The sequence below is a fragment of the Butyricimonas faecihominis genome, assembly GCF_033096445.1.
GTDB classification, from domain to species: Bacteria; Bacteroidota; Bacteroidia; order Bacteroidales; family Marinifilaceae; genus Butyricimonas; species Butyricimonas faecihominis.
This window is the reverse complement of sequence record NZ_AP028155.1, coordinates 3,597,451-4,058,823: the sequence shown is the minus strand read 5'-3', so window position 1 is coordinate 4,058,823 and position 461,373 is coordinate 3,597,451. Positions and strand designations below refer to the sequence as shown.

The window sequence follows — 461,373 nt, the reverse complement described above, 5'->3', positions numbered from 1 at the left end:
TTGGGAATTCCGGTCACCCTCACACGTGTATGTTTCCTGTTGATGATGTTCGTTTATGGAATCTTCTTCCTTGTCTATATCTTCATGTGGATGCTGGTCCCGAAAGCCGTCACGCCACGACAAAGACTACAAATGAGAGGAAAGGGCATCAATGTTTCCAACATCGAAGATTCCGTCCGGGAAGGTTTCCAAAATGCCAGAGAGAAATACGCACACCAACGTAGCAGCAAAACCCGGGATGCCCTGTTGATTGGCGGGATCGTCCTGTGTTTTATCCTCTCGTTCAACTTTTTAACCAAGTTAATCAGCTTTCCGGTAAATTATCTTTTTGGTCACATCGTACCGGGCCTTAGCACATTCAACCTTTTTCACTCGCATATCTACACGGACATCCCCGGCATGTTATTCTCTTTCAAACTAGCCACGGGGGCACTTATCGTCATACCCATTTTCTTGTTATTCTACCTTTTGGTCCAAGTATTTGTTCCATTCAAAAGCAATAACAAGAAAGTGATCATCTATACCTTGATTCTTTGGATCTTCGCTCTAGCATTTTCCATTTTCACGGCTCAAAGACACAGCACCCGGCACCACCAGAATTACGGGGTGATTCACGAACAGGAACAGCCCAACCATATTCTCGACAACGCATTGTACATTAAGTCCCTAAACCAACATATAGCTTAATCACCCATATCATGAAAAAAACATATACTATAAACTTAAGCGGTAAGATTTTCCACATCGATGAAGACGCTTTGGAAAAACTACAAGAATACATCAATACCCTCAAAACATATTACACGCAAGAAGAAGACGGTAACGAGATCATGGATGACATCGAGAACCGGATCGGGGAGCTTTTCACGGAAAACTTGAAAGGACAGTTCCGCGAGGTGATCACTCTCGATGACGTGGATCAGGCAATCGCCACGATGGGTACACCTGACGACATCATCGACGAAGACGAGCAGCCCCGAAAATCCGCCCCGAAACAGGCAAAAAAACTATACCGCAACCCGGATAACAAAGTACTTGGTGGAGTGGCCGGGGGATTAGCCGCATATTGGGGAATATCCCCCTTGCTCATCCGGATAGGTTTCGTACTTCTGTCCTTCTACTATGGAATATTCATTATCGTGTATATCATTTTGTGGATTGCCGTCCCCAAGGCCAAAACGACCAAACAGAAACTCGAAATGAAAGGAGAAAATATAAATGTCTCCAACATCGAACGCTCTATAAAAGACGAGTATCAGGAGATTAAAAACGGCAAGGGTGCCGCTTTCGTGAACCGGGTAGGCGAAGGCTTATGCGAAGTATTTACCATTATCGGGAAAGTGTTGGCCATTATTATCGGCGTGGCCCTCTTCGTCTGGGGAATCTTCATGCTGTTCGCCTTCTTGTCGGCATTATTCTTACCTAACCTTTATCCTTGGAAAAGTGGTTTTATGGAACTCGCCTACGCGTTCACTCCCTTAAACTTCACTTTGGGTAAAATCGCTATATCATTCTTGATTGGAATTCCTATTATCATGATCATTTATATGGCGATCAAATTGTTATTCTCCTTCAAGAGTAATAACAAAGTGATCGCCCTTTCTGCCCTCTCGTGTTGGATGCTGGGACTCGTTATGCTCATAGTCGTGGGGATCAGCGAAGGTCGAAGCTGGTCGATTAAAGGTACCCGCTATGGAGAATCGCTCGAACTCAGTCAACAGGACACGCTCGTCCTACTTGTAAATGAACGCTACAAACTACCTGAAAATCTTTACATAGACCAAGACGTGTTCCAATTAGCCTCCAGCAACATGATTGCCCCGGACATCAGGGTATACTCGACCGATGACACAACCCCGACATTACGTGTGCAATTTTATACCCAAGAAGAAAAGCCGGTGTATGACAACATGGACTTTAACTGGAATTACAAGAACGACACGCTCCGATTTGATAATTACATCAAGCTCGCAGGACAATGGAGGGCTCAAAGAGTGACACTGTCTCTATACCTGCCTGAAAATAAGAAAGTACTCCTTCCACCCCAAACAAGTCAATACTTGAGAAACTTGAGGGATTTTGACTGGGGTGTACGTTCCAGACTAAATAAAGATAAGATATTATTAATCATGCAAGACGGGAGGCTTCAACCTCTCATGTAAACCGAAACGGCAGGCCTTCATCCCTTTGGCCTGCCGTTTCTCCCTTTTATTTCTTCGAGTCAATCTCTTTCAACAACTCCTTCACCGCTGTCTCCAATTGCTCGTCCTCTCCCTTAATAATCTTCTCCGGAGAGTTAGCAATCTTCACATCCGGTTCCAGTTGTTTATTCTCCAGATAGCTACCGTCCGGTAAACGGTAACCGACGATCGGAATCCCAAAATATAGCGTCGGGTCCTGCAAAGTCTCCCAAGACACGCTCGTCATGGTTCCCGGCACAGGCATTCCGACAACCTTACCGATCCCTTGATGTTGGTAAACCCAAGGCGTTCCGTGGGCGTTCGAGTAATTCGCCTCACAGGTCACCATAATCGAAGGCTTATTCCACCTACGGCTTGGCATATCGCAAGCCTCCCGCCCCCGAACGACTTGCGTAAAATATTTCTTACCACTGAACAGAATCTCAATATCCTCGTGCAAACGGCCACCACCATTGAAACGAGTGTCGATCACAATTCCTTCCCGGTCATTATATTTACCCAGAATATCGGCATACACGGAACGGAAACTTGGATCGTCCATACTGGAAATATGCACGTAGCCCAAACGTCCTCCCGATAAACGGTCCACATCGGCAGCTCTTTGTTTTACCCACCGCCGGTAAAGTAACCCGTTCATCGTACCCTTTGAAATCGGCTCGATCACCTCATCCCAACGTTCCTTGGTAGTGGGGTCATAAATAGAGAACAATACACGTTTACCGGACTTACCTCTCAGCAGGGGATAGTAATCTTCCCCGGCTTTCACCGTCTGCCCGTCAATTTTCTCGATGACCATTCCGGCTTTCAACTTCGAACGGACATTATCAAAAGGTCCTTTCTCCAACACCTCGTCAACCAGCAACCCGTCCTTTGCATAGTTCACGTTCAACAAGAGACCCAGCTCGGCAGTTGCCTCACCTCTTGACCCGGGGCGGTAACCCGATCCGGTGTGTGAAACGTTCAACTCACCCAACAACTCACTCAATAACTCGGAGAAATCATAGTTGTTATTGATATAAGGTAAAAACTTCTCGTAAGCCTTGGTCATTTTTGCCCAATCCACACCGTGCATATTCTTCTCGTAGAAACGTTTGGCCTCCTGACGACGCACCCGATCAAACATATATGCCCGCTCGGCAGCCTGATCCAGTTTCATTTCGGCAGAATACGCAATCGGACTTCTTCTCTCCGAACCCAGATTGATCTTCTGCATGGAACGTCCTCCCAACAGGAACAGATCTTTCCCGTCCTTATCCATCTCCAAAGACGCCCAACCGCTGTTCAGCTTATGCATCACCTTGGTACTCCGTGAACGCAGATCGCTCACCCACAAATCCATACCTCCCTCGAAAGAGGCCATGTAATAAAGCTTGTCGCCACTCTTGCTTAATATCGCATCTCCCAATTGTGAAGAATTCGGCGTTAACCGCATCACCCGGTCCTCGATACCTTGCAGTTCGACCTCAATATTCTTTTTCTCTTTCACGGCGGGTTTCGTCTCGCCTTTTTTATCTTTCTGATCCTCTTTCTGTTCTTTATTTTTCAGAGAGGCCATACGTTTCTCCTCCTCTTTCAGCAACTCGTAATCTTCCTTGTTCAAACGGAATTTATCGTAAGCATCCTGATTCATGAACACGATCATCACATCCTGCAAAGAACCCCACGATGCATGGTTACGCATCCCGTAACGTTCACTGGAAAACAAGATGGCATTTCCATCCAGCACCCACCGGGGATTACTATCAAAATAGCCGCTATTCGTCAGGTTTACAACTTCCCCTTTCCCATCGGCACTCACGATGGCAATATCACTATACGGATCGTGACGATTCCCGATGATTTCCATCGCGAACCATTTCCCGTCGGGAGACCATGTATAGGTGAAACCGTCCCCCGTGCGATATTGATATTTATCGTCCGCCACCTGTCGTACCTTCTTCGTCTTCAAATCAACGACCATCAATTTTGTACGATCCTCGATAAAGGCCAATTCCTTTCCATCCGGAGAGAATTGTGGGGCAAACCGCTCTTTGGTTGAAACCGGGAGAACAGCTTCCTCTTCGATTAAAGTTGCATTCGGGAAATTCACCTCTTCCTCACGAGCAATTTTCGCCGTGTAGATATTCCAATTTCCTCCCCGTTCGCTGGCATAAGCAATTGTACGGTTGTCAGGAGCAAAGCTCAACCACTTCTCTCCCTCCGGAGTCGTGGTAACTTGTTTCGTCGTCGTGTAATCGGTGGAAGTCACGAACACATCTCCCCGGATAATCATGGCCACCTGTTTCCCGTCCGGGGAAATAGTCGCACTAGTTGCCCCGGAAGTAAAACGCAACGAGGCGATATTATCTTTCGCATTGTCACCAATAATATCCACTTTCACTTTCTTGGGACTTCCGGATGCATCTTTCACGTATATTTCACCGTCATAACCAAAACACAAACGCCCGTTACCCGCAACACTCAAGAAACGCACGGGGTGAGTCTTGAAAGAAGTCTCTGCCTTCACGGCAGAAGGATCAGCCACCGGGAACGAGTACACGTTAAACGAATCTTCCCGCTCACTCAGAAAATATACCCTTTGTTCGTCCGGAGACAACACGGGAGAACGATCTTCCCCCGCCCGATCAATCAGACGGGTATGTTTCCCACTTTTCATATCATAGCGATAAATATCACGTGTGATAGAAGAGGTATGATGTTTACGCCATTCATTCTCCCCGCCCTTTTTATCTTGGTACAAGAAAGCATCACCCGATTTGAAGAAACAAATCTCTTCCGCCGGGGTTGCCAATATCTGCCGGGGACGTCCCCCATCCACCGATATGGCATACAATTCGGTCATGGAACCTGCCGGAAATAAAGCACTCTGCGCGGGATCACTCATTTGCGTCCCGTAAACAATTTCTTTTCCATCCGGGGTAAACGTGTAGGGTATCTCCTTGGCTGAATTTGTCGTCACTTGCCGGGCATCACCTCCCCGGGCCGACATCACGAAAATATCGAAATTACCATTCCGATCACTCGTGAAGGCGATCTGTTTCCCATCCGGAGACCACACGGGATGCGATTCATACGCCGGATGCGTGGTCAACTGGCGAGCCTCGCCACCTTCCGCGGGGACAACATAAATATCCCCCTTATAACTAAATGCAATTTGCTTTCCATCGGGCGAAATCTTCGGATAACGCATCCAAAGCGGTCCCGCCTGAACGAAAAAAGCAACCAGTAAAAAAGTAACAGTCAATACGATTCTATTCATCCTTCATTTATTTTGGTATTTAACTTAGCGCAAATATACGATCCGGGATTCCGGCATCCAGATAAAACGGGTAAAATCAGCCCCTTGAATAAGGGCAAGGCCATTTCCACATACCTCACTTTCCCTGTATAATTGAAAAATTTTCTCACGAATCGGATCACCGGGAACCCACTGAATATGTTGTCGAACACGAGCATCAACAATCATTCCCCCGTAGAATTCGAGACAAGGAATTTCCCGGATTTCGCCTCCGGTATTCACCACGTCCACCACCTTCCCGTCCTTCAAAACAACATATCCATTCTTCACGAATTCAAATCCGGGTAACAAAATATAATTAGCCGCAATCTTTCTCATTCAGAATATGATCTTATTTCTTTTTTACAGATTTCCTTTCAAGCTCCATCTGTCTCCTCTGCTCGTATTCCTTTTTCAATTGTTTCTCCCGGTTCGGGGCTACGTACGTTTTAAAGATTTCGGTTTTGTACACGCAACCTTCCCGGTCATTCAACTTCTTCACTTTCACCCTCGTATCCCGGTCACTCTTGGGAATCTTCATAAATAACTTCGTGTAACTGGAATCCGCCACGTAGAACTCCCAGTCTTTCTTGTAAGGGCGCAACGTGTCGACTCCCACGTACTGATCCGGAACTTTCAGCGTATCATTATCGGCAGACAGAAAATAAGTCTGTATGAAATTCCGTTTTCCCCGGTCTGATTTTTCCAACTTTATCGTCGAGGTAAATTTGTACATACCGGGAACAATGCTATCCAATTTCACCAGCACGAATTGGTTCCGCTTGTCAAAATAAACCGTATCGGCTTTCACCACACGTGTTTCGTACACGATGGAATCTTTCTTCCGGACTTTAGCTTGTGTAGAATCCGGGCGTATAGTATCTGCCACGATCATCGTGTACCCCGGGAACAGATTAACTGTATCATTCACGGTCAACTCTTTCCACTCCCGCATGATTTTCGTCTGGCGACGACTCAAGGTATCAATCACCACGTCATAAATTTTATTGAATAACGCCGATTGCAGAGAATAATAGGTCACGCAAGAATCAAAATCCTCCCGTGTAATCCCGTATTTCGCAAACAGGTCGTTATAATATAAATAATTATCTTTTTCGGTTCGTATATCACCTCGTGCGACCGACAACATTCCATCCGTCGTGTGCATATCAATCAACAAAGATGTGAATTGATCCTTGTCCAACGGGACCTTCTTCGAACAAGCCGTCATCGCCGCAATAATCAATATCACCCATAAAATACGCTTCATATCGCTAAAACTTTTAGTATTTATTCCTCGCTCTTTTTTCCAAGTTTCTCCCGCACCATCCTGTTCAACTTCGACGAGAACAGGAATTCGTTCAACGCCTTGTTGTTCGTGTACATGATCTCTTCGTTACTGCCCTCCCATTCTTTGTGTCCTTCATGGATAAACAACACCTTTTCCCCGATCTCGAAAACCGAGTTCATATCGTGCGTGTTTATAACCGTGGTCATATCATATTCATGTGTCAACTCGGACAACAGATTATCTATCACGATCGAGGTCAAAGGGTCCAAACCGGAATTCGGCTCGTCACAAAACAAGTATTTAGGCTGCAAGACAATAGCCCGGGCAATAGCCACTCGCTTTTTCATTCCTCCACTGATCTCCGCAGGATAAAGATTCTCCACGTTATTCAGGTTCACCCGGTTGAGGCAGAAAATAGCTCGCTCCGTTTTCTCCTTTTCCGTCATCGAAGAAAACAGATTTAACGGGAACTTCACGTTCTCCAACACGGAAAGTGAATCAAACAATGCCCCGCCTTGAAAAACCACTCCCAGCTCCTTCCGGATCTCCTTTATCTGTTTGTTATTCATTACGGTAATATCCCGGTCATTGTAGAATATCTTTCCTTTATCAATCGAGTGCAAGCCAATCAACGATTTCAATAACACGGTCTTCCCGGAACCACTCTTCCCGATAATCAGATTTACCTTTCCCGGTTCGAAAACGGCATCTATATCCGTCAACACCTCTTTTTTATCAAATGACTTACATACCCCTTCCGCCCGTATCATTACAATAATATTTTGGTTAATATCAAGTTCACAAGCAGGATGGCAATACTACTATCCACCACGGCTTTCGTACTCGCCTTACCGACTTCCAACGCCCCTCCTTGCACGTTATACCCGTAAAAGGCGGGAATAGAAGTAAATATCACGGCAAAGAACAACGTTTTGATCATGGAATAGGTCACGTAGTAAGGATTGAATGAAAAGTGCAACCCGTGTATATAATCATCATAGTTTACCACCCCGGATGCCAATCCCGAAAGGATTCCACCGATAATACCGATAAATACGCTGAATATATAAAGCACCGGATTTACCACCAAGGCTGCTGCAATCTTCGGCCCCACCAAATATGAAACGGAATTCACTCCCATCACCTCCAGCGCCTCGATCTGTTCCGTGATTTTCATGCTACCGATCTCGGATGCAATATTACTACCGATCTTCCCGGCAAGAATCAAGCTCACGATCGTTGACGAGAACTCCAGCAATAACGTCTCCCGGGTCAAATAACCAATCAGATAGCGAGGTAGCAGGGGACTCGACATATTGTAAGCCGTTTGCAGCGTCAACACCGCCCCAATAAAGAAAGAAATAATCATCACCAACATAACGGAATTCAACCCCAACTTCTCCAACTCGTTAGTCAATTCTTTTAAATAAACTTTCTTCTTCTCAGGTTTCGTGAAGATACGCCCCATGAATAATATGTAAGCTCCTATCTTATCTAATACTTTCATCTATACTAACTCCTTAAATAATACCCTCCTGTAAACCCTGTCTCAAATTTTATCGTAAAAATAGAAATTATTCACGGATTTATTACTAATTTCGACAACAATAAGATGAATTTAATTTTAAATGTATAACTAAATAAGATGAATAAGAACTCATATTGCGTTATAATGGCCGGCGGTCTCGGAAAACGTTTCTGGCCCGTGAGTACGAAAGCCTGTCCGAAACAATTTTGTGACATCTTAAATGTCGGGAAAAGCTTCCTCCGTCAAACCTTTGAAAGAGCAAATCAAATCTTTGATACCCAAAATATATTCATTGTTACAGGTACCGCCTACGAAGAGCTGACGAAACAGCAAATCCCGGAAATTCCTTCCGAGAATATTCTGAAAGAACCTTTCGGCAAGAACACCGCCCCATGCGTGGCTTATGCGGCCTACCGCATTGCCCGGGTTAACCCGCATGCGAGTATGGTAGTTGTCCCTTCCGACCATTTTATCACCAATGACGCGGTCTATCTCGATAACATCCAGAAAGGAATTTCTTTCGTAGAACAGTTCGGTGGCTTACTCACCATCGGTATCAAACCAACCCGCCCGGAAACAGGGTACGGGTATATCCAGATCAAGAAAAACAAGTTCTCCGAATTTATATCCAAGGTTAAAACGTTCACCGAAAAACCGGACAAGGAACTGGCAAAAGTCTTTTTGGAATCGGGTGATTTCCTTTGGAACGCTGGGATATTTATCTGGAAAGTAGAAGATATTATCGAAGAGTTCAAAACATACCTCGAAGATATGTATTTACTGTTCGAGCAGGAATATAAAAATGTGGAGAACCCGGATTCTCCCGAAAATATCGCTCACATCTACGGACAATGCCGTAATATTTCCATCGACTTCGGTATCATGGAGAAGTCCGCAAAAGTCTATGTCATGAAAGGTGAGTTCGGTTGGTCCGATGTCGGCACGTGGCATTCGTTCCATGAAATCAGCCCGAAAGACGAGAATAACAATGTATCCAACAGCGAACAAGTCCGCTTAATCGAAACTAAAGAATGTATTATTAACGTCCCCCAAGACAAGAAAGTCATTATTGAAGGGGTCGAAAATTGCATTATCGCGGAAAACAATGATATTCTAATGATCTGCCACCGGGATCACGAGGATAACATCCGGCATTTCGACGATATGCTAAAACATACAACAAAGGAGCTTAATTAAAGCTCCTTTTCTTTTTATATCTTTACCCGAACCTCCTCAATCCGGGCACTCTTGACACTTACGATTTCAAAAGATATATCTTCAATAGAGATCCGTTCCCCCTCTTCCGGGATATCCTCATTGTAATAAAGAATCAACCCGGCCAAAGTCTCGTACTCCTCGTTCTCCGGAAGATTCAAATCATATTTTTCATTCAGATAATCCACTTCAAGACGGCCGGAGAAAATATATTCATCGGGAGCGACCTGTTCTTCTTTCAGATTCAAACGGTCATGCTCATCCTCGATCTCCCCGAATATCTCCTCCATAATATCTTCAATCGTAACCATCCCGGCCGTTATTCCAAACTCATCGACCACGACCGCCACGCTTTTCTGTTCCTTCGTGAAAAGATTCAACAACCTCAAGGCCGACATGGTTTCGGGAACAATCAATATTTTGCTCACCGCCTTCTTCACGGTTTCGGGATGATGAAACAAAGCGGATGAATGTACATACCCGATCACGTTATCAATCGAATCCCGGTAAATCAATATCCGGGACAATCCCGTTTTCACGAAAAGCTCCCTCAACTCATCCAAACTACTATCAATAGATAAAGCCACAATATCCGGACGAGGAACTATACATTCCCTCAATTTCACTTCCGAAAAATCCAACGCATTCCGGAACAATTTAATATCGTGTTCGTCTTCATTTTCTTCTCCCCCGGTCTCACCCTCTTCTATCAGATTATTTAAATCTATCTTGCCAAAAGCCCGGTTTTCCTCTTTATGCGTCAGTTTGCGTCCGGTAAATATCCTCAGCAACAATCCCCCGAACCACACGGAGAAATACGAGATCGGGAAAAACAGGATATAAAACAAAAATACCGGAATAGCAAATACCCGTAAAAACACATTCGGCCGCAGACGGAACACGGCTTTCGGGAAAAACTCTCCCGTCACCAACACGATCAACGTCGAAATCAAGGTCACAAGAACCATCCTCAACCCCAGCGAAATACCGACATTTTCCAACATAGGATCGAGATAGTCGGACATAAAAATACCATAAATAACCATCACCACGTTATTCCCTACCAGAATCGTGGTGATATACATCCCCGAATTGGAAACAAAAAGATCTATTAACTTCTGCGTGATACCCTTGTTCGATTTATCAATCTCAATCCGGAGTTTATTGGAAGCCATAAAAGCAATTTCCATCCCCGAAAAGAAAGCAGACAGGACCAAACAAATCAATATGGCAACAAATCCTGACATTTAAGGTTTATTTTCAATTTCTACCACACCCGTAATCTTGTTAAAGACCGGGTTTCTCAAGGATTGATCCGACTTGAAACCTTTATTCCCCTCTATAATCTGGTCCCCGGAAGTGAGCCGAGAATAGCGATCGGAATAAACGATCTCTTTTTTCATATCCCAGTACATCAGATCGGTTTCCAACTTCTTCCCCTCGGCATTGATCACGACCACCTCGTTACGCAACTCCCACAGCATCTCCTCTTCCAACTTCTTCGCATATTTCGAGGTAATGGAACCGACCATGCTACCACCCTTCTCGTACAACTCCGCATGAATCCCTTTCGGAAATTCATCATATTTCTTGTCGTCTTGGTTATACTTATTATAAAGGGGTGTTATTACTTTATACTTCAACAACGCAGAGTCTGAATAAAATAACTCCATGTTCTCCCCAGACATTTCAGGCATATTGTTCCGGTTCCCGATCGCATCCACATCCTTCATATTCGTTTTACACGAAAAGAGCATTACCGTCCCTAAAGCAAGGACGGTAATGCTTTTTATTTTTAATGCACGATATAGAAATGTCATGTATTTAATCTCTAAACCTGGCAGTCGTTGTCTCGTTAATCCATCCACCGACTTTCACGCTTTTCCCTGCCGTAATATCACGGAAGAAAGCCTCGTCTTTCGTCGGGAAGTGAGGAGAATACCGCTCAATATATTCGTTAGCCTTTCCTGCTACTGATGGATCAACTTGTTTCGCTTTCACAAACTTATCCACGGCAGCCCAAAATACGGTACGTTTGTCGAACTCGTCTCCTTCATAGTCATTGCTACTTACCGCATAAGCCAAACCTATCGTGATGTAAGCATCACCCATATTCGGGTTTGTCTTCAAAGCATCCAAAGCATATTTTTTGGCTGACGGATAATTCTTCTTTGACAAATACACCTGTGCCAGCTTGTAATTATAATCTGCTTTAGCTTTCGGATCATCTGATTTATCGATAGCCTCCTTCAAATATTGCTCGAATTTCGCAATATCTTGTTTTGAAAAGAACATCATAGCCAAACTGTAAGCAGCATCGGCACTCGGTTCTTGCTGATAAATCTTCTCGGCAACCGTAGCGTACAACGGTAAATCCGTACATTCACGTCTTCTTAAGATAGAAGAAATTTCTTTCAAAACAGGCAGACTATCTTTATTCGCCTCGTATTTCTGATTCAACAAACCGGCCAATGTATTACAATCAGCATACCCGGACTCGAAGAAAATGGCATCCAATGCAGATTTACATACAGCGAAATTATCACATCCTTTTTCACCTGATGCTAGACGTTTGTCCGCAAAATCAGTGAATTTCATGTACAAATTAATAAATTCCTCCTGAGACAACAGATTTTGTTGTACCAACCCACAACCCACTTCAAAAGTAGCATGAATCAACTGTGCCGGAGTACCTTCTCCTTCCAATTCATACGACTTCATCAAGTTATCAAACCCGGCTTTCAACATATTAATATCCCCGTTGGAATATTTCACTTGAGCCATACCTTTTTTCCCAAGAACATATCCTTCCCGGCTTCTTTTTCCCATGTATTGAAGACGACGATCAAAAACCATCATTAAAGTATCCACGTACTCCTTCTTTTTCGTCTTCTGGATCATAAACTCAATAATATCTTCCCCCCGGATATAAGTATTTAATTGAAATGCAGGTGCGTTCAAGAAAACGTATCTCCAAGAGGGTAACGCTTCTTCGTAATTTTTCTGTTTCCAGTATTCCGTGTACAGAGAAGCATTCAGAATGGTATTTGCACTATCCAATCCATACTGAGACTCCAACGTTTGCGCTTTTGTCGGTAGAATGAATAGAAGCATCCCAAATGCTATAACAGCAATCTTTTTCATGGTCATCCCTTTTATTTAAGTTAGTTCGAATAAGTTTTTTCATCATAGCCCGTCCACCCACGTGAGGACTATCGCAAAATTACCACTATTTCTTTAAAACGGAAATGTTTCACATATTTTTCATGTATAATTAACCGTTTTTTGGTATTCTAAAATTCTGTTTAAACCCGTGATCACCAACTTGTCTTCAAAAAAAACCGTCCGTTTCAACGTTTTTCTCAGATATTCACTTCCGCCACCCGTTATAATTACCGCAGCATGGGGATTATTTCGAAGCAACTCATCTATATACCCTCTTACTTCAAAAAGTATACCATTCATCACCCCGTTCAAAATCGCATCATGCGTGTTCTTCCCGACATACCCGTGTTCCATGGAACACTTCACCAATGGAAGACTCGCTGTGAACTCGTTTAACGCCCGGAAACGAATACCCAGCCCCGGAGAAATATTTCCTCCCCGAAACTCCCCATCCGCACTGACAAAATCATACGTAATCGCCGTTCCGGAATCAATCACCAGCAACTCCCTACCCGGGAAAAGGAATGCCCCGCCCACGCAACCGGCAATCCGGTCTACACCCAAGGTTTTCGGAGTATCATATCCCAAGCGTATCGGCAAGGGGATTTCCGATGACACTTCACAAAAGAAAGTGGAAACCTCACGCAGTCTTTCCCGAACTTCCGCCGAGATAGCTCCCGTGCTTGACAAAATCAAGTTTACTTCCTTCCCGCTTTTTCGGTAAGTCGTCGCCAGATCGTATACTTCCGGTAATCCCAATCCACACTCCACCCAATCGCCCTCGTCAAAAACGGCGTACTTGGTTCGTGTATTTCCAATATCAACAATTAGATTCATAGCTTAATTATTACCATAAGCAAAGTCCCGCATCTCCCGCGTAATTTCCGATACCCGATTAATATCGGCAATACTCGTGAAAACCAGACTCAACTTATCATTCTTTTCGCTGATCTTGCAAGGGATCACCTGTTTCTGTATAAATTTCAATAGCTCGCTAAACACGGGAGAGGCATAGAATGGCGAATTTTGGTCACTGATAAAATAAACAACCATCTTGTTATTCTTCACCATCAACCGCTCGATTCCCAAGTCTATACATCTCTGACGAATCCGGACCACCTCCATCAACCCGACAACCGGAGCCGGAATCTCGCCAAAGCGGTCTTTCATCTCTATCTCGAAACGCTGCAAAGCCTCTTCGTTCGCGATATTATCCAACTCCCGGTACAAGCGGATTCGTTCGCTCACGTTCTCCACGTAAGTATCGGGAATCAACAAAGCAAAATCCGTGTCGATCACGCAATCCGTGGCAAACGCCATCGGCTCATCCGGATGCACCTTCTGTAATTCGGGGAATTCCTCATCCCTCAATTCCACTAACGCCTCGTTCAGAATTCTTTGATAGGTCTCGTACCCCACTTCTGCAATAAAACCGGATTGCTCTCCCCCTAAAATATTCCCGGCCCCACGAATATCCAAATCCTGCATGGCAATATTGAACCCACTCCCCAAGCCGCTGAAATCCTCGATCGCCTTCAACCGCCTCCGGGCATCCGCATTCACTAATTCCAAAGGCGGGGCCAGCAAATAACAAAAAGCCTTCCGGTTGGAACGTCCCACCCGTCCCCGCAACTGGTGTAAATCACTCAACCCGTAATTCTGGGCCTGATTAATAATAATAGTATTCGCATTAGGAATATCCAACCCCGACTCCACGATCGTCGTGGCAATCAACACGTCGTAATCTCCCCGCACGAAATCATGCATCACCGTCTCCAACTCCTCCCCACTCATCTGCCCGTGTCCCACACAACTCTTGATGCCGGGAATCAGACGATGAATCATATATTGAATATCCCGGATATTATCCACCCGGTTATGAATAAAAAACACCTGTCCCCCACGGCTCACCTCGTAAGAAATCGCATCCTTAATCACTTTCTCATCAAAACGATGTAACTCCGTCACGATCGGGTAACGATTAGGCGGGGCCGTACGGATAATCGACATATCCCTCGCCCCCATCAACGAAAATTGCAGAGTCCGCGGGATCGGTGTCGCCGTCATGGTAATGGTATCCACGTTCAATTTCAAACGTTTCAACTTCTCCTTCACCGCCACCCCAAACTTCTGCTCCTCATCAATCACCAGCAAACCGAGATCCTTAAATTTTATATCATTACTTGTCAAACGATGCGTCCCGATGATAATATCCACCTTCCCCGCTTCCAAATCTTTCAAAATCCGCTTAATATCGGCACTCTTTTTCATCCGACTGATATACTCGATCCGGCAAGGCATCCCCTCCAGACGTTTCTTGAAAGTATTATAATGCTGATAAGCCAAAACCGTCGTCGGCACCAACACGGCCACCTGTTTACTATCAGCCACCGCCTTGAATGCCGCACGAATAGCGACTTCCGTTTTTCCGAATCCCACATCCCCGCAAACCAGACGATCCATCACGTGAGGACTCTCCATGTCCGCTTTCACCGCCTCGATCGCCTTCATCTGATCCGGCGTTTCCTCGTACATAAAGGATGCCTCCATCTCGTCCTGCAAGAAACTATCTTTCGAGAACGCATAAGCCTCCTCCCGCCTGCGCTTGGCATACAGAGCTATTAACTCCCGGGCAATATCCTTTACCCTCGACTTGGTTCGCTGTTTTAATTTATTCCAAGCCTCCCCACCCAACTTACTCACGGTTGGCGGTTCACCGTCCTTCCCCTTGTACTTGGAAATTTTATGTAATGAATGGAGACTCACGTACAATTCGGAATTATTCTTATACACCAAACGTATGGCCTCCTGAATCTTCCCGTCATTATCAATCTTCGTCAACCCGCCGAAGCGCCCGATCCCGTGATCTATATGCACCACGTAATCTCCGGGATGCAGGTTCTGCAACTCGCTGATCGTGATGGACTCCCGCCCTTTCCGGATCTGCGAAGTCTTCAAACGGTATTTCTGGTAACGATCGAAGATCTGATGCTCCGTGTAGATACACACCTTGATCAGGGCATCACTGAAACCCTCGTGGATCGTTCCCTCCACGGGTACAAAATTCACCTCATGCCCCTTGTCCGAGAAAATATCCCGCAATCGCTGGAGTTGCATATCGTTCGTAGAACAAAGATAAACCGTGTAGCGATCCATCTGCTTGTCTAGCAAATGCTCTGCCAGCAAATCGAACTGCTTGTTCACGGCCGGTTGCACCTCCGCCTCCAAGCGAATCACCTCACCCCGGAAAAACAACTCCGGTCCCCACTCCACCACACTGTTCCCCTCGATCGTCCGGAACAAACTATCCGACGTGATCAGGAATTCCCCGGCATCCAGTTCTTTTAACGAATTAATGCGGTCATGAATCAACAAGGAATTCTTCATCCACCACGTGGCCTCTTTCCCAAGGAACTCGGTCAACCCCACGTTATCATTCTTATCCGTTGACTCGCTCAAATCGGGTACGATCACCACCTTGTCAATCAACTGCTCGGAAAGCTGTGTCTCTACATCGAAATAACGAATGCTTTCCACCTCGTCCCCGAAAAAGTCTATTCGCACCGGACGCTCTTCCGCGAAAGAATAGACATCCACGATACTTCCCCGGATAGAAAACTGTCCGGGTTCATACACGAAATCATTCCGTTCGAAACCGTACTCTCCCAACAACGACTCCAAAAACGTTAGCGACAGCTTGTTCCCCTTGATCACGGGCATCGACATATCGGCCAACATCTTCTTGCTCACCACCTTCTCGGCCATCGCCTCCGTGTAAGTGACCACCATCCCCACCTCTTTTGCCGTCAAGGCATTCAACACCTCTGTCCGAACCAGAATCGAATCGTTATCTTTATCTTCAAAATTACCGGAACGCCGAAACGAGGAAGGCAGAAAACGCACGTTCTCCTCGTCATAAAAAGTCAACAAATCATTGTAGAAATAAGCAGCCTCCTCCTTGTCGTTCAACACGAAAAGCTGTAATCCCTTCATCTCCCGTCCCACGGCAGCCGCGATAAAAGCCACGAGCGAACCGATCCCGTTCTCCAACTTTATCTTTGTCCCCGTCTGCTTGCGCAGCCGATTGGCAATTTTCTGAACGACAGGATGATCTTGAAATAAATCTAATAACTCTTTTGCTTCCAAATCTTTGTTCCTTTATCAAAAAAACGGCATACCTTTCAGCATACCGTCTTCAACCCTCAGGTTCTATATTTTAAATGATAAGCATGGCATCGCCATAAGTACCAAAACGATATTTTTCCTTAACCGCCTGATTATACGCTTCCATGACGTGTTCATACCCACCGAAGGCCGCCACCATCATCAATAACGTCGAATAAGGCAAATGGAAATTGGAAATGAAAGCATCCGGCACGCTGAAATCATACGGGGGGAAGATAAACTTGTTCGTCCACCCTTCAAACTCCGTCAACCGTCCTTTGGTGGTCACGCAGCTCTCCAATGTACGTACCACCGTCGTACCCACGGCACAAATTTTATGCTTTTCATCCTTCGCGTCATTCACGATTTTCACCGTTTCCGGTGTCACGAAGATTTGTTCCGAATCCATCTTATGCTTCGTCAAATCCTCCACGTCCACCTCCCGGAAATTCCCCAATCCGACGTGCAACGTGATGTAAGCGAAATCAATCCCCTTGATCTCCATACGTTTCATCAACTCGCGACTAAAATGCATACCCGCAGTCGGGGCAGCCACCGCACCTTCATGCTTGGCAAAAATAGTCTGGTAATTATCAGCATCTTCAGGTTCCACTTTCCGGTTAATAAAACGAGGAAGCGGGGTTTCGCCCAACGCGTACAACTCCTTCTTGAACTCGTCATATTCACCATCGAACAGGAAACGCAAAGTTCTCCCGCGAGAAGTGGTATTATCAATGACCTCGGCCACCATGCTATCATCTTCCCCGAAATACAACTTGTTCCCGATACGTATTTTCCGAGCCGGATCAACCAACACGTCCCAAATACGCAATTCCGGGTTCAGCTCTCTCAGCAAAAACACCTCGATCTCCGCACCGGTTTTTTCCTTGTTTCCATATAACCTCGCCGGGAACACCTTGGAATCGTTAAAAACGAACACGTCTTTCTCGTCAAAATAGTCAATCACATCTTTAAATACCTTGTGTTCAATCTTTCCGGTTTTCCGATCCAGAACCATCAACCGGGCCTCATCCCGGTTAGGCGTCGGATGTAACGCGATCAACTCCGGCGGCAACTTATATTTAAACTTAGATAATTTCATGTTGAATAATGTTTATATATTAATCAAATCTTGCTAAATTACAAATTTTCCTGTAAAACTCCAATAATTTCATCCATTTTAAACCCATCTTCCACCCGGAAGTCCCCCACCCGGGTCCTTCTTAGAGCTGACAAATGCGAACCGCTCCCGCAGGCTTTTCCCAGATCATGAGCCAGCGAACGGATGTACGTTCCCTTGCCACACACAATCCGGAGTTCCACTATTGGAAGTTCCACTTTCAATATTTCAATCTCCCGAACCACTACCTTCCGGCTCTTCATCTCCACCTCGTCCCCCCGACGAGCCATCTCGTACGCCCGGACCCCGTCAACACGAACAGCCGAATAAGAGGGCGGAAACTGCTCAATTTCCCCGACAAACTGCTGGACCGCCCGCTCCAAACAAGCACGATCCACTTGTTCATACGAAAACTCCCCGTCAAAAGATGTCTCCAAATCATAAGAAGGGGTCGTATGCCCGAAAGTAATTTCCGCCACGTACTCTTTCTCCTGTCCCATATACTCCTCGATCTTCTTTGTCTCCTTCCCCACACAAATAATCACCACTCCCGATGCCAAAGGATCCAACGTCCCCGCGTGCCCCACTTTTATCTTCCCGTATCCTTTTCTCAAGCAAATACGAACTTTGTTCACCACGTCAAACGATGTCCAGCGCAATGGTTTATCGACCACGAACACCGCTCCTGCCCGAAAATCCTCTCCTTCTCTAAAAAAAATATTACCCCACTTACTCATTATCCTAAAACAATCGTCAATACACCCGCGATAGCGCAATAAAGAGCGAACCAAATCAACTTACCCTTTTTCACGATATTAATCATCCAGCGACAAGCAATACATCCCGAGATAAAAGCTGCAGCGAATCCCACCAACAGCGACACGGTCGAAATACCGCTTGCCTCTGCCGAGAACCCGCCTTTCATCAGATCCAGAAAAGCCTCCCCCAGAATAGGAATCAATACCATCAAAAAAGAGAACTTGGCCACCGCCTCCTTCTTGTTACCCAACAAAATCCCGGTAGCAATAGTCGAACCGGAACGAGACAAACCGGGTAACACGGCACACGCTTGCGCCAACCCGATCACGAACGCGTCCCGATACGAGATTTTTTCTTTCACCCGGGGTTTAGCGTAATAAGCGAACGACAACAACACCGCCGTTACCAGCAACATACACCCCACGACCGTCAATCCCGAACCAAATAACGCCTCCACGTAATCCTTGAAACAGAATCCCACGATAGCCACCGGTATCATGGAAAGAAATATCTTTAGCACGTAGGCCATCTCGTCATTATACTTGAACGTGAAAAAGCCCTTGAACAACACGGACACTTCCTTCCATAAAATCACGATCGTACTACAAACCGTCGCGGCGTGAACCGCCACGGCAAACGTTAAATTCTCCTCTCCTTCTAACCCGAAAAGAGCGCTAAAAATCTGTAAATGCCCGGAACTACTCACCGGCAAAAATTCTGTAAGCCCTTGGATGATACCAAGCACCAATGCCTCAAACCACTCCATCTATGAATTGAAAATTGAGAATTGAAAATTGAGAATGCACGCACGTCAATATTCAATTACATTAATATTTAATTTTTCTCCTCTCCCTTCGTTTTGGGTTTTCGCATGATACCCCAGAAAACGAAACCGAAACCGAATAACACCACGATAGGCGCTAACGTGATCCGGCGAAAACTAAAAATGTCATAATTAAATGTATCGGGCGAATCCGCTCCCCCTCCCATCATCAAGAGGAAACCCACTATAACGATCCCGAAACCGATCAGGATCATCTTGTAATTATCCTTCGGTATAGGAAAACCGTCTTTCTTTTCGTTTAAAATTCTTGCCATATATTTTTATTTACACGTATAAATCATTCAAATCCCGCCGCAAATAACGACGTACCGAGAACCAAGCCGAGAAAAATGACAACACCACCCCGGAAAGGATCACAAAACCCACCATCAACAAGATCACGTCCTGCCGCATGATATTAATCACGTTCCCCACGTTCTCTTGTACGAAAAATATCGCACCCAGCAACACCAAGTTAGCAATCAAAGCCCCGAAGAACCCTCGCCACATACTCCCGTACACGAAAGGTTTGCATATAAAAAACGGCGTGGCCCCCACCAACTGCATCGTCTTGATCAACAGTCGCTGCGAGTAAACCGCCAAATGAATCATGTTGCGAATCAACGTGAACGAAATCAACACCAACACCGCCCCGACAATCAAAAAGATAATCGTAATCCGCCGTATGTTCTCGTTAATACTCTCGATCATGGATTTCTGGTAATACACCTCGTGGATAATATCAAATCTTGCCAATCCTTTCTCTATCATCGCCAGCGAATCGTTATTCGCGTATGCCGGGTTCAGCTTGATCTCGATGGAAGGCAACAAAGGGTTGGCACCCAATATCCGCTCAAAATCCTCTCCCATCTCTTTCTTGAAAGACTTCGCCGCCTGTTCTTTAGTAATATACTTCGAAGCGTAAACGTAAGGTTGGGTATCCAGAATCTTTTGCACCCGCTTAATCTCCGCCTCATTCGTGTTATCCTTCACGATCACGGCAAAACCGATATTCCGTTTCACATGATCCGAAATCGCCCGGGCATTCAACAAAATAAATACAAGCATACCGACCACAATCAATACCAGAGAAATACTGATTGTGGGAACAAAATAAGCACTTTTTCCCTTTCTACTTTCTGTCCGCGACATTTTTTCTGTCTTAAAAACTTGACAAATATAATCATTCTACACCCGAGAACAACCCATTTCTTAAAAAAAATCGCAAAATCACATCTTCACTAGGCCTCATTCGACCTCCCGTTCCCCGACATTCACCTCTTTTCCCCTCCAGTAACTGCATGAAAAACAGTTTTCAAGAAATGAATTTAAAAAATCCTTTGCATTTTCTTATCAAACCCTTTGCTGAAAACAAAAAATGCTCTATATTTGCAATCGCAAAAAAGGAAAGCGTTCCTAGAAAATTTTGCAAGCAATCATGCGAAAATAGCTCAGTTGGTAGAGCATAACCTTGCCAAGGTTAGGGTCGCGGGTTCGAGTCCCGTTTTTCGCTCCAAGTTGCTCGAGTGGTGGAATCGGTAGACACGCGGGACTTAAAATCCCGTGGCCATTGCGGCTGTGCGGGTTCAAGTCCCGCCTCGAGTACACGGAATATTAAGGAGTTAGTAATCACTAACTCCTTTTATTTTATCCGGAAAACTCTAATCACTTTTTTAAATTATTCTCTCTCGATACCCTAAAAACGATATGTGGCATCTCGACTCCCCGATAATGCTTGACAAGCGTATCAACCTCTATCATCCCGTTCCGCCGGGCCACGTTCTGGGATGCCACGTTCGAATCCCGAATAATGGAATAAACCTCGTCAAAATTCAGCACTTGAAATGCATATTCTTTACAAGCAATGGCAGCTTCCGTGGCAAATCCTTTATGCCAAAATTCTTGCCGGAACAAATAACCGACTTCCAGAACCCTGCCCCCGTTATATTCTTGGTACGTGATACCACATTGCCCGATAAGCTCGCCATTGCTTTTCTCGATGACCGCCCACAGTGCGAAACCGTCATCCTCGTACCGCTGGAACATCTTATCCAACCACGCCTGAACTTCCTGATCGCTAAAAGCACCCTCGTAAGCATACATCACCACGGGATCCTGCAACAATTTACACACCTCGTCAAAATCACCTTGTTCTAACTTTCTTAGAACCAACCGTTCCGTTTCCAATATCATTTCATTCATTTTTTATCCGGCTACAAAAATAATTTATTCTATTCAAAATAAATTTTGACAAATAAGTAAATCATTCAAACCAAAACTAAACCAGCATCTCAGGCGAGCCATAATCAATTGGGAATTAACACATTATTAATATCATGCCAAATGGTTAATCATTGATCAAATACGGATGAATACCCTCATAAACCTTATAGATACCTTATAGATACCTTTTATAAACCTTATATATAATAAGGTTTATAAAATATATCTATTGTTTATTTAAAATTTTATTTGTACTATTGTTCCGGAATTAACCAATTACTAATCATTAAATCAGGATTGACATGGATACTACCTCTCCTTTATTTTTAGCCTTGCTCGCTAATGGCCCGATCAAAATGGACGGGTACACTTATTTCCTATACGGGGGAAAAATCAGGAAATGTAAATCCAAGCGAGGCCCTAGAAAATCCAGAACAGAAGGGGAGCGACAAACGACGGATCGTTTCACGGAAACCCGTAAAATGTGGAAAATTTACCGCCGGGCAATCAAGGATTTACCGATATGGCGAGTTGAAGCAAGGGCAAGAGGGGTCTCTAAAAGTGATTCCTTATTCCACTCCATCAATGGCGGGTGCCTACAACCGGGTAAAGGAGTATGGGCATTCAAAACGTTTCGGTTCTCCGTGGGATCTTTGGATGCTCCCGTGATCACGGCCGCGGAACGCGAGGGATGGACGGTAACCCTACACTGGAAAAACGGGGCTAATTGCCCGAAAGCGGATTCCTCTGACTGGGTATTCCTAGGCTATTTCTATGACACGTTACGTCGTTCACCCCAGTTAACCTTGGATTACATGCCACGCCGGATAGACGAGAAAATCACGATCGAAATTCCTCCGGCAGATCAACCGGAAGGAACACGATTACATCTTTACCTGTTTTTCGGAAACGAAGAATTTACCCAATTTTCACCGAGCGAGTACGTAGAACTATAGACACGTCTCACCGAACATGACTTATTTACCGGGAGAACCGGGAAAAATGGAATTATCACAAAAAAATAAATTGCCCCTAAAAGTTTTTTGTTCACTTTTTAGGGGCAGTTCTGTTTTATACTAAAACAGTCTATTTTAAATAAAACACATGTTACATTTTTTCCACTCGGTCCTTTACGGATTGAATATCCTTCGGATCGACATCACTTGCCGGGTTACTCTTAACAACTTCCAACACGTCATTCAAGAGCCTTTTAGCCTCCTGCTTCTCCCCGATTCCTTCCAAGAAATCCGCACATCCCCAAGCCGTGGCCGGGGTACGATCTAACTGGTAAGCGTAGTTTATCCAGTCGATACATTGCTTTTTCTCTCCAGCATTTTGCTGATCGGTAATCTTCCAGTAATGACGGGTAGCACTGATCACGAAAGAAGACAATAGTTTATACTTCACCCCTCCAAACAAGCTCGCCATACCCATCGTCTTCTTTATACTCACGATCGCGGCAGAATCATTCTTCATTTTAGCCGAATCAATCAACATCTTGAAATGCCGGTTTGTTATCTCTTCCATTTTTCTCAGAGAATCGATGCTATTCTCCTCCTGTTGAGCAACGAGATACTTGTTCATCAACGTCTTGAATTTATCGTCCAAACGGTTGTTCGAGTAGAAATCCAAACGCAACTGCTCTGCCGGAAGGTAAGATTTACCGCCACCCATCATGGCAGACATACCATTCTCCAGATTTCCCAACCCGGCCTTCACGTCAAGAATCCCTTCCAACGCTTTTTCATCTTTCTCTTTCACGCAAGTAGCAAAACAAGCACTCAGACTTTTCATCACGGAGGCATTCAAGCGGTTGCCCAACTTCTTATTCTCTCCCTCAACCTTCTTAATGCCCTTAACCAAACGATCAAAAAGAACCGGATCGAAAATGGAAATATTACCTATATTATTCACGTTCTCCTCCAACAACAATTCCTCGTCAGAGAGACATTTCAAGTACTCGTTCAGGACAACACCACCACCTGCCCCGGACTCTTTCAACAGAGCGTAATACTCTCCGAGGAATACTTTTCCTCGTTTTCCTTGCTCGTATTCTTTCTCCATCGCCGCAATGCGGGGAGCCAAAGCATGTAAACGCACGGCTTTCTCCCCCTCCGCGATCAGTTTATCAGCCGTACGGACCCCCATAAACTTATACACCAACTCGCCCTCGGCATTCACGAATACCAACGTCGGGTAAGCCGAAACCTCGTATTTACCTGCCAATCCCGGTCCTTCACCTTTCTCCGCGTCAATCTTGTAATTGACGAAATTCTTGTTGAAGTAATCTCCCACGGTCTGCTGAGGGAAAGTCTCCGCAGCCATTTTCTTGCAAGGACCGCACCACGTCGTGTACAGGTCTACAAAGACCAATTTATTCTCCTGTTTTGCTTTCTGTAAAACTTCTTTCCAGCTACCGGTTTCGAACTGAATCCCCTGTGAAAACACGTTCCACGAGAAAAGCAAAATGGCTATTGTAAAAAGTATTCTTCTCATTATTCCTACCAATCGTTATTCTCCAAATTGTTCCGCAACTTTTTCCATCAACAAGTCACCCCGCAATTTGGTAGCGACAATTTTTCCCTCCTTGTCAATCAACAACATGGCTGGAACCCCGCTCACGTTATACAATTTTGCCACCGGACAACTCCATCCCTTCAAGGAAGAAACGTGACCCCAGTCCAAATCATTCTTTTCAATCGCATTTACCCAATTATCCTTTTTATCATCCAGTGACACGCTCAGTATTTCAAATCCTTTATCATGGAACTTGTCATATACTTTCTTCACATTGGGAACTTCACGCAAACAAGGACCACACCAAGACGCCCAGAAATCAAGCAAAACAATCTTCCCACGGTAATCGGATAAAGAAACATTCTTTCCGTCCGGAGCTTGTAAGGTGAAATCCGGGGCAATACTACCGATGGATGTTTTTTTAATATTATCTATCGATGTTTTCAATTTACGTCCTAAATAAGCATTTTTGATACGGGGAGTCAAACCTTCATACATTTTTTCAACTTCCGCCAAATTTCTATCCTTGATCACGAAATTATTAATAATCAACGCAGTTGCATGACAATCGGGATAATTTGTAACCAAACTGTCAATCGTCCGCACGGTTTTCTCCTTCATAGCCGTATACATCTGTATTAAAGAGTCCTGCATGGCAGTACTCGTATTCTCATCTCTACCCATGAAGGAAAGTCCCAACATCATCAACATCTCATCCCGCTGTGCTAACAGCATTGTTTTAAAAATATCCTGCTCCACGCTCCCCGATATTTCTGCTCTGACATTCTCAATCTCTTTTCCCTTGACCGTTTTTTTCACGGTTACGCATTTTACATGGATTGGAACAGAATCCAAAATAATGATATTCGTACTACCATTTATTTCCAAAATCCGCTCATCCACGTCTCCAAGCGGCTTTTGCATTTTGAAACTACCGTTTGCCACGACTACGGAGTCCTGTATTTCATATTTCTTGTCTCCTAAGTCCTTTTTCAAATAAACCACTTTCCCATCTCCACCTTCCCACTCTCCTTGAATGGTATACATTGTTTCCTGTTTAGCACAGCCCACAAACAACAGGCCTATCAATAATCCACTGACAATTTTTCTCATATTTTCGGAATTACTTTAATATTTCTAAATCAAATATCATTTATATTTAGTTCGATTTCTTCAAAAACAATTCGAACTCTTTAGCTTTCTCTGCCTTAATCTTCTCGTCCATTTTTTTGAACTCTTTCGCTTTTGCGCTATTACCTAGTTTAGTATGCAAAACAGAAAGTGTTCCGTAATAACAAGATCTTAATTTAGAACTCCCCTTGTCTTCTTCTTCCTGCAACTTTTCAATTAAAGCCAAATATTTTTCAATAACGGCTTTATCCGGGCAATATGCGGCTAGATATTGAGCTGTTTCATCCAAATAACGATCAGAATACCCCAAAGCCTTTATATCACGGTAAATCATCTGACATTCATATACTTCATTCCACTTTTGAGCCAATTCCAACTCATATATCTTTATCTTGGCACGTAAGGTTTCCGCACGTTTCAAATTCCCGCGATTGATCAACCGTAACAACGTGTCCACTTTTCCTGCGGCATTAACCAAACGCAATGGGGTATCCTCTTTGTCAAACTTAACCTCAACTACTTGATTAACGGCTCTCTCTAACGCCCAACCCAGTTGCCTTTCCACGTTATAACGATCAAACTTCACTTTATTTGCCAAACGGTCTATATTAAAAATCACGTAGTCAAATTGTGGAGAATAGGATCCTTAATATAAGAACCCACGAAGTCCCAGATTTCTTTTTCCTGCAATTTTTCCACGGGTATCGTTTTCATATAATCGAGTATAATTTTCTCGATATCATCTTTTAAGAAAGCTCCTTCCAAAGCAACAACATAATCTTTCAAAAAGGCAAGTTCACGCTCTCCTGCCGCATATCTGTCCTTATAAGTGAACAAGCTTTTACCTTCCATCCCGGCTTTCATTCCGGCGATTAAAACATCAGCCTCTTGAAAACCAGCCATCTGGTGTACAACCTTCCCCTCCTTGTTAATCAATAGGAGTGTCGGGAATCCAATGATATTGGATTTATACTGTTTGTATAAATCTTTCCCCACACCTTTTTCCATATCATATTTCACGTTGATAAAATTTGCGTTAAAAAAGTCTCCCACATCTTTACGTGTAAAGATGTCTTTAGCTAAGGCTTTACATGGACCACACCAAGAGGTATAACAATCCATAAAAATATATTTATTCTGTTCTTGGGCCATTTTCAAAATATTTTCCCATTTTTCGCCTTCAATAAAACGAATTCCCTCCTCAGCAGACTGTCCGAACGAGAACAGGGCCAAGCACAAAAATTGTACTATAAATCCAATTTTTTTCATAATTAATCCTATTTACAAATACGCTACTATTTCAATTCATCTAATTTTGCCTGACAAGCTTTCACGTCTCCCTCTTCCACCCCAGCTGCCGCACTTCCATCTTTCAATCCTAATGTCAAGACTTCTTTCGCCAGTTCCTTTTTATCCAAGGCTAACAACTTATCGGCCACGTAAGTCGCTGTCTTCGCAGAAGGACTCAACTGATGTAAAAACACGTACCAACCAGCAACTCGATCCTTGTATGCAACATCTTTCTCCCCTTCATATATCTCTTCGTAACGTTCCACGTTCTCGATCATACTCGTTGAAGTATAGTAATCATCAATACTTGAAAAAGCAGACATCATCGCATTTAGCTTCCTTGCCGCTTGATATTCCGCCTCATTTCCACTTTCTTTGGCCTCTTTCAACTTGGCTTCCATAGCCTTAAGCATGGCTATTTTCTCTTCACGAGTTTCCTTGTATTTTTTTTGAAGTTCGGCTATATAATTAATAAAAAGATGATTAAACTTATCTAATTTCTTTTTAGCCGAATAGTAATTCAAACGTAGTAACTCCGAAGGGATATAAATATTTCCTCCCCCCAATGAAGCCGCCGTGGCACTATTCTTGGCCCCTGTTGCCTTAAACAAACGATCTTTCAAAGCCAACACTTCATCAAAATTCTCTTCTTGATCGGCTTGTGCCGTCTTTTGAACACAAGCACTCAAAAACGTACAAATTGCTTTATTCACGGTAGTAGAATGCTTTTTATCTTTCACTGGATTAACAGCTTCCGCACAAGCCGCATCCACGAACCGGTTGGCTAATTTCTTGTCAAAAACCGTAATCTTACCAATACGCGGAACATTTATCGAATCCAACAACTGACTATCATCTACTAAAGCAAAATAATCAAGCAACACATCGCTACAATCCAAACCGGACCGATCTTTCAATATAAAATACTGATTCAAGAATTCTTTATCCCTGTTTCCTTCCTCATACTTCTTCGTGTATTTCTTTAATTCCGGTTGTGCCGCAAAAGCAACCACGGCTTTTTCGCCTTCCTTGACAAACATATCCACGGTTTTACCACCCAAGAAACGATAAACCAATTCTCCATCCCCGTTAACAAAAAGGAAAGTGGGATAAGCAGATACTCCAAATGTTTTTGCAACCATTTTCCCGTCTTCACTCTTTTCTGCATCCAACTTCAAGTTCAAGAAATGAGCGTTATAATATTCACCGACTTTAGCCTGCGGAAATACCTTATCGGCCATATGTTTACAAGGGCCACACCAAGAAGTATATATATCTATAAATACCAACTTATTTTGTTTTTTCGCCATTTCCAATACCTCTGCATAGCGCCCTTTCTGGAATTCTATTCCTTGTGAAAACACGGTTAAACCAGTGATTAAAACCAACACTAACAATACGAATTTTTTCATTTTACAATCCCTTTTAGTTTATGTCCAATACTATTGTATATTGTTTATTTTTCTCGAAATCACAATCATACAACAATAAAAAATCTTCAGCTACAGCAACTTCCCATTCCTGTCCCTTTGCCAAACGCGGATTATTCACTCGTTTCGGGAAGTAATAGGCAAACGGTATATCCGCCACGTGTTCTTGTTTCAGCTTTTCCCCCTTCATCAATCCCCCGTCAAAATATTCATTAGTCGTAATCGTCACGAAACATTGTTTCCCTTTAACCTTAAAACCAACCTCATAACCTAATGGTTTAGGATTTTGCATTTTCACATCCCAAGCCGGATCTCCATACAAAACAACAACATCCCGGTCATGTACAAATCCCATCTGATCTTTCGTCGGCTTCAGACCCGTCACCGTCTTGAATTGTTTTTCAAACATTTCCCTTTGCCCAAACTCTATTTCCGAAAAAGGATAATTTACAGTCAACATCTTCGGATGCCACTCGTTTTCAGTCCTCAACATATCTTGCTGGTTCAGGTAAACAGCTTGAGCCAAGGTCAACCGCCCGGCATTGGCAACCCAATATTTTAGTCCCCCCCAACCATTCCGACCATACCAAGTTGTAACGACATACCCGATCATGGACGTCGCATTCATTCCGCTCAACCAAGCAACGGCCATACTCTCCGGGTCATTATCGATATTTCCAATCAAACAGTTACCCGCCGCAAAATAAACTCTAGGATGAGCCGTCCCGTTCAAAAACTCGGGAGTCATAAAATCGGCATATAACCGTCCTCCCCGTGGTTTCAAGTCGCCAACGGTAAACGGCATTTCAAGATTTTTCTCTGTCGCATGTGAAGATGTTACCAGCAAATCAGGATCAATTTCTTTGTATTTTTCTACCCATTTATTAAGAATCTCCCATTTATTGATCTGTTCACTCTTTACTTCTCCATCACGGGTAGTCTTTTCTCCCCAGCCACCGGGAGTACCCCCGTCGTTCATAAAAGCGAAACGATCAAAATATTTCCCATCACTCAATTCTGCCGTCGTGTTCAACGCAGTATGAATTACAAAAGGCTTGGCACTGCTTTCTACCATACGCATAGCGTCCGCAGCTGAATACCCCGTGATAATCCCCCACAAGTAATCCGCATAAATATCATCATCTATTTCCCGACTCAAACGATGTCCTTCCATAACGAATTCACGATTGAGGTTTTCCGGTTTTTCCACCACGGCCATATAACGGGGCGCCAAACGTCGTAACTCTTCCAATAATTCACGCGGTTTCTCATTATAATACAATACGGCTGCTTTATGTCTTTTGGACAAGACTTCGACCACTTTCATCCACGCCTTGTCGGATTGCATCTCCTTCGAGGTAAGGACCACATAGTCTCGAACCTGCCGAGCATTCACATCCAATAAATTACAAGCCGTAAACAGCCATACGACAAACATTACAACTATCTGTTTCTTCATCATATTTCCAGATTAATTAGACCGAGTTGCTTCAAACAAATCCTTATACCGTTCCATTCGCTCCGCTTCTATCGCATCTCCTATCTTTTTATATTTATCAGCATTATCTTTGTCACCCACAAGAGCGCACAAACGACCTAACAAGTTATAATAATTGGTTGAACCGCCCGTGCCCTCTTCTTGATCTCTCAGTCTCAACACGAATGACAAAATATTATCTATTAATTCTCTATCTAAAGTCCTTTCTGAAAGTATAGTCAAAATTGCTACAATATAATTACCTCGTATATCAGTCATATTTAAATTTGTAGCCACTTCCAAATCTCTGATTACCTGTGCGTTATCCCCCACATGCAAAGCTTTATTAACAGCCAACTTTAAGCGCATTCCATCCTGCCCCAATAATTGCCCTTTATTTATCAAATACGTCAATCGTTCCAACTTCAACGAATCGTACAATGGCAGAACATACTGTTTATCCTTCAAATAAGGATCACATTGTTTATCAATTTCTTTATTCAAATTCCGGCTCAATATCATCAACACCTCGTATCTCTTATCAATCTCATTGTCACCACTAACCCCATTTCCCAAACTTTTAAGAAGCCTCTTCAAACGTGCTGTCTTATCTTCCTGAGCGGGATTTTCTCCCCGGTCCCACTTCATTTTTTTCATGGCATAAATACCATACTCGAAAACATTGGAATAAGGATCTGTGAATACATATTTATTTAACAACAAATAGGTTTCCTTATCTTCCACCTGCAACACCGGACATCGAGACATATACTCCTTTGCCACCCGCTCGGCCTCTTTTCCTTTATTCGCTTCCTCCAAAGCCTCCACGTATTCTTTCACAACTTTGATGTCCCGCTTGTTGGCTTCATATTCCTTTTCCAAACTTTCTAAGTCTGTTTGTGCCGATGCTGCCACGCAACATCCGACACAAACCAATATCATGATTGTCTTTCTCAACATACCTTCTACATTATACAGACAAATCATTCTTTTAGACTCTTAAAATAATCGGGCTCAACCGGATCCCCTGGACAATTTGCATTTTGCATCGCTTCCAAATCCATCGATAATACTTGCTGTAGATAAGGAATCAAAGCAACAGCTCTCTCCAACATCCGGGGAAATACTTTAAAATTATAATTCAATTCAGTCTTTGTGGTGGTTGTCAAGAAAGAAATGTAATCTGCTAAATCCATCTGGTTATCAACAATATTCACTGTCTCACTTTGAAAAGAATTCGGTTTCGAACGAACATAACCATTTGAACGGAATGTGTACACATTGGGTGAATATTTACCTGCAGGATCCTCAAGCCAAGGTGCTAATATCCACTTCACTTCCTTACCACTAGCATCCTTCATACGCAAGTTAAAAAAATCAGTAGGTTTCTCCGTTGCTCCCAAATACAAACGTGAAATCAACAAACTCGACAACTCCGCCTTCCAATTATCCCAATCTTCATCCGTAAAATTATTCATTTTATCTCCGACCCCGGCAAGAATAATGCAATCACCATTCTCTAAATAGGTAGCAACCAACTCCTCTGGATTATAATCGTAATCATCACAAAGCGAATCACACAAAAACGTACGCACGAACCAACTCCCCTGCACCAAATCTTTATCCAACCCCACGAATATACCACCCTGTATATGGTCTATAATTTTCCGAATTACTTCCGTGTTCTCTTCCTTTACCGGAGTATACCATTTATTAAAATAACCACTCCAATTCGTTACTTGAAAAGCATACGGTTCAAATTTATATAAATAATACATACCCCACTCTTCCCAAGTATTATAGATCAACTCATCCACAGAACCCGGTTCTCCTTTCGTCAAACCATATAACGGACCCGCCAATTCGGGATCCACCTTCACATCCTCGGAGCAGGAAACTCCTAAAAACAGGATCATTATTAAATATATTGCAATCTTTTTCATACTTCATAAATTTTTAATATCACTACTCGGGCCGAATCAAATCACGTTCATTATCATAACATCCATTGTTATAATCAAGCTCACTCCGAGGAATTGAAAGTACGTAATTTTTACTTCCTTGCGGCAAAGTATAGGTTTCGTATGTATCCCAACTTGAATACCATTTATGTTTCAATTCCGGCATACCCTGTCTCCGCAAATCCCAAAAACGCATAGCCTCCTCGAAACAAAGTTCCCGACGTCGCTCTTCCCAAATAAATTTCAACAAAGCTTGGGCATCCGAAAAATCTGCTGACGTTTTTTCCACATACGCCTCCGAATCCAAACGACAACGCCGTAGATCATTCAATAAATCAAGCGCATCACTAGTCACCTCATTATTCTTACGCGTATATGCCTCTGCTAAATTTAACATTACTTCCACGCTCCGCCAATTCTCATGGAGAAGATTTTCACTCGGCTTCGTAGAAGTTGAACCCGACATTTGACGATATTTTATCGGATAATAATATTTATACTCATAAGGTTTATCTTCTTCCCAGATACTCTCTGCCTTTTTAGCCGGGACATCCTTCAAGAAATAAGCTTTTTTCCGTAAATCCCCCTCTTCATAAGAACGAATCAAAGACTCGTCCGTACTATGGGAAGGTCTGAAACCCAATCCATAAAAAGTACCCGAAGTCGATAAATAATCATACGGGGTATAACTAGAAGTCCCGAACGTAAAAACGACTTCTTTATTTATAGTCCCATCCATCATAGTAAATATCTTATTATTAAGCCCTTTCTCCGTCCCAAATAATGTCGTGTCCTGATCATTCAAATTCAAAATAACGGAATTCTGTGCTAAAAACAATTCACCGGTCCGAATGACCTCGTCCCAATTTTCTTGGAATAATGCAATACGAGAAGCTAACAATAAAATCGCCGGTTCCGAAAGCCGATGTATATTCCCGTCAAAGGTGGCCACTTTGATATATTTTTCCGCTTCCTCAATATCTCCATTAATCAAATCATACACATCCCGGATAGACGAACGTCCTCTCGCAGATATATCAATTTGAGGCTCCGTACGGATAATCACTCCCGGCTTGTCTAGATTTTCTTTCGACCAGGGTAAAGCGTATGAATTCACTAAACACCAATAATAGTAAGCACGTAGAGCATAAGCTTGTGCCGCAAGGAAATTATAAACCCCTGAATCCGCCTCCACGTACTTCATTTCCGGTAACGCATCTATGACTAAATTACAAGCCAAAATATTCCCGTAACGACGCTCCCAAAAATTATCGGCATAACTTTTTATCTCTCTTTCCCACTTGTAAGGCTCCTCACCTTCTCCCGCACTCAAAGCATCCAAAGAATTTTTATCCCGAGTTTCATAACTCTCATCATCCGGATCCAATTCCAGTTGCCCCATCTCCACATCATCAGTCATCAAATATAACCAAGCAACTTCCTCATTAAAATTTTGAGGGAAACCCTCTTTATATAGCATCGGTAAAAACTCATCCACCTTCCCGGGGATCAACAAATCGCCCGAATCCTCTTTCAAATAATCATCACACCCGGTGAACAAAAGCATTCCTAAAAGCCAATAGGTATATATCTTTACAAATCTTTTCATAACTACTTCCTATTAAAATGAAACATTAACACCCAAACTATAAGAAGGTAATATCGGAATGTTCGCTTCTGGAGTCTCCGGATCAAGTCCCTTCCAATCCTTATGCGCCCACACGAACAAATTCGACGCCTGGAAACGAATCATCATGGAAGAAATTCCAACCCCCTTCAATAATTTCTCAGGCATGATATAACTTAAACCTACAGAACGCAAACGTAAAAAATCAGCTTTCGCCACACGGAGATCAGACAAATCATAAAAATAGGTACACTCTTCAACAGCCCCCCGATCCTCGGCCGAAACGTTACGATCAAACTCCGAAGCCACTCTATCATTATACAAAACAGGTATATCCGTATGTTTTTCATCCCCAGGCTTTCTCCATCTTTTCTTCCAATTCGTAGATACATTAGCTACCGGATTCAATGCAGAATTTTTATCGGCATACACTTTCGGTAAACGTTTCACACCACCCAAATTATAGGTGAAACCTAAAGATAGCGATAAACGTCTATCAAAAGTCAATTGTGTATCAAATCCTCCGGAAAGATCCGGATAAATAGATCCGCTTTTCACCAGCTCCATACGTTTCGGATCAGCCGTATGCCACAATTTGCCATCTTTCCCGTAGAATAACGGATATCCGTTTTCACTAGATAATCCCCCATAACGGAAAGAGTACATTGACCCCAACTTCTCGCCTTCAATCGCTAAATTACCCTCCAACATTTTATTAATGACCTCCAAATCGCTGTATAATTCATCGTTTGCCAAAGTCACCTCACTCGTGTTTCTCCCGAAATTCACATTAAATCTCCAATTTAACTTTTTCCCTTGAATAATCTCCACACTCAAATTACCTTCAAACCCCTGATTATCCATTTCACCGGCATTCATGTACAAACGTGATTTTCCGTTAGATGTCGCTACTGTTTTTTCCATGATCAAATCCTCGGTATGTTTTTTATATACATCCAAACTACCAGAAAGCCTTCCATCCCAGAAAGAAAAGTCTGCTGCAACGTTCCAAGAAGTCGTTTTTTCCCACCGCAAATCAGGATTAGGCAAACGATATATCGTTGACTGGTCCAAGTTACTTGTTGTATTCCTATCTCCTACTTCCAAGATCAAATTAGGAGTAGCATCATCATGAATATTTCCCTGAATACCGTAACTACCTCTTACAGAAATATAATGTCCGTTATCGGAAAATCGAGACATAAAACCTTCATTCGTCAACAACCATTTACCCGCAATAGACCACGTGGGTAACCACCGATATTTCGGATTACTCCCGAACTTATTGGCTCCATCGGAGCGGATATTGAAATTCATCACGTAACGATTATTGTAAGTATATGTAGCCGAACCAAAAAACGAAGCAACTCTCGAAATCGTATTCGTGTTTGCCGGAAGCATTTTATCGATATAATTGTTCACAAAACTATCCGTATGTACTGGCATAAACCGCTCCCCATAAGTAGGTGTCCAACCATATCCAGTTGAACGTACTCCCTCGTACTTCGTACCTCGCAACTCAGAACCGACAATTATATTCATATCATGAACATCTGCCAAAACTTTAACAAAACTCAAACCATTTCTCACCGTATACCCCGTTTTCACCGTATTCCCCTGTGTCAAAATACCTCCATATGGCAAGGACGACTTCCAATATTCATCATCATTCTCGTCATATTGTTTGTAATCATATCCACGAATAGAAGCAACACTAGCGGACTCTTCCGTCTGCCAATCCCGCTGATCCGTTGAAGAATTATGATACGAGAAAGTTCCTTGATAAGACAACCCATCATATAACTTTATATTCAAATTTAATAGGGCGTTAAAATCATTCGACTTACTTTCCTTACCTGTTTCTGCCAACTCGTTCAACACGTTATATAGGTATTTTGAATCCTTCTTGTAAAAATGATATTTCCCGTCTTTCTCGTATGGTTGTAGCGTTCTAGAAGTATTATAAGCATAACTAAAAGGATTCACGACAGAATAACCTTCATTCTTCGTTGTGCTGAAATCAATTTTCGCCATAAAATTAATATACTTTCCGACAGATGCATCCACACGAGCCAACGTTGTAAAACGCTCGCTAACAGAACCTTTTGCCCCGCCTTGATTATTATTATAACCTGCTGAGAAGTAATATTTTGTAGTCTCTGACCCACCGTTAATACTCAAATTATGAGTATGGGTTACAGCATTACGGAATAATACATCAAACCAATCCGTATTACGATTAGCCATTTCTTTTGACCGAAGAGCAAACTCCTCTTTTGACATCCGGCGATTAACTAACTCATTCAACAATCCTTCGTAAGAATCATCCGGATCCAACGATATATTTGAACTATATGATAATCCTTGCTCGAAAATATCCTTGGACAACTGCATACGTTCCGCAGAATTCATACGATCAAAATTTCGATAAGAAGGACGTTCATTTATTACCACTTCACCATGATACGAAACTTTCGGTTTTCCGACAGCCCCTTTTTTCGTTGTCAACACAATCACCCCGTTCGCAGCCTTTACCCCATAAATCGCTGTGGCCGAAGCGTCTTTTAAAACCGTGATAGACTCTATATCCTGCGGACTAATTCCCGAAATAGCATTTCCTACTAAATACTCGGCATCTTCGCTATTCAACTCCGAAGCTGTAATTGGAACATCTTGTTCCAGTATTACCCCATCAACCACCCATACCGGAGCTTTATTTCCGTTAATCGTTGAAGTTCCCCGGATACGTATTTTAGGCGTAGCACTCGGCTCTCCAGAAGTATTTATCACCATTAAACCAGGAATTTGTCCTTGCAACATTTGATCTACAGAAGCAACTCCCGCCATATAAATATCATCGGTCTTCACTACTGAAACTGCACTGGCAGACTCCCTCCGGTTTAATGTCTGATACCCAGTCACAACAACCTCATCCACATCTACAGAAGAATACGTCATAACTACATTCAAAGAATCCTGTCCTTGCCAAGTAATTACTTTTTGCTCCATCCCCACAAAAGAGAAAAGTAATTTTTGTCCGACCTTATTTTCAATCATCATTTGGAATAGACCGTTCACATCTGAAGCTACCCCGCGAGTTGTTCCTTCCACAACAACGGAAACCCCAGGAAGAGGCATCCCATCTGTATCAACTACTTTCCCCTTAATCAATTTTAGTTTAACATCATCCTTCTTTTGCGGTGTCGGTTTGACAATTACCACTCCCTCCGCATACTCATAGGTAAAAGGTAGTCCTTCGAAAATTCGATCCAACGCCTTCTCGAAAGGTTCATTCGTCAGAACCATATTGAGTTTCACGTTCAAATTTGCGATCTCTTCTTCATTAAACACGAAATAAACCCCAGTCTGACTTTTCAATTCCTTAATGGTCTCTCTGAGACTTGCATTCTCTAATTTCAACGTCACGGATTGTGACGATACACTGGCTATTGCCGTAAAAGAGAAAAACAGGGTTAAAAACAAAGTTAATCTCATCGCTAAATAAATTTTTCCCCTCGCATTTTCAGGCGAGGATTGTGTAGAATTTCGTCTTTTTTTCATACATTTGGATACTTTGATTAATAAACGTAGCCTTTTGCCGAAGGCCGCCATTAAATTTTCAACATGGAACGGGGAATGCTGGGAACATTTCCCGTTTTCGTGTTTCTTCTATTTCATCACTGAGGTTATTGTAACATTTCTTCCATTAATAATAAATTTTACGTTAGTTGTTTTTTCTATCATATCTAACACGTCATTCAAATCTTCATATTTCCGCACCACGCCGGTAAAACGACGCTCTTTATATTCAGGAGCCGAGAATGAGAATTGAACATCATACCACCGGGCTAATTGTACCACAATATCATTCAATTCCATGTTCTCGTATTCAAATACTCCCCGTACCCACGAGGTGTACAAAGAAAGTTCCACGGCCCTCTGGCTGATTGCCCCGGAACGTTGATCTACCACGGCCTGATATCCCGGTTTTAATACCACCTGATTATCTCCGGAGGTTACTTGCACGGCCCCCTGTACCAAAGTTGTCATAATTCCCTCATTTTCGGGATAAGCCGAAATACAGAACTTCGTTCCCAACACTCGCACGCTCACATCATTTACCCGCACGATAAAAGGCTTATTTTCGTCAGGTTGCACTTCAAAATACACTTCACCCTCAACAAGAACCTCTCGCGTATCTCCCGTAAAACGAGTGGGGAATGTTAGTCGTGAAGATGAATTCAACCATACCATCGTACCGTCTGCCAGCGTGAAATGGTATTCCCCTCCAACTGGGGAAGAGATCGTGTGATATACCGGTTTTTCTTCTATCTCGTCATTCACCTCCACATTATCATATCGCAATTCATTCTTTTTATCTCTCAAAACAGTAACCCCATACTGCTCGATCACTTCTTGCAAATTATCTTGAGTCAAATCAACTTGTATTCCATCAGCCACGGTTAGAGTTGCTTTCGTTCCCCCTGCCTGCACCTTAGCCAACACGGGAGATAACTCCTGTGATTCCGGGACATAAAAGAATACAAATGACAAGGCGAACAGGATCACAACAGAAGCCACGGCTGCAACCTGAATCCATAATTGTCTTCTCCTGCGAACCTTGATCTTTTCCCGTACACGTTTCAATGAATCCGAGGCATCCCTACCCGAACAAGCAACCATTTGATACTCACGCACCATTTTCACCCCCTCCATAAAAAGTTGTTTGTTTTCCTCCGCCTCGTCCATCCACGCACGCAACTCCCGTTCCTCACTCTTATCCAAAAGTCCGGAGCAATAATCACCAATCCTCTGCCAAATTTTATCGTTCATCTCGATCTCTTTTCTTTTATATACCGGAAGATTGAAAAAGAGATGACAACTTTTTTAGGAAAAATTGCAGGAAAAATAATTTTAACAAAATGAAGGTGTAAAAATTTATCGCAGAATAATAAAAAACAACACCAAAGCGTTTCCACCCAGCTCTTCTTTTAACTGCTTCAATGCCCTATAATACAACGTTTTCACAGTATTCACGGTTATTCCAAACCGTTCACCCACTTGTTGGTAAGTCAAATTATTCAACACCACGGCTTTAAATATTTCTTTTGTCCTTTCCGGTAAAGCCTCCACCCGGGCATATACTTTATCACGCAAACAAGCGAACTCGTCCTCATCATATTCTCCCAGTTCTTCTAAAAACTGATCCACATATTTCTCCACGTCATCAAACATAACCCTTCCCCGCCGTGTAGCAAACTTAGAGGCGGCCTTGGCTACCGCCCCGAAAAGATAAGAACGAACGGAACCGGAAAAAACTGTTCGCTTTTTATTCATCCAGAAAGAAACAAACACCTCCTGCACAATATCCTCTACATCATCTGCATCAGAAACAAACCGAAAAGCATACACGCACAATGCCCGATAATAATTATCAAAAAGCATATTCAGACAAATTTCATTTCCTGCCTCTAACGCATGTACAATCTCCGATTCACTATATACCATACAAAAATCTAAATCGACAATTATGATTCATGCAAAGATAGACATTCTCGTCAAGAATCAAAATTATCGAGATATTACCGTCATACAAAAAAGTAGGCCGTTTCTTCTTTGAAACGACCTACTCCATATGATTTTAAGAATCCTTATTTATTTTCAAAAACGATCTTATCATCCTTCACGTCTACCACGATACGGCTATCTTTGGAGACTTCCTCTGCAAGAATCTGTTTTGACAAATCATTTAACAATGTACGTTGAATAACCCTTTTTACGGGACGAGCGCCAAACTGCGGATCATACCCGGCATCTGCCAACCATTGAACTGCCTTGTCGGTAATCTCGATGGCAATACCATTGTTTTCCAACATCTTCTTTACGCCATTGAATTGCAAACGTACAATATCCACGATTTCCGACTTCTTCAACGGGGCAAACATGATGATCTCGTCGATACGGTTCAAGAACTCCGGGCGAATCGTCTGTTTCAACATCTCGTACACCTCGTGATTCGTCTTGTCAAGTACCTCATCCCGGTTATTCTCATCGATGCCTTTCAAACGTTCCTGAATGATATGCGCACCGATATTCGAAGTCATGATGATAATCGTATTTTTGAAATCGACTACCCGACCTTTATTATCAGTTAAACGCCCGTCATCCAGCACTTGCAACAAGATGTTGAACACGTCGGGATGAGCTTTCTCGATCTCGTCCAGCAAAACCACGGAATAAGGTTTCCGACGAACAGCCTCCGTCAACTGACCACCTTCATCATATCCCACGTACCCCGGAGGCGCCCCGATCAACCGGGAAACAGAATGACGCTCTTGGTACTCGGACATATCAATACGGGTCATCAAAGATTCATCGTCAAACAGGAACTCTGCCAATGCCTTCGCCAACTCGGTTTTACCGACACCCGTGGTTCCGAGAAAGATAAACGAACCGATGGGACGTTTCGCATCCTGCAATCCTGCACGGTTACGACGAACGGCATCTGCCAGTGCCGTAATGGCCATTTCCTGACCGACTACCCGTTTGTGCAACTCGTCTTCCAAGTGTAATAACTTCTGACGCTCGCTCTGCATCATCCGGCTCACCGGAATACCCGTCCACTTGGACACGACTGCCGCGATATCATCTTCCGTCACCTCTTCCCGAATCAACGACTCTCCATGCTTCATATCCGCCAGCTTGGCCTTCACCTCTTCAATACGACGCTCGGCCTCCTTAATCTTACCGTAACGAATCTCGGCAACTTTTCCGTAATCGCCTTCCCGCTCGGCCCGGTCTGCCTCGAAACGGTACTGTTCGATCGCATCCTTATTCTTCTGGATCTCGTCAATCAAAGAACGCTCAGACTCCCATTGGGCTCGCAATTTCGTACGCTCTTGATTCAAATCGGCCAAATCTTTCTGGATCTCGTCCAGTTTCTTGCTTTTCCCTTCCCGCTTGATCGCCTCTTTCTCGATTTCCAACTGTTTGATCTTACGGTCTAGTTCATCAATCTCCTCCGGCACGGAATTCATCTCCAAACGCAGACGGGCAGCCGCCTCATCCACCAAGTCGATAGCTTTATCCGGCAAAAAACGATCGGAAATATACCTGTGGGACAACTCCACGGATGCAATGATTGCATCATCCGTGATCCGTACCTTATGGTGATTCTCGTAACGCTCCTTCAATCCCCGCATGATACTGATCGCACTCATCACGTCCGGTTCGTCAATCATCACCTTCTGGAAACGACGCTCCAAGGCTTTATCCTGTTCAAAATATTTCTGGTACTCGTTCAACGTGGTCGCACCGATAGCCCTCAAATCTCCACGAGCCAAAGCGGGTTTCAATATATTCGCCGCATCCATTGCTCCGTCAGACTTTCCGGCTCCTACCAAGGTATGAATCTCATCAATAAACAGGATAATTTCTCCTTCCGAAGACAACACCTCGTTCACAACCGATTTCAAACGTTCCTCGAATTCTCCTTTATACTTTGCCCCCGCAATCAAGGCTCCCATATCCAGCGAGTAAATACTCTTGGATGCCAAATTTGAAGGCACATCCCCGTTCACGATACGCTGTGCCAATCCCTCGGCAATAGCCGTTTTACCAACACCCGGCTCACCGATTAAGATCGGGTTATTTTTTGTTCTCCGGGACAATATCTGTAATACCCGACGGATTTCATCATCTCGTCCGATTACAGGATCCAGCTTACCGTTCCGGGCTCTTTCATTCAAATTGATGGCATACCTCCCCAGCGCATCATAATTATCTTCTGCCGACTGAGAATTTACTTTCGACCCCTTCCGCAACTCGTCAATCGCCGCTCGGGTTTCCTTCTCGGTCATTCCCGCATCCTTCAACATACCGGAAACCGGATCCTTCACTGATAATAATCCCAATAAAATATGTTCCAAAGAAACATACTGGTCACCCATCTCTCCCGCCAACTTCGTGGCTTTCTCCAACACTTTATTAGCCTCGTCGGACAAATAGGGAGAACCTCCCGACACTTTCGGGTATCCGTCCACGATTCGATCCAAAGCAGCCAAGACATTCCGGCTATTTACACCCAACTTGTTAAAAATAAAGTTCGTGATATTTTCACCTTTCTCGATCACGCCTCTCAACAGATGACCTGTTTCGATGGCTTGCTGACCTTTTTCCTGCGCAAGTTGCACGGCTGACTGCACGGCCTCTTGCGACTTAATTGTATAATTGTTCATGTTCATAGTCTCATTTTCTCCTTTCTGCCTTCAATTTTACAAAGTATATACCGAAACTCTTATCCAAAAGTTTCATCTGGACAAAATGAAAAAACATTTCAACCTATAACATTAACAATCAATAAAAAAACGAACTATTGATTTTTGTTTTCTAAAACAAAAGGTATTATAAATATGTCATTTTGTCTTTATGTTTTATAGAATATATGACAAAATGGCTTAATTATTTACATTCTTTCCATCCCCGGAATGTGTCACTAAACGGGGGATAAGCGATCCCTTTCTCCGTGATAATAGCCGTGATCACCTCGGCAGGAGTCACGTCAAAGGCGGGATTATACACGTGAATCCCCTCGGGAGCCATTCTTCGGGCATACCATTTCTCTGTCACCTCTGCCGGCTCTCGTTCCTCAATTTTAATCTCTTTGCCCGTGGGACAATCCATATCAATGGTAGACGTCGGCCCCAGCACGTAAAACGGAATTCCATAATATTTAGCCAACACGGCTACCCCCGAAGTACCGATTTTATTTGCCGTGTCTCCATTGGCAGCCACCCGGTCACACCCAACCAGCACGGCCTGCACCCATCCCTGTTTCATCACCGAAGAGGCCATATTATCACATATCAAGGTTACATCCACTCCCGCTTTCTGCAATTCGAAGGCCGTCAACCTCGCCCCTTGCAATAACGGGCGGGTTTCATCGGCAAAAACCGAAAAACCGAATCCTTGTTCCTGTCCCAAATAAATCGGGGCCAAAGCCGTACCGTATTCCGAAACCGCCAGATGCCCCGCGTTACAATGCGTGAGCAAGCCCATACCCGGTTTCAACAGTGACAATCCATGTTCTCCAATTTTCCGGCACGCCGCCGCATCTTCTTTCCGAATCGCCTCGGCCTCTTCCCGCAAGACTTGTTTCAAAACTTCCACCCCCGCACCTTGACATTTCAACAACGCGACTTCCATTCGCTCCAATGCCGTAAACAAATTTACCGCCGTGGGCCGGGAAGATGCCAGATAATTCTTCACCCTTGCAAACTCCCGGTAGAAATCACCAACCTCATCCACCTTTTGCATACACACGGAAATCCCGTAAGCGGCAGCCACCCCGATGGCAGGCGCACCCCTTACCTTTAACAAATAAATAGCCTCCCAAATTTCCTCCGGAGTTTTCAACGCCAAATAAACTTCCCGTTCCGGAAGTTGCGTCTGATCAATAATCACCAACGCACCCAGCTCATAATCCGCACGCGCGGTCACGATCGTAAACAAATCCATGTTGAAAATAGTTTTTCGCAATATTAACAAAAAACATTTACAGTAACCACATATTTCCTCACAGATTACACCATACTAGTATTGTCCTTTCGTCTCACTCTTTTTTACTCTCCTTATCCACCAGCGCATCCAAATCTTGCACCAAATAATCATCTTTCACCCGGTAAAGAAGATTTTTTCGTGTCCCGGAGAAAGGTTGTTCAACCCCTATAAAAACCTCGCTCTTTCCAAGTTCCTTTAGCACGTAAGGCTGGAAAATATCAGCCACATTCTTTATCACGTGCCGCTTGGATAAAAAATATTTAGCCGCTTTTTCTTCTACATAACCATTTCTCGTTATCACGTAAAATGTCGAGTCTGTATCGAACACAACCCCAAGCCGGCTGGATAACACCCCATCATAATAAACAAGAGCCTGAAACTGATAAATATTATCCAATTCTAATTGTACAGCCCCATATCCTTCCTGCCATTCATAACAAAGATGATATTTATTATTCTGAAAATAGTACGTAAATCCTTCCACTATTTTATCACTTTCATTTTTAGGCCTGTATATTTTATTGGCTAGCACCTTATTTACTAACGGAGATACGTTTCTTCTCAAAATCTTATTTATCTCCGCCCGACTCAGAGACGTATGCGTTTGCGATCCCCAATAACGAGTCTCGATAACCGTGTCTCGCTGATTTTTCACGACAGAAGCTTTATTTTTTATCCCATACTCTATTAATTGGAGAGCCTTCACCGCATCATACGTCTTCTCATGCACGTGAAACACCAACGTATCGCCCGATTCTCCTCGCTTGTACCATAATTTATACTCGGGAACAATATCTTCCACATAAGAATGCTTGAAATCGAGATAAATCGGTTGCTTACAATCTAGTTCCTTGGATAATATCTCTACCAGCTGAGCAATAATATGAGATTTATATCTTTCCTCGTGATTGCTGAAACCACACCAATACGTAACCCGGACATTACCGAAATCTTTTGTAAATCCCCAATCCGAATGGCCCCATACCGGCAGTACCGACAAAATAAATGCCATCACCACCAAACCGTTTTTTATCTTACTCGTCTTCATTATCATATTATTTTGCACGACATTCTTTACAAATATAAAGATTTCAGAAGACAAATCAAAAACAATAGGCAAGTTCATGAAACTTCCGAAGAATGAAACAAAAAGCCGTTTTCCCCGTTATCTTAAAATAAAAACAATGCTCTTATGAAACAAAAATTATCAATAATCCTATGGGTGGTATTACCCCTTATCACCTTCTTCCCCAAAGAACTCAAAGCCTGCACCGGAATCACGTTGAAAGCCAAGGATGGTTCCTGCATCGTGGCCCGCACCATAGAATGGGGAGGTAACAATCTCAACAGCCAATATGTTGTCGTACCAAGAGGGTACGAACAACAATCCTACATTCCCGGCGGCACAACAGAAGGGATGATTTTCACTGCTCGCTACGGGTATATCGGGTTAGCCGTGGAGCAAGAACAATTCGTGGCAGAGGGACTGAACGAGGCGGGACTTTCCGCCGGACTGTTTTACTTCCCGCAATACGGGAAATATGAAGCTTACAATCCCAAAGAAAAAGCATCCAGCATTGCCGACCTACAACTCGTTTCATGGATATTGGGCAGTTGCAAGACCGTGGACGAAGTAAAAGAATCCATCAAAAAAGTTCATGTCATCGGTATCGATCCGAGGGCATCTACCGCCCACTGGCGTTTTGCCGACACCACCGGACGCCAGATCGTTCTCGAAATCATCAATGAAAAACCGATCTTTCACGAGAACAAACTAGGCGTACTGACCAACTCCCCAAGTTTCGACTGGCAGATGACAAACCTGAATAACTATGTCAACTTGATTCCCGGTATGGCCCCCTCCCAACAACTAGACGGAGTGGCTCTTACTTCTTTCGGAAACGGAAGTGGTTTTCTTGGTATACCGGGCGATATCACCCCTCCCTCCCGATTTGTCCGTGCCGCTTTCTACCAAGCGACCGCACCACGTCAAGAGACAGGACAACAAACCGTTATTCAATGTTTCCAAATACTGAATAATTTTGACATACCCATCGGAATCGAATTCGCTCCCGACCAAACTCCCGTTGATATTCCAAGCGCCACGCAATGGACCTCGGCAACCGACATGACGAACCGCATGATCTACTATCGTACCATGTACGATAGCGCCATTCGTTGCATCGATCTCCGTAAGATCAATTTTGCCCGGGTAAAATATCAAACAGAGCCTCTCGACAAAGTAAACCAGCAACCGATAATCCCGATCCGGATCGGATAATAAAATAGAGGGGCCACTTAAACAGCCCCCCTACACACACTTTCACTTTATCTTTAATCGTCAATATCCACTACCTGAAACTTATCATTGAATTTAATCTCCAAGCGATTTGACAATTTGATCTCATATCCTTCCGAATCATGCTCGATCTCTAAAACTTTTGCATCCGGATAATTGGCCTTCACATATTTAAGTATTGCCTCCGGAATAATGGCAGCGGGAACCTCACCCGTTTTGCATTTCACCTCTGTCCAATCTCCCGATTTATCGAATTCCAACTTTTCCCCGCTTGCAAACACCACATCATAACTCTTGTAAAACAAACCTGTCTCCTGTGTTATCAATGCCACTTTCTGATCTTTAAAATAAGTCGTGATAAACGTCTGCGCCTTCGCCGGTAACTGATTCATCTCAATCGGCTTGTCATTATCAGCTTTTACTATCGTCATCGAGAATAAACATACGAGTAAAAAAACAATCTTTTTCATATTCTTCTATTTTTAATGGGTTACTATTTTATTATTTACATGACAAAAATATCCCCCGAATCTGAAAAGAATCTGGAAAAATAAAATACTACTCATTTTTTTAGAATTACATTTGAGCAATAGCTTGACTATTTTCACACCCCGCCCCTCTATCATTTAAGCACACCCTTACGAATAGCTAATATAATCCTCCATACAAGATTCCACCAAACAGAATCAATCTAAAAATCAATTTTATCGAAAATAAATGTTCGATGAATACAAGATGAATGCTCGATGGTCTAAATGAAGTATCAATAGGATTCCAATATAATTATAATAAAAACGAAACAAATTATTGACAGGATTCAATTGATGTACAGGTTCTATTTACCAATACTCGATCTCGTGACTCTCGAGAATAATCTCCGATAATACCACAACCCGACAATATCAGCCAGTAACCAACCAATAGGGATTGACCACCAGATTCCCACAACCCCGATAGCCGGAATCGCGGATAAAGCATAAGCCAAAGCGACACGAGTTCCCAAAGAAATAACAGTCAACACGACCGACATCCCCGGTTTCCGAATCCCCCGATAGAAACCATACAACAGGAACAAGCAACCGATTCCGCAATAAAAAGCCCCTTCGATTCGTAGGTACTGGACCCCAATAGAAATAATTTCCGTTTCATGTACCGGAACAAAAATCAACATCAAGGGACGGGCAAACCCGAATACAAGAAGAGAAATAAACACGCAGAAAATAGTTGCAGAAACAACCGCCACCCGGATTCCATCCCGAATACGTTTCATTTGCCCAGCACCAAAATTCTGGGCTATAAACGTCGAGAAGGCGTTCCCGAAATCCTGCACGGGCATGTAAGCAAACGAATCTATTTTAACTGCGGCCGCAAACGCTGCCATCACGGCAACCCCGAAACTATTGATTAATCCCTGTACCATCAATATACCGAAATTCATCACGGACTGCTGGGCGCAAGTCAGAGATGAATAGACCGCAATTTCCTTTACCGTTTGCCACTTCATGCACATATCCTCCCGCCGAATTCGGAACTCCGGGAATTTCCGGATCGTGTACACACAAAGTCCTACCCCCGAAACGGCCTGCGCGATAACAGTTGCCCATGCCGCTCCTTTCACTCCCCAATCACACCACAAAATAAAAATCAAATCAAGCGCAATATTCAAAACAACCGCCACTCCTAAAAACCACAATGGCACGATGGAATTACCTATCGCACGCAGTAACGAGGCATAATAATTATAGATAAAGGTAAACCCGATACCCCAAAAGATTACCCAAAGATAATCACGCATCAACGGGTAAACAGCTTCCGGGACTTGCAATAATCTCAGAATGGGATCGATCCATACGAAAACAGCGACATTCAAAACCAAAGTAACCAAGCCTATTAACACCAAAGAAACAAAAATACTACGTTTCAATGCCTCCCGGTCTCCCGCCCCATATTGCAGAGAAAAAATGGCCCCACTCCCCATGCACAACCCCAAAAGTACCGAAGTCAGAAATATCATCAACGAGTAAGCCGATCCGACTGCTGCCAACGCATTCGCCCCCAAAAACTGCCCCACGATCAGCGTGTCGGCAATATTATAGAATTGTTGCAACAGATTCCCTAAAATCATGGGTACAGCGAACCACAACAACCCAAGAGTTATATTTCCGGTCGTTAGACCCCGATCCTTTTTTATACCGTTAAACGCCACGTCCCTCTCTGAAAAACGTAAATACTATTTTTGTTGCAACAACCACTCTATCAACTCTCTATTGTCAACAATACTCCAAGAATGTGGATGCCGGTTATTATCCGGCTTCCGATACCCTTTATTCTGAGTTGTAATAAGAACAGCCCTGTCGTTACCCAACCTTTTTAATTCATTAATCATCGCAGAACAATCAATGATATTCAAACCAAAGACATCTGTTTCCCGTTCATCAAGCCACCATTGAATATCAGGTTCTATATATATCCTAATCGGTGTACCCAACAATCCTTTTATAGCAGACTGCGTCGTGTCGGAAAGCGAATAAGGAGATATTTTGTGATAATTCTTCAAGGCCGTTTGAGGTGTTCCTCCCATGATTTGCTCGATCCTTGAAAGCAGATAAAGATATATGTTCTCTTCGCCAGAACCACCCTTTCCAAACAACATGACATCCCGTTTCGTGGAATTATAAAACCGTTCAAAATCCAGCGGTGAGTCTATGGCAAAAACAGCTTTGGGCTTTTTATCTGCCGTTTCCGCAAATTTTACAACCGTACTTCCTCCCATCGAAAAGCCTCCAAGATAATATTCCAGATCCTGCAATTTATGTCTACTCGTCACATCATCAACGATTCGACGAAATGCCTGCTGGCTCAAACTATCAAACCCAAACGAAGAAACGCCATCCTGAAAAGTAGGTATAATAGTCAAAATTCCCCTTTCCGCTGTTTCGACAGGTAGTTTTGTTTGCAGCAAAACATCCTCGGCCGTTTCACCAAATCCCGGTACCAAAAACAAGTACCCCATCCATGGTAACGAGTCAGGATAAATGATCGTGTAGCAATTCCTTGTCGTATCATTCTTATCAAGAAGTACTTTTTCTATCTTTTGAGCAGAAAGTTCCGTCATCATTAGAAAAGATAGAATAATCAACGAATATCTATACATATATAATCTTAGTTTACAATTCATTATAAACATTCAATTTTCTCACGCCATTTCTAATCCTACCTTTCAAATAAACAAAAAGATTTCTTCCAGTTTACATGAAAACTATCATCAAAAGAAAAACCCTCTCAATCATCAGACCAAGAGGGTTATCTTTCGATTTTTTAGTACCCAGGGCGGGAATCGAACCCGCACGTCTTTAAGGGACACTGGATTTTGAGTCCAGCGCGTCTACCAATTCCGCCACCTGGGCGTGAACTCGGGTGCAAAAGTAGATCTTTTTTCTCAAACTCCAAACAAAATGACATTTTTTTTACAAGAAAAAGTAGAAAATATTTACAACAACATTCTGTCATTTCCATAACACCAAGAAAATCAATTGCACACCCAAACAACTCTTCGGGTTATAATCTCATACAATCCAGCACACATCGTTGACATCCTCATGTAACTCTATTGGCAAAGGGCTATGAAAGGGTAATGAAAGGGCCATAAAAGGGCGTGACCGTATTATTACCCAACTATATCCCCGAATTAAGCTTGGAATTAGTTTAGGTTATCCCCCTGTTGACAAATCAGCTATTTTAATTACTTTTGCAAGAGATACAAAAAACATGAAAACTATTATACGATTTGCTTTTATCCCGTTATTATTTCTTCCACTTTGCCTTTCCGCACAACAAACAGGTGTAGTGAAGGGACGGGTTTTTGACAGTAAAAACAATGAACCAATACCTTTTGCCAACGTGGTGATCTGGAAAACCACCACAGGCACAGCTGCCGACGAAAACGGGTACTTTCGCATAGAAAACGTGCCGTTGGGTTTCAATCGCTTGGAAGTGAGTAGCATCGGCTACACAACAAAATTATCAGAAGAATTCATGGTAAACACGGCCTCAGAACGCACGGTAAACATCGGACTGGAAGAAAGCCAAGTCAACTTGGAACAAGTAACGGTCAAGGCCAATCCATTCCGCAAAGCGGTGGAAAGTCCTGTTTCTTTACAACGCATCGGGATCGCTGAAATAGAGAAGAACCCGGGCGGGAATCGAGATATATCGAAAGTATTACAATCCATGCCGGGAGTCCTTTCCTCTCCGGCTTTCAGAAATGACTTTATTGTTCGAGGTGGAGGTCCCAGCGAAAACCGCTTTTATCTGGATGACGTAGAATTGCCCAACTTGAACCACTTCGCTACACAAGGGGCATCGGGTGGTGTGGTTAGTATCGTGAACATCGATTTCGTGAAGGAGGTAAATTTCTACTCGGGAGCATTCCCTGCCTCCCGGGGAAACCTGATGAGTTCCCTGCTCGACTTCCGGCAAATAGCGGGGAACCCTGACAAAATAAAAGTGCGAGGAACTTTAGGGGCGACGGATTTCGGGTTATCGCTGGACGGGCCTCTAACACCTAAAACCACGTTCATCATGTCCGCCCGCAGGAGTTACCTGAAATTCCTATTCGACATGATCGGTCTCCCTTTTCTGCCCGTGTATAATGATTTCCAGTTCAAAACGGAAACCAAGTTCAACCAGAAAAACGAATTAACCATACTGGGCATCGGGGCTTACGATGTTAATCATCTCAATAAAGGGATGAAAGATCCCGATGATGACCAAAGATATATGCTCAACTACCTACCGGAGAGCGTGCAATGGAGCTACACAATCGGAATTACCTACAAACATTACGGGGACCGTTGGAACCACCTTTTCGTACTCAGCCGCAGTACCCTGCAAAACGAGATCGAGAAATACACCAACAACGACAAAAGCCAAACGAAACTGGTGGATTATAATTCCGGTGAAACGGAGAATAAATTCCGATTCGAACACAATCATTTGTTACGACACGACATCAAGTTGAATGCCGGGGCCGGGATCGAATACGCTACTTACAAAAACAAGACAACAAGAGAATTATATACCCTCGGAGAGTTGAATCGGGTACACTACGACAAGAATTTTGATTTCTTCAAATGGTCTCTCTTCGGGCAAATCAGCAAAAATTTCTTTCTGGAACGTCTCGCCGTTTCAGCAGGAGTCCGGGTTGACGGGAATAGTTACACGTCGGGAATGAACAATCCTTTCAAACAGGCATCACCCCGGTTATCCCTCTCCTACTCGCTCTCCCCCGAATGGTTTATCAATGCAAATGCCGGACGCTATTATCAACTTCCCTCGTACACCACGATGGGATATGCCGACGAGCAAGGAGACCTAGTAAATAAACAAAACGGGTTGAAATATATCGGGACAAACCACTACGTGGTCGGTTTGGAATATCGCCCCGGTAGCCGGACAAAAATCACGCTGGAAGGATTCTACAAAACGTACGACCATTACCCGGTTTCCCTACTGGATAGCATCGTGCTTGCCAACAAAGGTACCGACTACGTGGCGGTAGGTGACGAACCCGTGAAATCTCTCGGCGAGGGGCGAGCGTACGGGGTAGAACTGATGGTTCGCACTCAGGAATTTTTCGGGATCGTGGCATCGCTCGCCTACACGTATTACTATTCCGAATTCAAGAAAATGGATCATGACCTGCAACCGATCTCGGAATATATTCCCAGCAGTTGGGACAACCGCCATATTCTTTCCCTCACGGCAACCCGCAAGTTAGGCCTCTGGGATATAGGTATGAAATGGCGAATCACGAACGGGGCTCCCTTCACTCCTTATGACGCGGAAACCAGTTCACGAATAGCAGCTTGGGATGCCAAGCGGCAACCTTATCTTGACTACTCCCGTTTCAATAGCGAACGGGCCTCCTCGTTCCACCAGCTGGACATTCGGGTTGACCGGAGTTTTTATTTCAAAAAATGGTCATTAATCCTGTATGCCGATATACAGAATATCTATGACCACAAGACGAAAAGCCCCGATCTGCTCGTACCGCAGGAGAACCCGGACGGAAGTTACAAAATCAACCCTGAACACCCGGATCACTACCTGATGAGATACATCAAAAATGACACGGGAACATTACTACCGTCCGTGGGTATTATTATTGATTTTTAAACAGATAACCGATTAACACTGAAAATATGAAGAATATTATTTTTGACCTCGGAGGAGTTGTTGTCGAATGGAATGCCAAACGAGTAATTGAAACCTTTAAAGGGAATCCTATTCTCGTGAATTTTGTCAGAGAGAACCGTCTTTTCCTGAACGATTGGCGGGATTACGACCGGGGAGACGTCACTCGCCAAGAACTGATCAACAAAGTCGCCATCCTATCCGGTTGCCCACCCGAAGACTGTAACGAATTCGTGGAACACGTGAAACATTCATTGGTCTCCATTCCCGAAACTGAAACTTTGATTAAAGAACTTTCCGCACGGGGATTCAAACTCTATTGTCTTTCCAACATGTCTGTCGATTTCTACGATTATCTGAAAACACGGGAAGTTTTCAAGTACTTTGACGGGCAAATCATATCTGCCCTCGAACACATGGTGAAACCCGACCGGGAAATTTACGACTTGATTCTAAATCGCTATCATTTAAAACCCAAAGAGTGTCTGTTTATTGATGATTTGGAACCCAACGTGAAGGCCGCACAAGCAGTAGGAATTAACACGGTACATTTCACCGACAGGCACAAGGGCTACGAGGAAATCCGGGAAAGACTAAAAGAGAAGAAACAACGGGCAACCCTATAACTCTCGAACGTAAAAGCATAAAGGAGCAACTAGCGACCTACCTGAAAGAAAAAGTTTTTGGTAAAATCCTAAAAACGGACAAAATGAAGATTAATGACCGCAAACCGATTCTATTTGAAAAATCCGACCACAACATTTGGACCGATCCCTACATCCAACAGCAGATGTTAAAAAAGCATCTTGATCTTCACTCCGACGAAGCAAGCAGAAGGCAAGAATACATCGTGAAGATCGTGAATTTTATACTCCAACACGCAAAACCGAAAAGCCGTTCGCTTGATCTGGGGTGTGGACCGGGATTGTACACGTCGCACCTTGCGGATGAAATGCACACTGTAACGGGTATTGACTTCAATAAAGCCTCGATAGAATATGCCACCCACAAACGAAAGGACATTGAATACATATTAGGAGATTATATCATGAATTACCCCACGGGACAATACGATCTGATCACCATGATCTATTGCGACATGGGAACCCATTCGGATAGTGACCGGGACAAATTACTGAAAAATATATATCACTCGCTGACGGATAACGGGATTTTCATTTTTGATATTTTCTCTGAAGGAATTATCAATGACAGACAGGAAGGTAAAAGTTGGGAATACGAACCTTCCGGAGGTTTCTGGAATGAAAGCGAGTACTTACTTTTAAGCCAGACATTCCATTACCCGCGGGATAAAGCATTCGCGTATCAATATAATTTGATTGTCGAAGATACTATCAAACAATTTATCGTTTGGGAAAGATATTATTCCGAAAAAGAGATTACAGACCTATTGAAAAAAATAGGATTCCGGGAAATATCCATTCATAAAAATTTACTTGGCAAGAACAACTTCACGTCAAGCAGTGAAATGTTCATTGTCGCTGAAAAGTAAATGCCCTATCCTTTTTTCCGCAAGAAATGATAGAATCGCCAACACATCATTCCCCCGGTAAGCGTTAAGCCCACGGGGTAACCGACCCATATTCCCTCGATTCCCCAATCCAACACGAAACCACAGACATAAGAAACTGGCAACGCAATCACAAAATAACCGATAAAAGAGATCACCGCCATAGAGGTCACGTCTGCCACGCCACGCAAGGCATTAGCAAAAATGATCTGTAAACTGTCACCAAACTGGTAGAATACCAGAATAACCATCAACACGGCAACCAAGTTTACCACATCTTCTGACGAAGTATATAACCACCCGATATGCTCCCGCACCAACAAAAAGAACACGGAAACCGAGATTGCCAATAATCCCAGCAAATGAGTTCCTGCCAAAGTTGCCCGTCGGACTCCTGCAATATCTCCCCGCCCAAAGAAATTACTCACCCGGATCGAAACAGCCGACCCAACCCCATAATAGACCATAAACCCTAACGTGGAGATAGAGGCCACCACCTGATGGGCTGCCAAGGGAACCGTTCCCAACCAACCGATCATAACCCCACTGATACTGAATAATGCTGTCTCCATTCCCATTTGTAAACCGACCATCATCCCCATTCTATTCAGCACTTTCAAATCTCCCGTGTTATAAGTCGTTCGGTGATAGCCGACAAGGTAACGCCGATAAGATTGTTTCCGGAAAAAGAGAATCGCAAAAGCCACGAACATGAAAATTCGCGAGGCCAGAGTAGAAATCCCCGCTCCCGTCAATCCCAATGCCGGAAGTCCCCCCACACCATAAATCAAGAGAGAATTCCCGATAATATTCAGCAGGTTAGCCGACAACATAATCCACATGGAAGTCTTTGTATCCGTGATGCCATCAGCAAATTGCTTGAAACTATTAAACATCATGACAAACACGAGAGAGGTCAACTGCAACAGAAAATAAGGCCGAATCAAGGGTAACAATTCTTCCGGTTGTCCCATCCTATGTACATTCAAGTACATAATTCCCATCGCCACAGAAAGGAATAACCCGATCATAAAATTTGCCAACAGGCTGTTACGTAACAACCCGCCAACCCTGAACTTATCACCTCGACCAAAGAATTGCCCGACCAAAGGTGTCAAGCCATAAGAAAATCCCATCCCGAACAGGATCGGAATATTAAACACGCTATTCACGAAAGAAGCGGCTGCCAAGTCGGACGTACTGAAATGTCCCACCATAATATTATCCACCAATCCGACAACCACAATCCCTAATTGTCCCAACACAATCGGCACCCCGATCTTGATCGTCGCCGAATAATCCTCTCTATATTTTTGCAGCCAATTCATTTCAACAAAATAAACAAGTTTGAAAGTTCATAAGGTTTATAAAGCCATGTACTACCCCCTCCAACTCCCCCTTACACAGAGGGAGAGCTGATCACCAAACGGCCTTACAAACTTTATCAACTCCTATAAATACCCTTTCGCCTTCAACGACTCCTGTACTTTCGTCGCGATCTTCATACCCCATTGCTGTCCGACAGCCATACTTTCAGTAGCGATTGCCGGTTGCGCGGCAGCCATTTTTTTACCGACAGGAGATTCGTAAAATTTCGTAATTTCCTGTAAATCGGACAAAGTTAGACGCTTATGATAAATCGGGGCTAACATTTCAACCAAGTCATCCACCAATGTCTTCATCATCTCTTTTTCTGCCTCACTCCAAAATTCAGCAGGAACATTCGGGAGTTGTTGTTTCATCATGGCAAACATTTGCGGGATAACAAGCTTGAATGTCGCATCGCTTCCGGAAACCACGATCATTTTTTTCAATGCGGCAACGTATTCTTTAGAAGGTTGAGTTTGTGCTGTCTGAGCGACACTTACACCTCCTATACCCAAAACAAGAACAAGGATAAATAAAATTTTTCTCATAACATCATATTTTAATTTGTGTTACAAAGATACCTTTTTTACACAAAAGTGCGGACGAGACAAGAAAAAACAGAAATAATTTATACCTTGCAGCACGATAACGCAAAGAACTGAACTATGAGATATGTATTTTCACTTTTTGTAACTCTATTATTAGCTTGCGGATCAGTACTTGCAAACGGTCCGTTATTACAGAAATTACAACAAATCAAAGAAATATCCGGTATTCGGGAACTAAAAGTTCAACCTTACACGGAATACTACGAATTCTGGTACGAACAACCGATAGACCATAATAATCCCTCGAAAGGAACTTTCAAACAAAGGGTATTGCTGGGTCATCGGGATTTCAACGCTCCCATGGTAGCCATCCTCGAAGGATACGGGATTTATTCCCCGGCAGAAAGCGAGTTGTCAAAACTATTCAAGACGAACCAGCTTACCATCGAACACCGCTTTTTCAATAACAGTAAGCCCGAAGGCGAAACCCCATGGACCGACTTGACCTTGAAACAGGCTGCCACGGACCAGCACGAAATTATTCAAACCCTACGACAAAAGATATACCCAAACACGAAATGGATCTCCACGGGTATCAGCAAGGGGGGGCAGACAACCGTCTATCACCGTTATTTCTACCCGGAAGACGTGGAGATAAGCGTACCTTACGTGGCTCCCATTAACTTGGAAAAAATTGATCCCCGGTTAGAAAAATTCCTTTCCAAACTGGGCGGAACCCCGGAAAACAGAAAATTACTCGAAGGTGGTGGAAAAGATATTAAATGGCAAATCTTCGATTTTCAAAAGAGATGTCTTGAAAATATGGATAAGCTTATGCCGCTCATGCAGGAATTAACGCAAGCAAAAGGCTATTCATTCAACAAAGTCGGCGGGACAGAACGGGCTTTCAAACTCACGATCCTAGAATTCCCATTTGCATTCTGGCAATGGGGAAACAACATCAATGATATGCCCCAACCGGAAGAAGACGATTATAACGAGATATTCAACTACTTGGTGAAAGTGTCTTCCCCGGATTTCTTTGACGACAAAGCCATTGAAAATTTACAGGCGTTCTATTATGCCGCTCTAACAGAAACAGGCATGTACGCTTATAATACCAAGCCGTTCAAGAAATTCTTCAAGGATGAACCGGAACCGATCATCACGTTCGACTTCGCCATGCCTAAGGGATATGAAAATGCCCCGTTCAACACACAACAATTGCAGGATATTAATCATTGGTTACAGACCAATGCAGAAAACATTCTTTTCATTTACGGGGGAAGTGATCCTTGGAGCGCCACGGCTGTCGATTTGAAGAAAAACAACAAATGCCGCAAGTACATCAAAGCCAACATGGACCACAAATGTCGCATTGCAAGTTTCGAAAACCTTACCCGTTCTGCCATTGTCAAAGTATTGAAATCATGGCTCACGGGTACGGAAGTCGAAGAAGAAATTGAAGAAGTTTTAATCTACTAACTGACGAATAATTGCGTCTGTCGCACCAAGTTGTTGATTGACGAACTTTAAAGCACTTTGCCCGGCCGCATCAGCGATTGCCGGGCTATTTATTAATGAATCCATCAAGGAAGTAAATTGCTCCTTATCCGAGATTGAAAACGCCCCGCCGCAAGCGATCAAATCAACCGCCTCTTTAAACTTGTGATATTTCGGCCCGAACAAAACAGGAATACCGTAGATTGCAGCCTCAAGCGTGTTGTGAATCCCTTTCCCGAAACCACCCCCGACATAGGAGATAGAACCGTAACGATAGATTGAAGACAATACCCCGATCGTATCGACCACGAGAACCTGACATTTCGTCACATCGGCTGTCTCATCTGTATAGCGAGCTACCAACTTGCGACACTTGCCCAAAATATCTTTGATATGCCCCTCCCCGATCTCGTGAGGCACGATAATCCATTTGTAATTTCCTTCCTGCGCATTAATATAATCCAGAATAATATCTTCATCTCCGGGCCAAGTACTTCCACAAACCACGGCCCTCCTGTCATTACAGAAAGCCTCCACCTTTTCGATTCTTTTTGCCGCATCCGCAATCTGTTTTACCCGGTCAAAACGAGTATCTCCCGTCTGTTGCACGTGAGTAATACCAATCGTTGACAACAACTTTACGGATTCCTCATCCTGCACGAAAAGACGAGTAAAGAACCCGAGCATACGACGATGCAGATTTCCCCATTTCTTGAAGAACGGTTGCTCCGGACGGAAAATTGCAGAGATCAAATATGTCGGTACCTGATGTTTATTCAGCTCACTCAGATAATTATACCAGTACTCGTATTTCACGAACACGGCAGCATCCGGTTTCCATTTTTCCACGAAACGGCGGGCATTTGAAGGAGTATCAATCGGTAAATAATAGATATAATCAGCTCCTTGATAATTCTTGCGAATCTCGTACCCGGAAGGAGAGAAAAAGGTCAATAATATTTTCGTGTGAGGCTCGATCTCTTTCAATTTCTCAATCACCGGACGTCCTTGCTCGAATTCTCCCAACGATGCTGCGTGAACCCACACCAATCGCCCTTTTCCACGCTCAACGGCCTCCATCCGTTTCCATATTCCTTTTCGCCCTTTTACCCATAATGCCGCTTTCTCGTTAAAAAGAGAGGCCACGCCGATAGCACAACGATATGCAATAATTCCAAAATTATACAGCATAATTCTATGATTTAATGATTTTAGATTCAGTGATTATTCGAAATTCATAATCATGCACCTAAAATCACATAATCATAAATCACCTAATCACCTAATCATTTTTCGGCTTCAAAGGTATAAAATTTATCGCCCAATGGTATAACTTTTGTAAATAACGTTAAGCAGGGGAGAATGAACGAGTTATTACATTACATTTACTCTCCGAATAGAAGTACGTGTCAGTAAAACATTAAAATAGTCAAGTTATGAAGATCAAAAGTCTATTAACATGCATGATGGTAAGCCTTGTCACGATCCTACCCTTACAGGCTCAGGTCGGCAAGGAAATGAAAGCATTCCGCAACAAGGATGGTATAACCGTAACGATGTTAAACCCGTCGCTTTACAGCCTTTACAAACAAGGTGACCTGTCCCTACCCGCGGAAGAGGCTTTGAAAGACATAAAAGAAATCAACGTGATACAAGTTGACATCAAACGGGCCACCCCCAAGGTTGTGGAAGAAATTTCTCAACGCATCACCCCGATCGTGGAAAACGAGGCCAAATACACGCTCGTGCGTAGCCACCGGGGAGCTTACAGCCAAGAATACCTCTACGTGACACAACACGAAGAACGTATCACGTCTCTCGTTCTATGGAGCGAAGATGCAGAAACACTTTCTATCGTGGAACTCAAGGGTAACATCCAACTGGATAACGTGGATGAAATCGCCAATGCGCTAAAAGTGAAAGGACTCGATCGCTTGGCTTACATCAACACGCCGACAGATCAGGTTGCATCCGGTTCCGATTTTATCAAAAAACTGGAAGAACGCTTTGGTATAAAAAGAGATTCCATTTTCGGGAAAGATCCTTTTGGTTCATTCCGGGAAAGTTTCGGCAGCATGGACGATATGCTTAAAAAAGCGGAAGAAATGTTCCGTGACATGGGGCCCATGTTTAGCGGAGAATCGGATATGGAAGGGATGGGAGAATCCATTTCCAATGGTCTGGAAGTTATTCAGGAAAACGGAAAAACCCGTATAAAAGTAAACGCCAAAAACTCGGAAGTATCTTACGTGATCGACGGTATCGAATACGCGGCCGATTCCCTTAAAAACGGTATCCCCGACGAAATCGCCACCGTGAACATGATTACCTCCCCGACGAATGCCAAAAAATCATACATAATAATCAACACGAAACAGAAAAAAGGACAATTCATCAGTTATGCCAACGGCGTACTGAAATACAAGTACAACAAACAGGAATACACGTTGAATCCCGAGAAATTGGAAGAACCGGCCTTGATTATCAACAACCGTCTGACAAGAAGTTTCAATATTGATCCGGTACAAATTATACAGATTCGCCCGGTATCCGAACTGGAACGACAATTATTAGGCGCCCCATCAGCCCAAGTCATTATCGTAACCGATAAAATGGGTTTCTTCTTCTAACATTTTTCTTTTAAAAAACGTATAGCAGCAATACACGAGGGGAATGTGTCAAAAGGCATTTTTCAAACTCCCTCCCCCCCTTCAGGGTACTCCCTCTATAAACAGAGGGAGAGTTGAAATACTCCCTGTCTTCGGGAAGAGTCTCCAGCTCCTCCTCTGTTTATAGAGGAGGTGGCACGAAGTGACGGAGGAGTTTTTTGAGGAATAAAATACCTTTTGACACACCCTCCTCGCTATAAACTAACAATCAACGCATACGTTATGAAATTGGCTGCTATCACGAGAACAGGAAGTTATTTCCTAACATTATTCCTATTCACCTTTATCCCTTCGGCCGGAAATGCCGGGCAATATCTACCCGACCAACCGGAAAAGATCAAACCATATAAAAAGGTAAGTGAACATTCGAACCTGCAACAAACCTTACCCTCCAACGATGAATGGTGGCAACTGTTCAAAGATCCGATTCTCGACACGCTGATCAATAAAGCCGTCATCAAAAACTACGATGTGCGAAATGCTATTCGCAAAATAGAGATGGCAAAAGCAAAACTGCGGGTGGATCGCAGTCCCTATTACCCGACCATCTATTTTTCAGCCAATTATGCCCCGGAAAAGAGCAGCCTTAGCGCGGATAAAAAAAATATTATCGAACGGAACGGAACCGCCACCGTCAACCTAAACTGGGAACTCGACGTGTTCGGACGAATCCGGAAAGAGAGTTCTTCTCAGAAAGAATTCTATCTTGCTGCACAAGAAGATTACCGGGGAGTAATGGTATCTCTCGCCGCACAATTATCCACAGCATACATCAACTTGCGGAGCGCCCAGAAACAACTGGAAGTAACCCGTGAAAACATCGAGTCACAAAAGAAGGTTATGGAACTCACCGAATCAAGGTTCAAACTCGGATTAGCCTCCCAACTTGACGCGGCACAAGCCAAGAGCCTCTACCTGCAAACCAAAGCGTCATTACCGGGAATCGAATCGACCATCGCCCAGCAGATCAACCTAATCGGGGTACTTATCGGAGAACATTCGGTTGCCATTCGGGACTCGTTATTAAAAATCCGGCCCATCCCGATCAATCCTCGGCAAGCAGCGAATGGTATTCCCGCCAACCTGATTCGCCAACGTCCTGATGTACGTTCAGCAGAGAGAACGATTGACGGGTTGGCTGAGGCCGTGGGGGCAAGCCGTGCCGACTGGTGGCCCAAGTTCCTCGTGACCGGATTCTTCGGCTACTCGTCCGAAAACTTCGAACAGTTTACGAATAAAGAAAACATGATCTGGCAAATCGCACCCTCTATTAAATGGACGATCTTCAGCGGTAGAAACTTGGTGGAATCCAAGAAATCTGCCCAATTACAACTTGACGAAGAGATCAACTCGTACAATCAAACATTACTGACCGCCTTGCAAGAGGTGGATAACGCGCTGGTAACTTACAACAAATCACTCCTGCAAATATCCGCCTTGAATGACGCATTCCAACAGTCACAATTAACGTTGGACCTCGCGATAGAACAATACAAAAACGGATTGGCCAGTTACCAGACCGTGTTAAGTTCCCAAATCAGTCTTTTGAACTACGAGAATTCCCTTGTGGAAGCCAGAACTGCCTCCCTTCGCTACCTGATAGAACTTTATCAAGCCCTAGGAGGGGGATGGCCAGTAAGTGAATTTTAAGAACTTTATAAACTAACCATATGAAAGCATTTTCCATTATTTGCGTTATTTCTATTCTTCTTTTGGCCGGATGTGGCAAATCGAAGAAACAACAGGAAACAGCTCCAACACCCTCGGTTGCCGTTGATCATCCGCAGTTGCGCACGGTGGTCTATACATTTGAGTACCCGGGGTATCTACAAGCGGAACAAACGGTCAATCTCGTGGCACGGGTTTCGGGCTACTTGGAATCTTATCAATTCACTCCCGGACAACGGGTTCGCGAAGGGCAAACTCTTTTCGTGATTGAACCGCAACCTTATAAAGATAAAGTGACACAAGCCGAGGCAAACGTGGAAAGTAGTAAATCGAAACTTGCCTACACGAAAGCATCTTACGAACGGATGCAGGAGGCCGTGAAGACCAAAGCGATCAGTGAGATAGACTACCTTCAAGCCCAATCCGACTATGGAGAAGCCCTTGCAGCTTACGAAGAGGCTCGGAGCCAGTTAAGCCTGGCCAATATAGACCTTTCATACTGTATCGTGAAAGCACCTTTTACCGGGCGAATCTCCCGGAACATGGTCGATCCGGGCAACATGGTCGGAACAGATGCCAGTAATTCGGCTCTAGCCACCATATACAAGGACAACCAAATGTATCTCTATTTCAACATGGCTTACCCGGACTTTGCCCGGTTACCCAAGAATACCCCGTCTGCCCTCCCGGTCACCATACAAGACGTGAATAATCCGGAAAAGACTTGGATCGCCGCTCTGGATTACAGTTCCCCGAACATTGACCTCAACACGGGAACCCTCAACCTGCGAGCCATTGCCCGTAACCCGAACGGGGAACTTCTTAGCGGGATGTACGTGAAAGTCATTGTCCCCTACAAAAGTGTCCCGAAAGCGATTGTCATTCCGGAAGCATCCCTCGGTACCAATCAAGGCGGACGCTATGTTTATCTCGTGGGACCGGATGACACAATCGTCTTCCGTCAAGTGGAAGTCGGAGTACTCACTCCCGATGGGATGCGGGAAATCACCAGTGGTCTCACTTTGGAAGACCGCTACGTGACCAAAGCCCTCATCAACGTACGTCCGGGAATGAAAATCAATCCCATTCTGTGATTTAATGATTTTAGATTTTAGATTCCAGCCACACAAAAACAACGCTTTGAGAATTACAAAATCTAAAACTAAAAATCATCCATCTAAAAGCAACCAACTCGCGTTGTTGAAATTTAAAATCTGAAATCTAAAATTTAAAATCAACAAGATGTTATCTCGCTTTTTCATCAATCGACCGATATTTGCCACCGTCCTATCTATATTAATCGTGGTTGCAGGTGTGATCACGTTGAGATCATTACCCGTGGAACAATACCCCACGATAACCCCGCCCACGGTAGTCGTGGAGGCTCAATATCCAGGAGCAAATGCCACGACCATCGCACAGATGGTAGCCACCCCGATCGAGCAACAAGTTAATGGGGTCGAAGGAATGCTTTATATGTCATCCACTTCTTCCAGTGCCGGGGTCTATCGGCTTACTGTAACCTTCGAGATCGGTACCGACCTGGACATGGCTACCGTTCTCGTACAGAACCGGGTAAACATGACCCTAAGTTCACTTCCGCAAGAAGTGACAAAAATAGGGGTCACCACCACCAAAGAATCCACCAACGTGGTCATGTTTCTCTCGTTGACCTCCGATAACCCGAGTTATGACGCTCTTTACCTATCCAACTATGCAGAATTGAACCTCGTGAACGAATTATCACGGGTAAAGGGAGTAGGCAGCGTCGGGGAATTCGGGGCAGGAAATTACAGTATGCGTCTCTGGCTGAATCCCGACTTACTGACCATCCGGGGCATCAGTCCGCAAGAGATTATCTCTGCCATCGAAAGCCAAAACATACAGGTAGCACCCGGAGCAGTCGGGGCTCCCCCGCTTGCCAGCCCGGTAGCCTTCCAGTACACGTTGGAAACCCAAGGATTACTAGTCAGTGAAGAAGAATTCGGAAACATCATTGTAAAAACACTTTCCGACGGAAGATACCTACGCCTGAAAGACGTGGCCACAATCGAGCTGGGAAGTCAGACGTACTCGACAAACGCCCTGTTAAAAGGTCAGGCGGTGGCCGCCATAGCCATCTATCAACTTCCGGGAGCAAACGCCCTGGATGTGGCACAACGTATCAAAGCCCGGGTAAACACGTTATCCTCGTATTTACCCGAAGGCGTACACCTGAATATCACGCTCGACACGACCGAATTTATTCACGCATCTGTCAAAGAGATATATAAAACGCTGGGAACGGCTTTTTTACTCGTGTTGATTGTCATTCTGATCTTCTTACAAAACTGGAGAGCCATGCTGATTCCTCTGATCGCCATTCCGGTATCACTTGTCGGAACCTTCACGTTCATGGGTCTTATGGGCTTTTCCATCAATACACTAACCCTTTTCGGGTTGGTGCTGGCCATCGGGTTGGTCGTGGACGACGCAATCATTATTGTCGAGAACAGTTACCGCCTGATCGAGACCGGAAAATATGTGGACATGAAATCTGCCGTCACCCAAGCCATGAAAGAGGTGTCGGGGGCCATCGTGGGCATTATCCTTGTCCTCCTGGCCGTGTTCATCCCGACCGCATTTATTGGCGGGATCACGGGAATGCTTTACAAGCAATTCGCCTTAACCATCGCGGCAGCAACCGTCATCAGCGGGTTCAATGCCCTGACGCTAAGTCCCGCATTATGCGCCCTTTTCCTAAAACCCGCTAAACCATCCAAATTCTTCCTATTCAAGGGATTCAACAAGTTTTTCGAGAAAACCACGAACGGGTACACGTGGGTAGTACAAAGCTTTATCCGAAAATCGGCATTGGCAATTCTGGCATTCTTGGTTCTCGCCATACTGGCATTCATCGGTTTCTTACGACTACCGACAACTTTCGTCCCGAACGAGGATCAAGGATATTTCGTGGTCTCCATGCAACTACCGGACGGTTCATCCCTCTCCCGGACAGAATCCGCATCAGCCAAAGCGGGTGAGATATTAAAGCAAATCGACGGGGTAAAAACCTATATTGCGATCAATGGATTCTCCATGATGGACAACGCCCAAAACTCTAACGCAGCTTCCATCTTCGTCATGCTCGAAAACTGGGACAAGCGAAAAAGCAAAGCCTTGGGAGTAGATGCCATCACGACTCGATTCAATGAACTGGCCTATCTCGAAATCCCGGAGGCACAAAGTTACGCCGTTTCCCCTCCCCCGATCCCCGGCCTAGGAGAAAGTAGCGGGTTCGAACTCATGGTGGAAGACATCAATAACTACGGTTCTACATCCCTGCAACAAGCCGTCGATCATCTGGTTGATGCAGGAAACGGAACTCCCGGTTTGTCCATGCTCCGGTCCACGTTCAGCGCCAGCGTTCCGCAATATTACCTGAACATCGACCGAGACAAGGTTGAATTAATGCAAATCCCGATAGGAGACGTGTTTAACGCTCTCTCGGCATACATCGGCTCCATTTACGTGAATAACTTCGTGAAATACGGCAGGACCTTTCAAGTTAAACTTCAAGGCATTCCCGACAGCCGGAGAGTGATTGACGACGTTTTATTTTTGAATGTCAAGAACACGCAGGGCGAAATGGTTCCCTTCTCTGCCTTCACGACCGTGGAACAACGCCTAGGGACAGAACTTCTCCCCAAGTACAACACCTATTCGGCAGCCTCTCTATCCGGAAGTGCAGCCCCGGGTTATAGCTCCGGTCAGGCGTTGACCATCATGCAACAGGTATTCGAGCAGGAACTAGGCAACACATTCGGTTACGAATGGACCGGACTGGCCTACCAGGAAGAGAGTGCGGGATCGACCACGACAATGATTTTCATACTCGCCATTCTCGTGGCTTTCCTCATTCTCGCTGCTCAATATGAAAGCTGGACCTCGCCGTTTGCCGTGATCATGGGACTACCCATTGCCCTATTGGGGGTTGTCATCGGGTATCTCGTGATGAATCTTCCGATCAGCGTCTACACCCAAATCGGTATCATCCTGTTAATCGCTCTAACCGCCAAGAATGCCATCTTGATCGTGGAATTTGCCCGAGACTATCGAGCCGCCGGGAAACCGATCTCCGAGGCAGCCATTGAGGCCGGAAAGGTTCGGCTACGTCCAATCTTAATGACCTCATTCGCTTTCATCCTCGGTGTTTTCCCTCTGGTCATCTCCACCGGAGCCGGGGCTGCAAGTCGAATCTCGTTAGGGATAGCCGTTTTCGCCGGGATGTTGATGACCTCGTTGGTGGGTACACTTTTCATGCCCAATTTTTACTATGTCATGCAGTCTTTACAAGAACGACTAACCCGAAAGAAACAGAAATCCTAAGGAAATAATATCCATTATTCGAACCTCCTTCAGAGATCATTCAGTGCTTCCCCATACCGTGATATTTAAGCCACGAATAAACTCTGAGTGATCTCTGAATGAGTGAGATTATTTGGGTTAGATTACTTCTTTATTTGGGTCGGTTTCGGGTAGAAATACAAAAAAGAGTGTACTCCACAGTTACATATGTAAAGTACACTCTTTTAAAAACTTAAATTCACCCTCTTAACGAGGCTTTCAAACAATTAGAATACAATCGTCATCTCGTTGATCAAGTTCTGGGCATTCGCGATCTTGTCCACGATGAACAGCATGTAACGAGCATCCAAGTTGATACATCTTTGCAAGTTTTCCTCGAAATCAATATCACCGGACATAGCCTCTGAGTTTCCATCAAATGCGGTTCCGATCAACTCACCGTTACCATTGATCACCGGAGAACCGGAATTACCACCTGTAATATCATTGTTCGTGATGAAGTTCACGGAAATGTTGTCAGCACCGTAACGTCCGAAATTCTTCGCGTAATACAAATCTTTCAAATTTTGTGGTACTTCGAACTCGCCACCTTTCGGGCCTTCTTTTTCCATAACACCGGTTAACGTGGTGTAATAATCATAGAACACGGCATCTCTCGGTTTGTAGCTCTTCACGTTTCCATAAGTCAAACGGATAGTAGAATTAGCGTTCGGAGCCCATACTTTGTTCGGTTCCATTGCCATCAATCCATTCACGAACAAACGATCTCCTTTGGCAATATTGCTACGCATAGAACTCATTTCCCCGCTTAATTTCTGGTAAACCTCGAACAAGCTCTTTCCCGTGATATAACCCAAATCTTTATTCAATTTCTTCATATCCGGTTTTTCAAGGAACGCGTTCAAACGAGCCTCATCCGTGAAAATAGATTTGTCGGACAGTTCTTTAGCGAATTTCTCGTAGTTACCTTTGTATTTTTTGTTGATCAAATTGATCACTTCAGGATGCCATTCGGCAGCCACGTTATCACTATAAATCTTGAATAAAACAGCCATCAAGTTTTTATCAACATCTTTGTTGAAATCCTTAAAGAAACCTGCTGCATTTTTCTTTATTGCCTCGATGTACATATCCTTCATTTCAGCCGGAGTATTTGCATCCAAAGCTCTTTCCAAGGTATTAGCCACTTGGAACGCGAACAACGGAACTTCAGGACCTTGTAATGCAGCCTCCTGCATGTAAGACATGGCCACGTTATACGGGTGCATAGCCTCGTAACCCTCTTTGATCAAAGTCAAAGCGTTACCATATTTAGCTTTGCGAGCCGGATCAGCGTTCACCCAAGCGGTAAATTCACGCTCGATTCTCTCTTTCTCACCCATCGTGTTCAAATTCTCCAACGCGATATTCTGCTCGTGAGAATATTTCCAGTAGTTAGCACATGATGCATATTTAGATGCATACTGAATACGAGTGGCAGCGGCAGCGTCCATTCCTTCTTTCATGATACGCAACTTCTCGGTACGTACTTTGTAACGAATATCATTGGTTACATCCATCGTCTCTTTCAAACCGAAGCTAGTCAAGAAACGATCGGTTGTTCCGGGGAATCCCATGATCATGGCGAAATCACCATCCTGTACTCCTTTGGCAGAAACAGGCAAATGATGTTTCGGTTTCAACGGAACATTACTCGTGTTGTAAGGAGCCGGTTCACCGTCAGGACCCGTGTAGATACGCATCATACAGAAGTCTGCCGTGTGACGGGGCCAAGACCAGTTGTCCGTGTCACCACCGAATTTACCCATGCTTTGAGCCGGTGCGCCTACTAAACGAACATCGCGGTAAATCTTGTAAACCAACAGGAAGAACTGATTCCCCTCGAACATCTCCTGTACCTGAGCGTGAAGGTTAGTTCCTTGTACTGCCTTGGCAGAAATTTGTTTAGAAATAGCATCAATAGCTGCTGCACGTTCTTCTTCTGACATATTATCATTCAAAACAGCGTTCACTTGATCGGTCACGTCTTCCATACGTTGCAGGATAGATGCGGTAATACCAGGATTCGGTAACTCTTCGCTATATTTGTAAGCCCAGAAACCGTTTGACAAGTAGTCATGTTCCACGGTTGAGTGCTTTTGAATCACGCTGAATCCGCAGTGGTGGTTCGTCAATACCAATCCTTTGTCCGAAATGATCTCTCCAGAACAGAAATGCCAGAAAGGACGTCCGTCGTTTCCTAATCCAACGATTGCATCTTTCAACGATGCCTGATTCACGGAATAAATATCTTCCGCCGTCAATTTACAGCCTTGTGCCTGCATCTGCTCGATGTTCTTCCCGAGCAATGACAAAAGCCACATACCTTCATCCGCCCGCACGATTGACGTTGAAAGCAAAGCAAATACAATAATAAAAACTCTCTTCATCTGTTTAAATTTCACGTTTAATATATAATCTGATCTAATTTAATTCCTGTCAAATTATGCCCTCGCCTCCCACAAACGATCGCGAATATACAATTTAATTCAAAGAAACCTTATGTAACTTACCGTGATTTAATATTATTATAACATTTTACAACACGCTGTCAGAGTAAATTAATCCTCAAGCGAAACCCATAAATATGTATTGTGAAATTTAAAATATCAACAAAACAAGAACGGAAGCTATTTGAATCTCCCGTTCCCTACTTTACATTATTTCCTTACTTTTTTCCCCCACATCAAAAATTTTCTCCATACTCGTCCTCCACCATCTTTTTCAATTTAGTTGGATGACAGGTCCCAAATTTATTATAAAGGAACCAGTTCCATTTCATGATAATAAATTCGACCTCAAAAACGCATCCTTCTTTATCTACATAAGCTAAAAGAATGAACCCTTCCTCAGACGAGGGCACGCATTTCTTTAATAATGCCTTTATTTCAGTCGGAATAACTTCTGTCCAGATATGCTCTTTCCAATCAGCCAGCATTTCCACCATTTCATGGGTAAGTGACTCACCAATATAGCCTGGATATTTACTCTCGAATTTTTGAAAACTCTTATCAAAATCAGGAACATGTAACTTCCAATGAATTGTTTCTAATTCTTTACAGCAACCAACCTTTGTTCTTATCGGAACTATTTCCAAGCCATTAATCACTCTTTTCGACAAAGTGTCTTCTTTTCTAATATTAATTGCAGTAGATGCATTTACCATAACCACATATGATAAGTACACCAATAATGTTAAGATTACATTTTTCATTTTATCATCATTTTTAGAGATTCTACTATCCTTACCTTTTAAAATTAAACAAAAACGTTTCTAACAACAATGGTATATAATAATTTAAATCATTTATTTGCAGTATATCATGCGTCGTTTTATCATTATATTGCAAATTCATTATACAAATTGTTCCATACTTTTTAAACTCTATTCCGAAAAGAAACTTATCGAAACTTGATGTATTAATCAAATTATTAATCCAGTCTATATAAGGCTGATAAAACAAACCCTCATCAGGACTCATGCCTTGATACTTAAAATCACAATTGGCACAATACTTTTGCATAATTACATCAGTCAACACTCTCATTTCATATTCTTCGCAAGCTGGTATAACGCCATCTCGATAAGGAACATAATTATACATGGCATAATAATGCAATAATTCATGTAGAACATTCTCCATGGTGATACAATCCTCTCTTAAGAAACCAATTTTTGGCGGGTATATGGGATCATACCCATGCTTCCCCAAGCGAACTAGACCCTCCTGTTATCTCCATCTTGACTTTCAAACCATCCTTTAGAGAGTTCAACATTTTATTCGTTTCTGGAAAAGTATATAATAACTCAAGTATATTCTCGAGTTTACGAATACTATATTGGTCCATCGAGTTTCTGTCATACTCTATCAAATCTCTTAACGAGTCAGGCATAAACAATCGTTCATTACCTGCTTTCAAGGTGGAATTATCTTCCAACATCTCCATTTCATTTATACAACCAACAAAATACAAGAAGATTAAAACTAGGATATATATCAATAATTTCTTTTTCATAACACCAGTTTAATTGTCATGACAATACTTTTTTGAAAGCGAGTCCCCCAAAAAACGAGAACTGAGGGGACCCAGACTTAAACAACACTTTATACTGCCCACAACATCATTTCCTTACTTTTTTCCCCCCACATCAAAAATTTTCTCCATACTCCCGTCCTCCACCATCTTTTTCAATTTAGTTGGATGACAGGTCCCAAATTTATTATAAAGGAACCAGTCCCATCTTTCAATAATATATTCTTTCCCTTCTTGATTCGTGACTTTATCCTTGTTCAAACAAAATTCAACTTGCTTAATGACTTCACATTTTTCTTTTAACAAGTTATCATATAATTCTTTCATCATATTTTTCGGAAGAGAATTTAACGCTTCGAGAACAACATCCGAGACAATAAATTCAACCGCAAAAGCATTTCCTTCTTTATTGACATAAAGCCAAATAAGAAATTCCCGCTGATGAGGAGACGAACATTTTCCAACTAACGTTTTTATTTCTGCTGGAACCACTTCTGTCCAAACATACTCTTTCCAATCCGCCAATTTTTCCAATATTTCATTAGAAAACGAGTCACCCATACGCCCCGGATATTTACTTTCGAAATTCTGAAAACTCTCTTCAAAATCAGGAATATGTAATCTCCAAAGATTTACTTCTGATTGTCCTTTATATATTAACGTTTTCATCTTTATTGGAACTACTTCCAAGCCGTTAATCATCCTTTTCGACAAAGTGTCTCCTTTTTCAACATTATTTATAGTAGACGCATTTACCATTATTTCAAATGATAAATTTACCAACAACATCAGAATTATAGTTTTCATTTTATTACTATTTTAAAGGTTTACGATTCTTATCTTTTAAAATCAAATAAAAATGTTTCTAATAAGAGTGGTATGTAATAATTAAAATCATTCTCATTTAATACATCAGAAATAGGTCTATCATTAGTTACAAGTCTTCTTATACAAAATGTTCCATACTTTTTAAACTCTATTCCGAAAAGAAACTTATCGAAACTTGATGTATTAATCAAATTATTAATCCAGTCTATATAAGGCTGATAAAACAGACCCTCATCAGGACTCATGCCTTGATACTTAAAATCACAATTGGCACAATACTTTTGCATAATTACATCAGTCAACACTCTCACTTCATATTCTTCGCAAGCTGGTATAACGCCATCTCGATAAGGAACATAATTATACATGGCATAATGATGCAATAATTCATGTAAAACATTCTCCATGGTGATACAATCCTCTCTTAAAAAACCAATTTTGGGCGGGTATATGGGATCATACCATGCTTCCCCAAGCGAACTAGACCCTCCTGTTATCTCCATCTTGACTTTCAAACCATCCTTTACCAGAGAGTTCAACATTTTATTCGTTTCTGGAAAAGTATATAATAACTCAAGTATATTCTCGAGTTTACGAATACTATATTGGTCCATCGAGTTTCTGTCATACTCTATCAAATCTCTTAACGAGTCAGGCATAAATAATCGTTCATTGCCTGCTTTCAAGGTGGAATTATCTTCCAACATCTCCATTTCATTTGTACAACCAACAAAAAACAAGAAGATTAAAACTAGGATATATATCAATAATTTCTTTTTCATAACACCAGTTTAATTGTCATGACAATACTTTTTTGAAAGCGAGTCCCCCAAAAAACGAGAAGTGAGGGGACTCTGATCTAAACAACACGCTCTATTATTGCTTTACTTATTTTTTCTTTTTCAATATTTCATCGATTTTCTTTTCCAACTCTTTGCCCCGCAGATTTTTAGCCACGATACGATTTTCATCATCTAGAATAAATATACAAGGGAGCGTTTTAACCCGGTAGTTTACAACGATCACGGAATTCGGCCCCCGCATATCAGACACGTTCTTCCAATCGCTGCCATCCTCTCCGATAGCCGTCAGCCAGACACTCTTGTTATCATCCAGCGAAACACTGATAATCTCCAATCCCTTAGGACGGTAACGCTTGTATAATCTCAACAAGTTCACGTTCTCATCCCGGCAAGGCTTACTCCAAGATGCCCAAAAATTGACTATTTTCACTTTAGCCCGTGTCTCATGCAAGGCAAGAACACCTCCATCGGCCAATGGCGCACTGAAATCGGGAGCAACAGCCCCCACAGCAATCTTTTGCATCTTATTCAACTCGTCAACAATCCGTTTCCCATAAAACGTGGCCTGCGCCTCCTCTCCCAGCACCTCGTAACGCTCAGTCAATTTTGCCTCGTCAACACCTTCCATTTTGGATGCTACCATCCAAGCCGCAACAATCGAATGATTATACTTTTTCAATAACGCCAATTCCTCGGCCTCCACGTTCAACAGAATCGTCTGGAATTCTCGCTGGAACTCTTGTAACCGGGCAGGATTTGCAATCGCTTGTGCATCCAACCGTTCTTGACTCTCCAACAGATAACGATTCAAATCATTAAACTCCGACCATATTTTCTGGGCCTCTCCGCCTCCTTCCACTACCAAAGTTCCGGAAACAGAAGTAATCAGGTAGGGAGCGTTTTCCAACATAATTGTTGCCAATACCGCATCTTTCTTTCCTGTCATCAAGTATACCACGGTCATTTCCGACATTCTTCCCGAAAACTCAAACCGACCATCCGTGACCGTAATATCCCCCAACTCGATCAATCCGTTCTCCGTGTCGGCAATCAACACCATCTGTCCGTTGACCGTGGGCTCCAACCGACCTTCAAGCCTGTAACTGCCATCTTGTGCGACGCTTGTAACGATACCACAAAACAACATGCAAACAGCAAATAAAACCTTTCTCATGTCCACTTGTTTTAGGTTAAAAAGTCTCCCGTCTCGATTTTAATATCTCGACGGGAAACTTAAACTCATATGATGAATTGATGTATTATCCCTATTTCCGTTGTTGCGGGAGTGTCAACACCGGCTCTTTTTCCGCTTTCACGGTAGCCTTCTCAATCACCAAACCGTCCACGATTACTCCGGCAGGATAAATCATCGAGGCCGGATAATTGTTCAGCAAGTAATTCAAGACTTCCTCTTTCGAAGATATAGCCACTAACTTCAATAACTTAGTCAAATCCGGTAACCGGAAACTCGTAGCCCGCACACGGGTCTCCCTCCCGTCTTTCAAATCTACCCGGTACACTTCCAGTGTCGCACCGGAAATGCCTCTCACGATGTAGGCACAGGATTGTCCGGCCTCTTTTGCCGCCTTGATTAAAGCCTTTTTCATCTTTTCGTGAGAGATACCTTTATCCACCTGTACGTGAATGGTTCCGGTTCCAGTCGCCACCGTCGGGCTTTGGGGAATCATCATAAACCGGGAACTACCGGTAGTTTCCAAGGCATTTTTCGTCGGGATTCGCCCGTTCAACATCTTCCCGAATACCCCTTTATCCACCAGTGTCATCTCGGCCTCCGGGGTAACCCCCTCCCCGTCAACCTCGTAATAACCATATAATGGCGTTCCATTATATTCTTTTTTCGCCGTGTAATTCTTAACGGTTAAACGACTATCAATAATCCGCTGACCGAACTGATCAGCCAATCCGCCCCGTGTCGGCCCGAGTGAACGGGTAGCAATCAAACCGCCCCGATTCAATAAATTATTTGCTAGAATCGTGGCCACTGCTCCCCCCTCGAACATCACCGGCCCGTTATAATATTCGGCCACCACTGGCGTACTCTTCAAACGCAACAACCCTTCAGCAAAAGCTTTCGTTCTTTCCTTCAATTGCTCTATGGAAGGAAGTTCCGCCGGGTTCTGCAAGGAAAGCGAGAACGAATCACTCAAACTCGAACCATCATCACAACGCACGCTACCACTAACAGCCAGAGAGATTGCCCCACCGGGTTTCTTCAACTGCACGCCTTCAGTTGTCAACCTGTAAATATCCATCTCCAGCCCGTTAAGCATCACGCTTGAATTGTAAATATCCTTGTAATCCTTAAACACGGCCGAAAGCTCCATGACCAACTGGTCAAAAGCAACCGAATCAATCACGAACGGCATTTCCCGTTCCTCCAGATGAGTCACGGCCGGTAGCGGTTGCATATCAGCTAGCCCGGCCTCATCGGCAGGCAACGGATTCTGTTGCAAATAATTCGTCTTTTGGGCCATCATTCCCAGCGAATACTTGTACATCATGTCTGACGATTCCCATAACCCGCGACGAATAACATCATAGTCCACCTCCGAGGGTAATTGCACCGGGGCAATCTGTTCCAGATATTGCACGTTACTGTTATTCTGGTAATCACCAAGCATTACCTGCGTCCCGCCATTCATCCTCCACGGGGAAACACTGGAATGTAATAACCCTCCCAACGATCCAATCATCTGGAAATGACGATAACGAGCTATCGTGTATGAGATATAATAGGGTTTCGGACCTCTCGGCAAAATCAATGCCTCACGATTACGATCCAATTCCGAACACATGGCAGCAAAAATAGTTTCATCCGTATTTCCGACAACAACATTTCCTGGTTGTGGAGAAGGCAGTATAGGTGCAATATCACGAGCCTGTGCCCGACGCTGGGTCTCGATCTGGCTCACGAATATCATTGGTGAAGATGCCGTCACGGGAACCCATCCCGACTCCGCACCGCAAACTCCCGTGAAAACACTGGGCTCATCTCCGGCTGCTGTGATATTGGAAAACATGGACAAAGGCGTTCCGATCATATCCACCCCTCGTACCAACTCATCGGGACGACCATCCACGAATACCCGGAATACTTCCAACGGGGTCACATTGAACGAGTTCAAACTTCCACCTTCACCCGTATACGTGAAACCGCTTGTCACAGTCTGGAAATAATAACCATACTCTTTCCCTTGTTTCTTGGCCTCTGCAATCAACATGGCCCGCAACTCCTTTTCCGTGTACGGCCGAGTTGTTTCAATCACCAAATTCGATTGCCGAGACACGGGGTCACCGCCACCGGACGTTCGTCCGTGACCGTTACTTACCGGAAATCCATCCAAAGGAATCCGGCTCATCAAAAACTCTTTCAACACTCCGTTCACCACATTATCCACCCGTCTAGCTTTCACCCCCTCATCATCATACCGATAATAACCATACATATCAGTCCCGGCATAATGTTCCAGCAACGGGTCACAATATACTTGAAATTCAACGGGCAACACTTGCTCTCCCACCATCTTTTTAAACGTCTGGCCGCCTGTTTTCAAACGATGGCCTTCCAACCGATGACCGAATATCTCGTGAAAGAATACCCCACTGGCAGATCCCGACAAAATAGAAGGTCCCGTATACGGGTCAGCAACCGGAGCATCACGCAATGCCAATAACCGTTTAACCATATCTTCCGCATCAGCAATCATTTGCGCATTATCCGGCAATTCATCCGGTGTGTAAGCGAAATAACTGGCATTCAATGGTAGATTCATGCCATCAGCCGCATTCAACGATGCCGATAATGTCACCCGTGCTGCCACCCGGTTCTGTACGACCACAGTCCCCTCGCTATTCACAAAATAAGTGCGCAATACCTGAAAACTAAAATTAGCCGCACCTTCACGTAAAACAGAACACGCTTTGAACACGGCAGACACTTCATTCATACGCTTTTCCCACACCCGAATATCCACCTTCTGTTTCTCTGCGGGTACAGGAGTTTCGTAATAGTCCTCTACGGGCGCCTCAGAAAAACAAGGAGCTTTATCCTCATCCTCCACACTCATGGAAGTCTTCGTTTTCACTTGGTCATACATATTACGAGCAAACTCGTAACGTTTCAACGTTTCCCGCCAAATAGCTTCCCGAATCGCCTCCGGGGCCGCATCATCCAATGGCAGGAACACACCTTGGGCTCCCCGAGATTTTTCTCCGGCCACCCCTCCTTGCTGGTTATATTTAAAATTATCCAGTTCCGGACTACCCAAACGTACTTGTGGGACGAGCATCCGGGTATGATTTTCGCTCGATACCGCCACGGCTCCAAACGAACTTGTCACGCTGACCGTATAATCATCCATGACCCGCAGATTCATATAATAGGGTGCGGATTCCTGCTTTTTCAACTCCTCCATGTTGTACTTCAATTCCTGTTTCATCAGTTGCAAGAGGCGATCCTCCTGTTCCTGACTAAACACCCCGGAGAAAGTCAATAGCAATACCCCGCTTAGAAAAAGTCTTATAAAATGATTCATTCTAAACATTACTTCTTAATTCTATTTATGGGGCTGTCCCAAAAAGTCATTTTTCAAACTCCCTCCCCCCTTCGGGGTACTCCCTCTATAAACAGAGGGAGAGTTGAAATACTCCCTGTCTTCGGGAAGAGTCACCAGCTCCTCCTCTGTTTATAGAGGAGGTGGCACGAAGTGACGGAGGAGTTTTTTGAAATAAAATGACTCTTTGGCCAGCCGTTAAATAATATTTTACTTATAGAGCACGATATCCCCCAAGTTAACTTTACAGAAACCACTCGTATCCATCTGATCACGTAGGGAAATCTTGATATAACGAACCAGTCGGGTTCCCTCAACCATCGGCAACAATGTCACTTCACCAGAACTACGTCCCAACGTGTTATTTTCAAAATAAGTCACATCCTTCCAAGTAATCCCGTCCGCGGATGTCTGCACGGAAATCGTGGTAGGCATAAAATTCACCAACCCCGTATTACCACCCCATTGGCCGTAATAAGGCTGGGCAATCTTTATTCCCCGAATTTCCGTGGCCACCAACAGCTCCATCTGCAACTCGTAATAACGTATACTGCCCAAAGGAGTCGTAATCCAAGCACTTTCCGAATTATTATCCATCAGAAGCTCCAAATCTGCATCCGCATATGGATCAGACGGTACACATTGAATCCGTTTCCCATCCTCATCCTCTTTAAAAGCCTCTTTCGGGATAATCTCCATGGCCGGTAACTGGGAATATCCCATATAAGTCATGTACGGTAATTCCGAATCAAAATAAGGCACAAAATATCTCGCACGCCCATAATAATCAATCTTTAAACCCAGTATATCCGGCTCATTTGCCTTATCCAACACCTGACGACTTTTTTCCTTATCTCCCAATATATTACTCTTGGCATACTCCGTCACGTTTCTCTCATCCAAATAACGATTCTTACGGAATACGAGCTTTTTCAAATTTGGACAATACAGAATATCCTCGAAAGTTTCCATATCATAATCAAACTCCAACTCCTGCGCATTCTCCACGAACTCTTCAAATCGCTCTTCATCCTCTTTTGTATCCGTGTGATAACCATAACGTCTGTGGATCGCGTTCACGAACCCGGCACTATAATTTTTCTTCCGACTTATCACGTACGGGGCGAACTCGATAATATCCGGACAATCCTCCAATTTTCCTCTCCGGAGCACATAAACCGTGTCTGCCGGATTCATACTCACATCCGGGATCGTGACAAGCGTATTATAACTGGTCTCTTTATCGAACGTGTAATACCGTGTATCTCCGGCAGAATTCTTGTATTTCAATTGTAACTCGATAATATTCTCGTTCCACTGGTCGGAAAAGAAAATCATCTTATTCTTCAGGAAATAGGATCTCGTAACCCCTCTGGTGAATGCCAACATAATCTCATGCTCTCTCGTATAGGGACGCCCATAGGTTGTTTCAACCAAAGACTCGTTTCCTGCAGCATCCACGGCACAGACATCAAACCGATATGTCCCGTCCTCCAGATTCGTTAACTCGTAGGAAGTAGACTCCCCCGGCAACATAACCGAATCCCTACGTTCCTCACATGACCAGACAACTTTTATCTTATCGATCGTGGCATCCGTTCCATTAATCCAGTCCACCATCAACCTCTCCCAACCGGGAGTGGCATGAACTTCCGTACATTTAGCCACGTAACGAATTTTCCCGTCTCCTGCAAAATCGCTATACGTGTCCTCCAGACTCTCGTTACAAGCAGTCAATAATAGTACTGCCGCAAACCAGTATAATATATTTCTTCTCATTCTCATCGCTTAATTCTTTTTTACATAAACTTCCAGCTCGTGCAACGTAAAATACTTTTGCTGATTACTGTTTACTTCTGAATTCATCCGCTTGAAGGTATCATGCACGATAATCTTCAAATAGCGATAGGTCTCGTCAATCGTGGGGAAAATAACATCCACGTAAACCGGATCCTTTTGGGCAAGTTCCTCCACGGTCTTTGCTGCCGCAGTAGTCGATGATGTCAGGAATGACCATCTATCACTTGCGGTAGTGGCATCACGTTTTTGATCCAATTTCCCTAAAGGTACCCAATCCCCGGAATCCGGGTCTGAAGAAGTCTTGCTACCGTACACGGTTAATTTACACGGAGTCTTATCCTCGTAACAACCGGACCAAATATATCCCAACTCCTGCCCCGTAAGTGGATTAGATGCATTACTCAACGGATACAGACAATACAAACGCAGCCATGCCGGAACCTTCTGCTCCCTTAAATCCAAAACGATCGGCTTATCATAAGCCTGAGGACCAGCCAAATAAGTCGCATACGTCGTGGTACTTTTACGCTCCGGTTTATTTTCCTCGATAGCAGAAGCTATCAGACGAGCTTCTCCCTTCAACTCTCCATCAAACAAGTACTGCACGCCTGTCTTAGCGATACCATTCTCCACGGAAAGTCCAAAATCATTAAAATTCTCTGGCTTCATGGTCCATTGTTCCGTGGGGAAAGCGTCGACATCAGGATAAATCTCCTGTCTCACCCGATACCCCTGAAAATCTTCCGTACGAATGACTACCGTATTCTTTGCGCTCTCTTGCTGTACGGCAAAATTCAGCGTATCACCACCTTGAAGAATAGGAAAACTTCTCATCAGAATCGTGTCCGGCTTTTGAGTCTTAGGATCTACTCCCAAATAAAAAACATGAGCCATCCCGGTTACTACCGCAGGACTTTTATAAATCACCTGGAAACCATTCCAAGAAGAATGTATCTCTACATTATCGAAAAAGGTCCACGGTGCACTGTCCAGCGTTTTAAAATTATACTCGTACAAGGTCGATTCCTCATCCCGATGATTAACAAACGAAATCCGGGCACTTACGTCCTGTGCTTTCGTAAAACCATCCAACAAAAGCGAATCACCACTATATCCACAAGTTTTCAACACTTCCAACCCTTGCCAATTCTTGTAACGCACATTCATGGCAAAAATATCACTGTTATTCGGCAAAGAATAGTGCATCATAGCACCTCCCTCCACCGGGGTAAACTTAAGTTCCAAACCTTCCGTTGACACGCCGAAAACCGAATCGTCGTCACTACAAGCCGAAAAGCTGAATATTATAAATAATAACAAAATCGTATTTTTCATCATTCTATCTTTTACAGGTTAAAATTTACAATCGTAAATCAAAACTTCATTTACCATCCGGGATTTTGAACCATTCCGGAAATCAGGATCTCTTCAGCATTGAACGGTTCCAGATAATCCCGCGGTGCCACAAACTTATTTTTGCTCCACACCACGATCGGGCCGTTCTCATTATTGTAGAATGTCTGGAACGTCGTTCCCAAAATATTCCAACCGTATTGTTTCTCGTTCATCACCTGATGAGCAATCGTCCAGCGGCGAATATCCCAATAGCGATGTCCCTCGAATGCAAATTCAATACTATATTCATGGCGGATAATCTCACGCATACCGACTTTCGTATCCACTTTGGCAGGGGAATTTGAAAAAGTCTTCCAAGCCTCCCGTACCGGTAGAATTCCGGCCCGTTCCCGCACTTTATCGAGAGGATCATACACCCGGCTATCCGGTTGATCCAGATACTCGTTCCAAGCCTCCGCCTGCATCATATACACCTCTGCCAAACGAATGACTGGATATGTTTCCTGTCCTTTCAAATTCGCCACGTAATTCGAGGTCGCAAAATTCCCGAATGTCTGTTTTTTCAACCAGTATCCGTTAATATTTTGCCAATTATTACTTACGATAAAATCTTCTTGTGTACCCCAAGATTCGTCTTTGTGAGCCTCCACCAACAGGTTATAATTTCTCGTCGCCGTGTTCGTCCCGCGCTGCCAGTACATCCGGTCGCCCGCGATACTCGCATAAAAACGAGGTTCCCGGCGCAGGTGAAGATTCACCACCGACGTGTTCATCGGGATCACATCCTCGTAAATCACGCTACTCTCAGAACCCAATTTATAACGGTTCGCGTAGCTCCATGAATTATCGGCATCAATCGGTAACCCGTGACTCGTGTAATACATTTCCACCATTTTCATCGAGGGAGAGAGACAACCGAGCAAACTCTCGTTAAAATTCACCTCGTCATCCAATAGCCGGGGCAATGTAAACCGATATAACTGCAACGTACCCCACTTCATTTCCAATAAATACTCTTTATTATCAAAACGAGAGAACATACTACTTTCGATATCATTCATCTGGTTCAACAACTTGGTCTTTTTCGTGGTTTCCTCCGTGTATAAATCCCGGTCTCCCACGGCACAAATTTCGGCAGCCTTATCCGCGGCCTCCGCGGCCAGTAACCATTTATTCCGGTCATAAGAAGAATTAAAAAGTAACTCCCCATTCTTATTCTTGAAATCGGAATAGAAAGCATTCCCATTAAAAAGAGGAGATGCTGCATAAAGCAATGCTTTGGCTTTTAAGGCATACAACGCCTCCAGACAAATCGTGTGCCCGTAAGCCGGGTCCCGCTGATTATGCATCGGGATATACGGCGCTGCCTCATCCAACAACCTGACAATCTCTTTGAAACAAGTATCCACGTGCTGCCGCGGCAATTGATAAGCACTCACGTCCAATTCCATCGGCATATTCTGAGGCACGAGACAAATCGGCCCGTAGCGACGAACCAACTCAAAATAGATAAACGCTTTCAAAGCCTTCACGTCAGCTTTCCACCATTCCCGGTCTTCGTCGGTAATATTGTAAGTATTATCGATATTTTCCAGAAAAGTATTCGCATTCCGGATAACCGTGTACATCTTGTACCACAACGACCCGTAAGGACTTTGCGACATCTGCAAACCATCCGCCACCTTCAGCCCGTCAAGACGGAATGTAGTTGAATTGTACAATGCCTGACAAGTCACAAACTCATCGGCTCCCAAAAAAGACGTGTTATTCGTCAGACTCGTAAGCACCGTATTAATTTCTCCATACAGCCCTTTCCACCAAGATTCGGCTTTCGTCCGTTGCTCGAAAAGCGATTCCACCGTTTCAATATCTTTCTCCGGCACCCGGTTCAGATAGTCACATCCGGTTAGCAAAAGCATTCCGCAAAGTATATATAATAAATGTTTTCTCATCATCGATATATATTAAATTAAAAACTTATATTCAAACCGACAGACCAAGTACGCTGAATCGGGTAGTTGAATCCACTGTCACCCAACTCCACATCCCAGATCTTAAAACTGGAAATCAGGAAAGGATTATTTACCCGGGCATAAAATTTCACATTCTGCATCTTGATCTTGCTTAAGAAATCCTGCGGTACATTGTACGCCACCTCTATCGAAGTACAACGCAAGAAACTACTCTCTCTCATGAAATAAGTGGACTTCCGTATCTCGGCATTATTCTTCCAGTTCTCCTGAGGATTATGCGCATCAATGGATTGCGTAGAAAGACGCGGCCAGAAAGGACGTTCTTTCATGTTGTTTTCGTTCCAATGATCATCGTAAATCGCCTTCAGCATCGCCCGGTTTTTCACGAACGGACTGATTTTCATCGGGTCCATAAAGAACGCCCGTTTACCCGCTCCTTGAAAAGCAAAACTTAACTCGAAATCCTTCAAATTAAAGAAGGCACTGAAACCATAAATCAATCGAGGGGTTGTCGGGAAACCGATATACGTGGCATCATTCACGTCAATCACACCGTCACCGTTCAAGTCACGATAGCGAATATCACCCGGCATCACGTCACCGCCTTGTCGGGGAGAGTTATCAATCTCCGCCTGATCACGGAAAACACCCTCGGCAATGTAACCGATTTGCTGTGAAATTTCATGTCCAACTTTCCTTTGCCATTTCGGCTTATTCGCAGCCTCTTCAATATCTCGATACTCCGCCTTATTGTAAGTAAACGTACCACTCAATATCGTCCAGAAATCCGGAGTAAAAGCATGTTGAACCTTACCCGACAGATCAATACCCCTAGAACGAACCTCTCCCACGTTTCCGATCTGCAAATACTCCAATCCGGTAGATGCCGGCATCGTGTAACGATAATCTATAATATTGTGGCGAACCTCCTGATAAATATCGGCATTCAATTCCACGATTCCACCAAAGAATTTCGTTTCAATACCCAAGTTTGTCTGTTCTGCAATTTCCCAAGTAATCTTGTCGTTAGGATAAGACTTCACCACGGGACGCTGTAAAACGGTACCACCCGGTGCCGGGTCCATGATACTCACTTTATCCAACAAGGGTAAATGGGCAAACCGCGGGGAATCAATGACCCCGTCATTTCCAACCTTTCCCCAAGAAAGACGGAATTTCAAGAACGAAAACCAACGTCCCACGTTGTCTGCCATAAAACGCTCCTTGGATGCAATCCATGCACCACCAACCGCCGGGAAAAATCCCCATTGATTGTGCTTGGCAAAACGTTCCGAGCCGTTATAACCAAAACTCGCCTCGGCAAAATATTTATCCTTAAACCCGTAAGTTCCACGCATGGACATACCCATATTCCGGTGAGGAATACCGTCCAATACGGTTTCCGTATTAGAGTACGTCGACTCCTGCACGTTAAACACGGCAGTCAAACTGGTCTGATGTTCACCCCACGCTGCCACATGCAATCCCCGCACCTCGTAACTCATTTGCGTCGACTGTGAACTATTACCATACGCTTTTGACAACGTCCGCGATGCGTTACGTTCATTCAATGCCAGCAACCGATGCTTTCCGGTCTCAAAACTATAATCGGCCAATGAATATAGATAAGGTTCCGTCTTGTAAGCATTGGTATAATATCCCGTCTGATTCATGGACACAGAAGCCCGTAACTCCAACCCTTTCAACAAGGCAGAAAGATTATGAATATACTCTGCACGAGCCACAGCCGAATAACGGCGGCGGTCCTTGTACCCTTGGTGAAGATCCTTATAAGGATTGATCGTGTTCAAATCCACGGCTCCAAAACGAAGGTGTGGCCAACCATACGTCTCGTCTCCCGGATAAAGCGGAGCGAAATCCACCGGAGAAGCATTGAACGCCATGTAATAAGCCTCCGTCACGTCGGCATAAGGCCCGTGATATTTATCCAGATTGGCTGATGTATTAATATTCAAGCGAATTCCCGCACTCAAATCGATATTCAGGTTTGCCCGGAAAGAAAACGTGTTATTCTCGATATTACACTTGAACTGGTTCAAGCGGTCGGTCTTCAACATCCCCTCGTCCCGCACATAGTTGACAGAGGCATAATACTGCACCAACCGGGAACCACCCCGCATATTCAACCCCGCACGATGGTTGATAGAATAATCCTGAAACATGATATCATACCAATCATTAGCAGGATATACCCAATCGGGATAAAGCCCGGACTCCGTACGCTGAATGCGCTCCACGCTATACTGTGGGGTGGCTGCCGGGTTACGGGACAACAAGGCCCGGTTATACATTTTCATGTAATCCACGGGATTAACGACATCTATTTTCTTGGTCGGAGCACTCACTACCATCTCGTAACGAACCGAAGTATAAACACTTCCCTCCTGTCCTTTCTTGGTCGTGATCAAAATTACACCGTTAGCCCCGCGAGCCCCGTACATCGCCGTAGCCGATGCGTCCTTCATCACGCTGAAACTCTCGATATCCTCCGGAACCATACGGGAAAGGTCCAACTTAGACGACTCCACCCCGTCAATCAAGATCAGCGGGTCAACATTGGCCGAGGTTTGAAAAGAAGTAATACCCCGGATATAAAATTTCGTGTTCATCTCTTCTTCCGTCAACGCACCGGGAATACCTCCCGTCTGCCAACCGATCATACCGGCAATTTTTCCGGTAAACTGGCTGGTCAAATCACTACTGGAAGATTTTAAACTTCTAGCGTCCACGGTCGTTATTGCCGACACCACACTCTCTTTCTTCTGTTCTCCAAACGCCACGACTGTCACTTCCTCTATATTCTCGGCAGTGGGATTCAGGTGAACGTTCAGTCTCGTTTTTCCCTTAATCGGGACAACTTCCGGCTTATAACCAATAAACGAGAATCTCAACGCATCCTCCGGTCTTGCGGTAATCGTGTAACGACCCTCTCCATCCGTGGCTACCCCTTGAGTGGTTCCCTGGATAAGTACCGTCGCTCCGGGAATAGGATTCCCTTTCTCGTCAACAACCCGACCGGAAACAGTCAACATGGTTGTTTCCTGTTTCGGCCCCACGAGAATCTTACCATTCCCTTGCTGGGAACAAGTCAGCCCAGTACCTTCCAAACAGGCCTTCACCGCCTCGAAAACCGTGATATCATCCCGTTTCAAGGTAATCTTTTTCAACTCTTTCATGACAACTTCCTCCCGGAAATTGACCAAGTCCCCACTCAAGCGATTGATCTCATGTAAAGCACGCGTCAGACTGTACTCCTTGAAATCAATGGAGATAATTTTCTGATTCTTCTGCTGGCTAAAAACAGAGGCAGAAGATAGTAACAGCGTTGCCAAGAAAAGTAAAAAAATACTAAACATTCTTTTGCAAACGCATAAAAGTCCCAAAAAGACTTTCGGTTTCGTTCTTTTTGTCATAAATTTGTGTTATTAAATTTAACATGGGCCTTGTCTCGCACAAGGTCGTCAAAGTGGAGCCGCCTGCCAAAGTTGCTCCATTTTGTTTTTATAGTGGGTCCGTCACATAAACGGTATCTCCCTCTTTTCTAAACTTCGGCCCTCCGGTATAAGTGAAGGCATCTAATATGGATTCCAACGTCTCGTCCTTACTGAAATACCCGTTAAACGTGTATTGATTCCGGTCTTTGACCTGGTATATAAATTTCACGCCATACCAGCGCTCGATCTGGCGAGTAACTACTTCGATATTCTCTTTGTTAAACATGAACATCCCCTCTTTCCAAGCCATAACACGATCCAGATTAACCTCCCGTACACTTAATTTACGAGCTTGCACATCCCAACCGGCCTGTTTCCCAGGTTGCAAGATGACTTTTCGGGTCGTATCTGCTAAAGGTTCCACGGCGACCTTCCCAGTAAAAAGCGTGGCATAAATATCCGATTCATCCTTATACGCCTTTATATTGAATGACGTTCCCAATACCCTCGTCCGGATTTCGTTCGCCTCGACAATAAAAGGACGTGCCACATCCGGCGTTACCTCGAAAAAAGCCTCTCCGACCAACTTCACCCGTCGTTCCCCTTTCCCGAAAAATACCGGGTATTCCAACTCACTCTCGGAATTCAACCAAATCCGGGTCCCGTCACTCAATATCAACGAATAAAACCCTCCCGTGGAAGTAATCACTTTATTGATTTCTGGCTCCAAGGAAACGTCCTCCGCTCCTTGCCCCGTATTCGCATCGTAAACCAATTTCGCTTCTGCCCCGACAACCACCGCGGACTTCAGCCTCAGGCTATCCTTGTGCAGTCCCTGCATCCCGACTCTTTTCCCATCGCCCAGCACTAATATCACCTTATCCTGAATGATCGGCTCGGACTCGATTTTAGCGACCCGCATCTCTCCCATCTTTTCCGGGAGCGGCTCTCCAGCATACTTGTACACGAACAGACACACCACCAACAAAACGGCAGCCACGCTTCCTCCCCACCAGGAGATTCGTTGAAGTTTTCTCTGCCTGTCCCGTTTCGCCAAGGTTCCCAATATATCAGACTGCAATTTTCCGTAATCCGTCGCCCCGTCAAATTCTGCTTTCAAATCCCGATACTCTTTCAGGCTTTCGTCAGAAACAATTCTGTCATAAATTGTCTGCCGCCCTTTTCCAGCTTTCATCCAAGCCTCGAGAACCCGCTTTTCTTCTTCCGTGGCGGTTTCATACCTCATCTTTAAGATAATCCGAGCAATTTGATGACTATTTAATTCTCCCATTATTCCTATTATTTTTACTAAAGACACCACTAACCTAGGTTTGGTATTACACCAGAATAAAATTTTTATCAAAAAAGTAATTTTCTTCCTCTTGTTAATAATGTATCATACATAACATTCAACTTATAAAGTTTTTTCGTAAGTTTGTGACGTCCGTATTCATACAACATTGTATCGAAAATGTAGGCTTGATCAATGAAACGTTTTTTATGCGAAATAATAAAGATGCCATGAGTAGTCACTTTGACCTAGGTAATTTTATCCGGGATCATTTTGCGTCTTTATGTGCTATCGCCTTTAAAATCACGGGAAATTCGGAAGTCGCCAAAGATTTAGCCCAAGATGTTATCATCAAGTTTTGGGAAAATCAAGGACAACACAAACAATTGGATTCCATCGAAAATTACCTATTTATCATGATCCGCAACGAAGCACTAAATTACCTCCGGGGTCTCTCCCGTGAAAAGAACCGCCACGAAAAAGCCTCTCTAAACTCCGAACAGGAAGAATCCTTGTGGGACACCATCATCGAACAAGAAGCCAACCAGCTACTTCAAACTGCCATTGCAACTCTCCCCCCGCAATGCAACCGAATCGTGGAACTCTCCCTCACTGGCAAAAACACGAAAGAGATCGCAGAAACCCTTAATATCACCGTGAATACCGTGAAAGTCCTAAAAAGCAGGGCCATCCATAAACTAAGGGAATACTTCTCCCGAAATGACATTTGGATCGAGTTTTAAATCGTCTTCATATAACGGTTTCACACAAAGAATAGCTTATCTTTGCCACATATTTCCAAAATCAATACAATAATTCATTATGGCACAAGTTACATATAGCAAACAATATTCCGATGCTATTCAGGCAATTAAACAGGCCATTTTGCAGAGTCGTTACACGGCAGCTCGATTGATCAATCGAGAAATGCTCGCCCTATATTATGCCGTAGGTGAATACATCTCATTCAATAGTCGAACAAACACGTGGGGAACCGGTGCATTAGAGTTCATATCGCAACAATTACAACAAGAATTGCCCGGACTGCGAGGATTCTCTATCACCAGTCTAAAAAAAATGCGTACTTTTTTCGAAAACTGGAATAGTATATTTTCAAATCGTCCGTCAACAACGGACAAAAACACATCCTCATTAATCCCAGAAAATATAACTATTACAATTCGTCCGTTGACAACGGACGAATTGAATGTTTCTGACTTGGAATCTTTTACAAGTATCGGATTCACACACCATTATGAAATACTTTTAAAAACATCAGATGTAGAAGAACGTTTATTCTACATCCGTCATTGTGCTACTGAATTTTGGAGTGTCGAAAAACTAAGATACTATTTGAATGAAAAATTCTATTTTAAACAAGCGGTAGCCAATAATTTCAATCAAACTATCACGAATGTAAATTATCGTAAACGAGCCATACAATCATTCAAAGATGAATATCTCCTTGATTTTATCAACATCGAGGACATTGATGAGATTGATGAACGAGTTATTGAAAACCAGATCATTCAAAACATAAAGAAATTTATCATGGCACTCGGTTCTAATTTCTCATTTTTAGGTAACCAATACAGACTTATTGTAGATGAACAAGAGTATTTTATCGATTTACTATTTTTCAATCGCCATTTACAAGCGCTCGTTGCCATCGAATTAAAACGAGGCGAATTCAAACCCGAATACGCAGGGAAACTCAATTTTTATCTCTCGGCTCTGGATGAATATGTGCGTCTTCCACACGAAAACCCCTCTATCGGGATTATCCTCTGCAAATCACAACGTTCGAAAACCGTTGAATTCGCCTTTCGCGACACTTCAAAACCGATGGGTGTTGCCACATACAAATTGGCCAACGAATTACCTAAAGATTATGAGGGGATTTTACCTAGAGCCGACGAATTGAAAAAACTTTTAGAAGAAGAAAATAATGACTAATACGAAGTAAAATTTCAAGAGAATCAATTTCTTACAAAAACAAAATATTTTTCTAAACCATTAATTCACAACATTCTTCCATTATATGAACTGCTTATCATTTTCTTGTTGTATTTTTGCAGCGGAAAAAGCGATGACATGGAAAAAACGAATATAAGAGCGTACACGTTACAAGAGTTAGCAAACGTCCTCGTACAACACGGGGAAAAAGCATTCCGGGCAAAACAAATCTGGCAGTGGCTTTGGCAAAAAGGAGTGACCCGTTTCGAGGACATGACCAACTTGTCAAAAGAGTTCCGAGTATTCTTGGACAACCACTTTACCTTGCAAGCGGCCACGCTCACCCATAAACAGGAGAGTAGTGACGGCACGACGAAACTCGGCTTCACCCTTCCCGACGGGAACTTGATTGAAACCGTGCTTATCCCAAGCAAGGATAAATCGACCGTGTGCGTCTCCTCGCAAGTTGGATGTAAACTGAAATGTAGCTTTTGTGCCACGGGAGGGTTAGGGTTCACCCGAAACCTGTTGCCGGAAGAGATTTTCGACCAAGTGGTTGCCGTGAAACGCCTAGGAGATGAACGGGGACTCCCGTTATCCAATATCGTACTGATGGGTATGGGGGAACCGCTCTTGAACTACGAGAATGTCCTTACAGCCATTGAACATATCACGGCAGAGGATGGATTGGGAATGTCACCCTATCGCCTCACGTTATCCACCTCCGGCATCGTGGAAGGAATCAAACGACTGGCAGATGACGACGTTCGTTTCAACCTTGCCATCTCGCTCCACTCGGCTGTCAACACGACCCGGGACAAAATCATGCCGATTAACAAGGCTTACCCGCTTACCGAACTCGCCGAGGCCATCCGGTATTTCGTGGATAAAACAGGAACGCGTCCCACGTTCGAGTACTTGTTACTGAAAGGTGTCAATGATAGTCTCGATGATGCCAAGGCGCTCGCCTTGTTCTGCCGGCAATTTCCCGTGAAAATCAATATTATCGAGTACAACGAAGTGGACAACGCCCCCTACCGTCACAGCCCGGATGCCAGCAGGGATCAATTTGTTCGCTACCTCGAAAGTAAAAATATCGTGGTGAATATCCGTCGCAGCAAAGGAAAAGACATTGACGCCGCTTGCGGACAACTGGCCAACAAAAATAGCTAGCCAACCCTATTCCCTTTTATAAACACAAGAAGACTGACCAACAAATCAGCCCGTCCCCTTGATGGCAAAACTTAACACCCAACAAAGCAGATATCAGTTTGTTACAAGGTAATCAATACCGAGCTACTACCGTTATGAACCTTATAGATACCTTATAGCTACCTTATATGAACCTTATATATAATAAGGTTCATAAAGTATTTATATACTTTAATAAAAATATTACTTCCGGTTATAATCAGGTAGTCATCAATTAATCAAAACAAATTTCTTATTTACCTGAGAGGCAACAAAGATAAACGCCCTATTAAACACAGACCTCACTTTCCACTGCCCCAGCACTCCCCAAAAAGACGTTATGAACTTTACAGACTTTATAAATCTTATAAACGAACATCAGATGCCGATTCCTCGTATTACGAGAAACTAAACACCTAATTATCAACTCGTAGTATGAAGTCCTTCTTATTAGCCGTATTGCTCGTCGGATGCAATATCATGGCAGCAACAGCACAATCCGACAAGATCGTCGATAACCGGGCCATAGACACACTGGATCTAAAAAAGTACGTCGGCCTATGGTATGAAATCGCACGCTTTGACCATCCCTTCGAGCGAGGCTTGGTCGGGGTAACAACCGAGTACACCATCAAACCCGGCGGGAGCATCGAGGTTATCGGGCGAGGTTACCAAGACAGTCTCCGGGGAGAGAAAAAAGAGATCGTGGGACACGTGCATATCCCGGACACGACGCAACCGGGCGTTCTAAAAGTCACCTTTTTCTTGATCTTCAACACGGACTACCACATTCTGGAAGTCGAGAAAGATTACAGCGCGGCTCTCATCGGAAGTTCCCAATGCGATCATCTCTGGATCGTGAGCCGCACACCGAAACTCCCGCCTAAAAAATTGGATGACTTGATGCAACGGGCGCGGCGAAGAGGGTACGACACCACCGCTCTCATCTTCGTCCCGCACGGGCAGGAACAAATTCGAGAAGAGTTGACTAAACTCTGAGTTATTTTCCATATTTTTGAACAACAAAAGGTTCAGAAATATGGAATTATTTATACTTATATCCTGCGTTTTACTTCTCATTCTCAACATTATCCTCATTGGATTACACGTTCGTTCCCGCAAGGACAACACCGCACGGGATGTATCACGATCTATCTCGGATCTCGAAAAAGTGATCCGGGACGAATCCCGCTATAACCGAGAAAACGACGAAAACCGTTCCCGCAAAGACCGGGAAGAACTCGCCTCTACCCTCAACCATTTCCGGACGGAACATCGGGAAACCCTGAAGAATATCACCACCCAGACCAACTCCGCCATACAGGCTTTCCAAAAAAGTTTTGCCGAAAGCATGGAATTATTCAATCGCCTGCAACGGGAAAAGTTCGGGGAACTATCACTCCGCCAGCAGGAGCTCTTGCAAAACACGGAAAAGAAACTGGAAGAGATGCGAGCCACCGTGGATGAAAAGTTACAAAAGACCCTGCACGAACGCATCGGACAATCGTTCGAACTCGTCAGCAAGCAACTGGAAAACGTGCAGAAAGGCTTAGGGGAGATGCAGACACTGGCGCAAGATGTCGGTGGGCTAAAACGAGTGCTTAGCAACGTGAAAATACGGGGAACGATCGGGGAAGTACAACTCTCCATGTTACTGGAACAGATTCTAGCCCCGGATCAATACGATGTAAACGTGAAGACTAAACCCGGATCGGACAAACTGGTCGAGTTCGCCGTGAAACTTCCCGGACGGGCAGAAGGAGACGAATCGGTCTACCTACCCATCGATGCCAAGTTCCCGAAGGATGTTTACGAGCAACTCCTTGACGCCTACGAGTCCGGAGACTTGCAACGGGTGGAAACCACTTCCCGCGTACTCGAACAGACCATTCGCGGTATGGCAAAGGACATCCGGGACAAATACCTAGCCCCTCCACATACCACGGACTTCGGGATCATGTTCCTGCCTTTCGAGAGCATATACGGAGAGGTTACCCGCCGGGCAGCCTTGCTGGAACAATTACAGCAGGAATACCACGTGATTGTCACGGGGCCTACCACACTGGCAGCGATACTGAACAGCCTGCAAATGGGATTCCGCACGCTGGCCATCCAAAAACGCAGCAGCGAGGTGTGGCATATTCTTGGTGGCGTGAAGGCCGAATTCGAGAAATTCGGGGGACTTCTGGAGAAAGCCCAAAAAAATCTCCAAACCGCTAACAACCAACTGGAAGAGGTCATGGGCAAACGAACCCGGGCCATACAGCGACAACTCCGCTCGGTCGAGGCCCTTCCGGCTAAAGAGGAGCAAAACCCACTACTGGATCCATTTTCAGAAGAGGACGAGGCATAAAAACAACCAAGATTTTCACCTGAAATAAAACAAAACACGACTTGCTAGATTCTTTCCGCAGTTTTTATTAGCTTTGCCCGAAAGAAGGTAATACAAGTAAAAAGATTAAATATAAAAACATGGAAACGACGAAGAATAAGACGACCTTGCTCATCATGGCAGCAGGGATGGGTTCCCGGTTCGGTAGCTTGAAACAACTGGCATTACTCGGACCTCACAAGAAAACATTGTTGCATTATTCAATCTATGACGCCGTACACGCGGGGTTTGACAAGATTGTTTTCATCATCCGCCGGAGTTTCGAGAACGAATTTAAAGAGGCCGTGGGAAAATATGCAGAAAGCTTGGTTGAAACCGTGTACTGTTTTCAAGAAATGGATCAACTGCCCGGTAACCTACCCCCGATCCAGCGGGAAAAACCTTGGGGAACGGCTCACGCCATCTGGGCCGCAAAAGACCATATACACGAACCGTTTATCGCGATCAACGCCGATGACTTTTACGGACGGGATGCTTTCGTGAAGATGCACGATTTCGTAGCCAGCAACTCCGACGAGAGATGCTTCAGCTTGGCCGGCTACCGGTTGGCAGCCACGCTATCCGAGAACGGGACGGTATCCAGAGGAATATGCACGGTTGACGAGGACAATTTCCTAACCAGTATCACCGAATGCACGAAGATCGGTCGGGAAGGTGACGTAATTAAAGACCTGAACTCGGGAGTAGTTTTGCACGAGGATGACGTGGTTTCCATGAATTTCTGGGGATTCTCGCCCATGCTTTTCGGGGAGATCGAGAAGCAATTCATCGAGTTCTACCACAAGAACAGCGAAAATCCCAAGGCAGAGATTTACATACCTTTCGTGGTAGACGAACTTATCAAGCAAAAGGCCGTGAAAGTGAAGGTCTTAAACACCAGCGCCAAATGGTTCGGCGTGACATACAAAGAGGACACGGAGCTGGTGAACAATGCCTTGCAGAAATTCGACGGGGAAGGATTATATACCGACATGGGACAGTAAATAGCATAAAAACGGGTAAACACTAAAAAACAACTAAGCATGGACAAACTGAAGAGAATTTACGACACGTTCGTATCGAGCGGGCGGTTTATATCCGCAACACCGTACGGTTCTGGCCATATTAACGACACCTATCTGGTGAAAGTGGACGAGGATGTCGAGTACATTCTCCAAAGGATCAACGGTAACGTGTTCAAGGACATCCCGAAACTGGTGCGAAACAAAGAACTAGTGTGCGGGCATATCCGCAACCGGCTTATCCGACACAAAGTGAGCGACATTACCCGCAAATACATCACGTATTTCTACACGGACAAGGGAAACGCTTACTACAAAGATTACGAGGGAAACTACTGGACGCTATCACTCTTTATCAAAGGATCAAAGAGCTACGATGTTATCCCGGATTCCCAGATCGCTTATCAAGTGGGTATCGGGTTCGGGGAATTCGAGAACCGGATTTCCGATTTTGATGCAAAATTGTTGATCGAGACCATCCCGCTTTTTCACAATGTTCCCCGCCGCCAACGGGAATTAAAAGAAGCCTTGGCCAAAGCCGAACCGGAGCGAATCGAGGCAAGCAAGGAATTACTCGAATATTTGAAAAAGTTCGATAACGAGATGTTGGAATTACAACGGATGAAAGACGAGGGTATTCTACCGCTCCGGGTCACTCACAATGACACGAAAGCTAATAATCTCCTGTTCGACCACAATGATCACCCGTTATGCGTGATCGATCTGGACACCGTGATGCCGGGAATCGTGCATTACGACTTCGGGGATGCTATTCGTTCGTCCTGTAACACAGCCGGAGAGGAAACCCGCAATCTTGACGAGGTGCATTTTAACATGGATTATTTCGAGGCTTTCACCGCCGGATTCATGGAAAAAGCCAAACACCTTTTCACGCTCAAAGAAAAAAAGACCCTCGCGCAAGGATGCATGCTGATGACCTACCTGCAAGCTGTCCGTTTCTTGACGGATTATTTGGACGGAGATCATTATTACCCGATCACCTATCCCGAGCATAACCTGCAACGGGCTAAAGTTCAAGTAAGGTTATTACAGGACATGGAACGACAATTCGACAAGATGAACCAGTTTATTCTGGATCAATAATACAAAAAAACGGTAGCTTTCGCTACCGTTTTTTTGTATCCTTCAAGAATATTTCCTTACTTTTTCTTATTCTTGCAGCACTCGTCTGTTTTACCTGTCTTGGAACAGCAATTGTCACCACATTTTCCTTCACATTTGCTTTCTTTTGACTCGCAGTTCTGGTCGCATTTGCTATCACACTTTTTCTCGCCACAACTTTGCCCGCAAGTACCACTGCAATTATGTTTCTCGCCGCAACTTCCCTTGCAAGCTTCTTTATTTCCTTCTTTACAACATTTATGTGCTTTACCACATTTCATCAACTTACCGTCTTTATCACACATTCCCACTACTTTCACGTCATGGCGCTCGATAGCCGCCCGCAATGCCTCAACAGAGTTTTTGTCGGTACGGAAAGAAATCAACACGGTTGAATCTTTCATGTTCAACTTATAATCCTTGATTCCTTTCTCGAAAGGCATATCTTTATCCAGTTTAGCCTTACAAGAAGGGCAATGTATTCCTACTTTAAAAATAACGGTTGTATCTTTTTTAGCTTGGGCACTCACGGTTAAACCCATCATAACGAACACTACCAGCGTGAATAAAATTTTCATTGTTTTCATAGTAAATGTATTAGTTATTAAAAACATTGTTTTTCAAAAGTAATTATTTTATTGATTATTCTTTTCGATCTAAGGCAAATCTCAAACCGATATAAAATTTACGTCCGTGAAGAGGTCCCCACACTTTCGACGAGTCAAAGGTATCGCTCCAAGGATTATGGGAATTTACGATCGGGTTCTTTTGAGTGAAATCCCCGATATTCTCACATCCAGCGTAAATACTCCACAAACGGAAATATTTCGTAACCTGCGCATTCATGATCTGGAAATCATCAAAACGGGAGGCGACCCGATATTCATCGGCAATCCCACCCTGCTCCGGCAAACGTCCGGAACCGTTGAACTGGGTTGTGAAATCGAACTGCCATTTCTTCAAATTCGTGAAATATGACAAATTCACCAATCCCTTATAACGGCTCGTTAAAGGAGTACGTCTCAAATCACCGTTTATCGTTGTCTTCACATCATTGTAACGATAAGCTAACGTGGCCTCCAAACGAGGGATCAACTCGTATTTCACCTCTATCTGGTAACAATTCGAATAGGAATCCCCGTCTAAGTTATAAAAGTTCACCTTGTTGTATGCCGTCTCGTTATCCACCACCACTTGGTCGTTGAATTTCGTATGATAATAATCCAAATTGATATTCAAGGTACGCCCGAATACTTCGAACTTCCGGTTCACGTTAGCCCCGAAATTCCAAGAATCCTCCATTTTTAGATCATCTAGTAAAGCCGGATTTTTACCCAACAACTCGCCATTCACGTAGAAGTTCGCGGCAGAGGCCAGCAAGTAACTGTTCTCGGCCAAGATATTCGGAGTACGCAGACCGCGACCAAAAGTGGCCTTAATGCTGGTGAATTCATCCGGTTTATACATGATGTGAGCCCGCGGAGTCCAAATACTCCCGAAAATATTGTGATAATCGTAGCGCAAACCTGCCATCACGATAAAACGCTGATCCAAGAACTCTCCCGTGTACTGGAAGAAAGCTCCCGGCACCCGTTCTTCTCGTTTCATATTTATGAAATCGGTAGAAATATCCTCTCCATAATTGAAAACCGGATCACGGAAATCTTCGTCATATTTGTCGTAATTGAAACTCAACCCGGCAGAGTACATCTGGCTGGGATTCGTCCCGAAGATAGACTGGTAGATGTAGTTCACGAACAAACTCTTCTGCCCGGCGTTATACATTTTCGGCCCATAATAAGAATCCTGCGTGTGATCGGAATAGTTCACCAAAATCGCCATACTCGTGTTCTCATACTGGGGCATCAAGTAACCTAACTTCAAGAAAGCCTCGTAACGACGAGTGTCGATTCCAATTTTATACAACCCGTATTTCTCATCTGCATGAGCATGTCCACCATGAGTGGTTTGTCCACCGATACGTTCCTCGTCGATAAATTTACCCCCGAATTGCAAATACCAAGTATCATCTTTATAAGCCCAACGATTCATCACGTTGTATTGCGTTTTCTCCGGCATATCCAAGAATCCATCCTTGTTCCCGTCATGAGGCTCTTCCATCCAGTCCCCATGCAAAAGAAACATCGTACTCCACTTGTCATTGAACTTGATACTGAAATTAGAGTTAAATTCGTACATTCCCTCGCTACTCGTGAAGACATTAGCCGAGAGTAACTCCGGATCACGGGGTTTCTTGTAGTCCACGCTGATCTGCCCGGCCATCGATTCGTAACCATTAATCACCGATCCCGTTCCTTTTGAAACGGAAATCGCGGACATCCAAGGACCGGGAATATAAGTCAATCCGTACAAAGAGGCCAATCCCCGGAAATTAGGCATATTCTCTGTCATCATCTGCACGTACTTTCCGGTTAATCCCAATAGCTGGATTTGCTTTGCACCCGTCACGGCATCGGCATACGACACGTCAACCGAGGCATTCGTCTCGAAACTCTCACCCAAGTTACAGCAAGCCGCCTTACACAACTCTTCGCCCGTGATCAATTGCTCGATCAAAGGTCCCTGAGTCGACATCACGGTACTCTGTTTACGGGCAGCCACGCTCACCTCATCCAATTGCTCCCCGGATTTCAACGTGCAGGTCACGAATTTATCCGTGGATTTTACCTCTATCGTATCCGAGCGGTACCCGATAAAACTAACGACCAACTTCCCAACCTTTTCCCACTTGATCTTAAATTCCCCGTTCGCATCCGAAACAGATCCTTTCGAGGTCCCTACCCAATAGACATTCGCCCCGGGTAACGCCACCTCTCCGTTTTCCGTTTCTTCCATAACACGCCCTTTTATGGTCTGTGCCTGTAAGCCAACAGAGGCAAGTAAACACATTACAATAAACAAATTTCTCATATAGATTCCACGATTTTCAGGAACGTGCCGGGGATATTTCTTTTACCCAATGCCACGAAACACGTTCTCTCTTGATTAAATTTTAAATAACGTTTCAGTCAAGTCAGACGCATACACACGACTCGTCGAAAGATACTTTTAAAGCATCTTCGTCACGGATCAAAATTTAATCAACAACGGAAAATACATAGCAACTCCAAAGGCGGAGACGTGTCTATGTATGCAACAGGAGAATTAAAGGGTTGTACATTAGAAATAACCGCATCCGGTAAAGACATCATAAAATTACACTCCCGCACCATATCGCAGAACTGTATTTCGAAATGGGACATTGCCCAATCACCGGAAACTTTATAATAAGTATGTTCTTGTTTCGCATTATCGCAATTCTTTTTGTGCGCATTGTGGCACATATGATGACAGCAGTAACAACCATGTGTACACGGACACGGGATGTCCTGAGGAATAACCATCACGTGCAAGTAAGTTTCCTGGCAACGCTGACAGTACACTTTACTTACATTCATACCTATCGTACCTAACAAAAAGGTAAACAATAGCAAGAGTGCTGGTATATTCAATTTTTTCTGTTTCATCGTTTGCAAAAATAAAACAATTTTCAAATTTCGATTCCCCGAAATACACCATTAACAATTAATTAACGGTTTTTTCCCCGAAAATCTGATCCGATGATGTGAAAAATAGAAAAAAAGTATTACTTTCGAACTTCATAAATCAAGATGTAGATTATTTATATCATTCCAACAAATTATGAGAAAAATACTATTACTTGGACTACTTGTAGTTCTTATCGCATCCTGTAGTGAAAAGACGAATGTCGAAATTACAGGAGCCATCAAAGATGCAGCCAACACGAAAGTATATCTGGAACAAATAGATGTAAGTTCAAGAAAAACAATCGACTCAACAAAAATTAACAAGAACGGGGAGTTTAAATTTAAACTCAACATCGAACTCCCGACATTCTATTCTTTAAGATTTTCTAACAACGAGCAAGTGACCTTGATCGCCAGCCCGGACGAGGTACTTGAAGTCAGTGGTACGCTGAAGGACATTAAAAATAACTATTGGGTGGACGGTTCTGAAAACTCGTTATGGATTAAACTCTTGAATTTCCAAATCACCCGTACCATCACGACAACAGATTCTTTGAAGAGATCCTACCAAGCTCTCCCACAAGGAACCGAGTATGACGCTCAACGTCAGGAATACGCCAAGGCATGGGAAGAGGCCATCAACAAACAGATCAGTTTCACCCGTGACTTCATTATCAAACACGCCACCTCTCCGGCATCTTACTATGCCCTTTATCAAAAAATTGATGATAATATCGGAGTGATGGACGAGTTCGAAGACCTTCACTATTTTAAAGTGGTGGCATCATCCTTGACCGCCCTTTATCCCGAATCCCAGTACACGAAGGCAATCATGAATCACTTGAAACAAATATCCCAAGCTATCCGCAATCAACAATTGGCTGCCGTAATTAACAACACGGAAGGATCTCTGCCGGATATTAACCTGCCGGATGTGAATGGCAAGGATGTTTCACTGAACTCCCTCAAATCGAAACTCATCGTGCTTGACTTCGGACTGATCACGGCCAAAGAGAGCCAAGAGTACATTGACCAGATGAAAAGCGTGTACAACAAGTTCAAAAACCGGGGAGTGGAAATATACATGGTTTGTCTGGATAAAAACAAATTTCTTTGGGAAGACGTGATAAAAACGAACAAGATCAACTGGATTTGCGTATGGGATCAAGGAGCATTACAAAGTCGGGCAGCCTCGACTTGGAACGTGAAGAGTGTTCCGGCAAACTACATCATTAACCAAAAGAAAGAAATTGTCGGTAAAAATTTGTACGGCAGCCGTTTGGAAGACCGTTTGAACGACTTGTTGAAAAAATAATTATATTGGACGAACATATCATCATGCAGGGTAAGAAGGTTTATTTTCTTTCAGACGCACACTTGGGTGCCAAACTATTGAAAGATAATCGGGAGAGAGAAATTATGCTCGTGGAGTTTTTGCAAAGCATCAAACCTGATTGCTTGGAACTTTACCTGCTTGGTGATATGTTTGATTTTTGGTTCGAATACAAACACGTTGTACCCAAAGGCCACGTACGCTTTCTTGCCGAACTGGCCAATTTCACGGATCAGGGAATTAAGGTACATTTCTTCACGGGTAACCACGACATCTGGGCTTTCGACTACTTGGCAAAAGAATGTGGTGTTATCCTGCACACTTCCATGCTTGAAACCACGCTAAACGGAAAGTCTTTCCTTATCGGACATGGTGACGGCCTGAACCCGAACGACAAAGGGTATCTTTTCCTGCGTAACGCTTTCCATAATCGTTTCCTACAAAGATGTTTCCGGTTTATCCATCCCGACTGGGGGATCGCTTTAGCCAATAAATGGTCATCCCATTCCCGACTGAAAGGAAACGGACAAATCGAGGCGAGGGGCTATCTGGGAGATGACAAAGAAGAAATCGTTATTTATTGCCGGAATATCTTGAAAGAACACCACGTGGATTATTTCATTTTTGGCCATCGCCATTTGCCTCTCAATCTTGAACTCGAACCCAACAGCCACTATATCAACACGGGAGACTGGATCACGCATTTCAGTTATGCCGTATTCGACGGAGAGAAGGTTTCTCTTGAAAAACTTGATCGCAATAAATAACCTATTTTGCATTGTTTTCATGTGAAATAATCTTAACTTACATGCCTGTATGTGAAACATAAGATCAGACGGTATGTTAGTTAAAATTTTCGGGGGTGCAGTGTACGGAATCAACGCTTTGACCATCACAATCGAGGTTAATATTCTTTGGGGAGCGAAATTTATTATTGTCGGTTTACCCGATAACGCGGTAAAAGAAAGCCAGCAACGGATTGATTCCGCCCTCCGGGAAATCGGACTAAAGATTCCGGGTAAACGAGTCATCATCAACATGGCTCCTGCCGACGTGAAGAAAGAAGGATCGTCTTTCGACCTACCGCTAGCCATTGGAATCCTTGCGGCTAATGACCAGTTACCTAACGCACAACTGGATAAATACTTGATCATGGGTGAGCTGTCATTGGATGGTAGCCTACAAGCGGTCAAAGGGGTACTTCCCATCGCCATACACGCCAAAAAAGAAGGTTTTAAAGGTATTCTTCTGCCCCACCAGAATGCTAACGAGGCTGCCGTGGTTCAAGATTTTGAAGTTTACGGTTTCCACCATCTGAGTGAAGTGATCGCTTTTCTGAAACAGGAAAAAGACTTCTCTCCCATTTCTTTCGATCAGCAAGTCATGACAGCATTTCCCGATGATGACTTGCTTGATTTCAAAGACGTGAAGGGACAAGAAAACGTGAAACGCGCAATGGAAGTTGCCGCCGCAGGCGGACATAACATGATTATGATCGGCTCTCCCGGTTCTGGAAAAACCATGCTGGCCCGAAGATTACCGACCATTCTCCCTCCCATGACCATCGAAGAGGCACTGGAAACAACGAAAATCCACTCCGTCGCGGGAAAGATTCAAAATAATCATTCCTTAATTACTTCACGTCCCTTTCGTTCGCCGCATCATACCATATCTGATGTCGCACTTGTTGGCGGGGGATCTTGGCCTCAACCGGGGGAAATATCACTTGCTCACCATGGCATCTTATTTTTAGATGAACTCCCAGAATTTCGCCGGGCAGTACTGGAAGTATTGAGACAACCGCTTGAAGATCGGAAGATTACCATCAGTCGTTCCAAGTTCAGCGTGGAATATCCGGCTAACATCATGCTAATCGCATCCATGAATCCTTGCCCATGTGGGTACTATAATCATCCCACGAAGGAATGTAATTGTCCGCCCGGAGCCGTTCAAAAATACTTATCGAAAATATCCGGTCCTTTACTCGACCGGATTGACATACATATTGAAGTGATTCCCGTAGAGCTTGACAAGATCACAAATTCCTCGGACAGTGAACCAAGTTCTGTTGTTCGGGCTAGGGTGATCGCAGCCCGGGCCATCCAGACCCAGCGATTTCAATCTTACCCCGGGATTTATTGTAATGCCCAGATGACCTCGCCGCTACTAAAAAAGTATTGCCCCCTAGACGATAAATGTGTTGCACTACTAAAGATTGCCATGCAACGTTTCGGACTTTCCGCCCGGGCTTACGACCGGATCATCAAATTGTCACGAACGATTGCCGATCTAGACCATAACGAGAAAATAACCCCGCAATATATCGCCGAGGCCATACAATACCGAAGTCTCGACAAGGACGGATGGGGTGGATGAGAGAACTAAAAGATAAAAACTAAAAGATAAAAGTTAAGTGAGAATTCAACTTTTATCTTTTAGTTTTTATCTTTTACCTTACCGTTATACCCGACTTAGTATATCTTCAAGTCCTTGGAAGTGATTTTTATAATCTTCGGCACTTCTACGAATCACCTCGAAAGCCTCTTCTTTATTATAGACATGAGTGATTTCCGTGCGTCGTTCTTCACCGGGAAGATCCTTGTAGGTTAAAAAATAATGTCGCAACCGATCGATGATCACGTGCGGTAATTCAGAAATATCATTGTAAATATTATACGTGGCATCATGTTTCAACACGGCAATAATCTTATCGTCCGCCTCGTTCTTATCCAACATCCGGAATCCCCCGATAGGACGAACTTCCGCAATAATATCCCCGTGAGAGATCGTTTTCTCGGTCAGGACACAAATATCAAGCGGGTCTCCATCCCCGTGAATATCCGTTCTCTCAGTCTGCGACATACAATACTCGGCGACCAAATCTCCGCAATAGGTCTGCGGCAAAAAACCATATAAAGCGGGAACCACGTTCGAATACTTCTGCGGACGATCTATTTTTATATACCCACTCACTTTATCCAACTCGTACTTCACCGTGTCCGTCGGTACCATCTCTATAAACGCGGTAACCACGTTCGGCGCATCCTCCCCAATATCCAAACCATGCCACGGATGTGACTTGTACCTAAGTCCCATCAACCGGACAATAGGATCATTAATTTTATTTCCCATAACTTATATTATTAAAAACATATACACCTCTTTATTGTTCCGAGAACAGATGTGCCTCGATTTGCTCAATCAGGATATGAATCACCTTGATGTGAATCTCCTGAATCCGATCGGAATACCCGCTCCAAGGAACACAAATATTCACGTCACACATATTCTTCATTTTACCGCCATCCTTACCGGTTAACCCGATCACCAACATACCCTTGCGGTGAGCCGCATCAACGGCTTTCACAATGTTCTCTGAATTACCGGAAGTACTGATTGCCAATAGCACATCACCCGCTTTCCCGTGTGCCTCCACGTAACGGGAAAACACATACTCAAACCCGAAATCATTGGCCACGCAGGTCAAGTGAGTCGGATCGGAAATTGCCATTGCCGGTAGTGCAGGACGGTCTCCCCTGAAACGTCCGGTAAGTTCCTCGGCGAAATGCATGGCATCACTCATGGAACCACCATTTCCACAACTTATGACCTTACCCCCGTTTTTCAATACCCGGGATAATATCTCTGCCGCCAATCCGACTTGTTTCAACTTCTCCTCATCCGCCACGAAATCAGCTAACACTTGCTGCGCCTCCAAAAAACTTTTCTTGATACTATCCATATATTCGGGTATTACATTTATCTTATCTTTTTCCATTCAACGATTTTTCCCCTCTCTTTTTTCAACATTCCCGGGGGAACCACTTGTCGTATATCTTCACAAAGCAAATCAATCAACTTCTGTTTCGTGAAATGACGGGAATATATCACACTGACTTCCCGTAAAGGTTTGGACACCGTGAAAGAACGAACTTGCTTTTTCTTTTCCTCCGTCATGTATAACGTGGCCAATTCAGGAATCAAGGTAAATCCTCCTTCCCGGTCCACAATCTTCATTAAGGTTTCTAAAGAATTACTCTCAAAATCAAAAGGCAAATTCTTATGCAGCGTTCCACGTATTTCACACAAGTTCACCACTTGATCCCGGAAACAATGTCCGTCTCCTAACATCCATAACTCAGGAGTTGCAATATCTTGTGTTTCTACGTTTTTCTTTTTCAAAAGTTCATGATCGGGGTGAGCGTAGATCATCATCTCCTCGTAAAACACGGGCTGTTCCACAATCTTATCGTCATGATAAGGGGTCACAAATACTCCCACATCCAGCGTGTCATGTTTCAGTCGTCGGATAATCTCCTCCGAAATTAATTCTTCCACTTCCACCTGTACCCCGGGATAACGACGAATATAATCCCCGATGAATATCGGTAATAAATAAGGAGCCAGCGTGGGAATAATACCTATTTTCAAGGATCCCGCTACCTCCTGTTTCTCTTCATTAATAATCTCTTTTATTCTTTGAGTCGAGGCCAGCACAATTCTTGCCTGTTCGATCAACTTGTAACCGATGTCGGTAGGCACAACCGGTTGCCGGCTCCGATCGAAAATGATTACACCCAGATCATCTTCCAGCTTTTTAATTTGCATACTCAGTGTCGGCTGTGTCACGAAACACTTGTCGGCGGCTGTTGCAAAATGCCGGAATTCATCGACCGCAACAACATATTCTAATTGTGTCAGTGTAATCATATATTATATTTCTAATCAAAAAAATCTTTCATCTTGGAGAAGATACTTTTCTTGTCACCACTTCCCGGCTTAAAGCCTTCCGCCTCTTTCATCTTTTCCACGAGTTTCTTCTCGTCCTTCGACAAGTTCTTCGGAATCCACACGTTCACCTTCGCCAACAAATCCCCTTTACCGTAACCGTTCACATCAGGCAATCCTTTTCCTCGCAAACGCAATATTTTACCCGGCTGGGTACCTGCCTCAATCTTCACTTTCACTTTCCCTTCGATGGTCGGAATCTCAACCGTTTCCCCTAACACGGCTTCTGGGTACCCGATAAACACATTGTATAATAAATCATTCCCATCTCTTACCAACTCCGGATGCTCTTCTTCTTCTATCAACACGATCAAGTCTCCGTTCACACCACCGCGACGAGCCGCATTTCCTTTACCACTCAAAGACAATTGCATCCCTTCACCCACTCCTGCCGGAATATTGATAGAAATCACCTCTTCCGACATCAACACGCCCTCCCCATTACAGAAAGTACATTTTTCATTGATAATCTTTCCTTCGCCCTCGCAAGTCGGACACGTGGAAGTGGTTTGCATCGCTCCCAGTATCGTATTTTGTACCCGGGTCACTTGCCCCGATCCTTTACAGGTCGAACAAGTGGAATAGGATTTTCCATCCTTTGCTCCCGTTCCATTACAATGCTGACAAGCCACATATTTCTTTACCTTGATTTTCTTCTCAATCCCGGTAGCAATTTCCTGAAGGTTCATTTTCACCTTCACTCTCAGGTTCGTTCCCCGGTTTACTCGGCGGGCACTACGGCCACCACCAAAACCTCCGAAACCACTAAAGCCACCGAAACTTCCGAAAATATCCCCGAATTGAGAGAAAATATCATCCATACTCATGCCGCCACCAAAACCTCCTTGTCCGGCTCCACCTACTCCGGCGTGACCGAACTGATCATAACGACGTCGCTTCTCTTCGTTACTCAGCACATCGTATGCTTCAGCGGCTTCTTTAAATTTTTCCTCGGCCTCCTTGTCACCCGGATTTTTATCCGGGTGATACTTCAAAGCCAGTTTTCGATATGCTTTCTTGATCTCAGTGGCATCAGCACTTTTAGATACCCCCAACACCTCATAATAATCTCTCTTTTCCATTACCACGCAACTATATATTATTCACCAACAACCACTTTTGCAAAACGCATCACCTTGTCATTCAAGTAATATCCCTTCTCGATACAATCCAACACTTTACCCTTTAACTCCGGAGTCGGAGCCGGAATTGTTGTTACCGCCTCGTGAATATCCGTGTCAAAATCAGCATTTTCAGTTTCGATTTCTTTCACGCCATTCTGTGTCAGAAAAGACTTAAAATTAGCATAGATCAAATCCACTCCTTCTTTAAGAGCTGCCACATCCTTCGCCGTACTCATACTCTTCAAGGCACGTTCGAAGTTATCCACCACGGGTAAAATATTACTTAACAATTGTTCCCCGGCACTCTTGGTTAACTCCATTTTTTCCTTCAAGGTACGTTTCCGGTAATTATCGAACTCCGCAGACAGACGTAAGTATTTATCATTCATCTCGATCAGTTTCTGTCCCAACTCTTCCAATTGCTTGTCCTCTTTTCGGCAAGACTTATCTTCTTTCTTTTTGTGAGCTTCTCCCTGATGTTTTTCTGAATTCACTTCTTCTTTCTCCGTGTCGTTCGTCTGTGACTCTTCAAACTCGTTTTCTTGAGTCGATCTCTTCTCTTCTGCCATATCGTATATAATTTTTTTATGAATAAACATTTTAAGCTACTCTTTCCAAGCAAAATCCCTGCCAACCGTCAATATGCCACATTGACAAGCATCACGAGTGCCAATGTGACACAAATAGCTGCCACAAAGATAGTAAAAGATATTCTTCCGATTCAACTTTTCAGCACTTAATGAGATTAAAGCATCCCATTGTCCGCAAAACTATAATACCGATCAGGGCAAACGACGATATGATCCAGCAACGTGATGTCTAATACCCGTCCAGCCTCCTGCACCTTCTTTGTCAAAGTAATATCGTGGAAACTCGGACGATCATTACCGCTGGGATGATTATGAGCTATCACGATGGAACAAGCTTTTGATTCCAACACTTTCCGGAATATCATACGAATATCAATAATCGTACTCTCTATTCCTCCTGAAAACAAGCGATCGCATGACTTAATCCGACAAGCGCTTGACAAGGTGACCACCCAAAATTCCTCATGATCCAGATCTCCAATCAAAGGCTGAAGATAATCGTACAAATCCCTGCTGGTCGTCAACGCCGGTTCCTCCCTAGCTGTCGACAACGCCCGGCGGCGTCCCAATTCCATGGCAGCAATGATTGAGGCAGCTTTCGCCATCCCAACTCCTTTGTAGCGATTCATAAAATCCGATACAGAAAGACGAGCCAACACATTCAAATCATTACTGGCATCCGTCAAAATCCGGCGAGACAAATCTAATGCAGATTCTCCTCCACTCCCTGAACGAATTAAAATTGCGAGTAACTCGTTTGTTGAAAGTGCAGCAACACCTTTCAGCAACATCTTTTCCCGGGGCTTATCGTCTTCCGCCCACGAGGAAATTGGGATATAATTTCCAACCATAACTTTCTCTTTATAGCTGGCAATGTAGCTATTTTTTAGCAATAAAAAAAATCTCGAGAAGTAATTTCTCAAGATCAACCGACACATAGAAATAAAGGTAACAAACAATCGTTTGTTACCTCAATATCTTAAGATAGTAAAATTACAATTTATTCACATGTAAAGCCAAGCTAGACTTCAAGTTAGCTGCTTTGTTCTTGTGGATAATATGTTTTTTTGCTAATTTATCCAACATAGCCGAAACTTTCGGCAACAAGTCTGCTGCAGTCTCCTTTTCGGTCATTGCACGTAGCTTTCTAACGGCATTTCTAGCAGTCTTTGCGTAATAACGATTGTGTAATCTTCTTTTTTCAGTCTGCCTTATTCTTTTTTCTGATGATTGATGATTTGCCATCTCTACAAATTAATTTAATTCAACTTTGTAGTCCGTACGAGAATCGAACTCGTGTTACAAGAATGAAAATCTTGCGTCCTAACCCCTAGACGAACGGACCATAAAACCCACTAAAATCTCGGTAGTCCGTACGAGAATCGAACTCGTGTTACAAGAATGAAAATCTTGCGTCCTAACCCCTAGACGAACGGACCATCGTTAAACATTTGCTTTTGCCTTAGTAGTCCGTACGGGAATCGAACCCGTGTTACAAGAATGAGAATCTTGCGTCCTAGCCCCTAGACGAACGGACCATCTTTTGCTTTAGCGGTTGCAAATATACGGCAAATTTCATTCCTACCAAAGAAAACGTGATTTTTTTTTTACATCTCCAGCAATTTGGTCTCGTACACGACATCAATCCACTGTAAATAAACACAATACCGTCTTATTCCATATGAATAAATAAAACTCTCCCGTCCATACATGTAAATACTTTATTCCCTACCTTTGCCCCTGTAACCTATTGAAGATCGAAATTCATTTTCAATTTTCAATTTTCAATTTTCAATTTTCAATTTTCAATTAATATGGCTAAATTATATCTGATCCCGACCCCAGTAGGTAATCTTGAAGACATCACGTTAAGAGCACTTCGTATATTAAAAGAAGTACCTCTCGTCCTCGCCGAAGATACCCGCACTTCCGCAAAATTGTTAAAACACTACGAGATCAACACTCCCCTACTCTCTCATCACAAATTCAACGAACACCAGCAAGTGAACCGTATTGCCGAGCGCATTGCCCGGGGGGAGGACGTGGCCTTAATCAGTGACGCAGGGACACCCGGTATCTCCGACCCGGGATTCCTGCTCGTGCGCACTTGCATCGAGCAAGGCATTGAAACCGAATGCCTGCCGGGAGCTACGGCATTTGTTCCCGCACTTGTAAACTCGGGCCTTCCCTGCGACCGCTTTTGTTTTGAAGGATTCCTACCCCAAAAAAAAGGACGCCAAAAGAAACTCATGACCCTCGCCGAAGAGGAACGCACGATGATATTCTACGAATCCCCCTTCCGTCTGGTAAAAGCCCTCGAGCAGATGGCCGAATTCTTCGGGGAAAACCGCCACGCCTGTGTCGCCCGCGAGATCAGTAAACTTTTCGAAGATTTCCAACGGGGTACGTTGAAAGAACTAATCAATCATTTCACCGAAAACGGGGTGAAGGGAGAAATCGTCATGATCGTGGAAGGTAAACCCAAAAAAGAAGAGGAAGAATCAGAATAAAAATGGGGACTCAACCAAATCCCCATCTTCATATCTATTTATTTGCATTTCTGACATTCAAAATATTTCCAGACTCCGGCAGCGAGGATAGCGCCTAAAAATGGGGCGATAATAAACAACCACAACTGACTTAAAGCATTACCACCTTCAAAAATAGCGGGAGCAATACTTCGAGCCGGATTAACCGAAGTCCCTGTCACAGGAATACATACAATATGGATCAAAACCAAAGATAAACCAATTGCTAATCCCGCGAATCCGGTAGGAGCGTTAGCACTCGTGGACCCTAGAACAACAAGGATAAAGATAAAGGTAAACACCAACTCCGCCACAAAAGCCGGAACCATATTTCCTTCTCCATACATATTTGCCCCCGTTCCTTCCAACCCCATCCCGGAAGAAATCACGTAAAGAATCGCCGAACCGATAAAAGCACCTATCACCTGAAATAACATGTACATCCCAGCATCCTTTCCGCTCATTCGCCCCGTCAAGAAAACACCTAATGTAATGGCCGGATTAATATGACATCCGGAAATACCACCAATAGCATACGCCATTGCCACCACAGACAAACCGAAAGCGAAAGCAATTCCCAAGAAACCGATTTCTGCTCCGGCAATAACAGCACTACCACACCCCATAAGCACAAGTACCATGGTACCAATCATTTCAGCTACATACTTTTTCATAAATTTGTTTTTAAGATTTTGTAATACAAATATAAGAAAAATTAAGCATATTATCCTGCCCAAAAAGAAAAGACTCCTATAACAATTGTCACAAGAGTCTTTTTCCCTATAAAACAAATTTCAATTACTTGCTGAATTTCCGTCCGTGGAACTGAGCATTATCACCTAATTCTTCCTCGATCCGAAGTAATTGATTGTATTTTGCCATGCGGTCAGAACGGCTTAATGATCCTGTCTTGATCTGCCCGGAATTGGTTGCCACCGCAATATCCGCGATAGTTGCATCCTCTGTTTCCCCGGAACGATGAGAGGTCACCGACGTGTAGCCGGCACGGTGAGCCATATCAATTGCGTCCAACGTTTCAGTTAATGTACCAATCTGGTTTACCTTGATTAAAATGGAATTAGCGCATCCCATTTCAATACCTTTCTTCAAATATTGCACGTTTGTCACGAACAAATCATCTCCCACTAACTGGCAACGGTCCCCGATACGCTCTGTCAGTAATTTCCAGCCTTCCCAATCGTTCTCACTCATACCGTCCTCGATAGAATCGATCGGGTAACGGGAAATCAATTCTTCCAGATAAGCTACCTGCTCGGCTGAAGAACGCTTTGCGCCCGTCGCTCCTTCAAATTTAGAATAATCGTAAACCCCATCCTGATAAAATTCAGAAGAGGCGCAATCCAACCCGATCATCACATCCTCACCTGCCTTGTACCCGGCAACCTCAATGGCTTTAATAATAGATCCCAAAGCATCTTCCGTTCCTTTCAACGCGGGAGCAAAACCACCCTCGTCACCCACGGCCGTACTCAACCCGCGGTCGTGAAGAACTTTCTTCAAACTATGAAAAACCTCCGCTCCCATCCGCAAAGCCTCACGGAAAGATTCTGCCCCAACCGGACGAATCATAAACTCCTGAAAGGCAATCGGGGCGTCAGAATGAGATCCCCCGTTAATAATATTCATCATCGGCACTGGCAACACTTTCGCATTCACACCTCCGATGTAACGATATAACGGCATTTCCAATGCGTTAGCGGCAGCTTTCGCACAAGCCAATGACACTCCTAATAATGCATTGGCACCTAAATTACTCTTGGTCGGCGTACCGTCCAATTCCAATAAAACACGGTCAATCCCTACCTGATCGGTCACGTTCATTCCCAACAAGGCATCGGCAATCACCGTATTTACATTATTTACGGCTTTGGTCACACCCTTACCGCCATATCTTTTCTTGTCTCCATCACGCAATTCCAGTGCTTCATGTTCTCCCGTGGACGCTCCGGACGGAACCGCAGCACGGCCCATCGCCCCACATTCCAGAATAACATCTACTTCTACGGTCGGATTTCCTCTTGAATCCAACACTTCTCTTCCGATAACTTCTGTAATATACATTCCTCTTAACTTTAAAAGTTCGTAAATAAATTGTTGTGACTAAGATACGTAAAACAATTGGAAAAGTCACATGATTTAGTTTATAAAGTTCCTTGTCATAAACTTTTGTTTCGAAAATAAACTTTTCCAAGTAAGATTTGTCTTAGTAGTGCGAAGATTTGACTTGGGACCAAAACCCATCCATTCTTCAACGGAATGTTCAATTGTGTATAAAGTGTATATGAGTAAAGTAAAAGAAGCTGTTTTAGCTATCTTCTTCACGTTGTTTGCCCTATCGGCTTTTGCCCAAACGGGAAGTGTCAGAGGACGAATTATAGATGCTAAAACGAAGAGACCCTTAGAGTTTGTCAACGTGAGTATCCGAGCCACGGGAACTCAAACCCCGTTAACCGGAACAGTCAGTGATTCAACCGGAGTTTTCCGTATCAACAGAGTGAAAAACGGGACTTACACGCTCACCGCCTCGTTTATCGGTTACAAATCCGTGGAAAAAGAATTCACGATCTCGCCGACAGCAAGAAACGTGAACGTGAAAAACATCCTTTTGGAAGAAGACAGCCAAGTGATCGACGAGATACAGGTTGTCGGGCAACGGGCTCAAATGAGATTCGAAATCGACAAAAAAGTCTTTGACGTGGAATCCAATATTTCCCAAGCCGGGGGATCAGCCAGCGAACTACTTGAAAATATTCCCTCGGTAGAGGTAGACAACGAGGGCGAAATCTCCTTACGAGGAAACTCAAGCGTAACGATCTGGATCAACGGTAAGGCATCAGGCTTGTCTGCGGACAACCAAGCCCAAATTCTGGAGCAAATTCCTGCCGAAAGCATCGAGCGTATAGAATTGATTACAAACCCTTCGGCAAAATTCAGTCCGGAAGGGACTTCCGGTATCATTAATATCATCTTGAAAAAAAACCGGAAAGCCGGATATTACGGTAGCTTCCAAGTCGGGGCAGACATTTTGGGCGGGTATAATGCCAGCGGGAGTATCAATTACAGTAGCGGCAAAATCGAATCTTACCTTAATGTCGGCTACCGCCAACGGAAATCCGAAGGAAAGGATTACACCGACCGCATCAATCTAGATGACCAAGGTAATCCGATCTCCTACCTGAATCAGAAAGGCTGGAATGATCGGGATGGCGGTTCGCTCTTCACCCGGGCAGGCCTAACACTACATCTCACCCAGACCGACCATATCGGAATTGAAGGATTCGGACATTTCGGGAACCGAAATTCCAACAACACCATCCGTTACGAAAGTGATGTTCCCGGATCCTTCACCAGCAGCGAACGCATCAGCGATTCAGATAACTCCTCGAAAGGGGGAAATATCAACCTCGACTACAAGCACGAATTCAGCGAAAAAAGCAATCTCGTGGCCCGTGCCTCTTGGGACTTATGGGTTTCTGACGGGACCAGTACATACAAACAACATTCTCTCTACCCGGAGAATAAAGAAACCTCCTCTTGGCAACAACAGGAAAGTGACAACCGCTCACAAAGCTGGGAATTTCAAGCGGACTACGTGAATCAATTCACGGAAGAGAGTAAGTTAGAAGCAGGTTATAAAGGTACGCTCAGCAGCCAAAAAAGTCCCGTGGAAACCTATTCCGGCGAAACAGAGGCAACTGCCGCTTTTGACGAGTTATTATATAACAAATACTCTTACGACCGAAATATCCAAGCCTTATACGCCACGTTCTCCACGAAAGTGAATAACTTCGGGTTGCAACTAGGCTTACGGGGAGAATACACGGACACGGAGACCAAATCACTGGGATACAGAGAAACCGAGGCCACGGCCATTCCTTATAAAGACGACTATTTCAGTTTATTCCCCAGCTTGTTTCTCTCATACAGTCTCCCGAAAAATCATGAAATACAGGTCAACTATACCCGACGAATTTCACGCCCCAGAGGCTGGCAATTGAACCCATTCATGAACATGACCGATTCGCTTAATATCTCGTTCGGTAATCCTTACCTTTCCCCGGAATATTCCAATTCCTTCGAGTTGAATTATATCAAGACTTGGGAAAAACACACGCTATCCGTCTCCACCTACTACCGGAACACGGATGACGTGATCCAACGTATTCGTTACCGGGAAGGAGATGTCATGAAAAGTACGTCAGCTAACATTACACAATCTTCTTCTGCTGGAGCCGAAATCGTGGCAAAAAACAAACTACTGAAATTCTTGGACTTTACAACAACCTTGAATTTCTATTATAACGAACTGGAAGGCTTTTCTTACCTCCCGGCAGGTGCAGACACCCCAGTTACGGGAGAACGGGACGATAACTTCTCCTGGACAGGTAAAATCATTGCCAATGCCATGCTACCGTACGCCATCTCGTTACAGGCTACCGGAAGCTACAACTCCAAACAGATTATTGCCCAAGGCCACCGGGAGGCAAGCTACCGCTTAGATCTGGGAGCCCGGAAGTTTTTCTTTGACCGGAAAATAAACTTTAGCATAAGCGTGCAGGACATTTTGAATTCCCGTAGTTGGCACAGCATCACTTCCGGTAACGGGTTTAAACAAGATAGTGATAGTTGGAGAAAAGGCGGGGTTTTCCGTTTCACGTTAAGCTATAACTTCGGAAACATGAAAGCTTCCAAGCAAAAGCAACAGCGCCCTTCGGAAGAGATGAACATGATGGAAGAAGAGTTTTAATTTTTAATTATCACTTCCCAACGTCCACCTTTGTCCGGCCCGATTCTGCGGAGTATTCCGTCAGCTTTGAGCCGGGCAAAATGTTTTTCTACCGCTTTCGACGAAATCCCGATCCGTGTCGCAACAGTCGTGGCACTCAACATCGGATCCTCTAATAACAAGGAAATAATTTTCTCCCTACCTTTTTTTAGTTTTCTTCCTACGGTCAAACATTCGTTCCCCTAAAAAATAACCCCGGACGTATTGCCCGGGGTTATTTTTTATCTGGAATAATACTTTATTCAGCTTTCGGAGCTTCTTCCGTTACAGGAGCCTCAGCCACCTGAGTTTCCTCGGTAGCGGCAGGAGCAGCCTCTTTCTTAGCAGAAGGTCTTCTACGACGAGTCGTTTTCTTAGCCTCTTCTTTCTTCACTTCAGTATAAGTCGTGTTATAATCCACCAACTCAATCATACACATTTCAGCGTTATCACCCAAACGGTTACCCAATTTCAAAATACGGGTATATCCTCCCGGACGATTAGCAATTTTCTGTGCAACGTCACCGAACATTTCAGCAACAACTTCTTTGCGACGAAGGTAAGAGAAGACGGTTCTTCTAGAGTGAGTCGTGTCGTTTTTGGCTTTCGTCAAAAGCGGCTCAACATAGACCTTCAGGGCCTTAGCTTTAGCTAGTGTCGTTTGGATTCTCTTGTGAAGAATCAAAGAACAAGCCATATTAGAAAGTAGAGCATGTCTGTGAGAACTAGTTCTACCTAAATGGTTAATTTTCTTATTATGTCTCATTTTACTTATTCTTTGTCTAATTTATACTTGGCAACATCCATACCGAATTCAAGGTTATTGTTCTCCAAAAGGGCTTCCAACTCAGTCAAGGATTTCTTACCGAAGTTTCTGAACTTCAACAAATCATTCTTGTTAAATTGGACAAGCTCACCCAGAGTTTCAACCTCAGCTGACTTCAAACAATTCAACGCACGCACGGAAAGATCCATGTCCACGAGTTTTGTCTTCAACAGCTGACGCATGTGCAATACCTCTTCATCAAACTCTTCGTTTCCATATTTATCCTCCGTTTCGAGAGTAATTTTCTCGTCAGAGAACAACATGAAGTGATGGATCAAGATTTTAGCAGCCTCTTTCAACGCATCGGTGGGATTAATAGAACCATCCGTCTCGATGTCGAAAACCAAACGTTCATAGTCGGTTTTTCCCTCTACACGGTAGTTCTCAATCTCGTATTTCACGTTTTTAATCGGCGTGTAAATAGCATCGATAGGAATTACACCAATCTCGGCATCTGCAGGCATATTCTCTGAAGCAGGAACATAACCGCGTCCTTTTTGAATGGTCAACTCCATACTTAGGCTCGTGGAAGTATCCATGTTGCAGATTACCAATTCCGGGTTCAAAACTTCAAACCCTTTCAGGAATTGATTCATATCACCGGCAGTAAACGTCTCTTGTCCAGAAACGGTAACGGTCAACTTTTCATTCTCCACGTCCTCCACTTTTCTTTTCAACCGAACCTGTTTCAAGTTCAAGATAATCTCGGTCACATCTTCGATGACACCAGGGATTGTCGCAAACTCATGATCTACACCTTGAATTTTAATACCGGTAATCGCAAAGCCTTCCAAAGAAGACAACAAGATTCTGCGTAGTGGATTACCAATAGTGATGCCGTAACCTGGCTCCAACGGGCGGAATTCGAATTTACCGAATCTATCCGTTGATTCAAGCATGATTACTTTGTCCGGTTTCTGGAAAGCTAATATTGCCATATATATTTTTATTTTACTACTTAGAATACAACTCTACGATTAACTGCTCCTTAATGTTCTCTGGAATATCTGCTCTTTCCGGAACATTAAGTAATTTACCACTCATAGCTGCAGCATCCCACTCTAACCAAGAGTATCTGCTACTTCTATTTCCTCTCAATGATTCGTTAATCACTTCCAGTGCCTTAGATTTCTCTCTTACAGCAACAACATCTCCCGGACGAACGTGACATGAAGGAATGTTACATACGTGACCGTTGATGGTGATGTGTCTGTGAGAAACAAACTGACGGGCAGCCGCACGGGTAGGAGCGATTCCTAAACGATAAACCACGTTATCCAAACGACATTCCAGTAATTGAAGTAATACCTCACCGGTTACTCCCTTACTACTTTCAGCTTTCTCGAATAAGATACGGAATTGTCTTTCCAACAAACCGTAAGTATATTTTGCTTTTTGTTTTTCTTTCAACTGAGTACCGTACTCAGAGATTTTCTTTCTACGATGAGCGATACCGTGTTGTCCGGGAGGGTAATTACGATGTTCTAACGCTTTATCCGGTCCAAAAATGGGCTCACCAAATTTTCTTGCTATCTTAGACTTAGGTCCTGTATATCTAGCCATTTTATTATGATTTTAAATTTTAGATTTTAAATTTTAAATTGTCGCGATTCTTCAAATCGTTCGAATCTCAAATTTTACAATTTACAATTTACAATTTAAAATTACATTAGACTCTTCTCCGTTTGGGAGGACGACATCCATTGTGCGGAAGTGGCGTAACATCAATGATCTCGGCAACTTCGATTCCGCAAGCGTGAATAGCACGAATTGCTGATTCTCTACCGTTACCCGGTCCCTTGACATATACCTTAACTTTTCTCATCCCCAAATCGAAAGCAACTTTACCACAATCGGTAGCTGCCGTCTGGGCTGCATAAGGAGTGTTTTTCTTTGATCCTCTAAATCCCATCTTACCTGCTGATGACCAAGAGATGACTTGTCCGCTTGAATTAGTCAACGAGATAATGATGTTATTAAAAGAGGAATGAACGTGTGCTTGTCCCACGGCTTCAACTTTAACTAGCCGTTTCTTGTTTGATGTAGACTTCTTTGCCATAATTCAATCTCTAATCAATTATTTAGTTGCTTTCTTCTTGTTAGCAACAGTTTTCTTTTTACCCTTTCTCGTACGGGCATTGTTCTTCGTACTTTGTCCTCTTACCGGAAGACCGATACGATGTCTGATTCCTCTGTAGCAACCAATATCCATCAGTCGCTTAATGTTCATTTGGACAGAAGTTCTCAACTCTCCTTCTACTTTGTACCCACCATTGATGACATTACGTACAGCAGCTAGTTGATCGTCATTCCAATCCTTCACCTTAGTGTCAAAATCGATGCCGGCCTTTTCTAATATGGTCCTGGCACTACTTCTACCTATACCATAGATATAGGTCAGAGCTATCTCCCCTCTCTTATTTGAGGGCAAATCTACACCAACGATTCTTGCCATAAATCTTTTTTACTCTTTTTACTAAATTAATAATCAACCCTGACGTTGTTTAAACTTCGGGTTCTTTTTGCAAATGACGTACAAGACGCCTTTTCTTCTTACAAGCTTGCAATCAGCACTACGCTTCTTAACAGATGCTCTTACCTTCATTGCTCAACAATTTAATTTTTATATCTAAATGTTATCCTACCTTTCGTGAGATCGTAAGGGGACATATCCACTCTCACCTTATCTCCCGGAAGTATCTTTATATAGTGCATTCGCATCTTCCCCGAAATGTGGGCCGTTATGATATGCCCGTTTTCCAGTTCAACACGAAACATAGCATTTGACAATGCTTCCGTTATTACTCCATCTTGCTCTATCGAAGGCTGTTTCGCCATAATTCAATTTTTACAATTTCCTGTCTTCTATATATTCAAATGTCGACAAAATATCAGCTTCTCCTTTCCGAATAGCCAACGTATGCTCGAAATGTGCGGCTGGCAGATGATCTCTTGTCTTTATCGTCCACCCGTCTGCCATCTGGAAAACGTTACGGGCGCCCAAGTTAATCATGGGTTCAATAGCGATCACCATTCCGATCTTCAATTTACATCCCTGCCCTCTCCGTCCGTAATTCGGCACTTGAGGTTCTTCATGCAAGTTCTTTCCCACGCCATGACCGACCAGCTCTCTGACAACAGAGAATCCGTTCGCTTCGGCATACGACTGCACGGCATAACCAATATCTCCTATCCTCATTCCCGCAACAGCCTGCTCTATCCCTTTGTACAAGCTATCTTTTGTCACTTGTAAAAGCTTTTTCACTTCATCACTAATCTCCCCGACAGCAAAAGTATAGGCGCTATCCCCATAAAAACCATTCTTCACAACCCCGCAATCAACGGATACGACATCACCTTCCTCTAAACGACGAGAGGACGGAATCCCATGAACCACTTCGTCATTCACTGAAATACAAAGCGTGTTCGGGAACCCTCCATACCCGAGAAATCCGGGAATGCCACCATTCGAACGAATAAAATCCTCAGCGATCTTATCCAACTCTAAAGTCGAAATACCCGGGCAAATGTGTTTGGACACTTCACCCAAAGTCCTTCCTACTAATTGGTTGCTTTCCCGCAATAACTCAATCTCCTCCTGTGTCTTTAAAAAAATCATGCCGCAAAAGTACAATTTATTTTCTTAATATGCAGCAGGTCCTCCAGGATTTTTACCTTTAATACGTCCCGATTTCATCAACCCGTCATAGTGACGCATCAACAAGTGTGATTCGATTTGTTGTAATGTATCCAACACTACACCAACCAAAATCAACAAAGACGTACCTCCGTAGAACTGAGCAAACTGGTGGTTAACACCCGAGATCTGGGCGAAAGCCGGAAGAATTGCTACAATTCCCAAGAATATAGATCCAGGAAGTGTGATTCTAGACATAATGGTATCGAGGAACTCCATCGTTTTTCTTCCCGGTTTTACACCCGGAATAAATCCACCGTTCTTCTTCATATCCTCAGACATTTGCATCGGATTCACCGTGATAGCCGTGTAGAAATAAGTAAACGCGACAATCATGATAAAGAACGTGAAGTTATACCAGAATCCAGTGAAGTTTGAAAATGCTGCAGCAAAACCGGATAATGATTCCGAATTTGCATAGTTAATCAAAGAAATAGGCAATAACATGATAGCCTGAGCGAAGATGATAGGCATAACCCCGGCCGCGTTGATCTTCAACGGAATGTATTGACGAACGCCACCGTATTGTTTGTTACCCACGATTCTCTTGGCATACTGTACAGGCACTTTACGTGTTCCCTGTACAAGCAGGATTGATCCGCAGAATACCAAGAATAATATAATCAACTCGATCAAGAACGCTACCAAACCTCCTCCTTGTTGAGAAACTCTGGAAGTTAACTCTGCAATGAAAGCGAATGGTAAACGAGCGATGATACCGATCATGATGATGATGGACACACCGTTACCAATTCCCTTATCAGTAATTCTCTCTCCCAACCACAGGACAAACATTGAACCTGCAGCCATGATCACGATGGACGGGAGCTGGAATTGCCAAAAACCAGTAGATACAAAAGCCTCTGCCGGTACCTGAGCTTTCAAGTTTGTAAGATACGCCGAACCTTGTAATACCAGGATAACTAATGTGAGGTACCGCGTAATCTGGTTAATCTTACGTCTACCGCTCTCGCCTTCCTTCTGTAAGCGCTGGAAATAAGGAACCGCAATTCCCAATAACTGCACAACGATGGACGCGGAGATGTAGGGCATAATACCTAACGCAAATACCGACGCGTTCGAGAATGCACCTCCTGAGAACATATCCAACAAGCCTAACACTCCGCTGGATGTCTGATCTTTCAGAGCCTGCAAACCATGAGGGTCGATACCCGGCAGTACGATCTCTGTTCCTAACCTGTAAACGAGAATAAGCCCAAGCGTAGTAAGAATCCTAGTCTTGAGCTCTTCTATTTTCCAAATGTTCTTTAATGTATCAAATAACTTCATAAGTTCTTTCTTTTAAGGCATTGATTTGGGATTTTGTTAAAGTTGCTTCAAAAATAGTAATTCTATTTTAAAAACAACTTTAAACTCCCAAATTTTTAATCTTACAATTTAACCACTGTTCCGCCAACAGCCTCGATAGCGGCTACCGCTTTAGTGGAGAAAGCATCAGCTTTCACCTCAAGCTTAGCAGTTAACGCTCCGTCACCTAATACCTTAAGAAGATCGTTCTTAGACATTAACCCGGCTTGAATCAATACATCCCGGTCGATCACGGTAAGATTATCTCTTTCAGCCAGAGCCTGAAGCATCCCTACATTGATAGCTTTATATTCTACTCTGTTTATATTTTTAAAGCCAAATTTCGGTACACGTCTCTGCAAAGGCATCTGTCCACCTTCAAAACCAATCTTAGATTTATAACCTGATCTTGATTTGGCTCCTTTGTGCCCTCTTGTAGAAGTACCTCCTTTTCCGGAACCTTGACCACGACCAATTCTCTTTTCTCTGTGAGTTGATCCGGCAGCCGGTTTTAAGCTACTTAAATCCATTGTATACTCTTTAAATAGGTTTAACAATTACTTTACTTCCTCCACGCGCACGAGATGTTGCACTTTAGCAACCATTCCCATGATTTGCGGTGAAGTTTCGTGTTCAACACTGCTGTTCACTTTCCCGAGGCCCAGTGCGTTCAAAGTAGCAACTTGACGTTTATCACTACCAATTCTACTTCTTACCAATGTAATTTTAATCTTTGCCATCGTTATTCCAGTTTATCCGTTAAACACTTTGTCAAGACTAATTCCTCTCTGTTGAGCAATCATGCGAGGATCTCTCAATAACTTCAAAGCAGCGAAAGTTGCTTTTACCAAGTTATGAGGGTTGGATGATCCTTTAGATTTTGCCAACACGTCTTTCACTCCTGCACTTTCCAACACGGCACGCATAGCACCTCCGGCTACCAGCCCGGTACCGGAAGAAGCGGGACGCATGAATACAGTTGCACCACTATATTTAGCTTCTTGCTCGTGAGGAAGAGTTCCTTTCAATACAGGTACTTTAATCAAGTTCTTCTTCGCGGCCTCAACGCCTTTTGCAATAGCAGTAGTTACCTCGTTAGCTTTACCTAACCCGTAACCCACGGTACCGTTTTCATCGCCTACAACCACGATAGCAGAGAAACTGAATGTTCTACCTCCCTTGGTAACTTTCGTTACACGGTTGATAGCCACCAATCTGTCTTTCAATTCCAAGTCTGCACTATTAATCTTCTGTTCCATTCTTGCCTACTTTTAAAAATTAAGACCACCGTTACGAGCTGCATCTGCTAATGCTTTCACTCTTCCGTGATATAAATACCCGTTTCTGTCAAACACAACAGCGGTAATCCCGGCTGCTTTTGCCTTTTCAGCAAGCATGGCACCCAACAATTGGGCCTGTTCTGTCTTGTTACCTTTCTTTTCAGCGATCTCCTTGCATAAAGAAGATGCCGATACCAGAGTTTTTCCGGCATTATCATCAATCAACTGAGCAGAAATTTGCGTGTTTGAACGGTATACGGACAAACGGGGTCTCTCAGCTGTTCCGAAGATTACTTTACGTATTCTTCTCTTTATTCTTATTCTTCTTTCTACCTTAGTTAAAGCCATAACATTACTTTTTTACAGGTGATTAAACTTTAGCTGATTTACCAGCCTTACGACGAAGAACTTCACCCACAAATTTAATACCTTTACCTTTATACGGCTCCGGTTTACGGAATGAACGAATCTTAGCCGCTACCTGACCGATCAATTGTTTATCGCAGCTTTCCAGCGTGATAATCGGGTTAGCACGTTTTTCATTAAGCACACTCACTTTCACTTCGTTCGGTAACACCATGAAGATTCCGTGTGAATAACCTAATCCCAATTCAAGAACTTGACCTTCAGCATTTGCTCTGTAACCTACTCCGACCAACTCTTGTTTGATCGTGTAACCTTCAGAAACACCTACAACCATGTTGTGAATCAAGGAACGATATAAACCGTGCATGGCTTTATGAGCTTTATCTTCTGACGGACGCTCTACAACAACGTGAGCTCCTTCCACTTTCACGATCATATCTGCGTGTACGTCCTGAGAAAGTTCTCCCTTAGGACCTTTAACTACGACCGTGTTATCAGGATTTACAGTAACTGTAACCCCTTGTGGTATATCTATTGGTAATTTTCCTATTCGTGACATTTTCCGCCCTTTTTATTAATAAACATAACACAATACTTCTCCACCAACATTCTTTTGGCGAGCTTCTTTATCAGACATTACGCCTAATGACGTTGACAAAATCGCGATACCTAATCCGTTTAACACGCGAGGCATATCCTCTACGTTCGTGTAACGTCTCAGACCCGGTTTTGAAACACGTGTCAATGTCCTAATGGCGGGAGCCTTCGTTTCAGGATGATATTTCAAAGCAATTTTAATGTTGCTTCTAACACCATCTTGCTCGAATTTATAATTCAGGATATATCCTTTTTCTTTTAAAATTTTGGTCATTTCCCGTTTCATTTTTGACCCGGGGATATCCACAACTTTATGACCTGCTTTTACTGCATTCCTAATACGAGTCAGGAAATCTGCTATTGGATCTGTCATCTCTTCAAATTTTAAATATTACCAACTAGCCTTTTTAACTCCAGGTATAAGTCCGGCAGATGCCATTTCGCGGAATTGAATTCTGCTTATACCAAATTGTCTCATGTACCCTCTCGGTCTTCCCGTCAATTTGCATCTGTTGTGCAAACGAACGCGACTTGAATTCTTAGGCAGAAGGCTTAATCCAATATAGTCTCCTTCCTCTTTTAATTTAGCTCGTTTTGCGGCGTACTTTTCTACCAATTTTGCACGCTTTACCTCACGGGCCTTCATTGATTCTTTTGCCATTTTGCTTTTTTTTAGTTCTTTTTAAATGGTAATCCAAATTCTCTTAGAAGAGCAAAAGCCTCTTCGTCGGTATTAGCCGAAGTTACAAACGTTACATTCATACCCATGATCTTGTGAACACTGTCCAACACGATTTCCGGGAAAATGATCTGCTCTTCTATTCCTAATGTGTAATTTCCTCTTCCATCAAGCTTATTGTTAATTCCTTTGAAGTCACGGATACGCGGAAGCGCGGAAACAATAAGTCTTTCTAAAAATTCATACATACGTTCTTTACGCAAGGTTACTCTAACGCCAATCGGCATTCCTTTACGCAATTTAAAGTTAGAAACGTCCTTGGTTGATTTACAAGCAACGGGTTTCTGACCGGTGATGGTCGCGATCTCGTTCATTGAAAACTCAAGGATTTTCTTATCCTGAATGGATGATCCCACGCCCTGATTGATTACTATCTTCTCCAATCTGGGTGCCTGCATAACTGACTTGTATCCGAACTCCTTCATCAAAGTCGGTACAATTTCTTCGTTATACTTTGTTTTGTAATTTGGTACGTATTTCATTTATAATTATTTGGTTATCATGCCTCACGGCATATTACATTAAATTTGCGGCTGCAAAGCTACAAATTTAAATTAATAATTGCAAGTTGCTCTGGGACAACCTGCAATTATTTATTTTACTATTTCAATTCCTGTCCGGATTTCTTAGCGTATCTTACTAATTTTCCTTCGGCATTCCGTCTACGTCCTACCTTTGTCGGTTTTCCCGTAACCGGATCGACCACGTTCAAGTTGGAAATGTGAATAGGAGCTTCCTTCTTGATAATTCCTCCTTGCGGGTGAGTTGCGTTGGGTTTGGTATGTTTGCTTACCAAATTGATACCCTCAACAATAGCTCTTTGCTTGTCCGGAATCATTTCAAGTACTTTTCCCTGCTTCCCTCTGTCTTCTCCTGCATTTACCTGAACTAAGTCACCTTTCTTTATATGAAACTTCTTGCTCATCGTATAAATTATTTATGATTTATGATTTACGACTTATGATTCAAGAAATTCGATTATACAATCTACAATCCAAAATCATAAATCTAAAATCTTAAAGTACCTCGGGGGCTAATGACACAATCTTGGTATAACCCTCACGAACTTCTCTGGCAACAGGTCCGAAGATACGAGTTCCTCTCATTTCACCCGCGTTGTTCAATAACACGCAAGCATTGTCATCAAAGCGGATATAAGATCCGTCCGGACGTCTGTACTCTTTACTTACACGAACTACCACTGCCTTACTAACTGAACCTTTTTTTACGTCACCGTTCGGGATGGCATTCTTCACGGCAACAACGATTTTATCGCCCACGCGTGCATATCTTTTCTTGGTTCCACCAAGAACACGGATACAAAGCACTTCTCTAGCGCCGCTGTTGTCGGCTACGGTCAATCTACTCTCTTGTTGTATCATGATTACTTAGCTCTTTCAATGATTTCAACTAATCTCCATCTCTTGGTTTTACTCAAAGGACGGGTCTCCATAATTCTCACTGTATCCCCGATGTTACATTCATTTTTCTCATCGTGAGCAGTGAACTTCTTGGTCTTGTTGACGAACTTCCCGTAAATCGGGTGTTTCTCCTTAAAATGAACGGCAACCGTGATAGATTTGTCCATCTTGTTGCTTACCACAAGACCGGTACGCTCTTTTCTAAGATTTCTTTCCATTTTTCTACTACTTATTTAATTCACGTTTGCGTAACTCCGTCATCAATCTAGCGATGTTTCTTCTTGTCGTCCGGATTAACATCGGGTTCTCAAGTGGAGAAACAGCATGGTTCATCTTCATCTTGGTCAAGGCAGCTTTTTCTGTCTCGATCTTTTCTTTTATCTCTTCAGTGGTTAAATCTTTAATCTCTGATGTTTTCATTTCTCTTACAATTTTTCGTTTCGAAATTCAAAATAGTCTCACGACTACTCAGTGTAATCACGTCTAACCACGAACTTAGTAGCGATGGGTAGCTTTTGTGCTGCCAGGCGCAATGCCTCCTTAGCGATTGCATACGGTACTCCATCTGCTTCGAAAAGAATACGACCCGGAGTAACAGGAGCAACGAATCCTTCTGGAGATCCCTTACCCTTACCCATACGAACCTCAGCGGGTTTCTTAGTAATAGGTTTATCTGGAAATATACGAATCCATATCTGACCCTGTCTTTGCATGTAACGGGTTACTGCAACACGGGCTGCCTCAATCTGGCGTTGTTCGATCCACATGTTCTCCAACGCCTTGATCCCGAAAGATCCAAATGCAAGTTCATGTCCTCTTTGGGCATTCCCTCTCATTCTCCCTTTCTGCGATCTTCTGTATTTAGTCCTTTTTGGCTGTAACATAGCTCTTGATCTATTTAAAAGTTAAAAGACTATTTTTTTCTCTTTTTGAAACCGCCTTTTTTGCCGGCATTGTTCGGACGGTTGTTGTTCTCTTTCTGAGCGCCAACCAATGCATTCGGAACCAGCTCACGTTTTCCGTAAACTTCTCCCTTGCAAATCCAAACTTTGATACCCAGCTGGCCATAGGTCGTCAATGCCTCAGCCTGAGCGTAATCAATATCAGCACGGAACGTGTGCAATGGAATTCTACCTTCTTTGTAGATCTCGGCTCTTGCCATTTCAGCACCGTTCAAACGACCGGAAATCAAGATTTTGATACCTTCTGCACCCATTCTCATGGTAGAAGCGATAGCCATCTTGATTGCTCTACGGTAAGCCACACGACCTTCCAGCTGACGAGCTATATTATTACCTACGATCACGGCATCCAACTCGGGACGTTTGATCTCGAAGATATTAATTTGAACTTCCTTATCGGTGATCTTCTTCAGCTCCTCTTTCAACTTATCAACTTCCTGTCCGCCTTTACCGATGATAATACCCGGACGAGCGGTGTTGATCGTGATCGTGATTAGCTTCAGGGTTCTCTCGATAACAATCTTAGCGATTCCTGCTTTAGCGAGACGGGCGTTCAGATACTTTCTGATCTTGTAATCTTCCACCAATTTATCGCCATAGTTCTTACCGCCAAACCAGTTAGAATCCCATCCTCTGATGATTCCTAATCTATTGCTTATTGGATTAACTTTCTGTCCCATGCTAACTATTCTTTTGTAATGTTTTCAACAGCTGTCTTGCTTCCCAACACGATCGTCACGTGATTTGAACGTTTACGAATCCGGTGAGCTCTTCCTTGCGGGGCCGGTCTAAGTCTTTTCAACATACCTGCACCGTCAACGAAAATTTCCTGCACGAACAAGGAGGCTTCGTCAACACGTTTACCCTCGTTCTTTTGTTCCCAGTTAGCAATTGCTGAAAGCAACAACTTTTCAACTCTACGAGCAGCTTCTTTAGGACAAAATTTAAGCATATCCAAAGCTTTCTGTACATCTACTCCGCGGATCAAGTCTGCCACCAATCTCATTTTTTGAGGAGATGTAGGACAATCGCGAAGAATTGCAAAAGCCTTCTCTTTTTTGGCTTCTTTATTCTGATTTGCTCTTAATCTTTTTCTTGCACCCATTTTAATACATCTTCTTTAGTTCAACTTTACCATGCATTACTTTTTCTTTTTATCAGCATGGCCTCTAAATGTACGTGTCGGCGCGAATTCCCCCAATTTATGACCTACCATATTTTCAGTCACAAATACCGGGATAAATTTATTACCGTTGTGTACAGCGATAGTGTGCCCTACGAAGTCCGGAGAGATCATGGAACGACGAGCCCAGGTTTTAACAACCGATTTCTTATTGGACTCATTCATTACCAATACTTTTCTCTCTAACTTGAAATCAATAAAAGGGCCTTTTTTTAACGAACGACTCATAACATCAATAATTAATCAGTTATTTTTTCCTTCTTTCTATGATATACTTGCTAGAGTGTTTCTTAGGAGCTCTAGTCTTGTAACCCTTAGCCAACAAGCCTTTTCTTGAACGAGGATGTCCTCCTGAAGCGCGGCCTTCACCACCACCCATCGGGTGATCAACCGGGTTCATTACGACACCTCTCACGCGAGGTCTGCGGCCTAACCAGCGAGTACGACCTGCTTTACCTGAACGTTCCAGTGCGTGGTCGGAGTTTGACACCGTACCAACAGTTGCACGACAGGTTAACAGCACCATACGGACTTCACCAGAAGGTAACTTGATTGAAGCGTATTTCCCTTCTCTTGCTACTAACTGAGCGTAAGAACCGGCGCTACGAGCCATCACGGCTCCTTGTTGCGGTCTTAACTCGATGTTATGAATGATTGTACCTAATGGGATTTCAGATAAGAACAATGCATTTCCAACTTCCGGAGCAACACCTGCACCACTCATCACGGTTTGACCAACTTGCAAACCGTCCGGTGCCACGATGTAACGTTTTTCTCCATCTGCATACACTAATAGAGCAATTCTCGCCGTACGATTGGGATCGTACTCGATCGTTGCAACACGAGCCGGAACATTATCCTTGTCGCGTTTGAAATCTATTATTCTGTATCTTTGTTTATGACCACCACCTATATATCTCATTGTCATTTTACCGGTGTTGTTACGTCCACCAGTTTTACTCTTTGGTCCTAACAATGATTTCTCAGGTCTATCTGTAGTCAACTGATCAAAGGTAATCGCTACCTTATGTCTCTGACCAGGAGTTACAGGGTTTAATTTTCTTACAGCCATCTTAATTAAATATTGCTAAAAAAATCAATACTATCACCTTCTGCTAAGGTCACAATTGCTTTCTTGAAGGAAGCGGTTCTTCCGGAAATAACACCTGCTTTCGTGTAACGAGATTTAGCATCTCCTTGGTACACCATCGTGTTCACAGATTTCACGGTCACGCTATACATCGCTTCAACTGCTCTCTTAATCTCTAATTTATTCGCTGCTTTGCTAACAACGAATGCTACTCTGTTCTGCTTGTCAGTCAATGCAGTCATTTTCTCTGACAAAATGGGCTTCACAATTACTTGCATGTCTTACTCTTCATTAAGATTGAACATTTCATTTAGGCCCTGCACTGAACTTTCAACGAACACGAGACTCTTAGCTCTCATGATATTGTAAGTTGCAAGATCGCTAACTCTCATCACATCCACGTATTGCAAGTTACGAGCTGACAACAGAACGTTATTGTTCATGTCATTGGTAACCAACAGGATGTTACGGTTATCTAATTTCAGGTTGTTAAACAGCTGAATCATCTGTTTTGTTTTCGGTGCCTCGAAATTGAGATCCTCGACAATAGTCACCGCATTAGAAGCGGCTTTTACAGATAATGCTGATTTACGGGCCAATCTTTTCAGCTTCTTGTTCAATTTGAAGCTATAATCTCTTGGTACGGGTCCAAACACTCTACCCCCTCCTCTAAACAGAGGGTTCTTGATACCACCTGCACGGGCGCCACCGGTACCTTTTTGCTTTTTCAGCTTGCGGGTACTACCGGAAATTTCATTTCTTTGTTTTGACTTGTGGGTCCCTTGGCGGTTGTTCGCTAAAAACTGCTTTACATCAAGATAAATAGCGTGCTCGTTAGGCTCAATCCCGAAGATAGCGTCGTTTAACTCTACCTTCCTGCCTGTCTCTTGTCCGGCAATGTTTAATACACTTAACTCCATTACTTCTCGATAATTACGTATGAACCTTTAGCTCCGGGGATAGAACCCTTCACCAATAACAAATTATTTTCAGGTATCACTTTCAGCACTTCCAAGTTCTGAACCGTTATTCTGTCACCACCTGTTTGTCCACCCATACGCATTCCTTTGAACACGCGTGACGGTGTAGAACAAGCACCGATAGATCCCGGTTTTCTTTGACGGTTGTGCTGACCGTGAGTAGCCTCTCCTACTCCGGCAAATCCATGGCGTTTCACAACACCTTGGAAACCTTTTCCTTTACTAGTCCCGACTACATCAACGTACTCTGTTCCTTCGAACAAGTTCACGTCAATTACATCACCTAACTTGTACTCGACATCATACCCTGAAAATTCCACGAGTTTTCTTTTCGGAGTTGTGCCTGCCTTTTTAAAGTGTCCACTTAGCGGTTTGGTTGTGTTTTTCTCTTTTTTGTCATCAAAACCCAACTGAATTGCTGTGTAACCGTCTTTCTCGATAGTCTTTACTTGGGTTACAACACATGGACCGGCCTCAATCACAGTGCATGGAATACTTTTTCCCTCGGCACTGAATACGGAAGTCATTCCGACTTTTTTTCCAATTAAACCTGGCATCTCTTTTTTTCTCTTTTTAAAAATAGGTTTTCAATCTCTTAATAACGACATAGGTTTTCGCCGTTATCAAACTTTAATCTCTACTTCAACACCACTCGGTAATTCAAGTTTCATCAAGGCGTCAATCGTACCTGCAGTTGAACTGTAGATGTCGATTAATCTTTTGAACGTGCATACCAAGAATTGCTCGCGGCTCTTTTTGTTCACGAACGTAGAGCGATTTACAGTAAAAATTCCCTTGTGAGTAGGAAGTGGAATCGGACCACTTACCACTGCTCCGGTAGCCTTCACTGTCTTTACAATCTTCTCTGCAGACTTGTCAACCAAGTTGTGATCGTAAGATTTCAACTTAATTCTGATTTTTTGGCTCATGTTTTTAATTATGATTTATGATTTAAGATTTACGATTCTCGATGGCTCTTGAATCGTAAATCAGCAATCTAAAATTCTTATAATAGTTCTACTCTACCGTTATTTTTCTCTACCACTTCCTTGGCAATTCCCTTCGGAACTTCAGCGTAGTGTGAGAATTCCATGGATGAACTTGCACGACCGGAAGACAAAGTTCTCAAAACGGTCACGTAACCGAATTGCTCTGCTAGCGGCACTTTAGCCTCGATCACGCGAGCTCCGGCTCTTGATTCCATTCCTTCAACCTGTCCGCGACGGCGGTTCAAGTCACCAATAATATCTCCCATGTACTCTTCCGGGGTTACCACCTCAAGTTTCATGATCGGCTCCAACAATACAGGCTTAGCCTTTTGAGCTGCCTCCTTGTAACCGATCTTAGCGGCCATTTCGAAAGACAACGCATCAGAGTCAACCGGGTGGAATGAACCGTCAAGCAAAGTAATCTTCAAGCTAACAAGTTCATAACCGGCCAAAACACCATTAGCCATCGCATCTTTGAATCCTTTCTCTACAGAAGGGATAAACTCCTTCGGAATATTACCACCTTTCACCTCGTTCACGAAAGTCAAACCTTCTTTGCCTTCTTCAGCCGGCTCCATTCTAAAGATGATGTCAGCGAATTTACCACGACCTCCGGTTTGTTTCTTGAACACGTGACGATGTTCAACGGTTCCGTTAATAGCCTCTTTGTAAGCCACCTGCGGAGCACCTTGATTACATTCAACCTTGAATTCACGTCTCAGACGGTCAAGGATAATATCCAAGTGAAGTTCACCCATACCGCTAATGACAGTCTGACCTGAATCTTCATCCGTTTTTACGCGGAAAGTCGGGTCTTCTTCAGCCAATTTAGCCAAAGCCATACCTAACTTATCAGTATCTTTCTGTGTAAGCGGCTCGACAGCGATACCGATCACCGGCTCGGGGAAAGTCATACTCTCCAACACGATCTGGTTTTCCTCGGTACACAGAGTATCTCCGGTACGAATATCTTTAAATCCAACGCAAGCACAAATATCACCGGCCTCGATTACATCCTTCGGCTGTTGTTTATTTGAGTGCATTTGGAACAAACGAGAAATACGTTCTTTTTTCTCGGTACGCGGGTTGTACACGTATGAACCAGACTCGATCTTTCCGGAATAAACGCGAGTGTAGCACAAACGTCCCACGAACGGGTCAGTCGCGATCTTGAATGCCAATGCAGAAAGCGGGGCTTCCGGATCAATCTCGAAAGTCACAGCCTCTTCCGTACGCGGTCTTTTACCAGCAGCAGCCGGAATATCCAGCGGGTGCGGCAAGTAAGCGATAACGGCATCCAACAAGTTCTGAACACCTTTGTTCTTGAATGAAGAACCGCACATCACCGGACAGAAGTCCATTGCGATAACGGCCTTACGAACCACTGCTTTCAATTCTTCAACAGTGATTGATTCAGGATCTTCGAAGAAACGCTCCATCAAGGCCTCATCCTGAACGGCAGCGGCCTCAACCAATTTCTCTCTCCATTCTTGAGCTTCTGCCAACAAATTCTCCGGAATTTCCTTGATCGTAGCTTCCAATTCACCATTCTCCCACACGTAAGCCTTCATCTCGATCAAATCGATAACTCCCTGAAATCCATCCTCAGCACCGATCGGTAACTGTAATGGAATAGGATTCGCATGCAATTTTTCACGGATCTCACGTACTGCTTTGAAGAAGTCAGCACCTGAACGGTCCATTTTGTTCACGAAAGCAATTCTCGGAACACCATATTTATTCGCTTGACGCCAAACCGTTTCCGATTGCGCCTCAACTCCACCCACGGCACAGAACAATGCAACAGCACCGTCCAACACACGCAATGAACGCTCCACCTCAACGGTAAAGTCAACGTGTCCCGGAGTGTCAATAATATTTACTTTATATTGCTGACCTTGATAATTCCAGAAACAGGTAGTAGCGGCAGAAGTAATGGTGATACCTCTCTCCTGCTCTTGTACCATCCAGTCCATGGTAGCCGTACCGTCATGCGTTTCACCAATTTTGTGATTCACTCCGGTGAAATACAGGATACGCTCAGTTGTTGTCGTTTTACCGGCATCAATGTGAGCCATGATACCGATGTTTCTTGTAAAATGTAAATCTCTCTTTGCCATTTATCTTATCCCTTCAATTAAAATCTGAAATGTGCAAAAGCTCTGTTGGCTTCAGCCATACGATGAATATCCTCTTTCTTCTTGAAAGCCGCTCCTTCTTCCTTGTATGCAGCCATGATTTCAGCAGCTAGTTTTTCTGCCATGTTTCTTCCGCTTCTTTTGCGAGAGAACAATATCATATTTTTCACGGAGATAGCTCTTTTTCTCATCGGGTTGATTTCCATCGGTACTTGGAATGTTGCACCACCTACACGACGGCTCTTCACCTCTACTTGCGGAGTAATATTCTCCAAAGCTTGCTTCCAGATGTCCAATGCGGGTTTCTCTTCCTTCTTGGCCATTTTCTCGTCTACGATGTCAATTGCATCATAGAAAATTCTAAACGCGATAGACTTCTTTCCATCTACCATTAAATCATTAACGAACCGGGTAACCAACACGTCGTTGAACTTCGGGTCCGGTAACAGGATTCTTTTTTTTGGTTTACTTTTTCTCATCTCTTCTAGTTTACGAATTTGTTCGTTCGCTGCCCTTACCGGTCTTCAACGGTCTCACGACCATTTACTCAACTTTTCGGGAACAACCCATAAACAACTCCTGTCAATTAATCTTTTTACTTCTTACCTTTTGCCGGAGCTGCAGCAGCACCTTTTTTCGGTCTCTTAGCACCATATTTGGAACGACCTTGTAAACGACCGTTTACACCAGCAGCATCCAATGTACCGCGAACCAAGTGATAACGAACTCCCGGAAGGTCCTTCACACGACCACCTCTGATCAACACGATAGAGTGCTCTTGCAAGTTGTGTCCTTCTCCCGGAATGTAGGCATTCACCTCTTTTCCGTTGGTTAATCTAACTCTGGCAACCTTTCTCATCGCTGAGTTCGGTTTCTTCGGGGTCGTCGTGTACACACGAACGCAAACCCCGCGTCTTTGCGGGCAAGCATCCAAAGCCGGAGCCTTGCTCTTGTCCTGGATTTTTGTTCTTCCTTTTCTTACTAACTGTTGAATAGTTGGCATACAAGTACTTTTAAATTAGTTACTTTTATTCAATTTGGCTCGCAAAGGTAGTAACTTTATACATCACCACCAAACATTTCTATCTTTTTTTTCGAAAAAAGCATAAGACTGTGAGAATGTTAGCCGACAATGAGCCGATGAAATTCTATGAAAGAACTATTTCTCCCACCCTGCTCTTTCGAATCAAAGATACATCAAAGACGTTCACGAGTGTCTTTGATGCGTCTTTGATTCGAAATTGATACGTCTTTAATTCCCGTATACATCGAATGTACATTAGCTATTCATTGGTTTTCCCCTATTCCCTAGAAACAATTCACGTACAAACTAAGAGTAAATCCACGGCTGGATAAAACGTTTATTCCACAATCAAACATATGAAAAAAATGCCTATTTTTGCCTTAAATTTTACATCAAAAATAAAATTATGGGAAAGGCTGTTTTGAAATATATTTTTGCTTTTTGCTCCTTGCTTTTATTTATCTCCTGCGGGAAAATTTCTTCGGATTCCACGAATGACGGGGTGGATTACTCGGATAGCAAGTGTTGGTTCGAGGCCAATCAAGAGGGCATGAACAAGAAGGTCGATATTTTTTACGTGGTACCTACTTGCATTTGGGATTATACCGACAGCCTCGGGCAAATCCAACATAACATGGATATATTCAATACAAAACAGCGTCAAATGGTAGACCCGTCTATTCGATTGGCCAAAAATGTCTTGTCGGACAGTTGCAATTTTTTCTCTCCCTATTACCGTCAGATCTCGATGGACAGCTGGTTGTCTTTGGACACGGCTCTCATCGAAAAACGTTTTCAATTGGCTTATAAAGACGTGGTAGCCGCCTTTCGTTATTATTGGAACAATTACAATCAAGGACGTCCTTTCATTCTTGCCGGTCACAGCCAAGGAGCAAAAGCCGTGATCGAATTATTGAAACACGAGATAACACCGGAGATCTACCAGCACTTAGTCGCATCTTACGCCATCGGGTACACAATCACGCAAGAGGAACTAGACGGTTATCCTTATCTACGAATGGCTAAAGACTCTACGGACGTGGGGGTGATCATCGGATTCAATAGCGTGACAAAACCGGAAGCAATTTCTCCATTGTTCAAAAACAACATCGTGTGTATTAATCCCCTGAACTGGAAAACGGATGCTAGCCCCGGAGTTTCTTATCAAGGTTTTACCGCATCTATCGACCCTTCCATCCATACAATCGTGGTAACAGGAATTGATGAAGACAAATATTATATTCCCAGCGTAGAAGTACTTTTACCCAAAGGGAATCTACACGTGGAAGAATTTAATCTCTACAATCAGAATTTGAGAAAAAATGTCTTACAGCGCATACGTGCATTCCATGAACGTTCTTTTCAATCAAATTAACGCCGCACGATATTCACGCTCGCCCCAGATGCAAAGCTCCGAGGAATAAAATCTAATTTTCCTTATCCATACCCCTACCGGAATCTCGTATCTTCTTATTATATTTGTATTTATTTGACTGGTTTTTACCGGATATTACACAATCCGAACCAACTAAAATGACATACAAATCATGAATTCATTTATCCAATTTTTACTCGTCATCAGTTTCATTTGTTATGATGGAATTGATCCATCACCTCAAAAAAAATTAACGAAAAAACAAAAAGGTATCATTGAATCATTAGTTTCTTTCGCGGACTCTCTCAATGGCAAAACCAAATCCTCCAGCATAATACTTACAAAAATTGCCACCCTAAAAAATGACAATGTAGAATTTATGCCTTTTTATCATTTAGACATAGACAAATTTTACAAAGATCCTACTCCCGAAAACCTTCTCTTATCCTTGTATCAACCGGACACTCTTGCCATGCTTTTACTACGAGAAAAAGCCGATACATCATACCTGTTAATTGTCCAAAAACAAAATTCCCATTGGATACCTAATATCCTAATGCAAGACTTCGGAAAAAACATTCAGAATGTAAAAGACAAGATTCCCGATATTAAAAACGCTGACTTTAAAATTTTCCAATTCGAACATCTCTATTTTTATAGCTATATCAACAAGAAAGAACAAATTTATGAAGATATGCGAGGGAATATCCTCACCCCAAAAATGATGTGCAATAAATTATTCACAATTATCGATGCCATAAAAGAAGCAGCCGAGAAAGGTGAAATACTCTACCTCTAAATTTGTATTATTTCGTGCTTTTAATTTTTTTGTTAAAATAAATATTGCAACATTGCACTCTGATAAATCACAAAACAAAAAAATCATATTACACATGAAGACACTTCTTCTTATTTTAAGCGCTATCCTTTTCTTTTTACAGACAGGAAAAGCCTGCACGATCATCGTGGCCGGCAAAAAAGCCACGGTCGACGGTAGTGTTTTAAATTCACACACGGATGCCGGTGCGGATTGTCGCATCCGGGTCGTGGCGGGCCAAAAATTCCCCAAAGGAAGCATGGCTCCCGTGTATTACGGCATACAGCGAGTTGACCTTCCCTTGGATGACAACGGGGAAATCTTAGGTTACATCCCGCAAGTTGAGCAAACCTACACGTATTTCCAATCCGCTTACTCTCACATCAACGAGTACCAACTCTGTATCGGGGAAAGCACCACGAGCCAACGTCCCGAATTACAAGTAAACAAAGGAGAAGGGAAACAGATCATGACCGTGGAACAAGCCATGATTTTTGCCTTACAACGCTGCAAAACGGCAGAAGAGGCCCTAACCCTCATCACCTCGCTCATGGAAAAATACGGGTTCCTCCCCTCTTGCGGGCCGGAATCAGAATGTCTCACGATTGCGGACCCGGAAGGAGTATGGGTTCTCGAACTTTTCAGTGTCGGTAAAAACTGGACCCCGGAAAGTGGTAAGCCGGGTGTGATCTGGGCCGCTCAACGGGTGCCGGACGATGAAATCGCCATGATTCCCAACTGGAGCATCATTAAAGAAATAGATCTTTCAAAACCGGAACAATTCCGTGCCTCTTCCAACTACCAGCAGGTAGCCATTGAAAACGGCTGGTATTCCCCGGCAAGCGGCAAACCTTTCGTTTGGCAGGATGTTTATGCCCCGACTCCCAGAGAATGGGCCACAAACCGTTTTTGGTTATTCGTCAACACCTTCGCCCCCTCTCTTGACCCGATCCCGTCCAGACGTACCAATAACCCGTTTGATAACTTAAACCAGTATATCCAATACGTGGAACCGCTTAGCGTGTACCCGTTCTCCTTTAAACCGGAGCAAAAAGTTTCCGTGAAAGACTTCATGGACTTTCAACGTTCCACGTTCTCGGGAACCATCTATGACAAAGAGAATGACGCCGTTTGGTATTATCCGGACAAGAACGGGAACATGGTGAAAAGTAAACTGGCTACCCCTTTCCCATCCAGTGAAACGCAAAAATTAATGAAGACTACCCGCAGACGCCTAGTAGCACGGGTTGACGGGGAATACGGTATGGTTGCCCAGCTCCGCTCGGACCTTCCCCGGGAAATCGGTGGAATATACTGGGTTTTCCAAGATAACGCCTACACGTCACCTTACCTGCCCATCTTCACCGGCGTGACCCGCATCCCGGAAGTCTATTCCACGTATAACCCCAAAGAATACTCCGACAATTCCGCTCGCTGGGCCATTGATTTTGTCGATAACTTACTCTACTTGAACTGGCAGGATGGGAAAAAGGATTTGGAAGCCGCACGGGCTCCCATGGAACAATCCTTCTTCGAACGTAACGCAGAGATCGAGAAAGAGTTTATCGCCTTGCAAAAGAAAAATCCCAAGAAAGCGACAGAATTACTCAATAAATACACGCAGGAATGTGCCGACACGATCATGCAAACCTACGTACAACTTCGGAACACACTGATCACAAAGTACACGAACAATAAAATGAGATAAAATTTATAACGAGAAGGGGTTATCCCAAAAGTCTATTTTATAAAAAAAACTCCTCCGTCACTTCGTGCCACCTCCTCTATAAACAGAGGAGGAGCTGGTGACTCTTCCCGTAGACTGGGAGTATCTCAACTCTCCCTCTGTTTATAGAGGGAGTACGGCGAAGCCGGGAGGGAGTTTGAAAATTGACTTTTTGAACTGCCCCTTCATCTCATTCCTCAGTTTGTTATTTCCTTTTTAATTTCCTATTTTTAACGCGAAGAGAATTAAACGTTACATCACCATGCACACGAACGAGCAGTTCATCAAAGCGCTAAACCGAAAAAAAGAGGAAGCTTTCCAAATGCTCTTCAAAGATTACTATGCATCTTTGGTCATGTACGCCATGCACTATGTCAGACAGGAAGTTGCCGAAGACATTGTACAGGATTTAATGACTCTATTGTGGGAAAAAGACACGTATTTTGATTCTATCTCCGCATTTCATTCGTTTATCTATTTATTTATCCGGAATCGTTCGATCAACCACCTGAAACATCAAAAAGCAGAATTAAATTACATCAATTACCGGCAAGGAGAATCAATATCAGACGAATCGGAAGTTTTCCAAGTCATGGAAGAAGAGATCTACCGTATTTTCTTCAACGTCATCGACCAATTGCCGGAACGCTGTAAGGAAATATTCAAATTACACTTGGCCGGGAAAAAAGAAAATGAAATTGCCTCACAACTCGGCATTTCCCTCTCAACGGTTAAAAGCCAAAAACAGAAGGCATTTCAACGTTTAAAAGAAAGACTGAACCCGCTATTTTTCTTTTTACTATTCATGTAAAAATACATATACCGGGGATTCCTCGTCATTTCGCTAGTATATCCCTGCACCTTCTCTAGTATAAAAAGAGCTATTTAATTTGAAATAAATAGTTCTAATACTATAATAGCAGTATATGAGCAGTAGAAGACCAGTAGAAGAGCAGTAAAGAAAGTAGTGAGAATATAGAGAGAGAATAAAGAAAGAGTAAAGAAGAATAGGGGAAAAGTACTTTTTTCATTTTTGGCATCGTACTTTTTACTACCCATGCTGTTTGTTATACAAAATGAATACTCATGAATAACAGGCACCGCAAAATTATACAGCTCATCGTGTTGTACATGGAAAACAAACTTTCCGAGACACAACAAGACGAGTTAACCGCTTGGCTGGAAGAAGACGAAAAGAATCGCTCTTTCTTTCAACAGGTCATTTCCCCCGAAAAGAGGCTTCAAAAGTTTGAAACCCGAAAACACATCGATTCCGAAAAAGCATTTTCAAAATTCAAAAAGAATACCCAACCTCATAAAGTAAAGTCTATTTACCGTTTAAGCCGATACGCGGCTATTTTTCTCGTCCCCGTACTCGTGGGACTTGTTTATTTACTTGTGAATCAAGAGCCAACAACCCGTGAAATTTCGCAATCACCTATCACTCATGGAAACAACAAAGCAATTTTGATTCTGTCACAAGGGAAAACGATTGACTTATCGCCAGATCACGCACTACCCCTGCTACCGGAAGGGATCGATTTAGTTTTACAAGGTGACAAACTCATCTATGTATCAGACTCCACGGCAGAAAAGGAAAAACAACATTATGAACTAATAACACCCCGTGGCGGGGAATTCAAAATCACCTTACCGGACGGAACATTCGTGCATCTGAATTCGAATTCCAAATTAAGATTCCCGAAGAATTTCGCTCCCGACAAACGAGAAATATTCCTTTCGGGAGAGGCTTATTTCGAAGTAAGCAAAGACACGAACAAACCTTTTCTCGTTATCGCTGAAGACGTCCAAGTAAAAGTGTACGGAACCACGTTCAATATAAACACATTACTTGGGAATCAAATACAAACCACGCTAGTCAAAGGCTCTGTCGGAATCCGGGTGCAAGATTCATCGCAAGAGTATATCTTGAAACCCAGCCAGCAAGCCATCGTGCAAAAAACTGACGGGAATATCATCATCCGAGAGGTCGATACCACTCCGTACACGGCTTGGACAGAAGGCATATTCCTATTTGACAACGAACGTCTGGAAACCATTCTGGACAAGCTTGCCCTGTGGTATGACGTGGAACTATTTTATCAGAATGAATCCGTAAAGGATGTCCGTTTCACGGGTTACCTGAAACGATATGACAACATCGATGTCATCTTAAATGCAATTGAATCCACCGTTAGCGCTACATTTCATATAAAAGAAAGAACAATTATTATAAACAAAAACGAGTACACGAACAGGTAAAACAAAGGACGGAGATGTTCCACCATCATCCGTCCTTACAGAACAATGAATAAATCAGACTGGACATCTCATTTATTCAAATACTAATAGATTAAACCACAAATTTATGAAAACTTTTGAATTTCGACCTCATGTACATGGGCGTCCTAAAAGTAAAATTATTCTAATTATGAAGATTTGCACATTCATTCTTCTGGTTTTTAACCTCGGATTGTCAGCCTCCGGCTACTCGCAGCAGAAAAAAGTCACGCTGGACTTCAAGAACGCTACAAGCAAGGAATTTTTCGCCGAGATTCAAAAACAAACAGGTTATTGCTTCATTTTCAACACCAATCAAGGTGAACAGATCGGGGAAATCACCATTTCTGTCCGCGATAAAAGTGTTCAGGAAGTCATGGAAGAAATACTGCGTCCCACGGGATTCTCGTACACTTTCCAGAATGACATCATCGTGATTACCCCCAAAATGGCAGAACCCGAGAAAAATATCTTAACCGGACTGGTTTTCGACGAGAACAAACAACCCCTGCCGGGAGTAACCGTCCTCGTGAAGGGGTCAAGCAATGGAGTAACCACGAACACGAAAGGAGAATTCTCGATTAAGTTACAGGAAAAGGACACCCTCGTTTTCTCTTTTATCGGGATGGAATCCGTCACGTTACCCTATACCGGACAAAAAACGGTCACGATCACGCTCAAATCAAGCAAAAAAGAGCTGGAAGAAGTGGTTGTCACGGGTTACCAAGTAATCGAGAAACGCAAACTGACATCTGCCGTGGTGAGCGTGAAAGGTTCAGACGTGCTGGACCCGATCAACACGTCCATCGACCAGATGTTGCAAGGAAAAATACCGGGATTGCAGGCCATTAATCAGTCGGGAACCCCCGGAGTAGCACCCAAAATCAGGATTCGAGGCTCCTCCTCGATCTCGGGAAGTCGGGAACCCGTGTGGGTGGTCGACGGCGTGATCCTTTCCGACCCGATACCGCTTACCCCGGAAGAGATCAACAGCATGGACAACGTGAATCTGATCGGGAACGCGATTTCCTTCCTGAACCCGGAAGACATTGACCGGATTGACATTTTAAAAGATGCCTCTGCCACGGCTCTTTACGGGGTACGTGCCGCCAACGGGGTGATCGTGATCACCACCAAAAGAGGCCAATCCGGCCCGCCAAGGGTGAACTTCTCGACGAACCTTTCCGTCGTTGCCCGCCCAAACTATTCCATCATGAAACAAATGAATTCGAAAGACCGTATCGAGGTCTCGGAAGAAATGCAGGAGAAAGCATTACATTTCAACAAATATGACCCGTCTGAAATCGGTTACGAAGGAGCGTTAAGGGATCTGTGGGAGCGTCGCATCACCTACCAAGAATTCAACCAACAGGTGAAAAAACTAAAGGAAATGAACACGGATTGGTACGATCTCCTGTTCCACACCTCGTTCACGCAAAGTTATAACCTATCCGTTTCCGGGGGAAGTGATCGGGTGAATTATTACATATCAGCCGGGTACAACGATCAGAAAGGCGTGGCAAAGCCGGAAAAATACACTCGCTACAACGCCTTGGCAAAAGTGGATGTCAATTTATACCCCAATCTAAAAATAGGGGCAGACATTTCCTCTGCCCGGGTAAAAAGCAAGCGCACGCATAGTTCTGTCGATCTGTACCAGTACGCGTATGAAACCTCCCGGGCTATCCCCGCCTACAACGAGGACGGAAGTGATTATTTTTACACCACGAAAGAAGGGTTGAAAAACACGGCAAAAGATTATTACTCGCCGGATATTAAGTTCAACATATTTCACGAACTGGATCATTCCGGCTACGAGAGTACGACCAGCAACACGTCCATGAATTTTCACCTTGACTGGAAACTGTTCTCCATGTTCAACTGGCACACCCAGTTCAACCTGACCACTACTCACACAAATGAACAGGAATGGGTGGACGAACAATCCACATTCGCACAATCCAAACGGTTGCTCGCGTACGGCGTCAAAGAACCCGATGCGAAATTAGCCTCCAATTATTACACGGACACGGAACTTCCCATGGGTGGGATCTTGAATGAAAAGGATTACCGGGGACAGTCCTACCAGTTAACAAGTTCCCTCAGCTATTTCCAAACGTTCCAAAAACATGAAGTTAACGCCATTGCCGGAATAGAAATCAACTCTAGGAAGATGGACGGTAAAACTGAAACAAATTACGGGTATCTCCGGGAACGGGGACACAAATTCGCCAAGATCGTTTTGGAAAACTACAGCAAGTACAGGAACACCGTGGCCGAAAACTATCCGGCTATCACGGACACCAAAGACAACAAAGTCTCTTTTTACGGGGCTTTCACCTACACGTTCGACAACAGGTACAGTTTCAATTTCAACATCCGGGCTGACGGTTCAAATCAATTCGGGAAAGACATTTCCACCCGATTCCTACCGATATGGTCCATCTCCGGAAGATGGAACGCCCACGAGGAGCTATTCCTTCAAAATGTGAAATGGCTGGAGGTTCTAGCCGTGCGAGGCTCTTTCGGTATACAGGGAAATGTCAACGAAGAGCAAGTTCCCGACATGATCCTGACCATGGGGGGTATGGATAATATCTCGGAAGAGTATTCGTCCACGCTATACAAGGTTCCCAATGACCATTTAAAATGGGAAAAGACACAATCCTACAACTTGGGAATCAATCTGGTTGTCTTGAAAGGCTTACTTGACGTTACCCTAGAAGGATATAAAAAGACGGGAAAGAACATGATCGTGACCAAGGAAATTACCTCCACGAACGGGGCATCCCGGGTGGCCATCAACCGAGGTTCTCTTCGGAATAAAGGTTGGGAGTTATCCGTCGGGCTTAAACCTTTAAATCGCAAAGACTACGGGATAAGTCTATCCTTTAATACATCCAAAGTGTACAACAAGGTTACCAACGCCGATAAGGAACAACATACCACCTATACAAATTACGTCAATGGAAGCGTGATCACCAACGGCAAACCGGTAAACACGTTCTACTCCTATCAATTTGACAAATTGGACGCTAATGGTTATCCGACATTCAAGAACTACAACGAACAATACTTGGAAGACGGGGATGGTCACAAAAAAGGGGATTTCATCATCAGTTCCTACGACGAGGCATACGCCCGGGCTTTCGTTGCCATGGGAAGCCGGGAGCCGGATTTAAGCGGTGGTCTCTCTGCCGACTTCCGGTATAAACGTTTCTCTCTAAGTTCCACGTTCGCTTTTAACTTGGGGCATAAGGTTCGATTAAACAACCTCTACGTGGCGAATCAAACGCTGCCCTATCCGCAGCAAAACATGAGTACCGAATACGTGAACAGGTGGCGAAAACCCGGGGATGAAGACCGGACGAACATACCTCGGTTAAGTGACGATGCTTTAAGAATATCGGAATGGAATGATGCCTACGTGAAGGTGTACCCGCAGGATTTGAAATACCCTGTTGCGGCATCTTTGTGGGAAATGTACAATTATTCGGATTTACGGACCGTGTCCAGTAGTTTCTTACGTTGCACGAACCTATCCTTGAATTACAGGTTCCCGGAAGAATGGTGCAAAAGGCTCTTTCTGAATTCATTGAATCTCGGGTTCTCCGTGTCCAACCTTTTTGTTATCAAAGATAAAGCCCTCAAGGGACGGGACCCGGAACAAATCAGCCTCGGGGCTCGCTCCATTCCACCACAACAAACTTATTCCATGCGGCTATCACTTAATTTTTAATCCCTGAAGTCATGAAAAAAATATATATTATACTCGCAATTCTGGTCCTGTTGACACAAGGATGTAATGATTTCCTTGAACCCGAATCACAGGATAAAGTCGTTCCTAAAACGGTCTCTCACCTGCGAGAACTCTTACTCGGAGAGATCATCCAGAACAAAAAAGACTACACCGAATATTTGTCCGTCATGACAGATGATTTCGCGGATCAAGACGGGAACCAGTATGAATACCGCAACCAGCTGTGGGGCTACTACACGTGGCAACGGGAACCCGAAGAGGGACGAGATCTGGCGACGAGGAATGACGAGGCATGGAGCGAATTATATCATACCATTTTCATCTGCAATATCATCATTGATAAAACACCTTCCATGCACGGCACGGATGAAGAAAAGAATCAACTACTGGCAGAGACTTATTTCATGCGGGCCCAAGCTTATTTCGAGTTAATAAACTTGTACGGAGAACCCTACGAAAGCGCGGAGCAAGCCGAGAAAGCCCTCGGGGTCCCGATTAACGAGGAAATCACGATCATGGATAACATCTATTCCAGAGAGACTCTAGCGAAAGTGTACGCGAAGATAGAGTCCGATTTACACGAGTCGATCGCACGTTTTAAAAACACGGAATGGACCAAGAATGTGGTTCACCCGAGCCTAGACGTGGCTTACCTGTTTGCCTCCCGGCTGCATCTTTACAAAAAAGAGTACCAGTTAGCCAAGAATTATGCCGACAGCGTTATCAATAACGAGAGGTACCAGCTCTACGACTTACATACAGCCGGCCTGACTTCCTACTCCTATTTTATCAACAGAAATAACCCAGAGATCATGTTCTGTTACGGCATGGCCAGTTTTGATTTTATCTATAATTACTCTTCCACGTATGCAACATACCTTGTCTCCGATAAGATCATTTCACTTTTTAGTAATGATGACTTGCGCAAAACCACATTTTGGGACAAGAATAAGAAACCTCACAAATTCAGTAGCACGAATTCCCAGTCCTACGGAAATACCTATCGTCTGTCAGAAGCCTACCTAAACCGGGCCGAGGCTTTAGTTTTCTTGGATAAGTGGGAATCGGCCATCACGGATATTAACACAATCAGGGAAAAGCGTATCGAGAACGATTACGAAATCACGGCCACCAACCGGGAGGATGCCCTGAACAAAGTCTGGGAAGAACGCAGGAGAGAACTTTGTTTCGAGAAACATCGCTGGTTCGACCTGAGAAGACAGGGAATGCCGGAACTACGACACATTTTCACGAACGGGGGAAGTCGGAAAGAATACATTCTACCCGCGGGAAGTAAATCCTACACGCTACCGATCCCTAAAAAGATCAGAGAGCAAAATAAGATTATCGTGAACATCGAACGCCCCGAACAGCTATAAACCTATAAAAACCGAAACTATGAAAAGTATATATATCATACCCCTATTTTTTATCCTTCTAGGATGTCATGATGAAAACAATCCAAAGGTGGAATTACAAGCCGGGAAGTACACGTTAACCGATGATCCCAACGATTACGTACAACATTACATTTATGACTTTTACCAGAAATACGGCGTGGTCATCCTAACCAACCCGGATTCCAGCGATTACGTTTATAACTTTAACAATCAAAACCCGATCTCGCTAAAAGCCCCGGAACAGGAAAAAGAAGTCCTTAAAACCGGACTGCAATTTATCGAGGAGCAGTTCTTGAATATCTATGACGACAATTTCAAAAAGAAATATTTCCCGTTCACGATTCAACTGGCCAATCGTATTGAGTTATGGATACTGGGTGATTATGATTTAGTCAACGCCTATTCAAGCTCCGGCTTTATCGCTATCGCAAACATCAATGACGATCTGGCAACTCTCGATGAAACCACCCGCAACAATTACCGGGGAGATATTAATCAAAGTCTTTGGACCGAATATTTACTAAAGCGTGAGGCATGGTTCGTACCGGGAGCCTTCCTCGAAGTAAGCAAGGAGTATTACGGGGACTACAGCCTGTTTGAATCGTACACGGTAGAAGAGGGAATTATTGAGGCCAGAGAATGTGGATTCATCACGTTCGATCCTTATATGTCCGAAACCGAAGACCCGGAAGATTGTCTTCTATTTATCCCAAGTCAAGAGATGGACGTGCAGCAATATTTTCAATTCTTGTTCTCTTCCACGAAAGAGGAACTAGACGAACTCATGGAAGAATATCCCTTGGTAGAACAAAAATATTTACTGTTACAAGATGCTATCCAAAAACAACTGGATATAGATATCTTTTCTTTTTGTCTGCCTTCATAAAACAGCTCCTCCCCCTTGATACAAGGGGGAGGCTGATTACCAATCGGTTTGCGAGTGTGTCAAAAGTCATTTTATTCAACAAACTCCTCCGTCAGCTACGCTGCCACCTCCTCTATAAACGAGGCCACTGAAAAAGTCCCTCTTTTTGAGGTAATATTTTGATTTTACTTACAGTTTGAAACTAGAAAGAGAATTTAATACCTATATAAGACTATATTTTGTTAAATATTCGCCAAAAACTGGTTGTATATCTCTAGCTAACTTACAAATTGTAAGTGTTAAAACGTTTTTCAGTGGCCTCATAAACAGAGGAGGAGCTGGTGAATCTTCCCGAAGATAGAGAGTATTTTAGCTCTCCCTCTGTTTATAGAGGGAGTACGGCGGAGCCGGGAGGGAGTTCATAAAATAACTTTTGACACGCTCTTTTATTCTCCACATTCCAACGGAAATACGAACCTTTGCACAAGGGACGACGTAATTTAACAAATACTTCCAATGGAATTAACCTTCAACACGAAACTAAAAGGGACAATTGCCCTCACGGATTCTTTTCAACTCACGAAAACACTCCGTGAAGATAACAGTTTGTACAAATTTATCTGGGCAAGGAAAGGAACCGTCACGATAGACGTTGACCATCAACTCATCACGCTACAAGAAAACGATATTATTTCCCTGACCAACCTTCACCACTTGGAAATCAAGGAATCCGAAGGAGACTACATGATACTCCTTTTTAACAGTAATTTCTATTGCATCTACGGGAACGACCACGAAGTTTCATGTAGCGGATTCCTTTTCAACGGTACCTCCCGCATCATGCACTTCCGCCTTTCGGAAGAAGAAAAAGCAACTTGCGAGGCCATCATCACCAGCCTGCAAAGCGAATTTCAAGTAAACGACAACTTGAAAGAAGAAATGTTGCGCATCCTGTTGAAACATTTTATCATTCACGCAACACGGGTTGCCCGCAAAAACCTGCATATCACACCGGACATGGAAGAGAGTTTCAACTCCGTCCGTCGCTTTTACGTGCTTGTAGACCAGCATTTCAAAGAAAAGAAACAAGTGCAGGATTACGCTGATATGTTATGCAAATCCCCTAAAACCCTTTCGCACCTTTTATCGTTATACAATTTACCTTCCCCGTTGAAAGTGATCCACCAGAGGGTAGAGGCGGAAGCAAAACGGCTTTTACTATATAGCGAAATGACAGCCAAGGAGATCGCCCATCTCTTAGGTTTCGAAGACCAAGCAAGTTTCAGCCGTTTCTTCAAGAAAGTTTCCGGGGAAAGTATTACACAATACAAACGTCAGTTGAAAGAATCGGGAAAAATTGACAACTAAAACGGAAAAATTGCCATTTTTAACCACATGCGGATAGCCGATCTTTGTACCTGAAGTTAAACAATCTAATTCAGGAATAAAATGAACGAGCAAGTAACAAAATCCATTCATCGTTTTTTAACGATAGCAGCATCAAGCAAAGGTTTAGGCATAAAACTGATCCGTGTGGCCATCCTCATCATTTTCGTGTGGATCGGGGGGCTGAAATACTATCACTACGAGGCTGACGGGATTGTGCCGTTCGTTGCCAACAGTCCCTTCATGAGTTTCTTCTACAACAAACAAGCCCCGGAATACAAGGAATACAAAAACGCGGAAGGAGCCTACGTAATCAAAAACCGGGAATGGCATCAAGTAAACGGAACGTACACCTTCGCCTACGGGCTGGGAGCCCTGATCTGTACCATCGGGATACTGGTTTTCCTTGGATTATTCTTTCCCCGCATCGGCATCATCGGGGATATTCTGGCCATTATTATGACTATCGGAACCTTGTCATTTCTTGCCACGACACCCGAAGTATGGGTCCCCAATCTGGGAAGCGGGGAATTTGGTTTTCCCCTGTTATCGGGAGCCGGACGCCTCGTGATTAAAGACACGGCCATATTAGCAGGAGCCATAGTGCTACTATCCGATTCTGCACAACGCATATTAAATCAATTAAAACATCAAGAATCATGAAAGAATTTGACGCTATCATCATCGGTTTCGGCAAAGGTGGTAAAACCCTTGCCACGGAACTGGCTCAACATGACTGGAAAGTTGCCATGATTGAACGATCAGATAAAATGTACGGGGGAACCTGCATCAACATCGGGTGTATCCCGACCAAAGCACTCATCCACCAAGCAGAACTTGCCACGCTGAAAAAAGGGCTCTCTTTCGAAGAACGGAAAGCGGACTACCGGAAGGCTATCGCGTTCAAAAATAATGTAACAGACAAGCTACGCCAAAAAAACTACGATAACCTCGCCGGGAACCCCAACATCACGGTTTACACGGGCGAAGGACAATTCGTCTCACCCGAGATCGTTCGGGTGACAACAAAAGAAGAGACTTTCGAACTAACGGCAAAACACATTTTTATCAACACGGGAGCGGAAACCGTGATACCCCCGATCAGCGGGATTCAGGATAATCCCAAAGTATTCACAAGCACAACGATCATGGAACTGGAAGAACTTCCCCGACAGTTAATCATTGTCGGAGGTGGTTACATCGGGTTGGAATTTGCCTCCATGTACGCCTCCTTCGGAGCGGAAGTCACCGTGTTGGAAGGATTCTCGGCATTGATTCCCCGGGAAGATCGGGATATTGCAGCCAACGTGCAGGAAGTACTGGAGAAAAAAGGGATTCGCTTCATCTTGAATGCTAACGTGCAATCCGTGACTAATGGCGAAAAAGAAGCTACCCTCACCTATAAGGATACAGCAAGCGGCGAATTGAACACGCTCCAAGCGGATGCAATTCTCCTCGCCACGGGTAGGAAACCCAACACGGAAAGCTTGAATCTAAAGGCGGCCGGGGTCGAAGTCAACGAAAGAGGAGCCATCATCGTGGACGAATATTTGAAGACAACAACACCCCATATCCGTGCCATAGGAGACGTAAAAGGCGGTCTGCAATTCACCTATGTTTCTCTGGACGATTATCGAATCATCCGGGAAGATTTATTCGGTAATAGGGATCGGGCAACAACCAACCGGGAACCAATCAGTTATTCCGTGTTTATCGAGCCCCCGCTTTCCCGCATCGGAATGAATGAAGAAGAGGCCCGGAAAAAGAACCTGAATTTCAAGGTAAACAAATTCACCGTCTCTTCCATTCCACGAGTACACACGATCGGCAAAACAGAGGGAATGTTGAAAGCTATCATTGATGCAGACACGAAAAAGATACTGGGCTGTACACTATTTTGTCCGGAATCAAGCGAAATCATCAATATCGTAGCTATCGCCATGAAAACGGGACAGGATTACACATTCCTGCGGGATTTCATCTTCACGCACCCCTCCATGAGCGAATCATTCAACGACCTGTTCAGATTTAAACTATGAATTAATCCGCTTGTTGCCACGAAGATTTCGGCAAGGTAAACCAGAAGGTTGATCCTTGCCCCACTTCTGATATTACCCCAATCTGTCCCCCTAACCGGGTCACGATACTCTCACAGATGGAAAGTCCCAATCCCGTACCCTGTTGGAAAGAGTTCAATTTCACAAATCGCCCGAACACCTCTTTTAACTTGTCCGCGGGAATACCACATCCCGTGTCCGAGACATAAAAATACAACGACTCATCCTCTTGTAGCCGATACCCGACACGAATACTCCCGTTAGTGGTAAATTTTATGGCGTTCGTAACAAGATTATGCAACACCTGCATCAAACGATTCGCATCAGAGTAGATCACGCACTCGGGCAAATACTCCACGAATTCCACAACGACCGAATCATTCTTTAATCGTAAACGAGCTGCCCGGACAACTTCTGTCAGTAATACATTCAGATTGATTTCGGAATACACGAATTCGAACACACCGGCTTCAATTTTCGATAAATCCAAAATATCCCCGATCAGTTGCAACAACAACGTGTTATTATTCTCTATAATCTTAATATATTCCTGCCGTTCATTCTCGTCCTCGGTGTAAGCCAACACGTTAGAAAAACCGACAATAGCGTTCAACGGGGTCCGGATTTCATGACTCATATTAGCGAGAAAAGCTGACTTCAAATGATTCGATATTTCGGCCGCCTCTTTCGCCTTCAACAATTCCTCTTCCATCCTCTTCCGTTCATCAATAAGTAGAGATCCTCCAACCAACAAGGTGGGATGACCCTCTCCATCCCTCTCGCTCACGGTCACGAAACTCTCGAACCAAACATACTCTTTTGATCTCCCCCGAAACATAGACCTATGTTCTTTTCGAACAATATCAGCCCGATCGTAATACAAGTCATAATAGGCCTCATGCATTCCTGCTCGATCATCCGGATGAACAAGCATATCCCCTTCCATTTCAGTCATCATCCTCGAATCCTTCGTCTTACAAAGCTCGTGAGTCACGTATGTAATGTCATAATTAATCGTCTTATTCAACAGATCCCACGTCCATGGGATAAGCCGTGTCACACCCAGCACCAGTTCATACCTCCGGTTCAACGCCTCCAGCGAAACTTGATGCTCCTTCATTTTCAAGGAAACCAGATATTCTTCCGTCCGATCGATAAAGAACACATCCATAAAATTCTTCTCGGAACTCGGGAAAGATAATTTATCGTAATAATGAATTTCATTATTTTCTTCCGGAAAAACAAAAGAAGTTATTCGTTTGGATTCCTTATCCATCATATAATCCAAAAGCTGGTTATCCACGTCCGCCTCCGTCAAACGTTTCCCGACTACCCGGTCCCGAGTACAATGAAAGACTTTCTCGAAAAGATTATTGACATCACAAAATATAAAATCAACGACATTCCCCGCCTCGTCGAAAAGCAATTGCTTACGAATATAAATGACAGGCATATTGTCGACTAATTTCCGATATTGTGAAAGTAATTGAAATTCCCGTTGCCGCTGCTGACGTCTCTGACACATGACATGAAAACGCATCATCCCGAGCGCTCCAAGCAACATGATAAATGCCAAAGCGATAATAATATACTCCTTGTAAAGTTGGTAAAAATTAGGCGGGACTTGATAAAACACGACATCTCCCGTGATGCTATCAGGGTCTACACCATGATGTTGTAAATGATGATAGTTTAAATAGATTTTCGGTTTGCCCCCCACCCGATCCATTATCTCCCGGGCCGGCTTACCACCCAAAATTTGCCGTATGGTTTGAATAGCCACTTTACCAAAATCCGATGCCGAGATAAAATATCCTCCGGCAAAAGCACCCGTTTCCATATCCATCTCCGTTAACGTGAACACGGGGGCATCAACAAAACCATATATAATTTTCTGAAGATTATCTGACAAGTAATGACTCTCGGATTGCCTTTTACCTAAAAACCAAGAATTATAAATAATACCCACTTCCCTGCTGTACTCCATCAATGTATCCAGCAATTTCTCTGTTGACATCTCCATCGATGTCAACAAATCCAATCCCAACTCGGGGAAATCCTTCTTCAACACGCTACTCACTTCCTCCCGAACCATGGTACTAATATAACGATCATCCGAAATAAGAGCTATCGTCTTTACCCCAGGCTGTAATCTCCGAATCAAATCAATCGTATTCCTAACATAAAAGGGATGTTTCACCACGGTCAGATTATATCCCTCGGTAGCCACCTCCGTCGACATGAATTTCCCTTTTCCTAAAAAATCCTTGTTGACAAAATTTTCTAAACTACTCGGCATGGAATCCCTAGAATAACAGATAACGGCAGGAACATCCTTCCATTCCCGATCAAATAAAGGCTGACACACAAGCCACGCCGGATCCCCGATAAAAACGACCACTTTAGGCGGCTTTAAATATCGGGACAATAAATATTCCCTTTTTTCTTCCACATCTTCGATCCGCGTCATCATCGGAATAGACAATTCTTCCGCCTCAACATGAAACCCCGGGGACGAGAATTCATCCCGTATATTCTGGTATAGATTGTTCGCCCAAGCCTCGTTAAAATTAATCGAGTTAAGCACCAGTATATATTCCTTCCCCCGTGTATTTTCAGCAAACCCTAGAACATACACGCCCAAGAAGAAAAATAGTGCCGTGATCCTCCTCATCATAACTTCAATTCATACATCAGCACCAAAATTACGAAAATAATAATATGTTTACCCCCTCTTTGTAGTCTATTTTTTTAATATTTTTTGGTATATGTTTAAACAACGTTACTAGATAGGATGGCATCCACCTCCACACCCTCTCATTTTTGGTTGTGGGTACATAAAAATAGCACTTGAAATAAGGTGATGTTACCTTCTCATTAAAGTTGAATTAAAGTAATTATAGGTTTATCAAAAACCGTAATCACTCACCAACCACTTGATTCAATAGTAGGAGTAACATCGTTACTTCTGCTATTTTCTGTTTTAACTTTTTATAGGCGATCTTTTTCTGCGTTTTCACCGTGTTCTCCGAAACTCCCAACAAGCGGGCAATTTCCTCGTTATCTTTCCCTTGCATGGCAAGCTTGAAAATCTCCCTGCATTTCGGTGCCAATTCTTGTTCTGTCTCAGCCAGTATCCGTTCTGCCTCTTCTTCGATCACGTAATTGATAAAACAAACCTGTGATTCCAGTTCCTGCACTCCTTTGGCCATATACTCACTCTTCACCCGCTCATGTTTCAAATGATTCAGTGCGTTATTACGGCTGACTTGATACAAAAAAGATTTCACATGAGCCGCAGATGCCATTTCCTCCCGGTTATCCCACAAGGAAATAAACGCCTCCTGCACACAATCCTCACAAACAGACAGATCATCGATAAAACGGTGCGTGAACAAGCACAAACTATGATAAAAAGTATCAAAGATCTGTTGATACACCTTTCTGTCACCAACCGTCAATCCTTGGATTTTTATTGAAGTTTGTTCCTGCATACACTTACGCTTTATTTATTTCCTCTTTACGTAAAACAAAGATAGAAATGAAAATGTAAAAACGAAATGATTTATTTCATTATGTTTCAATATAGTCTCTTTTTCTTTATAAAATTAAAACCTATTTATAACTTTAAGGGGCTATATAGCCCCTTAACACGAACAACTGACAATATTAATTACAAGAAAATAATTCTCATTCACACACAAACTATTGCCCTATATTCATTGAAATATACTTCCTTAAAGACTCATCTTCAATATTTGCCTCCAACATAAGAACTAACTTTTGTAAATCATCCTCTTGTTTCATTTCCGTTTTCAGATATTTTAATACCGGGAACGCAATATTCATCGCTTCGTCATCATGAAACAATTTAAATCCTTTTTTACAACGGCTATACAAGCCCTTTACATCTTTTTTCAGATAGGCTTCCGTTATATCAATACATGCAGACAACTCTTTTCGTTTTTCCAACTTAAAAGATTTAATCTCGTTTTTCATGTTTACCACATCTTCTATTGTACTTTTTTTATCATACCCTTTCAAGATATAACTCAACTGATTATAATACACGGCATATAATTTATTATCAACCTTCGTTTTACCCAACGACCGGATGAACTCCTCCCGATGATCTACCAAATATTTAAAATGATCTGTTCCCTTTTTAGTCAACGCCGGACTTTCAAAAATAAACCAGTAACTACTATCCACCTTTTCAGACTCATCCAACAATCCCAATAGGACAGCACTCACTTCCTTCGCCTTATTCTCCTCATATATAGACAACAGAGACTGAATATACCTTGATAGGAAAGCCTTATCCCGGTTTCCCTCTTCATACAATCGGTCCAGATACCCCGTGGAATTCTCTTCTACCATTCCTTCCTGTACACGTCTCAAAAATGCATCCGCCTCACCGGAACCGAGTAATTTGTGATACACGCTACCATCAGGACGCAAAATCAAGAACGTCGGGAAAGCTCGTATGCCATAACGTTTGGCTAATGCCGGCCCTTCTCCTTTCTCCATATCAACTTTCAGACACACAAAATGCTCGTTAAAATAATCACCCACAATCTCCTGCGGGAACACATTTGAAGTCATGTATTTACAAGGACCACACCAAGAAGTGTAACAATCCATGAATACCATACTTTTTGCCCTTTCCGCTTTCTTCAAAGCCTGTTCCAAAGTCAGATCCTCCCAATACACTCCGACAGAAGCCAGCTTCTTAAAACGACTGAAAAAAGATTTCAAATATCCTTTTAAATCTTCTCCGGCTGCCGATTCCACGAACTGATCTCCCAATGCAGCAACTCTTTGCCATTGCTGTTTATCTCCCTTTTTCTCCACAAATTGCAAAGAGGTTGCCAAAGTCCACAGTTCTGCCTGCGGCAAATTCTGTACTTCTCGTTCCAAAATTGATATCATCTCGTTTACATCCTCATTACAACGGGCATAAGCCAAGGCCAATTTGGTTTGAAGATATTCCTTACCCGGCAGATCATATTCATTCAATTGCTGTTGCATCACATCCAACCGCCCGACATCCTCTTTCTTTGCAAACCCAGCAACATAACTATATAACATACCGGAATAGGCAGAAGCAATTTTCTGATTTACTTTTTCTTCCCCGATACTCTTTTCAAAAGCCGCTTTATTCTTTAATAGGAAAGCAAAATTATCGGATGTCAAAGGAGAAAGGAAACTATCCTCGTATATTACCCAATAAGGCTTAGCCATTTTTTCTTTAGAAGTCAAACGCTTCACCAATTCATCCGCCACCACTTTTAAACGCTCATTATCATAGGTATCTTGTAACGTCAGCACGTAATCCAACATGCGTTTTTTCGTCATCTTTCCGGTCTTGTACTCCTTTTCCAATACCTCCAATGTATTTTCTTTCTGCAAACCTCTCTTTACCCGAAGAATGAACTCTTGAAGTTCTCCGCCTCCAACAACCCGATACGTTTCCTTCCCCTCCGGATTCAAAAGTAAAAAGGTCGGGTATGCCCGTATTTTAAATTGCTTGGAAAGTTCCTTTCCTTCTCCTTTCTCCATATCAAACTTGACATTCACGAAATGAGCATTGAAAAAGTCCCCGGCCTCCTTTTGAGGGAATACCTCTTCCGTCATCATTTTACAAGGGCCGCACCATGTCGTGTAACAATCCACAAACACCATCTTTCCTTGAGCCTTTACTTGCTCCAAAGCCTCCTTCAGCGTGATTTGCTTAAAATCGACTCCTTGCGAAAATAGCTGAAAATAGCCACATACGCATATCAATAAACATACAATTCTTTTCATACAGTAATTTTTATTCATATTATACAGGGGCTGATTGAAAAATCAGTCCCTGTTCATTGAATTTATTCTTTAATCCTAATCCCGTCAAGACAGAAATACGGTGGAGTCCTCATCCGACCGGTTCCGGCCTCTATATCCGATGATGCCACATGGAATACAACTTTCGACACTTCTCCCAAGGAACTTAAATCCACCTTATACCAATCGTTAATCACCAAGCTCCAAGCCGGATGACTCGGATCTCCCTTCCGGGTACACAGATAAAACTCTACTTGACCAGTTTCTGTCTCCCCGTTATATCCGGTAACGATCAATTTGTAAAAATCCTTATCGGCATCCACCATTTTCTTCACACCTCCCGGAACATTCGTGAACCATACCCCTTTTTTATTCGCACTACCCGGAATATTGGGATTAGCAACCGGTTCCTCTTCTGTCCCGTATTGATCCCCATACACCAATGCCAAATAGGTATAAGTCGTATTAGCCACTAGAATATGTTCTACCACGGCCGGAGTTCCCAGCGTAAAATAAGTATCATCTCCCTCAACCCGTCCAACAGCATATACTTCATTCGCATTGGGAAATCTCGTGTACACACTATAAATATTTGAATCCAAAGCCTCTTGAGTAGCCGTCCACGTAAAGGAACGGTTATTCCGGTTTGAATAAGCAAACCCGGCATACGTCCCGTCACTATTTTTCTTTGTATTAAACGTTACAGAATTCTTGTGAGCCGCTTTCGAAGTAAAGCCTCCGTCTGGAATCGCATGGGTAAAACGCCCCAACTCCAGCTCATTCAGCGTTACATCATTCGGTACAGGTGCTAGCACATCCTTATCATCGGAACATGCCATAAAAGCTATAATCAGAATGAATATAAACCACAAATTTCTCATAAATCTCATATATTTACTTGTTTTGTCAAACATCAATTACCAAGTTCCGGGTTCTGTACTGCCAGAGGATTTTTTAACCGTTCGTTCTCTGGAATCGGCCAACAATACTGATTTTCCGTGAAATTCACATCCGGTTTCAGCGTGTATATCCAAGGTTTATTCTGGGCAGCACTGGCATCCGTGTCATTTATAAATCGCAAAGAGGCAAAATACTCGCTTCCATTTTCCAAGAACTGTTCTACCCAGATTTCCCGGAATATCGCTCTCAACAAATCTTTCTTACTTCCGGGAGATAAAGCCGGTAACACAGGGTTTGTCCGGCACTGCCCGCATATCATTTAAAGGCTTCAATGCTTCTTCCAAAGAATAATCATCCAAACGGGCTTTCAACTCCGATTCCATAAGATACAACTCGGCATAGCGGAAATAATAGGTTGCGTATGGAGCATCTTTCGTATCATAGCGTCCTCCATGATATAATTTCACCGGAGTAAACACCATCTTTGTATCCCAAGTCTCAGGAGCCCGGGCAGAATCCATGACCACCTCATAGCGAGGATCTTCCTTCAACCACCCGGTTGCAATATCCGAATAGGTATTATTATAACCGATGTTATACGAATAGTCAAACTCGTAATTCGTCGTGCTGGCAAAATCCCCCAAATACCTCGCCCACAGAACCTCTTTCGAATCCCAACCCACTTCATACATAGCTTCTATATCCGATTCCATTTGCCAATTGGAAGGAGCATCCCGTTTTACGGTCTCCACTAGCATCAACGCATCCTTCAAATCTTGCGTAGAACCACGCATAACCCCGCGATAAAGTAAGATTTTTGCTTTCAACACCTGTGCCATCTGGCGGGACAAACTACGGGAAGTCGTGAAGTCCGGCATATTGGCGATTGCATCATCCAAATCTTCAAAGATCTTCGTGTACGATTCCCCGACGCTGCTACGAGGCACCTGCAAATTACTCAAATTTGCCATCTTATCCCGGTACAATATCCCGTAAGCCGAATCATCCGTATCCCACCATCTCCCGAACAACCAGAACAAATTCGTGTAAGCCCAACCCCGCATACACCGAGCTTCAGCCAACATTTCCTTTTTACGTTCCGGAGTCGGAAATTTATTCTCGGCCAGATTCGAAATCGCTTCTATTGCCGCATTTGCAGAGTTCACCAAAGAGTATAAAGCCTGCCAAGTCCCATCCATGTCATTAGACCCTTCTTTATAAACCATATTAAAATTAGCCGTATATGAAGAGTAAAATCCTCCTTGTGAAGACAGGCGGCACCAAGTCGCACCCCCGAATGCAGAATTGGAAGCCACGATCGAGTACATCCCGTTCAGAATATTTTTTGCCCCACTATAATCCGTGACGGCATTATCCAGTGTCAAATTATGCTTGGGAACCTGATCCAAAAAATCCTCACATGAAGTAAAGAACACGATCCCCAACAACATGATATAATAACTTAATCTCTTCATCATATCTTATTTTAAAGTTATTTTTATTCCCAAATTGTAGGTTCTGGCTGACGGGTAAGAGCTGTAATCAATACCCATATTATAAAATGCACTGTAAGACGTGCTAAAGTTTCCCTGCGGGTCCATACCCGGATATTTCGTCCAAGTAAACAAATTCGTTGCTTGGAATGTCACGTCAATCGCATTCACGATACTGGAACCGAATAAACGACGAGGCAAACGATAACTAATATTCAAAGCGGATAATCTCATGAAAGATGCATCGTGAACATAGCGATCCGTGATAATGGAATTCGATCCCCAACCATAATACATGGCTCTCGGATAACCCCGATCCACACCCGGATTCATCGTCCAAGACTTCAACACGTTCTTGGAGGTATTGTACACGTTCATGTCTCCGGCACTATTCTTTTCTTCATCATAGAAACGATCAGCCCCGACCGAATAAGTAAAGGTGGCGTTCACCATCAATCCTTTCCAATAAACCGTCGTACCGAATCCTCCGAAGAAATCGGGATTCGCATTACCTATTTCTGTCCGATCACCGTCAGCCGTGATCTGCCCGTCACCATCCAAATCCATGATATACAAGTCTCCCGGACGCTCATAATTATTATTATCCCGGTAATATTGCTGTTGCCCCGTTTCTGGATTCACCGTCTTCAAGGCTACTAACTCCTCATTTGTCCGGATCAATCGACCGCCATATTTGTAACCATACAAGATTCCGGTTTTTCCTCCGACATCAATTTTAAAATATTGATATGCACCACCACCAAAATACTCATCCTCACTATTCAATTTTTCCAGCGTCGTAACATTTCTTGCCACGTTGAAATCAAAATCCCAAGTCAAATCCTTCTGAGCATTCTTGATAATATCCACTTTAACATCAAACTCGAAACCTTTATTCTTCAAAGAACCAATATTCTGGGTAACTGAAGAGAAAGAAGATGAATAAGGTACTGGATCACTATACAACAAGTTATCGACCTTTTTCTGGTAGTAACCGATAGATCCCCGGATACGATCATCCCAGAATCCGTAATCCAAACCAATTTCTTTTTGTACCTGAGATTCCCACTGTAAAATATCATTCCCCAGCGAAGAGGGTTTTATTCCCGGAGCGTTATTGTACGTCGCTGATCCCATCAACGTTCTCCAGTCATAATTACCCAAATTCTGTGATCCGGTCTTTCCGATAGAGGCTCTCAATTTCAAGTAAGAAACAATATGAGAATAATCTTTCAAGAAACTCTCGTCAGAAATAATCCAAGCCAAAGCTCCCGACGGGAAATATCCCCAACGTTTATCCGGACCGAATTTAGAAGAACCATCCGCACGGAAAGTAAACGTGGCGAGATAACGATTTTTAAATTTATATTCCACACGGGCAAAAGTAGAAACCAACGTGTTAGAAGAATAACTTGAACTTATCGAGTTTTTCGTTGCCGCACTCCCCAAATTCGTCAATACCTCATCATCCGGAAAATTCGAGCCTGATGCCGACAATCCGTCTGACTCGTACTTTTCAATGGAGAATCCCAACAAACCGACCAAATTATGATCTCCAAACGTGTTAAGATAATTCAACGTGTTATCCCACACATAAGTATACGACTCATTTTTGGAAACCGTTGAAGAACTTGTCCCGTCATCATAATATTTACGGTCGTAGGTCAAATTCTTATTAATACCATACTTCAATGTCCCGTTCGTCCGTAAGGTAAGACCGGGAATAATATCCCATTCCAATCCCAATGATCCCGTGAAATCTTTTCCTTTCCCTTCTTTCGTGTTCTTCAACGAAAAAAGAGGATTCTCCACGTAAAAACTGATCATATTAATCGATCCGTCTTCCAAGTAAGCCGGGTAATCCGGGCGCATATCCAAAATTGTACTGATCATATCATCCTTGTCATTCGTCACACGGGATGTCGCCCGCAAGCCCAATTTGAAACGAATCACCTCCCGAACAGAGGCATCAAAATTGAAACTACCACCTAACAATTTAGAACTACCACCTTTCACGATTCCTTTCTGATCTTTATAGAAGAAAGAAGCATTATAAGACGATTCTTTCGATCCTCCGCGGATTCCCAAACTATAATCCTGCGTCGCGGCATTATGTGTCATCAAATCCCACCAATCCGTATCACCATCATAATAAGCATCCTTCAGGAAGAAATCATCCTCCAGTGTTTCCAAATCAAATTGGCTATTATTCGTGGCAGCATTAAATTTCGCCTCATCAATATATTGTCGGGTAAAATAATCCAATGTACCTCTTGTAAAGAAACTAGCCCGCACGGCAGCTTTTGACAAGGCAATATATTCTTTGGCATTCAACACCCCGAAATCATTCGCATTCATTGTCTGAATCCCGTAACGGGCAGAAAATTCCAGTGTCGGAGTCATGCCTTTTTTTCCTCGTTTAGTTGTCACCAATACAACCCCGTTTGCAGCCCTCGAACCATAAATCGCCGTGGCAGATGCATCTTTTAAGATATCTATTGTCTCCACATCTGACAAGTTCAAATTATACAACGTGTTGGAAATATTACCGGAAGTCCCAGCCGAATATTCAGGTACCCCATCAATTACCCACAAGGGCTGAGAATCTCCGGACAAAGAAGAGGAACCTCGGATTATAACCGATACAGGCGAAGTCGGAGATGCCGAACTGATCATCACGTTCACCCCCGGGGCCCGTCCCTGCAACATGGATTGAATAGAAGCCCCCATCGGTGCCGTTTCGATCTCTTTCTTCCCTAAACGAGATACCGCCCCGGTCATATCCTTTGCTTTCGTGGTGCCATACCCAACTGCCACAACCTCTTCCAAACGATTCACTTCCTCTTCCAAAACCACATTGATAACCGTGTTGTTACCCACTGTTACGTACTTCGTTTGCATCCCGATAAAAGAAAAACGTAAACGTACATTACTCATTTCCGGATAGGTCAACACGTAATTTCCCTCGATATCCGTCACCACACCCAACGTGGTACTATCAATCAACACGGAAACACCCGGTAAAGGAAGACCTTCCTGATCCGTAACCCGTCCTTTCACTTGTTTTTCTTTCTTATCCTCCTTTGGCACCTGTGGTTTCTCTCCCAACGGAACAATCACCACATTCACGCCTACCACACTAAAAGTCAAACCGGACCCCTTTAAACACTCCGTCATCACATCCCGGATGTCGGAATCCTTAAAATTCAAGGTCAAATTACCCACGGATTCCACCTGACTGTTTTGGTAAACAAACCTGTAATCCGTGGATTTCTCCAAAATGCTCATGACCTTTTCGAGAGATGCCTTTTCTACCTGCAAAGACACTTTAGCATCCTGACCGAATACAGACGCCGAAACCGGCACTACACTCAAGAGTAGAAAAAACATTAAAAACCTCATAGCTAACCACATTTTTAACAACCATCTAATCCGAAGATGGACACAATTACCTGTTTTTTTCATACATTTGTAAAGTTTTAAAATATAACAATCCCGGCTTTTGCCGGATTTAGGGACGAGGTAGTGCAAATACCTCGTCCTTTATTTACGCCTCACGAAAATACTTTTCCCTTTTACTTCAAATTCCGTATCACCTGCCATCTGCAAAAGCCCGACGATCTCTTCAAAACGCTCGAATCGCTGAATATTCCCGGTAAATTCAATATCCTTGCGAGAAACATCTTCATAGAAAACATCCACATCATACCAACGTGCCAATGTGTTTAGTACTTCTTCCAATCGCTGTTTGCGAAATACGAAATTCCCGTCCTTCCAAGCCGTGTACAGGGTCACATCAACAGTTTCACAGGACAAAACACCCTCATCCGTCAGAACCGCCTGTTCTCCCGGAGCAAGCACAAGACTTTTATCATCTTTTGAAATAAATTTCACTTTCCCCGAAACAAGCGTGGTCATTTGCTTATTCTCTTCCGGATAATAACGAGCATTAAATTCCGTTCCAAGCACTTCTATACGATTCTCTCCTATCTCCACGATAAAAGGTCGGTCAACCTCCCGTTTCACCTTAAAATAGGCCTCCCCCACGAGAAACACTTTACGCTCCCGATCACCAAACTTCACGGGATAACGAAATCTTGTTTCCGAATTGAAATACACTTCTGTCCCATCTTCCAACGTAATCGGGTATTCTCCTCCTCGTGGAACCCTTAATTCATGATACGGGATATCTCCATCCAAATCCTCACATTCGTAACGTATTCCCCGGTTCTCCTTTAATATCTTTACCCCATCCAAATCTAACTCCACGGAATTCTCCTTTTCCGCATCGAGGGCCAAGCGTTGCCCATTAGCCAGAATCAATTCTGCCTTTACTTCTCCCGGATGAATTTCCCGATGTTCTTGTTTCACCAATTCCCGATCAATTCGATCTAGCTTATTATAATACAGGTTAAACAATAGTATCATGGGTATTGTAACTGCAATGCCTCTATAAATCCATTTAAATATAAAATACTTATGTTCCCTCGTCCCATGATCTATCCTTTTCCAAGCCTCCCGCTTATTCAACTTTCGAATTACCTCCAAACGTTGAGCTTGATTCTTTCGATTCTGAACTCTCAAATACGATACTTTATTTTCCTCACTTTCATCAAGCCATTCTTTCAATTTCTGTTTTTCTGTCCCCTCAAGTTCTCCATTTAGAGCTTTTACAATCAAGTAAGAAATATCTAATTTTGGTATCAAATCACTCATTATTCCTTCGATTGTTGACATTACATTTTGCGAGAAAACAAGAAATAACCTTAAACTATAAATAACTGACAAACAAATACAAATAAGAAAAAAGTAGTGGGAACAACAAATAAAATTGTAAATATCATTAAACGAACATTTATTAATATTTAATATCCTTGTTCATATATAATACAATTCATACCCCTAGTCGGGTGAAAACAAAATTAAAAAAATATTTCTAAAAATATGACGATAACGTTACAAGCTATGTGATAAATTATTCAATCTCTTCTTTCAAATAAACAGCAACCGATTCTAAATCTCCCTCCATGAAAAATTCCACTTTCAATTACAACATGACTCAATGTATTTAATCCATACTATCATTTAAGTAACCAAATAAACATTTCCTTTATCTACATTCCATCAAAGGTGTATTAAATTGATTTTCAAAATTCAAACTTCATCTCCAACAGATTTCCACAAAACATTGATTTGTTTGATCGTACAATAAAGTTGATGTAATCGACATATTTCCTGCCTAAAATATTGAAAAGCGATATGACAAAAGGAGCAACCTTGAATTTCTGTCCATCAATCTCGTTTACTAGACTCTCAAACAATTCTCTCAATTCCGTAATTGTATCACAATATACAAAACTATTGCTTCACATCCAATTGTGAAATTCAAATCAAACCCACTATATTTAATATAAAAAACTGTCAGCACCTCTATAAATAGAGATGCTGACAACAAAAATAATAACGTGTTTAATATAAAAATGAACGTTAGCCTTCTTTTATTTCTCCAGGGAGTTTTCTTCCTTAAGGTACTCCCTATGTATTATCGGAAGTTTTAAATACGGATACAGAGCATTTGATAATATCGGTCTCGGAAAGAATGGCATAGAGGCCAATAATTCATAAGCCCGTTTATAGTTTCCCTGATGAGCATAAGCTATTGCAGAATACAATAAGGTCTGCTGAGAAGGAGAACTTTTTAAAGCCTGTTCCGCCAAGTCTATCACCGTGTCCGCTAATTTGTCTTGAAGTGATGTTTTTTCGAAATAATGAGCAATAATCAAAGTGTAGAAAAATTCTCCCGCCAAATAAGGATGGCCCCTCCGATAACGTTCCGTGAGCATCATAGCCTGTTGTAATCCTTGTTTGTATTTTTCTTGGAATAAAAGTAATTCCATATCTATGATTTCAAGATACATTTGGGACAAAGGAGATTTTAGAGAGATTAAAAAATCTCGATAATCTTGAAACTTTTCTCCATCTCCACGTAAGATCATCCCCGCACGCACAACCATTCGGTACATATGCTGCCAAAATTCAGGATCGTATGTACAATAAACAGACGCATTTGCCATCAAGATTCGAAAAGCCAAATTATCTCCAGCGCTTCGCATGAATCTTCGCAAAATTTTGTAATTCTCGTGGCTTTTCAGTTGTTCTTCTGATTGGCTACTTAGATATTCAAACACTAATGGTTGTACAGAATCAGGTTGTATCTTGGCCAAAACTCCAAACACATATCCTTCGAGCAGATCTGCCGAACGTTCTCCCGCTTCCCAACGTTTCCGACCTTCTTCCCAACGTTGACTCAAATTAGACTCACTCACTTGTTTTGCTATTTCAATGAACTTTTCGGCTTCCGTATATCCTGTACACATATCCAATATTTTCCCTGTCGAATCTAGCCAAAAGAACGAAGGATAACAGCTGGCTTGATAACGCTTAAAAAAGCCGCTTGTCTTTTCCTTCTCCGCATCCAACTGTAAAGATACAAAATGAGTATTGAAAAAACTTCCTACATCGGAACGGGTAAATACCTCTTTAGCCATCATCTTACAAGGACCACACCAAGAAGTGTAAACATCGACAAAGATCTGTTTGTTTTCTTGCTGCGCTTTTTTCAAAGCTTCCTCAAAAGAACCCCGGAAAAAGTTTATACCTTGACCGGTAACTCCAAAAACTGTCAAACAACAACACAAACTTATTAAAATAGTCCTTTTCATTTTATTATTAACTATATTTTTCGTCAATATCTATCACGGTATCACAGAATCCAGATTTACCAAATAAGAAATCGGCATGAATTCCTCCTTGAGAGCTGACCTCGTAAAATTCAACTCCACCCTGTAATTCTGGCAAGCTCAAATTGCGAATACACAAACGAATTTGCAAAGAAGAGCGAGTTTCATCCGGTTGGTCGGTTTCTTCTTGAATCGTGATAAACTTCATACCAGTAATTTCTGTATTCTGATTTTCAGGAGTAACGAGAAGCGCTTCCAGTGATGAAGAAGTATTTGTTGTAAATTGATTAACCGAAAAAGCAAATACTTGCTCGGAAGTTGCATACACCAATATATCTGAATAATCCGAGTTGGATGCAAAATACGCAGCTTCATATATATGGGGAGCCACAGTTTCAGGAATTTCTTCACACAAAGTGGAAACAAAATTACCCTCATTATTAATTCTGAATTTATATATATACAATTTCCTTGTTTCACTATTCCTCATCAACATCCAATAAGCATTGGTTTCTGACAAGTTTCCGCATGCTTCCATCTCCATATTTGTTCCCATGGCATTGCAATCAAATCTAGACAGATCAGCATTTTCCGTATCGAATTGATACAAAGCCCCCATATTCCAACGCGTATGTTGCAACAAACGTTTATTCAGTCGGTCATAAAAAGTCTGAACCCCATCAACTTCCATTACAAACGGGGCTACTTCGTAATTTCCCACTCCGTCCATACATACCAAAGGAGCCTCCCACTGCAAATCCCCCATATTAACTCCACGTTTACAAACCTGACCGTTAATAATAATATAATCAATCATTCCTCCTACAAAATAAAGCTGGGGATTCAATACCTCACCAGAAAAAGACGTTGCAAACGCATCTTTCACAGGACTTAAAGCCTCAAAAGATACTGGACTAGCTACCATTCCGCCATTTCCGTCTTGACAGAATATCAGTTCCTGTTTCAAGTCAGGATAATATTCACTAGGATTTACCGAATAGATTTTAACAGGGGTCTTCCCGACTCTCTGATTACTATTTGCCCGAAAATAAATATTCTCCAATAAATTTCTCTCTCCTTCTTTAGTCAAGAAATTAACTTCAGCCTCACCGTTTTCTTCACAAAGTAAAAGAGTTCCTTTAGTATATTCAGTCAACACTTCCAATTTCATATCTTTCCGGTAATATACTCCAGAAGTCTCGTCAGTAACTTTAACCGTAAGTGTATAATCTTCTCCGGGAGTGGCATGAGAAGGATCAATCATTACATTCAGATCCTTTTCCCGACTTAGAGTATCCGCTTCATTTCTAGTTGTTGCAGTCGAAAGATACCAGAGATATGAAAAAGGAGTTTCTTCATCACTGCTAGTTGTTATAGAAAGTGGTATGTTCAAATAATCATACAAGGTTACAGAGTACTTTTCATTTAATCCGATAAAGGTAACCTTATTTAATTCCCGAGAAACATCCATACTGTCATCTTGAGAGCATCCGTTTAATCCCAAGAACAAACAAAGAATTCCTAAATATTTTATCATTTTCATAATTCCAATCTTTTAAGGTTAAAAAGGATCCCAAGGTGCAATCAAATCCCCGTTTTCATCATATTCGGTGTGGGTAGCATAATAGTTGCAGACCTGACGACCAGCACGCATCCAGTAAGAATAACCCGATACACCATTATAATCCATCAAATCTTCTTCTTTTAATGGAAAATCATGCCCCATAATTTCTATGCATTTCTGATGTTTTGCTTTAGAATAAGGTCCAAAATACAAGGATAAAGGCATATCCCAATAAGAGGGCCTAATCAACTGGTTCGTAATCAGTATACGTACATGAACCCTATCCGTATAAGCTAAAGTCAGACCATCATCAGGTTCAAGAGTCAAAGCTAAAGTCACTATTTTATCGTCTAATTCATCTCCTTTTTTCAGTACATATATCGGAACTGTTACCATGGCTTCCTTAGCCGGAAAAACATAATTCTCTGCTAAAGTTTGATAATGGAGTCCTTCTACAGCAGAAGATGATTCATTGACTATAAAATGAAAATTACGTGGCTCATCCAATAATCTTCCGGCCAGTTTCACGTCCAATTTTACAGTATCAATATCTCCAACAGAGGTAGTAAAAGTATGATACACACTATCAACCTCATTGCTATATTCTGAAAGATAAATTCCCGGAATATTTTTCCATACCATTTGCTCATTTTCATTGCAACCAGTCAATAACATGACCGCCAACAATCCACTTATATAAAAACTTTTTTTCATAGTTTATCAGTTTTTGTTTCCATAATCTTGTTCGTCAACAGGCAATGGTAATACATAAACCTCTTCTGGAACAACAGTTTTAGTCGAGTAGACCCCCATACTACTCAAATTCTTCCTTTTATAATAATAAAACATTTGTCCTTCATTCATAAATTCCTTACAATATTCTTTATAAATATTTTCCTCCAGTTTACTTGCGTCTGTATAAGCTACCAAACCCCGATGAGCCCGAATTTTGTTTAAATAGTCCAATCCCCGACTACCCCCAGCACACTCTGCTGCAATATAATAGAGTTCAGACAAACGGATAAGCGGCATTTGTTCACTATCCGTCAATTTTCCAGACATGAGGGAATTCGAACTAGAAGTAGTGGCAAACCAATTTTTCAAACGATAATCATCATCTGCTGGAGACTCTTTTCCAAACAGATTATCTCTTTTGGTTGTACTGAAAGCAAGTATCGTTCCGCTATTGGTCAACCCAGATTTCAATGCAGTCTCCCCAAAATAAGGATCAATAATGTTCTCCAAATTGGCTATATCTAAAGTAAATAAAATTTCTGATTCAAACAAACGATCCTCAGAAGAAGACTCGATTGCCAATTCAAAAGGTTGAACAGGTTCATTTTCCGGTTCTCCAATAATTTCTACAGCGGCATTTAGAGCCTCTTGGGTATGTCCCGCATATAACTCAACCCGAGCCAACAAAGCTGTTGTAGCGTAATAATTCAAATGAAAATACCTGTTTTTCAAACGTCTATCGTCTGCATAACTGTCTTTTAAATTTTCATATTCAGGACCATAGGAATCAACTTCTTTCATCAACTCTCGTGCCGCATTCAAGTCTGCAACGACTTTTTCTAATACTTCCTTGACAGATGACCTCTCTTTCGCAATATTTGTATAGGAATCCATATATGGAATCGCTTTCAAATCTTCACCCATTATAGGGGAAGGACCGAAAAGACGTAACATATCGAAATGCAAAAACGCTCTCAAGGCCAAGGCCTCTCCTTTATAGATCTTATAGATATTTTCCGATTCAAACACGTAACGATTTTGGTCTATATAAAATAACAAAGTATTCAAGTTCACAATCGCTTTGTACTGGGTACTCCATATATTATTGATAGCAATTTCATCAACAGGTTCTTTGTATTGGAAATTAACCGTTTCTATATACTCATGACTCTTCAAACTGATCCTGTCATAATATTGAGCCAATACATCTACATAACCGAAAGTCATTTGACGTCCATACAAATTTTCTGTTGCCATCAAAGCATATACACCGGTTAGCACATCCCGGAACCCGCTTTCAGTCGAATAAAGGTCATCTGCTTTTACATCCGATTTCGGAGAAACATCAAACCAATCACTACAGGAAACAAATCCAAAAGTTATAACCAGTAATCCTATAAGTAATATTTTTCTTTTCATACATATTGATTTAGAAAGTTAATTGAGCAGACAGGGAGAATGTTCTAGCATAGGGATAAGTAATACCCCGTTCCATTTTCACCGTAGAAACCCTAAATATATCATTACCGATTAGTGATAATTTCAGTCTTTCAACGTGTAAAAATTTCAATACTTCCGGATTAAATTCGTATGAAAGGTTTAACGAAGATAACGTAATATAATTCTGTTCTTCGATAAAACGAGATGTCGGATAGGTCGTTGTAGTATTATCTATCGCTTTAAATTTGGCAACATCTCCAACTTTCTGCCAACGATCATAAAGGACTCTCCGGTCTGCATTTTTCAAAGGATCAACATTTTCAACTTTATCCACCAATGTTTGATTGTATATATCTCCTCCATAACTATATTTGAAATAAGCACTTAACTGGAATCCTTTATAATTCAACATGGTTCCAAAATTACCTTCAAATTTCGGATCTTCACAACCCATTGGTTTATAATTGGAAGCGCTCCAAGAATCTACACGTCGGCCATTTAAATCTAGAAACACTTCATCACCGGTAACAGGATCAATTCCCAAAGATTCATTTGCCCAAATGGTATTAATGGATTCTCCTTCTTGATAACGTACTACCGGTCGACTAGCCTCTTTATTATCTTCATCTGTAATTTCATCATCTTGGGTCTTATTCCAAGCCGCAAGTGCATCATTTAATTTCATCAATCGATTTTTATTTTTTACGACATTCAAGAATACATCCCAACGCAAACCATTAGCCGGACGCTGAATAAGAGTTGCCCGTACGTTCAGTTCGATTCCCTTGTTTTCTACTTCTCCAAGGTTATCCTTATAAGATGTAAAACCAAGAGAAGGAGCAACTAAAACGTCCGTAAGTACGGATTTGGATATATCCTTATAGAAATTTAAATAACCACTAATTCTACTATTTCGCAATGTAAAATCCAATCCAATACTTCTTTTTTCCGTTTTTTGCCATTTAAGGTTTGTATTACCAAACGCTTTTAACAAAGCACCGATATAACCATCATAAGTTTGGCTATTATTTTCATCTTCCGAATCCTCCCGAGAACTCAGTAATTCATCTTTGTAAGAAAACATCATCATGGCTTGATATGGATAGAAATTTTGTCCACCAGTAGTTCCCCATGACCCGCGTAATTTTAACTGATCAAACCAACCCAGATTTTTCATCCAACTTTCATTGTGTAGATTCCATGCAAGACCAATAGAACCGAAAGTTCCCCAGCGTTTATCTGAACCGAACAAAGACGAACCATCGCTTCGAATAGAGGCATCCACTAGATAGCGATTATCATATCCGTAATTAAAATTGGCAACAAACCCCATTAAACGACTCACTTCGTAATTGCCATCCGGTTGGTCCCCTTTACCATACTCAATTCCCATACCAATGTGGTCCATATTACTATTAGGGAAATTGTAAGCAACCGTTTCAAACATATCTGACCGGGTTTCCTTAACATTCCAAACCCCGACTCCATTCAACTGATGTTTCCCGAAAGAACGGGTATAAGACAAAGTTACATTGGCATCATAAGTAAAATATTCCTCTATGGTTTTAGTATAACTACCGTTCAAAGAACTATTCTGAAATGATGTATGCTCTCCCGGCAAAAACTTATCTGACGTAACCGTTTTACGATTTAAAGAAATATTACCTTTCAACTTCAAACCACTCAAAACATTCCATTCCAAAGAGAAATTATTAAGAAAATCATCATAAGCTTGTTCATCTTTAGTCCCTAAACTAGCATTATACAAGGGATTCCAAACTTCTTCTCCATTTTCATAGGTATACAACACTTTCTGAGGATTTCCGTTATCCGCATACGGATAGTAATACGGATTCATATAAGTATATTCTGAAAAATCACCATAAGGAGAATTGCTCGTTGTTACCCGATTAAAGGAGAGGTCATTCATAAATTTTAAGGTCTTATATCGATATTGAAGTTGTACATCGATACCCAAATTGTCGCGTCCGGAACCTTTCATCACCCCATCTTTGTTTTGATAAGTCAGAGTCAAACCGTAACGTAATTTGTCATCTCCACCCTCCACCAATAAAGAATGCTTATGACTGAAACCTACATTTTTTACAGGTTTGGCAATCCAATCGGTGTCGATACCTGATTGAATCAAAGCTAAAATCTCATTGTATCTGTCCATCAGTTCGTCCCCTAATTGCACATTAGAATGAGAATACAAACCAGCAAGTCGCTCATATTCCAATTTTTCCTCTGCATTCATCAAATTATAATCGCTCAAATCCGCTATTTCAAAATCTCCTGAAAAATTATAAGATACCCTAAGTTTTCCCATTTGAGGAGCTTTAGTTTCAATTACGACTACACCGTTAGCAGCTCGCGAACCGTAAATAGCCGTAGCAGCTGCATCCTTTAGGATTGTAATACTAGCAATCCGGTTGGGATCCATATCGAAAACTTTTTCCGAAGAAACCTCGAATCCATCCATAATAAAGGTTGGCATATTAGGAGAATTTTCATAATCACTTTGCAGATTTCCGCCACCATGAATTGTAAATTCCGGAACATAATTCGGATTACTTCCCATATCTAAATTTTCAACAAGCTTAAAAGAGGGATCAAGCGTAGAAAGCGTTGTCAAAACATTACCCGTAGATATTTGTTTCAATTCTTCTCCGGAAAAGGTTGTTGCCGCCCCGGTATAACTGTCTTTTCTACGTTCGAAGTAACCGGTAACAACAACTTCACCCACTTCTGTTACCTCCTCTTTTAACACAATCGATAATGGTTGTAAATTCTCACTATTCACTTTTATCTCTTGCTGTTTGTATCCTATAAACGAGAAAACAAGTACAAGACTATCCTGCTTCGGTAATTCAAAATTAAATTTACCATCAACATCGGTAACCGTACCGAGCTGAGACCCCTTCAATAAAATCGTTACACCTGGTAAAAATTCCCCATTCTCATCTTTTACCGTACCGGTTACATTAATCTTCGTCACCTCTTTTTTTTGCGGTTCATCTGGACGAACAATGATTAATGTTCCGTCAAATTCAAATAGCATTCCCGTATTCATCAACACTTTACGCAAAACATTCTCCACCGTTTCGTCAATTGCTCGTACGGAAACCTCTCCTAATTTCGCCGTCTGTTCTGTATTAAATACAAATGACAAATTAGTTTGTTTTTGAATTTCATCAAATAATACTTTAATCGGAACTTGCTTTAAATCAAGATTTACCCGTTTCTGTTGAGCTAACGTTGATGCAGACAAACCCAACGTAAAGCATAACAACAATGAAATACATAGTTTCATCACTAACAAAATTTTTCGTTTTCTATGTCCTCCTAGGGACAGACATAATCGTTTTTTTTCCATATATTCGCAATATTAAATTATTACTAGCGACAGTACGTTTTCCTAGGACTTCTATCGCTTAACACAACAAGGAGGGTGTGTTAACACTCTCCGCTTTTTATTCTGTAACTACAATTGTTCTATCCTTTATTGTAAAATGTACACCAACCATCTTACTAATCGCATTTAAAATAATTTCTACATCTTCATATTTCTCCATATGCCCGGTAAAATGATATCCTTTCACTTTTTCACTTCCATAAAACACATCCACGTCATACCAACGAGACAAACGATTCAAAATATCTTCCAATCCCTCATTCTCAAACACGAAAAAACCTTCTTTCCAAGCCGTATAAGTCCCAGCATTTACATTTCGGATTCCTTTAAATTCCCCATTCACATCAAACTCGGCCAATTGTAAAGGCTCCATCATATATTCCTGTCCCGAACTCTTTCCCCGAATCCCCACTTTACCTGATACTAACGTGGTCTGAGTTCCACCGATACCATAAGTATTCACATTAAATTCCGTCCCGTAAACTTTTACCCGAACGGCATCTGTTACCACATAAAATGGTCTATTCGTGTCTCTTGCCACTTCAAAATAAGCCTCCCCCGACAAATGCACTTGCCGCTTTTTACTATCAAATTGTACCGGATATTTCAACTCTGAAGCGGCATTCAAATACACTTTCGTTCCATCTGACAACACTACCGTATACTCACCTCCTCGTGGAGTCTTCAAGGTATTATATTGTAACGTAGAAACAGCCTTTTTCGAATCTTGGTAAACAATTCCAGCTTGTCCGTTTTTCACCACAAAATCCTCCTGCACGCAAATATCTCTTTCCTGAGAAGGTAATAAAGCGATTGTCTGCCCTTGGGCTGTTATCAACATGGCTTTATGTTCTCCCGGTATAATTCCCGGATTACCGACAGCCATTTGAGACGGAATTTCATCTTTTTCCAGTTGTAACCAATAAATCACGGACAATAAAGGTATCATGACAATCGCTGCATATTTCAAAAGTAGCCCAATAGAATACTTCCGATGTTTAGAGCGAATATATTCCATATAATTACCCAACTCATGTTCCACTCTCTCTTCGGAAGGAATTGGCCCACTCGTCAAATTCCAAGCTTTCTTCAATTGATCAAAATAAACCTCGTTCGACGGATCCGTTTCCATCCATCGAGCCAAAGTCTGAATTTCGTCCGGTGTTGCTATCCCGTCCAAAACTTTTAAAATCAATTCATCTTTATCAGATTCTTGTATCATATCTTTATCCGTTATATCCTTATAACGACTAAAGACAAATTTACCCCTAGAGATTTTTCAAAAATTTTGAATAAAAATAAAGCACAACAACCATCCCAACTCTTTCCGCAAACGAACAAAAGCTGTAGTCATTTGTGCTTCAACAGTTTTCATGGATATATTTAATTGTTCGGCAATCTGTTTATTGGAAAGTCCATCCACTTTGCTCAACACGAATATCTCCCGGCATCGTTCCGGCAACTTATTTATAGCATCCTGTATCGCTCCCTTCAAATCCTCATCCAGCAAAGCTTGCTCCGCCTCGGGAGTCTCCACGACTTTCGAAAAATAAAAATCTAATAATTCCTGATTGATATAATTACTCTCCACCTTCTGATGCTTGATTGCATCCATACAAGCATTATAAACAGACTTATAAAGATAAGGTCGAACCTGAAGTTCTTTACGCAATTCTCTGCGCCGCTCGTACAACCGACAAAAACACTCCTGCACCACGTCATTCGCTGCCTCCACATCTTTCAAAATACGTCCGGCATAATTTAATAACGGACTATAATACATACGAAACACATAAGCAAAAGCCTCTTCCTTACCTCTCCTAAGTCCCGCAGTCAAGTGTTTCCCGTTATCGTCCATAGTTATACATTCTTATCATATATCAATCCTGTTCCATCTGCACAAATATACAACAATATCCACAAAAAAAGAGCCCCTTGAAAATAGACATAATCTATTTTCAACGAGCCTTTTTCTATTTTACTTTTAATACATTTAGATTCCTTCCAACTCCCGCAATATTTTTAGTGTCTTTGGATCAGACGGACGTGACATACTAGCATCTATGAAATTCCCTTCCCGGTCTATTAACAAAAAACGAGGAATCCCGTTGTTCCCAAGTTCCTCCATATATTTGTTATCACCCCGCATATGTAATTGAATTCCTCCCATTTGCCTTTCTTTCACAAATTTCTCCCACTCATCCTGACTTTTATCACAAGATATACTCACAAAATAGATGTTTCGTCCTTGAAATTCTTCCTCTAATTTTTTTAATGACGGGATTTCCGCATTACACGGTCCACACCAAGTTGCCCACAAATCAACATACACGTATTTTCCTTTAAAATCCGACAAACTTATCTCTTTACCATTGATATCCGGAAATGTAAACGGAACAGCTGGCTGCCCTTTTTCCAACTTTCTATTTGCACGACACAAGTTGTCGTAAGCCTCCACTAAAATCGGCTGATGTACCCAATTCCTAAAAATCGAATCCATCTCACCTGTAGTACCTACACTCAAAGCTTTCATGTAAGCCATCACATTCTTATTCACAATATATTCAATCAACCGTTCGTCTTTAAACGTTGATATCGTCTGACGTAACAATTCTAAAGATATATCATAAAATGATCCTTTCAACTCTTTCATTCTAATCAATGCATGCATCACTCGATCCATCGACTCCCGGTATTCCGGAATCTCCCACGAAGTCGTATCTTCAATTACGGCCTTTTGTAACTCGGCATAAGTATCCTCCAACAAATCCGATTCTCTGTCTTCCACTTCTCCATAAACAACCGCCGAAGCTAAATGATTATTTTTTATATAACGTAATCGCTTTCTCTCCTGCTTCACAAATCCAGAATCTAAGGAGGCTACCCGTAAAGCCTCTTCCCGTTTATTCATCACCCTATCTAGTTTCTCCCGAAACTCTCGGTTCGTTATACGATAATAATCAATGAAATAAATTTGCTCGACATCATATTTATTCAAATAATTATTCACATTAGCACCCACCCCTTCAAAAAACCATCGATTCCCCTCAAACCTAGCAGTCCAAGGTTTTCCCGCTTCCAACCAAATAACATAAGGCATTTCTCCCACCCATAAACAAGCGTACTTTCCACCAGATAAAGCAAGTGAAACCGAGGCTACCCGCAAAGAATCCCAAGGTACAAATGTTAACGTTGTCCGTTGGTCCTGAAATTCGAGATCAACTTTTCTCGTCTCATTTGCCGGAAATAAAAATTTAAAAGTCGTATCCTCGCTCTTGTCACGAACTCCGGACATTAAGATACAAGCAAGAACGATCATTATCTTCTTGATTACAAGCATACAACAAATTTTTATTTCTTATTGTCTTTCTCTAATTCTTTCAATATCTTTTCAAACTCAGGGCTTGAAGGTTGGGGCAATTTCAAATCCATCACTCTCCCTTTTCGGTCCAATAATATAAGACGAGGAATTGCTTTTACTCGAAAAGCGATCATAGAAGATTCGTCACCTGCAATCCACCACTGGTATCCATCCATTTTTCCCCACCACAATTCATTTCGCCAACGTTGCTCCTCCGTATCACAGGAAAGACTAACGAAAACAACATTTTTGTATTCTTTTGATAATCTTCTCAAAGTAGGATATTCCTTTTTACAAGGGTAACACCACGATGCCCACACATCTATCACGACATATTTTCCTTTAAATTGTTTCAAAGATATTTCTTGCTTTGCCGTGTCCCGAAATATGAATCCGGGAACCCGATCACCCACTTTCAATTCGACCGTATCATGCACTAGCACAGGTTCCACCCTGATCTGGCTCCACCCTATTAACGGGCATACCATGAAAAAAATAAACAACCATTTCATCATCACTTATAAATTTGATTACTTCGTCAAGATATTTGTTTTAATCTCATACAAAGAAGATTTCAATTCTGGTAATTGCACCTTCTTGATCAATTGATCTGTCAAGACAGCCAGTTCTTTTTTCTGCTCAACACTCCATTTATCTTTAAAATACATGATCGGCATGAAATAAAAAGTTGCAATTTTTTCATCCGCAACAAACGGGAAAACCCGTTTGTAAGCTTCCAACGACACCCCTGTATTCCCCGTCATTATCCCATTAATCAAATCAATATACCCATACAAGTAGTCCTGACCTGTCAGCTTAAACGTATCTAATGTCACCTTTAATTTACCAACCTCCTGTAAAGTAATATTTTTGTTGGCTCCCCGGAGAATACTTTCCAATTGGAGAGCGAACAAGATTCCTAATTTTTTATCTACCCTCTCTACCCCGATACCTTGACGAAATTGTTCTACATGTTTTAGCAAATAAGCTAAATTCCCCGATCCGACAGGAGACAAACGATAATCTTCATAAATAAACCAATAGGGTGCCGTACACTTCTGCTTATCTTCCAAAGAGGTGATTACATCCAATGCGATACTTTTTGCTTTTGTCGTGTTTTCGGAAGCCAGTAAAGCTTTGATGTATCTCAACAGGAAATCCATCTTACGATTCCCTGCCATGTACTCCCCTTCCAACTGAATAACAGAATTTTCCATAAAAACCGAATCCACTCTCTTAATAAATTTATCCTCATCAAGAATCGCCCCCACAATCCGAGATAACAGTGTTCCGTCAGTCTTCAACACCAAAAAAGTTGGGTAGGACATAATTTGATATTTCTGCTGAATATCAATTCCTTCCTCCTTTTCCATATCAAATTTCACACAAACAAACTTATTATTCATGTAATTCCCAACAGTTTTCGAGGGGAATACATTTTCTGTCATCAGTTTACATGATCCACACCACGAAGTATAACAATCTACAAAAACATACTTATTCTCTGTCTTTGCCTTTTCTAATGCATCTTTAAGAGTTAATTCTTGAAAAGTTGTCTGTGCAAATGTCGGTATAAACAAGCATAGACAACAAAATAGTGATATTAACCTTTTCATTTCTTACCCTTTCCTAAAGGAAACACTATTGAATAAATAGCTACAAATTACTTTGTAATTCTCCGCAGAACAAACCACGTAATCCACCTGCTCCTTACCATTCACTTTATAACGAATGGCATATACCCGATCTCCAATTTTTACTTTATTCTCGATTTCCGCTTTACGAAGTCCCAAATGATATAGATGATCATCTCGTATCCCTTCTTTATTTTCCGTAGCATCCTCCACCATTTGCGCAAAAGAGGTCAATCGTACAAAAATTTTCTCGCTCCATTTTCCATCTTTCACGGAAGCTTGAATATTCATTGCAAAAAAAGGAGTCTCCAACCGAGAATGTTCTTTAGCATACTTGGTTATTTGTTTTTTATTTTTGAACGTATAAGCATAATCACAAGAAATAATTTCAAAATCGGCATGATTAATTATTCGTTCCCAATTTGCTTTCAAATTTTTGAAATTATCCTTAAAAGACTTCACCTCACCCCCCTCTTCAAAAATAGACGTCCTTGCCATACTATTTTGCCCCCAAACTATCGGTTGACCGATCAAGAACAATAAAAATAAAGATAATATAAATCTCATGGTAATTTCATTTATAATAATACAAAATCGAAGCACGCACCATTTTACATTATAGCTTTGGAAGAGTGATATTTGCAAAACCCATCAAAGAGGATTGAATGGGAATTGATGTCACGTTTCCTGCAATCTTTTTTGTCAATGCACTTAACGCTTTCTTTTGTTTCACGCTCCATTTCCCCTTCAACGTTGTTATCGGGGTGAAATACAAGTAAGCAATTTTTCCGGCATCCATCTTGGGAAATACCTTTTTGTATAATTTTATGACATCATCCGTATTTTCTGTTTTCACCGCTTTAATCAAAGCTATATAATCATTCAAATAATCATGTCCTTCCAAATGATAAGACTCTAACATTTTTCCTGCAACCTCAACATCTTCCAAAGTTACCGTTCTATTGCGTCCTCGCAAAATATTTTCCAGTTGGATAGCAAACAAATTTCCCACGACAGAATCTACTTTCTCCACACCAACTCCCTGCCGGAATTGATCCACATGTTGTAATAAATACATCATATTATTTGAACCAATGGGAGATAAATCCAGATTTTCATAAATAAACCAATATGGCTCCGTGCATTTCTCATCATCACTCAACGATGCCAATACATCTTCTGAAATTTTATGCGCTTTCTCTACATCACAAGCTTTCACCAATGCCTTGATATAGGTCATCAAGAAATCCCTATCCCGATTTCCTTTTTCGTATTCAACTGCCAGTTTCCCCGCAGAATTATCATCAAATGCCTCTTTTACCCTTGCCACAAACTCTTCTCCCGTGGCAGAAGCTCCTACAACTGCATGTAATAAACTTCCATCTACATTCAAAACCAAAAATGTCGGATAGGAGGACACCTTATATTTTTGCTGAATATCCCGTCCCTCTCCTTTTTCCATATCAAACTTCACACACACAAACGTTTCGTTCATGTATTCCCCCACTTCTTTCAAAGGTAACACATTTGCCGTCATCATCTTACACGGTCCACACCATGAAGTATAACAATCCACAAAAACATACTTATTCTCCATTTTCGCTTTTCCCAACGCTTTCGCTAATGTCAACTCTTGAAAATTTGTCTGGGCAAACACGGAGATGGCTATAAGCATACAAGTAAATAACAATACAAACTTTTTCATACGAACAATTTGAATCTTTCAAATAAAAAATTCCTCATGACTAAGTATTTTTCACCATGAGGAATTAATCAGTTAAACTCACAAGCTACTTTGATTAAATCGCACACAAGCATGAGTACGTGCCGCTTTATCGACAACTGTAATGTTGAAGTTCGTCCCCATAACTCTAAGATCCCCCGAATCAATAAGTTTCAACCCTACGATAAACGATTTTGCCGTCCCAGCAATAGATGGATCATAAGTAACAATAACCGGTATTTTTACTTGCACAGAATCAGCCGGAAGGACAAGATTTTTCACCATTTCCGGGTCATCAAAAGGAACATAATTTACCCCTTCCACTGCCTCCGTAAAGCCACTTACCTCACAAGACCAAGGAACTATTTTGATTTGGCGATCCACACTTTTGGCAAGCCCGGCCGCCCGTACTTCAAAATAAAAGGTATCACGTTGTTGTGCCGACTTGACTGTAAGAGAACTCTTATTATAAAAATAGTAAATACTATCACCAGGAACCATACTTGTAGCCAAAGTTGTTCCGTTATCATAGGGAAAATATATATAATTATCCTCCAAAGAAAATACATCAACTTCCTCTCTTGTACAAGCTGCCAACATCAATCCGACTACTAATACAATAAATAGTTTTTTCATAATCATCTGTTTTTTTTATTCATTATCTACGTTCACTTGGAGGTAAAGGCAACACGTATTGTTCCTCTCCACAATCTGCGGTTTCAGCATCCTGCCACAACATCCGTTTCACGGCAAACCGTTTATACGTATAAAAATTCTGCCCTTCAGCTATCAACTCCCGAATCCATTCCATCAGTACCCGGTCTGTCCGGTCATTCTCCGTCAATGCTACATAATCCACCCCACGAGCCGCACACAATGTTTCATAAGCAACATTTGCTTCTTCCAAAGTACCTACTTCCATCAGGATAAGATACATTTCAGCCAAACGTACAAGAGGCATATTCCGTGCGGCAGAAGAGTTAGAAGGATACATATCATCATATTTACGAGTAATACGAACATATTGTCCCGTATAACTACGTAAATAAGACCATTGTTGTTTAAGTCGCAAATCATTCACATTTCCATCAAACAAGTCACTCACAAACGTACTATAATTACGATTATTGTACGAGTTCAAATTTTGACTATTGGCAAATCCTGTCTGCTGATAATCAAAGTTATCTTGATTTATGCTACATAAATGTTCCGGATAGAAAGTCCGGTCCACATAATTATCTGCCGTAGCCAAAGTAAACACGGCAGTACCATCTTCCCCTTTCGCCTCAATAACCATCTTCGCATATCGCATAGCTCCCTCCGTATCATTCATCCACAAACGAGCCCGAGCCTGCAAACCTAAAACCCCGTAATAATTAAAATGAGCTTCCCGGTCAGACCAATCAGAACTTTCAACATGAGTCACTATCGGATCCGATTTTTTCAACAATTCTTCTGCTTCATTCAAATCACGCAACAACAATTCCATATATTTATCAAAAGTATAATATTGGTAATTTTGAATAGAATTCTGAATTACGTATGGCAAATATTCTGTAGACGGATTTATATTCTTAGGCATCGGACCCCATATCCGAATTAAATCCAAATGCAAGCAGGCACGAAATGCCAAAGCCTCTCCTTTTACAATATTATAATACTCCTCCCGATACTTATCTTTATTCTTATCACAAGCTTCAATTATTGGATTTAAAGTGTTGATAATCTTATAAATTTGCATAAACATCACATCCAAAGTATTGGCGACACCGCTATTATCAATATCATACTCGTGATTTGCCCACGAACTATTATCTTTGGTCCATGTATCAGCCATCTCCTCAACACAACCACCCCCTCCCAAATAACCTGTCGGTTTATATACATTCGAAGCAGCCAATACATAAGCCCCATCCAACACTTGTAAAATACCTTCATCCGTTTCCAGCAAATTATCCGCAATCAACGTGGTTTCCGGTACAACAGTAAGCCAATCATCACAAGCACTACACCCTAGCGCTAGCGATGTACACAATATATAAATACTCTTTTTTATCATAATTCCAAAAATTAGAATGAAACACTAACTGAAAAGTTCGGATTTCGAGAAAATGGATAACTTGTTCCTCTCTCCCGTTTTATCGAAGAAATATAAAATATATCTGATAAATTTGCGTTCAACGACAATCCCTTCAAACGCAACTTCTTACAGATATCATCAGAAAAATTATATGTAAGATTAATGTTTGTACATTGAAAAACATTATCTTCCTGCACAAAGGCATCACAAACATTTGTATTAGAAGATGTATTATTAATATCTAATTTTTTATAAGGAACAACATCCCCCGGTTCCTGCCATGATTGTGTTAACACCCGACGATCCAGATTATTAATAAAGTGAGTATTCTCCGTTTTATTAGCCAATGTCGCATTAAACTGTTTTGCCCCCCAACGCACACCAAAACCGACTGTCAATATAAAACCTTTATAGGCAATGTTCGTTGATATATTACCTTGCACTTTAGGCTGGCTATCACCGAGATAAACCATATCTTCTGCATTTTGAGCAAAAGTAACATTACCATTTTTATCTAAAAACAGACGGTTCCCGGTTTGCGGATCAACTCCAACAGTTCTCAAACCATAAATAGCATTCATAGAATGCCCTTCCCGATACTTCAACACAGCTTCTTGAGAACTCATATTAGTCACATTATGTGATAACGTGTATTTGAAACCATCGGAAAGTTTGTCTACAATATTTTTATTACCGTTAAATGACCCCATGATATTCCATGTAAACCCTCGATCCATATTTTTGAATAAGTCAACCGTAACTTTAACATCCCAACCTTTATTCAAAATTGAACCGACATTTGCTTTATATGTATTAAAACCATGAGAAATAGGCAAAAAAACATCTGCTACAGTATTATCCGTCATCTTCCGATAATAACTGAACTCTAATCCCAAACATTCATGCAAAGTTTTCAATTCTATACCAAAGTTCCATTGGTACGTGTTTTGCCATTTTAACTCCGTGTTTCCAAAAGATGTCAAATAAGCACCGAAATGAGACAAATAATTCGCCTGCGTATTCAGTGAATAGACTGTCATCGCATTCTCCGGAGAAAATCCCATGTTTCCTGACACACCATAAGAAGCTTTCAGTTTCAACCATTGGATATACGGAACATGCTCGATAAAAAAGTCTTCGTTACTGACATTCCATCCCAATCCAAAAGAGAAAAATTTGCCCCAACGACTATCTTCTCCGAAAGAAGATGCCCCATTCGCATTGAAATTAATATCTACGAAATAACGCATATCATAATAATAATTACCCGCAAATATCAAAGCAAGTCTTCTTGTCGTAGTCACAGATCCGTTTGGATAAGTCTCATCACCATATCCCAAGGCCATAGAAGGGAAATCAATATTATCTGCGGCAAAACCTGTTGCCGCCCACATGATTTGCTCTTGTTTTTTCTCTTCCATTTCCGCTGCACCGCTTAATGTCAGCATATGTTTTTCCTGCAGCGTTTTAGCATAATTTACATTCAAACGGACATTCCATTGATTTGACTCGATCTCATTGCGTTGGAAACGTCCTTTTTGATCTGTCTCCTTCCCGGCAAACTGAGCATGGGAAGGTGGAGCAAAAGCATCTGCCTGATTAAACATTCGGGATAATCCCAACAACCCTGATATATAAAAACTCTCGTTTATATTATAACGCACCTGGGTGGCACTACGCATATTTGTATATCTCGTTTTATTCCAAACCCCGACCAGTGCATTATAAGCAGGGTTATCACTATAACTTGTTTCACTTCTCAAAGGATGTGTATATGTCAGAATCGGCTCTCCCTCTTCGTCTTGCGGTTCCCAATACCGATTCATTGCAGCAAAACTAGAGAAATCTCCATAAGGACTATTAGCATTATTATTTGTCCCCACGGAAAGATTTTCACTCACAATCAATTTTTCACCTTGATAAGTTATACCTAAAGACCCATTAAAATTTGCACGATCAGAGCCTTTCATTACACCTACTGTCTCGTCATAAGATAAACTTGCGTTAAATCGCCAAATTTCACTTCCTCCCATTACATTCAAACTATGGGTTTGTCCTACACCTGTTCTTGTCGGATAGCCTAACCAATCATAATTAAAACCATTATCTACTTTTTCCCGTAATTCTTGGTATGTATTGTCCTGAAAAAAGTTTACAGTAAACTTAGTAAACCAATGTCAGAATTAAATTTTCCCCCTGTTCGTCGTCGTTATTACGCCGTGAAGACGAAATTATCAGCGGTACGAGATCGAATAATCAATGAAATGGGTTACGCGGAAGTTCTAGCCAAGTACGAGGTCAAACCCTCGACTTTTCACGTTTGGCTACACAAGTATAAATCTCGCGTTTTATCGGAAGAACAACACAAACGTTTATCTTCGCGTAATTACAAAATGTTATACCCGATGACCGATCAAGAACGCGCCGAGCTGGAGTCTTTACGTCAGGAAGTAGAGAAACAGAAAATACTAGTGGAAGCTTACGAGTTAATGCTAGAGTTAGCCAGGGAACGCCTGCATGTTGATGTAAAAAAAAACTACGAGGAGATGCTATTAGCGGGATTGTCGAGAGACAAAAAGAGCGGGGAGGTAAAGCCGTGACGGAACACCTTTGCAATTCCCTTGGCTACAGCAAGCAGGCTTATTACAAGAGCCTCCGTGCCGATCGTGGAGGCGAGGAACGCGAGCGTTACGTTCTTTCCATCGTCCAGGATATTCGCCGTGACATGCCTAACCTCGGGGTTAATAAATTGTGGAACATGCTGGGGTCTAACGGGCTTCCCGTCGGTCGGGATTGGCTTTATCGTTTACTTCACCTTCACGATTTAATGATAAAACAGAAGAAGTACCGGGTCATCACGACGGATTCCCGGGCGTGGCATCGCCAGTACCCGAACCTGGTGAAAGGGCTTCGAGTTACCCGCCCCAACCAGGTATGGGTCAGTGATATCACGTACCTGTCAACGAGTGCCGGTTTCGTGTATCTCTCGCTGGTAACCGACGCTTATTCCCGGCGGATCACGGGGTGGGAAGTTCACCCCACCCTGGACTCGTCCGGTCCCGTGAAGGCGTTGTGCCGGGCGTTGGCAACGCTACCTCCCAACTTTAGCGATAAGCTTGTTCATCACTCGGATCGGGGTGGGCAATACTGCTCCTCGCTGTACACCGGGATATTGAAAGAACACGGTATTCAAGTCAGCGTGACACAAGATGGCTCCCCTTACGATAACGGTATCGCCGAGAGAGTGAACGGGATTTTGAAACGGGAATGGTTAAACGATATGGTCTTGAGAGATATTGACCAGGCGAGAATGCAAGTGGAGAGAATCATCGGGATATACAACACCAGAAGACCACACATGGCTATCGGGTTGAAAGTTCCGGACCAGGCACACCGCGATAAAAAAGAGTTATTCGCCAGGGTCATGTATTGACGCCAAGTGTTATTGGCATCCCGGGAATTCCCGGGATGCCAATAAAAAAGTAAAACTATTACAGGAATTACAGTTTTTTGAAGTAAACTTGTAACAGAAAATAGAATTGAAAATGCTTTATACAATTTATTGAATGTCAAATCTAGTAAACCAATTTTAGGAAACTACATAGAAGAGACGAGGAAAGGGATGCCCACCCTTAATTCACCCCACAAGAAAAAAAAGAGAGAACAGATTCCCCAATTTTTCTTTCAAAATTCTCCGGGCCACCTGTTTTTGCTTTTTCACGGTCTCCACGGCAATTCCCAACTCATCAGCAATCTCCTTGGCAGAATAACCTTGTATCGCCCGGGAAAACACGTTCCTGCTTCCATGAGGTAAATCCTCTAAAGTCCGCATGACAATACGAAAAGTTTCATTTTTAATATATTCATTCATCTCGGACTCCTCCAGCTCCTCAGCAAAAGACCTTGTGGCATCTTGACGAATTTTCTCCGCACGCAAATAATTAAAACTTCTGAAACGGACCATCTGGTACAAATAAGCGGACAAGTTATCAATCCCTCCCAACTTTTCCCGAGTTTCCCATATTTTCACGAATACATCCTGCACAATATCTTCAGCCGCTTCTTGATTGTCGAGATATTTCATTGCAAAAGAGACCAATACGGAATAGTAATCTACAAAAAGCCCTTGAAAAGCCCTTTCGTCACCATCCATCAGACTATTTACATTTATAGAGGCTCCTTCTATCATAAAACGAACGTTTATTGACTTTTGTTCAACAGATTCACATCACACCCATTCCGTACTATAAATCAACATTTTACAAATTCATCATAGACATCTGAAACAAGGATTCTCGCCCATTTTGCCCCTTCATAAAACGTTCATTTATTGTGCAAATATAAAGAATTTATTTTACAATAATAAATCACAAATTCCCAAATCGTAATATATATACAATCAACTAATAACAAACATATTAATCATCAATCATTTCTAATTCTTTTCGTCCATTCTTTTCCATTCCGGTATATATCCCCCACAATTTTATTTTCACGGTTATGCTATTTTGTCAGCTAAAACTGCTAAATTTGCAGATGAGTATTGAGGATTGGATTCTTTTTCACGTTCCATGCCAGACATCAAGGATAAAGAATTCATAAATTGTAAATCACATGGAGGACATCAGAACGATTAAACAACGTTTCGAAATTATCGGGAACGACATCAAGCTAAACCGGGCAATAGAAAAAGCTGTACAAGTGGCACCCACGGATTTTACCGTGCTTATCACAGGGGAGAGTGGCGTGGGGAAAGAGATTTTCCCCCGGATTATCCACAGTTTCAGCGCCCGTAAACATGCACAGTACATCGCGGTTAACTGCGGGGGAATTCCGGAAGGAACCATTGACTCCGAATTATTCGGCCACGAGAAAGGCTCATTCACGGGAGCGCTATCCGACCGGAAAGGTTACTTCGAGGTCAGTGACGGGGGAACAATTTTCCTAGATGAAGTGGGAGAATTACCTTTATCCACGCAGGCGAAATTGTTACGCGTACTTGAGGCCGGAGAGTTTATCCGGGTCGGATCGTCGAAAGTACAAAAAACGAACGTGCGAGTAATTGCCGCCACGAACGTGGACCTACCAGCGGCTGTCAAGAACGGGAAGTTCAGAGAAGACCTTTACTACCGGATCAACACGATCCCGATTTCGATTCCTGCACTACGGGACCGGAAAGAAGATATATCCCTCCTGTTCCGAAAATTCGCAGCTGACTTCGCTGAAAAATACCGTATGCCTCCCATCCGACTGACCGAGGACGCCGTGCAAATACTCGAAAACTACCGGTGGCCGGGAAACGTGCGGGAATTGAAAAACATCACGGAACAAATTTCCATTCTCGAACAGGAAAGGACGGTTGATGCCTTGAGATTAAAAGAGTATCTCCCGGCACAAAATAATACGCTCCCGGCATTAACATCTAACCCGGAAAGCGATCATAGTTTTGCCACGGAACGGGAAATCCTGTACAAAATACTTTTTGACATGAAAAAGGACATGAACGATTTGAAACACCTCGTGTACGACATCATGCAAAAAGAACACACGATAAAGCCCGAACCGGAACCTTCCACCTCCATCGTTCTCCGGAACTTGTATGAAACTCCGCAATCGGAATTCCTTGGACAAGCCCCGCAAAAGACGATCTCCGTGGAGAAGAACAATCATATCGAGGATACAGAAGCTGTCGTGGAAGAATCCCTCTCACTGGAAGAGAAAGAAAAAGAAATGATCGTGAAAGCCTTGGAAAAAAACCACGGCAAACGAAAACTGGCCGCGCAGGATCTTGGAATATCAGAAAGAACTCTATACCGGAAATTAAAAGAGTATGATATTGAAATTTGAAAACACGAAGAGACGAATTTCTGCAAATTAAAATTATCTTTGTCTGGTACAAATAGCATCGCGTGCATATCAAGATAAAATACACATGATCAAGAAAATTATACCTATATTATTGTTGGCTTTTGCCTTTAACGGGTGTAAACTACAAAGTATTAGTTACTCGTTTTCAGGCGTGTCGTTACAAAATGGAGAAAAAACATTTTCGGTAGATTACTTCTCGAATAAAACCGCTTTTGCCCCGAACTTGGGGGCGGATTTCACGGAAGCACTGAAAAGCTATTTACGTTCGCGAACAAACCTGACCGAATTGACAGACAATGACGGGGATATTCGTTTCGAGGGACAGATCACCGGATTCACACAAACCCCGGTTGACATCACCGCCGATGAAATCGCCGCCAAGAACCGGTTGACAATCACGATCCGGGTGAAATACACGAACACGAAAGACGAATCGGGGAAATCGGATTTCGACACGTCATTCTCGCATTATGAAGATTACGGGATTGACGAGAATTACGAGTCCATCGAACCCGACTTGATCAAGAAAATCACAGAGAAGATTATCGAAGATATTTATAACAAGGCCTTAACAAACTGGTAAACGTTGAAACCGGAAGAATTAATTGATATTATACGTTCAGGACGAAAAGAGGGAGAGGACATCCGGAACATGGAATTTCTCATAGAACAATTCCCTTATTTCGCCACGGCACGAACCGTGTACTTGAAAATGTTACACGATTCGGGTCACTCGGCCTATCCCGAGAAATTAAAGCATAATACGATTTACATTCCTAATCACAAACAGTTTTATCGTTTCCTGAACAATTTATTATCGGATTGGAACGAGATCGGGAATCCGGTGTTCAAGCCGGAACCTGTTGCAATCGAGTTGCTGGAAGACAAGGAAGAGGAGAAGAAAGTCGTTCCCGCAACCACGTTCTACCAACTTGAAAACGAGTTCCCGGAGGAGGAATTCCTACCGATAGATGCCATCGCAAATGAATGGTTGTCACGTAAAAAACAAAAAGAGGAACGAAAAGATTCCCTTATTGATAAATTTATCCAAGAAGAACCCTCCATGCCCAAGATCACGGAGGAAAACCCGGGAACACCAGTCATCACAGAGCCTGTCACGGATGAAAAAACCGAATTTTTCTCGGAAACTCTGGCAAAAATATACGTCCGCCAACAACTATATGACAAGGCCATTGCAACTTATCTAAAATTAAGTTTGAAATATCCGGAAAAAAGTGTTTACTTTGCGGTTCAGATTGAAAAAATAAAAGAGAAAATTAATAATAATAAGAACTAATTATGTACATAGCTGTTTCTATTTTGATCTTTATTGTTTGCGCTCTACTTATATTGATCGTATTGGTGCAAAACTCAAAAGGCGGTGGTTTATCTTCTTCCTTTGCTTCTTCAAACCAAATCATGGGTGTAAGAAAGACAACCGATTTCTTGGAAAAAGCGACATGGACATTAGCTGGGGCAATGCTTGTTTTATGTATTGTATCCGCAATGGTACTCCCCAGAGGTGAACAAGCCGGAAAAAAATCTGCTATTCAAGAGCAAATTAATACAGCCGCTCCGGGAACACAAGCAATCCCTGATTTCGGAACAATGAACAATAACAACACGACCACTACAACGAGTGAAGAGAATAACACGACTTCACAAGAACAAGAATAACGATTCACGGAATCGACACGAGAAAATGTCAGTATGTCAGTCATACTGACATTTTTTTGTTTGGCACGAATTATGCTCTTCTCCAAACGTAATTTTCAATTAAAAAGAAAGAATTAATTAATAATAAACTTTTAAATATTAAGAATTATGGCACTTAAGACAGTTCTTAACAAAATCATTGTAGAGCCGGTAGAGGCAGAAACTAAAACCGCATCAGGTATCATCATCCCTGATTCCGCAAAAGAAAAACCACAAAAAGGAATCGTAGTAGCAACCGGAAAAGGCAAACACGACGAGCCGATGGAAATCAAAGTGGGAGATTCAGTTTTATTCGGTAAATATTCAGGAACTGAAGTCAATATCGACGACAAAAAGTATCTGGTGATGAATCAATCAGACATTCTGGTGGTTCTTTAATAATTGATTCAGTGATTGACGATTGATGATTTAGTGATTAAAAGAAAGGATAAAAAACCATGAAAGTGAATCACTTAATCGAAAATCATAAATCACGAAATTTATAAGATTTAAAATCTAAAATTAGAAACGGTTATGGCAAAAGAGATAAAATTTAATGTTGAAGCCCGCGATTTATTGAAAAAGGGTGTTGACGAATTGGCTAATGCAGTGAAAGTAACGCTTGGTCCCAAAGGACGTAACGTGGTAATCGAGAAAAAATTCGGTGCCCCGCATATTACCAAAGATGGTGTTTCCGTGGCAAAAGAGATCGAACTTTCTGATCCGTATGCAAACATCGGGGCACAAATGGTAAAAGAAGTAGCATCCAAAACAGGTGATGACGCCGGAGATGGAACTACAACCGCAACGATTTTGGCTCAATCTATCATCAACGTGGGATTGAAAAACGTGACTGCCGGAGCGAACCCGATGGATTTGAAGAGAGGTATCGACAAGGCTGTTGCTGAAGTAGTGAAAAATTTGGAGAAACAAAAAGAAGCTGTTGGCGAGAACTATGACAAAATTCGTCAAGTTGCCCGTATCTCTGCCAACGGTGATGACAATATCGGAGCATTGATTGCCGAAGCCATGGAAAAAGTGACCAAAGAAGGCGTGATCACGGTAGAGGAAGCCAAAGGTACTGAAACCGAAGTAAAAGTGGTTGAAGGTATGCAATTCGACCGCGGTTACATTTCTCCCTATTTCGTAACTGACACGGAAAAAATGAATGCAGAATTCGAGAAACCTTATATCCTGCTTTATGACAAGAAAGTTTCCACGATGAAGGAACTCCTTCCGTTGCTGGAACCGGTTGCTCAAGCCGGACGTGCTTTAGTAATCATCGCAGAAGATGTTGAAAGCGAGGCATTGGCAACCTTAGTTGTAAACCGTTTGAGAGGCTCGTTGAAGATTGCTGCCGTGAAAGCTCCCGGATTCGGAGACCGCAGAAAAGAAATGCTGGAAGACATTGCCATATTGACAGGTGGTGTCGTGATCTCTGAAGAGAAAGGCTTGAAATTGGAAACAGCCACGATCGATATGCTAGGATGCGCTGACAAGATCACGATCGACAAAGAGAACACGACAATCGTAAACGGTTGCGGTTCAAAAGAGGCTATTGCAGAACGTGTAAATCAAATCAAGAAATTGATCGAACATTCTACTTCTGACTACGATAAAGAAAAATTACAGGAAAGACTGGCTAAATTAGCCGGAGGAGTTGCCGTACTTTACGTGGGTGCCGCTTCTGAAATCGAGATGAAGGAGAAGAAAGACCGCATCGATGATGCATTGAGCGCAACGCGTGCCGCAATCGAGGAAGGTATCGTTCCCGGAGGTGGTGTGGCTTACATCCGTGCTATCGAAAGTCTTGAAAAAATGAAAGGCGAGAACGAAGACGAAACCACCGGTATAGAGATCATCAAACGTGCTATCGAAGAACCGCTTCGTCAGATTGCCGCTAACGCCGGAGTTGAAGGAGCCGTGGTAGTGAACAAGGTAAAAGAAGGCAAGAAAGATTTCGGTTACAACGCCCGTACAGGTGTTTACGAAAACTTGATGAAGACCGGAGTTATCGACCCGAAGAAAGTAGCGAGAGTTGCCTTGGAGAACGCCGCTTCTATCGCCGGAATGTTCTTGACCACCGAATGTGTTTTGGTAGAGGAAAAACAAGAAAATCCTGCTCCCGCAATGCCGCCGATGGGTGGAGGAATGCCGGGAATGATGTAATCATCGAGGAATTTAGATAAAAAAAGCCCCTTTTCGGGGCTTTTTTTGTTTACTTTATATACCTTTACACCCGCAAATTCAATTTATTACACTTAATACGATTTTATGAATTACACGATTCTCGATTTCTTGCAGTTGATCGGATCATTGGGTGTGTTCCTCTTCGGTATGAAGATGATGAGTGAGGCCTTGCAAAAGGTAGCGGGTAACAAAATGAGAACCATCCTCGCCGCAATGACATCCAATCGCGTGAAAGGGGTGATTACAGGTTTGTTAATCACGACCATCATCCAGAGTTCCTCAGCCACCACCGTAATGGTTGTCAGTTTCGTTAATGCCGGCTTACTTGACCTTATCGGTTCTATCGGGGTCATTATGGGTGCCAACGTGGGAACCACGTTCACGGCATGGCTAATCTCCATCCTAGGGTTCAAGATCAGTATGGTCAGTCTTTCTCTTCCCCTAATCGGGTTGAGCCTACCGCTGCTTTTCTCGGCAAAACGGATGCGCAAGAGTTGGGGGGAATTGATTATCGGTTTCGGACTTCTATTTATCGGTCTAAACTTCCTGCAGGAAAACATGCCGAATATTCATGAAAACCCCGAGATTCTGAATTTCCTACATAATTACACGGATTTAGGGTATGGTTCTTATATCCTGTTCATGCTTATCGGAACAGCACTGACCATACTGATACAATCATCATCTGCCACGATGGCATTGACGCTAGTCATGTGTGCCAACGGATGGATCGGTTTTGACATCGCCGCCTCCATGGTTTTGGGAGAAAACATCGGAACCACGATCACGGCAAACCTCGCTGCCATGGTTGCCAACACGACCGCCAAAAGAGCCGCTTTCGCTCATTTCCTGTTCAACCTTTTCGGGGTTGCATGGGTTTTAGCCATATTCCCGTTCTTTTTAGGCTGGGTCGGACAATTGAGTATTTACTTGGGAATTGGAGATCCGTTCACAAACGTGGGTTCGGTTCCGGTAGCGCTATCGTTGTTCCACACTTGCTTTAACGTGGCCAACGTGCTTATTTTGATCTGGTTTATCAAGGTCATTGCAAAACTCGTTACCCATATTATCAAATCCAAAGAATCGGCAGACGATGCCTTCACGTTGAAACATATCAAAATCGGGTTATTATCTACCCCGGATGCATCCTTGTTCCAAGCAAAACAGGAGATTTCTCACTACGCGAAGAACACATTGGATATGTATCGCCAAGTAGTAGAATGTCTGCACACTCCCTCGAAAGAATTCGAAAAGAAATTCAATAAAATCGACAAACTGGAAGACGAGAGTGACGTGGTGGAAGTAGAAATTGCAGACTACTTGACGAAAGTATCGGAATCCAAATTATCCACGGAGAACTCGCAACGGGTTAGAGCCATGTTCAAGATCGTGTCGGAAATCGAAAGTATCGCCGACTCGTCATTGAACGTTGCCAAAGCTGTTGGACGCCGGAATGAACAAAACGTGGAATTCCCCGAATTTATCGACGAGAAGTTACAACACATGATGGCTATCGTGGACGAGGCCCTCGTGGTTATGTGTGCAAACCTCACGATTGAATACAAGGAAGTGAAGGCAAAGAAAGCTTACGAAGTAGAGCAAACGATCAATGATTACCGGACAATCCTGCAACAGGAACACTTGACGGCAATCGAAGAAAAGAAATATGATTATGCCACGGGTATTATATATAGTGACATTTTCTTCGAGTGCGAGAAGATCGGGGATTACGCGATTAACGTGACCGAGGCAATCAAGGAAATCGGGAGTGACAATTAATGAATTGAAAATGGAGAATTGAAAATTGAAAATGAGATATTTAACTTTCAATTTTTAGTCCTTAGTTTTTAGCTTTTAACTTTTAGTTTTTAACTTATAACATATAACATGGCACAAGAAGATATTTTTAAAAAGCTGGTAGCACACTGTAAAGAATACGGATACGTGTTCCAGTCATCAGAGATATATGACGGGCTGGCTGCGGTGTACGATTACGGACAATACGGGGTTGAACTGAAAAACAATATCAAAAAGTACTGGTGGGACTCAATGGTACTGTTACACGAAAACGTGGTAGGATTGGATTCCGCCATTTTCATGCACCCGACTATCTGGAAAGCCTCCGGACACGTGGATGCTTTCAACGACCCGTTGATTGATAATAAAGATTCAAAAAAGAGATACCGGGCAGACGTACTGATCGAAGATCATATTGCCAAATATGACGACAAGATCGAAAAAGACGTTGCCAAGGCAAAAAAGAGATTCGGGGAGAAGTTTGACGAAACATTATATCGCCAGACGAACCCGCAAGTGCTGGAAAATATTCGGAAAAAGGAAGAACTTACTGCCAGAATGGCAAAGGCTTTGAATGATAACGACTTGGTTGAACTTCGTCAGATTATCGTTGACAACAAGATTGTTTGCCCGATTTCCGGAACCAGCAACTGGACGGAAGTACGCCAATTTAACTTGATGTTCTCCACGGAAATGGGATCCACGGCCGAAGGTGCCAGTAAGATATACCTGCGTCCCGAAACGGCACAAGGTATTTTCGTAAACTTCCTAAACGTCCAAAAGTCCGGACGTATGAAAGTTCCTTTCGGGATCGCCCAGATCGGTAAAGCTTTCCGTAACGAGATCGTGGCACGTCAATTCATCTTCCGGATGCGTGAATTCGAACAAATGGAAATGCAATTTTTCGTACGCCCCGGTAGTGAACTCGATTGGTTCAAGAAATGGAAGGAAACCCGTATGAGCTGGCATCAAGCGTTGGGATTCGGACCGGAGAAATACCGGTTCCACGATCACGAGAAACTGGCGCATTACGCAAATGCAGCCACGGACATTGAATTCCGTTTCCCATTCGGCTTTAAAGAGGTGGAAGGAATCCATTCCCGCACGGACTTTGACCTGAAACGTCACCAAGAGTTCTCCGGGAAGAAAATACAATACTTCGATCCCGAGTTAAACGAATCATACGTACCTTACGTGATCGAAACATCTATCGGCGTGGACCGGATGTTCCTGCAAATCCTTTCTGCCGCTTACACGGAAGAAGAGATCGAAAAAGAAGACGGATCGAAGGATTCACGGGTTGTATTGAAATTACCTCCTGCCCTAGCCCCAATCAAGCTGGCCGTGATGCCACTCGTGAAGAAAGACGGGCTACCCGAGAAAGCGGAAGAGATCATGAAATTATTGAGACTGGACTTCAGATGCCAGTACGATGAAAAAGACTCTATCGGTAAACGCTATCGCCGCCAAGATGCCATCGGAACCCCGTTCTGTATTACCATCGACCACCAGACGTTGGAAGATAACGCCGTAACCATCCGTTACCGGGATACTATGGAACAGGAACGCGTGGCCATAGACCAATTACATGACATCTTGAGAAAAAAGACGGACCTCCGTGAAATTCTGAAAGAAGTTAAGATATAATGATTGAGTGATTGGGTCCGATTCCGCAATTTATGATTCTTTTAAATTGCGGAATCGGAAATCCCTCAATCTAAAATCATAAAATTCACTATCTTCTTAACTTTTACTTTTCCATCCCCGTATATAGTGTTACTAAATTAACCAATTAATTTGTAACGCTATGAAAAAATTGACATTGCTATTGTTGATAGCCATCTCTTGTGGATTCTACACGGGGGTACGAGCGCAAGTCAACGTGACTTCCGTTTCGGAAAAAAATGACGCGGACAACTTCTATAAAATGATGAAAGAGGCTTTCCCGCTATCATTCAATGACCCGGCATCTCCAAGATTCGTGTTTTTCAACAAGAATAAAAACTTCGTTTTCGGTGTGGGGGGATTTGTGCAAGTACAGGGGATTTACGATTTTAACGGAGTTCCCAATGACAATTATTTTACCACAAACACCATCGCTCTCAAAGGAGAACAATCCGGGGGTAGATATGGTATTTCTGTCGGGCAATCCCGCCTATTCTTCAAATTAGTCGGGGACACGGATGTCGGCAGATTGGTCACCTACATGGAAATGGAATTCGAGGGGAACCAGAGTACCCCGATTCTAAGACAAGCTTTTATCAAGTTTAAAGGATTCACGATCGGTAAAACATGGAGTACATTCTGTGATATTGCCGCAGGACCGGCCACGGTGGACGAGGAAGGCCCTTCCAGTGAAGTGGCATTACGCCAGCCACAGATTCGCTACACGTATAATTTTACAGACAAGCTGGAAGCATCCTTGGCATTGGAGTACGTGGAGCCATCCTACACCGAAGGAGAATTTACCAAGTATATCAACCAACGAATTCCGGACTTCCCGATTAACGTGAAATACAGTTTCAAAAACGGGAGCCACCTGCAAGCGGGAGCCGTGTTGAGAAATATGTATTACAAAGATGAAGTTGAGGATAAAGACCGGATCGTTACCGGTTGGGGAGCCTCATTGAGCGGTATCTGGCAATTTGCCGAAAATACATCCCTTTGTTTTCAGGGAGTGTACGGGAAAGGAATCTCCAACTACATACAGGACATTTCCGGTTCGGGCCTTGACCTCGTACCCAGCGCCACGGCAGAAGGGAAATTGAAAGCATTCAATGCATGGGGTGGCTATATCGGATTTTCCCATAATTGGAGTAAAGTTCTGACATCAAATATCATGTACAGCTATGCCCGAGTCCTTGATCGTTACGGGATGCCCGCAACATCATACAAATACGCACAATACGCCGCCGCTAACCTGTTCTGGGATTTCAGTGAATACGGTTCCTGCGCCATAGAGTACGTATTCGGTCGTCGGAATGACTTCAACAAAGATTACGGTAACGCCAGTCGTATCAATACGATGATACAGTACCGGTTCTAAAATCAGCACCAAGAAGTACGAATATATTTTAATCGGGAAAGGGATTATCCATTGTTTTGGAATAATCCCTTTTCTATATTTCAAACCACGCTCCTACTCACTCATGTTTCTTCACCTCAGCCTTACGAGCCTTTTCCGTGGTCTCTACCTTCACCACGTTCTCTACCGGCTTTTTCTCCTCCTTGATAACGGGTTGCCGCTCTTCCTTCACCACCGGGCGTGTCTCCTCTTTCACCGGGAGTACTACCGGGACAACAGGGCGAGCGGCGGCATACATCAAGTTCTCTTTCTTCTTGTTGTTCTCAATCTTCCAGACCACCCGACCGACAAGTTCGTCAACTAATTGTATTTACTGGAACAGTCCTGACTCTTGACCATACTCTCTCACTATCAACCCTATATCATTCGTCGATAAATATATATACAGGGATTAGAGTTTATTTAGCCCCATAATTCAGTTATTTGTATTATTTTTGCCCTTAACTATTCAAACGACTAGAAATGAAGGTTCACTACGGAGTTGAAAATATAGAGATCAAATGCCCGATCGTCACGATTGGAAGTTTTGATGGCGTACATTTAGGTCATGCTTGCGTGATACAACATCTAAAAGAGAAAGCGGCCAGTATTGATGGGGAATCCGTCATTATCAGCTTTGAACCCCACCCGAGAGAAGTGCTTTATCCCCGGGAACAGAAAATAGGGATCCTAACGACGCTGGAAGAGAAGATTGCCATCTTGGAAAAATATGGCGTTGATCACTTGATTATCTTGAAATTCACGCTTGAATTCGCCCAGCAACCCTATAATGATTTCGTGAAAAAGATTCTTATCGACAAACTAAGAATCAAGGGACTCGTCGTGGGCTATGATCATCGATTCGGGAAAGATCGAGCCGGGAATTTCGAGAACTTACAGGAACTAGCGAATGAATACGGCTTTTTTCTTGAAAAAGAAGTCGTTTTTGAAGAGGACGATGTAAATGTCAGTTCCACTAAAATCCGTAACGCTCTGGCCGTTGGAGACATTACCACGGTAAATCGCTTCCTCGGTTATTCTTATTCCGTCACGGGCGAAGTGGTTTACGGGCATCATCTAGGACACAAAATCGGTTTCCCAACAGCAAATATTCAAGTTTCCGACGAGCGGAAATTGTTACCCGCCATAGGCGTGTACGCCGTAAAAGTTATTATCGAGCAAGAAATCTTCAACGGGATGCTCAATATCGGGATCCGTCCCACGGTCAGCAATGATGGGCAAGTTTCATGCGAGGTGTATATTTTTGATTTCAACCGGGACTTGTACGGGAAAACCATCACGATAAATTTTATCGACCGTATTCGGGGAGAACGTAAATTCAACGATATTGAAGAATTACGAGCTCAGTTACAAAAAGACAAGGAAAAAATTCTCAAGCTATTGAAATCGTAAAATAAAAGCCACCTTGAATACAAAGTGGCTTTTCCTGTAATTATATAGAGAGTCTTAGTGTTTTTTCACTTCAACCTTACGGGCTTTTTCCGTGTAAATATCTTTTTGATCCACGGACATATCCTTACCCTCCCCGAACGTACTCATCCGATCGGCCGGGATCCCTTTACTCACGAGGTAAGTCTTCAAGGCCTCTGCCCGTTTCAAGGATAGCGGCAAGTTGATACGATCTGTCCCTGTGTGATCCGTATAACCACGAATATCAACTTTCACTCCCGGGAACTCTTTCAACGCCTCCACGATGCGAGAAAGTTCACTAGCATAACGATCCGTGTCAATGACCGCCGAATTACGTTTGAAATGGACTGTTGGTAATACCGGGAATGTTTTCTCCGTGGTCTCCACCTTCACCACGTTCTCTACCGTTTTCTCCTCTTGCTTGACAACTGGCTTTTGCTCTTCTTTCACCACCGACCGAGTTTCCTCTTTCACGGGAAGTATCACCGGGGCCACGGAACGAGCGGTGGCGTACATCAGGTTCTCTTTCTTCTTGTTGTTACCAATTTTCCACACCACGCCAACCGAGAGGTTCGCCAGCCAGTTATACTTGCTCGTGCAACAAGTGGCCACTCCGTCAAAGTTATTATTCGCGATCCAGGCCACCCCGGATGTCAGTTGTAAATCAATGTATTTGCTAGCACGATAGCGCAAGGCTATATCTCCTCCCAGCCCTAAGTTCACGTCATTATCCAGCGTGGAAGAGGTGTCAAAACGCTTGTCATCTTCCTTCTTGTATAACTTGGGCGAGAACTTTTGCAAGTAAACCGCCGGGCTTAACAACACGGTCCAACGACGCAATTCTTTCTTCCCGAAAAAATTATTCACGTTAAAATCTCCGTGCAGACCTAACGTGAAATATTTGATCTTGGCGTAAATATCGTTGTAATAAGCGAAACCAGCTTCTGGTTCCGTGCCATAATAAGATTCCCCGTTCGGGTAAATCTTAAACGCTTTCTCCCATTTCTTGGCACTTCCCTTTCCTTGACCCATGTCGGCCGTCAAGGACAAACCGAAAGTCGGGGTAAACTGGTACCCCAGTTGCAAGCCTCCTTGTACCCCGATATAAGTTTTATCCGCCGAAAAAGAGATCATGTCTCCCCGAAAAGCTGAAATACCCCCATTAACACCCAAACTCCAACGGGAAAAATCATTACCAATCTTTTTCTTTTGGATCTGCGCTACCGAAAAGGAAGTTACCATCAGAAAACAAAGAGAGAACACTGTTTTTCTCATATGTATTCAAATTTAATTATTATACATCGTTTGGTTATTAGAACAAGGGGTGTCTGGAATCAGACACCCCCATTCTTCTGGTTGCAATCAATAATGAATATTGAAATTCATTATTATTTTGTTACTTTTTCGTTGATTTTAAGAGAAATTGTTCCAGTTGAAGTTCCATAATTGTGAGTAATGGTTACTTTTACATCAACCGTAGCTCCAACAAACGCAGCACCCGGAACATTTTCCCAAGTAGCTAAACCATTTTCATCAATACTCAGATTGCTCTTTGGAGTTAAGATTTCAAATTTCACATTGTTTTTATTCAATTCATAACAAGTTGTTCCAATCGTAGTAAAGTTACCATCAGAGTCTAATGTTGTTCCCTTACTGGTAATATTAAACAATTCATGCTCTGTAGATTGAGTGTCTTTGAATGATAACAATCTATATAGATCAAAACTACTTACAATTTGTCCATCTTTATCATTAGCAAGCGTATGTTTCACGTTATTCCATGTAACAACTTCTGCTAACGGATTAATAAATTTCAACTTATAAGTTTTTTCTGCCAATTTAAGTTCTCCATTCTTAATAACTACCGTAAATTCAAGTTCTTTACCAAACAGATTTTCAGTTACATTTCCTTCTTCATCTTCAAGATTTTTTACCCAGGTAACTTTGCTACCTTCAATATCAATACATCCTGCTAGGTCTTCACGATTCAATTTGAATTCCATTTTAGGATCACTGACACCCTCAATATTGATGACAAAAGCATTTTTCAAATCTACGGATAAATCAAATTTCTTGTCCTTGTTAAATACTCCAGGTATTGTTAATACGTCCTTATCCCAATATCCTAATGACAAGTCTGGATCAATACTCGGAGCAACAACTGTCACGTTACCCGTAATCTTAAACAAGCCTTCTTCACCAGTTCTCTTGTCTTCAAATGTGATTGTAACAGAATAATTTCCAGCTTCAGCTTTTGAAGTCGCTTTCAATTTAAATCCATCAGTACCACTAAATTCAGCTTTAATCGCATCAACTTTCTCTCCTTCTGCATTGGTGATCACACATTTAAAGTTTTCTGCGTTCTCTTTCCAACGGTCAAATTGTTTTGTTGATAGATCGCTTAGAATATCTTTAAATTTCAATTCCTCTGAAACATTTTCTGTCTCTGCTAAAATTTTAATCGTTAAATTTTTAAATGCAACATCTTTATCGTACATTTTTGTAATAAATTTAACTTTAAAATCTGCTTTTCTAATTCCGCTACCATTCAAATCCATTGCATAGTATTCGAAATTCAAAGTAACACCATCAAGTTCAAATTCTACATCAGTTTGAGTTTCACTTGCAAGAATTTTTCCTTCTTTTAATGCCTCTTCGTCCAAGTATTTCAAATACTTTTCGTCATCTTTGTGAATCTTTATATATCCTTTACCAGTGTACAAATTTGCAGCAGCTTTAGCAAAGTCCACAGGGAACAGTACTTGTCCCTTCTCGTCTTTAAATGTAAACATCGCAATTTCATTTACATCATATTCCACGCCCAAATACACAGTTTTAGTAGCAACTGTTACTTTGGTCAAATCTTTAGCGATTCCAATAATCGGATTAATTGCATAATTAGATAAAACAAAGTTTTGGTCATCTCCAGGAAGAACAACCTTTAAAGCTAAATTACCCATCTTCATATCCGTTTTTCCCTCATACCGAACTGTTGCAGTGTAGATATCGTTATTAACAACAGTTTCTGTCGAACGAGAAGCAAACGGATCATTCATATCTTTAATTTCCCACTCTTTATTAACACTGACTACTTTTACAGGAACATTTTTTCCAGTAGCATCAACAAGGGTAAATACGAACTTATCAGTTAATTTCACGCTACTCGGATTAAGAATAACGGGGAATTCAGCTTTAGCATCACTCAAAACAACCCCAGCCTTTAATACGGTTCCGTCAATCCAAACAATCTCTTTTTCAAGTGGAGTACTTCGCATGAATGTCAAGTCTGTGGAAAGATTCGGGAAAGTGATATCTGTAATCGTATTTTCAAAAGCTGTAATTTTATCTTGCAATTCTTTAAGAGCACCATTTTCGCCTAACAATTTTTCCAAATCTTGTTTCAATTGATTCACATCTGAGACCAAGCTCGGTAATTTGTCAAGATTTTCCTTGTTCTTGTTATATGCAGCAACGAGTTCTTCTAGTTCAGTTAATTCTTCAAGCAACCACCCTCTAATGATTTCTTCTGTCGGGATTCCATCAATATCTCCTTCTTGCAAATAGTTATGGTCTTTCAAATATTGAGCTAATGCATCTTCATTCAAAAGTCCGTCTAAAGCATCTTCGGTTACATAACCATCCAATGCTCCTTTTTTCAAATAATCATCCAATGCTCCTTCTTTCAAATAGCTACTAGCAGCATCTTCCAAATCTTTAACACGACTTTCTAAGGTTTTCAACGTATTAATATCAGCTTGAATACCATCAATAACACTTTGATCTGCCTTTTCTGCAATAGCCGTATTTAATTTAGTTTCTAAAGCGGAAATCTGCTCACTAATTGCCTTATTCAATTCTGTCGTAGCAGCAGATTTGTTCGCATCAATTTGTTCCTGCAAGTCCTTTATATCGTCGTCATAGTCCTTACAACCAACGAATGTTGAACCTGCAGCACCGAGCAATAGCACAAAGGCCATTGTCCTTACATTTAACCATTTTCTTTTCATACGTATAAAATTTAATTGATAGTTAAAAAACTCATATTGTTTTCTTTTTCTAATTTTATTATTCTTCTTTTTCTACCATTCTTATTTTTACACAATTCCTTCACATCAATAAACGTTCGTTTAATAAGTTTTTTATCTATTTATAAATCAAATAATTATGAATTAATCTATTCTAATTTGTTTAATTGATTGTTTTTTACATATAGCTCATAATGAGTAAGTTTGTGTTTTGCTATCGTTCCAAAATTTGTCAATAAAATAGGAGGTTCAAAATAGAAGTCAATAGACATACTGATAATAAAGTACTTAGATAAAGCTTAAATTCTTGTTTTTAATATAGAAAATCACCCTACTATTTAATAATACTCTAAAATGATACAGAATACGGTGACCATTGAAGTGAAGAATTAAAACAACTTGCTTAAAACAGGATACAATATTTTGTCGAAATTCATCTTCAAAATCTTTGGAACAAGCATTTTGTGTCGTTTTGCGCACATAACAAACAATATATATACAAAATATGAAATTTTTTTTGATCATTTCTTTCTTGTTTCATAAAAAGTCGTACATTTGCAATCAATATATGAACGATTATTGATATTTTATTAATAAAAAATACTATAGTTAATTTTAACATTAAAGTATTTCATTTTGCTAATAATTCATCGTTTCTTTTTGATCAATTTCAATATAAAAGCCACCATTGCCATAGGTGGCTTTATCATGTCAAAACAGCATTATGACTTAGATAAAAAGTCAATAGCCTCTTTTTAATAATGACGGGGAAATACATATCAAGATTTCCTCCTTTTTTTTCATCTAAACTGATCAATGTTTCTTTACCTCAACCTTACGAGCCCTCTCCGTGTAAATATCCTTTTTATCCACCGACATGTCCTTCCCCTCTCCAAACGTCTTCATCCGCTCGGCAGGAATACCTTTACCAACCAGGTAAGATTTCAAGGCCTCCGCACGTTTCAAGGATAACGGTAAATTGATTCGATCCGTTCCCGTGTGATCCGTGTAACCACGAATATCAACTTTCACCCCCGGGAATTCCTTCAATGTTTCCACGATACGGGAAAGTGCTCCGGCGAAACGTACCGTGTCGATAACCGCCAGGTTACGTTTAAAGTGAATTGTCGGCAACTCGGGGAAAGTCTTTTCCGGGGTCTCTACCTTCACCACGTTCTCTACCGGTTTTTTCTCCTCCTTGACAACGGGTTTCCGCTCTTCCTTCACCTCCGGGCGTGTCTCCTCTTTTACCGGGAGTACCACCGGGACAACGGAACGAGCGGCGGCATACATCAAGTTCTCCTTTTTCTTGTTGTTACCGATCTTCCAAACCACCCCGACCGACAAGTTCGCCAACCAGTTGTATTTACTGGAACAACAAGTGGCAACACCGTCAAAATTGTTGTTAGCGATCCAGGCAACACCGGATTTCAATTGCAAATCGATATGCTTGCCGGCACGATAGCGCAAGGCGATGTCACCTCCCAATCCCAAGTTCACGTCGTTATCCAGCGTGGAAGAGGTGTCAAAACGCTTGTCTCCATCCTTCTTGTAAAGTTTCGGGGAGAACTTCTGCAGGTAAACCGCCGGGCTTAACAACACGGTCCAACGGCGTAGTTCTTTCTTCCCGAAAAAATTGTTCACGTTAAAATCACCGTGTAACCCGATAGTGAAATACTTTACCTTGGAATAAAGGTCATTATAATAAGCGAAACCCTCTTCCGGAATCGTCCCGTAATAGGATTCGCCAGTAGGGTAAATCTTGAACTCTTTTTCCCACTCCTTGGCACTCCCTTTCCCCTGTCCCATATCGGCCGTCAAGGACAAACCGAAAGTCGGGGTAAACTGGTAACCCAGTTGGAAGCCTCCTTGTCTACCGATGTAAGTTTTATCGGCAGAGAAGGAAACCATGTCGCCACGGAAAATGGAGATTCCCCCGTTAACTCCCAAGCTCCAACGGGAAAAATTCTTGTAAATCTCCTTTTTCTGTCCTTGGGCAAACAAGAAAGAAGTCAGCACTAAAAAGCAAAAAGATAATAGCAATTTTTTCATACTTAAATGTGTCGTATTCAATTTCTGATCGTTTGAAGAAGGGGTGTCTGAATCAGACACCCCTCTCTTCTTGTTTGAAATCATTTTAATAATTTCCTTCTGGTTGCAAAGATTTATATACTCCCTGTATTCTAATCCTATTTCTAGTTTTTATGGAATTTTACCGGAATTTCCAATGTCACAACTGAGTGTCCACGTTCAGTTTCTTTATTTGCATGATTGCATACCAGCCCCCAAACATGTTTAACACAAACTTCAACTTTGATTACAAATTCGTTAGCAATATCCTCACCATCATTGATCCAAGTTACATATTCGCCTTCGGCATCCGTCTCAAATTTGATTTTCTTGGAGTTCTCTGTATCAAGTGCAGTTCCATCGCTGAAGAATCCACCGATTACCTTGTATTCGAACACACTGTTTACATCGTATACCTGTTTCCAGTAGTTACACCATCCATCGGTTCCACGTTTGAACAAATCAATAGTTCCTTGATCTGTCAAATCTGTATCGTATACAATATGGTTGTATCTAAAGCCTTCTTGTGCTGCATTCTCGTCAGACAAATAATCTGCAAGCCTGAAACAATCTTTCAAATAAGCTTTGTTCTCAGCAAGAGGATATTTGTCATACAACGGATCGATAGTTTTCTTGACGAATCTGATCGGGGTAATGAATGCAACTTCAAATTCTTTAATTACAACTTGAGAACGTCCATACTCAGGAGCCTTAGCAGTTCCCGTATAATCGTGCATATCATGAGCTTGAGAACCAACCTTGTCTGTGGTCTTACATTCTGGTAAATTGTCAGAAGCTTGGTCTTTGTTATACTTCTTCTCGCCATTGTTGCAAGTTCCATACAATCCGTCATAGCATTCGTTGAAACTTACTACGGCACGAATCTTCACTCTCTTACTGTCTTCACCAATAGCATTGATCCATTGACGTCCGGCATCTGATTTTTCCAATTCAATCTTCCAAACACCATTTTCTTGATACAATTTAAGGCCATCGGTTGTTCCAGCCCAATCGGAAGAACTATTATATTTGTCAACCAATTCGAATGACAATGTCGGTTTTGCAATTGTTGCCAAATCATATGCAGTTTCACCCGTTCTCGGTTTCAACATTTGATCCATCGTGTATTTCTCCAAGTCAAACATGTTGTTCAAAACGGCCACCATATCATATTCGTCATCCGTTGTTTCAACTTTTCCGTCAGCACCCGGAGCGATCCGTCCGTGAGCATAGATCAAACCACCTTCACCATTAGTTCCCGGATCTTGCCAGTTCAACTTGGTAATTTCAGGAGCAACAGCGTTCGGGTAAGTTACAAATACAGTGTATTCAACATTTACATCCGGATAAACTTCTCCACTGTTCGGGATGTCAACATATTTAGCCTTAACAACATACTCTACGTGTTCCGTGCTGAATGCGGTCGGTTTAACAATCAAATCCAATTGATTCAAGATCGTTCCATCGTCTGCTTTTCTTTCTTCCAAATCAACATCTTGCTTACGAGTATTTGCATCTAAAGCGGCAGTATGTTGTTTTTGCAAATCAACAGTAATAGCCGGATCGAATTGATAATGTTTGTGGAATTCTTCTCTACCTCTAGAACCAGCTTGTTGTACACGAAGGTCATTGTAGATGTGGTCCATATCAAGTTCTACAGCTTGATCTTTATGTTGTAGCATTACTCTGATCGTGTCTTTGATTACGATCTTTTCAGTTACACTCTCTTTACCCTTGATTTCTAACTTGATCAAACGAGAAGCAACAACATTTTCTTCTGCTTCTGCACTAGCACCATCTTCAACCGGAGCAACCAATTTCACACGCACGATCGGAGTTCTTCCAATAGCAGCAGAGTGATCACCTTGTTCAAATCCTGGATATTGATCCGGAGATTTCACGTAAGCTTTAGTTACTAATTGTCTTTCATCCGTTCCGTCTTTTTCCATGGTAGAAACCAATTCCAAATATCTTTCTGTTTGGTCAACACCTAAATTATTGAAAGAAACAGTTTCGAATTTCAACTGGTAATCATCAAATCCATTCGTCATAAACGGATATTCCGTTCCATTGTCAATGAAGAATGTGCGGAAAAGTTCTGTCAAGTTTAATCCTTTACCGCCATTATCTTTCCGGTTGTCATATGCAATCTCGAAAGTCGTGATTGGAGCTAAACTCTTGTAGTATTCATCTGCATCCTCTTGTTTTGCTGGAGCAGCTTTTTTATCTTGATAAGAGTTTACAGACCGGAATTTATCTGCATACAAGTTTTCCTTGTTTGCATCCAGTGCATAATGCTCAACATCCGTATTCACGATACGTACATCTTTTTGTGCAATATGCCAATGTTTAGCCGGTGCTATTTCTGAATAAACGGTATCTTTCCCATTCAAAACAGCCAATGTCAAAAGATCACGTTTATTACCTTGGTGGTTATTACCTACCATCTCGGCAAATCTCCACGATTTTGCACGGAAATGCAACATTCCTACTTCTTTATCTTGACTATAACTCTTAGCTCCTTCCAGAACGCCATTTGCCATATCATAGAATCTCTGACCCTTGTTAAAGATCATGTTTGCCCCGTCTTTCATGCTACGAGAAATTACGGTAGCCTCGCCATGTTTCCACAATCCTAACACTTTAAAAGCGTCAAAAGAAACAGAACGAGGATTGAACTGATACTTCAACTCAGCCTTACCAGCATAAAGAATAGAATTAGGCTCTGCCGGAATTGTTCCTACCGTGTATTCTGGAGCTGCAGCAATTCCATTTACATAATTACCCACACCATCAGTCTCGTCCTGAACAATTGTCGGGAAGAAAATCATGGGAGCCTCTCCTGCAGAAAGAGTTAAAGGCATGAATAAAATATCCGTTACAATATTCGTTGTTTTTGGAAGTGTTACTTTCTCGTAGTCTCCAACGGTAATACTGCCGTCTTCATTCACTGTTCCTTTCGGCATATAAAGTTCTACATAGCCTTGTTGTTCTACATAGAAAATTCCACCGATAGCAATTTTCGGCTCGATAATTTTGCCGTTCAAATAAAGATACCCGTCCTGTACCGTGAGTTTCACGTCAGTTACAGTCCCGGTACCTCCATCTTCCCCTCTCACATTTCCTAAATCAATAGGATCTTGCCCCTCATAAGTCGCATACAAGTGTCCGTCTTCTTTGATTTCAAATGAAGGAACCTTACCATCATTTCCGTCATTTCCATCAATACCGTCCTTACCATTCACGATCTCAACAACACTACCATCACCCAAAGTAACTTTCAATCCATTAGCGATTTTCTCAACACTCTGTACGAATTGTCCCTCCTTAATTTTCCCCAAAAGTTCATCAATGGATGTTTTGTTTGCAGTTATCTGCTCCTGCAAATCCTTAATATCGTCGTCGTAATCCTTACAACCGATGAAAGTAGGACTTGCAAGACCACAAAGTAGAGCACTTAAAAGTGCCATTTTTGCAAAATTCCGTTTTTTGTTCATACTTAAAAAGAATTATATTGGTAATTAAAAAATATCAAGTCACCCCAAAGCGCAACTTTTCTTTGTTAAATGTCTGTCTAACTTAATTGTGTACATGTGTAAATATTTGTCTAAAAACACGCCTTCATTTTTAACAATTCAAACAATCAATAATCGTTCGTTTAAAATTCAATACAGTACACTGATAAACAATAATTTACAATAAATACATATTACAAATACAATCTTTTTTACTTGTGCAAATATCTGATTTTCAATAAATACAAAAATTCATTTTTAAAGAAAATCAAGTAGAACCCCTTAGCACATCAATTATCACGAAAAAAGGTGGCCAAACTAATCTGGCCACCTTCACTTATAACTCGAAAGTCTATTATATAATTACCATATAATCATCAACCGCATTTAGAAGAACCGCAAACCTTACAAATCAAACAACCCTCTTGATAAATAACGGATTTAGAACCACAATTCTCGCAAACAGAACCCGTAGCTTCCGTCCCATCCGGGATAAATTTCCGCAGCGCTCTTTCCACACCATTCTTCCACGTGTTGATATTTTCATTATCGAACTCCATGGCAGCAACCAAATCCACGATTTGATTGATCGGCATACCATAACGCAAGACCCCGGAAATCAATTTCGCATAGTTCCAATACTCTTTATTAAACTTATATGATAACCCCTCGACTGTCGTCTTGAAACCTCTCTTATTCGAGAACTGGAAGTCGTAACGACTATTTCCCTCTTCATCCGTGTTCTTTACAATCTTACCGTCGGTCACGGCTTTCGGCAACATGATTCCCTCTTCATCATCAGCGATACCAGTAAAGATCTCGTAAGGACGTCCATCATACAAGCCGATAAAGGCAATCCACTTCTCCTTATTATTCTGGAAACGCACAATTTCTGCATCCAATTCTTTCGGACGCTTAGCAGGCATTGCCCCATCCGTCTTCTTATCTTTATTGGAAACCAAAACTCCAGAACGAGAACCGTCACGATAAACCGTACATCCTTTACATCCACTCTTCCAAGCCTCAATATAAAGCTGTCCAACTAACTCCTCTGAAACATCTGCAGGCAGATTCACGGTAACACTGATGGAGTGATCCACCCACTTTTGTACACGTCCCTGCATACGTACTTTAGCAACCCAATCAATATCATTAGAAGTAGCTTTATAATAAGGTGACTTAGCCACCATTTCATCAATCTCCTCGTTCGTGTAGCGCTTATGAACATCATACCCGTTTTTCTCCATCCAAACGGCAAATTTATGATGGAACACGGTAAACTCCTCGTAAGCATCCCCCATCTCATCCGTGAAATCAACATGCACGTTCTTGTCGTTCGGGTTCACCTTTCTTCTTCTCTTGTAAACCGGCAAGAATACAGGCTCGATACCGGAAGTAGTCTGGGTCATCAAACTAGTTGTTCCCGTCGGGGCAATCGTCAAACAAGCAATATTACGACGACCATATTTCACCATTTCCTCGTACATCTCTGGGGAAGCCTCTCTTAAACGAGAAATAAAAGGATTATTTTTTTCTCTTTCAACATCAAAAATCTTAAACGCACCACGCTCCTTAGCCAGCTCGACAGAAGAACCATAAGCGGCAACAGCCAGCTGTTTATGAATATCCACGGAAAAATCTATCGCCTCATCACTACCATAACGCAACCCGAGAGCAGCTAACATATCACCTTCAGCCGTGATCCCAACCCCGGTACGACGCCCTTCTCTGGCTTTTGTTTTAATTTTCTCCCACAACCGAATCTCAACACCCTTCACCTCGTTGTCTTCCGGATCTGATGCAATTTTTTCAAGAATGGCATCTATTTTCTCCAATTCCAAATCAATAATATCATCCATCAAACGTTGAGCAATAGCCACATGTTTCCGGAACAACTCGTAATCAAAATATGCGTCTTTTTCAAAAGGATTTACCACGTAAGAATACAAGTTAATCGCCAGCAAACGACATGAATCATACGGGCACAACGGAATCTCTCCACAAGGATTCGTAGAAACAGTTCTGTAACCCAAATCAGCATAACAGTCAGGCACGCTCTCCCGAATAATCGTGTCCCAGAACAAGATACCCGGTTCGGCAGATTTCCATGCATTATAAACAATCTTATTCCACAATTTTACCGCACTAATCTGTTTCACGTTTTTGGGCTCGTCAGAATATACCGGATATTTTTGAATATAATCACGTTCTTCGATAACCGCATTCATGAACTCATCATCAATTTTCACCGAGATATTAGCTCCGGTAACTTTCCCCTCAGTCATTTTCGCGTCAATGAAACTTTCTGAATCCGGGTGATTGATGGAAACACTCAACATCAACGCTCCCCGCCGACCATCTTGTGCGACCTCCCGGGTCGAATTCGAATAACGCTCCATGAAAGGAACTATTCCAGTAGATGTCAAGGCTGAGTTTTTCACCGGAGATCCTTTCGGACGAATATGAGATAAATCATGCCCTACTCCACCTCTTCGTTTCATCAATTGCACTTGCTCTTGATCAATTTTCATTACCCCACCATAGGAATCAGAAGGACCATCATGCCCTATCACGAAGCAGTTAGAAAGGGATGCAATTTGATAATCGTTGCCGATTCCCGTCATCGGCCCTCCTTGCGGAACGATATATTTAAAATCACGCAACACCTCGAAAATTTGTTCTTCACTCATCGGGTTCATGTAATTTCTTTCAATCCGAGCGATCTCTGAAGCTAAACGATGATGCATATCATCCGGATTCAACTCAAAAATATTCCCGTAAGAATCTTTTAAAGCGTACTTGCTTACCCAAACACGGGCAGCCAACTCATCCCCCTTGAAATAATTCAAGGAACTGCTATAAGCCTCCTCCTGCGTGTAGACTTTCTTTTCTTTCACAGTTTCTTTTTGCTTTTCCACTTTCTTCGTAGTTTGTTCCATTAGCGTATTATATAAATAGTATTTTTGCAACCAATTCTATAAGGACAAAACTAAAGAAAAAAAACTTCTTGGAAAAATATTTTTACTAACAAAACAGGAAAGTTTTCCAAAATGAACACATAATTACATCATAATCACATGATTAGTACTTAAAGAAAAGTTGAAAAATTTTCCAAATATAAAATCAATACAAACTACAAATATTCTACGAAAATATTTTGCTTTAATAAAAATTGGACTTTACATGATAAATACCTTATTCCAAAACACCCAATAAGACACGCAAGTAGCTATCTATTTTTAGCTATTTATACGTTTAAATATTTAAAAAGATCTAATAAAGTTCCTTGATTTCTTCAGAAATATTTACATGCATCTTTTTCTCGTCATGAGAAATATACAAGACATATTCATCGGATACGGGAAGAAGAATTTCTTTAGAAAATATTTTTATCGTGAGAACCACGTTACCTGAATAATTATCCACCTGCTCCACGACACCCATCTCTCCCGTCAACTCGTCCAGTACGGAATAGCCAATTAAGTCTGAAAGCTCAAAAGGCAATTCATCCTCTTCTTCCAACAGGTATTTATCCATTAGTAGGTCACATCCCACCAAACGATCCGCCTGTTCTTTCGAGTCAACAAAATCAAATTTGACAATATAAGAAGAATGGTTCCTCTCCGTCAAACCATCTTCGGCAATATAAAAGGGAACCGGTGCTCCTTCTAAAAGAATAAACACCGGTTCATCCATGTATTGTTCAAGAAGATCATTATCCGTATAAACAATAAGGGCTCCTTGTAAGTTATGAGTCTTACCGATCTCTCCTATCTTTACGCAATCTTCTCTCTTGACCATAAAATTACTCTGCTGCTGGAGTTTCTGCTTGAGCTTCCGGAGCCTCTACTGCGGCTACTTCAGTTGCGGCAGCCTCTACTTCTGCTCTGGCAGCAGCTTCTGCTTCAGCTTTTGCAGCGGCAATTTCTGCTTGTTTTTTAGCCACGATCTCAGCTTTAGCCTCTTTTACTTTAGCCTCAGCTTCCAAACGAGCCTTATAAGCGCTCTCTGATTCGTTAGCCAAACGAGCAATTTTAGCCTGAATTTTAGCAATCTTCTCTTTTTTCCAAGCTTCAAATTTCGTGTCAGCAGCAGCCATATCAAATGCACCTTTCTTCACACCTTCCAACAAGTGCTTTTTCATAAGTACTCCCTCGTAAGAAAGAATTCTTTTAGCCGTGTCAGTCGGTTGAGCTCCGGTCATCAACCAGTATAACGCTCTGTCGAAATTTAAATCAATTGTAGCCGGATTGGTCATCGGGTTGTAAGAACCAATTCTTTCAATGTAACGACCATCACGCGGTGCTCTACTATCTGCTACCACTACATGGTAGAACGGACGTCCTTTACGACCGTGTCTTGCTAATCTAATTTTAGTTGCCATTCTTTTTAATTTTAACTCATTAATTACTTACCTATTCTCGATAGGCGGGTGCAAAGATAGTCAATTAATTGAAAGTTGAAAATTCTTTTAGGGCAAAACATTTTGAAAAACACGTTCTATTTCTTTCAGGTACTTCGGATTAACAACAATCTCCTTATATCTGCTTTTCAATATCAACACGGCTTCCTCCGGTAATTCATTATAATACTGCATCACGAAATTATTCCCTATATCATCCCGAATCTGTTCGTGCAATCCCAATTTATTCAACTCGTCAATATAAGAATTCACGAATTGTTCCGGTTCTGACATCAAACCAGCCAACTTCTCACCCAGCAAATTATTCCAATAGGAAACCTCGTAAATTTTATAGCGATACACACGTTGATAAACATCAATATCATTCTTTGGCAACATCCGATCAAATATATTGAAATCAGCGGGGATCTCACTTTCATCTTCCCGGTTCAATAACGAATGATACATGGGATAATAAAAATAAGAGGCTGCCAACGGCACTTTCACTTGTATTCGAAATAATTTCACAAACGCCGGATCACAAGTATTCTTTTTCACGAATGCAGAAATAATACTATCATTAAAATGCACAATAGAATCCATGATCTGTCTAAAATCATTTGGCGGAAGTACAAACATCTCTTGCGTGGACGGGAACCATTGTTTCTGATAATAATCAGCCATCATCCGTGTCTCTGAATTACTCCCCTCTAAAAACTCAACGGATTCGTAATCTCCCTCTTGTACTTTCTTCACATCCATTTTCAAACGAACACTCTTTCCCGGTTGCAAATAAAGAGGAAAAGCGGCCTTCCCATTTGCCAATCGCACATAACCCGCTTTCGTCAATGGTAGAACAGCCTCAAAACTCCCCATACTATCTAAAGCAACAGTTATCGTTGTATCTTGCCCGCAAATTTCAAAGTACAATTTATCCCCTTTATAATGAAACAAATCACCCGAAATCTGCACTCCATTAATAGGATTGCACGCCCACAGGCATGCAATCCATAAACCTAGGCACCACTTCATCGCTTACTTCACCTTAGTAAAATGATACCTGATCATGTGCATCTCCATCGGGAATTCCCCTTCTCCCGACCAAGCTGCAAGATCTTTATACGTATTATACAAGAAATCTGTCGGCTCATAATCAAACACGGTTACCTCCAAGGTTTCATTATCTTCTAACAATCTAAAACCAACCTGCACGGACCTCAATTTTTCATTTACACCCGAGAAATTGACATTTGCCTGACTCAAATTCATCATGGATACCGTCACCTGAGGCGGTCGTCCGATTCCCCCAAATTCATACAAATAAACCAGTTGCTCTTTCAAGAACGTGACATCGGCATCTCTAAAATACTTCGCCATATCTCCGGTCGCATGAACCTTCAACTGAGTTCCACCATTCACAAACTCCAACATATCCGTCGGTAAATTATTTTCCGGCATATTTGCGATCTCTTCCCCACCATACCATGCATTATTTTTCACGTAATCCATTGATGTCAATTCTTTAAACACCCATTTGCCTTCTAACCGATCGGGAGTCGTCATTCCCTTTATATAAATTTCGGTTTGATCCACATCACCCGGCAGAATACGATCATTTCCATCCGGTACTAACAAAAACAAGGTCGTTTTCCCCTCTTCCCATTTCAAAAATCTAATCTTTATCGTCCCGTAACTCTTCTTGGCTGGAATAACAAACATCTTGTCGGGATTATCCACAAATTCATAATGTACATTTTCTATCGCAGTAGAATGTTCCCCCACGATAAAAGGAACTTTTGTATCCGTACTCGCCGAAAAATATTTTCCCGTATTCGCATCTTTTGCATCCATTCGAATCTCTACCTCCCCGGGTAGAACGTAATTCTCTTCTTGGAAAGAACAAATTAACTGTCCTTTTGTCAGCACCTCGATCAAGGTGAAATTATACTCACCAAGCACGTATCCATCAACAGGATATAATTCCAGTTTTATCGTCTTTCCATCCTCGAAATTATTTTTAGGTGTTACGGTAATACTAGCGGTACTCTCTCCCGCAGGAATAACGAACTCATTAGCAGAAAGCTCATATTCTTCTCCTTGCACGGCAGCCCCCCTTATATTAAACTTAACAGAAGTGTTTGCTGGTACCGGCTCTGAAACCCGAATCTCAACATTCAACGGCTCTTCCGCATCCAGAGTATAGATTAATTCTGAAAAAGCCAGTTGAGGCCCTTTCTCTTCACTGTCGTCATCGTTACACGCCACAAAGCACATCGACAACAGTAGACAGATAATCGATATAATATTTTTCATCATATTTCACTTAAATCTTTAGCTATTACAACCCTTGAATCGCATTATTATACTCCTCCTTCAACAACCGTATTTCTTCCCGTTCCTCCAAAGTCAACGGTCTCGCTTTAGGTAGCTGGTAATCCTGACTTTCCGTCAAAATACGCGGTGGTACATCATCTGGTTTATCACATCCTCCACAAAAAGCCAATAAAACAAACCCTAAACCCATCAATATTATTCTCGTTTTCATATTTACCTCCTTTACATTACTTGACATAGCCTTCATTTTGAATCATTCCCGGAATCAAATCAATATCCCTTGAAGGAATCGGTGCGGTATACATAAATTGTTTCGTCTCGTATTTAAGTCCATCCTTGGCAATCCAGAACTCCGGACATCCGTTCCGTTTTAAGTCGAACCAACGGTCTCCCTCCATGAACAACTCTTTCCGTCGTTCACAATGTATCGCCCACAACAATGGGGTAAAAGCCCCTCCTTCCACATTTACCCGAACCAAGGCAGTTTCATCCACGGCAGGTAAATTTCCCATTGTATAAGGAGTATAACCTGAAATCCGTTTTGATCTCAACAGATTTAGATATTCAAGTGCCTCTTTTGTCTGATTCAAATAAGCATACGATTCAGCTAAAATCAAGCACATCTCTGCACTCCTGATACAAGCCAGCGGGACCTTCTGAGCCTCTCGCTTATTATTAAACAAAAATGAATACCGAACATCTCGCTCTTTCTCAACAAACAAGTCAATAAAACTTTTACTTACCGGTTTCACGGCTAAATATCCCTTCGCTCCATTATAATTTTGATCACCGCTAACGTGAGATAACACATAGGAACGTAAAAGAATATTGCCTTTTTGTGCATGTTGAGCAGACAACATATCAACATACTCTGTCCCCTCCACCAATGGATAAGCCTCCAATATTTCTTTTGCCACGGGTATAGCCTGTTCCCAATTCTGAGACCAAAAATATAGCCTAGCCAAATAAGCTTTTGCCACATCCACCGTGTAACGGAAAATTTCCGACTTGGAATTATAAGAAATCCCCTTCTTTAAATCTTCCTCGATAAGCGACACGACCTCCGACAAGCTTGACCGTTTCGGTTGACGCTTCCATATCAAAACGAGTCACGATAGAAAGCCCTAATTGTTCCCCAGCCTTTTGCTTGTTATAGGGTTCACAAAAAAGACGCATCAAATTGTAATAAGCGACACCTCTCATCGTGTATGCCGTGGCATAACATGACTTTGCCATCTCAGTATTCTCCTCTTCCATTTCATGTATCACCAGATTACAGTTCTTTATTAATGCATACAACTTCTCGTATTCAGACTTAAATGAATTCAAACGATCTCCTACATATTTGGGAATTGCTCCCATCCCTGTCACATTTTTAGTCAAACTATTCTCTACGTTATCACTAAAACACTCCAATTCCAATTTTTCCATGGCATTACCCAATATGGCCTCATCATAGCCATCATCGATCTCGCTCAAATGGCTATTTAACAAAGCTGCAAACTCCTCAGCAGTCTTAGGAATAACCTCACCTTTCGGCTTCACATCCAAGTACTCTTTACAAGACACGCATACAAAGAATACCATTAAAAGCACACTTATATTTTTCAAATTCTTCATAATCTCACAAATTAAAAGCCTAAACTAAGTCCAAATGAACAAGAACGTGCCAAGGGATAAGTTGCCCCGGGTGTTTCCGGATCTAACCCTGAATAATTTGTTATTGTAAATAAATTCGTCAGGATAAAAGAAAAACTCAAGGAAGAAATACCCATTTTACTCACCACATCCAGAGGTAATGAATAAGACAACGACATATTCTTCACCCGCAAGAAAGAAACATTCTCCAACATGGTTGCCCGAGTAATCGTACTAGAAGTCGGATAAATCTGGTCATAATAGAGTCTTTCGCCATAAGTATCAATAATTCTAGGATACTTCGTGCCAGTTCTGTTATCTTCTGTCCAGCGATTAGTCACGTCTTTCCTCACATTCAAATGGTTCACGTACAAATCATTTTCACTAGTCGGAATCTTTTCCCCCGATGACATCCCAGTAACACTTATTGTGTTATAACTTACTGGTGATGTTATCTCATCCACAACCTTTCCTCCTAACGAATAAGCACCACCAACACTTAAGGAGAGTGTTTTCCATGAGAAACTAAAATTAAAACCTCCCGTCACCGGAGCCGTTGACGTTCCTTTATAATATATATAGTTATTCACATCACTCAAATCAGTCGGTTTCAAAATATCTGCATCTGGACGTAATTTATATTTATACAACCCGGTTTCCGGGTTTATTCCCATTGACTTACCTGCAAAAATCGAACCTAAAGGATAACCAACAAAATTGTTAGCCGAATACGATATAGGAGAGGTGTAACGTTTCAATATATTACTATTCCAAGCAACATTTACCGAAGCATTAAATTTAAAATCCCTATACCTGAAAACAAGTGCCTGCAATGTTGCTTCAATTCCTTTATTCTCAATCTGAGAGGTGTTATAACCTTGTCCCCTGAACCCCGTCACATAAGGAACATCAACACTTGTTACAAGATCCTTACTCAAACGATAATACGCCTCAACCAAACCATTAATTCGATTATTAAAAAGTCCGAAATCCAAAGCGACCTTCATATCCCGTGTTTTCTCCCAACGTAAATGAGGATTAGGAGCTTTCCGAACTTCCCCGATTCGAAGATTTTCCACGTCGGTTTTCCGATAAGAAGTAGAGTAATACATAATCAACTCCGGTTTTTCTGTTTTATTCACGTTTCCGGTATATCCCATTGCCACGCTCAATTTTAAGCGACTAAGAACAGGACGAAGTTTTTCCATAAAATGTTCATCTCCCACGTGCCAAGCCAACCCCAAAGACCAAGTCGGATTAAACTGTTCGTCACTACCGAAATTATTGGATCCATCTGTACGGAAAGAGAGACTGGCAATATACTTATCATACAAACTATAATCCACGGAAGCATAAAACGATGCGAAACGGGTTTCTTCAATAGACTGCCCGGCAAGTCCATCAATCAGATTCGCCATATCCACCAATTTATTATAGTCAACCTGATCATCTGTCTTTTCCGGAGCCGGGGTAGAAGAATTTCCGGTAACAGGATCATAACCATAGCGTTTTTCGTAAATACTCTTCGCTTTAGAACCTCGTATTTCTGCTCCGGCCAATACCTGCAAGCGATGAATCGAATTGAAAATATCCGAATAATTCAGTTGTCCTCTCGCACTATAATTTGTATTATTAGCTGAAGATTGAGTTATCGACCCGTAAGTTCTCCGACTATTCCAATCGTCCAACTCGCTAGGTTTATCCTTAAAAGCGGCATAAGTATCAATTCCATTTATATTATCCGACTTATTATTGATAAAACTATAAGAAAGCAAACCCGAAAAACGGAACTTTGAAGAAATTATATAATTCAAACTTAACATCAAATTGGCAGCATAATCATCCGCAACACTAGATGTCTCATTAATTTCACGCATAATATTATACCCGTTAGCAGGAAGTATGGCCTCTCTTCCACCATTAATTTGATTCAAATTATAATAAGTATAATCCGGTCTGTAGGAGCCGTCTTCATTATACGGCTTCTCGTAAGGATTGGCAAAATAAGCATATTGGAAAGGATTCACGTTTAACGAAGACCCATCCGATTTTTGTTGAGAAAAATCAACACCCAAATCTATCGAAACTCGCTCGTGAGGATTCAATTTTACCTTTGTAGATAAACTATACCGATCGTATGAAGTCTTTCTTAAAATTCCATTATCCTTCGAATAACCAAAAGAAACATAATATGTTGCAATATCAGTTCCCCCGGACAAAGACAAATAATGATTCATCGAAAAAGCAGTCCGAAACAACTCGTCAAACCAATTGGTCGTAGTTTTAGATAAATCTGCGATATAAGCATCTTGCTCCGCAGCACTCATCGGTTCAAACCCCTCGTCTGTCCAGACCTTACCATCTTTCCCCAACTTATTGGCTCGTAACATCCCGACAATACCAACCACTGGATAATACGTTCCGTTCGTAAATCCATCCGCCGAGAATTCATCCCACAGCTCTTGCTCCCAAGCCAATTTTTGTTTTGAGTTCATCAAATCACCATCCCTTTGCGGTTTCATTACCATCGAAAAATTAGCCGAATAATTCACAGCCATTTTCCCAATCTTACCTCGCTTCGTTGTGATAACGATAACCCCACCTGCAGCTCTTGAACCATAGATTGCGGCAGCAGAAGCATCCTTCAATATGGTAATATTCTCAATATCATTCGGATTAATCCCGGCAATACCGTTAGCAAAAATATCATTAAAATCACCCGCTTTAATTCGTCCTTTTTCAATACTCGGTATATTACGTTGCAAAGGTACCCCATCAACAACCCACAAAGGTTCTGCGTCCCCGGTAAGCGTATTCGTTCCCCGAATCCGAATCTTTGCTGATTCACCCGGACGACCGGATTTGGCCACGATACTCACTCCGGCCACCTGTCCTTGCAACAATTGATCTATCGACGTGGGGACCTTATTTTCAAACACCTCTCTGCCCACCACGGCCACGGAACCCGTGGTTCGTTTTTGAGTCGTCTGCGTGTACCCCGTGGAAACGATAACCTCATCCAACTGCCCCACAGCCATCTTCAACACCACATTCACGTGTGTCTCCGTGGCTCCCAACTTGACATCCTGCGTCTCCATCCCGATAAAAGAAAACTGTAAAACCTGATACCCATCCGGCATATCCAAAACAAAATTCCCGGTAGCATCCGTCGAGACTCCCATAGTGGTTCCTTTAATCATTACCGTAACACCGGGTAACGGCGCCCCGTCCTCGTCTTTTACACTTCCCCTAATCACCTTAAACTTTTGTTCGGATGATTCTTGCGGAGCCTTCTCCAACAAAATAATCCGATCTTGGATTCGATAACGTAACCCTGTACCCTTCAACACCTCTTTCATCACGCTATCCAAAGAAACTTCCTTGACATCAACTGTTATTCCTCCAAAATCCTTCACGAATTTCTCGTTGTATACAAAATTATACCCGGATTGCTTTTTGATCTCTTCAAGCACTTTAACCAGTTTCTCGTTTGTCACCTTCAAGGTTATCTTTTCCGGTGAATGTCCTGCCCAAAGTGTGCCCGATGCGAATAACAGTAGCATCAAAAATGCACAACACTTGTTGAATTTCCTGAAAAAAAACTTTTCTACCATCATTTTTACCTATATTTGTGTGTTATGTCTATATAACATTTTGCGTTAAAGAGATTAGGAAAGACCAATTAGCCTAATCTCTTTTCTTTTGTACATAGACGATTTTGCGTTCTACTTTAAATGATACAGAAGTTGAGGATTCAATAACGGCAAGCAAAGACTCTAACGAGACGTCGCTTGACACATCTCCGGTATAGTACTCTTCCTCAAACACTTGTTCCCGAATAACGGTTACATCATAATACCGGGACACCCGTTTCAAAATTTCCGTTAACGAGGCATTCCTAAAACTGAAATTACCGTTCTTCCAAGCAACATAATGTTCCGTGTCACACTTTAAAACTTGAATCTTAGCCTGCACGTCATACATATTCACTTCTGCCATATGCCCCGGGGTAATTATCCGGGATTCCCCTTTTCCCGCCGACACTTCCACGAGTCCCTCTACCAAAACGACAAAACTTTTTCCTTCATCCTCGTACGTGTTCACGTCAAAAGTTGTCCCCAGAACCTTCACATCCATCTTATCCGTACTCACGATAAAAGGACGGGTACTGTCTTTGGCAACCTCGAAGTATCCCTCGCCATGCAAACTGACCTCTCTTTTATCTTTACCGAAAGACACCGGGTATTTTATTTTTGAATCCGCATTCAGCCACACTTTCGTCCCATCCGAAAGAACTAAATGGTAAAATGTCCCTTTCGGAATAATCAACTGGTTAAACTCCAACTCCTTCTTATGCAAAGAATCCGGTCGAACATACTCCAAACGATTCCCGGAATAAAGTTTTGTCCCTTTATCCAATTTTACCTCATCTTGCTCTACGTTCGAAATATCCACCACTTCTCCGGTTGACAATACAAGACAAACATTATTTTTCCGTCCCTGTTCTGCCAAAACAACACGTTCCTCTCTTGCACCTCCCAACCATAACCACAACCCACTTGTTATCAACAAACAAATACTCGCCGCAACAGTCACTCCCACTCTTATATTTCTCCTTCCCTGTTGTTGCCGTTTCTTGAAATCTTCCCATTTCATATCAACATCCACCCCGTCATACCGTTTTTCTAACTCTTCCGTGGAAATTTTTTGCAGGTTTAAAAAGACACGTTCTCCCTCCTTAGATTCATTCCTCCATAAATCCAACTGTCTTCTCTCCAAATCATCCAACCCGGTAATCCGTTCTTTACAGATTAATTTAGCTATGAATAAATACTGACTTATCTCTTTCATCTAACTCTCGTTTCCCCAATAACGATCGAGAGAAAAAACAGTATAGGTGAAATTTTTATTTTTTTCAAAAAAACTATGACAACATGGTAATCATTAAAAATAAATGCCCCAATGATTTATTCAACTCCCTATAAGCAACCGATTTATGAAATTTCACAGTTGTTTCACTTATCCCCATTTCCTCCGCAATCTCTTTATTCTTCTTGCCCTCTAAATGTAATTTTATCACGGCCTGCACTTGAGGAGTTAACGATTTGATCGCTTTATGAATCAAGAAACGACTCTCTTCATCTATGATTGCCTGCATCAAATAATCACTTGTCTCCCGTTCCTTCGAATACTCACTTGAATAACGTTCTTTGATTTTTTCATGACGAATATAATCCAGACACTTGTTTCGAAGAGTTCGATAAATAAAAGCCTGCAATGCCATTTCTGAATCAAACACTTTTAAATGTCGGGACCAAACAATAATGAAAGTTTCCTGCACAATATCTTCCCGTACATACGAATCATCAATAAAACGAGAAGTAAAGGCAAAAAATTTGGGGAAATGCTCTTTAAAAAAGTGCTTAAAAACAAGCACTTCCCCATTCAAAAATCGAATATACTCACCTCGTTCCTCTGTCATTAAACGATCCTTTTTTGATAATTATTTTCGACAAAAAATTATTAGTAATTCAAAGATAACATTTTTTAGCTTAACCTAATTATCAGGTACTTGATTTTTTTTCACCTATCACACTTTAACATCTTCCTTGAAAATGTAAAAGATCAAAAAAGGATCGTTTAATCATTATCAATCAATGCTACTCATATCGACATTATCTAGTCTCTGACCCAAAAGATTTTCAATAAAATAATACCGGATAAGATTCACATAATAAGGAGAACCCAAGCCGTGGTCCGCCCCGGGAATAAGCATCAAATCAAAGCGTTTATTCGCTTGCATCAGAGCATTGGCCAAACGAATCGTATGAGCCATATGCACGTTAATATCCATATCCCCCGTTATTAACAGTAACTTTCCTTTCAAGTTTTTAGCCAATTCGATCGTCGTAGGAATTTTGGATTCAAACGAATACATCACGCTATCCTGTTTCCCCACTTTCTTCTCATGCATTTTCACGCCATGATAAGTTTCACCCCACCATTTCGTATATATATTATTATCATGATTACCGGATGCAGCAACCGCAACTTTATAGAAATCCGGATACGTCAGAATAGAGGCTGCAGCCATAAAACCACCTCCGGAATGTCCGTAAATACCCACCCGGTCCAAATCAATAAAAGAATATCGGTTAGCCAACTGTTCGATCACGAACTTACAATCCGCCAAAGCGTAGTCCCTCAAATTTCCATACCCGAAACAATGGTAATTCCGTCCCCGGGTAAAACAACTCCCCCGAAAACCGACATTAATCACGATAAAACCCAACTGAGCCAAAGACTCGTTTCCATTATCATCCAACGTGAAAGACTGTGGAACAAAATTCTCTTGCGGTCCCGGGTACACGTTTATGATAATCGGGTACTTCCGTGTCGAATCCATATCAAACGGCTGGTACATCACACCATAAAGATCTGTAATCCCATCAGCCGCTTTCACCTTTACCCGCTCCGGTTTCCTCCATCCCATCTCGTACAACAAGCGCAAATCAGGACGTTCCAATTCCATAATTTTCCTTCCCTTCGTGTCTCTTAATTCGGCAATCGGCTCCTGATCCGCCCGGGAATAATTATCAATCAAATATTTTCCGTTCTTGGCCAGATCAATCGAATGAAACCCGTCTCCGGGAGTCAACAACGTCAAATCGGAACCATCAAAATTCACTTTATAGAAAAGACGATACTCCGGATTTATTCCCTTCTCCCGACCATACCCCTCAAACACGAAACTACGTCCCAACGTGTCCATCTCCGTAATTCTCCCTGCCACGAAATCCCCTGTTGTCACCCGATTCTTTAACTGTCCGTCCTTGTTATAAAGATAATATTGTCCCCAACCGGAACGTTCCGACCACCAAAGAATATCCTCCCCTCCATTCAGAATTCGACATTCAAACAATTGCTCTGTAAAATGCGGTTCACAACGTTCGTGAATAATTTCAAAAACCTCTCCCGTACGGGTATCTACCCGGCAAAGATCCATCTCGTCACACGTCCGGCTCTTACGGGTAAAATAAATATATTCCGGGTACTTATTAAAATCAAAAAGCATCACTTTCACCTCCTGATCCGGATATTTCGCAATATCAACCACCTGATGCGATCTCTTCTCTGCATCAAACAAATGTAAATCATACGTGTAAACATACTTTTCCCCCGGCATCGGAAATTTATAAGTTTTCAACGTCGGACGGGGCTCTGCCAGATGATCAATCAAATACCCCTCCCCCACGTTCCGACGATCCTGCCGCAGACAATAGAACACCTTGGAATCCCCCGACCAAGTAATTGATGCCCCTTCCTTCTTGTCCGTATCCTTATCCCGCTGAAAAGAATATGAATAATAACGTTCTCCATCCGTTGTTAACTGGTAAGAAGTTGTGTCTCCTTTTTCCTGTATATACACGTTATGCTTGTAAGCATACACCATATAATTACTATCCGGCGACCAGCGTTGCCAGTAAGGAACCCGGCTAAAACTATTCTCTTTTCTTTCCCGTGAATATTCTTTCAAGACATCACGTTTCACATCGTATTCAAAATCTTTCCCATACTTGGAAAACATCAGTCGATAAGGATTATCCCCTTCAAAACGGAACCCTCCCAATTTAAAATCCCGAACATCTTCAGTTTTACCTGTCAATTCCGCTAATCTTGCGGCAAGCCGTTCCGTCGAAAATAATTTTTGCTTTTTCCCCTTCTTGGCATCCACCAAATAATACACCGTTCCGTCACACGTCGTGTAATAATACCAGAAAAAATCAGAATTCCCGATCCACGAAGGATAAACCGATAAACTGTGGACATAATCAGAAAGATTTCTCTCGGAAAATTTGGCACAAGCTTTAAAATCCGCCTTTTGTGCGAATACACTACTCCCCATCAAGAAGAGTAGTATACATACAATACTTCTCATCATGTTTAATACATTTTGCGTTCTACATAAGCACGATTACACGGTAAAGACCAATAAACCATGAAACCGCTTGCCTCAAAAGTAACTCTTTTTTCAACAAATTACCGCCTATACCTTAAAAATAAAATAAGGATGTAACAAAAAACTTTTATCACATCCTTATTTCCCAAATTCCAATACAGACCTAACAGTCGCCACAAACGATCAAATCCTTTCGAATTCCGGTAACACCATATCCAACCATTTGCTTATTCGAGCATCCGTTTTTTCCGATTCAAAATCTTCATCCAAAGGTAGCCCCACAAACAGATCATCGATCACGGCAGTGGAATCCTCGTACACGTACCCGTCCGTCGAAGTCTTTCCCACGAGAGTTCCGCCAAGTCCAGTCACCAATTCCGCCATGTACCCCATACCATCCACGAAATTCTTCGGGTAGGTCACGTGATCACCCAAACCGACAAGAGCCACTAAACGATCTTTCAAGGAAATCTTACGCATACTCGGGAAGAACTTGGCCCAACGATCCCGCTGTTCCCTCTCCCAAGTGCTACGTCCTAGAGAAGAACATACCAGTATCAAATTCTTGTAGTCCAGCAACCGATCCGCTTGAACATCATTCACGCAAAACATATCCACCTTATCCGCTCCAATCTTCTTCTTCAGCATCTTAGCAACCCGGTGAACACTTCCCCCGGCGGGAGAATAAAAAATCCCCAACCACTTCATCTCGCTCGTCCGCTCATCCAGCAGATAGTTCCCTTCCAGATCGGCCGTCAAACGTAAAGGACTATCCTCCTCCACGCCCTTTTGATTCGAACCCGGTTTCTTTTGTTCAATCTTATTTTTATCCATAAAAATATAGTTTATAGTGATTAAACCATTATTATCAACTATAAACTATACGGTAAGAAAGACGAAAAGTTATAGACGTCTATTTTTTATGCGTGGCAATTGCTAACAAAACTCCTAGGACAACCCCCAGCAGGGCTGCAAACAAAACCCGCATATCACCCGGCAACAAGAAGGTGATCGTGTGAGCCGGGAACCAGAAAAAAGGAATCGTCTTCTTGAAAACGAAATTCCACTGTACCCGCCAATTCAAATTTGCCATGATCTCCCCCATCTTGATCGGGGTAAAGAAACCGGATAACGTCCCACCATGACTCAGTATATGCGTATCCGTGATCTTATGCAACGTCATAAAAACAGGAGCGAAAATCGTGTTCTGTGCCACGGAAATACAGAAGGCCACGAACACCTTATCCCACGATAAACTCTCCCCCATCACCGTAACAGCATTTTCCATACCCATCGTCTTCAAAAAGACCGGAACCCCGCTTGAGAAAATCGTCATTGCCATACTGATACCCATTCCCAGCACACCCCACACGATAGCACGGGGCCAGATCCCGAAACCTTTCCGATTATACACCCCGGCACTGATCCTCAACCCGATACATTCCCCTAGTGTTGACAAGATTGCGAACTTCAAAAAGCTCATAATCATACCATGCTCGGCATTAAATGTTTTATAAAAAGAATACACGGCATCAGACACGAAGAAAGGCAACAGGCATACAATAACACACCCGATAACAATAAAATCACTTTTTTTCATCACACATACTTTACCCGTTCCCCGGAAAACCACGCCCTTCCGGGGCATCTTAAACATTATTTTTCTGTACTCTCGCTTGACGCATCCGTGTTCCCGTCCTCCGGACCTTGGTTCAACCGGGCGTCCTTATTCACTTCCTCCTTGGGAGAGGAATAGAAGAAATCAAATCCTTTTTTCCAACCGCTACTGATACGACCAAAACTTAGGAGTATTGCCAGCAGCAATACTCCTATTATAATGATCATTTTTCTCTCTTCCTTGCTATAATTTTTCCAAGCTCGCATGAGAAATTCCTATTTCTCGATACGGATACGAGCATCTACAGCCACCACGTTATCTTTATTTCCCAACAACGGGTTCAAGTCCATCTCGAAGATTTCCGGGGCAACCTTCACCAAAGCAGAGATTCTCATCACGGCCTCGGCAAACTTATCCTCGTTCACGGGTTCCTGTCCGCGAACACCTTGTATAATCTTGTAAGATTTCAACTCTTTAATCATGCCATGAGCCTCGTCTTTAGACATCGGGGCCAATCCGGCCTTCACGTCTTTCAACACCTCGATAAAGATACCTCCCAACCCGCAAAGTACCATGTGACCGAACTTATCATCTCGTTTAGCACCGATAAACACTTGCGTTCCGCTCAACTGTTGAGCCAGCATGATCGCGTACGTATCCTTGATCTGCATCATCCGCTTGAACTCACGACGAACAGTCTCCTCGTCGCTCACGTTCAACACGACTCCACCAACATCCGATTTGTGGATCGGTCCAACAACTTTCATCACCAGCGGGAACCCGATCTCTTTTGCCATCTTAACAATCTCCTCCTCGTTATCAGAAACTCCCTCTTTAGCTCTCGCTACCCCGGCAGCATCCAACAAAGTATGAATCTCGTCCGGAGACAAATAACCGTTTTGCGCGTTATTCACCACCTCACGGATCTTCTTCACGTCCATATCGGGCATTTCAAAATGTTCTGGTTGCGGGGCTGGAGTCTTGTAAATCTTACACAAGGCATTTCCAAACAACACCTCATCCGGGAAATAAACACGACCTTTAGACACGAACTCCGCGATCTCGTCCTTCACGATCTTGGAAGAAGGGAATATCGGGAAAATCGGTTTCTTGCTCGTCTTCATCTTCTCGTCAAGTACCCTGTACACGTCGAACACGGGGAACAAACCGGGGCTACCGAAAATAACCGCCATCCCGTCAATATTGTCAAAATCCTGATCACAAGCATCCAAAATATATCCTAATTGTTCAGCCGTACCCGTTGCCAAGAAGTCGATCGGGTTACCCACGGACGACCCGGCAAACAATTTCGTCAATAACTCCTGCGCTTTCTCGCCTTCAATATGCGGAACATCCATTCCACCGTTAGAAAGAGCATCCGTCAACATAACGGCAGGTCCACCGGCATGAGTCACGACAGCCATGTTACGACCTTTCATCTCCGGGTGCATGAAAATTCCTGCAACCGTCATCAACTCGTCACGCCCGTTACAACGCACGATACCAGCCTTGCGGAACAAAGCCTCCACGGCAACATCCGAACTGGCTAAAGCTCCCGTGTGAGAAGAAGCGGCACGACTTCCGGCAGCAGAACCTCCTGACTTAACGGCAGCGATCCGGCATCCCTTGCGAATCAAAGAAGACGCGTGCTTCAACAGCTTCTCCGGCTTTTCGATGCTCTCCACGTATAATAATTTTACACGAGAACTCGTCTTCGGATCAAACGACTCGTCCATGTATTCCAAAATCTCCTCTACACCTAATTGAGCTGAATTACCCACGGAATACATGCTATTGAATTTAATTCCTTTTTGCATCCCGGAGTCCATTATAAACAATGCCGTTGCACCAGAACCGGAAATCAAATCCACCCCTTGCGGGTTCAGTTCCGGGATCGGACTCGTGAACACCCCACTGTAATGGTTTGTCAAGACACCGATACAGTTCGGTCCGATCAATGATCCACCTACCGAATTAATCGTCTCCACAATCTGGCGCTCCAACTTGGCTCCCTCCTCGTTCTCTTCGTGGAACCCGGCAGAAAGGATAATAAATGCTTTCGTGTTCTTCTGTTTAGCAAGCACTTCCACGGTTGACGGGCAGAATTTAGCGGCAATCGCTAAAATAGCGCAATCCACCTCCGGAAGATCCTTCACGTCACGATACGCTTTAATTCCCTGCACTTCATCCATCTTCGGGTTCACCACGTAAAGCGAACCTTTGAAGTTCCCGTCTTGCAAATTCCGCAACACGGTACCCCCGGGTTTATGAATGTCGTCAGAACCACCCACAACCACAATGCTCTTTGGCTCAATTAATTGTTTTGCTATCATATATTTCGATTTATTTTTAACTTCCTCTTTAATTTCAAATGGATGATCGCTGTTACAATCATCCATTTGAAGTTTTTTATTCCTAGATATTATTGAAGAATGTCAGAAACTCCTGTACTTTCTGTACCATCTTCTTCGAGCCCGTGTACAACGGCACCCGTTGATGGAGAGCCTCCGGCTTTATCTCCAAGATTCGTTGCTCCCCGTCCGTGGCCAACCCTCCGGATTGTTCGGCGATAAACGCCATCGGGTTACACTCGTACAACAATCTCAACTTTCCTGTCGGGTGAGAACTTGTCTGCGGATATAAGAACACCCCACCTTTCAACATATTCCGGTGGAAATCGGCTACCAAAGACCCGATATAACGGGACGTGTACGGCCGGTTCGTTGCCTCATCTTTCTCCTGACAATACTTGATAAATTTTTTCACACCCACGGGGAAATTCACGTAATTACCCTCGTTGATTGAATATATCTTTCCGCTTTCCGGTGTTTGCATATTCGGGTGAGACAAACAGAACTCCCCGATAGAAGTATCCAGCGTGAAACCATTCACCCCGTTACCGGAAGTATACACCAACATGGTTGATGACCCGTAAATCACATAACCGGCAGCCACCTGTTCCGTTCCGGGCTGGAAGAAATCGTCCATCACGAGCGGTTCCCCGATAGGAGAAATACGTTTATAAATAGAGAAGATCGTACCCACGGAAACATTCACGTCAATATTTGACGATCCATCCAGCGGGTCCATACAAATGATGTACTTCCCGTCCTTACTTAATCCTTCCTCGAAAACCACGATGTCCTGATTTTCTTCAGTAGCCACCCCACAACACTCGCCACTCGCCCTCAACTCATCCATAAAAGTTTTGTCGGCATAGACATCCAACTTCTGTTGGTCCTCTCCTTGCACATTGATTGAACCCACCTTTCCAAGTATATCTACCAAACCAGCCTTATTAACCTCCCGGTGAACCTTTTTGGCAGCGATACCTATGTGGTGCAAAAGTCGTGAAAATTCTCCGGTAGCCCCGGGAATCTCGGCTTGCCGTTCAATAATAAATTGATTTAAAGTTGTAACTTTATGCATTATCATGGTTATGTGTTTTAATTTTTTTGCAAATATAAAGTTATAATCTTTAATTTAAAAGGTTTGCGGGTTTTATTCCGCTTCTTCCTTTCAAATCCTTACGCGTATAGCCTAAATTCACGGAGAGGCCTGCAATCGATGACGAAACATCAATCTTCTCTCCGCCGTATACCCTTTATCACGAAGATAAAGCGTTCCCCATCAACATTATGACGTATCCATATTGATACTCAAGTTCATCTTAAAGCATTACGTCAATCCATCACGAGAAGTTTCATCAGTAGGCACGAACGGCTCGGACTTCCGAGATTGTACTAATCTTCGTAGAATTATAATCACCTATTTCATATTTATAACCAGCATTATCAGTATATTTTTTATCACGCAACACTTCTGTTGAACTACTGTACACCTCTATCGATATTTCCACTCCCTCCTGTTCGCTAATTTTGGTATTCAACATATCTTTATTAGCAACAACACATCTTATTTCATTGTATGCCGGAAAATACCATCCATTTCCCAAACCACGACAAGCTATAAAAGCCGGGTAATTCTCCAATTTATCATTATTTAATTCTATAAAATTCTCCAACGCAACCATATTCTCTCTACCATTATTTTCATCACTTGCACCCACCGATAGATTTGCCCCTTGGGCTCCTTTTTCACACCAAGCCAATTTTCCTAACGATTTACTTGCCACCATTCGCCCCCTATAAGCATTAATTCCTTTTACATCCGTCACGAAAGAAGATGCATTTTCATCATATCCCGTCACTTTCCCCACCGCAAAAATCACCCCATCTCCCCAAGCATCCCCGACCTTCGGGGCCACCAAAGACAACTCGTCTAAATTATCTCCTAGCAACTCCTTATCTTTAAAATAATAATCAAACTCATCTCCCGTCACTGTATGGAAGTGAGCTTTATTTAATCGTAAAGTTCCACCTTCAATCTCTCGTGGAAACACAAATTCCATCTTATTATTCGCCACGGGAACATTCCGCACTTCTCGGTCGTGATGTTCAGAAGACAAATACAAATCCGCTCGATCAACCACCACCCCATTTGAAACATCCGTTAACGTTACCACCACGTTCTGCCCATCTTCAATCACGACATCAATTGGTGGCTCCGACTCGTCCCAATCTTCAACCTGAATGCTAACCACCACATCCTTATCTCCCGCCCCCGGATACCGATTTACCAAAATATTACACTTATATAATTTCCCCTTCTCCAATGGCATCCCCTCATTCAGGACAGTGTATGACTTTTCCTCCCCGCCCAGCAAGAAATGAAACAAAACCCTATTCCCCTCAATTTTTTGAGGCAAAACAATTACTTCAAAATCTTCTGCCACCCGTGCCTCTATATCGTCAACGGCATTACCTAACGTCAATTCACCCGTGGCAATATTGAAATTTCCCTCCTGAATAACATTTACAACTTTAAAGTCCGTTATTTTATTCAGATCAACCGTCTCCGGGGTATCCGTTTTGAAATGAAATTTCATTTTAGCAAACTGATGGCAAAAATTCAATGTAATAACTTTTTCCACCCCCCGATAACGTTCTTCCGATTTCACGTAAAGGAAATCAGAAGACAACAAAGCTTCCTCTGTCTCCTGAACGTTGGGTATGGAAACCGGAACAGCCAAAAGATCCGCTGGGACGCTCTCCATCCCTTTACAATAAAATCCATATATATTTATCGGGTTGTCCGGGTACACGTGTTTCTCTCCGTCTGCAAAACTCAAACTACCATCCGCCTCACTATTCATCAGGTAAAAATCCTCGTTTGCTGGCAAACAAAGCTCTTCCCCTTCCTGTTCCACGATATACAACCCCACCTTATCCCCTACATTAAGTCCCGCCCTCGACCCTATCTCGGCTTCTTGCATCTTGAGAATATCCACTTGAAAACAAATTTCCTTCTCTTCCGATTCTTTCGTGATCATACGACTACACCCGCAAAGAGCTATCAAGCCCATAAAATACAACAACCAGCTTTTTTTCATCATTCCAATTTTTATAATTAATACCATAACACGCCATTCCTAACAGGTGAGATCGCTTGTAAATATATTAAAAAATAGCTACATTGTTTCATTTATAATTATTTTATCACCACATTTCATTAAAATAGATTGATTCCACTTTTTTTCGTACATTTGTATAATACTATTAATACCAAAAACCATGTCAAGATACAATCTCATCCGGTTCGATTGGGCCATGAAACGCTTATTACGTGATAAAGCAAATTTCGTCGTATTAGAAGGATTTTTGAGCGAATTACTACAAGATAACATCAAAATTCATCGAATCCTAGAAAGCGAAGGTAACAAAGAAGACGAGTCCGACAAATTCAACCGGGTTGACGTTTTGGCTGAAAACAACAAAAAGGAACTCATTATCATAGAAGTTCAAAACACCCGGGAATTATATTATTTTCAACGAATGCTATACGGTGTCTCCAAAGCCATCACAGAATACATTCATGAAGGTGACCTTTATGCTGAAGTTCGAAAAGTCTATTCCATCAATATCGTATATTTCGATTTAGGACAGGGGAGCGATTACATCTACCGTGGAGTAACCGATTTTAGAGGAATTCATTCAGGTGACACCTTACGTCTTTCAACCAAACAACGGAACACGTTCGTGAAAGAAAATGCCGGAGAAATCTTTCCGGAATATTACGTCCTCCGAGTTAATGAATTTGATGATCGGGCCAAAACACCTCTTGACGAGTGGGTCCGTTTCTTGAAATCCGGTATCATTGACGAAAACACCACGGCTAAAGGCTTGCAAGCAGCAAGAGAACGGCTACGTGTGTCAGACATGAGCGAACAGGAACGTCGTGCTTATGAACGCCACATGGACAACATCAGAATCCAGTGGGATGTCCTAACCACTGCACATGGGGAAGGATGGGACGAAGGAAAAGCCGAAGGAAGAGCTGAAGGGAAAGCTGAAGGCAAGGCCGAAGGATTAGCTGAAGGAAGGGAAAAAGGCATTCAAGAGGGCATAGAACAAGAGAAAAAAGAAACCGCCAAAAAATTACTCGAAAAAGGTATTCCGGTCGAGACCATCATGACATGTACCGGATTATCCTTAACGGAAATACAACAATTACAATAAACACGAAAAGACACGTCTTTAACGCCTTATTTTGCATTTTACAATTTAAAATTTACTTTTGTTTCGTGTTACTTTTTAATCGGTACCTAAATGAAAGTTTTTAAATTCGGGGGAGCATCCGTGAAAGATGCAGCAGGGGTAAAAAATCTCTCTTCAATTGTTCATCAACAGCAGGGACAACTTATCGTGGTCGTTTCAGCTATGGGAAAAACGACTAATTTGCTAGAAACATTATGCAACGCCTATTTCCACCGGGACTCGAAAGTCCCCGCCATCATGAAAGAATTAAAAGACTTTCATCTAAATATCGTGACCTCGTTGTTCCCTTTGAATGCCCCGGTCTACAAGCACCTAGAAGAATTATTTATAAACCTAGAAAACATACTGGCAAGCGAATCATCACTATGCTATGATTACGAATACGATCGCATTATCTGTTTCGGGGAACTGATCTCCACGACCATCATTTCCGATTACATGGAAATGGAGGGAATCGAGAATCAATTCATTGACATTCGGAAATTTCTCAAAACCGACCAAAACTATCGTAACGCGAACATAGACTTGGAACTTTCCGAACAACTTTGCAAAGAAGCATTTGATTTCAACACATCGTCCACGTTCGTCACCCAAGGCTTTATCGCCGGAACCCGTACCAACCAAACCACCACGCTAGGACGGGAAGGATCGGATTACACGGCCGCCCTTTTGGCTAACTTGCTAAATGCCGAGAACGTGACGATCTGGAAAGACGTGCCGGGAGTGATGAATGCCGACCCGAAAGAATATGAAAAAGCACAAGTGATCAGCCGGATGTCCTACAAAGAGGCCATCGAGCTGTCCCATTTCGGGGCAAAAGTCATTCATCCGAAAACCATAAAACCGATCCAGAACAAACAAATCCCCCTCTACGTGAAATCCTTCCTGCACCCGGAATCCGAGGGAACCGTGATACAAGAGATTGACGAGCATCTAAAGTTACCCCCCATCTACATTAACAAAGAAAATCAATGCTTGTTGACCCTCACCCCGAGAGATTTCTCTTTTATCGCGGAAGAAAAATTAAGCCACATATTCGCCGTGCTGGCCCAATATAAATTGAAACTGAACCTGATGCAAAACTCCGCCATCAGCTTTTCTTTCTGCGTGGATTGCAACAGCGCCGTGTTCAACGAATTTCTGGATCAACTCCGGGAAGAATTCGAGGTACGCTACAACCAAGACGTGAAACTCATCACGATCCGCCATTACAACGAGGAAATCATCCGGGAGATCATCGGGGATACCCCCTCGCTAGTCGAGCAACGTAGCCGCACGACCGCCCAGTTCGTGCTAAGGAATCATGTATTACAATAACTCCCGCGGCATGAAACATAAAACGCTGTCCATCATCATTCCAGCCTATAACGAGGCCCGAACTCTTTTCACGTTACTGGAAAAAGTTCACCACACACGACTAGTTGAAAATATCCAAAAAGAAATTATCGTTATAAACGACTGTTCGAAAGACGAAACGGAGGCCGAAATTCAGCGTTTCATGGAAACGTATCCCGATTGCCCCCTTCAATACCACAACCAACCTTACAACCAAGGCAAAGGAGCGGCTCTGCGGGTCGGGATTCAAAAGGCCAGCGGGGAGTGGACCGTCATACAGGACGCGGACCTTGAATACGAACCAGAAGACTTTAACCCGTTACTGACATGGATGATCGAACACGACGGGAAAGTTATCTACGGGTCCCGCTTTCTAAACAAAGCGAACAAACACTCCTACCAGCGATTCTATTTCGGTGGCAGGCTATTATCCATCATCACGAACATCCTGTACGGGCAACACTTGACGGACGAACCGACCTGTTACAAAATGTTCGACACCGCACTACTTAAATCCATCCCGTTAAAATGCACCGGATTCGAATTTTGTCCGGAAGTAACAGCCAAAGTTTGTCGCAAGGGATACAAAATAAAGGAATTACCAATCCACTATTACCCCCGGAGCATTGACGAGGGTAAAAAAATAAACTGGAAAGACGGGGTCATTGGCATCTGGACCCTAATAAAATATCGTTTTTAATTTAAAGAATAATTTTCGTATGGGAATTTTTAATAAAATAAAACCGACTACATGGATTTATCTTTGCCTCGCAATCATCGGGTGCGTATTCATTGTGAATTATCTGGAAATATTTGATTTCAAACCGGATCTGAACGGGGATAACGTTTACTATTATGCCCTAGGAAGAGCCATTGCTGCCGGGAAGGGCTACACGAACATCATGTTTCTGGAAGAAACCCCTCATTCCCATTTCCCTCCGGGTTACCCCTTGTTTAACGCCGGAATTTTACTTTTCACCCATTCCTACACGGCTCTAAAAATAGCAAACGGCATCTTATTCGGGTTGTCCATCCTCATCCTTTTTTTCCTCCTAAAAAGAATTTCGGGGAATTTATTCGTCGCCCTGTCAACCTGCCTGTTATGCTGTATGCAACAGGCATTACTACGTTACTCCACGATTGTCATGAGCGAAATGCTATTTACCTTCCTCACGCTGGGAGTCCTGTACCTGATCTCGCTGATCGATATGGACCACCTGTTCTATAAAAAGCGCCCCCGTTCCCAGATCATTTATTTCATTCTGATGATTATCGCGCTGAATTACATCTATTTTGTCCGGACCATGGGGACATCCATCATTCTGGCAATAATAATTTACCTCGGTATTCTTTGTACCCAAAAAATCCTCACGTTCCTCAAAAGCAAGCGTAAAAACGACGAGATAACCATACAGGCCGACAACAAACGGGTCCTGTTCAGCCACCTCATTATCTTATGCGTGGTCATCGCATCCTTTGCAGGGGCAAAAACAGCTTGGGACATACGGAATAAAAGCATTGGAGTCACGAGTAGTGACTATCTCCATGATTTCAAAAAGAAACCCAAGGGTGAAACCATGGTCACTTTCTCGGACTGGACAGAACGTATCGAAAACAACCTAGTCAGCTACGTGGGCAAATGGATTCCCACCGCCATCATTTCCGATGATCCCGGATTCGATGAAAAAGTAACCACTTCAGGACTGATCGAGGGAATTTGTATCCTTATCGTCGTCCTGATCGGATTGATCGCACTGAAAAAAATGCAATTACTCCTGTTCCTGTACATCGGCATCACGATGGCCGTACTCATGATCTGGCCGGAGCAATACGCCGGACACCGCTATTTTATCGGAGTTATTCCCCTTTTCATATTCTTGTTCCTGAACGGTTGTCTCGAAATCATGAACACGATCACCAAAAAACTTTCATTTGGTAAATACCAACACGTGATTCCTGCAGGAGGCCTGATCGTGTTCCTCGTGTTCTTCATGTTCCCGCACTACGCGAAAGCCTTGAAACCGCAACAAAATTTTGCCACATACAAGCAATGGAATGAAAAAATTGCCGATGCCGCCTTCGTGGAATACATCTATGCTGTCAACTGGTGTAAAAAGAATCTGCCCGAAGAAGCCCGCATCGCCTGCCGGAAACCGGAACTTTTTTACCTCTTTTCAGGCGGCAGAAAATCGACGTCTTTTCCCCAATATGCCAAAGAGGACGACCTATTCAAACGATTCCAAGAACAAAAAATCTCTCACGTGATCATCGACCGCTGGTTCCGCCACGGGTATGTCACCGTGTACCCCATGGTCAAAAAATATCCGGATTATTTCAGACCGCTCATCCAGATCGGGCAGAACACGAAACAGCAACTTCCCACGTTAATTTTCCAATTCCTGCCGGGAGGCCAACCACAAGTTCCGTAGTTTAGTTCAAAGAAAAACGAATCATACTTCTCATGTCGGGTGAAAAATCCGACATGAGAAGGTATATTACAGGACAACAAACCGTTGACCCGAAAATTTTATACCATAATCCATTATCATATCCTCATCAATAACGGACCTCTTTCGTATAAAGCGCTATTAGAACGCTATTAAATCCCTATTAAATCACTATATATAATAGCGTTCTATTAGAATTTTAATAGGATATTAAAATTACTTTATCCGTAACACGTCATGTATTGCTACTCTATTCATCCTGAAGTGATTTAGAAAAACGGCAGCAAATCATGACCTCCACTCCTAAACGTCTTTTATCACCCTCTAAAAGAATGAATGCACGAAAAAAAGAAGAGGATTTCCAGTTTCACAAATAAATGGTATATTTGCAACTTGATTTTTTAAATGTGCAAATAAGTAATATCTTAAAATCAGGAGTCACGATGGACAAAAAATTCCAAGAGTACAAAGGTTTGGATCTCTCTCAGGTAAACAAGGATGTCTTGAAAGAGTGGGAATCAAACAATACCTTCGAGCAAAGCTTGAAGAATAGAGAGGGGTACCCCTCGTTTGTCTTTTTCGAAGGTCCCCCTTCGGCAAACGGGATGCCAGGTATTCACCACGTAATGGCTAGGACGATTAAAGATATTATTTGCAGATACAAAACTTTACAAGGATTTCTCGTCGAGCGAAAAGCCGGTTGGGATACACACGGGTTACCCGTTGAATTGGGGGTTGAAAAGAAACTCGGTATCACGAAAGAAAATATCGGGAAAACGATTTCCGTGGCTGACTACAACAAAGAATGTCGTTCCGACGTCATGAAATTCACCCGTGAATGGGAAGATTTGACGAACAAGATGGGTTACTGGGTAGATATGAGCAACCCGTACATCACCTACGACAACCGTTACATCGAAACCTTATGGTATTTGTTGAAACAATTGTACGAGAAAGGTTTCCTGTACAAAGGGTACACCATACAACCCTATTCCCCCGCTGCCGGAACAGGATTAAGCACGCACGAGTTGAACCAACCGGGATGTTACCGAGACGTGAAGGACACGACGTGCGTGGCTCAATTTAAAGTGATCCGGGACGAAAAATCGGAAAAATTGTTTGCTTTCAGCGATGAAGTATATTTCACCGCGTGGACAACCACGCCTTGGACGTTACCTTCCAACACGGCATTGGCCGTGGGTCCGAACATCACGTACTTGGAAGTGAAAACTTATAACCCCTATACTTTCCGCCCGGTAACTATTATCATGGCGAAAGATCGTTTCAGCGCGTACTTCAACAAAAAAGCTGAAGGCATCACCTTGGAAGACTACAAGGAAGGAGATAAATTGATCCCTTACCAGATCGTGGCCGAATATAAAGGTCCGGAGTTGGAAGGCATACGTTACGAGCAACTTTTACCTTGGATGCAACCCATGGGTGATGCATTCCGCGTGATCCTCGGTGATTACGTTACCACGGAAGACGGTACCGGGATCGTACATATTGCCCCGACTTTCGGAGCCGATGACGACCGGGTGGCCAAAGTGGCGGGCATAGCCCCCTTGCAATTAATTGACAAGGAAGGCAGCAAGCAACCCATGGTGGACAAACGGGGACGCTTGTTCCGGATGGAAGACATTGACCCGGAATACTTGAAAAATAACGTCAACACGGACCTGTACGGGGAATTTGCAGGACGATTCGTGAAAAACGCTTACGATCCAAATTTAACCGAAAACGACACGACTCTCGACATCGATTTAAGTATCCTGTTAAAACGGGAGAACAAAGCGTTCAAGGTCGAAAAACACGAACATAATTACCCGCATTGCTGGAGAACCGACAAACCGGTACTTTATTATCCGTTGGATTCTTGGTTCATCAAAACGACAGCCGTTCGGGATCGCATGATCGAGCTGAACAAGACCATCAACTGGAAACCCGCCAGCACGGGCGAAGGCCGTTTCGGGAAATGGTTGGAGAATCTAGTGGATTGGAACCTCTCGCGTTCCCGCTACTGGGGAACTCCCCTACCGATATGGGTCAGCGAGGACGGGACAGAGAAAAAATGTATCGGTTCGGTGAAAGAATTAGTTGAAGAAACTGAAAAAGCAATACAGGCAGGAATCATGAAGGAGAACCCCTTCAAAGATTTCAAGGTGGGAGACTACTCGAAAGAGAATTACGAGAAAATCGACCTGCACCGCCCGTACGTGGATGACATTATACTGGTTTCTCCCACCGGACAACCGATGTACCGGGAGAAAGACCTGATCGACGTGTGGTTCGATTCGGGAGCCATGCCTTACGCGCAGGTACATTACCCGTTCGAGAACAAAGAATTGATCGATAACCGGACAAATTTCCCGGCAGACTTTATCGCCGAAGGAGTGGACCAGACCCGCGGTTGGTTCTTCACGCTACACGCTATCGCGACCATGGTGTTCGATTCCGTGGCATTCAAGAATATCATATCCAACGGACTGGTGCTTGATGCCAAGGGAAACAAGATGTCCAAACGTTTAGGCAATGCCGTTGATCCTTTCGACACGATCGAGAAACAAGGATCAGATCCCCTGCGTTGGTACATGATCACGAACTCTCAACCGTGGGATAACTTGAAATTCGACATCGCCGGGGTGGAAGAAGTGAAACGTAAGTTCTTCGGGACACTGTATAACACGTACAGTTTCTTCGCCTTGTATGCCAATATAGACAAGTTCACGTATGCAGAGGCAGAAGTTCCGTTTAACGAGAGACCGGAAATCGATCGCTGGATTCTTTCTCTATTGAACAGCTTGATTAAAGAGGTCACCGAGGCTTACGAGAAATACGAACCGACACGGGCCGGACGGGCAATACAGGATTTCGTGATCGAGAACCTGTCGAACTGGTACGTGCGTCTCTCCCGTAAACGTTACTGGGGTGGCGAGCAAACCACCGATAAACTGTCGGCTTACCAAACGTTATATACTTGCTTGGAGACCGTGGCAATCTTGTCCTCACCCATCGCGCCGTTCTACATGGATCGCCTGTTCACGGACTTGAACAAGGTTACGGGACGATACACGACGGACGTTCATCTAGTAGATTTCCCGGTGGCTGACGCATCAATGATCGACAAGCAACTGGAGGAACGGATGAACATGGCTCAACAAATATCTTCCATGGTACTTGGACTGAGACGCAAAGTTCAAATCCGGGTAAGACAACCGCTGTGCAAGCTGTTGATCCCGATCTTGAATGACGAGATGACCACCCAACTGGATGCCGTGAAGAACATCATCCTGTCGGAAGTCAACGTGAAGGAGATCGAATACATCACCGACACGGCAGGTATCTTGGTAAAGAAGATTAAACCGAACTTCAAGACCCTAGGACCGAAATACGGTAAATACATGAAACAGATTTCCGCTCTCGTAGCCGAAATGAACCAGAATGATATTTACAATTTCGAGAAACAAGGAACTTATTCCCTTGAAGTGGGAACGGAAACACTGGAACTGACGCTGGAAGACGTGGAGATTCTGTCGGAAGACATTCCGGGCTGGTTAGTAGCTAACGAGGGACGTCTCACGGTTGCCTTGGACATCAATATCACGAAGGAATTACGTGAAGAAGGTATCGCCCGGGAGTTGATCAACCGAATCCAGAACTTGAGAAAAGAGAGTGATTTCAACGTGACAGACAAAATTGATCTTTACATCGGGAAACATAAAGAGATCAATGAAGCGGTCGAGAACTTCAAGGCGTACATCGCCAGCCAAGTTCTGGCAGAGAACGTTACGTTAATAGATAAAGCCGAGGACGGTGCCCAACCCATCGAAATCGACGACATACAAACGTTTATTAAGATCCAGAAAATGTAACCTCTTCCCCTTGTTACAAGTAAAAGTGGATATTTTTCCACGGGAAAGATTACATAGCGGATTTTTTATTAACTTAGACAAAAACTTTACAACTATGGCCGAGAAAACTAGATATTCGGATGAAGAGTTGCAGGAATTCAAAGAATTGATTCTTGAGAAACTCGAAAAGGCGAAAAGAGATTACGAGGTGCTGAAAGCCTCGATCTCCGGCAGCGACGGGAATGACATCGCCGATACGTCTCCCACTTTTAAAGTATTGGAAGAGGGAGCATCTGTTCTTTCCAAAGAAGAGGCCGGTCGGCTGGCTCAAAGGCAGGCAAAGTTTATTGCTCACTTGGAAGCCGCATTAGTACGAATTGAAAACAAAACCTACGGGATCTGCCGAGTAACCGGGAAACTGATCTCTAAAGAAAGATTACGCGCCGTACCTCATGCAACATTGAGTATGGATGCCAAAATGGGACAAGACTCTTAATCGCTTTTGCGATTAAGAGTCGCTTTAAATTTTATCACACAGATGAGTACGCGGAAAAAACTTATTATTTTTATTATTGCCCTATTAGTCATTGATCAAGTTGTTAAAATCTGGATCAAGACCCACATGATGATCGGGGATGAATTCAGTGTCTTCGGAGACTGGTTCAAAATTCATTTTATTGAAAACAACGGGATGGCCTTCGGGATGGAACTCGGGGGAGGCAAGTGGGGAAAAACCGTTTTAAGTGTATTCCGCTTAATCGCCGTGGGGGGTATCGCTTGGTACTTGGGACGTCTCATCAAAGAAAAGGCACCCATGGGGGTTATTCTCTCTTTCGGGTTAATTTTCTGCGGGGCAATAGGTAACATCATCGATAGCGCATTCTACGGGATGATCTTCAGTGACAGTTATTCACAAGTAGCTACTATGTTTCCTCACGGGGGAGGGTACTCCTCGTTCCTACATGGCAAGGTGGTAGATATGCTCTATTTTCCGCTTTACGAAGGCTTTCTGCCTCAATGGATTCCGATCTGGGGAGGTGATTTCTTCGTGTTCTTTCGCCCGGTATTCAACTTGGCTGACTCCTATATTACCATAGGTGTGTTCATCCTGTTACTTTTCCACCGGAAGTATTTCGCATCAAAGAAGTAAGGATATACAATTCTAAAAAAACGTTATAGTAGACGATAAAAAGAGGCTTTCAGGCCTCTTTTATTTTAAAAATAAGTTAATGTTAAACCATGGAATGACAGCGTCAGGCTTTCTTTCCTACCTTGCAACTTTATTTACCAATTTATTGTTGAATTTATGAAAAGCCTTATTTCAATTATTGCATTTTTGATGCTTAGTTTCACGGCATTCTGTCAAGGAGGCGTGAATTTCGAGCATATCACGTTTGATGAAGCATTGGCTAAAGCCAAAGCAGAGAACAAACTCGTTTTCATGGATTGCTATACCTCATGGTGCGGTCCTTGCAAGTACATGTCAGAAACCATCTTCCCGCAGGAAAAAGCCGGAGAATTTTTCAATCCCAAATTTGTTTGCGTGAAATTTGATATGGAAAAAGGAGAAGGTCCTGAACTGGGTAAAAAATTTGGAGTCAGAGCCTACCCGACGTTCTTGATTCTTCGTCCCGATGGATCGGTACAACACAAAGTGGTTGGCGGCGGGGATCTGGAAGGATTCATCGCAAGAGTTGAAAAAGGGCTGAACGAAAAGACCTCTCTCGATTATTTGAACAAGGTGTACGAGAAAGGAAAGATGAACAAGAAACAGCTCATGGCTTACCAGATTGCGTTGAACGATGCTTATGAACAAGCAAAAAGCGAAAAAGTAGGCGAAGAGTTGAATAAAATACTGAAAGACAAGGATAAAATGAAAAAAGAATTCTGGCCTATTCTCGAAGAAAGTCCTTACGGTTCTGATAATTTCAAACTTGTCGTAAACAACATTGCCACATTCAATAAAAATATCGGCAAAGAGAAAGTAGATGCTTACCTTTATGGTAATTATAGTCAAGCTATTGATAATACTACTCGCCGTAATGCGAAAGAACCCGCTAAGACACTTGAGCAAATTCGCCAAGAATTAACCAATATCGATTTGGAGAATAAAGATCAATTGATGAGCAAGATCGAGTTGGCTCAAGCCACGATTGACCAGAACGTGGATAAAATTATTTCTCTCGCTGAACAAGCAGCAGAAACCAAGAGCGAAGAACTATGGTCTATCGTAAACGCCTTAAACTCGATCAGTTCCAAGGTGAACAAAGCCGAAGCCGGACGTATCGTAGCATTAGGAGATAAATTCATTGCCAATAGCCCGGAAAACGGGAAAGCCTACATGACCAACTTCTTTGAAAAATTCAAGGTCGCAGCGCATGTTGGTGTATATTTCTATGAGTTAAGCTATGAAGATGCCTTGAAAATGGCGAAACAACAAGGACGCAAACTTTTCATTGACTGTTACACAACTTGGTGCGGTCCTTGCAAGTATATGTCAGAAACCGTATTCAAACAAGAAAACGTGGGAGATTTCCTAAATCAGAACTTCATCTGTTTAAAATATGATATGGAAAAAGGAGAAGGCCCCGAACTAGCAAAAAAATTCGGTGTTCGTGCCTACCCGACTTTCGTGATCGTAAATCCGGACGGTACCATTCGTCATAAACTTGTCGGTGGTGGTGAAGGTGAGAAATTCATAGAGAGAGTGAAGGAATCTTTCGATGACAACAAAGCTTTAGGAGCTTTAGATGCAAAATACAATAGCGGTAATAGAGATAAAGCATTTTTATCTCAATACGCTCAAGTGATGGTAGCTAATTACGATCCGAACGCAAAAGCCATCGTGGACGAATTATTGAAAATTTCTACCGATGAAGAAAAATTATCAGAAGATTACTGGTTCATTTTCGGTAACAGCGAATTAAGCCCGAAAGATTCAGAAGCGGCAAAATTCTTGACTGACAACCGGAGCAAATTCAACGAAACCATTGGCAAGGAAAAAGTCGATAACCGTTTGAGTGAAGGTCTTTTCCGTGAAATATTAATGGTTATCGCCGGACGTGGTCAAAAAACCGATGTAAAACGTTTAGACGCTATCGGACGGGAAGTAAAAGCCCTGAAGTTATCAAACGAGAAAACCTTACTGTCTTCTTTAGCTATTGCGAAGGCTGTGAAGACAGAAAATATTGACAAGATCTTGACAGCTTGCGAGAAAGAACTCCCGAAACTGGGAAAAGATTCTCAAATGATAGCTTACTATTTATCCGGTTCATTGGCAAAAGCAAATGACACACAAAAAGCCCGTTGGCAAAAAATAGTTCAAGCAAACACGGGGAAATAAACTCCGGAATACTTATAATAATATGCTCGAAGAGGATGTTTCCAAGGAACATCCTCTTCGCTATTTTGGAGAGAGTTTTTTACTAAAAAATGGGTAGAGTTTTTCATTTTCAATTGTTTTACGTAAGTTTGCACCCTAATTTTAGGACGAACAGCTTAAAGAAAGCGATAAATCCGTTTCGGAAGGAAACGGAAATGTAAAAGAAAATCGTATATGATTGAAAATTTAGTAATTGTCGAGTCTCCGGCTAAAGCCAAGACTATTGAACGTTTTTTAGGAGAGAATTATGTTGTAAAATCTAGTTTCGGACATATCCGGGATCTTGAAAAAAAAGATTTAGGAATTGATATAGAACATAATTTCCAACCAAAATATGAAATATCACCCGACAAGAAAGCGATTGTAAAAGAATTGAAACAACTTGCCAAGGAAGCCAAAACGGTTTGGTTAGCCTCCGATGAGGACCGCGAGGGAGAAGCTATTGCTTGGCATTTATTCGAAGTTCTGGGGTTGAAGAAGGAGAACACGAAACGGATTGTTTTTCACGAAATCACGAAAGATGCTATTTTACATGCGATCAATAACCCCCGGGACATTGATAAAAACCTCGTGGATGCCCAACAGGCCCGCCGGGTTCTTGACCGACTGGTCGGATTCGAAGTGTCACCAGTCCTATGGAAAAAAGTGAAACCTTCCTTGTCAGCCGGACGGGTTCAATCCGTTGCCGTAAAACTCATCGTTGAACGAGAACGAGAAATTAACCATTTCGTTGAACAAAAATATTATAAGGTTACCGGAACATTTGAAACCAAAGACGCAAATGGTAATTCGGTACCCTTAAAGGCAGAATTATCCGAACGTTTTTCCACGCAGGAAGAGACGGTTAACTTTCTGGAACATTGCAAGAAGGCGGCATTTTCAGTAAGTAATGTCGAGACGAAACCGGGTAGCCGTAAACCGGCTCCACCGTTCACGACATCCACGCTACAACAGGAGGCATCCCGCAAATTGGGATTTTCTGTTTCGCAGACAATGGCCGTGGCCCAGAAACTATACGAACAGGGACACATCACTTACATGAGAACGGACTCCGTGAACCTATCCCAACTGGCTATCGGTGCGGCAAAAGCCGTTATCTGTAACACGCTGGGAGAAAAATATTCCAAACCTAGGAATTTCGCCACGAAGACGAAAGGGGCGCAAGAGGCCCACGAGGCCATCCGCCCGACCTATATGGACAAGGAATCGATCAGCGGAGACAAGAATGAACAGCAACTTTACTCGTTAATCCGGAAACGGACTCTCGCCTCTCAAATGGCAGAGGCCGAACTGGAAAAAACAACCATAACGATCGCCATTACCGGGGAAAAACACACGTTCGAAGCCGTGGGTGAAGTGATCATTTTCGATGGTTTCCTCAAAGTGTACATGGAATCTTTCGATGACGAGAAAGAAGACGATGAAGCGGCCTTATTACCTGCAATACATAAAGGAGACCAGTTACAACGTTCCCTGATCCAAGCCTTAGAACAATACACGACGCATCCTCCCCGCTACACGGAGGCCAGTCTCGTGAAGAAAATGGAAGCCTTGGGAATCGGACGTCCGTCAACATACGCACCCACGATTACCACGATCCAGAACCGGGGATATATCTTACGGGAAAGCCGGGATGGTACAGAACGTCAACTAGACCAGATAGACCTTAAAGGACAAGATATAAAAGTCAAGAAGATCAGCCGGATATTCGGTGCGGAAAAGAAGAAATTGTTTCCCTCGGATATCGGAATGGTCGTGACAGATTTCCTTTCCAATTATTTCACGAATATCATGGATTATAACTTCACGGCAAATGCCGAGGATGCCCTTGACCACATTGCCGAAGGAGAGGTTGAATGGCAATCCATGATCGGAACATTCTATCAACCTTTCCATGCTAACGTGGAGAAAACGTTGAAAGAATCCGAACGGAACACGGGAGCCCGGGAACTTGGTAAAGATCCACAAACAGGAGAAACCGTTTCCGTACGAATCGGACGTTTTGGACCGATGGCTCAGATTGGTGAAGGAGAATCCGTACGTTATGCCGGACTGCTCAAAGGGCAACTGATGGAAACCATTACCTTGGAAGAAGCTTTAGACTTGTTCAAGTTTCCCCGTCAACTGGGTGAATTCGAGGAGAAACCTGTCAGTGTCGGCATCGGTCGTTTTGGACCTTACATCAAGCATAATCAACTTTTCGTTTCCTTGAAAAAAGGCGTTGACGATCCGGGAACAATAACTCTTGAAACCGCTATCGAACGAATCAACGAGAAACGAGAAATCGAGAAAAACAGGAAGATCCAAGAGTTTGAAAATGGGGTACAAATTCTTAACGGTCGTTTTGGGCCTTACATCACGTTCAACAAAGTGAACTATAAGATCCCCAAAGGAAAAGAAGCAGACAAATTAACCTTTGAGGAAACCATGGAAATCATTGCAAAGGGAGGGGACAGTAAGAAAAAAACGACAAAAAAGACAACAAAAAAAGCGGCCCCGAAGGCAACAAAAAAGGAAACGAAAAAGAAGGAATAGGGCAATAAACGAAAGGGATTGAAATTTATTTGCATAAAACCAATCCATTTTATATATTCGTACCCTCGAAAAATAGAATAAATTCGTGTGTAGAAACATAAAATTTTAATATAAATGGCAACGTTACAAAAAATTAGAAATCGCGGTGGAGTACTTGTTAGTATCGTGATTGGATTAGCCCTCATGGCATTTATTGTTGGTGATGCTCTTAGCTCTGGCGCCAGCCTTATCAATCGTTCCAGAAACAAAGTTGGAGAAGTTGGAGGTGAAACTATCGGCATTCAAGAATATCAACAAAAGATTATGAAGAATGAAGATTTCATCAAAAGCATGAACGGTTTATCTGCCCTAACGGATGAGCAACAAAGAATGATCCGGGAAAATACTTGGAATCAAATTGTTTCTGAAATCATTCTGAACAAGGAATACGAGGAATTAGGTTTGGACGTTAGCGGTGACGAGTTATACGATTTCTTATTAGGGAGTAACATGAACCCGGCCGTCAGCCAGTTATTCGCAGATCCTAACACGGGACAGGTAGACAAAGAAAGAGCCCGTCTGATCATCAAACAATTGATCGAAGCTCCTGCCGGAACCCCGCAAAAGGAATATTGGTTGAACATGGAAGAGCAAGTAAACACGGCTCGTAAACAAGAAAAATATAATACTCTGTTAGCAAAAAGTTTGTTTGTAACAGATGCTCAAGCCAAAGAACTTGCAGAAAGTGCAGCAACGACAGTAGACATCAGCTTTATCATGAAAAGCTACAACACCGTTAGCGACTCTGCAGTAAAGGTAACTGCTAACGAGATCAAAGATTATTATAATTCACACAAATATTTGTTTGAACGCGAAGAAGCTAGACAGATCGCTTACGTGAACTTTGACATTACCGCTTCAGCCGAAGACATTAAAGAAACGGAAGACTGGGTGAATGATTTGAAACCCGAATTTGCAGAAGCAAAGAACGTGCTTGAATTCGCTAACCTTTCATCTGAAAAAAGATTCCAACCCAAATATTACAAAAAGGGAGAATTGGATAACGAGGAACTGGATGAATTCTTGTTCACGGAAAAGAGTGATGGCGTGTTCGGACCTTACTTGAAAGATAATGCTTATAACATCGTTCGTGTTGCCGACCGCCGTGTATTACCCGACTCAGTAAGAGCCCGTCATATCTTGATCGCATCAAACAATATGGCTCAATCAGAGAAATTAGCCGATAGTTTAGCAGGTTTAATTCGTAAAGGCGGAGATTTCGATGCTTTAGCAAGACAATATTCTGCCGATCAGAATACTTCTGTAAATGGTGGGGATTTCGGATGGTTCACCCAAGATCAGATGCTCCAACCGATCGCAGATTCAGCGTTCTTCTCTAACAAAAACGAGGTGAAAGTGGTAAGATCAAATTACGGATTCCATGTTTTGCAAGTAACAGACAGATCAAAACCTGTTGATAAGGTACAAATCGGAATCGTTGCAAAAGAAATTACCCCGTCTCAACAAACGATCAACAAGATTTATAACGACGCACGTACTTTTGCAAACAATATCAATACCGTAGAAGATTTTGAGGCAGCTTTAACTGCTAATAATCAAACCAAACGTATCGCAAACTTAGGTAAAAACGATTATCAGATTGCAGGCATTGATAACGCAAGAGATATTATCCGTGAGGCTTATATGGCTGAAAAACCGGGCTTCATCCTGACGACCAAAGAGAAATCTCCGATCTTTGAGGCTGGAGACAAATTCTCTGTTGTGGTTTTAACCGGAATTCAAGAAGAAGGTATCGCACCTCTGAACTCTGTTTCTGCAGCTATCCGCACCGAACTTATCCGTAAAAAGAAAGGCGAAATCATTGCCAAGGAGTTGACCAATGCTATTTCCGGAAGTGAAAGTTTACTTTCTGTAGCACAAAAAGCCAATGCAGAGGTAATGGATGCCACGGATGTTAGTTTCAGTTCATTCCAAGTTCCCGGAGTTGGTATCGAACCCGTGCTGACTGCCGAAGTTGTTACAATGAAAGAAAACGAAATTTCTAAACCGATCATCGGTAACCAAGGAGTTTATGTTGTGGTTGTAAACTCTAAAACTGTTGAAACAGTTACTCCCGAACAAATTGAAGCTGCCAAGAGAAGTATCGAACAAACGAATCTGTACACCAAGTTCCGCTTGATTCTTCCCGCGTTAGTGAAGAATGCCGGAGTGGTTGATACAAGATACAAATTTTACTAGAAACCTAAACCACAAACCGAAAAAGCCGCCCGTCAAGGCGGCTTTTTTATTTCCTCGAAAGAAAAACATCACCCCCGTTTCTTTCAATACTTTAATAGAAAAACTATCTTTGCCAGTAAAATGATTCAGATATGAAAGATTATTTCGTACACGAGACCGCCATCGTAGACGAGGGCGCAACAATCGGAAAAGGAACTAAAATATGGCATTTCTCCCACATTATGAGTAATTGCCGGATCGGAGAGAATTGTAACATCGGGCAAAACGTGGTCATATCCCCGGAGGTAGTTCTCGGGAACCAAGTAAAAGTACAGAATAATGTATCCGTGTACACGGGAGTCACTTGTGACGATGATGTTTTCTTGGGTCCATCATGCGTATTCACGAACGTGACCAATCCTCGTAGTGCAGTAAACCGGAAAAGTCAATATGCCAAAACGCACGTGGGCAAAGGGGCTACCATCGGAGCCAATGCCACGATCGTGTGCGGGCATGACATTGGGGCTTACGCCTTCATCGGAGCCGGGGCCGTTGTAACAAAAACTGTTCCTGCATACGCTTTGTTAGTTGGTAATCCGGCTAAACAAATCGGTTGGATGAGTGAATACGGGCATCGTCTTCATTTTGACGAAAAGGGAATAGCCGAATGTCCGGAAAGCAAACAACGCTATCATTTACAAAACGGGTTAGTTCAAAAAATAGAAGAATAAATCTAATTTTATATCACAATGAAAATCACGATGGTTGACCTTCACGGACAATATGAACGCATTCGGGAGGAAATAAACAACGCCATACAGGAAGTACTTGACACCACGGCTTTCATTAACGGCCCCCAAGTGAAGACTTTCGCCCAACATCTTGCGGAGTATAATCAAGTAGAACATGTTGTTCCTTGTGCCAACGGCACGGATGCCTTACAAATTGCTTTAATGGCTCTCGGGTTACAACCCGGGGACGAGGTGATTGTACCTGTTCATACTTACGTGGCCACAGCCGAGGTGATTGCCCTTTTACGGTTGGAACCTATTTTCGTGGATTGTGTCGCAGACCGTTTCACAATTGATGTTACCAAGATTGAAGAAAAAATTACCCCCCGCACGAAAGCAATCGTTCCTGTTCACTTGTACGGCCAATGCGCAGACATGGAACCGCTTATGGATATAGCCCGCCGACACAAACTTTACGTGGTAGAAGACACGGCACAAGCTATCGGGGCCACTTACACGTTCAGTAACGGTCTCCAACAAAAAGCCGGATGCATTGGAGATATTGGTACAACCTCATTCTTCCCCTCCAAAAATTTAGGATGTTACGGGGACGGTGGAGCCTTATTTATCCGAGATCACGAATTAGCCGAACGGGCCCGCATGATTGCCAATCACGGGCAAAAGATCAAATATCACCATAGTGTCGTGGGATGTAACTCTCGTTTGGATACCATGCAAGCTGCCATTTTGGATGTAAAACTAAAATACCTTGATGAATATTCAGCCGCCCGTAATCAAGCCGCCGAACATTATGACAAAGGGTTAGCAACAGTAAAAGGAATTATCCTTCCACAACGGGCTGCTAATAGCACACACGTGTTCCATCAATACACCATCCGGGTTCAAAATCACCTACGGGATGAGTTGAAATCTTTCTTGGCAGAACATGATGTTCCCAGCATGATTTATTATCCTATCCCCTTGCATTTGCAAGAGGCTTATGCTAAAAAGGGACAAGGGCAAGGAACATTCCCCGTTGCTGAACAATTAAGCGAAGAGGTACTATCGCTGCCGATGCACACGGAAATGAAAGCGGAAGAGCAAGAGTACATCATCGAACAAATTCGTACATTCTTTAACTGATAGAGATTTCACCGTGAAAAAGATTCTGATCATCACCTATTATTGGCCACCTTCAGGAGGACCGGGAGTTCAACGCTGGTTGAAGTTCTCGAAGTACCTTCCGGAATTTGGTTATGATCCGATCATCATCACGGTTGATCCGGAAAAGGCTGAATATCCCATAAAAGACCACACGCTGGAACAAGATGTACGAGCCGGACAAATCGTGTATCGAACGGATTGTTCCGGTATATATGAATATTATAAAAAACTGACTAAAGCCCAAAGTGCCCCGTATAGCGGATTCGTCAATGAAGGGAGTCCCAGTCTAAAACAGAAGATTGCCCGTTTTATCCGGGGTAATTTCTTCCTACCGGATGCCCGGAGAGGCTGGAATAAACACGCTTATCACCAAGCCATCCAAATTATTCAGGAAGAAAAAATAGACACCGTCATCACAACGGGTCCGCCTATGTCAACCCATCTGGTCGGACAAAAACTAAAAAAGCGTTTCCATCTGCATTGGATTGCTGATTTTCGAGACCCATGGACTGACATCTATTACTATAATAAAATGTATCCAACTCCCATTGCAAAAGCGATTGACCGGAAATATGAACGAAATGTTCTTCTGGATGCAGATCAGGTAATCACGGTAAGCGACTACATCAAAAAGCAACTGGCAGCAAAATCTTCGGCCATTCAAGCCTCTAAAATAAAAGTTATCGCTAACGGATTCGATGCCGAGGATTTCGACCTAACTATTCCAAAGGAGGATGTTTTCACAATTACCTACACGGGGACTTTGGCGGCTGACTACACGATTGATTCCTTTATCCATTCAGTTAAAAGACTTTCCACATCAGGAAAACTCAAACTACGTTTTGTTGGTAAAGTGGATCAGGGTATAGCTCAAAAACTCTCGGAACAACTGGGAGATTTCGTAGAAATCCATTCGTTCGTAGCCCACGCTAATGCCATCAAATACATGAAGAGTTCTTCTGTTCTATTACTCATTATCCCCAACATCGAAGGGAGTAAAGGTAATCTCACGGGCAAGCTTTTCGAGTATATCGGCTCCAGAACCCCTATTCTTTGCCTCGGTCCTACCGATGGTGATGCCGCAGCCATCATTCAAGTTTGTAAGGCCGGGAAAACATTCGAATATGACGATGAAGAAGGTATGTTTCAATTTCTAACCTCCTTACTGAATAATTTTGATCCACAATCTCCTATAAAAGAGGACAATGTAGTCAACCGCTATTCGAGAAAGTCCTTAACCCAGTCTTTAACCCAAATCTTAGCCCACCATGAAGATTAAAAAAGCTATTTTCATGTTACGTAAACTTTTGCGAGATTTCAACACGAACCGCAAGATCGAAATTAACATGGAGAATCAATCTGAAACGCTAGGCTATTATTACATCAAATTTGACGAGGACATAGCTAAGCTCAATCGTCTGATTCACTCTTTCGACAAAAATGGAGTCCCCCTGAACACGACTTATATTGACGTGGAAGATACAAAACTGCACTACTATCCTATTTCTATCGGACAGTACGGGTTAGCCATATTCCACTCGTGGTTAAAGACACATTCCGAAGAGAAAAGGGCTCATTTTCTTCGCATTGCAGACTGGTTTATGAACAATCGGACAGATCATACAGAACTCGGTTGTTATTGGCTAACCGACGTGCCTAAACCCGAATACCATGTTTATCAACCTTGGAAATCAGCCTTCGCACAAAGTAGGGGAATATCCATGCTATTGAGAGCCTGGCAACTTACAGAGGATGATGCCTACTTGAAGGTTGCAACTCAAGCATTAATTCCTTTCACGAAGGATATAACAGTCGGAGGGGTTTCCGTAGACCGGGAAAAGGGGGAAACCTTTTACGAAGAATACGTGGCAGAGTGTCCGACACGAGTACTGGATGGCCATGGCTTTTGCCTTTTCGGTTTATACGATTATATTCGTGCAGTTCCCGAAAACAAGGACCCCAACGGGTATGCGCTCGCTCTTCGGCTGTTTAATGAAGGAATAGAAGGTCTTACCCGTCAACTTCCTCTGTTTGACATGGGGTTCTGGCCTCGATTCAATCGCTGCGATCTTTCCGGTTATCCACAAGATGACCCCTGCACGATCGGTTATCTCAGACTTGTTCGCCAGCAACTCCTAATTCTCTATCGAATCACCGGAAAAGAGGAATTACGCCTTTTTAGCGAGAAATTCCATCAGTATGACCGTATTTCCAATATTTTAAAAATGTATCGCCACAAGTTCACGGCATTAAAGAAACTGAATCGTTTATAATAAAACGGGAAAAAATAATACTTTTGTATAAACAAACTCTTGTAATATGTGTGGAATAGCCGGAATATTCGAACGGGATACAGATAACACTCAACTCATGTCGGAAATGCTGACCACGATTGAACATCGGGGGCCGGATGATCAATCTATATATACCTACCGGGATTTCACTCTCGGACACCGGCGTTTGTCCATTATCGACGTCTCCACGTGTGGCAATCAACCTATTTTTAATGAAGACAAAAGTGTCTGTGTCATTTTTAACGGGGAGATATACAACTACGAAGAAATCCGGGAAGAACTCAAATCCAAGGGACACGTGTTCTATACCGCTACCGACACGGAAGTTCTGGTTCATCTTTACGAGGAGTACGGAACCGGATTCTTCAACAAGTTAAACGGTATTTTTGCTTTTGCCCTACTGGATCAAAACAATAACCGCCTGATTCTCGCACGGGATCATTTCGGAACTAAACCTCTACACTATTTCCTTAAAGATGGTGTATTAGTTTTCGGTTCCGAACAGAAATCCATTATCCTACACCCGAAATATGAACGGAAATTAAATTTAAAGGCTTTACATATACACTTGAACTTGCGTTACACGCAAGGGAATGAGACTCTTTTTGAAGGCATCAAACGTCTTCCCCCGGCTCACTTTGCCGTGTTTGAAAACGGCCTGTTCACGGTAAAACGCTACTGGCAGCTGGCTGTGAATATCGATCGATCCATCACGGAAAACGAGGCGAAAGAGAAAATGAACGAATTGATCAAACAGGCCGTGAAACGCCAATTGGTCAGTGATGTTCCAGTAGGCGTGTATCTATCGGGCGGACTGGATTCCTCAACGATCGTGCAGAAAATGCATGAACTGGGTGTCCCCGAGATCAACACGTTTACCCTAGGGTTTAATGAGCCCACGGATGAATTTCCCGATGCCCAACAAATCGCTGATCACTTTCACACGCATCACCACACGTTGAGCCTATCGATGAATCCGATGCAACAAATGCCGAAGGTAATCTGGCATGCAGAGGAACCTAAAATTAATCTATTGCAGGGATTCAATATGTCGGCTTTTGTCCACCCAACCGTGAAAGTTATTCTCGGAGGGCTAGGCGGAGACGAACTATTTGCCGGATATGATATTCATAAATTCATTTACCCGTTCAAAAACTGGCATCACCATACTCCACAATGGCTACAACGTATGTTACGCTGGAAATCGGATTTCATCTTCCGTCTTCAGAACAATTCTAAATCATTACGTTACGACGAATATCGCCGGGGCGTACAAATGTTACTGTCTATCGGGAACGTGGAGCGCTTTTACCTCATCCTGCGAAACACGTGGGATTTCGATAACCCGTTCTACAGGAATATCTATTCGGAATCGTTCTTGAAACAGCAAAAAATAGAACAATTCAAGGTACATAAGGAATTTGACAAGATTTTTGAATCTGTACGCCACCAGAACGGATTGGATCAAGTGTTATATGCCGAATTTCAATCCAAAATGGTAAACGATTATTTGCTTACGGATGACCGGATGTCCATGGCCCATTCGGTTGAGGAACGAATTCCTTTCCTTGATCGGGATTTGGTAGACTTCGGCTTTACTCTCCCCGTGGAGATGAAGATCAAAAATAACCAGACTAAAAATCTTTTCCGGGAAGCCATGAAACCATATCTTCCCCCCAAGATTATCACGAAAAAGAAATGGGGATTCACGGTGAACCCGTATCTACAATTCAAAAAGGATTTAAAAGATACAGCCGAGAAGATTCTTACAAAAGAATATATCGAGAAACAGGGAATATTCAATTATGACTATATCCGCTATATTCTGGATTACCCGGCACATCCGAAACTCCGGTGGCACTACAATTTTATCTGGATCATCCTGGGACTGGCTATCTGGGAACAGGAGTTCATACACAAACGAGTAGAAGATAACATCGAAGCCTACTATTAAAATACCTATTCATGAAATACTCTATCATCATTGCCGTATATAACCGTCTGGAAGAAGTGAAAGAACTCCTTGAAAGCGCAGAAAAGCTCGAAGGGAATCGGTGTCTTTTTGAATTATTATTCGTGGATGACGGTTCGAAAGACGGGTTCAAGGAATTCATCGAACAATACCACTCTGCCAGCGGACTTCAAATACGAGCGATATACCAACAAAATCAAGGTCCCGGGGCTGCCAGAAATTACGGCATGAGTAAAGCCCAAGGAGAGTATTTTATCTTTGTAGATTCCGATTGTATGTTTCCCCCTCAATGGCTGGCTGAAATTGAGAAGGCCCAAAACGAACATCATTATGACGCATTCGGAGGCCCGGACACCTGTCATCCCTCTTTTTCTCCCCTACTGAAAGCGATTAATTACTCCATGACCTCATTCATCGGAACAGGAGGAACCAGGGGAAATAAAAAGCACGTGGGTCGTTTCTATCCCAGAAGTTTCAACATGGGAATATCCAGAAAAGTATATGACACAATTGGAGGTATGGGAGGACTGCGTCATGGTCAGGATATGGATTATTCCATGCGAATATACAATGCCGGTTTTAAAGTGGGGCTAATCGCAGATGCTTATGTCTATCATAAACGCCGTACAAGTATACCCAAGTTCTTCCGCCAAATCTTTAACTGGGGAGTTGCACGCATCAATTTATCCAGACGCCATCCACACACGCTAAAACCGATTCACCTGCTCCCGGCCCTATTAATCGTTGGATTAGTCGTTTTGGAATTATGCACCTTTTTCACAGGACAAAACTATCCTCCCGTACATTTTGTATGGAATATTGTTGACTACGGATTAATGTTCGTTTGCTTGTTCGCTTTCTTTCAGTCACTTTTCAGATACCGGAACATCATTGTTGCCTTCCTCTCCATCATTACTTTGCTCATCCAAGTCTTCGCTTACGGCTTCGGATTACTCTGGGGAGGCTGGAATGCCTTGCTCGGAAAGGAAGTAAAAGGATTTTCAAAAAATTATTACGGAAATAAGAAATCATAATTCACCACATGAAAATAGTTACTATCATAGGCGCACGCCCTCAATTCATAAAAGCAGCCGTGGTCAGTCGAGCCATCAGCAATTTCCCGGATGTACAGGAAGTTATCGTTCACACGGGACAACATTTTGACACGAATATGTCTGATATTTTCTTTGAAGAAATGTGTATACCCATACCTAACTACAATTTGAATATCAACGGGATGACTCATGGGGCAATGACAGGCCAGATGCTCGAAAAGATTGAATCTATCCTATTAGCGGAACAGCCGGATTGGGTGATCGTTTACGGGGATACAAATTCCACGCTGGCCGGAGCCTTGGCAGCAAGTAAATTACATATCCGGGTTGCACACATCGAGGCCGGACTACGTTCATACAATATGAATATGCCGGAAGAGATCAACCGAATTCTCACGGATAGGATAAGTTCCGTATTGTTTTGTCCCACAGAGCAAGCCATTAAAAACTTACACCAAGAAGGCTTTAAACAATTTCCTTGTACATTATTGAATTGTGGTGATGTCATGCAAGATGCCGCACTTTTTTATGCCAATAAAGCCCAACATCCTGATTTTTTACTTCCGGAACATTTTATTTTAGCTACTTTGCACCGGGCTGAAAACACGGATTCTCCCGAACGTTTACAATCTATCATCGCTGCTCTTGAAGAGATTGCACGAGAAATGCCTGTCGTTATTCCTATTCATCCCCGTACCCGTAAAAAATTACAAGAGTTGAATTTCAATTTTAAACAAACCCGCCTTCAACTGGTGGACCCCGTAGGCTACCTAGAGATGGTTTATCTGCTAAAACACTGTTCTCTTGTTGCCACGGATAGTGGTGGTTTACAAAAAGAAGCCTATTTTTTCAAAAAATACTGTATCACACTCCGAACTGAAACGGAATGGGTTGAACTGGTTGAACAAGGAGCCAATATCATTACGGGTTGGAGATACGAAGATATTTTAAACAGCTACAAGCAACTTAAACATACAACAAAAGACGTTTTTTCTTCTCCTCTGTACGGGGATGGACAAGCCGGACATATCATTATCCGGGAACTTCAACGAATAGATTCGTAAGCTGCTATTAACTGTTTAACAGAAACATCCCAATTATATTGCTCCAAACACAATTTGTGAGCCCGAGTTGCCATATCTTCCAAATCCAAGGTTACCAGCTGCTCTAATTTCCGGGCACAGTCTTCCGGAGAATTATCTTTATACACAACTCCAACTTGATGCTCTCGTACAATATTCCCAACACTATTCATATCGCTCACCAGCACGGGTAAACCATAATAAAAGTACTGGTATATCTTATTCGGAGAAGAACAGTCGGTCTGTACCGAACGCAGGTTCGATATTACTCCCAAAGAATAGGCACACATCTTAACGGCTTCTGCCGGAAACTTCAAATACCCGGGGAAATGTACCATCTCTTCTAAACCAAGTGCTAATACCAAATCTTTTATCTCTCCGGCATAGGCCCCTTTTCCATATATGTCAAGACTGTACTTAGATTTATCCTTTATCAATGCCAATCCCTTGATCACATTTTGTAATCCCCGGTGATAAGTGATTCCCCCAACATAAAGTAAACGTATCTTTCCTGCTGTCGTCGGGTGTGGTTCCGGACGAGGAAACAACTCCATACTAATCGTATTGTCCACGTGATAATATGTCCGTGGAACCAGATCATTCATCCGGTCGGACATCTCTTTACATACCGTAATAACAATATCCGCCTTGGCTATCATCTCCCGCTCATAGCGTTTCCAAGCATCAAAAGAATACATCAACTTCCCGGCTATTCCTTTCGTGTAGGGAGCCATATCCAACATATAAGGATAATTCTCATGACTATCCAAAACAAATTTTATCCCGAATTTCTTTTTTGCCCAATATCCAACTTCGGCTAAGGGTAGGTCATGTATATGAATCACGTCAAAAGTCTCCGCACACAATAAATTCCCGACCTGTTTCTTCCAAAACATAAAATAGAAGGGCAAGCGCAGACAGGCAATTTTCGCTTTATTATATAGGAAAGATGTCGACAAGGCTCTATGTAACCTGATTCCTTTATAATTTTCATCCCCGACACGTTCTTTTTTTAGCGTTGCACACAACAAATGGACTTCATGTCCGGCTTTTATCAAAGATAACGCCTCTTTCTCAACCCGTTCGTCATCCGGGAACTGGTTCTCTAAAACCATCAGTATTTTCATGCTCCGAAGATATTATTCAATTATTCAAATAAACACATTAACGCACATTCATTCGAAATTTCCGGTAAGGTAAATAAATACCCAGCCATTTCATCATGGCTATAATTTTATGTTTCCCCGTCGGGTTCACAGGCAAGTCTATTGTTTTACCTGCAAAATGATTAATCACTTCTCTAAATACCCGACAAGACTCTTTTACCCGATACTTTGCATCGGCACTCAGCAACGTTGTCAACATTATTCGGGAGTTAAAAGGTGAGCAAACTTCCGAAGCAATCCAACATTCCTGTTTTGACTGTGCAGTCGAAGGTCCCCAATCCAACTCCCAAAACAACATATCCAGCGCATTTAAATGATTTGCTTTAAAAAGAGGACGATTCGTATCATACCATGCTTGCAATTCCCGTACGGCATAAGGATAGTTTCTACACTCCATCAACGCCGCAAGTTCCCTTCCCGATACATTCTCTGTATAATTGTAGTAACTACGGGCAATCTCTCCTAAATTACCATTTAACATTATCGCATCCTTAAAATAAGTTCCGTTCCCCGAAAGAATCATTGCCGCCGTCCGATCTCTGGCATAATCAACACTATTCTTATACACTTCTTTCAAAACAGGATCGACCTCTGGCGAATACCGGAACACTTGAAATGATTTCCCAACCAATTCTGTCAACTTTTTAGGAATGACCAGATCCGGGTGGTTTTCTTTAAAAGAAGGATGTTTATAAATAAAATATGTACACTCTTTCAAACCAAGACTAGCGGCAAAAACCATTCGGCTATCAAAGCCAGCCGTCACGGGGATCACTACTTTTTTATAACGCTTCGCTATCGCCTCGATATATCCTTTAAACATCGGAATCACCTGTTCCACAACATTCTGCAAGGCTTGTCTCTGAATAGGCCGTGCCGGAAAAAAACGCACGACTTTACGTGTAGTCACATCCAGATAGGAATTTGCCATTAAACGAAATATTCCTTGTTTCCAAGTCTTGCTGGAGATCGCATATAATCGATATTTATAAACCGATGAATTAAAAAATACTTTTGCCTCCGGGTCTACAACATCTTCCAAGGGGAAAAAATGTTCTATTAATTTCACTTGAGAGGCAAAAACGTCAAAAGAATCCTTATAATAAAGGATTCGCTGCGCACAAGCATCCGGTATAATTTTTACCCCCGCGGCATCTTTACAGAGTACAATAAAATGACCACAATATTGATCCAGTTGCCGCATCAAATCTTCCATGTCAACAGATTCCGATAGTCCCTTTACAATATCTTCATTTGTATATCCAGTATTCCGATAGTCAAACAGATACCCCAATACGGCCACAGACAAATGTTTCCCATCCTGATGTACATAATCCAGATTCGGATGTACGTAAACATGATAATTATCAAACAAAAACTGTTTCCACCCGTCTAGAGCCAATTCTTTCTCTGAAATTATATACTGCCTGTTAAAAAGCTCTGTTTCCATCATTTGTCCATTTTAAGATTCTTACAAATATAATTAATTTCACCCAACATGAAAAATCGTCCTATGACTCTCGGTATTTAACATTTTTCACATTCTCTTTCAAACGCCTCAGATCAGACCATTTCTTCCAAGCACCTTTCAAGTTATTCCACTCATCCTTATCGTAAAAATGCCATTTATACAACAAAAACGGGTACCCGGCCAAAATAACCAATTTCACCAATACACTTATCCCAATAGCTGTTTCATTAAATAATATACCGATCAGGTATAATATTGTTCCCACAACAAGCACCTTCCCCACTTTCGACAATTCATAGGGAATAGGGTAATACCGTTGAGCAAATATATAACATGCCAACCACGAGATTAGATGAACTATCATTGTAGACAAAGCCGCCCCGTACATTCCCATTGAAGGCACCAGTAGCATATTCAAGAAGAAATTCAATATGGTAATACCAACTATAACATAACTTATAATTTTAGTCTTCTTCATAATTTGCAACCCGATCATGCAACATTCCCGCATCATACTGAAAAAAATAGCATAGGTCACGAAAGGTATGACGTAAAGCGCCTCTATATAATCCGGATTAGTTGTCACCCAAACGATTCCCTCCCGCGAAAACAGATTCAACCCTAAAGCACAAAACATCAAACCAAAAGAAAAATAAGTCAACACTTTTGAATAAAATCGTTTATTATCCGGATCATTCATTTTCTTCATCAACAAAGGCGTTAAAGCCAATTGCACGGATGTCACGATAAAAACTTTAAGAGTATTCCCTACTTTATATCCCAAACTATAGAAACCGACATCATCCAATCCTTGAAAATGATTTATTATATAACGGTCAAAAACAGTAAGTAAACTTCCTACTATGGCGGGAAAAACTAACGGATAACTATATGCCAGCAATTGTATTGTACACTTTCGGTCTACTCGACAAGAACTGTTCTTAATAACCAATGGCAATACCATAAGTAATTGTATAACGATACCGACTAATTGCGCCTCATACACTCCCGATACTCCCCGATGTAAAGAAATTGTAAAATAAATCGTCAGAACTAATGTTGCAAACAATCTTACGATATTCGTTAACGAATAATAGATAGGCTTACGTTGTAAACGCAATAAATTTTGTGGAACTTCAACAACTGCCCCCAACATAGAAGTCAATATCAGTAATTGAAGAATATATGGAAGTTCCCCTCCCAAAGAATACCCTTCTTGCTGTACCAGTAATGCCGATAACTCACCAACATTTAACCACAACACACTCCCGATACACAAAGAAGTCAATATCGTAAATAACAATGTCGTGAAAAAAATAGTCTTTTGTTTATCCCGATATTCGGCATCCCAATACCAGCGAATCAACCCGGAATATAAAGAAAGTCCCATCACCGCTATCAAAATTTGTGAAGTCACCTCCAATAACCCCATCAACCCGTAATCAGCAGTAGAGAAATATTCGGCATCCGTATAAAGGGGAATCAGAATAAAACCGACAAGCTTAACGGCCACATTTCCGATACCATAAAGTACCGAATCTTTCATGACTTGCTTTATATCTTTAAACATTTCTTCCCTCCATGATTTCTTGATATATTTCTATCATATTTTCCACATTCTTATCCCAATCATATAATTCCCGAACCCTCTTTTCTCCATTTTGAGCCAAGGTAACCCGCAATGTTTCATCATTTACTAGGGTTTCCATGGCCTCTGATGCTTGTTGTGGATTCTCACGTTCAACGATAAGGCCGGACTCTCCCGATTTCACGATTTCGGTGAATCCCGGAGCATCTGATACAACAACAGGACAGCCCACGGCCATTGCCTCCACTACAGCAACCCCAAAACTTTCAACCCGGGAAAGCGCCACGAATACATCAAAAGAACTGATGACTTCCGGCAAATGATCATGTACTACCTTTCCTTCAAATACGATTTTTTCTGCCAGCCCCAAATTTATTGCCTGTAACTGTAATTTTTCTCTCTCACTTCCCTCTCCCACGATCCGCAAACACAAGTTCAGATCTGGTCGCCGTTTACACAACAGAGCAAAAGCATCAATCAACGTATCTATCCCATACCCATATTCCAAAGTTTTCACAATACCAAACACGAATCCATCTGTCTCTTGATGCTTTTTTGGAAATCTCTTGAACAATCTCATATCCACGCCAAATGGGGTAACAGGAATTTGTTTTTTATCCGTATATCTTGCAAGTTCCCGGGCCATCACATGACTTGTAGACAAAACCCGATCCGCCTTTTTCAGTATATATTTAATCACACAAGCCCTGCTCCATGAACGCCGGGGATAGTCATATACATCTGTTCCCCATGCCGAAACGACGAAAGGATGAAAACCCGCCAACGCCCCGAATAAACCATTATCCGATAAATAGTGAGCATGAACGATATCCGGATGAAATGTTTGAATGGAATTTCTGATGTCTTTTATCAACGCCCGGTAATAAGTAAACAATTTGACTAAAATAAACCCCTTGATCCCTTTACTATCACGTGATTGCCAGAACGATTTTACCTGTACATGCTTAATCCCCCTATAATAGTCAACCTTTTCACAAGGATAAAAACTGTATAACATAATCTCCACTCCCCGCTTAGCCAACGCACTTACCCAACGTTGAGTATGTATCGCGGCGGGATTTGATAACATGAACACTTTCATAATTCAATTCTTGATAAACAAAAATAGCAATTATTCATCGAGTAGTAAAGATTTCATATTATATTTTTTATTTTTGTCGACGAATAAACATGGCCTTAAAAAAGATTCAAAATGAAACAGCTAAAACTGAAAGCATTCTATCCCCATTTATTTGCAATTATATTATTGATCCTGATCGGTTTTATATATTTCTATCCCACGTTACAAGGAAAGGTTGTCAATCAATCGGATGTCTCCTCTTTCGTGGGTGCCGCCAAAGAAACGATAGATTACCGGGCCGCAAATAACGGAGAAGAACCGCTTTGGACAAATTCCATGTTCAGTGGAATGCCCACAACCATGATCAGTACCTATTACAAGGGAAACTATCTGGAAAATATTTACGAATTTCTATTCGTTGGTCCTCGGCCTGCAGCCGATTTAATCCTAGGCTTTATCAGTTTTTACTTTCTTATGCTGGCATTTGGAGTCAATCCTTGGTTGTCCATTGTTGGTGCTTTGGCATTCGGACTCTGTTCTTATAATTTCCAAATCATTCAAGTAGGACATAATGCCAAAATGACCGCTATCGCCCTTATGCCTGCTGTTCTCGCGGCACTTGTTTATGCCTTTCGAAAGAACCGATGGCTGGGAGCCGTGCTGTTTGGCATCACGCTCTCTTTCGAGATTATGGCCAATCACCCGCAAATCACATTCTATCTGGCATTTATTACGATATTCTACGGTGTAGCTCAATTATACACGGCTATAAAACAAAAGGCTCTACCGTCATTCTTGAAAACAACCATATTGTTAATTGTCGCTGCCGGACTGGCCGGGGCTACAAATGTGAACCATTTATGGCCGACATGGGAATATGGTAAATATACCATGCGTGGTGGTTCGGAATTAACTTTAAATCAAAAGAACCAAACCAAAGGCGGTTTGGATAAAGAATACGCGACAGCATGGAGTTACGGGATAGATGAATCCCTGAATCTGTTGATCCCGAACTTTAAAGGAGGAGCCTCTGCCGGGGCATTAAGCAAAAACTCGGAGACTTACAAATTCTTAAAGAGTGCGGGAGCCCAGAATGCTGATCAAATGATCAAGCAAATGCCTTTATACTGGGGACCTCAAGCATTTACAGCTGGACCGATGTACATGGGAGCTATCGCTATTTTCTTATTCGTACTAGGATTAATCTTGATAAAAGGCCCCATGAAATGGTGGATCGTGGGTATATCCCTATTAGCCCTGTTCTTGGGTTGGGGACGTCATTTCATGGCATTATCAAGTTTCTTCTATGATTATGTTCCTTTGTACAATAAATTCAGAGTACCTTCGATGATGCTGGTTGTACTGCAAGTGACCATCCCGTTATTAGGCATATACACGCTGAACAAAATTCTTAATGGCTGTTTTGAACGCCAAGTTCTTGTTAAAGCATTGAAAATATCTCTTGGTATTACAGCCGGAATTTGTGCTTTATTCGCCTTGATTCCCGGGCTTGCCGGAAATTTCTCCGCTCCCATTGATGCACAAGCCGAATGGTTGCAACAATATCTACCCGCAGAACGAGAATCTTTACTCCGCACCGATGCTTTCCGTTCATTGGCTTTTATATTATTGGCAGGAGCCGTTATCTGGGCATGGGTAATTCAAAAGCTAAAAGTAACCCAAGTTGCTATAATCATGGGGCTGCTGGTTCTTGCAGATATGTGGACCGTGGACAAACGTTATTTGAACAATGACCATTTCGTTACACAACGAGAATTCAATAGCCAGTATAAATTACGCCCCGCAGATAATGCTATTTTGACCGATAAAGATCCTAATTACCGGGTGTTGGATTTATCCGTAGACGTGTTTAACGATTCCCATACCAGTTATTTCCACAAAACCATCGGGGGCTACAGTGCCGCAAAATTACAACGCTATCAAGACATGATTGATTACTTTATCATTCCCGAAATACAGAATCTCGGGAACGCATTAAAGCAATCACCGACACTTTCTTCTATCGAGGGAAGCCTTTCCCAGCAAAAAGCACTAAATATGCTGAATGCGAAATACATTATCATTGATCCGAACTCGGCACCTATCAATAATCGTTTCGCGTACGGGAATGCATGGTTTGTTAAAGATTACGAGTTAGTTGACACTCCGGATGATGAAATTATCACGTTGAAACAAATCGACCCGAAAGAATCTGCCGTTATCAACAAAGAATTCCAATCTATTATCCAAGACAAGGGATTCAATTTCGACGGAAATGCCACCATTCAACTGACATCTTACGCTCCGAATAAATTGGAGTATAAAACTTCCGCCACCGATGAACAACTCGCCGTTTTCAGTGAAGTATATTACCCGAAAGGCTGGAATGTTTACGTGGATGGCCAACCGAGTGAATTATTCCGGGCTGACTATATTTTACGAGCTATGATCGTTCCTGCCGGAGAACACGTGATCACGTTCGAGTATAAACCACAATCCTACTTTATGGGAGCTAAAATATCAGCGATAAGTTCCGGCATATTACTACTTGCGTTATTAGGATGTATTGTATTTTATATTATTCGTTATTATAAAAAAAAGATTAACTACCAATAAAATAACGACAACCGGATAACCCGTTTGTCGTTATTTCCGTATCTATATAGATGGCATGAAAATTGCTGATTATTACGAAAAATAAATTTTTATGAGAAAATATTATTGGATTCTTTTATTTGCCGTGGGATTACTAAGCTCGTGCGAGAAAGTAAAAGACTTGAGTGATGATGCGAGTATTGAGCGTTTTGAAATCACATCATACACCCCAACGACAGCCGAACTAGGAGAAATCTATCGCAATGACAAGTCTATTATTATACCAGTCGTTCCGGAAGATAATTTATTTCCTTTAACACTCCAAACTGTTTTAGAAACAAGTTCAACAACCCATAAAGTTCTTGGTAATTACGTGAAAGGCCAAGATATTGTATTTAATGGAGGAGAATCTACTATCAACTTTTTCCTTATAGCAGAAAGTGGATTCGTTCATCCATATTCTATCAGTTTGGAAGCAATGGATACCGGAGCAGATATTCTACAATTCAAATTCGAGGATTCTGAAAAAATGACAATTACAATCAATCCCTGGAGCAAAATAGTCAATATCTCCGTGTTAGATCCCGGTTTCCCGGTTACAATAAAACCTACAATCCGGTTATCAGAGGATGCTACTTTTGAAGGTTACACGGAAGGAGAAGAATTAACGTTTCAAAGTTTTGAGGACATAAAAGAAATCACGGTTGTTTCCGCTGACAGACAAACTCGTCGGACATGGAAGATTCAATTCGGAGCCCTTTTACAAATCCCAAATTCGGACTTTGAATCATGGGGGAAATTCGGAAACGATATTAATTTAAATGAAGAAACTATTGACCCCGTACCGGGATACGGAAAAGGTTGGGCAACTGCAAACAATTACTTCGTGCAAGGAACTCGCCCTGTTGAACACAATGGAGGCTATGCTGCCAAGATGACGACAAACGAACAAAATGCGCTCATTTTCGGTAAGTTAATTGCAGCAGGAAGTATGTACACCGGATGTTTCAAATTTGATGTTGGGGCACTTAATGATCCTCGATCCATGACTCATTTTGGAATCCCTCACACAGTAAGAATTAAATCCATCGAATTTGATGCCAAATATGAACCTGGTCCACAATTAAAACAAGCGGTTAAAAGTGGTTCAAAATACTCTATCGAAGATCGCGAAGGCGTGGATGTCGGACAAGCTTTTGTCGAAATTATTCGTTGGACAGGAGAAGGGGCATTCGAATACCATGGAAGACCTGCAGATGGTGTTGAAGTTCTCGGAAGAGGAGAAATCCTTTTTGATGGAAAAGAAACGAAATACCGGAACTGGGCTCATTACAATATCCCGGTTGTATACACGAACCAAACCGATATTCCTACACACATTGTTATCGTGTTCAGTTCCAGCAAAAGCGGGGATATATTCTTAGGAGCTCCGGGTAGTACTATGGAAGTAGATGACGTCAAACTGATTTATTAAATCATTGCAACATGAAATATTACATCATATATACACTCATATTTTTAATCTGTGGAGCATCCTCCGTACAAGGACAAGAGAAGGTACGGAAAACAGATTCTGTCGATTATCGATTTGCATTAGGAGTTCAGTTGGGTACGGATATTGGTGGAGCCGTACCGTTCCCGTTCAAACATATACCCGAAACATTCAACCCTTATCCCAAATTGAATTTATCGTTAGGTGCTAAACTATCTTTTCCCATCACTTCCCGCTGGTCTCTAGGTACGGAACTCACGTATAAAACGATCACCATGAATGCTGATGCGAGGGTCGAAAATCAACGCTATCAAGACAAAGAACTTGTTCAATACTTCTCAGGATCGGCAGAAATGCACATGGATTTTACCATGCTTGAGATCCCCGTGTACACGAAATATACTCTACGTAACGGGAAAGACCGACTTCTATTAGGTCCCTATTTCGCTTGGGTAATGAAGAGTTCATTTGTAATCGATCCGGAGAAAGGGTACATCGGAACCGGAGGTCCAGACAAAGTTGATTCAATCATGCCAGATGATATGGACGATATGGATTTTGATTCTTCTTTGGACTCTTGGGATCTGGGAATCTTAATGGGATATGAAAGAAAACTTTCAACCCGTTTCGAACTTGGACTTCGTTTCTCTTGGGGATTCAAAGATATATTCAAAAGCAATAATCAATATTTTGATTATAGTATGTTACACATGAGAGGTACCGTGGTTATCAGCTATAATCTATTTGATATTAAACCTCCTAGATTTCCTAAATTCAGTAGAAAATAATAAAAGAAATGCCGATTTAACAATCGGCATTTTTTTATTGCATCAACTCCTCCGTTGTATCCACCAACTTGTATAATTTATCAGACCTTCGCAATTTCGTTTCGCATGGCATGGAGAAAATAGCCCCTTTACCCACTTGCTCAACAGGTTCCAGCTCCAACCTTAACTCCGGGACAATCATCTGTACCACTCCCGTGTTCGGCCCGACAATCATCACTTCTTCTCCCACTTTCAAATCATAAGATTCCAGTTTAAATTCTCCGACCTGCAATTTACCGAAATAGTTTGTCACTTTACCGATACAAATCTTCTTTTTCGTGGCTTTAGATCCGTACACCTCACTCCACTCGCCCAAACGCTGGCCCAGATAATAACCATCCCAAAATCCCCGGTTAAACACGGTAGCCAATCGCTCTTTCCAATTCGCAATCTTCTCCGCCCCGTAACTCCCGTCAAGATAAGCATTCAATGCCTCGTCATAACACTCGCAAACCGTCTTCACATATTCTGCCGGACGGGCACGTCCCTCAATCTTGAAAACCCGCACCCCGGCATCGATCATTTTATTAATAAAACCGATCGTACACAAATCTTTAGGAGACATGATATATTTCCCATCAACCTCCAATTCTATATCACTCTCGGTATCTTTCACCGTATAAGAACGCCGACATATCTGGTAACAAGCCCCCCGGTTTGCCGAAGCATTCATCTCGTGGAGACTTAAATAACATTTACCCGAAACCGCCATGCACAATGCCCCGTGAGAGAACATCTCGATCTGGACCAATTCACCCTTGGGACCACGCAAATCATTTTCAACAATTTGTCGATGAATCGTCATCACCTGATCCATATCCAGTTCACGCGCCAGCACCACGACATCCGCAAATTGGGCATAGAACTTCACCGCCTCGTAATTGGTAATATTACATTGCGTGCTGATATGCACTTCTACCCCTATCGAACGGGCATACAAAATCGCTGCAATATCCGAGGCAATAATCGCCGACACCCCAGCATCCTTGGCGCACTCGATCACTTGGTGCATCTTCTCCAGCTCGTTATTATATATAATCGTATTCACCGTGAGATAAGTCTTCACTTCCCGGACGTTACAACGTTCCACGATATTCCTCAGATCATCCAGCGTGAAATTAGCCGATGAACGGGAACGCATATTCAATCCTTCCACTCCAAAATAAACAGAATTCGCTCCTGCCTGCAAAGCCGCCTCCAAAGATTCATAAGAACCAACCGGAGCCATCACTTCAAAATCTTTCCTTTTCATATCGTTTCTTTAAGCAGACAAAAGTAACTCCCTTAATTGAAAATTAAAAATTTAAAGACCACTCTTAACGATGCACGTTAAACTTTCATTAAATCTTTATTTTCATTGCAAAAACAAAAAATTCCTTCTATATTTAGCTGTGATAAAAAGAACTATTTATCACACTAAGAAACACACCATGACATTAAAACCATTCTATGCTAAATTAAAATTCCTCGCCAAATTACAAATCGGGTTGGTGAGCGTTCTTTTTGTTTTTAGTACACACGCAGCAACTAGCCAAATTCAACATAAACAGGCTACACAAGATTCCACGGAAGACAACCAAGTCCATTTCCTCGTCCAAGAGATGCCCGTATTCCCTGGCAATCTAAATACATGGATATACAACAACATACGCTATCCGGAAACCGCCAAGGAGAAAAAACTCGAAGGAAAAGTGTATGTCAGATTCGTCATTGAAAAAGATGGAGCCGTCAGCAATGTCAAAATTATTCGGGGTGTTTCTCCCGAACTGGACAACGAGGCAAAAGCAGTTATCGCCTCCATGCCCAAATGGGAACCGGGAAAACAAAACGGTTCTCCCGTGCGTGTTTCATACACAGTTCCCGTCTATTTTGCCCTAAAAAGCACCTCTCCCAGCGTCGAAAGAAGAACTTTCGACAGATATTTGAAAGTATTGAATGCCGAAGAAGAAAAATTAAAGAACGGCCTTGACTCGGTTCCTCAAGCCTCTTTCGATATGTATCGCCTCTACCTGAAAAAACGTTACGGATCAGACAAGGCCGTTTATAAAGGAATCATCACTTCCGCCCGGGAACAGCAACAATCCTCGGAAATCATGTTAAGCATCGTCATGCCCACCATGTCCCTTCCTGTCACCGACAAAAACAAAATACTGCAATTCTATAAAGAAGAATGGGACGAACAAATCCGGCTCATAGATAGCCTGCCAACGGAAGATTTCACTTCGGAATATGTGCGGATTACCCCTCGTTTCAGGGCAAACACGACCCTACGAGAAATCAAAATTCGGGATTATTTGGGAGAGAAGAAGTTCAAAAGATACGTTGAAGACTGTATTTTCAATCCCGGAAAACTCATTCGGGCTATTATTGCCAACCCGTTTGTCGGTAAATGGGAAAAAATAAGGGAAAATGGAGTTGAAACCAAACAACTCTTACAAAAAGAATATTTCGACGACTTCACGTTCAGTTGTTCTAACGGGGTCAACGGAACCTACAAAATTGCCCATGGACAATTTCTATCGGAACACGCCCCTTCCGTGAAAATAAAAGACATCGTGGAATCCTCCGCTCATTACCAATATGATGCAAACAACCGGATTCTTGTCCTCACGGGCGAAGTAAAGCTAAAACTCGCCGACGGGACCCAGAAAAACGTTCAAGTCAAGGAAACGTGGCGTAGGATAGAGTAAAAATAAAGTTTTTTTTATACCTTTGTTTGATTCATTATGGGATATTAAATCAAATAAAAATTATATGAACGAGGAAGTACAATTTTATCTCGACGAAGCAAAAGAGAGAATGGAAGCTGCTCTGAGTCACCTAGAATCAGAACTTAGTAAAATCAGAGCGGGAAGAGCCAACCCGAAAATCTTACAAGACGTGCTGGTTGACTATTATGGTAGTCCTACCCCGTTATCACAAGTAGCCAATATTTCAACCCCAGACCCGAGAACAATTGCCGTTCAACCTTGGGAAAAAAGCATGATCTCTCCTATTGAAAGAGCAATCATGAACGCTAATCTCGGATTAAACCCGGATAACAACGGAGAACTCATCCGTATAAATATCCCGCCTCTGACAGAAGAGCGCAGACGTGACCTTGTAAAACAAAGTAAAGGCGAGATGGAAACAGCGAAAGTAAGTATCCGCAACGCTCGCCGGGATGTCATTGAACAAGTGAAAAAAATGGTAAAGGACGGGCTTCCGGAAGATATGTCCAAAGACGCTGAAGTCATTGCTCAAAAAATGACAGACGAATACGGCAAGAAAGCCGATGAATACTTTGCGAAGAAAGAAAAAGACATCATGACAATCTAAAAAAGATAAAAACTAAAAATTAAAAGCTAAAAGTCGAGAAACTTTTAGCTTTTATTATTTTCAAACTGTTAGTTATTAGCTGTTAGCTTTTATTTTTTCCAAGTCTTCCGGGGTATCAATCCCTATTGATTCATGATTCGTGATACTGACAGCAATCGTGTAACCATTCTCCAACCATCGTAATTGTTCCAAAGATTCCGCCTGTTCCAGAACACCCTGCGGGATAGAAGTCACCGCCTTCAGAATTTCCGGACGATAAGCGTACATCCCCACATGTTTATAAAACGGGGTTTTAGCCAGCCAATCTTCACGCTCCACGCCCCTGCAATAAGGAATTGGATTTCGACTAAAATAAAGAGCAGTATGATTGGTGGAAAACACTACCTTCACTTTATTCGGGTCAAAAATCTCATCATTTTTCGCGAAAGGCTTGGCCAACGTGGCAATCTGCACGGCAGGCTCTTCAAAACGCACGATCAAAGATTCGATCTGCTCCGGGATAATAAAAGGCTCGTCCCCCTGCACGTTCACCACCACGTCAAAATTGCGCTGCAATAACTCTTTTACTTTCGTGTACGCTTCGTAACACCGGTCCGTTCCACTCCGATGGGTATCGGAAGTCATTACCGCACGCCCACCGAAAGCAAGCACGGCATCATATATACGCTTGTCATCCGTCGCCACGTACACGTGGTCAGAAACAACCGCAGCCTTCTCGTACACGTGTTGAATCATGGGTTTTCCGGCAATATCCACCAGCGGTTTCCCCGGAAAACGGGTGGAAGCATAACGGGCCGGAATCAATATCAATGAATTCTCTTCTATCGCCATATCATTTCAATCTATCTCTATTCTCTTCTTCTGAATGTAAACGCCGTAAATGATCTGAATTAGATAATATCTTCAATTTCAAATTCTGCGGATAATTCAGCATGTTTCTCCAAGAAAGAATTTACCATCGTGTACACGTTCTTGCTCGTGTGGCCGGACAATCCGGCACTTAACCAAGAACCGGGGAAGAAAATATCCCCCGTTTCTTGAATCTCCTGCAACGCCCCAAGCATTTTCGGCACATACCCCTCCGCCTCCATTCTCCTCCGCGGGTGATTCAACCACCGCAAACACTCTTCCACCCATACTTCATTCACCCGGTTCTCTCTTACAAGTAAGGCGTTAAACACGCTATCACGCACTTGTTTATCACCAGATAAAGAGGGGTATACATATTCAAAACGATCCAGCAAGTCCTTATTCTTAACCGTTCTCATGATATATGCCTTCGTATCTTCATAAACACTCGTATCCCGCAACACCAAATTAAATGCGATACTAATTTTATCTTGTTCATTGATTGTTACGTCTTCCGGTAAATCCTGTTCACCCTTTAACACGCTTGACAAATAGGAACAACTCTTCGGTGAAGAACAAATCGACAATAACGTGTTAAAATACGATTTTTTATTTTTCCCCTCGGCCTTATTATTCACCATATTAATACAAAAACGTTCTAAATCGTCCTGTATTAACTGCCGACTTCCCTCATCCAAATAAGTTGAATAAATAATCCTCAAGAAACTTAACGTCCGGTTCACAACCAAATTGTTCTTCTCTTGCGGTAAATGTTTGATACATAACTTCAGGAAAAACTCCCCTTTCACCTTTTTATGCAAAACCCCTTCGTAAAGAGCTTGCCAAGCAACTGCCCTGTAAAGCGGGTCATTCAGATTTCCCAGTTCATCATCAAGAAAACGAATAGAAAAATCCGTGGGTAAGAAACAACCGTATCCCATGACGTCCCCATCCGGTAACACGACAGCCGCTCCATACCTGAAAGGAGTCAGTGAATCACGTAACGGGATCAATGTTCTCTTCAACCCCATGTAATCCCAAAAAACAGATACAGCCTGAGGCCAAACCCGATTCTTCCCGCTCTCATCCGTCATCACGATCCCGTTCTTCTGGAACTCGATCACGGGAGCCCCGCTCTCTTTGATCCATATCTCGTTCCAAGCCTGCAAATCCTGTCCCGTTGTACTTTCCAGCAACTTGATCAACTCGTCCCAATCCGCGTTAGAATAGGACCACCTGCGAAGATACCTTTGTAACCCGACCTGCAACCGTCGTTCGGAAATCTCCCGTTCCAACATGCGCATCACGATCGGGGCCTTGTGATAAATAATATCCCCGTACAAAGTTCCCGCATCCTTCAAATTATCCAGCTCTTGCAAAATCGGGTGCGTTCCCTTCGTCCGGTCCGTCCGTAATGCCGGCTCGTAATGATTCAAGAAGAAATTCAATCGATGATTCACGTCCGGGTATAACTGGGTCATAATCTTATCCGACATGAAACCGGCAAACACCTCTTTCAACCACACGTCATTAAACCACCTCATCGTGACGTAATCACCAAACCACATGTGAGCCGTCTCGTGAGCGATAACATCACTGCGTTTCATCCATGCCGACAAATCCGCATTCCGATCCAAAAACATCGTTGACGCCCGGTAATACACGGCGCCCGGATGCTCCATCCCGCCATACTGAAAATCAGGAATCGCCACGACATTATATACATCAAACGGGTAACGTATCCCCGTGTAGTTTTCCATCCAATCCAAAGCATGACTTACCTCTCTGGCTATGACCGGAATACTGGCATTAATCTTCGAAGTGTCCGTCTCCCGGTGATAAATACCGATCCATCGTCCTCCCACGTAACGTTCCACGTACGAGAACCTCCCCACGGTAAAAGCAAACAGATAAGTACTCAACGGTTTTGTTTCCTCGAATTCGTACAACTTATAGTCACTAAAATACTCCGTACGAATCGGCTCCCCGTTAGCCACCGCCCTCCACCGGGAAGGGATTTTCAATGTCAATTTAAACCTCGCCTTTATATCCGGCTGATCAAAACAAGGCATCAACGTGCGGCATCGATCCGGAACCAGCAACGTGTATAGCATATCATCACTTCGATTCAAAGAAGACTCTCCCGCTTTAAATTGGATGACCAGCTCGTTCCGTCCCTTTTTCAAGTGTTCCGGTTGAATAATAATATGTTCATTTTTAAACGTGTACGGGATTTTTCTCCCATCCGAAGACGTGACAGCAAGAATATTCTCTTTTGCCTCTTTAAAGTCCAAAATGACCGGAACCAGATCAAACAATTCAAAAAAGATCGTTGATTCGGCCATAATAGCCTCACTCTTCTCCGCCGGAATAGAAAAATACAATTTATAGGTCACGCCGCCTATATTCGCTTTACGTTCTTTGGCCAGTTCCAAAGAAACACCATCTTCTACCTTATCCTGTTCCTTTTCACAAGAAACCAGACTCAGTAGCAATGAGATCACTGCCAATACACGACACACCACGTCTTTAATTATTTTTGTTGAACTTCTCGTTGGATATGGCACTCGCCATTAAAAACCGCTCCGGACTCGATCGCGATATAAGCAGCTTTGATCGTTCCCGTGAATACCGACTTTGCCCTCAAGGAAACAGTCCCCGTCGACACGATATTCCCTTCCATGGTTCCTAAAATATCAACATTCGGAGAATTCACCTCTCCCTCCACCTTGGCCATCTGCCCGATAACCAGACGTCCTTTCGTGAAAATCTTTCCTTTAAGTTCCCCGTCAATACGAATGTCATTTGAAGCGTGAAGATCCCCGGTGATCTGGGTTCCTTCACTGAGTAAATTTAACGCTATTTGCTGTTGTACTTCTTTTCCCATGATTTATCGTTTACTTTATTTTCTTACCAAACGTAACCGTTTTATATCATACTTCACGGCTCTCACCAGCAGTTTGCCAGCCTGCACATCTCCTTTCAAAACGGCATTTTCTTCAATCATCAAAAAACAGGCCTCCACGTTCCCTTCTACCACCCCGCCTATCTCTAATTCCCGACAAAAGATATTTCCAGTCACCACCGCACCCAACTTCACCTCCACCTTACCTTTTGCAGTAACATTACCTGAAATTTTGCCAAATAAACACAAGTTCCCGGGCAGGATAATATCTCCCTCTATCTCGGAATCATTCAAGACAATTGTCTGACTCATTTCGGTAGTGTCCTGACTTGCACTTTTTCTCATTTAGCATCCATAATAATCGACCAAATATACAACAAGTAATTTAAAATTGGAAATAATTTGTTATCCCATAAAACTCAAAAATCTAAACACCCGAACATTCAAAAAAATAACAAGATCCATAAAGCCTTAAATCTAGACTCCATGGATCTTGCAAAACTTATAACTTTTAACTCTTAACTTTTAGTTTTTAGCTTTTAACTTTCGTATATCCCCACTTCAAATAAATCGCTCCCCACGTGAACCCGGCACCAAAAGCCGCAAGGATCAAGTTATCCCCCTTCTTCAACTGATCTTCCCACTCGTACAGACACAACGGAATTGTTGCCGAAGTCGTGTTACCGTATTTTTGGATATTAACCATAACCTTCTCTTTGGGTAGTCCCATCCGCTCCCCGGTTGCCTTGATAATACGCAGGTTTGCCTGATGAGGTACCAGCCAAGCCACGTCCTCCGAGGACAAATTATTGCGTTCCATCACTTCCACCGACACGTCGGCCATATTCGACACGGCATGTTTAAACACGGGTTGTCCCTCTTGGTAAATATAATGTTCCCGGGCTAGAACCGTGTCAATGGTGGGCGGTTTCAAGGAACCACCCGCCTTCATGTGCAAGTGAACACGTCCCATTCCATCCGAACGCAATATATGGTCAATTACCCCCAAATCTTCCGTGGTCGGCTCCAACAACACGGCTGCTGCCGCATCTCCGAAAATAGGACAAGTTGCCCGATCCGTGTAATCCGTGATCGCAGACATCTTTTCAGCACCCACGACAATCACTTTTTTATAGCGTCCGCTCTCCACGTACTGTGTTGCCGTGATCAAGCCATATAAGAAACCGGAACATCCGGCATTAAGATCAAAACTAAAAGCATTCTTTATTCCCACCATATCGGAAATCACGTTTCCGTTAGCGGGGAAGTCCATGTCGGCCGTAACCGTACAGCAAATCAATAAATCAACTTCTTCCGGTTTCAAACCTGTTTTACGAAACAAATCCTCCACCGCTCTGGCCCCGAGGTAAGCACTGCCTTTATCGGCATCCCGTAAAATACGTCTCTCTTTTATACCGATCCGAGTCATGATCCATTCGTCAGTGGTATCAACCATCCGGCTCAACTCCTCGTTCGTTAGAATATAGTCGGGATAATACGCTCCTACCCCTGTGATTACCGCTCTTGGCCTTTCCATAAAATAAAAATTTTCAAATTGAATAATAGAATCAGATACCCATATACAATCATAGCCCCCTAGTACAGGGGGCTGCATTATCTAAGGCAATCTTTATCATTGCATCAATATTATGCAACAACAGCTTTCTCAATAGCCAATTTACCCCTGTAATACCCGCATTCCGGACATACAGTATGATACTGTACCGCAGCACCACAATTTGAACACTTTGCTATTGCAGGAACTGTTGCCTTATCGTGAGTTCTTCTTTTATTCCTTCTCTGTTTAGAGATTCGGTGTTTAGGATGTGCCATTTCTCTCTAGTTTTATTTAGTTATTATTAATTAATTTCCTCAATTCATCCCAGCGGGGATCAATCTTATCATTCTCTTCTTCCATTGTCAACTCTTCCAGTACATGCTCCATCTCCTCGTTACACTTTCCCTCCGGGTGAACCACGCGAAGCGGGTAATTCAGCATATACACCTCATATAGCGGTTCACTTAAATCCAGATAATCATCATCTTGAGCCAAGATAATAAAATCATCATCATTTCCTTCCACCCTCTCCCCGTACTTCGCATACAAGTTCAATTCCCCGCTAATCGGTAACTCCATTTCCTCCAGACAGCGATCGCAAATTGCTTCCACCGTCCCTTCGATCGTCATCCGAACCTCCATTAGCAAGGATGACTTCACGATATTTACTCTCGCGTTTACTTTCCCTTTCGTACCTTTTGTCGCGTCAAAACAATCAAAAAAACCGTCATCCATGACAAACTCGAAAGTGTGAACGCCTTCCCCTAACCCTCTGTGGGCTATCTTATATTCTTTCAATCTGTCCACTACTCTTGACGTAAAACGGGGACAAATGTACAAAAAAATATAATACCCAGTACATTCATACCCGTTTTTTTCTTGGAAACAAAATCTTGTATCTCTCTCCCACTTAATCGTGTTTGCCTTTTGAAGTCTCTATTTCCGCAAAGTGAACCCTACCGGCACTTGCAAGGTTTCCGAGTCATACATATTCAGGTAAAGAATAATCTTTTCCGACGAACCCTCGATAATTACCTCGTACATATCCAGTACACCACTATCTCCGAAGAGAGCGTTTGGTGTCTTGAACGGGCAGCAACTACCCTGCCGTTTATACGTGACCTTCTCCCCGTTAGGCCCCGCCAACGCGTTCAAAAAGCGTTGTTCGTTCAGAGGTCCCTCCATTCCACCTCCCACTTTGACTGGATTGTCCTCCGAGTAGCCATAGGTCTTGTCACGAGCGAATTTCGTAATCTTAAAAGTTCTCGCATCCAAAAGCTCGTGCCGGACGTTTGCTTCCCCCTTCCGGACACTCTTTTTCGAAGTCGCACAAGAACTCATCAAGAGTCCCACGATGCAGATAAATAAATAGATCGTTTTCATAATTTCGAATAATTAATGTTTCACGCAAATCAGCAGTTAGAAAAATATATTCTACAAAGGTTAGAAATCTATTTCTAATAAACAACAGGGAGCCACAATACCCCACATTAGGCTACCATCCCTCAACACCAACTACCCGACATCATGCCTCCCCTAACATGCCATGAACACTGGTCTGCGTTCATGGTATGTAGATATTATGTTAGAACTATGTTCATGGTCTAGCGCACCCATAGCCCATTCATCGAGTAACCATCGTCGTCGGATTTACCACCACCTCCTTCAAATTCCCATCAGCCATGATTTTCCGGGCAAGCTCCTGCACTTTTTCCACTGTGATCGAATTCAACAATTTATTGTAATCAACATCCCAATCCTCACCCCACGTGTAATACGTCTGTAATAAAATCAAACGAGTCTGAACATTCCTTGCATTTTGAGTTTCCATCTTTCGCCAATATTCCAGATGCTTGTTTAAATCTTCAGGATCAGGCCCTTTGTCGGCAATCTGAAAAAGCTCGTCTTTTACCACCCGAACCAGCTCTTCCACCATGTCCGGGTTCGTCTGGAAAGTTACCTTCAGATCATACGTACCGATCGGTTGTCTGGAGAGAGTTCCATTCACGGAAACCCCGTAACTTCCACCTTTTTCCTCTCGAATAATTTGATTATAGCGTGATTGAAGACAAGCGGAAAGCATTCCCATCGTCATCATATTCTGTTGCGTGTAGTCCATCCCGCCCGAGTAACCAATACTAACCATACTTCTGGCAGTTTCCATACGTATTTCTTGCCTTTCCTCTTTCACTCCGGGCAACACCCTCACCCCGTCATCCTTCCATCCCAATTGTTGCTTCCCGGCAGGAAGTCCTCCAATATATTTTTCCACCAGAGGCTTGAAAGTTTCCATGTCAATATCCCCGACAAAATAAAAAGTATAATTACCTGCCGCATCAGTAAACAAATTACGATACCAAGAGCTAATTTTACCACAATCAATACCTGCCAAGATCTGTTCATCAGGAATTCGTGTTCGCTGTTGGTCACCATACGTGATCTTATTCACCATTTGTGTCATGACAAAATCCGGAGAGTTTACTGAATTTTCCAAATTTATCCGGTTCGCCTCGATTATCATATCCAAACGCCCCCGATCAAAATTAGGACGTGTAAAATACAGATACGTCAATTGTAACATGGTCTCCACGTCTCCTTTCGCGGCACTTCCGTTTATATCTGTCGAAAAACGATTAATCGTAGGTTGTATGTTAACAACCTTACTACCCAACACCTTTCGTAACTGCTCTGCAGTGAAATCCCCTACTCCCGAAGCACTCACCACCTGTGCGAGCATCGAAACCGAATAATAATCCTCAGTGGGAATCATGGAAAGCCCCCCACTCGCCTGACCGTTCATAACGATCTGGTACGGACTATCCGTGGTTGGTAACACTACAACCCGGATACCATTCTCCAACATCCACACGGTCGAACCATATTTCCCTTTCTTGGTTTTTATAATACGACCAGAAATAATCTCTTCAGACAAGAGGGGCCGATCAATTTTTTCGGTCTGGTAAGGTTCCATCTCAACCGTCCGAACCCATGAGAAGAAATTTTCCAGAATCTCCGTTTCGGGTAAAACCCTCTTCGCCTTTTCCGGGGCGGAAATAACCAACACGTTATTCGCAAGCGAGATTAGTTGTCGTACCAACTCGTTAACCTCCTGCAATGTCACCTGTTTCATCAACATCAATTGCGTAACCGCCCACTTGTGTTGCGGAGACATCAAGGGTGTATTCTTCACGTAATGATTGATACATTCCCACACTAGCATCCCGTTCTCCCGATCCCCAGCAGTCTCGTACGCATACTTTCCACCTCTCAAGATTCCCGTGCGAACCTGCTCCAATTCCTCCTCCGTGAACCCGAAACGTCGCACTCGCTCCAACTCTCCATACGCTGAGGTGAAAGCCTCCGCAATAGCATCTCCGCGAGCCACAACCTGCAATTCCAACGCGTCACAAGTATTCGTCAGCGGAACATTCTGCAAATGGGCAGATGCGAACGGACATCCCTCCTGTTGCGCCAGCTCCCCAAAACGAGTGTTCATCATGGCTGCGGCAATATTGATCATCATGTTCATGTAAGTCGCCCCGACCCGGTTATTCAATTCCTTTGGAACAGCCGCTCGCCTAATATAAAAATTTGCATTACACGTCTGTTGTTCCGGATCTGTGATCACCGTCACAACAGGAGCCACGTTATCCGGAATCCGAATCACCTCCTTTGCCTTCGGATTCTGAGCGACAGGAATATCCGCCATTACTTTCTTCAACTTCGCCTCCATCTCGTTCACGTCGAAATCACCGACAATTACCACGGCCTGTAAATCCGGACGATACCAGCACTTGTAAAAATCTCGAAGCATCTGAGAATCAAACGTACGCAGGAACTCTTCCGTACCGAGCATATTCCGGTGTGCATAACGAGTATCTCCAAAAACGGGAATAGCCGCCTTATTACCCACCCGGAATTGGGCATTATTCCGTTGCCGTAACTCCTCTATAATCACCCCCCGTTCCTTGTCAATCTTCTTATCTTCCAAAGCCAAATACCCAGACCAGTCGTGTAAGATCAACAACATCGAGTCCACGATACTTTCCCGCTTAAGCGGAACTTGCGTCAACTGGTAATACGTCATTTCCATCCCCGTGGCAGCATTCAAGTTCGTCCCGAACTGCATCCCGATACTCTCCAACCAGAGGATCATACTATCATCCGGAAAATGCTTTGTCCCGTTAAACATCATGTGTTCCAAGAAATGCGCTAATCCATTTTGTGAATCCTCTTCTTGAACTGATCCCACATCATACACGATGTAGAAATCCGCCAATCCCGTCGACTTGGCATTATGCCTCAAATAATACCCCATCCCATTATCAAGTTTTCCAACCCTCACATTTGTATCTTGAGGGAGTATATCCCCCATATTCAATTGTTGGGCAGAAACAACACTACTTACCGCCACCGACAAGAATATCCCCAAGATAATTTGTCGTAATATTGTTCTCATAATATATGATTTAAAATTTATTTTATCCTCTGTCAAATACGTTACCTCGCACATCAATCATCATCGTATTACTCTTTCCCATAATAACGCTTAGAAATACACACCCGACCATAATTTGCTTTCGGTCGACTTTTCCTTACAAACATAAAAGCATCCTGCAACTCACGCTGAGCCACCGTATCCCCGGATGCTATATTCTCTCTGTACTCCAACGCTTTCTTTTCTATTTTTCTCAACGATTCAAGATATTCATCATTCAAACCCTGCAGGGAGATGGAGTTCATCACCTTTTCAAGAATCTTCCGGCCATAATCCCCACCCATGCTCTCGTAAAACATCCGTTCCCACAAGGCATGCGGCAAGACTTCAAACAAAGGCCTGGACATTTCCATCGAAGACACGATCAGTCGTCCCTCTCGATCAAAATAGATATTGACATCTATCATTATGTCAGTTGATAAAGAATCCGCTACCGCTTTTGCGATACGATTCACACCACCTCCGAAAACCCGCTTCTCCATCTCCTTTTCCCACCGGTTCCACGGATGATTCTCCCGAATCGTCTCTTCACCTTCATCAAAGGGAACAGCCAACAAATCCACCCACCCAAACATACTCTTGTTCAACGAATCCCTTATCGAATAATAATTTTTAGGAAAAATCCGAACGTTCCTATCATCCTGTTCGACTACAATAAACTTTTCCGTCTCATATCCCCGATCCTCCCGATAAACATACATTCTTTCTCGATTAAAGTCAAATGTTGTTTTCCTTATATCAAGACAAACCTCTTGTGATTCCACCTTTCCCCTAAAGTAACGCACATCCCAAAAAGGGATGGATTCCGCTGCATGACGAATGAACTCCATCCACGGACGAGCTGTTTTCACGTCTTCCCGTTCGTCACCGCGTTTTCGATCCAAGTCACAAGTCGTAACAAGCCGGATACACCCAATCCGATCTGCACGACCATCCATACGCGGGTAAACCGTAAAAGAACAATACAAATTGCGATCTTTCAACTCCGGATAACGATCCCAATCGTGCGCACGTAGTGTTTCCACAAAACGACGATAAGCCACCGTATCTCCCCGGCGTGTGAAATTATTTCGAATCTCCTGACGGACTACGTAACCTTGCTCCACCTCGCACACGATTTCTTCACGATCAATATATTTCCTGACAGGATCACCACTCACCATTTCACGCCCTTCAATGTCATACCACAAAGAATCCAACGAGCCGCCCATCCCCATCTTGAAAACCCCAGTATACCATGATGCCTCCACCGCCTCTCCTTCATTACCGGGCGCAACCACCGAAAGAGGTATCAATTCCCCAGTATAAGCATTACGAACCTCTGTCAACCACAATTTTTCTTCGGCAATCTTCCAGCGGGCATGATACCCCCAAGGACATTCCGTCGTGAAAGCCCCTTTCAGATAAGAACGTACACGAGAAAATACCTCTGAATCGTAATGCAAGGGGAAAGCATCCATTCGATAAAGCATACCATCCATCTCCAACACATCCGGATAAGCTCTCGACAAATACGTGTCCATCTCTAACCTGTATTTCCTTGCCACAGGATCCACCAACACCCTCTGAATTTCACCATCCAAGGTCACCACACGCCAGTCTCCTATCAATTCGGCACACGCATAGGCTTCACGAGTAGCAGGATCATCTGGTGCCAATTTCTCTTTCCGACACATGACCTCTACCCAATCCACCCTCCCGTCGGACTTAGGATAAATATACACATCAAAATCCACCCCTCTATTCTGCGTCATTTCCTTAATATTCAACAACATTCCCATCGTGTAGTGACACATCTGATTTCCTTGCTCCCGCAAACGGTTACGCACCTCTTTCCGATCCGTCATCTCCCCATCTCGAAATGTATATGTGATTTCCGTTTCAAATCTTGGAGGCTTAGGGCCACACAATATTGAGGTCGTGTAAATTCGATAAGGATAAAAACCTTCACCCCCCACCGCAAGAAGCTCGCCACTAAACCATCGGGCAACAATGCGTCCGTTTTCACGATAAACATCGAAAATACCGGAAATGTCCACAGTCTGGTTGTCTTTTTCAATTTTCTCCAAGAAAAGCATTCCTTCTTCCAACCGCCACAAACTAACATAATCCTTCCAATACTCGACAGAAGAAGTGTCTTCAACCAAACGTTTCTGTATTTGCCATTCCAGAACACTATCCTGTTCAACCGGGCAAGGATATATCCTCAAGGTATCGCTCCCGATAATCAACTGGGCAAATCCTCCCCCATACACCGTACTAACGAAACAGCACGTGTAAAACGTTATTAAAACTAATATCTTCATCACAAAAACATATAAAAGACAGATAAATAGTACAAATACAGACGACATCAACGATCTCCATTTTCATCATGACGCTTCTTTTGTCCGATTAAAAACAAAATGCCCTCTATAGACCACAAATGTTTTCCGGTCTTTCTCTCTGGCAAAATAAACAACTACATCCCCATTACGAACAACAACCATTTTACAACACACGGGAACTTGTTCCACCTCATAATCAACACGATCCTCGAACTCGGAATACCAAGACGTACGGGGAACAATGATATCATCTCCATTCATATTCAATGACATCCGGAAAGTAAATCTTATGATAATCGAATCTTTAGTCCCAATTGTAACCTCGTAATCTGAAATAATATACTTGGACGGAAAAGGTTCGCCATGTTTATAAGGTCTGGCGTACACGTATTCCAAACCCGGTCGTGTCCAAATATCATAACTCATGAAAGAATGAAGTATATCACCAGATATCTGCATATAAAATGGGATTTCCGCACCAAGAAATGACCAGCCACCGCCTCCAGGTGTGGCTGAAAAATCCACCTTAAAATCACGATTCTCCACCATTTGTCTCACGACTCCAGGTCGTTCCTTCATTATCGGTTTTCTCTGTTGCAAAGCACAAGCGGACATACTCGCCACTAACAGCATTACACACAGCCATTTTTGCAATACTATTTTCATCACCTTAAATATTAAATCGTATTTTACCATTCTCTAGGTACATAAAATTCTTGTTGTGCAATAAATCGATCAGCCACATACTTTCCAAGTACCGAATCATACCTTGCATAGGATAAATATATAGTAATCTCCCGATCCCCATGAACAAGAAAATTATTAATCGGATGACCATATTGGATTTCAGTCCCATGCCATAGAATTCCAGAGTAGTTATCATAGATCTCTGCATAATATATCCAATTAATACCTTTAGGATTTTGATCCTTCGCCTCCATCCATAATAGATTCTTATTAAACTTCACAATAATATAATTAGGCAGAACAGGGTTAAATTACGTTATAATTCCAATCTTTACTTGTATTAAATGTTAATTCCACTCCTCTAATATTTGAATTAACAGTTAACGTTGGATTTGACCTAACTATATCTACACATTCACCTTGCCAATCCCAATCAACAAAAGTGTCTGATGATGCTGTTTGTACATAAGTGGTTGTAGGGAGAGAACTTGTTCCTGATAAGATTCTACGTAATCCTTTATAAGGTTCAATCAAGAACACAGTCCAATGTGACATCTCTTTACCTATTCCACTTATACTAATACGATAAAAGGCTTTAAAAGAAATAATATTATTACTAGAACCAGGCACTATTATACCTTGAGCCGCTTGAAAGTCACCCACGCTCCTACTTAATAAATTTGCAGATTTTCCAAATTCAGGCAACACTTCTTCTATAAATTCTCCTTTGGGACCAAAGGATTTATTACCGAATGTAACTGTAGCTCCATCTTTTATATATTCAGCTAATATTGCATTTTGATTTTCAAGATATTCTAAAAAAAACTGATATCTCTTTTCACTAACACCTTTCGCAAGAATCCCTTCCTTACTTAAGGCACAAACATATTTTCCTCGTTGAAAATCAATATTTTTCAACAAGATTTTATCTTCCGAAGAAAGCTTATTTACCGGTAGTGTTGAATAATCAATATAACCTACGTTTTCTTTTTCATCCCATATATTTTCCGAATCATAACACCCGGTAAACATCATTATTGTAATTAAAAAAAATATTATTTTATTCATAATATATGTTTTATTAAGGATAACACATCAGAATTAGTTATTAATATACTCTAACATGATCAATGTAGTAGATACTGAATATGGTTAATTAACGATTATCGTCAGATAGCCACATAACCAAACAACTATATTCCAGATGCTTATCAACATATTTCAATATAGCACATTATCTGTCATGACAAGAATATCCTTACAGGTAATACATGTTCCTTCCCCTCCGTATCCCGCACCGTCACGATTTTAGCCCCATGCTGGCGGATCAGTTCATCGATATTGGGAGTTTCCAATGTCACGTTTTCCAACGGCTTACCGTCCAAGGCGATCACCGTCCATTGCGGAGCCAGTTTCTTACGTGCCTCTTTTCCCCACACGGCAGCGATTTTCAATACCCCATTTTCTGCTCCCGTCATCACGGGGCGGCTGTCGCCTTCCCACACGCTTGCATCCGCGTAAGGTTCAAAGTGATATCGTCCGTTAGGATAATCCAAGGTAAATACCCCTAAATCCGTTGTTCTGAAACAAAGCAACAGATATCCGACACCTCCGGTAATGATCGGCATTTTTTCGAAAACAGCATCACCCAGATGAAGTCCGGTCATTCGTCCCCGGTAAAGTTTATCCGTTTTCACCATGCCGCCCACCATTGTACCGATAAAACCAACTCCTTCCTCCACGTCACCGATAATCCCCGCTTGCGTCCATTGCTCGAATCCCTCCACCGAGGGCAATCCGATGGCTCCCGTTCCGTTACCCGTGTCAAACAATGCCGGTACATCGTGAATTTCGCCTTTTCCTTGCACCTTGATGGAAAGCAACGGGACATGATTCCAAAGTTCCAGTTTATTCCATCGTGTGATAGAAGCATCCGCCCGTCCTGCGAACGTGATTGTCTTGTTTCTCGAGTCGATCGTCACCACATAGTCATTGATGATATTCGCCCCGATCGTTCCGTCCACTCCAAGATGCACAAAAATCGGGTTATGCTCACTCATCACTGCCGCTTGCTTATCCTTCACCATAAGTTCCCCCAGCGACAACTCGGGAATCTCCGCCATGACTACCTGTCCATCCATACCCTGCATGGATTGTCCGGTTTGCCGGTAGACCAATTTCTCCGTATTTACCAGCTTATCTGACACGCAAGTAATTCCCGCACAAGTATCAAACAAGAAATAATAAGTATGCCCGTTAATCACTACCTTCACCACGGGCGCCCCTTGGCGAAACTCGTAGCTTAACACGACCTCTTTACCCAACGAAGCAGGGGTCTGCACCTGACTCTGCACCGTCGGGTTCGGCACATTCGCTGCAGTACCCTCTTTCAACAAATTGACATACTTCTCCATCTCCTTCTGCGCCTTCTTCATTTCGGCAGATTTCCCCAAAGCCTGCCACAGGGCAGCCTTTCCCGCATTCATCATGGCACGTGTCTGGTAGGAAACAATATCCTCTCCTGCAGCTTTCATAATCAACTCGTCCAACCACTTCAAACCGGCCTCAACAGCCGCCTTTTGTTCTTTCATCTGCGTCAGAGCCTGCATGAAAAACGAGAAATACGGCCCATACAACTGAGGTGGGAAAATATTTTCTCTCTCCACCTCCCGCATCGCCTCTAACATCCGTTTCCAATCCCCTTGTCGGGCAAGTTGTGACGTGTTCAGCCATACGGCAGCCATCGTTTTTCCTGGCCCCTCTTTTGCCTGATCCAGATAATCGACAAAAGCATTAAACCGCTCCTGTTCATAAATGCCAAGATTAGGATTTGTGGAAAACTCCATTGCCGTTTGCACCATCGCCCCCATCAACGTGGCATCTACCATCGCCTGCTGGTTCTCCAAAGGAATAGCGTAAAAACGATCAAGATGATCCCGTACCATCAGTAATGTTTTCGACAACGGATCATTTTCAAATTGCATGATGATCGGCCACATCTGCGGTGTCGCCAATTGATCGAGTGATAACCCGTCAAGCCACTCTTTCACCACTTGCTGCACCTCGGCATTCATCCCCGCACCCCCCAGAGCCTTAATAAACTCCAAAAGAAATGCCGGCTCCCGCTCCCCCGCATTATACCGGGCTACCAAAGCATCTAATCGTTTAGCAGGATCCAATAGGGCTTTTGCTCCCTCCACAAGCCAAGCAGCATCGCCCGCCCCGACAAGCTTTCCAATAACCTGTTCCGTCTTCGGATCAATAAACACCAATGTCGGCAAGGAAGCTACACCCCATTTTGCGACATTCGCCTTACCATCGGCATCTTTCTCTACATTAAACTGCACATTAACAAAATGGCGGTTAAAAAACTCACCCACGCCTTTTTGCGTGAACACCTGCGAAGCCAGTTGCTTACACGGACCGCACCAATCGGCATAACAATCCACAAAGATCAATTTCCCCTCCTCCCGAGCCTTTTCCACAACCTTCTTCCACGATCTGGAGGTTTCAAACGCAATGCCTTGCGTTTGGGCAAAGGCACTTACACCTAAAACCCAAAGCAAGACATTTAATAACATACATCTCTTCATTTGTTATTCCCCTTTGATAACCATAAATGAACCCAATGCTATATTATAAAAATCAATATAATTCCAAGACGAATCATATCCTTTCTCGAAAAAGAGATCCGATACTCTCAATCGAATCTTTGAACACCTTTTGGATGTTTTATTCTTATCCAGATAGACAACGGTCGTTTCGCCTTTACCTGTTCCGAGCATCGTATTTTCTTGGAAAGCAACAGCAATCCATTGGCCAGAAGAAATTTGCATTTCGACTTTAACCTGTTCCGGACATTGAATTGCAGTAGCAATATTAGCCTGTGTAATCTTAAATCCGGAAATACTCTCTTCTTTTCCAAAATCGATCTCAATAACATGTTCCCGAACCGAAGCACTAGATTGTGGTAACCAATAACTAGCATCATCAGTCAATAAATTATTCAAGCCTGAATTATACTCCATTAAATCTCTCGGTGTTACAGAAATATTCCAACTACTGGTTTCCAAGAATGTGAGAGCCGGTTCTACTGCCACAATATTTTTTCCCGTAAAGAAATCCGGTACTACGTTAAAATAATGATTCCCATAGTGATAAATTTCCACTCCGTTTTCTTTAGCCACCCGTAAAGCAGCTTCGGAAACAACTTGTTCTGTTAAAGTTGAACGATACGTTAATTCTGTACCGTCTGCAAGGATTCGATTCCGCCCCAAATGAAGTTCTTTCAAATTCGGGAAATGGAGTACATCAACCAAAGAAACCTGATTGTAATCAATATCCAACACCTCTACGTCGGTAATATCTGCTTTTTTGATTTCACCCAACAAATCTAATTTACTTCTGACCTCCACGGCAAAATCACTCTCAAAAGAAGGAAGTTCAAAATAAAGATTAATAGGCTCCATCTCCAACAACATATCCCCCACAACTGCAATCTTTCCAGTTCTATACACTTTAACTCCTTGACTGAAATCGACATCAGTACCGATTAAGGCGTAAGGTAACCCATTCGGGTAATCATCGATCCTATCCTCCGGTGTCGCTTCCCAAAATTGTTCGGTAGGATTATTCTTTTCATAATAACCAATTTTAAATGAAATCAAATTATCTGTCCACTCCTCAAACGTCACAAACAATTGTTTATCTGCAACATTGAATTGCTTTTTGACCACTCGACTAAAAAGAATCAACTCATCAGAAGCGTAGGTATAGGGACGTATATACACAGGATCACCTATCGAACGTTTAATGATTTCACCGTTCTCTGTTTGTTCTATAGCATAAACACCGAACTCATATTCATAATTTTTCAATCCTTCCACGAGATAACTCGTACTATTCCGATCAATAACGGCGGAGTCCGTCTTCTCATCATCTGTCCATTCTACTAAAATAGCAGTCCGACCCGGATCTAATTTTAAATTCCAAGTCAACTCTACCGACATCCATCGGGGCTTTCCTTGAAGATCATAAATCTTTGTTAAATACTGTTCGGGACCATCACCCGTATAGTCCGAGTAAGTATCTTCAAGACTCTCGCCACAACTTGCGACCAATCCGGCAAGCAAAACGAGTATCAGTGTATATTTCAAAAATAGTCCTCTCATACATTATTATTTTTGTCCGTAAACTTCCAATTCATGGAAAGTCACGTTATTATTATTGTTATGATTATAACTTGGATTATATAAATCTACATACGTTTCACGAAATTCGAGTTTGAAAAAGCGATACTCTTTATCCTCGAAAGGTAAAGCAATAGATATATAATAAGGTCCCACGGCATTCAGGGCTGCAATAGTTTTTACTTCATCTACTTGATTATTTGTCGGATTTATATACCAACGATCTATTAACGTAGCATTCGGATCCTGCTCAAAGCTACCAATATGTTCCCAATCATCGTTGGTACCAGAATTCGTCACTGGATCATAATCTCCTTCTCCAGTCCACGCGTACACTTGAATATTACAAGGCAATTTTGTAAAATAATCATTATCAAATTGGGAATTTACTGCATATCCATCCTTGATTCGCATATAGAATCGTAACTCTCCGACAATAGCCGGTTCCTTAATGTCCAACACAAAATAACATTCGTTACCTTCCCGATTCAAGGCATTCGGACCGGCCAAAAACGTGAAAGGAGGAGTGGCATTACCGGCTTTAAAATATTCTGCAGCCCGGGTCCCCTTCACATCTCCATCAAACAGATATTCCGCACCTAATGCTCCCGGTCGTCTCCAATCTGCCGTAGAATAAGGTTCCGTAATAATTTTATGGAAGGGATCCAAAAGTTCAAAGTTCGCATTCGGTATAAGTACCCTTTTCGCTCCCACCACATCGTTCCATACCTGTTTCCGTACAATCCGTTGACGATTGTCCTCCGTGGTGACCACTACCGTGTAGGAATCCTGAATCTGTGAATCCGTCATGGAGAAAGCCTTTACGTTAGGTCCTGCTTCCAGAAGGAAATTCTCTAAGAAAAGAGTATCTCTCTCTTTCGTCGTGGGATTAGTCCCCACGAAATAAACCGAGGCAGAACCTTCCGCCCGTCCTTCTAGGTTAAACACCAACTGAAATCCATTCCAATAGGGATTAACAGCCACTTCATCAAAAAAAGTATACAACGAAGAAGGGCGTGTATCAAAAGTAAAATGTAACGCCTTAGATGCATTCTCATTTTTATCCAAAAAAGCGACCTTTACCGGGATTTCCGTATGCGCTTGGTTGAACCCATCCAACAACAAGGTATCCACGGAATAATCTGCAATTTTATACACAGATTCTCCAAATTCGTCCGTGTATTCCACGCTTACCTTATTCACTCGCCGATCCGCTAAATTATAGCGCATAATGGCTCCCCCCTCCGTTGGTGTAAAAGAAAACATATCTTCGTTTATCTCTACATCAAAACCACCATTATCATCATCAGAACAAGCGAACAATACGGACATCAATAGTATCAATAATATTGTATTTCTCATCTTTTTCTTTTTTAGGTAACTTAAATTTAAAATCTAAAATTTAAAATTCATCTACCATCCGGGATTTTGTACTATACCGGAAATCATTGCTTCTTCACTCTTAATGGGGAACAAGTAATCCCGAGATGGATTAAATGCAGCCTTGTCCCACACGGTAACAGGCCCTTGAAAGTTATTATAGAACCCTTGCCATGTCTGAGCAGTAACAACCCAAGCTTGAGGTTTATCGTTCCAACCTTCGTCAATTGCCGTACCCCAACGACGTACATCCCAAAAACGATGTCCCTCGAACATTAACTCGATCGTACGTTCCCGACGAATAATATCTCTCAGACCAACCTGCTCATTGAATTTATTCGGATTGATACCATATCTGCCCCAACTATCTTGAACTGTAGACAGCCCGGCACGTTCACGAATTGCATTCAGACGATCAAAGATCTGTGTTCGATGCACCCCGTTCGGGCCTTCATACTCGTTCCAAGCCTCTGCTGCTATCAAATAAAGTTCAGCCAATCGTATTACCACATGCACATTAGCAGCAAAACTCATAATATCATTGCTATAACTACTCGTATTAAATTCACTCCGTGTTCCTTTCTTTATATAATATCCGGTAATATTTTGCTCGTAATCACCATTAATACGATCCTGTTTTAAGCCGAAAGCACCTCCCCGGTAGGAATCTACAATCATATTGTATGAATCATATACACCCCGTTGCCAATACAATCCGGGAGCAGCAATCGTAGCATAAAAACGAGGTTCTCGTTTCAAATGCAAAGCAAGCACATCCGTACCCAAAGGAACTACTTTCGTATAAGCCGGATCGCGTTCCTGAGCCATGGCATAACCATCACCATAAGTCCACGTCTTATCCTCCTCAATCGGTAATCCATTCGCCGTATAGAATTTATTCACCATCCGAATACTCGTACCCAATGTACCCTTCAAAACACCACTATAATGAATATCAGAAGTACTCGAACCTAATTTAGGCAACAGATGTTGATACAAATTATTGTATCCTGCGACCATCATAACGGCCTCCGTCGAATTGGCCCAGTTAGGAGCCCACACGGAACATTCCAAATCTCGCATCGTATTCAGTAAAGCAGTAGATTTATCCTCATTTCCGGAAATAAGTTTATAGCCATTATTTTCCAAATACTCGATAACCTCTTCTGTATATTCAGCAGCAACCCTCCACTTCTCTTTATCTTCTTCAGAAAAAAGCTTCTCTCCATTCTTATTGGTAAAATTCCGGTATTGCGATAACCCTCCATTAAAAAGTGGTGAAGCAGCATAAAGTAATACCCTTGCTTTCAATCCCATGGCACCCTCTTTAGAGAAAAAATCTCGCTGATCCGCATCTTTCTCCGCAAACACTTGTAGATATGGAATAGCCTCATCCAAAAGATCGGTAATTGCTTTAAAACAGCTATCAACCGAACTTCTCGACTGTCTCTGTTCTTCCATGGGAGCATAAACATCAATATTCTGCGGGACTAACACGATCGGACCGTAACGTTTTACAAGTTCAAAGTAATAAAAAGCTTTCAATGCCTTCACTTCGGCAGTCCAACGTTCCAACTCTCCGGGTCGTAAATTGTAAACATCCCCAATATATTGCAAGAAAGTATTACAATAGCGGATATAGTAATAAACTCCATCATACGTCCAAATATCATTAATGGGCGATAGCGCTGTTTGTAACCCATCTGCGATATACAAAGTTGAAATATACCCCTGTCCTTTCCGGGCATAATCTCCGGCGGTATATTCATCCGCTCCCGCTAACGCAGGATTCCAATTCAAATCTACGGCATACGTTTTAAAACCGGCACAGGCATCATTCTTCCAGCGAGCTGCTCCTGTCCTCGTTTCAAAAATTTTGGGAATGGTTAGAATATCGTCTTCGGGCACCAAGTCAAGAAACTCATTGCATCCTGTTCCCAAAAAGATTGAACAAACAATAACTAATATATTCTTGAATTTCATACGCATAATTTTAAAAACTTAAATTAATACCTACTGAATAAGTTCTTTGAATCGGATAGTTGAATCCGGACGAACCTAACTCCACATCCCAAAGATCAAAATCGCTAATCAAAAAAGGATTATTCACCCGGATATAAGGTTTCAAACGTTGCAAACCAATCTTCTCCACCCATCTTGTCGGCAAGTTATAGGCTAATTCCAATGATTGACAACGCAAAAATTTTACTTCACGCATGAAATAGGTTGAAGCACGTAAAGTCTCCTGCCCGATTCTGGCCTCTTCCATATTATGCGTGGTAATACTACTTGTTGACAAACGAGGCCACAATGGATTGGATTTCATGTTTTCCGGAGTCCAGTGGTCTTCCCAAATCGCACTTAACAGAGCCCGGTCATTTACGAATGGGGAAAGTGATGAAGGCTCTATGAAAAGAGAACGTTTGGATGCCCCTTGGAACGCGAAATTAAACTCAAAACGTTTATAGCTAACAGTTCCGTTAAAACCATACACGAACCTTGGCTCCGTGGGATAACCGATATGCACGGCATCATCAATACTGATTTTCCCATCACCATTCACATCCCGGTAGCGAATATCTCCCGGCATATAATTACCGGATTGAATAGGTGAACGATCTATCTCCTCCTGACTCTGGAAAAGTCCTTCTGCAATATATCCCACGACCTGTGAAATATCATGCCCCACTTTTCCCTGCCATTCCGGTTTATCAGCCGCCTCTTCAATCTCTTTAAAAACCGACTTATTATAGGTGGCCGTCCCGTTTAAAATAAACCAGAAATCATTAGAAAACGCATGTTGAATTTTCCCAGAGACATCCATACCACGGGAACGAACTTTTCCGACATTATCAAAGGGATAAAGCCCTAAACCCATGCTAGCAGGCACAATCTTACGAGATGATAATATATTATGACGGATTTCTTCATAAAAATCGACGGTGAAATCCAACAAACCTTTAAAAAGCGTCACTTCCAGTCCCAAGTTTGTCTGTTCGGCAATCTCCCATTGAATAGTAGGATTAGCATACGAATAAATCACATACTGATCTGAACTATTGATCCCTACATTCTCCAAATAAATATATCGTCCCACATTTTGCGTGTAATTATCTGTCACCGCATCTCCAATACCATCATTCCCGACCTTACCATACGAAGCACGCACTTTCAGGAAAGAGAGCCAATGTCCGGTTGCATTAGCAATAAACGGCTCTTTGGACAACATATAAGAAAAACCAATGGAAGGGAAGAAACCAAAACGATTGTGTTTTGCAAAACGCTCGGAACCATTATATCCAAAACTTCCTTCCAGATAATAACGTTCTTTATATCCATAAGAAAGTCGCATAGAAAGCCCCATATTACGATTTTTTATTGCAGAAAATAACGTACGTCCGGTTGACGTGGTACGTTGAGAAAGATTAAATAACCCCGTGTAACTCACGGTATGATCACCCCAATTCCCATTATAAAATACTCGAAATTCTCCTGCAACCTGAGTTTCTCCTTCCGTAACCTTATCATTAGGATTAACAGTCAAATTTTTATCTCCTTCTGTAAGCTGTTCCAATGTATGTTCACCAGTCTGGTGGTTATAATCCGCCAAACGATATTGATAAGGTGTAGTTTGAAATGGTGTACTATAATAGGCTTCCTTATACAAGGAAACATTAGCACGTGTTTCCAACCCTTTTAGAATTGCTCCCCAATTTTGAATATACTCCACACGATTTACCGTAGCAAAACGACTTCTCTCCAGATAACCCGCTTGAATAGAAGCATAAGGATTATTAGAATTTTTCGTTTCATAACCAAACCGAATGTGTGGGAAACCATAGGTTGCATCAGCAGGATAAACTGCAGCATAGTCCACCGGATTGGCATTAAATGCCAACGAATAAGCCCCTTGTACACTAGAAAGAGGGCCGCGATAGGCATCTAGAGTTGAATTAGAGTTAAGCACTAATTTGGCACTCGGCGTCATATCAATATTCAAATTAATACGTAAAGCCGTGGTATTATTTCTAATATTCACGTCAAACGAATTCAACCGATCGGTCTTCAACATACCTTCATCATAGTTATGACTCAACGATGCGTAATATTGCATAATCTTTGTACCCCCTCGAACACTCAAACCCAAGTGATGATTGATTGCGGTATTTTTAAAAAGAAGTTTATACCAGTCATTGGCAGGGTACACCCAAGAAGGGAAACGATCACTACCCGTGTTATTGATACGCTCTGCCGTATATTTTGGCTGTGCCAACGGATCACGGGTTTGCAAAGCTTCGTTGTAAGCTCGCATATAAGTAATGGGATCTACAACATCGATTTTCTTCGTCGGCATAGAAGCAATAGCCTCATAACGGAAAGCCGTATAAACGGATCCTTCAGCTCCTTTCTTTGTAGAAACCAAAATTACTCCGTTGGCTCCTCTAGCACCATACATAGCCGTGGCAGAAGCATCCTTTAACACGCTGAAAGAATCAATATCTTCCGGATCAATACGAGACAAGTCAAGTACAGACACCTCCACTCCATCCAACAAAATCAACGGAGCCGTATTAGCATTATTACCGAAAGAAGTAATACCACGGATAGAGAATTGAGTCTGCATCTCCTCTTCTCTCAACGCCCCCGGCATTCCTCCTTTCAAGTAACCGATCATACCCGGAATACGTCCCACGAAACTTGCAGTAAGATCACTGTTGGAAGTCTTCAGTGAACTCACGTTCACGGTGGTTACCGCACCAACCACACTTTCCCGTTTCTGCTCACCGTAAGCAACAACGGTCACCTCTTCCAAGGCCTCCTCGGTAGGTTCAAGTGTAACATTTAGAACGGTTTTCCCTTCAACAGGAACTGTCGCATCTCTATAACCGATAAACGAGAATTTCAACACGTCATCAGCCCTAACCAGAATATCATAATTTCCCTTATTATCAGTAGCAACCCCTCGTGAAGTCTGATTAATCACCACACTCACCCCCGGCATGGGATTTCCCTTCTCGTCCACCACACGCCCCTTCACCGTGATAATATCCCGTGCCAATGACTCTTGGATTTTCGGCTTTTTCTTGACAACAATCACCTTACCCTCGATCGAATAATCGTAACCGTGAGCCGTAAGCACTTTTTTTAACACGTCATCCAGTGTCGCATTTGTAAAAGTTTCCGTGATTTTCACCTCGCTGGATATATCGTTTTGCTTATGCACAAAAGTATATCCCGTCTTTGCTTTCAGGTCTTCCAGTACTTCCAGAATCGTTTTATTCTGGTACTTAGCCGTAATTCTCTGTTGCCGAGAAGATTCATTCTGTGCATACAAAGACACTCCTGACAACAATACCAAAATTAAATTTACTAACATAATCCGACCCCATTTCCGAATTTCCACTCGAAAAATGGCGTGACTCCATTTTTTTTTCATATTTTTGTATTTGAATTATAAGATATCGTCTGTCGCCAACAGACGTCGCAAACTTGGGGCGGGAGAATTCCTTGAATTCTCTCCCTTTTTTTAATTAATTTTTTGGACTTCTATTTTTCCATCAGTTTTCATTTTAAATTTCACATCTGCTACTTTACTTAGCACAGCAAGAAACACCCCCAGACTTTCATCGCTTGAAATGCTTCCTCGCAAAATAATATCATCAGCTGGTAATAATTCTGTATTAAAATCCACATCATAAGCACGAGACACGACTTTCAATATCTCTCTCAAACTCATGTTTTCAATATTAATGATCCCGTCTTTCCAAGAAACAACATCACTAATTTTCACTTGACGCACGGATAAGTTATCTGCATTCACACTTAGAACAGATTGTTCCCCCGGTAACAGGACAACCGAATCCATTTCACTAACAGACATCACTTTTACTTTCCCGGAAGCTAGCGTTGTCAAAACCGGTTCCGATGGATAAGCAGATACGTTAAACTTCGTCCCCAAAACAGAAACAGATTGTAAAGCTGTCTCAACAACAAACGGACGCATCGTATCCCGGGCAACATCAAAAAACGCCTCTCCGCTGATACGAACCCTTCGTTCTTCTAAGGCAAACTTTTCCGGATACTCCAAGCGACTATCTGAATTTAACCATATCACGCTACCATCACTAAGCAAAATTCGATATAACCCGGCACCTCGCGGTACCGTGATTTTATTAAAAACAAGTACTTCCTCCTCTTTCTCCACGTCCTCCCCCGTCTTCTTATCATACACAACTTTACCCTCACTGACTGCCAACTGCATACCATCCTGCTCTTTGAATTCGATCTCACTACCACCCAAATAATGGCGTTCCCCTCCAGACAACTCTAATATCGCAGCACGGGCAGGAGCGCCAACATGAGATATTTCTTTATTATTATCCATAGAAGAATACTGCCATAACGAAACCGAAAAAATAACCCCCACCACGATAGCGGCAGCAACACCCCAATATTTTAATTTAAATGCCCGATGACGCCGAGGAATTATCCGTCCCTGTATGGAAGAATAATCACCCTTGATAAGTTGAACCCGGACAACCTCTTTCAGAATGAGATTTTCCTTTCGCATGACATCAAACAACTCACGATTCTCATCACAAGCCTCTTTCCATTCCAGAATTTCTTTTTCTTCCTCGACTGAAAGTTTGCCATTAAAAAAGTCAAACAACTCGGATTCAGTGACTTGATATTCTTTTTTCATTTTTACAATAACCTTTGTTATTCTAAAGACCGGAAAGATTAGAAAACGGTTGAATGAAATTAGAAAAAATTTCAAAAAAAAATGATAGTCCTCAAATTCATGGAATTTGAGGACTATCATCGTGATCTCTATTTCAAAAAAATAACTACAACCTTTCAATATCCTCGGCAGTCAGCCCGGTCATTTGAATGATTATATCCATCGGCATATTCTTTTCTTTCATATTCCGAGCTACTTTCAAAATTCCCTTCTCTTCACCTTCGACCAATCCCTCCTCCCGGCCTTCTTCCCGACCTTCTACCCGACCTTCTTCTAGGCCTTTCATTCGACCCTCGACTAATCCCTCTAGTTTTGCTGTACCCAGCACATCATTCTGGATCATGATAGCATCCACGTGACGATCGTATGCGGCTCGTTCTGCTTCATCCATATTATAGTAAACCAGCTTTTCCCTTGCTTCTTTCAATCCCGGAGTCTTTGTATCGGGACGGATGTAATCATTTTTCAAGTAATCCAACCACTCCTCAAGCGGGGTTGTTGCCACTTGATCAAACTCATTCACCCGGATCAAGAAATACTCCGGGAATATCTCCGATGGCAAGCGCTGAACCAAAGCATCCCGCTCCTTCACGGTCACGTGCAAATGATCGCCGGTGTGTACTCCCGTAAACGTGTTTTGACCATGGTAAAGATAATCATTCCCTTTTCCAATGTCAAAATAAAGAATACTAATAGAATACACTTTCTTCACTTCTGAATAAAGTTCTCCTAGCTTGATATGCTCAGTAATCGCCTTGGCTGCACCATAAAGAATTCGTTCAAGAAAATATAATTCCCTAGTAACCTGTACCTCCACGATAATAATCTCACCCTCGCTATCCCGGGCCTTAACATCTACCCGGTTAAACTTATCCTCGTAAATCTGTTGATTACCCTCGCTTTCCAGTATATCTATAATGTGAACCTGACGATCGAGTAACACGGTTAATAACCCTTCCAAGACGACAAAATTCGCCTTGTCCCGCAATAACCGTTTCACAGCCCAATCAAATCGAATGTATTTATTCTTGTCCATGTGGAAATAGTTTACTTCTCTATTCAAAGGTAAGCTTTTTTGCGAGATTAAAGGAGAAAAAAATGTGATTTAACTTTTCTATCGATCGTACCGGTATCAAGTTCATTCGAACCTGAAGTGCCAGAACCCGGAAAAGACCTTCCTCAAATACTTCAAAGCATTCACGAGCAACGTTTTTACCGTCGCTATCGAGATAGAAAAACGATCTGCCGTCTCCCGGTAACTCAACCCATCAAGATACACTGACTTCAAAACCTCACGTGTTCTCGGGGGCAATTTCTCGATCTCAGCTTCTATTGCCTGCAAAATCTCCTCTGTCAGCCAATCCGTGTCCTCAACTTCCGCATTTTCGTTCAATTCACCACAAGCCTCGCGTAAGGGATCCCTCTTTTCCAATAACTTCAACGCTCGATTTCTTACTGAAGCAAAAAGATATCCCCGAAGATTACCCGAAGTGATTCTCGCATAAGCTCGCTGCTCCCAGAATGCCACGAAGAAATCCTGTACCAGATCTTCCGCCGCCGGAATATCACCCAAAAACGAGTCAGCCCATAAAACCAACGGTCGATAATAACTATTGAACAAGACCTCCATCCCCCGGGGATCGTCATGTCCAACTAAAAGTTTACATATCAACTTATCATCAACCTGCATAAATTCAAAAGCTCGCTACCACGTATAAATTATTAGATTTACAAACTTATACAAAAAACTTCGGTTTTTGGATATACATAACGAAAATTCCGTTCCCTCAAAAACCTTTATTTTCGATATTTTTCATCTCCCTCCTCGAACATACTCACGTAACTAAAATAGCGGCTCTCGCTGATTTCCCCCTTCTCCACAGCCTCCAGCACGGCACATCCCGGTTCGTGAATGTGCGTGCAATTATAGAATCGGCATTCACTTGCCCGCTTGAATATTTCCGGGAAATAATGTGAGATCTCTATTTTTTCCATGTGAATCAACCCGAACGCCCGGATACCGGGAGTATCGACGATGTACCCGCCAAAACTCAACGGGAACATTTCAGCGAACGTGGTCGTGTGTTTTCCCGTGTCATGAGAATCGGAAATCTCCGCCACTTTCAGTTTTAAGCCCGGCTCGACACGATTGATCAACGAGGATTTCCCCACGCCAGACAAGCCGGAGAACACGGTCACTTTATCCTTCAAGGCCGCCACCACGTCCTCCATCCCCTCCCCGGTCAACGAGGACACGTGAAAACATTCATACCCCACCTGCATATAAATCTGGGTCAAAGCTCCCAATAGCAATAAATCCTCCTCGTCGTACAAATCTATCTTGTTAAACACGAGTATGGCCGGAATCCGGTAAGCCTCCACGGATGCTAGGAAACGATCGATAAAAACGGTCGATGTAACGGGATGATTCACCGTCACCACCAACACCGCCTGATCAACATTCGCGGCGATAATATGCGCCTCTTTCGACAAGTTCGTTGATTTCCGGATAATGTAATTCTTCCGATCTTCAATCCGGTTGATCACCGCGCCATCGGGATTGACCTCCACCTCGACAACATCCCCTACCGCAACAGGATTCGTGGTCTTAATCCCTTTCATCCGGAACTTCCCCTTGATCCGACAGTCCAGCACTTCCCCCGATTCCATTCGCACGGAATACCAACTTCCGGTAGATTTCACAACAATCCCTTTCATATTATCAATTTAATGGTTCCTGTTTTACCCGAATGCAAATATACACGATATAATTTTCTTCTCGCACGGACCAAGAAAAATTATAATACCAAGGATTATAAATTGTCCTACCCACGACAGTCCCACGTCAATCTTTAATATATGATCAATCTTACATTTCTACCTGATCATTAGCTGAAATCACTCTTTTATCATGCTTTTAAAATTCTTATAAAACGCTATTCTAAATATAGCGCTTTAATAGGGTTTTAATAGCGTTCTAATAGCGTTTTACACGGTAGTGGTCTAGTAGTAATCATCTATAAATCATGACTTTTTAACTTTCCACGGCATTTCTAGGGATAATCGTTAGTTTCTACTCCCAATTTCACTACCTTTGCAACATACAAATTATTACAAGTCATGAAATTAGTTTTCGCTACCAATAATGCCCACAAGCTGGAAGAAATAAAAGAAATGTTAGGTTCCCGGCACGAGATTGTTTCTTTAAAAGAGATTCAATGCCATGAGGATATTCCGGAAGAACAAGACACGCTCGAAGGAAATGCCCTTCAAAAAGCCCGGTATATTCACGCGAAATACGGCTTGGACTGTTTCGCGGACGATACCGGGTTAGAAATAAAAGCCTTGAACAATGCTCCCGGAGTTTATTCCGCACGATACGCGGGCAATGCTCACGACTCGGAAGCCAACATGAAAAAAGTTTTACAGGAGATGCAAAATATACCGGAACGTCAAGCCCGTTTCAGAACTGTTATCGCTTTAATTCTCGGGGGAAAGGAATACTTGTTTGAAGGTATTGTCAACGGGGAGATACTCACAAGCAAGCACGGGCACGAAGGATTCGGTTACGATCCGATTTTTCGTCCCGAAGGTTTTCAGGAAAGTTTTGCCGAAATGCCCCTTCACGCAAAAAACAAAATCAGCCATCGGGGTCAAGCCGTCCGGGAATTATGCCGTTTTTTAAACAACTTATAAAAAGAAATGCACACGGTGAAGGCCATCATATTGAAAAGCATACCTCATTCCGAACAGCAACAAATTCTACATGTTTACTCGGAGGAAAGAGGTTACATGCAAATGATTACCCCGTTGGCCCTGTTCAAGCGTAAAACGAACACGTCCGTCCAGTGTATGCAAATCGTGGAAATCGAGTTCATCCCGAATGAAAGGGGCGGGCTCCACAAACTGAAATCTCTCTCTCCGCTCGTGAACACGTCGGCCATCTATTTCGACGTGTACAAGATGAATATAGCCCTGTTATGGGGTGAAATATTAAACCTCGTGCTACGGGATTCCGACCCGAATCCCGGTTTATACGAGTACATCAAAACTTCCGTGGAATACCTGAACGTCACGCGTGACGACATCGCCAATTTCAACTTGTTATTCCTGTTCCGGTTAAGTAAATTACTCGGCTTTAGCATAGACAACAGCACGTATCACCCCGACCACGTGTTCAACATCAACGATGGATGCTTCTACCCCGCGGGTTCACCGGGAAATTACTACACCGGCCCACACTCCGCCAAAGCTATCCATGCCCTTTGCACATGTCAATTGCAAGAATTGAAAAATATCCCGCTTAATCAGCAAGGTCGTAAGATTTTACTCGATATTGCCCTACTTTTCCTTGGGTTCCATCTAAATCTGGATTTTAACACCAAAAGCATCCGGGTCATCCGGGAAATATTTTCCTAAAAACGCGTGTTCATCGATAAAATCGGGGTATTCATCCCGAAATTACAGATGTTCATTTAAAATTATTGACCGATAACACTGAATTTCATATTTTTACAAGAAATTTAAACAAAAATCGTATGAAACAGGGCAAACCGTCAGCCAGTCAACAAAAATTCACCAAAATGACTTTTGGGAACCGACATCGGGGTTAATAAGTTAATGTTTTGTTAAAATAATAAACCTTTTTAAGCAAAAAGTGTCTCACTCAAAGTAGGATATTTCACATTTTATTAACATATATTCCGGCTTATTATGCATAGATTTATACCAACCTAAAATACCAGCGTTATGCGTATAAAAATTGTAAATCTGAATAAAGTCTACCCGGGAGGTAAAAAAGCCTTAAAAGACTTGAATTTGGAAATCGAACCGGGGATGTTCGGTCTGTTGGGACCGAATGGAGCAGGAAAAACCTCTCTCATGAGAATCATGACTCTATTGCAGAGTTGCACGTCGGGAACCATCTATTTCGACGATTACGATATTGCCAAGGACCGGAAAGCGATTCGTTCCCTGTTGGGCTACTTGCCACAGGATTTCCGTTTCTTCGAGAAACTGAAAACATGGGAATTCCTCGACTACGGTGCCGGGCTTGCCGGGATCAAGGGGAAACAACACCGGGCCGAAGTGGTAGACGAGATGCTACGTAAAGTTGGTTTGTTTGAAGTCCGTGACCGTTGGGCCAACCGGTTATCCGGGGGTATGAAACGAAGACTCGGGATCGCCCAAGCCATTATCGGGAACCCGAAAGTGATTATCGTGGACGAGCCGACTACCGGACTGGACCCGGAAGAGAGAATCCGGTTCCGTAACATCCTGTCCGACATTAGCGACAAGGATTCCATCATCATCCTTTCCACCCATATCGTGGGTGATATTTCAAGTACTTGCAAGAAACTAGCCTTGTTGAACCGCGGAGAACTGAAGTTTGAAGGATCCCCGGACGAGATGATCAACCTAGCTCGCGGAAAAGTATGGGAAATTTTCGTAACCGACATGGAATATGAGGAAATCAAAGATAAATACCCGATTATTTCAACCATCCCGACGGACGGGGGTATGGAGATTCAGGTCGTGGCCGATGCTGTCGACGGCTACTCGCACAAAGCCATCGAACCAAACCTCGAACATGCCTACGTTTACTACATGGACTACTTGTTGAAAGACAAGATGAACATGCAGGTTGAAGCAATCCAAGAAAACGAATTGTTCAAGTAAATCATAGAAGAAACCAGCGATGAATATTCACAACATCAGCACAATATCGAGATACGAAACCAAGCTTCTGCGAAGAAGTTGGCTATTCCGTATATTCGCTATTTTATCCCTTTTAGTTATCGTATTTTTTCACATGGGTACACAGTCAAACCTAGGGTGGTTCGAATGGGTCATGGTTGCCATGCCATCCTCCATCCCGTTTGTCAATATCTACCTTTTCAATATCGCGCAATCCGTCATTGCCATATTCTTGGCAGGGAGCTTTTTAAAGCGAGACAAGAAGTTAGATACGGCCGAAGTGATCTACGTGCGCCCGATGAGTAACGCGGATTACATCATCGGGAAAACATGGGGAATCGTGAAGGTATTCGTATCGTTAAACATCATCGCCTTACTTATCGCTGGTTTCATTCACTTGTTCGCAAGTGAATCCCCATTTACCCTATTCCCCTATTTCTTCTACCTACTCACGTTATCGATCCCGTCACTGATTTTCGTGTTGGGACTATCGTTCGTGATCATGAGTTTCATCCGTAACCAAGCGGTTACGTTCGTGATCATGCTAGGGTTTATCGGGGTGACCTTATCTTATCTCGGAGACGCGGAACACGGGACATTTGACTTCTTCGCCCTCACGGTGCCGAATATGTTCTCCGACGTGCTGGGACACACGAACTTGTTTCCCTACCTCGTTCAACGATTAACATTCTTGCTATTGGGAATGGGATTACTCACGTTTACCATCGCTATGGTCAACCGCTTACCGTTACATCCCAAGAAAAACATCTTGCTGAACGCCCTAGGATGTATTATCCTGATCGCCGGAATCGGTTGCGGCTTTACCTATTTTTCCCGATTCAATCACGTTGATAATCAACGCAAATTATACTCTGAAAGATACAAAAAATACAATAACATTGACAAGGTTCATTTGATAGACCAAGAGATTATATTCTCGCAGACCGACAAAAAAATTACCGTCAATTCACACGTAAAGATTCAAAACCGGAATCATCAAGAGATCGACAAAATCGTGTTCTACCTGAATCCATCCCTGCAAGTTGAAAAATTAACCCGGCAAGGAGAAGATGTTCCCTACAAAAGAGACGCACAAGTTATCATTGCAGAATACAAACTCCGCCCGTACGAAAGCCTTGAACTGGACATCACGTACAACGGTTCCATCGACGAAAACATTTGCTACCTAGACATCACGGACGAAGAATATTACGACACGCAAACCGGAAGTAGTATTCTCCGTTTCGGGAAAAGATACGCTTTCGTGCAGGACAAATTTACCCTGCTGACCCCGGAATGCCTGTGGTACCCCTCTACTTTTCCACCGGTAAACCCGGAAGCTCCTTATAATATTCGGAAAAACTTCTCGAATTACACGCTAAAAGTGATTCATCCCAATGACCGGACGATTCTTTCACAGGGGACATCTTCCCAATCGGGTGACACGACAATATTCCGGAATAAAGAGCAACTACCCGGTATCAGTTTAGCCATCGGGGACTACGAGAAAAAGAGTATCGTGGTCGATTCCGTGCAAATCGAATTATACAATTTTAAGGGTCACGATTTCTATTCTGAAGTTTTTCCTAACATTTCAGACACGTTAGCCGGATTCCTTCAAGATGTGAAATCCGAATACGAGTTGAGAAAAGGCCGTAAATACCCGTATCAAAAATTTATCATGGCGGAAACGCCCATTTCTTTCGCGGGATACGTGCGAAACTGGAAAGGGAACAGCGAGCAAACACAACCGGAGATGGTTTTCCTTCCGGAATTTGCCACGACTCTGCCCAGCAGTAATTTCAAATTTGCCAAGAAAAGAATGGCTAACTGGGGACGACGTGATCCCCAAGGAGCGATGGAAGAAATTGACGTGGAAATGAACGTCATTCGGGATTTTGCCCGCCGGGTTCTTCTCTCGGAGGAAACATTTCAAGAAGAGGGAAATACATTCGTGAACATGTTCTCGGGCGAATGGTCCGGAACATCCAAACTGAACAAGTACGATTTATCGTCCATGTATTTTAATTACGCGGGTTCTATTTATTCCCAGAATTTCCCAATCATAGACATCGTGATGAACACCATGCTAAAACAGGAAGAAAGCGATCAGGGAAGACATTTCTTCCGGATGTTCAACGGGATGGGCGATGATCAACGAGCTGCCTCTTACCTGAACGGGAAAAGTTTTGAACAGGCCGTACTCGATAACACGCTTTCGACAGAGGTGTTCTACGAAATGATGAAACTGAAGGGTGTTTACCTGAGGAACTATATTAACTCCCGTCTTTCATCAAACGAGTTCAAGGAATTCATGGCCGAATTCACGAAAAGATACCAGTTTCAGGAGGTCAATTTCACCCGCCTGAACAGCGAGTTCATTCGCAAGTTCCATTTCAATTTAATGGATTTCATCCCGAACTGGTACACGATCAACAGCACGCCTCGTTTTATCGTGAAAGGGGTGGATGCCGATCAAGTAGAAGTCGGGGATTACACGAAATATATCGTGAAGTTCCAAGTGTATAACCCCACGAACGTAGAAGGCGTGATTTCCGTCAACGTGGAAGAAGGAGGCGGAATGTTCCCCGGTGGCCCGCGGGGAAGAAGAGGACGGGCGGCTCAAATGGAGGCCAAACCGGCGAAAAATTATATTATAGAACCACAGAAATATAAAGAGATTCGTATTCTATGTGACGAACGTCCGAGTAACCTCACGATTAACACGAATATCTCGCAGAATCTACCCAGTACGATCATGCAGAATTTTGCTAAAGTGACGACCACGACGACCGACACGGTAACAGGAATATTCGACTCAAATGCCACCCTTTTCACGTTTAACCCGAAAGAGATCACGGTGGACAACGAAGATCCCGGATTCCGGATAATCGAATCCAATCAAAAGAACAAACTACAATCTTTCTTCAAGAAGGAGAGCGAAGATAAATACAAGAACTTAAACTTCTGGATGCCTCCTAGCAGATGGACAGCTACCATCGGAGTAAACTATTATGGAGACTATATCAATAGTGCCGTGTACAAGAAATCCGGAAGTGGTAGTAACAAGACGGAATGGACAACCCAGATACAAATCCCGGGATTCTATGAGGTATTCGTGTACACGTCCGAGCTCCCTATGATGGGATGGCGCCACCGAGGAGGTGAAGAGAAAAAAATACAATATTACACGGTAAAACATGATGACGGGGAAGAGGAAATTTCAGTCGAGACGGGCCGGGGACGGCAAGGATGGAGAACGCTGGGTTCTTTCTACTTCTCGAAAGGAGAGGCCAAGATTACCTTAAGCGACAAGGGATCGGAATCGAACCAAATTATCTTTGCCGATGCGGTAAAATGGGTGTACACGAACAATAACAAATAAAAATAAGAACAACATATTATGAAAAAGATCGCGTCAATATCGTTGATTATTTCGGGAATACTCATGCTTTGTTCCGGATCAACGTTTGCTCAGGAAATTTTGACGTTGGAAAAGGCTCTGGAGATCGCTTATCAGCAAAGCCCTTCCATCATTCAAAGTAAAATGAGTCTGGAACAAAGCGAGCTGGCCCTGATTCAGCAAAAGGCTTCATTAAAATCACAGTTCAGTTTGAATTTGAACCCGTTTCAATATACCAGAAGTACATCGTTCGACGATTACAATACACAATGGTATACCCGGAAAGCCATGAGTTCCGGCCTTGACTTCAGGATCAGTCAACCGATCAAATGGACGGACGGGACAGTCACACTCAGTAACTCGTTCAACTGGCAAGAAGACGATAATCAATCTTCGGGAGCCAAGAATACCTCTTTTTCAAATAATCTGAGCTTAAATCTGGAGCAACCAATCTTTACCTACAACAAGACCAAGATGCAATTGAAGAGGTTGGAATTTAACCTTGAAAAAGCAAAAATACAATACGCTTTGGCCCAACTGAACATCGAGAAAAACGTGACCGCAGCATTTTATGGCGTTTACCAGTCTTATAAAAGGCTCGTTACGGCCCGGGAAGCCTTCCAAAGTCAAAAAGAAAACTACGAGTTGATCAAAAATAAAGTGGAACAAGATCTGATCCCCCAAGAAGAGCTATTCCAAGCGGAGGTGACCTTGGCCACAAACGAAAATTCTCTTGCCGACACGGAAACGAGTTACGAGAATACCAAAGATCAATTCAAACAAACCTTGGGTCTTCCCTTGGATATAGACATCAACATTTTACCTGACATCCAAATTGATTCAGTTCACGTGGATGTCAATCAAGCCGTTAAATATGCCCTAACGCAACGGATGGAGATCCGTCAACAACAAATTGCCATAGAAGAAGGCATTTTTAGCCTGATCGAGGCAAAGGATAATAACAAGTTCAAAGGTAGCATTTCCGCCAGAGTGGGTTTGATGGGACAAGGAGGCAACTTTAACGGAGCTTTTTCGAAACCGGATGATAACGAAACGATCGGGATAACCCTGACGGTACCGATTTGGGACTGGGGGGCAAGAAAAGCGAATATCCGCAGCACGGAATTATCCAACGAGAACACGGAAATCAGCAACGAGGAAGAAAGAAAATCCATCATGCTTGATGTACGCCAGATATGCCGGGAATTGCCCAAATTATTGCGACAAATCGAGATTGCCCGCCAGACTGTTAAAAACGCTGAACGTACGTATGACATCAACGTTGAGAAATATCGTAGCGGAACCCTTACCGGTATGGAGCTGAAAAATCAACAAACCCAGTTGACCGACGCGAAAAACTCGTTGACAGATGCCATCATTTCATACAAATTGAAATTACTGGATCTGAAAATTCAAACCCTGTGGGATTACCAGAATAACAGGTCTTATTTACCGGTTAATTTATTGAAATAAACCCTAACACAAAACATAAAACAAAACGCTATGATCAACAAATCCATAAAATATATCGGGGTGATTCTGCTGGCTTACACCTTGAACGCTTGTAACGAGCAACGAATGAGTTCTTCTTCAGAGACAACCACGCCTGTTTGGCTTGCCGAAGTCGGGAAACGTGATGTTCGGGAATTGACCACCACGACAGGAACAGCCAAAGCGGCCAAAACGGTGGAAGTGAAATCCGAAACAAATGGTAAATACGAGTTGATGATCAACCCCAAAACCAAGCGTCCCTACAAGCTGGGTGACATTGTGGAGGAGGGTGCCGTGATCATCAAGCTGAATAATAAAGAACATGAAAACACTGTATCGTTACCGACAAAAAAGATGCAGGTTGACATCGCCAAGAAAGAATGGGATGGGCAAAAAGCAGTATTTGAAAAAGGCGGTGCCACGGAAAAAGATGTACTAAATGCCGAAAGTAGCTACATACAAGCGCAAACAGCATTGGAAACGGCATACACGGAACTGGCAAAACTCACAATCAAAGCACCCTTCAAGGGAGCCATCGTCAGCCTACCCTATTTCACCCCGAACGTGGAGATCGCATCCGGTGAAACGATGGTCGGATTAATGGATTACAGCCACATGTACATGGAAATCGCCCTACCGGAAAACACGATCGACAAGGTGAAAGTGGGTCAGAAAGTACTGGTCACCAATTATAATATCAAATCAGATACCCTGTCCGGTCTTGTTTCCCAGTTATCCCCGGCAATCAACGAGGATACCCGCACATACACCGGATATATTACGATTAACAACCCGGAACTGAAACTACGTCCCGGTATGTTCGCGAAAGGAGAGATTATTACTTTGCAAAAGGATTCGGTTATTGTCATTCCGAAGGACATCGTTAATTCCCGTCGGGGAGGAAACCGGATTGTCTACACGGTGGAACAAAACCGGGCCATGGAAAAAATCATCACGGTTGGTATCAGCGACGATCGTTTCATCGAGGTGGAAAGCGGTCTGAACCAAGGAGACAAGATCGTGGTGAAAGGCTACGAATTCCTGAGAAACAGAGGCAAAGTAAAAATCATGAAATAAAAAGACATGAACAGCATTACCAAATTTGCAGTAAAATACCCCGTGAGCGTGTTAATGCTCACGCTGGCAGTATGTTTACTGGGAACCATATCTTATAATAAATTAGGGACAGACCTTTTCCCTGACCTGAAAAATCCCGCTCTTTACGTGGAAGTGAAAAGCGGTCAGAGACCACCCGAAGAGGTTGAAAAACTGATCACGACGAACGTTGAGTCTACGGCCGCTCGTCAAGAAGGCGTGAAGAGCGTGTACAGCGTCACGAAAGTCGGCTACACGAAAGTGACCGTAGAATACGGATGGGATCAAGACATGGATGCCGCTTTCTTGGATTTGCAGCGAAGTGTCTCTTCTCTTTCTCAAGATGAAACCATAGAAGAAGTTAACGTTACCCGTTATGATGCCAACGCGACACCGATCATGACCATCGCCCTCACTCATAACGAAGTGAAGGACATGAACGAATTGCGGAAGATCGCGGAAAATTACATGCGCAATGAACTCGTCCGGGTAGACGGTATCGCGGATATTCAGTTGAACGGACAGGAACAGGCGATCGTCGAAATTTCCACGAATCCCTACATGCTGGAGGCATTCGGGTTAACTGCCGACGGAATTGCCTCGCAAATCACGGCCATCAATCAAAATGTTTCCGGGGGAACGATCACGGACGGAGATATTCAATACACGGTGAAAGGGGTAAACCTGATTACCAGTCTCCAAGATATTGAAAACATTATCGTGGCATTTAAAGAGAATTCTTCCAGCGGAAGTTCCTCTTCCACGGAATCTACAAGCAGTTCCAGTAAGACAAAAGCCCCGGTATATTTGAAAGATGTGGCCTCCGTGTCCATTCGCAACAAAGACCCGGAAAACTTGGCCCGTTACAACGGGGAACGCTGTCTGGGGATCAGTATCTACAAAGAAAATAAATATAACACGGTAAATGCCGTGGAAAACTTGCTAGCCAAGATTGATGAATTCCGCAAAAGTTTACCGGGGTATGATTTCCATATCATCAGTAACCAAGGAGAATTTATCGGGAGTTCCATCAACGAGGTTAAAGATTCCGCTTTAATGGGTATCATCCTCGCCGTTATTATACTTTATATATTCTTGCGACGAGTGAACATGACATTAATCGTCAGTCTCTCTATCCCGATCTCGATCATTGCCACGTTCAACCTGATGTACTTCAACGGTCTTTCCATTAACATCATGACGCTGGGAGGACTCGCGCTGGGTGCGGGAATGCTGGTCGATAACGCCATCGTGGTGATGGAAAATATCTTCCGAAACATGGACGAGAACAACCTACCACCCACGGAGGCAGCCGTGAGGGGGACTTCGGAAGTAGCGGGAGCAATCACGGCTTCCACCTTAACCACGATCGTAGTATTCCTTCCAATCGTGTACCTGCAAGGTGCCGCCGGGGAGCTGTTCAAGGAACAGGCGTGGACGGTTAGTTTCTCGCTGTTATCCTCCCTTTTTGTTTCTATCCTGTTTATCCCGATGCTGGCATCGAAATTCATGCGGAAGAAAGACAACATTTCCAGTCACGCCATCACGATCAAAGGTTTCGGAAATTTCGTCGGGAAAGTCCTTAAAAGGAAATACTTGGTGATTGGCATCGCCACAGCTCTCATGATCGTTTCTTACTTGATGTTACCGTTAATCGGCATGGAGTTCATGCCTAAAACAGAATCGAAGGAGTTCTCAATTCTTGTTACCATGGAACCGGGAACAAGGTTAAAAAGTACGGATAATGCCGTGGGAACCATTGAAGATGCCATCCGGACTCTAGGACAGGATGATATTGAATGGCAATACACACTGGTTGGCCCTTCCAACCTTGAAAGTCAAAGCGGGGGTAAGTTGGAATCAGAGAATCAATCCCAAATCAAGGTAAAGATAAAGAAAGATTCCAAGTTGGATGCTGATTACTTTATCACGAATATTAACGAGAATTACCCCTTGCCGGAAGGTGTGGAAATCTCCTACGAGAAAGGGGAATCTGCCCTACAAAGCATCCTAGGAACAGAAGGCGCACCACTGGTAATCGAGGTGAAAGGGGAAGAACTTGAATTGCTGGATGAATTGTGTACCGAGATAAAAGAGAAGATTACCGGAATCCCCGGTATATACGATATCAAATCTTCCTTGGAGAAAGGAGCCCCGGAGGTGAATATCAAGATTGACCGCTTGAAAAGTGGAATCTACGGGATCGATGTTGCCACGGTAAGTAACCAAGTCAGCGAGAAACTGGCAGGTAAGGATGCCGGAACTTTCGAAACACAAGGCGAGACTATTGACATCAATATCAAGGTTCCCGAAGTGACCCTTTCCGAAATTTACGATATTGAAATCATACAAGGCGAGAAGAAATATCGTCTCGGAGAAATTGCAGACATCGAAATCACGTCAGCCCCGAAAGAAATTAACCGGGTTAACCAAAGCCGGACGGGTATCGTGACCGCCATGATCGAGAAACAATACTCACTAAGCCATATTACCCCTGCTATTAAAGCTAAATTGTCCGAGGTTGAATTCCCGGCCAAGTATTCGGCTAAAATAACGGGAGAGGAAGAGATGCGACAAGAGTCATTCAGCGGGTTGGGATTCGCCCTGTTTTTATCTATTCTATTAGTATATATGGTAATGGCGGCACAATTTGAATCTTTGCGCCACCCGTTCACGATCCTGCTGACTATTCCGTTAGCCGGCGTGGGATGTATTTTGGCATTCCTGCTCACCGGACAAACACTCAACATGATGGCCTTTATCGGTATTATTATGCTGGCAGGTATTGCCGTGAACAGTTCTATCATACTCGTGGACGCGATCAATCGTCTGAAAGAAGAGGGACACCCGTTGGAAGAGGCTATCAAAATGGCGGCACAGCATCGTGTGCGTCCGATCATCATGACCAGTGCCACCACGATTCTGGCATTGCTACCCATGTGTTTCGGATTCGGGGAAGGAGCCTCATTGCGCTCGCCCATGGCACTTGCCGTGATCGGTGGTTTACTGACCTCAACCATCATGACGCTGATCGTTATTCCGTGTGTGTATTACGTTATTGACAGAAAGAAATCATGAACACGATTATAAAAAGAAGGGTTCTTGTATCGATGCTTTTCATCGGGCTGGTACTTATGGGAATTTTCTCCTATAAACACCTTCCCATGGAATTATACCCCAATGCCGAACTGCCGGTGTTGAGCGTGAGCATTAGCTCCGAGACGGAATCCGACCCTTCCTATATAGAGAATCAAGTAGCTATTCCCGTCGAAGGTGCCGTCAGTGCCCTTAACGGGGTTGAAAAAATAGAAACCCAGATTTATTCGAGAGGAGGACAGGTAACCGTCTCTTTCAAACAGGACGTTGATCTGAAATACACCTTTCTACAACTGGAAGAAAAAATAAAAAGCATCACCCCGAATCTGCCTGATAATTTCAGGTTAAACGTGAACAAATCTTCTTCGGGTTCCGCCAGTGATATGTTCATGAACCTACGGATTCTCGGGGAGGACGACATCGACTACGTGCGTAATATCGCCGATTCAGAGATTGTTCCCTACTTAGAAAATATCGACGGGATCGCTAACGTCACCATCATGGGAGGACGGCAAAAAAGCATCGAGGTTATTGTCGATCCGGAAAGATGCAAGGCATTGAACATCACGACATCAACGATCAGTCGAGCCATTTCAAGCAATCTGGCAGAAAAGAGTTTCGCCGGTTCGGTTTACGAGAACAACAAACGTTATTTCGTCAACGTGACAGCCGAATACCTTGCCACGGAAGACTTGGGGAGTATCGTGGTTGCCGAGGGACCGATCCAGTTGAAAGACATCGCTGACATCCAATTCGGCGTGAAGGAAGAGGAATCATACGCACGTACCAACGGGAAAGAGGTGATTTCCTGTATCTTGTCCAAATCACCGTTGGCTAACGTGATCGACCTTTCCGAAAAAGTCCGGCAGGAAATTGATCGCCTAAACGGGGAATTAGAGTCTAAAGGGGTTCTCATCGAGGTGGAGGATGATGCCGCCGAGGTGATGAACAAAAATATTGACCAAATTATTGATCTCGGACTTTCAGGAGCTATATTGGCCATATTCGTGTTGTTCCTATTCCTCCGGAAAATACGGATCATTTCTATCGTGGCTTTTGCCATCCCGATTTCCGTGTTCTCGTCATTCTATTTCTTTTATCTGTTCGGAATAACAATCAACACGCTGACTCTCACGGGTATCGCGCTCGCCGTCGGTATGTTGCTGGACAACTCCATTGTCGTCATGGAGAATATCTACCGGCTGAAAGGATTGGGAATTTCCACCGATGAGGCTTGCGTTCGAGGAACTACCGAAGTATGGAAGGCTATCATGGCGGCTACGGTCACCACGATTACCGTGTTCCTGCCCTTCCTTTTCGCGGACAATTACCTGATCAAGCTGATCGGGGAACATATCGGAATCTCTATCGTGGCAACGCTTACCATATCGTTGGTCGTGGCCTTGTTATTGATCCCGATGGCAGTAAACGCTATTTTGCGCAAGACTCCGGAAGATGTCAACTTCAGCAACCTGTCAATCCATAACAGACTAGTGCAGATATATGTTGCCATCCTAAAGATGTCCCTTCGCCGCCCGGCACAAGTGATCATTATTGCTCTTGTCGCTTTACTGGTTACCGTGGTTTTATCCACCTCTTTAACGTTGAACACGCTAAGGGAGGTTGAACTGAACACGTTCAACGTGTATATCACCCCGCCAACGGGCTACACGCTCCAAAGAACCGACGAGATGATTCGCCTTTTCGAGGACGAATTACTCGAAGTTCCGGAAATAAAAGAATTCTCTTCCAACGTAATGAAAGAGGATGTCCGGCTCACGATCCGGTTGAAAGATGATTACCAGAAAATCAATAAAAAATCCCTTATCCAACTGAAAACCGAAGTACTCCGGTTGGCTGAAACGGTCAATATCAACCAAATCAGTTTGGAAGCCAGCGAGAGTAGCGAGAACTTCCGAGGAAGTAGCGGTGGCGGTGGAATGCTTGGCAATAGTTCCTTGCTCAGAATGATGGGTATGGGCAGTCAAACAGAAAAAGTGATAATCAAGGGGCAGGATTTCGAGTCTATGGCAAATTTTGCCGAATATTTGAAATATCAACTTGACGATCTGGATAACATTTCCAATTCCCACATTTCAGTTTCCCAAGGAAGTACGGTCTCCAAAATATTCTTTGACCAGTACCTCATGGGAATGAACGAGGTTGAACCCGGTAATGTAAGCCAAGAGCTTTCCAATTTCCAGCCTCAGAGTAAAGCTGAAGTTAAATACAAAGCCGGGAATCAGGAATATGATATTCTGATCCGGGACATCAATTATGACGAGGACGATCAGAAGACACAAACCCGGACGCTAGAAGATTTACGCAATTTAGAAGTCACGAACAAGAATAACGGGTTGATTCAATTGAGAAGTTTCAGCCGCATCAACTTGGGACGTGATAAGGGAAACATCACCCGTATCAACCAAGAAAAGGAGGTGAACCTTGTCTATATGTTCAATTCCGACATCAACGAATCAAAGGATTTGCTGGAGGCCGCACGAGAGGAGATTGACGAGCTGGTGCAAAGTATGGATGTCCCGACGGGTATCGCCGTGGAAGTCGTACACGAGGAGAATGAAATGGACGATTTTACATTCCTAATCTTGGCCGCCTTCATCTTGATTTACATGATTTTAGCTGCCGTATTTGAATCAACCACGGCTCCCATCGTGTTGATGTTTACCATCCCGCTGGCCGCCATCGGTTCTTTACTGGCGTTATTATTCACGAGCAATTCATTGATGAATGCCAATGTTTTCGTGGGTTTCATTATCCTCATCGGTATCGTGGTAAATAATAGTATCATCCTTATCGACTACACTTCTTTACTCCGTCGGACTGGAAACCGTAAACAACGGGCCATCATAACGGCCGGGTTATCCCGTTTAAGACCGATTCTGATCACGGCCATCACGACGATCGTAGCCATGATTCCCTTAGCCATGGGGCAAGGAGAATACGTGTCCGGACTGGGAGCCCCGTTTGCCATCACCGTGATCGGGGGACTTACCATGAGTACGCTGTTGACTCTGGTCATTATCCCGACATTGTATTCCGGAATGGAAGACGCCTTATATCGCCTACGCACACAAAGCCTTTTCATGAAACTATTGCAAATCGTGCTTTTCGTCGTGGCCGTAATCTGCGTGTACTTCTGGACCTATACCCTGTTAAACCGGATTCTATACGTGATCCTGACGGTTATTCTCGTACCGGGAGTGACCTGGTTCTTGGAAGACAGTTTACGCCGGGCGCAAAGTAATATCATCCCGGCTGACGAAGAGCTGGAAATCAAGATATGCAATCTTGTCAAAGTGTACGGACGCCCGTCACGTTTCAACCGGGAATGGACTTCCGGTTTGAAGATTCGGGAACGTCTCGGCCTGCAAGGAAATTATCGCGAATGGCGGGATATGCAACCTCTGTTGTGGTCGTTACCCGTGCTGGGATTCATGTATTACTTCACGTTTAGCTACCAAGTACTGTTCTTCTGGGCAATTGTTTTTGCCTTCATTACATGGACGATGACGCTAAGTATCATGAATATCTTCCGGGAATTCTGCGAAAACCGGAAACAGACCGTCATTGCCAAGATTCTACGGATCATTGCTATCGTCTTTTATTATGCCGGTCCGATGGTAATCCTGATTTGGGCAAGCAAGAAATTCGAGAACAGCGGGGGAGCGATCTTCCTCGGTATGTTCTGGTATCTCGGTATTGCCGCTCGCTACCTGTCCAACAAGATCAACAAGGAGAATATCAATATTGACTTGATCGACGGTCGGTTCCGTATGCTGAAAAAGACTATTTTCCGTCTGGCTTCCAAGGCCCCGTTTATCGGGGTGAAGAAAAAACCGTTCAAGGCGTTGAATTCCGTTTCCATGGAGATACATACCGGAATGTTCGGTTTGCTGGGGCCTAACGGGGCCGGTAAAACCACGTTGATGCGTATCATCTGTGGGGTCTTCGAACAAAGTTACGGGAAGATATTCATTAACGGCATCGATACCCAGAAGAAACGGGAAGAGTTGCAAGGTTTGATCGGTTATTTACCGCAGGAATTCGGGACCTACGAGAACCTCACGGCATGGGAGTTCTTGGAGTACCAAGCCCTGTTGAAAGGAATATATAACAAAAAGATACGTCATAACCGGATTGCTGAAGTGCTTTCTGCCGTGCATATGTACGAGAATAAGGACAAGAAGATCGGAGGTTTCTCCGGTGGTATGAAACAACGTATCGGTATCGCGCAAACCCTGTTGAACCTGCCCCGGATACTCGTGGTGGATGAGCCGACAGCCGGTCTGGACCCGCGGGAAAGAATCCGTTTCAGAAACTTGCTCGTGGAATTGTCCCGAAACCGGATCGTGATTTTCTCTACCCACATTATAGAGGACATTGCCAGTTCATGTAACCAAGTCGGCGTGATCAACAAGGGTATTCTGAAATACAACGGAACACCGAGTGATATGGCTAATATCGCCAAGGATGTTACCTGGAGTTTCGAGGTGCCGGTACGGGATTTCGCTAAATTACCGTCCGACATGCTGATCGTCCACCACATCCGCCAAGGCGACATGATCAAGGTACGTTGCCTCAGCGAGCATAAGCCCACCGAGACCGCCGAGAAGATTCTCCCGGCCTTGGAAGACTCTTACTTGTGGCTGTTGAGAAGCGTGAAGATCGAGAACAAAGAAGAAATTATAACACAATAAAAAGATTTAGCGATTTATGATTGACGATTTCGTGATTCTAAATTCTAAATTTTACATTTTACATTAACGCTATGGTGCAATTTTGGATAACCCTACAAAAGCTGGTACAATATAACATCAAGATTATATTCGGGAATAAATTCCTGTACTTCATGTTGAGTGCCCTCGCCTTCTACGTGATCACGGTGATCGTGAAATTACTGGGAGACGACGAGATCACGCAGGCAACAGCCTACTCCATGTTGATGTTACCGAGCATTCTGTTGGTTTTCTACCCGATGTGTTTCGGCATACAGAACGATCAGGACGCCAAGATCGTGGAAATTATTTTCGGAATCCCGAACTATAGTTATAAGGTCTGGTTATTACGCCTCATCATTTCTTACGTGATCTGTTTCGTGATTACCTGTTTCCTTGCTCTATTAACGGATTTGGCTATCGTGTCGGTTCCCCCGATGGGACTGACCCTACAAGCCATGGTCCCGGCTCTTTTTATCGGCACGCTTTCCTTCATGTTAAGCACAATGATCAAGAACGGGAACGGAACTTCCGTGGTGATTATCATTATCGGACTGTTATTCTCCATGATACAGGGAGCTATCGGAGACAGCCAATGGAACATTTTCCTAAATCCTTACGATGTTCCCATTGACAAGAACCCGCAGATATTCTTCAACACGGTCTTCCATTGCCGGATGAACATGTTGATCGCCTCTGTCCTCTTTATCATCTTCGGACTGAATAATACCCGAAACCGGGAGAAATTTATATAAAACAAAAAACGCCGTCCAGCAGATGACGGCGTTTTTTATCACTTGTTTTCCAAAGAATCCGGTATATAATAAATCTCAGCTTTCCCAAAAGGGCAACGATATATTTTCATACACATTCTTATTGATAATCAAACTTAACGAGCTAATTTTCCCCTTATTCAGATGTGAACAATCCATGAAAAAGAAAAGATTAGGCTCACCCCATTTCTCTCCATCATAACCCAAATTTTACCCCAATGTTTCTCCAAGGGTGGAGCATTGGGAGCGCACTGGTGCGGTATTGTCCTATGGCCTATTTTCAGCCTTTCCTTTTCCCTTTCTCAGCTGTTACTCTCCTATAATGCAAACATACTCAACGCAACAAACCATCCACTCATTACCACAAATCTCTCAAAATGGCTCGTTCAAATATTTTATTATCTATTATGATTTTATATACAAATATCGTAATTTGTTTCGTTACATGGATAATTCCAGCATCCTTTGTTTCAATGTCGATTTTTTGTCTCCTTTGTTCATAAACATTAGAGTCTTTATCTTTTTAAAGAGACAATTCATATAATAAGAAGCTCTCGTATGAAATGCTTCATTGAAACCCCAACAAGTAACAACAAATCTCACAAGATTTTACCATCTTAAAAAAGGATGTCAAGAAACAAAAAATCACGCTTCCCTTCTTCACCTCATTCAGAAGGGAATCTCCCCTTCAAAACATTCCAATATTTCAGGGTGTAGAACTCCATCCGGAGCCGTGAAATCAATCCCCAAAACTTCCATAATAACCGGAGCAATATCTGTAATGTTCATTTCTTTGAGCACCTTTCCTGCCGCAATACCTTTCCCCCAAAAAATAGTGGAAGTCGTTTCCCGAGGTAAAAGGTAACCATGCTTGCCTGCCTTTTTAATAATAATATCTTCACCCGTGGCAATCGATGTAACTCCGACCCCCACGATTGGTTCTAAAGCGATCACTACATCCCGAGAGCAACCCAATTCCTCTAATTCTTTTCTTTCGACCACCCGAAACAACCCTTTCTTCTCTTCCGGCAACGAATTCAATTTTGCCCTCACTTTATCCAATGTTTTCCGATCATTCTTATCTTTCAAATACAGGAATGCCGTGGATCCCGCCCCGTAAAACTTTGCTTTCCAATTTCCCGGATCACTCGAGAGAAGCCCTGCCTCCGTCAGCCATACATTGGGAGCAATGCTTCGATTTACATTAGTAAAACCATGATCCCCGGTAATCACCAATACGGTACTATCCAGCATCCCCGCGTGTTTCAATCCATCGATGATTTCCCCAATCGCATAATCTACCGCTGCTAGAGATTTTTTCGTCTCCACGGATTCTGTTCCTGTTTCATGCTGGGAATGATCAGTACTCCATAAATGTATGGTCGTCAGATTCGGTTTATATTTATCCAATAAATATACTGCCATAAACGCTGCACGTACATCACCATTGCGCTGACCGGGGCGACAGGTTTTATCGGAAAAACGTCCTATTGTTTCTTTCTCTATCTCATCCAATATCCCTGCCGGGGTGGAAGATTTCTTTAATAATTCCCATAAAGTGACATTCTTATCAATCGACCAATACTCCGGGACATTGTAATCTATATCCTTCCCATGAGTGGATACAGGCCAGAATAAAGAACACGTTATCAAGCCATGTTCCTTCGCCTTTCCCCAGATCGTGGGGCATTTAATCGAATCGGCATACCAATTCGCGACACCTGTTTTCCGGTTTCCCTCGAAGGGAGAATTATAGTATATCCCATGATGGATAGGACGAGCTCCCGTAACAAGAGTCGTGTGATTTGGATAGGTCATAGCCGGAGCCACACTGATAACTCTTTCCACTAACGTGCCCGTACCGACCAACTCTTTCAACACGGGAGAAGGCATTTCCTTTTCCGTTATCATCTCCAATCGTAAACCATCAATCGTGATCAGCACGACATATTTCACCTGACTATTTTTTAATTGGGCTTGTGCCACCGAGTGACACAAAACACCAATTAAAGCAAGCAACAAAATAACCCGTTTCATTACAAATTTGTTTTTCATTATTACAGCTCCCATCCCTTGTTCTGTCCCAAAGCAGGATTTATCAAACGAGCATCTTCCGGAATCGGATATAGATACTTTTTCTCTTCAAATTTCTTATTCACGTTGGGATAAACCTGAATATTTCCCGCATTCTCTCCCGTCAAACGCATTGAAGCCGACAACACGTAATACACGACACCCGGTTTTGTTTGCACCGGAATCTTCTTCACGAAACAAACATCCGGTTGACCATCCTGATTCAAATCATACTCCGTATCTAATGCTTTCACGTAGATTCCATCCCACGTATCCTCCATCAAATGCCCCTCTTTCCAACGGCGAATATCATCAAAACGTAATCCCTCGGACACCATTTCTATTCCCCGTTCCCTGCGAATCTCCAATAAAACGGCATCAGATATTGAAGGAAAATAATATTCCTGCAAGTACGTGTCGGCAGAAGCAGGTTCCGCAGTATTCGTGATTCCAGCTCTTCCCCGCAGCACCCCAATCGTGTTCTTCCAATCCTGAGATGTAAACTCCCCCAATTCCCGTGCCGCCTCGGCATAATTCAACAAAACCTCAGCATAACGGATTACCGGGATGGTATTCGTATTCTTCGCCTGTGCCATATTCGTATTATCATCCTGGGTAAATTTAATCACATGATATCCCGTTTTCGTGTGTCCCAAATCCGGTGCCGTCAGTTTGCCATTCAATTTATAAGAAGGAGTACGAATGATTTGAGCTAAACGAGCATCCCGCTCCTGCACCTCATCCGTGAATTCAATCTCATTATAATCCGGCTGATCTGTAAAACGGCGACCATCTTTACGCAAGAAGGTATTTATAAACTTACGGGTCAAACCGGGACGCACCCACGTGGAGGAAGTCGTCCATACCCAATTGGCATCATTATATCGAGCCATCGTTCCACTATAATTATCTGCCAACATCACTTCCGTCGTGATAGGCTTTTCGTTGGTGAACAAATCCCGATATGGAGTACTTCCCGCTTTATTCAAAGAATAACCACCCTTCTCCATCACCTCGCCCGCGGCTTCTTTCGCCTCTCTCAACCAGTCATTCACCGTATTTTCCAAATCGAACTCGGGGTGATACTTCCGGAAAGTTCCCTCGAACAAGCACACCCGGGATTTGAATGCCAATGCCACCCAACGATTGATGGTCGATGCCGTATTATCTTTCGTTTCATATATATGGGTACATGCGAAATTCAAATCTTCCAGCACTTTATTCATCACCACTTCACGAGAATCCCTTCCCTTGTACAAGTCCGGATCGTCATTCTGCATGGTTTTATCGTACCAAGGCACATCCCCGAATTTCTTCACTTTATTGTAGTAGAACCAAGCCCTGAAAAAACGGGCAATACCAATATAATGATTGCGGACGGTTTCCAGTATTTCCGGATTATCACTTCTTGCCAGGAAATAATTCACATTATACAAATCCTCCCAATCCCAGCCAGAAGCATCTAACGCCGTGTAATTACCATTGATAAACAGATCGGGAGATGCAGAGGTCGCAAAATAATCGGATAATTCTCCATCCGTCTTATATATATCTTCCCCCTCCGGCAACATCTCATAAAAAGACATCACGTAAAGATTCAGATCCTTCTCCGATTCAAAGAATGTATCCGGATTGATCTTATCCACCGGATATTTATCCAGATCACACGCCACCAACAAGATGGTACACAGCGCGTATAGAACAATTTTTATTGTCTTCATTTTATCTTCTATTTTTAGATTAGAATGTCAAGTTCAACCCGACCGTAAAGGTCTTCAACATCGGATAGCCATTTCCGCCACCAAAAGCATCCTGCGTCTGGTCATCGGGGTTTTGGGCTTCTATTGTTTCCGGATCTATATTTCGGGTAATTTTAAATATCCCGGAATAAGTCCATAAATTCTGTCCCGTGAAATAGATGGACGCTTTTTGCAGACCGACATGATTTATAAGACGTTTGGGTAGATTATAACCGACGGTCAAATTTTTCAGGCGAATATAGGATACATCCTGTAAATATCTGGTCTGTGGCACACTCAATGATTTATCTGTTCCGTTAGCCAACAATCCCGCGTAACGAGGGAAGTAAGCATTCGGGTTCGGATTAGCCTCATCAGCATTGTAATATTTCCCGAGAATATGCTTCGGTAGCGGAGAATAAGGACGATTGTATTGCCCCCAAAAATACACACTCTCCCCAGTCGGATACCAATCCCGTTTGCCTACCCCTTGGAAGAATGCTGACACGAAGAAATTATTCCAATCCGCATTCAGATTCAACCCGAACATATATCGAGGCTCTGAATTTCCGATAATCTTCCGGTCGCCGGAATCGCCTACCCGATTAGCACCGGGAGTAATCGCGTTATCTCCATCCAGATTTTTGAATTTAATATCACCCGGGTAAACAACTCCTGCCGCGTTCGACTTAATCCGGGATTGATCGACATGAGCATCGATATCCGCTTGGTTTACAAAAAGTCCTTCCGTCACGTACCCCCAAATTTCACCGATCTTCATTCCCTTGTAAAAATCATCCAGACTCTTGTTCGGGTTATTGTACTTGGTTACTTCAGTCTGGTTATCGGCAATCGTGAATTTCACGCCGTAACCGAACGGTTTACTCTCTCCGATCCGATCGTTCCAGGCGACTGCCAACTCCCATCCCCGGGTGCGTAAATCCGCGTTATTCCCTTTGGGTACCTCTGTTCCGAATACTTCCGGCAAAGTTGCTCCTTCCGTGAACATTCCTTTCGTATCCCGCTGGTATAAATCCGCGATCAAGCTAAAACGGGAACTAAACATCGAAAGGTCGAATCCCACGTTTAACGTTGTCGCTTTCTCCCATGTCAACGAACTTGGAATTACTCCCGGGGCTTTCGTGTAAGTCGGGAATTTACCCCCGATCAAGCGGGTCAAGGTGCCCACGGGCATCGTTTCCATGAAAAGATAGGGAGATATATTTCCATTCCCCAATGTCCCGTAAGATGCACGAACCTTTAACTGAGAAACCAAGTCCTTGTTTATTTTCCAAAATCCTTCCTCCGACAATCTCCATCCTAAAGACACCGAAGGGAAAAATCCGAATCGTTGATTCTTCGGGAACTTAGAAGAACCATCCACCCGACCATTTGTTTCTAACAGGTATTTTTCTTTATAATTATAACTCAAACGATAGAAACCACCCACGATTGCCCAGTCATTCGATGCATCCACGGCTGAATACACCTGCCCGTCTGCCAACGAAAAACCCGGATTGTTGGCATCCAAAAGCCCGTCCCGGCTCACCTCCAAACTATTCTCGTTTGAAACTTCATAATTATAACCGACCAATCCCCGGAACTGATGGTTCCCGAATGTTTTTGCATATTCCACGAACAAGTTTGTACTGAAATAATTCGTGCGTACATTCATATCAAAATACTTGGTAGAACCCAGCCAGACAATCTTATCCGGGATATTGCTGTACGGCACGGCAGAATAAGCCCTTGTTTTCGTAGAATTACCTATCGTGAATGCCATATCTCCTGATATTTTTAACGACTTATCAAAGAATGTCGCCGTGAAACCGCTAATATTATTCACCTTGGAACTTCTGGTCTTGGACTTGTTCTTTCCGTAATAGAAATCACCTATACTACGAGCACCCATCTCGGTGATCGTTCCGTCGGAATTTAACATCGGCACCACGGGAAAAGCCCGCATTGTCCATCCCATCGATATTTCGCTTGTAAAACCGTATCCCCCGTAATAAATAGGAGCCTTATAGTCCATTTGGGAAAAGTCAAAATTATTATACACTTTCAACCAATCCGTCACCTGAATATCACCTTTAGCCCGTACGTTATAGGTTTTATAATCATCCGAATTATAGCGATATATCCCGTCTTGCGTGAAATAACGCCCGGAGATATAATAAGAAGCGGCATCGCTTCCACCCGAAAAACTCAACGAATGCTCCATCGAAGGATTCACGTCCTTATACAAATCTTTCAACCAGTCGTGATTGTCGTAATAAACGTATTTCCCGGTTGTTGGATCTATTTCCTCTTTCGGCAGGGAAGGATCTTCATCCCGTCGTTTCAGTTCCTGCAAATATTCCTGCGAGAAAGGGAATGCAGAATTTATCGCTGTTGGATTCTGTCCATACCACTGGTAATGAGCCTCGTTAAACATCTTTGCCCACTGGTAACCATTAGTCACCAAGTCCGGTATCACGGTACGTCGATTGATAGAATAGCTTCCCATGTAATTAACGCTCACCTTACCTTTGGTTGCACTTTTCGTCGTGATCAAGATCACCCCGAATGTCCCCCGCGCTCCATAAATAGCCGCAGAGGCTGCATCTTTAAGCACGGAAACACTCTCGATATCATTCGGATTCAATTTACTCGGATCACCCTCTACTCCATCGATCAACACCAATGCACTACCTCCAGCACCGATAGAAGTTGTTCCCCGCACGTTGTATTCCGGACTTCGGGACGGATTACCGTCATACATTTTCAAATTCAGATTAGGAATAACACCCTGAATACCTCTCGAGAGGTTCGGCATCGGCCTATTCTCAAAGACAGTAGCGGAAATCTGATCCACAGAGCCCGTCAAGTTTACCTTTTTAGTTGTTCCATAACCGACAACCACGATCTCATCCAACCCGTAGGTTTCTTCCTCCAACGTCACATCAATCGTCGTTCGCGAATTCCAAATGACCTTTACCGTTTTGAACCCGACTGAAGTGAAGATTAACGTATCCTTAGGCAACAACCCTCCTTTTACTTTCAATTCATAGTATCCGTCGACACCAGCAACAGTCCCTACGACCAAACGTTTGACAACTATAGTCGCGCCGATCACGGCCTCTCCTTTCTTATCCAAAACTCGTCCACGCACTGTCTGAGTCATCCCTGAAAAAGAAAACGAGAGTATCACCACCAGCAACAATAATCCTTTAATAAAAGACTTTAACACCATACTCTTTCTCATAGTTTTTAATTTTATTGCGAGAGCAAAAATAGTCCCCGCCTATTACTAAACAGCTACGAAAAAAAGTCGGTATCGCAAACTTTCGGTTACGAACAGATTACTAAAATAACGTGAGTTCGATATAACTCAAAACATTTTCATATACTGAAAAGCAACGATAATCCCATCCCACAAGTCAAGTTTGCAACCCACAAGCAACCCAAATACCCCTACCCTCTCTTTAATTCTCTTTATCTTTGTATCAAAATACACGACAAGTCATGAAAAGAATCATCTATATCATTTTTTGCACGTTCCTCATCTCATGCGGGCAATACAACGCCGAACTGGAAAACGCCTTAAAACTAGCGGGAGAAAACCGACATGAACTCGAAAAAGTTCTCTACCACTATTCTCAAAACCCGTCCGACAGCCTCAAATTGCGAGCAGCGACATTCCTCATCGAGAATATGCCGGGCCACTACACACTGGAAGGCTCCTTGATAGATGCTTACCGGGAAAAGATCTATTCTGACACGATCGCATCATACTTTGCCAAAAAGTCACTTGATATATCTCTTTCCTACATGGACCAATTTCGACATACCGCCAACAAAAAGGAAGACGTGCAAAATATCAAGGCGGATTTTCTTATCCGGCATATCGATCGTTCGTTCGAAAATCTAAACTCGTATTCTTGGTTAGAAGACTTCCCTTTTGAGCTATTCCTTGAATACGTTCTTCCTTATCGCTTCGCAAATGAGCAATTGGATTTATGGATCGACTCTTTGCACATCTCCCCGGATGGATTACAAGAACTAGCACAAAAAGATAACATCAAATACAGCCCAACAGGAGCAACATTGAATCTAAGATTCTCGGAACCAACAGTCAATCTTCGTCCCGATTTCATTCAAAAGCTATTCCACCAAAACATTTACAGTGATTGCCATCATATCTCCTTACGAGAAAACTTCAATTCCAGAGCTCTCTGTTCCCCCTCCACGATCGATTTCATCCTGCATTATGCCAATCGAAACGGCTATCATTACTGGAACAAGATCGTATCCCCGGAATTTAAGAATTCAGAAGTAAGAGGAGCTTTCGAGCGAAAAACAGCCAAAGTATATCGAAAAACATACTCTAACCATTCATCTATAAAGCCCGGCACTACCGAGTATATCCCTGAATTTTTCAAGGACCCGTTCCATCTAGATGTCAGCTCCGAGTATCTTTATACAACCGATGTTTCAATACACATCCCCCAAAAATTGGAAAATTCACCTCATTATGCTTACTTGTGTGTTTTCAATAATCTGACATGGAATCCCATTGCCATCGGGGAAATCACCTCTTCCACCGCCAAATTCAGAGATATGGGGAAAAACCTCGTATATTTTCCCGCTTATTACCGCAGGAAAAAACTCACCCCCATCAACTACCCGTTTATATTCAACTCTAGAGGTGAAATCAAACATCTTGTACCTGATACCAATAACTTACAAAAATTGGTGCTAACCCGAAAATATCCCTCGAACAGTAACCTATATTATTATATCTCAGCTCTCACGAAACTCTCCGTGGAAGCAGCAAATCAACCCTCATTTCAGAACCCGGACACCCTCCTTCGCTCTCTTTCGTCCATGGGAGCCTATTGTGAAGGAAAAATAAACACGGACAAAAAGTATCGTTACTGGCGAATCTCCCATCCACATTCACTCTCGTTTGCCGAATTATTCTTTCTCGATTCACGAGGCGAACTCGTCCGGGGTCAAGCAGACTCTATATTCTACGCCGCATTTGACGGGGATCCCCTTACAAATATCAATAGGTATGATAAAAAGAACTTAGTCATTGATTTCAATACTCCCGTCAGCCTATCCAAAATCATTTGTCTTCCCCGAAGTGACGGGAACGGGATATATCCAGACAATGAATACGAACTTTTCTATCATGACCTAAAAGGTTGGAAATCTCTCGGTCGAAAAATAGCAAACGGTTTCGAGATCGAGTATGATCACGTCCCCCAAGGAGCCTTGTATTGGTTACACAATCACACCACGGGAATCGAGGAAAGGATATTTACCGTCACGGATGGAATTATACGTTTTTGGTAACCTCTTTTCATGAATACTATATAAAATAATTGAAAAATAAGAGCGATTAAAAATGGTATGAAGATATGCTTAAACGTTGTCGTTTTTAAAATAGAACGACGAAATATCTCTGTATTCATAAAATCGATATTAAATTTTTGGTAATTATATACTACTTTACAGTCCATTAAGGTAATGCTTGTTTTCATACTCAAACTCCTCCGTCACTTCGTGCCACCTCCTCTATAAACAGAGGAGGTGCTGGTGACTCTTCCCGAAGACAGGGAGTATTTCAACTCTCCCTCTGTTTATAGAGGGAGTACCCCGAAAGGGGGAGGGAGTTAGTTTACTGTAAACTCGTATATAAGCTCCAAATTTTTCATTTCAGTTCCTTACTTCAACATATCTATCCCCCTTGCATCCACGTCTATTTCTTTCCCTCTCAAAGAATCCACCAACTCCGGCAACCGCTTGCGTTTAACTCGATTTATGTAATAGCGACAAGTCCATTTTTTTTATCGGTTATTATTTGCATATAAGGTACTGCATACCCACCAAAATAAACAACATCCTTAAAATATATTTTCTTCTTCCAAAATGGACAATTCGCATTTTTCACGACCAAGGTATCATCAAATTCTATAATATAAAACTCAGAGAATAGCAATAGACAAACTGGAAAAGCATAAAAAATAAATAACATCCCCACGATCTTTAAACATGAAAAACTAATTTCAACTCTAGACAATAGGACTATAAATATTGATCCCAAAATATAGGATATAAAAAAGGAATGTACACTATCTCCTGACCAAAAAGAACCTCGATATATTTTCATTGTTATTGCTTTTTACAGAATTATCTATGATTCTTGTTCTCTACCACATTCATCTAAAACATTCCATCCCCTCCACATAAACTTCAATCCCCTTCTCCCTCAAAAAATCTATTATCGCGGGAAATACTATGCCATAAAATAACAAATTTGGTAAAAGTATTATCAATCCACACCATGAAAATAATTTCGCATAATCAACATTACTCATAACAAACAAGACAAGCAATATACTCACAACCGTCCATGGTATAAATATTGCTTGAACCCATCGACCTAACCAAAAAGAATCTCGGAATATTTTCATATCAATAAAATTTTCAAGATATATACTTCCCATTGTCAAGACACATTAGAAAACGTTGGTACTGGGTAAACAACTAATGTATCCCAAAATTTATACAAAACTTTTGGGATACATCTTAAAGGATGATATATCCCTTAGAATGAAAATTATCATTCTAAAGGATGCCAACTTTCAGCCAGATCAAGGTATTTATCCATATCTACATTAATAGAATACACGAAAAGAACACTTTTCCCTACACGAATACATCGGAATGGGGGATAGTAGATAGGAATGTTCATCGTGTATTTTTGACATGCAATTTTCGCTTTTTTGAATATATCTACAGCTTGTTGCTCTGTAGAAAATCCTATTTCAATTATGCCAAATCCTTCACACCATTCTTCAGGATTTTCATATATTTTACCTCCTAGAAGTTCTACAATAAAGATGTTACCTTGTGTAAAATCAATATTTCCGATCTGTAATTTTTTCTTGATTTTCTTTATTGAACTAGTGATCGTTTCTCGGCTTTTTTTATTATCATACAAACCTTTTGATTTCAAATACACTTCTAATTCACGTGCATACGATTTGCTCTGTGATTTTTCAACTGAATATATTTCTGTTATACATCTCTTTTCTTGAGCTGAAGAGATAAGACTCGTTAAAAATAGACCTATGAACAGGACTAATAATTTATAAATATTTTTCTCCATATCTTTTTATATTTAATGTTATCTTTTTAACTATTTATTGGTACTAAAGAAGGTTTCGATGCAGCCTCAACATACACAATAAATTTCTCCGATTGGACCAAAGCTTCTTCCGTTTTTGCATTCGAATATAGTAATAATTTCCGATTTAATTCTCCCATTCTACCATTACAAATCCCTATACACCCATACATGTTACACCCTAATTTTGGATCTCTTGGCCCAGCATGCAACAAATGCCCTCCATATATTCTCCAAGCATCACCAGAAGGACTTTCACCACAATATGCTAAAATAAATTCACGAATCGTATAAGTTGCTTCATCCTGTAATCCCTTAACCACCGCTACTCCATTTTCATATTTTACTCCAAATCTTATAGCCTCGTAATTCTCAATTATAGACTTCCCCGTTGAATCTATAGCTTCTAGGACGACATTATACAATGGGACATAATATCGTTCTGTTGTTGTCCCAATTCTCACAACAGCTTGTTCCCCCGTAGTAGAACTTTTTATTGTTAATTTTATATCTCGAATACATTTACATGGATCAGAATGACAAATTTCACATTTACAAGGACCTTTACAAATCGAACAACACGTGCAATTACTCCCTCCCGGGCAATTTGGTGTCCCATAAGGACATTCATTTTTATCTGGCTTATAATCTCCTCCTGATCCTTCCCCCGTTCCTGGCTGAGGATCCGGATCCTGAACCCAAACTGATTCCGTGTGACACTCATCCCTGACATATTCCTCGTAACAATTCACTTCCACGTATTCTCGACCACCGCTTTCGGTTGTCTGCCAGTAACCCGTGCATACCCTCCGGTATACCGGGTAACAATAAGTAACATTCTCGTAATGTCCTCCCCGGGCTAAACCAGAATTTTCTAGCATCTTTACCGTGTGCGTGATTTTCCCGTTAGAGTAACGCCAACCGTTAGCGAACGAACCGTCCAGCTCGTGGAAATAAACATAACCGTCAAAATCTTTCTCCCGGGAAAGATACGTTGAACGGTACACGTTGAAATTCTTTGCATCCATGTACTCTTTAGAAGGGATCAACGTCATGAAAAAACCTTGGGTTGTCCCTTTCTTCTTGTTCGTCAAGATGACAAGACGGGTTAAAGATTGAATGTACATCGAGTTTCCCGTTTCATCATAAGCTATCGCGTTTTCGGGCAAGGTGAAAAGAGTACGGGAATAAGCCCATATCGGAACCTCTACCGTGCGATACTCGTCATTGGAACTCCTCACGAAAGCGTAAGACCACGCGGGAACCATCATGCTGAATAACGGATGAGTTTCTCCCGCCCGGGCAAGCGAAGCATCCTGTCCATGCTCTTCAAACCAAGCTATAGCCTTTCGAACTTCCGGATCCGTTATCCCATTTAACATCTCGTTTATTCCTGCATTATCGGGATCAGCCAACACGTCCGGTTCGTCATCATAGCAACTGACGAACACGCCACTTCCCAGAATAAACAAAAATAACAATAACACGTAATTTTTTTTCATTGGCATTTTGTTTTGATTTCCTGTTCTATTAATTTAACTCTCTCTAACATGAAAAGTAACTCCGGAGATCTTACTTTTATTTTCTTGCATGATAAACTATCTATTAAATCCTCCACTTGTTTCATATCGCCCAATTTGTACTTCATCTCCATTCTCAAGTACAACGGCCTGAAACGATTAGGAATCAAGTTACCCGCTTGTATCCATACCACTTCCGCAGCATCATAACATCCCAAGTTTTCCATGGCAATACCCTTTTCCACGCAACACCCGTAAGAATGATACAAGCATACCCCACGATCAGCTACCTCCAAGGCCTTCACGTGTTCTCCCGACTGGTTTAACAACAAGGAACAATTTGCCAGAAAAAAAGATGAATTCATCAATGGACGATAACGAACATCTACCTCTTCGGCTAACACGTGTCTATTCGCCAAACAGTTTTCCCAGTTTCTCACCGCTTCTCGGTAAGGCCAAACCGCTTGGCAACAAAACAATATTCCCACGATTCCGGTCAACACCCCCAACCATTTCCCGTTAATCTCTAACATCCCCGGCAGGCTCGAGGATAGCATCCCGATAAACACGATGCATATCGCTTTCGTCTGCAATTGCGATGAAGGGTATGAAAAAAGTGAAAACACGAGCCATGCCAACAATACTCCCCGAATAACATGAATCTCCTTGGTACAACAACCACCCATCTTATTTCTTCTAAAAACTAGATATAATAATACCACTATAAATAACAAACCAAAAATCCCCTGCTCCACGCCTATTCGCAAAAAATCATTAAAAGCATACAATGTTTCATCCGCAAGCATTCGCTCGACCTCGTTTCCCCCTCCCACGAAATAATTCTCCTGATATGCCATATAATTATGTTGAAACCCGTTTAACCCCGTTCCCCACGGGTGTTCGTAACACATCTGACCGGAAATCTTCCAAATTAACAAACGTCCTAAGGCTGAATTTACTTTATGCCACGTACCCATCCCGGCCCCCAGCAACACTCCCGAAAATAGCAACAAGATACCCCATTTTTTCAACCTTCTTAGCGAATCCGTTTCTTTATAAAATAAATACCCCCCTCCAACAGCAAACCCTAGCCATGCTGCTCGTGAATTTCCCATGAAAAGCAAGTACACGATTAGAAATACCCCTAAACCACAAAACATCTTTGCCACACGAGAAGAAACTAGCGTCATTTCCCCACATAAAATTATACCCACGCAAGCGACGAAACAACTCCACATACCTGTATTCAAAAAACTCCCATGAACTAAACGCATGCCCCTTCCCGGGTAAAAATATTGAGTCTGGCAAGCAATACCATACCACAACTGCCATAAAAGTAAAAAAAGAAATATCCAGAATACCAGTCTCATTTGCTGTATTCCCAAAATACGGACAGCAATATATAACAAACCACACGCCACGTGCATGAGTAATACTTCCCGATCCAGTTGCTCCCAAGAAAACAGGTATAACACGATGATATATAACCCACACACTAGCAACAAAACATCTATTCCCGACAATTTAAAAACCAAAGATTCTTTTTTTGCAAAACGCCATGACCAAACAAATAACAAACAAAACACAAGTATAAAAATCATGTCACCAGCCTTCACTCCTTGAAAAAAGCATGTTTTACTCACGCTTACCAAAGGAGAGAAAAGATAGAATAATGCTAAAAGCAACATCCCTACTTCTAATTTTTTACAAAGCTGCATTAACATCTCTCTGACTTTTTCTAAAAACTACAAGTTCAACTTAATTAACCCTATTTCCAAACCTTGAGTGATCCCATACAATGCCCCCTCTTTCCGGTCATAACTAATCCCTGTCAAAGCATCGCCAAAATAAAGCGTCCGTATCAGGTTCCCCGCCCAGTCGTACACGAGCAGGCAATTAGATTCAAAAGCCCGGCCCCGGTCCATCTTGTAGGTTTTCCCGGAATAAAGGGCATACACCTTATCTTCTGTTACTGCGACATCCAGAAAACCGAAACGGTTCCCCTGACAATAAACTACTCGTGGAGAAGGGGTTTCCGACACCTCGACTTCCGGGTAATGCAACCGGACCAATCGTACCCGCTCGATAGAATCTGCCGTCACCCGGCAAAAATCGATCACCCCGCTATACATGTCGGCACAAACAAACGCTCCCCCATCCGGACGAACACGCAACACGTTACTGGCGTAAAGCATCGCTTTTGTCTTTTCCCGCAAGCCGGGATAACCGGGATGATCCGGGTAAGAAAGAAAATAACGGGCGGATTGATCCGGCAAGGAATACAACAGGTAGCGTCCCTCGTCATACAACCCCGTGGCAATCACTCGATCTCCCACCCGTGCCGCGATCAAGTGTTGTTCACCCGAGGGGAGTTTAATCACGGTCTCCGAGTTTCCAGAACGAGCAAGAAACGAGACCGCGTTCACGACCAGCTCGCCCTTCCTGAAATCCAAGGCCGTCACGGTCTCCCCGTCGAACGAGTTGAACGAACTCAAACTCCGGAAACGATCATTCGAAGATTCACCACGCCCCATTGGATCCATCGCCCCCGGATGATTCAAATCAATTGTCTTGATCCCTCCATACTCCACCCCAGTTTCCACGACAACCCGGCTTCCTTGTTTCGCAAACCCGTTCACTTTCTGTATTCCCCACTGGGATATATCAGCCAAACGAGTAGTAATAACCCGTTCATCTTTAACAGCATTCAAGTTATCTTCCTCTATGCGATGATCCGCACATCCCAGAGAAAGACTCCCTAACAAACAATATAATACCAGATGTTTCATTCGTCCTTCATTGATATACCGTGAACTTTAATTCCATTCTCAAAACAATATCCTCCTGCTTGAGTGCAATGCTTGAAACCTACTCCTGCTTCTGGGGAGCCCAAAGCCTCGATATTTTCCAAGGCCAACGTTGAATCACCCTCACTACTTTTTTGAAAACTCAAATTCACATTCAGCGAAATCATGCTTGCTAGAAACACTGAAATTATTAACACGTACCACATCCTTTTCATAACTATAAATTTTTGGGTAAAAATAAGCCTTTAGAGCTTATTTTTCGAATAAAACGGTTGCACAAGGGTTGCAAAATCAATATCTTTGATACGAGGAAAAAAACACTGAAAATGGGTCGGAGTTCAAAATATTACTGGTTTATTGCCATTCTTGCCGGGCTAATCATCCTGTTTAGCCAATTATTTTACATCATGCAATTGCACCGGCATGAAAAGACAATATACATGGCCCAACAAAATGAATGGATTACTAACGCAATTTATGAATTTAACATGAAAATGGCAGATCCAAAACAAACTGTCAGTTTCAATCCAAAAAATAATCGATTAACCTATATTATTAACGACCAGATTTCCCGTTTTCAATTAAAAACGGAAGACAAAATACATCAAATCATCGAACAAAGTGATTACGACATACAAGACCCTTCTCGTTGGACCTTACAACATTTTTACAGCTACCTGCAAGCAAAACGAGATTCCAGCGCCATCGAGAACCTGCCCATCAATTTTGCCATCAAGGATAGCATCAACCAAATGAAAGCCTCCTATCCATCCAGTTGGATCCCACCTCGCTCGTGCGAATTAAAGATGCCATTAGGTTTTCTTACTAAAGACACGTTATACGCCTCCTATAATTACCCTTTCAAACTATTCCTAAATTTGGCTGGCAACCAAATCCTGTTAACTCTTTTCGTCGCCCTATTACTTATTTTTTGTGTCATTTCACTTTTCCACACGCTCCGCTGGGAAAAAAGAACCGGAAAATACCGGGAGGTTTTCGTGCACAACATCGTGCATGACTTGAAACGCCCTATCGAAACCGAACTCAAACTTCATCGCGTACTTTACAAAACTCTTTCCCCCGAACAAAAAATCTTACTGGAAAAGAGCACTACCGGGTTGAATGATATGTTACGATCCATCAATCGCATGTTGCTCCAATCCACGAATGCTCACGGCTTACGATTGAAGATCAAAGATTTCGACCTGTATAAAATGCTGGATGAACTGAGTAACCCGGATTCATGGAACATCGGGAAAGAAAAACAGGCAGACATTCGACTCGAATACCTTTCCAATCGGCACGTGATCGCAGGCGATCCTAATTTTCTACAACCGGTTTTCATAAACCTGATTGACAATGCATTCAAATATACCGGGGAAAAAGTACATATACTGATCACGTGTGAGGAAACCGACCGGAACACGATCCGCATCAAGGTGAGAGACAACGGCACGGGAATCTCGCCCGAAGCCTTGAAACACATCTTCGAACGATACTCCAGAGGAGATCATCAAGGCGACACGAAAATCAATGGCCACGGGCAAGGTCTGTACTTCGCACGCATGATTGTCCGGGCACACGGGGGAACGATTACCGCGGAAAGCAAACCGGGAACGGGATCAACCTTTATCGTAACATTACCTGTAAAATAAAACAACATCATGGGAAACAAGATGAGAATTCTTTACGCCGAAGACTATGAACTCGATGCTGAACTGACCAAAATTCTCCTGGAAGAACACGAATTCACCGTGGACATCGCCGCAGACGGGAAAAAAGCATGGGATGCCTACAATCGTCAAAAGCCCGATATTCTACTACTCGATCTCAACATTCCTCGGAAAGACGGGATCGAAGTCACCCGGTTGATCCGGCAGAAAGACCCGCACACTCACATCATCATCTACACCTCCCACGGGGAACCGGAAAGAGAAATCGCCGCACTAGATGCCGGGGCTGATGAATTCATTCCCAAAGACCGCACTCCGGATGTTTTAATCGCCCATTTGAAAATCTTGCGCCAGAAAATGATCGCCCACTTAAACCTCCCACACGTGTACGAACTCTCCCCCATCACAACGTTCAACGCTGTCGCACGCACGTTAACCATCCAAGGAGAAACCATCCTGCTAGGCTCCGGTGAAGCACGTCTTTTACAATTATTATGCGCCAAAAGCAATCAAATTTCCCACATGGACTACCTCATGAAGGGAACATGGGAAGGAGGCTCCTTCGGTAAAAGAAAAAGGGTGAAGGAATACGTGTGCCGGATCAGGAAACCATTAAAAAAGGATCCGTCCATCCGGATCGAATACATAGGAAATGATTACGAGGAAGGATATATACTAATCACCACCCCTTTCCCCGCCCCAGCCCTATCGTCACCTGTCATCCGGTCATAACAGCCCATATAGCAAATATACAACACGATTCACCCGACATACAAACATAATTGTATGAAAAACCAATTCTATAAAATAGGAAATAAGAATAAATAGACTCCCGCAAGAATAATTTCAACGTCCTATGTAAGCTATGTCATTTTTTATAATTTTGCGGAGATTATCACCATAAAAATAAAGAAATGAAAAAAATCTTGTATGTATTATGTCTGCTTACGACTCTTGTAGCGTGTAGCGATGACGATGACAAAATTATTACCGATTATGACAAACCGTACACGAAGTTACCCTCTTCCGAATTAAGAACTTTAATCGAAGACAATATCAGTTCATGCGAAGCGTTGGTCAAGGAGTTTAGTGAGATGGATGAAAATAATGAGATATTCGATTTAATAAGGTATTATGATATAAACTTGAGTTTCAATATTTCCGATTTTATAAACTCCCGAAGTTCAGACTCAAGCAAAGAAAACACATTTACCGGAATGAAATTAGTTTGGAACAAAGACAAACAGGACTTCGACACGACCATCAATGCAGCCGGATTCATGGAAGTTCTCTTCCCCTCTTCCAAAACAGATCAGTCCAAAAATGATCTTCGTTTCATTGCAACGATTGATTATAGTACCGGTGTCTGCCTTAAAATGGAAGTTTACAAGGGTGAAGAAATTCTATTACACAAAGTACAGCAATATAACAAAGAAACTTCCGAAGCCATACAAATAGTAAAATGTCCTCCTTACAGCCAAATGGTCAAGATGGAAATAAATTACGATGATATTGTCTCCCGATTTATCATGAGAAGAATGCCCAAAGAGGTCATTGTACAAAAGGACGGAGGAGATTATTACAGCCTTTCAATGAATATCGAAAATGGCAACTTAGATTTAGTGACAGATTTCAATAACATCCGGATTCGCTCTACATTCGAACAATATAACAGCATACAGGCGTTAATTGAGGAAATATATTACACGAATGAAGGACGTTATGACGAGTTGGTTACAGAACTTTTCAGAAAAAATATGCGAGAGAGTGTTATTGTTTTCACGGATAAAGATGAGAAAATCGGAGAATGGGAATTCGTGGAACTGAAACGAAATGGAGAAAGCCCTTTCCCTCTTTGTAAATGTATTTTCCAAGATGGAACAGAATTATTTTTCCATTTGTATACATTTATCTAGTATCCTGTAAAGATTTCTTTCCCCGGTTTTCAAAAGAGCCGGGGAAATTTCTGTCTAATGAATCCCTGTACGCCCCAATTTCTCGTTTAGTTTACGACGAATGACATTGATGGCATTCTTGCGCTTGAGGAGTTCCACGATTTGCGAAGGATCTTTACTATTCTGTGATTCAAGGATGCGATTATCTATATCCCGAGAGAGCATCTCCACTCTTCGCATTTTGTAGTTATCTAGTATTTTAGGTAGAAGTTCTCCAAGTTTCATTTGTTCCGTCTCGACAAAACTATCCATCTTGTACCAAATCTTGCTTAACTCGTAAGGTTCGCTCAGGATATTGGCAGCCATGGTACTGACTTTTATATCCGGGTAAGAGATAAAATAACGGGCCGGGATAAACGACGGCGACTCGTACTGACGCTGGTACTCCTGTTGCATCGTGCGGAACACAGGGTTCAACAATTCCAAATCATCCTCACTAAGCTCCCGGATGATGAATTCCCCGACGCTCACACTTCGCATATACCCGTTACGTTCCTCCTCGTACAACTCGCTATCCCCGAATAAAAGCAGGTAACGAATCAGCACGCTCTCCTCGATGTCACATGGAGTAGCGCCTCTTACCGGGGTTGTCACTTGCAACTCCGGTGTCGTGACAGGAGTCCTAGACGGCTGCTCCTCATTTTTCAACCGGACCTTGGCAATTTCGGTATATAAAACCCGTTCCTCAACGTCCAGCTGGTGGGCAGTTTCCCGCACGTAAACGGAACGCACGATGTTATCCGGAATCTTGGCAATACTTCGCACGATGTCCGTGATTAGGCGAGCCCGTTCAACCGGATCATCCCCCGCGGTACCCAGCAATAATTTAGTCTTGAAATTTATAAAATCCGTCTCGTTATTCGCGATAAAATCCGCCAAATCTTGCGGCGTGTGACTCCGGGCAAAAGAATCTGGGTCCTCCCCGTCCGGCAGTAAAAGCACCCTCACGTTCAATCCCTCTTCCAGCACGAGATCGATTCCCCGCAAAGAGGCCTTGATCCCGGCAGCATCCCCGTCATAAATAATTGTCACGTTCGGGGTTAGTCGACGAATCAACCGGATCTGTTCGATCGTCAAAGAGGTTCCCGAGGAAGCCACCACGTTCTCAATTCCTTTCGCATGAAAAGAGATCACGTCCGTATATCCTTCCACCAAGATACAGCGATCTTGTTGCACGATAGATTTCTTGGCAAAGAATATCCCGTAAAGGGTTTTACTCTTGTGATATATCTCAGACTCCGGGGAATTCAGGTATTTTGAAATCTTTTTATCGGCTGTCATCGTTCGTCCCCCGAAAGCAATCACCTTACCTGCCAAATCAAGCACGGGAAACATCACCCGGGCGCGGAATCGGTCGAAAAGTCCTTTCTCGTTCTCGATGGTCAATCCGGTCTTCACGAGAAACTCTTTCTTGTAGCCCTTTTCCTGAGCTGTTTTCGTGAACGCCCCCCAACCTTCCGGGTTATAGCCCAAACCGAATTTGCGAATCATCTCGTCACTGATACCTCGTTGACGCAAGTAACCCAATCCCACGGAACGCCCCTCGTCCGTGTTCCACAGCTGATACTGGAAATACTCGTTCGCATAGGAAGAGACTATCAACATACTCTCCCGCTCCGTTTTCTCCTTTTTCTGTTCCTCTGTTAATTCCTTTTCCTCAACCGGGATATGATATTTCTCGGCCAGATATTTCAATGCCTCCACGTAAGACATCTGCTCGTGTTCCATGATAAAATTCACGGCATTTCCCCCCTTTCCGCAACCGAAACATTTGTATATGCCCTTTGCCGGGGAAACGGTGAACGAACCTGTCTTCTCGTTATGAAACGGACATAACCCAAGATAGTTCACACCTCGCTTTTTTAAACTCACGAAATCGGAAACCACCTCGTATATATCCGCCGCATCAAAAATTTTCTGTATGGTAGCCTGATCAATCATGATACAAAGATAGGATAATGGAATTGAAAATGGAGAATTGAAAATTGAAAATGATGTAATAAGATTAAAATCATTGAAAAGTTGCGCCCGACAAGAGTTTTAACAATACTTTAACACGCGTGTCGTATTAGTGGAACAATATTTGTATACTTTTGCACGTGGAAACGTTTTAAACACGTTTCGTTTCCAAGTACAAACACTAAAATGTCAGCTATGGATGAAAATGTAAAACAAAAAAGGGAGCTTATAGCCGCAATTTCGGATCTTTTCCTGAGATTCGGATTGAGAAGTACCTCCATGGATGATATAGCGAATCACTTGAAAATTTCAAAGAAAACACTCTACCAACAATTCGCCAATAAAGACGACGTGGTGGAGCAAGTGATGTTGTACAGGAGAGATGAAAAAATAAAAAACACGGATGTTAATCAACTAGCCAAGAAAAACCCGATCGTGGTCATGAGCGAAATTCGGGATTTCATGGTGAGTGATTTGGGTAGCCGCTTACCTGCCAATCATTTTGATTTAAGGAAATATCACCCGGCCGTGTACGAAAGAGTAGCCAAGCAAGAAGAGGAGTCAACGAAGAAGTTTCTCGTGGCATTACTGGATAACGGTATAAAACAAGAACTCTTTCGGAAGGATATTGACAAAGAATTACAATTGTACCTGTTAGGCAAACAATTGCACTTCCTGAAAGATCCTGAAATCACCAGTAAGCTTGAATACCCGATTTCAGTAATTATTTCAACGATCTTTATCAATTTTATTTACGCTATATCCACAGAAAAAGGTCTAAAAGAATTTGAACGCCTAAGGAACACGGCAAAACGACCAGAAGACGGATGATTGATTTTTTTTGGTACGAGTTTTGTAACGAGAGAAAAAACACTTGAAAAATTTCCCGGAAAAAATAAATAATTAAATCTATAATCTATGAAACAAGGAATGACTCTTTTCCTCCTAATGTTTTTCGTGCCATGGATGCTCCACGCACAGGAAGCGCCGCAAACGATATCGCTGCAACAAGCAGTGGAGTTTGCCATCAAGCACAATAAGGAACTGCAATCTTCGCAGATGAATATTGATTTGTATCGCCAAAAGGTACGGGAATCCGTATCACAAGGGTTACCACAAGTCAATGGTACTGTAACTTACAGTACCAATTTCGGCTACAAGATGGATTTTGGCGGTCAAGCAATAAAAATGAAAGACCAGTCTAACCTAACAGTAGGTTTACAACAATTATTATTCAGCGGCCAATGGATTCTAGGGATGCAAACCAGTAAAATCGCTGTACGCCTGACCGAGCAGGAAGTTGAAACCACGGAACTGGACATCATTGAGAATATCTATAATTCATACTACACGGTACTAGTATCCGAAAGAATGCTCGATATCCTGCGTCAGAACTTGGAGAACATGAATGAAATTTACAAGCATACCGATAACATGTACAAGGCCGGAACGGTTGAAGTGACGGACGTGGATCAAATCCGCATTAACGTGGGACAACTGAAAAACAGTTTATTGTCCATGGAGAGAACGGTTGCCGTGAATTACAATTTACTACGTCTTCAACTAGGACTGGAGACAGGTACTCCAATCAAACTCACGGATGCGTTGAATGTATTCTTGGAAAACGATAAATCCGCCCGCTTGTATGTCGAGAAATTCGACATCAATAACAACTTAAGCTATCAGTTGATCACGACTCAAACCGAGTTGAATAAAAAGATGTTAGGATTGGAGAAATGGAGTTACGCTCCCACAATCTCCGGTAATTATAACTTCAACTACAAGATTTTGAAACCGGCATTGGATATGAGCCCGAAACACACAGCCGGCCTCACAATGAATATTCCGATCTTCTCCGGTTTGCAACGGGATTCCAAGGTTAAACAAGCCAAAATCACGTTGGAACAATCTTATATGCAGAAGAGCTTGTTGCAAGACCAGTTGAACGTACAAGACGAACAATTGAAATTCAACTTGAAAAACGCCATGGAAAATTACAGCCTGCAAAAAGAAAACATCGATGTAGCCACGCGGGTGTTAAAAAGTTACCAAAGGAAGTACGAACTCGGAGCCGTTTCCAGTCTGGACTTAACGCAAGCAAACAACAACTACCTGCAAGCAGAAACAAATTACACGGAAGCAGTTCTTACATTATTACAAGCACAAGTAAGCTTGGAAAAATTGTATAATCAACTTCCTCGATAAAACAACTTGAATAATAAAAACAAAAAAGAAATACAATGGTAAAGAATCTCATTTTATCGATTATAGCGATAGCTATCCTTGCCGGTTGCTCAGGCAAAAAAGATAAGACGACAGACAGTGATGTCGTGGAAGCAATCCCCGTTAAAGTACAAAAGTTAGAAAAAACGGATATTGCCAGAACCTTGGATTACGCCGCAAATCTGGAAGCAGATAAACAAGTTTTTTACGCCCCTGCAGCCACCGGAAGGATTGAAAAAATATACGTGGAAGTTGGAGATCAAATCAAAAAAGGACAAGTACTCGTTGAAATGGACAAGACCCAACTGGTACAGGCTGAAGTTCAATTAAAAAACTTGGAAACAGAATATAACCGTGCCATCCAATTAAATGAAACCGGAAGTATCTCCAAACAAGCTTACGATGCTGCCGTAACACAATATGAAGTGGCCAAAGCTAACGTGGAATTCTTGAAGGAAAACACTCAAATGCTCGCTCCTTTTGATGGAGTCGTTACCGGAAAATACTTCGAGGACAAAGAGCTTTACACGGGAGCTTCTTTCGGTGGTGCAACCAAACCTTCTATTATCGCCATTGAAAAGATTGATCCGGTAAAAGCTTACGTAAGTTTATCAGAACAATATTACTTGACCGTGAAACCCGGAACCAAAGTTGAATTAAAAAATAATATTTACCCAGACCAAGTATTCGAAGGGAAAGTAAGTATCGTTTATCCAAGTATAGATCCGGCATCCAGAACTTTCACCGTTGAGGTCAAGATCCCAAACAAAAATGAAGCTCTGAGGCCGGGAATGTATGGCACTATCAATTTCTTTATCGGTAACACCGAGACCGTGGTTGCCCCGGCTATCGCCGTGTTAAAACTACAAGGTTCTAACGATCGTTACGTGTTCTTGAACAAAGACGGTAAGGCAAAACGCGTTGGGGTGAAACTCGGCAAACGTTTTGATGACAAGGTTGAATTAATCAGTGATGAAGTTCACGAAGGCGACGAACTAATTGTTGTCGGACAAGGACGTTTGGTTGATGGCTCACCACTTTCAATTACCAAATAAACACTTATTCACGGATTGATGCCTGAAATCTAAAATTCAAAATTTAAAATTTAAAATATGAGTATATATAATACAGCGGTCAACAAACCCATTTCAACCTTAATGGTTTTCCTCGCCATCATGGTATTGGGTGTTGCCTCCTATATACAATTGCCGGTGGACCAGTATCCAAAAATGGACCCACCTTACATCACGGTAATGGCGACCTATCCAGGAGCCAACGCTGCCGATATTGAAGAGAACGTAGCGAAGATTCTGGAAGACCAGTTAAACTCGGTGGACGACTTAAAAGAAATGACCTCCACCTCTTATGATAACTTGGCGGTAATTTCACTAGAGTTTGAATGGGAAGTGAATTTGGATGAAGCATCCAATGACGTACGGGATGCCGTGGATAAAGCCATGAATAATCTTCCGGATGACATTGATCGCCCGACGATCATGCGTTTTAATACTTCCATGATGCCGATTCTTATTTATGCAGTAACAGCTGAAGAATCCTATCCTGGTATTGACAAGATTCTAGATGATAAATTAATTACTCGCTTGAACCGGGTAGACGGTGTTGCATCTGTAAACATTGCCGGTTCTCCGGTACGCGTTGTCTACGTAGACCTCGATCCCAATAAACTAGATGCTTATAACCTAACTCTAGAACAAATCGGGAATAAAATCCTAACAGAAAATCGGGATATCTCTTCCGGTAACGTGAAGATGGGAGATATGGACTACACGTTGCGTGTTGAAGGTGAATTTGATGAAAGTGATCAAATCAAGAACCTTGTATTAGGAACCCAAAACAACAAAACCATCTATTTACATGATGTTGCAACCGTCCGTGATACCTTGAAGGATATCACATTGGAGCAAACGATTAATAGAGGAAATGGTGGCGTTTTGATGGTAACCAAACAAACCGATGCCAACGCCGTAGCCGTGGCTAATCAAGCCAAAAAAGAGATCGAGAAAGCAATGAAAGAATTGCCTTCAGATATCAAGTTCCAGATCATCTCGGATAATTCCGATTTTATCGTGAAATCCATCAATAACCTGCAGGAATCTTTAATGTACGCTTTGATCTTCGTGGTCTTGGTCGTATTCTTATTCTTGGGACGATGGAGAGCGACATTCATTATTGCCTTGACCATCCCGATCTCTTTGATCGTAGCCTTTATCTACCTGTTCGCAACGGGAGAATCGCTCAACGTGATTTCGTTGTCCTCCCTCTCCATTGCAATCGGTATGGTGGTGGACGATGCGATTGTAGTACTTGAAAATATCACAAAACACATCGACCGAGGTAGCCGTCCGAGAGAAGCAGCCAAATACGGTACGAACGAGGTTTGGTTATCTGTAATTGTAACTACCCTTGTAACTGTAGCCGTGTTCTTCCCGTTGACATTGGTAACCGGAATGACCGGTATCCTGTTCAAGCAATTAGGTTGGATCGTTTGTATCACCGTATGTACCTCAACGGTAACCGCTATTTCGTTAACACCGATGCTTTCATCTCAGTTGATGAAAATTCAGGATAACACGGATACGGGTAAATTTAGTTTCTACCATTTTGTATCCAAAATGTTGGATAAACTTGATTTTGCCTACGAAAAGCTCATCCGCTGGGTTCTTCGTCACAAAACGGTTACGATTGTTTCCATGTTTGCTTTGTTCTTTGCATCATTAACCCTTGCAAAATTGATCAAAACAGACTTCATGCCTCAGAATGACCAGAACTACATGAGCGTGTATGCCAAGATGCAGTCCGGACAGCGAGTTGAGGTAACTAAAAAAGTGGCTTTGGACATCGATTCCATCATTCGTGCAGAAATCCCGGAAATCACGTTGATCAACTTGTCATACGGTAGTGAAGAGGAAGCCTCTTTTGCTTCTATGATGAACAGTACTGGTAATAACATCTTAAACATGCGTCTAAGAACTCTCGACTTAAAAGAACGTAGCCGCAGTGTTTTCGAGATCGCTGACCAAGTCCGCGGAATTTTAAAACGTTTTCCTGATATTCTCCAATACACGGTAACCACATCGAGTGGGGGGTCAATGGGAGGTAATAGTGTCGACGTAGAAATTATGGGACATGATTTCAACACGACTACAAACTTAGCTCACACAATTGCGGAACAAGCTCGAAAGATTCCAGGAGCTGAAGATATCAAAATCAGCCGGGATGAAGATAAGTCCGAATTACAAATTGTTCTAGATCAAGATAAATTGGCCCGTCATGGGTTAAGTACAGCAGATGTTGGAAGCTATTTACGTAACCGCATTTACGGGTACCGTAATAGCAAATTTAAAGAAGATGGTGAAGAATATGATATTATCGTTCGTCTGGATGAGAAATATCGTTCGTCTATTACCGATGTTGAAAACATCCTGATTACCGATGGTAAAGGACAAAAAGTACGTCTGAAAGAACTTGGAGAAATCAAAGAATATTTCTCTCCGCCAAATATCGAGCGTAAGAGTAAACAACGTATCCTAAAAGTTTCGATTACTCCGGCTGCAGGTGTTGCTTTGGGAGAAATAGCAGGTGCTGCTCAAGCTCTTATCGATAACATGGAAGATATTCCACAAGACGTAACAATGTACATCGGTGGTAGCTTCGAAGATCAACAGGAATCATTCGGCTCATTGAGTATGTTGCTACTCCTGTCCTTGATGCTGGTATACATCGTGATGGCAGCACAGTTCGAGTCATTCAAGATGCCGTTTATCATCATGTTGGCTATCCCGTTCGCATTCACCGGTGTAATTTTGGCATTATTGCTCACGAACACGACATTAAGTATTGTTGCCGCCTTAGGAGCTGTCATGCTGGTTGGTATCGTTACGAAGAACGGTATCGTGCTAATCGACTTTATCAACCTGATGCGTGAACGGGGAATCCGCTTGTACGATGCAATCGCTATGGCTTGTCGTTCTCGTTTACGCCCGGTATTGATGACGTCATTAACCACAATCTTAGGTATGGTGCCGATGGCAATCAGCGTTGGCGAAGGTTCTGAAACTTGGAGACCGATGGGTATCGCCGTAATCGGTGGTATGGTATTCTCCACGATTATCACGATGATTATCGTTCCGGCCGTTTACGCCGCAATGGACAAGAGTGGTAGCCGTGACAAGAAGAAGATTCTCAGCAAACAATTCAAGTTCATGGCTGACTTTGATCCGGAAAGAGATCTTCCGAAAAAGAAATAAGTAACACTAAGTTAGATTTACGATGTAGAATGTAACATCGTAAATCTAACATCTAAAGTCCTATAATTATGAAGAAAGCAGTATTTATATCATATAACCAAGCTTTGACCGAACGGGTTGCTTTTATCCTTGATCAATTACAAATTCGGGGATTCACGCAATGGCCTTTGGTAAACGGGGCAGGAACTGTGGATGGAGAACCTAGAATGGGAACTCACACATGGCCGGAGATGAACTCTGCCACCTTGACTATCGTGGAGGAAGAAATGGTTCCTCTGATCTTGAAATACGTCAAGAACCTCGATGAGGTGAATAAAGAAAACGGTATCCGGGCATTTGTCTGGGATATTACCGATATGTATTAAAAAAAGAGCCTTTCGGCTCTTTTTTTTGTATATGTACTTCACGCAAAGAGGCTAATGCCTCTTTTTTTATTCTTCATCTAACGACTTGAATCCTTTTCCTAATATCTCTCTGGAGTCGATCACATTTATAAAAGCCTCCGGATCAATCTCACGAATTCTGTGACGTAAGATCATCATCTCACGACGAGTTAAAATCGTGTAAATAATCTCGCGAGATTCACCCTTATAAGCACCGACAGCCGGTAAAATCGTAGCTCCACGATTAATATCATTCAAGATGATATTTTTCACCGTTTCCATCTCTTTCGTGACGATCATCAATGTCTTGTGGACAGAAGCACCTTCCACGATCAAGTCAATCACCTTACCTTCGATGAACACGATAATCCAAGAATACATGGGCAAACGCCAGTCTCCGAAAGCCACCACGGTTGACAAAGTAATCGTACAATCCACGATAATAACCAACGTACCCAAAGAAATATGGGTATACTTGTTCAAAATCATGGAAATAATATCCGATCCCCCGGAAGTAGCCCGAGCCTTGAAGATCATACCGATACCAATACCATAAACAATACCGCCGAAAATAGCTGACAGTAATTGTTCATTCAACATCGTCCGGTCAGTAATTCCCGGTTCCAGCAAAGCATCATAACCGTAAACATAGTGAATCAAACGCATAAATGCCGGAATAGCAAACGTACAGATGATGGTTTTCACACCAAACATTCCTCCTAGGAAATAAATTCCCAACAACAACAAAGGCACATCCATACAAAGGGCAGCGATCTCAGTTTCCCAGCCCCACAAGTGATGAAAGACCATGGACAGACCGTATGTTCCCCCGGGAGCAAAACCATAAGGCTCCGCAAACAATACCGCACCTAACGCGAACATGAAACAACCACCCAACAACCATCCGTAGGTGATAAAGAAATCCTTAGAGAATAATTTCTCCTTAGTTACAAATCCCATACTACAACTTATTTTTATTTTAACAATTAATTTCGCTTATTTTTAGCCGCACAAAAGTACAACTTGTTTTTGACTTTTTACAACGTTTTCGACTTCTCAAATTTAATCATAATGCATTTATAATCTGCATATTACATTTTATTTTTCATGCATAATTATACAACTCACCTCATAATTATTCGAAAAAACACGAACCCCATGAAAAAGAATAATTTTCGATTCTCCATTTCCAATTTTCAATTATTTTCCTTATGTTTGTAGACGTATTGGAAAGGTAATGTTCTTCGTGACATTACGAGGGAATCCCGTGAGAATCGGGAACTGTACCCGCAGCTGTAAGTTTCAAAACTTTAGTCTCTACTGCCACTGTCTGTACATGGATGGGAAGGCGACGAAAAGGAAACAAGTCAGAAAACCTGCCAACACGTAACTGTTTATGTAGCTTTCGGGAAGTGAAGCTGGCAAGATGTTTATCATGGTAACATGATCTTCTTCTACCAAATTTTCCAACAAGCATTGTTCTGTGAAATAAGTGGGTTGTTATGAGATGTAGAATATCTCTGCCAATTTTGTTTTACATCGCGTAACTAACTCACTTATTTTGAATACAATTTCCAAATCAATGATAACGCCTCGCTTGGAACTAAGCTTGAAATATCATCTCCTTTTCGGATCATTTCCCGGATCTCGGTAGCTGACAATGGAAACAAAGGGGCATCAACGAACGTCATGTTCGTAAATCCTTCAATAGAAGTGATAATGCCTAAACGGGGATAAACAAAAATATCACAATGTCCCTCGATCCAACGATGATCCTTCCATTTCGGGAAATCCGGTACGTTATCCCCCCCGATGATCAAAGCAAATTGTTGACCGGGGTATCGATCAAACAAAACCCGCAAGGTATCCACCGTGTAGGAAGGTTTAGGCATTGAAAATTCGATATCACAGGCTTTCATTCCGGGAATTCCCTTGATGGCAACCTTCACGATCTCGAAACGCTCGGTCTCCGGCAAAAGGAAACGATCTACTTTAAACGGATTACAAGGACTGACCACAAACCACACTTCCGCACACAGCCTTTTTTCCAACAGGTAGCGAGCAATTCCCACGTGCCCGTTATGAATCGGGTTAAACGATCCGAAAAAAAGCCCGATAACAGGTCCGCTTTTCTTTTCCTTACCTTGCTCCATCCGATTATTTCAAAAAATCTCTTACCGTCTTTTCAGCTTCGGCTAAAGCTGTGTCCAAATTGTCGTTCACGATAACCACGTCAAATTTATCGGCAAATGTCATCTCATACTCCGCTTTAGCCACACGTTGCTCTATCTTCTCCATCGAATCCGTACCCCGCCCGATCAACCGTTGCCGCAAGACCTCCACGGAAGGAGCTTTAATAAAGACAGATAGCGCCTGATCCCCGAATATTTTCTTGATATTCACCCCTCCAACAACATCCACGTCAAACACCACGGCATGACCAGCCTTCCAAATTCGCTCCAGTTCACTCTTCAACGTCCCGTAGAAACACCCCGGATAAACCTCTTCCCACTCTAGGAAATCCCCCGCCTCAATTCTCTCTTTAAACTCATCCGTTGAAAAGAAATAATACTCTTTCCCATGTTTTTCCTCTCCCCGGGGCGCCCTGCACGTTGCCGATACCGAAAACTCCAATCCTAAATCCTTTGCCAACAAGTAATTCACGATCGTACTTTTCCCCGATCCGCTGGGGGCTGAAAATATGATTACCTTCTTTTTCATCCGTTTATAAAGTTTATAAGGTTTATAAAGTTCATAAAGTCAAAGCTTTTTGATAAAGTTCGATAACATTTTAGATATGATTTCTGTTTCTAGCAAAAGTTCGGAAAAATTCTTTTCATCTAATATCAATACATCCTTAGCTAAATAAAGCATTGAGCGAACTTCACCACACGATCCTTTCGAAATATAAAGAAATTGTTTGAATTCAAGATTGGACTTACGCTCAAATCCCTCTGCAATATTATTCATCACAGATACTGCAGCTCGTTGTATTTGATCTTTGAATCCATAATCTTTACTACAACCAAATTGATTATAAATTCTTCTTGCCAAATCTCGAGCTCTTTGCCAAGCAAGAATATCTTCAAATCGCTCTACTCTCATTACTTACTTTATGAACCTTATAAACTTTATGAACTTTACGAACCTAATCATAGCACATTGAGACTCTGTTCCTTTATTTTTTCCAGTTCATCTTTCATGCGGACAACCAGTTTCTGGATGTCGTGGTCGTTGGCTTTGGAACCCATAGTATTGATTTCGCGACCGATCTCTTGGGCGATAAATCCGAGTTTACGTCCCGGAGCTTCTTCTTTCTCCACGGTCTCGACAAAATATTTACAATGATTTGCCAAACGGACTTTCTCTTCCGTGATATCTAACTTCTCCAAATAATAGATAATTTCCTGCTCTAACCTATTCTCATCAATATTTTTGATCTCTCCCCACTCCTTCATCTTGTCTTGCAAGCGTTGCTTGATGGTAACCACTCGTTGTTTCTCGAACTGGGGTACTTCTCCTGACAAGCTTTTGATCAACTCGATCCGTTTCAAAATATCTGCAATCAAAACTTTACCCTCTTGAATACGGAAATCATCGACATCCGACAACGCTTTCTCGATGGCACTTCTCAAACAATTCCAGCCTTCTTCATCCAACTCTTCCATTTTAGCTTGCATCGTGTCGGGGAAACGCATGATGGTTTGCAGCAACTCGCTCTTGTTGATTTCCACTCCTAATGAACCCGCCACTTCCAGCATCTGATTATAATACTGTCTTACCACCGATTGGTTCACGGCAACATCTTTCTCGTCCTCCGCATTATCAAAATAGATATACACGTCCACCTTCCCGCGTTCCAGAACGTTCTTTATCATATTCCGGATCTCGATATCCTTCTCTTTGTAAATACTCGGAGTCCTCAAATTAATATCCAATTGTTTTGAATTCAGACTTTTTACCTCCACGATCACTTTCTTTGTCCCGCAGTCCACTGTTGCTTTACCGAAACCGGTCATTGATTTTATCATAGCTCTTGTTTTAAATACAAACATTTAACCACAAAAGTAAGGCTTTTTTTGAAAATCCCCGCCAAATAACTACCTTTGTTCAGTTTGTCAAATCATCAGAATATACATAATCATGGATGCGAATCATCTTTCTGCCTTCCAAAAAGGAGTTATCGGGGTACAATTTCTTTTCGTCGCCTTCGGTTCGACTGTACTCGTTCCCCTACTTGTAGGATTGGACCCGTCAACAGCACTTCTTACCGCAGGAATCGGAACCTTAATTTTCCATCTTGTCACGAAAGGCATCGTTCCCATCTTTCTGGGAAGTAGTTTCGCATTCATCGCCCCAATCATCAAAGCCAGTGAATTGTACGGTATGGCCGGAGTCCTTTCCGGAATGGTCGCCGTGGGTGCGGTCTACGGGCTTATGAGTTTATTGGTAAAATTACGGGGAACCGACTTCATCAAGAAACTATTTCCCCCGATCGTGATTGGTCCGGTAATCATATTAATCGGGCTTTCCCTCGCTGGCTCCGGGGTAAAAATGGCAAGCGAGAACTGGGTATTGGCCCTTATCTCCCTAATCACGGCTGTCGTTGTCTCTCTGAAAGGCCGGGGACTGTTAAAATTAATCCCTATATTCTGCGGAATCATTGTTGGATATCTCGTGGCACTTTTCTTCTATAACGTGGACACCACCCCGATCAAAGAAGCCGCTTGGTTTGCCCTTCCCCAATTCGTAACTCCCGATTTCTCTTGGGAAGCCATTATCTACATGGTTCCCGTGGCCATCGCTCCTGTCATCGAACACATCGGGGATGTCTATGCGGTGAACAGTGTTGCCGGTAAAGATTTCGTGAAAAACCCCGGATTACACCGTACACTACTGGGTGATGGTCTTGCCTGTGTTTTCGCCGGGTTAATCGGCGGCCCTCCCGTAACCACGTATTCCGAAGTTACTGGGGCCGTGTCTTTAACAAAGGTGACAAGCCCTGCCGTGATTCGAATTGCTGCCGTGACGGGGATCGTCTTCTCTGTTTTCGGTAAAATCAGTGCTTTGTTAAAATCCATTCCAGCCTCTGTTTTGGGTGGAATCATGCTACTCTTGTTCGGAACAATTGCCTCTTTGGGAATGAGCAACCTAATACAGAACAAGGTTGACCTTTCCAACACCCGCAACATGATTATCGTCTCTCTCATCCTAACTTTCGGTATTGGAGGGGCGGCCTTCGAATGGGGTAATTTCTCTATGTCCGGCATAGGCCTTGCCGCCTTATTGGGTGTCATCTTAAACTTGATATTACCGACAAAAGAATCCAAAGCATAATACAGGCTTCCAAACGTCACTCATCTCTTGTGGATCAACATATCCACCACCCCTTTATGCCCTACCGTGTAACAAAAAAATAACCGTTTTGAAACATTAGATTCACATAATCAGCGGAACTTGCAATCGCAAAAAAGAAAGAAAACAATTTATTTAAATGAATAGAAAATGAAAAACTTACTTTTAACCACAGTTCTTATATTAGCTGTTATTTTTAGCAGCAACGCGACAAATGACGTGAACGGTCCCGCTAAAAAAGTATCTATCTCCGGAGCAGGGGCAACCTTCCCTCTTCCCTTCTATAACCTTGCCTTCAAAACCTATCAAGATAAAACAGGTAATTCCATTACCTACGGGGGCATCGGTAGTGGTGGCGGTATTCGTAGTCTAAAAGACAAAATCGTGGATTTCGGAGGCTCCGACGCCTATCTGTCCGACAAAGAAATGGGCGAAATGCCCGCGGCCGTAGTTCACATCCCGACGTGCATGGGAGCCGTGGTACTGGCGTACAACCTTCCGGGAGTAGACAACTTGAAACTAACCGGGGACATTATTGCCGATATTTACTTGGGCAAAATTACTAAATGGAACGACAGCCGTATTGCAGCCATCAATCCCGGCGTGAACTTACCCGACAAAGCCATGAGTCCTGTCTATCGTTCAGATGGTAGCGGAACCACTTTCGTGTTCAGTGACTACATGACCAAAGTAAGCCCGGAATGGGCCGAGAAGATCGGAACCGGAAAATCATTAAAATGGCCGGTAGGTATGGCTGCTAAAGGTAACCCGGGCGTTGCCGGAGTCATCAGTCAAACGGAAGGTTCCATCGGTTACGTGGGTTCTGAATATGCTTTTGCCATGAAAATCCAATTCGCCCAGATGAGAAATGCGGCCGGTAACTTTATTACCCCAAACACGGAAAGCATCTCAGCCGCAGCGAAAGGAGATATGCCCGCCGATACCCGTACAATGATCACCAACTCGGCCGCCCCGGATGCATACCCGATCAGTTGTTTCACATGGATCATCTTGTACAAAGAGCAAGCCTATGCCGATAGAAATCAAGCTCAAGCCGAAGAGACATTGAAACTATTGAACTGGATGCTGGACGCAGAGGCCCAAGCCTTAACCACGAAAGTAAACTACTCCCCGCTCCCGGGAAAGGCTGTAAAGAATGCAAAAGCGTTACTAAAATCAGTCACTTACAACGGGCAACCCGTGTTGAAATAATCAAGTATACACTCCAATTTTATCCATAAAACAAAATAACGCCTTTCGCACGAGAGGTGTTATTTTTTACCCTATTATTCCCCTATGGAAGTGGTTACTAAATGAATAATTCCGGAAAATCATTATCTTTGCAGCCTAAATCTAAAATTTCGTAGATGAAGAACATTAGGAATTTCTGTATAATCGCACATATTGACCACGGTAAGAGTACACTTGCCGACCGTTTACTGGAAACGACCGGAACTGTAGTAGGGAAAGATTTACAAGCACAAGTGCTTGACGATATGGATCTGGAACGAGAGCGAGGCATCACCATCAAGAGCCACGCCATACAGATGGATTATCATTACAAGGGAGAGAAATATGTTCTAAACTTGATAGACACCCCGGGACACGTGGACTTCTCGTACGAGGTATCGCGTTCCATTGCTGCCTGCGAGGGTGCGCTACTGATTGTCGATGCCACGCAAGGTATTCAGGCACAAACCATCTCGAACCTTTATCTTGCCATTGACAATAACTTGGAAATCATTCCCGTTTTGAACAAGATGGATATGCCCAATGCCATGCCCGAGGAAGTGAAGGACCAGATTGAAGAACTGATCGGATGTGACCGGGATGATATTATTGAAGCCAGTGGAAAAACCGGACTGGGCGTGGATAAAATACTGGAAGCCGTTGTAGAACGAATTCCCGCACCCACGGGCGATCCCAACGCGCCACTTCAGGCCTTGGTGTTCGACTCGGAATTTAACTCTTTCCGCGGAATCATCACCTATTGCCGTATCATGAACGGTAGTCTGAAAAAAGGTGACATCGTGAAATTCGTGAGTACGGGCAAGGAATACGATGCAGATGAAATTGGAGTATTACGCCTAGAACAAGAACCCCGCAACGAACTGAAAACGGGAGACGTGGGATACATTATTTCCGGTATTAAAACTTCATCCGAGGTAAAAGTCGGGGATACGATCACGCACGTGGAACGTCCATGCACCACTGCCATCGAGGGATTCGAAGAAGTAAAACCCATGGTCTTTGCTGGAATCTACCCAATTGATTCGGAGGATTACGAGGACCTGCGCACCTCCATCGAGAAATTACAGCTAAACGATGCATCCCTAACCTTCGAACCGGAATCTTCAGCCGCCCTTGGATTTGGATTCCGCTGCGGGTTCCTCGGAATGCTACACATGGAAATCGTGCAGGAACGTCTGGACCGGGAATTCGACATGAACGTGATCACCACCGTTCCCAACGTTATGTATATCGCCCACACCACGAAAGGCGAAGTCTTCGAAATGCACAACCCCTCCGATATGCCCTCCCCCACGGTACTGGACTATATCGAGGAACCTTACATAAAAGCACAGATCATCACGCCTACCGACTACATCGGTCAGATCATGACCCTCTGTCTCGGCAAGCGAGGCGTACTGATAAAGCAACACTACCTGACAGGAAACCGGATCGAGTTGAACTACGAGATGCCACTGGCCGAAATCGTGTTTGACTTCTACGACAAATTGAAAAGTATCACGAAAGGTTACGCCTCTTTTGACTATTTCCAGATCGGTTATCGTCGGGCTAACCTTGTGAAATTGGATATACTGCTGAATGGCGAATCCGTGGATGCCCTCTCTGCTTTAATCCACTTTGATAACGCTTATTCTTTCGGGAAACGCATTTGCGAGAAATTAAAAGAACTGATTCCCCGTCAGCAATTCGACATTGCAATCCAAGCTGCCATCGGCGCGAAGATTATTTCCCGCGAAACCATCAAAGCCGTTCGCAAGGATGTAACCGCAAAATGTTACGGTGGTGATATTTCCCGTAAACGTAAACTACTGGAAAAACAGAAAAAAGGAAAGAAACGAATGAAACAAATCGGTAATGTTGAGGTCCCGCAAAAAGCATTCCTTGCCGTGCTGAAATTGGATTAGTTCATAAAGTTTGTAAGGTCTGTAAAGTTTATAAAGTAAGCGTCCCCCAAGGACGCTTTATTTGTATGCCCCTTAAGCTACTTTATAACCTTATGAACCTTACAAACTTTATGAACCACGACATCATCCCAATAATCCCTGCATCTCGCCCTTACTTCTCCGTCGGGAGCGATCACGCAACTCTCTCCCCGGTAAACAAGTCCTGTTAAGTCTGTCCCGGCACAATTAACGGCCACAACGTACGCCTCGTTTTCAATAGCTCGTTCCCGCAAAAGTCGATTCCAATCATCTTGCCGGAATTCCGGCCAGTTCGCGATGTAAATGGCAACATCATATTCGCCCTGATTCCTACTCCACTCCGGAAAGCGCAAATCATAACAGATATAAGTTGAGAAACGTATCCCCTTCCATTCCAGTGTCAGATGACGGTCTCCGGGCGAGAAACTGCCCTTTTTAAAACAATTATGCTTGTCGTAATATTCGTATTTCCCATCCGGATAAACAGCCAGTAACCGGTTATAATATTTCCCTTCCTCCTTGTAAATCGTGGAAGCGATCACCAATGCCCCGGAGCGCTTCGCCCATTTCTTCATCCGCTTGATCACTGTCGGGTAATAAGAAGCCACCTCATCTTTCGAACGCATTGCCTCTTCTTTATCCCGTTTCTTCATCTCACACCCGGAAGTGAAAAGCTCCGGAAATACAATCACATCGGCACCCTTACACAAAGGCACCCGCTTATCAAAAGCCCATAGATTGGACTTCACATCCCCCCATATCAAGTGCGCCTGTACAAGCGCCACCCTCACCGAATCCTGTGCCTTCACGGTCAAGGAGAAAGCAAACAGGAAACATAACATTCCGTAAAATACCTTCATCTTCAAAATATTATTCATTACTCAAAGAAAAGAATTTTTTCAACATCCCGACAGCCCTCGATTTCACGTTGTACACCGTTCGTATGCTCAACTGCATATTATCGGCAATTGCCTCTGCATCCAATCCTGTCAGGTAAAGTTTCATTACCTGCCCCTCCGGATCCGGAATACGCTCTACGTATTCCAACAGGGAAGTTGCCAGTTCACTCTCCAAGATGTCCTCAACGAAAGAGGTTTCTCGCTCCAGTACATCCCTGTATTTCTGCTCCACACCCAAATGACTCATGTGATTCTTGTACCTATTCTTTATTGCAACAAACAAAAACGCTTTTATCTTCATCAAACTATCAAAAACAACATCATGCCGCTCCCACAAATAACAAAATGCCTCTTGCACCGCATCCTCGGCAGACTCGAACGTGTTTGCGTACAAACGATTAGCATAAACATGGAGTTCCGTGAAAAACCTCGTGTAAATCATGGCAAAAGCCGAAGTGTCACGTTGATTAAAACGCGTTAACAAAAAGGCTGAATCATCATTCTGACAAACTTCCATGCATGAAGAATAAGATTATTTAGGCGAATTTACACAAAAATTTTGATTCTTTCCTAGATTGTTGAAAAATTACACCCTCGGGTAAATGCTGGTACAAGCTGGTACAATACAAAATCAACTTGCCTAGGTTTTGCGACAAAAATAAGGTCAACTTGCTTAGGTTTTGGAACAAAAATAAGGTCAACTTGCTTAGGTTTTGAAACAATTTGATATATTTGTAACTGGAAATCAATATATAATAAAACTATGTTTGAACGAGATATATTAGCTTCTCTAAAGCAATGGAAAAATGACACTCATCGTAAACCTTTAGTACTACGAGGTGCTAGACAAGTAGGCAAAACAACGTTAATCAACGAATTTGGAAAGGAGTTTGATAACTACCTCTACTTAAATCTCGAAAAAAAAGAAGCTCAAGACATTTTTGAATTATCCCTTCCTCTCAAAGATCTACTTCCCTTTATCTTTGCTCACTGTGGAAAGATCAAGCAAGCTGGAAATATATTAATATTTATTGATGAAATTCAAAATTCAGCAAAAGCTGTATCTTTATTGCGTTATTTTTATGAAGAATTACCGGAAATTCATGTAATTGCCGCTGGTTCTCTATTGGAGAATCTCGTTGATATTCATGTTTCTTTCCCCGTCGGACGGGTAGAATATCTCGCACTACGCCCATGTTCATTTCGAGAGTTCCTACGGGCAACAGGTGAAGAAGCCATGCTTCCTGTTTTAGAGCGTCCAGAGGTTTCGCTCGCCTTCCATGATCGTCTTTTAGGATTATTTAATCTCTACACGCTCATTGGTGGAATGCCCGAAGTCGTACAAATCTATGCTGAACGCAGAGATATTTTGGCATTAAATAAAATATACGAAACACTATTACAAGGCTATCGAGACGATGTGGAAAAATACACTCAAGGACGACAAATGCCTGATGTTGTACGTTTCCTATTAAAAGAAGGCTGGAACATGGCAGGACAAACCGTTACATTAGGACGCTTTGCCGGTTCAAATTATAACGCTCGAGAAATTGGCGAAGCCTTCCGTTTATTAGAAAAAGCCATGCTTACCGAACTCGTTTACCCCACGACCTCAACGGAAGTTCCCGCCATTCCTGAACAAAAACGAATGCCCAAACTAATATGGTTGGATACGGGTTTGGTAAACTATTCTGCACAAGTACAAAAAGAAGTTTTAGGTGCAAAAGATATTCTCGATGCTTGGCGAGGGAATATTGCAGAACATATTGTGGCACAAGAATTATTAACATTAACAGACAAAGTGAGTCAAAAACGTAATTTTTGGGTGCGGGGCAAAAGCGAATCTCCTGCAGAAGTAGATTTCATCTGGGTTCAAGACTCCATGATCTATCCTATCGAAGTAAAATCCGGTCATAACGCACATTTACGTTCTCTACATTCGTTTTTGGAACGTTCCCCACAAACCATTGCAATACGTGTATGGTCTCAACCCTACTCAATAGACACGATACAAACTGTAAAAGGGAAAATATGCAAGCTCATTAATTTACCCTTTTATCTGGTAGGACAAATTCCTCATATTTTAAAAAACATTTAATACCCCAAAAGTGAGGGGCTATCCCCTCCTCTCCCATCGTCGTTTCACCCACGCCACCGCCAGCGAACTGATCACCCCACCAACGATACTGAAAACTCCTGCCAACAAGTTGTCCGCCATCTGCGACAACACGGCGTTAAAACTCAACGTCGAAAACATTCCGATCAAAAAATAATTACCCATTTTGATAGTTTAAAATTTAAAGTTTAGAATTTAGAATGGGATTCACGCCTCCGACATGGATCCTATGCCGGAAACGTGAAAACTCGTTCCTCTCGCGAAATCACTCGATCGGGAACCATAAAATTTACAGCGTCATCACCTGGCTATCCGAAGCGCTCTTCCCGTTCTTCAACGTGGCGAAACAATACAGTTTCACGTTCTCGTGACTCCACTCCTCCGGGAGAGCGTAACTCGTGTTACCGTTCTCCCCACGGACTCGCAACGTCACCAGGCGGGCTCGTCCAAGTACCGTCTCGTACAACATGGCGTACACCACGTCATCGCTGAAGGCGTAACCGTTTTCCTCGTCCTGCATCTCCTGCATGAAAGAATACATCTTGTTCTCTTCCGAGTAAGTCACTTCCACTTTCGGCGGGTACAACATACCGGAAGCGCAGAGCAAGCGGTCGAGATCCACGGTTGCCACGTTCTTCTCGTCCACCGATACCCGGGCAATGTTCACCTTCACGAAAGCGTTCGCTGCCGAACCCTTACCGATCCCGGCAAAGCCTTTCCGGATCACCGGCAACAACTGCCGGGATAACTGCACCAGCGCTTTCATTCTCGCCCGTTGGGCCAGGATCTCCGGCGTCGGGTTGTCCTTCCGGGAGAACACCTTCGCCTTGGCGATGTTCTTCCCTCTCGTGTAACACAACGTGATGTTTCCCACTGATTTTCTTGCTTTTCCCAGTAAATACGAGTTAAATTCTGCCATAACTTTACAATTGAAAATTAAAAATTGAAAATTGAAAATGAACTTTACATGCCCGGGGCGGGCCCTGCCCCCGGAAGGTAAATTTTTAGTTCCTAACTTCTAGTTTTTATCTTGAAATTCGCTAAAGGCGAATTCCAACGCCGGACCCGGGTCGATCTTTCTCGGCGTGATCACCGAGTGACCCACCACGTCACGGATCGGGTAAGTCTCTTCCAGCAGGCTACAGACCTCCCGTAACACCCGGACCTGCCTTGCCGTGTAGCAATGCCAGTACGTCGGGCGATCACCGGAACAGTCCGTGTAAACCTCTTCTGGCGGTACCACCCGGCCACACTCCGCAATAAATAGATTCCCAGCGAACCGGAGTTTCCCGAGGTTATCCAGCTCTATCCCGATCGAGTAACGGTTCAACCCGCCACGCCCGGCGTACCAGCTCTTCCCCGCGTGCCACGCCTCGATGTTGAAAGGAACCAGCTGGAACACCTCCCCCTCCCGACCGATCACCACGTGAGCCGAGGCCGAAACGTCCGGGCGGGTCAGGAAAAGTGCGGAACTCTCGGCACTCGTTCCCGCCGTGTAGTGCAGCACGATCATGTCCGGCCCCTCCAAACGCCGGGTGTTCTTCGCGCTCACCAGGTGAACCACCCCGCCACCCATCAAACGATGGTTGACAATTGAAAATGGAGAATTGAAAATTGAAATTCCCATGAATAAAAATTTAATTAATCAAGTTTTTACCTTTTACTTTTTCCAACTTTTAGTTTTTACTTTTTAGCTTTTACCTTAAAAATCGCCTCCGCCATTTTTTCCCCGCTCCTTCCCACCACGTAACCGCCTAGGCCGATTTCCAGCAAATCCCAAAAGCGGGAAGTATCGGAAAGGATGGGCAGCGTCGTGAACGTCCCCACGAGGACGATCAAGGCGAACACCAGCATCACCAGTGGCCGCCACGATCGCTGCAACCAGTTCCCCCGGGCCTCTTCCACCACGGCTGCCGAACGGGACCGGGCCATCTCCTTCTCGTGTTCCGCCAGCAATCCCAGCAAGTCCACTTGCAGTTGTCGCTTCTCCCTCGCCGGGAGTGTCAGGCGGTCGATCACCTCGCCAACCGCCCCGACCACGTTCTTCACTCCTTCCAAAGTCGTAAAGCCGTGACGATACAATTCTTCACCTCTGCCGCGAGGTAAAACTTCTTGTTACCCACCTTCCTCTCCGGGATAAGGAGTTGTTTCTCGTAACGCCGTAATGTTTGCCTGGATATTTGCATCGCCCGGCACAACTCCTCGGCATCCATCAACCTGTAGGAAGCATTTGATGCCGCCTCGATTGCCAGTCGAACCTCTTCCCGCAATTTTCTTAATTCCTCAAGCACTTGCACGGGCACGTTCGCCGTTTCTTCTCTTTTACTTGTCTCTCTTTTTGCCATGTTTTTATTATTAAAGTTACCCGTTCCCTTTTATCATCGCCCGCGTCTCCCTCGTAACGACACGCCCGGAACAGCTAAACGCCTCGTCTTTTGTTCGTTTATAAAGTTTGAAAGTTTATAAGGTTCATAAAGTAATCCTTCAACCGGAAATCACCCAATCCCTGAATTTTTAAATTTAAAATCTAAAATCAGTAAGGCCCCGTGCGGCTGGAATCTAAAATCATAAATCTAAAATCATTAAATTCTTACGTGTTGGCTCGGCGAATAAGCCTTCCCATCCTTTTCCCGAAAGAAACAATACAAATGGGCTGCCGTTCCCCGTTTACGCTGCAAACGGAAAGTGGCTTTCCCGTCACCCCTTGTCTCCCCGCTCGTCTTGACTAACTCCGGGGAAAACGAACGATCGGCATAAAGCACGGCAACCATGAACTTATCCTCTTTTCCCGCAGAAGGAAGATCTTCCTCCCGTTCCCACGCCACAGAAACCACATCCCCCTCATCAACACGCACCACGAGATGATTCACTTTTTGTAACCGACCGACCGTCAACTGCAACCGGGCAAAATCCCCAATCTTCCCGTCAGGCTTAAAAATCATCATGTTCAACTTCAAAAATAAATTATACCCGCTTTTCCCCGTTCCCTTTGTTGCCAAATACCACACCTTTCGTAATTCCGTCTCCGCCAAACGTCGGTAAAAACGTATTGCCACCCTCAAGCGGGAACGGCTTTCCCTCTGTTTTGACGTGTTCGCATCCGCATACCGTGCCGCCACACTCCTCACCCGTGTCACCGATCCCACCCGGTAGAAAATCGAATTCCCGATCTTTCCTCGAATATTCTCTTCTGTTATTGCCATCACTCGTTCGTTTTTAAAGTTTTCTTTGTTTTCTGATGCAAAGATAGAGCCTGCATCTTCGACATAAAACTCTAATTCACAAGCGACAGGATGTTTTCACAAATAACCTTTTACGTTTCATATTCGCTATAAATCCAAATCCCTCACTCGTGAACACACAACTCTCCCGATAAAAGAAAATCCCTGAACAGACCGTAGAACAAAGCGATGAACAACCGTCAAACATCCCCGGTAAAGAGGAGACAATCTCCCCTTTCTCCCGCATCAAAGACACCCACTGAACGTCTTTGATTCGTCTTTGATTCGAAAATGATACGTCATTAATCCCTAACTACATTGGATTCTCAACGGCAGAAGAATGGATATTACCCGATAGAATATCAAGCAACAATACTTGGGAGTTAATACAAACCAAGAAACTTACATCTCATGCAGATCAATATACCCTCACAAGAGACATTTTAAAGATAAAGAAAAGATTTATCGACGATAAAAATTAAATTTAAATCGGAAACATTAACATTTATACGTTAGAAAGGTGTATATTTATAGTGCCAAATTTCTCAGAAAGGTGATTTACCTTCCTTTATACATGGCATCACTACTATGATATACTGGAAATTTCAAGAGATAGTAAAGCCGCCGATGGCCGATTCACCAGGCCGATTGATGATTAAAGATGATAATTATAACTCCTGTTTACTGTTTTGCCGGGGAAGTTCAGGGAAGTGCAGCACTTGCAATAGGCGGGGACGATAGGCCCGCCCAATCGGGAACCATCGGTCACCGATTTTAACGCTGTTACCCACAAATGTATCGATGTAATGCCAGTTCAAGATGAAACTCTGGTGTACCCGGATAAACGTGTCGTCCGGCAAAGAGCGTTCCATCACCCCCAAACGATAAGAAATCGTCACCCGACTCCCGTCGATCGCGTGAAACTCGCTGTAACTGCCCGATCCCTCGACGTAAAGAATGTCCGCGTACAAAAGCCGCCGGCAATAATTCTCCCACCAAAGAAATATATGTCCCTCGCCGTAACGGGGTTCGCTTGAATGTATTAACGTGTTGGTCTTTTTGTTTTCCATAAATGATTGATTTTACACCTCGTAAAATCTGCCCCGGCGGCTGTAGCGATTATTGACATTCGCAAATAAACCCGGAAAACAAAAGACCAAACAGACATTGCCTAAGTCAAAATGTCACTTAAAACTATTCCAAATCAAAATGATAGTTCCCCCAACGGGAAATCTTCCCTTTTTTCTTTTTTACAGGAACGACTTTCATCCGCTTGATGACTTTTCCCTTTTTCACCTTGTAAAAAATTTCCCCACGACCGTGACGGGGACAGTAGTCGCTTTCAGCACTTCGCACATCCGACAAACGCAACTTACCCGTGTACCACGTTGCCTCCACCGGGTTATCGCCATTCCCGGGAAAAACGACATCAAGAGGGATTATTTCCCATGAATTCGCCCGTCGGAGCGAGAGTAAGTAGAGTTTATCGTCCCGGATTTCCCAGTACCCGATATATCCCCGCAAACGGAAACGCGTGAACTCACCCCGCAACAGGGGACGAATCCGGGCGTAAAGATTCGTGTTATATTGGAAAGGGTAATTCTCCAACTCGTAAGTCTTACCGTTCACGGTAATCTCATCGAAATCCTTGTTAACCCAAAAAGTAGCCGAACAGATAGCCTTACATCCCTTGCCCTCCCATGCTCTCACTTCCATCAACGGCGCATGTACCCGACCGCGTAACTTCACGTACTCCCATTCAGGCACAAGCTGCACGCACTCTTTCAATTCTTGTATGTAAGGATTGGAGTAATCATTCTCTACCCATTGTCCGTCATCGTCTCTTACTTGTCCGATAGCGGATTTATTCGACACCACTCGCACGGCAAGGCCGAGACTATCTATCGTCCCGTCAGGCCGGGGTGTCACCTGCACTTTGGCAAGCAAATATTTATTCGCCAATTCCGGAAAACAATCCCCGTTAAATAACATCGTGATTAAATTCCCGGCCTCTACATAGGAGAACGTTGATTCTCTCAGCTCGTTACGATACGTCGCTTTAGACATGATTCGTCCGTTTTCTACCCGGTATATCCATTCATCCTCGTAATCCGATCGAAATCCCAAAGCACCCTCATAAATACATTTTCCTCCTACCACATCCAGCTCCCCGCTAAACCACGAGGCAAAAACTTTTCCATCTTGCACATAATCATCAAAAATACCGCCTAAATCCATAAACACGACTTCATGATCATCAGAACGCATCGTACCATAGGTATCTTCGATCTTCTCCAAAAATAAGGAATCCTCCTGCAAACGCCACCACCCATAATACGCTGACGCATCCCGAATATAAGGAGGAGAATATACCCGATCGTACACCTTGGCCGCCAATGTTGAATCTGCGTTTAAAGGATTGGAATACATCCGGAAAGTATCCCTCTCGATAAGAACCATGCTCTGCCCGGAAACTTCCATCGGAACAAAAACACGAAAACAAGCTAAAAATATCCATGGAACAAACTTCAATTTTTTCATCACTCATAAATTATTGGTTAATAACAAATTATCCACATTACCCTTCTACAAGGACAACGTTCCAAACATCAGATATTCAAACTGGAGAACACGCACTTTGGTCGAATTGCCAAATTCAAATCTGTAACGCATCGGAACAATCCGATCTTTAAATCTTGCCAATGTGTAAGGGTCATACTCGTCGTATTTTATTTTGAACCAAAAACTGACGACCCGACGCCCTCTCCGGGTTTCCGTTTGCTGGTAGTCCAAAATTTCATATTTCACGCCTTTCATGTTCTCCACGTAACCTTTAGGGGGAAACGTACCCGGATAAGGATTATCATAGGTCATGCAAGAAATGACTGAATCCCCACACACTTGAATATAACCCGGAACATACAGCGTACCACCCTCACTGGTAAAAGGCCTAGGTATCATATCAATTCGATATTCCCGGCTATCTATTTTTGCATGAACAGCATTGGTCATCTCCTTTTTCGACAAACTTTTATGTAGCGAGGCGCATGATGATAAAAAAATCAAGATACCCGTTACCCAGAGTACAAGTAATTCTTTCTTCATAATCGCAAATTTTAAAGGTTAAAAAAAGGACCGCCCCTTGGATGAGTTTAGAGGCGGTCCCGATTCAACGTACTCCTCACACTTGCTATTTCTTCTTTTTCAGCATCTCGTCGATCTTCTTCTCCAAGTCTTTTCCCCGGAGATTTTTAGCCACAATACGGTTTTCACCATCGAGGATAAAGGTGCAGGGAATTCCCTTCACGCTATATGCGGTAGCAATCTCAGATTGCCCGCCTTTCAAGTCGGACACGTTTTTCCAATCGCTGCCATCCTGACCGATTGCCGACAACCAAGCCTGCCTGTTATCATCAATGGAAACACTGATGATCTCCAACCCTTTCGGGCGATAACGCTTATAGATCTTTATCAGGTTCACGTTCTCTGCCCGGCAGGGACCACACCAAGAAGCCCAAAAATCAACGACTTTCACTTTAGCTTTCGTCTCGTGCAGTGAAAGTACACCGCCATCCGCCAACGGGGCGCTGAAGTTGGGAGCGATTTCCCCCACAGCGACTTTTTTCATCATTTCCAGATCAGCTGCAATCTGTTTGCCGTAGGAAGTTGCTTTCGCCTTTTCACTCAGAGCATCATAACGTTCGGCTAATTTCACCTCATCCAGACTCTGCGGTAACTTCGAAGCGATCACAAATGCAGACACGGGAGAGTCGTTATGCTTCTTTATTAAGGCCAACTCGTCAGCCTCGACTTTCGCCACTATTTTTTTAAACTCCTGTTGCAATCTCTGTAATTGCGGGGGATTTGCCCGGGCTTGCATATCCAACTGTTGTTGGCTTTGTTTCAGATACTTATCTAAATCATAAAATTCTTTCCATACTTTCTGCGCTTCCCCGTCGCTCTCCACAATCAATTCGTTTGCGCCCATCGTGATCGTGTAGTTAGCGTTTTCCAGCATGAAAGAAGCCAGCACGGCATTCTTTTTTACCGGCATCAGATAAACCAATGTCATCTCAGGCATCCGACCTGTAAATTCGAAAACCCCATTCGTAACATCAGCTTCGCTAATATCAATCGTTCCTTTATCCATTTTGACAACCAACAGCAACTTACCATTGACCGTGTTGGCCAAACGTCCCTCAATTTTGTAGCCCTTATTCTGTGCCATCATGAACAGGACACAACCTAATAACATACATACTGTAAATAAAATCCTTTTCATCTTTTCCGCTTTTTGTTGTAGAGAAGTGACTGAAAGCCCGCCCGCCGTAACGAACGGGACTTTCAGCACTTCCGATATTCATGTTCTAATCCCGCTGTCTTGGGAGTTTCAACGCCGGTTCCTTCTCCGTCTTCGGGTTAGCCTTCTCGATCACCATGCCGTCCACGATCATCCCCGCGGGGTAAATCATCGAGGCCGGGTAAGCGTTCGGCAAGTAATTCATTACCTCTTCCTTCGAGGAGATGGCAACCAGCCTCAACAATTTTGTCAGCTCCGGCATACGGAAACCCGTGGTCCGGACACGGGTCTCTTTCCCGTCCTTCAAGTCCACCCGGTACACGACAAGTGCCGACCCGGAAATACCTCTCACGATGTAAGCACAAGATTGCCCGGCCGCTTTCGCCGCCTTGATCAACAACTTTTTCATCTTCTCGTGAGCAACGCCCTTTTCCGCCTGCACGTGGATCGTTCCCGTTCCCGTCACTAACGTCGGGCTTTGCGGTGACATGATGAAACGGGAACTACCCGTGGTCTCCGGAGCCTTCAACGCGGGGATCCGTCCGTTCAGCATTTTCTTGAACACGCCCTTTTCCACCAGCACCATTTCCGCTTCCGGCGTGACACCGTCCCCGTCCACCTCGTAATAACCGTATAGCGGGGTTCCGTTATATTCCTTCTTGTTCGTGTAGTTCTTCACCGTCAGGCGCTCGTCCATGATCTTCTGACCGAACTGATCCGCCAATCCCCGCCCCATAGGCATGAGAGAACGGGCCGCAATCAACCCGCCGCGATAAAGCAAGTTATTGGCCAAGATGGTTGCCACGGCACCACCCTCGAACAGGATCGGGCCATTGTAATATTCCGCCACGGGAGGAGCCGCTTTCAATTGCATCAATCCCTCGGCAAACGCTTTCACCCGCTCTTTCAACTCCTCCACCGAAGGAATCTCTGCCGGATTCAACAGGGAAAGAGAGAACGAATCCCCCAAGTTCGAACCGTCGTCACCTCGGACTTCCGCAGAAACCGTGACACTCACGTATCCACCCGGCTCTTTCAATTGTACCCCTTCCGTCGTCAGGCGGTACATATCCACCTCCATCCCGTTGATCGCCACGCTGGAATTATAAATCTCCTTGTATTCGTTGAACACGGCAGACACCTCGGTCACGAGCCGTTCCAAAACACCCTGATCAATCTTGTAGGCCTCCGGACGCTCTTGTACACGGGTAACCGCCGGGAGCGGTTGCATATCTGCCAACGCCGCCTCTTCCGAGGGAAGTGGGTTCTGTTGCAGGTAATTCATTTTCTGCGCCATCATACCCAAAGCGTACTTGTACATCATATCGGACGACTCCCACAACCCGCGGCGAATCACGTCATAGTCCACCTCCGAAGGCAATTGCGCGGGAGCGATCTGTTCCTGATACTGCACGTCACTGTTTCTCTGGTAATCACCAAGCAACACCTGCGTGCCGCCACTCATTTGCCACGGGGACACGTTCGAAAGCATTAATCCTCCCAACGAGGCCGCCATTTGAAAATGACGATAGCGGGCTATCGTGTACGAAATATAATAAGGTTTCGGCCCGTTAGGAAGAACTAAAGCTGCCTTGTTACGTTCCTGTTCGGAGCGCATCGCGGCAAAAATAACATCATCCGGATTATTCTCTTTCACCACTTCCGGTTTCGGGGAAGGCAGGATCGGGGCAATATCACGAGCCTGCGCCCGACGTTGCGTTTCGATCTTACTCACGAATATCGTGGGAGAGGATGCCGTCACGGGCACCCATCCCGACTCCGCGCCGCAAACACCCGTGAAAACGCTGGGCTTGTCTCCGGCAGCCGCGATATTGGAGAACATGGATAACGGGGTTCCGATCAGGTCCACCCCCCGCACCAACTGATCCGGGCGACCGTCCACGAACACCCGGTACACTTCCAAGGGAGTCACGTTGAAGGAGTTCAGACTTCCGCCCTCACCCGTGTACGTGAAACCGCTTGTCACGGTCCGGAAATAGTAACCGTACTCCTTCCCCTGCTTTTGAGCCTCTGCCACCAACATGGCCCGAAGTTCATCCTCCGTGTAGGGATGAGTGGTCTCTATGATCAAGTTGGATTGCCGGGAAACGGGGTCTCCCCCGCCGGAAGTACGACCGTGGCCATTACTTGACGGGAAACCATCCAGCGGAACCCGGCTCATCAAGAACTCTTTCAACACGCCATTCACCACGTTATCCACCCGGCGAGCTTTCACTCCCTCGTCATCATACACGTAATGACCGTACAAATCGGTATCGGCATAGCTTTTCAACAAAGGCGCGCAATACACTTGAAATTCAACAGGCAACACTTGCTCTCCCACCATCTTCTTGAAGGTTTGACCGCCCGATTTCAAGCGATGGCCTTCCAACCGATGGCCAAAGATCTCGTGAAAGAACACCCCACTGGCAGGACCGGACAGGATGGCGGGTCCCGTGTAAGGATCAGCCACCGGGGCATCGCGCAACGCCAGCAAGCGTTTGATCATGTCCCGTGCATCCGCGATCATCCGATCATTATCCGGTAAGTCATCGGGCGTGTAAGCAAAATAGTCTCTGTTCAAGGGCAGTTCCATCCCGTCAGCCGCTTTCAAAGAGGCCATCAACATCACCCGGGTAGCAATCCGGTTTTGTACCACCACGCTCCCCTCGCTATTCACGAAATAGGTGCGCAATACCTGAAAACTAAAACTGGCTGATCCCTCGCTTAACTCGGGGCAAGTTTTGAACACGGCGGAAACCTCGTTCAGGCGCTGTTCCCAAGCCCGCTTAATATCCATTTTCTGTCTCCCGGCAGCCAAGGGAGCCTCGTAATAACGTTCCATGGGAGCATCAGAGAAACACGGGGCTTTATCCTCGTCTGCCACGCTCACCGTGGCCCGGGTTTTCGCCTGATCGTACATATTACGGGCGAACTCGTAACGTTTCAACGTTTCCCGCCAAATCGCTTCCCGGATCGCATCCGTGGCATCATCATCCAAAGGCAAAACGACCCCTCGCGCTCCTTGCGCGTTAGGTCCGGCAAACCCTCCCTGCATATTATACTTGAAATTATCCAAATCTGGACTGCCCAACCGAACTTGTGGCACCAATGTCCTCATACGATTCTCGTTAGAGGTAGTCACGGCCCCGAATGAACTCACGACTGTTATCGTGCGGTCGTCCATCGCCCGCAAGTTCATGTAATAGGGGACACTTTCCTGTTTTTTCAGTTGCTCCATGCTATACGCCAGCTCCCGTTTCATCAGTTGCAGGAGACGATCCTCCTGCTCTTGAGCGAAAGCCCCGGAAAAACACAACAAGAGTATCCCGCTAAAAAAGAGTTTGGTAAAATGATTGATTTTTAGCATATCGATCTATTTGCAGGGGCCATCCGAAAAGTTCTATCTGTCGCGAAACAAACTCCTCCGGCCTTCGGCCACCTCCTCTATGAACAGAGGAGGAGCTGGTAACTCTTACCAAAGACGGTAAGCAACTCAGCTCTCCCTCTGTTTATAGAGGGAGTACCCCGAAGGGGGGAGGGAGTTAAAAAACAACTTTCCAGACTCCCCCTTTTTAATGATTCATCAAAATTGCTCAAGCGAGCATATCGAGATACCGTCCTCTACTTCAACTTAAAGAGAAGAATATCCCCCAAAGCAATCGCACAGTTTCCACCCGGGTCCGTTCCATCCTGTAAGGTAAACTTGATGTAGCGTACCCGCCGGGAACCTTCCGGGAATTTCAACAAAGTAACTTCTCCCGATCCGCGTCCCAGTTCATTGGTTTCAAAATAAGTGACATTCTGCCAATGACCTCCGTCCGTGGACACTTGAATGGAAATCTGAGAAGGCATGATGTATTGCATCCGTCGATCCATCATCGGGTGATACAAGGGTTGCGCGATCTTTATCCCGCTAATCTCTGTTTCCTCCAGCAATTCCATAGCCATCTCGTACTTACGAGGAACCGTATTAGACGTGGTGGTCCATGTTGTTTGATAATTATCATCCAACAAAGCATCCAAGTCGGCATAAAGATCCGAAGGAGAACAATTAACCTTACTCCCGTTGTCATACGTTTTCAAGGCTTCCGGTGCAATCAATTCCATCTCGGGAAGCGGGGAGTATCCCATGTATTCCATATATGGGGGTTCTTCGGATTCGAAATAAGGAATATTCCAACCACCATACCATTCGATTTTCAATCCCAACACATCCGGTTCGCTGGCCTTATCCAAAACTTGAAGACTCCTTCCTATATCACTCCGTAATTTGGGATAATCATTTTCTGTCGAATAAGTATACTTCGAATCCAAATACCGATTTTTCGCAAATATCAGCTTTTTCAAATTCGGACAATACAACACATCCTCAAAAGTTTCCATATCGTAATCAAACTCCAACTCTGTCACCCCCTCTACAAATTTCTCAAATTCCACTTCCTGTTCTTTCGTCTTGTTTGAATAACCATAACGACGTTCGATGGCATTTACAAATCCCGAACTGAAGATCTTCGTGTGGCTCAATGCCAGCGGATCAAACTCAATCTGATCCGGACAGCCTTCCACCCTTCCTTTCCGAAGCACATAAATCGTATCCGTCGGGTTCATGCTCACATCGTCGATCGTGATAAAAGCATTGTAACTCGTTTCCTTGTCAAACGTATAATATTGAATATCACCCCGTGTATCCTTGTATTGCAATTTAATCTCATCAATATTCTCATTCCATTGATCAGAAAAGAAAATCAATTTGTTTTTCAGGAAGTACGGTTTCACAACACCTCTCGTGAAGGCCAGCATGATCTCGTGCTCTCTCGTGTAAGGACGGCCATAGGTGGTTTCCACCAAAGACTCGTTACCCGAAAAATCTATGGCACTCACGTCAAAACGGTAAGTCCCGTTCGTCAAATTTTTCAGCTCGTAGGACTCGGCCGTACTGGGAAGTAATACCGAATCCTTCAGGTCTTCACATGACCATATCACCTTGATTTTATCAACGGTTGCATCCGTCCCGTTTATCCATTCCACAAGCAAACGTTCCCAGCCCGGAGTGGCATGAACCTCTGTACATTTTGCCACGTAACGGATCTTTCCGTCTCCGGCATAATCACTATACGTGTCTTCCAGGCTCTCACCACATCCCACCAACAACGCGGCAGCCGCAAATAGATTTATGATGTATTTTCTCTTTCTCATAACTTAATCCTTTTTCACATAAACTTCCAGTTCCTGTAACGTAAAATACTCTTGTAAATTACGATTTATCCCGTCTTCTTTTGACGTGTCAAACGTGTCGAGTACCAGCACTTTCAAATAACGATACTTGTTGTTTACAGGAGGAAATTGAATATCCACGTAAATCGGGTCCTTCGTTTCCAAATCATTCACGTCTTTAGGAGCCGACATTAGATCTGTTGTAAGATGCGACCATCTTTTGGTTACCGCCTCGCGTTTGGGATTCTGATCCAATTGCCCCAAGTAAACCCATCCTTCGTCATCCGGATCCGGGGAGGTACTATTGCCATATACCGAAATTTTGCACGGCACCTTGTCTTCGTAAGAACCAATCCACACATTTCCCCAAGTAGCCTGACCAACCGCATATTGAGCAAGTATCGGATAAAGACAATAAATACGAATCCATGCCGGAATTTTCTGTTCTCTCAAATCGAGAATCATCGGCTTTCCATAAGCATAAGGACCGGCAAGATAAGCTCCATAAACTTCCGTCCCCTGACGCGAATCTTTGTCTTCATAAGCGGAAGCGATCAAGCGCTCCAAACCTTTCAATTCCCCGTCAAAAAGATATTCCACTCCCGTCTTAGCCTTAGCACTCTCCCTCGACAAGCCGAAATCATTAAAGTCACTTGCAGACATCTTCCATTGCTCCGCCCGGAAGGCATCAATGTCCGGATAAATTTCCTGTCTTACACGGAAACCGTGAAAATCTTCCGTCCGAACAATGACCGTGTTACTTGATCTTTCCTGTTTCTGTATAAAATTAAGCGTATCTCCCTGTTGAGTAATCGGGAAACTGCTCATCAGAATCGTATCTTCCTTCTGTGTCAACGGATTTGTTCCCAAGTAAAAAACATGAACCATACCGGTAATCACCGAAGGACTCTTATAGATCACCTGAAAACCATTCCAGGAGGATCTTACCGTCAAATCATCGAAGAAAGACCAAGGCGCACTGTCCAATGTTGAAAATTGATAGTCCATTGCTCCCGATTCTTCGTTATTTTGATTAACAAAAGAGATCTGAGCCTTTATCCCCTCCTGACTTCTGGTAAAACCATCCAGCAAAACCGAGTCACCACTATATCCACAGGCTTTCAAAACATCCAATCCTTGCCAGTCCTTGTAACGGATATTCATGGCAAAGATGTCGCTATTATTCGGCAGGCGATAATGCATCATCGCCCCGCCCGCAACCGGAGTAAATTTGATCTCCAGTCCTTCCGTCAATGGTTCGAAAACCGAATCATCGTCCTCGCAGGCAAACAAAGCGAACACAAATAATAATAAGAAAATGGTATTTTTCATCATTCTATCTTTTTTAAGGATTAAAATTTACAAACGTAAATCCATCATTTATTTACCTCCCCATCCCGGGTTCTGTACCATTCCGGAAATCAGAATCTCTTCTGCATCAAACGGATCAAGATAATCCCGCGGGGCAATAAATTTATTACTGCTATATACCACAACCGGTCCCGTTTCATAGTTATAAAAGGCCTGATCCGTGGTCCCGATAACATTCCAGCCATATTGTTTTTCATTCATTGTCTGATGGGCTGTCAACCAGCGGCGAAGATCCCAGTACCGATGTCCCTCGAAAGCGAACTCAACGCTATACTCCTGATGAATAATATCCCGCATTCCGACTTTCGTGGTTACTTTTACCGGGTTGTTGGAATAACTTCCCCAAGCCTCTCTCACGGGTAGAATTCCGGCACGTTCACGAACCTTATCCAGCGGATCATACACCTTGCTATCCGGTTGATCCAAGTATTCATTCCAAGCCTCCGCCTGCATCAAGTAAACTTCAGCCAAACGGATGATAGCTGCCGTTTCATTTCCTTGCAGATTGTTAGCGTATCCCAAAGTATTAAACCACGAAAACAAATGTTTCTTTAACCAGTAACCGTTGATATTCTGCCATGAATTGCTGACAATAAAGTCATATTGCGTCCCCCATGGCTCTTCTCCTTTATGTGCCTTTACAAGAAAATTATAGTCCTTATCTACCGTATTCGTCCCTCGTTGCCAATACATCCTATCTCCCGCAATACAAGCATAGAACCGAGGTTCACGACGAAGATGAAGATTCACCACATCGATATTCATCGGAATGACACCCTCGTACACGGGGCTACTCTCGGAAGCCAATTTATAGCGATTGCTATAACTCCATGTAATATCAGCATCAATAGGTAACCCATTTGCCGTGTAGTACATTTCCACCATCTTCATGGAAGGAGAAAGACAGCCTAACGCCTGAGAGTCAAAATTATCATCATCACCGACTAACCGCGGCAAAATAAATTGATAAAATGGAGATGGATATTTCCATTCCAACAGGTATTCAGAATTGCTAAAGCGAGAGAACGACATATTCTCTATATCAGCCATCTTATTCAACAAATCGGTCTTTTTCCCGGTTGCTCCCGAGATTAAAGCCCGTCCGCCTTCTTCACACATTTCAGCTGCCTTATCAGCGGCTTCCGCAGCTAATAACCATTTATTTCGATCGTAAGTGGAATTAAAAAGCAATTCCCCGTTTTTGTTCCTAAAATCGGAATAAAATGCATTCCCGTTAAAAAGAGGAGAGGCAGCATAAAGCAACACTTTTGCTTTCAGTGCATACACCGCTTCGAGGCTGAACGTATGGCCGTAATTAGATATTCTTTGACTATGTTTTGGCACGTATTCCATGGACTCATCCAACAAATTAATGATTTCCTTGAAACAAGAGTCCACGTGTTGACGAGGTAATTGATAATCTTTCACCGGCAAATCTACCGGCATATTCTGTGGGATTAAACAAATAGGCCCGTAACGACGCACCAATTCGAAATAAACATACGCTTTCACCGCTTTCACATCTGCCTTCCACCAGTTACGATCTTCCTCACTCATATTATACGTATGATCCACATTTTCGAGGAAAATATTACAGTTTCGGATAACAACATACATCCTGTACCAGATTGACCCGTAAGGATTCTGAGACATCTGAAGGCCATCTGCAATCTTTAACCCGTCAAGATTGTACATGGTAGAGTTATGCAACGCCTGACACGTCACAAATTCATCCGCTCCAAGATAAGCCGTATTCACTCTAAAATCGGCAAATATATTGTTCAACTCGGCATAAAGCCCTTTCCACCAAAGCTCTACTTTCGTGCGCTGCTCAAAAAGCGATTCAATCGTTTCAATGTCTTTCTCCGGCACCATATCAAGGTAATTACACCCAGGGAGCAGAAGAATGCCACAAAGTATTGATAATAAATATTTTTTCATTGCTACATATATGTTTAAATTAGAAACTTAGGTTCAACCCGATCGACCATGTACGCTGAATCGGATAATTAAAACCATTGTCCCCCAACTCCACGTCCCATACCTTGAAGTTCGTGATCAAGAAGGGATTATTGACACGGGCATAGAATTTCACCGTTTGCATTCTCAACCTTTGCAGGAACTCCCGCGGAAGATTGTAAGCCAATTCAATAGAAGTACAACGCAAGAAACTACACTCCCGCATAAAATAGGTAGACCTCCGTTGTTCCGATCCTCCCCACTCTTCCTGTGGATTATGCACGATGATCGATTGTGTGGAAAGACGCGGCCAGAAAGGACGTTCCTTCATGTTATCGGCACTCCAGTGATCATCATAAATCGCTTTCAGCATAGCCCGGTTTTCCTCAAACGGACTAATCTTTTGGGGATTCATAAAGAAAGCCCGTTTCCCGGATCCTTGGAAAGCAAAACTAAACTCGATATTCTTGAAGTTAAAGAATCCGCTAAACCCGTAAATCACACGGGGAGTTGTCGGGAACCCGATGTACGTGGCATCGTTCACATCGATCACTCCATCCTTGTTTATATCACGGTAGCGGATGTCTCCCGGCATGATATCACCTCCTTGGGTAGGCGAATTATTGATCTCCGCCTGATCGCGGAAAAGACCTTCGGCAATATAACCGATCTGTTGTGACAGTTCATGTCCCTCTCTCCGCTGCCATGCCGGTTTACTAGTTGCTTCCTCGATCTTCCTGTAAGTAGCCTTGCTATACGTGAACGTACCATTCAAGATCATCCAAAGATCCGGGGTAAAGGCATGTTGCACCTTACCCGAGAGGTCAATACCCCGAGAGCGAGCCTTGCCCACGTTTCCAATTTGCGGTTGTTCCAAACCGGTAGTTGATGGCATCGTATAGCGATAGTCCAAGATATTATGGCGAATTTCCTGATAAATATCGGCATTAAGCTCCACGATTCCTCCAAAAAATTTGGTCTCGATACCGATATTACTCTGTTCAGCAATTTCCCACGTGAGCTTCTCATTAGGATAAGAAGCCACAAAAGGCCTTGATATATTATTCCCACTTGGGGAGGGATCTAACGCACTGTCATTTTTCAATAAAGGTAAATGGGTAAAACGCGGGTCCTTGATAACACCGTCATTTCCGACCTTACCCCACGAGAAACGGAATTTCAAGAAAGAGAGCCAATGAGCCGTGTGGTCGGCAAGAAATTTCTCTTTGGATGCAATCCAAGCTGCCCCTAACGCAGGGAAGAAACCGAACTGATGATCTTTGGCAAAACGTTCGGAACCGTTATACCCGAAACTGGCCTCTGCAAAATATTTGTCCCTCCATCCATAAGTTCCGCGCATGGACACGCCCATATTCCGGTTTGGAATACCATCTAGCACAGATGCTGTTTGAGAAGTAGTAGTTTCCTGCAAATTAAACACAACGGTCAGACTGGTCTGATGTTCTCCCCAAGCTGCCACATGCAGCCCCCGTACCTCGTAACTCATCTGCGTAGATTGAGAACTATTGGTATGCTTATCATCATTATCTTTCGCCAATGTCCTTGATGCCTCACTACTATTCAAAGCATTCAACTGATGTACTCCAGTTTCAAAATCATAATTCTTCAGAGAATACATATAAGGGGTTGTCTTATAAGCATTCGCATAGTACCCGGTTTGGTTCATGGAAACCGAAGCCCGTAACTCCAAACCTTTGAGAAGAGTAGAAAGATTGTGAATATACTCCGCACGGGCAACAGCCGAATAGCGACGACGATCCTTATATCCCTGATGCAATATCAAATAAGGATTGACAGTGCTTTGATCCACCGCACCGAAACGAAGATGCGGCCAATTGGATGACTCGTCCGCCGGATAAGTCGGGGCAAAATCCACCGGAGAGGCATTAAAAGCCAAGTAATATGCCTGCGATACATCAGCATAAGGACCGCGATATTTATCCAAGTTCGCTGAAGTGTTAATATTCAAACGAATTCCGGCACTCAAGTCGATATTCAGATTCGTACGGAAAGAGAACGTGCTATTCTCGATATTACACTTGAACTGGTTCAGACGATCAGTTTTTAACATCCCCTCATCACGGACGTAATTCACGGACGTGTAATATTGAACCAACCGGGAACCACCCCGGATATTCAAACCGGCACGGTGATTAATGGAGTAATTGTGGAACATGATGTCGTACCAGTCATTCGCCGGATACACCCAAGAAGGATATGAAGGAGAACCCGTGCGTTCGATGCGTTCCACGCTGTATTGCGGGGTGGCATCCGGGTTACGAGCCAACAACGCCTGATTGTACATCTTCATGTAATTGATGGGGTCTACCACCTCGATCTCCCTTGTCGGCATACTCAATACCGCCTCGTAACGAACAGAGGTGTAAACACTACCTTCCTGTCCTTTTTTGGAGGTAATCAAGATTACCCCGTTTGCCCCACGAGCCCCGTACATGGCAGTTGCCGATGCATCTTTCATCACACTGAAAGTCTCGATGTCTTCCGGTGTCATACGGGAAAGATCCAGCTTGGACGATTCCACCCCATCAATCAAAATTAAGGGATCGATATTGGCTTTGGATTGAAAGGAAGTAATACCACGAATGTAGAATTTGGTATTCATTTCTTCTTCCGTCAACGCACCGGGAATACCTCCCGTCTGCCATCCCACGATACCGGCAATTTTTCCGGCAAACTGGGAAGTCAAGTCACTACTTGAAGATTTCAAGGTTCTCGCATCCACGGTGGTAATAGCCGAAACCACACTCTCTTTCTTTTGCTCTCCGAAAGCCACAACGGTTACCTCCTCGATATTCTCGGCCGTGGGATTCAAACGAACGTTTAATTTCGTTTTCCCTTTGAGCGGCACTACCTCTGTCTTGTAACCAATGAAGGAAATCCGCAAGGCATCCTCCGGCCGGGTATTGATCGTGTAACGTCCCTCGGCATCCGTGGCCACTCCTTGAGTTGTTCCTTGGATAAGCACCGTAGCTCCGGGAATGGGATTCCCTTTTTCATCCACAACCCGCCCGGTCACTGCTACCAACTGTACCGGTTTTGCCTCCTTAACCACGATCACGACCCGATTTTTTTCGAGTACATAATCGTATGGACTGTCTTTCAACAACGTCTTCAAGGCCTCGTCCACGGAGACATCCTTCACTTCCAAGGTGAAGTGTCGGTTTTTATCTACCGCCCCGTTACTTTGGAAACCGTAATCAATACCCGTCTGGCGGTTAATTTCGGCAAGAATGGTTTCCAGCGTGGCATTTTTCATCGAAATGGTTACTTTCTTCTGGATGACCTGAAACACACAAGATGTCGCCCCGTACGTGTCCCTAGGTATAGCTCCTAGTGTTGTAAATACCAAGAATATATACAACACAATTTTTTTAGCGATAGAGATACCGCCCATGTGATTTTTTTGCATAAATTTGTCGTACTTATTTAATTAAATAGTAAATTCACTTTACTGTTTGATGGTCGCTATGGATAAAGGCTCAATTTTATACGATAGCGATTTTACCCTAAATTATCCTGCCTAGCGGGATAATTTTTTTACTTGTTGTTTTTTACTTCACGATGTAATGCCCCCTTTCTTTTATAAATTTACAATCCGTCATTTCTTCAAGGAATTGAATCACCTCGTCAATCGGAGTCTCTTTACTCAAATTCATGGTTATTTCAATCCGGGCCAGTTCCGTCCGGGCTTCAAACTCGACCCCGTACCAAGTTGAAATATCTTCCAGCACGAGATCCAAAGGCTTGTCCCGATAGCGGAACACGTTATTCAGCCACGCCATGGCATATTGCACGTCCACACGTTCCACTTTAATATCACCGGACCCCACGTTATAAGCGACCTGTTCTCCGGGAATGACTTGAATCTCATCACGACCGGGAGATTTAAAACCAATCTTCCCCTCGATCAACACGGTCTCGACTGTCTTTTGAGAACGTCCCTTCACGTTAAACCGGGTCCCGTAAACCCGGATTTTAGAACCGTCAATATTTACCACGAACGGTTGCCCCGACTTCGTCACATTAAAATAAGCCTCCCCCGACAATTCCACCTCCCGCAAATCCCCGACAAACTCTTCCGGGTATTTCAAACGACTCCCGGCATTTAGGGTTACTTCCGTCCCATCAGCAAGCGTCACGTTATACGTGAACCCGGCAGGGATGATCAGAGTGTTGTACGCAATTTCACGAGCAGTCCTTGCCGTATCATACATGATATGGTTATTCGCAATCTGAATGTTCGATTTCTGAACAACGGAATCCATCTTTTTCCCTTTCAGATTCAAACTATTCCCGTCCGCCAGAATCAATGTCGGCACGGCAAAATCGTGATCCATCTTGATCACGCTGACCACTTTTGTCACCTCAGGCACCTCTTCCTTTTCACGTACCCACAACGAGGCAAACACGAGCCCACAACACAGCACCGCCGCCACGGAACTCCCGCTCCAAATGATCCGACGGCGCATTCTCACACGACGCAGCCGCCGATCGAATCGCACCCCCGCGGCCTCAACCTCTTCATCCGAAGGGATTTTCACGTTATCCAGCATTTCTTCTATATCTTTTTCAGTTTTCATATCTATATCTTTTTACACATATATAAACTGAAACAGGAAAAACTACCGTAGAAAAGTGATTATTTTCAAAAAAGATTTACATTTGCACAAATAAATCTATATTGGATGTATGTCAAAACAGGACGATATAATCCTTTTGGAATCTTTTAATCGGCGAAACCCGAAAGCGTTTAGTATCGTTTATCGAATGATATATAGAGAATTATACCTATACGCAACCCACATTTTCAACCCGTTGAATCTTCCGGCAGAGGACGTTATCCAAGATATTTTCACCGATATATGGCTCCGGGAATCCGTCCAATTCTCGTCGATCCCTTACATCAAAACATTTTGCTTTATCGCGTTGAAGAATGCCTACAAAAATAAAATCAAGCATCTGGGATACCAGCAACGTTTCGAACTGGAGAGTAAAATTGAAAACGAATTTTCGGAAGACATCGAGCAAGTGGAATTATTTCATTCCCTGTACGAATCACTAAAATTCCTGCCCGACGATTACGCCACGGTTATCCGCATGTACCTCGAAGGCTGGAAACCCGAAGAAATCGCCACACAACTGGGCCTCGCCCTCCAAACCGTCTACAACAAACGCCGGGAGGCTATTCTTATTTTGCGGAAACATATGGTGAAGTAATTGTCCATAATTTATTGCAACCCTAATCAAAAAATGATTATCTTTACAACAAATTATATTGATATGACTATAAGAAATTGGATAAAACAACAAGAAAGCCTTGGTAAGCCCACATTCTCATATCGAGATGTAAAAGTCAATTTTAGTGACATGCCCGAACAACATATCATGAACGAGTTGTACCGTCTGTCAAGGCAAAAAATTATCCAATCAGTTTACAAAAGCTTTTATACCGTGATTCCGATACAATATTCAGTTCGTGGTATCGTTCCCCCCACTTATTATATCGACCAACTGATGGAATATCTCGCTAAACCTTATTATATCAGTTTACTCAGTGCAGCGGAAATTCATGGTGCAGCCCACCAGCGCCCTCAACGCTTCTCTGTCACGACTTTACGCCCCGTGGTAACAACATCTGCACGGAAAAACAACCTTATCGTTTGGAATTATAGAAAAGATATTCCCGAAAATTTACTTTGCAGCAAGAATTCCGAAACCGGGATAATTCATTATTCATCAGCTGAATTGACAGCTGTTGACCTCGTACAATTCGAGCATCAGATAGGAGGATTGTCCGTTGCCGCCACAGTTCTTTCTGAATTAGTAGAAACTATCGACTTCTCCAAAAACTCAAATACTTTATTTCAGACAGCCTCATTAACATCGATTCAACGACTCGGATATATATTGGATTATATACTGGAAGAGACAAAACAGGCCGAGATGCTGTATCAGCAATTATGTCTACTAAACAAAAAGCCCGGCTATACACCTCTTGCACATTGTCTGCCCATCCGTGGAAACAAACGAAACAACAAATGGAAAATTATTATTAATCAAACAATAGAAATAGACGATATATGATAAACAGATCAGCGATACAAGAATGGGGCGCACAAGTACCTTGGACGGACAATGCTCAAGTGGAACAGGATTTACTGATTTCACGTTGTCTCGTGGCTATTTTTAACGATAACTTTCTGCGAAATCAACTGGCTTTCCGTGGAGGTACGGCTCTTCATAAATTATATCTTTCCCCTCAGCCTCGATATAGTGAAGATATTGATCTGGTACAAATAACTGCCGGCCCCATAAAATCCATCATGTCCCGACTAGGCGAAGTTCTTGATTTTATGCCAAATAAAGTAACAAAACAGAAACGATATAATAACACCATGCTATTTCGTATGGAATCCGAAATACCTCCCGTCATGCCGATTCGTTTGAAACTGGAGATAAACTGCTTTGAGCATTTCACTGAAATGGGCCTGGTAGAAGTTCCTTTCTCGGTCGGAAATAAATGGTTTTCCGGTTCCTGTAAGATTACTACCTACCAATTTGCTGAATTATTGGGGACGAAATTACGTGCGCTCTATCAACGAAAGAAAGGGCGTGATTTATTTGATCTGTACGTTGCATTAAAACAAACGGATGTAAATCCAGATGACGTGATTCGCTGCTATCACAAGTATATGAGGTTTACAGTACAACAGCCACCCACCTACAAACAATTTATTCTCAACATGGAGGAGAAAATACAAGATCCAGATTTCCTTGGTGACTCACAATTATTACTGCGACCGGAGATTTCATTCAACCCCCAAGAGGCATATCTAGTTGTGAAAGAGAGGCTCATTGATAGACTTTCTTGGACCAGATAATATACTTATTGGGCCTCGCCCTCCAAACCGTCTATAACAAACGCCGGGGGGAGGCGATTCTTATTTTACGGAAACATATGGTGAAGTAATAAACTACTCACCTCGTTTGGGAACAAGGGATTTATGAAATTACATTATAGTAAAACTAATTTTACGTCCAAGCCCTTGAAATATCTTAAACAACGTGGAAAGCTGAATATCTGCATGTCCATTTTCGATACGGGAAATATAACTTTTTTTTGTTCCTATTTTAGCTGCAAGTTGCTCCTGCGTCATGCCCGCTTTCAAACGCTCCGCTTTTAATTGCTCCCCTATAATGAATGCCTCACAACCATTTTCAAATTCATTACGTTCTTCCGTCCCGATAGCACCAAAATCTTCCGTGATTAAATCCTCAATCGGAGTACATCCTATTGCTTTCAATTCATCATTACTCATCATTTTATTCTCCTTTCCTGTCTTTACTAGCAAAATATTCATTCATAATCCGTTTAGCTCGTTCTATCTCCCTGAGAGGTGCTTTCTGCGTTTTCTTCTGAAAACCATTAAACAATATCACCAAATTACCCTCGTCCATACAACAAAAAATTCGATAAATATTACCACCCTCTTCAACTCTAACTTCAAAAAGCCCATGCACCCCAACAACTGCCTTAAGAAATATCTCCGGGACCTGCTCTAACGTCATTATATAAATAAAAATCTGGTAGATTTTACGCAAAGTATTCCGAGATAAAGTCTTTTTGAAATCCTTAAAATAATTTGCATACGCTACTACTTGGCGAACATATTCTCTTTTTTCTGCCATAACAAGTATTTTTGCTTTTACAAAGATAACTAATTAGTGAACAAAAATCAATGATTCATCCGTTTTTATTATTAGAAAACATCAACAGGGATAAAACAGGGATAAGCCACCCTTTTACTATCGTTATAATCTCCCCCGCCCCTTTCATTGCCCTTTCATCGCCCTTTCATAACCCATTCCCAATATACCGGAAAGAGTACTGAAAGGACGGTATAATAGTCACGTGAGATTATTACAGTATTATCACGATGTTATTACGGGGTAAAAACTCTAATTCCAAGCAGGAGTACAAGGAGAACCTAAAGAGAACCTAAGGAGAAGTTACCCAAATAATCCCACTTATTCGAAGAACCCTCGAAGCTTACACGTAGCTCCCACATTCCACAATATTTAAGTTCTGTGAAAGCTTCGAATAAGCTCTGCTTAAGTGAGATAATCTCGGTTAGATTACCACTTTATCTGGGTTAGATTAGGATATAAATTGGGACTGTCCAAAACGGTTGAATTATCCCATTTTTATCGCAAATTTGCACTAAAAGGGAAATATATTGCACTATGGATTTCTATCAACTTATTAAAGAACCGTCGTACTTTGCTTGGTTTGACCCAACAGGATTTGACAGATGATACCGGTTTGAGTCCGCGGATCATCAAAAGTATAGAAACGGGAAAGCAAATATACAAGCGTTCTTACCAAGAGCGTTTACACCGTTTTCTGAGGAATAATTAAATATCACACCATGACAGAAGAAGAAAACAAACAACGGATGCACGATCTATTGGTAGAGATCGAAACCTTGGAAAAAGATAATTTCCCCATCAAGCAACAATGTACCGAGGCTATCGCCTGTCTCGAAAGAGCCCATGAAATGTTTGTCCAAAGAGCTACAAACGAAGGATATAGCTTACAGGATTATCGCTTAGGTGAAATAGAAATAAAGCAATACTCAGCCATGAAGCAGATGGCTATAAAAGGAGGACTCCCCCACGAACAATATGACCACCGTATCCGGGAAGTACGAGTCCGGCTATTCGGAGAACAAATGGTAAAAGATAATTTTGATTGACTTCATCAGCTCCCCGGAGAACCCCAACAAGGAGCTGATGATTTTTGCAACGCCTATTCTTCAACAATCTCTACTTTCAGACGATCCGGTTTTTCTTCGGTGATTTGCAGTTTCGTACCTTTAATTGCTACGCGAATCGCATCCCGGATACTCATTTTACCTTTCACGGCATTTACTTTCACGCTACCCGTCTTTGCCAAATCCGTCTCGATAAAACATCCCGTGGCATGAGCCAAAGCCTGTGCCGTTTCATCGAATCGCTGTGCCGGAATATCATACGGGATTTCAGTAATCGTATCCAGACATCCCCGACAGGGATGACGTAATGAATCTATACTCGTCGCTCTCAATGTATCAGTATTAGCCGACCTCAATCCGACCGTGACCGTAGATTTTGTTTCCGCATTCCCAGAAGCCTCGTTTTTTGTCTTATCCTTACAACCAAAGAATAATAATGTTCCAGCAACTAAAAGAATGAATAAATTTACTCGTTTCATTGTATTTACATTAAAAAATCAATCACTAAATCATCTAATCTTCCTGTTAATTCCGATTTATACTACAAATGTAATACGGAATTAGAGGAAAATGGTCGCATCAATTTCAAAAAATCATATATAAATTTTTCTCATTCCGCCAAAAATAAGGTTGCAGGCAGGGTCAGTTCATTCCCATCCATATCCCGAACCGTAACCGTCTTGGCCTTAACCATCCCGATAAACACGTCAATATTGGGTATCCCGGGGGGTACTTTATTGGTCGGTTTACCATCAAGAGCCGTCACCGTGTAGCCGGGGGCAATCTTTTCAAGGGCTTCCTTACCCCACACCGCCGTAATCTTGAGTTCCCCGTTAATCACGGCCGTGGTCACGGGACGTTGATCCCCTTCCCAAACGGCAGCACCCTCGTAGGCTGTAAAACTAAAACGTTTGTTCGGATAATCCAGTGTCAATTTACCGAGATCCGTGATTTTAAAACAAAGTAACAGATAGTCAATGCCACCTGTATATACCGGGATTCCAGAAAAAACTCCGTTCCCGATATGACATTCTTTCAATTCACCCCGATACAATTTATCCATACCTACCCGTCCCCCAAGCATAAGCGTGGTAGTTCCCTGCCCCTCTTCCACGCTATCGATAAGCCCGGCAGCTGTCCACTCCTCGAAACCTTTCACCGAAGGCAAACCAAAAGCCCCCATACTACTTCCACTATCAAATACCCCCGGAACATCGTATAACTCTTCCTTTCCACGCAATTTGAGTGCCAGCAAGGGAAGGCCATCCCATAGTTTCATCGGCATCCAATCTCCTTCCTCTCTGATAACCGATTTCTCGATCATGATGGTTTTCGTCTTCGCATCAAATGTTACGACAAAATCCGAAAAAGCATTAGCTCCCAAGATACCATCAACACCTATTGCACGAAGCCCCGGATTATTCCCGGGTAACACGATCGCTTCCAAGCTATCCGCTTTTACATCGCCGAAGACAAGCGAAGAAATTGTGGCATAAGACACATTCCCATCCATCCCCACGATATAGTTACTCGTCGAACGAAGAAACAATCCCGCCTCGCTAACCACCTTGTCCGAAATACAGGTCATTCCCGCCCCCGTGTCAAACAGGAAAGAGTATCCCCTACCATTTATGGACACGTTGACAACAGGTACACCATGAGAATCATTATAATTCAAGACCGAAGAAGTTACGATACTATCTTGCGTAGCAAGCGCCGCGTCAAGTAACAAAGGGTATAAACCCACGACTAAAAATAACAATACAGATTTGCTACATTTTTTACTTCTCCAAACCAAGTTCTTTGTTAACATCTTATTTCCCATATTTTTCTTTCATTTTTTGTCACTTCATATCTTTTACTTTTTTCTTTCTCATGATTACTTCTTCTATTTCACAGGAGCCAAATAATCTGCAGGACGAATGAGAAATCCCCACATAGAACCCAATTTATCTTGTTCTTCAAAACGATAATAACGAGTTTCATATATCCTATTCATCATCCGGTGATAGATTTTTATAACTTCCTTTTTCGTTAGTATATTAAACACGTTTTCAGACATCATAAGAGTACCACCAACAGCTTTTCCATCTCTATCAAAATAGACCTCAAAAACCAAAAGGCCAAATTCTTCTTTATCTTGGAGAATTTTTTGTACTTCTTTTACGCTCCCCTTACTCCAACTAAAAATGAGAGAATTCAATTCTCTTTCCCTCTCTTTAAGGAGAGTATCATCCTTCACAGAAGGTGCTAATTTTTCAAAGCCATATTGCAAGAATTTTCCCCCGACATAATACATAAATGTACTATCTCCCCAATGTTTAGTCAAGACCTTCTCAATTTTCACCTCTCGATCTACTTCCTGTGCATTCAAACAAATAGAGAAACATAATAAAGCGAACAAACTTATAATTAACTTCATAATTTTCAATATTATATATTAATAGTAATACATCTCAATTATCCAAGGAATAAAACTCGCATTAGATTGCCCACCCTCACCCTTCCATTTCGAAGAAAACATAAAAATCCTCTAGGAAGATAATTGAAAGAAAACTAATAACAAACACACTCTCAGCACCTGTTCATCAATTATAGCCTAAACCTTCCCTCTTTCCACTCCTTCTCTTTCCACTCCTTCCACTTCTTCTCACGTTCTTCCCGTATCTCTCTCAACTCCTGCCACTCGAAATTTTTCAATTCTTCTAAAAATTCTATCTCGCTGCCCATATCTACCATACACCGGATGCGAGTCGAATCCGGTGACAGATCATCCCATTTATAAAATTCCTTGTTTGAAGCCAAGATTTCCTCCACTACTGGCAAGGGCATTTTGTGTTTCATTATAGCATTATACATCTTTTTCAAATGCTTTTCCGTTATCTTATCACGTATTTCTTTACTGACATAAAAAAATACGGTTATAATATTTCCATGCCCATCAAGAACAAACTCTAACATCAAACCTCGATAAGTATTAAAAAGCCGACGAGGCCCAAACATGGGACGCGCTAGACCGGGCTCACACTTTTTAATAAACGGACGAATTTCTCGAGGAAGCACCGACCAACTCAACCAGTCCAACCACGCACTTTCTAAAGATCGCGAACGTATCACAATATAATGTCTGAATTTCTCTTTCGAGATCAATTGGTCATACCCTTCCACTCGATAGACACAACTATCTTTGCTTTCAATCCACGCTGTATCTTTCATCAAAACAAATTTCTGGGCTGAAAGGTGCTGCATTGCAAACAAAACAATCACCAAAAAAAATATTTTCCTCATATCTCTTTTTATCTAATTAATACCATACAAACGGCCACAAGCTAAAAATTAAAGACGGGGTACCATTAGGAGAATATTCAGTCCCCGTGTAAGCCTTAAATTTCTCTGCAAAACGATTAAATTCTGATACAAACTCTTCCTTACTAATCGCCCGTTCATAGACCCTACATAAAAAATTGATATAATCCATAACGAGAACCGTATCATCCACTCCATACAGGAACACACTCTCAACACCTGTTCATCAATTATAGCCTAAACCTTCCCTCTTTCCACTCCTTCTCTTCCCACTCCTTCCACTTCTTCTCACGTTCTTCCCGTATCTCTCTCAACTCCTGCCACTCGAAATTTTTCAATTCTTCTAAAAATTCTATCTCGCTGCCCATATCTACCATACACCCGATACGAGTCGAATCCGGTGACAGATCATCCCATTCATAAAATTTCTGGTGTGAAGCCAAGATTTCCTCCACTACTGGCAAGGGCATTTTGTGTTTCATTATAGCATTATACATCTTTTTCAGATGCTTTTCCGTTATCTTATCACGTATTTCTTTACTGACATAAAAAAATACGGTTATAATATTTCCATGCCCATCAAGAACAAACTCTAACATCAAACCTCTATAAGTATCAAAAAGCTGACGAGGCCCAAACATGGGACGCGGTAGACCGGGCTCACACTTTTTGATAAACGGACGAATTTCTCGAGGAAGCACCGACCAACTCAACCAGTCCAACCACGCACTTTCCAAAGATCGCGAACGTATCACAATATAATGTCTGAATTTCTCTTTCGAGATCAATTGGTCATACCCTTCCACTCGATAGACACAACTATCTTTGCTTTCAATCCACGCTGTATCTTTCATCAAAACAAATTTCTGGGCTGAAAGGTGCTGCATTGCAAACAAAACAATCACCAAAAAAAATATTTTCCTCATATCTCTTTTTATTTAATTAATGCCATACAAACGGCCACAAGCTAAAGATTAAAGACGGGACACCATTAGGAGAATATTCAGTCCCCGTGTAAGCCTTAAATTTTTCTGCAAAACGATTAAATTCTGATACAAACTCTTCCTTACTAATGGCCCGTTCATAGACCCTACATAAAAAATTGATATAATCCATAACGAGAACCGTATCCTTCACTCCATACAGGAAATGTAATTTACTCGCATCAGGGATCGCCCCCTGTTTTAGCCAAGCTTCAGCCATACTTATATCCATTATAAGGTATGCTTCAAATTCAATATTACGTTTAAAATCCGGTCGCATATAAGCCGAACCGCCACATAAACCGAATTGCAACTGATGTATCATTTCATGAATAATTATAGAAGGATCACCTAAAACTCGCTTTTCTTTTATCCTGATCACCCCGTCATTCCAATCTGCATATCCTTCTTTTATTTCCCCTGTTTTAGCTAAAACTATCCTCATCCTTATCTTTTTCAAATTCACAAGTGCGCGAATAACATCTCTTAACCGGGGAAATTCGATATTAACTACATTACAAATACTCTCACACATACGCACGAGATCCTCCTTCGGTATGCCCGGATCACTATTTATTATATCAAATAATGACAAGACCATACTCAACGAGACTTCCTCCGACTCGTAATAAAAAGAACTCTCACTTTCAATCGTTTCTTCTTCTGCTATATAATTTCCGTCATCGTAACATCCCACCAAGAAGACGGCTGACAATAGAATCCATATAATCCTTTTCAAACACTCTTTCGTAACCATAAATTTTTTACACTCGTTGCATCAATTCTATTGTATCAATCGCGTAATCGTGTTCCCCGTCAAATTTATAGTAATTCGGATTCATCATAATCTCCATTGCCCGCCGATAAAGCTCTTGTAGCATTTTGTTAGGTAAATTCACGTACACGGATGATGACATCGTGAATGTTACCGTCTGGATTTTACCGTCCGAATCGCAATAAAAAGCTATCCAAAAACTACCTCCCCCCTTATCTGCCGCCTCCTTTAAAATTTCTTTCAACTCCGGGGTTAACAATTTTGCCGCACACGAATCCCTCCATTCCGATCGTTGTGCCACATCTCCATCTGTCGGTTCTGCAACCCGCTCTACGGTAAACCACTTACCGAACAACTTGTTAAACTGCCTGATTTTTATCTCGTACACGTCTCCTTGTTCATCAAGAGGGGTTGCCTCAAACTTTTGCGCATACACGCCAGAAATACAAAAATAGATACCTAACAGTATTATAATTCTTTTCATAACTAGAAATTTACATTTTCAATTATTTAGATTTCAGTAGTTCCTCTATCTTTTTTGCCAATTCTTTCCCGCGAAGATTCTTAGCTACAATCCGATTGTTCTCGTCCAATAGTAACGTAAAAGGTATACTCCGTACACCATATATCCGGGCAATCTCCGAAGCCTGTCCTTTCAGGTCGGAACCGTTCAACCAAGGCAACCCATCCTCCATAATCGCCTGTACCCATTTAGATTTGTTATCATCCAAAGATACCCCCAATACTTCCAAGCCTTTATCATGATACTTCTTGTACAACCGGATCACGTTAGGATTTTCTGCCCGACAGGGACCACACCAAGATGCCCAGAAATCCACTAACTTCGCCTTGGCTTTAATTCCGTGCAACGAAATCGGCTTCCCTTCAGGACTATTCACCGTAAAATCCGGAGCCACTTTATCAACTGCCACTCGTCCGAGTTCCGACAATTGGGCGGCAATAATTCTCCCATAGACAGAACTCTTGGCTTGTTCACCCAATAAGTTATACAATTCCTGCAACTGTTCAACAGGAGCCTGCAACCCACAAGTCAATACGATATACGCGGCGGTACTGGTATTCGCATTCTCTTTCACGATCTCTGTTTGCCGTTTTTGCATATTCTGCATGAACTTCTGCGCTTGCCCGGAAAGAGCCTGAACCCGCATCTGGTTGGCATCCTCGTAGGCTGTCTTCATGTCAGATTGCAACTTTTGCTGTTGCTTTTTGGCCTCTCTTTGCAGCGCATTGAATTGATTAAAAACAGCTTGTTCCGTTCCTCCTTCCACTTCAATAGACTCCGCACCAATCTGTATTGAATAATCTGTATTCTCCAGCATTAACGGGATCATTCCCTGACGATCGGATGTCATGATCGTTGCCATCACGGGTTCCGGAACCTGTCCTTTAAATTCAAGATTCCCTTCCTTAAGTATCGATACTCCCAACACATTTACTGTCCCGTTCAGATTGGGAACGACCAAATAAAAAGTATCTTGTTGCAATTGCCCTAAATTACCCGTAATGTGGTAACCTTTTTGAGCATTGCATAGCCCCCAAAGGGCCATGCAAGCTATAAATAACATGATTCTTTTCATAATTATCCTTTTATCATCATTCACTAAAGGCGACAAAATCAGCCAAGATTATGCCAAAATTCGCATAATAAGCCTGATCGCTCACGGTTATTTTGACATACCTGATTTCTTTAGGCTGTTTCATACGAAGTAACGTGATCTCCCCCGCCGTATTCCCAATCTCGTTATCTTCATCAAAAGTAGCCCCTTCCCAAGATGCTTGATCTTTTGACACTAACACTTTCAGAAGGTTCGGACGGAAATTATGTTTCGTGTCCCATGGACTACTGATCGGGCTCGTCGCATCCTGCGCCACTTTAAATCCGGAAACGGTCTCCACCTTCCCCAAATCGATAAGCAATTCATGCTGCCGGAAAGAATTTATCTGCTGAGGATTCCATATCGTCGCCTGATTATTATCCAATAAAAATTCAGGATGAGCATTATACCCAGTCTGATCGGAAGGTAAAACCGTTATTCCCGCAGCCGTAAAATAGTGCAAGGTGGCAGGCACTTCCGAATGTCCTTGTTCTTTCAACACAGACAATGGATTCGGGAAATAATGCTTGTTATATCTCTCCACTTCCACTCCTTGCAATTCATGAAGCGCTTCCAAGGCAAACCGACTGGCTGCCGTATCCGCCAACACGCTCTGCTTAACAGCATCCTTATAGGCCTCGTATAAATACCGGTTCTTACCCAACACCACTTTTTTCAAGTTCGGGAAATAAAACAAGTCTTCCAATGTGGACAAGTCATAATCAAACTCCAACACCTCTACCGTGTTAATAAAGTTTTCATCCAATTCGTCAATGAAATAATGAGTTTGAATCTCCCGAACAAAATCACTATTAAACACCCGCTGATGTACATCTAACGGCAGGGAATTAAAAACAATATCCACTCCGGGAAGTTCTTGCAACTGCCCTTTCCGCTCCACCGCTACCTCCTTGTTTACATCAATGTTATCCACCACGTAATACCTTTGTTTCAGAATACTGTCCGTATCCGTCAATTCCAAGGTAACAAGCTCGTTCGGATTTGATTTCTTATAATACCGAAGGCTTGCTGCCGCTAAGGTATTTTGCCAGCGGTCAAAATAGAGAACCAGTTTATCCTCTCCCAACGGAAAGCATTTCGTCACAACCGGGGTAAACCCGTTCAACGCTTCATGCGCCATGGAAAACGGTCGCCCATAAGCCTCGGCCCCCAAAGAACGCCTTCCTTCTTTATCCACGGCATACACACGAAACGTGTATGTCACGTTACCCAAATTTTTAATTGTACAACTTTCCATATCTTTCGTCAAAAGCGAGTCTCCGGTCTGCTCTCCACCAACCCACTCTATCAAAATATTTTCCCGATTCGGGTCCAACGTATTTTTCCAAGAAACAACAACACTCTCCCATCCCAATTTCAACAAAACATCCGTACATTTTCCCGTGTAACGAATCCGACCATTACCCGCATACTCCTCCCACGTATCTTCTTGGTCTTCACACCCGGCAAAGATTCCGGCAAAGATTGCCGTCAAAACAATGATTATATATATTCTCTTCATAATTCATCTATTTATTATTTCCCGTATACTTCAACCTCATGCAAAGTCACCCGTTCCGTGGTATTCTCATAATATTGATTCGGTATTTTCTTGAAAACACTGTTAAATTCAACTTTGAAATACCTGTAGGGAGGATTATCAACAGAAAAATTAACCGTAAGGTAACATGGTTCAACGGCTTCCAGTTCACTGGTTGTCTTTATTTTCGTGGAATTGTCAACATCACCAGCACGTTGTATCCATGGAACCGCCGCTGTCAGCGACTGATAGAAATTACCCACTTTGACCCAAGAATTGTTATCATCTTTATCATTAGAGGCATATATCGTGACATCATTAGGCAACATCGTTCCATAACAGGTTACGAAAACAGACGGTTTTGTCATAGTATTCAGATTTAACATCCCGTACATTCTAATACTGGACACTTGCTTGGGTTCCTTAATATCCAAAATAAAATATTTCGGGGCATCCGGCTTATTCACCGCATAGGGGAGGGTTACAAAAGAATACATATTCGCCGGAGACAGCGTGTTACCCCAAGATTCTTGAAAAGCCAATTTCCGGGACCCTTTTACATCGCCATCAAAAAGATACTTCCAACCAACCATAAATCCTTGGTTATCGTTCTCCACGGACAAAGAGAACGGGTCTAACCATTCGAAATTCGATGGATCCAATTTTTCCACGTTATACGAGGCAATTCCCTCGTATATTTTCTGCATGGCCACATTTCCCCTGAAATCTTCCGTCTTCACGACAACCGTATTCATGTCTCTTTTTTGAGCCAAAGAATAATATTTCACATTCTCCCCGGCCTCAATGGCAAAAGTCTCCAGTAAAAGGGTATCTAATTCCTTTGTCATCGGATTTGTCCCGATAAAAAACACGTTACAAAGTCCGGTAGCCGCACAGGGAACTTTATATTTCACCTGGAATCCATCCCAATAAGGCAGCACTTCTATATTGTTAAAGAAAGCCACCGGACCGGAATCCTGCGTGTTGAAAGTAAACTCCATCGCTTTCGATGCCTCGTTACTCTGATTCAACAATGACACCCGTACCGGCACGTTATTTCGAGCCTCGTTAAACCCGTCAAGTACGAGAGAATCATAAGCATACGAGGCGATCTTGATCATTTTCTTTCCCTTATAATCTTCATACTCTGCTCTAACGGCAAAAATATCTGTATTTTCAGGTAAGGTGTAACGCATGATAGCCCCTCCCGGAATGGCCTCGAACGAAACATTTTCCTGGGGAATCGAAGCGTCAAAATAGGAATCGTTGTCCTCACAGGCAAACAATCCGAATATCAGTAATAATATCAAAATTGTATTTTTCATCATTCTATTTTTAAAAGATTAAAATCTACAATCAAAATCGTAAATCTAAAATTCATTTACCATCCGGGATTCTGCACGTACCCGGCAATCATAGCTTCTTCCGCCTTTATCGGGAAAAGATAATCCCGCGGAGCCACGAACTTCGCCTTATCCCATACAACCACCGGACCTTCGAAGTTATTATAGAACGTACGGGCATTCTCCCCCAAAACATTCCATCCCAAAAGTTTGTCATTCAATTCCAGATGAGCCAATTTCCAACGCCGCAAATCCCAGAACCGATGGCCCTCAAAAGCAAATTCTACAAAATTTTCCTGTTGAATAATCTCTCTCATTCCTTCTTTTGTCTCAATCTTATGTGGTTGAGAGGAATGTTCCTTCCAAGCAATTTCCACGTCGGGAATACCGGCACGCCTACGCACTTTGTTTAAAGATTCATACACCTTATCATCCGGTTTGCTCAAATACTCATTCCACGCCTCAGCCTGAATCAGATAAAGTTCTGCCAAACGGATCATCGGCCACCGACAATCGCCCAAACTACCGGTATTACTCGTATATTGATAAGTCTGTACCTCCGAACGAGAGAATTTCTTCACGTAATAACCGCACAAATTTTGCGGTTGAGAATACAACAAAAAAGACTCGTGAATTCCGAATGCCTCTCCCCGATAAGCTTGTACAAGCATATTCTTGTTCGCGGCAGGTCCGCGTTGCCAATAGCACCGATCGGCAGCCACGTTGGCATAGAAACGAGGCTCCCGTTTCAGATGTAGATTCAAAACATCCTCATTTAATGCCACAACATTCTGGTAATCATTGTTCACTTCCCGTCCCAATTTGTAACGATTGGCATAATCCCATTCCTTATCCATGTTCAAGGGAAGACCATTTTTGGTATAAAACATCTCAACCATCTTCATACTCGGAGCCACACATCCGGTCAATAACGCATCCCGATCCGAATGACCTTCGGGGAAAAGAGGTAATGTGAACATGATATACGAATTCATTATCGAAGCATTTCCGGTTAGGAAAACAGCTTCCTCGCCCTCGTAATTCGGTTCCCAGATCGACATTTCAATATCTCGCATCTGATTCAACAACTTGGTTGCCTTATTTCCTTCACCCGTCTTTAATTTATATCCCCGACTTTCACACATCTCCACCGCAGCATCTGCAGCCTCCGCCGCCCGTTTCCATTTTTCCGGATCGTATTCCGTACTGAACAACTGTTCTCCCTTTTTTCCCTTAAAATTCACGTAATACTCATTCCCGTTGAAAAGAGGTGATGCTTGATAAAGTAACACGCGGGCTTTTAATGCCATCGCACCTTCCTTGCTCAAGAAGAGTTTATGAGAAATTAATCTCTCTTTACCATATAACAAATCCGGAATCGCCTCATCCAGTAAACGAACGACCTCATTAAAACAAGTATCCACGTGCGAGCGAGGGATCTGCATTTCGGCCAAATCAGCATTCACGTCAATATTCTTCGGTACTAATACAATGGGGCCGTAACGTCTCATCAATTCAAAATAATAAAAAGCTTTTACGGCTATCGCCTCTGCTTTCCAATTTCTCTTCTCGGCAGCTGTCAAATCGTACACATTATCAATATTGGAAATAAACGTATTCAACATCCGGATCGAATAATAAGTTGTTGTCCAAATGTTTCCTAACGGATCCTGACTCATTTGCAGGCCATCCGCAATATTGAATAATTTAGCGATATTGTTATCCCGAAAATAATTCCCGGTAACGAATTCATCCGCCCCGACAACTCCTGCATTACCACCAAACCCGGTGAAAAAAGATCCAGCCATAAACTCTGTAGCCTGAGTCAACCATATATCAGCACTCGCCCTACGTTCGAAAATGGATTCAAACGTCTCCACGTCCTTTTCCGGCACCTGATCCAGATAATCGTCACAAGCCGTAAAAGCCAATGCAACAATCGCAATAACAGATATAAAATATTTTCTCATAATCATGATACATTAAAAGTTTACATTCAAACCAACCGAATAGGTTTTTTGTATCGGATAATTAAATCCATTTCCTCCTAACTCCACATCCCAAAGATCAAAGTTCGAGATTAAGAACGGGTTATTGGCACGCACATACACCTTTAAGTTCTTCAATGCCAATTTACGTGACCACTTTTTGGGAAGATTATATCCTAATTCCAACGACGTACAACGCAAGAAACGGCACTCTTTCAAAAAATAGGTACTCATTCGAGTTTCTTTATCTGTTGTATAATCTTCCTGTGGATTGTGAGCCGTGATACTCTTTGTCGATAACCGGGGCCATAACGGTCTTTCCGCCTGATTATCCACAGACCAGTGATCCTTATAAATCGCCGTCAGCAAAGCATGATTCCCATAAAAAGGAGAGATCGCTGCCGGATTAATAAAGAATCCTCGCTGTCCGGACCCTTGGAAAGCAAAACTGAATTCCAGTCCTTTGTAATTGATAAAACCATTAAATCCGTAAATGATACGGGGCGTTGTCGGAAAACCGATATGCACAGCATCTTTCACATCTATCACGCCATCGTCATTAATATCCCGGTAACGAATATCTCCCGGCATTAAATCTCCACCTTGAACCGGAGAGTTGTCGATCTCCATCTGGTCACGGAACAACCCCTCGGCAATATAACCGACCTGTTGCGAAATGTCGTGTCCCTTTTTCCATTGCCACTCCGGCTTATCGGCAGCTTCTTCGATTTCCCGATAGGTTGCTTTACTATAGGTAAACGTACCATTTAGAATTACCCAAAGATCCGAATTGAAAGCATGCTGAATCTTACCCGCAAAATCAAGCCCGCGAGATCGAACTTTACCAATATTATCCAATGGTTGGAGTCCCAGTCCCATCGCTTCCGGAATAACCGTACGGTTAGCCAACACGTTATGACGAACTTGTTGATAGATATCAACCGTAGCCTCAAACAAGCCATTAAAAAACTTGGTTTCAAGTCCCAGATTCGCCTGTTCTGCAATTTCCCAAGTCACATCATTATTTTGATAACCGGTGATTCTATATCTCGAAATCTGTCCTAATCCCGGACGGAACGAACCAGACGGTTGATCTTGCCCTATGCTCGGAAGATGCACGAAACGCGGGGTATTAATGATACCATCATTCCCGACTTTTCCATAAGATAATCTCAGTTTCAAAAATGACAACCATTTAGACGAACTCAATAAAAACGGCTCCTTGGAAACAACCCATGCACCTCCAACCGAAGGGAAGAATCCCATCCGATGATCCTTCGCAAAACGTTCTGAACCATTATAACCGAAACTACCTTCAAGATAATACCGTTCCTTGTATCCGTATGAAAGACGCATGGATAACCCTAGATTACGTCGACGGATACCGTCCAATACGCTATTGGGAGTAGACTGAAGGGACTCTTGTCCGGATAACACGGCCAAATAAGAAGTCGTGTGGTCTTTCCATGCCGCCGTGTGCAGAATCTTAATATTATAAGCCAGCTGATTCGATCCGGTTGTTGTTCCATTCCCCTTGGATAAAGTTCTTTTTCCCTCATCCGGATTTAATGCTTCTAAAGTATGTTTACCAGTAACATGATCATAATCTAACAAACTATAGTAGAAAGGCGTTGTCATGTATGGATTGGAATAATAACCGGCTTGACTGAAAGAAACATCTCCCCGGAATTCAAGTCCTTTCAACAGAAAAGAGAGATTCTGGATGTATTCCAAACGGTTTATCGTGGAAAAACGGCTCCGATCCACGTATCCCCGCTGGATCAAGGCGTACGGATTCTCGCTATCCCGCGACTTTCCAAAACGTAAATGCGGCCAATTGTACGTGTCATCAGCCGGGTAAGTCGGGGAAAAATCCACCGGATTAGCATAAAAAGCCAAAGAATAGGCTGTTTTTACATCTTCCAAAGGCCCATGGTAAGAATCGAGCGTGGTGAAAGAGTTTACAACCAATTTAATGCCTTTACTCAAATCGATATTCAAATTCAACCGAAAAGAAGTATTATTATTCTTAATATTCACCTTAAATTGATTCAATCGGTCGGTCTTCAACATCCCTTCATCCCGGTTATGATTAACGGAAGCATAGTACTGAATCACTTTTGATCCCCCACGAATGTTAATTCCCATGTGATGGTTTATCGAGAAATTTTTGAACAAGACATCGTACCAGTCATTGGTCGGATAAACGAAATCAGGATATTTCTTACTTCCTGTTCTGGAAATTCGCTCTGCCGAATATTTAGGAGTGGCATTAGGATCTCGGCTCAACAGAGCTTGATTATACATTTCCATCCACGTGATCGGGTCCACGACATCAATCTCATCTGTCGGCATCGTTGCTATCGCCTCATAACGAACAGAAGTATAGACCGAACCTTCCTGCCCTTTCTTGGTCGTCACTATAATTACCCCGTTTGCCCCCCTGGCACCATACATCGCCGTGGCAGAAGCATCCTTCATCACACTGAAAGTCTCAATATCTTCCGGATCAATACGGGCCAAATCCAACTTAGAGGCCTCCACCCCATCCAACAGAATCAGCGGATCAATATTTGCTCCCGATTGAAAAGAAGTAATACCGCGAATGTAAAACTTCGTATTCATTTCCTCCTCGGTCAAGGCTCCGGGAATACCTCCCTGTTGCCAACCAATCATACCGGCAATTTTCCCAGCAAACTGGGAGGTCAGATCACTATTGGAAGACTTCAACATGGAAGCATCCACTGTCGTAATGGCCGAAACCACACTCTCCTTTTTCTGCGTACCGAAAGCAACAACAGCAACCTCTTCGATATTTTCAACCGTTGGATTCAGTCGGACGTCGATTTTAGTCTTACCCTTGATTGGGATTACTTCATCCTTATACCCCACGAAGGTAATCTTCAGCACGTCATCCGGTTTGGCCTCGATTGAATACCGTCCTTCCATGTCCGAAGCGATACCCCGAGATGTTCCGTGAACAAGAATTGTAGCCCCGGGAATCGGGTTCCCATTCTCGTCAACGACCGTTCCCTTCACCATGATCAAGTCCTTCTGTTCTTCGGCAGTTTTATCTTTTTTTGTACTGATCAGGATTAAATCGCCCACGATCTGGTGGGAATACTTTGATCCTTTCAACAATACGGTCAAGGCAGAATCGACACTGACTTCCTTCACCTGAATCGAAAAACGTTCATTCGAAGTGGCATCCCGATTATCGCGGAAGCCATAAGCCAAACCCGTTTGTCTTTTAATTTCCGACAGGATATTTACTAAAGTCCTGTCCTTCAAGTTTAAAGTAACCTTCTTTTGATCTTGTTGTTGTACTTCTATAAATTCAGAAGCAAAAAGCTGTTTCGGGCAACACAACGTCGAAATAAACAACAAAAATATACCGACGGCAATTTTATTTGCCCCTGTTTTGATGATTTCCACTTTCTTTTTCATAAATTTGTGAGAAATTAGATGTAACGTTTTTACTTACGTCGTAATGAATGAACAACGACCAAAGGTTTCTGACCTGAGAAATCGAACCTTTTGGTGATGTTTTAAAAGGGAATCTTCTCTAAGAAGATTCTCTTTTTTGGTAAATATGAATTTACTCTATATAATATGCACCTCCTTCTGTTTTGATAGGTTTGTCAATAATCAGTCCTAAAGCACGCACCACCCACTCGACGGTAGATGACTTGTCAAACTCCAACGAGAAGGTTTGTTTTTCTAACCCCGGGGCAAGTTGAATCTCTACCCCGTACCACTGGGCAATGTCAAAAACAATTTTATCTAACCTTGCCCCATTATATTTAAAACTATTTCCCAACCAACCGACGTAATCCGCCGGATCTACATTTTCAGCACGCACCAATGAATCCTTCATGGAATAAAATACCCGTTGATTGGGAGTAATCTTAGTTTCTTTACCATTCGCCGTCATACCAATGCTCCCTTCCACCAAAACCGCCTCGGATAATGCCAGCTTTTCACAATAAAACAGGTTAAATCGCGTTCCGTAGACTCTCACTCGTGTATTCCCGGCTTTCACGACAAAGGGCTTACCAGATTTCTTTACCTCAAAATATGCCTCCCCGGAAAACTCCACTTCCCGTAAAGAATCCCGAAATTCATTCGGAAATCTTAATTCACTACCGGCATTCAAGGTCACAACAGAACTGTCAGCAAGTTTAACTTTATAGGTGAAACCTGCGGGAATAACAACCCGATTATAACGTATCGGTTTCTCGGCATCAATTATTTCTTCCGATAGCCCCGATTCCTTAACGATATACCCCACTTTCGCATCTTTCAAATCCAATGTCTCTAAAGATAAAATATCATGATCATTCTCCATGGTAATTAAAGTCGGCACTTTTATTTCGGTTAAAGCAATCGTGGGTATTTTCTTCTCCTCCAGTTTCTCTCCCCACGGTAACCATTGCGTCAAGGTAAAGAACACAAGTATTGCCGCAGCCACAGAGCCTCCTGCAGACCTCCATACACGCACCATTCGTTTCTTACGCCCCCGTCTCTTTATCTCGGTCAACATTCTTTTAACCGATTCTTTCTTATCGATCTTCGACACTTCATGAACAGATTCCACCATCTCTTCAACCTTACCCGAAGACATTTTTTCCCCAATCTCTCCAACCTCCCGAAAAGCAAGCCCCTCTTTTATATTCTCGGATTGCTTTATCGCCTCTTCGGCCATCTCCAAATCCTTTTTCTCAATATCGTTTTCACGTTTCCTCATATTTTCTGCAATAAACTTTATTAGCTTTTGTATATATATCAGTTTTCTCTCCCCATTTTTACCTAAGAAAATGAAAAAAATTACATTTAACAATGTTAAATATGAAATTCGAAACAAAAGAGGGTGCTTGATAAATATTATCCAATTACACAAAATCATATTTACATTTCAAAGTCTACCCGGAAATATCACTAACTTTGGCATAAAAATTAAGACTATGGCAACTACAATTATATTCAATGCTTGCATCATCACCATGAATGACGACATGGAGGTGATCAAAAACGGTTCCATCCGGGTGGAAGACAACCAGATAAAAGAGATCAGGGAAGGAAAGATCGAATTTTCCAACGCGGAGTATTTCGATGCGGAAGGCATGATCGTGATGCCCGGATTTATCAATACACATACTCACGTCCCCATGACCATGTTACGTGGGTATGCCGATGATCTCCCTCTCCACACTTGGCTGAACGAGCATATTTTCCCGGCAGAGGCACGTATGGTGACCCCGGAAAACGTGGCAGTTGCCGCCCGCTTTGCTTTTATCGAGATGATCAAGTCGGGAACCACGTGTTTCAACGACATGTACTTCTTTGAAGACATCATCGCCTCGGAAGCCAAAAAAGCGGGTATCCGGGCCGTCGTGGGGGAGTCCCTGATCGACTTCCCGACGCCGAGTTTTCACACGGTCGACGAAGGGGTGGCCCGCTGTGAATCCCTCGTTCAACAATGGTACGGGGACAGCTTGATTCATCCTACCATTTGCGCCCATTCTCCCTATACCTGTTCAAAAGAGACGCTACAAAAAGCCAAAGTCCTCTCCGAGAAATACAATATTCCTCTCCACATCCACGTGGCAGAAACCCGTAAAGAAGTGGAAGACCTCACGGCACAAACCGGGATGGCTCCGGCCGAATACCTTTACTCGATCGGATTGCTGGACAGAAACGTGATCGCGGCCCATTCCGTCTGGTTAAACCCGAAAGAGATTGAATTATACGCCCGAACCCGCACGTCCGTTGCCCACTGCCCGAAAAGTAATCTAAAACTGGCCAGTGGCATCGCCGACACGGATACATACATGAAAGCGGGTATTAACGTCAGCATCGGCACCGATGGCACGGCAAGCAACAACACGCTGGATATGGTGGAAGAAATGCGCTTCGCAGCCCTCCTTCCCAAAGGCTCCCTCTACAACCCGGAAGCCGTCAACGCCCGAACGGCATTACGAATGGCCACGATCAACGGGGCAAAAGCCCTCGGTATTCATCACCTCACGGGTTCACTTGAGGTCGGGAAACGAGCCGACTTGATCGTGATTCATGCCGATGCCAGCAATATGCTCCCGATCTACGACGTGTATTCAGCCATCGTTTATGCATCCAACAGCAAAAACATTCGTTCCAGCATGGTAAACGGGAAATGGATTATGCGCAACCGGGAGCTTATGAATATCAATAAAACGGAAACCATGGAGTCCATGAAACACATCGTTAACAGCCAGATTGACAACCGAAAATGATGACATGGAAATGAGTTTTTCATTTTCGAATTTCCATTTTCAATTCTCAATTATATTCGTTAGTTTTGCAAACCTTTTTACAAAGAAAGGAGTTTATAAATACTATAAACCCAATTAGATATGGAAAATAAAAATTATGGAGGACTCGACAGCGAGTTTACGGCATACGAAACTGCCGAGATTGTAGTATTACCTGTACCTTATGACGGGACAAGCACGTGGCTGAAAGGGGCAGATAAAGGTCCCGATGCAATTCTTGAAGCATCGGCTAACATGGAACTCTACGATATTGAAACGGATTCCGAAGTATATACTCATGGTATCGCAACCTTGGAACCGGTGACAGAGGCCTCATCTCCGGAAGCCATGTCTCAGGAAGTTGAAAAACAAGTTGACAAGATATTAACCGACAAAAAGTTCCCGGTGATCCTGGGAGGAGAGCATTCCGTTAGTATCGGTGCATTCCGGGCTTTCGCCAAACACTATGAAAAGTTCTCTGTCCTGCAGTTGGATGCACATTCCGATATGCGTAGCGAATACGAGGGATCGACCCACAACCACGCTTGTGTCATGGCTCGTGCCAAGGAAGTGGCAACCGTAGCTCAGGTAGGAATCAGAAGTTCTGCCATTGAAGAAAAAGAGAACATCATGCCGGACCGTATTTTCTATGCTCACGATTTACATGATGCCAAAGAAGGTAACAACTGGATGTACATGGTGTCCCAAAAATTACATGACAACGTGTATATCACGATTGACCTTGACGTTTTCGACCCGGCTATCCTTCCGGCTACAGGAACCCCGGAACCGGACGGACTCTATTACAGAGAAGTGCTGAACTTTCTGAAATTGATCAACGAACGTCACAACATTGTCGGTTTGGACGTGGTAGAACTTTGCCCCAACGAAGTTAACAAATCATCTGACTTCTTGGCTAGCAAACTGATCTACCAGATATTGAGCATAAAATATCAAAACCAATGAAATAATTTTAAATGACGAAATTGAGTCAATAAGGTCCTCATAATTGTACCTTATATTTTTAAGATAAATAGAATGGAAAAGAAAGATTTATTAAAAGACACTATCAAACACATCGACATCAAGTCGTATGACTCAACCCAATTGATCGACGCGATGCGCGATATGTCATTCACCTCTCGCGATACGGCCAGAGCAACCGATATTCTGATGATGATGGTCGGAGAGAAAGAGTGTACTAATATTCTTACCATTGCCGGAAGTACCAGTGCTGCCGGATGTATGCAGGTTTACGTGGATATGGTTCGTAACAAAATGGTTGACGTGGTTGTTTCTACCGGTGCGTCTATCATCGATATGGACTTATTCGAGGCCCTTGGTTACAAACACTACAAGGGACATCAGGATGTGCCTGACATGCAATTAAGAGAACTTTACATTGACCGTATTTACGATACGTTCATCGATGAAGAAGAATTACAGGCTTGCGACCACACAACTTACGAGATCGCTAACAATTTGGAGCCGCGTCCCTATTCATCACGCGAATTTATCTGGGAAATCGGTAAATGGTTACACGAAGGACACGCCGTGAAGAAAGACAGCTTGATCCAGACTTGCTACGAATGTGGAGTACCCATCTTCTGCCCCGCATTCTCTGATTGTAGTGCAGGATTCGGAATTGGTAAACACCAATGGGAACACCCCGACAAACACGTGTCGATCGACTCTGTAAAAGACTTTATCGAATTGACCCAGATCAAGATCAAGGCAGGAACAACCGGCTTGTTCATGGTAGGTGGTGGAACCCCGAAGAACTTCGCTCAAGACACCGTTGTTTGTGCTGAAATCCTCGGATTCGACGTACCGATGCACAAATACGCCATCCAGATCACCGTGGCCGATGTTCGCGACGGGGCTTGCTCTTCTTCTACCTTGAAAGAGGCTTGCTCTTGGGGTAAAGTTGACGTTACCTACGAACAAATGGTTTACGCTGAAGGAACCACCGTTATTCCCGCTATCGCAAGCTACGTTTACCACAACGGACCTTGGAAAGAGAGAGAATACAAAAACTGGAACAAATTATTCCAAAAATAATTACGACACGAGGGAAACGAAAGTTTCCCTCTTTCTTTTTTCCCCTCCTTACCGACAAACAGGTATATTACCAGTAACTTGCCTCGGGAATGCACTATACTCTCGTTAATATCTGAATCGTGAATTCATGATTCATCCACCACAAATGAACCAATCCCATCCGTCGACTTCTCGTTAAGTTCCCGTTGACTTCCCGTTAACTTACTAACGAGACTCCCTAGAGACTCCGGCACAAGTAACCGTCATCACCTCACTGTATTTCTACTCTTTCCTCCTTCGCAGGAAACGAGTCATTGAAATCGCTTGCTTATGGAAAATGAATAGCGGCAATGATACCCCGATAGCCAGCACGGCCAAAACAAAAGCGGTTGTCAATCCGTTGCGGAAAATCTCTACAATCAGGTTGGGGAGAATTTCCTCATCCTCCGTTCTCATGAAACGGATCAATGCCAAGATTGTCTTGTAAGCATACATTCCGGGAATCATGGGTAGCAATGAAGGGAAAGAAAAAACCTCTGCCGGGCAATGAATCAACCGGGCAAAATAAATACTGAACAAACCGATCGTAAACGAGGCACATAACGTGGAGGGGATTAAACCCAAGGCCGTGTGATTCAACAGGTAAAATCGAAGAGCGTGGCCCACGGCAGCCAACAAAGCCGAAATAAGAATCGCTTTCCTCGGGGGATTGGAAATCACGGCAAAACCGATAGCCGCTATCGCCGCAAAAATTCCATCAAGCAATACAGATAATACTAAATCCCAGTTCATAGCGTATCCAATCCTAAAATTAATAATGTTACCGACAACCCCAATGCAATACAAATTATAAGTATCGCCGCATTCACCGCACGAGACATACCTATCAGCACATGACCTCCCAAAATATCAATAATCGAATTAATCAAAGGTACCCCGGGGATCAGATAAAGGACACTGGAAGCCAAAGCTATATCCGGGGTCTTACCCCAACCGAAATAGGTCCCGGCCGAGGCGATAAACGAGGCAATAAAAGCCGATACAACGAAAACGACCATATGATTCACGTGGCGATTCATCATCTCCTGCCGTACCCAAAAACCCACGCAAGTCGCGGCACAAACCAGCATCATGGCAATCCCGTCTCCCCCGAACAAGCGACAGAATGCCGCGTTGGCCAAGGAAACCAAAACCAGCACCACCCAACGGGAAATGCGGGGTTCGTTCATCACCTCATGGTAATGAGCCGTTAACTCGCCCAACGACAGATGATGATCGTAAGCCTCCCAGCTCAAGGCACTTAACTCAGAAATCACTTGAAAGTTAATCGCCAAGGCAGGAATCTTTCGCACGTAAGTTCGCCGGATAGAATAATCTTCCGGGTGCTTGATCGTCATGGTAATATTTTTCTGAAAAATCGTCACGTCAATCCCATACCCAAACGACTCGGCAATACGGGAAACACTCCTCACGGCCCTCGCCGTGTGTACCCCGACTCCCATCATACTCGTGGTGTAATCCATCAAGAAATTCGAGAGTTCCTGAATATCAACCTTTCTTTCCATATTATTTAACTATCTACCCTAATTTTCCCCTCGTATTCGGGGCCGCAAATATACATCAAAATTCAAGAGAAAGTTGTATATTTACTCATCGAAACGGGAGATGGAAAACAGAAAAATTATTCATATCGACATGGACGCGTTCTACGCCTCTATCGAACAACGGGATCACCCGGAATACAGGGGAAAACCGCTTGTCGTGGGGCGTCCGGAGAAACGCGGGGTCGTGGCTGCCGCCAGCTACGAGGCTCGCCGTTATGGCATACGTTCTGCCATGTCGTCCATGAAAGCCAAACAGCTTTGTCCCGACCTCATTTTCGTCGGTTCTCACATGGAATACTATAAATCGGTATCCATGCAGATTCACGAAATATTCCACGAATACACGGACATGATCGAACCCCTTGCACTCGATGAGGCATTTCTAGACGTGACCAAGAACAAAAAAAACATCCCGTTAGCCGTCGATGTCGCCAGAGAAATCAAGAAAGAGATTAAAGAAAAACTAGGACTCGTGGCCTCCGCCGGGATCTCTTACAATAAATTCCTCGCCAAGATCGCATCCGATTACAAGAAACCCGACGGGCTTTACACCATACATCCTGACCGGGCCCCCGCTTTTATCTCCAAACTCCCGATCGAGGCATTCTGGGGTATCGGCAAAGTCACGGCTCGTAAAATGCACTCACTAGGCATACACACGGGGGCTGACCTCAAGAAATGTACACTGACATTCCTTACCCGCAATTTCGGAAAAGCCGGTACCTTGTATCACGATTTTGCCAATGGCATCGATCCCAGAATGGTTACCCCCGAACGAATCCGTAAATCCGTAGGCTGTGAAAGTACCTTCGAGAATGACTTGACGAACTATATCGCTGTCATCATAGAACTGTACCACGTGACAACGGAATTAATTCTCCGACTAGAAAAGTCTGATTTCAAAGGACATACCCTAACCTTGAAAATCAAATTCCACGATTTTACCCAAAAGACACGTAGTGTCACTATGGCACACGAGTTACGAACAAAACAGGATATTCTTCCCCTAGCCAAAAAATTACTCAAAGATTTAGAACTTACGCAATTTAGAATACGCCTTCTAGGTCTCTCTGTATCAAATCCTTTCGAAGAATTAACCACCGATGATCCTTTGCAATTAAGAATTAATTTTGATTAATTATGAAACCTTTACGTTCATGGGCCGTATATAGGCATATATTTTGAATGTAATCATAGTGTAACCGAAACTTAATACATAAGTGACAAGGTTACGATGACAAAACGATACCTTTGTATCGGATTTCAAAAGAGACTTCGATTTTTTTTCATAAATTTGTTATTGGTATTTTGGGTCCCCGCTGAGACAGCGCGGACCATTTTTATTTTAGCATAAATCCTAACTTTTGTCTCCCTGTATTCGTATATAAAAGTGTGTATCGAAAATTAATCGATATAACAGAAATTTAACTACTAATTTTTTTGTATATAAAGAAAAGCCGATACCTTTGTATCGGATTTCAAGAAAAGACTTCAATTTTTTTTCATAAATTTGTTATTGGTTGCCTCCTGCTGTGACAGCACGAGGCTTTTTTTCTTTCACCGATGCTAAACTAGCAAATCTTTTTTTACCCGCAAACATTTGCGTAAAATTTAATAGTGTTAAAAATCAGATTTTTATTAACACGCTGATTATCTGGCCAAGTAAAAATCACGTTAACATTTACACGACAGGAAATTTACAAAAAAAAAGATCGTGCCTGATTCATTTTAACAAATTCGGCACGACCTCTTTATTTTGTTATTATCTATCGAATTATTCCAAATAAGTATACCCGTACAATCCGGAACGATAATTCGACAAGAATTCCCGTCCTTCTTCTGCCGAGATAATTCCCTTTTTCACGGAAGAAGTTACCCATACCTCTACCGTACGAGCCATTCTTTTCGGCATAAATTGAACGTACTCCAACACGTCAGCCACCGTCTCTCCTTCAATCACCTTGTCGATCACGTAATCATCACCTTTCACTTTGATGTGGACGGCATTCGTGTCCCCGAACAGGTTATGCAGGTCACCAAGAATCTCTTGGTAGGCACCCACGAGGAATACCCCTAAATAATACGGTTCTTTATGATTCAACTCGTGTACCGGAAGATGGTACGAGAAATTACGCGTCGAGATAAAATTATCAATCTTCCCGTCAGAATCACAGGTAATATCCTGAATTGTTGCCGATTTAGTCGGCTGCTCGTTCAAACGAGAAATCGGTATAATCGGGAATATCTGGTCGATCGCCCATGAATCAGGCAAAGACTGGAATAACGAGAAATTACAGAAATATTTATCCGGCAACATCTTGGAGATTTTCTTCAACTCGTCCGGGGCATGTTTCGTGGCCACTGCCATGTCGTACACGTCTCTAGCCACGGACCAGAACAACCGTTCCACTTGCGCACGGGTGAACAAATCAATCAAGCCAAGATTAAACAAACCGAGAGCATCCTCCCGAATCTGCATGGCATCATGCCATGTCTCGATCAACCGGGGCTGATTCAGGTTCTCCCATAAATCATACAACTCTTTCACCAGCTCGTGAGCATTCTCGTCGATTTCCTCGTTTTCATCGAAAGCGGGCAAACTTGTACTGGCAAGTGCCTCGAAAATCAACACGGAGTGATGTGCCGTCAGAGAACGTCCCGACTCGGTGATAATATTCGGTTGCTCCAGATTATTCTTTTCGCAAGCATCTACCAACGCGGACACGGCATCATTCACGTACTCCTGAATCGAGTAGTTCATACTGTTCCCGCTCGTGGCCGAGCGTGTTCCATCGTAGTCTACACCTAAGCCCCCGCCAATATCCACGAAATGTATATTGTATCCTAAATTCTTCAATTGCACGTAGAACTGAGAGGCTTCCTTCAACGCCGTCTTGATACGCCGTATATTAGTCACCTGACTACCGATATGGAAATGGATTAACTTCAAGCAATCCGTCATCTTGTTCTTTTCCAGAATATCCATGGCTTCCAGCAACTCGCTCGAATTTACCCCGAACTTACTGACATCTCCTCCCGACTCTTCCCACTTGCCACTCCCGGAACTAGCCAGTTTTATACGGATCCCGATATTCGGGCGAATTTTCAAGCGTTTGGAGATTGTCGCGATATTTCTCAATTCGTTCAGTTTCTCGACAACCAAGTATATATTTCGTCCCATCTTCTGGGCCAAAAGAGCCAACTCGATATAATTCTCGTCCTTGTAACCGTTACAGATGATCATCGCATCGTCGTCAATATCAATCGACAACACCGCGTGCAATTCCGGTTTCGAGCCTGCCTCAAGACCAATGTTATACTTGGTCCCGTGACTGACAATCTCTTCCACCACCGGGCGCATCTGGTTCACTTTAATAGGATAAATGATAAAATTTTTCCCCGTGTAACCATATTCCGTTGCCGCGGCTTGAAAACAACTAGAGATTTTCTCGATCCGGTTATCAAGGATGTCCGGGAACCTTAACAACACGGGAGCCGATACATCCCGCACCTGAAGTTCCTCCATCAATTCCTTGATGTCAATTTTCGGTCCTCCGACTTTCGGCGTTACTGTAACGTGTCCCTTCTCGTTAATCGAAAAATAGTTCAGCCCCCAACCGTTAATATTGTACAGTTCTGCTGAATCGTCAATACTCCATTTTCTCATTTTTATTCTATAAGCTCATTAAGATTGATTGTCCCGCAAAGCTACAATATATTTTCAATATTATACGCTTAATCACCTAGGATTTCACGATTTTAGCCATTAGATTTCATGCTCCCCGGCATCATGACAGGCAGAACAACAATCCCATCAAACGACCTCACATTTTCTGGATCTCCTGAATACCGTCCCGATCTATCACCAAACGGTAACGCTTGTACTCGACCTGCTCCCCATGTAGCAATTGTATCAAGAAATTAAGGTAATATATCTTGTCTCCCATGATCGGGCCGTAATCCGCCTCTCCCCTTGGCACGTATAACTCGTAGTCCCGCTCATCCATTTTCTGAACGAAGCTCCCCACGTTAAAACGCAATATCTCGTTCACCCCGGCAATATCGTACTGGCTATATTCGCCAAGCGCCTCCGGATCGAGCTGCACCCATTTCCGGTAAAGAATAATTTTCTCCCCGCCATTCCGATTGTCCGCCTCCAACAAATCCGGACGGGCTCTTCGCTCGATAATCTCCTCCGGGACTTTTCTTTCCGAGATAAAATCCACCCCGTCCTTGATCCACCCGACCACTCTCTCGTTCATACTGATCGTTGTCTTCCGGTCAAAATAATTCTTCCCCAGCCGATGGGCAAAATAAAAACGCATCAACTCCTTAATCCGGTCCTTCAACATATAGCTCACCACCAAAGCCACGAACAACGGCATCGTGAAATTCCCGTATTTTTTCTGAAATGAAAAAGCTACCACCGTGGCAAATATCATGGAAAGTCCTGCCGCAATACTATAATATATCTGCTCCACCAGTACCCCATCTTTTTTCTTCGATGCCTTCAAGAACAAATCACTCTCCGCGTATTTCTTCAGCATCCCCCGCCGATAGATCACCGTCCGATTCCGATCCTTACTCTCCGGATCTGCCACGAGATAACCGTTCTGTTTCTTGTAATCAATCTCCGAATGTACCAAAGACAACAATAACTTCACCATCCGATCATAACATCCCGGATCCGTCGTCTTCAAGCCGTCCAGTAACTTGAACGTATGAAACTCCACCAGATTGGAAAGATACTCATCCCCGAAAGAGAAATAATTCAACGCCTCCCGGGGAATTCCCGGCACGTTAATAATGGACTTCAAATCCCGATACCGTTTCACGATCAATTGCACGTATTCAACATACCGATTGACCATCCCTTCCCGTTCACCACTTTCCACCTCATGATGAATCGTCTCTCCCGCCATCCCCCGAAGGGCACTTTTAAAAATGGATGTAAACATCTTGATCTGGTACTCGTAAGAGGCTAACGCATCCCTCGTCCCATCCGCCACCAAATGCAGGAACGCATCCTCCAAGAAAACGAAAGGCGTCCATTCGCCACTCGCAATCTCCTCCAACGTGTAGATCGGGGTGATCAAACGCACGTTGGACTTCACATCCCGGTAAAAAGCCTCCTTGGGATAAGTCGAGGCATTAATATCCAAACTATGAGGTACGAAAAACCACGTGTTCATCCTGAACTCGTTCTCCTCCGTGTCCCTATCGACATGGTAACCAACCTTACATTCCACGGAGTACCGATCATGCAACTTAACCTGAATATCTATCATATCATAAAATCACAACGCAAGATACGAAAAAAAGTATAATGAAAACAAAGTACCTCAAGCTAAAAGAACTCCTTCTTACAGCAGAATATTCTATAATTTTGAACCGTTTCGCACGATCATTCGTTAATTCATCTATTTAGGTATAATTCATACTGAATTATTTGCTTCCTGTTTTTTTAATACATAACTTTGCTATACTATAAATTTAAAATAAAAGAGCATGAACAAGCAACAAATAATTAAAGCCGTGGCAGAAAAAACCGATATGCCACGAAAAGACATTGCAAAAGTATTTTCTTCTATTTTCGAGACTATTTTAGAATGCTTGGAAAAAGAAGAATCAGTACGGTTAATGAACTTTGGTAGCCTTACCGTAAAGACTTACAAACCACGAAAAGGCTATAATCCATCTTCGAAAATAGTTGTTCAACTCCCGGAAAGAAAAGCCATCCGTTTTAAATTGGCCAAACGTGCAGCTTTAAAAAAGCTAAAATAATAATTGACAATATACGACCACTGAATTCTTTTTCTTTATAAAACAAAGGATTCAGTGTTTACCCTTCCCCCTCTCAAAGAGCGTTTATTCGTTCCTTGTTGTTAACACACGCCCCATCATTCCAAAATATTTCAATAACATTTGCCTCGCATGAATATTATTCGTAACTTTACGAATAGATAGTTTCCATTATAAAATCCTTTCAAAAATATAATCATGAAAGAATACAAAACATACGTACCGGTTGCACTTATCATCTTGATGTTCTTTTCTCTCATGATCTTTCACAAAGACATTGCCACCTACATCTCACAAAGTAAAATCGAACAATTATCCGACAACTCCAAGAAAAGCATCAGCGACACGATTGCACAAAAATACAACTATCACCATAACGGAAAGAGTTACGATTACACGTTCATTGAATTTGGTTCCACGGGCTGTCACTCTTGCCGCCAAATGGAAGAAGTCATGACAAAAATAAAAGCCGAATACAAGGGGAAAGTCAATGTAGTTTTTATGAACTTAATGGAACCAGAGAGCAAAAGATTCTTTGAATACTACGGTGTCGCCACAATTCCCACCCAAGTATTACTTGACAAGAAAGGGAAAGAGTTCTTCCGCCACACGGGTTTTTATTCAGCTGACGAACTATCGGCACACTTCACAGTGAAAAAGTAAACAAAGAAGATATAAATTCATTCACAAAAAAACAGACGCCCTGATGATCAGAGCGTCTACATTTTTGGTCGAGATGACTGGACTTGAACCAGCGGCCTCCACGTCCCGAACGTGGCGCGCTACCAACTGCGCTACATCTCGTTTCCGTTTTGCGAGGGCAAAGATAATAAAAGTATCAATTATAATCACTATATTTGTAAAAAATTTTATTGCATAAAATATTTTTCTTCAGAATGGACTCAATTAGACAAAATAAGGTTGGTCGCTTAATCCAACGAGACCTAAGCGAAATGTTTCAGAAAGAGTGTAAAGAATTCACCGCAGGTGCCATGTTATCCGTTACAGCAGTGCGAGTTAGCCCGGATATGTCATACGCCAGAGTTTACCTTAGTATCTTCCCTTCGAACCTGACGGAAAAGGTACTGGAGAGCTTGGCAGAAAAAAACAAAAGCATCCGTTTTATCCTCGGAAAAAAGATCGGCAAACAGACACGAATCATTCCGGAGCTTAAATTTTTCGTGGATGACAGCCTCGATTACATCGACAAAATCGATTCCCTGTTGAAACAATAGCCCGTATCCACGATGAATCTGTCGATATTCATTGCACGGAGATACCTGTTTTCAAAAAAGAAACAGAATGCCATAAACATCATTTCCATCATCAGCATGGTTGGTGTAGCGATTGGCACAACGGCTCTTATTGTCGTACTCTCCGTGTTCAACGGAATCGACACGCTCCTCACGGAAGCAACGGACAGTTTCACTCCGGATCTCACGATTTCCCCGACAAAAGGGAAATTCATCACGAAAGACTCCATTTTGATCGACCAACTGACCCAAATGCCGGAAGTCGCCTCCTGTGACCCCATCGTGGAAGAAAATTCACTTGTGAAATTCGGCGACAAATTGGTTCCGGTGGTCGTGAAGGGGGTAGACTCGACCTATGCCGAACACGTGAATATACTCCCTTCCATTGTTAGTGGCATCTACTCGCTCGAAAAGGACGGTAAACCTGCCGTCGTCATGGGCTATGGCATCGCGGCTGCTTTAAAAATCAGATTAGGAACGCTTTCTCCCGTTACATTCTACTACCCGGATCGAAAAGCGTCTTCCGCATCAAGCTCGGCACTAAACAGCCAGCAAATATACCCGCTCGGGATATTCTCCGCACAACAAGACATTGACGGTAAATACGTGATCACCGGACTAGAAACAGCAAGGGAGTTGTTCGGGGTTCCGGGACAAATCTCCAAAATAGAGATAAAATTAAAAGACCCCAATCAGATAGAATCATTAAAAGAAAAACTATCCGTCCAAATACAACCGACATACAAAGTCGAAAATAAATATGACCTGAACCGTTCCTTTTATGCCATGATGAAATCGGAAAAACTGGCCGTCTTCCTGATCTTGTTATTTATCCTGTTAATTGCCTCCTTCAATATCATCGGTTCCGTATCGATGCTAATTATTGACAAAAAAGAAGACATCGGGATTTATCAAGCTCTAGGGATGACCAAAGAAAAAATAATCTCGATTTTCAAGCTGGAAGGCAACCTGATTACCGGATTCGGAGCATTGATCGGTCTGGCATTAGGGACCATATTATGCCTGCTACAAGAATATTACGGGTTCATCACTCTCGGCAACGGGAGCTACATCGTCAGCGCTTACCCGGTGAAAGTCATCGCGTCGGATATTCTGATTATCATGATCACGGTGATTGCTATCGGTTACCTAGCCTCGCATTTCCCGGTAAAATACCTCGTGAACAAAATCGTCAAATCATAAATAAGGATCACGCTATGTATAAACTTTTAACGCTCTCACTTTTATCCCTAACGCTCACCCTACTCCCCTTGACCTCGAAAAGTCAGGAGAAAGAGCCTGTTGTTTTAATCGAAACAAATATGGGAAACTTAAAAGCAAAACTATACAACGACACCCCCTTACACCGGGATAACTTTATCCGGCTGGCAAAATCCGGCCACTACAACGGGACATTGTTCTACCGTGTCGTTAAAAACTTCGTGGTACAGGGAGGCTCTTCCGACAGTCGAAATGCCATAGCCGGACAAGCTATCGGCTACGGTAAAGGGGTCACGATTGACGCGGAAATCAAACCACACCATTATCACAAAAAAGGAGCCTTAGCCGCACCCCGCCAACCGGACCGGGTAAATGTCTTCAAAGAATCGGATATCGCCCAATTCTATTTCGTGGTCGGTAAGAAATACACGCCGGAAGAACTGGACAAAATCGAGAAATCAATAAACGTCCCCATTAAAAGAGCCATCCAGAAAAAATATTATACCCCGGAGAAAAAAGCCATTCTTGACACCTTGAGGGCTCAAAAGAAAGTACCTGAATTCCGGGCTATCGCGGAAAAGATCAAATCAGACATCAATTTCGAATGGGAAAACAACACGGACAAGCTCTACATGGATGATGAAAAAAGAAAGGCATATACCACGATAGGCGGGGTCCACCATTTGGATAAAGAGTACACGGTTTTCGGAGAACTGATCGAAGGTTTCGATGTACTGGATAAAATTGCCGCTCTTCCCACGGACAGGCAAGACCGCCCGTTCAAAGACGTCAGAATAATCAGTGTAAAAATAATAAAATAACATGATACCACGCAAATACTCCTTATTATGGAGGAATATCATCTGGGCAGGAGTAATCTTTTTCTTATGCGCTATTCCATCCGACTCGATTCCTGATCCGAAATTAAACATCCCCCACCTTGACAAGGTGGTACATTTCGGAATGTTCTTTATCATGTCGATATTCCTGTGCAGCGAACTCCGCTATCAGACTCGATTGTCTCTACGAAAAATCTACCTGATCGCCATCGGGTTCAGTTTCATCTACGGGGGACTTATCGAAGTTCTTCAATTCAAATATTTCAACCGGGGCGGAGACTGGTGGGACTTGTTTGCCGACGTTCTCGGGGGAGTGGCTGGTTGCCTGCTATACCCCACGGCGAAAAAACAGAAAGACAAGCTTGTTGATTATCTATACAAGAAACTAAAAAGCCGGAAAGAAGTATAACCACTCCGGGGAAAATCTCGTTCACTAAAATGGAATATAAAGATTCATAAATATGAAAACAATTACATTTAGAAACGGGGACCCAATGCCCCTCTTCGGGTTAGGAACCTATCAATCCAAGGCAAACGAACTACATGACGCCATCATTAGTGCGCTGAAAGACGGGTACAGGTTGATTGACTGTGCCGCCTATTATAAAAATGAAGAAATCATCGGGGCTGCCCTGCAAGAAACATTCACGTCCGGACTCGTGAAACGGGAAGAACTTTTCATCACATCCAAATTATGGAATAATAACCACGCCCCAGAACACGTGGAAGAGGCTCTTCGAAAGACTTTGCACGATCTCCGGCTGGACTACTTGGACCTGTACCTGATTCACTGGCCGATAGCACTGAAACACGACATTGAATACCCGCGACAAGCATCCGATTTACTTTCCCTCGAAGAATGTCCCCTCACGGAGACTTGGAAAGCGATGGAACAAATGCAGGCAAAAGGACTGTGCAGACATATCGGGGTCTCGAATTTCAGCATCCCGAAATTAAAAGAACTGATCGCCGTGGCGAAAAACAAGCCCGAAATGAATCAAGTAGAAATGCATCCTTACTTGCAACAAAATGAATTATTTCGATTCTGTCAGTCTGAAGGGATTTACTTGACGGCTTATTCCCCTCTTGGACGTAATTTGCCCATCAAAAACAAACCCGGCCTGACCAATGAACCGATTATTATCGATTTGGCAAAAAAATATAATTGCACTCCGGCACAAATTATCATTGCTTGGGGGGTACAACGAGGAATCGTGATTATCCCAAAATCAGTTCACCCGGAACGAATCAAAGAAAACATTAAATCACTGGACATCAACATTTCGCCAGAGGATATGACCAAAATTGCCACCCTCGACTCACACACCCGGATGACCGACGGCTCGGCTTGGATTTTCCCCGACGGACCGTACACGATGAAAAATATTTGGGATGAAAAATGAAGTTCTCAAAAGAATTGAAATGTATGAGACTTTTTTATTAACTTTGTCCACCAAAGATTTCAAATTTTGAGAAGATGTTAGACAAGATTAAACAACTCAGTGCTGAAATAGCCGGTTTTCAGGCGAAGAGCCTAGAAGAAGTAGAACAGTTCAGAATCAAGCATTTAAGCAAGAAAGGAACAATCGCTGCTCTCTTTGATGATTTTAAAACCGTTCCCGCGGATCAGAAAAAAGCCATGGGACAGGAATTAAATGAATTGAAGAACACGGCTCTGGCAAAAATCAACGAGTTGAAAGAGTTACTTTCTAACGCGGAAGAAGATTTAAGCGGTATTGACTTGACGATGCCGGGAGATCCTTTAAAACTAGGAACCCGTCACCCGTTAGCTATCGTGAAAAACGAGATTCTGGCCATCTTCAATAAACTTGGATTCACCATTTCCGAGGGACCGGAAATCGAGGACGACTGGCATAACTTCTCCGCATTGAACTTCCCGGAAGAACACCCGGCACGTGATATGCAGGATACATTCTTTATCAGTAAGAACCCGGACATCGTGCTACACACGCATACCTCATCCGTGCAAGTGCGAGACATGGAGGCTCATCGTCCCCCGATTCGGCTAGTTACTCCCGGAAGAGTATTCCGTAACGAGGCTATTTCGGCCCGGGCACATTGCATCTTCCACCAAATCGAAGCTCTTTACATCGACGAGAACGTTTCCTTCGCCGACTTAAAGCAAACCTTGACCTATTTCGCGAAAGAACTATTCGGACCGGACACGCAAATTCGTCTTCGTCCGTCATACTTCCCCTTCACGGAACCATCGGCAGAAATGGACGTATCGTGTACACTATGTCACGGAAAAGGTTGCAATGTTTGTAAAGGAACCGGATGGTTGGAAATCCTCGGGTGTGGAATGGTTGACCCCAATGTTTTGGAATTAAATGGTATAGACAAGGAAAAATATACCGGGTTCGCACTCGGTATGGGTATCGAGCGTATCACCATGCTAAAATACGGCATCAAGGATATACGTCTCTTTTTCGAAAACGACATCCGTTTCCTTGAACAGTTTTCGGCCGCAGGCAAATAATATATAAACACAACACAAGAGAGATGAGGATGTCGGTCACACGACTCCTCATTTTTTATTCTCAAACACCGGTTGCTATGAAGAATTTAGTCATTCTATTCCTGATCACCTTTTCATTCGGGGCTTTCGCTTGCTCTCCCGCCGATTCCGTGTACCGGAAAGATCAAACTTTGCTAAAACATTTCTTTGAATACGCCAATAAAAAGGAAATAGCTAAACTCCCGATCAACGAAAAAGTTGTCGCCATCGGACGCTATTTTCTCGAAACGCCTTACGTGGGAGGGACGTTGGACATCAATCCCCAAGAGAAGCTGGTTGTCAACCTGCGAGAATTTGACTGCGTGACTTTCGTCGATAATGTCATTGCCTTGGCACGCCTAGATAAATACGAAGAACAAAGTATTCCCCAATTCCAAAAGAATTTACAAGAGATTCGGTACCGGAACGGGAAGATCGTTGACTACACGTCACGCCTGCATTACTCTTCCGACTGGTTATACGAGATGACCTGCCTGAACCTTCTGGAAGACATCACGAAAGAAAAAGGAGGTATCCCCTTCCCCAACAAAGTATCCTTCATCTCCCAAAACTGGAAAAAGTACCCGGCACTAATACAGGATTCCACCCTCGTTACAAAAATAATTGATATTGAAAAGACTATTAACGGCAGGACATATTACTATATCCCGAAAGAAAAAGTACTCCCTTTTGCGGGACAAATCAAAACCGGGGATATTATACTGATCACCACGAAGAAAAAAGGACTCGACACAGCCCACGTGGGCATTGCCATTGAAAATGAGGGGCAAATATACCTGCTCCACGCCTCGGTTTCCGACAAAAAAGTGTCCGTCACGACAGAAACACTCCCCGATTATTTGCAACGAATCACGTCACATTCCGGCATAATGATCGGGCGTCTCATCAATTTTAAATCTAATTAACATCCATAAAACTGCGCAATACGTATATTTGGTAGAATTATTGTTATAAACTTTTACAAGAACACAAAATGTGATCGTGGAAATTGAATAGAAACCTAAAACAACGGAATATGAGAAGAATATTTATCGGAACACTTGTTGTGTTGACCATTGCTTTAATTAACGGATGTGCTAACCGGAAAATCACCCGGGTAGACCCGAATGAAACCATCGACCTTAGCGGACGTTGGAATGATAGTGACTCACGGCTTGTTTCCGAAGAAATGATCGGCGACCTGCTTACCTCAGCTTGGATTCCAAGATACTTGAAAGCAAACGACAAACGCCCCGTGGTGGTAGTCGGCCTCGTGGAGAACAAAAGTCACGAGCATATTAACTCGGAAACCTTCATTAAGGACGTGGAAAAAGCAATTATCCGAGATGGTAACATCCGTTTGGTTGTTGCCGGAGAGAAGCGGAATGAACTTCGAAAAGAAAGAGCCGAGCAACAAGATTACGCGTCACCGGAAACCACCAAAAAGTGGGGAAAAGAACTGGGTGCCGATTTCATCTTGCAAGGGACAATCAACAGCATCGTTGACTCGTACAAGAAACAAAAAGTCGTGACTTACCAGATCGACCTTCAACTCACGAACATCGAGACCAACGAGGTTGTCTGGATGGGTGACAAGAAGATCAAGAAACAAATCAGCGACCGGGTACTTTAATCAGTTTGTAAAGTTTATAAGGTTTATAAAGTAACTTCCCCAAAAGTTTAAGATTTTAAAAAGAAATGATAAATATTCATTATCCATACTTTAAAAGAAATAAAATCGGGATTCATAAACCTTATGGACCTTATAAACTTTATAAACCTTATAAACTCCTAGGACTTCTTCTCGTTTTTCTTTTCTCCGGATGCGCCACTTGGTACCAGCGAACGGCAGATTTCCAAGCAGCCGTCAACACGGGAAACTTCGAGAAAGCAAACAAACTCCTAGATAAAGATAAAAAACAAGCCACGGGTAAAAACCGCATCCTCTATTATCTCAACAAAGGATACGTGGAATTCATGCTCGGCAATCCCACCAACAGCAATCAATACTTCGAGACCGCCGAGAACCTGATTGACGAGTATCACAGTAATGTCGGGGCTGAAGCCGCGGCATTGGTGACCAACCCGGAAGCACGCCCCTACCGACCGGAAGATTTCGAGGTCATCATGATTAACTTCTACAAGGCCTTGAACTACATTGATCTGAATGACATGGAAGGCGCCTTGGTCGAGGTTCGTAAAATCAACATCAAACTCAACCAGCTAAACGACAAGTATCCCGATAACAAGAACCGGTATCAACGAGATGCTTTCGCTCATCTACTAATGGGCCTGATCTACGATGCCACGGGAGATTACAACAATGCGTTTATCGCCTATCGAAATGCCTACGAGGTCTACCAGTCCGACTATATTAAAAACTTCGGTGTGAAAACCCCGGAACAACTAAAACAGGACTTGATGCGTACCGCCTATAATTGTGGTTTTACAGCTGAATTAAAACAATACGAGAAAGAATTCAACACGACATACACCCATTCCCCGACACCCACGGACGGGCAACTCGTGTTTTTCTGGCTAAACGGTATGGGGCCGGTAAAGGCAGAATGGAGCATAAATTTTGTCAAACAAAAAAGAGGAGACGGAGCGATTGTATTCCACAACGAATCCCTCGGACTTACCTTCCCTTTCTTCTTCGGCTCGGGATACAGTGATGATGAAAAACAAAGCATTGCCGATCTGCAAACCCTGCGTGTCGCGTTCCCCAAATACATGGAACGTCCCCCACTTTATGCCACGGGAACTCTCGTGACGGACAATCACTCGTACCCGTTGGAACTTGCCGAAAATATCAATGAAATTGCATTCAAAACCTTACGGGACCGAATGGTACGGGAATTTTCAAATTCTCTTCTTCGGGTAGCCGCCAAAAAAGGACTGGAATACTCTGCCCGTAAGCAAAACGAATGGCTAGGCTTTGCCGTCGGTATCGCTAACAGCCTCACCGAAAAAGCCGATACCCGCAACTGGCAAACACTACCTTACTCGATTTCCTACACCCGACTGCCCCTATCTGCCGGTACCAATAACCTCACACTACGTCTGAATGCCCGAAACGGCTCCCAGCACACCGAACAATTCTCCATCGAAGGCGGAGGACGTAAAACCCGTTTTCACGTATTCCAAACAATGGATTCCAGACAATAATAAAACACCCCTCACCTTACGACCGTAAAATGAGGGGAGTCTAAATTATAGACTACAAAATTTATTTCTTCATAATCTCTCCGAAATACTTGTAGAATAATGGAATTGTCGTGATTCCGTTAAAGAATTGCTCCAACGGATAGTTCTCGTTCGGAGAATGGATAGCATCGGAACCTAACCCAAAGCCCATCAGTACTGACTTGATTCCCAGCACTTCCTCGAAAGTGGCAATAATTGGAATACTACCACCGGAACGAACCGGAACGGGTTGTTTTCCATACACTTCTTCGTATGCTTTCTCGGCAGCCTTATAAGCCGGGAGATCTATCGGGCACACATAAGAAGGTCCGCCATGCAGGTAATCCACTTTCACCTTCACGTAATCCGGAGCGATCGACTCGAAATATTCCTTGAACAATTTCGCAATCTTCTCGTGTTTCTGATTCGGAACCAAACGGCAGCTAATCTTGGCGTATGCTTTAGAAGGCAATACGGTCTTGGCTCCTTCTCCCGTGTAACCACCCCAGATTCCACAAACATCGAATGTCGGACGAATGCCCGTACGTTCATTGGTCGTGAACCCTTCTTCGCCTTTCACCTCTTTAATATCTAGAGACTTCTTGTAATTTTCTAAATTGAAAGGAGCCTTGGCCATCTTCGCACGTTCCTCGGCAGTTACTTCCAACACGTCATCATAAAAACCGGGGATCGTGATATGTCCCTTTTCGTCTTGCATATCGGCAATCAACTTACACAACACGTTAATCGGGTTCGCCACCGCTCCCCCGAAAATACCGGAATGCAAATCAGCGTTCGGACCGGTAACTTCAACCTGCCAGTAAGCCAAACCTCTCAATCCCGTGGTAATTGAAGGAATATCACGGCCAATCATACTGGTATCGGAAACCAGAATCACATCAGCTTTCAACATATCCTTATGATCCCGGCAGAACTTGGGAAGACTCGGGGAACCGATTTCCTCTTCTCCCTCGATCATGAACTTCACGTTACAGTTCAATTTTCCGGATTTCATTAAATATTCAAACGCTTTCGCGTGCATGAAAGCCTGTCCTTTATCATCGTCAGCCCCGCGAGCCCAGATTTTACCATCTTTAATAACCGGCTCGAAAGGTTTCGTGTTCCACAACTCGATCGGGTCAACCGGCATCACGTCCATATGCCCGTACACCAACACCGTAGGAAGAGCCGGATCAATGATCTTCTCCCCGTAAGCAACCGGATTACCCTCTGTTTCATATACTTCTGCCCGGTCCGCTCCGGCAGCTAACATGATTTTCGTCCATTGTTCGGCACAACGATACATATCTGGCTTATGCTCAGACAATGAAGAGATTGAAGGAATGCGAATCAACTCGAATAACTCGTTCAGGAAACGTTCCTTGTTCTCTTCCACGTACTTTTTGATTTCTTCCATCTATTTGAAAATATATTAATTAATAAAATAAACATACCACACATAGTTACAAGTTGCAAGTTTACAGGTTACAAGTTAAGAAAACCAGTCTTATCATTGAACAGCAAGCTAGTCAACTTGTAACCTACGAACCTGTAACTTGAAACTGTTTCAACAACATCTTTGTTGGAACAAATATAACATTTTCGAGCGAAGAGATCAAACGGTTCGTGTAAAAAACACAACGATTACAACTTGTAACCTGCAAACCTGCAACTTGTAACTGTTCCACCAAATTCCTTTGGTGGAACAAAATAATTTCATACTTTTGCCAAGTGTTTCAACTAATGAATTAGATATGTCAAATCTTCCCGAAATTAAAGTTTTCGCCGGAGAGAATAGTCAATATATTGCAGAAAGTATTGCTAGTTCTCTAGGGCTGGAACTCGGTAAAAAAACGTTTACGAGATTTAGTGACGGAGAATTCGTCACCTCATTCGACGAAACGGTGAGAGGCGAACACGTATTTATCGTGCAATCAACCTTCCCGCCCAGTGATAACCTCATGGAATTACTCTTGATGATCGATGCCGCCAAAAGAGCATCTGCCTACAAGGTAATCGCCGTAATCCCCTATTTCGGGTTCGCGCGTCAAGACCGGAAAGATAAACCGCGTGTCGCCATCGGGGCAAAACTAGTGGCTAATATGCTACAAGCAGCCGGAGTAGACCGAATTATCACCATGGATTTACACGCCGACCAAATTCAAGGATTCTTCGATGTTCCCGTGGATCACCTATACGGTTCTACCGTGTTGATTCCTTACATCAAATCTTTAGGATTACGTGATTTTGCCATTGCCTCCCCTGACATCGGTGGGGCCAAGAGAGCAAATTCCTGGGCAAAATACTTTGATTCAGGGTTGATCATCTGCCACAAAACCCGTATCCGGGCAAATGAAGTTGCCGACATGAAAGTGATCGGGGATGTAGAGGGCAAAAATATCATCGTTGTTGACGACATGATCGATACGGCCGGAACAATTTGCAAAGCAGCCGATATGCTTATGGACAATGGTGCTGCCAGCGTACGTGCCGTGGCCACCCATGCAGTCCTCTCCGGTAAGGCATACGAAAATATCGAGAAATCAAAACTGACGGAAGTAATCTTCACCGATTCCATTCCCCAGAAACAACCTTGCTCAAAAATTAAAGTATTACCGATCGCTCCCATGTTTGCCGACACGATCCGCAACATCTACGAGCATAAATCGATCAGTGATCACTTCCTCATGTAATTCATTTTTCATGATATAAAAAATGGCACCCGAAACCGAGTGCCATTTTTCTTTAATATTTTATCTCTTTCAATATACCACGAATGGTAATCAACATATCAGGAAGTTTTGTCTTGACAACACTATAAACGATTTCTCCGTCCAAATCGAAATAATGATGAGCAATAATATCTCTAATTCCCATTGCTCCTTTCCAATCTATTTCTGGATATCGCACTAACAATTGTTTATCTGTAATCTTATCTATACCTTTCAATCCTTCTCCTATAGCTATCAGCAACATACAAGTACTCTCCAAACGTTCCATTCCGGATGGGGTATTATAATAATAATGATAACTATCTATACAAGCAGAATTTTTTATAATCCGATCAATCGCTTGCTCTATTTTACGCAAAGAGTCTATCAAAATTTCTTCTTTAAGCATAAATTCCTTCTTCTATAATAGAACGTTTCAATAATTCATTCATATTATCCCGCAAGCGAACAACATCGACAGGACAACCGAAAAGTTGCTGTAACTCGTCCTTGATATGTACTAAACTGAACAAATCAGGAGAGGAAAGCTCGACATAAACATCTACATCACTCCCTTCTTGCTGTTCTCCACGAGCCACGGAACCAAAGATTCCGATGCGAGAAATCCCATATCGAATCGCAGACTGTAATTTATATGCCTGTAATAACTGCAAATATTCCTTTGTCGTTTTCATGATCGTTGCAACCAAAATATTTATTACAAATATAGTCAATTCAAAAGACAGAAACAATTCTAATTTGAAAGATCTGCCACTTCCCTGGCATTTTTGGGCCACATGGCCAAATCTCAAAAATCACTACTATAAATAGGTGATGCCCATTCTGGAATCATTTCTACATACTGTTTTACAAGTCGTCCTTTAGCTAACCGAAATAATAGCATTGCCTCTTTATTCTCTATAGAGTTATCGTATATATAAGTTCTATCAACCAATTTAGAAACTAAACAACAATTAGATATCGATTTTTGATACCTTGAAATGATTTTTGAAATGGGAACATCATGTCCTCCTTCCATTACCCGACCAGCAATTCGTGCTGCATTAATTGTAGGCGATACGGTACAAACAAAAAATAAACGAACAAAAAAACCGGCTTCTATAGCTCTACAGATATAATCGATTTTATCTTCAACAGAAAGAACTGTTTCAAAAATAAGACTCTTACGCTCCATTAAACAAGCTTCCCTTAATTCTTCACAAAACTTCACAGCTTTCATTATCGCATCCTTAGAATTCCAATCTCCAAACTTTTCTTGAGCAATAATATCCGGATTTATATAAATAGAATCCTCCATCCATTCATGATGAAGAATCTTTGACGTAACAGAGGTTTTACCAGAACCATTAGGACCAGCTATTACAATAAGCACCGGTTTATGAAAATCATTCATTACTAAAACTTACATTATATTCTTTCCCCCATTTTGCCCGTTGCTTACGGATATACTCTCTTATTTCCTGAAAAAACTTTTTATGCGCTTCTTCCGATTTACGTTTTGCTTCTTCAGCAACTTCTTTCATCAAAGTAGTAAGCATTTCATCAGTTGGTTCTTCCAAACTGGTTAAACGATAAGAATTCATCTCTTTTTCAGACATAACCAAAATATTTATTACAAATATAGTCAATTCAAAAGACATAAGCAATTCTTATTTAAAAGATCAGAAACATCAAGCCAACATTTTACAACTTACATGCCGGACCCCTTCTCCAATCTTCTCTCCCCGTCCGGCATGTAAAATCACCATCTCATCAATCTAAAGTTTTCCCATTTCAACCATTAACCGTTTACTATTCGACGCTTTCCTCTTATCCTTCGACAACATGAAAGCATACACCTCCAGATTCTCCTTCACCCATCCGTCGTCCAAGCCAATCGTCGTCACGCCATTCTCCTGACGGTTCCGGCAAGGTTCCACGATCATTTGGTTTCCCGTTTTCTCGTAAACCACCACGTACAACACGTCCGTCGGGTTCGCCACCACCGACCAGCGACTTTGCGCCTCCTGGGTAATCGTTATCATATCCTGATCCTCGTTCAACGACACGGTCAGTGTTCCATCCTGCAGGCTCCCCTCGGCACACACGATCTTCTCGTAGTCAATCGTCGGACGATACTCCTCGTCAACCGTAACGGCCTTCATATTCGCTTTCACGAAGGCATTATAAAACGTACTTCCCGCTTTTCTTCCCGGGAAACCGAGTTCTGCCGCCGGGGCAAAATACAGCGAAGCCACCTGCAATGCTTTCATCTTCGCTCGTTGCGTCAACTGCCCGGGAGTTCTGGGATTACGCATCGTGCTTCTCTTCCCTCGGGCAATACTATACCCGTTTGCCCCCGCGTACATCGTGATGTTTGCCACTGATTTTCTCACTTCTCCCAATACAAATGATTTAAATAAAGCCATAATCTTAAAATTTAAAATGAAACATATAAATTACAATACTAAATGCACGTTTTCTGAAAAATCACACCTGTTTACCGAACCAAAGAAACAATACAAGTGAATCCTCTTTCCTCGCTCTTCCGTGAGTTCAATCTCCGCACTCTCATCCCGACGAACACTCCCGATCGCCTCGGGAGTCACAATCCGAAACCTCATGTCTTCCATCATCACCACGCACCACAACTCGTCCCCTAAACGCTCTTCCCGTACCACGTATTCATTCTTCCACGTCAGGCGAACCTTATCGCCCTCCCGGCATCCCTGCAACTCACTCGGTAAAAACAAGTTCCCGGCACTGAAATGCACGAGATCATACAGCAACCCCTCCCCGTTAAACGCCCGCATGTTAGCCTGCAGGAAAAGATTATATCCCGAACGACGCTCCACCACTCCCAACATCTGCCAGATCCGGGCCAACCATGTCTGCCGGATCACCCCGTAAAAAGTCGCCGTCTTCCTCATCCTCTCCCGGTAATACAATTGCAACTCCGAACGACAATCCTTCACCTCTCCCGGGGCAGCTCTCGCGTAAAGATGATCCCCCACCTGATAGTAAATAACACGTCCCACCCGCCCCGATAAACGATTAAACAAATTTGAATAACAACAAGCCATACTTACCTCCTTTTTTCATTACTAAAACTTCAACCTTTTTCTTAACTCATCAAAAGGAAACGCCGGACCCGGATCCGTCTTTCGAGGGGTGATGTCCGAGTGTCTCACCAAGTACTTGATCCCGTAACACTCTTTCAACAAGCTACAGATCTCCTCCGTAATCCCGAACTGCCCCTCGGTAAAAGAATGCCAGTATCTCGCCCTCCCCTCTTCTTCCGTCGTGTACACCTGATCGGGAGAATATTCCCGCCCGAAACTCGAATAATAACGGTCCCCCACGCGTTGCAACTCCCCGGCATTATCCAGCTCGATCCCGATCGAACAATCATTCAGATTCACCCGCCCAGCATGGAAACTCTTCCCGGCGTGCCAAGCCTTCACGTCAAAAGGCAACAACTGGAAAACCTCCGCGTCCCTTCCGACCACCACGTGAGCGGAAACACTCGTGTCCGGCCGGCCCAAATAAAGTGCCGATGAAATCGCTCCGGCTCCAACCGTACTATGTAAAACAATCGTATCCACACGAGATAGTTTCACCCGACACTTTGAACACTGCAAGTACTTCACGTTATCCCCGAACAACAAATTCTCAATAATTTCCATGGCACCCCGTTTTACTTCCATTTCCTTGACAACAAACAATCCGTCACCTTCTCCCCGCTTCTCCCGATCACGTATCCCCCGAGCCCGATCTCCAGCAAATCCCACAAACGGGAACTATCGGACAACAACGTCGATTCCATGAACATCCCCGACAAAATCACCAACGCGAACGCCAGCATCACGATAGGGCGCCAAGACCTCTGCAACCAATTTCCCCGGGCTTCTTCCCCCACCGCCGCCGACTGTTCCCGCACCAGCTCACTCTTGTAACGATACACCAAAGATTGAATCTCTTCCTGAATCTTCTGCTTTTCTTTCGAAGAAACCGACAACCGGTTCACGATGTCACCGATCTCCCTAATCACGTTCTGTAATACACCCATAATCTTTTGTTTTTAAATTTGATATACCAAAAGTACACCCCAGAACGCCCGTTACCAACCATTATATCCGAACACACTCATTTATCATCCGAATGACAGGAAAATTCATCCGAACAGACTTTTTCTTCTTCCCCCCCCATGAGATGGGTAACCTCCCTACCCCCCACCTTACACAGAAATAAGAACCGCTTGATAATCAGCTCTCCCCCTGTGCAAGGGGGAGTTGGAGGAGGTAGTTTGTAGATACCGAATAAGACTTTTTAGACAGCCCCTTGTTTGCAAGTAATTGATTACAATATTTTATCAAGCTCCCATGCTTTGATATGCCTGATACCTTCATTCAAAGGCATAGTTATTTCATCAAGAGAAATTACGACTTTTTCAAAATTATCGTCAATAGCTTTGAGTGCAGAATATTCCCTTTCGACCGTAGCTTCATCTGTAAGCATATAGGTGCTTTGTAAGTATATCGTGCGATCTGCCTTTTGAGCGATGAAATCGACCTCTTTATTTCTGAGAGATCCGACATAAACATTATACCCGGTTCTTTTAAGTTCCAAGTAGACAAGATTTTCCGCTAAATATCCATAGCCGTAACCGTATCCCGGATAGAGATAGTTCTTGTATGCCAAGTCATTAATGTAATATTTGGCATTCCCCGACATAATATCTTTTCCTTTAATGTTATAACGGTCACACTTATGAATAAGAAAAGCGTCTTCGATATATCCGATGTAATTCGAAACGGCATCATAACTTGTCTTGCGTCCCTGACTTTTGAAAAAATTGACTATGTTGGCAATTGATACGAGATTGGAGGCATTGTTTACCAGAAACGCAAAGATATCCTCAAGTAACTTCGCATCTCGTACATTGTATCGCTGAATAATATCACGTAATAAAACAGTATCTTTTATTGCCGAGACATAATTACGTTTGAGTTCAGGTTTGTTCAGCATAAACAATTCAGGGAGTCCTCCGCTACTCATATAATCCGAATAACTTTGTCTGCCGCACTGTTGTTGCGTGATACCTAAATATTCTTGGTAACTGAATGGAAACACCTCCAATGATATATATCTACCTGAAAGTAAAGTTGCTAATTCTCCGGAAAGCATCTTTGAGTTAGATCCGCTGATAAACAGCTCATAGCTTTCTGAGTAATCCTGGGAATAAGAGTTGACTACTTTTTCCCAACCATCGATCATCTGAATCTCATCAATGAATATATAAATCTTTCCCACCGGATTCAACTCCTTTTTATACGCCTTTATCACTTCGTCCAAATCCTTGTAGTTTTTTAGAAATTCAAGATCTGTAAACTCTTTGTTGATAAAGAGAATGTTGTTCGGATTTATTCCACTATCAATAAGCTCTCCGGCTATTTGTCGCAGAATATAACTTTTTCCGGAACGCCGTTGTCCAACAAGCACTCGAATAAGTTTACTGCCGATATATCCGGCAATGTTATCCACGTACGTACTTCGTTTGTATCCTAAATCTATAGAATCTGAACCCCAGAAGTTATACCTCCTTAATAATGCAATTTTTTCGTTCATAACATAAATATTTGCACGAATATACTCATTTTCGTTTATAAACGAAAATAATGCACACCTTTATTTATTCTTACCCATACCAACAAAAATAAACCGATATAACTTCGATGTACCCGTCTAAACATCTCCCCCGGCAAAATCTACTATTTTTTCAGAAAAACACCTCAAATTTTAGTCACTCTCTTTACATTCTAGATAACTCCACATCACCTTGCACCTGAAGAAGCACATCCCGCAACAACGGCAAATCATCATGTATCGTTTGAAAAACAATTTCCGCATCTATCTCGAAATAATGATGAACAATGATGTCTCGCATCGCTTATCACACATAAATACCCTCCTTCTCTATTCGTTCTCGCAAAAAAGCGTTCATGTGATCCCGTAAACGCACAATGTCAACCCGACATCCGAACAATTGTTCCAAAGTATTTTTCAAGCTTCCAAGACGAAACAATCCCATTGGGGGACACTCTACATACACATCCACGTCACTCTCCTCTGTTTGCTCTCCTCGTGCAACAGAACCGAAAATCCCGATACGGGATATTGCATAATGTCCCGCTTCCTTGTTTTTAAACTCCTTCAACAACTCTATGTACTCTTTTGTGGATTTCATACACGTGTTCCTTTCTTGATTACTACCAACAAAAATAAAAAAATAAACCAACAATACAAAGCGTAATGGGATAAGGTCACCCCACAAGAATGATTAACAAATTTCCTTCCCCTTACATCTCCTTATCCTCTCGCCCCTTTTTCACCCGTCCTAAATCCCAGAAATTAAAACACCCGAAGACCGCCGCTCGGTAAGGTGGACTGACTGGAAGCACGCTCTTGCCGATACAGATCGCTTTCCCGATAAAGCCATCCACTTCGCAAAGGTTCACGATATAACTCCGGTGTACCCGCCGGAACATATCCACGGGCAAAAAAGGCTCCAACATCAAGAGAGGGTAAGCAATCGACAACCGGGGCTTATCCCGACGGTGAATATAACAATAACATCCCGAAGCCTCCACGTACAATATCTCCGAGTAAAAACACCTTTCCCTACGTTCACCCTGACGCACAAAAAAACAGTCTCGCATGAGACCTTTTGTCTGATCATTCGTTTCTTTCATAACGATTATTTTTATATCCCGCAAGATGACCTTTCAACAAAAAATGCCTCACGACAAAACTGTCCGAAAACAAAAAAGGGTATAACGAAAGCGTAAAACCACTTTCGTTATACCCTTTTTAAGAATAATACTATCTCTATCGTCTTTTCAAACCAGATTATTTAATAACCGGATCCCAATAGGTATCCGGATGCGTAGGATCAAAAATTTCATTTGCCCACATCACTGTTACCAAATTTTCTGTTTCCGAAAGATTAATGATATTATGAGTGTAACCCGGAAGCATATGTACTGCCTGAATTTTATCTCCCGAGACCTCGAACTCGAACACATCGTCAGTTCCCTCCTTACGTTCTTGGATCAGTCCATGTCCTGCAACAACAATGAAAAACTCCCACTTGGAATGATGCCAATGTTGCCCTTTCGTTATTCCCGGCTTGGAAATATTGACACTAACTTGACCACACTTTGCAGTATGTAAAAGTTCCGTGAAAGACCCGCGGGCATCAATATTCATTTTAAACGGAAAAGCCACCTTAGATTCCGGCAAATAGCTTAGAAATGTCGAGTATAATTTCTTTACAAAAGAACCGGCAGGAATCTCCGGCATCATCAACGTCAAAGGTTGATCGGCAAATTCATGCAACCTATCTACAATCTCACCGAGAGTCACCTTATGAGTAATAGGGCAGTAACAATAAGTTCCCGTAACAGAAGGCACCACATCCAAGCCGTTAAACTCGCAACGATGTACCTTCCCCTTCAAGGCAGAAATCATCTCCGCCACAAGATCATCAATATAAAGTAATTCCAGTTCAACCGTTGGATCATTCACTTGAATGGGCAAATCATTCGCGATATTATTACAAAATGTCGCTACAGCGGAATTGTAGTTCGGACGACACCACTTTCCAAACAAATTGGGGAAACGATAGACCAACACTTCAGCCCCCGTATCTGTTGCATAATCAAGAAACAAATCTTCTCCAGCCTTTTTCGAACGTCCGTACTCGGAATCACCAAAACGTCCGGTCAATGAAGCCTGTTGGGAAGACGAAAGCATCACCGGACACACGTTCCCATGCCTTTTGAGAGCATCAAGCAACGTGGAAGCAAAACCGAAATTCCCTTCCATAAACTCTTTTTGATTTTGCGGACGATTGACTCCCGCCAAATTAAAGACAAAGTCACACTCCTTGCACCACTCGTCCAACTCCTCTGAAGTAGAATCTACATCATATTCAAAAACTTCGTCAACAACAAGATCTCCCCAACAACGAGATTTCCCGTCCTTGATATTTCTTAATTCGGCACAAAGATTCTTACCTACGAATCCTTTTGCACCTGTAACAAGTATTTTCATGCTAAAACTTTCTCCAAACCATCTTGTTAACAATACCGGTATAAGACTGAATGATTTTCACTACTTTCGTGGAAACATTCTCGTCCACGTAATTTGGAACAGGAATACCATGGTCTCCGTTTTCGTTCATATCAACAGCACATTCTACAGCCTGTAACAAAGAAGCGGAATCAATCCCAGCGATAAAAAAACAAGCTTTGTCTATAGCCTCCGGACGCTCGGTAGAAGTTCGAATACAAACTGCCGGGAACGGGTGTCCCACTGAAATAAAGAAAGAACTTTCCTCGGGCAATGTCCCACTATCAGAAACGACGGCATAAGCATTCATTTGCAAACAATTATAATCGTGAAATCCCAAGGGTTCATGCCGAATCACACGACGATCAAGTTGAAAACCGGAAACTTCCAACCGTTTACGACTCCTTGGGTGACAACTATAAAGAATTGGCATATCGTATTTTTCTGCCATCATGTTTATAGCCGTGAAAAGAGAAAGAAAATTTTTCTCCGTGTCAATATTTTCTTCACGGTGAGCCGAGAGAAGGATATACCTCCCTTTCTCCAATCCGAGACGTTCATGAATATCGGAAGCCTCTATTTCTGCCAAATTCTGATGCAACACCTCCGCCATCGGAGAACCCGTCACGTAAGTACGCTCCTTGGGCAGCCCACATTCCGCAAGATACCTGCGAGCATGTTCACTATAAGCCATGTTAACATCGGAAATAATATCAACAATCCGGCGATTTGTCTCTTCCGGCAAGCATTCATCCTTGCAACGATTACCCGCTTCCATGTGAAAAATCGGAATATGCAAACGTTTCGCACTAATCACACTAAGACAAGAATTCGTATCCCCAAGCACGAGAACCGCATCCGGCCGGGTTGCCACCATCAACTTGTAACTTTTATCGATAATATTACCCATTGTCTCTCCCAAATCCGCCCCCACAGCATCCATATACACGTCAAGATCGGCCAATTTCAAATCTTTGAAAAAAATCCCGTTAAGATTATAATCATAATTCTGCCCGGTATGAGCCAGCAAACAATCAAAATACAGCCTGCACTTATTAATCACGGCAGCAAGACGAATAATTTCCGGTCTTGTTCCCACGATGATAAGTAACTTCAATTTACCGTTATTCTTAAATTCTGCCATATTATTTCTTTTTTGCTAGTTCTTCTTGAATATACTCTAATGCTGCAATTTTCACTTTAGTTTCTTCCAAGCTCAACCGATAGGCGTTATCGGAATTAAATTCCTCGATCGTAACGTGCTCAACATCTCCCTCTGTAAAAAACTTGTCGTAATTCAAATCCCGGTTGTCCGCCGGAACTCGATAAAAATTCCCCATGTCCACCGCCTTAGCACATTCTTCCTTTGTGAGAAGCGTCTCGTACATTTTCTCCCCGTGGCGAATACCAATTACCTTAATATCCTCTTTCTTCCCTCCGAAAAGCTCACAAACAGCTTCCGCCTGAACCTGTACCGTACAAGCCGGTGCTTTCTGCACGAGAATATCTCCATTTGCTCCATGCTCAAAAGCAAAAAGAACAAGATCAACCGCTTCATCCAGACTCATGATAAAACGAGTCATCGATGGCTCCGTGAGAGTAATGGGAAGTCCTGCTCGAATTTGTTCGATCCAAAGCGGGATAACGGAACCGCGGGAACACATCACGTTACCGTAACGCGTACAACAAATTTTTGTTTTATCAGGATTACACAAGCGACTTTTGGCTACAGCCACCTTTTCCTCGATGGCTTTGGTGATCCCCATTGCATTTATCGGGTATGCAGCTTTATCCGTGGAAAGACAGATAACGCTCTTCACCCCACTCTCGATTGCCGCAGTCAACACGTTATCCGTACCGACCACGTTCGTACGAACAGCTTCCATCGGGAAAAACTCACACGAAGGAACCTGTTTCAAGGCCGCCGCATGAAAAATATAATCTGTACCCGGCATTGCAGCGCGCACGCTCTCCAACGAGCGAACATCTCCAATATAAAATTTAATTTTATGCGCTACCTCTGGAAACTTTGCCTGGTATTCGTGCCTCATATCATCCTGTTTCTTTTCATCCCGGGAGAAAATACGAATCTCTCCAATATCAGTACGAAGGAATCTTTTCAACACGGCATTACCAAAACTACCGGTACCACCGGTAATCAATAAAACTTTGTCTTTAAAAATGGACATGATAATATTTTATTATTAATATTTTATCTAAAAAATTTTCTTATGCCACAAATTCTTTCTCCCTTTTCCAACAACCTGAGTTATTCTATTAATCAATACTCTCCTTGATTTTCTCTACAATATACTCCACATCACTATCAGAAACATAAGGACCACTTGGAAGACAAAGTCCCCTCTTAAATAAACTTTCACTTATTCCATTCGTGTAAGATACTGCTGTTTTATAAACCGGTTGTTTGTGCATCGGTTTCCACAAAGGACGACTTTCAACATTTACGCTATCAAGCATTCTACGCATAGCTTCAACATTCGGATTTGGCTCACAATCTGTATGTAAAGTTGAAGCAATATGTGTTACACCAGCTGCTCCCCCAACAACCCCTTGAATCATATTCTTATAAGCATCTTTTTCTCCTTTCACTTGTAACTTTGGATCAAGAATAATAGTACAAAGCCAAAAATTACTATCATAACGAGGAGATGGGTTTTCATGCAAAGCAATGCCGTCCACATCTTTAAACAATTCCCGATAAAGAGATTGAATATGTTTATGATGAGCAATATGATCTGCAGCCACAAACATCTGCCCGCGACCAATTCCAGCACAAATATTACTCATGCGATAATTATAACCTATTTTTTCATGCTGATAATAAGGGTATGATTCACGTGCCTGTGTCGCATAAAACATAATTTCACGTTTATCCTCATCATTAGCACAAATTAAAGCACCTCCTCCACTGGTCGTTATCATTTTATTACCATTAAATGATAAAACTCCATATCTCCCATAGGTACTAAGCATACGGCCATCAAACTTAGAGCCAAATCCCTCTGCGGCATCTTCAATTACAGGAATATCATAACGATTCGCTATTTCCATGATTCGTTCACAATCATATGGCATACCATAAAGAGCTACAGGAATTATGGCTTTAGGTTTACGTCCTGTTTGAACTATACGGTCTTTAATAGCTATTTCCAATAACACAGGATCCATATTCCACGTATCTAATTCAGAATCCACGAAAACGGGAGAAGCTCCAAGATAAGTAATTGGGTGACTAGAAGCACAAAACGTAAACGACTGCACAATCACCTCGTCACCTTGTCCTACCTTACAAGCCAATAATGCTAAATGTAAAGCTGCAGTACCTGCTGAAAGGGCTACCACCCGCCTATCTCCTCCTATGAATCTCTCAAGATCTGCCTCAAAGCCATTAACATTAGGACCAAGAGGTACAACCCAGTTCGTATCAAACGCTTCTTTTATAAATTTCTGCTCTTCACCACTCATGTGTGCCAAACAGAGATAAATACGTTTTTCCATTTTATCTATATTTGAAAAGGATAATTGAAGACTTCTTCACTCTCTAAAACAATGGGTTCTACATCTACATCACGCAAAAAAACATATGGTTTTTCATAATGATAATAAGGAACTCTCTCAACCCTATCACAATTTCCATCTTCCATAATCTTAATTGTATCTTCAATAAGATTGAAACCTACATGAGCCATAACCCCAGTATATGCCATATGTCGAATATTCACTTCCGTAACTTTCATATTACCATCCTTGTCTTCCTTTAAATCAAAAGAAAGAATACCATGTGCAGATACTCCAAGTTTCTTTTCTAAATACTTAACACAATCATCACAAAACTTATTAATATGATCTTCATTAAGGAAACGTCCGAAATGAGTATTACCTGTAACATGGGAAGGTGCCGTATTGGCCATCACATATTCTACACATTCTAGAGCGGCACCCTTTATATATTCTCCGTTATAATAAAGCATCTCGTTAGCAAGATGACGCCCTGTAAGGAATTCACTTACCGTAAACTCTTGAATTTTAGAGTTGATAAACAACCAACTTTTATAACTACTAATATCATCGAGACGAAGAGACCCTAATCCTCCTGTTCCGTTAGTTGCACGAATCCAACAGGGAAAACCAATAACCTTTTCTACATCTTCATAGCGCGGATTATCCTGTGTAACCTTGATAGTCTTAGGAATGAATTTCGTCCCCTCAAGAAGTTCCGCCATGATAGCCTTATCTTTCAACGAAACAGAAAGCAATTTACACCCCATAAACACGGGACATGGAAATCTACCATTCTTCTCATAATAGTCTCCCCACTCAACAATTTCACTCTCAGGTTGTACAAAAGCGTAATCAATATTCTTTTCTTTAACAAGTTTCTCTATCCAAGGGAAGTATTCTAAGGTATTACAACGAGGACAGATAAAATATTCGTCCAAAAGTCCTTCCATGAAAAAACCGACAGCTTTTTTCTCTATATCACAACCGATGATTTTATAATCAGGATGGTTTTCACGAATAATACCGGCAAGAGAACGAGGTGTTAACCCACCGATACCTGTAACAAGAATTGTTTTCATATTTTTTAACTTTTAAAATGATTCATAATAATACGGTAGCCATTTTCCACAGAATAATTTTCTTTTAGAAACGTCCACCCCTTACGTCCCATCGCTTCCCTATCAGCATGAATAAAATTATCTACAATAATGGCAAATCCCTCAATATCATTACTATTGCAACAAAATCCGAAACCATTATTTTTAGCAATTATACCAATATCTGTATTTGAATCTGTTGCAAGTAAAACAGGTATTCCTGAAGCTAAATAATTCAATAGTCTCGAAGGATAATTCGGAATTGTAAAACGATGATCGAGGAATATCATGCCAACATCACTTTGGTCAGCAATATCTTGATATTCTTCTTTAGGCATATAAGCTAACAACTTTGCATTGAATAAATTTTGTGTTTTAATAAAAGTTTTTAACTTATTATATTCAGAACCCTGTCCAATTATAAGGAAAAATACTTTTTTATTGTCCTTCTCTTTTTCCAAACAACGCATCAAAAAATCAATGCCTTGAGGTCTTCCAAGATTTCCTCCATATAAAAAGAGAAGCGCTCCTTCAGGAATGCCGTATCGATGTTTTATCTTTGAATTAATTTTTTTAAATTCTGGTATTTTCGAAGGAATTGCTAAACAATTGGGACAAACTTCAATTTTATCTAGCGATATTTCTCTATTATGGCTTAAAACATAATTAACATTTGCAGGAGACATACAACCAATGAAATCTGATATCCTGTATAATTTCTTTTCTTTATTCCGGAAATGCCTATATATCAATCCCTTTACTCCTTTTGTTCCCATCATACCCAAATCCACAGCATTTTGAGGGAAAATGTCTTTCAATAAAAGATAAGTTTTAGCCTTAGTTTTCTTTTTAACAAACTTAATCGTATTAACCAAAGTTATAGGAGGAGTCGGATATAAAATAAGATCAAATTTAATATCACCATAATATTTCTTTATAGCTTTTTTAAATTTTAGATCAATTGTTAATGTTGATATCCCTTTCTCAAAAATCCCTATATTGCCCGTAATATTTCCTGTAGATATTCGCAAAACCGTAATCCCTCTAGAATCAGAAATACCTATCTCCTCTGAATTCCGTTTTTCTTTTGCACAAGCAACATATATATGATTTCCGTTTTTTTGAAAAACACGTAACAAATCCTCATAAAAACTTTTATGGAAAGGCGTACTAAATGACAATGCTAAAAATAATACATTCATCTTTTCAATATACTTAAAATAAAACGTAACACTCGTACCCTAAAAATTGCCCATCTTTCCTGAATTTGGTATTTAACTCCTGAATATTCTACATATACAGGCACTAAAAACTTTTTACTCCTATGTTTTTTAAAAAAACTAATATACTGCTCTGTTGACATCGTTTTAAATAAAGACAATTCGCTTATTTTAGGTCCTCTCATACTTTCCTCTTGAACGAAAGAAACGATTTCATCATTTTTGTCAGTATTAAACCATAAGATACGATTTTCGTCATCATTAACTTTTAAAGCATAAGTCTCTTTTGAAAAACTAGGAAATACAAGTTTACCATTAAAGTAACAATTAGATGGCAAATAAAAATTTCCTAATCCATACGCAATCGGTTTCCCCTTATAAAACTCAGCACCTTGCGGACAATGAGAATGACAACCAACTACACCTGCAACTCCTAGATCAATCAAATCTCTTGAAATATTCCGATGCATCGGCATAATCCACTTTTCAAGGTCATAATTCCAATGCATAAAACAATACACTTTAGTTAAAGGCTTGAGTAAAATATAGTTTTTAACGACTTCTATAAACTCATCATATGGCTTATCAACCACACAGGTATTATTCTCCTGATTTGAATTCGTTCTTGTATATAGCCTCCAACAATGACCAAAAAATGCATAATGTCGACCTCGATCTTCATATTCATATGGAAGAATTAAGCCATCATTTTCGCATATTCCAAAAACACCAATGTTATTTTGTTCCAAATAATGTTTTGTACGCTGAATTAACGCAGGATAATCATACATGTGATTATTTGCCAATGATACGATTACTTTCCGGGCTTTACTAAAGGCTTGAACAATTTGTGGTGAATTAAAAAGAGTAAGAGTACGTTCGATCTCTTGGGGTTCCAAAATATTAGCCTCAAGATTAAAAATAACAATCTCATTATCAAACACGTTTATTCTATTAACACAATCAACAAACGATTGTATTTTCTCTTCGGGACAAGCGATATCGCCTAAAAATATCATAATAGAATCTAGTTACGAAAACATTTCGTTTAAAATATATTTTTTCTTCCCTGATTTTGCAGTAGAAATAGTACTGAGATATTTTATACTCAAGAATGCATCTTTACCAACAATTACATGAAGTTCATCAATCATTTTTTTCTCATTAATAGAGCCATTTTCTATCACCAAACGCATTTCATAGGTTTTACAAGCAATCTGGGCAAATTGAAATTGTTTTATATTTTGATATCTCCACATTAGATTAGTAATAGAATGGGGAGACAGAGCTTTACCTTCAGAATCAAATATCATATCTACGATTCTTCCACCAAAAGACCCAATAGCTTTACGAGTTACTCCGTGTTCTTTTACTATTGTCCATGCACCAACATCCCCAGTATCATACCTTATCATAGGCATAGCATAATTATATAAATCTGTAACTACAATTCTTCCAACTTCATTAAGCTCCGCAGATTCCTCAGAATCCAATTTTAAAATTTCGATATAATAATTAGCTCTATTAGGAATAAAGATGTTGTTTTTTGTATAATCTTGACCTAAAAAACCATTTTCTTCATTGGCATAACGTGAAACACATTTACAATGGAAAGCTTGCTCTAATGACATACGTGTATTATCAAACAACATTTCAGAACCTCCCACAATCCCACTAATATTACACCCCTGCGCTTTTTCATGACCAAACTTATCAAAATATCTCCTAAAAGCATCAAGAGTAGAAGAATACCCCATCAACATAGCATCACAATTCTTCGTGTATTTTCGGATGAAGTTCAACTTTTTCTCTATTCCATCATCACTTAAGTCTTGACAATCTAATAAATAAATATTCTGAAAAATCTGTTGTATCACAGATTTATTACATTCTCCAACAATAGAGCGCAAATAAATTATTCGTTTCCCGATCTGATAATTAACTTTACCATTATAATATAAAACTTCAGCATATACATGACGTCTTTTACCTAAATCTTGGTAACAAACAAAAGGGGTGCCTGTTGATCCACTTGTCGACATTGGAAACAACTTTTCTTTTTGATAGGCAATAGAAAGATGTTTACTATAATCTTCCCGATAGTCATTCTTTTTAAGAATTGGCCAATCACAAAGTTTTAAGGAATCTATTTTTCCGTAGATAGGTACTGTATTCTGGCAATGTTTTAATAATTTTATAAGTTGTTTTTGTTGATAAGAAAAAACTTCTTCATCATTCCATTCCGAATTCTCACACTTCTCAAGAATTGTTAAAGCCTCTTTTACTGCAGAACCTTTCAAACGATCAAGAAACCAAAATGACTTATTCCGACAAAATTCTAATAGCCGCATATAACTTATTTTTTTATAATATAGTACCCTGCACGATCGGCACTCTTCAAAATAGGAGTTTCATTTATAGATCTCATTTTACTAAAACGCCAAATGATTTCTGGATTTTCTTTTTTAAGATTCTCAAACTTTATCAAATCTTCTTGACACATAATATAATGAATTTCTGCTATTTTAGGCTTACCTACTTTTGTAAAATCTGGAACTTTCCCACAACAAATATTTATTACCATCCCCATAAAATCATAACCAGAGGAAAGAGGTGTAAGATCTGTACCTATACAATCTCCCCCCATACGGGTAGCAATTTCCATAAAATAAATTTTTCCATCTGAAGCAATGCGAAATTCAGGATGAACAGCACCATATTCTATTTTCATTGCCGCAAAAGCCTTATAAAGAATCCGTTCTATCTTTTTAAACATCTCAGGCTCTAAAAGTGCGGGCTGACGATGCCCAATTTCAACAAAATGAGGAGCTCCAGTTGTATGCTTTTCTGTGATAGCTAACAACTTATACTTTCCTTCGTACGCTATACTTTCTCCACTATACTCAGGACCTTCGATAAATTCTTCAAGAATAACTTCTTTTGTTTTTGACCATCCCAAAGCATAATCAAGAGCTTTTTCTAAATCTCCTTTTTTATCAATTTTAAATACGCCACGACTTGAACTTAAATCTACTGGTTTACAAATTAGAGGATAAATAAATTCAGAAGTCGCTGCATAAATATCTTCAATAACACTTTTTTCTGTAACAAGCATAAAATTGGGACTATCAATACCTCCTTCTTTCATTACTTGACGCATGAGATACTTATTTGTAGAAATCTTCTCCGTCCACTCACTATTACAAGGAATTCCCATCTTACGTAACAGAAAATTCATTGGATGCATTGCAAGTTCTGAACAAATAGAAACTACACCACACGGATGCAATTTCTGACATTCTTTCCACAGTCTGTCATAATCTAAGATATCAACAGGATGAAAAAAATCGGCTGTAATCTCACCGATCTCTCCCCTCTGTAAACCAAAGACATGAGTCTCATATCCTAATTCTTTGGCACGAACTATAACAGGATTCTGATACTCATTCGTACCTAGAATCATCAAACGATTATTCATATTTATTGATAATGTATTATTTATTGAAATGAGGTACATTATATCCACCCCATTTTAACCGAATCTTTTCCACATATTCAATTTTCTCTGGCCGTTGAATTTTACGCACAAGATGAAGTCCTCCTTCCTCCGTCACAGAGGGAATACCAATATCATTTTGTCTTGCCACCTTGAAAAAAGTCCTCCAAAGAATTTTAACATCATTTATTAATGATATTTCTTTAACATATTTACAATCATAGGCAAAACGGTCATCCCATCTACATAATGCACGACCATTTATCTGCGCCAAACCTGTAATTCCCCCACGAACCGTATGACGTAAACTTTCTTCAGGTGTATAATATGGTAAATAAAATGGATAGAGAGGACGAGGACCTACCAAACTCATATCTCCCTTAATAACATTTATTAACTCTGGAAGTTCATCAAGACTAGAATTTCTTAAAAAATCACCAAATTTTGCAAACCGATCCGTATCTGGCAACAAATTCCCATTTTCATCTCGAGAATCCAACATGGTTCTAAATTTTATCATTTTAAAAGGCTTTTCGTCTTTACCGATTCTCACCTGTTTAAAAAAAATTGGTGACCCAAGTTTATGTTTAACAAGAAGACACAACACAAGAAAAAGTGGTGATATACAAATAAAACCAAATAATGTAATGATAAAATCTATACTACGTTTAAAATATTTTTTATACATACTAATAAATTATTGATTCTTTCTAGAAAATACAATCCTATAAAATTTATTTGTATAGTAACGTGAAATCTGGATTTTCCCCCAATATCCACTGATATAACTGCTTATTCTTCATTCCCACTTTTGAATAGTCATATTTATCATTGACATACATATGCCCTTTTTGCCCCATTTCAAAAAGTTTCTCTTCTCCTAATTGAATAGCTGTTTCTATTGTTAATACAATATTCTCAACGGAAAGCTCAACACACCAACCTATTTTATTCGTATTCAACTCTTCCCAAGGAGTTCCTGTTGTTGTTATTACGGGAATACCACATGCTAAAGCTTCGGCTATTACCATCCCAAAGTTCTCACTATATGTAGGAAGCACAAATAAAGAAGATTCACAATACAATTTTCGTTTCATTTCACCAAAAACAGGAGGAATAATCGAAACACTTGAATCAAGATAATTATTTTTAATTAATTCTTTAAGATAACTTATGTAATTCTCTTCACCATTACCCGCAATAACAACATTCCAATCTTTATATTTTCCAGTTAATCTCTTCCACGATTCGATAAGTATTTCAATCCCTTTTTTAGGATGAATTCTAGACAAAAAAAGAATTTGTTTCTTTATCTCATCTCTATCCTCAAAAGTCCTACATTTGTATTCAGAAATATCAATTCCATTAGGGATAACTGCAATAGGATTTGTAAAACCAAGTGCCCGTAAATGAACTGCTTCTAAATTTGCTGTTGCTAAAATTGCATTCGCATTCTGAATATCAAAACGTTGATACAATAACATTGCCAGTTTCTTTTTCCACTTTTTTTGTGATAAACTCCATGGTTCTAATGCCCCCCTTGGAGTTATTATATATGGAATACCATATTTTCTCGCTATAGATGCAACATAATGATAAATTGGAATCCAAATACCTTGTATATGAACAATATCATATTTATCTATTAATATTTCTTGTTCCAATTGCTTATAAGTAATATTGTAGGGTAGTATTTTTAACCTTACAGCTGGAAATCCTTCCAATGCATGAAAATTCATATCAATTGTTTCTCTTGTCATTAAAAATGTATCACATCCAACTTTTGATACACCCTTAGCTAAAATAGGGACACTACGAGAAGGCCCCCCTTCACTTTTATCGTTTGTTGACGTAAATATGCAAACTCTCATATTTTATATTCCACTATTAACAATCAATGAGTTATCATGTCTTTTACACAAAAGAAAATATCCAAACCAAATAAAAGAATACAGAAAAGAATAAGCTACAGATATTGACCATAAAAATGTCGTCACGGGAAATTTAAAAAATTTACAACATAAATAAATCCCAATAGCAGCTATAACTAAAAAAAGTACCATATAAAATTCTATCTTTTGTTTTCCAAAAATGGTGAACAAACCAGCAAAAGAAGTAACAACCAACCTAATTGCATACATTAAACATAAACACCTAATGTATTCTCCAGCAACTTCATAGCCAGGGCCAAAGATAAAACGTGCAAAAATGGGTGCGATAATATACAATATCCCAAAACCCACCAAAGATATTCCTAGTAACCCTGCAGAAATTTTTAATAAAGTTTTTATTGTGGGTTTTCTTAAAGAGACATCTTCACTTATTTGCCTGTAACATACTTTACTGACATTAGCTGCTATAAAAATAAGAGGAATTTCTAACAATCGAACTCCAGCAGAATAATACCCCAAAGTTTCTGATGCATACAAAGATGTTATAAAAATAATTACTAACGCAGACGAGAAATTATTTAGGAATTGGGCGGGAACTAGATATAATATCTGATTTTTTCCTTTACCAAGTATTTCTTTCATTTTTTTGGGTGAAAGAAAAGATCGTTTTTTCAATTTTCCCCTATAGTCTTTCGTTTGTCTAAATATACCAAAAACAGGAGCACAAGCATAACCTAAAATTTGACCAATAATCCCCCATTGAAATAACCCTGAAATTACTTGAATAACAGCTCTTGAAACCTCTCGAACAATTCCTATCACACCTATTAACTTATATTGACAGTATCTATTATTATAACTAACAAGTAAATAACGGACTCCGTTCGTAAATACCATAACAGGTACCATGAAAATAATAGGACCATATTTATTGAAAATATTAGGACCTATAAAATAAGCACAAAAAATGACAAGAAAATAAATGATAGATACTCCCAACGCAATAACTATACTTAAATCTGTAACATATTGAGCCTCATCATCGGAATCCTCTGAAACAATTAACATATCAAGTTTTAAAGAAGCTACCGGTATCGCCATATTAGCTAAACTCACCAAAAACGTGTATATACCTAAAGTCTCAGCAGAAATCAAACGAGTGAGGATAGGCTGAGCTATAATATTTATTGATTGGGCCACAACCGTGGTCGCACTCATCAAAAAAATATTATGAAAAACTTTGTTTTGGCGCAATATACTCATTGCTATTCTATAATTTTCAACAACTTAGCAGGATTCCCTGCTATAACACAATGCCCAGCAGGAAAAGATTTAGTTACAACAGAACCCGCTCCAACTATTGTGTTAGGCCCCAAAGATACACCCGGTAAAATCACACTATTCATTCCAATCCATGTATTATCACCAATATAAACAGGTTTTCCTATTTCATGTTGTTCTGGATCTAACAAATTATGATTAGCTGTAATTATTCCTGTATTTTGCCCAATCCATACATTATTCCCAATATTAATCGTAGCAAACGCTTGGAAATAGCACCCAGGCTGTTGGAAAACATTGATGGAATTAACATGAAACAAAATTTTATCCCCCCCTAGTATCATGGTATTTTTACCAACAGGCCAATTTACATTTTGACGATGTAAAAAATACAAACGTGGGATAGCCCTAATTGCCCACCAATATCCCATCCGGTGTTTTTCGAAAAATTTTCCTTTTAGATATTTGGGATTATAAAACAAAGAACAAAATAGTTTCAAGAAAAAAGTCGTTATTCTATGATATATAAGTTGTTTGATCATATTATTAATGCAATTTATTAACTGTAAATTGTATCACTGAAAGTATAACAAAAGCCATTACTAATTGTACTATACGAAGAGATGAAAGTTCAAAAGTAAAAAGCATTAACGTATAGAATATTACAAATAAAAAACTATAATTTGTTTTGATCATTTTATTATAAACACTTCCAATAATGATTCCCACCAACCACATTCCAATCAAAACACCTAAAGATCCAAAATTTGCATACATTGCCCCTACGGTTTCCAATGGCCATGATGATCCATCTAATTCATGTACAGGCATTGGAGGCAATAATCCATCTCGACCATTAGCTATAGAATATAAATACATTCCATCATCCACAGGAGGTTTATCAGAATAAAAAGATGAAGGAATAAACGCCGTAAATAAACCTTTGAATGAAGTTCCATACCACTTTTGATGAGTTTCAAAATAATTAATTATTGCTACGTAAAAAGGAACATAAGATTCACCTGCTATTGCTCTAGCTAATCCTCCATCTACATTTTCCGTATAAAATGCAACAGGGCTGTTTATGAATTGCATATACGCTCCCTCTTGCCTAAATTTTGAATATGTCGTAAAAAACAAATACACAAATAATATTCCAATAATATATTTAGGACGCAAAATTTTTTTTATTCTTATTCTTTTTACAACAAAGTGATAAATAACTATACTCTCTACTACAAGCATCAACAAGGCCTTTCTTCCCCCTAATCCTACCATTAATCCTGCAAAAATGATCAATATGATATCAATAAATCGTATTTTACCTTTCGTCCATCTTTTAGAATAGATAATTAAAAGCGGTGCATAATTTAACAATGAAAGAAGATAAGATTCAAAATCTAAATCTCTTACTAAGTAAGTTCTATATTGTAAATTTGAAAAAAAATAAGCAACACCTCCTGTTTTAGACATAATCAGAAAAAATCCCAATATCCCCAATAAATAAAAAATAATTCCCCAAGTTTTATAAATCCGAATATTTTCATGATCAAGTCGACCAATCTCATTTTGAGACATTTGAATATCTGCAATTTTCAAATATCGATTTGCAACCACCTTGATACCAAGTAATACTAATACATATCCCAAAGACTGCAAAATGATATAACAAAAAAACGAGGTATCTGAATATAAAGCATTCTTTAAAAAAATATCATCAACTATTGAAATATTCGTCGGTATAGCATATATAATCGTTGGTAAAACTATCTTAACTATATATAATAACGTATATGCATTAAGTGGAGAAAAAACATCATGTTTTCTATTTCTTATTAAATAAAATAATAATACAGGAAATATTATAATTATAACTGCAAATAATCTCATCATTTTATTAAAAATCAGTGCATACAGAATTTATAAATTAAAGTACAATATCTTGCAATCATAATTCCTCTCTATTTCTTTCTTATATTTAATCACAATGGAATATATCCCGAGTATAAACTTTATCTTCAACATCCCTAAGAGTGTCATCAAAACGGTTAGCAATGATAGCTTTGCTCATCGCTTTGAATTTGGTAAAATCATTAATAATCTTGCTACCAAAGAAAGTTTCGCCATCTGCAAGAGTTGGCTCATAAATGATTACGTTTGCCCCCTTTGCCTTTATTCGCTTCATGATGCCTTGGATAGCGGATTGACGAAAATTATCAGAGTTCGCTTTCATTGTCAAGCGATAAACCCCAATAATGCAAGCATGCTCTTTACTCGAATCCCATTGTCCGTTTTCACCGTAATAACCTGCCTTTCGTAATACAGCATCAGCAATATAATCTTTGCGAGTTTTATTTGACTCCACGATAGCAGACATCATGTTCTGTGGTACATCTTGGTAGTTAGCTAACAATTGCTTGGTATCCTTCGGCAAGCAATATCCCCCGTAACCAAAGGAGGGATTATTGTAATGTGTACCGATACGGGGATCTAACCCCACTCCCTCAATGATAGCCTTAGAATCAAGTTCCTTCATCTCAGCATACGTGTCAAGCTCATTGAAATAACTCACTCGCAAGGCAAGATAGGTATTGGCGAAGAGTTTCACGGCCTCAGCCTCTTTCATGCCCATGAAGAGCGTGTCAATATTCTCTTTAATAGCACCTTCCTGTAAAAGCCCTGCAAACGTTTGGGCCGCTTCTCTTAGCATCTCGACATCAGTCACGGCCTTTATCGCCTCGTTCTCTTTGACAAATTCAGGTTTGTCTATAATTTTGGGATAACCTACAATGATTCTGCTTGGATAAAGATTATCATACAAAGCCATACTTTCACGCAAAAATTCTGGAGAAAAGAGTAAATTAAACTTTTTTACCCCCTTTTGAGCGTACTTGACATAGAGATTACGAGTGTAACCCACGGGAATAGTACTCTTGATAACCATCACCGCATCGGGATTCACCTCCAACACCAAGTCAATCACATCTTCTACGCGAGAGGTATCGAAATAGTTTTTCTCCGGATCATAATTGGTCGGAGTAGCTATTACTACGAAATCTGCATCCTTATAAGCGTCCTTACCATCGAGGGTTGCCACAAAGTTCAAGGGTTTCTCTGACAAATATTTCTCGATATAATCATCTTGAATCGGGGAGATTCTGTTGTTTAGTTTTTCCACCTTTTCAGGTATCACGTCTACCGCCTTCACTTGATGATGTTGGGACAACAATGTCGCTATACTTAAGCCAACGTAACCGGTTCCGGCCACGGCAATTTTTATATCTTTAAACTTGTTCATGACGTGAATATTCATTATTTCTATTTATATTCATTTTAATCAAACAATTACTATCAACCTTTTAAAAATTCTCCAATAGCCTCTACATGCCTCATCCCGTGCACATCCCCCGCATAATAATCGATCATCCCCGCATCATGTAACCTTTCCGCACCCCGTTGTGCCTCCTTCCCGTAATACCCTGCGAACGACAGAATATTCACCTGTAACCGACAATTCTTGTTCTTCAACTCCTCCCCGTGTCGAACGATATCATCCGCCCAGAAAACGTACCGCTCTGGATGAGCCAACACCACTTCATACCCCCTGGTCTGTAATTCGAACACTACCTGATCAAAAAAAGGTGAGGGAGATAAAAAGTTATGTTCCACCAGTACCCGTTTCTCGTCCCCGGACAGGATCTCTCCCCGTTCGATCAAACTCAACATGTACTCCCCGACACGATACTCGGCTCCCAAATCCAATTCTATCTCTATTCCCTCCTTTTGCAAACCAGCTCGAAGATCTTCCAACAAGGGATAAAGATTTTCCCGTCCATTCATCAAGGCAGGAAAATAAACGTGGGAGGTGCATGTCACTCGTTTCACGCCCAAACTAGATAAGCCTTTCAACACTATGATTGACTCCCCATAAGTCCTAACCCCGTCATCTACTCCGGGTAGAACATGCGAATGAATATCATGGGTATAATCAAAATGTACCTTCTCCCGTTTTCGAAACCACCACATGACTATAACTTACCCTCTTATCTATTTTGCTTGTTGTAATAATTACCGTAACCGTACTTGTAATAGTGTATTCTCCTAGACACACCGTTAACCAGCACCCCGCAATTCGTCACGTGATGCTCGCTTTCCAGTACTCGCAAGGAAGATAACACCCCTCGCGGCAACACGTTCAAGCGAACGACACACAAACAAGCGTCCGCTTGCTTGACCATCGTCAAGGCATCCGCTAGAATTCCCACCGGGGGAGTATCTAGGATAACGCAATCATATTCCCCCTTCATCTCCTCCAACAATGTCTTGAACCTATCACTTGAAAGCAAAGCTACCGGGTTCGGCGGGACATCTCCCCCAAACAACACGCTTAAATTTTCTCCTAGCGAATGTACCAGCCGTCTCCATTCCGGTTCCATTCCTGCCAGATAAGCCGACAAGCCACGGGAGTAATCCTTATGAAGATACGAGTGTAACTGCGGATTTCGCAGATCACAACCGACCAATAACGTCTTTTTACCCGCCCTCGCATAAGCCTTCGCCAAGTGAGCAGCCACCAGTGTCTTCCCCTCCCCGGGTACCCCGGAAGTCACCAACAATACGGGACAGGCTTTCTCACCCAGCATATAGTTCAATTTCTCCCGGATCACTTGCATCGATTCCGACACGGAAAAATTTTCCCGTAACAGGGTAACCTCTTCTTGAGGTAGCTCAGGTATATCTCCCAGCACAGGGAACGGTAGTGCCCGTTTCACCTCGTCGATAGAACGAACTTTATCGTTCAGCATATCCAGCAAGAGGATAATCCCGACCGGGATGCCCACGCCCAGAAACAACCCCACGAGCATGATCAACGCCTTTTTAGGCTCTACAGGAGCACTACCCGCAGACGGATCCTCTATAATTTTAGCCGTCGCCACGTAGATCAATTTAGCGATCTCCGCCTCCTCCCGTTTTTGCATCAAGAAGAGGAAAAGGTTCTCCTTCAATTCCTGTTGCCGGGCGATATCTCGATACTGTTTCTCCTGCGTGGGAACGGAAGTTAACATCTCGTTCACCGACGCATTCTCTTTCTCCACGCTCTTCAACTTGATCAACAGACCACTCTCCACGTTGGTAATTGTCTCTTGTATGTTCTTTTTTAATCCTTGCAACTGGGAGTTTAGCCCGATCACGATCGGATTGCTCTCGCTAGCACTCTGCAGCAACTTGCCCCGACGCAACACCATCTCGTTATAACGAGTGATCCCCGCATTCAAACCCTCGTCCGAGAGACCCAAGTTTTCCGGCAACAGCGAGAACTCTTCCGCCCGTTTCTGCGTGATCGCCGCCCGGATGCTTCGCAACACGTCCAGCTCCGTTTGCAATTTCATCAACTCCGCCTCCGACTGTTTCTTGCGTTCCATCACGAAAGCGGCATCCGAGGTGATATCCGTTAATTTATTCGTCTTCTTGAAGTCTTCCGCCCGTCGTTCGATCGTTCCCAACTCTTGGTTGATCACGTCCAGCCGCTCGTTGATGAACTCCACCGTCGCCTCTGACACGATCCTCTTGTTATCGATACCGTTCTGGTTATACCGCTTGACAAGAGCATTAATCACCGCAATTCCTCTCGCCGGTACGGCGTCTTTCAAGGAGACCAATACGGAGTTCGTGTTCTTTACCAAGATTTGCACGTTCAAGTTTTTTGAAAAAACATCTGTCGTTTTTCGAAAACTAGACAGGTCCACCCGGATTTTTTCCTTGGAAGTAACTTTCCTATTAGGCTCGATCGAGAGGTTATAGTCTCCCATAGGAACACTCTCCGAGTAGTGACCGCTCCACATTTTCTCCCCGTCAAGGTTCATCAATATCACGAGGTTCGCCGTGTCCAACAACACGTGAAAAGACGTGTCCCGGATCTCCCCGGGATTATCCACAAGAACTTTCACCGGCGAATCGTTATAAAGTTCTCGGTCACGCAAGAAACCTTCACGGACGTAACGGACGTTCAAGTCCAGTTCCTCCACGACCTCCCGCATCAGGTTCTTCGACTGTAGCTCCACGATCTCGTTCTCCACAAACATATCCGCCGCCGCCAAGCCCAGCTCTTTCATCATCACGTTCGTTCCCAGTTCCCCCTTTTTCGAGTCGCTGATCATCACCTTACCCGTCACGTTGTAAATAGGCACTCGGCTCTGGCATATCAACAAAGCGATGACCAAACACAAAGGCACCGACACCGCAAACCAACGCCAACGGGTGATAAACTTTTCAACTAATACTTTTATATCTATACTTTCGGACTCACGTTCCCTGTTCAAGTTATTCTCTTCCATGTAATTCCGGTTCTAGGTTAACGAATTGCGATGGCAAGGATTGCCACCAACGTGGAAATACTCGATAAAACGTAAGGCAGAAATGCCCCGGCATTTCCTCCCACAATCCGAGCCTTATTGGGTTCGACATAGACCACGTCATTCTGTTGCAAGTAGAAAAAAGGCGAATGAATGATATTTTCCGATGTCAAATCCAGTTGGGCGAAAACTTTCTCGTCCCCGTCTTCTCGCATCACCAGCACGTTCTTACGCTTTGCATTAATTTGTAAATCTCCAGCCATTCCCAAAGCATCAAAAATGGAGACCCGTTCACTATTCACCTTGTAACTCCCGGGAGCTTTCACTTCTCCCAACACGGTTACCTTGAAATTCAAGTACTGGATAGTCACGATCGGGTTCTTCAGGTAGTTACTCAACTCCTTCTTCAATTTAGCTGCCAGTTCCGTCCGGGATAAACCTTCCACTTTAATCTTTCCCAACACCGGGAAATCGATCGTCCCGTCCGTGTCCACCAGATACCCGTAAAGTTGATCGTTACCTGTTCTCGTGTTGTTCTGTCCCAACCCGATCATCGGCGTGTTAAAAGGCAGGGCCGTCTCAATATCATCACAGGAAACCACGATTGATAATAGATCATCCACATGGATCACCGTACGATACTGCAAAGCTGCTTTCACTCTAGAATTTATCTTCACATCTTGCAGGTACACCACGTCCTTCGGGGAAGCGCAAGCCCCCAACAAGCAAACCAGCATACCGATAAAAAACAATCTTCCAGTTCCCGTCATCACTTGTAAGTCTTTATTTTAGTTAATTATTTATTTTATCCAGTATTTCGAACCGGGAGTTCTTCGATTTAAACTCCGGCACCACCTGTTTCATCAACCGCACGGTATCCTCAATCCGTACCGCCAATGCTAATTCCGCAAGTTGATCATAAGCTCTCAACACCTCGTCCCGCTTGTACTTCCGGACTCTTGCTACCCGAATTTTAGCATTCCCCGTCGGGATCGTGTTCTCTTCGTTACTTAAAACCTCCTCGTACAATTTCTCTCCCGGCCGCAAGCCGATAAACTTGATCTTGATATCCTCGTTCGGGACGTACCCCGCCAAACGAATCATCCGTTCCGCCAGATCGACGATCTTCACGGGTTCTCCCATGTCAAAAACGTAGATTTGATTGCCCGTACTCATCGTGGCCGCCTCCATCACCAACCGGCAAGCCTCCGGGATAGTCATGAAAAAGCGGGTGATTCCCGGGTCAGTAACCGTCACCGGACCACCCCGCTCGATCTGTTTCCGGAAATAGGGAATCACGCTGCCGTTACTTCCCAGTACATTTCCGAAACGAGTCGTGACAAAACGAGTTTTACCTTTCACTTCCCCACGCTCTATTGCTAATCCTAAACTTTGCACGTATATCTCCGCCAGTCGTTTGGAAGCCCCCATCACATTGGTCGGATTCACGGCCTTGTCCGTGGAAATCATCACCATCATGTCCACATTATACTCCACGCAAAAATCCGCCACCAGCCTTGAACCGACCACATTCACCCGAACCGCCTCGCAAGGGTTCTCTTCCATCAAGGGAACATGCTTATAGGCAGCCGCATGGAACACTACACGGGGACGATATTTTTCAAAAACCATCCGTAACCGTTCTTTCTGACGAACATCACCGACAAAAGGGGTGAACTTCAAGTTCGGGAAATTCCGTTCCAATTCCAAGCGCAACTCGTGCATCGGGGTTTCCGCATTATCAAATAACACCAGATACCCCACGCCAAAGGCAGCTAACTGGCGGCATAGCTCGCTACCGATACTACCTGCCGCACCAGTCACCATCACCACCTTACCCGCAAAATACGCCTCAATCTCCCTCGTGTTCACCTTGATCTCCTCCCGTCCCAACAAGTCCTCTATACGGATCTCCCGGATAATCGTCTTTTTCAAACCATCTCCCAGCACGTCTATTGGCGGGGAAAACAAGTTCTTTACTCCAATCCCCTGACAAAAACGAACCAACCGATCCGCCTCCCGACGAGCCTCCTCACGTGAGGGATATAACACACCGTTTATATTATATTTTTTCACAAAACGGGAGAAATGCTGTTCATCCTCAAAATAGTAAACCGGCAATTCCGAAAGCACGCAAGATTTCAGGTACCTATCCGGATTCACGAATCCCACCACGTGATAGTGCTTACTAGTGTGCATTCTCGTCTTCAGAGCCACGCTTTTATCACCGGTTCCGTAGACCAGTACCCTCGTCTTCCCTGAACCATACAGAGAGATCGTAAAATCATAAACCAGCACGAGCGTTACCCGAAAACCCACCAGAATCACCGATGTCACGAGAAAATCAATCACGGCACAGGCAAAAAGGTGTTGCCCGAACAGTCGAGAACCGGACACGAGGATCATTCCTGCCAACAGGAGTTCTTTTAGGAAAATTGCAAATCCCATTTTCCCAATGCTCTTTATCGTGGCGTGCCGGATGATATTCCGGTTCACCCTCAGTCCCCAGAAAACCAACAAACTAACCACGCAAGAACCGCCAATAATCACGCCATAGGTTAATCGGGAGAGATCGATGATAAAACTATCGGCAAAAAGAAGCGTGATAAACGAACTCATGACGGACAAAAAAATATCCACCAAGAGAATCGTGTAAGCATTCACATACTTCTTATTCTCGTGCAAACGATTACATACCGAGTGAAACGAGTATTTCATTTATTATTGGTATTTTGTAAAAGAAGCGCCTCCTCCAGTATTTAATAGCTTGATCCGGCGTATGAAGTACCGTTTAAAGGAGACGCTGTTACCGAGAGTTGCATGTGCCCGGTATCGCATTTTTAGTGTGAATTGGTATATTTATTCTTTCTTTTCATACTTCGTGTTGCAAGCTACAAACTCCCGTTTCGCCAAAATATAAAACACCAGCCCCACATCAACAGAGGAGACCTCTCCCATCCGCACAAATTGTTCAATCATATCATCCTCCACTTGTCGTACCCGTACGGCCAACCGGACCCGCTCTTCTTTCAATCGCTCCTGTTCTTCAACGGGTAATTCCATCAAGCCTACCACGTTATCATACAAACAAATCGCATCCCACCATCCCAACAAATCGTCCCGGTGGTTTCCCCGCATATATCCCAAAGCTTCTGTCACCAATTTACCTGCCAATTCGCCACATTCCGCATCTCCCGTAAAATAATAACAATTACACAATAACCGGCAAATATTAGAAGTACGGCACGGTAACACCAGTTTTTGACTTCCCCAAGGTGTCAGTATATCGTAGGCAGCATCCACTCCTTTTTCCAAAAAATCCAAATCCGAGTACAACTGGTAAACGTCCATCAAGTCCGCAGCGTAACCGGCACGAAAATTTGCCGGAAGTTCTTTCTTCTGCACCAATACCTCATACCAACGGGCAATTTCTTTTGCCCTTTCGTGAATATCGTAAAGAACTCCAAACTCGGCCTCTAACCACGGATATATCCGCACCATCGTGTAAACCGTAAGATAACCGTGAAGATAAGCGGACAACTTGTCGGGAGAGTACGAACGGAAATTAACTTCACGTAACCGATCGTACAAATCATAAAATAAACCTTTCTCCATCATCTTTTTCTACTCTATTCGTTCCAAAAAGGAACCCGGAATATAGGAAGTTGCAATTGACACAACTCCTTCCAAACGGATGACTACACGTTTGTGTCCCATCAAACGAACCAACTCTCCTTCCAATCCTTGCAAGGGGCCTTTAATCACTCGTACCCGGTCTCCCCGTTTCAGATTTTTGTTTAACACCTCTACCCCGCTCGGGGAAAAATCCAACAAAAACATGAAATCATGCATTTGTTTATCGGGAACAATCAACGAGTGACGTCCCTCAATATCTTTCAAATAAACAATATTAAGCCCATGGTCATTTATTAATGAAAAACTTGTTGCTTTATCCGTGTGAATAAAAATCATCCCGTGAATCAAGAGCACCCGGATCGTCTTACGACCCAAAGGTGTTTCCCGCACTTGTTCTTCCTGAGGTAGAAAATTCTCGATACCCAACTCATCAAGCTTCTTCTTTATCCACAACTCCTGATTCACTCGAGTGTGAGCCACGTACCAATTTATATTCTTATTATCAACCATGTACCCTTTTGATTTCCCCTGTCAAGGTATTAAATCGAATTTTGAACAGCTTTCTCCGCTTTTCCTGACCGGACGCGCTTCGCGCATTAACCCTCGTACCGGCCCTGATTTATTTCCACGTGTCTCTATCGTCTCACTATAATACAGCGATTCAACGAAAGAAAGCTGTCCGCATTAAAAGTTTCAAAAAACGATCGATTAATGATATGATACTTAATAATAAATTGTCTAATCTTGTAAAATTGTAATCGTCTGATTGCTAAAAAGAAAAAAATTTTTGTTTTGATTTGCGCAATTCGAAAATTTACTATATTTGCAGAGCATTAAATGATCCTATAATAATCCTCTAAATTTTTCATAAACAATTGATTTTATTTTATTTATGAAAAGCAACAAATCCCTTATACATATCTGCAATTTAACCCTTATCCATACTTACATAAACGTTGCCCTACCCCCTCTCTAGCCCATACCCCAAACACAGGCACAACAAAAACCCAGCATCAACACTATTTCATGTTCATGCTATGTCTATGCTATGTTCATGTTTTGTACTTGAGGTAGAGCAACCATAGTCCACCCTTAAACCAAAGATTTCCTTACCTTGGTGTAAGCTTGGTATTATTTAAGACTCCAAATCCACGTCATTTATCCGTACCATCCAGTTATTGACTTTCATCAGGGGACAGATATAAGGTTTTAATTTATCCTCTGTGGCATCTAAAAAAAATATTAAAGTATATTGATCCTGCCTATCCAAGTATTCCTGCGGGGTCATTCCCGAGTAAGCCTCACGAGAGAGAAGCAAGTATTTCGTGAGAGGGATATCCAATACGCGTTGCCCCGTGAAACGATGGGTCAGAATCAAACGGGTATCATCATTTTCAAGCAGACGTAATGTATTTAATTCCGAATGCACGACCTGCAACCCGGACAAGTCGGCTACCGTCTGATAAAAAGGCAAGTAACACGTTTCAACCGAATCAAACGGCTGGCTTCGATGGTCAATCATCCCATTAAATGCCCTAATTTCCAGCAGAAATTCATCATCTGCAAATGGTGTCGGATTCTGGCCTTGCAAAACACACGTGAAACGGTGGGTTAACTTTATCAACGGGACTTCCCGAACCGTGTACTCTTCCGGAACTTCCACCCCTTCCAAACGGCCATGGAACAAAGCGGGTAATTGTTTGGATGACGTTCCCGACGCATCACATAACAGTCTTACCCCCGAGGCAGAACATTCGTAACAAGAATCCGTCAACCCGGACCAAACTAAAAAATTATATTTGCCCGGGGATAAGGATTCCAACCTCACCTGACAATTATTTTGATGAAGAATAAGACTGTCGACATGCCGGGTTTCAATATAATTTCCGGTCTCATCGAATATGAATATTGACGCATTTTTTAATTGGGTAAAAGCCGCATCCACGTTTAATATGTTATATCTATAAGACAATTTTAACCAAAAACCCGAAGGACAATCGGAGAGATCGTCATCTACCCATGAACAAGCAAAGCAAAGACAAGAAAATATTGCCAACCAGCATGCGCCAATCTTACTCATCATTATTACAGCTAAAAATTATTGTATCATTCTATTCCAACTCACCTTCTTGGTAACGGATATTCCAAGGTAAAACAGAGAAATCAACACTTAGGTAAGCATCGGATTCAATATCCCCCGGATCCACGTCAGGGATTCCTGTTCCCAGATCATTCACATTCGTGATCAATATCCGGTAAATATTATTACGCACGATACCAAATTCCATCACACCCATCATTGCCGAATGATTATCCACGTGGCGAATGAAATAGTTGTAATAACAGTGGAAACTGCCTTCTTCACTCTTGTTAAACACCTTGATATTGTATTTTTTCTGATCTTCGAGGCTTAATGAACCATCCGTTGGGACATTCGCCTTACCGATATCATGCACGGCTTTCAACGAGGTATAAAAATTATAGTTAAAATAATAGATCGTACTTTGCCCGTAAGGATCTACCGTGTGCCCTTCTTCATTAAAAGTTCTCTCTTCCGGTATGGAAACACTTGCCTTAAACACGATTCCCGTGGCGTAGGCTTTATTCTGTGCCGGACGATACATACAGTTTTCCAAACAATACGTTGTCGTGTATGTGTTTTCAGCATTCAACACACTCGTGATATTATTACTTGCATTTTCACAATACGGTTGGGCATAGTAATTGTCTTGATTCGTGAAATTCTCTGCCCCGGCCACCGTTTTATTGAAAAAATAAGGGTCTACGGCATAGCCGTTCGTGGCAGGAATAACCCCAAAATAATCATTCGTACAGGTGAAATCGGGCTTAACCAGATTCGTATCATCCGATCCGTCCGCTAAAGTAACCACGTGACGGAAAGTATAGAAATTCCGGCTCAAGTTGAAATAACGGTAATTACTTAAATTTATCGTGGCATATTGCCGGCCTTCCTTGTCCTTCATAACATATTCGTTCCGGTTTCTTGCCAAGCACAATTTGGCTACTACTCGTTCCAAGGTGATGGGTACCACCGTAATCTCTTCTTCCGCTTTCGGAGTATTCACCACCACGTTCAAATTGGCCACGGCACGATTGGCCATAATCAACGGACGAGAAGCATCTGTTGTTCCATTCTCGTAAGAATCCTTATCGACATGGCTTAAAAAATTATCCACGGAAGTGGCATTAATCATACTAGTCCGGTTAGCCACGGCAAATACATCATAACTCCCCGGATCAACCTTGATTTTTTGGTTGGAACGGTAAGTTACGGTTTGGTCAGATACCACCCGCTCTACCCCGATCTCGAAAGACTCTATGAAATTTTTAGTTTCCGAATGAAATAAATAGAGTTGCACTTTTTCAATTCTTGACTCGTTTTCGCTTCCCGGCACGGTCTCATCCGAACTTTCAGCGGAAGCCCGTCCAAGAGAAGAGGAGGTTTCCGGCACGGTAAATGAAAACATCACATTCCCATCCGTCACAACAACAGAAGGATTGCCCGACGGATCATCAACAGGATCTGCATCATTGATGCAACCTCCCAATGTTACTAGCGAAAATAGTAAAATACAATAATAAAATAACCTCATAACATTAAATTTTAAGTTAATATATAGTGTTCAATAATTTCAAGTTATAGCTTGCTTGCGGAAGTCCGAAAGATTCAGCCTCCTTGAATTTACTCTTCGCTTCCCCGTACTGACCTTTCAACATATAGGCAACACCCGTTGCCAGTGTTTTTTCTTTGCTATCCGGAGCCCGGAGCAAATACTTTTCCGCCGACACGACATCCCCTTGCATTAATGCTATACACGCCGCATTGAGGTTAGCCACCGGATTTTCAGGATGATATAAAACAGCAGTTTTAAACACGTTCATATATTGTTGACTCCCCTCGGGTAAAGTTTGTGCAATCCGGAACATCTCCTCGATACTCAGGTTCTTCGGTTGGGAGTGAAACACGATTCGCGCTTCTTCCAACGTGAAAGGTCTCACAACATACTTGATCGTGCATTCCGAACGTCTTAGTGCCGGAAACCACTTGCTCACCACGACATTAAACTGTCGGGAATAACGTTTCCTCAACCGTTGTTCCTTTTGGTCGGGAGCAAGATCACTTTCAACGATACGTAACCACTCGTTACTATTTTTTAACACGGAATCTCTCAACAAACGTCCTACTCCTTCCCAATCTTCCGGAGTATAATTTGTCGTGAAAAGAGAATCCGGAAAATCATACTGATCGGAAATATAATCTTTCAAGGCGGCCGTTCTCCCTTCCGCAAGCCGCTTGTTATTCATATACGGCCCCTCCGGTGATGCAAATCCATGAATATGAATACCGGAAATCGTGACAAAAGAATCCCGCTTTAATACATCAATACCCTCTTTGATTTTATACAATTCGGCAGCATTATTTCTAAAATCTTCCAGAATATCTGTTTTGTTCAGGGGAAAATCCAGATAGGCACAAATCTTCTCATTCCGGTTTTTCACGTCTTCAACTTGGGGCGTCATAAATGCCAGTTGCGGGTGTAACTCCGACAACGTATTCAATCGTGCCACATCTTGGGAAAACCCATCCTCCGGCTCCCCGCAATGACACGAGTTCTCTTCAAGAGAAAGAACAGAATGGTTCATCCACTCCTCGAAGGGGACGGAACGTAAATATGCTATTGTCTGAACAGAATCATCTTGCCGACGGACCTCCAGATGACCCGCTTGAACAAATTGTTTGGAATTACGCAAGTAGACGAAATGTTGTCTACGTCCGTTAATATAGACTCGGGGAAATTCCATAAAATTCTTCAAACTATCACGTAGTTGCGGTATCAACACGAGAGATTCGTTCGACGCTAGTTTTCGCGATACATTTATTTGCATGGAGACAACTAGCTGTTTTCCCATACGGTAAAGTTGCGCCTCATTCACCGTAACGGTACTATCCTTCTGCCCGTGTGCAAGAAAAGAGAAGAGAAAGAAACATCCGCAAAGAAAAATGTGTCTCATAACCCTTTAATTAAAAACATAAACTATACTTAAAGAAAACTTATCCGGTCCGAAATAGTGGTAACTTTCTCTCTCCTTCCACGCTGCACACAAATCCGGACACGCATATTTATCGTAGCGGATATACTCGTAACCAATCCCTAAAGAAACCTCCAAATTCCAATGTCGATTCAAAATGAGGTGGTACCCGTAAGAGATACCGCCTCCTGTCAACCAGCCGGAGTAACGGTGATTTTTCAACCACTTGAATTTTCCCAATAACATATCTTTCCCACCAATATTGAATTGAGCCCCGTTAAGGAATACCCCGAAAAAACTCCCGTTAAATTTTTGGCACGTCCAGTAACGGTACTCTGCCTGTAACAACCAATAACGCTCCACGTATCTTTCCGTTCGCTTCCATGGACGTAAACTCCCGGAGAAATCAACTGTCGATCTCATCCCGAAAGCATACTCAATCCCTCCGTTCAGGGCCCCGTTGGCTAGAGAGAGCAAATTACTTTTTACCGCAAAATTCTGACTCCGGACCGTAATACTTCCGAAAAGGATGAGGAAGAAAAGGATCGATTTGATTTTCATGTTCGTTTTAATTATTGATTTAACTCAAAAAACAATTTCAAGTTATGATCTGCCTCCTCGCACCCCTCAGCCTTCGCTGACTTCAGAAGACGTATTCCCTCGTATGTATTATCACACAGTAATTCGTACACCCCTCGGCAATTTTTGTAAGCAATGGTATCGTACAAAGCCATCTGCAAGTACATACCCGCCATCCGTATATTCCCCCGTTCAATGGCCGCATTGGCCGCATTCAAATTAGCAACCGGGTTGGTGGGATATATCTTCACGCTCGTCTCTATAATCTTGTAGAATTTCTCCGGTTCATCCTTATAGCTTAAAGCAACCATGTAAAGTTCCCGCAAGGATAATAGATGCGGCTTTAAATTCGCGATCACTTTCGCCTCTTCCAGACTAAAATCCAGTTCCTTCTGGTTCCGCTCGTCGGTAGCATCACGTTCCGGTTCCAAATAACACCCCTTGAAACTTTTCTTACCCGATTTTATTGGCAAGTCGGCAACCTTTGTCGTGTCACGCAATACGTTTGGCAGATTTGAGGCATACCCGCCCATCCGTTCGATCTCTATTTCCCGCGAGGATAAAATCGTTGACTTGACTTTATGACCGTTTTCATCAAAAATTTCCGCCCGAATTGAAAGAAGTGAGGTTGACAAGATTCCTTCCCGGACAGGAATTACCGTTCTATAATCGATATATTGATTTTCAGGATTTATAGCCGCATACACTCCGGTAACCCCTGCCGACTTTTTGCGCTTCTGTAACATCTGTTCGCGTTTGTACATCAAATGAGCCCTTTTCCCATTGACCAGTATACAAGGCAATTCCGTTTGCCGTCCCTGCCCGGAAAGGATAGGGGTAAGCGTCACGTGTCCCCGGGTTTCCAGATCAGGAACACTCACTAACATATGCCAAGAAATAACCAGAGAATCCTGACGCACGTTGACTACAGGGGACTGTATTTCGCAATTAATCTCTTGGGCTGAAATTCTGCCTGTCACCCATAACAGGATAATTAGAACAAATACTTGGATCTTCATAAGACAATATTTTTACTGAATAAAATACACAAATGATACCCCGACATGCGTGACTCCCCAATAATTCTCTTTACGCTTATCTTGTAACAAATCTCCTTTTGCCGGACCGTATTGCTTAAAATTCAATCGAACATATCCTGCCGCCAGAGAGGTTTCGATACTCCAGCTTGCACTGATCGGCCACTGGTAACCACAGGAAAAACCACCCCCAACCACACTCCCTTGATAACGGTGCTTTTTCAACACGTTAAAGAGTGGCATTCCCCCGATATTAAACCGGCTATAATACATTTGCACCCCCACGAAACCACCGTCATACACGCCCCGGAACCATCTCTTGAACGAGGGGCGAATCAAGACGTGTTTCATCTTTTTATTATCCCCCCAAGTCCATGGGTTATAATTCAAATTCATTTCCAAACTGTACCATTCACCACATCGCATTTCACCACCAAGATTTAAAGTTCCCGTCATCCAAGGCAAGACGTTTGTCTTCACGGCAATCGTCTGAGCATTAACCCGGCAAAACGGCAGGCACGAGAATAATATTGTAATAACAATCCATTTTTTTTTCATTCCTATGTTTCATTTAAATTGACTGGTTAATACAAAACTTCGAATTATATTTCTGTTTCTCAGCTCTAACAGCACCAAATAAGAATTCATTTTTAATTTGACCTTTTTGCCATGTACCAGCTTGTAGACATGTTTTACAGGAACATTATATTTCTTGGACAGTTCATAATAGATCGATTTATTCTCTGATTGCCATATTTTTAACAACACGATACTCATATGATAACTATTTTGAAAGATGCGAAACATTTAGAACAAACAAGCCGCAAAACGGGCATGAAATCACGGATAATCATTCTGTTTTTATATCATTAAACGAAGGTTTAATGATATCGTCTTTTTAGCGATATGTTAAGCCTGAGAACAGAAAGTACAAATAAATAACTAACTGAATAATCGAATTTTAAATGAAATATGAATTTTGGGGAAATAAAAAATTAGGATTAATCAATAATCCTTCGATTTTAGACACACAAAAATATTTATTTTTAAAACAAAAAGCAAACAAAACTTATATATATTTTATATTACCTCGCAGATTGTAAGCGCAAATAACTTATCAGAGCCTTTTATCACTCGACTTACAATAGGATAACACGTATTTTTGGTAAACAAAAAATTGAAAGATCCCATTTATAACCTTTATATCATTTTTCCCGTATATAATAATAATTATGCACACAAAATAAAAAAGACTATGAAAACAATACTACATAAAGCCGAGAGTCGCGGTTTCTTCGACCACGGATGGTTAAAAACCCATCACACCTTTAGTTTCGCAGACTATTACAATCCACAACGCATTCATTTCGGGGCGTTACGCGTACTTAACGATGACCGGATAGAAGGAGGTACCGGATTTGACCTACATCCTCATAAAAACATGGAAGTCATTTCCATCCCCTTGAAAGGCGACTTGGAACATCAGGACAGCCTAAAACACAAGGACACGATCAAAGAAGGTGAAATTCAAGTGATGAGTGCCGGAACAGGCATCATGCATAGTGAATACAACCGGAATGACGATCGGCCTAGTGAATTCCTGCAAATCTGGGTATTCCCGAACAAGCAAAACGTGCCGCCACGATACGAGAACGCCGTGATTTCCGATTTAATCCGCAAGAATGAGATCAGCGAGATCGTATCTCCTTATCCCGGTAACGGCAAAGGATTATGGATTTATCAACAAGCTTGGTTCTCGATTGCCGACTTGGACAAGGATTCTTTACAACTCTACAAGATGAAATCAAAGGAGAGCTTGGGCGTGTATATCTTTATCATTGAAGGAAGTATCGAGCTAAAGGACCTAACCTTGAAACGCCGTGATGGAGTAGGAGTATATGATACCGATGAAGTCGAATTCAAGGCGACCGAAAAATCACGGGTATTACTGATTGAAGTTCCACCACATCAATAAATAAATTCAATAAAAACGAGAGGGTGTGTCAAAAGGTATTTTATCCTCAAAAAAACTCCTCCGTCACTTCGTGCCACCTCTTTCTTCCCCTGCCTGAGGGGAAGTACCCCGAAGGGGGGATGGGGAGGGAGAACAGAGGAGGAGCTGGTGATTCTTACCAAAAACAGGGAGTATTTCAACTCTCCCTCTGTTTATAGAGGGAGTACGGCGAAGCCGGGAGGGAGTTTGAAAAATGACTTTTGACACACTCTCTTTCATTTATAAATCCATAACCCACGGTTCTGAAAATTCATAAAATCCATTATCCTAGCGGGAGTCCTAGAGAGAACTCAAAAATGAACAGTTGTTTTCTACGCCTCACTCATCCATAACATATCTTTATTCAAATTTCACCCTATCCGCCAGCTGGACAAAATAATCATTTGACCAAATATCCAATTCTTTGGGATTCTTGACGAAAGGCAACACATCACTTTTTACCTGATTGATATCTGCCGAAACCAACCTGTCCTTCAATTGAGTAATGAAAGCATCATGCTCTATCTTTTCATTATTAAACAAGAACGTACGCTCGGCAAGATGTGTAAAGCCTAGAGGTATATTGTGACGGACATACCATTCAAAATCATACCAATCACGACCTTTCACCCGATTTTTCCATGCCCGGTAAACCAATGCATGCATTTTTCCGGCAAACAAATCAGGAAGAACGAAACAACGTGTCATAAAAGAATGAGGTTGTAAAAGAAGTTTCTGCTCGGTTCTAAACTTCAAAGGAGGTTGGGTATCAACCTCAATCTTTATTTTTATAGATTTATCCGTCCGAAAAGAAATATCATAAACATCCGTATTATCTTTCAAAAAGGCAGACTCTACTTTTCCAAAATTCTTTTTGTCTTTCTTTTTAATCTCCACGTCTCTTCCCACAATAGCGAACTCATCTATTATAGGTTGAAAGTATTTTGTGAAATCGAACTTATCATCAGGAACAAGAAGAGAAAAATCCATATCTTCACTAAAACGCTGAAGACCATGAAAAATCCGAAGGCAAGTACCCCCGTAAAAAGTTGCAACATCAAAAAAGCCACCATTATAAAGCCCAGCAAGTATCACCTGCTGGTTTACCTCAAAAATGGCATTCCGCTTCTGTTGTTCGGTAGATAAATCGTATGCAGAAAGCATATCGTCGTAAATATCATTTTTCATTTCCTCATCAATTTTAGCAATGTTCGTATCGACTCAGCCTTTTTGCCGACCTTTATATATTCCTCAAATATTTCAGCGTCCATCTGTTTGAATTCCTCCAATTCCATCCGAATATCCTCTTCCAAATAAATTTCAGCATCCTTCAGATAACGGAGATTTACTTTGGGTGAGTTTGCTATCAAATCACACAATGCCTTTTCGGGAGTTGCCATTACAAAAGCATAATCTTCTTTTTTCATACTAGTCAAGCCTACTGAAAATGCCTCTCTTGAGATATTCGTATATTCAAACCTTCCCAAAGGTGTATCAAAATCTCTAGAATGTTTCAGAGTCATTGATTGCTTCGTGTACACCGTTTCCGGTATCAAGCCGTAATAACGCAGGGCCGATGACATGGAAACATACGAAGGTGCATAAAGATGATTGGCTATCAATTCTGTTGATAAAATCTTACCTGTTATCTCCGGATTGCACACGTAAAGCCCCCTTTTGAGACGAATGATTTGCTTATCTCGCTCAAGTAACCTGACTTTTTGGTTTCCTCTCTTGATATGAGGGAAAAGGGATTCCAACGCAGAAACCGTTACAGGTATATTACCCAATCGTCGTAATGGATTATTCATAGTGTAAAGATAGCTATTTTTTGAATACAAAAACATATCACACACGTTTTTCTGTTCAAAATAATGCCATAAAAGCATCCATCTATACCGGAATCGCCTACATCATCACAGTTGTCGTCCTCATCACGCCCTCCGTGTTAGATGCTTGTCTCGAATAAGTAACAACCCAAGATAACAAAGCAGCCCGTTAAACAGGAGAATCTCGAAACCAAATTTATACCCGAAAAGAAGTTGTTCCGAGTAACAATTCACCACGTAGGAGATCACCGGTGAAAGCAAACACACCCAAGGAAGATATTTCTCCCGTACCTGATATTTTGTCGTCAAACCAAACGTGAAAAGCCCTAGAAGAGGCCCATACGTGTAGCCTACCGCTTTAAAAAGAGACGATATTACACTCGAATTATTCAATTCCCGGAAGAGTACAACCACGAAAATCATTAATAACGAAAATACGATATGCACCCCGATCCGCTTTTTCTTCTCCTCCTTATTTCCCGGATCTATTTTCAAGAAATCAATACAGAAAGAGGTCGTTAAAGCAGTCAATGAGGAATCAACCGAAGAATAGGCCGCGGCAGTTATACCCAACAGGAAAAACAAACCGGCCGTAGCCCCGAAATAATTCAGGGAAAGGAAGGGAAACACGTCATCAGATTTACCGGGTAACACGATACCTTCCCTTTCTGCATATATGTAAAGCAAGGCTCCCAGCATCAAAAACAACACGTTCGTCACCAAGAATAAAAAAGAAAATGAAAACATATTTGTCTTACAATCTCGTAAGGAACGACAAGTCAGATTCTTCTGCATCATATTCTGATCCAACCCATTCAGGCAAACTGTGATCGCCACTCCTGCCAAAAACTGTTTCACCGTATTCTGTCCCGACCGCCAGTCAAAGTCAAACACTCTGGAAAGAGGGCTCTCTTTTATAGCTGCAATAGCCGAAGAAAAATTGAAATCCAGCGCCTTGTTTACCACCACGATTGTCAAACCGACAGAGATCAGAATAAACACGGTTTGTAACGTATCGGTCCAAACGATCGTCTTGATCCCGCCTCGCACGGTATAAATCCACACGAAAGCAATCGTGATAAACACGGTCAGCCAGAAAGGCACACCTATGGCATCAAAGAAAGCCAGTTGTAACACACCGACGACCAAGAATAACCGGAAAGACGCACCCACCAATTGTGACACGATAAAAAAGAAAGAACCCGTCAACCGGGCCTTCTCCCCGAAACGAGTTCCCAACCAAGAATAAATAGAAACCAGATTCTGCCTGTAAAACAAAGGCAAAAGCACGAGTGCAATCACGATATACCCCACGCAATTACCGAAAACCAAGGTCAGATAAGTCCAATGCGTGTTACCGACCTCCCCGGGGATCGAGATAAAAGTCACCCCGGAAAGCGTTGTCCCGATCATCCCGAAAGCCACCAAATACCAAGGCGAATTCCGATTCGCGGTAAAAAACATCTCACTATTGACTTTCCTAGTTGTCACGAAGCCAACCAAGATCAACAATAAAAAATAAGCCAGTAAAACCGTTAAAACTAAACTCGTGGACACAGGCACTTTCTTTTAATTCCACGACAAAGATAGTGTTTATTCCGGTATAGTGGAATTAAATACTCCATGAAACAAGTATTTTCGAATATAAGAACAGGATCAAACTGGACAAATTTAAAGTTGCAGTTTAAATTTGTCCAAAATACAATTATTTTTCTGATATTCAAAGAAATCTATTCTATTTTATTCCTCGTAAATGTACACGACAAAAATGCCATTCTATTCCGGAACATAAATAATTTCACCATTTTCAAGTTCATATGCGATACCCACCTTCTTCCCTCGTTTCCCCGATTGGTTCTGATCTTCGGAAGGAGTGTACCGGTTGATCTTTTCGCCTTCCTTGGTAATAATCTCCATGTTCTCCTTTCCCGGATTCTTCACCATCGTGAAATCCTCTGTCGAAAGCATCTCCGTCATATTATACCTTGTCACCAAAGCCACCATCAGGGCCACAGCAAACACCATCGCCACGTCAAAAAGATTCGACACCGCACTAATCGGATCCGTCTCATCCTCCTTTTTCAATAAATTGCGTTTCATTTCTGATCATTTTTCTCGTTCAACACCTCCACCAGACACTCCAAGTTAGTCATATCCTGTAAATACCAGCGTTGTTTCACCTGTTGGGTCAAGAAACCGATCGCACCGGCCACCAACCCGATAACCGTCGTGGCAAAAGCCACTTGCATATTATAAGCCATAGAAGCAATATCCCCCGTCGACAAACCGACCAGCGCAGGTCCCATCGGGATCAAAGTTCCCATCAACCCGAGGATAGGTCCTAGCTTTCCCAATGTTTTAGACGTGGCCAAATCCTTATCGGCAGCAATTTCAAAATTAGCCAAAAGACGTTGTAATTGGGCTTTATTCTTCTGTTCCTCCAAAATCCGTTTCATAAACATCACAACTAAAGAATGATTCTTCTCCGGCAACCGATTGGCAAAATCATCCACATTATTCACGTGCAATTTATCCATTTGCTCCCGAATCAATTTATCCGTCTTACGAATAGAAACATACTGGCCAAAGAAATTTCCCACCAATAACAAAGAACGGAAAAACAATAAAATCAACAATACAACAACCGGGACCAGTAACCCGTTTGAGATCCAGAACATAATATCAGAAATCGTATTCATTATCTTTTCAATTTAAAAATTAGTTTCCTTTTAATTACAGATATAATCCATCCCGCAACAGCTCCCACTAAAAATAAAATAGTAGATCCGGCCAATGCCGACCAGTCCACGTCACTCACACCCTCTACCGCCGTTCTCCCATTTACCGTGGCAATAATTCCTAAAATAGCAACCAAAGCATTCGTCAGGAAAAACAACTCCAAACGCAAATCCTCTTCCGGCAACAGCCATTTGATTAACCATCTTCCCAAAGGGATAATCACGAAAACAAATGCCCCGAAAAACCAAGCAATTAATTTAAACGAAACCCCGGGAAAAGAGAAAACAGCTTGCGTCAGACCGAAAAACAAGACCGGAATAATCAACACCCCCGGGAACCAGTACAACAGGCGATATGCCAGCATCATACGTTTCTTCACCGGAGAATAGTTGGCCACGTGAACTGCCAACAGGCAGAATGCCATTTGCAAAACAATCTCCAAGGTTAACACGACGGAAGTATCCAACATCAATTGATTGTCAGACAGCCAATCGGCAATTTGAGTTTTTGACTGTTCAATCGCGTAAGGCCACATCAGGATCACGAAGATCGCGGCAATACCGGCAGCGGCCCCCACCGCCACCGGTTTCCAGAAGGTCTGTTTCAACAAAAAATTAAAAGCAGTCAATAGAATCAGAATCCAAACAATTGTATCCATGATTATATATTTTTACGTCTTCTTCTCATCAATACAGCCAAACCGACCAACACGACAATCACCCCTCCCACAATCAAAGGCGTGTTCACCTTATTCGTATGTTTTTGCGTCTCAGAAGCAATTTCATCCTTCTTCATCACAACACCTTTGGACTGATCTGCCGCCACTTCCCGCACATTCTTTATGCTATTCTGATATTGCTTGGCAGCTTCGGGAGTCGCTTTAGACGCGATAAAATCACGTAATTTGGCATTATCGCATACAAACCCGGAACAAGCCGGTTTATATTTCTGAATCAAATCCGTATGTAAATTCGATAAATCAGCCAATTGCTGATCCGTCGCCTTCCACATTCCCTTACGCGCTGTCTCCATCATCACGGCCGTGATTTCCTGTAAGGCTGCCGGGCTCTGTTTCTCGAAGAAATCCTGTACCCCCAGATTAAATTTATCCCTCACATACACGTTGTAAATCTCATCCCACATCTCGTTATCGATCACCGAAGGTTTCATCACGTTCCAACCGTATGTATTACGGACAATTTCAGCAAAACCGGCTGCAGAAGTCGCTTCTCCCTTCATCTTCTCCTTGATATAAGAAGGGTTGAAAATCGTGGTTCTCGACTCCACGCCGATAGCCTCTTTCACCTCCTGCATCTTATTGTTATTCCGGTTCCGGTAGTCACTGAGATAAGCATCCGGATCTTTCCCCGTCACGTTGCGAACCGTCAGGTTCAAGCCTCCCATAAACTCGTACACGTGATCCAAACTTAACGCTCCCCACGTGTTACTCTGCCGGGGTTGAACCACCACGTCCGTACGGGTCAAGGCCGCCTCGAAAGCAAACTGCTGGAATTTCTCCCAGTTCTTCTCGCTACCGTAATAAGCACCCATGTTATTCAAGTAGGTGGCTGCAATTTCCGATTCATCTTCCCAACGGTCTCCGGCATCAACCATCCCCTGTATTCCGGTTCCGTAACCACCATTCGCACCCCCGAAGACCCGGAAAGTTGAAATCTCACGGGCATCTTTCGGGGAAATACCTTTATCAATCAACGTCTTTTCCGCTTCCAGCACCCCGGCCGCCACTTGATTCTCGTATTGGTCATTCTTGGCTGCTGCAGCCATCTCCACGGCCCGGTTCACCAAGAAAAGACGAGAGGCAGCAATATCCCGTAATTGTCCGGAAGTCTGTACAACCACGTCTATACGCGGACGCCCCAAATCAGCCGACGGGATTAATTTCAAATCACTCACCCGCCCGAAAGCATCCCGCACAGGTTCCACTCCAAGCATATACAACACTTGGGCAATCGTGGCCCCGCCCGTTTCAATAAACTCTCCGGACCAAAGCGTGTAACTGACCTTTTTCGGGAACTCCCCGTTATGTCGTTTCTGATACATCTCGATTGTACTCTTTGCCAACTGCATTCCTTTTTCCCAAGCTGATTCCGTCGGCGTTTCCTCTGCATTTATAGCAAAAAGATTCCGTCCCGTCGGCAAAGTATTCGGGTTCACGATAGGATCTCCCCCGGGAGAAGGAGCCGTGTAACCGCCATTCAAGGCGTTCATCAACGACTCCAACTCACCATCCGGACTTTCCTGTAATGCCCGCTTATAATTATTCACGTTTTTCAACGTCCGTTCCACTTCCATAATAGCCAACGCCTTATTCACCTCTTCTTTGGAATATTCCTTGGCTTTCTTTCCCATCATCGCCTTCATCATGGCACTCATATCCGGGTTTCCTCCAGTCCCCTTGTTCCCCGGCATCTCTCCCATCTTCGCATTCGGGCCTTTTTCACCATTCTCCCTTCCCATAGCCGCTTTCATTTTTTCCAAAGCCTCTTCGGGCGCTCCCATCTTTTTTGCCATCTCCAAACGCTCTTCGGGAGTCTTCCCCTCACCCATCTGTTTCATCATATTCTTCATCATTCCGGACATAGGATGTCCTCCCTCTTCCTTCTTCACAGGCATAACTTCCGGTTGTTTCGCCGCGGCAGCCATCATCATCGCCATCATCCCCTTAGGAGCATTCCGGTCTTGATCGATTTCACGAGCCTGCGCCAACTCTTCTTTCGTGATACCCGCCACCCGACAAATGAAACCATCATCCACTTTCTCCTGACCATTCAGCAGTCTCCCCACCAATCGCTTGGCCGGATCGAGATAACGCTCGGTAAAAATAGTTTTCCGTTTCAACACATCAGCATCCGCCTTACCTCTCAACCGATCTAACCCGAACAACCCGTAAGCTATCGGATCGGTTGCCATCGAGTAAACAGACGATTCAATGCGGGCAGCCTCGTATGGAACCCCCATCGTGTACAATTGTCCGGTAACCTTCTCCGCCGCCAACTCATCCGCAAAATTCTCGATCTTCAATATTTCCTCTTCCGTGTAGGGAACATTCAACACGCTATCCAACCCCAACTCCCGATGCATTCCCAAAGAAACAGCTAACTCCTTCACCGACAAGGCAGCCTTCTCCACCTCCTTCAGGTCAGCCGTACCTTTCTCCGGGTAGGCTTTCTGATTATATATCTTTATTCTTTCCGTCAGATTCCGATAAATGCCCCTCACGTTACTCTCCATAAACGGGGGAGTCAAATAAGATTGCAACACGCCATACCCGCGACGTTTGGCAATCATCCCCTCACCCACATCACCGATAGAATAGATGTAAAGATGAGGCACGCTGCCCACCAATCGATCGGGCCAATCCAAATCACACAACGCAGCTTGTTTTTTGGGTGTAAACTCCAAACTACCATGCGTTCCGAAATGAATCATGGCATCCGCCTTGA

General features: G+C 42.6%; 382 protein-coding genes, 7 tRNA genes and 1 riboswitch (2 of these 390 cut by a window edge). Of the genes, 115 read left to right on the top strand and 274 right to left on the bottom strand.

Going from position 1 to position 461,373, the window contains the following annotated elements:
- Together R8806_RS16800 and R8806_RS16795 are read left to right on the top strand one after the other, a co-directional pair.
- Positions 1 to 687, top strand: the 3' portion of a protein-coding gene (locus tag R8806_RS16800) for a PspC domain-containing protein (RefSeq protein ID WP_124317372.1). The gene continues 390 nt to the left of window position 1, outside the view; the window shows 687 of its 1,077 coding nt (coding positions 391-1,077); its start codon lies off the left edge, out of view; the stop codon is at positions 685 to 687.
- 11 nt (positions 688 to 698) lie between these two features.
- Positions 699 to 2,162 (top strand): PspC domain-containing protein, encoded by a 1,464-nt coding sequence (locus R8806_RS16795; RefSeq protein ID WP_124317373.1) that lies wholly within the window; start codon positions 699 to 701, stop codon positions 2,160 to 2,162.
- Positions 2,163 to 2,208: 46 nt separating this feature from the next.
- On the opposite strand, the gene R8806_RS16790 is transcribed toward R8806_RS16795, so the two are convergent.
- Genes R8806_RS16790 through R8806_RS16770 form a run of 5 tightly spaced genes read right to left on the bottom strand, consistent with a single transcriptional unit; the run spans position 2,209 to position 8,276 of the window.
- On the bottom strand, positions 2,209 to 5,460 hold the full coding sequence (locus tag R8806_RS16790; protein ID WP_124317374.1) for a S41 family peptidase: 3,252 nt from the start codon (positions 5,458 to 5,460) through the stop codon (positions 2,209 to 2,211).
- Positions 5,461 to 5,484: 24 nt separating this feature from the next.
- On the bottom strand, positions 5,485 to 5,817 hold the full coding sequence (locus R8806_RS16785) for a hypothetical protein (protein WP_124317375.1): 333 nt from the start codon (positions 5,815 to 5,817) through the stop codon (positions 5,485 to 5,487).
- A gap of 13 nt (positions 5,818 to 5,830) precedes the next feature.
- Positions 5,831 to 6,748 (bottom strand): DUF4296 domain-containing protein, encoded by a 918-nt coding sequence (locus R8806_RS16780; RefSeq protein WP_124317376.1) that lies wholly within the window; start codon positions 6,746 to 6,748, stop codon positions 5,831 to 5,833.
- A 20-nt stretch (positions 6,749 to 6,768) separates the two neighbouring features.
- Positions 6,769 to 7,539: an ABC transporter ATP-binding protein gene (locus tag R8806_RS16775; protein ID WP_087421471.1), complete on the bottom strand. Its 771-nt coding sequence runs from the start codon at positions 7,537 to 7,539 to the stop codon at positions 6,769 to 6,771.
- Positions 7,539 to 8,276: an MlaE family ABC transporter permease gene (locus R8806_RS16770; RefSeq protein WP_124317377.1), complete on the bottom strand. Its 738-nt coding sequence runs from the start codon at positions 8,274 to 8,276 to the stop codon at positions 7,539 to 7,541. The genes R8806_RS16775 and R8806_RS16770 overlap by 1 nt, the downstream gene beginning before the upstream one ends.
- Positions 8,277 to 8,414: 138 nt before the next feature.
- Here R8806_RS16770 and R8806_RS16765 point away from each other — a divergent pair, with 138 nt between their 5' ends.
- Positions 8,415 to 9,494 carry a mannose-1-phosphate guanylyltransferase gene (locus tag R8806_RS16765; RefSeq protein WP_124316755.1) on the top strand — a complete coding sequence of 360 codons (1,080 nt, stop codon included), beginning with the start codon at positions 8,415 to 8,417 and terminating at the stop codon, positions 9,492 to 9,494.
- Positions 9,495 to 9,508: 14 nt separating this feature from the next.
- On the opposite strand, the gene R8806_RS16760 is transcribed toward R8806_RS16765, so the two are convergent.
- The 10 genes from R8806_RS16760 to R8806_RS16715 all read right to left on the bottom strand — a co-directional run bounded on the left by R8806_RS16760 (position 9,509) and on the right by R8806_RS16715 (position 20,695).
- Entirely contained in the window at positions 9,509 to 10,759 is a 1,251-nt protein-coding gene (locus R8806_RS16760) for a hemolysin family protein (protein ID WP_124316756.1), read from the bottom strand.
- A complete protein-coding gene (gene lptC, locus R8806_RS16755; RefSeq protein ID WP_124316757.1) occupies positions 10,760 to 11,332 on the bottom strand; it encodes an LPS export ABC transporter periplasmic protein LptC in 573 nt (190 codons plus the stop codon).
- Between the two features lie 4 nt (positions 11,333 to 11,336).
- Positions 11,337 to 12,656 carry a tetratricopeptide repeat protein gene (locus tag R8806_RS16750; protein WP_229782981.1) on the bottom strand — a complete coding sequence of 440 codons (1,320 nt, stop codon included), beginning with the start codon at positions 12,654 to 12,656 and terminating at the stop codon, positions 11,337 to 11,339.
- 120 nt (positions 12,657 to 12,776) lie between these two features.
- Positions 12,777 to 13,514, bottom strand: coding sequence for a type III pantothenate kinase (locus R8806_RS16745; RefSeq protein WP_118303876.1), 738 nt, complete (start codon positions 13,512 to 13,514; stop codon positions 12,777 to 12,779).
- Positions 13,515 to 13,517: 3 nt separating this feature from the next.
- Positions 13,518 to 16,823, bottom strand: coding sequence for a transcription-repair coupling factor (gene mfd / locus R8806_RS16740; RefSeq protein WP_124316759.1), 3,306 nt, complete (start codon positions 16,821 to 16,823; stop codon positions 13,518 to 13,520).
- Positions 16,824 to 16,893: 70 nt separating this feature from the next.
- A complete protein-coding gene (gene queA / locus R8806_RS16735) occupies positions 16,894 to 17,943 on the bottom strand; it encodes a tRNA preQ1(34) S-adenosylmethionine ribosyltransferase-isomerase QueA (RefSeq protein ID WP_124316760.1) in 1,050 nt (349 codons plus the stop codon).
- 38 nt (positions 17,944 to 17,981) lie between these two features.
- Positions 17,982 to 18,698 carry a tRNA pseudouridine(55) synthase TruB gene (gene truB, locus R8806_RS16730; RefSeq protein ID WP_124316761.1) on the bottom strand — a complete coding sequence of 239 codons (717 nt, stop codon included), beginning with the start codon at positions 18,696 to 18,698 and terminating at the stop codon, positions 17,982 to 17,984.
- On the bottom strand, positions 18,698 to 19,486 hold the full coding sequence (locus R8806_RS16725) for an undecaprenyl-diphosphate phosphatase (protein WP_124316762.1): 789 nt from the start codon (positions 19,484 to 19,486) through the stop codon (positions 18,698 to 18,700). Before R8806_RS16725 ends, truB begins: the two co-directional genes overlap by 1 nt.
- 68 nt (positions 19,487 to 19,554) lie before the next feature.
- Positions 19,555 to 19,818 (bottom strand): DUF3098 domain-containing protein, encoded by a 264-nt coding sequence (locus R8806_RS16720; protein ID WP_027200463.1) that lies wholly within the window; start codon positions 19,816 to 19,818, stop codon positions 19,555 to 19,557.
- A gap of 10 nt (positions 19,819 to 19,828) precedes the next feature.
- Positions 19,829 to 20,695: a cell division protein FtsX gene (locus tag R8806_RS16715; protein WP_151411796.1), complete on the bottom strand. Its 867-nt coding sequence runs from the start codon at positions 20,693 to 20,695 to the stop codon at positions 19,829 to 19,831.
- Positions 20,696 to 20,983: 288 nt separating this feature from the next.
- Between R8806_RS16715 and R8806_RS16710 the strand changes: the two genes are divergently transcribed.
- Together R8806_RS16710 and R8806_RS16705 are read left to right on the top strand one after the other, a co-directional pair.
- Positions 20,984 to 21,059: transfer RNA gene (locus R8806_RS16710), tRNA-Gly, on the top strand.
- 4 nt (positions 21,060 to 21,063) lie between these two features.
- Positions 21,064 to 21,148 (top strand) — tRNA-Leu (locus tag R8806_RS16705).
- Between the two features lie 60 nt (positions 21,149 to 21,208).
- Here the strand turns inward: R8806_RS16705 and R8806_RS16700 are convergent.
- Positions 21,209 to 21,745, bottom strand: a complete 537-nt coding sequence (locus R8806_RS16700) for a GNAT family N-acetyltransferase (RefSeq protein ID WP_183312873.1) — start codon at positions 21,743 to 21,745, stop codon at positions 21,209 to 21,211.
- Positions 21,746 to 22,068: 323 nt separating this feature from the next.
- Between R8806_RS16700 and R8806_RS16695 the strand changes: the two genes are divergently transcribed.
- On the top strand, positions 22,069 to 22,722 hold the full coding sequence (locus R8806_RS16695; protein ID WP_229782980.1) for a hypothetical protein: 654 nt from the start codon (positions 22,069 to 22,071) through the stop codon (positions 22,720 to 22,722).
- 151 nt (positions 22,723 to 22,873) lie between these two features.
- Here the strand turns inward: R8806_RS16695 and R8806_RS16690 are convergent, their stop codons facing one another.
- From R8806_RS16690 to R8806_RS16620, 15 genes are all read right to left on the bottom strand, one after another.
- On the bottom strand, positions 22,874 to 24,262 hold the full coding sequence (locus R8806_RS16690; protein WP_124315859.1) for a thioredoxin family protein: 1,389 nt from the start codon (positions 24,260 to 24,262) through the stop codon (positions 22,874 to 22,876).
- Positions 24,263 to 24,277: 15 nt separating this feature from the next.
- Positions 24,278 to 25,396 (bottom strand): TlpA disulfide reductase family protein, encoded by a 1,119-nt coding sequence (locus tag R8806_RS16685; RefSeq protein WP_124315858.1) that lies wholly within the window; start codon positions 25,394 to 25,396, stop codon positions 24,278 to 24,280.
- 46 nt (positions 25,397 to 25,442) lie between these two features.
- The gene (locus tag R8806_RS16680; protein ID WP_317715719.1) at positions 25,443 to 26,033 is read right to left on the bottom strand and encodes a hypothetical protein; all 591 of its coding nucleotides are present in this window, start codon (positions 26,031 to 26,033) and stop codon (positions 25,443 to 25,445) included.
- The gene (locus R8806_RS16675; RefSeq protein WP_317715717.1) at positions 26,030 to 26,683 is read right to left on the bottom strand and encodes a thioredoxin family protein; all 654 of its coding nucleotides are present in this window, start codon (positions 26,681 to 26,683) and stop codon (positions 26,030 to 26,032) included. Before R8806_RS16675 ends, R8806_RS16680 begins: the two co-directional genes overlap by 4 nt.
- A gap of 26 nt (positions 26,684 to 26,709) precedes the next feature.
- Positions 26,710 to 28,116, bottom strand: a complete 1,407-nt coding sequence (locus R8806_RS16670) for a thioredoxin family protein (protein WP_124315856.1) — start codon at positions 28,114 to 28,116, stop codon at positions 26,710 to 26,712.
- Positions 28,117 to 28,129: 13 nt separating this feature from the next.
- Positions 28,130 to 29,596 carry a hypothetical protein gene (locus R8806_RS16665; RefSeq protein WP_229782979.1) on the bottom strand — a complete coding sequence of 489 codons (1,467 nt, stop codon included), beginning with the start codon at positions 29,594 to 29,596 and terminating at the stop codon, positions 28,130 to 28,132.
- A 9-nt stretch (positions 29,597 to 29,605) separates the two neighbouring features.
- Positions 29,606 to 30,571 (bottom strand): hypothetical protein, encoded by a 966-nt coding sequence (locus R8806_RS16660; protein ID WP_124315855.1) that lies wholly within the window; start codon positions 30,569 to 30,571, stop codon positions 29,606 to 29,608.
- 23 nt (positions 30,572 to 30,594) lie between these two features.
- On the bottom strand, positions 30,595 to 31,554 hold the full coding sequence (locus R8806_RS16655; RefSeq protein WP_124315854.1) for a hypothetical protein: 960 nt from the start codon (positions 31,552 to 31,554) through the stop codon (positions 30,595 to 30,597).
- Between the two features lie 22 nt (positions 31,555 to 31,576).
- Entirely contained in the window at positions 31,577 to 33,181 is a 1,605-nt protein-coding gene (locus tag R8806_RS16650) for a RagB/SusD family nutrient uptake outer membrane protein (protein ID WP_124315853.1), read from the bottom strand.
- A gap of 12 nt (positions 33,182 to 33,193) precedes the next feature.
- The gene (locus R8806_RS16645; protein ID WP_164719557.1) at positions 33,194 to 36,694 is read right to left on the bottom strand and encodes a SusC/RagA family TonB-linked outer membrane protein; all 3,501 of its coding nucleotides are present in this window, start codon (positions 36,692 to 36,694) and stop codon (positions 33,194 to 33,196) included.
- Between the two features lie 174 nt (positions 36,695 to 36,868).
- Positions 36,869 to 38,032 (bottom strand): FecR family protein, encoded by a 1,164-nt coding sequence (locus tag R8806_RS16640; RefSeq protein ID WP_124315851.1) that lies wholly within the window; start codon positions 38,030 to 38,032, stop codon positions 36,869 to 36,871.
- Positions 38,033 to 38,137: 105 nt separating this feature from the next.
- On the bottom strand, positions 38,138 to 38,707 hold the full coding sequence (locus R8806_RS16635) for an RNA polymerase sigma factor (protein ID WP_124315850.1): 570 nt from the start codon (positions 38,705 to 38,707) through the stop codon (positions 38,138 to 38,140).
- Between the two features lie 143 nt (positions 38,708 to 38,850).
- A complete protein-coding gene (clpB, locus tag R8806_RS16630) occupies positions 38,851 to 41,442 on the bottom strand; it encodes an ATP-dependent chaperone ClpB (RefSeq protein ID WP_124315849.1) in 2,592 nt (863 codons plus the stop codon).
- 217 nt (positions 41,443 to 41,659) lie between these two features.
- Positions 41,660 to 42,715, bottom strand: coding sequence for an S-methyl-5-thioribose-1-phosphate isomerase (mtnA, locus tag R8806_RS16625; RefSeq protein ID WP_124315848.1), 1,056 nt, complete (start codon positions 42,713 to 42,715; stop codon positions 41,660 to 41,662).
- Positions 42,716 to 42,809: 94 nt separating this feature from the next.
- A complete protein-coding gene (locus R8806_RS16620) occupies positions 42,810 to 43,805 on the bottom strand; it encodes a hypothetical protein (RefSeq protein ID WP_124315847.1) in 996 nt (331 codons plus the stop codon).
- A 144-nt stretch (positions 43,806 to 43,949) separates the two neighbouring features.
- Between R8806_RS16620 and R8806_RS16615 the strand changes: the two genes are divergently transcribed.
- Positions 43,950 to 45,038, top strand: coding sequence for a linear amide C-N hydrolase (locus tag R8806_RS16615; RefSeq protein ID WP_124315846.1), 1,089 nt, complete (start codon positions 43,950 to 43,952; stop codon positions 45,036 to 45,038).
- Between the two features lie 53 nt (positions 45,039 to 45,091).
- Here R8806_RS16615 and R8806_RS16610 read toward each other — a convergent pair whose 3' ends face one another.
- The 4 genes from R8806_RS16610 to R8806_RS16595 form a co-directional block, all read right to left on the bottom strand.
- Positions 45,092 to 45,526, bottom strand: coding sequence for a PepSY-like domain-containing protein (locus R8806_RS16610; protein WP_124315845.1), 435 nt, complete (start codon positions 45,524 to 45,526; stop codon positions 45,092 to 45,094).
- Positions 45,527 to 45,891: 365 nt separating this feature from the next.
- Positions 45,892 to 47,181, bottom strand: a complete 1,290-nt coding sequence (locus R8806_RS16605) for an MATE family efflux transporter (RefSeq protein ID WP_124315861.1) — start codon at positions 47,179 to 47,181, stop codon at positions 45,892 to 45,894.
- 105 nt (positions 47,182 to 47,286) lie between these two features.
- Entirely contained in the window at positions 47,287 to 48,210 is a 924-nt protein-coding gene (locus R8806_RS16600; protein ID WP_151411798.1) for an alpha/beta hydrolase, read from the bottom strand.
- Between the two features lie 168 nt (positions 48,211 to 48,378).
- Positions 48,379 to 48,463: transfer RNA gene (locus R8806_RS16595), tRNA-Leu, on the bottom strand.
- 361 nt (positions 48,464 to 48,824) lie between these two features.
- On the opposite strand from R8806_RS16595, the gene R8806_RS16590 reads away from it, so the two are divergent.
- From R8806_RS16590 to R8806_RS16580, 3 genes are all read left to right on the top strand, one after another.
- Entirely contained in the window at positions 48,825 to 51,233 is a 2,409-nt protein-coding gene (locus tag R8806_RS16590; RefSeq protein WP_124316811.1) for a TonB-dependent receptor, read from the top strand.
- Between the two features lie 26 nt (positions 51,234 to 51,259).
- Entirely contained in the window at positions 51,260 to 51,877 is a 618-nt protein-coding gene (locus tag R8806_RS16585; protein WP_124316810.1) for an HAD family hydrolase, read from the top strand.
- 83 nt (positions 51,878 to 51,960) lie between these two features.
- Positions 51,961 to 52,764, top strand: coding sequence for a class I SAM-dependent methyltransferase (locus R8806_RS16580; protein ID WP_124316809.1), 804 nt, complete (start codon positions 51,961 to 51,963; stop codon positions 52,762 to 52,764).
- 5 nt (positions 52,765 to 52,769) lie between these two features.
- Here the strand turns inward: R8806_RS16580 and R8806_RS16575 are convergent, their stop codons facing one another.
- Together R8806_RS16575 and R8806_RS16570 are read right to left on the bottom strand one after the other, a co-directional pair.
- Complete coding sequence (locus R8806_RS16575; protein ID WP_124316808.1) at positions 52,770 to 54,110, bottom strand: MATE family efflux transporter; 1,341 nt, start codon at positions 54,108 to 54,110, stop codon at positions 52,770 to 52,772.
- A gap of 123 nt (positions 54,111 to 54,233) precedes the next feature.
- Entirely contained in the window at positions 54,234 to 54,698 is a 465-nt protein-coding gene (locus R8806_RS16570; RefSeq protein ID WP_087421436.1) for a DUF2059 domain-containing protein, read from the bottom strand.
- A 117-nt stretch (positions 54,699 to 54,815) separates the two neighbouring features.
- On the opposite strand from R8806_RS16570, the gene R8806_RS16565 reads away from it, so the two are divergent.
- Complete coding sequence (locus R8806_RS16565) at positions 54,816 to 56,183, top strand: S28 family serine protease (RefSeq protein WP_124316807.1); 1,368 nt, start codon at positions 54,816 to 54,818, stop codon at positions 56,181 to 56,183.
- Here the strand turns inward: R8806_RS16565 and R8806_RS16560 are convergent.
- Positions 56,172 to 57,392, bottom strand: a complete 1,221-nt coding sequence (locus tag R8806_RS16560) for a 3-deoxy-D-manno-octulosonic acid transferase (RefSeq protein ID WP_124316806.1) — start codon at positions 57,390 to 57,392, stop codon at positions 56,172 to 56,174. The genes R8806_RS16565 and R8806_RS16560 overlap by 12 nt on opposite strands.
- A 245-nt stretch (positions 57,393 to 57,637) precedes the next feature.
- On the opposite strand from R8806_RS16560, the gene R8806_RS16555 reads away from it, so the two are divergent.
- The 4 genes from R8806_RS16555 to R8806_RS16540 all read left to right on the top strand — a co-directional run bounded on the left by R8806_RS16555 (position 57,638) and on the right by R8806_RS16540 (position 64,906).
- On the top strand, positions 57,638 to 58,831 hold the full coding sequence (locus R8806_RS16555) for a DUF4252 domain-containing protein (protein WP_124316805.1): 1,194 nt from the start codon (positions 57,638 to 57,640) through the stop codon (positions 58,829 to 58,831).
- A 261-nt stretch (positions 58,832 to 59,092) separates the two neighbouring features.
- A complete protein-coding gene (locus R8806_RS16550; protein ID WP_124316804.1) occupies positions 59,093 to 60,520 on the top strand; it encodes an efflux transporter outer membrane subunit in 1,428 nt (475 codons plus the stop codon).
- A 20-nt stretch (positions 60,521 to 60,540) separates the two neighbouring features.
- Entirely contained in the window at positions 60,541 to 61,632 is a 1,092-nt protein-coding gene (locus R8806_RS16545) for an efflux RND transporter periplasmic adaptor subunit (RefSeq protein WP_124316803.1), read from the top strand.
- 148 nt (positions 61,633 to 61,780) lie between these two features.
- Positions 61,781 to 64,906: an efflux RND transporter permease subunit gene (locus R8806_RS16540; RefSeq protein WP_124317685.1), complete on the top strand. Its 3,126-nt coding sequence runs from the start codon at positions 61,781 to 61,783 to the stop codon at positions 64,904 to 64,906.
- Between the two features lie 245 nt (positions 64,907 to 65,151).
- On the opposite strand, the gene R8806_RS16535 is transcribed toward R8806_RS16540, so the two are convergent.
- The 13 genes from R8806_RS16535 to R8806_RS16475 form a co-directional block, all read right to left on the bottom strand.
- On the bottom strand, positions 65,152 to 67,314 hold the full coding sequence (locus R8806_RS16535; protein ID WP_124317682.1) for a S46 family peptidase: 2,163 nt from the start codon (positions 67,312 to 67,314) through the stop codon (positions 65,152 to 65,154).
- A gap of 296 nt (positions 67,315 to 67,610) precedes the next feature.
- Positions 67,611 to 68,138, bottom strand: coding sequence for a hypothetical protein (locus tag R8806_RS16530; RefSeq protein WP_124317683.1), 528 nt, complete (start codon positions 68,136 to 68,138; stop codon positions 67,611 to 67,613).
- 31 nt (positions 68,139 to 68,169) lie between these two features.
- On the bottom strand, positions 68,170 to 68,568 hold the full coding sequence (locus R8806_RS16525) for a hypothetical protein (RefSeq protein ID WP_151411800.1): 399 nt from the start codon (positions 68,566 to 68,568) through the stop codon (positions 68,170 to 68,172).
- A gap of 49 nt (positions 68,569 to 68,617) precedes the next feature.
- A complete protein-coding gene (locus R8806_RS16520) occupies positions 68,618 to 68,941 on the bottom strand; it encodes a hypothetical protein (protein WP_317146608.1) in 324 nt (107 codons plus the stop codon).
- Between the two features lie 114 nt (positions 68,942 to 69,055).
- Entirely contained in the window at positions 69,056 to 69,766 is a 711-nt protein-coding gene (locus R8806_RS16515) for a hypothetical protein (RefSeq protein ID WP_151411804.1), read from the bottom strand.
- A gap of 29 nt (positions 69,767 to 69,795) precedes the next feature.
- Positions 69,796 to 70,569 (bottom strand): hypothetical protein, encoded by a 774-nt coding sequence (locus tag R8806_RS16510; protein WP_151411806.1) that lies wholly within the window; start codon positions 70,567 to 70,569, stop codon positions 69,796 to 69,798.
- Positions 70,570 to 70,675: 106 nt separating this feature from the next.
- Positions 70,676 to 71,764: a TlpA disulfide reductase family protein gene (locus R8806_RS16505; protein WP_124316385.1), complete on the bottom strand. Its 1,089-nt coding sequence runs from the start codon at positions 71,762 to 71,764 to the stop codon at positions 70,676 to 70,678.
- Positions 71,765 to 71,855: 91 nt separating this feature from the next.
- Complete coding sequence (locus R8806_RS16500; protein ID WP_151411813.1) at positions 71,856 to 75,146, bottom strand: metallopeptidase TldD-related protein; 3,291 nt, start codon at positions 75,144 to 75,146, stop codon at positions 71,856 to 71,858.
- Positions 75,147 to 75,374: 228 nt separating this feature from the next.
- A complete protein-coding gene (locus R8806_RS16495) occupies positions 75,375 to 76,949 on the bottom strand; it encodes a DUF4998 domain-containing protein (protein WP_124316384.1) in 1,575 nt (524 codons plus the stop codon).
- 3 nt (positions 76,950 to 76,952) lie between these two features.
- A complete protein-coding gene (locus tag R8806_RS16490; RefSeq protein ID WP_124316383.1) occupies positions 76,953 to 78,302 on the bottom strand; it encodes a DUF4959 domain-containing protein in 1,350 nt (449 codons plus the stop codon).
- Positions 78,303 to 78,349: 47 nt separating this feature from the next.
- The gene (locus R8806_RS16485; RefSeq protein ID WP_229782978.1) at positions 78,350 to 80,275 is read right to left on the bottom strand and encodes a RagB/SusD family nutrient uptake outer membrane protein; all 1,926 of its coding nucleotides are present in this window, start codon (positions 80,273 to 80,275) and stop codon (positions 78,350 to 78,352) included.
- Positions 80,276 to 80,289: 14 nt separating this feature from the next.
- Entirely contained in the window at positions 80,290 to 83,727 is a 3,438-nt protein-coding gene (locus tag R8806_RS16480) for a SusC/RagA family TonB-linked outer membrane protein (RefSeq protein ID WP_124316382.1), read from the bottom strand.
- An 88-nt stretch (positions 83,728 to 83,815) separates the two neighbouring features.
- Complete coding sequence (locus R8806_RS16475) at positions 83,816 to 85,039, bottom strand: FecR family protein (protein WP_124316381.1); 1,224 nt, start codon at positions 85,037 to 85,039, stop codon at positions 83,816 to 83,818.
- Between the two features lie 209 nt (positions 85,040 to 85,248).
- Between R8806_RS16475 and R8806_RS16470 the strand changes: the two genes are divergently transcribed.
- The 7 genes from R8806_RS16470 to R8806_RS16440 all read left to right on the top strand — a co-directional run bounded on the left by R8806_RS16470 (position 85,249) and on the right by R8806_RS16440 (position 92,683).
- Positions 85,249 to 85,782, top strand: coding sequence for an RNA polymerase sigma-70 factor (locus R8806_RS16470; protein ID WP_124316380.1), 534 nt, complete (start codon positions 85,249 to 85,251; stop codon positions 85,780 to 85,782).
- Between the two features lie 79 nt (positions 85,783 to 85,861).
- Positions 85,862 to 86,995 carry a PDDEXK nuclease domain-containing protein gene (locus tag R8806_RS16465; protein WP_124316379.1) on the top strand — a complete coding sequence of 378 codons (1,134 nt, stop codon included), beginning with the start codon at positions 85,862 to 85,864 and terminating at the stop codon, positions 86,993 to 86,995.
- A 138-nt stretch (positions 86,996 to 87,133) separates the two neighbouring features.
- Entirely contained in the window at positions 87,134 to 88,168 is a 1,035-nt protein-coding gene (gene rlmN / locus R8806_RS16460) for a 23S rRNA (adenine(2503)-C(2))-methyltransferase RlmN (RefSeq protein WP_124316890.1), read from the top strand.
- A gap of 453 nt (positions 88,169 to 88,621) precedes the next feature.
- Positions 88,622 to 89,185 (top strand): lipocalin family protein, encoded by a 564-nt coding sequence (locus tag R8806_RS16455; RefSeq protein ID WP_229782977.1) that lies wholly within the window; start codon positions 88,622 to 88,624, stop codon positions 89,183 to 89,185.
- Positions 89,186 to 89,225: 40 nt separating this feature from the next.
- Positions 89,226 to 90,539 carry a DNA recombination protein RmuC gene (locus R8806_RS16450; RefSeq protein WP_124316889.1) on the top strand — a complete coding sequence of 438 codons (1,314 nt, stop codon included), beginning with the start codon at positions 89,226 to 89,228 and terminating at the stop codon, positions 90,537 to 90,539.
- A gap of 119 nt (positions 90,540 to 90,658) precedes the next feature.
- The gene (locus R8806_RS16445) at positions 90,659 to 91,561 is read left to right on the top strand and encodes a sugar phosphate nucleotidyltransferase (protein ID WP_124316888.1); all 903 of its coding nucleotides are present in this window, start codon (positions 90,659 to 90,661) and stop codon (positions 91,559 to 91,561) included.
- A 39-nt stretch (positions 91,562 to 91,600) separates the two neighbouring features.
- Positions 91,601 to 92,683, top strand: coding sequence for a phosphotransferase enzyme family protein (locus tag R8806_RS16440; RefSeq protein WP_124316887.1), 1,083 nt, complete (start codon positions 91,601 to 91,603; stop codon positions 92,681 to 92,683).
- Between the two features lie 56 nt (positions 92,684 to 92,739).
- On the opposite strand, the gene R8806_RS16435 is transcribed toward R8806_RS16440, so the two are convergent.
- The 3 genes from R8806_RS16435 to R8806_RS16425 all read right to left on the bottom strand — a co-directional run bounded on the left by R8806_RS16435 (position 92,740) and on the right by R8806_RS16425 (position 96,228).
- Entirely contained in the window at positions 92,740 to 93,288 is a 549-nt protein-coding gene (locus R8806_RS16435; RefSeq protein WP_164719643.1) for a heavy-metal-associated domain-containing protein, read from the bottom strand.
- Positions 93,289 to 93,343: 55 nt separating this feature from the next.
- Positions 93,344 to 95,611, bottom strand: coding sequence for a TonB-dependent receptor (locus R8806_RS16430; protein ID WP_317715827.1), 2,268 nt, complete (start codon positions 95,609 to 95,611; stop codon positions 93,344 to 93,346).
- A gap of 191 nt (positions 95,612 to 95,802) precedes the next feature.
- Positions 95,803 to 96,228, bottom strand: a complete 426-nt coding sequence (locus tag R8806_RS16425) for a hypothetical protein (RefSeq protein WP_124316884.1) — start codon at positions 96,226 to 96,228, stop codon at positions 95,803 to 95,805.
- A gap of 175 nt (positions 96,229 to 96,403) precedes the next feature.
- On the opposite strand from R8806_RS16425, the gene R8806_RS16420 reads away from it, so the two are divergent.
- The 3 genes from R8806_RS16420 to R8806_RS16410 all read left to right on the top strand — a co-directional run bounded on the left by R8806_RS16420 (position 96,404) and on the right by R8806_RS16410 (position 99,958).
- Positions 96,404 to 97,564 (top strand): DUF4369 domain-containing protein, encoded by a 1,161-nt coding sequence (locus R8806_RS16420; RefSeq protein WP_124316883.1) that lies wholly within the window; start codon positions 96,404 to 96,406, stop codon positions 97,562 to 97,564.
- Positions 97,565 to 97,587: 23 nt separating this feature from the next.
- The gene (locus R8806_RS16415) at positions 97,588 to 98,349 is read left to right on the top strand and encodes a UDP-2,3-diacylglucosamine diphosphatase (protein ID WP_124316891.1); all 762 of its coding nucleotides are present in this window, start codon (positions 97,588 to 97,590) and stop codon (positions 98,347 to 98,349) included.
- Between the two features lie 73 nt (positions 98,350 to 98,422).
- Positions 98,423 to 99,958, top strand: coding sequence for a YifB family Mg chelatase-like AAA ATPase (locus R8806_RS16410; protein WP_124316882.1), 1,536 nt, complete (start codon positions 98,423 to 98,425; stop codon positions 99,956 to 99,958).
- Between the two features lie 84 nt (positions 99,959 to 100,042).
- On the opposite strand, the gene R8806_RS16405 is transcribed toward R8806_RS16410, so the two are convergent.
- The 10 genes from R8806_RS16405 to R8806_RS16360 form a co-directional block, all read right to left on the bottom strand.
- Positions 100,043 to 100,714 carry an inorganic pyrophosphatase gene (locus R8806_RS16405; RefSeq protein ID WP_124315946.1) on the bottom strand — a complete coding sequence of 224 codons (672 nt, stop codon included), beginning with the start codon at positions 100,712 to 100,714 and terminating at the stop codon, positions 100,043 to 100,045.
- A 31-nt stretch (positions 100,715 to 100,745) separates the two neighbouring features.
- Positions 100,746 to 101,324 carry a D-sedoheptulose 7-phosphate isomerase gene (gene lpcA, locus R8806_RS16400; RefSeq protein WP_124315959.1) on the bottom strand — a complete coding sequence of 193 codons (579 nt, stop codon included), beginning with the start codon at positions 101,322 to 101,324 and terminating at the stop codon, positions 100,746 to 100,748.
- A gap of 17 nt (positions 101,325 to 101,341) precedes the next feature.
- Positions 101,342 to 102,292, bottom strand: a complete 951-nt coding sequence (locus R8806_RS16395; protein ID WP_124315947.1) for a hydrogen peroxide-inducible genes activator — start codon at positions 102,290 to 102,292, stop codon at positions 101,342 to 101,344.
- Positions 102,293 to 102,303: 11 nt separating this feature from the next.
- On the bottom strand, positions 102,304 to 103,452 hold the full coding sequence (dnaJ, locus tag R8806_RS16390) for a molecular chaperone DnaJ (protein WP_118449896.1): 1,149 nt from the start codon (positions 103,450 to 103,452) through the stop codon (positions 102,304 to 102,306).
- Between the two features lie 17 nt (positions 103,453 to 103,469).
- Entirely contained in the window at positions 103,470 to 104,063 is a 594-nt protein-coding gene (gene grpE, locus R8806_RS16385; protein WP_151411820.1) for a nucleotide exchange factor GrpE, read from the bottom strand.
- A gap of 176 nt (positions 104,064 to 104,239) precedes the next feature.
- Entirely contained in the window at positions 104,240 to 104,935 is a 696-nt protein-coding gene (gene radC, locus R8806_RS16380; protein ID WP_124315948.1) for a RadC family protein, read from the bottom strand.
- A gap of 142 nt (positions 104,936 to 105,077) precedes the next feature.
- Positions 105,078 to 105,329 (bottom strand): 30S ribosomal protein S20, encoded by a 252-nt coding sequence (gene rpsT, locus R8806_RS16375; protein ID WP_027201645.1) that lies wholly within the window; start codon positions 105,327 to 105,329, stop codon positions 105,078 to 105,080.
- Between the two features lie 28 nt (positions 105,330 to 105,357).
- Positions 105,358 to 105,429 (bottom strand) — tRNA-Glu (locus tag R8806_RS16370).
- 22 nt (positions 105,430 to 105,451) lie between these two features.
- Positions 105,452 to 105,523: transfer RNA gene (locus R8806_RS16365), tRNA-Glu, on the bottom strand.
- Positions 105,524 to 105,550: 27 nt separating this feature from the next.
- Positions 105,551 to 105,622: transfer RNA gene (locus tag R8806_RS16360), tRNA-Glu, on the bottom strand.
- 276 nt (positions 105,623 to 105,898) lie between these two features.
- On the opposite strand from R8806_RS16360, the gene rsmI reads away from it, so the two are divergent.
- Positions 105,899 to 106,594 (top strand): 16S rRNA (cytidine(1402)-2'-O)-methyltransferase, encoded by a 696-nt coding sequence (rsmI, locus tag R8806_RS16355; RefSeq protein ID WP_124315949.1) that lies wholly within the window; start codon positions 105,899 to 105,901, stop codon positions 106,592 to 106,594.
- Between the two features lie 38 nt (positions 106,595 to 106,632).
- On the opposite strand, the gene R8806_RS16350 is transcribed toward rsmI, so the two are convergent.
- Both R8806_RS16350 and eno read right to left on the bottom strand, forming a co-directional pair.
- Positions 106,633 to 107,286: an MIP family channel protein gene (locus tag R8806_RS16350; RefSeq protein ID WP_124315950.1), complete on the bottom strand. Its 654-nt coding sequence runs from the start codon at positions 107,284 to 107,286 to the stop codon at positions 106,633 to 106,635.
- A 124-nt stretch (positions 107,287 to 107,410) separates the two neighbouring features.
- Positions 107,411 to 108,694: a phosphopyruvate hydratase gene (gene eno / locus R8806_RS16345; protein WP_124315951.1), complete on the bottom strand. Its 1,284-nt coding sequence runs from the start codon at positions 108,692 to 108,694 to the stop codon at positions 107,411 to 107,413.
- 220 nt (positions 108,695 to 108,914) lie between these two features.
- On the opposite strand from eno, the gene R8806_RS16340 reads away from it, so the two are divergent.
- The gene (locus R8806_RS16340; protein WP_124315952.1) at positions 108,915 to 111,380 is read left to right on the top strand and encodes a TonB-dependent receptor domain-containing protein; all 2,466 of its coding nucleotides are present in this window, start codon (positions 108,915 to 108,917) and stop codon (positions 111,378 to 111,380) included.
- On the opposite strand, the gene R8806_RS16335 is transcribed toward R8806_RS16340, so the two are convergent.
- From R8806_RS16335 to rpsL, 34 genes are all read right to left on the bottom strand, one after another.
- Positions 111,377 to 111,589 (bottom strand): winged helix-turn-helix transcriptional regulator, encoded by a 213-nt coding sequence (locus tag R8806_RS16335; protein WP_262707604.1) that lies wholly within the window; start codon positions 111,587 to 111,589, stop codon positions 111,377 to 111,379. The two genes, R8806_RS16340 and R8806_RS16335, sit on opposite strands and share 4 nt — an antisense overlap.
- A 68-nt stretch (positions 111,590 to 111,657) precedes the next feature.
- The gene (gene rplQ / locus R8806_RS16330) at positions 111,658 to 112,164 is read right to left on the bottom strand and encodes a 50S ribosomal protein L17 (protein WP_124315953.1); all 507 of its coding nucleotides are present in this window, start codon (positions 112,162 to 112,164) and stop codon (positions 111,658 to 111,660) included.
- A gap of 5 nt (positions 112,165 to 112,169) precedes the next feature.
- Positions 112,170 to 113,162 carry a DNA-directed RNA polymerase subunit alpha gene (locus R8806_RS16325; RefSeq protein ID WP_124315954.1) on the bottom strand — a complete coding sequence of 331 codons (993 nt, stop codon included), beginning with the start codon at positions 113,160 to 113,162 and terminating at the stop codon, positions 112,170 to 112,172.
- Positions 113,163 to 113,178: 16 nt separating this feature from the next.
- Positions 113,179 to 113,787, bottom strand: coding sequence for a 30S ribosomal protein S4 (gene rpsD, locus R8806_RS16320; RefSeq protein ID WP_027201652.1), 609 nt, complete (start codon positions 113,785 to 113,787; stop codon positions 113,179 to 113,181).
- A 106-nt stretch (positions 113,788 to 113,893) separates the two neighbouring features.
- A complete protein-coding gene (gene rpsK, locus R8806_RS16315) occupies positions 113,894 to 114,283 on the bottom strand; it encodes a 30S ribosomal protein S11 (protein WP_027201653.1) in 390 nt (129 codons plus the stop codon).
- An 18-nt stretch (positions 114,284 to 114,301) separates the two neighbouring features.
- Complete coding sequence (gene rpsM / locus R8806_RS16310) at positions 114,302 to 114,679, bottom strand: 30S ribosomal protein S13 (protein WP_124315955.1); 378 nt, start codon at positions 114,677 to 114,679, stop codon at positions 114,302 to 114,304.
- Between the two features lie 33 nt (positions 114,680 to 114,712).
- Complete coding sequence (gene ykgO, locus R8806_RS16305; protein WP_124315956.1) at positions 114,713 to 114,829, bottom strand: type B 50S ribosomal protein L36; 117 nt, start codon at positions 114,827 to 114,829, stop codon at positions 114,713 to 114,715.
- 11 nt (positions 114,830 to 114,840) lie between these two features.
- Complete coding sequence (gene infA, locus R8806_RS16300; RefSeq protein WP_018337664.1) at positions 114,841 to 115,062, bottom strand: translation initiation factor IF-1; 222 nt, start codon at positions 115,060 to 115,062, stop codon at positions 114,841 to 114,843.
- A gap of 10 nt (positions 115,063 to 115,072) precedes the next feature.
- Positions 115,073 to 115,843 (bottom strand): type I methionyl aminopeptidase, encoded by a 771-nt coding sequence (gene map / locus R8806_RS16295; protein WP_124315957.1) that lies wholly within the window; start codon positions 115,841 to 115,843, stop codon positions 115,073 to 115,075.
- Positions 115,844 to 115,867: 24 nt separating this feature from the next.
- Complete coding sequence (secY, locus tag R8806_RS16290; RefSeq protein ID WP_027201656.1) at positions 115,868 to 117,211, bottom strand: preprotein translocase subunit SecY; 1,344 nt, start codon at positions 117,209 to 117,211, stop codon at positions 115,868 to 115,870.
- Between the two features lie 101 nt (positions 117,212 to 117,312).
- Positions 117,313 to 117,759 carry a 50S ribosomal protein L15 gene (gene rplO / locus R8806_RS16285; RefSeq protein WP_124315958.1) on the bottom strand — a complete coding sequence of 149 codons (447 nt, stop codon included), beginning with the start codon at positions 117,757 to 117,759 and terminating at the stop codon, positions 117,313 to 117,315.
- 27 nt (positions 117,760 to 117,786) lie between these two features.
- A complete protein-coding gene (gene rpmD, locus R8806_RS16280; protein WP_027201658.1) occupies positions 117,787 to 117,969 on the bottom strand; it encodes a 50S ribosomal protein L30 in 183 nt (60 codons plus the stop codon).
- A 12-nt stretch (positions 117,970 to 117,981) separates the two neighbouring features.
- Complete coding sequence (gene rpsE, locus R8806_RS16275) at positions 117,982 to 118,488, bottom strand: 30S ribosomal protein S5 (RefSeq protein ID WP_027201659.1); 507 nt, start codon at positions 118,486 to 118,488, stop codon at positions 117,982 to 117,984.
- 12 nt (positions 118,489 to 118,500) lie between these two features.
- Entirely contained in the window at positions 118,501 to 118,857 is a 357-nt protein-coding gene (gene rplR / locus R8806_RS16270) for a 50S ribosomal protein L18 (RefSeq protein WP_027201660.1), read from the bottom strand.
- A gap of 22 nt (positions 118,858 to 118,879) precedes the next feature.
- Entirely contained in the window at positions 118,880 to 119,434 is a 555-nt protein-coding gene (gene rplF / locus R8806_RS16265; RefSeq protein ID WP_087421401.1) for a 50S ribosomal protein L6, read from the bottom strand.
- 15 nt (positions 119,435 to 119,449) lie between these two features.
- Entirely contained in the window at positions 119,450 to 119,845 is a 396-nt protein-coding gene (gene rpsH / locus R8806_RS16260) for a 30S ribosomal protein S8 (protein WP_018337672.1), read from the bottom strand.
- An 18-nt stretch (positions 119,846 to 119,863) separates the two neighbouring features.
- Positions 119,864 to 120,133, bottom strand: a complete 270-nt coding sequence (rpsN, locus tag R8806_RS16255) for a 30S ribosomal protein S14 (protein WP_027201662.1) — start codon at positions 120,131 to 120,133, stop codon at positions 119,864 to 119,866.
- A gap of 11 nt (positions 120,134 to 120,144) precedes the next feature.
- Positions 120,145 to 120,693, bottom strand: a complete 549-nt coding sequence (gene rplE, locus R8806_RS16250) for a 50S ribosomal protein L5 (protein WP_087421400.1) — start codon at positions 120,691 to 120,693, stop codon at positions 120,145 to 120,147.
- Positions 120,694 to 120,812: 119 nt separating this feature from the next.
- Positions 120,813 to 121,136: a 50S ribosomal protein L24 gene (gene rplX, locus R8806_RS16245; RefSeq protein ID WP_027201664.1), complete on the bottom strand. Its 324-nt coding sequence runs from the start codon at positions 121,134 to 121,136 to the stop codon at positions 120,813 to 120,815.
- Between the two features lie 91 nt (positions 121,137 to 121,227).
- Positions 121,228 to 121,593 (bottom strand): 50S ribosomal protein L14, encoded by a 366-nt coding sequence (gene rplN, locus R8806_RS16240; protein ID WP_087421399.1) that lies wholly within the window; start codon positions 121,591 to 121,593, stop codon positions 121,228 to 121,230.
- A gap of 2 nt (positions 121,594 to 121,595) precedes the next feature.
- A complete protein-coding gene (rpsQ, locus tag R8806_RS16235; RefSeq protein WP_027201666.1) occupies positions 121,596 to 121,850 on the bottom strand; it encodes a 30S ribosomal protein S17 in 255 nt (84 codons plus the stop codon).
- A gap of 7 nt (positions 121,851 to 121,857) precedes the next feature.
- Complete coding sequence (rpmC, locus tag R8806_RS16230) at positions 121,858 to 122,052, bottom strand: 50S ribosomal protein L29 (RefSeq protein WP_087421398.1); 195 nt, start codon at positions 122,050 to 122,052, stop codon at positions 121,858 to 121,860.
- A 44-nt stretch (positions 122,053 to 122,096) separates the two neighbouring features.
- Positions 122,097 to 122,516 (bottom strand): 50S ribosomal protein L16, encoded by a 420-nt coding sequence (gene rplP / locus R8806_RS16225; RefSeq protein WP_027201668.1) that lies wholly within the window; start codon positions 122,514 to 122,516, stop codon positions 122,097 to 122,099.
- Between the two features lie 29 nt (positions 122,517 to 122,545).
- Positions 122,546 to 123,274 carry a 30S ribosomal protein S3 gene (gene rpsC, locus R8806_RS16220; RefSeq protein WP_027201669.1) on the bottom strand — a complete coding sequence of 243 codons (729 nt, stop codon included), beginning with the start codon at positions 123,272 to 123,274 and terminating at the stop codon, positions 122,546 to 122,548.
- A 5-nt stretch (positions 123,275 to 123,279) separates the two neighbouring features.
- Positions 123,280 to 123,699, bottom strand: a complete 420-nt coding sequence (rplV, locus tag R8806_RS16215; RefSeq protein ID WP_027201670.1) for a 50S ribosomal protein L22 — start codon at positions 123,697 to 123,699, stop codon at positions 123,280 to 123,282.
- Positions 123,700 to 123,735: 36 nt separating this feature from the next.
- Positions 123,736 to 124,005, bottom strand: coding sequence for a 30S ribosomal protein S19 (rpsS, locus tag R8806_RS16210; protein ID WP_027201671.1), 270 nt, complete (start codon positions 124,003 to 124,005; stop codon positions 123,736 to 123,738).
- A gap of 19 nt (positions 124,006 to 124,024) precedes the next feature.
- Positions 124,025 to 124,849 (bottom strand): 50S ribosomal protein L2, encoded by an 825-nt coding sequence (rplB, locus tag R8806_RS16205; RefSeq protein WP_027201672.1) that lies wholly within the window; start codon positions 124,847 to 124,849, stop codon positions 124,025 to 124,027.
- A 5-nt stretch (positions 124,850 to 124,854) separates the two neighbouring features.
- On the bottom strand, positions 124,855 to 125,145 hold the full coding sequence (rplW, locus tag R8806_RS16200) for a 50S ribosomal protein L23 (RefSeq protein WP_027201673.1): 291 nt from the start codon (positions 125,143 to 125,145) through the stop codon (positions 124,855 to 124,857).
- A gap of 3 nt (positions 125,146 to 125,148) precedes the next feature.
- Entirely contained in the window at positions 125,149 to 125,787 is a 639-nt protein-coding gene (rplD, locus tag R8806_RS16195; RefSeq protein ID WP_124317533.1) for a 50S ribosomal protein L4, read from the bottom strand.
- On the bottom strand, positions 125,787 to 126,404 hold the full coding sequence (gene rplC / locus R8806_RS16190; protein ID WP_027201675.1) for a 50S ribosomal protein L3: 618 nt from the start codon (positions 126,402 to 126,404) through the stop codon (positions 125,787 to 125,789). Before rplC ends, rplD begins: the two co-directional genes overlap by 1 nt.
- A gap of 66 nt (positions 126,405 to 126,470) precedes the next feature.
- Positions 126,471 to 126,776, bottom strand: coding sequence for a 30S ribosomal protein S10 (rpsJ, locus tag R8806_RS16185; protein WP_009137840.1), 306 nt, complete (start codon positions 126,774 to 126,776; stop codon positions 126,471 to 126,473).
- Positions 126,777 to 126,853: 77 nt separating this feature from the next.
- Entirely contained in the window at positions 126,854 to 128,956 is a 2,103-nt protein-coding gene (fusA, locus tag R8806_RS16180) for an elongation factor G (protein WP_124317532.1), read from the bottom strand.
- 17 nt (positions 128,957 to 128,973) lie between these two features.
- Positions 128,974 to 129,453, bottom strand: a complete 480-nt coding sequence (gene rpsG, locus R8806_RS16175) for a 30S ribosomal protein S7 (RefSeq protein WP_027201677.1) — start codon at positions 129,451 to 129,453, stop codon at positions 128,974 to 128,976.
- Positions 129,454 to 129,569: 116 nt separating this feature from the next.
- Positions 129,570 to 129,977, bottom strand: a complete 408-nt coding sequence (gene rpsL, locus R8806_RS16170; RefSeq protein ID WP_027201678.1) for a 30S ribosomal protein S12 — start codon at positions 129,975 to 129,977, stop codon at positions 129,570 to 129,572.
- Between the two features lie 427 nt (positions 129,978 to 130,404).
- On the opposite strand from rpsL, the gene R8806_RS16165 reads away from it, so the two are divergent.
- The 11 genes from R8806_RS16165 to R8806_RS16115 all read left to right on the top strand — a co-directional run bounded on the left by R8806_RS16165 (position 130,405) and on the right by R8806_RS16115 (position 145,646).
- Positions 130,405 to 131,373, top strand: a complete 969-nt coding sequence (locus tag R8806_RS16165; protein ID WP_124317531.1) for a DUF3089 domain-containing protein — start codon at positions 130,405 to 130,407, stop codon at positions 131,371 to 131,373.
- Between the two features lie 172 nt (positions 131,374 to 131,545).
- Positions 131,546 to 132,172, top strand: coding sequence for a hypothetical protein (locus tag R8806_RS16160; protein WP_124317530.1), 627 nt, complete (start codon positions 131,546 to 131,548; stop codon positions 132,170 to 132,172).
- A 94-nt stretch (positions 132,173 to 132,266) separates the two neighbouring features.
- On the top strand, positions 132,267 to 133,898 hold the full coding sequence (locus R8806_RS16155; RefSeq protein WP_124316345.1) for a dipeptidase: 1,632 nt from the start codon (positions 132,267 to 132,269) through the stop codon (positions 133,896 to 133,898).
- A 280-nt stretch (positions 133,899 to 134,178) separates the two neighbouring features.
- Positions 134,179 to 134,727 carry an RNA polymerase sigma factor gene (locus R8806_RS16150; protein ID WP_027201681.1) on the top strand — a complete coding sequence of 183 codons (549 nt, stop codon included), beginning with the start codon at positions 134,179 to 134,181 and terminating at the stop codon, positions 134,725 to 134,727.
- Positions 134,728 to 135,002: 275 nt separating this feature from the next.
- Positions 135,003 to 136,178 carry a FecR family protein gene (locus tag R8806_RS16145; RefSeq protein ID WP_124316346.1) on the top strand — a complete coding sequence of 392 codons (1,176 nt, stop codon included), beginning with the start codon at positions 135,003 to 135,005 and terminating at the stop codon, positions 136,176 to 136,178.
- A gap of 169 nt (positions 136,179 to 136,347) precedes the next feature.
- Complete coding sequence (locus R8806_RS16140) at positions 136,348 to 139,935, top strand: SusC/RagA family TonB-linked outer membrane protein (protein ID WP_164719594.1); 3,588 nt, start codon at positions 136,348 to 136,350, stop codon at positions 139,933 to 139,935.
- A gap of 11 nt (positions 139,936 to 139,946) precedes the next feature.
- Positions 139,947 to 141,335: a RagB/SusD family nutrient uptake outer membrane protein gene (locus tag R8806_RS16135; protein WP_124316348.1), complete on the top strand. Its 1,389-nt coding sequence runs from the start codon at positions 139,947 to 139,949 to the stop codon at positions 141,333 to 141,335.
- 19 nt (positions 141,336 to 141,354) lie between these two features.
- Positions 141,355 to 142,242 (top strand): hypothetical protein, encoded by an 888-nt coding sequence (locus R8806_RS16130; RefSeq protein WP_124316349.1) that lies wholly within the window; start codon positions 141,355 to 141,357, stop codon positions 142,240 to 142,242.
- A gap of 495 nt (positions 142,243 to 142,737) precedes the next feature.
- Positions 142,738 to 143,589 (top strand): helix-turn-helix transcriptional regulator, encoded by an 852-nt coding sequence (locus R8806_RS16125; RefSeq protein WP_124316350.1) that lies wholly within the window; start codon positions 142,738 to 142,740, stop codon positions 143,587 to 143,589.
- A gap of 81 nt (positions 143,590 to 143,670) precedes the next feature.
- Positions 143,671 to 144,270: a DUF417 family protein gene (locus tag R8806_RS16120; protein WP_124316351.1), complete on the top strand. Its 600-nt coding sequence runs from the start codon at positions 143,671 to 143,673 to the stop codon at positions 144,268 to 144,270.
- Positions 144,267 to 145,646 (top strand): FAD-dependent oxidoreductase, encoded by a 1,380-nt coding sequence (locus R8806_RS16115; protein ID WP_124316352.1) that lies wholly within the window; start codon positions 144,267 to 144,269, stop codon positions 145,644 to 145,646. The genes R8806_RS16120 and R8806_RS16115 overlap by 4 nt, the downstream gene beginning before the upstream one ends.
- A 1-nt stretch (position 145,647) precedes the next feature.
- On the opposite strand, the gene R8806_RS16110 is transcribed toward R8806_RS16115, so the two are convergent.
- The 23 genes from R8806_RS16110 to R8806_RS16000 form a co-directional block, all read right to left on the bottom strand.
- Positions 145,648 to 148,341 (bottom strand): sensor histidine kinase, encoded by a 2,694-nt coding sequence (locus R8806_RS16110; RefSeq protein WP_229782975.1) that lies wholly within the window; start codon positions 148,339 to 148,341, stop codon positions 145,648 to 145,650.
- A 244-nt stretch (positions 148,342 to 148,585) separates the two neighbouring features.
- Positions 148,586 to 149,158 (bottom strand): RNA polymerase sigma-70 factor, encoded by a 573-nt coding sequence (locus tag R8806_RS16105; RefSeq protein ID WP_087421361.1) that lies wholly within the window; start codon positions 149,156 to 149,158, stop codon positions 148,586 to 148,588.
- A gap of 211 nt (positions 149,159 to 149,369) precedes the next feature.
- Positions 149,370 to 151,472 (bottom strand): thioredoxin family protein, encoded by a 2,103-nt coding sequence (locus tag R8806_RS16100; protein WP_167513921.1) that lies wholly within the window; start codon positions 151,470 to 151,472, stop codon positions 149,370 to 149,372.
- Between the two features lie 62 nt (positions 151,473 to 151,534).
- Entirely contained in the window at positions 151,535 to 152,371 is an 837-nt protein-coding gene (locus R8806_RS16095) for a DUF4465 domain-containing protein (RefSeq protein ID WP_164719781.1), read from the bottom strand.
- Between the two features lie 32 nt (positions 152,372 to 152,403).
- On the bottom strand, positions 152,404 to 152,679 hold the full coding sequence (locus R8806_RS16090) for a RagB/SusD family nutrient uptake outer membrane protein (protein WP_317715715.1): 276 nt from the start codon (positions 152,677 to 152,679) through the stop codon (positions 152,404 to 152,406).
- Positions 152,651 to 153,868 carry a RagB/SusD family nutrient uptake outer membrane protein gene (locus R8806_RS16085; protein WP_317715713.1) on the bottom strand — a complete coding sequence of 406 codons (1,218 nt, stop codon included), beginning with the start codon at positions 153,866 to 153,868 and terminating at the stop codon, positions 152,651 to 152,653. Before R8806_RS16085 ends, R8806_RS16090 begins: the two co-directional genes overlap by 29 nt.
- 3 nt (positions 153,869 to 153,871) lie before the next feature.
- Positions 153,872 to 157,285 carry a SusC/RagA family TonB-linked outer membrane protein gene (locus tag R8806_RS16080; protein ID WP_229782974.1) on the bottom strand — a complete coding sequence of 1,138 codons (3,414 nt, stop codon included), beginning with the start codon at positions 157,283 to 157,285 and terminating at the stop codon, positions 153,872 to 153,874.
- Positions 157,286 to 157,426: 141 nt separating this feature from the next.
- On the bottom strand, positions 157,427 to 158,599 hold the full coding sequence (locus R8806_RS16075; RefSeq protein ID WP_164719783.1) for a FecR family protein: 1,173 nt from the start codon (positions 158,597 to 158,599) through the stop codon (positions 157,427 to 157,429).
- A gap of 782 nt (positions 158,600 to 159,381) precedes the next feature.
- Positions 159,382 to 160,605: a thioredoxin family protein gene (locus tag R8806_RS16070; protein ID WP_124317135.1), complete on the bottom strand. Its 1,224-nt coding sequence runs from the start codon at positions 160,603 to 160,605 to the stop codon at positions 159,382 to 159,384.
- A 7-nt stretch (positions 160,606 to 160,612) separates the two neighbouring features.
- A complete protein-coding gene (locus R8806_RS16065; protein ID WP_124317136.1) occupies positions 160,613 to 162,166 on the bottom strand; it encodes a PKD-like family lipoprotein in 1,554 nt (517 codons plus the stop codon).
- A gap of 18 nt (positions 162,167 to 162,184) precedes the next feature.
- A complete protein-coding gene (locus R8806_RS16060; RefSeq protein WP_124317137.1) occupies positions 162,185 to 162,901 on the bottom strand; it encodes a DUF4843 domain-containing protein in 717 nt (238 codons plus the stop codon).
- A gap of 6 nt (positions 162,902 to 162,907) precedes the next feature.
- The gene (locus tag R8806_RS16055) at positions 162,908 to 164,341 is read right to left on the bottom strand and encodes a RagB/SusD family nutrient uptake outer membrane protein (RefSeq protein WP_124317138.1); all 1,434 of its coding nucleotides are present in this window, start codon (positions 164,339 to 164,341) and stop codon (positions 162,908 to 162,910) included.
- A 10-nt stretch (positions 164,342 to 164,351) separates the two neighbouring features.
- On the bottom strand, positions 164,352 to 167,675 hold the full coding sequence (locus R8806_RS16050; protein WP_229782973.1) for a SusC/RagA family TonB-linked outer membrane protein: 3,324 nt from the start codon (positions 167,673 to 167,675) through the stop codon (positions 164,352 to 164,354).
- 160 nt (positions 167,676 to 167,835) lie between these two features.
- Complete coding sequence (locus tag R8806_RS16045) at positions 167,836 to 168,999, bottom strand: FecR family protein (RefSeq protein ID WP_124317140.1); 1,164 nt, start codon at positions 168,997 to 168,999, stop codon at positions 167,836 to 167,838.
- A 57-nt stretch (positions 169,000 to 169,056) separates the two neighbouring features.
- A complete protein-coding gene (locus tag R8806_RS16040) occupies positions 169,057 to 169,635 on the bottom strand; it encodes an RNA polymerase sigma-70 factor (RefSeq protein WP_151411836.1) in 579 nt (192 codons plus the stop codon).
- Positions 169,636 to 169,770: 135 nt separating this feature from the next.
- Positions 169,771 to 171,117 carry a TlpA family protein disulfide reductase gene (locus tag R8806_RS16035; RefSeq protein WP_151411844.1) on the bottom strand — a complete coding sequence of 449 codons (1,347 nt, stop codon included), beginning with the start codon at positions 171,115 to 171,117 and terminating at the stop codon, positions 169,771 to 169,773.
- 11 nt (positions 171,118 to 171,128) lie between these two features.
- On the bottom strand, positions 171,129 to 171,653 hold the full coding sequence (locus R8806_RS16030; protein WP_124318311.1) for a TlpA family protein disulfide reductase: 525 nt from the start codon (positions 171,651 to 171,653) through the stop codon (positions 171,129 to 171,131).
- A gap of 15 nt (positions 171,654 to 171,668) precedes the next feature.
- Positions 171,669 to 172,754 carry a thioredoxin family protein gene (locus tag R8806_RS16025; RefSeq protein ID WP_124318312.1) on the bottom strand — a complete coding sequence of 362 codons (1,086 nt, stop codon included), beginning with the start codon at positions 172,752 to 172,754 and terminating at the stop codon, positions 171,669 to 171,671.
- Between the two features lie 3 nt (positions 172,755 to 172,757).
- A complete protein-coding gene (locus R8806_RS16020; protein WP_151411852.1) occupies positions 172,758 to 173,339 on the bottom strand; it encodes a hypothetical protein in 582 nt (193 codons plus the stop codon).
- Between the two features lie 49 nt (positions 173,340 to 173,388).
- Entirely contained in the window at positions 173,389 to 174,477 is a 1,089-nt protein-coding gene (locus tag R8806_RS16015) for a thioredoxin family protein (RefSeq protein ID WP_124318216.1), read from the bottom strand.
- A 78-nt stretch (positions 174,478 to 174,555) separates the two neighbouring features.
- A complete protein-coding gene (locus tag R8806_RS16010; protein ID WP_124318215.1) occupies positions 174,556 to 175,131 on the bottom strand; it encodes a DUF4843 domain-containing protein in 576 nt (191 codons plus the stop codon).
- A gap of 22 nt (positions 175,132 to 175,153) precedes the next feature.
- Positions 175,154 to 176,554 (bottom strand): RagB/SusD family nutrient uptake outer membrane protein, encoded by a 1,401-nt coding sequence (locus tag R8806_RS16005; protein ID WP_124318214.1) that lies wholly within the window; start codon positions 176,552 to 176,554, stop codon positions 175,154 to 175,156.
- A gap of 11 nt (positions 176,555 to 176,565) precedes the next feature.
- Positions 176,566 to 178,617: a SusC/RagA family TonB-linked outer membrane protein gene (locus R8806_RS16000; RefSeq protein ID WP_287644455.1), complete on the bottom strand. Its 2,052-nt coding sequence runs from the start codon at positions 178,615 to 178,617 to the stop codon at positions 176,566 to 176,568.
- A gap of 132 nt (positions 178,618 to 178,749) precedes the next feature.
- Here R8806_RS16000 and R8806_RS15995 point away from each other — a divergent pair, with 132 nt between their 5' ends.
- A complete protein-coding gene (locus R8806_RS15995) occupies positions 178,750 to 179,175 on the top strand; it encodes a hypothetical protein (RefSeq protein ID WP_124318325.1) in 426 nt (141 codons plus the stop codon).
- On the top strand, positions 179,172 to 180,008 hold the full coding sequence (locus R8806_RS15990; RefSeq protein ID WP_164720063.1) for an IS3 family transposase: 837 nt from the start codon (positions 179,172 to 179,174) through the stop codon (positions 180,006 to 180,008). Before R8806_RS15995 ends, R8806_RS15990 begins: the two co-directional genes overlap by 4 nt.
- Positions 180,009 to 180,212: 204 nt before the next feature.
- Here the strand turns inward: R8806_RS15990 and R8806_RS15985 are convergent, their stop codons facing one another.
- A complete protein-coding gene (locus R8806_RS15985; protein ID WP_124316396.1) occupies positions 180,213 to 180,764 on the bottom strand; it encodes an RNA polymerase sigma-70 factor in 552 nt (183 codons plus the stop codon).
- 425 nt (positions 180,765 to 181,189) lie between these two features.
- Here R8806_RS15985 and R8806_RS15980 point away from each other — a divergent pair, with 425 nt between their 5' ends.
- From R8806_RS15980 to R8806_RS15940, 9 genes are all read left to right on the top strand, one after another.
- Positions 181,190 to 182,422 (top strand): sigma-54 interaction domain-containing protein, encoded by a 1,233-nt coding sequence (locus R8806_RS15980; protein WP_124316397.1) that lies wholly within the window; start codon positions 181,190 to 181,192, stop codon positions 182,420 to 182,422.
- Between the two features lie 85 nt (positions 182,423 to 182,507).
- Positions 182,508 to 183,026, top strand: a complete 519-nt coding sequence (locus R8806_RS15975) for an LptE family protein (RefSeq protein WP_124316398.1) — start codon at positions 182,508 to 182,510, stop codon at positions 183,024 to 183,026.
- Positions 183,027 to 183,029: 3 nt separating this feature from the next.
- Positions 183,030 to 183,740 carry a hypothetical protein gene (locus tag R8806_RS15970; protein WP_124316399.1) on the top strand — a complete coding sequence of 237 codons (711 nt, stop codon included), beginning with the start codon at positions 183,030 to 183,032 and terminating at the stop codon, positions 183,738 to 183,740.
- Positions 183,741 to 183,742: 2 nt separating this feature from the next.
- Complete coding sequence (gene secG, locus R8806_RS15965; protein ID WP_124316400.1) at positions 183,743 to 184,120, top strand: preprotein translocase subunit SecG; 378 nt, start codon at positions 183,743 to 183,745, stop codon at positions 184,118 to 184,120.
- A gap of 147 nt (positions 184,121 to 184,267) precedes the next feature.
- On the top strand, positions 184,268 to 184,537 hold the full coding sequence (locus R8806_RS15960) for a co-chaperone GroES (RefSeq protein ID WP_124316401.1): 270 nt from the start codon (positions 184,268 to 184,270) through the stop codon (positions 184,535 to 184,537).
- Between the two features lie 135 nt (positions 184,538 to 184,672).
- Positions 184,673 to 186,307 (top strand): chaperonin GroEL, encoded by a 1,635-nt coding sequence (gene groL, locus R8806_RS15955; RefSeq protein WP_087421339.1) that lies wholly within the window; start codon positions 184,673 to 184,675, stop codon positions 186,305 to 186,307.
- A 105-nt stretch (positions 186,308 to 186,412) separates the two neighbouring features.
- Positions 186,413 to 188,107, top strand: a complete 1,695-nt coding sequence (locus R8806_RS15950; protein WP_124316402.1) for a Na/Pi cotransporter family protein — start codon at positions 186,413 to 186,415, stop codon at positions 188,105 to 188,107.
- 108 nt (positions 188,108 to 188,215) lie between these two features.
- Entirely contained in the window at positions 188,216 to 189,772 is a 1,557-nt protein-coding gene (locus R8806_RS15945; RefSeq protein WP_124316403.1) for a glycine--tRNA ligase, read from the top strand.
- 160 nt (positions 189,773 to 189,932) lie between these two features.
- A complete protein-coding gene (locus R8806_RS15940; protein WP_164719601.1) occupies positions 189,933 to 191,171 on the top strand; it encodes a DcaP family trimeric outer membrane transporter in 1,239 nt (412 codons plus the stop codon).
- 97 nt (positions 191,172 to 191,268) lie between these two features.
- On the opposite strand, the gene R8806_RS15935 is transcribed toward R8806_RS15940, so the two are convergent.
- Entirely contained in the window at positions 191,269 to 191,490 is a 222-nt protein-coding gene (locus R8806_RS15935) for a hypothetical protein (protein ID WP_124316404.1), read from the bottom strand.
- 182 nt (positions 191,491 to 191,672) lie between these two features.
- On the opposite strand from R8806_RS15935, the gene R8806_RS15930 reads away from it, so the two are divergent.
- Positions 191,673 to 192,602 (top strand): bifunctional riboflavin kinase/FAD synthetase, encoded by a 930-nt coding sequence (locus R8806_RS15930; protein ID WP_124316405.1) that lies wholly within the window; start codon positions 191,673 to 191,675, stop codon positions 192,600 to 192,602.
- 54 nt (positions 192,603 to 192,656) lie between these two features.
- Here the strand turns inward: R8806_RS15930 and R8806_RS15925 are convergent, their stop codons facing one another.
- The 22 genes from R8806_RS15925 to R8806_RS15820 all read right to left on the bottom strand — a co-directional run bounded on the left by R8806_RS15925 (position 192,657) and on the right by R8806_RS15820 (position 225,637).
- Positions 192,657 to 193,895, bottom strand: coding sequence for an OmpA family protein (locus R8806_RS15925; protein ID WP_124316406.1), 1,239 nt, complete (start codon positions 193,893 to 193,895; stop codon positions 192,657 to 192,659).
- A gap of 113 nt (positions 193,896 to 194,008) precedes the next feature.
- On the bottom strand, positions 194,009 to 196,627 hold the full coding sequence (locus tag R8806_RS15920) for a coiled-coil domain-containing protein (protein ID WP_124316407.1): 2,619 nt from the start codon (positions 196,625 to 196,627) through the stop codon (positions 194,009 to 194,011).
- An 831-nt stretch (positions 196,628 to 197,458) separates the two neighbouring features.
- Positions 197,459 to 198,697 carry an OmpA family protein gene (locus R8806_RS15915; protein WP_164719898.1) on the bottom strand — a complete coding sequence of 413 codons (1,239 nt, stop codon included), beginning with the start codon at positions 198,695 to 198,697 and terminating at the stop codon, positions 197,459 to 197,461.
- 143 nt (positions 198,698 to 198,840) lie between these two features.
- Positions 198,841 to 202,185 carry a PL29 family lyase N-terminal domain-containing protein gene (locus R8806_RS15910; protein ID WP_124317959.1) on the bottom strand — a complete coding sequence of 1,115 codons (3,345 nt, stop codon included), beginning with the start codon at positions 202,183 to 202,185 and terminating at the stop codon, positions 198,841 to 198,843.
- A gap of 422 nt (positions 202,186 to 202,607) precedes the next feature.
- Positions 202,608 to 205,169 carry an adenosylcobalamin-dependent ribonucleoside-diphosphate reductase gene (locus R8806_RS15905; RefSeq protein ID WP_124318244.1) on the bottom strand — a complete coding sequence of 854 codons (2,562 nt, stop codon included), beginning with the start codon at positions 205,167 to 205,169 and terminating at the stop codon, positions 202,608 to 202,610.
- Positions 205,170 to 205,503: 334 nt separating this feature from the next.
- Positions 205,504 to 206,031, bottom strand: coding sequence for a ribosome maturation factor RimM (gene rimM, locus R8806_RS15900; RefSeq protein WP_151412232.1), 528 nt, complete (start codon positions 206,029 to 206,031; stop codon positions 205,504 to 205,506).
- Between the two features lie 4 nt (positions 206,032 to 206,035).
- Positions 206,036 to 206,614 carry a 30S ribosomal protein S16 gene (locus R8806_RS15895; protein WP_124317228.1) on the bottom strand — a complete coding sequence of 193 codons (579 nt, stop codon included), beginning with the start codon at positions 206,612 to 206,614 and terminating at the stop codon, positions 206,036 to 206,038.
- A gap of 87 nt (positions 206,615 to 206,701) precedes the next feature.
- On the bottom strand, positions 206,702 to 207,664 hold the full coding sequence (locus R8806_RS15890; RefSeq protein ID WP_124317229.1) for a hypothetical protein: 963 nt from the start codon (positions 207,662 to 207,664) through the stop codon (positions 206,702 to 206,704).
- 3 nt (positions 207,665 to 207,667) lie between these two features.
- Positions 207,668 to 208,948, bottom strand: coding sequence for a DUF4989 domain-containing protein (locus R8806_RS15885; protein ID WP_124317230.1), 1,281 nt, complete (start codon positions 208,946 to 208,948; stop codon positions 207,668 to 207,670).
- A gap of 22 nt (positions 208,949 to 208,970) precedes the next feature.
- The gene (locus R8806_RS15880; RefSeq protein WP_124317231.1) at positions 208,971 to 209,177 is read right to left on the bottom strand and encodes a hypothetical protein; all 207 of its coding nucleotides are present in this window, start codon (positions 209,175 to 209,177) and stop codon (positions 208,971 to 208,973) included.
- A 16-nt stretch (positions 209,178 to 209,193) separates the two neighbouring features.
- Entirely contained in the window at positions 209,194 to 210,069 is an 876-nt protein-coding gene (locus tag R8806_RS15875) for a RagB/SusD family nutrient uptake outer membrane protein (RefSeq protein ID WP_317715711.1), read from the bottom strand.
- Complete coding sequence (locus R8806_RS15870; RefSeq protein WP_317715709.1) at positions 209,981 to 210,586, bottom strand: RagB/SusD family nutrient uptake outer membrane protein; 606 nt, start codon at positions 210,584 to 210,586, stop codon at positions 209,981 to 209,983. Before R8806_RS15870 ends, R8806_RS15875 begins: the two co-directional genes overlap by 89 nt.
- Before the next feature lie 11 nt (positions 210,587 to 210,597).
- Positions 210,598 to 214,221 (bottom strand): SusC/RagA family TonB-linked outer membrane protein, encoded by a 3,624-nt coding sequence (locus R8806_RS15865; protein ID WP_317715707.1) that lies wholly within the window; start codon positions 214,219 to 214,221, stop codon positions 210,598 to 210,600.
- A gap of 70 nt (positions 214,222 to 214,291) precedes the next feature.
- Positions 214,292 to 215,455, bottom strand: a complete 1,164-nt coding sequence (locus tag R8806_RS15860) for a FecR family protein (RefSeq protein WP_124317233.1) — start codon at positions 215,453 to 215,455, stop codon at positions 214,292 to 214,294.
- 73 nt (positions 215,456 to 215,528) lie between these two features.
- Positions 215,529 to 216,086 (bottom strand): RNA polymerase sigma-70 factor, encoded by a 558-nt coding sequence (locus tag R8806_RS15855; RefSeq protein ID WP_151412231.1) that lies wholly within the window; start codon positions 216,084 to 216,086, stop codon positions 215,529 to 215,531.
- 168 nt (positions 216,087 to 216,254) lie between these two features.
- Positions 216,255 to 218,546, bottom strand: a complete 2,292-nt coding sequence (locus R8806_RS15850; protein ID WP_124317508.1) for a S9 family peptidase — start codon at positions 218,544 to 218,546, stop codon at positions 216,255 to 216,257.
- Positions 218,547 to 218,747: 201 nt separating this feature from the next.
- Positions 218,748 to 219,398 (bottom strand): flavodoxin domain-containing protein, encoded by a 651-nt coding sequence (locus R8806_RS15845; RefSeq protein WP_124317507.1) that lies wholly within the window; start codon positions 219,396 to 219,398, stop codon positions 218,748 to 218,750.
- A 79-nt stretch (positions 219,399 to 219,477) separates the two neighbouring features.
- On the bottom strand, positions 219,478 to 220,164 hold the full coding sequence (locus R8806_RS15840) for a hypothetical protein (protein WP_087419737.1): 687 nt from the start codon (positions 220,162 to 220,164) through the stop codon (positions 219,478 to 219,480).
- A gap of 56 nt (positions 220,165 to 220,220) precedes the next feature.
- A complete protein-coding gene (locus R8806_RS15835) occupies positions 220,221 to 220,448 on the bottom strand; it encodes a hypothetical protein (protein WP_087418996.1) in 228 nt (75 codons plus the stop codon).
- A gap of 9 nt (positions 220,449 to 220,457) precedes the next feature.
- Positions 220,458 to 222,515, bottom strand: coding sequence for an acetate--CoA ligase family protein (locus R8806_RS15830; protein WP_124317506.1), 2,058 nt, complete (start codon positions 222,513 to 222,515; stop codon positions 220,458 to 220,460).
- Positions 222,516 to 222,597: 82 nt separating this feature from the next.
- Complete coding sequence (gene fbp, locus R8806_RS15825; RefSeq protein WP_206513592.1) at positions 222,598 to 223,617, bottom strand: class 1 fructose-bisphosphatase; 1,020 nt, start codon at positions 223,615 to 223,617, stop codon at positions 222,598 to 222,600.
- 271 nt (positions 223,618 to 223,888) lie between these two features.
- Entirely contained in the window at positions 223,889 to 225,637 is a 1,749-nt protein-coding gene (locus tag R8806_RS15820) for a fimbrillin family protein (protein WP_167513922.1), read from the bottom strand.
- Positions 225,638 to 225,815: 178 nt separating this feature from the next.
- On the opposite strand from R8806_RS15820, the gene R8806_RS15815 reads away from it, so the two are divergent.
- The 17 genes from R8806_RS15815 to wecB (R8806_RS15735) all read left to right on the top strand — a co-directional run bounded on the left by R8806_RS15815 (position 225,816) and on the right by wecB (R8806_RS15735) (position 250,846).
- Positions 225,816 to 226,760, top strand: coding sequence for an Rpn family recombination-promoting nuclease/putative transposase (locus R8806_RS15815; protein ID WP_124315700.1), 945 nt, complete (start codon positions 225,816 to 225,818; stop codon positions 226,758 to 226,760).
- Between the two features lie 90 nt (positions 226,761 to 226,850).
- Positions 226,851 to 228,116, top strand: coding sequence for an aspartate kinase (locus R8806_RS15810; protein WP_124315701.1), 1,266 nt, complete (start codon positions 226,851 to 226,853; stop codon positions 228,114 to 228,116).
- Positions 228,117 to 228,126: 10 nt separating this feature from the next.
- Complete coding sequence (locus R8806_RS15805) at positions 228,127 to 228,834, top strand: glycosyltransferase family 2 protein (RefSeq protein ID WP_124315702.1); 708 nt, start codon at positions 228,127 to 228,129, stop codon at positions 228,832 to 228,834.
- Between the two features lie 19 nt (positions 228,835 to 228,853).
- Positions 228,854 to 230,563 (top strand): hypothetical protein, encoded by a 1,710-nt coding sequence (locus R8806_RS15800; RefSeq protein ID WP_124315703.1) that lies wholly within the window; start codon positions 228,854 to 228,856, stop codon positions 230,561 to 230,563.
- Positions 230,564 to 231,024: 461 nt separating this feature from the next.
- Positions 231,025 to 234,453 (top strand): isoleucine--tRNA ligase, encoded by a 3,429-nt coding sequence (gene ileS / locus R8806_RS15795; protein ID WP_124315704.1) that lies wholly within the window; start codon positions 231,025 to 231,027, stop codon positions 234,451 to 234,453.
- Between the two features lie 94 nt (positions 234,454 to 234,547).
- Complete coding sequence (locus R8806_RS15790) at positions 234,548 to 234,928, top strand: TraR/DksA family transcriptional regulator (protein ID WP_027201860.1); 381 nt, start codon at positions 234,548 to 234,550, stop codon at positions 234,926 to 234,928.
- Positions 234,929 to 234,970: 42 nt separating this feature from the next.
- The gene (locus tag R8806_RS15785; protein ID WP_124315705.1) at positions 234,971 to 235,582 is read left to right on the top strand and encodes a lipoprotein signal peptidase; all 612 of its coding nucleotides are present in this window, start codon (positions 234,971 to 234,973) and stop codon (positions 235,580 to 235,582) included.
- A 156-nt stretch (positions 235,583 to 235,738) separates the two neighbouring features.
- Positions 235,739 to 237,775: a thioredoxin family protein gene (locus R8806_RS15780; RefSeq protein ID WP_229782947.1), complete on the top strand. Its 2,037-nt coding sequence runs from the start codon at positions 235,739 to 235,741 to the stop codon at positions 237,773 to 237,775.
- Between the two features lie 213 nt (positions 237,776 to 237,988).
- On the top strand, positions 237,989 to 240,349 hold the full coding sequence (gene topA, locus R8806_RS15775; protein WP_124315706.1) for a type I DNA topoisomerase: 2,361 nt from the start codon (positions 237,989 to 237,991) through the stop codon (positions 240,347 to 240,349).
- Positions 240,350 to 240,463: 114 nt separating this feature from the next.
- Complete coding sequence (locus tag R8806_RS15770; protein ID WP_124315707.1) at positions 240,464 to 242,587, top strand: peptidylprolyl isomerase; 2,124 nt, start codon at positions 240,464 to 240,466, stop codon at positions 242,585 to 242,587.
- Between the two features lie 131 nt (positions 242,588 to 242,718).
- Entirely contained in the window at positions 242,719 to 243,297 is a 579-nt protein-coding gene (locus tag R8806_RS15765; protein ID WP_087419004.1) for an acyltransferase, read from the top strand.
- Positions 243,298 to 243,315: 18 nt separating this feature from the next.
- A complete protein-coding gene (locus R8806_RS15760; RefSeq protein ID WP_124315708.1) occupies positions 243,316 to 244,440 on the top strand; it encodes a DegT/DnrJ/EryC1/StrS family aminotransferase in 1,125 nt (374 codons plus the stop codon).
- Between the two features lie 13 nt (positions 244,441 to 244,453).
- Positions 244,454 to 245,740 carry a glycosyltransferase family 4 protein gene (locus tag R8806_RS15755; RefSeq protein ID WP_124315709.1) on the top strand — a complete coding sequence of 429 codons (1,287 nt, stop codon included), beginning with the start codon at positions 244,454 to 244,456 and terminating at the stop codon, positions 245,738 to 245,740.
- Positions 245,730 to 246,734, top strand: coding sequence for a D-glucuronyl C5-epimerase family protein (locus R8806_RS15750; protein ID WP_124315710.1), 1,005 nt, complete (start codon positions 245,730 to 245,732; stop codon positions 246,732 to 246,734). The genes R8806_RS15755 and R8806_RS15750 overlap by 11 nt, the downstream gene beginning before the upstream one ends.
- A gap of 46 nt (positions 246,735 to 246,780) precedes the next feature.
- Complete coding sequence (gene asnB, locus R8806_RS15745; RefSeq protein ID WP_124315711.1) at positions 246,781 to 248,709, top strand: asparagine synthase (glutamine-hydrolyzing); 1,929 nt, start codon at positions 246,781 to 246,783, stop codon at positions 248,707 to 248,709.
- Positions 248,710 to 248,720: 11 nt separating this feature from the next.
- Positions 248,721 to 249,761, top strand: a complete 1,041-nt coding sequence (locus R8806_RS15740; protein WP_124315712.1) for a glycosyltransferase family 2 protein — start codon at positions 248,721 to 248,723, stop codon at positions 249,759 to 249,761.
- 8 nt (positions 249,762 to 249,769) lie between these two features.
- Positions 249,770 to 250,846 (top strand): non-hydrolyzing UDP-N-acetylglucosamine 2-epimerase, encoded by a 1,077-nt coding sequence (wecB, locus tag R8806_RS15735; protein WP_124315713.1) that lies wholly within the window; start codon positions 249,770 to 249,772, stop codon positions 250,844 to 250,846.
- On the opposite strand, the gene R8806_RS15730 is transcribed toward wecB (R8806_RS15735), so the two are convergent.
- The 4 genes from R8806_RS15730 to R8806_RS15715 are packed head-to-tail and all read right to left on the bottom strand — an operon-like array spanning position 250,828 to position 256,191.
- Positions 250,828 to 251,991: a glycosyltransferase gene (locus R8806_RS15730; protein WP_124315714.1), complete on the bottom strand. Its 1,164-nt coding sequence runs from the start codon at positions 251,989 to 251,991 to the stop codon at positions 250,828 to 250,830. The genes wecB (R8806_RS15735) and R8806_RS15730 overlap by 19 nt on opposite strands.
- 37 nt (positions 251,992 to 252,028) lie before the next feature.
- Positions 252,029 to 253,483: a hypothetical protein gene (locus R8806_RS15725; RefSeq protein WP_124315715.1), complete on the bottom strand. Its 1,455-nt coding sequence runs from the start codon at positions 253,481 to 253,483 to the stop codon at positions 252,029 to 252,031.
- A gap of 58 nt (positions 253,484 to 253,541) precedes the next feature.
- Positions 253,542 to 255,047 carry a lipopolysaccharide biosynthesis protein gene (locus R8806_RS15720; RefSeq protein WP_164719541.1) on the bottom strand — a complete coding sequence of 502 codons (1,506 nt, stop codon included), beginning with the start codon at positions 255,045 to 255,047 and terminating at the stop codon, positions 253,542 to 253,544.
- 16 nt (positions 255,048 to 255,063) lie between these two features.
- On the bottom strand, positions 255,064 to 256,191 hold the full coding sequence (locus tag R8806_RS15715) for a glycosyltransferase (RefSeq protein WP_124315717.1): 1,128 nt from the start codon (positions 256,189 to 256,191) through the stop codon (positions 255,064 to 255,066).
- 111 nt (positions 256,192 to 256,302) lie between these two features.
- Between R8806_RS15715 and R8806_RS15710 the strand changes: the two genes are divergently transcribed.
- The 3 genes from R8806_RS15710 to R8806_RS15700 all read left to right on the top strand — a co-directional run bounded on the left by R8806_RS15710 (position 256,303) and on the right by R8806_RS15700 (position 261,045).
- Positions 256,303 to 258,786 (top strand): YfhO family protein, encoded by a 2,484-nt coding sequence (locus R8806_RS15710; protein ID WP_124315718.1) that lies wholly within the window; start codon positions 256,303 to 256,305, stop codon positions 258,784 to 258,786.
- A gap of 91 nt (positions 258,787 to 258,877) precedes the next feature.
- The gene (locus R8806_RS15705; protein WP_151411867.1) at positions 258,878 to 260,239 is read left to right on the top strand and encodes a PCMD domain-containing protein; all 1,362 of its coding nucleotides are present in this window, start codon (positions 258,878 to 258,880) and stop codon (positions 260,237 to 260,239) included.
- Positions 260,240 to 260,250: 11 nt separating this feature from the next.
- Positions 260,251 to 261,045 carry an outer membrane beta-barrel protein gene (locus R8806_RS15700; protein WP_124318170.1) on the top strand — a complete coding sequence of 265 codons (795 nt, stop codon included), beginning with the start codon at positions 260,251 to 260,253 and terminating at the stop codon, positions 261,043 to 261,045.
- A gap of 34 nt (positions 261,046 to 261,079) precedes the next feature.
- Here the strand turns inward: R8806_RS15700 and R8806_RS15695 are convergent, their stop codons facing one another.
- Positions 261,080 to 262,336, bottom strand: a complete 1,257-nt coding sequence (locus R8806_RS15695) for a peptidase U32 family protein (RefSeq protein WP_124318171.1) — start codon at positions 262,334 to 262,336, stop codon at positions 261,080 to 261,082.
- Between the two features lie 178 nt (positions 262,337 to 262,514).
- Between R8806_RS15695 and R8806_RS15690 the strand changes: the two genes are divergently transcribed.
- Together R8806_RS15690 and frr are read left to right on the top strand one after the other, a co-directional pair.
- Positions 262,515 to 263,774, top strand: coding sequence for an energy transducer TonB (locus tag R8806_RS15690; RefSeq protein ID WP_124317799.1), 1,260 nt, complete (start codon positions 262,515 to 262,517; stop codon positions 263,772 to 263,774).
- A gap of 64 nt (positions 263,775 to 263,838) precedes the next feature.
- Positions 263,839 to 264,402 (top strand): ribosome recycling factor, encoded by a 564-nt coding sequence (gene frr / locus R8806_RS15685; RefSeq protein ID WP_124317800.1) that lies wholly within the window; start codon positions 263,839 to 263,841, stop codon positions 264,400 to 264,402.
- A gap of 75 nt (positions 264,403 to 264,477) precedes the next feature.
- Here the strand turns inward: frr and kdsB are convergent, their stop codons facing one another.
- From kdsB to rsgA, 22 genes are all read right to left on the bottom strand, one after another.
- A complete protein-coding gene (gene kdsB / locus R8806_RS15680) occupies positions 264,478 to 265,233 on the bottom strand; it encodes a 3-deoxy-manno-octulosonate cytidylyltransferase (RefSeq protein WP_124317801.1) in 756 nt (251 codons plus the stop codon).
- Positions 265,234 to 265,292: 59 nt separating this feature from the next.
- Positions 265,293 to 267,776 (bottom strand): M1 family metallopeptidase, encoded by a 2,484-nt coding sequence (locus R8806_RS15675; RefSeq protein WP_317715705.1) that lies wholly within the window; start codon positions 267,774 to 267,776, stop codon positions 265,293 to 265,295.
- Positions 267,777 to 267,784: 8 nt separating this feature from the next.
- The gene (locus R8806_RS15670) at positions 267,785 to 268,138 is read right to left on the bottom strand and encodes a bactofilin family protein (protein ID WP_087419024.1); all 354 of its coding nucleotides are present in this window, start codon (positions 268,136 to 268,138) and stop codon (positions 267,785 to 267,787) included.
- Between the two features lie 15 nt (positions 268,139 to 268,153).
- Complete coding sequence (locus R8806_RS15665; protein WP_124317803.1) at positions 268,154 to 268,501, bottom strand: bactofilin family protein; 348 nt, start codon at positions 268,499 to 268,501, stop codon at positions 268,154 to 268,156.
- A 187-nt stretch (positions 268,502 to 268,688) separates the two neighbouring features.
- On the bottom strand, positions 268,689 to 269,693 hold the full coding sequence (locus tag R8806_RS15660) for a beta-ketoacyl-ACP synthase III (RefSeq protein ID WP_317715702.1): 1,005 nt from the start codon (positions 269,691 to 269,693) through the stop codon (positions 268,689 to 268,691).
- A 110-nt stretch (positions 269,694 to 269,803) separates the two neighbouring features.
- Positions 269,804 to 269,989, bottom strand: a complete 186-nt coding sequence (gene rpmF, locus R8806_RS15655; RefSeq protein ID WP_027201828.1) for a 50S ribosomal protein L32 — start codon at positions 269,987 to 269,989, stop codon at positions 269,804 to 269,806.
- Between the two features lie 16 nt (positions 269,990 to 270,005).
- A complete protein-coding gene (locus tag R8806_RS15650; RefSeq protein WP_229782946.1) occupies positions 270,006 to 270,521 on the bottom strand; it encodes a YceD family protein in 516 nt (171 codons plus the stop codon).
- Positions 270,522 to 270,650: 129 nt separating this feature from the next.
- Complete coding sequence (locus R8806_RS15645; RefSeq protein ID WP_124317295.1) at positions 270,651 to 271,097, bottom strand: 2-dehydro-3-deoxyphosphooctonate aldolase; 447 nt, start codon at positions 271,095 to 271,097, stop codon at positions 270,651 to 270,653.
- Between the two features lie 241 nt (positions 271,098 to 271,338).
- Positions 271,339 to 274,173 (bottom strand): M16 family metallopeptidase, encoded by a 2,835-nt coding sequence (locus R8806_RS15640; protein WP_124317296.1) that lies wholly within the window; start codon positions 274,171 to 274,173, stop codon positions 271,339 to 271,341.
- Between the two features lie 68 nt (positions 274,174 to 274,241).
- Entirely contained in the window at positions 274,242 to 276,518 is a 2,277-nt protein-coding gene (locus R8806_RS15635) for a hypothetical protein (protein WP_124317297.1), read from the bottom strand.
- 66 nt (positions 276,519 to 276,584) lie between these two features.
- Positions 276,585 to 277,205 carry a hypothetical protein gene (locus R8806_RS15630; protein WP_124317298.1) on the bottom strand — a complete coding sequence of 207 codons (621 nt, stop codon included), beginning with the start codon at positions 277,203 to 277,205 and terminating at the stop codon, positions 276,585 to 276,587.
- 4 nt (positions 277,206 to 277,209) lie between these two features.
- The gene (locus R8806_RS15625) at positions 277,210 to 277,434 is read right to left on the bottom strand and encodes a hypothetical protein (RefSeq protein ID WP_151411871.1); all 225 of its coding nucleotides are present in this window, start codon (positions 277,432 to 277,434) and stop codon (positions 277,210 to 277,212) included.
- A 98-nt stretch (positions 277,435 to 277,532) separates the two neighbouring features.
- Entirely contained in the window at positions 277,533 to 278,294 is a 762-nt protein-coding gene (locus tag R8806_RS15620) for a hypothetical protein (RefSeq protein WP_151411873.1), read from the bottom strand.
- Positions 278,295 to 278,467: 173 nt separating this feature from the next.
- On the bottom strand, positions 278,468 to 280,819 hold the full coding sequence (locus R8806_RS15615) for a thioredoxin fold domain-containing protein (protein ID WP_124317915.1): 2,352 nt from the start codon (positions 280,817 to 280,819) through the stop codon (positions 278,468 to 278,470).
- A 3-nt stretch (positions 280,820 to 280,822) separates the two neighbouring features.
- Positions 280,823 to 282,397, bottom strand: a complete 1,575-nt coding sequence (locus R8806_RS15610) for a DUF4998 domain-containing protein (protein WP_124317916.1) — start codon at positions 282,395 to 282,397, stop codon at positions 280,823 to 280,825.
- Positions 282,398 to 282,403: 6 nt separating this feature from the next.
- Complete coding sequence (locus R8806_RS15605; protein ID WP_124317917.1) at positions 282,404 to 283,777, bottom strand: DUF4959 domain-containing protein; 1,374 nt, start codon at positions 283,775 to 283,777, stop codon at positions 282,404 to 282,406.
- A 51-nt stretch (positions 283,778 to 283,828) separates the two neighbouring features.
- Complete coding sequence (locus R8806_RS15600) at positions 283,829 to 285,778, bottom strand: RagB/SusD family nutrient uptake outer membrane protein (RefSeq protein ID WP_151411875.1); 1,950 nt, start codon at positions 285,776 to 285,778, stop codon at positions 283,829 to 283,831.
- A gap of 10 nt (positions 285,779 to 285,788) precedes the next feature.
- Positions 285,789 to 289,232, bottom strand: a complete 3,444-nt coding sequence (locus tag R8806_RS15595; protein ID WP_124317043.1) for a SusC/RagA family TonB-linked outer membrane protein — start codon at positions 289,230 to 289,232, stop codon at positions 285,789 to 285,791.
- Between the two features lie 90 nt (positions 289,233 to 289,322).
- Positions 289,323 to 290,498 (bottom strand): FecR family protein, encoded by a 1,176-nt coding sequence (locus R8806_RS15590; RefSeq protein WP_124317044.1) that lies wholly within the window; start codon positions 290,496 to 290,498, stop codon positions 289,323 to 289,325.
- Between the two features lie 145 nt (positions 290,499 to 290,643).
- The gene (locus R8806_RS15585; protein ID WP_124317049.1) at positions 290,644 to 291,573 is read right to left on the bottom strand and encodes a PD-(D/E)XK nuclease family transposase; all 930 of its coding nucleotides are present in this window, start codon (positions 291,571 to 291,573) and stop codon (positions 290,644 to 290,646) included.
- A gap of 102 nt (positions 291,574 to 291,675) precedes the next feature.
- A complete protein-coding gene (locus tag R8806_RS15580; RefSeq protein ID WP_124317045.1) occupies positions 291,676 to 292,227 on the bottom strand; it encodes an RNA polymerase sigma factor in 552 nt (183 codons plus the stop codon).
- A 107-nt stretch (positions 292,228 to 292,334) separates the two neighbouring features.
- The gene (gene rsgA, locus R8806_RS15575; RefSeq protein WP_124317046.1) at positions 292,335 to 293,255 is read right to left on the bottom strand and encodes a ribosome small subunit-dependent GTPase A; all 921 of its coding nucleotides are present in this window, start codon (positions 293,253 to 293,255) and stop codon (positions 292,335 to 292,337) included.
- Positions 293,256 to 293,657: 402 nt separating this feature from the next.
- Here rsgA and R8806_RS15570 point away from each other — a divergent pair, with 402 nt between their 5' ends.
- The 9 genes from R8806_RS15570 (at position 293,658) to R8806_RS15530 (ending at position 310,810) form a co-directional block, all read left to right on the top strand.
- On the top strand, positions 293,658 to 294,233 hold the full coding sequence (locus R8806_RS15570) for a non-canonical purine NTP diphosphatase (RefSeq protein ID WP_124317047.1): 576 nt from the start codon (positions 293,658 to 293,660) through the stop codon (positions 294,231 to 294,233).
- A 6-nt stretch (positions 294,234 to 294,239) separates the two neighbouring features.
- Positions 294,240 to 294,956 carry a DNA repair protein RecO gene (gene recO, locus R8806_RS15565; protein WP_124317048.1) on the top strand — a complete coding sequence of 239 codons (717 nt, stop codon included), beginning with the start codon at positions 294,240 to 294,242 and terminating at the stop codon, positions 294,954 to 294,956.
- A gap of 330 nt (positions 294,957 to 295,286) precedes the next feature.
- On the top strand, positions 295,287 to 296,216 hold the full coding sequence (locus tag R8806_RS15560; RefSeq protein ID WP_124315864.1) for an ABC transporter ATP-binding protein: 930 nt from the start codon (positions 295,287 to 295,289) through the stop codon (positions 296,214 to 296,216).
- A gap of 133 nt (positions 296,217 to 296,349) precedes the next feature.
- Positions 296,350 to 299,619, top strand: coding sequence for a golvesin C-terminal-like domain-containing protein (locus tag R8806_RS15555; RefSeq protein ID WP_124315865.1), 3,270 nt, complete (start codon positions 296,350 to 296,352; stop codon positions 299,617 to 299,619).
- Between the two features lie 18 nt (positions 299,620 to 299,637).
- Positions 299,638 to 301,110: a TolC family protein gene (locus tag R8806_RS15550; RefSeq protein ID WP_229782945.1), complete on the top strand. Its 1,473-nt coding sequence runs from the start codon at positions 299,638 to 299,640 to the stop codon at positions 301,108 to 301,110.
- A gap of 30 nt (positions 301,111 to 301,140) precedes the next feature.
- Positions 301,141 to 302,205 (top strand): efflux RND transporter periplasmic adaptor subunit, encoded by a 1,065-nt coding sequence (locus R8806_RS15545; RefSeq protein ID WP_124315866.1) that lies wholly within the window; start codon positions 301,141 to 301,143, stop codon positions 302,203 to 302,205.
- A gap of 6 nt (positions 302,206 to 302,211) precedes the next feature.
- Positions 302,212 to 305,301 carry an efflux RND transporter permease subunit gene (locus R8806_RS15540; RefSeq protein WP_124315867.1) on the top strand — a complete coding sequence of 1,030 codons (3,090 nt, stop codon included), beginning with the start codon at positions 302,212 to 302,214 and terminating at the stop codon, positions 305,299 to 305,301.
- Positions 305,298 to 310,037 carry an efflux RND transporter permease subunit gene (locus R8806_RS15535; protein ID WP_124315868.1) on the top strand — a complete coding sequence of 1,580 codons (4,740 nt, stop codon included), beginning with the start codon at positions 305,298 to 305,300 and terminating at the stop codon, positions 310,035 to 310,037. Before R8806_RS15540 ends, R8806_RS15535 begins: the two co-directional genes overlap by 4 nt.
- Positions 310,038 to 310,108: 71 nt before the next feature.
- On the top strand, positions 310,109 to 310,810 hold the full coding sequence (locus R8806_RS15530) for a hypothetical protein (protein ID WP_051465918.1): 702 nt from the start codon (positions 310,109 to 310,111) through the stop codon (positions 310,808 to 310,810).
- A 687-nt stretch (positions 310,811 to 311,497) separates the two neighbouring features.
- Here R8806_RS15530 and R8806_RS15525 read toward each other — a convergent pair.
- From R8806_RS15525 to R8806_RS15515, 3 genes are read right to left on the bottom strand one after another with little or no spacing between them, the layout of a single operon-like run.
- The gene (locus R8806_RS15525; protein WP_164719558.1) at positions 311,498 to 312,865 is read right to left on the bottom strand and encodes an alkaline phosphatase family protein; all 1,368 of its coding nucleotides are present in this window, start codon (positions 312,863 to 312,865) and stop codon (positions 311,498 to 311,500) included.
- Between the two features lie 20 nt (positions 312,866 to 312,885).
- On the bottom strand, positions 312,886 to 314,622 hold the full coding sequence (locus tag R8806_RS15520) for a RagB/SusD family nutrient uptake outer membrane protein (protein ID WP_151411877.1): 1,737 nt from the start codon (positions 314,620 to 314,622) through the stop codon (positions 312,886 to 312,888).
- A 19-nt stretch (positions 314,623 to 314,641) separates the two neighbouring features.
- Positions 314,642 to 317,887 (bottom strand): SusC/RagA family TonB-linked outer membrane protein, encoded by a 3,246-nt coding sequence (locus R8806_RS15515; RefSeq protein WP_124315870.1) that lies wholly within the window; start codon positions 317,885 to 317,887, stop codon positions 314,642 to 314,644.
- A gap of 260 nt (positions 317,888 to 318,147) precedes the next feature.
- Here R8806_RS15515 and R8806_RS15510 point away from each other — a divergent pair, with 260 nt between their 5' ends.
- Positions 318,148 to 319,983, top strand: coding sequence for a hypothetical protein (locus R8806_RS15510; protein WP_124315871.1), 1,836 nt, complete (start codon positions 318,148 to 318,150; stop codon positions 319,981 to 319,983).
- 466 nt (positions 319,984 to 320,449) lie between these two features.
- On the opposite strand, the gene R8806_RS15505 is transcribed toward R8806_RS15510, so the two are convergent.
- The 6 genes from R8806_RS15505 to R8806_RS15480 all read right to left on the bottom strand — a co-directional run bounded on the left by R8806_RS15505 (position 320,450) and on the right by R8806_RS15480 (position 326,362).
- Positions 320,450 to 320,800 carry a hypothetical protein gene (locus tag R8806_RS15505; RefSeq protein WP_151411879.1) on the bottom strand — a complete coding sequence of 117 codons (351 nt, stop codon included), beginning with the start codon at positions 320,798 to 320,800 and terminating at the stop codon, positions 320,450 to 320,452.
- 453 nt (positions 320,801 to 321,253) lie between these two features.
- Entirely contained in the window at positions 321,254 to 321,802 is a 549-nt protein-coding gene (locus R8806_RS15500) for a hypothetical protein (RefSeq protein ID WP_151411881.1), read from the bottom strand.
- Between the two features lie 26 nt (positions 321,803 to 321,828).
- Positions 321,829 to 323,322 carry a hypothetical protein gene (locus tag R8806_RS15495; RefSeq protein ID WP_124316274.1) on the bottom strand — a complete coding sequence of 498 codons (1,494 nt, stop codon included), beginning with the start codon at positions 323,320 to 323,322 and terminating at the stop codon, positions 321,829 to 321,831.
- Positions 323,319 to 325,064, bottom strand: coding sequence for an O-antigen ligase family protein (locus R8806_RS15490; protein ID WP_124316273.1), 1,746 nt, complete (start codon positions 325,062 to 325,064; stop codon positions 323,319 to 323,321). Before R8806_RS15490 ends, R8806_RS15495 begins: the two co-directional genes overlap by 4 nt.
- A gap of 21 nt (positions 325,065 to 325,085) precedes the next feature.
- Positions 325,086 to 326,129, bottom strand: a complete 1,044-nt coding sequence (locus R8806_RS15485; RefSeq protein WP_124316272.1) for a BF3164 family lipoprotein — start codon at positions 326,127 to 326,129, stop codon at positions 325,086 to 325,088.
- The gene (locus R8806_RS15480; RefSeq protein ID WP_124316271.1) at positions 326,126 to 326,362 is read right to left on the bottom strand and encodes a hypothetical protein; all 237 of its coding nucleotides are present in this window, start codon (positions 326,360 to 326,362) and stop codon (positions 326,126 to 326,128) included. The genes R8806_RS15485 and R8806_RS15480 overlap by 4 nt, the downstream gene beginning before the upstream one ends.
- A gap of 111 nt (positions 326,363 to 326,473) precedes the next feature.
- On the opposite strand from R8806_RS15480, the gene R8806_RS15475 reads away from it, so the two are divergent.
- The 3 genes from R8806_RS15475 (at position 326,474) to R8806_RS15465 (ending at position 329,736) form a co-directional block, all read left to right on the top strand.
- Complete coding sequence (locus tag R8806_RS15475) at positions 326,474 to 327,802, top strand: sensor histidine kinase (RefSeq protein ID WP_124316270.1); 1,329 nt, start codon at positions 326,474 to 326,476, stop codon at positions 327,800 to 327,802.
- A 9-nt stretch (positions 327,803 to 327,811) separates the two neighbouring features.
- A complete protein-coding gene (locus tag R8806_RS15470) occupies positions 327,812 to 328,552 on the top strand; it encodes a response regulator transcription factor (RefSeq protein WP_124316269.1) in 741 nt (246 codons plus the stop codon).
- Positions 328,553 to 328,734: 182 nt separating this feature from the next.
- Complete coding sequence (locus tag R8806_RS15465) at positions 328,735 to 329,736, top strand: hypothetical protein (RefSeq protein WP_124316268.1); 1,002 nt, start codon at positions 328,735 to 328,737, stop codon at positions 329,734 to 329,736.
- Between the two features lie 54 nt (positions 329,737 to 329,790).
- Here the strand turns inward: R8806_RS15465 and dnaG are convergent, their stop codons facing one another.
- Complete coding sequence (dnaG, locus tag R8806_RS15460; RefSeq protein ID WP_124316267.1) at positions 329,791 to 331,716, bottom strand: DNA primase; 1,926 nt, start codon at positions 331,714 to 331,716, stop codon at positions 329,791 to 329,793.
- Between the two features lie 213 nt (positions 331,717 to 331,929).
- On the opposite strand from dnaG, the gene R8806_RS15455 reads away from it, so the two are divergent.
- The 5 genes from R8806_RS15455 (at position 331,930) to R8806_RS15435 (ending at position 338,590) form a co-directional block, all read left to right on the top strand.
- Entirely contained in the window at positions 331,930 to 332,565 is a 636-nt protein-coding gene (locus R8806_RS15455) for a TetR/AcrR family transcriptional regulator (RefSeq protein WP_164719584.1), read from the top strand.
- Positions 332,566 to 332,652: 87 nt separating this feature from the next.
- The gene (locus R8806_RS15450; RefSeq protein ID WP_229782944.1) at positions 332,653 to 333,939 is read left to right on the top strand and encodes a TolC family protein; all 1,287 of its coding nucleotides are present in this window, start codon (positions 332,653 to 332,655) and stop codon (positions 333,937 to 333,939) included.
- A 35-nt stretch (positions 333,940 to 333,974) separates the two neighbouring features.
- Positions 333,975 to 335,012, top strand: coding sequence for an efflux RND transporter periplasmic adaptor subunit (locus tag R8806_RS15445; protein ID WP_151411883.1), 1,038 nt, complete (start codon positions 333,975 to 333,977; stop codon positions 335,010 to 335,012).
- 57 nt (positions 335,013 to 335,069) lie between these two features.
- The gene (locus R8806_RS15440) at positions 335,070 to 338,225 is read left to right on the top strand and encodes an efflux RND transporter permease subunit (protein WP_124316265.1); all 3,156 of its coding nucleotides are present in this window, start codon (positions 335,070 to 335,072) and stop codon (positions 338,223 to 338,225) included.
- A gap of 68 nt (positions 338,226 to 338,293) precedes the next feature.
- Positions 338,294 to 338,590, top strand: a complete 297-nt coding sequence (locus R8806_RS15435) for a PG0541 family transporter-associated protein (protein ID WP_124316264.1) — start codon at positions 338,294 to 338,296, stop codon at positions 338,588 to 338,590.
- 66 nt (positions 338,591 to 338,656) lie between these two features.
- Here R8806_RS15435 and R8806_RS15430 read toward each other — a convergent pair whose 3' ends face one another.
- From R8806_RS15430 to R8806_RS15410, 5 genes are all read right to left on the bottom strand, one after another.
- Positions 338,657 to 339,568 carry a YitT family protein gene (locus tag R8806_RS15430; protein ID WP_124316263.1) on the bottom strand — a complete coding sequence of 304 codons (912 nt, stop codon included), beginning with the start codon at positions 339,566 to 339,568 and terminating at the stop codon, positions 338,657 to 338,659.
- A 255-nt stretch (positions 339,569 to 339,823) separates the two neighbouring features.
- Positions 339,824 to 340,006, top strand: a riboswitch (cobalamin riboswitch).
- Positions 340,007 to 340,164: 158 nt separating this feature from the next.
- On the bottom strand, positions 340,165 to 340,761 hold the full coding sequence (gene nadD / locus R8806_RS15425; protein ID WP_124315825.1) for a nicotinate (nicotinamide) nucleotide adenylyltransferase: 597 nt from the start codon (positions 340,759 to 340,761) through the stop codon (positions 340,165 to 340,167).
- 4 nt (positions 340,762 to 340,765) lie between these two features.
- Positions 340,766 to 341,329 carry a guanylate kinase gene (gene gmk / locus R8806_RS15420; RefSeq protein ID WP_124315824.1) on the bottom strand — a complete coding sequence of 188 codons (564 nt, stop codon included), beginning with the start codon at positions 341,327 to 341,329 and terminating at the stop codon, positions 340,766 to 340,768.
- Between the two features lie 39 nt (positions 341,330 to 341,368).
- A complete protein-coding gene (locus tag R8806_RS15415) occupies positions 341,369 to 341,713 on the bottom strand; it encodes a four helix bundle protein (protein ID WP_118304547.1) in 345 nt (114 codons plus the stop codon).
- Positions 341,714 to 341,760: 47 nt separating this feature from the next.
- Entirely contained in the window at positions 341,761 to 342,639 is an 879-nt protein-coding gene (locus R8806_RS15410; RefSeq protein WP_124315823.1) for a YicC/YloC family endoribonuclease, read from the bottom strand.
- 112 nt (positions 342,640 to 342,751) lie between these two features.
- Here R8806_RS15410 and R8806_RS15405 point away from each other — a divergent pair, with 112 nt between their 5' ends.
- The 3 genes from R8806_RS15405 (at position 342,752) to lepA (ending at position 347,118) form a co-directional block, all read left to right on the top strand.
- Entirely contained in the window at positions 342,752 to 343,945 is a 1,194-nt protein-coding gene (locus tag R8806_RS15405; RefSeq protein ID WP_124315822.1) for a uracil-xanthine permease family protein, read from the top strand.
- A 168-nt stretch (positions 343,946 to 344,113) separates the two neighbouring features.
- Positions 344,114 to 345,175: a phosphate ABC transporter substrate-binding protein PstS gene (gene pstS / locus R8806_RS15400; RefSeq protein WP_164719553.1), complete on the top strand. Its 1,062-nt coding sequence runs from the start codon at positions 344,114 to 344,116 to the stop codon at positions 345,173 to 345,175.
- A gap of 155 nt (positions 345,176 to 345,330) precedes the next feature.
- Complete coding sequence (gene lepA / locus R8806_RS15395; RefSeq protein WP_124315821.1) at positions 345,331 to 347,118, top strand: translation elongation factor 4; 1,788 nt, start codon at positions 345,331 to 345,333, stop codon at positions 347,116 to 347,118.
- Positions 347,119 to 347,195: 77 nt separating this feature from the next.
- Here the strand turns inward: lepA and R8806_RS15390 are convergent, their stop codons facing one another.
- On the bottom strand, positions 347,196 to 348,014 hold the full coding sequence (locus R8806_RS15390) for a nitrilase-related carbon-nitrogen hydrolase (protein ID WP_241241536.1): 819 nt from the start codon (positions 348,012 to 348,014) through the stop codon (positions 347,196 to 347,198).
- Positions 348,007 to 348,552: an RNA polymerase sigma factor gene (locus R8806_RS15385; protein WP_124315820.1), complete on the bottom strand. Its 546-nt coding sequence runs from the start codon at positions 348,550 to 348,552 to the stop codon at positions 348,007 to 348,009. Before R8806_RS15385 ends, R8806_RS15390 begins: the two co-directional genes overlap by 8 nt.
- Before the next feature lie 246 nt (positions 348,553 to 348,798).
- Here R8806_RS15385 and R8806_RS15380 point away from each other — a divergent pair, with 246 nt between their 5' ends.
- Positions 348,799 to 350,133, top strand: a complete 1,335-nt coding sequence (locus R8806_RS15380; RefSeq protein ID WP_124315819.1) for an ATP-binding protein — start codon at positions 348,799 to 348,801, stop codon at positions 350,131 to 350,133.
- Between the two features lie 18 nt (positions 350,134 to 350,151).
- Here R8806_RS15380 and R8806_RS15375 read toward each other — a convergent pair whose 3' ends face one another.
- The 16 genes from R8806_RS15375 to R8806_RS15300 form a co-directional block, all read right to left on the bottom strand.
- On the bottom strand, positions 350,152 to 350,316 hold the full coding sequence (locus R8806_RS15375; protein ID WP_158571875.1) for a hypothetical protein: 165 nt from the start codon (positions 350,314 to 350,316) through the stop codon (positions 350,152 to 350,154).
- Positions 350,317 to 350,440: 124 nt separating this feature from the next.
- Positions 350,441 to 351,070 carry a hypothetical protein gene (locus tag R8806_RS15370; protein WP_317715700.1) on the bottom strand — a complete coding sequence of 210 codons (630 nt, stop codon included), beginning with the start codon at positions 351,068 to 351,070 and terminating at the stop codon, positions 350,441 to 350,443.
- 99 nt (positions 351,071 to 351,169) lie between these two features.
- On the bottom strand, positions 351,170 to 351,778 hold the full coding sequence (locus R8806_RS15365; protein ID WP_124315817.1) for an N-acetylmuramoyl-L-alanine amidase: 609 nt from the start codon (positions 351,776 to 351,778) through the stop codon (positions 351,170 to 351,172).
- Between the two features lie 56 nt (positions 351,779 to 351,834).
- On the bottom strand, positions 351,835 to 352,200 hold the full coding sequence (locus R8806_RS15360) for a 3TM-type holin (RefSeq protein WP_307720333.1): 366 nt from the start codon (positions 352,198 to 352,200) through the stop codon (positions 351,835 to 351,837).
- Entirely contained in the window at positions 352,197 to 352,496 is a 300-nt protein-coding gene (locus R8806_RS15355; protein WP_124315815.1) for a MerR family transcriptional regulator, read from the bottom strand. The genes R8806_RS15360 and R8806_RS15355 overlap by 4 nt, the downstream gene beginning before the upstream one ends.
- A gap of 237 nt (positions 352,497 to 352,733) precedes the next feature.
- Positions 352,734 to 353,354, bottom strand: coding sequence for a DUF6266 family protein (locus tag R8806_RS15350; RefSeq protein ID WP_124315814.1), 621 nt, complete (start codon positions 353,352 to 353,354; stop codon positions 352,734 to 352,736).
- Positions 353,355 to 354,040: 686 nt separating this feature from the next.
- Positions 354,041 to 354,442 (bottom strand): LytR/AlgR family response regulator transcription factor, encoded by a 402-nt coding sequence (locus tag R8806_RS15345; RefSeq protein ID WP_087419070.1) that lies wholly within the window; start codon positions 354,440 to 354,442, stop codon positions 354,041 to 354,043.
- Positions 354,443 to 354,566: 124 nt separating this feature from the next.
- Positions 354,567 to 355,913, bottom strand: a complete 1,347-nt coding sequence (locus tag R8806_RS15340) for a hypothetical protein (RefSeq protein WP_124315813.1) — start codon at positions 355,911 to 355,913, stop codon at positions 354,567 to 354,569.
- A gap of 45 nt (positions 355,914 to 355,958) precedes the next feature.
- On the bottom strand, positions 355,959 to 356,477 hold the full coding sequence (locus R8806_RS15335) for a hypothetical protein (RefSeq protein WP_124315812.1): 519 nt from the start codon (positions 356,475 to 356,477) through the stop codon (positions 355,959 to 355,961).
- A gap of 85 nt (positions 356,478 to 356,562) precedes the next feature.
- Positions 356,563 to 357,654, bottom strand: a complete 1,092-nt coding sequence (locus R8806_RS15330; protein WP_124315811.1) for a redoxin family protein — start codon at positions 357,652 to 357,654, stop codon at positions 356,563 to 356,565.
- 85 nt (positions 357,655 to 357,739) lie between these two features.
- Complete coding sequence (locus R8806_RS15325; RefSeq protein ID WP_124315810.1) at positions 357,740 to 361,042, bottom strand: metallopeptidase TldD-related protein; 3,303 nt, start codon at positions 361,040 to 361,042, stop codon at positions 357,740 to 357,742.
- Between the two features lie 254 nt (positions 361,043 to 361,296).
- Entirely contained in the window at positions 361,297 to 362,871 is a 1,575-nt protein-coding gene (locus tag R8806_RS15320) for a DUF4998 domain-containing protein (protein ID WP_124315809.1), read from the bottom strand.
- Positions 362,872 to 362,874: 3 nt separating this feature from the next.
- A complete protein-coding gene (locus tag R8806_RS15315) occupies positions 362,875 to 364,224 on the bottom strand; it encodes a DUF4959 domain-containing protein (protein ID WP_124315808.1) in 1,350 nt (449 codons plus the stop codon).
- Positions 364,225 to 364,269: 45 nt separating this feature from the next.
- The gene (locus R8806_RS15310) at positions 364,270 to 366,201 is read right to left on the bottom strand and encodes a RagB/SusD family nutrient uptake outer membrane protein (protein WP_124315807.1); all 1,932 of its coding nucleotides are present in this window, start codon (positions 366,199 to 366,201) and stop codon (positions 364,270 to 364,272) included.
- A 19-nt stretch (positions 366,202 to 366,220) separates the two neighbouring features.
- Positions 366,221 to 369,670 carry a SusC/RagA family TonB-linked outer membrane protein gene (locus R8806_RS15305; protein ID WP_229782943.1) on the bottom strand — a complete coding sequence of 1,150 codons (3,450 nt, stop codon included), beginning with the start codon at positions 369,668 to 369,670 and terminating at the stop codon, positions 366,221 to 366,223.
- Positions 369,671 to 369,812: 142 nt separating this feature from the next.
- On the bottom strand, positions 369,813 to 370,841 hold the full coding sequence (locus tag R8806_RS15300; RefSeq protein WP_151411885.1) for a FecR family protein: 1,029 nt from the start codon (positions 370,839 to 370,841) through the stop codon (positions 369,813 to 369,815).
- Positions 370,842 to 370,950: 109 nt separating this feature from the next.
- Between R8806_RS15300 and R8806_RS15295 the strand changes: the two genes are divergently transcribed.
- The 3 genes from R8806_RS15295 to R8806_RS15285 all read left to right on the top strand — a co-directional run bounded on the left by R8806_RS15295 (position 370,951) and on the right by R8806_RS15285 (position 373,142).
- On the top strand, positions 370,951 to 371,478 hold the full coding sequence (locus R8806_RS15295; RefSeq protein WP_124318221.1) for an RNA polymerase sigma factor: 528 nt from the start codon (positions 370,951 to 370,953) through the stop codon (positions 371,476 to 371,478).
- 63 nt (positions 371,479 to 371,541) lie between these two features.
- On the top strand, positions 371,542 to 372,345 hold the full coding sequence (locus R8806_RS15290; protein WP_124318222.1) for a type IV toxin-antitoxin system AbiEi family antitoxin domain-containing protein: 804 nt from the start codon (positions 371,542 to 371,544) through the stop codon (positions 372,343 to 372,345).
- Positions 372,342 to 373,142 (top strand): nucleotidyl transferase AbiEii/AbiGii toxin family protein, encoded by an 801-nt coding sequence (locus R8806_RS15285; protein ID WP_087419081.1) that lies wholly within the window; start codon positions 372,342 to 372,344, stop codon positions 373,140 to 373,142. The genes R8806_RS15290 and R8806_RS15285 overlap by 4 nt, the downstream gene beginning before the upstream one ends.
- 129 nt (positions 373,143 to 373,271) lie before the next feature.
- Here R8806_RS15285 and R8806_RS15280 read toward each other — a convergent pair whose 3' ends face one another.
- Together R8806_RS15280 and R8806_RS15275 are read right to left on the bottom strand one after the other, a co-directional pair.
- Positions 373,272 to 373,622 (bottom strand): helix-turn-helix domain-containing protein, encoded by a 351-nt coding sequence (locus tag R8806_RS15280; protein WP_229782942.1) that lies wholly within the window; start codon positions 373,620 to 373,622, stop codon positions 373,272 to 373,274.
- On the bottom strand, positions 373,585 to 373,950 hold the full coding sequence (locus R8806_RS15275) for a type II toxin-antitoxin system RelE/ParE family toxin (protein WP_124318223.1): 366 nt from the start codon (positions 373,948 to 373,950) through the stop codon (positions 373,585 to 373,587). The genes R8806_RS15280 and R8806_RS15275 overlap by 38 nt, the downstream gene beginning before the upstream one ends.
- Before the next feature lie 740 nt (positions 373,951 to 374,690).
- On the opposite strand from R8806_RS15275, the gene R8806_RS15270 reads away from it, so the two are divergent.
- On the top strand, positions 374,691 to 375,017 hold the full coding sequence (locus R8806_RS15270; protein WP_124317158.1) for a hypothetical protein: 327 nt from the start codon (positions 374,691 to 374,693) through the stop codon (positions 375,015 to 375,017).
- A 53-nt stretch (positions 375,018 to 375,070) separates the two neighbouring features.
- Here the strand turns inward: R8806_RS15270 and R8806_RS15265 are convergent, their stop codons facing one another.
- The 13 genes from R8806_RS15265 to R8806_RS15205 form a co-directional block, all read right to left on the bottom strand.
- Positions 375,071 to 375,514 (bottom strand): hypothetical protein, encoded by a 444-nt coding sequence (locus R8806_RS15265; RefSeq protein WP_124317159.1) that lies wholly within the window; start codon positions 375,512 to 375,514, stop codon positions 375,071 to 375,073.
- Between the two features lie 131 nt (positions 375,515 to 375,645).
- Complete coding sequence (locus R8806_RS15260) at positions 375,646 to 376,860, bottom strand: retropepsin-like aspartic protease (protein WP_124317160.1); 1,215 nt, start codon at positions 376,858 to 376,860, stop codon at positions 375,646 to 375,648.
- 63 nt (positions 376,861 to 376,923) lie between these two features.
- Positions 376,924 to 377,457: a hypothetical protein gene (locus tag R8806_RS15255; protein WP_151411892.1), complete on the bottom strand. Its 534-nt coding sequence runs from the start codon at positions 377,455 to 377,457 to the stop codon at positions 376,924 to 376,926.
- Between the two features lie 170 nt (positions 377,458 to 377,627).
- Positions 377,628 to 378,323, bottom strand: coding sequence for a hypothetical protein (locus tag R8806_RS15250; protein ID WP_151411900.1), 696 nt, complete (start codon positions 378,321 to 378,323; stop codon positions 377,628 to 377,630).
- A 248-nt stretch (positions 378,324 to 378,571) separates the two neighbouring features.
- A complete protein-coding gene (locus R8806_RS15245) occupies positions 378,572 to 379,267 on the bottom strand; it encodes a hypothetical protein (protein ID WP_151411907.1) in 696 nt (231 codons plus the stop codon).
- Between the two features lie 16 nt (positions 379,268 to 379,283).
- Positions 379,284 to 380,081, bottom strand: a complete 798-nt coding sequence (locus R8806_RS15240; protein ID WP_151411917.1) for a hypothetical protein — start codon at positions 380,079 to 380,081, stop codon at positions 379,284 to 379,286.
- Between the two features lie 7 nt (positions 380,082 to 380,088).
- Positions 380,089 to 380,583, bottom strand: coding sequence for a hypothetical protein (locus R8806_RS15235; protein WP_124317162.1), 495 nt, complete (start codon positions 380,581 to 380,583; stop codon positions 380,089 to 380,091).
- A gap of 22 nt (positions 380,584 to 380,605) precedes the next feature.
- Entirely contained in the window at positions 380,606 to 381,697 is a 1,092-nt protein-coding gene (locus R8806_RS15230; protein WP_124317163.1) for a redoxin family protein, read from the bottom strand.
- Between the two features lie 16 nt (positions 381,698 to 381,713).
- Entirely contained in the window at positions 381,714 to 383,237 is a 1,524-nt protein-coding gene (locus R8806_RS15225) for a DUF4998 domain-containing protein (protein ID WP_124317164.1), read from the bottom strand.
- A 14-nt stretch (positions 383,238 to 383,251) separates the two neighbouring features.
- On the bottom strand, positions 383,252 to 384,583 hold the full coding sequence (locus R8806_RS15220) for a DUF4959 domain-containing protein (protein WP_151411927.1): 1,332 nt from the start codon (positions 384,581 to 384,583) through the stop codon (positions 383,252 to 383,254).
- Between the two features lie 53 nt (positions 384,584 to 384,636).
- A complete protein-coding gene (locus R8806_RS15215; protein WP_229782941.1) occupies positions 384,637 to 386,568 on the bottom strand; it encodes a RagB/SusD family nutrient uptake outer membrane protein in 1,932 nt (643 codons plus the stop codon).
- 12 nt (positions 386,569 to 386,580) lie between these two features.
- Positions 386,581 to 390,033 (bottom strand): TonB-dependent receptor, encoded by a 3,453-nt coding sequence (locus R8806_RS15210; RefSeq protein WP_124317719.1) that lies wholly within the window; start codon positions 390,031 to 390,033, stop codon positions 386,581 to 386,583.
- Positions 390,034 to 390,184: 151 nt separating this feature from the next.
- Entirely contained in the window at positions 390,185 to 391,333 is a 1,149-nt protein-coding gene (locus R8806_RS15205; RefSeq protein WP_124317718.1) for a FecR family protein, read from the bottom strand.
- A gap of 217 nt (positions 391,334 to 391,550) precedes the next feature.
- On the opposite strand from R8806_RS15205, the gene R8806_RS15200 reads away from it, so the two are divergent.
- From R8806_RS15200 to R8806_RS15190, 3 genes are all read left to right on the top strand, one after another.
- Entirely contained in the window at positions 391,551 to 392,858 is a 1,308-nt protein-coding gene (locus tag R8806_RS15200; RefSeq protein ID WP_229782940.1) for an amidohydrolase family protein, read from the top strand.
- A gap of 120 nt (positions 392,859 to 392,978) precedes the next feature.
- Positions 392,979 to 393,842 (top strand): agmatinase, encoded by an 864-nt coding sequence (gene speB / locus R8806_RS15195; RefSeq protein WP_087419084.1) that lies wholly within the window; start codon positions 392,979 to 392,981, stop codon positions 393,840 to 393,842.
- Positions 393,843 to 393,914: 72 nt separating this feature from the next.
- Positions 393,915 to 394,937 carry a 1,9-bis(guanidino)-5-aza-nonane synthase gene (locus R8806_RS15190; protein WP_087419085.1) on the top strand — a complete coding sequence of 341 codons (1,023 nt, stop codon included), beginning with the start codon at positions 393,915 to 393,917 and terminating at the stop codon, positions 394,935 to 394,937.
- Positions 394,938 to 395,198: 261 nt separating this feature from the next.
- On the opposite strand, the gene R8806_RS15185 is transcribed toward R8806_RS15190, so the two are convergent.
- Together R8806_RS15185 and R8806_RS15180 are read right to left on the bottom strand one after the other, a co-directional pair.
- Entirely contained in the window at positions 395,199 to 395,708 is a 510-nt protein-coding gene (locus R8806_RS15185) for a threonine/serine exporter family protein (protein WP_087419086.1), read from the bottom strand.
- Positions 395,705 to 396,481 carry a threonine/serine exporter family protein gene (locus R8806_RS15180; RefSeq protein ID WP_087419087.1) on the bottom strand — a complete coding sequence of 259 codons (777 nt, stop codon included), beginning with the start codon at positions 396,479 to 396,481 and terminating at the stop codon, positions 395,705 to 395,707. The genes R8806_RS15185 and R8806_RS15180 overlap by 4 nt, the downstream gene beginning before the upstream one ends.
- A gap of 100 nt (positions 396,482 to 396,581) precedes the next feature.
- Between R8806_RS15180 and dinB the strand changes: the two genes are divergently transcribed.
- Positions 396,582 to 397,658: a DNA polymerase IV gene (gene dinB / locus R8806_RS15175; RefSeq protein WP_124316300.1), complete on the top strand. Its 1,077-nt coding sequence runs from the start codon at positions 396,582 to 396,584 to the stop codon at positions 397,656 to 397,658.
- Between the two features lie 636 nt (positions 397,659 to 398,294).
- Here the strand turns inward: dinB and speA are convergent.
- Together speA and R8806_RS15165 are read right to left on the bottom strand one after the other, a co-directional pair.
- The gene (gene speA / locus R8806_RS15170; RefSeq protein WP_124316301.1) at positions 398,295 to 400,187 is read right to left on the bottom strand and encodes a biosynthetic arginine decarboxylase; all 1,893 of its coding nucleotides are present in this window, start codon (positions 400,185 to 400,187) and stop codon (positions 398,295 to 398,297) included.
- Between the two features lie 157 nt (positions 400,188 to 400,344).
- Complete coding sequence (locus R8806_RS15165; protein ID WP_124316302.1) at positions 400,345 to 401,808, bottom strand: hypothetical protein; 1,464 nt, start codon at positions 401,806 to 401,808, stop codon at positions 400,345 to 400,347.
- A 220-nt stretch (positions 401,809 to 402,028) separates the two neighbouring features.
- Here R8806_RS15165 and R8806_RS15160 point away from each other — a divergent pair, with 220 nt between their 5' ends.
- A complete protein-coding gene (locus R8806_RS15160) occupies positions 402,029 to 402,304 on the top strand; it encodes an HU family DNA-binding protein (RefSeq protein ID WP_124316303.1) in 276 nt (91 codons plus the stop codon).
- A 216-nt stretch (positions 402,305 to 402,520) separates the two neighbouring features.
- A complete protein-coding gene (locus R8806_RS15155; protein WP_124316304.1) occupies positions 402,521 to 402,985 on the top strand; it encodes a thioredoxin family protein in 465 nt (154 codons plus the stop codon).
- 65 nt (positions 402,986 to 403,050) lie between these two features.
- Here the strand turns inward: R8806_RS15155 and R8806_RS15150 are convergent.
- Positions 403,051 to 403,126 (bottom strand) — tRNA-Pro (locus tag R8806_RS15150).
- Between the two features lie 92 nt (positions 403,127 to 403,218).
- Between R8806_RS15150 and rbfA the strand changes: the two genes are divergently transcribed.
- From rbfA to R8806_RS15105, 9 genes are all read left to right on the top strand, one after another.
- Entirely contained in the window at positions 403,219 to 403,557 is a 339-nt protein-coding gene (rbfA, locus tag R8806_RS15145; RefSeq protein WP_087419095.1) for a 30S ribosome-binding factor RbfA, read from the top strand.
- A 12-nt stretch (positions 403,558 to 403,569) separates the two neighbouring features.
- The gene (locus tag R8806_RS15140) at positions 403,570 to 404,778 is read left to right on the top strand and encodes an ABC transporter permease (RefSeq protein WP_124316305.1); all 1,209 of its coding nucleotides are present in this window, start codon (positions 403,570 to 403,572) and stop codon (positions 404,776 to 404,778) included.
- A 14-nt stretch (positions 404,779 to 404,792) separates the two neighbouring features.
- On the top strand, positions 404,793 to 405,617 hold the full coding sequence (locus R8806_RS15135) for a peptidylprolyl isomerase (RefSeq protein ID WP_124316306.1): 825 nt from the start codon (positions 404,793 to 404,795) through the stop codon (positions 405,615 to 405,617).
- A gap of 1 nt (position 405,618) precedes the next feature.
- On the top strand, positions 405,619 to 406,044 hold the full coding sequence (locus tag R8806_RS15130) for a VanZ family protein (RefSeq protein WP_124316307.1): 426 nt from the start codon (positions 405,619 to 405,621) through the stop codon (positions 406,042 to 406,044).
- Positions 406,045 to 406,096: 52 nt separating this feature from the next.
- Positions 406,097 to 407,038 carry an aldo/keto reductase gene (locus R8806_RS15125; RefSeq protein ID WP_151411960.1) on the top strand — a complete coding sequence of 314 codons (942 nt, stop codon included), beginning with the start codon at positions 406,097 to 406,099 and terminating at the stop codon, positions 407,036 to 407,038.
- Positions 407,039 to 407,112: 74 nt separating this feature from the next.
- Complete coding sequence (pheS, locus tag R8806_RS15120) at positions 407,113 to 408,135, top strand: phenylalanine--tRNA ligase subunit alpha (RefSeq protein ID WP_027201321.1); 1,023 nt, start codon at positions 407,113 to 407,115, stop codon at positions 408,133 to 408,135.
- 77 nt (positions 408,136 to 408,212) lie between these two features.
- Entirely contained in the window at positions 408,213 to 409,079 is an 867-nt protein-coding gene (locus R8806_RS15115; RefSeq protein WP_151411972.1) for an N-acetylmuramoyl-L-alanine amidase-like domain-containing protein, read from the top strand.
- Positions 409,080 to 409,189: 110 nt separating this feature from the next.
- Positions 409,190 to 409,786 carry a penicillin-binding protein activator LpoB gene (locus tag R8806_RS15110; protein ID WP_087419101.1) on the top strand — a complete coding sequence of 199 codons (597 nt, stop codon included), beginning with the start codon at positions 409,190 to 409,192 and terminating at the stop codon, positions 409,784 to 409,786.
- 65 nt (positions 409,787 to 409,851) lie between these two features.
- A complete protein-coding gene (locus R8806_RS15105; RefSeq protein WP_151411983.1) occupies positions 409,852 to 411,321 on the top strand; it encodes a COG3014 family protein in 1,470 nt (489 codons plus the stop codon).
- Between the two features lie 61 nt (positions 411,322 to 411,382).
- Here the strand turns inward: R8806_RS15105 and R8806_RS15100 are convergent, their stop codons facing one another.
- Positions 411,383 to 412,756: a dipeptidase gene (locus R8806_RS15100; protein WP_118304581.1), complete on the bottom strand. Its 1,374-nt coding sequence runs from the start codon at positions 412,754 to 412,756 to the stop codon at positions 411,383 to 411,385.
- A 337-nt stretch (positions 412,757 to 413,093) separates the two neighbouring features.
- Between R8806_RS15100 and R8806_RS15095 the strand changes: the two genes are divergently transcribed.
- Positions 413,094 to 414,032 carry a ribose-phosphate pyrophosphokinase gene (locus tag R8806_RS15095; RefSeq protein WP_124317893.1) on the top strand — a complete coding sequence of 313 codons (939 nt, stop codon included), beginning with the start codon at positions 413,094 to 413,096 and terminating at the stop codon, positions 414,030 to 414,032.
- Between the two features lie 52 nt (positions 414,033 to 414,084).
- Here the strand turns inward: R8806_RS15095 and R8806_RS15090 are convergent, their stop codons facing one another.
- The 39 genes from R8806_RS15090 to R8806_RS14900 form a co-directional block, all read right to left on the bottom strand.
- On the bottom strand, positions 414,085 to 414,459 hold the full coding sequence (locus tag R8806_RS15090) for a HepT-like ribonuclease domain-containing protein (RefSeq protein ID WP_124317892.1): 375 nt from the start codon (positions 414,457 to 414,459) through the stop codon (positions 414,085 to 414,087).
- Positions 414,452 to 414,745: a nucleotidyltransferase family protein gene (locus R8806_RS15085; RefSeq protein WP_118304582.1), complete on the bottom strand. Its 294-nt coding sequence runs from the start codon at positions 414,743 to 414,745 to the stop codon at positions 414,452 to 414,454. Before R8806_RS15085 ends, R8806_RS15090 begins: the two co-directional genes overlap by 8 nt.
- 113 nt (positions 414,746 to 414,858) lie before the next feature.
- The gene (locus R8806_RS15080; protein WP_124317891.1) at positions 414,859 to 415,464 is read right to left on the bottom strand and encodes a zeta toxin family protein; all 606 of its coding nucleotides are present in this window, start codon (positions 415,462 to 415,464) and stop codon (positions 414,859 to 414,861) included.
- A complete protein-coding gene (locus R8806_RS15075) occupies positions 415,457 to 415,711 on the bottom strand; it encodes a hypothetical protein (protein ID WP_229128143.1) in 255 nt (84 codons plus the stop codon). The genes R8806_RS15080 and R8806_RS15075 overlap by 8 nt, the downstream gene beginning before the upstream one ends.
- A gap of 117 nt (positions 415,712 to 415,828) precedes the next feature.
- A complete protein-coding gene (locus R8806_RS15070) occupies positions 415,829 to 416,479 on the bottom strand; it encodes a DUF6266 family protein (RefSeq protein WP_124317890.1) in 651 nt (216 codons plus the stop codon).
- Positions 416,480 to 416,509: 30 nt separating this feature from the next.
- Positions 416,510 to 417,133, bottom strand: coding sequence for a hypothetical protein (locus R8806_RS15065; RefSeq protein WP_124317889.1), 624 nt, complete (start codon positions 417,131 to 417,133; stop codon positions 416,510 to 416,512).
- 21 nt (positions 417,134 to 417,154) lie between these two features.
- On the bottom strand, positions 417,155 to 417,736 hold the full coding sequence (locus R8806_RS15060) for an N-acetylmuramoyl-L-alanine amidase (protein WP_124317888.1): 582 nt from the start codon (positions 417,734 to 417,736) through the stop codon (positions 417,155 to 417,157).
- An 11-nt stretch (positions 417,737 to 417,747) separates the two neighbouring features.
- Complete coding sequence (locus tag R8806_RS15055) at positions 417,748 to 418,119, bottom strand: 3TM-type holin (protein ID WP_087419109.1); 372 nt, start codon at positions 418,117 to 418,119, stop codon at positions 417,748 to 417,750.
- A 290-nt stretch (positions 418,120 to 418,409) separates the two neighbouring features.
- Entirely contained in the window at positions 418,410 to 419,678 is a 1,269-nt protein-coding gene (locus R8806_RS15050) for an ATP-binding protein (protein WP_124317396.1), read from the bottom strand.
- A gap of 184 nt (positions 419,679 to 419,862) precedes the next feature.
- Entirely contained in the window at positions 419,863 to 419,997 is a 135-nt protein-coding gene (locus tag R8806_RS15045) for a HepT-like ribonuclease domain-containing protein (RefSeq protein ID WP_118304588.1), read from the bottom strand.
- Between the two features lie 6 nt (positions 419,998 to 420,003).
- Positions 420,004 to 420,297, bottom strand: coding sequence for a nucleotidyltransferase family protein (locus R8806_RS15040; protein ID WP_087419111.1), 294 nt, complete (start codon positions 420,295 to 420,297; stop codon positions 420,004 to 420,006).
- Between the two features lie 112 nt (positions 420,298 to 420,409).
- Entirely contained in the window at positions 420,410 to 420,802 is a 393-nt protein-coding gene (locus R8806_RS15035; RefSeq protein WP_118304589.1) for a LytR/AlgR family response regulator transcription factor, read from the bottom strand.
- Between the two features lie 157 nt (positions 420,803 to 420,959).
- Positions 420,960 to 422,165 (bottom strand): capsular polysaccharide biosynthesis protein CapF, encoded by a 1,206-nt coding sequence (locus R8806_RS15030; protein ID WP_124317395.1) that lies wholly within the window; start codon positions 422,163 to 422,165, stop codon positions 420,960 to 420,962.
- A 1-nt stretch (position 422,166) separates the two neighbouring features.
- A complete protein-coding gene (gene wecB / locus R8806_RS15025) occupies positions 422,167 to 423,327 on the bottom strand; it encodes a non-hydrolyzing UDP-N-acetylglucosamine 2-epimerase (protein WP_124317394.1) in 1,161 nt (386 codons plus the stop codon).
- A gap of 1 nt (position 423,328) precedes the next feature.
- Complete coding sequence (locus R8806_RS15020; protein WP_124317393.1) at positions 423,329 to 424,372, bottom strand: polysaccharide biosynthesis protein; 1,044 nt, start codon at positions 424,370 to 424,372, stop codon at positions 423,329 to 423,331.
- 88 nt (positions 424,373 to 424,460) lie between these two features.
- On the bottom strand, positions 424,461 to 425,702 hold the full coding sequence (locus tag R8806_RS15015) for a DegT/DnrJ/EryC1/StrS family aminotransferase (protein WP_124317392.1): 1,242 nt from the start codon (positions 425,700 to 425,702) through the stop codon (positions 424,461 to 424,463).
- A 5-nt stretch (positions 425,703 to 425,707) separates the two neighbouring features.
- Complete coding sequence (locus tag R8806_RS15010) at positions 425,708 to 426,784, bottom strand: ATP-binding protein (protein ID WP_124317391.1); 1,077 nt, start codon at positions 426,782 to 426,784, stop codon at positions 425,708 to 425,710.
- 5 nt (positions 426,785 to 426,789) lie between these two features.
- Positions 426,790 to 428,004: a glycosyltransferase family 4 protein gene (locus tag R8806_RS15005; protein ID WP_151411991.1), complete on the bottom strand. Its 1,215-nt coding sequence runs from the start codon at positions 428,002 to 428,004 to the stop codon at positions 426,790 to 426,792.
- Positions 428,001 to 429,041, bottom strand: coding sequence for a CapA family protein (locus R8806_RS15000; RefSeq protein WP_151411998.1), 1,041 nt, complete (start codon positions 429,039 to 429,041; stop codon positions 428,001 to 428,003). Before R8806_RS15000 ends, R8806_RS15005 begins: the two co-directional genes overlap by 4 nt.
- Positions 429,042 to 429,053: 12 nt before the next feature.
- Complete coding sequence (locus R8806_RS14995) at positions 429,054 to 430,373, bottom strand: phenylacetate--CoA ligase family protein (protein ID WP_151412006.1); 1,320 nt, start codon at positions 430,371 to 430,373, stop codon at positions 429,054 to 429,056.
- A gap of 5 nt (positions 430,374 to 430,378) precedes the next feature.
- The gene (locus R8806_RS14990; RefSeq protein ID WP_124318400.1) at positions 430,379 to 431,500 is read right to left on the bottom strand and encodes an ATP-grasp domain-containing protein; all 1,122 of its coding nucleotides are present in this window, start codon (positions 431,498 to 431,500) and stop codon (positions 430,379 to 430,381) included.
- Positions 431,501 to 431,516: 16 nt separating this feature from the next.
- Positions 431,517 to 432,206: a sugar transferase gene (locus R8806_RS14985; RefSeq protein ID WP_151412020.1), complete on the bottom strand. Its 690-nt coding sequence runs from the start codon at positions 432,204 to 432,206 to the stop codon at positions 431,517 to 431,519.
- Positions 432,207 to 432,252: 46 nt separating this feature from the next.
- Positions 432,253 to 433,389 (bottom strand): glycosyltransferase, encoded by a 1,137-nt coding sequence (locus R8806_RS14980; RefSeq protein ID WP_124318426.1) that lies wholly within the window; start codon positions 433,387 to 433,389, stop codon positions 432,253 to 432,255.
- 3 nt (positions 433,390 to 433,392) lie between these two features.
- A complete protein-coding gene (locus R8806_RS14975) occupies positions 433,393 to 434,673 on the bottom strand; it encodes a lipopolysaccharide biosynthesis protein (RefSeq protein ID WP_151412027.1) in 1,281 nt (426 codons plus the stop codon).
- A gap of 2 nt (positions 434,674 to 434,675) precedes the next feature.
- The gene (locus tag R8806_RS14970; protein ID WP_151412034.1) at positions 434,676 to 435,233 is read right to left on the bottom strand and encodes an acyltransferase; all 558 of its coding nucleotides are present in this window, start codon (positions 435,231 to 435,233) and stop codon (positions 434,676 to 434,678) included.
- Between the two features lie 4 nt (positions 435,234 to 435,237).
- On the bottom strand, positions 435,238 to 436,584 hold the full coding sequence (locus R8806_RS14965) for an O-antigen polymerase (protein WP_151412042.1): 1,347 nt from the start codon (positions 436,582 to 436,584) through the stop codon (positions 435,238 to 435,240).
- A gap of 85 nt (positions 436,585 to 436,669) precedes the next feature.
- Positions 436,670 to 437,989 carry a nucleotide sugar dehydrogenase gene (locus R8806_RS14960; protein WP_124317400.1) on the bottom strand — a complete coding sequence of 440 codons (1,320 nt, stop codon included), beginning with the start codon at positions 437,987 to 437,989 and terminating at the stop codon, positions 436,670 to 436,672.
- 53 nt (positions 437,990 to 438,042) lie between these two features.
- Positions 438,043 to 438,717 carry a tyrosine-protein phosphatase gene (locus R8806_RS14955; RefSeq protein WP_124317399.1) on the bottom strand — a complete coding sequence of 225 codons (675 nt, stop codon included), beginning with the start codon at positions 438,715 to 438,717 and terminating at the stop codon, positions 438,043 to 438,045.
- A 17-nt stretch (positions 438,718 to 438,734) separates the two neighbouring features.
- A complete protein-coding gene (locus R8806_RS14950) occupies positions 438,735 to 441,026 on the bottom strand; it encodes a GumC family protein (RefSeq protein ID WP_124317398.1) in 2,292 nt (763 codons plus the stop codon).
- A gap of 17 nt (positions 441,027 to 441,043) precedes the next feature.
- The gene (locus R8806_RS14945) at positions 441,044 to 441,814 is read right to left on the bottom strand and encodes a polysaccharide biosynthesis/export family protein (RefSeq protein ID WP_124317402.1); all 771 of its coding nucleotides are present in this window, start codon (positions 441,812 to 441,814) and stop codon (positions 441,044 to 441,046) included.
- 22 nt (positions 441,815 to 441,836) lie between these two features.
- Positions 441,837 to 443,762: a polysaccharide biosynthesis protein gene (locus tag R8806_RS14940; RefSeq protein ID WP_124317397.1), complete on the bottom strand. Its 1,926-nt coding sequence runs from the start codon at positions 443,760 to 443,762 to the stop codon at positions 441,837 to 441,839.
- A gap of 141 nt (positions 443,763 to 443,903) precedes the next feature.
- Positions 443,904 to 444,662: a hypothetical protein gene (locus R8806_RS14935; protein WP_229782939.1), complete on the bottom strand. Its 759-nt coding sequence runs from the start codon at positions 444,660 to 444,662 to the stop codon at positions 443,904 to 443,906.
- 6 nt (positions 444,663 to 444,668) lie between these two features.
- A complete protein-coding gene (locus R8806_RS14930) occupies positions 444,669 to 445,190 on the bottom strand; it encodes a UpxY family transcription antiterminator (protein ID WP_118304612.1) in 522 nt (173 codons plus the stop codon).
- Between the two features lie 625 nt (positions 445,191 to 445,815).
- Positions 445,816 to 446,763 carry a FimB/Mfa2 family fimbrial subunit gene (locus tag R8806_RS14925; protein WP_229782938.1) on the bottom strand — a complete coding sequence of 316 codons (948 nt, stop codon included), beginning with the start codon at positions 446,761 to 446,763 and terminating at the stop codon, positions 445,816 to 445,818.
- A 28-nt stretch (positions 446,764 to 446,791) separates the two neighbouring features.
- On the bottom strand, positions 446,792 to 448,294 hold the full coding sequence (locus tag R8806_RS14920) for an Mfa1 family fimbria major subunit (protein WP_124315908.1): 1,503 nt from the start codon (positions 448,292 to 448,294) through the stop codon (positions 446,792 to 446,794).
- A 16-nt stretch (positions 448,295 to 448,310) separates the two neighbouring features.
- The gene (locus tag R8806_RS14915) at positions 448,311 to 449,714 is read right to left on the bottom strand and encodes a DUF3868 domain-containing protein (protein ID WP_124315907.1); all 1,404 of its coding nucleotides are present in this window, start codon (positions 449,712 to 449,714) and stop codon (positions 448,311 to 448,313) included.
- Positions 449,715 to 449,720: 6 nt separating this feature from the next.
- The gene (locus tag R8806_RS14910; RefSeq protein WP_124315906.1) at positions 449,721 to 450,293 is read right to left on the bottom strand and encodes a DUF3575 domain-containing protein; all 573 of its coding nucleotides are present in this window, start codon (positions 450,291 to 450,293) and stop codon (positions 449,721 to 449,723) included.
- Positions 450,294 to 450,304: 11 nt separating this feature from the next.
- On the bottom strand, positions 450,305 to 451,330 hold the full coding sequence (locus R8806_RS14905; RefSeq protein ID WP_124315905.1) for a DUF3868 domain-containing protein: 1,026 nt from the start codon (positions 451,328 to 451,330) through the stop codon (positions 450,305 to 450,307).
- Positions 451,331 to 451,342: 12 nt separating this feature from the next.
- Positions 451,343 to 451,906 (bottom strand): DUF3575 domain-containing protein, encoded by a 564-nt coding sequence (locus R8806_RS14900; RefSeq protein ID WP_124315904.1) that lies wholly within the window; start codon positions 451,904 to 451,906, stop codon positions 451,343 to 451,345.
- Positions 451,907 to 452,603: 697 nt separating this feature from the next.
- On the opposite strand from R8806_RS14900, the gene R8806_RS14895 reads away from it, so the two are divergent.
- A complete protein-coding gene (locus tag R8806_RS14895; RefSeq protein ID WP_118304618.1) occupies positions 452,604 to 453,323 on the top strand; it encodes a pirin family protein in 720 nt (239 codons plus the stop codon).
- A 378-nt stretch (positions 453,324 to 453,701) separates the two neighbouring features.
- Here the strand turns inward: R8806_RS14895 and R8806_RS14890 are convergent, their stop codons facing one another.
- From R8806_RS14890 to R8806_RS14860, 7 genes are all read right to left on the bottom strand, one after another.
- On the bottom strand, positions 453,702 to 454,529 hold the full coding sequence (locus tag R8806_RS14890; RefSeq protein ID WP_124315903.1) for a nucleotidyl transferase AbiEii/AbiGii toxin family protein: 828 nt from the start codon (positions 454,527 to 454,529) through the stop codon (positions 453,702 to 453,704).
- Positions 454,526 to 455,152: a type IV toxin-antitoxin system AbiEi family antitoxin domain-containing protein gene (locus R8806_RS14885; protein ID WP_124315902.1), complete on the bottom strand. Its 627-nt coding sequence runs from the start codon at positions 455,150 to 455,152 to the stop codon at positions 454,526 to 454,528. The genes R8806_RS14890 and R8806_RS14885 overlap by 4 nt, the downstream gene beginning before the upstream one ends.
- Positions 455,153 to 455,275: 123 nt before the next feature.
- A complete protein-coding gene (locus tag R8806_RS14880; RefSeq protein ID WP_124315901.1) occupies positions 455,276 to 456,727 on the bottom strand; it encodes a sodium:solute symporter in 1,452 nt (483 codons plus the stop codon).
- 219 nt (positions 456,728 to 456,946) lie between these two features.
- On the bottom strand, positions 456,947 to 457,270 hold the full coding sequence (locus R8806_RS14875; RefSeq protein ID WP_124315900.1) for a DUF2149 domain-containing protein: 324 nt from the start codon (positions 457,268 to 457,270) through the stop codon (positions 456,947 to 456,949).
- The gene (locus R8806_RS14870) at positions 457,267 to 457,869 is read right to left on the bottom strand and encodes a MotA/TolQ/ExbB proton channel family protein (protein WP_124315899.1); all 603 of its coding nucleotides are present in this window, start codon (positions 457,867 to 457,869) and stop codon (positions 457,267 to 457,269) included. The genes R8806_RS14875 and R8806_RS14870 overlap by 4 nt, the downstream gene beginning before the upstream one ends.
- Entirely contained in the window at positions 457,869 to 458,567 is a 699-nt protein-coding gene (locus tag R8806_RS14865; protein ID WP_124315898.1) for a hypothetical protein, read from the bottom strand. Before R8806_RS14865 ends, R8806_RS14870 begins: the two co-directional genes overlap by 1 nt.
- A 2-nt stretch (positions 458,568 to 458,569) precedes the next feature.
- A protein-coding gene (locus R8806_RS14860) for a cobaltochelatase subunit CobN (RefSeq protein ID WP_373289729.1) crosses the window boundary here: on the bottom strand, positions 458,570 to 461,373 show its 3' portion. 1,576 nt of this gene lie beyond the right edge of the window; only the last 2,804 of its 4,380 coding nucleotides appear in the window; the start codon falls outside the window, past its right edge; its stop codon occupies positions 458,570 to 458,572.

Bases quoted from the DNA above. Each gene is read 5' to 3' on its own strand.
- R8806_RS16795 (WP_124317373.1), top strand. From the start codon at position 699: ATGAAAAAAACATATACTATAAACTTAAGCGGTAAGATTTTCCACATC.
- R8806_RS16790 (WP_124317374.1), bottom strand. From the start codon at position 5,460: ATGAATAGAATCGTATTGACTGTTACTTTTTTACTGGTTGCTTTTTTC.
- R8806_RS16785 (WP_124317375.1), bottom strand. From the start codon at position 5,817: ATGAGAAAGATTGCGGCTAATTATATTTTGTTACCCGGATTTGAATTC.
- R8806_RS16780 (WP_124317376.1), bottom strand. From the start codon at position 6,748: ATGAAGCGTATTTTATGGGTGATATTGATTATTGCGGCGATGACGGCT.
- R8806_RS16775 (WP_087421471.1), bottom strand. From the start codon at position 7,539: ATGATACGGGCGGAAGGGGTATGTAAGTCATTTGATAAAAAAGAGGTG.
- R8806_RS16770 (WP_124317377.1), bottom strand. From the start codon at position 8,276: ATGAAAGTATTAGATAAGATAGGAGCTTACATATTATTCATGGGGCGT.
- R8806_RS16765 (WP_124316755.1), top strand. From the start codon at position 8,415: ATGAATAAGAACTCATATTGCGTTATAATGGCCGGCGGTCTCGGAAAA.
- R8806_RS16760 (WP_124316756.1), bottom strand. From the start codon at position 10,759: ATGTCAGGATTTGTTGCCATATTGATTTGTTTGGTCCTGTCTGCTTTC.
- lptC (WP_124316757.1), bottom strand. From the start codon at position 11,332: ATGACATTTCTATATCGTGCATTAAAAATAAAAAGCATTACCGTCCTT.
- R8806_RS16750 (WP_229782981.1), bottom strand. From the start codon at position 12,656: ATGAAAAAGATTGCTGTTATAGCATTTGGGATGCTTCTATTCATTCTA.
- R8806_RS16745 (WP_118303876.1), bottom strand. From the start codon at position 13,514: ATGAATCTAATTGTTGATATTGGAAATACACGAACCAAGTACGCCGTT.
- queA (WP_124316760.1), bottom strand. From the start codon at position 17,943: ATGAAATTATCTAAGTTTAAATATAAGTTGCCGCCGGAGTTGATCGCG.
- truB (WP_124316761.1), bottom strand. From the start codon at position 18,698: ATGAGTAAGTGGGGTAATATTTTTTTTAGAGAAGGAGAGGATTTTCGG.
- R8806_RS16725 (WP_124316762.1), bottom strand. From the start codon at position 19,486: ATGGAGTGGTTTGAGGCATTGGTGCTTGGTATCATCCAAGGGCTTACA.
- R8806_RS16720 (WP_027200463.1), bottom strand. From the start codon at position 19,818: ATGGCAAGAATTTTAAACGAAAAGAAAGACGGTTTTCCTATACCGAAG.
- R8806_RS16715 (WP_151411796.1), bottom strand. From the start codon at position 20,695: ATGTCGCGGACAGAAAGTAGAAAGGGAAAAAGTGCTTATTTTGTTCCC.
- R8806_RS16700 (WP_183312873.1), bottom strand. From the start codon at position 21,745: ATGAATGAAATGATATTGGAAACGGAACGGTTGGTTCTAAGAAAGTTA.
- R8806_RS16695 (WP_229782980.1), top strand. From the start codon at position 22,069: ATGGATACTACCTCTCCTTTATTTTTAGCCTTGCTCGCTAATGGCCCG.
- R8806_RS16690 (WP_124315859.1), bottom strand. From the start codon at position 24,262: ATGAGAAGAATACTTTTTACAATAGCCATTTTGCTTTTCTCGTGGAAC.
- R8806_RS16685 (WP_124315858.1), bottom strand. From the start codon at position 25,396: ATGAGAAAAATTGTCAGTGGATTATTGATAGGCCTGTTGTTTGTGGGC.
- R8806_RS16675 (WP_317715717.1), bottom strand. From the start codon at position 26,683: ATGAAAAAAATTGGATTTATAGTACAATTTTTGTGCTTGGCCCTGTTC.
- R8806_RS16670 (WP_124315856.1), bottom strand. From the start codon at position 28,116: ATGAAAAAATTCGTATTGTTAGTGTTGGTTTTAATCACTGGTTTAACC.
- R8806_RS16665 (WP_229782979.1), bottom strand. From the start codon at position 29,596: ATGATGAAGAAACAGATAGTTGTAATGTTTGTCGTATGGCTGTTTACG.
- R8806_RS16660 (WP_124315855.1), bottom strand. From the start codon at position 30,571: ATGTTGAGAAAGACAATCATGATATTGGTTTGTGTCGGATGTTGCGTG.
- R8806_RS16655 (WP_124315854.1), bottom strand. From the start codon at position 31,554: ATGAAAAAGATTGCAATATATTTAATAATGATCCTGTTTTTAGGAGTT.
- R8806_RS16650 (WP_124315853.1), bottom strand. From the start codon at position 33,181: ATGAAAAGATTTGTAAAGATATATACCTATTGGCTTTTAGGAATGCTT.
- R8806_RS16645 (WP_164719557.1), bottom strand. From the start codon at position 36,694: ATGAGATTAACTTTGTTTTTAACCCTGTTTTTCTCTTTTACGGCAATA.
- R8806_RS16640 (WP_124315851.1), bottom strand. From the start codon at position 38,032: ATGAACGATAAAATTTGGCAGAGGATTGGTGATTATTGCTCCGGACTT.
- R8806_RS16635 (WP_124315850.1), bottom strand. From the start codon at position 38,707: ATGGTATATAGTGAATCGGAGATTGTACATGCGTTAGAGGCAGGAAAT.
- clpB (WP_124315849.1), bottom strand. From the start codon at position 41,442: ATGAACATGAACAATTATACAATTAAGTCGCAAGAGGCCGTGCAGTCA.
- mtnA (WP_124315848.1), bottom strand. From the start codon at position 42,715: ATGGATTTGTTTACGATCGTGACCGCGCGTGCGGATTATGAGCTGGGT.
- R8806_RS16620 (WP_124315847.1), bottom strand. From the start codon at position 43,805: ATGAAGACGAGTAAGATAAAAAACGGTTTGGTGGTGATGGCATTTATT.
- R8806_RS16615 (WP_124315846.1), top strand. From the start codon at position 43,950: ATGAAACAAAAATTATCAATAATCCTATGGGTGGTATTACCCCTTATC.
- R8806_RS16610 (WP_124315845.1), bottom strand. From the start codon at position 45,526: ATGAAAAAGATTGTTTTTTTACTCGTATGTTTATTCTCGATGACGATA.
- R8806_RS16605 (WP_124315861.1), bottom strand. From the start codon at position 47,181: ATGATTTTAGGGAATCTGTTGCAACAATTCTATAATATTGCCGACACG.
- R8806_RS16600 (WP_151411798.1), bottom strand. From the start codon at position 48,210: ATGTATAGATATTCGTTGATTATTCTATCTTTTCTAATGATGACGGAA.
- R8806_RS16590 (WP_124316811.1), top strand. From the start codon at position 48,825: ATGAAAACTATTATACGATTTGCTTTTATCCCGTTATTATTTCTTCCA.
- R8806_RS16585 (WP_124316810.1), top strand. From the start codon at position 51,260: ATGAAGAATATTATTTTTGACCTCGGAGGAGTTGTTGTCGAATGGAAT.
- R8806_RS16580 (WP_124316809.1), top strand. From the start codon at position 51,961: ATGAAGATTAATGACCGCAAACCGATTCTATTTGAAAAATCCGACCAC.
- R8806_RS16575 (WP_124316808.1), bottom strand. From the start codon at position 54,110: ATGAATTGGCTGCAAAAATATAGAGAGGATTATTCGGCGACGATCAAG.
- R8806_RS16570 (WP_087421436.1), bottom strand. From the start codon at position 54,698: ATGAGAAAAATTTTATTTATCCTTGTTCTTGTTTTGGGTATAGGAGGT.
- R8806_RS16565 (WP_124316807.1), top strand. From the start codon at position 54,816: ATGAGATATGTATTTTCACTTTTTGTAACTCTATTATTAGCTTGCGGA.
- R8806_RS16560 (WP_124316806.1), bottom strand. From the start codon at position 57,392: ATGCTGTATAATTTTGGAATTATTGCATATCGTTGTGCTATCGGCGTG.
- R8806_RS16555 (WP_124316805.1), top strand. From the start codon at position 57,638: ATGAAGATCAAAAGTCTATTAACATGCATGATGGTAAGCCTTGTCACG.
- R8806_RS16550 (WP_124316804.1), top strand. From the start codon at position 59,093: ATGAAATTGGCTGCTATCACGAGAACAGGAAGTTATTTCCTAACATTA.
- R8806_RS16545 (WP_124316803.1), top strand. From the start codon at position 60,541: ATGAAAGCATTTTCCATTATTTGCGTTATTTCTATTCTTCTTTTGGCC.
- R8806_RS16540 (WP_124317685.1), top strand. From the start codon at position 61,781: ATGTTATCTCGCTTTTTCATCAATCGACCGATATTTGCCACCGTCCTA.
- R8806_RS16535 (WP_124317682.1), bottom strand. From the start codon at position 67,314: ATGAAGAGAGTTTTTATTATTGTATTTGCTTTGCTTTCAACGTCAATC.
- R8806_RS16530 (WP_124317683.1), bottom strand. From the start codon at position 68,138: ATGAAAAATGTAATCTTAACATTATTGGTGTACTTATCATATGTGGTT.
- R8806_RS16525 (WP_151411800.1), bottom strand. From the start codon at position 68,568: ATGGAGAATGTTCTACATGAATTATTGCATTATTATGCCATGTATAAT.
- R8806_RS16520 (WP_317146608.1), bottom strand. From the start codon at position 68,941: ATGAAAAAGAAATTATTGATATATATCCTAGTTTTAATCTTCTTGTAT.
- R8806_RS16515 (WP_151411804.1), bottom strand. From the start codon at position 69,766: ATGAAAACTATAATTCTGATGTTGTTGGTAAATTTATCATTTGAAATA.
- R8806_RS16510 (WP_151411806.1), bottom strand. From the start codon at position 70,569: ATGAAAAAGAAATTATTGATATATATCCTAGTTTTAATCTTCTTGTTT.
- R8806_RS16505 (WP_124316385.1), bottom strand. From the start codon at position 71,764: ATGAGAAAGGTTTTATTTGCTGTTTGCATGTTGTTTTGTGGTATCGTT.
- R8806_RS16500 (WP_151411813.1), bottom strand. From the start codon at position 75,146: ATGAATCATTTTATAAGACTTTTTCTAAGCGGGGTATTGCTATTGACT.
- R8806_RS16495 (WP_124316384.1), bottom strand. From the start codon at position 76,949: ATGAGAATGAGAAGAAATATATTATACTGGTTTGCGGCAGTACTATTA.
- R8806_RS16490 (WP_124316383.1), bottom strand. From the start codon at position 78,302: ATGATGAAAAATACGATTTTGTTATTATTTATAATATTCAGCTTTTCG.
- R8806_RS16485 (WP_229782978.1), bottom strand. From the start codon at position 80,275: ATGATGAGAAAACATTTATTATATATACTTTGCGGAATGCTTTTGCTA.
- R8806_RS16480 (WP_124316382.1), bottom strand. From the start codon at position 83,727: ATGACAAAAAGAACGAAACCGAAAGTCTTTTTGGGACTTTTATGCGTT.
- R8806_RS16475 (WP_124316381.1), bottom strand. From the start codon at position 85,039: ATGGGAGAATTAAATAGTCATCAAATTGCTCGGATTATCTTAAAGATG.
- R8806_RS16470 (WP_124316380.1), top strand. From the start codon at position 85,249: ATGCGAAATAATAAAGATGCCATGAGTAGTCACTTTGACCTAGGTAAT.
- R8806_RS16465 (WP_124316379.1), top strand. From the start codon at position 85,862: ATGGCACAAGTTACATATAGCAAACAATATTCCGATGCTATTCAGGCA.
- rlmN (WP_124316890.1), top strand. From the start codon at position 87,134: ATGGAAAAAACGAATATAAGAGCGTACACGTTACAAGAGTTAGCAAAC.
- R8806_RS16455 (WP_229782977.1), top strand. From the start codon at position 88,622: ATGAAGTCCTTCTTATTAGCCGTATTGCTCGTCGGATGCAATATCATG.
- R8806_RS16450 (WP_124316889.1), top strand. From the start codon at position 89,226: ATGGAATTATTTATACTTATATCCTGCGTTTTACTTCTCATTCTCAAC.
- R8806_RS16445 (WP_124316888.1), top strand. From the start codon at position 90,659: ATGGAAACGACGAAGAATAAGACGACCTTGCTCATCATGGCAGCAGGG.
- R8806_RS16440 (WP_124316887.1), top strand. From the start codon at position 91,601: ATGGACAAACTGAAGAGAATTTACGACACGTTCGTATCGAGCGGGCGG.
- R8806_RS16435 (WP_164719643.1), bottom strand. From the start codon at position 93,288: ATGAAAACAATGAAAATTTTATTCACGCTGGTAGTGTTCGTTATGATG.
- R8806_RS16430 (WP_317715827.1), bottom strand. From the start codon at position 95,611: ATGTGTTTACTTGCCTCTGTTGGCTTACAGGCACAGACCATAAAAGGG.
- R8806_RS16425 (WP_124316884.1), bottom strand. From the start codon at position 96,228: ATGAAACAGAAAAAATTGAATATACCAGCACTCTTGCTATTGTTTACC.
- R8806_RS16420 (WP_124316883.1), top strand. From the start codon at position 96,404: ATGAGAAAAATACTATTACTTGGACTACTTGTAGTTCTTATCGCATCC.
- R8806_RS16415 (WP_124316891.1), top strand. From the start codon at position 97,588: ATGCAGGGTAAGAAGGTTTATTTTCTTTCAGACGCACACTTGGGTGCC.
- R8806_RS16410 (WP_124316882.1), top strand. From the start codon at position 98,423: ATGTTAGTTAAAATTTTCGGGGGTGCAGTGTACGGAATCAACGCTTTG.
- R8806_RS16405 (WP_124315946.1), bottom strand. From the start codon at position 100,714: ATGGGAAATAAAATTAATGATCCTATTGTCCGGTTGATGGGACTTAGG.
- lpcA (WP_124315959.1), bottom strand. From the start codon at position 101,324: ATGGATAGTATCAAGAAAAGTTTTTTGGAGGCGCAGCAAGTGTTAGCT.
- R8806_RS16395 (WP_124315947.1), bottom strand. From the start codon at position 102,292: ATGATTACACTGACACAATTAGAATATGTTGTTGCGGTCGATGAATTC.
- dnaJ (WP_118449896.1), bottom strand. From the start codon at position 103,452: ATGGAAAAGAGAGATTATTATGAGGTGTTGGGGGTATCTAAAAGTGCT.
- grpE (WP_151411820.1), bottom strand. From the start codon at position 104,063: ATGGCAGAAGAGAAGAGATCGACTCAAGAAAACGAGTTTGAAGAGTCA.
- radC (WP_124315948.1), bottom strand. From the start codon at position 104,935: ATGGTTGGAAATTATATCCCAATTTCCTCGTGGGCGGAAGACGATAAG.
- rpsT (WP_027201645.1), bottom strand. From the start codon at position 105,329: ATGGCAAATCATCAATCATCAGAAAAAAGAATAAGGCAGACTGAAAAA.
- rsmI (WP_124315949.1), top strand. From the start codon at position 105,899: ATGGCTAAATTATATCTGATCCCGACCCCAGTAGGTAATCTTGAAGAC.
- R8806_RS16350 (WP_124315950.1), bottom strand. From the start codon at position 107,286: ATGAAAAAGTATGTAGCTGAAATGATTGGTACCATGGTACTTGTGCTT.
- eno (WP_124315951.1), bottom strand. From the start codon at position 108,694: ATGTATATTACAGAAGTTATCGGAAGAGAAGTGTTGGATTCAAGAGGA.
- R8806_RS16340 (WP_124315952.1), top strand. From the start codon at position 108,915: ATGAGTAAAGTAAAAGAAGCTGTTTTAGCTATCTTCTTCACGTTGTTT.
- rplQ (WP_124315953.1), bottom strand. From the start codon at position 112,164: ATGAGACATAATAAGAAAATTAACCATTTAGGTAGAACTAGTTCTCAC.
- R8806_RS16325 (WP_124315954.1), bottom strand. From the start codon at position 113,162: ATGGCAATATTAGCTTTCCAGAAACCGGACAAAGTAATCATGCTTGAA.
- rpsD (WP_027201652.1), bottom strand. From the start codon at position 113,787: ATGGCTAGATATACAGGACCTAAGTCTAAGATAGCAAGAAAATTTGGT.
- rpsK (WP_027201653.1), bottom strand. From the start codon at position 114,283: ATGGCAAAGAAGTCTACATCAAACAAGAAACGGCTAGTTAAAGTTGAA.
- rpsM (WP_124315955.1), bottom strand. From the start codon at position 114,679: ATGGCAAGAATCGTTGGTGTAGATTTGCCCTCAAATAAGAGAGGGGAG.
- ykgO (WP_124315956.1), bottom strand. From the start codon at position 114,829: ATGAAGGTAAGAGCATCTGTTAAGAAGCGTAGTGCTGATTGCAAGCTT.
- infA (WP_018337664.1), bottom strand. From the start codon at position 115,062: ATGGCGAAACAGCCTTCGATAGAGCAAGATGGAGTAATAACGGAAGCA.
- map (WP_124315957.1), bottom strand. From the start codon at position 115,843: ATGATTTTTTTAAAGACACAGGAGGAGATTGAGTTATTGCGGGAAAGC.
- secY (WP_027201656.1), bottom strand. From the start codon at position 117,211: ATGAAGTTATTTGATACATTAAAGAACATTTGGAAAATAGAAGAGCTC.
- rplO (WP_124315958.1), bottom strand. From the start codon at position 117,759: ATGGATTTAAGTAGCTTAAAACCGGCTGCCGGATCAACTCACAGAGAA.
- rpmD (WP_027201658.1), bottom strand. From the start codon at position 117,969: ATGGCAAAGATTAAAATTACATTGGTAAGAAGTAGAATTGGTAGTGAT.
- rpsE (WP_027201659.1), bottom strand. From the start codon at position 118,488: ATGGAACAGAAGATTAATAGTGCAGACTTGGAATTGAAAGACAGATTG.
- rplR (WP_027201660.1), bottom strand. From the start codon at position 118,857: ATGGCTTTAACTAAGGTAGAAAGAAGAATAAGAATAAAGAGAAGAATA.
- rplF (WP_087421401.1), bottom strand. From the start codon at position 119,434: ATGTCACGAATAGGAAAATTACCAATAGATATACCACAAGGGGTTACA.
- rpsH (WP_018337672.1), bottom strand. From the start codon at position 119,845: ATGACAGATCCAATAGCAGATTTCCTGACTCGTATTAGGAATGCAGTA.
- rpsN (WP_027201662.1), bottom strand. From the start codon at position 120,133: ATGGCAAAAGAATCAATGAAGGCCCGTGAGGTAAAGCGTGCAAAATTG.
- rplE (WP_087421400.1), bottom strand. From the start codon at position 120,693: ATGAAATACGTACCAAATTACAAAACAAAGTATAACGAAGAAATTGTA.
- rplX (WP_027201664.1), bottom strand. From the start codon at position 121,136: ATGAGCAAGAAGTTTCATATAAAGAAAGGTGACTTAGTTCAGGTAAAT.
- rplN (WP_087421399.1), bottom strand. From the start codon at position 121,593: ATGATACAACAAGAGAGTAGATTGACCGTAGCCGACAACAGCGGCGCT.
- rpsQ (WP_027201666.1), bottom strand. From the start codon at position 121,850: ATGGAAAGAAATCTTAGAAAAGAGCGTACCGGTCTTGTGGTAAGCAAC.
- rpmC (WP_087421398.1), bottom strand. From the start codon at position 122,052: ATGAAAACATCAGAGATTAAAGATTTAACCACTGAAGAGATAAAAGAA.
- rplP (WP_027201668.1), bottom strand. From the start codon at position 122,516: ATGTTACAGCCAAAAAGGACTAAATACAGAAGATCGCAGAAAGGGAGA.
- rpsC (WP_027201669.1), bottom strand. From the start codon at position 123,274: ATGGGACAGAAAGTTAATCCAATAAGCAATAGATTAGGAATCATCAGA.
- rplV (WP_027201670.1), bottom strand. From the start codon at position 123,699: ATGGGTGCAAGAAAAAGATTAAGAGCAAATCAGAATAAAGAAGCCAAA.
- rpsS (WP_027201671.1), bottom strand. From the start codon at position 124,005: ATGAGTCGTTCGTTAAAAAAAGGCCCTTTTATTGATTTCAAGTTAGAG.
- rplB (WP_027201672.1), bottom strand. From the start codon at position 124,849: ATGGCTGTAAGAAAATTAAACCCTGTAACTCCTGGTCAGAGACATAAG.
- rplW (WP_027201673.1), bottom strand. From the start codon at position 125,145: ATGCAAGTAATTGTGAAGCCCATTTTGTCAGAGAAAATGACTGCATTG.
- rplD (WP_124317533.1), bottom strand. From the start codon at position 125,787: ATGGAGTTAAGTGTATTAAACATTGCCGGACAAGAGACAGGCAGGAAG.
- rplC (WP_027201675.1), bottom strand. From the start codon at position 126,404: ATGCCAGGTTTAATTGGAAAAAAAGTCGGAATGACTTCCGTATTCAGT.
- rpsJ (WP_009137840.1), bottom strand. From the start codon at position 126,776: ATGAGCCAAAAAATCAGAATTAAGTTGAAATCTTACGATCACAACTTG.
- fusA (WP_124317532.1), bottom strand. From the start codon at position 128,956: ATGGCAAAGAGAGATTTACATTTTACAAGAAACATCGGTATCATGGCT.
- rpsG (WP_027201677.1), bottom strand. From the start codon at position 129,453: ATGAGAAAAAGTAAACCAAAAAAAAGAATCCTGTTACCGGACCCGAAG.
- rpsL (WP_027201678.1), bottom strand. From the start codon at position 129,977: ATGCCAACTATTCAACAGTTAGTAAGAAAAGGAAGAACAAAAATCCAG.
- R8806_RS16165 (WP_124317531.1), top strand. From the start codon at position 130,405: ATGGGAAAGGCTGTTTTGAAATATATTTTTGCTTTTTGCTCCTTGCTT.
- R8806_RS16160 (WP_124317530.1), top strand. From the start codon at position 131,546: ATGAATTCATTTATCCAATTTTTACTCGTCATCAGTTTCATTTGTTAT.
- R8806_RS16155 (WP_124316345.1), top strand. From the start codon at position 132,267: ATGAAGACACTTCTTCTTATTTTAAGCGCTATCCTTTTCTTTTTACAG.
- R8806_RS16150 (WP_027201681.1), top strand. From the start codon at position 134,179: ATGCACACGAACGAGCAGTTCATCAAAGCGCTAAACCGAAAAAAAGAG.
- R8806_RS16145 (WP_124316346.1), top strand. From the start codon at position 135,003: ATGAATAACAGGCACCGCAAAATTATACAGCTCATCGTGTTGTACATG.
- R8806_RS16140 (WP_164719594.1), top strand. From the start codon at position 136,348: ATGAAGATTTGCACATTCATTCTTCTGGTTTTTAACCTCGGATTGTCA.
- R8806_RS16135 (WP_124316348.1), top strand. From the start codon at position 139,947: ATGAAAAAAATATATATTATACTCGCAATTCTGGTCCTGTTGACACAA.
- R8806_RS16130 (WP_124316349.1), top strand. From the start codon at position 141,355: ATGAAAAGTATATATATCATACCCCTATTTTTTATCCTTCTAGGATGT.
- R8806_RS16125 (WP_124316350.1), top strand. From the start codon at position 142,738: ATGGAATTAACCTTCAACACGAAACTAAAAGGGACAATTGCCCTCACG.
- R8806_RS16120 (WP_124316351.1), top strand. From the start codon at position 143,671: ATGAACGAGCAAGTAACAAAATCCATTCATCGTTTTTTAACGATAGCA.
- R8806_RS16115 (WP_124316352.1), top strand. From the start codon at position 144,267: ATGAAAGAATTTGACGCTATCATCATCGGTTTCGGCAAAGGTGGTAAA.
- R8806_RS16110 (WP_229782975.1), bottom strand. From the start codon at position 148,341: ATGATGAGGAGGATCACGGCACTATTTTTCTTCTTGGGCGTGTATGTT.
- R8806_RS16105 (WP_087421361.1), bottom strand. From the start codon at position 149,158: ATGCAGGAACAAACTTCAATAAAAATCCAAGGATTGACGGTTGGTGAC.
- R8806_RS16100 (WP_167513921.1), bottom strand. From the start codon at position 151,472: ATGAAAAGAATTGTATGTTTATTGATATGCGTATGTGGCTATTTTCAG.
- R8806_RS16095 (WP_164719781.1), bottom strand. From the start codon at position 152,371: ATGAGAAATTTGTGGTTTATATTCATTCTGATTATAGCTTTTATGGCA.
- R8806_RS16085 (WP_317715713.1), bottom strand. From the start codon at position 153,868: ATGATGAAGAGATTAAGTTATTATATCATGTTGTTGGGGATCGTGTTC.
- R8806_RS16080 (WP_229782974.1), bottom strand. From the start codon at position 157,285: ATGAGGTTTTTAATGTTTTTTCTACTCTTGAGTGTAGTGCCGGTTTCG.
- R8806_RS16075 (WP_164719783.1), bottom strand. From the start codon at position 158,599: ATGAGTGATTTGATACCAAAATTAGATATTTCTTACTTGATTGTAAAA.
- R8806_RS16070 (WP_124317135.1), bottom strand. From the start codon at position 160,605: ATGAAAAGGACTATTTTAATAAGTTTGTGTTGTTGTTTGACAGTTTTT.
- R8806_RS16065 (WP_124317136.1), bottom strand. From the start codon at position 162,166: ATGAAAATGATAAAATATTTAGGAATTCTTTGTTTGTTCTTGGGATTA.
- R8806_RS16060 (WP_124317137.1), bottom strand. From the start codon at position 162,901: ATGAAAAAAAGTTTTTATATAAGTGGATTGTTGGCGGTCATGTTATTG.
- R8806_RS16055 (WP_124317138.1), bottom strand. From the start codon at position 164,341: ATGAAAAGAAAAATATTACTTATAGGATTACTGGTTATAACTTTTGGA.
- R8806_RS16050 (WP_229782973.1), bottom strand. From the start codon at position 167,675: ATGAAACTATGTATTTCATTGTTGTTATGCTTTACGTTGGGTTTGTCT.
- R8806_RS16045 (WP_124317140.1), bottom strand. From the start codon at position 168,999: ATGATACAAGAATCTGATAAAGATGAATTGATTTTAAAAGTTTTGGAC.
- R8806_RS16040 (WP_151411836.1), bottom strand. From the start codon at position 169,635: ATGGACGATAACGGGAAACACTTGACTGCGGGACTTAGGAGAGGTAAG.
- R8806_RS16035 (WP_151411844.1), bottom strand. From the start codon at position 171,117: ATGCTTGTAATCAAGAAGATAATGATCGTTCTTGCTTGTATCTTAATG.
- R8806_RS16030 (WP_124318311.1), bottom strand. From the start codon at position 171,653: ATGATGAAATGGTTGTTTATTTTTTTCATGGTATGCCCGTTAATAGGG.
- R8806_RS16025 (WP_124318312.1), bottom strand. From the start codon at position 172,754: ATGAAAAGGTTAATATCACTATTTTGTTGTCTATGCTTGTTTATACCG.
- R8806_RS16020 (WP_151411852.1), bottom strand. From the start codon at position 173,339: ATGAGATTTATATTATCTTTATTTTTATTGTTCTTGATCGGTCAACCG.
- R8806_RS16015 (WP_124318216.1), bottom strand. From the start codon at position 174,477: ATGAAAAAGTTTGTATTGTTATTTACTTGTATGCTTATAGCCATCTCC.
- R8806_RS16010 (WP_124318215.1), bottom strand. From the start codon at position 175,131: ATGAAAAAACTATTTATTGTATTAGTAGTCGGATTGATGTTGGCAGCT.
- R8806_RS16005 (WP_124318214.1), bottom strand. From the start codon at position 176,554: ATGATAAAAAAGAGTATTTATATATTGTGTACATCGCTAGCGCTAGGG.
- R8806_RS15995 (WP_124318325.1), top strand. From the start codon at position 178,750: ATGTCAGAATTAAATTTTCCCCCTGTTCGTCGTCGTTATTACGCCGTG.
- R8806_RS15985 (WP_124316396.1), bottom strand. From the start codon at position 180,764: ATGATAGAAGGAGCCTCTATAAATGTAAATAGTCTGATGGATGGTGAC.
- R8806_RS15980 (WP_124316397.1), top strand. From the start codon at position 181,190: ATGGAGGACATCAGAACGATTAAACAACGTTTCGAAATTATCGGGAAC.
- R8806_RS15975 (WP_124316398.1), top strand. From the start codon at position 182,508: ATGATCAAGAAAATTATACCTATATTATTGTTGGCTTTTGCCTTTAAC.
- secG (WP_124316400.1), top strand. From the start codon at position 183,743: ATGTACATAGCTGTTTCTATTTTGATCTTTATTGTTTGCGCTCTACTT.
- R8806_RS15960 (WP_124316401.1), top strand. From the start codon at position 184,268: ATGGCACTTAAGACAGTTCTTAACAAAATCATTGTAGAGCCGGTAGAG.
- groL (WP_087421339.1), top strand. From the start codon at position 184,673: ATGGCAAAAGAGATAAAATTTAATGTTGAAGCCCGCGATTTATTGAAA.
- R8806_RS15950 (WP_124316402.1), top strand. From the start codon at position 186,413: ATGAATTACACGATTCTCGATTTCTTGCAGTTGATCGGATCATTGGGT.
- R8806_RS15945 (WP_124316403.1), top strand. From the start codon at position 188,216: ATGGCACAAGAAGATATTTTTAAAAAGCTGGTAGCACACTGTAAAGAA.
- R8806_RS15940 (WP_164719601.1), top strand. From the start codon at position 189,933: ATGAAAAAATTGACATTGCTATTGTTGATAGCCATCTCTTGTGGATTC.
- R8806_RS15930 (WP_124316405.1), top strand. From the start codon at position 191,673: ATGAAGGTTCACTACGGAGTTGAAAATATAGAGATCAAATGCCCGATC.
- R8806_RS15925 (WP_124316406.1), bottom strand. From the start codon at position 193,895: ATGAGAAAAACAGTGTTCTCTCTTTGTTTTCTGATGGTAACTTCCTTT.
- R8806_RS15920 (WP_124316407.1), bottom strand. From the start codon at position 196,627: ATGAAAAGAAAATGGTTAAATGTAAGGACAATGGCCTTTGTGCTATTG.
- R8806_RS15915 (WP_164719898.1), bottom strand. From the start codon at position 198,697: ATGAAAAAATTGCTATTATCTTTTTGCTTTTTAGTGCTGACTTCTTTC.
- R8806_RS15910 (WP_124317959.1), bottom strand. From the start codon at position 202,185: ATGGCACTTTTAAGTGCTCTACTTTGTGGTCTTGCAAGTCCTACTTTC.
- R8806_RS15905 (WP_124318244.1), bottom strand. From the start codon at position 205,169: ATGGAACAAACTACGAAGAAAGTGGAAAAGCAAAAAGAAACTGTGAAA.
- rimM (WP_151412232.1), bottom strand. From the start codon at position 206,031: ATGGTCAAGAGAGAAGATTGCGTAAAGATAGGAGAGATCGGTAAGACT.
- R8806_RS15895 (WP_124317228.1), bottom strand. From the start codon at position 206,614: ATGGCAACTAAAATTAGATTAGCAAGACACGGTCGTAAAGGACGTCCG.
- R8806_RS15890 (WP_124317229.1), bottom strand. From the start codon at position 207,664: ATGAAGTGGTGCCTAGGTTTATGGATTGCATGCCTGTGGGCGTGCAAT.
- R8806_RS15885 (WP_124317230.1), bottom strand. From the start codon at position 208,948: ATGATGAAAAATATTATATCGATTATCTGTCTACTGTTGTCGATGTGC.
- R8806_RS15880 (WP_124317231.1), bottom strand. From the start codon at position 209,177: ATGAAAACGAGAATAATATTGATGGGTTTAGGGTTTGTTTTATTGGCT.
- R8806_RS15870 (WP_317715709.1), bottom strand. From the start codon at position 210,586: ATGAAGAATTTGAAAAATATAAGTGTGCTTTTAATGGTATTCTTTGTA.
- R8806_RS15865 (WP_317715707.1), bottom strand. From the start codon at position 214,221: ATGATGGTAGAAAAGTTTTTTTTCAGGAAATTCAACAAGTGTTGTGCA.
- R8806_RS15860 (WP_124317233.1), bottom strand. From the start codon at position 215,455: ATGAAAGAGATAAGTCAGTATTTATTCATAGCTAAATTAATCTGTAAA.
- R8806_RS15855 (WP_151412231.1), bottom strand. From the start codon at position 216,086: ATGACAGAGGAACGAGGTGAGTATATTCGATTTTTGAATGGGGAAGTG.
- R8806_RS15850 (WP_124317508.1), bottom strand. From the start codon at position 218,546: ATGATGAGAAGTATTGTATGTATACTACTCTTCTTGATGGGGAGTAGT.
- R8806_RS15845 (WP_124317507.1), bottom strand. From the start codon at position 219,398: ATGGATAAAAATAAGATTGAACAAAAGAAACCGGGTTCGAATCAAAAG.
- R8806_RS15840 (WP_087419737.1), bottom strand. From the start codon at position 220,164: ATGAAAAAAAGTGATTTTATTGTTATCGGGTGTGTTATTGTATGCCTG.
- R8806_RS15835 (WP_087418996.1), bottom strand. From the start codon at position 220,448: ATGCGAGCTTGGAAAAATTATAGCAAGGAAGAGAGAAAAATGATCATT.
- R8806_RS15830 (WP_124317506.1), bottom strand. From the start codon at position 222,515: ATGATAGCAAAACAATTAATTGAGCCAAAGAGCATTGTGGTTGTGGGT.
- fbp (WP_206513592.1), bottom strand. From the start codon at position 223,617: ATGATAATGCATAAAGTTACAACTTTAAATCAATTTATTATTGAACGG.
- R8806_RS15820 (WP_167513922.1), bottom strand. From the start codon at position 225,637: ATGATGAAAAAAAGCTGGTTGTTGTATTTTATGGGCTTGATAGCTCTT.
- R8806_RS15815 (WP_124315700.1), top strand. From the start codon at position 225,816: ATGTCAAGATACAATCTCATCCGGTTCGATTGGGCCATGAAACGCTTA.
- R8806_RS15810 (WP_124315701.1), top strand. From the start codon at position 226,851: ATGAAAGTTTTTAAATTCGGGGGAGCATCCGTGAAAGATGCAGCAGGG.
- R8806_RS15805 (WP_124315702.1), top strand. From the start codon at position 228,127: ATGAAACATAAAACGCTGTCCATCATCATTCCAGCCTATAACGAGGCC.
- R8806_RS15800 (WP_124315703.1), top strand. From the start codon at position 228,854: ATGGGAATTTTTAATAAAATAAAACCGACTACATGGATTTATCTTTGC.
- ileS (WP_124315704.1), top strand. From the start codon at position 231,025: ATGGACAAAAAATTCCAAGAGTACAAAGGTTTGGATCTCTCTCAGGTA.
- R8806_RS15790 (WP_027201860.1), top strand. From the start codon at position 234,548: ATGGCCGAGAAAACTAGATATTCGGATGAAGAGTTGCAGGAATTCAAA.
- R8806_RS15785 (WP_124315705.1), top strand. From the start codon at position 234,971: ATGAGTACGCGGAAAAAACTTATTATTTTTATTATTGCCCTATTAGTC.
- R8806_RS15780 (WP_229782947.1), top strand. From the start codon at position 235,739: ATGAAAAGCCTTATTTCAATTATTGCATTTTTGATGCTTAGTTTCACG.
- topA (WP_124315706.1), top strand. From the start codon at position 237,989: ATGATTGAAAATTTAGTAATTGTCGAGTCTCCGGCTAAAGCCAAGACT.
- R8806_RS15770 (WP_124315707.1), top strand. From the start codon at position 240,464: ATGGCAACGTTACAAAAAATTAGAAATCGCGGTGGAGTACTTGTTAGT.
- R8806_RS15765 (WP_087419004.1), top strand. From the start codon at position 242,719: ATGAAAGATTATTTCGTACACGAGACCGCCATCGTAGACGAGGGCGCA.
- R8806_RS15760 (WP_124315708.1), top strand. From the start codon at position 243,316: ATGAAAATCACGATGGTTGACCTTCACGGACAATATGAACGCATTCGG.
- R8806_RS15750 (WP_124315710.1), top strand. From the start codon at position 245,730: ATGAAGATTAAAAAAGCTATTTTCATGTTACGTAAACTTTTGCGAGAT.
- asnB (WP_124315711.1), top strand. From the start codon at position 246,781: ATGTGTGGAATAGCCGGAATATTCGAACGGGATACAGATAACACTCAA.
- R8806_RS15740 (WP_124315712.1), top strand. From the start codon at position 248,721: ATGAAATACTCTATCATCATTGCCGTATATAACCGTCTGGAAGAAGTG.
- wecB (WP_124315713.1), top strand. From the start codon at position 249,770: ATGAAAATAGTTACTATCATAGGCGCACGCCCTCAATTCATAAAAGCA.
- R8806_RS15730 (WP_124315714.1), bottom strand. From the start codon at position 251,991: ATGAAAATACTGATGGTTTTAGAGAACCAGTTCCCGGATGACGAACGG.
- R8806_RS15725 (WP_124315715.1), bottom strand. From the start codon at position 253,483: ATGATGGAAACAGAGCTTTTTAACAGGCAGTATATAATTTCAGAGAAA.
- R8806_RS15720 (WP_164719541.1), bottom strand. From the start codon at position 255,047: ATGAAAGATTCGGTACTTTATGGTATCGGAAATGTGGCCGTTAAGCTT.
- R8806_RS15715 (WP_124315717.1), bottom strand. From the start codon at position 256,191: ATGAAAGTGTTCATGTTATCAAATCCCGCCGCGATACATACTCAACGT.
- R8806_RS15710 (WP_124315718.1), top strand. From the start codon at position 256,303: ATGAAACAGCTAAAACTGAAAGCATTCTATCCCCATTTATTTGCAATT.
- R8806_RS15705 (WP_151411867.1), top strand. From the start codon at position 258,878: ATGAGAAAATATTATTGGATTCTTTTATTTGCCGTGGGATTACTAAGC.
- R8806_RS15700 (WP_124318170.1), top strand. From the start codon at position 260,251: ATGAAATATTACATCATATATACACTCATATTTTTAATCTGTGGAGCA.
- R8806_RS15695 (WP_124318171.1), bottom strand. From the start codon at position 262,336: ATGAAAAGGAAAGATTTTGAAGTGATGGCTCCGGTTGGTTCTTATGAA.
- R8806_RS15690 (WP_124317799.1), top strand. From the start codon at position 262,515: ATGACATTAAAACCATTCTATGCTAAATTAAAATTCCTCGCCAAATTA.
- frr (WP_124317800.1), top strand. From the start codon at position 263,839: ATGAACGAGGAAGTACAATTTTATCTCGACGAAGCAAAAGAGAGAATG.
- kdsB (WP_124317801.1), bottom strand. From the start codon at position 265,233: ATGGCGATAGAAGAGAATTCATTGATATTGATTCCGGCCCGTTATGCT.
- R8806_RS15670 (WP_087419024.1), bottom strand. From the start codon at position 268,138: ATGGGAAAAGAAGTACAACAGCAAATAGCGTTAAATTTACTCAGTGAA.
- R8806_RS15665 (WP_124317803.1), bottom strand. From the start codon at position 268,501: ATGAGAAAAAGTGCAAGTCAGGACACTACCGAAATGAGTCAGACAATT.
- R8806_RS15660 (WP_317715702.1), bottom strand. From the start codon at position 269,693: ATGGAAAGGCCAAGAGCGGTAATCACAGGGGTAGGAGCGTATTATCCC.
- rpmF (WP_027201828.1), bottom strand. From the start codon at position 269,989: ATGGCACATCCTAAACACCGAATCTCTAAACAGAGAAGGAATAAAAGA.
- R8806_RS15645 (WP_124317295.1), bottom strand. From the start codon at position 271,097: ATGAAAACGATCTATTTATTTATCTGCATCGTGGGACTCTTGATGAGT.
- R8806_RS15640 (WP_124317296.1), bottom strand. From the start codon at position 274,173: ATGAGAACAATATTACGACAAATTATCTTGGGGATATTCTTGTCGGTG.
- R8806_RS15635 (WP_124317297.1), bottom strand. From the start codon at position 276,518: ATGAAGATATTAGTTTTAATAACGTTTTACACGTGCTGTTTCGTTAGT.
- R8806_RS15630 (WP_124317298.1), bottom strand. From the start codon at position 277,205: ATGAAAATAGTATTGCAAAAATGGCTGTGTGTAATGCTGTTAGTGGCG.
- R8806_RS15625 (WP_151411871.1), bottom strand. From the start codon at position 277,434: ATGCAGAGATCTATGATAACTACTCTGGAATTCTATGGCATGGGACTG.
- R8806_RS15620 (WP_151411873.1), bottom strand. From the start codon at position 278,294: ATGAATAAAATAATATTTTTTTTAATTACAATAATGATGTTTACCGGG.
- R8806_RS15615 (WP_124317915.1), bottom strand. From the start codon at position 280,819: ATGAAGAGATGTATGTTATTAAATGTCTTGCTTTGGGTTTTAGGTGTA.
- R8806_RS15610 (WP_124317916.1), bottom strand. From the start codon at position 282,397: ATGAGAGGACTATTTTTGAAATATACACTGATACTCGTTTTGCTTGCC.
- R8806_RS15605 (WP_124317917.1), bottom strand. From the start codon at position 283,777: ATGAGAAATACAATATTATTGATACTATTGATGTCCGTATTGTTCGCT.
- R8806_RS15600 (WP_151411875.1), bottom strand. From the start codon at position 285,778: ATGAAATTCAAGAATATATTAGTTATTGTTTGTTCAATCTTTTTGGGA.
- R8806_RS15595 (WP_124317043.1), bottom strand. From the start codon at position 289,232: ATGAAAAAAAAATGGAGTCACGCCATTTTTCGAGTGGAAATTCGGAAA.
- R8806_RS15590 (WP_124317044.1), bottom strand. From the start codon at position 290,498: ATGAAAAAAGAATATCAAGTCACTGAATCCGAGTTGTTTGACTTTTTT.
- R8806_RS15585 (WP_124317049.1), bottom strand. From the start codon at position 291,573: ATGGACAAGAATAAATACATTCGATTTGATTGGGCTGTGAAACGGTTA.
- R8806_RS15580 (WP_124317045.1), bottom strand. From the start codon at position 292,227: ATGCAGGTTGATGATAAGTTGATATGTAAACTTTTAGTTGGACATGAC.
- rsgA (WP_124317046.1), bottom strand. From the start codon at position 293,255: ATGAAAGGGATTGTTGTGAAATCTACCGGAAGTTGGTATTCCGTGCGA.
- R8806_RS15570 (WP_124317047.1), top strand. From the start codon at position 293,658: ATGAAATTAGTTTTCGCTACCAATAATGCCCACAAGCTGGAAGAAATA.
- recO (WP_124317048.1), top strand. From the start codon at position 294,240: ATGCACACGGTGAAGGCCATCATATTGAAAAGCATACCTCATTCCGAA.
- R8806_RS15560 (WP_124315864.1), top strand. From the start codon at position 295,287: ATGCGTATAAAAATTGTAAATCTGAATAAAGTCTACCCGGGAGGTAAA.
- R8806_RS15555 (WP_124315865.1), top strand. From the start codon at position 296,350: ATGGGTACACAGTCAAACCTAGGGTGGTTCGAATGGGTCATGGTTGCC.
- R8806_RS15550 (WP_229782945.1), top strand. From the start codon at position 299,638: ATGAAAAAGATCGCGTCAATATCGTTGATTATTTCGGGAATACTCATG.
- R8806_RS15545 (WP_124315866.1), top strand. From the start codon at position 301,141: ATGATCAACAAATCCATAAAATATATCGGGGTGATTCTGCTGGCTTAC.
- R8806_RS15540 (WP_124315867.1), top strand. From the start codon at position 302,212: ATGAACAGCATTACCAAATTTGCAGTAAAATACCCCGTGAGCGTGTTA.
- R8806_RS15535 (WP_124315868.1), top strand. From the start codon at position 305,298: ATGAACACGATTATAAAAAGAAGGGTTCTTGTATCGATGCTTTTCATC.
- R8806_RS15530 (WP_051465918.1), top strand. From the start codon at position 310,109: ATGGTGCAATTTTGGATAACCCTACAAAAGCTGGTACAATATAACATC.
- R8806_RS15525 (WP_164719558.1), bottom strand. From the start codon at position 312,865: ATGAAACGGGTTATTTTGTTGCTTGCTTTAATTGGTGTTTTGTGTCAC.
- R8806_RS15520 (WP_151411877.1), bottom strand. From the start codon at position 314,622: ATGAAGACAATAAAAATTGTTCTATACGCGCTGTGTACCATCTTGTTG.
- R8806_RS15515 (WP_124315870.1), bottom strand. From the start codon at position 317,887: ATGAGAAAGAGTATGGTGTTAAAGTCTTTTATTAAAGGATTATTGTTG.
- R8806_RS15510 (WP_124315871.1), top strand. From the start codon at position 318,148: ATGAAAAGAATCATCTATATCATTTTTTGCACGTTCCTCATCTCATGC.
- R8806_RS15505 (WP_151411879.1), bottom strand. From the start codon at position 320,800: ATGAAAATATATCGAGGTTCTTTTTGGTCAGGAGATAGTGTACATTCC.
- R8806_RS15500 (WP_151411881.1), bottom strand. From the start codon at position 321,802: ATGGAGAAAAATATTTATAAATTATTAGTCCTGTTCATAGGTCTATTT.
- R8806_RS15495 (WP_124316274.1), bottom strand. From the start codon at position 323,322: ATGAAAAAAAATTACGTGTTATTGTTATTTTTGTTTATTCTGGGAAGT.
- R8806_RS15490 (WP_124316273.1), bottom strand. From the start codon at position 325,064: ATGTTAATGCAGCTTTGTAAAAAATTAGAAGTAGGGATGTTGCTTTTA.
- R8806_RS15485 (WP_124316272.1), bottom strand. From the start codon at position 326,129: ATGAAACATCTGGTATTATATTGTTTGTTAGGGAGTCTTTCTCTGGGA.
- R8806_RS15480 (WP_124316271.1), bottom strand. From the start codon at position 326,362: ATGAAAAGGATGTGGTACGTGTTAATAATTTCAGTGTTTCTAGCAAGC.
- R8806_RS15475 (WP_124316270.1), top strand. From the start codon at position 326,474: ATGGGTCGGAGTTCAAAATATTACTGGTTTATTGCCATTCTTGCCGGG.
- R8806_RS15470 (WP_124316269.1), top strand. From the start codon at position 327,812: ATGGGAAACAAGATGAGAATTCTTTACGCCGAAGACTATGAACTCGAT.
- R8806_RS15465 (WP_124316268.1), top strand. From the start codon at position 328,735: ATGAAAAAAATCTTGTATGTATTATGTCTGCTTACGACTCTTGTAGCG.
- dnaG (WP_124316267.1), bottom strand. From the start codon at position 331,716: ATGATTGATCAGGCTACCATACAGAAAATTTTTGATGCGGCGGATATA.
- R8806_RS15455 (WP_164719584.1), top strand. From the start codon at position 331,930: ATGGATGAAAATGTAAAACAAAAAAGGGAGCTTATAGCCGCAATTTCG.
- R8806_RS15450 (WP_229782944.1), top strand. From the start codon at position 332,653: ATGAAACAAGGAATGACTCTTTTCCTCCTAATGTTTTTCGTGCCATGG.
- R8806_RS15445 (WP_151411883.1), top strand. From the start codon at position 333,975: ATGGTAAAGAATCTCATTTTATCGATTATAGCGATAGCTATCCTTGCC.
- R8806_RS15440 (WP_124316265.1), top strand. From the start codon at position 335,070: ATGAGTATATATAATACAGCGGTCAACAAACCCATTTCAACCTTAATG.
- R8806_RS15435 (WP_124316264.1), top strand. From the start codon at position 338,294: ATGAAGAAAGCAGTATTTATATCATATAACCAAGCTTTGACCGAACGG.
- R8806_RS15430 (WP_124316263.1), bottom strand. From the start codon at position 339,568: ATGGGATTTGTAACTAAGGAGAAATTATTCTCTAAGGATTTCTTTATC.
- nadD (WP_124315825.1), bottom strand. From the start codon at position 340,761: ATGGAGCAAGGTAAGGAAAAGAAAAGCGGACCTGTTATCGGGCTTTTT.
- gmk (WP_124315824.1), bottom strand. From the start codon at position 341,329: ATGAAAAAGAAGGTAATCATATTTTCAGCCCCCAGCGGATCGGGGAAA.
- R8806_RS15415 (WP_118304547.1), bottom strand. From the start codon at position 341,713: ATGAGAGTAGAGCGATTTGAAGATATTCTTGCTTGGCAAAGAGCTCGA.
- R8806_RS15410 (WP_124315823.1), bottom strand. From the start codon at position 342,639: ATGATAAAATCAATGACCGGTTTCGGTAAAGCAACAGTGGACTGCGGG.
- R8806_RS15405 (WP_124315822.1), top strand. From the start codon at position 342,752: ATGGATGCGAATCATCTTTCTGCCTTCCAAAAAGGAGTTATCGGGGTA.
- pstS (WP_164719553.1), top strand. From the start codon at position 344,114: ATGAAAAACTTACTTTTAACCACAGTTCTTATATTAGCTGTTATTTTT.
- lepA (WP_124315821.1), top strand. From the start codon at position 345,331: ATGAAGAACATTAGGAATTTCTGTATAATCGCACATATTGACCACGGT.
- R8806_RS15390 (WP_241241536.1), bottom strand. From the start codon at position 348,014: ATGAATAATATTTTGAAGATGAAGGTATTTTACGGAATGTTATGTTTC.
- R8806_RS15385 (WP_124315820.1), bottom strand. From the start codon at position 348,552: ATGGAAGTTTGTCAGAATGATGATTCAGCCTTTTTGTTAACGCGTTTT.
- R8806_RS15380 (WP_124315819.1), top strand. From the start codon at position 348,799: ATGTTTGAACGAGATATATTAGCTTCTCTAAAGCAATGGAAAAATGAC.
- R8806_RS15375 (WP_158571875.1), bottom strand. From the start codon at position 350,316: ATGGGTAATTATTTTTTGATCGGAATGTTTTCGACGTTGAGTTTTAAC.
- R8806_RS15370 (WP_317715700.1), bottom strand. From the start codon at position 351,070: ATGGCAGAATTTAACTCGTATTTACTGGGAAAAGCAAGAAAATCAGTG.
- R8806_RS15365 (WP_124315817.1), bottom strand. From the start codon at position 351,778: ATGGGAATTTCAATTTTCAATTCTCCATTTTCAATTGTCAACCATCGT.
- R8806_RS15355 (WP_124315815.1), bottom strand. From the start codon at position 352,496: ATGGCAAAAAGAGAGACAAGTAAAAGAGAAGAAACGGCGAACGTGCCC.
- R8806_RS15350 (WP_124315814.1), bottom strand. From the start codon at position 353,354: ATGGCAATAACAGAAGAGAATATTCGAGGAAAGATCGGGAATTCGATT.
- R8806_RS15345 (WP_087419070.1), bottom strand. From the start codon at position 354,442: ATGGAAAACAAAAAGACCAACACGTTAATACATTCAAGCGAACCCCGT.
- R8806_RS15340 (WP_124315813.1), bottom strand. From the start codon at position 355,913: ATGAAAAAATTGAAGTTTGTTCCATGGATATTTTTAGCTTGTTTTCGT.
- R8806_RS15335 (WP_124315812.1), bottom strand. From the start codon at position 356,477: ATGAAGAAAGAATTACTTGTACTCTGGGTAACGGGTATCTTGATTTTT.
- R8806_RS15330 (WP_124315811.1), bottom strand. From the start codon at position 357,654: ATGAAAAGGATTTTATTTACAGTATGTATGTTATTAGGTTGTGTCCTG.
- R8806_RS15325 (WP_124315810.1), bottom strand. From the start codon at position 361,042: ATGCTAAAAATCAATCATTTTACCAAACTCTTTTTTAGCGGGATACTC.
- R8806_RS15320 (WP_124315809.1), bottom strand. From the start codon at position 362,871: ATGAGAAAGAGAAAATACATCATAAATCTATTTGCGGCTGCCGCGTTG.
- R8806_RS15315 (WP_124315808.1), bottom strand. From the start codon at position 364,224: ATGATGAAAAATACCATTTTCTTATTATTATTTGTGTTCGCTTTGTTT.
- R8806_RS15310 (WP_124315807.1), bottom strand. From the start codon at position 366,201: ATGAAAAAATATTTATTATCAATACTTTGTGGCATTCTTCTGCTCCCT.
- R8806_RS15305 (WP_229782943.1), bottom strand. From the start codon at position 369,670: ATGCAAAAAAATCACATGGGCGGTATCTCTATCGCTAAAAAAATTGTG.
- R8806_RS15300 (WP_151411885.1), bottom strand. From the start codon at position 370,841: ATGAAAACTGAAAAAGATATAGAAGAAATGCTGGATAACGTGAAAATC.
- R8806_RS15295 (WP_124318221.1), top strand. From the start codon at position 370,951: ATGTCAAAACAGGACGATATAATCCTTTTGGAATCTTTTAATCGGCGA.
- R8806_RS15290 (WP_124318222.1), top strand. From the start codon at position 371,542: ATGACTATAAGAAATTGGATAAAACAACAAGAAAGCCTTGGTAAGCCC.
- R8806_RS15285 (WP_087419081.1), top strand. From the start codon at position 372,342: ATGATAAACAGATCAGCGATACAAGAATGGGGCGCACAAGTACCTTGG.
- R8806_RS15280 (WP_229782942.1), bottom strand. From the start codon at position 373,622: ATGAATATTTTGCTAGTAAAGACAGGAAAGGAGAATAAAATGATGAGT.
- R8806_RS15275 (WP_124318223.1), bottom strand. From the start codon at position 373,950: ATGGCAGAAAAAAGAGAATATGTTCGCCAAGTAGTAGCGTATGCAAAT.
- R8806_RS15270 (WP_124317158.1), top strand. From the start codon at position 374,691: ATGACAGAAGAAGAAAACAAACAACGGATGCACGATCTATTGGTAGAG.
- R8806_RS15265 (WP_124317159.1), bottom strand. From the start codon at position 375,514: ATGAAACGAGTAAATTTATTCATTCTTTTAGTTGCTGGAACATTATTA.
- R8806_RS15260 (WP_124317160.1), bottom strand. From the start codon at position 376,860: ATGGGAAATAAGATGTTAACAAAGAACTTGGTTTGGAGAAGTAAAAAA.
- R8806_RS15255 (WP_151411892.1), bottom strand. From the start codon at position 377,457: ATGAAGTTAATTATAAGTTTGTTCGCTTTATTATGTTTCTCTATTTGT.
- R8806_RS15250 (WP_151411900.1), bottom strand. From the start codon at position 378,323: ATGAGGAAAATATTTTTTTTGGTGATTGTTTTGTTTGCAATGCAGCAC.
- R8806_RS15245 (WP_151411907.1), bottom strand. From the start codon at position 379,267: ATGAGGAAAATATTTTTTTTGGTGATTGTTTTGTTTGCAATGCAGCAC.
- R8806_RS15240 (WP_151411917.1), bottom strand. From the start codon at position 380,081: ATGGTTACGAAAGAGTGTTTGAAAAGGATTATATGGATTCTATTGTCA.
- R8806_RS15235 (WP_124317162.1), bottom strand. From the start codon at position 380,583: ATGAAAAGAATTATAATACTGTTAGGTATCTATTTTTGTATTTCTGGC.
- R8806_RS15230 (WP_124317163.1), bottom strand. From the start codon at position 381,697: ATGAAAAGAATCATGTTATTTATAGCTTGCATGGCCCTTTGGGGGCTA.
- R8806_RS15225 (WP_124317164.1), bottom strand. From the start codon at position 383,237: ATGAAGAGAATATATATAATCATTGTTTTGACGGCAATCTTTGCCGGA.
- R8806_RS15220 (WP_151411927.1), bottom strand. From the start codon at position 384,583: ATGATGAAAAATACAATTTTGATATTATTACTGATATTCGGATTGTTT.
- R8806_RS15215 (WP_229782941.1), bottom strand. From the start codon at position 386,568: ATGAGAAAATATTTTATATCTGTTATTGCGATTGTTGCATTGGCTTTT.
- R8806_RS15210 (WP_124317719.1), bottom strand. From the start codon at position 390,033: ATGAAAAAGAAAGTGGAAATCATCAAAACAGGGGCAAATAAAATTGCC.
- R8806_RS15205 (WP_124317718.1), bottom strand. From the start codon at position 391,333: ATGAGGAAACGTGAAAACGATATTGAGAAAAAGGATTTGGAGATGGCC.
- R8806_RS15200 (WP_229782940.1), top strand. From the start codon at position 391,551: ATGGCAACTACAATTATATTCAATGCTTGCATCATCACCATGAATGAC.
- speB (WP_087419084.1), top strand. From the start codon at position 392,979: ATGGAAAATAAAAATTATGGAGGACTCGACAGCGAGTTTACGGCATAC.
- R8806_RS15190 (WP_087419085.1), top strand. From the start codon at position 393,915: ATGGAAAAGAAAGATTTATTAAAAGACACTATCAAACACATCGACATC.
- R8806_RS15185 (WP_087419086.1), bottom strand. From the start codon at position 395,708: ATGAACTGGGATTTAGTATTATCTGTATTGCTTGATGGAATTTTTGCG.
- R8806_RS15180 (WP_087419087.1), bottom strand. From the start codon at position 396,481: ATGGAAAGAAAGGTTGATATTCAGGAACTCTCGAATTTCTTGATGGAT.
- dinB (WP_124316300.1), top strand. From the start codon at position 396,582: ATGGAAAACAGAAAAATTATTCATATCGACATGGACGCGTTCTACGCC.
- speA (WP_124316301.1), bottom strand. From the start codon at position 400,187: ATGAGAAAATGGAGTATTGACGATTCAGCAGAACTGTACAATATTAAC.
- R8806_RS15165 (WP_124316302.1), bottom strand. From the start codon at position 401,808: ATGATAGATATTCAGGTTAAGTTGCATGATCGGTACTCCGTGGAATGT.
- R8806_RS15160 (WP_124316303.1), top strand. From the start codon at position 402,029: ATGAACAAGCAACAAATAATTAAAGCCGTGGCAGAAAAAACCGATATG.
- R8806_RS15155 (WP_124316304.1), top strand. From the start codon at position 402,521: ATGAAAGAATACAAAACATACGTACCGGTTGCACTTATCATCTTGATG.
- rbfA (WP_087419095.1), top strand. From the start codon at position 403,219: ATGGACTCAATTAGACAAAATAAGGTTGGTCGCTTAATCCAACGAGAC.
- R8806_RS15140 (WP_124316305.1), top strand. From the start codon at position 403,570: ATGAATCTGTCGATATTCATTGCACGGAGATACCTGTTTTCAAAAAAG.
- R8806_RS15135 (WP_124316306.1), top strand. From the start codon at position 404,793: ATGTATAAACTTTTAACGCTCTCACTTTTATCCCTAACGCTCACCCTA.
- R8806_RS15130 (WP_124316307.1), top strand. From the start codon at position 405,619: ATGATACCACGCAAATACTCCTTATTATGGAGGAATATCATCTGGGCA.
- R8806_RS15125 (WP_151411960.1), top strand. From the start codon at position 406,097: ATGAAAACAATTACATTTAGAAACGGGGACCCAATGCCCCTCTTCGGG.
- pheS (WP_027201321.1), top strand. From the start codon at position 407,113: ATGTTAGACAAGATTAAACAACTCAGTGCTGAAATAGCCGGTTTTCAG.
- R8806_RS15115 (WP_151411972.1), top strand. From the start codon at position 408,213: ATGAAGAATTTAGTCATTCTATTCCTGATCACCTTTTCATTCGGGGCT.
- R8806_RS15110 (WP_087419101.1), top strand. From the start codon at position 409,190: ATGAGAAGAATATTTATCGGAACACTTGTTGTGTTGACCATTGCTTTA.
- R8806_RS15105 (WP_151411983.1), top strand. From the start codon at position 409,852: ATGATAAATATTCATTATCCATACTTTAAAAGAAATAAAATCGGGATT.
- R8806_RS15100 (WP_118304581.1), bottom strand. From the start codon at position 412,756: ATGGAAGAAATCAAAAAGTACGTGGAAGAGAACAAGGAACGTTTCCTG.
- R8806_RS15095 (WP_124317893.1), top strand. From the start codon at position 413,094: ATGTCAAATCTTCCCGAAATTAAAGTTTTCGCCGGAGAGAATAGTCAA.
- R8806_RS15090 (WP_124317892.1), bottom strand. From the start codon at position 414,459: ATGCTTAAAGAAGAAATTTTGATAGACTCTTTGCGTAAAATAGAGCAA.
- R8806_RS15085 (WP_118304582.1), bottom strand. From the start codon at position 414,745: ATGAAAACGACAAAGGAATATTTGCAGTTATTACAGGCATATAAATTA.
- R8806_RS15080 (WP_124317891.1), bottom strand. From the start codon at position 415,464: ATGAATGATTTTCATAAACCGGTGCTTATTGTAATAGCTGGTCCTAAT.
- R8806_RS15075 (WP_229128143.1), bottom strand. From the start codon at position 415,711: ATGTCTTTTGAATTGACTATATTTGTAATAAATATTTTGGTTATGTCT.
- R8806_RS15070 (WP_124317890.1), bottom strand. From the start codon at position 416,479: ATGGCTTTATTTAAATCATTTGTATTGGGAGAAGTGAGAAAATCAGTG.
- R8806_RS15065 (WP_124317889.1), bottom strand. From the start codon at position 417,133: ATGGCTTGTTGTTATTCAAATTTGTTTAATCGTTTATCGGGGCGGGTG.
- R8806_RS15060 (WP_124317888.1), bottom strand. From the start codon at position 417,736: ATGGAAATTATTGAGAATTTGTTGTTCGGGGATAACGTGAAGTACTTG.
- R8806_RS15055 (WP_087419109.1), bottom strand. From the start codon at position 418,119: ATGGGTGTATTACAGAACGTGATTAGGGAGATCGGTGACATCGTGAAC.
- R8806_RS15050 (WP_124317396.1), bottom strand. From the start codon at position 419,678: ATGAACGAAAAAATTGCATTATTAAGGAGGTATAACTTCTGGGGTTCA.
- R8806_RS15045 (WP_118304588.1), bottom strand. From the start codon at position 419,997: ATGCGAGACATCATTGTTCATCATTATTTCGAGATAGATGCGGAAATT.
- R8806_RS15040 (WP_087419111.1), bottom strand. From the start codon at position 420,297: ATGAAATCCACAAAAGAGTACATAGAGTTGTTGAAGGAGTTTAAAAAC.
- R8806_RS15035 (WP_118304589.1), bottom strand. From the start codon at position 420,802: ATGAAAGAAACGAATGATCAGACAAAAGGTCTCATGCGAGACTGTTTT.
- R8806_RS15030 (WP_124317395.1), bottom strand. From the start codon at position 422,165: ATGAAAATACTTGTTACAGGTGCAAAAGGATTCGTAGGTAAGAATCTT.
- wecB (WP_124317394.1), bottom strand. From the start codon at position 423,327: ATGGCAGAATTTAAGAATAACGGTAAATTGAAGTTACTTATCATCGTG.
- R8806_RS15020 (WP_124317393.1), bottom strand. From the start codon at position 424,372: ATGTCCATTTTTAAAGACAAAGTTTTATTGATTACCGGTGGTACCGGT.
- R8806_RS15015 (WP_124317392.1), bottom strand. From the start codon at position 425,702: ATGGAAAAACGTATTTATCTCTGTTTGGCACACATGAGTGGTGAAGAG.
- R8806_RS15010 (WP_124317391.1), bottom strand. From the start codon at position 426,784: ATGAAAACAATTCTTGTTACAGGTATCGGTGGGTTAACACCTCGTTCT.
- R8806_RS15005 (WP_151411991.1), bottom strand. From the start codon at position 428,004: ATGAATGTATTATTTTTAGCATTGTCATTTAGTACGCCTTTCCATAAA.
- R8806_RS15000 (WP_151411998.1), bottom strand. From the start codon at position 429,041: ATGATATTTTTAGGCGATATCGCTTGTCCCGAAGAGAAAATACAATCG.
- R8806_RS14995 (WP_151412006.1), bottom strand. From the start codon at position 430,373: ATGCGGCTATTAGAATTTTGTCGGAATAAGTCATTTTGGTTTCTTGAT.
- R8806_RS14990 (WP_124318400.1), bottom strand. From the start codon at position 431,500: ATGAATAATCGTTTGATGATTCTAGGTACGAATGAGTATCAGAATCCT.
- R8806_RS14985 (WP_151412020.1), bottom strand. From the start codon at position 432,206: ATGTATAAAAAATATTTTAAACGTAGTATAGATTTTATCATTACATTA.
- R8806_RS14980 (WP_124318426.1), bottom strand. From the start codon at position 433,389: ATGAGAGTTTGCATATTTACGTCAACAAACGATAAAAGTGAAGGGGGG.
- R8806_RS14975 (WP_151412027.1), bottom strand. From the start codon at position 434,673: ATGAGTATATTGCGCCAAAACAAAGTTTTTCATAATATTTTTTTGATG.
- R8806_RS14970 (WP_151412034.1), bottom strand. From the start codon at position 435,233: ATGATCAAACAACTTATATATCATAGAATAACGACTTTTTTCTTGAAA.
- R8806_RS14965 (WP_151412042.1), bottom strand. From the start codon at position 436,584: ATGATGAGATTATTTGCAGTTATAATTATAATATTTCCTGTATTATTA.
- R8806_RS14960 (WP_124317400.1), bottom strand. From the start codon at position 437,989: ATGAACAAGTTTAAAGATATAAAAATTGCCGTGGCCGGAACCGGTTAC.
- R8806_RS14955 (WP_124317399.1), bottom strand. From the start codon at position 438,717: ATGTGGTGGTTTCGAAAACGGGAGAAGGTACATTTTGATTATACCCAT.
- R8806_RS14950 (WP_124317398.1), bottom strand. From the start codon at position 441,026: ATGGAAGAGAATAACTTGAACAGGGAACGTGAGTCCGAAAGTATAGAT.
- R8806_RS14945 (WP_124317402.1), bottom strand. From the start codon at position 441,814: ATGACGGGAACTGGAAGATTGTTTTTTATCGGTATGCTGGTTTGCTTG.
- R8806_RS14940 (WP_124317397.1), bottom strand. From the start codon at position 443,762: ATGAAATACTCGTTTCACTCGGTATGTAATCGTTTGCACGAGAATAAG.
- R8806_RS14935 (WP_229782939.1), bottom strand. From the start codon at position 444,662: ATGATGGAGAAAGGTTTATTTTATGATTTGTACGATCGGTTACGTGAA.
- R8806_RS14930 (WP_118304612.1), bottom strand. From the start codon at position 445,190: ATGGTTGATAATAAGAATATAAATTGGTACGTGGCTCACACTCGAGTG.
- R8806_RS14925 (WP_229782938.1), bottom strand. From the start codon at position 446,763: ATGATGAGTAAGATTGGCGCATGCTGGTTGGCAATATTTTCTTGTCTT.
- R8806_RS14920 (WP_124315908.1), bottom strand. From the start codon at position 448,294: ATGAGGTTATTTTATTATTGTATTTTACTATTTTCGCTAGTAACATTG.
- R8806_RS14915 (WP_124315907.1), bottom strand. From the start codon at position 449,714: ATGAGACACATTTTTCTTTGCGGATGTTTCTTTCTCTTCTCTTTTCTT.
- R8806_RS14910 (WP_124315906.1), bottom strand. From the start codon at position 450,293: ATGAAAATCAAATCGATCCTTTTCTTCCTCATCCTTTTCGGAAGTATT.
- R8806_RS14905 (WP_124315905.1), bottom strand. From the start codon at position 451,330: ATGAAGATCCAAGTATTTGTTCTAATTATCCTGTTATGGGTGACAGGC.
- R8806_RS14900 (WP_124315904.1), bottom strand. From the start codon at position 451,906: ATGAAAAAAAAATGGATTGTTATTACAATATTATTCTCGTGCCTGCCG.
- R8806_RS14895 (WP_118304618.1), top strand. From the start codon at position 452,604: ATGAAAACAATACTACATAAAGCCGAGAGTCGCGGTTTCTTCGACCAC.
- R8806_RS14890 (WP_124315903.1), bottom strand. From the start codon at position 454,529: ATGAAAAATGATATTTACGACGATATGCTTTCTGCATACGATTTATCT.
- R8806_RS14885 (WP_124315902.1), bottom strand. From the start codon at position 455,152: ATGAATAATCCATTACGACGATTGGGTAATATACCTGTAACGGTTTCT.
- R8806_RS14875 (WP_124315900.1), bottom strand. From the start codon at position 457,270: ATGAAACGCAATTTATTGAAAAAGGAGGATGAGACGGATCCGATTAGT.
- R8806_RS14870 (WP_124315899.1), bottom strand. From the start codon at position 457,869: ATGAATACGATTTCTGATATTATGTTCTGGATCTCAAACGGGTTACTG.
- R8806_RS14865 (WP_124315898.1), bottom strand. From the start codon at position 458,567: ATGGATACAATTGTTTGGATTCTGATTCTATTGACTGCTTTTAATTTT.